Annotated in this window: 411 protein-coding genes, 10 tRNA genes, 2 pseudogenes and 1 riboswitch; of the genes and pseudogenes, 261 read left to right on the forward strand and 162 right to left on the reverse strand. The window is 63.0% G+C overall.

The features are described from left to right. From OQE56_RS08395 to OQE56_RS08635, 48 genes are all read left to right on the forward strand, one after another. Nucleotides 1-300, forward strand: a 300-nt coding sequence (locus OQE56_RS08395) for a hypothetical protein (RefSeq protein WP_267223428.1), incomplete at its 5' end; no start/stop codon positions are given. A gap of 715 nt (nt 301-1,015) precedes the next feature. Further along, complete coding sequence (flgB, locus tag OQE56_RS08400) at nt 1,016-1,417, forward strand: flagellar basal body rod protein FlgB (RefSeq protein ID WP_267223429.1); 402 nt, start codon at nt 1,016-1,018, stop codon at nt 1,415-1,417. Beyond that, nucleotides 1,417-1,845: a flagellar basal body rod protein FlgC gene (gene flgC / locus OQE56_RS08405; protein WP_267223432.1), complete on the forward strand. Its 429-nt coding sequence runs from the start codon at nt 1,417-1,419 to the stop codon at nt 1,843-1,845. Before flgB ends, flgC begins: the two co-directional genes overlap by 1 nt. Before the next feature lie 16 nt (nt 1,846-1,861). Next, nucleotides 1,862-2,533: a flagellar hook assembly protein FlgD gene (locus OQE56_RS08410; RefSeq protein WP_267223434.1), complete on the forward strand. Its 672-nt coding sequence runs from the start codon at nt 1,862-1,864 to the stop codon at nt 2,531-2,533. A 36-nt stretch (nt 2,534-2,569) separates the two neighbouring features. After that, complete coding sequence (flgE, locus tag OQE56_RS08415) at nt 2,570-3,787, forward strand: flagellar hook protein FlgE (protein WP_267223436.1); 1,218 nt, start codon at nt 2,570-2,572, stop codon at nt 3,785-3,787. Between the two features lie 9 nt (nt 3,788-3,796). Further along, nucleotides 3,797-4,537: a flagellar basal-body rod protein FlgF gene (gene flgF / locus OQE56_RS08420; protein WP_267223438.1), complete on the forward strand. Its 741-nt coding sequence runs from the start codon at nt 3,797-3,799 to the stop codon at nt 4,535-4,537. A gap of 20 nt (nt 4,538-4,557) precedes the next feature. After that, nucleotides 4,558-5,343, forward strand: coding sequence for a flagellar basal-body rod protein FlgG (flgG, locus tag OQE56_RS08425; protein WP_267223440.1), 786 nt, complete (start codon nt 4,558-4,560; stop codon nt 5,341-5,343). 8 nt (nt 5,344-5,351) lie between these two features. Next, nucleotides 5,352-6,035: a flagellar basal body L-ring protein FlgH gene (gene flgH, locus OQE56_RS08430; protein ID WP_267224329.1), complete on the forward strand. Its 684-nt coding sequence runs from the start codon at nt 5,352-5,354 to the stop codon at nt 6,033-6,035. Nucleotides 6,036-6,097: 62 nt separating this feature from the next. Continuing rightward, nucleotides 6,098-7,183 carry a flagellar basal body P-ring protein FlgI gene (locus OQE56_RS08435; RefSeq protein WP_267224330.1) on the forward strand — a complete coding sequence of 362 codons (1,086 nt, stop codon included), beginning with the start codon at nt 6,098-6,100 and terminating at the stop codon, nt 7,181-7,183. Next, nucleotides 7,183-8,139 (forward strand): flagellar assembly peptidoglycan hydrolase FlgJ, encoded by a 957-nt coding sequence (gene flgJ / locus OQE56_RS08440; protein ID WP_267223441.1) that lies wholly within the window; start codon nt 7,183-7,185, stop codon nt 8,137-8,139. Before OQE56_RS08435 ends, flgJ begins: the two co-directional genes overlap by 1 nt. An 18-nt stretch (nt 8,140-8,157) precedes the next feature. Continuing rightward, nucleotides 8,158-10,032, forward strand: a complete 1,875-nt coding sequence (flgK, locus tag OQE56_RS08445; RefSeq protein WP_267223443.1) for a flagellar hook-associated protein FlgK — start codon at nt 8,158-8,160, stop codon at nt 10,030-10,032. A gap of 7 nt (nt 10,033-10,039) precedes the next feature. Beyond that, nucleotides 10,040-11,266 carry a flagellar hook-associated protein FlgL gene (flgL, locus tag OQE56_RS08450; RefSeq protein ID WP_267223445.1) on the forward strand — a complete coding sequence of 409 codons (1,227 nt, stop codon included), beginning with the start codon at nt 10,040-10,042 and terminating at the stop codon, nt 11,264-11,266. A 350-nt stretch (nt 11,267-11,616) separates the two neighbouring features. Then, nucleotides 11,617-13,020, forward strand: a complete 1,404-nt coding sequence (locus OQE56_RS20080; protein WP_323748570.1) for a flagellin N-terminal helical domain-containing protein — start codon at nt 11,617-11,619, stop codon at nt 13,018-13,020. Between the two features lie 193 nt (nt 13,021-13,213). After that, a complete protein-coding gene (fliD, locus tag OQE56_RS08465) occupies nt 13,214-14,722 on the forward strand; it encodes a flagellar filament capping protein FliD (RefSeq protein WP_267223447.1) in 1,509 nt (502 codons plus the stop codon). Between the two features lie 14 nt (nt 14,723-14,736). Then, on the forward strand, nt 14,737-15,168 hold the full coding sequence (gene fliS, locus OQE56_RS08470; RefSeq protein ID WP_267223450.1) for a flagellar export chaperone FliS: 432 nt from the start codon (nt 14,737-14,739) through the stop codon (nt 15,166-15,168). A gap of 11 nt (nt 15,169-15,179) precedes the next feature. Next, nucleotides 15,180-15,464, forward strand: a complete 285-nt coding sequence (locus OQE56_RS08475; RefSeq protein WP_267223452.1) for a flagellar protein FliT — start codon at nt 15,180-15,182, stop codon at nt 15,462-15,464. Between the two features lie 75 nt (nt 15,465-15,539). Further along, nucleotides 15,540-16,097 (forward strand): PilZ domain-containing protein, encoded by a 558-nt coding sequence (locus tag OQE56_RS08480; RefSeq protein WP_267223454.1) that lies wholly within the window; start codon nt 15,540-15,542, stop codon nt 16,095-16,097. A 340-nt stretch (nt 16,098-16,437) separates the two neighbouring features. After that, nucleotides 16,438-17,889 carry a sigma-54 dependent transcriptional regulator gene (locus OQE56_RS08485; protein ID WP_267223456.1) on the forward strand — a complete coding sequence of 484 codons (1,452 nt, stop codon included), beginning with the start codon at nt 16,438-16,440 and terminating at the stop codon, nt 17,887-17,889. A 151-nt stretch (nt 17,890-18,040) separates the two neighbouring features. After that, a complete protein-coding gene (fliE, locus tag OQE56_RS08490) occupies nt 18,041-18,364 on the forward strand; it encodes a flagellar hook-basal body complex protein FliE (RefSeq protein ID WP_267223459.1) in 324 nt (107 codons plus the stop codon). A gap of 48 nt (nt 18,365-18,412) precedes the next feature. Continuing rightward, nucleotides 18,413-20,122 (forward strand): flagellar basal-body MS-ring/collar protein FliF, encoded by a 1,710-nt coding sequence (fliF, locus tag OQE56_RS08495; RefSeq protein ID WP_267223461.1) that lies wholly within the window; start codon nt 18,413-18,415, stop codon nt 20,120-20,122. A gap of 255 nt (nt 20,123-20,377) precedes the next feature. Next, entirely contained in the window at nt 20,378-21,388 is a 1,011-nt protein-coding gene (gene fliG / locus OQE56_RS08500; protein WP_267223463.1) for a flagellar motor switch protein FliG, read from the forward strand. Beyond that, the gene (locus OQE56_RS08505) at nt 21,385-22,035 is read left to right on the forward strand and encodes a flagellar assembly protein FliH (RefSeq protein WP_267223465.1); all 651 of its coding nucleotides are present in this window, start codon (nt 21,385-21,387) and stop codon (nt 22,033-22,035) included. The genes fliG and OQE56_RS08505 overlap by 4 nt, the downstream gene beginning before the upstream one ends. Beyond that, nucleotides 22,032-23,396 (forward strand): flagellar protein export ATPase FliI, encoded by a 1,365-nt coding sequence (gene fliI, locus OQE56_RS08510; RefSeq protein WP_267223466.1) that lies wholly within the window; start codon nt 22,032-22,034, stop codon nt 23,394-23,396. Before OQE56_RS08505 ends, fliI begins: the two co-directional genes overlap by 4 nt. Then, a complete protein-coding gene (gene fliJ / locus OQE56_RS08515; protein ID WP_267223468.1) occupies nt 23,393-23,827 on the forward strand; it encodes a flagellar export protein FliJ in 435 nt (144 codons plus the stop codon). Before fliI ends, fliJ begins: the two co-directional genes overlap by 4 nt. 37 nt (nt 23,828-23,864) lie before the next feature. Continuing rightward, nucleotides 23,865-25,103: a flagellar hook-length control protein FliK gene (locus OQE56_RS08520; protein WP_267223470.1), complete on the forward strand. Its 1,239-nt coding sequence runs from the start codon at nt 23,865-23,867 to the stop codon at nt 25,101-25,103. A 419-nt stretch (nt 25,104-25,522) separates the two neighbouring features. Next, nucleotides 25,523-25,810 (forward strand): hypothetical protein, encoded by a 288-nt coding sequence (locus OQE56_RS08525; protein ID WP_267223472.1) that lies wholly within the window; start codon nt 25,523-25,525, stop codon nt 25,808-25,810. A 711-nt stretch (nt 25,811-26,521) separates the two neighbouring features. Further along, on the forward strand, nt 26,522-27,022 hold the full coding sequence (locus OQE56_RS08530; protein ID WP_267223473.1) for a flagellar basal body-associated FliL family protein: 501 nt from the start codon (nt 26,522-26,524) through the stop codon (nt 27,020-27,022). Nucleotides 27,023-27,035: 13 nt separating this feature from the next. Beyond that, nucleotides 27,036-28,052: a flagellar motor switch protein FliM gene (gene fliM, locus OQE56_RS08535; protein WP_267223475.1), complete on the forward strand. Its 1,017-nt coding sequence runs from the start codon at nt 27,036-27,038 to the stop codon at nt 28,050-28,052. Next, complete coding sequence (gene fliN, locus OQE56_RS08540) at nt 28,049-28,387, forward strand: flagellar motor switch protein FliN (RefSeq protein WP_267223478.1); 339 nt, start codon at nt 28,049-28,051, stop codon at nt 28,385-28,387. The genes fliM and fliN overlap by 4 nt, the downstream gene beginning before the upstream one ends. Before the next feature lie 5 nt (nt 28,388-28,392). Continuing rightward, nucleotides 28,393-28,767, forward strand: a complete 375-nt coding sequence (fliO, locus tag OQE56_RS08545; RefSeq protein ID WP_267223480.1) for a flagellar biosynthetic protein FliO — start codon at nt 28,393-28,395, stop codon at nt 28,765-28,767. Continuing rightward, entirely contained in the window at nt 28,764-29,546 is a 783-nt protein-coding gene (fliP, locus tag OQE56_RS08550) for a flagellar type III secretion system pore protein FliP (RefSeq protein ID WP_323748571.1), read from the forward strand. The genes fliO and fliP overlap by 4 nt, the downstream gene beginning before the upstream one ends. A 306-nt stretch (nt 29,547-29,852) precedes the next feature. After that, complete coding sequence (fliQ, locus tag OQE56_RS08555; protein WP_267223481.1) at nt 29,853-30,122, forward strand: flagellar biosynthesis protein FliQ; 270 nt, start codon at nt 29,853-29,855, stop codon at nt 30,120-30,122. Continuing rightward, entirely contained in the window at nt 30,119-30,889 is a 771-nt protein-coding gene (fliR, locus tag OQE56_RS08560) for a flagellar biosynthetic protein FliR (RefSeq protein WP_267223483.1), read from the forward strand. Before fliQ ends, fliR begins: the two co-directional genes overlap by 4 nt. Before the next feature lie 10 nt (nt 30,890-30,899). Further along, the gene (gene flhB / locus OQE56_RS08565; RefSeq protein WP_267223485.1) at nt 30,900-32,036 is read left to right on the forward strand and encodes a flagellar biosynthesis protein FlhB; all 1,137 of its coding nucleotides are present in this window, start codon (nt 30,900-30,902) and stop codon (nt 32,034-32,036) included. Nucleotides 32,037-32,046: 10 nt separating this feature from the next. Then, complete coding sequence (gene flhA / locus OQE56_RS08570; protein WP_267223487.1) at nt 32,047-34,137, forward strand: flagellar biosynthesis protein FlhA; 2,091 nt, start codon at nt 32,047-32,049, stop codon at nt 34,135-34,137. A 142-nt stretch (nt 34,138-34,279) separates the two neighbouring features. Next, a complete protein-coding gene (gene flhF, locus OQE56_RS08575) occupies nt 34,280-35,671 on the forward strand; it encodes a flagellar biosynthesis GTPase FlhF (protein ID WP_267223489.1) in 1,392 nt (463 codons plus the stop codon). Between the two features lie 14 nt (nt 35,672-35,685). Next, entirely contained in the window at nt 35,686-36,609 is a 924-nt protein-coding gene (locus OQE56_RS08580) for a MinD/ParA family ATP-binding protein (protein WP_267224334.1), read from the forward strand. Between the two features lies 1 nt (nt 36,610). After that, nucleotides 36,611-37,387, forward strand: a complete 777-nt coding sequence (locus OQE56_RS08585; protein ID WP_267223491.1) for an RNA polymerase sigma factor FliA — start codon at nt 36,611-36,613, stop codon at nt 37,385-37,387. A gap of 59 nt (nt 37,388-37,446) precedes the next feature. Then, a complete protein-coding gene (gene cheY / locus OQE56_RS08590) occupies nt 37,447-37,854 on the forward strand; it encodes a chemotaxis response regulator CheY (protein WP_267223494.1) in 408 nt (135 codons plus the stop codon). After that, on the forward strand, nt 37,851-38,492 hold the full coding sequence (locus OQE56_RS08595) for a protein phosphatase CheZ (protein ID WP_267223496.1): 642 nt from the start codon (nt 37,851-37,853) through the stop codon (nt 38,490-38,492). Before cheY ends, OQE56_RS08595 begins: the two co-directional genes overlap by 4 nt. Nucleotides 38,493-38,505: 13 nt before the next feature. After that, nucleotides 38,506-40,470, forward strand: coding sequence for a chemotaxis protein CheA (locus OQE56_RS08600; RefSeq protein ID WP_267223497.1), 1,965 nt, complete (start codon nt 38,506-38,508; stop codon nt 40,468-40,470). A gap of 1 nt (nt 40,471) precedes the next feature. Continuing rightward, on the forward strand, nt 40,472-41,212 hold the full coding sequence (locus OQE56_RS08605; RefSeq protein WP_267223499.1) for a flagellar motor protein: 741 nt from the start codon (nt 40,472-40,474) through the stop codon (nt 41,210-41,212). Between the two features lie 15 nt (nt 41,213-41,227). After that, nucleotides 41,228-42,337 (forward strand): flagellar motor protein MotD, encoded by a 1,110-nt coding sequence (gene motD / locus OQE56_RS08610; protein ID WP_267223501.1) that lies wholly within the window; start codon nt 41,228-41,230, stop codon nt 42,335-42,337. A gap of 52 nt (nt 42,338-42,389) precedes the next feature. After that, nucleotides 42,390-42,851, forward strand: coding sequence for a chemotaxis protein CheW (locus tag OQE56_RS08615; RefSeq protein WP_267223503.1), 462 nt, complete (start codon nt 42,390-42,392; stop codon nt 42,849-42,851). Between the two features lie 123 nt (nt 42,852-42,974). Next, complete coding sequence (locus OQE56_RS08620; RefSeq protein WP_267223505.1) at nt 42,975-44,897, forward strand: AI-2E family transporter; 1,923 nt, start codon at nt 42,975-42,977, stop codon at nt 44,895-44,897. Between the two features lie 60 nt (nt 44,898-44,957). Beyond that, complete coding sequence (locus OQE56_RS08625; RefSeq protein ID WP_267223506.1) at nt 44,958-45,362, forward strand: GFA family protein; 405 nt, start codon at nt 44,958-44,960, stop codon at nt 45,360-45,362. Nucleotides 45,363-45,717: 355 nt separating this feature from the next. Then, on the forward strand, nt 45,718-46,248 hold the full coding sequence (locus OQE56_RS08630; protein WP_267223509.1) for an FHA domain-containing protein: 531 nt from the start codon (nt 45,718-45,720) through the stop codon (nt 46,246-46,248). Beyond that, nucleotides 46,245-47,951, forward strand: a complete 1,707-nt coding sequence (locus tag OQE56_RS08635; RefSeq protein WP_267223512.1) for a protein kinase domain-containing protein — start codon at nt 46,245-46,247, stop codon at nt 47,949-47,951. The genes OQE56_RS08630 and OQE56_RS08635 overlap by 4 nt, the downstream gene beginning before the upstream one ends. Before the next feature lie 36 nt (nt 47,952-47,987). Here OQE56_RS08635 and OQE56_RS08640 read toward each other — a convergent pair whose 3' ends face one another. The 3 genes from OQE56_RS08640 to msrA all read right to left on the reverse strand — a co-directional run bounded on the left by OQE56_RS08640 (nt 47,988) and on the right by msrA (nt 50,549). Beyond that, the gene (locus tag OQE56_RS08640; RefSeq protein WP_267223514.1) at nt 47,988-48,941 is read right to left on the reverse strand and encodes a LysM peptidoglycan-binding domain-containing protein; all 954 of its coding nucleotides are present in this window, start codon (nt 48,939-48,941) and stop codon (nt 47,988-47,990) included. After that, the gene (locus OQE56_RS08645; protein ID WP_267223516.1) at nt 48,938-49,804 is read right to left on the reverse strand and encodes a PP2C family protein-serine/threonine phosphatase; all 867 of its coding nucleotides are present in this window, start codon (nt 49,802-49,804) and stop codon (nt 48,938-48,940) included. The genes OQE56_RS08640 and OQE56_RS08645 overlap by 4 nt, the downstream gene beginning before the upstream one ends. Before the next feature lie 238 nt (nt 49,805-50,042). Beyond that, nucleotides 50,043-50,549, reverse strand: coding sequence for a peptide-methionine (S)-S-oxide reductase MsrA (msrA, locus tag OQE56_RS08650; protein WP_267223517.1), 507 nt, complete (start codon nt 50,547-50,549; stop codon nt 50,043-50,045). A gap of 689 nt (nt 50,550-51,238) precedes the next feature. Between msrA and OQE56_RS08655 the strand changes: the two genes are divergently transcribed. After that, nucleotides 51,239-52,144 (forward strand): SphA family protein, encoded by a 906-nt coding sequence (locus OQE56_RS08655; protein ID WP_267223519.1) that lies wholly within the window; start codon nt 51,239-51,241, stop codon nt 52,142-52,144. A gap of 153 nt (nt 52,145-52,297) precedes the next feature. On the opposite strand, the gene OQE56_RS08660 is transcribed toward OQE56_RS08655, so the two are convergent. Further along, a complete protein-coding gene (locus OQE56_RS08660; protein WP_267223521.1) occupies nt 52,298-53,371 on the reverse strand; it encodes a hypothetical protein in 1,074 nt (357 codons plus the stop codon). 561 nt (nt 53,372-53,932) lie between these two features. Here OQE56_RS08660 and OQE56_RS08665 point away from each other — a divergent pair. The 9 genes from OQE56_RS08665 (at nt 53,933) to OQE56_RS08705 (ending at nt 63,537) form a co-directional block, all read left to right on the forward strand. After that, on the forward strand, nt 53,933-54,601 hold the full coding sequence (locus tag OQE56_RS08665; protein WP_267223523.1) for a cysteine hydrolase family protein: 669 nt from the start codon (nt 53,933-53,935) through the stop codon (nt 54,599-54,601). Between the two features lie 23 nt (nt 54,602-54,624). After that, complete coding sequence (locus tag OQE56_RS08670) at nt 54,625-55,599, forward strand: oxamate carbamoyltransferase subunit AllH family protein (RefSeq protein WP_267223525.1); 975 nt, start codon at nt 54,625-54,627, stop codon at nt 55,597-55,599. Nucleotide 55,600: 1 nt separating this feature from the next. After that, the gene (gene fdrA, locus OQE56_RS08675; protein ID WP_267223526.1) at nt 55,601-57,151 is read left to right on the forward strand and encodes an acyl-CoA synthetase FdrA; all 1,551 of its coding nucleotides are present in this window, start codon (nt 55,601-55,603) and stop codon (nt 57,149-57,151) included. Between the two features lie 13 nt (nt 57,152-57,164). Continuing rightward, the gene (locus OQE56_RS08680) at nt 57,165-58,592 is read left to right on the forward strand and encodes a YlbE family protein (protein ID WP_267223527.1); all 1,428 of its coding nucleotides are present in this window, start codon (nt 57,165-57,167) and stop codon (nt 58,590-58,592) included. Further along, nucleotides 58,589-59,551 carry a carbamate kinase gene (arcC, locus tag OQE56_RS08685; RefSeq protein ID WP_267223529.1) on the forward strand — a complete coding sequence of 321 codons (963 nt, stop codon included), beginning with the start codon at nt 58,589-58,591 and terminating at the stop codon, nt 59,549-59,551. The genes OQE56_RS08680 and arcC overlap by 4 nt, the downstream gene beginning before the upstream one ends. Nucleotides 59,552-59,621: 70 nt before the next feature. Further along, nucleotides 59,622-60,011, forward strand: coding sequence for an allophanate hydrolase-related protein (locus tag OQE56_RS08690; RefSeq protein ID WP_267223531.1), 390 nt, complete (start codon nt 59,622-59,624; stop codon nt 60,009-60,011). Between the two features lie 40 nt (nt 60,012-60,051). Then, the gene (locus tag OQE56_RS08695) at nt 60,052-61,269 is read left to right on the forward strand and encodes a cytosine permease (protein ID WP_267223533.1); all 1,218 of its coding nucleotides are present in this window, start codon (nt 60,052-60,054) and stop codon (nt 61,267-61,269) included. A 118-nt stretch (nt 61,270-61,387) separates the two neighbouring features. Continuing rightward, nucleotides 61,388-62,326 carry a LysR substrate-binding domain-containing protein gene (locus tag OQE56_RS08700; RefSeq protein WP_267223535.1) on the forward strand — a complete coding sequence of 313 codons (939 nt, stop codon included), beginning with the start codon at nt 61,388-61,390 and terminating at the stop codon, nt 62,324-62,326. A 125-nt stretch (nt 62,327-62,451) separates the two neighbouring features. Continuing rightward, complete coding sequence (locus OQE56_RS08705) at nt 62,452-63,537, forward strand: porin (RefSeq protein ID WP_267223538.1); 1,086 nt, start codon at nt 62,452-62,454, stop codon at nt 63,535-63,537. A gap of 57 nt (nt 63,538-63,594) precedes the next feature. Here the strand turns inward: OQE56_RS08705 and OQE56_RS08710 are convergent, their stop codons facing one another. Further along, complete coding sequence (locus OQE56_RS08710; protein WP_267223540.1) at nt 63,595-63,870, reverse strand: EscU/YscU/HrcU family type III secretion system export apparatus switch protein; 276 nt, start codon at nt 63,868-63,870, stop codon at nt 63,595-63,597. After that, complete coding sequence (fliK, locus tag OQE56_RS08715) at nt 63,867-65,012, reverse strand: flagellar hook-length control protein FliK (RefSeq protein ID WP_267223542.1); 1,146 nt, start codon at nt 65,010-65,012, stop codon at nt 63,867-63,869. The genes OQE56_RS08710 and fliK overlap by 4 nt, the downstream gene beginning before the upstream one ends. 141 nt (nt 65,013-65,153) lie before the next feature. Between fliK and OQE56_RS08720 the strand changes: the two genes are divergently transcribed. From OQE56_RS08720 to OQE56_RS08780, 13 genes are all read left to right on the forward strand, one after another. Further along, a complete protein-coding gene (locus tag OQE56_RS08720; RefSeq protein WP_267223544.1) occupies nt 65,154-65,528 on the forward strand; it encodes an STAS domain-containing protein in 375 nt (124 codons plus the stop codon). 14 nt (nt 65,529-65,542) lie between these two features. Further along, the gene (locus tag OQE56_RS08725) at nt 65,543-65,905 is read left to right on the forward strand and encodes a response regulator (protein WP_267223546.1); all 363 of its coding nucleotides are present in this window, start codon (nt 65,543-65,545) and stop codon (nt 65,903-65,905) included. A 24-nt stretch (nt 65,906-65,929) separates the two neighbouring features. Then, complete coding sequence (locus OQE56_RS08730) at nt 65,930-67,924, forward strand: chemotaxis protein CheA (protein WP_267223548.1); 1,995 nt, start codon at nt 65,930-65,932, stop codon at nt 67,922-67,924. Nucleotides 67,925-68,092: 168 nt separating this feature from the next. Continuing rightward, nucleotides 68,093-69,772, forward strand: coding sequence for a methyl-accepting chemotaxis protein (locus OQE56_RS08735; RefSeq protein WP_267223550.1), 1,680 nt, complete (start codon nt 68,093-68,095; stop codon nt 69,770-69,772). Nucleotides 69,773-69,891: 119 nt separating this feature from the next. Continuing rightward, a complete protein-coding gene (locus OQE56_RS08740) occupies nt 69,892-70,398 on the forward strand; it encodes a chemotaxis protein CheW (RefSeq protein ID WP_267223552.1) in 507 nt (168 codons plus the stop codon). 27 nt (nt 70,399-70,425) lie between these two features. Then, nucleotides 70,426-72,141 carry a methyl-accepting chemotaxis protein gene (locus OQE56_RS08745; RefSeq protein ID WP_267223553.1) on the forward strand — a complete coding sequence of 572 codons (1,716 nt, stop codon included), beginning with the start codon at nt 70,426-70,428 and terminating at the stop codon, nt 72,139-72,141. Nucleotides 72,142-72,143: 2 nt separating this feature from the next. Continuing rightward, the gene (locus OQE56_RS08750; RefSeq protein WP_267223555.1) at nt 72,144-73,022 is read left to right on the forward strand and encodes a CheR family methyltransferase; all 879 of its coding nucleotides are present in this window, start codon (nt 72,144-72,146) and stop codon (nt 73,020-73,022) included. Beyond that, complete coding sequence (gene cheD, locus OQE56_RS08755; RefSeq protein WP_267223556.1) at nt 73,019-73,678, forward strand: chemoreceptor glutamine deamidase CheD; 660 nt, start codon at nt 73,019-73,021, stop codon at nt 73,676-73,678. The genes OQE56_RS08750 and cheD overlap by 4 nt, the downstream gene beginning before the upstream one ends. A 109-nt stretch (nt 73,679-73,787) precedes the next feature. Then, a complete protein-coding gene (locus OQE56_RS08760; protein ID WP_267223557.1) occupies nt 73,788-74,885 on the forward strand; it encodes a protein-glutamate methylesterase/protein-glutamine glutaminase in 1,098 nt (365 codons plus the stop codon). Nucleotides 74,886-74,900: 15 nt separating this feature from the next. Continuing rightward, nucleotides 74,901-76,085: a methyl-accepting chemotaxis protein gene (locus OQE56_RS08765; protein ID WP_267223559.1), complete on the forward strand. Its 1,185-nt coding sequence runs from the start codon at nt 74,901-74,903 to the stop codon at nt 76,083-76,085. A gap of 11 nt (nt 76,086-76,096) precedes the next feature. Then, nucleotides 76,097-76,399, forward strand: a complete 303-nt coding sequence (locus OQE56_RS08770) for an STAS domain-containing protein (protein WP_267223561.1) — start codon at nt 76,097-76,099, stop codon at nt 76,397-76,399. Nucleotides 76,400-76,736: 337 nt separating this feature from the next. Continuing rightward, the gene (locus OQE56_RS08775; protein ID WP_267223563.1) at nt 76,737-77,114 is read left to right on the forward strand and encodes a cupin domain-containing protein; all 378 of its coding nucleotides are present in this window, start codon (nt 76,737-76,739) and stop codon (nt 77,112-77,114) included. 168 nt (nt 77,115-77,282) lie between these two features. Then, nucleotides 77,283-78,851: a tetratricopeptide repeat protein gene (locus tag OQE56_RS08780; RefSeq protein WP_267223565.1), complete on the forward strand. Its 1,569-nt coding sequence runs from the start codon at nt 77,283-77,285 to the stop codon at nt 78,849-78,851. Nucleotides 78,852-78,866: 15 nt separating this feature from the next. Here the strand turns inward: OQE56_RS08780 and OQE56_RS08785 are convergent, their stop codons facing one another. The 7 genes from OQE56_RS08785 to cdd all read right to left on the reverse strand — a co-directional run bounded on the left by OQE56_RS08785 (nt 78,867) and on the right by cdd (nt 84,687). Beyond that, entirely contained in the window at nt 78,867-80,063 is a 1,197-nt protein-coding gene (locus OQE56_RS08785) for a GGDEF domain-containing protein (protein ID WP_267223567.1), read from the reverse strand. A gap of 479 nt (nt 80,064-80,542) precedes the next feature. Further along, the gene (locus OQE56_RS08790) at nt 80,543-80,905 is read right to left on the reverse strand and encodes a hypothetical protein (protein WP_267223569.1); all 363 of its coding nucleotides are present in this window, start codon (nt 80,903-80,905) and stop codon (nt 80,543-80,545) included. A gap of 97 nt (nt 80,906-81,002) precedes the next feature. Next, a complete protein-coding gene (locus OQE56_RS08795; RefSeq protein ID WP_267223571.1) occupies nt 81,003-81,578 on the reverse strand; it encodes an NUDIX hydrolase in 576 nt (191 codons plus the stop codon). A 72-nt stretch (nt 81,579-81,650) separates the two neighbouring features. Then, entirely contained in the window at nt 81,651-82,616 is a 966-nt protein-coding gene (locus OQE56_RS08800; protein WP_267223573.1) for a DMT family transporter, read from the reverse strand. Between the two features lie 107 nt (nt 82,617-82,723). Beyond that, nucleotides 82,724-83,614, reverse strand: coding sequence for a 5'-3' exonuclease (locus OQE56_RS08805; protein ID WP_267223574.1), 891 nt, complete (start codon nt 83,612-83,614; stop codon nt 82,724-82,726). Then, nucleotides 83,611-84,180 (reverse strand): nitroreductase family protein, encoded by a 570-nt coding sequence (locus OQE56_RS08810; RefSeq protein ID WP_267223576.1) that lies wholly within the window; start codon nt 84,178-84,180, stop codon nt 83,611-83,613. The genes OQE56_RS08805 and OQE56_RS08810 overlap by 4 nt, the downstream gene beginning before the upstream one ends. 99 nt (nt 84,181-84,279) lie before the next feature. Next, a complete protein-coding gene (cdd, locus tag OQE56_RS08815; protein WP_267223578.1) occupies nt 84,280-84,687 on the reverse strand; it encodes a cytidine deaminase in 408 nt (135 codons plus the stop codon). Nucleotides 84,688-84,840: 153 nt separating this feature from the next. On the opposite strand from cdd, the gene OQE56_RS08820 reads away from it, so the two are divergent. Then, the gene (locus tag OQE56_RS08820) at nt 84,841-85,941 is read left to right on the forward strand and encodes an NAD(P) transhydrogenase subunit alpha (protein ID WP_267223580.1); all 1,101 of its coding nucleotides are present in this window, start codon (nt 84,841-84,843) and stop codon (nt 85,939-85,941) included. Between the two features lie 53 nt (nt 85,942-85,994). Here OQE56_RS08820 and OQE56_RS08825 read toward each other — a convergent pair whose 3' ends face one another. Genes OQE56_RS08825 through OQE56_RS08835 form a run of 3 tightly spaced genes read right to left on the reverse strand, consistent with a single transcriptional unit; the run spans nt 85,995 to nt 87,522 of the window. After that, nucleotides 85,995-86,549 (reverse strand): DUF3106 domain-containing protein, encoded by a 555-nt coding sequence (locus OQE56_RS08825; protein WP_267223582.1) that lies wholly within the window; start codon nt 86,547-86,549, stop codon nt 85,995-85,997. Between the two features lie 2 nt (nt 86,550-86,551). After that, the gene (locus OQE56_RS08830) at nt 86,552-86,941 is read right to left on the reverse strand and encodes a DUF3619 family protein (RefSeq protein ID WP_267223584.1); all 390 of its coding nucleotides are present in this window, start codon (nt 86,939-86,941) and stop codon (nt 86,552-86,554) included. Then, entirely contained in the window at nt 86,938-87,522 is a 585-nt protein-coding gene (locus OQE56_RS08835) for an RNA polymerase sigma factor (protein WP_267223595.1), read from the reverse strand. The genes OQE56_RS08830 and OQE56_RS08835 overlap by 4 nt, the downstream gene beginning before the upstream one ends. Before the next feature lie 138 nt (nt 87,523-87,660). Between OQE56_RS08835 and OQE56_RS08840 the strand changes: the two genes are divergently transcribed. Both OQE56_RS08840 and OQE56_RS08845 read left to right on the forward strand, forming a co-directional pair. After that, nucleotides 87,661-87,966: an NAD(P) transhydrogenase subunit alpha part 2 gene (locus tag OQE56_RS08840; protein ID WP_267223597.1), complete on the forward strand. Its 306-nt coding sequence runs from the start codon at nt 87,661-87,663 to the stop codon at nt 87,964-87,966. Continuing rightward, the gene (locus OQE56_RS08845) at nt 87,966-89,396 is read left to right on the forward strand and encodes an NAD(P)(+) transhydrogenase (Re/Si-specific) subunit beta (RefSeq protein WP_267223599.1); all 1,431 of its coding nucleotides are present in this window, start codon (nt 87,966-87,968) and stop codon (nt 89,394-89,396) included. The genes OQE56_RS08840 and OQE56_RS08845 overlap by 1 nt, the downstream gene beginning before the upstream one ends. A gap of 31 nt (nt 89,397-89,427) precedes the next feature. Here the strand turns inward: OQE56_RS08845 and OQE56_RS08850 are convergent, their stop codons facing one another. After that, a complete protein-coding gene (locus OQE56_RS08850; RefSeq protein WP_267223601.1) occupies nt 89,428-89,868 on the reverse strand; it encodes a hypothetical protein in 441 nt (146 codons plus the stop codon). 235 nt (nt 89,869-90,103) lie between these two features. On the opposite strand from OQE56_RS08850, the gene sufT reads away from it, so the two are divergent. The 3 genes from sufT to OQE56_RS08865 all read left to right on the forward strand — a co-directional run bounded on the left by sufT (nt 90,104) and on the right by OQE56_RS08865 (nt 94,405). Then, on the forward strand, nt 90,104-90,661 hold the full coding sequence (gene sufT / locus OQE56_RS08855; protein WP_267223602.1) for a putative Fe-S cluster assembly protein SufT: 558 nt from the start codon (nt 90,104-90,106) through the stop codon (nt 90,659-90,661). A gap of 85 nt (nt 90,662-90,746) precedes the next feature. Continuing rightward, nucleotides 90,747-90,965 carry an HP1242/YdcH family protein gene (locus OQE56_RS08860; protein ID WP_267223603.1) on the forward strand — a complete coding sequence of 73 codons (219 nt, stop codon included), beginning with the start codon at nt 90,747-90,749 and terminating at the stop codon, nt 90,963-90,965. Between the two features lie 788 nt (nt 90,966-91,753). Next, the gene (locus tag OQE56_RS08865) at nt 91,754-94,405 is read left to right on the forward strand and encodes a protease pro-enzyme activation domain-containing protein (protein ID WP_267223605.1); all 2,652 of its coding nucleotides are present in this window, start codon (nt 91,754-91,756) and stop codon (nt 94,403-94,405) included. Nucleotides 94,406-94,500: 95 nt separating this feature from the next. On the opposite strand, the gene OQE56_RS08870 is transcribed toward OQE56_RS08865, so the two are convergent. The 4 genes from OQE56_RS08870 to OQE56_RS08885 all read right to left on the reverse strand — a co-directional run bounded on the left by OQE56_RS08870 (nt 94,501) and on the right by OQE56_RS08885 (nt 98,692). Beyond that, complete coding sequence (locus OQE56_RS08870) at nt 94,501-94,992, reverse strand: asparaginase domain-containing protein (protein ID WP_267223606.1); 492 nt, start codon at nt 94,990-94,992, stop codon at nt 94,501-94,503. Nucleotides 94,993-95,107: 115 nt separating this feature from the next. Next, a complete protein-coding gene (locus tag OQE56_RS08875) occupies nt 95,108-96,754 on the reverse strand; it encodes an acyl-CoA dehydrogenase family protein (RefSeq protein WP_267223608.1) in 1,647 nt (548 codons plus the stop codon). Between the two features lie 168 nt (nt 96,755-96,922). Continuing rightward, nucleotides 96,923-97,684 (reverse strand): class I SAM-dependent methyltransferase, encoded by a 762-nt coding sequence (locus tag OQE56_RS08880; protein WP_267223610.1) that lies wholly within the window; start codon nt 97,682-97,684, stop codon nt 96,923-96,925. A 12-nt stretch (nt 97,685-97,696) separates the two neighbouring features. Next, a complete protein-coding gene (locus OQE56_RS08885; RefSeq protein WP_267223612.1) occupies nt 97,697-98,692 on the reverse strand; it encodes a transporter in 996 nt (331 codons plus the stop codon). A gap of 102 nt (nt 98,693-98,794) precedes the next feature. Here OQE56_RS08885 and pdxR point away from each other — a divergent pair, with 102 nt between their 5' ends. Beyond that, nucleotides 98,795-100,273, forward strand: a complete 1,479-nt coding sequence (gene pdxR / locus OQE56_RS08890; protein ID WP_267223613.1) for a MocR-like pyridoxine biosynthesis transcription factor PdxR — start codon at nt 98,795-98,797, stop codon at nt 100,271-100,273. A gap of 74 nt (nt 100,274-100,347) precedes the next feature. On the opposite strand, the gene OQE56_RS08895 is transcribed toward pdxR, so the two are convergent. The 3 genes from OQE56_RS08895 to wrbA all read right to left on the reverse strand — a co-directional run bounded on the left by OQE56_RS08895 (nt 100,348) and on the right by wrbA (nt 103,906). Beyond that, on the reverse strand, nt 100,348-102,846 hold the full coding sequence (locus tag OQE56_RS08895) for a S9 family peptidase (protein ID WP_425601611.1): 2,499 nt from the start codon (nt 102,844-102,846) through the stop codon (nt 100,348-100,350). Between the two features lie 104 nt (nt 102,847-102,950). Next, nucleotides 102,951-103,307, reverse strand: a complete 357-nt coding sequence (locus OQE56_RS08900; protein ID WP_267223615.1) for a DUF2069 domain-containing protein — start codon at nt 103,305-103,307, stop codon at nt 102,951-102,953. Further along, on the reverse strand, nt 103,304-103,906 hold the full coding sequence (gene wrbA / locus OQE56_RS08905) for an NAD(P)H:quinone oxidoreductase (RefSeq protein ID WP_267223617.1): 603 nt from the start codon (nt 103,904-103,906) through the stop codon (nt 103,304-103,306). The genes OQE56_RS08900 and wrbA overlap by 4 nt, the downstream gene beginning before the upstream one ends. A 121-nt stretch (nt 103,907-104,027) precedes the next feature. On the opposite strand from wrbA, the gene OQE56_RS08910 reads away from it, so the two are divergent. The 4 genes from OQE56_RS08910 (at nt 104,028) to OQE56_RS08925 (ending at nt 106,759) form a co-directional block, all read left to right on the forward strand. Continuing rightward, nucleotides 104,028-105,305 (forward strand): YihY family inner membrane protein, encoded by a 1,278-nt coding sequence (locus OQE56_RS08910; RefSeq protein ID WP_267223619.1) that lies wholly within the window; start codon nt 104,028-104,030, stop codon nt 105,303-105,305. Beyond that, nucleotides 105,302-105,781 (forward strand): TlpA family protein disulfide reductase, encoded by a 480-nt coding sequence (locus tag OQE56_RS08915; protein ID WP_267223621.1) that lies wholly within the window; start codon nt 105,302-105,304, stop codon nt 105,779-105,781. Before OQE56_RS08910 ends, OQE56_RS08915 begins: the two co-directional genes overlap by 4 nt. Before the next feature lies 1 nt (nt 105,782). Then, the gene (locus tag OQE56_RS08920; protein WP_267223622.1) at nt 105,783-106,049 is read left to right on the forward strand and encodes an acylphosphatase; all 267 of its coding nucleotides are present in this window, start codon (nt 105,783-105,785) and stop codon (nt 106,047-106,049) included. Nucleotides 106,050-106,261: 212 nt separating this feature from the next. Continuing rightward, a complete protein-coding gene (locus OQE56_RS08925) occupies nt 106,262-106,759 on the forward strand; it encodes a VOC family protein (protein ID WP_267223624.1) in 498 nt (165 codons plus the stop codon). A gap of 220 nt (nt 106,760-106,979) precedes the next feature. Here the strand turns inward: OQE56_RS08925 and ppk2 are convergent, their stop codons facing one another. From ppk2 to hemA, 4 genes are all read right to left on the reverse strand, one after another. Further along, complete coding sequence (gene ppk2, locus OQE56_RS08930; RefSeq protein WP_267223625.1) at nt 106,980-107,759, reverse strand: polyphosphate kinase 2; 780 nt, start codon at nt 107,757-107,759, stop codon at nt 106,980-106,982. 125 nt (nt 107,760-107,884) lie between these two features. Beyond that, nucleotides 107,885-109,990: an O-linked N-acetylglucosamine transferase, SPINDLY family protein gene (locus OQE56_RS08935; RefSeq protein WP_267223626.1), complete on the reverse strand. Its 2,106-nt coding sequence runs from the start codon at nt 109,988-109,990 to the stop codon at nt 107,885-107,887. Nucleotides 109,991-110,059: 69 nt separating this feature from the next. Then, nucleotides 110,060-111,139, reverse strand: coding sequence for a peptide chain release factor 1 (gene prfA, locus OQE56_RS08940; RefSeq protein WP_267223627.1), 1,080 nt, complete (start codon nt 111,137-111,139; stop codon nt 110,060-110,062). A 77-nt stretch (nt 111,140-111,216) separates the two neighbouring features. Further along, the gene (hemA, locus tag OQE56_RS08945; RefSeq protein WP_267223628.1) at nt 111,217-112,491 is read right to left on the reverse strand and encodes a glutamyl-tRNA reductase; all 1,275 of its coding nucleotides are present in this window, start codon (nt 112,489-112,491) and stop codon (nt 111,217-111,219) included. Between the two features lie 169 nt (nt 112,492-112,660). Here hemA and OQE56_RS08950 point away from each other — a divergent pair, with 169 nt between their 5' ends. The 59 genes from OQE56_RS08950 (at nt 112,661) to OQE56_RS09240 (ending at nt 160,747) form a co-directional block, all read left to right on the forward strand. Further along, complete coding sequence (locus OQE56_RS08950; RefSeq protein WP_425601617.1) at nt 112,661-114,346, forward strand: tetratricopeptide repeat protein; 1,686 nt, start codon at nt 112,661-112,663, stop codon at nt 114,344-114,346. Beyond that, entirely contained in the window at nt 114,343-114,966 is a 624-nt protein-coding gene (lolB, locus tag OQE56_RS08955; protein ID WP_267223630.1) for a lipoprotein insertase outer membrane protein LolB, read from the forward strand. Before OQE56_RS08950 ends, lolB begins: the two co-directional genes overlap by 4 nt. 160 nt (nt 114,967-115,126) lie before the next feature. After that, nucleotides 115,127-116,521, forward strand: coding sequence for a 4-(cytidine 5'-diphospho)-2-C-methyl-D-erythritol kinase (gene ispE / locus OQE56_RS08960; protein ID WP_267223631.1), 1,395 nt, complete (start codon nt 115,127-115,129; stop codon nt 116,519-116,521). A 17-nt stretch (nt 116,522-116,538) separates the two neighbouring features. Continuing rightward, nucleotides 116,539-116,615: transfer RNA gene (locus OQE56_RS08965), tRNA-Gln, on the forward strand. Between the two features lie 53 nt (nt 116,616-116,668). Further along, complete coding sequence (locus OQE56_RS08970; protein ID WP_425601618.1) at nt 116,669-117,607, forward strand: ribose-phosphate diphosphokinase; 939 nt, start codon at nt 116,669-116,671, stop codon at nt 117,605-117,607. 107 nt (nt 117,608-117,714) lie between these two features. Next, nucleotides 117,715-118,362, forward strand: coding sequence for a 50S ribosomal protein L25/general stress protein Ctc (locus OQE56_RS08975; RefSeq protein WP_267223633.1), 648 nt, complete (start codon nt 117,715-117,717; stop codon nt 118,360-118,362). 45 nt (nt 118,363-118,407) lie between these two features. Continuing rightward, complete coding sequence (gene pth / locus OQE56_RS08980) at nt 118,408-119,007, forward strand: aminoacyl-tRNA hydrolase (protein ID WP_267223634.1); 600 nt, start codon at nt 118,408-118,410, stop codon at nt 119,005-119,007. A gap of 60 nt (nt 119,008-119,067) precedes the next feature. After that, complete coding sequence (ychF, locus tag OQE56_RS08985; RefSeq protein ID WP_267223635.1) at nt 119,068-120,159, forward strand: redox-regulated ATPase YchF; 1,092 nt, start codon at nt 119,068-119,070, stop codon at nt 120,157-120,159. A 134-nt stretch (nt 120,160-120,293) separates the two neighbouring features. Next, nucleotides 120,294-120,773 (forward strand): GNAT family N-acetyltransferase, encoded by a 480-nt coding sequence (locus tag OQE56_RS08990; RefSeq protein WP_267223636.1) that lies wholly within the window; start codon nt 120,294-120,296, stop codon nt 120,771-120,773. Nucleotides 120,774-120,847: 74 nt separating this feature from the next. After that, complete coding sequence (locus OQE56_RS08995; protein ID WP_267223637.1) at nt 120,848-121,336, forward strand: acyl-CoA thioesterase; 489 nt, start codon at nt 120,848-120,850, stop codon at nt 121,334-121,336. A gap of 104 nt (nt 121,337-121,440) precedes the next feature. Continuing rightward, a tRNA-Tyr gene (locus OQE56_RS09000) sits at nt 121,441-121,526 on the forward strand. Between the two features lie 30 nt (nt 121,527-121,556). Beyond that, nucleotides 121,557-121,630: transfer RNA gene (locus OQE56_RS09005), tRNA-Gly, on the forward strand. Between the two features lie 26 nt (nt 121,631-121,656). Then, nucleotides 121,657-121,732: transfer RNA gene (locus OQE56_RS09010), tRNA-Thr, on the forward strand. Nucleotides 121,733-121,797: 65 nt separating this feature from the next. After that, nucleotides 121,798-122,988: an elongation factor Tu gene (tuf, locus tag OQE56_RS09015; protein ID WP_267223639.1), complete on the forward strand. Its 1,191-nt coding sequence runs from the start codon at nt 121,798-121,800 to the stop codon at nt 122,986-122,988. Nucleotides 122,989-123,127: 139 nt separating this feature from the next. Next, nucleotides 123,128-123,203: transfer RNA gene (locus OQE56_RS09020), tRNA-Trp, on the forward strand. Nucleotides 123,204-123,284: 81 nt separating this feature from the next. After that, entirely contained in the window at nt 123,285-123,680 is a 396-nt protein-coding gene (gene secE / locus OQE56_RS09025) for a preprotein translocase subunit SecE (protein ID WP_267223640.1), read from the forward strand. A gap of 9 nt (nt 123,681-123,689) precedes the next feature. Beyond that, complete coding sequence (nusG, locus tag OQE56_RS09030; RefSeq protein ID WP_019464004.1) at nt 123,690-124,250, forward strand: transcription termination/antitermination protein NusG; 561 nt, start codon at nt 123,690-123,692, stop codon at nt 124,248-124,250. Nucleotides 124,251-124,443: 193 nt separating this feature from the next. After that, nucleotides 124,444-124,872, forward strand: a complete 429-nt coding sequence (gene rplK, locus OQE56_RS09035; RefSeq protein ID WP_267223642.1) for a 50S ribosomal protein L11 — start codon at nt 124,444-124,446, stop codon at nt 124,870-124,872. Nucleotides 124,873-124,875: 3 nt separating this feature from the next. Further along, on the forward strand, nt 124,876-125,583 hold the full coding sequence (rplA, locus tag OQE56_RS09040; protein WP_267223643.1) for a 50S ribosomal protein L1: 708 nt from the start codon (nt 124,876-124,878) through the stop codon (nt 125,581-125,583). A gap of 355 nt (nt 125,584-125,938) precedes the next feature. Further along, a complete protein-coding gene (gene rplJ / locus OQE56_RS09045; protein ID WP_267223644.1) occupies nt 125,939-126,463 on the forward strand; it encodes a 50S ribosomal protein L10 in 525 nt (174 codons plus the stop codon). 46 nt (nt 126,464-126,509) lie between these two features. Further along, a complete protein-coding gene (rplL, locus tag OQE56_RS09050; protein ID WP_199045690.1) occupies nt 126,510-126,881 on the forward strand; it encodes a 50S ribosomal protein L7/L12 in 372 nt (123 codons plus the stop codon). Between the two features lie 321 nt (nt 126,882-127,202). Further along, nucleotides 127,203-131,360, forward strand: coding sequence for a DNA-directed RNA polymerase subunit beta (rpoB, locus tag OQE56_RS09055; RefSeq protein WP_267223645.1), 4,158 nt, complete (start codon nt 127,203-127,205; stop codon nt 131,358-131,360). A gap of 89 nt (nt 131,361-131,449) precedes the next feature. Continuing rightward, complete coding sequence (rpoC, locus tag OQE56_RS09060) at nt 131,450-135,664, forward strand: DNA-directed RNA polymerase subunit beta' (RefSeq protein WP_267223646.1); 4,215 nt, start codon at nt 131,450-131,452, stop codon at nt 135,662-135,664. Between the two features lie 179 nt (nt 135,665-135,843). Then, nucleotides 135,844-136,218: a 30S ribosomal protein S12 gene (gene rpsL, locus OQE56_RS09065; protein ID WP_019464011.1), complete on the forward strand. Its 375-nt coding sequence runs from the start codon at nt 135,844-135,846 to the stop codon at nt 136,216-136,218. 16 nt (nt 136,219-136,234) lie between these two features. Beyond that, nucleotides 136,235-136,702 (forward strand): 30S ribosomal protein S7, encoded by a 468-nt coding sequence (gene rpsG / locus OQE56_RS09070; RefSeq protein WP_109126898.1) that lies wholly within the window; start codon nt 136,235-136,237, stop codon nt 136,700-136,702. 33 nt (nt 136,703-136,735) lie between these two features. After that, nucleotides 136,736-138,853 (forward strand): elongation factor G, encoded by a 2,118-nt coding sequence (gene fusA, locus OQE56_RS09075; protein WP_267223649.1) that lies wholly within the window; start codon nt 136,736-136,738, stop codon nt 138,851-138,853. Nucleotides 138,854-138,900: 47 nt separating this feature from the next. Next, a complete protein-coding gene (tuf, locus tag OQE56_RS09080) occupies nt 138,901-140,091 on the forward strand; it encodes an elongation factor Tu (RefSeq protein ID WP_267223639.1) in 1,191 nt (396 codons plus the stop codon). 460 nt (nt 140,092-140,551) lie between these two features. Further along, the gene (gene rpsJ / locus OQE56_RS09085; RefSeq protein WP_014402136.1) at nt 140,552-140,863 is read left to right on the forward strand and encodes a 30S ribosomal protein S10; all 312 of its coding nucleotides are present in this window, start codon (nt 140,552-140,554) and stop codon (nt 140,861-140,863) included. A gap of 20 nt (nt 140,864-140,883) precedes the next feature. Further along, nucleotides 140,884-141,525: a 50S ribosomal protein L3 gene (gene rplC, locus OQE56_RS09090; protein WP_102303874.1), complete on the forward strand. Its 642-nt coding sequence runs from the start codon at nt 140,884-140,886 to the stop codon at nt 141,523-141,525. An 11-nt stretch (nt 141,526-141,536) separates the two neighbouring features. Beyond that, complete coding sequence (gene rplD, locus OQE56_RS09095) at nt 141,537-142,139, forward strand: 50S ribosomal protein L4 (RefSeq protein ID WP_266151958.1); 603 nt, start codon at nt 141,537-141,539, stop codon at nt 142,137-142,139. Further along, on the forward strand, nt 142,136-142,429 hold the full coding sequence (rplW, locus tag OQE56_RS09100) for a 50S ribosomal protein L23 (RefSeq protein ID WP_074547429.1): 294 nt from the start codon (nt 142,136-142,138) through the stop codon (nt 142,427-142,429). The genes rplD and rplW overlap by 4 nt, the downstream gene beginning before the upstream one ends. Before the next feature lie 18 nt (nt 142,430-142,447). After that, nucleotides 142,448-143,269, forward strand: coding sequence for a 50S ribosomal protein L2 (gene rplB / locus OQE56_RS09105; RefSeq protein WP_267223657.1), 822 nt, complete (start codon nt 142,448-142,450; stop codon nt 143,267-143,269). Nucleotides 143,270-143,281: 12 nt separating this feature from the next. Then, nucleotides 143,282-143,554 (forward strand): 30S ribosomal protein S19, encoded by a 273-nt coding sequence (gene rpsS / locus OQE56_RS09110; protein ID WP_017461870.1) that lies wholly within the window; start codon nt 143,282-143,284, stop codon nt 143,552-143,554. Next, nucleotides 143,554-143,889 carry a 50S ribosomal protein L22 gene (gene rplV / locus OQE56_RS09115; RefSeq protein ID WP_038620440.1) on the forward strand — a complete coding sequence of 112 codons (336 nt, stop codon included), beginning with the start codon at nt 143,554-143,556 and terminating at the stop codon, nt 143,887-143,889. Before rpsS ends, rplV begins: the two co-directional genes overlap by 1 nt. A 15-nt stretch (nt 143,890-143,904) precedes the next feature. Then, entirely contained in the window at nt 143,905-144,654 is a 750-nt protein-coding gene (rpsC, locus tag OQE56_RS09120) for a 30S ribosomal protein S3 (RefSeq protein WP_130619925.1), read from the forward strand. 11 nt (nt 144,655-144,665) lie between these two features. Then, a complete protein-coding gene (gene rplP, locus OQE56_RS09125; protein WP_114825373.1) occupies nt 144,666-145,079 on the forward strand; it encodes a 50S ribosomal protein L16 in 414 nt (137 codons plus the stop codon). 1 nt (nt 145,080) lies between these two features. Next, nucleotides 145,081-145,266, forward strand: coding sequence for a 50S ribosomal protein L29 (gene rpmC, locus OQE56_RS09130; protein WP_019464891.1), 186 nt, complete (start codon nt 145,081-145,083; stop codon nt 145,264-145,266). Nucleotides 145,267-145,278: 12 nt separating this feature from the next. After that, a complete protein-coding gene (rpsQ, locus tag OQE56_RS09135) occupies nt 145,279-145,539 on the forward strand; it encodes a 30S ribosomal protein S17 (RefSeq protein WP_131406555.1) in 261 nt (86 codons plus the stop codon). A gap of 14 nt (nt 145,540-145,553) precedes the next feature. Beyond that, the gene (gene rplN, locus OQE56_RS09140; RefSeq protein WP_267223669.1) at nt 145,554-145,922 is read left to right on the forward strand and encodes a 50S ribosomal protein L14; all 369 of its coding nucleotides are present in this window, start codon (nt 145,554-145,556) and stop codon (nt 145,920-145,922) included. A gap of 14 nt (nt 145,923-145,936) precedes the next feature. Beyond that, nucleotides 145,937-146,251, forward strand: coding sequence for a 50S ribosomal protein L24 (gene rplX, locus OQE56_RS09145; RefSeq protein WP_267223670.1), 315 nt, complete (start codon nt 145,937-145,939; stop codon nt 146,249-146,251). A gap of 10 nt (nt 146,252-146,261) precedes the next feature. Next, the gene (rplE, locus tag OQE56_RS09150) at nt 146,262-146,804 is read left to right on the forward strand and encodes a 50S ribosomal protein L5 (RefSeq protein WP_267223672.1); all 543 of its coding nucleotides are present in this window, start codon (nt 146,262-146,264) and stop codon (nt 146,802-146,804) included. 18 nt (nt 146,805-146,822) lie between these two features. Next, a complete protein-coding gene (rpsN, locus tag OQE56_RS09155; RefSeq protein ID WP_267223674.1) occupies nt 146,823-147,128 on the forward strand; it encodes a 30S ribosomal protein S14 in 306 nt (101 codons plus the stop codon). A 225-nt stretch (nt 147,129-147,353) separates the two neighbouring features. Then, nucleotides 147,354-147,749 carry a 30S ribosomal protein S8 gene (gene rpsH, locus OQE56_RS09160; RefSeq protein ID WP_267223676.1) on the forward strand — a complete coding sequence of 132 codons (396 nt, stop codon included), beginning with the start codon at nt 147,354-147,356 and terminating at the stop codon, nt 147,747-147,749. Between the two features lie 10 nt (nt 147,750-147,759). After that, a complete protein-coding gene (gene rplF / locus OQE56_RS09165; RefSeq protein WP_267223678.1) occupies nt 147,760-148,287 on the forward strand; it encodes a 50S ribosomal protein L6 in 528 nt (175 codons plus the stop codon). A 29-nt stretch (nt 148,288-148,316) separates the two neighbouring features. Next, nucleotides 148,317-148,670, forward strand: a complete 354-nt coding sequence (gene rplR, locus OQE56_RS09170; RefSeq protein ID WP_019464884.1) for a 50S ribosomal protein L18 — start codon at nt 148,317-148,319, stop codon at nt 148,668-148,670. Nucleotides 148,671-148,790: 120 nt separating this feature from the next. Continuing rightward, nucleotides 148,791-149,300 (forward strand): 30S ribosomal protein S5, encoded by a 510-nt coding sequence (rpsE, locus tag OQE56_RS09175; protein WP_019464883.1) that lies wholly within the window; start codon nt 148,791-148,793, stop codon nt 149,298-149,300. After that, nucleotides 149,293-149,487, forward strand: coding sequence for a 50S ribosomal protein L30 (gene rpmD, locus OQE56_RS09180; protein ID WP_019464882.1), 195 nt, complete (start codon nt 149,293-149,295; stop codon nt 149,485-149,487). The genes rpsE and rpmD overlap by 8 nt, the downstream gene beginning before the upstream one ends. Continuing rightward, nucleotides 149,487-149,924: a 50S ribosomal protein L15 gene (rplO, locus tag OQE56_RS09185; protein WP_199045596.1), complete on the forward strand. Its 438-nt coding sequence runs from the start codon at nt 149,487-149,489 to the stop codon at nt 149,922-149,924. The genes rpmD and rplO overlap by 1 nt, the downstream gene beginning before the upstream one ends. A gap of 4 nt (nt 149,925-149,928) precedes the next feature. Next, complete coding sequence (gene secY / locus OQE56_RS09190; RefSeq protein ID WP_267223682.1) at nt 149,929-151,254, forward strand: preprotein translocase subunit SecY; 1,326 nt, start codon at nt 149,929-149,931, stop codon at nt 151,252-151,254. A 137-nt stretch (nt 151,255-151,391) separates the two neighbouring features. Continuing rightward, nucleotides 151,392-151,748, forward strand: a complete 357-nt coding sequence (gene rpsM / locus OQE56_RS09195; protein ID WP_019464879.1) for a 30S ribosomal protein S13 — start codon at nt 151,392-151,394, stop codon at nt 151,746-151,748. Nucleotides 151,749-151,760: 12 nt separating this feature from the next. After that, a complete protein-coding gene (gene rpsK / locus OQE56_RS09200; RefSeq protein WP_007513384.1) occupies nt 151,761-152,147 on the forward strand; it encodes a 30S ribosomal protein S11 in 387 nt (128 codons plus the stop codon). A gap of 12 nt (nt 152,148-152,159) precedes the next feature. After that, the gene (rpsD, locus tag OQE56_RS09205) at nt 152,160-152,786 is read left to right on the forward strand and encodes a 30S ribosomal protein S4 (RefSeq protein WP_267223696.1); all 627 of its coding nucleotides are present in this window, start codon (nt 152,160-152,162) and stop codon (nt 152,784-152,786) included. 16 nt (nt 152,787-152,802) lie between these two features. Beyond that, entirely contained in the window at nt 152,803-153,801 is a 999-nt protein-coding gene (locus OQE56_RS09210) for a DNA-directed RNA polymerase subunit alpha (protein ID WP_026033857.1), read from the forward strand. Between the two features lie 305 nt (nt 153,802-154,106). Further along, nucleotides 154,107-154,487 carry a 50S ribosomal protein L17 gene (rplQ, locus tag OQE56_RS09215; RefSeq protein ID WP_267223700.1) on the forward strand — a complete coding sequence of 127 codons (381 nt, stop codon included), beginning with the start codon at nt 154,107-154,109 and terminating at the stop codon, nt 154,485-154,487. 253 nt (nt 154,488-154,740) lie between these two features. Beyond that, a complete protein-coding gene (locus OQE56_RS09220) occupies nt 154,741-155,238 on the forward strand; it encodes a disulfide bond formation protein B (RefSeq protein WP_267223702.1) in 498 nt (165 codons plus the stop codon). Nucleotides 155,239-155,253: 15 nt separating this feature from the next. Next, nucleotides 155,254-156,639, forward strand: coding sequence for a class II 3-deoxy-7-phosphoheptulonate synthase (locus tag OQE56_RS09225; protein ID WP_267223704.1), 1,386 nt, complete (start codon nt 155,254-155,256; stop codon nt 156,637-156,639). A 214-nt stretch (nt 156,640-156,853) separates the two neighbouring features. Continuing rightward, nucleotides 156,854-158,503 carry an MASE1 domain-containing protein gene (locus OQE56_RS09230; protein ID WP_267223706.1) on the forward strand — a complete coding sequence of 550 codons (1,650 nt, stop codon included), beginning with the start codon at nt 156,854-156,856 and terminating at the stop codon, nt 158,501-158,503. Between the two features lie 205 nt (nt 158,504-158,708). Continuing rightward, entirely contained in the window at nt 158,709-159,467 is a 759-nt protein-coding gene (locus OQE56_RS09235; RefSeq protein WP_425601612.1) for a c-type cytochrome, read from the forward strand. Further along, nucleotides 159,464-160,747: a cytochrome c gene (locus OQE56_RS09240; RefSeq protein ID WP_267223708.1), complete on the forward strand. Its 1,284-nt coding sequence runs from the start codon at nt 159,464-159,466 to the stop codon at nt 160,745-160,747. Before OQE56_RS09235 ends, OQE56_RS09240 begins: the two co-directional genes overlap by 4 nt. A 55-nt stretch (nt 160,748-160,802) precedes the next feature. Here OQE56_RS09240 and OQE56_RS09245 read toward each other — a convergent pair whose 3' ends face one another. Further along, nucleotides 160,803-161,795, reverse strand: coding sequence for an NAD-dependent epimerase/dehydratase family protein (locus OQE56_RS09245; protein ID WP_267223709.1), 993 nt, complete (start codon nt 161,793-161,795; stop codon nt 160,803-160,805). Nucleotides 161,796-161,887: 92 nt separating this feature from the next. Between OQE56_RS09245 and OQE56_RS09250 the strand changes: the two genes are divergently transcribed. Continuing rightward, nucleotides 161,888-162,787 carry a LysR family transcriptional regulator gene (locus OQE56_RS09250; RefSeq protein ID WP_267223710.1) on the forward strand — a complete coding sequence of 300 codons (900 nt, stop codon included), beginning with the start codon at nt 161,888-161,890 and terminating at the stop codon, nt 162,785-162,787. Between the two features lie 70 nt (nt 162,788-162,857). Here OQE56_RS09250 and OQE56_RS09255 read toward each other — a convergent pair whose 3' ends face one another. Continuing rightward, nucleotides 162,858-163,370: a mismatch-specific DNA-glycosylase gene (locus tag OQE56_RS09255; RefSeq protein ID WP_267223712.1), complete on the reverse strand. Its 513-nt coding sequence runs from the start codon at nt 163,368-163,370 to the stop codon at nt 162,858-162,860. A gap of 192 nt (nt 163,371-163,562) precedes the next feature. On the opposite strand from OQE56_RS09255, the gene rng reads away from it, so the two are divergent. Then, on the forward strand, nt 163,563-165,050 hold the full coding sequence (gene rng / locus OQE56_RS09260) for a ribonuclease G (protein ID WP_267223714.1): 1,488 nt from the start codon (nt 163,563-163,565) through the stop codon (nt 165,048-165,050). Nucleotides 165,051-165,121: 71 nt separating this feature from the next. Continuing rightward, nucleotides 165,122-168,997, forward strand: coding sequence for a YhdP family protein (locus OQE56_RS09265; protein WP_267223716.1), 3,876 nt, complete (start codon nt 165,122-165,124; stop codon nt 168,995-168,997). A 52-nt stretch (nt 168,998-169,049) separates the two neighbouring features. Here the strand turns inward: OQE56_RS09265 and OQE56_RS09270 are convergent, their stop codons facing one another. Further along, entirely contained in the window at nt 169,050-170,255 is a 1,206-nt protein-coding gene (locus OQE56_RS09270; RefSeq protein ID WP_267223718.1) for a sterol desaturase family protein, read from the reverse strand. A 147-nt stretch (nt 170,256-170,402) separates the two neighbouring features. Here OQE56_RS09270 and tldD point away from each other — a divergent pair, with 147 nt between their 5' ends. Together tldD and OQE56_RS09280 are read left to right on the forward strand one after the other, a co-directional pair. Further along, nucleotides 170,403-171,842 (forward strand): metalloprotease TldD, encoded by a 1,440-nt coding sequence (gene tldD, locus OQE56_RS09275; RefSeq protein ID WP_267223720.1) that lies wholly within the window; start codon nt 170,403-170,405, stop codon nt 171,840-171,842. 187 nt (nt 171,843-172,029) lie between these two features. After that, entirely contained in the window at nt 172,030-173,448 is a 1,419-nt protein-coding gene (locus tag OQE56_RS09280) for a YeiH family protein (protein ID WP_267223721.1), read from the forward strand. Between the two features lie 246 nt (nt 173,449-173,694). Here OQE56_RS09280 and yjgA read toward each other — a convergent pair whose 3' ends face one another. After that, complete coding sequence (yjgA, locus tag OQE56_RS09285; RefSeq protein WP_267223722.1) at nt 173,695-174,279, reverse strand: ribosome biogenesis factor YjgA; 585 nt, start codon at nt 174,277-174,279, stop codon at nt 173,695-173,697. A 41-nt stretch (nt 174,280-174,320) separates the two neighbouring features. Continuing rightward, nucleotides 174,321-174,569, reverse strand: coding sequence for a DUF1653 domain-containing protein (locus OQE56_RS09290; RefSeq protein ID WP_267223724.1), 249 nt, complete (start codon nt 174,567-174,569; stop codon nt 174,321-174,323). 116 nt (nt 174,570-174,685) lie between these two features. Between OQE56_RS09290 and pmbA the strand changes: the two genes are divergently transcribed. Both pmbA and OQE56_RS09300 read left to right on the forward strand, forming a co-directional pair. Beyond that, the gene (gene pmbA / locus OQE56_RS09295; RefSeq protein WP_267223726.1) at nt 174,686-176,038 is read left to right on the forward strand and encodes a metalloprotease PmbA; all 1,353 of its coding nucleotides are present in this window, start codon (nt 174,686-174,688) and stop codon (nt 176,036-176,038) included. 103 nt (nt 176,039-176,141) lie between these two features. After that, nucleotides 176,142-176,558, forward strand: coding sequence for a DUF4870 domain-containing protein (locus OQE56_RS09300; RefSeq protein WP_267223727.1), 417 nt, complete (start codon nt 176,142-176,144; stop codon nt 176,556-176,558). 50 nt (nt 176,559-176,608) lie between these two features. Here OQE56_RS09300 and OQE56_RS09305 read toward each other — a convergent pair whose 3' ends face one another. The 8 genes from OQE56_RS09305 to OQE56_RS09340 form a co-directional block, all read right to left on the reverse strand. After that, nucleotides 176,609-177,346, reverse strand: a complete 738-nt coding sequence (locus OQE56_RS09305) for a hypothetical protein (protein WP_267223729.1) — start codon at nt 177,344-177,346, stop codon at nt 176,609-176,611. Between the two features lie 69 nt (nt 177,347-177,415). After that, nucleotides 177,416-178,315, reverse strand: coding sequence for a polyprenyl synthetase family protein (locus OQE56_RS09310; protein ID WP_425601613.1), 900 nt, complete (start codon nt 178,313-178,315; stop codon nt 177,416-177,418). Continuing rightward, complete coding sequence (locus OQE56_RS09315; RefSeq protein ID WP_267223731.1) at nt 178,299-178,556, reverse strand: exodeoxyribonuclease VII small subunit; 258 nt, start codon at nt 178,554-178,556, stop codon at nt 178,299-178,301. The genes OQE56_RS09310 and OQE56_RS09315 overlap by 17 nt, the downstream gene beginning before the upstream one ends. Nucleotides 178,557-178,637: 81 nt before the next feature. Next, nucleotides 178,638-179,933, reverse strand: a complete 1,296-nt coding sequence (tilS, locus tag OQE56_RS09320; RefSeq protein ID WP_267223733.1) for a tRNA lysidine(34) synthetase TilS — start codon at nt 179,931-179,933, stop codon at nt 178,638-178,640. After that, a complete protein-coding gene (locus OQE56_RS09325; RefSeq protein WP_267223735.1) occupies nt 179,926-180,681 on the reverse strand; it encodes an NYN domain-containing protein in 756 nt (251 codons plus the stop codon). The genes tilS and OQE56_RS09325 overlap by 8 nt, the downstream gene beginning before the upstream one ends. A 126-nt stretch (nt 180,682-180,807) precedes the next feature. After that, nucleotides 180,808-181,764 (reverse strand): acetyl-CoA carboxylase carboxyltransferase subunit alpha, encoded by a 957-nt coding sequence (locus tag OQE56_RS09330; protein ID WP_267223737.1) that lies wholly within the window; start codon nt 181,762-181,764, stop codon nt 180,808-180,810. A 158-nt stretch (nt 181,765-181,922) separates the two neighbouring features. Continuing rightward, nucleotides 181,923-185,477 carry a DNA polymerase III subunit alpha gene (dnaE, locus tag OQE56_RS09335; RefSeq protein WP_267223738.1) on the reverse strand — a complete coding sequence of 1,185 codons (3,555 nt, stop codon included), beginning with the start codon at nt 185,475-185,477 and terminating at the stop codon, nt 181,923-181,925. Between the two features lie 92 nt (nt 185,478-185,569). Next, the gene (locus OQE56_RS09340; RefSeq protein WP_267223740.1) at nt 185,570-186,121 is read right to left on the reverse strand and encodes a TlpA disulfide reductase family protein; all 552 of its coding nucleotides are present in this window, start codon (nt 186,119-186,121) and stop codon (nt 185,570-185,572) included. A gap of 161 nt (nt 186,122-186,282) precedes the next feature. Here OQE56_RS09340 and OQE56_RS09345 point away from each other — a divergent pair, with 161 nt between their 5' ends. Beyond that, nucleotides 186,283-187,722: an amino acid permease gene (locus tag OQE56_RS09345; RefSeq protein ID WP_267223742.1), complete on the forward strand. Its 1,440-nt coding sequence runs from the start codon at nt 186,283-186,285 to the stop codon at nt 187,720-187,722. 60 nt (nt 187,723-187,782) lie between these two features. Here OQE56_RS09345 and OQE56_RS09350 read toward each other — a convergent pair whose 3' ends face one another. The 15 genes from OQE56_RS09350 to rpsB form a co-directional block, all read right to left on the reverse strand. Next, nucleotides 187,783-187,995, reverse strand: a complete 213-nt coding sequence (locus OQE56_RS09350; RefSeq protein ID WP_267223743.1) for a hypothetical protein — start codon at nt 187,993-187,995, stop codon at nt 187,783-187,785. A 442-nt stretch (nt 187,996-188,437) separates the two neighbouring features. Beyond that, nucleotides 188,438-189,028 (reverse strand): ribonuclease HII, encoded by a 591-nt coding sequence (rnhB, locus tag OQE56_RS09355; RefSeq protein ID WP_267224341.1) that lies wholly within the window; start codon nt 189,026-189,028, stop codon nt 188,438-188,440. Between the two features lie 40 nt (nt 189,029-189,068). Continuing rightward, nucleotides 189,069-190,280 carry a lipid-A-disaccharide synthase gene (gene lpxB / locus OQE56_RS09360; RefSeq protein WP_267223745.1) on the reverse strand — a complete coding sequence of 404 codons (1,212 nt, stop codon included), beginning with the start codon at nt 190,278-190,280 and terminating at the stop codon, nt 189,069-189,071. Between the two features lie 64 nt (nt 190,281-190,344). Then, nucleotides 190,345-191,118: an acyl-ACP--UDP-N-acetylglucosamine O-acyltransferase gene (gene lpxA, locus OQE56_RS09365; protein WP_267223747.1), complete on the reverse strand. Its 774-nt coding sequence runs from the start codon at nt 191,116-191,118 to the stop codon at nt 190,345-190,347. Beyond that, nucleotides 191,115-191,588, reverse strand: coding sequence for a 3-hydroxyacyl-ACP dehydratase FabZ (fabZ, locus tag OQE56_RS09370; RefSeq protein WP_267223749.1), 474 nt, complete (start codon nt 191,586-191,588; stop codon nt 191,115-191,117). Before fabZ ends, lpxA begins: the two co-directional genes overlap by 4 nt. Continuing rightward, nucleotides 191,581-192,609: a UDP-3-O-(3-hydroxymyristoyl)glucosamine N-acyltransferase gene (gene lpxD, locus OQE56_RS09375; RefSeq protein ID WP_267223751.1), complete on the reverse strand. Its 1,029-nt coding sequence runs from the start codon at nt 192,607-192,609 to the stop codon at nt 191,581-191,583. The genes fabZ and lpxD overlap by 8 nt, the downstream gene beginning before the upstream one ends. 156 nt (nt 192,610-192,765) lie before the next feature. Next, nucleotides 192,766-195,210: an outer membrane protein assembly factor BamA gene (bamA, locus tag OQE56_RS09380; RefSeq protein WP_267223753.1), complete on the reverse strand. Its 2,445-nt coding sequence runs from the start codon at nt 195,208-195,210 to the stop codon at nt 192,766-192,768. Nucleotides 195,211-195,427: 217 nt separating this feature from the next. Beyond that, nucleotides 195,428-196,774, reverse strand: a complete 1,347-nt coding sequence (gene rseP / locus OQE56_RS09385; protein ID WP_267223755.1) for an RIP metalloprotease RseP — start codon at nt 196,772-196,774, stop codon at nt 195,428-195,430. A 22-nt stretch (nt 196,775-196,796) separates the two neighbouring features. Then, entirely contained in the window at nt 196,797-197,972 is a 1,176-nt protein-coding gene (locus OQE56_RS09390) for a 1-deoxy-D-xylulose-5-phosphate reductoisomerase (RefSeq protein WP_267224343.1), read from the reverse strand. Nucleotides 197,973-197,983: 11 nt separating this feature from the next. Next, nucleotides 197,984-198,802 carry a phosphatidate cytidylyltransferase gene (locus OQE56_RS09395; protein WP_267223757.1) on the reverse strand — a complete coding sequence of 273 codons (819 nt, stop codon included), beginning with the start codon at nt 198,800-198,802 and terminating at the stop codon, nt 197,984-197,986. An 11-nt stretch (nt 198,803-198,813) separates the two neighbouring features. Continuing rightward, nucleotides 198,814-199,554, reverse strand: a complete 741-nt coding sequence (gene uppS, locus OQE56_RS09400; protein ID WP_267223759.1) for a polyprenyl diphosphate synthase — start codon at nt 199,552-199,554, stop codon at nt 198,814-198,816. A gap of 19 nt (nt 199,555-199,573) precedes the next feature. Beyond that, entirely contained in the window at nt 199,574-200,131 is a 558-nt protein-coding gene (frr, locus tag OQE56_RS09405) for a ribosome recycling factor (RefSeq protein ID WP_267223761.1), read from the reverse strand. A gap of 214 nt (nt 200,132-200,345) precedes the next feature. Continuing rightward, nucleotides 200,346-201,065 carry a UMP kinase gene (gene pyrH, locus OQE56_RS09410; protein ID WP_267223763.1) on the reverse strand — a complete coding sequence of 240 codons (720 nt, stop codon included), beginning with the start codon at nt 201,063-201,065 and terminating at the stop codon, nt 200,346-200,348. 245 nt (nt 201,066-201,310) lie between these two features. Further along, nucleotides 201,311-202,189, reverse strand: coding sequence for a translation elongation factor Ts (gene tsf, locus OQE56_RS09415; RefSeq protein WP_267223765.1), 879 nt, complete (start codon nt 202,187-202,189; stop codon nt 201,311-201,313). Nucleotides 202,190-202,247: 58 nt separating this feature from the next. Beyond that, on the reverse strand, nt 202,248-203,138 hold the full coding sequence (rpsB, locus tag OQE56_RS09420; protein ID WP_267223767.1) for a 30S ribosomal protein S2: 891 nt from the start codon (nt 203,136-203,138) through the stop codon (nt 202,248-202,250). Nucleotides 203,139-203,485: 347 nt separating this feature from the next. Here rpsB and map point away from each other — a divergent pair, with 347 nt between their 5' ends. From map to dapE, 6 genes are all read left to right on the forward strand, one after another. Continuing rightward, nucleotides 203,486-204,253, forward strand: a complete 768-nt coding sequence (gene map, locus OQE56_RS09425; RefSeq protein WP_267223769.1) for a type I methionyl aminopeptidase — start codon at nt 203,486-203,488, stop codon at nt 204,251-204,253. Between the two features lie 190 nt (nt 204,254-204,443). Beyond that, nucleotides 204,444-207,098 carry a [protein-PII] uridylyltransferase gene (glnD, locus tag OQE56_RS09430; protein WP_267224344.1) on the forward strand — a complete coding sequence of 885 codons (2,655 nt, stop codon included), beginning with the start codon at nt 204,444-204,446 and terminating at the stop codon, nt 207,096-207,098. 333 nt (nt 207,099-207,431) lie between these two features. Continuing rightward, a complete protein-coding gene (gene dapD, locus OQE56_RS09435) occupies nt 207,432-208,259 on the forward strand; it encodes a 2,3,4,5-tetrahydropyridine-2,6-dicarboxylate N-succinyltransferase (protein ID WP_267223772.1) in 828 nt (275 codons plus the stop codon). Then, entirely contained in the window at nt 208,256-208,612 is a 357-nt protein-coding gene (locus tag OQE56_RS09440; protein WP_267223774.1) for a Spx/MgsR family RNA polymerase-binding regulatory protein, read from the forward strand. Before dapD ends, OQE56_RS09440 begins: the two co-directional genes overlap by 4 nt. A gap of 1 nt (nt 208,613) precedes the next feature. Then, nucleotides 208,614-209,681, forward strand: coding sequence for a VIT1/CCC1 transporter family protein (locus OQE56_RS09445; protein ID WP_267223776.1), 1,068 nt, complete (start codon nt 208,614-208,616; stop codon nt 209,679-209,681). Nucleotides 209,682-209,741: 60 nt separating this feature from the next. Beyond that, complete coding sequence (dapE, locus tag OQE56_RS09450) at nt 209,742-210,875, forward strand: succinyl-diaminopimelate desuccinylase (protein WP_267223778.1); 1,134 nt, start codon at nt 209,742-209,744, stop codon at nt 210,873-210,875. Between the two features lie 35 nt (nt 210,876-210,910). Here the strand turns inward: dapE and OQE56_RS09455 are convergent, their stop codons facing one another. Both OQE56_RS09455 and OQE56_RS09460 read right to left on the reverse strand, forming a co-directional pair. Beyond that, nucleotides 210,911-213,331 carry a penicillin acylase family protein gene (locus OQE56_RS09455; protein ID WP_267223780.1) on the reverse strand — a complete coding sequence of 807 codons (2,421 nt, stop codon included), beginning with the start codon at nt 213,329-213,331 and terminating at the stop codon, nt 210,911-210,913. A 61-nt stretch (nt 213,332-213,392) separates the two neighbouring features. Continuing rightward, nucleotides 213,393-214,199 (reverse strand): phosphodiester glycosidase family protein, encoded by an 807-nt coding sequence (locus tag OQE56_RS09460; protein WP_267223782.1) that lies wholly within the window; start codon nt 214,197-214,199, stop codon nt 213,393-213,395. Nucleotides 214,200-214,287: 88 nt separating this feature from the next. Between OQE56_RS09460 and OQE56_RS09465 the strand changes: the two genes are divergently transcribed. Both OQE56_RS09465 and OQE56_RS09470 read left to right on the forward strand, forming a co-directional pair. Further along, nucleotides 214,288-214,776 carry an NUDIX hydrolase gene (locus OQE56_RS09465; protein WP_267223784.1) on the forward strand — a complete coding sequence of 163 codons (489 nt, stop codon included), beginning with the start codon at nt 214,288-214,290 and terminating at the stop codon, nt 214,774-214,776. After that, nucleotides 214,773-215,186: an NUDIX hydrolase gene (locus OQE56_RS09470; protein WP_267223786.1), complete on the forward strand. Its 414-nt coding sequence runs from the start codon at nt 214,773-214,775 to the stop codon at nt 215,184-215,186. The genes OQE56_RS09465 and OQE56_RS09470 overlap by 4 nt, the downstream gene beginning before the upstream one ends. 1,127 nt (nt 215,187-216,313) lie before the next feature. Here the strand turns inward: OQE56_RS09470 and OQE56_RS09475 are convergent. After that, on the reverse strand, nt 216,314-217,528 hold the full coding sequence (locus OQE56_RS09475; protein WP_267223788.1) for a beta-ketoacyl-[acyl-carrier-protein] synthase family protein: 1,215 nt from the start codon (nt 217,526-217,528) through the stop codon (nt 216,314-216,316). 5 nt (nt 217,529-217,533) lie between these two features. After that, nucleotides 217,534-217,785, reverse strand: coding sequence for a phosphopantetheine-binding protein (locus tag OQE56_RS09480; RefSeq protein ID WP_267223790.1), 252 nt, complete (start codon nt 217,783-217,785; stop codon nt 217,534-217,536). Between the two features lie 506 nt (nt 217,786-218,291). Between OQE56_RS09480 and OQE56_RS09485 the strand changes: the two genes are divergently transcribed. From OQE56_RS09485 to OQE56_RS09495, 3 genes are all read left to right on the forward strand, one after another. Next, the gene (locus tag OQE56_RS09485; protein WP_267223792.1) at nt 218,292-219,350 is read left to right on the forward strand and encodes a GNAT family N-acetyltransferase; all 1,059 of its coding nucleotides are present in this window, start codon (nt 218,292-218,294) and stop codon (nt 219,348-219,350) included. Further along, on the forward strand, nt 219,337-220,212 hold the full coding sequence (locus tag OQE56_RS09490; protein WP_267223794.1) for an arginase family protein: 876 nt from the start codon (nt 219,337-219,339) through the stop codon (nt 220,210-220,212). Before OQE56_RS09485 ends, OQE56_RS09490 begins: the two co-directional genes overlap by 14 nt. Nucleotides 220,213-220,324: 112 nt before the next feature. Continuing rightward, the gene (locus OQE56_RS09495; protein ID WP_267223796.1) at nt 220,325-221,131 is read left to right on the forward strand and encodes a CPBP family intramembrane glutamic endopeptidase; all 807 of its coding nucleotides are present in this window, start codon (nt 220,325-220,327) and stop codon (nt 221,129-221,131) included. 5 nt (nt 221,132-221,136) lie between these two features. On the opposite strand, the gene OQE56_RS09500 is transcribed toward OQE56_RS09495, so the two are convergent. The 11 genes from OQE56_RS09500 to crcB all read right to left on the reverse strand — a co-directional run bounded on the left by OQE56_RS09500 (nt 221,137) and on the right by crcB (nt 230,768). Further along, nucleotides 221,137-222,396, reverse strand: a complete 1,260-nt coding sequence (locus OQE56_RS09500) for a DegT/DnrJ/EryC1/StrS family aminotransferase (protein WP_425601614.1) — start codon at nt 222,394-222,396, stop codon at nt 221,137-221,139. Further along, nucleotides 222,347-222,790: a DMT family transporter gene (locus OQE56_RS09505; RefSeq protein WP_267223800.1), complete on the reverse strand. Its 444-nt coding sequence runs from the start codon at nt 222,788-222,790 to the stop codon at nt 222,347-222,349. Before OQE56_RS09505 ends, OQE56_RS09500 begins: the two co-directional genes overlap by 50 nt. 3 nt (nt 222,791-222,793) lie before the next feature. Next, a complete protein-coding gene (locus OQE56_RS09510) occupies nt 222,794-223,159 on the reverse strand; it encodes an EamA family transporter (protein ID WP_267223802.1) in 366 nt (121 codons plus the stop codon). Between the two features lie 9 nt (nt 223,160-223,168). Further along, nucleotides 223,169-224,008 carry an alpha/beta hydrolase gene (locus OQE56_RS09515; RefSeq protein ID WP_267223804.1) on the reverse strand — a complete coding sequence of 280 codons (840 nt, stop codon included), beginning with the start codon at nt 224,006-224,008 and terminating at the stop codon, nt 223,169-223,171. Nucleotides 224,009-224,156: 148 nt separating this feature from the next. Further along, on the reverse strand, nt 224,157-224,660 hold the full coding sequence (locus tag OQE56_RS09520) for a hypothetical protein (protein ID WP_267223805.1): 504 nt from the start codon (nt 224,658-224,660) through the stop codon (nt 224,157-224,159). Nucleotides 224,661-224,854: 194 nt separating this feature from the next. Next, nucleotides 224,855-227,092, reverse strand: a complete 2,238-nt coding sequence (parC, locus tag OQE56_RS09525) for a DNA topoisomerase IV subunit A (protein WP_267223807.1) — start codon at nt 227,090-227,092, stop codon at nt 224,855-224,857. Between the two features lie 86 nt (nt 227,093-227,178). Continuing rightward, a complete protein-coding gene (locus OQE56_RS09530) occupies nt 227,179-227,787 on the reverse strand; it encodes a DUF6445 family protein (RefSeq protein WP_267223810.1) in 609 nt (202 codons plus the stop codon). Nucleotides 227,788-227,843: 56 nt separating this feature from the next. Beyond that, complete coding sequence (locus tag OQE56_RS09535) at nt 227,844-228,713, reverse strand: TraB/GumN family protein (protein WP_267223812.1); 870 nt, start codon at nt 228,711-228,713, stop codon at nt 227,844-227,846. 126 nt (nt 228,714-228,839) lie between these two features. Continuing rightward, on the reverse strand, nt 228,840-229,958 hold the full coding sequence (gene cfa, locus OQE56_RS09540; RefSeq protein ID WP_267223814.1) for a cyclopropane fatty acyl phospholipid synthase: 1,119 nt from the start codon (nt 229,956-229,958) through the stop codon (nt 228,840-228,842). Between the two features lie 70 nt (nt 229,959-230,028). Further along, nucleotides 230,029-230,373: a DUF190 domain-containing protein gene (locus OQE56_RS09545; protein ID WP_267223816.1), complete on the reverse strand. Its 345-nt coding sequence runs from the start codon at nt 230,371-230,373 to the stop codon at nt 230,029-230,031. 8 nt (nt 230,374-230,381) lie between these two features. Beyond that, a complete protein-coding gene (gene crcB, locus OQE56_RS09550) occupies nt 230,382-230,768 on the reverse strand; it encodes a fluoride efflux transporter CrcB (protein WP_267223818.1) in 387 nt (128 codons plus the stop codon). A 77-nt stretch (nt 230,769-230,845) separates the two neighbouring features. Next, nucleotides 230,846-230,929: riboswitch (Fluoride riboswitch) on the reverse strand. Nucleotides 230,930-231,021: 92 nt separating this feature from the next. Here crcB and OQE56_RS09555 point away from each other — a divergent pair. Next, a complete protein-coding gene (locus tag OQE56_RS09555; protein ID WP_267223820.1) occupies nt 231,022-232,290 on the forward strand; it encodes a multidrug effflux MFS transporter in 1,269 nt (422 codons plus the stop codon). A gap of 79 nt (nt 232,291-232,369) precedes the next feature. On the opposite strand, the gene OQE56_RS09560 is transcribed toward OQE56_RS09555, so the two are convergent. Next, the gene (locus tag OQE56_RS09560) at nt 232,370-234,382 is read right to left on the reverse strand and encodes a S1 family peptidase (protein WP_267223822.1); all 2,013 of its coding nucleotides are present in this window, start codon (nt 234,380-234,382) and stop codon (nt 232,370-232,372) included. Nucleotides 234,383-234,607: 225 nt separating this feature from the next. Here OQE56_RS09560 and OQE56_RS09565 point away from each other — a divergent pair, with 225 nt between their 5' ends. The 3 genes from OQE56_RS09565 to OQE56_RS09575 all read left to right on the forward strand — a co-directional run bounded on the left by OQE56_RS09565 (nt 234,608) and on the right by OQE56_RS09575 (nt 237,326). Next, a complete protein-coding gene (locus tag OQE56_RS09565) occupies nt 234,608-235,486 on the forward strand; it encodes a pseudouridine synthase (protein WP_267223824.1) in 879 nt (292 codons plus the stop codon). 62 nt (nt 235,487-235,548) lie between these two features. After that, entirely contained in the window at nt 235,549-236,616 is a 1,068-nt protein-coding gene (locus OQE56_RS09570; RefSeq protein ID WP_267223826.1) for a class I SAM-dependent methyltransferase, read from the forward strand. Then, on the forward strand, nt 236,613-237,326 hold the full coding sequence (locus tag OQE56_RS09575; protein ID WP_267223829.1) for a pseudouridine synthase: 714 nt from the start codon (nt 236,613-236,615) through the stop codon (nt 237,324-237,326). Before OQE56_RS09570 ends, OQE56_RS09575 begins: the two co-directional genes overlap by 4 nt. A 9-nt stretch (nt 237,327-237,335) precedes the next feature. On the opposite strand, the gene OQE56_RS09580 is transcribed toward OQE56_RS09575, so the two are convergent. Further along, the gene (locus OQE56_RS09580; protein WP_267223831.1) at nt 237,336-237,548 is read right to left on the reverse strand and encodes a hypothetical protein; all 213 of its coding nucleotides are present in this window, start codon (nt 237,546-237,548) and stop codon (nt 237,336-237,338) included. A gap of 227 nt (nt 237,549-237,775) precedes the next feature. On the opposite strand from OQE56_RS09580, the gene OQE56_RS09585 reads away from it, so the two are divergent. Next, a complete protein-coding gene (locus OQE56_RS09585; RefSeq protein ID WP_267223833.1) occupies nt 237,776-239,335 on the forward strand; it encodes a protein adenylyltransferase SelO in 1,560 nt (519 codons plus the stop codon). Between the two features lie 6 nt (nt 239,336-239,341). Here the strand turns inward: OQE56_RS09585 and trxC are convergent, their stop codons facing one another. Further along, nucleotides 239,342-239,779: a thioredoxin TrxC gene (trxC, locus tag OQE56_RS09590; RefSeq protein WP_267223834.1), complete on the reverse strand. Its 438-nt coding sequence runs from the start codon at nt 239,777-239,779 to the stop codon at nt 239,342-239,344. A gap of 81 nt (nt 239,780-239,860) precedes the next feature. Between trxC and OQE56_RS09595 the strand changes: the two genes are divergently transcribed. Further along, on the forward strand, nt 239,861-240,325 hold the full coding sequence (locus OQE56_RS09595; protein ID WP_267223836.1) for a hypothetical protein: 465 nt from the start codon (nt 239,861-239,863) through the stop codon (nt 240,323-240,325). A 9-nt stretch (nt 240,326-240,334) separates the two neighbouring features. Here the strand turns inward: OQE56_RS09595 and OQE56_RS09600 are convergent, their stop codons facing one another. The 6 genes from OQE56_RS09600 to OQE56_RS09625 form a co-directional block, all read right to left on the reverse strand. Continuing rightward, entirely contained in the window at nt 240,335-241,747 is a 1,413-nt protein-coding gene (locus tag OQE56_RS09600; protein ID WP_267223838.1) for a hypothetical protein, read from the reverse strand. Next, on the reverse strand, nt 241,744-243,144 hold the full coding sequence (locus OQE56_RS09605; RefSeq protein ID WP_267223840.1) for a glycosyltransferase family 2 protein: 1,401 nt from the start codon (nt 243,142-243,144) through the stop codon (nt 241,744-241,746). Before OQE56_RS09605 ends, OQE56_RS09600 begins: the two co-directional genes overlap by 4 nt. A gap of 341 nt (nt 243,145-243,485) precedes the next feature. Next, the gene (locus tag OQE56_RS09610; RefSeq protein ID WP_267223841.1) at nt 243,486-244,088 is read right to left on the reverse strand and encodes an SH3 domain-containing protein; all 603 of its coding nucleotides are present in this window, start codon (nt 244,086-244,088) and stop codon (nt 243,486-243,488) included. A gap of 97 nt (nt 244,089-244,185) precedes the next feature. Continuing rightward, entirely contained in the window at nt 244,186-245,472 is a 1,287-nt protein-coding gene (locus OQE56_RS09615) for an amino acid permease (RefSeq protein ID WP_267223843.1), read from the reverse strand. After that, nucleotides 245,469-246,557: an aromatic ring-hydroxylating oxygenase subunit alpha gene (locus tag OQE56_RS09620; RefSeq protein WP_267223845.1), complete on the reverse strand. Its 1,089-nt coding sequence runs from the start codon at nt 246,555-246,557 to the stop codon at nt 245,469-245,471. The genes OQE56_RS09615 and OQE56_RS09620 overlap by 4 nt, the downstream gene beginning before the upstream one ends. Before the next feature lie 79 nt (nt 246,558-246,636). Beyond that, nucleotides 246,637-248,505 (reverse strand): 3'-5' exonuclease, encoded by a 1,869-nt coding sequence (locus OQE56_RS09625; RefSeq protein ID WP_267223847.1) that lies wholly within the window; start codon nt 248,503-248,505, stop codon nt 246,637-246,639. Between the two features lie 423 nt (nt 248,506-248,928). Between OQE56_RS09625 and OQE56_RS09630 the strand changes: the two genes are divergently transcribed. After that, the gene (locus tag OQE56_RS09630) at nt 248,929-250,056 is read left to right on the forward strand and encodes a 3-deoxy-7-phosphoheptulonate synthase (protein ID WP_267223849.1); all 1,128 of its coding nucleotides are present in this window, start codon (nt 248,929-248,931) and stop codon (nt 250,054-250,056) included. On the opposite strand, the gene OQE56_RS09635 is transcribed toward OQE56_RS09630, so the two are convergent. Further along, the gene (locus OQE56_RS09635) at nt 250,034-250,864 is read right to left on the reverse strand and encodes an intradiol ring-cleavage dioxygenase (RefSeq protein ID WP_267223851.1); all 831 of its coding nucleotides are present in this window, start codon (nt 250,862-250,864) and stop codon (nt 250,034-250,036) included. The genes OQE56_RS09630 and OQE56_RS09635 overlap by 23 nt on opposite strands. A gap of 248 nt (nt 250,865-251,112) precedes the next feature. Here OQE56_RS09635 and OQE56_RS09640 point away from each other — a divergent pair, with 248 nt between their 5' ends. Together OQE56_RS09640 and OQE56_RS09645 are read left to right on the forward strand one after the other, a co-directional pair. Further along, nucleotides 251,113-251,388, forward strand: a complete 276-nt coding sequence (locus OQE56_RS09640; protein ID WP_267223853.1) for a GNAT family N-acetyltransferase — start codon at nt 251,113-251,115, stop codon at nt 251,386-251,388. 142 nt (nt 251,389-251,530) lie between these two features. After that, a complete protein-coding gene (locus OQE56_RS09645; protein ID WP_267223855.1) occupies nt 251,531-252,217 on the forward strand; it encodes a DUF1345 domain-containing protein in 687 nt (228 codons plus the stop codon). Nucleotides 252,218-252,318: 101 nt separating this feature from the next. Here the strand turns inward: OQE56_RS09645 and OQE56_RS09650 are convergent, their stop codons facing one another. Further along, a complete protein-coding gene (locus tag OQE56_RS09650) occupies nt 252,319-252,801 on the reverse strand; it encodes a YajQ family cyclic di-GMP-binding protein (protein WP_267223857.1) in 483 nt (160 codons plus the stop codon). 267 nt (nt 252,802-253,068) lie between these two features. Between OQE56_RS09650 and OQE56_RS09655 the strand changes: the two genes are divergently transcribed. Both OQE56_RS09655 and OQE56_RS09660 read left to right on the forward strand, forming a co-directional pair. Beyond that, the gene (locus tag OQE56_RS09655; RefSeq protein WP_267223859.1) at nt 253,069-254,247 is read left to right on the forward strand and encodes a BaiN/RdsA family NAD(P)/FAD-dependent oxidoreductase; all 1,179 of its coding nucleotides are present in this window, start codon (nt 253,069-253,071) and stop codon (nt 254,245-254,247) included. 64 nt (nt 254,248-254,311) lie between these two features. Beyond that, entirely contained in the window at nt 254,312-255,199 is an 888-nt protein-coding gene (locus OQE56_RS09660) for an NAD(P)-dependent oxidoreductase (RefSeq protein WP_267223861.1), read from the forward strand. Between the two features lie 30 nt (nt 255,200-255,229). Here OQE56_RS09660 and OQE56_RS09665 read toward each other — a convergent pair whose 3' ends face one another. Then, a complete protein-coding gene (locus OQE56_RS09665; protein WP_267223862.1) occupies nt 255,230-255,697 on the reverse strand; it encodes a YaiI/YqxD family protein in 468 nt (155 codons plus the stop codon). Next, nucleotides 255,694-256,575 carry a PhzF family phenazine biosynthesis protein gene (locus OQE56_RS09670; RefSeq protein ID WP_267223864.1) on the reverse strand — a complete coding sequence of 294 codons (882 nt, stop codon included), beginning with the start codon at nt 256,573-256,575 and terminating at the stop codon, nt 255,694-255,696. The genes OQE56_RS09665 and OQE56_RS09670 overlap by 4 nt, the downstream gene beginning before the upstream one ends. Nucleotides 256,576-256,739: 164 nt before the next feature. Here OQE56_RS09670 and OQE56_RS09675 point away from each other — a divergent pair, with 164 nt between their 5' ends. The 3 genes from OQE56_RS09675 to OQE56_RS09685 all read left to right on the forward strand — a co-directional run bounded on the left by OQE56_RS09675 (nt 256,740) and on the right by OQE56_RS09685 (nt 258,989). Then, complete coding sequence (locus OQE56_RS09675; RefSeq protein WP_267223866.1) at nt 256,740-257,342, forward strand: rhomboid family intramembrane serine protease; 603 nt, start codon at nt 256,740-256,742, stop codon at nt 257,340-257,342. A 154-nt stretch (nt 257,343-257,496) separates the two neighbouring features. Continuing rightward, nucleotides 257,497-257,883 carry a hypothetical protein gene (locus tag OQE56_RS09680; RefSeq protein ID WP_267223868.1) on the forward strand — a complete coding sequence of 129 codons (387 nt, stop codon included), beginning with the start codon at nt 257,497-257,499 and terminating at the stop codon, nt 257,881-257,883. Nucleotides 257,884-257,897: 14 nt separating this feature from the next. Further along, nucleotides 257,898-258,989, forward strand: a complete 1,092-nt coding sequence (locus OQE56_RS09685) for an aminopeptidase (RefSeq protein WP_425601615.1) — start codon at nt 257,898-257,900, stop codon at nt 258,987-258,989. Nucleotides 258,990-259,010: 21 nt separating this feature from the next. Here the strand turns inward: OQE56_RS09685 and OQE56_RS09690 are convergent, their stop codons facing one another. Beyond that, on the reverse strand, nt 259,011-259,826 hold the full coding sequence (locus OQE56_RS09690; protein ID WP_267223870.1) for a cytochrome c: 816 nt from the start codon (nt 259,824-259,826) through the stop codon (nt 259,011-259,013). 334 nt (nt 259,827-260,160) lie between these two features. On the opposite strand from OQE56_RS09690, the gene pncB reads away from it, so the two are divergent. Further along, nucleotides 260,161-261,357: a nicotinate phosphoribosyltransferase gene (gene pncB, locus OQE56_RS09695; protein WP_267223872.1), complete on the forward strand. Its 1,197-nt coding sequence runs from the start codon at nt 260,161-260,163 to the stop codon at nt 261,355-261,357. A gap of 50 nt (nt 261,358-261,407) precedes the next feature. Here pncB and OQE56_RS09700 read toward each other — a convergent pair whose 3' ends face one another. The 3 genes from OQE56_RS09700 to OQE56_RS09710 form a co-directional block, all read right to left on the reverse strand. Then, nucleotides 261,408-262,211 (reverse strand): MetQ/NlpA family ABC transporter substrate-binding protein, encoded by an 804-nt coding sequence (locus OQE56_RS09700; RefSeq protein WP_267223874.1) that lies wholly within the window; start codon nt 262,209-262,211, stop codon nt 261,408-261,410. A 71-nt stretch (nt 262,212-262,282) separates the two neighbouring features. Continuing rightward, nucleotides 262,283-262,963: a methionine ABC transporter permease gene (locus tag OQE56_RS09705; RefSeq protein WP_267223876.1), complete on the reverse strand. Its 681-nt coding sequence runs from the start codon at nt 262,961-262,963 to the stop codon at nt 262,283-262,285. Further along, complete coding sequence (locus OQE56_RS09710; protein WP_267223877.1) at nt 262,960-263,988, reverse strand: methionine ABC transporter ATP-binding protein; 1,029 nt, start codon at nt 263,986-263,988, stop codon at nt 262,960-262,962. The genes OQE56_RS09705 and OQE56_RS09710 overlap by 4 nt, the downstream gene beginning before the upstream one ends. A 167-nt stretch (nt 263,989-264,155) precedes the next feature. Here OQE56_RS09710 and OQE56_RS09715 point away from each other — a divergent pair, with 167 nt between their 5' ends. After that, on the forward strand, nt 264,156-264,641 hold the full coding sequence (locus OQE56_RS09715; RefSeq protein ID WP_267223879.1) for a glutathione peroxidase: 486 nt from the start codon (nt 264,156-264,158) through the stop codon (nt 264,639-264,641). On the opposite strand, the gene dacB is transcribed toward OQE56_RS09715, so the two are convergent. Next, entirely contained in the window at nt 264,626-266,239 is a 1,614-nt protein-coding gene (dacB, locus tag OQE56_RS09720; RefSeq protein WP_267223882.1) for a D-alanyl-D-alanine carboxypeptidase/D-alanyl-D-alanine endopeptidase, read from the reverse strand. The genes OQE56_RS09715 and dacB overlap by 16 nt on opposite strands. 116 nt (nt 266,240-266,355) lie before the next feature. On the opposite strand from dacB, the gene OQE56_RS09725 reads away from it, so the two are divergent. Beyond that, nucleotides 266,356-266,838, forward strand: a complete 483-nt coding sequence (locus OQE56_RS09725) for an FKBP-type peptidyl-prolyl cis-trans isomerase (protein ID WP_323748573.1) — start codon at nt 266,356-266,358, stop codon at nt 266,836-266,838. A gap of 99 nt (nt 266,839-266,937) precedes the next feature. Beyond that, complete coding sequence (locus OQE56_RS09730; protein WP_267223885.1) at nt 266,938-268,116, forward strand: FAD-dependent oxidoreductase; 1,179 nt, start codon at nt 266,938-266,940, stop codon at nt 268,114-268,116. A gap of 23 nt (nt 268,117-268,139) precedes the next feature. Here OQE56_RS09730 and OQE56_RS09735 read toward each other — a convergent pair whose 3' ends face one another. Both OQE56_RS09735 and OQE56_RS09740 read right to left on the reverse strand, forming a co-directional pair. Next, nucleotides 268,140-269,258 (reverse strand): phospholipase A, encoded by a 1,119-nt coding sequence (locus OQE56_RS09735; RefSeq protein WP_267223887.1) that lies wholly within the window; start codon nt 269,256-269,258, stop codon nt 268,140-268,142. A 118-nt stretch (nt 269,259-269,376) separates the two neighbouring features. Next, nucleotides 269,377-269,757: a hypothetical protein gene (locus tag OQE56_RS09740; protein ID WP_267223889.1), complete on the reverse strand. Its 381-nt coding sequence runs from the start codon at nt 269,755-269,757 to the stop codon at nt 269,377-269,379. Nucleotides 269,758-269,957: 200 nt separating this feature from the next. Here OQE56_RS09740 and OQE56_RS09745 point away from each other — a divergent pair, with 200 nt between their 5' ends. Then, nucleotides 269,958-271,187: a winged helix-turn-helix domain-containing protein gene (locus OQE56_RS09745; RefSeq protein WP_267223891.1), complete on the forward strand. Its 1,230-nt coding sequence runs from the start codon at nt 269,958-269,960 to the stop codon at nt 271,185-271,187. Nucleotides 271,188-271,191: 4 nt separating this feature from the next. Here the strand turns inward: OQE56_RS09745 and OQE56_RS09750 are convergent, their stop codons facing one another. After that, nucleotides 271,192-271,668: a hypothetical protein gene (locus OQE56_RS09750; RefSeq protein WP_267223893.1), complete on the reverse strand. Its 477-nt coding sequence runs from the start codon at nt 271,666-271,668 to the stop codon at nt 271,192-271,194. A 344-nt stretch (nt 271,669-272,012) separates the two neighbouring features. On the opposite strand from OQE56_RS09750, the gene OQE56_RS09755 reads away from it, so the two are divergent. The 6 genes from OQE56_RS09755 (at nt 272,013) to OQE56_RS09780 (ending at nt 276,140) form a co-directional block, all read left to right on the forward strand. Then, on the forward strand, nt 272,013-272,222 hold the full coding sequence (locus OQE56_RS09755) for a cold-shock protein (RefSeq protein ID WP_267223897.1): 210 nt from the start codon (nt 272,013-272,015) through the stop codon (nt 272,220-272,222). Between the two features lie 289 nt (nt 272,223-272,511). After that, nucleotides 272,512-272,721 carry a cold-shock protein gene (locus OQE56_RS09760; RefSeq protein WP_019465668.1) on the forward strand — a complete coding sequence of 70 codons (210 nt, stop codon included), beginning with the start codon at nt 272,512-272,514 and terminating at the stop codon, nt 272,719-272,721. 123 nt (nt 272,722-272,844) lie between these two features. After that, complete coding sequence (locus tag OQE56_RS09765; protein ID WP_267223902.1) at nt 272,845-273,741, forward strand: alpha/beta hydrolase family protein; 897 nt, start codon at nt 272,845-272,847, stop codon at nt 273,739-273,741. A gap of 52 nt (nt 273,742-273,793) precedes the next feature. Further along, the gene (locus tag OQE56_RS09770; protein ID WP_267223904.1) at nt 273,794-274,852 is read left to right on the forward strand and encodes an NADH:flavin oxidoreductase/NADH oxidase; all 1,059 of its coding nucleotides are present in this window, start codon (nt 273,794-273,796) and stop codon (nt 274,850-274,852) included. A 14-nt stretch (nt 274,853-274,866) separates the two neighbouring features. Next, on the forward strand, nt 274,867-275,739 hold the full coding sequence (locus tag OQE56_RS09775) for a pirin family protein (protein WP_267223906.1): 873 nt from the start codon (nt 274,867-274,869) through the stop codon (nt 275,737-275,739). Nucleotides 275,740-275,837: 98 nt separating this feature from the next. Then, nucleotides 275,838-276,140: an Mpo1-like protein gene (locus OQE56_RS09780; protein ID WP_267223908.1), complete on the forward strand. Its 303-nt coding sequence runs from the start codon at nt 275,838-275,840 to the stop codon at nt 276,138-276,140. 105 nt (nt 276,141-276,245) lie between these two features. On the opposite strand, the gene OQE56_RS09785 is transcribed toward OQE56_RS09780, so the two are convergent. Next, nucleotides 276,246-276,635 carry a cytochrome c gene (locus OQE56_RS09785; protein WP_267223910.1) on the reverse strand — a complete coding sequence of 130 codons (390 nt, stop codon included), beginning with the start codon at nt 276,633-276,635 and terminating at the stop codon, nt 276,246-276,248. Nucleotides 276,636-276,780: 145 nt separating this feature from the next. On the opposite strand from OQE56_RS09785, the gene OQE56_RS09790 reads away from it, so the two are divergent. Next, entirely contained in the window at nt 276,781-277,611 is an 831-nt protein-coding gene (locus OQE56_RS09790; protein ID WP_267224347.1) for a tRNA threonylcarbamoyladenosine dehydratase, read from the forward strand. 78 nt (nt 277,612-277,689) lie between these two features. Here OQE56_RS09790 and phbB read toward each other — a convergent pair whose 3' ends face one another. Then, nucleotides 277,690-278,430: an acetoacetyl-CoA reductase gene (gene phbB, locus OQE56_RS09795; protein ID WP_267223912.1), complete on the reverse strand. Its 741-nt coding sequence runs from the start codon at nt 278,428-278,430 to the stop codon at nt 277,690-277,692. A 155-nt stretch (nt 278,431-278,585) separates the two neighbouring features. Next, nucleotides 278,586-279,446, reverse strand: coding sequence for a tRNA glutamyl-Q(34) synthetase GluQRS (gluQRS, locus tag OQE56_RS09800; protein WP_267223914.1), 861 nt, complete (start codon nt 279,444-279,446; stop codon nt 278,586-278,588). 208 nt (nt 279,447-279,654) lie between these two features. Between gluQRS and htpX the strand changes: the two genes are divergently transcribed. From htpX to OQE56_RS09825, 5 genes are all read left to right on the forward strand, one after another. Further along, the gene (htpX, locus tag OQE56_RS09805) at nt 279,655-280,554 is read left to right on the forward strand and encodes a protease HtpX (RefSeq protein WP_267223916.1); all 900 of its coding nucleotides are present in this window, start codon (nt 279,655-279,657) and stop codon (nt 280,552-280,554) included. A gap of 107 nt (nt 280,555-280,661) precedes the next feature. Beyond that, entirely contained in the window at nt 280,662-282,533 is a 1,872-nt protein-coding gene (gene htpG / locus OQE56_RS09810; RefSeq protein ID WP_267223918.1) for a molecular chaperone HtpG, read from the forward strand. A 244-nt stretch (nt 282,534-282,777) separates the two neighbouring features. Next, nucleotides 282,778-283,680, forward strand: coding sequence for an AEC family transporter (locus OQE56_RS09815; RefSeq protein WP_267223919.1), 903 nt, complete (start codon nt 282,778-282,780; stop codon nt 283,678-283,680). A gap of 170 nt (nt 283,681-283,850) precedes the next feature. Next, nucleotides 283,851-284,249 carry an RNA-binding S4 domain-containing protein gene (locus tag OQE56_RS09820; RefSeq protein ID WP_267224349.1) on the forward strand — a complete coding sequence of 133 codons (399 nt, stop codon included), beginning with the start codon at nt 283,851-283,853 and terminating at the stop codon, nt 284,247-284,249. A gap of 104 nt (nt 284,250-284,353) precedes the next feature. Continuing rightward, entirely contained in the window at nt 284,354-284,932 is a 579-nt protein-coding gene (locus OQE56_RS09825) for a response regulator (protein ID WP_267223921.1), read from the forward strand. Nucleotides 284,933-285,019: 87 nt separating this feature from the next. On the opposite strand, the gene OQE56_RS09830 is transcribed toward OQE56_RS09825, so the two are convergent. Then, nucleotides 285,020-286,462, reverse strand: a complete 1,443-nt coding sequence (locus tag OQE56_RS09830) for a catalase (RefSeq protein ID WP_267223923.1) — start codon at nt 286,460-286,462, stop codon at nt 285,020-285,022. A 352-nt stretch (nt 286,463-286,814) separates the two neighbouring features. Here OQE56_RS09830 and OQE56_RS09835 point away from each other — a divergent pair, with 352 nt between their 5' ends. Further along, nucleotides 286,815-287,066: a hypothetical protein gene (locus OQE56_RS09835; protein ID WP_267223925.1), complete on the forward strand. Its 252-nt coding sequence runs from the start codon at nt 286,815-286,817 to the stop codon at nt 287,064-287,066. Between the two features lie 96 nt (nt 287,067-287,162). Here OQE56_RS09835 and mutS read toward each other — a convergent pair whose 3' ends face one another. Next, nucleotides 287,163-289,739: a DNA mismatch repair protein MutS gene (gene mutS, locus OQE56_RS09840; protein WP_267223927.1), complete on the reverse strand. Its 2,577-nt coding sequence runs from the start codon at nt 289,737-289,739 to the stop codon at nt 287,163-287,165. 290 nt (nt 289,740-290,029) lie between these two features. Here mutS and OQE56_RS09845 point away from each other — a divergent pair, with 290 nt between their 5' ends. The 7 genes from OQE56_RS09845 to OQE56_RS09875 all read left to right on the forward strand — a co-directional run bounded on the left by OQE56_RS09845 (nt 290,030) and on the right by OQE56_RS09875 (nt 297,378). Then, nucleotides 290,030-290,536 carry a CinA family protein gene (locus tag OQE56_RS09845; RefSeq protein WP_267223929.1) on the forward strand — a complete coding sequence of 169 codons (507 nt, stop codon included), beginning with the start codon at nt 290,030-290,032 and terminating at the stop codon, nt 290,534-290,536. Nucleotides 290,537-290,662: 126 nt separating this feature from the next. Then, the gene (gene recA, locus OQE56_RS09850; RefSeq protein WP_267223931.1) at nt 290,663-291,694 is read left to right on the forward strand and encodes a recombinase RecA; all 1,032 of its coding nucleotides are present in this window, start codon (nt 290,663-290,665) and stop codon (nt 291,692-291,694) included. A 101-nt stretch (nt 291,695-291,795) separates the two neighbouring features. Continuing rightward, nucleotides 291,796-292,287: a regulatory protein RecX gene (locus OQE56_RS09855; RefSeq protein ID WP_267223933.1), complete on the forward strand. Its 492-nt coding sequence runs from the start codon at nt 291,796-291,798 to the stop codon at nt 292,285-292,287. 83 nt (nt 292,288-292,370) lie between these two features. Continuing rightward, nucleotides 292,371-295,007: an alanine--tRNA ligase gene (gene alaS, locus OQE56_RS09860; protein ID WP_267223935.1), complete on the forward strand. Its 2,637-nt coding sequence runs from the start codon at nt 292,371-292,373 to the stop codon at nt 295,005-295,007. Between the two features lie 263 nt (nt 295,008-295,270). After that, on the forward strand, nt 295,271-295,477 hold the full coding sequence (csrA, locus tag OQE56_RS09865) for a carbon storage regulator CsrA (RefSeq protein WP_267223937.1): 207 nt from the start codon (nt 295,271-295,273) through the stop codon (nt 295,475-295,477). A gap of 75 nt (nt 295,478-295,552) precedes the next feature. Then, nucleotides 295,553-295,645, forward strand: a tRNA-Ser gene (locus OQE56_RS09870). Nucleotides 295,646-296,262: 617 nt separating this feature from the next. Beyond that, nucleotides 296,263-297,378, forward strand: coding sequence for a YXWGXW repeat-containing protein (locus OQE56_RS09875; protein ID WP_267223939.1), 1,116 nt, complete (start codon nt 296,263-296,265; stop codon nt 297,376-297,378). 108 nt (nt 297,379-297,486) lie between these two features. Here OQE56_RS09875 and OQE56_RS09880 read toward each other — a convergent pair whose 3' ends face one another. From OQE56_RS09880 to OQE56_RS09910, 7 genes are all read right to left on the reverse strand, one after another. Continuing rightward, the gene (locus OQE56_RS09880) at nt 297,487-298,215 is read right to left on the reverse strand and encodes a UDP-2,3-diacylglucosamine diphosphatase (RefSeq protein WP_267223941.1); all 729 of its coding nucleotides are present in this window, start codon (nt 298,213-298,215) and stop codon (nt 297,487-297,489) included. A 6-nt stretch (nt 298,216-298,221) separates the two neighbouring features. Further along, entirely contained in the window at nt 298,222-298,929 is a 708-nt protein-coding gene (locus OQE56_RS09885) for a peptidylprolyl isomerase (protein ID WP_267223943.1), read from the reverse strand. Between the two features lie 60 nt (nt 298,930-298,989). After that, a complete protein-coding gene (locus OQE56_RS09890) occupies nt 298,990-300,507 on the reverse strand; it encodes a Ppx/GppA phosphatase family protein (protein WP_267223944.1) in 1,518 nt (505 codons plus the stop codon). Nucleotides 300,508-300,587: 80 nt separating this feature from the next. Beyond that, nucleotides 300,588-302,690 (reverse strand): polyphosphate kinase 1, encoded by a 2,103-nt coding sequence (gene ppk1, locus OQE56_RS09895; protein ID WP_267223946.1) that lies wholly within the window; start codon nt 302,688-302,690, stop codon nt 300,588-300,590. Nucleotides 302,691-302,799: 109 nt separating this feature from the next. Continuing rightward, nucleotides 302,800-304,068 (reverse strand): phosphate regulon sensor histidine kinase PhoR, encoded by a 1,269-nt coding sequence (gene phoR, locus OQE56_RS09900; protein ID WP_267223948.1) that lies wholly within the window; start codon nt 304,066-304,068, stop codon nt 302,800-302,802. An 80-nt stretch (nt 304,069-304,148) separates the two neighbouring features. Continuing rightward, nucleotides 304,149-304,838 (reverse strand): phosphate regulon transcriptional regulator PhoB, encoded by a 690-nt coding sequence (gene phoB, locus OQE56_RS09905; RefSeq protein ID WP_267223950.1) that lies wholly within the window; start codon nt 304,836-304,838, stop codon nt 304,149-304,151. Nucleotides 304,839-304,959: 121 nt separating this feature from the next. Next, entirely contained in the window at nt 304,960-306,645 is a 1,686-nt protein-coding gene (locus tag OQE56_RS09910; RefSeq protein WP_267223952.1) for a M48 family metalloprotease, read from the reverse strand. Between the two features lie 259 nt (nt 306,646-306,904). Between OQE56_RS09910 and grxC the strand changes: the two genes are divergently transcribed. The 4 genes from grxC (at nt 306,905) to OQE56_RS09930 (ending at nt 310,059) form a co-directional block, all read left to right on the forward strand. Beyond that, nucleotides 306,905-307,168, forward strand: a complete 264-nt coding sequence (grxC, locus tag OQE56_RS09915; protein WP_267223954.1) for a glutaredoxin 3 — start codon at nt 306,905-306,907, stop codon at nt 307,166-307,168. Between the two features lie 65 nt (nt 307,169-307,233). After that, on the forward strand, nt 307,234-307,575 hold the full coding sequence (locus tag OQE56_RS09920; protein ID WP_267224350.1) for a carboxymuconolactone decarboxylase family protein: 342 nt from the start codon (nt 307,234-307,236) through the stop codon (nt 307,573-307,575). A gap of 200 nt (nt 307,576-307,775) precedes the next feature. After that, nucleotides 307,776-308,792 carry an isocitrate dehydrogenase gene (locus tag OQE56_RS09925; protein ID WP_267223956.1) on the forward strand — a complete coding sequence of 339 codons (1,017 nt, stop codon included), beginning with the start codon at nt 307,776-307,778 and terminating at the stop codon, nt 308,790-308,792. Between the two features lie 166 nt (nt 308,793-308,958). Further along, complete coding sequence (locus tag OQE56_RS09930) at nt 308,959-310,059, forward strand: sterol desaturase family protein (RefSeq protein ID WP_267223958.1); 1,101 nt, start codon at nt 308,959-308,961, stop codon at nt 310,057-310,059. 9 nt (nt 310,060-310,068) lie between these two features. Here OQE56_RS09930 and OQE56_RS09935 read toward each other — a convergent pair whose 3' ends face one another. From OQE56_RS09935 to OQE56_RS09965, 7 genes are all read right to left on the reverse strand, one after another. Further along, nucleotides 310,069-310,533 carry a carboxymuconolactone decarboxylase family protein gene (locus OQE56_RS09935; protein ID WP_267223959.1) on the reverse strand — a complete coding sequence of 155 codons (465 nt, stop codon included), beginning with the start codon at nt 310,531-310,533 and terminating at the stop codon, nt 310,069-310,071. A 34-nt stretch (nt 310,534-310,567) separates the two neighbouring features. Continuing rightward, nucleotides 310,568-311,467 carry an RNA polymerase sigma factor SigJ gene (gene sigJ / locus OQE56_RS09940; RefSeq protein WP_267223961.1) on the reverse strand — a complete coding sequence of 300 codons (900 nt, stop codon included), beginning with the start codon at nt 311,465-311,467 and terminating at the stop codon, nt 310,568-310,570. A gap of 58 nt (nt 311,468-311,525) precedes the next feature. Then, nucleotides 311,526-312,470: an aspartyl/asparaginyl beta-hydroxylase domain-containing protein gene (locus tag OQE56_RS09945; RefSeq protein ID WP_267224351.1), complete on the reverse strand. Its 945-nt coding sequence runs from the start codon at nt 312,468-312,470 to the stop codon at nt 311,526-311,528. Nucleotides 312,471-312,564: 94 nt separating this feature from the next. After that, nucleotides 312,565-313,350 (reverse strand): bifunctional hydroxymethylpyrimidine kinase/phosphomethylpyrimidine kinase, encoded by a 786-nt coding sequence (thiD, locus tag OQE56_RS09950; RefSeq protein ID WP_267223963.1) that lies wholly within the window; start codon nt 313,348-313,350, stop codon nt 312,565-312,567. 9 nt (nt 313,351-313,359) lie between these two features. Continuing rightward, a complete protein-coding gene (locus OQE56_RS09955; protein ID WP_267223965.1) occupies nt 313,360-314,739 on the reverse strand; it encodes a PhoH family protein in 1,380 nt (459 codons plus the stop codon). A gap of 151 nt (nt 314,740-314,890) precedes the next feature. Continuing rightward, the gene (locus OQE56_RS09960; RefSeq protein WP_267223967.1) at nt 314,891-315,352 is read right to left on the reverse strand and encodes a peroxiredoxin; all 462 of its coding nucleotides are present in this window, start codon (nt 315,350-315,352) and stop codon (nt 314,891-314,893) included. Nucleotides 315,353-315,631: 279 nt separating this feature from the next. Continuing rightward, nucleotides 315,632-316,291 carry a glycine cleavage system transcriptional repressor gene (locus OQE56_RS09965; protein WP_425601619.1) on the reverse strand — a complete coding sequence of 220 codons (660 nt, stop codon included), beginning with the start codon at nt 316,289-316,291 and terminating at the stop codon, nt 315,632-315,634. A 169-nt stretch (nt 316,292-316,460) separates the two neighbouring features. Between OQE56_RS09965 and dapA the strand changes: the two genes are divergently transcribed. Both dapA and OQE56_RS09975 read left to right on the forward strand, forming a co-directional pair. Next, a complete protein-coding gene (gene dapA / locus OQE56_RS09970; RefSeq protein ID WP_267223969.1) occupies nt 316,461-317,354 on the forward strand; it encodes a 4-hydroxy-tetrahydrodipicolinate synthase in 894 nt (297 codons plus the stop codon). Between the two features lie 37 nt (nt 317,355-317,391). Next, on the forward strand, nt 317,392-317,985 hold the full coding sequence (locus OQE56_RS09975; RefSeq protein ID WP_267223972.1) for a hypothetical protein: 594 nt from the start codon (nt 317,392-317,394) through the stop codon (nt 317,983-317,985). Nucleotides 317,986-318,088: 103 nt separating this feature from the next. Here the strand turns inward: OQE56_RS09975 and fdxA are convergent, their stop codons facing one another. Both fdxA and OQE56_RS09985 read right to left on the reverse strand, forming a co-directional pair. Continuing rightward, a complete protein-coding gene (gene fdxA, locus OQE56_RS09980; protein WP_267223973.1) occupies nt 318,089-318,412 on the reverse strand; it encodes a ferredoxin FdxA in 324 nt (107 codons plus the stop codon). 49 nt (nt 318,413-318,461) lie between these two features. Then, nucleotides 318,462-318,537 (reverse strand) — tRNA-Glu (locus OQE56_RS09985). Between the two features lie 186 nt (nt 318,538-318,723). Here OQE56_RS09985 and pcnB point away from each other — a divergent pair. The 6 genes from pcnB to pgi all read left to right on the forward strand — a co-directional run bounded on the left by pcnB (nt 318,724) and on the right by pgi (nt 324,583). Continuing rightward, entirely contained in the window at nt 318,724-320,100 is a 1,377-nt protein-coding gene (gene pcnB, locus OQE56_RS09990) for a polynucleotide adenylyltransferase PcnB (protein ID WP_267223975.1), read from the forward strand. Then, entirely contained in the window at nt 320,097-320,579 is a 483-nt protein-coding gene (gene folK / locus OQE56_RS09995) for a 2-amino-4-hydroxy-6-hydroxymethyldihydropteridine diphosphokinase (RefSeq protein ID WP_267223976.1), read from the forward strand. The genes pcnB and folK overlap by 4 nt, the downstream gene beginning before the upstream one ends. A gap of 56 nt (nt 320,580-320,635) precedes the next feature. After that, on the forward strand, nt 320,636-321,466 hold the full coding sequence (gene panB / locus OQE56_RS10000) for a 3-methyl-2-oxobutanoate hydroxymethyltransferase (protein ID WP_267223978.1): 831 nt from the start codon (nt 320,636-320,638) through the stop codon (nt 321,464-321,466). A gap of 17 nt (nt 321,467-321,483) precedes the next feature. Next, the gene (gene panC, locus OQE56_RS10005; RefSeq protein ID WP_267223980.1) at nt 321,484-322,329 is read left to right on the forward strand and encodes a pantoate--beta-alanine ligase; all 846 of its coding nucleotides are present in this window, start codon (nt 321,484-321,486) and stop codon (nt 322,327-322,329) included. A 101-nt stretch (nt 322,330-322,430) separates the two neighbouring features. Next, nucleotides 322,431-322,817 carry an aspartate 1-decarboxylase gene (gene panD, locus OQE56_RS10010; protein ID WP_130620361.1) on the forward strand — a complete coding sequence of 129 codons (387 nt, stop codon included), beginning with the start codon at nt 322,431-322,433 and terminating at the stop codon, nt 322,815-322,817. 110 nt (nt 322,818-322,927) lie between these two features. Next, nucleotides 322,928-324,583 carry a glucose-6-phosphate isomerase gene (gene pgi, locus OQE56_RS10015; RefSeq protein ID WP_267223981.1) on the forward strand — a complete coding sequence of 552 codons (1,656 nt, stop codon included), beginning with the start codon at nt 322,928-322,930 and terminating at the stop codon, nt 324,581-324,583. On the opposite strand, the gene queG is transcribed toward pgi, so the two are convergent. Continuing rightward, nucleotides 324,580-325,674: a tRNA epoxyqueuosine(34) reductase QueG gene (gene queG / locus OQE56_RS10020; protein WP_267223982.1), complete on the reverse strand. Its 1,095-nt coding sequence runs from the start codon at nt 325,672-325,674 to the stop codon at nt 324,580-324,582. The two genes, pgi and queG, sit on opposite strands and share 4 nt — an antisense overlap. A gap of 57 nt (nt 325,675-325,731) precedes the next feature. Between queG and OQE56_RS10025 the strand changes: the two genes are divergently transcribed. The 5 genes from OQE56_RS10025 (at nt 325,732) to OQE56_RS10045 (ending at nt 332,622) form a co-directional block, all read left to right on the forward strand. After that, entirely contained in the window at nt 325,732-327,216 is a 1,485-nt protein-coding gene (locus tag OQE56_RS10025) for an NAD(P)H-hydrate dehydratase (protein WP_267223983.1), read from the forward strand. Then, entirely contained in the window at nt 327,213-327,671 is a 459-nt protein-coding gene (gene tsaE / locus OQE56_RS10030) for a tRNA (adenosine(37)-N6)-threonylcarbamoyltransferase complex ATPase subunit type 1 TsaE (RefSeq protein WP_267223984.1), read from the forward strand. Before OQE56_RS10025 ends, tsaE begins: the two co-directional genes overlap by 4 nt. A gap of 212 nt (nt 327,672-327,883) precedes the next feature. Then, complete coding sequence (locus OQE56_RS10035) at nt 327,884-329,509, forward strand: N-acetylmuramoyl-L-alanine amidase (protein WP_267223985.1); 1,626 nt, start codon at nt 327,884-327,886, stop codon at nt 329,507-329,509. A 281-nt stretch (nt 329,510-329,790) separates the two neighbouring features. Further along, nucleotides 329,791-331,626: a DNA mismatch repair endonuclease MutL gene (gene mutL / locus OQE56_RS10040; RefSeq protein WP_267223986.1), complete on the forward strand. Its 1,836-nt coding sequence runs from the start codon at nt 329,791-329,793 to the stop codon at nt 331,624-331,626. Nucleotides 331,627-331,710: 84 nt separating this feature from the next. After that, nucleotides 331,711-332,622: a DUF1684 domain-containing protein gene (locus OQE56_RS10045; RefSeq protein ID WP_267224353.1), complete on the forward strand. Its 912-nt coding sequence runs from the start codon at nt 331,711-331,713 to the stop codon at nt 332,620-332,622. Between the two features lie 82 nt (nt 332,623-332,704). Here the strand turns inward: OQE56_RS10045 and OQE56_RS10050 are convergent, their stop codons facing one another. Further along, nucleotides 332,705-333,487 carry an enoyl-CoA hydratase/isomerase family protein gene (locus OQE56_RS10050; RefSeq protein WP_267223987.1) on the reverse strand — a complete coding sequence of 261 codons (783 nt, stop codon included), beginning with the start codon at nt 333,485-333,487 and terminating at the stop codon, nt 332,705-332,707. A 248-nt stretch (nt 333,488-333,735) separates the two neighbouring features. Between OQE56_RS10050 and OQE56_RS10055 the strand changes: the two genes are divergently transcribed. The 3 genes and pseudogenes from OQE56_RS10055 to OQE56_RS10065 all read left to right on the forward strand — a co-directional run bounded on the left by OQE56_RS10055 (nt 333,736) and on the right by OQE56_RS10065 (nt 336,227). Further along, nucleotides 333,736-334,452: an FKBP-type peptidyl-prolyl cis-trans isomerase gene (locus OQE56_RS10055; protein WP_267223988.1), complete on the forward strand. Its 717-nt coding sequence runs from the start codon at nt 333,736-333,738 to the stop codon at nt 334,450-334,452. A gap of 97 nt (nt 334,453-334,549) precedes the next feature. Beyond that, nucleotides 334,550-335,349: pseudogene (locus OQE56_RS10060) on the forward strand (CoA pyrophosphatase). Beyond that, nucleotides 335,346-336,227, forward strand: a complete 882-nt coding sequence (locus OQE56_RS10065; protein ID WP_267223989.1) for a sulfurtransferase — start codon at nt 335,346-335,348, stop codon at nt 336,225-336,227. Before OQE56_RS10060 ends, OQE56_RS10065 begins: the two are co-directional and overlap by 4 nt. A 55-nt stretch (nt 336,228-336,282) precedes the next feature. Here OQE56_RS10065 and OQE56_RS10070 read toward each other — a convergent pair whose 3' ends face one another. The 4 genes from OQE56_RS10070 to uvrA form a co-directional block, all read right to left on the reverse strand. After that, nucleotides 336,283-337,038 (reverse strand): enoyl-CoA hydratase/isomerase family protein, encoded by a 756-nt coding sequence (locus tag OQE56_RS10070; RefSeq protein ID WP_267223990.1) that lies wholly within the window; start codon nt 337,036-337,038, stop codon nt 336,283-336,285. Nucleotides 337,039-337,154: 116 nt separating this feature from the next. Further along, a complete protein-coding gene (locus OQE56_RS10075) occupies nt 337,155-338,609 on the reverse strand; it encodes a DUF4139 domain-containing protein (protein WP_267223991.1) in 1,455 nt (484 codons plus the stop codon). Between the two features lie 104 nt (nt 338,610-338,713). Beyond that, nucleotides 338,714-339,214, reverse strand: coding sequence for an acyl-CoA thioesterase (locus tag OQE56_RS10080; protein ID WP_267223992.1), 501 nt, complete (start codon nt 339,212-339,214; stop codon nt 338,714-338,716). Next, nucleotides 339,211-342,108 carry an excinuclease ABC subunit UvrA gene (gene uvrA, locus OQE56_RS10085; RefSeq protein ID WP_267223994.1) on the reverse strand — a complete coding sequence of 966 codons (2,898 nt, stop codon included), beginning with the start codon at nt 342,106-342,108 and terminating at the stop codon, nt 339,211-339,213. Before uvrA ends, OQE56_RS10080 begins: the two co-directional genes overlap by 4 nt. 231 nt (nt 342,109-342,339) lie before the next feature. Here uvrA and OQE56_RS10090 point away from each other — a divergent pair, with 231 nt between their 5' ends. The 4 genes from OQE56_RS10090 to cgtA all read left to right on the forward strand — a co-directional run bounded on the left by OQE56_RS10090 (nt 342,340) and on the right by cgtA (nt 344,979). Next, nucleotides 342,340-343,017 (forward strand): DUF2059 domain-containing protein, encoded by a 678-nt coding sequence (locus OQE56_RS10090; protein ID WP_267223996.1) that lies wholly within the window; start codon nt 342,340-342,342, stop codon nt 343,015-343,017. A 128-nt stretch (nt 343,018-343,145) separates the two neighbouring features. Beyond that, nucleotides 343,146-343,460 (forward strand): 50S ribosomal protein L21, encoded by a 315-nt coding sequence (rplU, locus tag OQE56_RS10095; protein ID WP_267223998.1) that lies wholly within the window; start codon nt 343,146-343,148, stop codon nt 343,458-343,460. Nucleotides 343,461-343,479: 19 nt separating this feature from the next. Beyond that, the gene (rpmA, locus tag OQE56_RS10100) at nt 343,480-343,737 is read left to right on the forward strand and encodes a 50S ribosomal protein L27 (RefSeq protein WP_038616501.1); all 258 of its coding nucleotides are present in this window, start codon (nt 343,480-343,482) and stop codon (nt 343,735-343,737) included. A gap of 162 nt (nt 343,738-343,899) precedes the next feature. After that, nucleotides 343,900-344,979, forward strand: a complete 1,080-nt coding sequence (gene cgtA / locus OQE56_RS10105; RefSeq protein ID WP_267224001.1) for an Obg family GTPase CgtA — start codon at nt 343,900-343,902, stop codon at nt 344,977-344,979. 1,109 nt (nt 344,980-346,088) lie between these two features. Here cgtA and rpsT read toward each other — a convergent pair. Beyond that, nucleotides 346,089-346,352, reverse strand: a complete 264-nt coding sequence (gene rpsT, locus OQE56_RS10110) for a 30S ribosomal protein S20 (protein WP_267224003.1) — start codon at nt 346,350-346,352, stop codon at nt 346,089-346,091. A gap of 275 nt (nt 346,353-346,627) precedes the next feature. Here rpsT and murJ point away from each other — a divergent pair, with 275 nt between their 5' ends. From murJ to OQE56_RS10140, 6 genes are all read left to right on the forward strand, one after another. Continuing rightward, nucleotides 346,628-348,235 (forward strand): murein biosynthesis integral membrane protein MurJ, encoded by a 1,608-nt coding sequence (murJ, locus tag OQE56_RS10115; protein ID WP_267224005.1) that lies wholly within the window; start codon nt 346,628-346,630, stop codon nt 348,233-348,235. 58 nt (nt 348,236-348,293) lie between these two features. Further along, nucleotides 348,294-349,247 carry a bifunctional riboflavin kinase/FAD synthetase gene (locus tag OQE56_RS10120; RefSeq protein WP_267224006.1) on the forward strand — a complete coding sequence of 318 codons (954 nt, stop codon included), beginning with the start codon at nt 348,294-348,296 and terminating at the stop codon, nt 349,245-349,247. Between the two features lie 111 nt (nt 349,248-349,358). Next, nucleotides 349,359-352,223 carry an isoleucine--tRNA ligase gene (gene ileS / locus OQE56_RS10125; protein ID WP_267224009.1) on the forward strand — a complete coding sequence of 955 codons (2,865 nt, stop codon included), beginning with the start codon at nt 349,359-349,361 and terminating at the stop codon, nt 352,221-352,223. Nucleotides 352,224-352,399: 176 nt separating this feature from the next. Continuing rightward, complete coding sequence (lspA, locus tag OQE56_RS10130; RefSeq protein ID WP_267224010.1) at nt 352,400-352,891, forward strand: signal peptidase II; 492 nt, start codon at nt 352,400-352,402, stop codon at nt 352,889-352,891. Nucleotides 352,892-352,966: 75 nt separating this feature from the next. Next, complete coding sequence (ispH, locus tag OQE56_RS10135; protein ID WP_267224012.1) at nt 352,967-353,926, forward strand: 4-hydroxy-3-methylbut-2-enyl diphosphate reductase; 960 nt, start codon at nt 352,967-352,969, stop codon at nt 353,924-353,926. 52 nt (nt 353,927-353,978) lie between these two features. Beyond that, nucleotides 353,979-354,054, forward strand: a tRNA-Thr gene (locus OQE56_RS10140). A 137-nt stretch (nt 354,055-354,191) separates the two neighbouring features. Here the strand turns inward: OQE56_RS10140 and OQE56_RS10145 are convergent. After that, nucleotides 354,192-355,346: an alpha/beta fold hydrolase gene (locus tag OQE56_RS10145; protein WP_267224014.1), complete on the reverse strand. Its 1,155-nt coding sequence runs from the start codon at nt 355,344-355,346 to the stop codon at nt 354,192-354,194. 468 nt (nt 355,347-355,814) lie between these two features. Between OQE56_RS10145 and OQE56_RS10150 the strand changes: the two genes are divergently transcribed. The 6 genes from OQE56_RS10150 to OQE56_RS10175 all read left to right on the forward strand — a co-directional run bounded on the left by OQE56_RS10150 (nt 355,815) and on the right by OQE56_RS10175 (nt 362,723). Continuing rightward, complete coding sequence (locus OQE56_RS10150; RefSeq protein ID WP_267224016.1) at nt 355,815-356,411, forward strand: pilus assembly FimT family protein; 597 nt, start codon at nt 355,815-355,817, stop codon at nt 356,409-356,411. Then, a complete protein-coding gene (gene pilV, locus OQE56_RS10155; RefSeq protein WP_267224018.1) occupies nt 356,411-356,935 on the forward strand; it encodes a type IV pilus modification protein PilV in 525 nt (174 codons plus the stop codon). Before OQE56_RS10150 ends, pilV begins: the two co-directional genes overlap by 1 nt. Nucleotides 356,936-356,982: 47 nt before the next feature. Next, the gene (locus OQE56_RS10160; protein WP_267224020.1) at nt 356,983-357,933 is read left to right on the forward strand and encodes a PilW family protein; all 951 of its coding nucleotides are present in this window, start codon (nt 356,983-356,985) and stop codon (nt 357,931-357,933) included. 1 nt (nt 357,934) lies between these two features. After that, nucleotides 357,935-358,531 (forward strand): pilus assembly PilX family protein, encoded by a 597-nt coding sequence (locus tag OQE56_RS10165; protein WP_267224022.1) that lies wholly within the window; start codon nt 357,935-357,937, stop codon nt 358,529-358,531. A 62-nt stretch (nt 358,532-358,593) separates the two neighbouring features. Continuing rightward, nucleotides 358,594-362,214, forward strand: a complete 3,621-nt coding sequence (locus tag OQE56_RS10170; RefSeq protein WP_267224024.1) for a pilus assembly protein — start codon at nt 358,594-358,596, stop codon at nt 362,212-362,214. An 11-nt stretch (nt 362,215-362,225) separates the two neighbouring features. After that, nucleotides 362,226-362,723: a type IV pilin protein gene (locus OQE56_RS10175; protein ID WP_323748574.1), complete on the forward strand. Its 498-nt coding sequence runs from the start codon at nt 362,226-362,228 to the stop codon at nt 362,721-362,723. Between the two features lie 123 nt (nt 362,724-362,846). Here the strand turns inward: OQE56_RS10175 and recD are convergent, their stop codons facing one another. Genes recD through recC form a run of 3 tightly spaced genes read right to left on the reverse strand, consistent with a single transcriptional unit; the run spans nt 362,847 to nt 371,975 of the window. Beyond that, on the reverse strand, nt 362,847-364,844 hold the full coding sequence (gene recD, locus OQE56_RS10180) for an exodeoxyribonuclease V subunit alpha (RefSeq protein ID WP_267224026.1): 1,998 nt from the start codon (nt 364,842-364,844) through the stop codon (nt 362,847-362,849). Further along, nucleotides 364,834-368,499, reverse strand: coding sequence for an exodeoxyribonuclease V subunit beta (gene recB, locus OQE56_RS10185; RefSeq protein ID WP_267224027.1), 3,666 nt, complete (start codon nt 368,497-368,499; stop codon nt 364,834-364,836). Before recB ends, recD begins: the two co-directional genes overlap by 11 nt. Next, nucleotides 368,496-371,975, reverse strand: coding sequence for an exodeoxyribonuclease V subunit gamma (gene recC / locus OQE56_RS10190; protein WP_267224028.1), 3,480 nt, complete (start codon nt 371,973-371,975; stop codon nt 368,496-368,498). The genes recB and recC overlap by 4 nt, the downstream gene beginning before the upstream one ends. 302 nt (nt 371,976-372,277) lie before the next feature. Here recC and OQE56_RS10195 point away from each other — a divergent pair, with 302 nt between their 5' ends. Then, nucleotides 372,278-373,870, forward strand: a complete 1,593-nt coding sequence (locus OQE56_RS10195; RefSeq protein ID WP_267224029.1) for a SulP family inorganic anion transporter — start codon at nt 372,278-372,280, stop codon at nt 373,868-373,870. A 177-nt stretch (nt 373,871-374,047) separates the two neighbouring features. On the opposite strand, the gene OQE56_RS10200 is transcribed toward OQE56_RS10195, so the two are convergent. Continuing rightward, nucleotides 374,048-374,467 carry a hypothetical protein gene (locus tag OQE56_RS10200; RefSeq protein ID WP_267224031.1) on the reverse strand — a complete coding sequence of 140 codons (420 nt, stop codon included), beginning with the start codon at nt 374,465-374,467 and terminating at the stop codon, nt 374,048-374,050. 1,066 nt (nt 374,468-375,533) lie between these two features. Here OQE56_RS10200 and OQE56_RS20140 point away from each other — a divergent pair. The 3 genes and pseudogenes from OQE56_RS20140 to OQE56_RS10210 form a co-directional block, all read left to right on the forward strand. Next, a pseudogene (locus tag OQE56_RS20140) lies at nt 375,534-375,596 on the forward strand (ESPR-type extended signal peptide-containing protein); the annotation flags it as partial. A gap of 52 nt (nt 375,597-375,648) precedes the next feature. Beyond that, the gene (locus tag OQE56_RS10205; RefSeq protein ID WP_267224033.1) at nt 375,649-378,654 is read left to right on the forward strand and encodes a YadA-like family protein; all 3,006 of its coding nucleotides are present in this window, start codon (nt 375,649-375,651) and stop codon (nt 378,652-378,654) included. A 139-nt stretch (nt 378,655-378,793) separates the two neighbouring features. Continuing rightward, nucleotides 378,794-379,612, forward strand: coding sequence for an OmpA family protein (locus tag OQE56_RS10210; RefSeq protein ID WP_267224035.1), 819 nt, complete (start codon nt 378,794-378,796; stop codon nt 379,610-379,612). Between the two features lie 275 nt (nt 379,613-379,887). Here the strand turns inward: OQE56_RS10210 and OQE56_RS10215 are convergent. Continuing rightward, nucleotides 379,888-379,962: transfer RNA gene (locus tag OQE56_RS10215), tRNA-Val, on the reverse strand. 130 nt (nt 379,963-380,092) lie between these two features. Here OQE56_RS10215 and OQE56_RS10220 point away from each other — a divergent pair. Continuing rightward, nucleotides 380,093-380,434, forward strand: coding sequence for a lipid-A-disaccharide synthase N-terminal domain-containing protein (locus tag OQE56_RS10220; RefSeq protein WP_267224037.1), 342 nt, complete (start codon nt 380,093-380,095; stop codon nt 380,432-380,434). Between the two features lie 42 nt (nt 380,435-380,476). Here the strand turns inward: OQE56_RS10220 and metH are convergent, their stop codons facing one another. The 3 genes from metH to OQE56_RS10235 are packed head-to-tail and all read right to left on the reverse strand — an operon-like array spanning nt 380,477 to nt 385,242. Continuing rightward, nucleotides 380,477-383,212 carry a methionine synthase gene (gene metH / locus OQE56_RS10225; protein WP_267224039.1) on the reverse strand — a complete coding sequence of 912 codons (2,736 nt, stop codon included), beginning with the start codon at nt 383,210-383,212 and terminating at the stop codon, nt 380,477-380,479. A 6-nt stretch (nt 383,213-383,218) separates the two neighbouring features. After that, on the reverse strand, nt 383,219-384,298 hold the full coding sequence (locus tag OQE56_RS10230) for a homocysteine S-methyltransferase family protein (RefSeq protein ID WP_267224041.1): 1,080 nt from the start codon (nt 384,296-384,298) through the stop codon (nt 383,219-383,221). A 17-nt stretch (nt 384,299-384,315) separates the two neighbouring features. Further along, on the reverse strand, nt 384,316-385,242 hold the full coding sequence (locus OQE56_RS10235) for an ArsR/SmtB family transcription factor (RefSeq protein ID WP_267224043.1): 927 nt from the start codon (nt 385,240-385,242) through the stop codon (nt 384,316-384,318). Between the two features lie 238 nt (nt 385,243-385,480). Between OQE56_RS10235 and OQE56_RS10240 the strand changes: the two genes are divergently transcribed. Continuing rightward, complete coding sequence (locus OQE56_RS10240; protein ID WP_267224045.1) at nt 385,481-386,641, forward strand: acyl-CoA dehydrogenase family protein; 1,161 nt, start codon at nt 385,481-385,483, stop codon at nt 386,639-386,641. Nucleotides 386,642-387,082: 441 nt separating this feature from the next. Continuing rightward, on the forward strand, nt 387,083-388,027 hold the full coding sequence (locus OQE56_RS10245; protein ID WP_267224047.1) for a sensor domain-containing diguanylate cyclase: 945 nt from the start codon (nt 387,083-387,085) through the stop codon (nt 388,025-388,027). A gap of 111 nt (nt 388,028-388,138) precedes the next feature. Here the strand turns inward: OQE56_RS10245 and OQE56_RS10250 are convergent, their stop codons facing one another. Then, nucleotides 388,139-391,375 (reverse strand): efflux RND transporter permease subunit, encoded by a 3,237-nt coding sequence (locus OQE56_RS10250; protein ID WP_267224048.1) that lies wholly within the window; start codon nt 391,373-391,375, stop codon nt 388,139-388,141. Nucleotides 391,376-391,389: 14 nt separating this feature from the next. Further along, nucleotides 391,390-392,607: an efflux RND transporter periplasmic adaptor subunit gene (locus OQE56_RS10255; RefSeq protein ID WP_267224049.1), complete on the reverse strand. Its 1,218-nt coding sequence runs from the start codon at nt 392,605-392,607 to the stop codon at nt 391,390-391,392. An 829-nt stretch (nt 392,608-393,436) separates the two neighbouring features. Between OQE56_RS10255 and OQE56_RS10260 the strand changes: the two genes are divergently transcribed. Beyond that, a complete protein-coding gene (locus tag OQE56_RS10260; RefSeq protein WP_267224051.1) occupies nt 393,437-398,371 on the forward strand; it encodes an NAD-glutamate dehydrogenase in 4,935 nt (1,644 codons plus the stop codon). A 73-nt stretch (nt 398,372-398,444) separates the two neighbouring features. Here OQE56_RS10260 and OQE56_RS10265 read toward each other — a convergent pair whose 3' ends face one another. Next, a complete protein-coding gene (locus OQE56_RS10265) occupies nt 398,445-400,469 on the reverse strand; it encodes a M3 family metallopeptidase (RefSeq protein ID WP_267224053.1) in 2,025 nt (674 codons plus the stop codon). Between the two features lie 226 nt (nt 400,470-400,695). On the opposite strand from OQE56_RS10265, the gene OQE56_RS10270 reads away from it, so the two are divergent. Continuing rightward, on the forward strand, nt 400,696-401,457 hold the full coding sequence (locus tag OQE56_RS10270) for an NAD kinase (RefSeq protein ID WP_267224055.1): 762 nt from the start codon (nt 400,696-400,698) through the stop codon (nt 401,455-401,457). Between the two features lie 117 nt (nt 401,458-401,574). Further along, nucleotides 401,575-402,504 carry a 5'-nucleotidase gene (locus OQE56_RS10275; protein WP_267224057.1) on the forward strand — a complete coding sequence of 310 codons (930 nt, stop codon included), beginning with the start codon at nt 401,575-401,577 and terminating at the stop codon, nt 402,502-402,504. A 51-nt stretch (nt 402,505-402,555) separates the two neighbouring features. On the opposite strand, the gene OQE56_RS10280 is transcribed toward OQE56_RS10275, so the two are convergent. From OQE56_RS10280 to OQE56_RS10305, 6 genes are all read right to left on the reverse strand, one after another. Continuing rightward, nucleotides 402,556-403,434 (reverse strand): aldo/keto reductase, encoded by an 879-nt coding sequence (locus tag OQE56_RS10280; RefSeq protein ID WP_267224058.1) that lies wholly within the window; start codon nt 403,432-403,434, stop codon nt 402,556-402,558. A 68-nt stretch (nt 403,435-403,502) separates the two neighbouring features. Further along, the gene (locus OQE56_RS10285; protein WP_267224060.1) at nt 403,503-404,966 is read right to left on the reverse strand and encodes an efflux transporter outer membrane subunit; all 1,464 of its coding nucleotides are present in this window, start codon (nt 404,964-404,966) and stop codon (nt 403,503-403,505) included. Next, nucleotides 404,963-408,268: an efflux RND transporter permease subunit gene (locus OQE56_RS10290; RefSeq protein WP_267224062.1), complete on the reverse strand. Its 3,306-nt coding sequence runs from the start codon at nt 408,266-408,268 to the stop codon at nt 404,963-404,965. Before OQE56_RS10290 ends, OQE56_RS10285 begins: the two co-directional genes overlap by 4 nt. Next, a complete protein-coding gene (locus OQE56_RS10295; protein ID WP_267224063.1) occupies nt 408,265-411,372 on the reverse strand; it encodes an efflux RND transporter permease subunit in 3,108 nt (1,035 codons plus the stop codon). The genes OQE56_RS10290 and OQE56_RS10295 overlap by 4 nt, the downstream gene beginning before the upstream one ends. Before the next feature lie 19 nt (nt 411,373-411,391). After that, entirely contained in the window at nt 411,392-412,621 is a 1,230-nt protein-coding gene (locus OQE56_RS10300; RefSeq protein WP_267224065.1) for an efflux RND transporter periplasmic adaptor subunit, read from the reverse strand. A 186-nt stretch (nt 412,622-412,807) separates the two neighbouring features. Continuing rightward, complete coding sequence (locus OQE56_RS10305; RefSeq protein WP_267224066.1) at nt 412,808-413,683, reverse strand: DMT family transporter; 876 nt, start codon at nt 413,681-413,683, stop codon at nt 412,808-412,810. A gap of 368 nt (nt 413,684-414,051) precedes the next feature. Between OQE56_RS10305 and OQE56_RS10310 the strand changes: the two genes are divergently transcribed. From OQE56_RS10310 to OQE56_RS10330, 5 genes are all read left to right on the forward strand, one after another. Next, nucleotides 414,052-415,221, forward strand: coding sequence for an acyl-CoA dehydrogenase family protein (locus OQE56_RS10310; RefSeq protein ID WP_267224067.1), 1,170 nt, complete (start codon nt 414,052-414,054; stop codon nt 415,219-415,221). A 147-nt stretch (nt 415,222-415,368) separates the two neighbouring features. Next, the gene (locus OQE56_RS10315) at nt 415,369-415,911 is read left to right on the forward strand and encodes a GNAT family N-acetyltransferase (RefSeq protein ID WP_267224068.1); all 543 of its coding nucleotides are present in this window, start codon (nt 415,369-415,371) and stop codon (nt 415,909-415,911) included. Continuing rightward, nucleotides 415,908-416,402 (forward strand): nucleotidyltransferase family protein, encoded by a 495-nt coding sequence (locus OQE56_RS10320; RefSeq protein WP_267224070.1) that lies wholly within the window; start codon nt 415,908-415,910, stop codon nt 416,400-416,402. Before OQE56_RS10315 ends, OQE56_RS10320 begins: the two co-directional genes overlap by 4 nt. A 214-nt stretch (nt 416,403-416,616) precedes the next feature. Beyond that, nucleotides 416,617-418,884: a thiamine pyrophosphate-dependent enzyme gene (locus tag OQE56_RS10325; RefSeq protein WP_267224072.1), complete on the forward strand. Its 2,268-nt coding sequence runs from the start codon at nt 416,617-416,619 to the stop codon at nt 418,882-418,884. Nucleotides 418,885-418,975: 91 nt separating this feature from the next. Then, nucleotides 418,976-419,497: an Ivy family c-type lysozyme inhibitor gene (locus tag OQE56_RS10330; RefSeq protein WP_267224074.1), complete on the forward strand. Its 522-nt coding sequence runs from the start codon at nt 418,976-418,978 to the stop codon at nt 419,495-419,497. A 23-nt stretch (nt 419,498-419,520) separates the two neighbouring features. Here the strand turns inward: OQE56_RS10330 and OQE56_RS10335 are convergent, their stop codons facing one another. After that, nucleotides 419,521-420,312, reverse strand: a complete 792-nt coding sequence (locus OQE56_RS10335) for a phosphatase PAP2 family protein (protein WP_267224076.1) — start codon at nt 420,310-420,312, stop codon at nt 419,521-419,523. 397 nt (nt 420,313-420,709) lie between these two features. Between OQE56_RS10335 and OQE56_RS10340 the strand changes: the two genes are divergently transcribed. The 6 genes from OQE56_RS10340 to OQE56_RS10365 all read left to right on the forward strand — a co-directional run bounded on the left by OQE56_RS10340 (nt 420,710) and on the right by OQE56_RS10365 (nt 426,172). Beyond that, nucleotides 420,710-422,359 (forward strand): serine hydrolase, encoded by a 1,650-nt coding sequence (locus OQE56_RS10340; protein WP_267224078.1) that lies wholly within the window; start codon nt 420,710-420,712, stop codon nt 422,357-422,359. 170 nt (nt 422,360-422,529) lie between these two features. Continuing rightward, nucleotides 422,530-423,816, forward strand: coding sequence for an alpha/beta hydrolase (locus tag OQE56_RS10345; protein WP_267224080.1), 1,287 nt, complete (start codon nt 422,530-422,532; stop codon nt 423,814-423,816). Between the two features lie 186 nt (nt 423,817-424,002). After that, nucleotides 424,003-424,461 (forward strand): RcnB family protein, encoded by a 459-nt coding sequence (locus OQE56_RS10350; RefSeq protein WP_267224082.1) that lies wholly within the window; start codon nt 424,003-424,005, stop codon nt 424,459-424,461. A gap of 286 nt (nt 424,462-424,747) precedes the next feature. Next, entirely contained in the window at nt 424,748-425,242 is a 495-nt protein-coding gene (locus tag OQE56_RS10355) for a DUF3761 domain-containing protein (RefSeq protein WP_267224083.1), read from the forward strand. 198 nt (nt 425,243-425,440) lie between these two features. After that, a complete protein-coding gene (locus OQE56_RS10360; protein ID WP_267224085.1) occupies nt 425,441-425,728 on the forward strand; it encodes a type II toxin-antitoxin system RelE/ParE family toxin in 288 nt (95 codons plus the stop codon). Between the two features lie 57 nt (nt 425,729-425,785). Then, complete coding sequence (locus tag OQE56_RS10365) at nt 425,786-426,172, forward strand: addiction module antidote protein (protein ID WP_323748575.1); 387 nt, start codon at nt 425,786-425,788, stop codon at nt 426,170-426,172. 95 nt (nt 426,173-426,267) lie between these two features. Here OQE56_RS10365 and OQE56_RS10370 read toward each other — a convergent pair whose 3' ends face one another. The 5 genes from OQE56_RS10370 to OQE56_RS10390 form a co-directional block, all read right to left on the reverse strand. After that, nucleotides 426,268-427,359 (reverse strand): ABC transporter permease, encoded by a 1,092-nt coding sequence (locus tag OQE56_RS10370; RefSeq protein ID WP_267224087.1) that lies wholly within the window; start codon nt 427,357-427,359, stop codon nt 426,268-426,270. After that, the gene (locus OQE56_RS10375; protein WP_267224356.1) at nt 427,356-428,285 is read right to left on the reverse strand and encodes an ABC transporter ATP-binding protein; all 930 of its coding nucleotides are present in this window, start codon (nt 428,283-428,285) and stop codon (nt 427,356-427,358) included. Before OQE56_RS10375 ends, OQE56_RS10370 begins: the two co-directional genes overlap by 4 nt. A gap of 7 nt (nt 428,286-428,292) precedes the next feature. Next, entirely contained in the window at nt 428,293-429,264 is a 972-nt protein-coding gene (locus tag OQE56_RS10380) for an HlyD family secretion protein (protein ID WP_267224089.1), read from the reverse strand. Beyond that, nucleotides 429,254-429,931, reverse strand: a complete 678-nt coding sequence (locus tag OQE56_RS10385) for a TetR/AcrR family transcriptional regulator (protein ID WP_267224090.1) — start codon at nt 429,929-429,931, stop codon at nt 429,254-429,256. The genes OQE56_RS10380 and OQE56_RS10385 overlap by 11 nt, the downstream gene beginning before the upstream one ends. Before the next feature lie 116 nt (nt 429,932-430,047). After that, on the reverse strand, nt 430,048-431,973 hold the full coding sequence (locus OQE56_RS10390; RefSeq protein WP_267224092.1) for a CocE/NonD family hydrolase: 1,926 nt from the start codon (nt 431,971-431,973) through the stop codon (nt 430,048-430,050). A 228-nt stretch (nt 431,974-432,201) separates the two neighbouring features. On the opposite strand from OQE56_RS10390, the gene OQE56_RS10395 reads away from it, so the two are divergent. Next, nucleotides 432,202-433,089, forward strand: a complete 888-nt coding sequence (locus OQE56_RS10395; RefSeq protein WP_267224093.1) for an AraC family transcriptional regulator — start codon at nt 432,202-432,204, stop codon at nt 433,087-433,089. A 12-nt stretch (nt 433,090-433,101) separates the two neighbouring features. Here the strand turns inward: OQE56_RS10395 and OQE56_RS10400 are convergent, their stop codons facing one another. Beyond that, the gene (locus OQE56_RS10400; RefSeq protein WP_267224095.1) at nt 433,102-433,536 is read right to left on the reverse strand and encodes a VOC family protein; all 435 of its coding nucleotides are present in this window, start codon (nt 433,534-433,536) and stop codon (nt 433,102-433,104) included. An 84-nt stretch (nt 433,537-433,620) separates the two neighbouring features. After that, nucleotides 433,621-435,363: a GGDEF domain-containing protein gene (locus OQE56_RS10405; protein WP_267224096.1), complete on the reverse strand. Its 1,743-nt coding sequence runs from the start codon at nt 435,361-435,363 to the stop codon at nt 433,621-433,623. A gap of 310 nt (nt 435,364-435,673) precedes the next feature. On the opposite strand from OQE56_RS10405, the gene OQE56_RS10410 reads away from it, so the two are divergent. Beyond that, nucleotides 435,674-436,231 carry an NADPH-dependent FMN reductase gene (locus tag OQE56_RS10410; RefSeq protein WP_267224098.1) on the forward strand — a complete coding sequence of 186 codons (558 nt, stop codon included), beginning with the start codon at nt 435,674-435,676 and terminating at the stop codon, nt 436,229-436,231. Nucleotides 436,232-436,257: 26 nt separating this feature from the next. On the opposite strand, the gene ppk1 (OQE56_RS10415) is transcribed toward OQE56_RS10410, so the two are convergent. Both ppk1 (OQE56_RS10415) and OQE56_RS10420 read right to left on the reverse strand, forming a co-directional pair. Next, nucleotides 436,258-438,378 carry a polyphosphate kinase 1 gene (gene ppk1, locus OQE56_RS10415; RefSeq protein ID WP_425601620.1) on the reverse strand — a complete coding sequence of 707 codons (2,121 nt, stop codon included), beginning with the start codon at nt 438,376-438,378 and terminating at the stop codon, nt 436,258-436,260. Nucleotides 438,379-438,639: 261 nt separating this feature from the next. After that, nucleotides 438,640-439,422 (reverse strand): AraC family transcriptional regulator, encoded by a 783-nt coding sequence (locus OQE56_RS10420; protein ID WP_267224102.1) that lies wholly within the window; start codon nt 439,420-439,422, stop codon nt 438,640-438,642. Nucleotides 439,423-439,551: 129 nt separating this feature from the next. Here OQE56_RS10420 and OQE56_RS10425 point away from each other — a divergent pair, with 129 nt between their 5' ends. Then, nucleotides 439,552-440,790 (forward strand): MFS transporter, encoded by a 1,239-nt coding sequence (locus tag OQE56_RS10425; protein WP_267224104.1) that lies wholly within the window; start codon nt 439,552-439,554, stop codon nt 440,788-440,790. A 1,080-nt stretch (nt 440,791-441,870) separates the two neighbouring features. Here the strand turns inward: OQE56_RS10425 and murB are convergent. The 6 genes from murB to amaB form a co-directional block, all read right to left on the reverse strand. Beyond that, nucleotides 441,871-442,890 (reverse strand): UDP-N-acetylmuramate dehydrogenase, encoded by a 1,020-nt coding sequence (gene murB / locus OQE56_RS10430; RefSeq protein ID WP_267224358.1) that lies wholly within the window; start codon nt 442,888-442,890, stop codon nt 441,871-441,873. Nucleotides 442,891-442,900: 10 nt separating this feature from the next. Continuing rightward, nucleotides 442,901-443,938 carry a quinone-dependent dihydroorotate dehydrogenase gene (locus OQE56_RS10435; RefSeq protein WP_267224359.1) on the reverse strand — a complete coding sequence of 346 codons (1,038 nt, stop codon included), beginning with the start codon at nt 443,936-443,938 and terminating at the stop codon, nt 442,901-442,903. A 2-nt stretch (nt 443,939-443,940) separates the two neighbouring features. Then, on the reverse strand, nt 443,941-444,708 hold the full coding sequence (locus tag OQE56_RS10440; RefSeq protein WP_267224106.1) for a class I SAM-dependent methyltransferase: 768 nt from the start codon (nt 444,706-444,708) through the stop codon (nt 443,941-443,943). A gap of 4 nt (nt 444,709-444,712) precedes the next feature. Next, nucleotides 444,713-445,504 carry an SDR family NAD(P)-dependent oxidoreductase gene (locus tag OQE56_RS10445; protein ID WP_267224108.1) on the reverse strand — a complete coding sequence of 264 codons (792 nt, stop codon included), beginning with the start codon at nt 445,502-445,504 and terminating at the stop codon, nt 444,713-444,715. Next, entirely contained in the window at nt 445,501-445,812 is a 312-nt protein-coding gene (locus tag OQE56_RS10450; RefSeq protein ID WP_267224110.1) for a DUF4190 domain-containing protein, read from the reverse strand. The genes OQE56_RS10445 and OQE56_RS10450 overlap by 4 nt, the downstream gene beginning before the upstream one ends. A gap of 65 nt (nt 445,813-445,877) precedes the next feature. Continuing rightward, nucleotides 445,878-447,413, reverse strand: a complete 1,536-nt coding sequence (gene amaB, locus OQE56_RS10455) for an L-piperidine-6-carboxylate dehydrogenase (RefSeq protein ID WP_267224111.1) — start codon at nt 447,411-447,413, stop codon at nt 445,878-445,880. 157 nt (nt 447,414-447,570) lie between these two features. On the opposite strand from amaB, the gene OQE56_RS10460 reads away from it, so the two are divergent. Continuing rightward, nucleotides 447,571-447,647: transfer RNA gene (locus OQE56_RS10460), tRNA-Arg, on the forward strand. Between the two features lie 329 nt (nt 447,648-447,976). On the opposite strand, the gene OQE56_RS10465 is transcribed toward OQE56_RS10460, so the two are convergent. From OQE56_RS10465 to OQE56_RS10495, 7 genes are all read right to left on the reverse strand, one after another. Next, the gene (locus tag OQE56_RS10465) at nt 447,977-448,192 is read right to left on the reverse strand and encodes a hypothetical protein (RefSeq protein WP_267224113.1); all 216 of its coding nucleotides are present in this window, start codon (nt 448,190-448,192) and stop codon (nt 447,977-447,979) included. Nucleotides 448,193-448,647: 455 nt separating this feature from the next. Continuing rightward, nucleotides 448,648-449,289 carry a response regulator gene (locus tag OQE56_RS10470; protein ID WP_267224114.1) on the reverse strand — a complete coding sequence of 214 codons (642 nt, stop codon included), beginning with the start codon at nt 449,287-449,289 and terminating at the stop codon, nt 448,648-448,650. A 376-nt stretch (nt 449,290-449,665) separates the two neighbouring features. Continuing rightward, on the reverse strand, nt 449,666-452,614 hold the full coding sequence (locus OQE56_RS10475) for an autotransporter family protein (protein ID WP_267224116.1): 2,949 nt from the start codon (nt 452,612-452,614) through the stop codon (nt 449,666-449,668). Between the two features lie 203 nt (nt 452,615-452,817). Beyond that, the gene (locus tag OQE56_RS10480) at nt 452,818-453,573 is read right to left on the reverse strand and encodes a Mut7-C RNAse domain-containing protein (RefSeq protein WP_267224118.1); all 756 of its coding nucleotides are present in this window, start codon (nt 453,571-453,573) and stop codon (nt 452,818-452,820) included. Between the two features lie 251 nt (nt 453,574-453,824). Next, nucleotides 453,825-454,868 (reverse strand): DUF1254 domain-containing protein, encoded by a 1,044-nt coding sequence (locus OQE56_RS10485; RefSeq protein ID WP_267224119.1) that lies wholly within the window; start codon nt 454,866-454,868, stop codon nt 453,825-453,827. After that, complete coding sequence (locus OQE56_RS10490; protein ID WP_267224121.1) at nt 454,865-456,340, reverse strand: DUF1254 domain-containing protein; 1,476 nt, start codon at nt 456,338-456,340, stop codon at nt 454,865-454,867. The genes OQE56_RS10485 and OQE56_RS10490 overlap by 4 nt, the downstream gene beginning before the upstream one ends. 289 nt (nt 456,341-456,629) lie before the next feature. After that, on the reverse strand, nt 456,630-456,938 hold the full coding sequence (locus OQE56_RS10495) for a hypothetical protein (RefSeq protein ID WP_267224123.1): 309 nt from the start codon (nt 456,936-456,938) through the stop codon (nt 456,630-456,632). Nucleotides 456,939-457,276: 338 nt separating this feature from the next. Here OQE56_RS10495 and OQE56_RS10500 point away from each other — a divergent pair, with 338 nt between their 5' ends. Beyond that, nucleotides 457,277-458,674: a DUF6538 domain-containing protein gene (locus tag OQE56_RS10500; RefSeq protein WP_267224125.1), complete on the forward strand. Its 1,398-nt coding sequence runs from the start codon at nt 457,277-457,279 to the stop codon at nt 458,672-458,674. Nucleotides 458,675-458,960: 286 nt separating this feature from the next. On the opposite strand, the gene OQE56_RS10505 is transcribed toward OQE56_RS10500, so the two are convergent. Continuing rightward, nucleotides 458,961-459,377, reverse strand: coding sequence for a hypothetical protein (locus tag OQE56_RS10505; RefSeq protein WP_267224127.1), 417 nt, complete (start codon nt 459,375-459,377; stop codon nt 458,961-458,963). Between the last annotated feature and the right edge of the window lie 482 nt (nt 459,378-459,859).

Here is a 459,859-nt window from a genome sequence, read left to right on the forward strand (position 1 = left end):
CGGGCGGGTTACGGGGTTTTTCGACAGGACATCCCTGTCCTGTCGAAAAACTGGCCGGCATCCATGCCGGCCACCCTGCGGGCTATTCCTCCACCCGCCCGCCGCGCCATAGGGGCCCGGAGGTCAAAAGCCAAAGCCAAAGCCAAAGCCAAAGCCAAAGCCAAAGCCAAAGCCAAAGCCAAAGCCAAAGCCAAAGCCAAAGCCAAAGCCAAAGCCAAAGCCAAAGCCAAAGCCAAAGCCAAAGCGGCGCGCGCCAGAAGCCACACCTGTGGTTTTCCCGTACTTATGGCCTCCTTGTAGGAGCGCACTTGCGCGCGACAAGCCTGCGAAGCGGTGTCGACGTGATGCTGCGGTCGCGCACAAGTGCGCTCCTGCAGAAAGAACGCCAGACGAATGGTGACGCGATGTGCCGCGTGAGCGGCACGAGCCGTGTGCTTTTGATCTGCGGGGCCCCTGTGCGGCGGTGAGGGTTGGACGATCAGGCCCGCAGGGGGATCGGCATGGATGCCGATCCCTTTTCGTCAGGGCAGGAAGCCCTGTCGAAAAGCCCGGCCAACCCTCACGGACTTGCCGGGCTAACAGCCCGGCAAGCGCCAAGCGGGGTGCTCTTTCTTTTGGTTACTTTTCTTTGAGCAAGCAAAGAAAAGTGACCCGGCGATCGGCAGATCGTCGGAAGCCCGCCGCAGGCGAGCACGGTCGCGGCCGCGTCGAAAAGTGCAAAAGCGTAAAGCTGGAGAATAGAAAAGTTACCGCGAGCACCCACCCCTCACCCCAACCCTCTCCCCGGAGGGGAGAGGGAGAAAAAAGCCGGTGCGCCCCGAGCGCCACAAAACACACTCCCTATCCCGCGTCAGGAAGCCGCTGCCACCAGCGTCGAAAAACCGACAGGCCACCCCGTTGGCGCCCCGCCAACACCCCGCAAACCCAACAACCACGCGCCCTGCGAGCCCCTCGCAAAACCGTGGCACGCAAATTGCTCAAACCCATCCCGCGGCCCTCGCCGCAGGAGTGAGCGATGAGTTCCATCAACGACAACCTGTTCGGTTTGCACACCCAGGCACTCGATCTGTGGCAACGCCGCAGCGAAGTGCTGGCGAGCAATCTGGCGAATGCGGACACGCCCGGCTACCTCGCGCGTGATGTCGATTTCAAAAAGGCGTTGTCCAGCGCCAGCGGCCAGAACGAAAGCCTGCCGATGGCCATCACGCAGCAAGGCCAGATCAATCCGCAGGCACAGGCGGCCGATCAGCTCGCGTATCGCACGCCGGGCTTGCCGACCATGGACGGCAACACCGTCGATACGCAGGTGGAACAGGCGAACTTCGCCGCCAACGGCGTGCATTACCAGGCGAGCCTTTCGTTTATCACCGCGCAGATTCACATGCTGCGCACCGCCATCACCGGAGGTCAGGGCTGATGTCGATGTTCAAGATATTTGATGTGGCCGGTTCGGGCATGGCAGCGCAGTCGCTGCGGCTCAACACCGTGGCCAGCAACCTCGCCAATGCCGACAGTGTGTCGAGCACGCCTGAGGGCGCCTATCGCGCAAAGGAGCCGTTGTTCGCGGCGGTACAGCGCGCGCTCGGTGGCGCCAAGAGTGCCGAAGGCGACAGCGCTGTGGGCGTGCAGGTGAAGGGTGTTACTGAAAACCAGGCCGATGTGCAGGCGCGTTACGAACCGGGTAACCCGATGGCAGATGCCACCGGTTACGTCTATGGCAGCAACGTCAATCCGATCGATGAGCTGGTGAACATGATCTCCGCTTCGCGTTCTTATCAGAACAACGTCGAGGCGATGAACACGACCAAGCAGCTGATGATCAAGACCCTCGACCTCGGCAAGTAAGCCGGAAGGTAACCACGTGTCCACTATTCCAGGCACCAGCAACAACACCACGACGAACACCAGTACGTCGAGCGCCAATGCGGCGCTGTCCAACACCATGACGCAGGCCGACTTTCTCAAGCTGATGACGGCCCAGCTCAAGGCGCAGGACCCCACCAATCCCGTCGATAACTCGCAGTTCGTCTCGCAGATGGCGCAGTTCAGTCAGCTGTCGTCGACGCAGCAGCTGGATACCGACCTGCAGTCGCTGAGCAGCAATATCAATGCGGCGATGCAGACCTCGCAGGTGTTGAGTTCGTCGAATCTGGTCAATCGTCAGGTGATGGTGCCTTCGAACACGATGAGTTTCGACGGCACCGACAGCATGCGTGGCGCGGTCAATGTCACAACAGCCACCAGCGTCACCGTGCAGGTGCTTGATGGCAACGGCAATGTCGTGCGCACCATGCCATTGGGTGCGCAAAGCGCAGGCCTTGCCCAGTTCAGCTGGGACGGCAAGGACGACAACGGCAACGTGGTGTCCGGCGGCAATTACACGTTGAAGGCAACCAGCGGCACCACGTCGCTCGACACCTATGTGGCGGGCACGGTGACTGGTGTGGGTTACGGCGGTAGTTCAACGGGAACTTACTTGCAGGTATCGGGCGTGGGCGGCGTGCCGCTCAACCAGGTGGCACAAATTCTGTAAACGCTTCACGCGTTCACCTATCACGAGGAACCGAACATGGCACTCAATACGGCGCTCAGCGGCATCAACGCAGCCCAGTCCGATCTCAACGTCATCGCCAACAACATCGCCAACGCCAACACCACCGGCTTCAAGGGTTCGCGTGCGGAGTTTGCCGACATCTACGCGGTGACCGGCCTCAATCTCAATTCCACTGCGGTGGGCAGCGGCGTGCGTCTGGATAAGGTGGCGCAGCAGTTCAGCCAGGGCGACATCCAGACCACCAACAACAGCCTTGATCTCGCCATCAGCGGCAACGGGTTCTTCGCCGTCAACAACGGCAGCGGTGTGAATTACACGCGCGCCGGTGATTTCCAGAAGGACCCGAGCGGTTACGTCACCACGCCGGACGGCTCGCGTCTGCAGATCTATCCGCCGAACGGCGTGGGTGGCTTCGACACCAGCACGCTGAAGGATCTGAACCTGGTGACGGCGCAGAGTAACGCCACCGCGACCTCGCTGATCACCATGACCTCGAACCTGCCAGCCAGCGCGAGCGTGCCGGCCAATCCGTTCAGTACCAGCGATTCCACCAGCTACAACGCCGCCGCACCGGTGACGGTGTACGACTCGCAGGGTGGTTCGCACCAGGCCACGATCTACTACGTGAAGACCGGTACCAATACCTGGAACGCGAATCTCTTCATCGACGGTCAGAACGCCGGCACGCAAGCGATGACCTTTAACGCCAACGGCAACCTCGCCACGCCGGCCAATGGTCAGCTCGCATTCGGCGCTGTGAACCTGGCCAACGGTTCGTCGCCGATGACGGTATCGCTCAACGTCACCAACACCACGCAGTTCGGTACCGCGTACTCCGCCGGCACCATCGCGCAGAACGGCTTCGAGGCCGGCACGTTGTCGAATATCGACATCGACAGCAAGGGCGTGGTCACCGCGTACTACTCCAATAACCAGAGCACGCAGATTGGCCAGGTGGCGATTGCCAACTTCGCCAATGTGCAGGGCCTGCGTCAGATGGGCAACACCACCTGGAGTGCCAGCACGGATTCCGGCCCGGCAGTGATGGGTACCGCCAGCTCAGGTCAGTTCGGCACGCTGCAGTCGGGCGCGCTGGAAAGCTCCAACACGGCCGATACCACCGCGCAGCTGGTGAACATGATCCAGGCGCAGCGCGACTACCAGGCCAACGCGCAGGTGTTGTCGACCGACAACACGCTGGCCTCGGCGCTGTTTAACGCTGTGTCGCGCTGATAAGCCGCCATGGATCGTTCCGTCTACGTAGCGATGACCGGGGCAACGCAGATCATGCGTTCCCAGGAAGCGGTGAGCCACAACCTGGCCAACGCTTCCACGGTCGGCTTCAAGAGTCAGCTCTCCGCGTTTCAGAGCGTGCCGGTGCTGGGCGACGGCCATGCGGCCCGCATCAACGCGGTGGCGCAGGGTATCGGCCAGGGCAGCGGGCAGGGTTCGCCGATCAATACGGGCCGCTCACTGGATATCTCGGTGCGCGGCGCGGGTTTTATCGCCGTGCAGGCGCCGGACGGTTCAGAAGCGTATACGCGTGCAGGCGATCTGCAACTCACCGCCGATGGCGCACTGACCGACTCGCGTGGCAATCCGGTGATGGGCGGTTCCGGTCCCATCACCATTCCGCCGGCCACGGATATCAGTGTCGGCTCCGACGGCACCATCTCCACGGTGCCGCAGGGGCAGGGGCCCAACTCGGTGTCGCAGATCGACCGCATCAAGCTGGTCAATCCCGACGTGGCGCAGATGACGCAGAACGGCGACGGCCTGATGCACATGGCCGACGGCAGCACGGCAGCGATGGACGACACCGTCACCATCGCATCCGGCGAACTCGAAGGCAGCAACGTCAATCCGTCGGCCGAGCTGGTGAAGATGATCGCGCTTTCGCGCCAGTACGACATGCAGGTGAAGTCCATCAAGACCTCCGAGGACGACGCCGATTCCAGCCTCAAGCTGATGCAGGCCAACTAAACCTCTTAGTGGAGTGACCGATGTTTTCTTCCTTGTGGATCGCCAAGACCGGCCTTGACGCACAGCAGACGCGCATGGACGTGATCTCCAACAACCTGGCCAACGCCAACACGACCGCGTTCAAGAGTTCGCGTGCGGCGTTTCAGGATCTGATGTACCAGAACAAGGGCCAGCCCGGCGGGCAGACCACCGAGCAGACGGTGTCGCCGTCGGGCCTGATGCTGGGCACTGGCGTGCGCGTGGTGGCCAACGAAAAGTTGTTCACCGAGGGCAGCATCACGCAGACCGGCAACTCGCTGGACGTGGCCATCCAGGGCCGCGGTTTCCTGCAGGTGAGCATGCCCGATGGCACCGTGGCCTACACCCGCGACGGTTCGCTGCACACCGATCCCAATGGCCAGCTGGTGACCTCGGAGGGCTATCCGCTGGAGCCGGCCATCACCGTGCCCTCGAACGTGCAGAGCCTCACCATCGGCAGTGATGGCACGGTGTCGGCCACCACCACGGCGTCCGCCGCACCGCAGACGCTGGGCACCTTGCAGCTTGCCGATTTCATCAATCCCTCCGGCCTGCAGCCGACGGGACAAAACCTCTACGTGGAAACCGCATCCAGTGGCGCGCCGCAGACGGGTCAGCCGGCACTCAATGGCATGGGTTCGCTGCTGCAAGGCTCGCTGGAATCGTCGAACGTCAACGTGGTGGCCGAGATGGTCAACATGATCGAGACGCAGCGCACCTACGAGATGAACTCCAAGGCGATCAGCAGCACCGACCAGATGCTGCAAGACCTGACCGACAAGATGTGAGCATGACCATGGCGTCCTTCCGCGTGCTTCCCCGAATCGCACTGGCACTGGCCATCGCCACGCTGGCAGGTTGCGCCATGCCAGCGCCGCGCGATGATCACAAGTGGGCAGCCACCATGCCGGTGGAGCAAACCGCGACGCGGCCGTCCGATGGCGCCATCTACCAGGCCGATCAGGGCATGGAGCTGTTCAACGACGCGCGTGCGCATCGGGTGGGCGACATCCTCACCATTTCCCTGGTGGAGAGCACGCAGGCGTCGAAGAAGGCCAGCACCAACACCAGCAAGAAGGACACCACCAACATCGGTGCGCCGACCATACTCGGCCACACGCTGAAAGTGGGCGGCAAAGTCGCGACCATCGGGACGACCGGCGATCGCAGCTTCGATGGCGCAGGCGACAGCAGCCAGAGCAATCAGTTGAACGGCTCGATCACCGTCACCGTGGCGCAGCGTCTGTCCAACGGCAATCTGCTGGTGCGCGGCGAAAAGATGCTCACGATCAATCAAGGGCAGGAGTTGATCCGCATCTCCGGCATCGTGCGTCCGCAGGACATTCTGCAGGACAACAGCGTGCCTTCCACGCGCGTCGCCGATGCGCAGATTGGCTACACAGGCAAGGGTTCGCTGGCCGATGCGAATACGCAGGGCTGGCTGTCGCGCTTCTTCAATTCCAAGTGGATGCCGTACTGATGAACGCCCGGACCGTGCAGCGTCTGCTTGCGTGCAAGTTGGGTGGCCTGTTGTTGGCTTTCATGTCGCTGGCTATGGCGACGCTGCCCGCGCCGGTACATGCCGACAAGATCCGCGACCTCGCACAGGTGGGCGGCGTGCGCAGCAACCAGCTGATTGGTTATGGCCTGGTAGTGGGCCTGGATGGCAGCGGCGACCAGACCACGCAGGCACCGTTTACTACACAGAGCCTGGAGAACATGCTGGTGCAGTTCGGCATCACCGTGCCGGCCAACGTGCGCCCGCAGCTCAAGAACGCCGCCGCAGTCACCGTGACGGCGCAATTGCCGCCGTTCGCCAAACCGGGTCAGACCATCGACGTCACGGTGGCCTCGATCGGTAACGCCAAGAGCATCCGTGGTGGCGAACTGTTGATGACCCCGCTGCGCGGTGCAGACGGCAACGTCTACGCCATGGCGCAGGGCAGTGTGGTGGTGGGTGGTATCAGCGCGTCGGGCAAGAGCGGCTCCAGCGTGCAGGTGAATATTTCGGCGAGCGGTCGCGTGCCCAATGGCGCGTCGGTCGAACGCGCGGTCGCCTCGTCGTTCTCCAATGGCGGCGATCTCATGCTCAACCTCAACACGGCCGACTTCACCACGGCCACCCGCATCGCCGAGGCGGTCAATCGCACCTACGGTGCCGGCACGGCGAGCGCCGTCGATGGCGGCACGGTGGCGGTGCGCGGTCCGCTCGATCCCAGCCAGCGTGTGGCGTGGATGGGCGCGATCCAGGGCATTGACGTGACGCCGGGCGATGCGCCGGCGCGCGTGGTGGTCAATTCGCGTACGGGCACGGTGGTTATCGGTGCGGAAGTACGCGTGACGCCGGCGGCGGTGGCGCATGGTTCCATCCAGGTCACCATCACCGAAACGCCGCAGGTGAGTCAGCCCATGCCGTTCAGCCACGGCGGCCAGACGGTGGTCGTGCCGCAGAGCGACGTGCAGGTCAGCGAAGACGGCGCCCACATGTTCAAGTTTGGTCCGGGCACCAATCTCGACACCATTGTGCGTGCGGTGAACCAGGTGGGCGCGTCGCCGACCGATCTCATTTCCATCCTGCAGGCGCTTAAGCAGGCCGGCGCATTGCACGCGGAACTGGTGGTGATCTGATGGCGATCACCGGCGATGCCGCCAACAGTCTGAATACCTGGACGGATCTGTCCGGGTTTCAGTCGTTGCGGCAGAGCGCGCAGAGCGATGCCAAGGCGGCCTTGCCTGCTGTGGCCAAGCAGTTCGAGTCGATCTTTACGCAGATGATGCTTAAGTCGATGCGCGAGGCGAGCTCGGGCGATGGCCTGTTTGACAGCGAGGCGGGCAACGCCTGGCGCGACATGTTCGACCAGCAGTTGTCGATCCAGCTGTCGCAACATGGCAATGGCCTGGGCATTGCGCAGATGCTGATGCGGCAGCTAGGCGGCGCGACGACCAGCGGCGCGGACAAGGCAAACCTGGCCGGCGTCGATGACAGCTGGCAGCAACGTCTTCGCTCCGTGGCGGGCAAAGCGCGCGCGGCCGGTGACAAAGTGCTCAAGTGGTTGCCGGAGGATGCGCAGGACTTTGTGCGCCAGCTCGCGCCATATGCCCAGCAGGCCGCCGACAAACTGGGCGTCTCGGTGCGCGCCGTGCTGGCCCAGGCCGCGCTGGAAACGCAATGGGGGCAGCACATGCCCACCCACGGCAACGGCGATACCAGCAACAACCTGTTCGGCATGAAGGCCGGTAGCAGCTGGGGCGGCGCCAAAGTCAGCGTGCCCACGCTCGAATTCGAAGATGGCGTGCCGGTTCGCCGGAACGCCCAGTTCCGCTCGTATGACAACCCGGGCCAGTCGTTTGCCGACTATGCCCAGCTGATTGCGGACAACCCCCGCTATGCCAAGGCGCTCAACCACGGTGAAGACGTGGTGGGCTTTGCGCGCGGACTGGTCAATGGCGGTTATGCCACCGACCCCTCGTATGCGCAAAAGATCGTGGCGATTGCCAACAGCCCTGCGATGCGTGACGCACTCGACGCTATCGGGCAGGCAGCCCTAAAGAAAGTCGGCCAGAGGCCGAATCCCTCCGAGTGATCTGTCCCGGAATGACTTATGTCTAGCCTGCTCAACATCGGTGCCTCTGGCCTCAACGCCGCGCAAGTGGCGCTGTCGACCGTCGGCAACAACATCAGCAACGTCAATACGCCCGGCTACAGCCGGCAGTCGGTGCTGCAGACCGAGAACATCTCGCCTTCCGGCGGCAACGTCACCATCGGCAGCGGCGTCAACGTGCAGGCCGTGCAGCGTGCCTACAGCGACTTCCTCACCAACGCGTTGTGGAACAGCAACTCGGGCGTGCAACGGGCGACCACGTACAACAACCTCACGACCACGCTCAACAGCACGCTCAGCGCCAGCGGTAATCTGCAGAGCGCGCTGGACAGTTTCTATGGCGGCTTCAGTACCGTCGCCAACACGCCGGGCGTGGCATCGAGCCGCCAGTCGCTGCTGGGCAGCGCCGGTTCGATGGTTGCCGTGTTCAATACGCTGGGCCAGCAACTGCAGGCGCAGCAAGGGCAGGTGAACAGCCAGATCAGCAGTACGGTCAACAGTATCAACAGCGTGTCTGCCAGCATTGCGGACCTCAACGCCAAGATCCGCGAAGCCGGCAAAAACCCGCCGAACGACCTGCTCGACCAGCGCGACAGCATGGTGCAGACGCTGTCGGGGTATCTCGGTGTTTCCGCCAATGCACAGCCGGACGGCACCCTCAGCATCTACACGACCAGCGGCCAGGCCTTGGTCAGCGGCGACAAGTCGTATGCCTTGTCGACCGGTAACAACGCGTATGACAGCTCGCGCACCGAAGTGCTCGACACCACCGGTACCGTCGTCAGCTCCAAGCTGAGCGGCGGCACGCTCGGCGCGTTGCTCGACTACCGCAGCAATGTGCTCGACAACGTGCAGAACCAGCTCGGCCAGGCCGCCGTGGGTCTGGCCAGCAGCGTCAACCAACAGCAGTCGATGGGCCTGGATCTCAACGGCAAGCAGGGCGGGCCGATGTTCAGCGTGCCGTCGCCGGCGGTACTCGCCAGCAGCGCCAACAAAGGCAGCGGCGGCGTGACGGCCAGCATCACCGACGCCACGCAGCTCACCGCGTCGGACTATGTGCTGAGCTACAACGGCGCCAGCTGGAGCTTGCAGACCACCAGCGGCCAGAACGTGGCGATGACGGCGAATGCCAACGGCACCTATTCCGCTGACGGAATGACCTTCAGCCTTTCCGGTACCGCGCAGGCGGGTGACAGCTTCCAGATCCAGCCCACGCGCCAGGCGGCCACCGGCCTTGCGTTGACCATGACTGATCCCCGTGGCATCGCGGCAGCGGCAGCGCTCACTTCGACGGCGGCAGCCGCCAACACCGGCACCGGCAGTATCGGCTCGGTGACCGTTCAGGACCCGACCAATGCCGCGTTGTTGAACAACGCCAAGCTGAGCTTTCCCACGGCAGGCACCTATCAGGTCACCGACAGCACCGGTGCGGTGCTGTCCAGCGGTGCCTATGCGCCGGGGCAGACCATCAGCGCGAATGGCTGGAGCGTGACGCCTTCGGGCACGCCTGCCGCGAACGACAGCTTCACCATCGGCATCAACAGCAACGGCCTCAACGACACCAGCAATGCGCTGTCGTTGGCCGGGCTGGCGAACAAGGGCGTGGTCAACGGCGGCTCGCAATCGATCATCGCCGCGTACGGCACGCTCACCACCGCCATCGGTACGGTGGGCAGTCAGGCGCAGACCAACCTCACCACGCAGACCGCGCTCTACAACCAGGCGATGTCCGCCCAGCAGAGCGTGGCCGGTGTGAATCTCGACGAAGAGGCTGCCAGCCTGGTGCGTTTTCAGCAGGCTTATCAAGCCTCGGCGCAGGTGATTTCAACCTCGCAGACCATCTTCAGCAGCCTGCTCTCCGCGCTCAACGGATAAAAAAACCATGCGTCTTTCCACCAGTTGGATGTATCAGCAATCGCTCTCGAGCATGCTCAATCAGCAGAGCACGCTGGCGAATACGCAGAATCAGGTTTCCACCGGCAAGCGCATCAACGTGGCCTCGGACGATCCCGCTGGCGCTGGCCAGGTGGTGAGCCTCAATCACGTCATCGCATCCAACTCGCAGTATTCGAGCAATATCGACAGCGCCACGACACGCCTCAACACCGAAGTGAGCACGCTCTCTTCGGCGAACAGCGTGCTCGATACCGCGCGCACGCTGGCGTTGCAGGCCGTAAACGGCACGCTGTCGAGCAGCGATCGCGCCAGTATCGCCAGCCAGCTCAGCCAGATCCGCGATCAGATGGTGCAGCTGGCCAACACCACCGACAGTAACGGCAATGCGCTGTTTGCCGGCACCAGCACCACCACGACACCCTTTCAGGTGGGCACGAATGGTGTGGTCAGCTATGTGGGTAATGGCAGTCAGCAACATGCCGCCGTGGGTTCCGGGCTGCAGATCGCCACCAGCGATTCCGGCGCCGGCCTGTTCATGAATATTCCTGCCGGCAACGGCTCGTTCACGGCGAGCGCCGGTAACACGAACACCGGTACCCTCGTGGTCGGCAGCAACAGCGTGACCGATCTTGCCGCGTGGAACAGCACCAAGGCGGCGAGCGGTGGCGGCTACACCATCACCTTCGGTGCCGCCGGTGCCTGGACAGCCACCGATGCCAAGGGCAATCCGGTGCTCGACAGCAGCGGCAACCCCGTCACCGGCACTTATCAGGATGGCGGGGCCATCAGCTTCAACGGCATGACCATCAGCATGAGCGGCACGCCAGCCACCGGCGATACGGTGTCGGTGAGCACGGGTGGTCAACAGGACATTTTCACCACGCTGAGCAACATGATCTCCACGTTGCAGAGTGGCGCCAGCGATACAACCTTCACCAATACGATGAACCGCCAGATCGAATCGATCGATCAGACGCAGGCGGCCATCAGTTCCACGCAGGTCTCCATTGGCGGACGCCTGAATACGCTCACGCAGCAGCAGGGCGCGTATCAGGATCTCAACGTCACCTATCAGTCGGCGCTGTCCGATGTGCAGAGCGTGGATGCCTATACCGCGATCAGCAACCTGTCGTTGCAGTCGACGGCGTTGCAGGCGTCGCAGCAGGTCTTTGCGCAGATGAAGTCGATGAGCTTGTTCAACTATTTGAAGTGATAGTGCGTGATCCAACGCTCGTCATTCCGGCGCAGGCCGGAATCCAGTAGCGACCATGTGCGGTTTTCGCGATACGCGGTCCATGGGCTTTCCGCTACAACCGACAACTACGGGTACTGGATTCCGGCCTGCGCCGGAATGACGAGCGAGAAGGGCTCCTTGGCTTTGATAGATGAGAGGTCTGATTGGCGTGGCAACATGCGTCGCGTCACCAAATGGAGTGATTGGCTCAAGTAATCGCGCTACAGGCCGAAAAGCTCCCTGAGGCGGATGGCATCCCACGCAGTGGACCTTGCCGCCGGCACTAACAAAGCCAATCCAACCGGCCACCGGTTACGTAGGAGAAATTCATGTCTCTCGCTATTAACACCAACATCTCGTCGCTGAACGCGCAGAACAACCTGACCAAGTCGCAGAGCGCCCTGGCCCAGGCCACGCAGCGTCTGTCGTCGGGTCTGAAGATCAACAGCGCGGCCGACAACGCCGCCGGCTTCGCCATTTCGCAGCGCTACACCACGCAGATCGGTGGCTTGCAGCAGGCCAGCTCCAACGCCAGCGACGCCATCAACCTGGCGCAGACCGCCGGTTCCGCCCTGGATCAGGTCACCGCCAACCTGCAGGCCATCCGTGACCTGGCTGTGCAGTCGGCCAACGGTACCTACACCTCGGCTGACCGTTCCTCGATCGACCAGGAAGTGCAGCAGCGCCTGGCTGAAATCACCCGTATCGCCAACCAGACCACGTTCAACGGTTCGAACGTGCTGGACGGCTCGATGAAGACCAAGAGCTTCCAGATCGGCGCCAACGTCGGTCAGACCATCTCGGTCAGCCTGGGCACCAGCGTGAAGTCGAGCGCCATGGGCCAGGTTTCCGAAGTGACCTCGGGCGACATCGGCACCGTTACCCTGAAGGCTGGCGACCTGACCGTCGGCGGCACCTCGGTGGCCGCGGGTACCTACAACGCCACCACGTTGGCTACGGCCATCGCGGCTGCCGGCGGTGGTGGCGTCACGGCTGCTGTCCAGGCGAGCGGCGAAATCAAGATCAGCAACTCCGGCGGCGCGGCTGTGGCCATCGGTGGCGCCCAGGCTGCCACGCTCGGCATGCCGGCCTCGGTGGCTGCGGCGGGCAATGCCACCTCCACCGGTGTCGTCGGCGGCCTGACGGGCCTGCCGAGCCTGGCTGGTGAAGGCTTCAGCATCAACGGCACCTCGATCGACCTCAGCAACGCCAAGTCCCTGCAGGACGTGTCGGACGCCATCAACGCAGCGGGTATCGCCGGCGTCAGCGCCGCGGTGAACGGTGCTGGCAACGGCGTCAACTTCTACTCCGCGGGTGCCCTGACGATCGCCGACACGGGCGCAAACATCATCGGTGCCAATGCCAAGGACGCGAACGCGGGCACGACCTACACGGCAGGTAACGCTGCATCTTCCGGCGGTTCGCTGGGCGCTGGCAACGTGACGTCGGTGGACTCGGCCAATGACCTGATCTCCCGCGTCGACGTGGCGCTGAAGACGGTCAGCGACTTCGCTGCCCAGCTGGGTGCGGTGCAGAACCGCTTCCAGTCCACCATCTCGACGGTGGCAGCGCAGACGACCAACCTGCAGGCTTCGCAGTCGACCATCCGCGACGCTGACTTCGCGGCTGAGACGGCCAACCTCAGCAAGGCCAATGTGCTGCAGCAGGCGGGCATCTCGGTGCTGGCGCAGGCCAACTCGAACCCGCAGCAGGTGCTGAAGCTGTTGCAGTAACGGACGCAGGCCAGGACGCGGCTCTCCCGGGTCGCGTCCAGCTCGGCCGGTAGTACGACCAGGCGGGTTGCTTCGTGCAGCCCGCCCGGTGTTTCGGGAGCTTCCGGCAAAGCCCTCATGCGTGAGGGTTTTGCCGGGGGCTCGAGTCTTCCGCGACGACGGAACCACTTCGGGAAACTGACAAGGCAGCGCAATGACGACGACCAGCAGCACCAGCGGCAGCAGCCTGAGCTCCTTGCTCAACCAGTTGGGTACGAGTACCAACTCAGGTGGCAGCACGTCGGGCTCTTCGAGCGGCAGCTCCACCAGCGGGACGTCGTCGGGCAGCAGCTCCGGCAGCTCCACCATCAGCTCGGCTGGTCTCGCCTCGGGTCTGGACGTCAATGCGATCGTTACCGCGCTGGTGAATGCGCGTAAGGCTGCCTCGCAGCAGCAGATCACCACGCGCACCACGCAGACCAACAATCTGCTCACTGGCCTGTCGTCGCTCAACTCTGCACTGAGTGGCATCCAGACCGCGCTGGCAACGCTGACCTCGGTCAATACCTTCAACAGCTTCAACGCCACACTGACGCCCGCCTCCGGCAGCAGCAGTATCGGCTCGACCAGCACGATGTCCAGTGCGCATCCCGGCACCTATACCGTGTCGGTGAGCCAGCTGGCGACGGCGCAGAAGCGCGCAAGCACGGCCTATGCGACCGGTACCGCCGTGGGGCAGGGTACGCTCGCCATTACCGTGGGCGCGAACACGATGAACGTGGCGGTATCCGCCACCAACACGTTGTCGGATATCGCCAGTGCCATCAACAGCTCGTCGTCCAACCCGGGCGTCACGGCCACCATCGTCAATGGCGTCAATGGCCAGCAGTTGATGCTGAGCTCGAGCAAGACCGGCGTGGCCAACGGCTTTTCGGTTAGCAGCGACGCCACCAGCAGTAGCGGCCTTTCGTCACTCGCCACCACGCTCAACACGGCTGGCAGTAATGAGGCGCAGGACGCGAAGCTGACGGTGGATGGCATCGCCGTCACCAGCGCGTCCAACACCGTGACCGGCATGATGGATGGCGTCACGCTCAACCTCACCGGCACCGGCACCAACACGCTGACCGTGGCGCAGGACAACACGGCCGCTACCAACGCCATCCAAGGGTTCGTCGACGCATACAACAGCTACATCGGCACCACCGCGCAGCTCTCCAGCTTCGATAAGAACACCGGTAATGCCGGTGTGTTACTGGGCGACACCACGCTGACCTCGGTGCAGCGGCAGATCAATTCGGTGCTCAGCGGTTCGGTGAAGGGCAACAGCTTCGGTACGCTGGCCAATCTCGGCATTACCCGTAATCCGGATGGCACGCTGAACCTGGACAACGGCAAGCTTGCGACGGCCCTCCAGTCCAATGCCAGCGCAGTGAAGAGTCTCTTCACCGGTACCAACGGCTATGCCACGGTGTTGAACAAGACGATCAGCGGCTACGCGTCCGCCAGCGGTACCATCGCCACGCGCATGAACAGCCTCAACAACACGTTGACGCAGATCGGTCAGCAGCAGACCGCACTCAATGCCCGCATGTCGACGTACCAGTCGCAACTGCAGGCGCAATACACCGCGCTGGATACGCTGATGTCCACGCTCAACAGCACCAGCAGCTACCTGACGACGCAGCTGGCGGCGCTGAACAACTCCAATTCGAAGAATTAAGCCAGGTAACGGACATGACCTACGGCTATATGCGCAACGGCAGTGCGATGTACCAGGACACCAGCGCACGCGGCAGCGTCGAGGGAGCCGATCGCCACCAGCTGACCAACATGCTGTTCGATGGCATGATCGATCGCATTAATCAAGCGCGCGGCGCCATGCGTCGCGGCGACGTGCCGGCCAAGGGCATGTACTTCGGCAAGGTGCAGGCCATTCTCGCTGAACTGCGCGGTAGTCTCGATCACGACGCCGGTGGCGAGCTGGCTGGCCGGCTCGATGCGCTGTACGACTATGTGAGCCGCCGCCTGCTGCATGCGCAACTCAATGATGATGAACATGCCATCGATGAGGCCGTCGACCTGATCACGCCGGTTCGCGACGCCTGGCGCCAGATCCGTGAGTCTTATCTTTCAGGGCAGGGCAGCGCGTCGAGCGCCGCCGCCTGATGGTGAACCGAGTGGCGCACGAGACCCTTCTCGAAGTCAGCAGCCGCATGCTTTCTGCGGCGCGCGAGGGCGAATGGGACAAGGTCGCCGCGCTGGAAGCGGAGCGTGGCGCGTTGCTGGCCTCCGTCGCCACCACCGATCCCGCTTCACTGCCAGTGTTCAAGACGCTGCTGGCGCATACCGAAGAAGTCCGCGCACTGGCGGGTCAGCAACGCGAGCGTCTGAGCGAAGCCATGGGCGAGCATCAGCATCGGCACCGTGCGCTCAATGCCTATCTGCACGCCGGGCACGACTGAGCGTCGAACACGCGCATAATCCTCACGCCCTTCAGCGATCGCGCCACGCGCGGTCAGGAACGATCGAGGAATTCCATGCAAGATTCATCATGGCAGTCGTTTTCCGAACGCGTCACCTACGACGATGGCCTTCACGTAAGCAGGGCCGCCTTGCCGCAGCCGTTTGGCGACTTGCAGCGGGCCGCCATGCGCGAGCGCAATCTCAGCGTGCTGGGGACGCTGGCCGTATTCGGCGAACGGCGCAGCGAGCCGGTGGATGACGAAAGCCCGATGGCGCAGGAATTGGTGCGCCTGGACAGCAAGCTCAACGTCATGATGGCCATGCTCGATCAGTTCTTGCAGCGTGACGCCCAGCTGCCGTCACGCCAGCCCGTGCAATTCAATGCCATCGGTGCCGTGTTGCCCACTGCTGTCTGGCCCGCCGCTGAGACGAGCGGCCTGCTGCGAATTCACTTCGATGGATGCCTGGCATTGCCACTGGAGATCCCGGCACGACGCGTGCAAGAGCGTGATGGAGATCACGTTTTTGTGGCCTTCGAAGCACTGGATGACGCGACGTGTGACGCACTTGAGCGCCTCGTGTTCCGCCATCACCGACGCAAAGTGGCAGAAAGGCGCCAGACCGCTTCTTGATACGCGGGCCCCGGTCGCGACGACTATGTGACCTTCATCACGTTACGAAAAGCTGACACGAAAGTTCTTTGACGCAGATCTCGCTTGGGTGTCGCACAAGGTCACTTTCTTTCACCGTTTCTTTCGCCGCTTTTCCCCTGTGGATTCAGTCACCTGCTCTCCTTCTTCACACATACGTCGAGGGATGTTGTGCACAGGTGACGCTCTCCGGCAGTTGGCCCTGACAGGTCGTGTCGGAAATTCGTGCCGAGCTGGCCTTCTTCTTGCTGAACCCTACCGGGCAGATGACGACGGATTGTCATCGCGCGGTCAGTGCAATCTAGGTTCACAGGGGTTACCGATGAAGCAGCACACACGAGAGACGCAGAAGGGCAAGTACGACGTACTGGTGATCGAGTCGGATCACCGCAGGGCCGAATCGATCATGTCGGCGCTGGAGTTTCTCGGGTATCACCCGCAACACGGGGACGACTGCGGCGTAGTGGACGAAGCCACTCACGCCTGGCGCGCGGTTTATGTGGGCAACGTGCAGGACGACGCTGGCGCCGAACGTCAGTTCGCCCAACTCGGTGCCGCTGCCGCCCATGCGATGGTGCTGTTGGCCGCCGATTCCGAATGGATGTCGCGACTGGGCGCCGATGCGTCGCCGTGCGCTGGCCGCGTGGGCATCGTGGAGTTTCCGCTGCGTTACGAACAACTGGCCGAGGCCTTGCGTGGCCCGCAGGCGCAGCCGAGCGCCCGCCGTTCGGAAGTGCGGTTGGTCGGCAGCTCCGCGCCGATGGCCCGCGTGAACTCGCTGGTGCGTCAGGTTGCCCCGTTCGATTCCAGCGTGCTCGTGCTGGGCGAGTCGGGTACCGGCAAGGAGATGGTGGCGCGGAGCATTCATGAGTGCTCGTCGCGCCGGGACAAGCCGTTCGTCGCGATCAACTGCGGCGCGATTCCTGCCGAGCTGCTGGAAAGCGAGTTGTTCGGCCATGAGAAGGGCGCCTTCACCGGCGCCATCAGCGCGCGCAAGGGCCGTTTTGAAATGGCCGAGGGTGGCACGCTGTTTCTGGACGAAATTGGCGACATGAGCCTGCCGATGCAGGTGAAGCTGCTGCGCGTACTGCAAGAGCGCGTGTTCGAGCGCGTGGGTAGCAACCGTACGCAGCGCTGCGACGTGCGCATCATTGCGGCGACACACCGCAACCTGGAAGCGGCGATTGCCGATGGCCAGTTCCGCGAAGACCTGTTCTACCGCCTCAGCGTGTTCCCGCTGGAAATGCCCTCGCTGCGCGAGCACCTGGACGACCTGCCTGAGCTGGTGGCGGAATTCAATCAGCGCCTGGCGCGCCGCGGTCTTGGCAGCATGCGCTTCAGTGCTGGCGCCATGCATGCGCTGCATAGCTATACCTGGCCGGGCAATGTGCGTGAGCTGTACAACCTGGTCGAGCGCCTCTCCATTCTTTATCCGCACAGCGAAGTGCGGGTGAGCGATCTGCCGGAAAAATACCGCGGGCAGCAGGTGATCGAAGAAGTGCGCGGTGCGGCCCTGCTTTCGCTGATGACCGGTCAGTCCACCGTCATGAGTGAGCCGATGGTGGTGGTGCCGACCGATTCGCTGGTGATGCTTCCGGAGGGCGGCCTTGATCTCAAGGATCACCTGGCCGACATCGAGGTGGGGCTGATCCGTCAAGCGCTTGACGTTACCGGCGGTGTGGTGGCGCACGCGGCGAAGCTGCTGCGCATGCAGCGCACCACGCTGGTGGAGAAGTTGCGCAAGTACGGGTTGCAGCCGAGTTTGCAGGCGTAAGTGCAGGAGTGAGTTGGGAGAAGTGAGGAACGAGAGAGAGCGCAATGACGCTCTTCTTCTCTCTTCTCACCCCTCTTCACTCACGCCTCGAACGCTGGCACAGGTTGTGCAGTAACACCCTCGATAACTCTCTACGCGTTGGATTTCCGTCATGAGCCAAATCGAAGTCAGCAACCTGTTGTCGCAGATGCGTCAGCTCTCTTCACAGGTGAAGCCGTCCGAGCAGTCATTTACGGCGGCGACGCCGGTGAAAACCGATTTCTCCAACCTGTTGAAGCAGTCGATTTCGTCGGTGGCCGACGCGCAGACCGATGCGGGCAAGCTTGCTGCCGGTTTCGAGCGCGGCGATGCCGGCGCGGATCTTGGCCGCACGATGGTGGCCATCAACAAGGCCGATCTTTCGTTGAATACCTTGACCCAGGTGCGCAACAAGCTGGTCGATGCCTACAACAACATCATGAACATGCCGGTCTGACCGGCGTGTTGATGCCTTTCTCGCGTCCCCCGAGCACGAGCAGCCTCCATGGCCGATAACGCCCTCGCGACCACCGACGACAAAACCGGTACTCGCCTGGACCTTAAGCAGCTTGCCCGTACACCGGCCACACGGCAGTTGTTGCTGTTGGTAGGTGTGGCTGCCGCTGTGGCGCTTGGCGTTGCCGTGGTGCTGTGGTCGCGCGGACCCAATTACGGCCTGCTGTATGCCGGCCTGGAACAGAAAGACGCTGCCGCCGTGACGCAGGCGCTGCAGGCATCCAATACGCCGTACACGCTGGGTGCCGACGGTGCCTCGATCATGGTGCCGGCGTCCGATCTGGCAGCCATTCGTCTCAAACTGGCATCGCAGGGGCTGCCACAAGGCAGCGTGGCGACCGCAGCGGCACCGGGCGGCGATTCGCCGTTCGGCATGAGCGACCTCGCTGAGCGCACGCGCTATCAGCAGATGCTGGAAACCGATCTCGGCAACACCATTGCCGGCCTGCAGTCGGTACGTGCCGCGCGTGTGCACCTGGCATTGCCCAAGCCGTCGGCATTTATCCGCGACAACAAGGAAGCCAGTGCTTCGGTGCTGGTGACGCTCTATCCCGGCCGTCAGCTCGATGCGAGCCAGGTGGCGGCCATCGTGCATCTGGTGGCATCCAGCGTCCCCAATCTCGATCCCAAACAGGTGTCGGTGGTGGATCAGCAGGGTCAATTGCTCACCATCACCGATCCGGGCAGTGCCAGTGCGATTGGCGACACGCGCCTTCGTCTCGCCACACGCATCGAGAACACGTACGCGCAGCGCATCGAAGAACTGCTGACGCCGCTGGTCGGCCCGGGCAAGGTGCGCGCACAGGTGTATGCGGACCTCGACTTCAGCGAAACCGAGAAGGCCACCGAGACCTACGGCCACGAACACCCGGCGTTGCGCAGCGAACAGACCAGCAGCGAACAGCGCACCGGCGTGGCCGGCGATGCTGGCGTGCCGGGTGCGCTGAGCAACCAGCCGCCGAATACCGTAGCGCAGCCCACCGCCGCGAAGCCGAATGCGGGCAAGCCAGCGAATGGCAAGGGTGCGGCTAATGCCACGGCGCAATCCAATGCGCCGGGCGAGAACTCCAGCAGTGCCACACGCAATTACGAACTGGACCGCACCATCAGCCACGTGAGCGACCCCGCCGGGCGTCTCGCACGCCTGACCGTTGCTGTGGTGGTCGATAACAAATCCGTCGCCGGCGACAAGGGCCCCAAGAGCGTGCCATTCACGCCACAGGAGCTCGAACACCTCACCACGCTGGCCCGCAATGCCGTGGGTTACAACGAGGCACGCGGCGACAACGTGAGCGTGATCAATCAGCCCTTCCATCAGGACCCCGGCAGTGATGCGCCAGCGCCGTCGCAACCGTTCTGGGAGCGGCCGGGCATGCTGGATCTGATCAAGCAGGGCGCGGGCATTCTGGTTGCACTGCTGGTGGCCTTCGGTCTGCTGCGCCCCTTGTTGCGTGGGCTCAGCCGCGCACCCGTGCCGGGTACCGGCCTGGCGGTGGCCACGCCAGATGGCGCGTCCATACCGACCATTTCGGTGCGCGTGGATGACGACGACGAAGGAGATGAACTGGTTCGCCTGGGCGGCGTACCGCAGCAGCTTGCCTATGAGCAGCGCATCGGTATCGCGCGCCGGATGGTCAACGAGAACCCCAAGCAAGTAGCGCAGGTGGTTCGAAGCTGGGTGGGCGAGGATGGCGGCTGATCATTTCTGCATGCCCGTCACGGACGATGGCCTGCGGATTGACGCCGCAGGGCCGATACGCCAAGGGCAACTCGTGCGCGCGAATGCAGCGCACTCACCGGATACGGCAACGCAACCCTTCGGGCCGGGTCTGTTTGCCCGCCATCCCGCGTCATCACTCAGTCATGTATCGACATACATTCCCTCGTTCTTCCTCGTCTGGCGGGCAAACAGCTCCCGGCGCGAGCCACGCGCACAGTGTCAACAGGCCCTAACATGAAGGCAGACATGCAACTCGGCGGCGCCCAGCGCGCGGCCATTCTGCTGCTCACCCTGGGTGAGCAGGATGCCGCCGAGGTGCTCAAGCATCTCAGCGCGCGCGACGTGCAGGCCGTGGGCTCGGCCATGGCCAGTCTCACCAATGTGTCGCGCGAGCAGGTGGAGCAGGTGTTGAGCCGCCTCAACGAAGACATGGGTCGTCATACCTCGCTGGGCGTCGGCACCGAGGAATACATCCGCAAGATCCTGGTCAACGCACTGGGCGAGAGCAAGGCAGGCGGCCTCATCGACCGCATCCTGCTCGGCCGCACCAGTAAGGGCCTGGAATCGCTGAAGTGGATGGAGAGCCGCGCCATCGCCGAAATGATTGGCCAGGAGCATCCGCAGATCATCGCGCTGGTACTGGCTCATCTCGAGCCGGATCAGGCCGCCGAAGTCATTGGCTACCTGCCGCCGCGCACGCGCAGCGACGCGGTGATGCGCATCGCCACGCTCGATGGCGTGCAACCGCACGCGCTCAACGAGCTGGACGAAATCATGGAGCGCCAGTTCTCGGGCAATACCAAGAAGCTCAAGTCAGCGAGCGTAGGTGGCCTCAAGGCAGCGGCCAACATTCTCAATGCGATGGAATCCAGTCGCGAAAACGAACTGATGACGGCGATACGTACCCACGACGCCAGCCTCAGCGGACGCATCGAAGAACTCATGTTCGTGTTCGAAGACCTTGCCGAACTGGACGACCGCAGCATGCAGACCCTGCTGCGCGAAGTGCCGACGGCACGCCTCGTCACTGCGCTCAAGGGCGCCGAGCCGGGCGTGCGCGAGAAGATCTTCGGCAACATGTCCAAGCGTGCCGCCGATATGCTGCGCGACGACCTGGAAGTATCCGGACCGGTTCGCCTCAGCGAAGTCGACGCGGCGCAGAAGGAAGTGCTGGGCATCGCGCGCAAGCTGGCTGATTCGGGGGCGATCAACCTTTCCGGCACCGGTGACGAGCTGGTGGCATGAACGCCGTCCTGAATCGGAACAACCCGCTGGCCTTCGAGCGCTGGGCATTGCCGGAAGTGGGCGAGCCCGTGGCGCGGGAGCCGGAGCCTGTCGAGACGATTGCGCAACCGACGGTGCGCGATCTCGAGGCGCTGGAACAACAGGCCCGCGAAGAAGGTTATGCGGCGGGTCATGCCGAAGGCTTGGCAGCGGCGCGTGATCTGATCAACGAACGCGCGTCGCGGCTTGATGAACTGTTGGCATCCGCCGCACGCCCATTGCGGACGATGGACGAGCTGGTGGAACTCGAACTGGCGCGCCTGGCGATGACCGTAGCGCGTCAGGTCATCGCCCACGAATTGCGTGTGACGCCAGACCTGGTAGTAGAGGCCGTGCGGCAGGCCGCGTTGGCATTGCCATCGGCTACCAGCCACCTGCGCGTGCGCCTGCATCCCGACGACTTGTCATTGCTGCGTTCCCTCGACATGACAGAGTCGAACTGGCAGCTGTTCCCCGATGCCACGCTGCAGCGCGGCGACTGCATGCTGGAAAGCGAGCGTTCGCGTTTGGATGCACGCGTGGAAACACGCCTTGCCGCCGTGGTGGATGCCGTGCTCGGTGACGACATCGAAACCATGGACGCCGAAGCCGACGAGGTGCGCGGATGAACGCCCCCTCCGGCCATTCGCGCGTCGCGCTGTGGCAGGAACGGTTGGCACGCCGCCGCCAGCGCGCCGTTGCCACGCGCACGCTCACGGTCGAAGGCCGCCTGCGCCGCGTGGTCGGCCTCACCCTGGAAGCCGAAGGCTGCGAAGCGCCGTTGGGTGCGCGCTGCATGGTCAGCACGGCCGACGGCAACGAACTGGATACCGAAGTGGTCGGCTTTGCCGACGAGCGCCTGTTGCTGATGCCGGTCACGGAAATGCACGGCGTGCTGCCCAACGCACGCGTGCGCCCCTGTGCACACACCAGCGGCTTGCCGGTAGGCATGGCGCTGCTGGGGCGGGTGATCGGCGCCGACGGCGTGCCGTTGGACGGCATGGGCCCGCTCGACGTCGATGAACACGCGCAGCTCAAGCGCGAGCCGATCAACCCGATGGCGCGTAAACCCATCGATACGCCGCTCGATACCGGCGTTCGCGCGATCAACGCACTGCTCAGTGTGGGCCGTGGCCAGCGCCTGGGACTGTTCGCCGGCTCGGGTGTCGGTAAATCGACCCTGCTTGGCATGATGACCCGTTACACCGACGCCGACGTGGTGGTGGTGGGGCTGATCGGCGAGCGCGGCCGCGAAGTGAAAGAGTTCGTCGAACACACGCTCGGCCCGGAGGGGCGTGCACGCGCAGTCATCGTTGCCGCACCTGCCGACGCGCCGCCGCTCAAGCGCCTGCGTGGCGCGCAGTACGCTACGGCCATTGCCGAGTGGTTCCGCGATCGCGGGCAACGCGTGCTGCTGCTGATGGATTCCATCACCCGTTACGCGCAAGCGCAGCGAGAAATCGCCCTGGCCATCGGTGAGCCGCCAGCGACCAAGGGCTATCCGCCGTCGGTTTTCGCCATGCTGCCGGCCCTGGTCGAGCGCGCGGGTAACGATGCCGAAGGCCGTGGCTCGATTACCGCGTTCTACACCGTGCTTACCGAAGGCGACGATTACCGCCACGATCCCATCGCGGACGCATCGCGCGCCATTCTCGACGGCCATATCGTGCTGTCGCGCGACCTTGCCGAGGCGGGCCACTATCCCGCGATCGACATCGAAGCCTCGATCAGCCGCGTGATGCCCGCCGTGGTGACACGCGATCACCTGCGTTCCGCGCAGCGCTTCCGCCAGGTCTATTCGGCTTATCGCCAACAGCGTGACCTGATTGCGGTGGGTGCTTACCAGAAAGGATCCGATCCGCAGGTGGATCACGCCATCGCCATGTGGCCGCGTCTGCGCGATTTCCTGCAGCAGGAAGTCGACGCGCCCACCACGTTGGCCGACGCCATCGGCTCGCTCGAAACGCTGACCGCCGGAGGCTCGCCGTGACCTCTCGTGCGAACCGTCTGCAACCCGCCGCTGATCTGGCGCGTGAACGCCAGGAATCCGCCATGCAGCGGCTGGCCGAGCAACAGCAGCGGCTGGCCAAGGCCGAGCAACAACTCACCGAGCTGCGGCGTTATCGGGAGGAGTATGCCGATACGCAGGGCGGCGTGAGCGTGAGCGCCTTGCTCAACCGCCGCCAGTTTGTCGAGCGCATCGATCAGGTGATTGCGCAGCAGATCAATGAAGTGACGCGACAGCAGCGTCAACTCGAACACGTACGCGGTCAGTGGCGCGACGCCCACGCACGCGAGCAGGCACTCGGCAGCGTGATCGGCCGCTACCGCGAACAGGAACGCAAGAGCGAAGAACGCCGCGAGCAGGCCGAAATCGACGAACGCATGCAATACCGGCGACCGATGCGAGGCCTCTCGTGACGAAATCAACGAACGATGTAAGCCAGGAGATGAGCCTATGACCGCTCCCGTTGCCCTGCCGGTGAACGCGGCGCCCGCGAGTGTGCCGGCCAACAACATGGCTGCCCATAGCGCTACTGGCAGCCCACGCACCGATTTCAAACAGCCGTTGCAGCAGGCCCGCCAACAACTCGCCCGGCAGTCGGCGCCCGCGCCCGCCGCATCACCGAAGGCCTCGCAGCCGGCCGCGCAGAACGGTGCTCAAAGCAGTGTGCAGAGCGACGTACAAAGCACCAGTAACGGTAAGGGCGCCGACGACAAGCAAACGCAAGCGGAGGCCGCCGGGGCTGCCGCAGCCATGCTCGCCTTGCTGGGGCAAAGCATGCCGGCGTCTGCCGCGCCATCCGCCGCACCCGCAGCCTCAACCGCACAAAGCGATGGGGACGCTGCTTCCACGGCCACCATCGCCGCCACAGGTGCAGCGACGATGGCCGGTTTGCCGACGTCATCCGTCATGCCTGTTATCGCGCCCACCGACACGGCGGCACTGACCGGCACACAGAGCGGTGCGTCGACCGCTCCGCAGCCCGCCAGCAACTTCTCCAAGACGCTGGATGGCATCAAGGACAAGACCCTTTCGATCTCGTCACAGGGCGATGATGGCGACGCCGATGTTGCCGATACCGACACAACCGCGAGTACACGCGGCACGACGTCGGATGCTTCCGTGACAGCCGCCGTCCAGGCGCTGACCGGCTCAAGCCAGAACGACCACAACGATCCACTCGACGCGCTGCGCGCCGTGGCGACTCCGGTTGTGCCGCAGCAGGCACCGAATATGGTGCCGGCTACACCGGCCCCGCATGCGTTGACGATGCAATCCACGGTAGGCACACCGGCGTTCAGTCAGGAGCTCGGGCAGCAGGTGGCCTGGCTGGGTGGCCAGGACATCAAGGAAGCGCGCATTCGCCTGCATCCCGAAGACCTGGGTGAGCTCAACGTCAAGGTCAGCGTGAAGCAGGACCACGTCGACGTGAGCTTCATCGCGCAACACCCGCAGGCAGTGCATGCCGTGCAGCAGACGCTGAGCCAGCTTGATTCGATGCTTGCGCATCACGGGCTTTCGCTGGGGCAGGCGCAGGTGGGGCAGGGGAGTGGTGGGAATGGTTCGGCGCAGGCTGGCGGCTCGAACGCGGCTTCGCAGGGTGAGGGTGGTTTGGTCGAAGGTGTGGGTGAGCTGGTGTCGGCGGTGGCACCGGTGGTGAAGGCGGTGGGGTTGGTGGATATGTTTGTGTGATGGTTTTTTTTCGCGAGAGCGCTGAGTTTGTGGTGTGTTTGGTAGGGCTGAGGCATTCACGCTCTTAGCTCCCTCTCCCCTCCGGGGAGAGGGTTGGGGTGAGGGGCGGGTGCTCGCGGTAGCGCTCATTCCCCTCACCGTCATCCCAGCGGAAGCTGGAAGCGCTTCACAACAGCCGAAGGCTGGTCATCCAGTGACTTTCGCTCTTATGGACGGTGCGGCGACCTGGCTCGCCTGCGGCGGGCTTCCGAACCGCTGCCGCGGTCCGGGTCACTTCTCTTTGCGTGGCCAAAGAGAAGTAACCAAGAGAAAGGCCACCCCGATGGCGCGCCTTCCGGGCGAAGCCCGGAAGGTTCGCGGGCGGGTTACGGGGTTTTTCGACAGGGCCTCCTGCCCTGACGAAAAACTGGCCGGCATCCATGCCGGCCACCCTGCGGGCTGATCCTCCACCCGCCCGCCGCGTCATAGGGGCCCGGAGGTCAAGAGCGAAAGCCAGAGCCAAAGCCAAAGCCAAAGCCAAAGCCAAAGCCAAAGCCAAAGCCAAAGCCAAAGCCAAAGCCAAAGCCAAAGCCAAAGCCAAAGCCAAAGCCAAAGCCAAAGCCAAAGCGGCGCGCGACGCGCGCCAGAAGCAGCGCCCGTGGTTTCTCCGTGCCCATGGTTTCCGTGTAGGAGCGCACTTGTGCGCGACCACAGAAAAAGCCGATTGATGCAAGGCGATGCGATGTGCAGCGAAGCTGCACGAGCCGTGTGCTGTTGATCTGAGGGGCCCCTGTGCGGCGGTGAGGGTTGGACGATCAGGCCCGCAGGGGGATCGGCATGGATGCCGATCCCTTTTCGTCAGGGCAGGAGGCCCTGTCGAAAAGCCCGGCCAACCCTCACGGACTTGCCGGGCTATCAGCCCGGCAAGCGCCAAGCGGGGTGCTCTTTCTTTTGGTTACTTTTCTTTGAGCAAGCAAAGAAAAGTGACCCGGCGATCGGCAGATCGTCGGAAGCCCGCCGCAGGCGAGCCAGGGTGCCGAAACGCACACAAGAGCGAAAGTCGCTGGATGACCAGCCTTCGGCTGTTGTGAAGCGCTTCCAGCCTTCGCGGGGATGACGGTGAGGGGAATCAACGGTGTCGCGAGCACCCGCCCCTCACCCCAGCCCTCTCCCCGGAGGGGAGAGGGAGCTAAGAGCGCGCCTCAATGTGTCGACGGAGGGAGAAAGAGCGCAAGCGACAACCTTCCGACAACCGCCACCAACGCGACGCGCTCAATCCCCGTCACGCGTCAAGAAAGCGCCGCCACCACCACCACATCCCCCGCAAACCCAGTCCCCACAACGCTTTCCACTGATGGCATGGCGTTTGCAATCAACACCCGTGTAGCTGCCACCCCGGCAAGCCAAAGCATTCGTGACTGATAGGGACTGAAACTGGCATGGCTCAGAACGAGCAAGTAACCGAAACCTCGGCGCAGCCCGCCAAGAAGGGTTCGTCCAAGACCGTAATGTTCATGGGCGTGGCGATGCTGGCGCTCGCCGGCGCGTGCGCGTATTTGCTGCTGGGGCAGCGGGCGAATCACGGCAACGCGGCGGAAGAGCCCAAGGTCACGATGTCCAAGCAAGAGCTGTACGCCACGCTCGACCCGCCGTTCGTCGTCAACTTCAAAGACGATCAGTCCATGCGCTTCCTGCAGGTTGGCGTGAGCCTGATGTCGCATGACGCAGCAGCGCTGGCAGCCGCCAAGGATGCCGATCCGGTAATCCGTAATGCCCTCGTCATGCTGTTCAGCAGTCAGGACTACAGCATCCTCAGTGACGCTGCAGGCAAGCAGAAACTGCAGGCTGAGGCGCTGGCCGCGGTGCAGAAGATCGTCGAGAAGCGTCTGGGCCGCCCCGGCGTTGAGGCGCTGTATTTCACCAGCTTCGTGATGCAGTAACGGGACGGCGTCGATGAGCGACTTGCTTTCACAGGAAGAAATCGACGCCCTCCTCGATGGCGTGGAGGGTGGCGCGGTCGAAACGGGGGCGGATGAACCGTTGCCGCCAGATGCAGTGATCTCTTACGACTTCACGCAGCAGGATCGCATCGTACGTGGCCGCCTGCCGACGCTTGAGATGGTCAATGATCGTTTCGCCCGCTTCTTCCGCAGCGCCGTGTTTGGTGTGCTGCGCAAGACCTGCGAGGTGTCGGTGCTCGGCGTGAAGATGATCAAGTTCGCCGAGTATGTGCACGGCCTGACGGTGCCGAGCAATCTCAACCTGGTGCGTATCAAGCCACTGCGCGGTACCGCGTTGGTAGTGATGGAACCGCGCCTGGTGTTCACCGTCATCGACAATTTCTTTGGGGGCGACGGGCGCTTCCATGCGCGAATCGAGGGGCGTGACTTCACGCCTACCGAGAACCGCGTCATCCAGATCATGTTGACCGAGCTGTTCGCCGCGATGACGGAGGCGTGGGCGCCGGTGATGCCGCTGAACTTCGAATACATGAACTCGGAGATCAATCCGCAGTTCGCCAATATCGTCAGCCCCACCGAAACCGTTGTCGTGTCGAAGTTTCACGTTGAACTCGATGGCGGTGGCGGCGAAGTGCATCTCACGTTGCCGTACGCCATGGTCGAGCCCATTCGCACGCTCCTCGATGCTGGCGTGCAGAGCGATCGCGTGGATCGCGATCATCGCTGGGCCGAAACGCTGCAGGACGAAGTCATCGATGCCGAGGTGGAGCTCAGCTCGTTGCTGCTGGAAATGCGTCTGAGCATTGGCGAGTTCCTGCGCATGCGCCCTGGCGATGTCATTCCCATCCAGATGCCGGAACTGAGCACGGTCTTCGCCGAGGACGTACCGGTGTTTCGCGCGCGCTACGGCCAATCCAACGGCCGCAATGCCGTCCGCTTCCATGCCCCGACAGGCCGCCGCGAAGTGCGCTTGTCTTCTGAATCTGTTACGGAGATTAACCCCGCATGATCCCGACCAACGACGCCGCCGCCACTCAACGCGTCGAGTTTGACCAGCTCAATGCGCCCGCCGCTGATGGGGCTGAAGTGAATCTCGACATGATTCTCGATGTGCCGGTGACGCTGGCCATGGAGGTCGGCCGTACGCGCATCAGCATTCGCAACCTGCTGCAGCTCAATCAGGGCTCGGTGGTGGAACTCGATCGCTCGGCAGGCGAACCACTGGATGTGTTCGTCAATGGCACGCTGGTAGCGCATGGCGAAGTGGTGGTGATCAACGAGCGCTTCGGTATCCGTCTCACCGACGTGATCAGCCCCGCCGAGCGCGTGCGCAAGCTGCGGTGATCACCATGTTTCTTGCCTTGGCCTTGCCGGTTGCGGCTGCGCCCGAGATCAACGTGGGCGGCGAACTGGCGCGCGTGCTGCTCAGCTTGATGGGCATCGTCGCGCTGATCTTTGCCGCGGGCTGGCTCAGCCGCCGCCTGCAGGCGCGCACGACGCCGGGAGGCCGCCGCTTGCGTTGCGTCGAGAGCATGGCGGTAGGTGCGCGCGATCGCGTGCTGCTGATTGATGCAGACGGTAAGCGTCTGCTTATCGGCGTGGGGCAGGGTGGCATGCGTACGCTGCATGTGTACGACGGGACGGCGCCGGCACCGGAGGCTGGTCCTCAGCCGCCACTGCCGGCCTTCGGCGATGTACTGGCTCGCTGGAAGCGGAAGTCATGAAGTTGGTTCGTTGGGTTCTATTCGCGCTGCTGCTGATCTCTCCGCTGTTTGCCTGGGCAGCACCGTCCATGCCATCCATGCCACAGATGCCGTCGTCGCCCATGGGTATACCTGCGCTGACGGTGCAGAACGCCCCGGGTGGCGCGCAGAACTGGACGCTGTCGCTGCAGTTGTTGGCGCTGATGACGGTGCTGACGCTGCTGCCGGCCGTGCTGCTGATGATGACGTCGTTCACCCGCATCATGATTGTGCTTGGCTTTCTGCGGCAGGCGCTGGGCACGCAGTCCACGCCGTCCAATCAGATTCTGCTCGGACTTTCGCTGTTTCTGACGCTGTTTGTGATGTCGCCGGTGCTCAATCGCGCCTATACCGATGGTGTGAAGCCGTATATGGATGGCCATATGGCCGCCGAACTGGCCGTGCCTGCGGCGGCCGCGCCGTTCAAACACTTCATGCTCGATCAGACGCGTGACGCTGATCTGCAGCTGTTCACGCATCTCGCCAACGAAAAGCCGTATGCCAGCAAGGACGATGTGCCGTTCCGCGTGGCCATGCCCGCATTTGTCACCAGTGAGCTGAAAACCGCGTTTCAGATGGGTTTTCTGTTGTTCATCCCGTTTCTCATCATCGATCTGGTCGTGGCCAGCGTGCTGATGTCGATGGGCATGATGATGGTGTCGCCGACGATCATCTCGCTGCCATTCAAGATCATGCTGTTTGTGCTGGTGGATGGGTGGACGCTGTTGCTGGGAACGCTGGCGGGGAGTTTTTACACGTGAACGCGGCGCCGCTGTTTTCTCCCTCTCCCCTCCGGGGCACGCGGGGAGCGGCCATGGATGGCCGCGGCTTTGAGGAGCGAGGAGAGGGCCGGGGTGAGGGGCGGGTGCTTGCGAAAGCCTTTCATACCCGTCATCCCCGCGAAGGCGGGGATCCAGTGTCTTTCGCTTTTCCTGGGACGCACCGCAGCAAGTCGCTGGATCCCCGCCTTCGCGGGGATGACGGTGAGGGGCATCAGCCCTGTGGCAAGCACCCGCCCCTCACCCCAACCCTCTCCCCGAAGGGGAGAGGGAGCAAAGAGGCACGCCATGACGCCTGAATCCGTCATCGAATTCGGCCAGCACGCGCTCTATGTCGCCATGATCGTCGCGGCCCCGCTGCTGCTCACGGCCCTGGCCGTGGGCCTGATCATCGGCGTCGTGCAGGCGGCGACGCAGATCAACGAAATGACCCTGAGCTTCATCCCCAAGGTGATGTGCATGGCGGCCGTGGCTTTGATCGCCGGCCCCTGGATGTTGCGCACGCTGGTGCAGTTCACCCGTCAGCTGATCGAGAGTCTGCCGGGGGCGGTGAGGTGACGGTGGTTCAGCTGGCCGAACTGCAAGGGCTGATCGGCTCGCTGTTGTGGGCGATGGCGCGCGTCGGTGGGCTTTGCCTGCTCGCGCCCGTGTTCGGCGACTCGGTGACGCCGCGGCGGCTTCGTCTCGGCGTCATCATGGTCCTGACGATGGTGCTGGCGCCGCTGGCACCCACCACCATCAATCCGATGTCGGCTGACGGTATCGCCACCATGGTGAGCCAGGTGCTGATTGGCGCGGCCATTGGTTTCGTACTGAAGCTCGCGTTCGAGGCGGTGTCGCTGGGCGGGCAGTTGGTGGGGCAGAGCATGAGCCTGGGCTTTGCGGAAACGGTGGATCCGCGTGGTGGCGGCAGTTCGCCGGTGCTCAGCCAGTTCTATCTGCTGATGGTGACCTTGCTGTTCCTGGCGATGGACGGCCATTTGCGGCTGATTGCCCTGCTCGCCGACAGTTTTCATACCTTGCCGCCCGCGCAGTCGGCCATCGACGGCAACGGCCTGTATGCCGTGGTGGCGTTTGCCACGCATTTGTTCGGTGGCGCGGTGCGTGTCGCTTTGCCAGGGATGACGTCGTTGCTGATGGTGAACATCGGGTTCGCGGCGATCAGTCGCGCGGCGCCTTCAATGAACCTGTTCGCCGTGGGCTTTCCCATCACGGTCACCCTCGGCTTCGTCGCGCTGTGGCTTTCGATGCGCAGCGTGCCGGGCGCGTTCGATGCGTTGCAGACCAGCGCCTGGGCGTTGATGCACGAACTGGCCGGCGGTTGAGGAGCGGGCCATGTCCGAGCATGACGACCAGGAACGTACCGAACAACCCTCAGAAAAACGCCTCCGCGAAGCGCGCGAGAAGGGCGAGGTACCTCGCTCGCGCGATCTTTCCGGCGCGGTGGTGGTGCTGGCGGCCGTGTCCACGCTGCTCAATGGTGGCGAAGGCGCCATGCAGCATGTGCGCCGCCTTTATACGATGGGTATGAGCTACGGCCGCGAGGCGTTGTTCAGCGATCAGTTGCCGGCGCGCGTGCTCAACATGGCGCTGCACGAGGCGCTTGCACTGTTCGCGCCCGTGGCGGTGGCGACGATGGTGGCCGCGCTGGCGGCGCCGGTGTTGCTCGGTGGCCTGAACTTCAGTGCGGAAGCCTTGCAACCCAAGTTTGAACGGCTCGATCCGATCAAGGGTCTGGGGCGCATTTTTGCCATGCGTGGCCTGGTAGAGCTGGGCAAGTCGCTGCTCAAGCTGTTGCTGATCGGCGCCGTGCTGCTGATGGTGTTGAAGAACTGGCAGGACGATCTGATGGGCACCGGCCAGGGCGAGGTCGGTGCGGGCATGGTCAGGGCGATGCGCCTGCTTGGCCATGGCGCCTTGCTGTTCGGTTCGGTGCTGGCGCTGATCGGCGGTGCCGATGCGCTCTACCAGAAGTTCGACCACAACAAGCGCTTGCGCATGACGCGTCAGGAGCTGAAGGACGAAGCGAAGGAGAGCGACGGCAATCCGGAGCTCAAGGGCCGCATTCGTCAGCTGCAGTTCCAGATGGCGCGCAAGCGCATGATGCAGGAGCTGCCCACCGCCGATGTGCTGGTGACCAATCCCTCGCACTTTGCGGTGGCGCTGCGCTACGACGAAGGCCGCATGGGTGCGCCGCGCGTCATTGCCAAAGGCGTGGACGAACTGGCGCTGCAGATTCGTCTGGTCGCCGCCAGTCATCGCATTCCCACGGTGGAAGCACCACCCCTCGCACGTGCGCTGTACGCCACCACGCAGCTCGATCGCGAGATTCCCTCGTCGCTCTATGTCGCGGTGGCGCAGGTGCTCGCTTACGTGTTTCAGCTCAAACAGGCGGTGTCGCGCGGCGAGGAGCCGCCAAAGGCGCCGCAACCCGATGTCGATCCGGACCTGATGGGTCCCTACAAGTTCTGACGGAAACGTGATGGCTAACGCTACTGCCCTTAGCAATCTCAAATCGCTTGGACGCCGCGGTCTCGGCGCGCCCGTGATCATGCTCGCTGCGCTGGCGATGATGATGCTGCCGCTGCCGCCTTTCATTCTCGACATGCTCTTCAGCTTCAACATCGCGTTGTCGCTGGTGATTCTGCTGGCGGTGATTTACGTGATGCGCCCGCTGGAATTTGCTGCGTTTCCGACCGTGGTGCTGATGGCGACCCTCCTGCGCCTGGCGCTGAACATCGCCTCGACGCGCGTGGTGCTGCTGCATGGCCACGACGGTCCTGGCGCCGCGGGCAAGGTGATCGAGGCGTTCGGCGAGTTTGTCATCGGCGGCAACTTCGCGGTGGGTCTGGTGGTGTTCGCCATCCTGACCATCATCAACTTCGTGGTGGTGACCAAGGGCGCCACGCGCGTGTCTGAAGTGACAGCACGATTCACGCTGGATGCGATGCCCGGCAAACAGATGGCCATCGACGCCGACCTCAACGCGGGCCTGCTCAATCAGGAACAGGCGCGTGAGCGTCGTCAGGAAGTGCGCGAGGAAGCGGATTTCTACGGTTCGATGGACGGTGCCTCCAAGTTCGTGCGTGGCGATGCCACCGCCGGCATCCTGATCCTGATCATCAACATCGTCGGCGGCTTCTTCGTCGGCGTGCTGCAGCACGGCCTGTCGGCCAGCGAAGCGGCCAAGACCTATACGCTGCTGACCATCGGTGACGGCCTCGTGGCGCAGGTGCCGTCGCTGATGCTGTCCATCGCCACGGCGGTGATCGTGACGCGCGTGTCCAAGTCCACCGACATGGGCAAGCAGCTCGTCGGTCAGTTGTTTGGTCAGCCGCGCGCCTTGGCGGTGGCGGGCGTGGTGCTGGGCGTGATGGGTTTGATCCCGGGCATGCCGAACATCGCGTTTCTGTTGCTGGGCGCCACCTGCGGCGGTGCCGCCTGGCTGATGGTGAAGCGCGAACGAGAGACGCAGGAGCGCGTGGCCAAGGCAGCGGCAGAAGTGCCGCCACCGGCTGCGCCCACCGAGCGCCTCGAGCTGGGTTGGGAAGATGTCGCCAGCGTCGACCCGCTGGGTCTGGAAGTGGGTTATCGACTCATCCCGCTGGTGGACACGCACCAGGGCGGTGAACTCATGGGCCGCATCAAGTCGGTGCGCCGCAAGCTCTCGCAAGAACTGGGCTTTCTGGTGCCGCCGGTGCATATCCGCGACAACCTCGATCTTGGCCCCAACACCTACCGCATCACCCTGATGGGCGTGCCCATGGGCGAGTCGGAAGTGCACAACGATCGTCTGCTGGCGATCAATCCGGGGCGCGTGCAGGAGGGTCTGCAGGGCATTCCCACGCGCGATCCGGCGTTTGGGCTGGAAGCCATGTGGATCGAGCCGGGTCAGCGCGAAACAGCGCAAAGCCTCGGCTACACCGTGGTCGATCCTGCCACCGTCATTGCCACCCATCTTTCGCACATTCTGCAGGGTCACGCGCACGAGCTGCTTGGCCATCAGGATGTGCAACAGCTGCTCGACCGCCTCGCGCAGACCACGCCGAAGCTGGTGGAAGACCTGGTGCCAAAGCGCTTGTCGCTGGGCGTGGTGGTCAAGGTCATGCAGAACCTGCTGGCCGAGCGCGTACCGATTCGCAACATGCGCAGCATCGTCGAATCCTTGGCGGAGCATGCGGGCCAGAGTCAGGATCCCGGCGCGCTCACCGCCGCCGTGCGCGTGGCGCTGGGCCGCCAGATCGTGCAGGAGATCAGTGGACTGGGTACCGAGATTCCGGTCATCACGTTGGCGCCGGAACTGGAGCAGATCCTGCTGGGATCGCTCGCAAATGGCGGTGTAGCGGGCGCCGCGGTGGAACCGGGCCTCGCCGACCGTCTGCAGCAGGGCGTTGCCGACGCCGCGCGCAAGCAGGAAATGAGCGGCGAACCGGCCGTGTTGCTGGTCGCTCCGCAGCTGCGGCCGTGGCTCGCGCGCTTCACTCGCCACGTGGCACAGAACCTGCACGTACTGGCCTACAACGAGGTGCCGGACAACCGCCGCGTGCGGTTGGTGCAGGCACTGGGTCGCTAAACAAGCAGACGAACGAGGGACAAGGGATGCGTAGCGAAGGCGTACAGGCAAGGCAATGGATGAGCGGAACATTCGCCATGCAACGCGTGGCCGAGAACGCCCATCACTCGCCCCGGGTTCCTGGTGTGCGGAGCAGCAAGGCATGAAGATCAAGCGTTTCGTGGCCGCCGACATGCGCCAGGCCATGCGTGAAGTGCGTGAAGAGCAGGGGCCGGATGCCGTCATCCTCTCCACGCGCCGATTGAACGAAGGCATCGAGATCATCGCCGCGGTGGACTTCGACGAAGCCCTGGTGCGCGAAGCGGCACGCCACGGTGCGCCGTTGCAGGTCGAGGCGCACACTCCGGCTCCGCAGCCGCCGTTGCCGGAAATGAAGCCGATGGTGGCGCGCCGGGCCGAAGCCATGCCACCGCCATTGCCGCCCTCGATGCAACATGACGACGAGGGCGTAACCGTCACGCTGTCGCGCCGCGCACCGTTGCCGCCGCGCAACGAAGCCGCCATCGAAACCCCGGTGACCAAACTCGTGGATACCGCAGTGGCGCCGGTGGAATCCATGCCTGGCCTCGATGCTTCGGCCCCCATCCATCCGCTGCTCGAGCGTGCCATGCGGGACACCGCAAGCGTTCGCGCCGAGCTGGGCAGCCTGCGCGAATTGCTGGAGACGCAACTATCCAGCCTCGTGTGGAACGATATGGAACGCCGCCATCCGATGCGCGCCCGCGTGTTGCGCGAGATGACCCGTCTGGGCATCGAGGCCGACGTGGCGCGGCAACTGGCCGATGATCTGCCGGCCGAGATCAATGCCGAGCAAGCGCGTTATCTGCCGTTGGGCATGTTGAGCCGCAGCCTGTCGATTGGCCGCCGCGATCATGCGGAGCGCCGCAGTGTCACGGCGCTGGTTGGCCCGACGGGCGTCGGCAAGACCACCACCATCGCCAAATTGGCAGCGCGCGCGGTGATGCGTCACGGCGCATCCCAGGTGGCGCTGGTCAGCACCGACCATTACCGCATCGGCGCGGCGGCACAGCTGGAACATTACGGCCGCCTGCTGGGCGTGCGTGTGTATCCCGCCTACGACGCAGACAGCCTGCGCCAGGTGCTGGAGTTGCTGCGTGGTTGCCATACCGTGCTGGTGGATACGGCTGGCCTTGCCGGCGGCGATCCGCGTCTGGCAGAACAGTTGGAAGTGCTGGGCAACGGCGGCGACTTGCGCGCCTGTCTGGTACTGGCAGCCAACGCTCAGGCACCGTCGCTCGATGAGGCGGTGCGCGCGTACATGCCACTGCGGCCGCATGCCTGCATTCTCACCAAGCTCGACGAAGCGCCCAGTCTTGGCGGCGCATTGTCGGTGCTGATCCGTCACCGGCTGCCGCTCGACTACGTCACCGACGGTCAGCGCGTGCCGGAAGACATCGCCACAGCGGACGCCCGCGTGCTGGTGTGTCGCGCGGCGCAGGTGCTCAAAGGCAACGGTCCCGCCGACGACATGGTGATGGCGGATCGTTTCGGACTAGCGGTGGCAAGCGCATGAGTGGTGTCTTCGCAATGAATCAGGCGATGGGTCTGGAAAGCATGCTGCGCGCACTGGCGGAGCGGCATGGCCGGCAAACGCCGTCGCATGACCAGGCGTCAGGATTGGCCAGCCCGCCGCCACGCAAGCGGTGCCGCGCGATTGCCGTGGCCGGTGGCAAGGGTGGGGTGGGCAAGACCACCGTGTCGGTGAATCTCGGCATCGCACTGGCCATGGCGGGACGCGAGGTGATCCTGCTCGACGCGGACATGGGCCTGGCCAATATCGATGTATTGCTTGGCCTGACGCCGACGCGGCATATCGGTCACCTGCTCGACGGCAGCTGTGGCATTGAGGATCTGCTGCTGGCGGGTCCTCACGGCCTCAAGATCGTGCCGGCAGGATCGGGCACGCGTCGCCTCGCGCAGCTGGGCAACAGCGAACACGCCGCGGTTATCCGCGCGTTCGACGATCTGGTGTCGCCGCCGGACTTCCTGCTGGTGGATACCGCCGCCGGCCTGTCCGACAACGTCGCCATGTTCGCCGCAGCGGCCGACGACGTGGTGCTGGTGGTGTGCGACGAACCCGCATCACTCACCGACGCGTACGCCCTGCTCAAGGTATTGAGCCGCGAATTCGGCGTACGCCGTTTCCGCATGGTGGCCAACATGGTCCGCAACAACAACGAGGCGCGTCAGTTGCATCAGAAGCTCGCCCGGGTGTGTGACCGCTTTCTCGATGTGGCGCTGGAATTCATGGGGCATGTGCCCAACGACGAACGGCTCAAGCAAGCCATCCGGCGCCAGAGCGCGGTGGTGGATCTGTGGCCGTCCAGCCGTTCGGGACAGGCATTCAAGCAATTGGCGGGTGCGGTCGATACATGGGGTGAACCCGAACGACTAGGCCTGGACCGCATCGCCTTTTTCAGCAGGCAGGCCGCAGCAGCGACGGGGTGGTGAGATGAGTGTTGCTTCCGAGTATCTGCAACTGCAACGGCAGAGCGCCGATGAACTGGTACGCCAGCACGCGCCGCTGGTGCGACGAATCGCCTATCACCTGATGGGCCGTTTGCCGCCAAGCGTGGACGTCAGCGACCTGATTCAGGCCGGCATGGTGGGTTTGCTGGAGGCTGCGCGAAATTTCGCCACCGGACGCAATGCGAGTTTCGAAACGTTTGCGGGTATCCGCATTCGTGGCGCGATGCTCGATGAATTGCGGCGCACCGACTGGACGCCCCGGTCGGTGCACCGAAAAGTACGCGAGATGGCGGAGGTGGTCCGCCAGATCGAGATAGAAACAGGCGCCGATGCCGACGACGCGGAAGTGATGAAGCGGCTTGGCATCGGCGCGGAGGAGTACCACCAGGTGCTGGCCGATGCGGCGAGTGCGCGATTGCTCAGTCTTTCCGCACCCGATGACGCAGAAGGCGGCGCGGCGTTCGATGTGGCCGACGGCGAAAGCCTGAGCCCGCAGGAGAGCGTGGAGCACGAAGGCATGCGCGAGGCGCTGGTAGATGCCATTGGCAGCCTGCCGGATCGCGAACAGTTGGTGATGTCGCTGTACTACGAAGAGGAAATGAACCTCAAGGAGATCGGCGCGGTGCTGGGCGTCACCGAATCGCGGGTTTGCCAGATCCACGGGCAGGCCATTGTGCGGTTGCGTGCGCGCATGACGGGCTGGACAGGGCAGGGAACAGAAAACGGCGAAAGGGGCAGGGGGAGAAGCAGAGCGCGTTGATCTTGCACTGACTCATCGATTCCCCGTCCCCCATTCCCTAGAAAAAACCGGAGAGTCCTTTGGACAAGAATATGAAGATCCTCGTGGTGGACGATTTCTCCACCATGCGGCGTATCGTTCGCAACCTGCTGGTCGAGCTGGGTTTCAGCAATGGCCTGATCCAGGAAGCCGACGACGGCGAAAACGCACTCACCATGTTGCGCAACAACGCCTTCGACATGGTGGTGACCGACTGGAACATGCCCAACATGACGGGCATCGACCTGCTGCGCGCCATCCGCGCCGAGCCCGCGCTGAAGGGTCTGCCGGTGCTTATGGTCACCGCCGAAAACAATCGCGATCAGATCATTGCTGCCGCGCAGGCGGGTGTGAACGGCTACATCGTCAAGCCGTTCACCGCCGCCACGCTGCAGGAAAAACTCAGCAAGATCTTCGAACGCCTGGCTGCCAGCGGAGCCACCGCATGAACGCACAAGTTTCCATGATGGCCGGCGAAACGCTGCCGCAAGAACTGCACGACCTTCTCAATAGCACCGACGGCGTGGCGTTCGAGCAGGCGCTCGATGTGCTGGTGCGCCAGCGTGAGCAGCGCCTGTTCCGTGCACTGGGCCTGCTGGCCCGCGATCTGCACGATGCCGTGCGCCGCCTCGGTGGCGATCTCGCGCAGGAAGGCGTGCCGGGCAGCGTGGCCGACGCGCGCCAGCACCTGCAGGACGTGCTGGAAATGAGTTCGCAGGCGGCGCACCGCTCGCTCGATTTTGTTGAGCGCATGCGTCCGCAGGCCGAAGCGCTGACTGAGAATGCCAATGCAGTGGTTGACGGCACGCCCGAAGGCGACGTCGCGCATGTGCTGGCGAAGCAGGCCCAGGCGTTTGCCAACGACTGCCGCGATGGCCTGGCCGACTTCGTCGTCGCGCAGTCATGGCAGGACCTGTCCGGCCAACGCATCAAGAAAGTCGTCAACTTTATCGGCAGCGTGGAGAACTCGCTGCTTGAACTGGTGAGCCTCACCGGTGCGCTGGCTTCGGGCGAAGCGGCTGCAGGCCCGGTCAAGGTGACCAGCCAGGACGAAGCCGATCGCTTGCTCAGCGAATTCGGATTCTGAGGATAGGCACCTGATGGATCCGACGTTGGACAGCGAGCTGCGCAACGATTTCCTGGTGGAAGCCGGGGAACTGGTGCAGCGTCTGGGTGAGCAGCTCATCGGGTTGGAAGCCTCGCCGCGCGATGCCGATTTGTTGAACGCCGTATTCCGCGCGTTCCACACGGTGAAAGGCGGCGCAGGCTTTCTCGCCATCGAGCCGATGGTGCAGTTGTGCCATCACGCCGAAGATCTGCTCAACGTGGCGCGCAACGGGCAGCTGCTGCTCGATGCCGAACGCATGGACGCGTTGCTGGAAGCGCTCGACCTGCTCAATGACATGATGGCTGCGCTGGCTGGCGGTAGCGCCATGGCGATGCCGCCGCAAAGCCTGTTGCAGCGCCTGGCGCCGTGTGGCGCCGTTGCGCCGCCACCTGCGCCCAAGCCGGTGGCGCCTCCCGTAGCACCGCCGCCGGCTGATGGCAGCATCGACGATTCGGAATTCGAGGCGCTGCTGGACAGCCTGTACGGCACCGGCGGCGCGCCGGGCGCACCGGCTGCGGCGCCGGCTTCCTCCGGCACCATCAGTGACGACGAATTCGAAGCTTTGCTGGATAACCTGCATGGCTCCGGCGGTGTACCCGGTGCAACCACGACGGCCGTTGCCTCGCCCACCGCATCCGGCGCTATCTCGGACGATGAGTTCGAAGCGCTGCTCGACAATCTGCACGGCAAAGGCGCAGCACCGGGCGCACCGGCGGCCGCGCCGGCTCCCGCGCCTGCGCCAGTACCTGCTGCGGCTCCGGCCAAGCACGCCGCGCCACCGCCGGAAAACACCGTGCGCGTGGATACCGCCCGCCTCGATGCTCTGGTACATCGCGCTGGCGAGCTGGTGCTGGTGCGCAATCGCCTGCTGAGCCTCGCAGCCAAACATGGTGATGAAACCCTGGCGCTGGCGGCCAGCGAACTCGATCGCGTGGCCGACGCGTTGCAGAACGCCGTACTCGGCATGCGCATGCAGCCGGTAGGGCGCTTGTTCCAGCGTTTTCCGCGCATCGTGCGCGACTTGTCGCGTCAGCTGGGCAAGGAAGTGGAGCTGGTGCAGGAAGGCGAAGGCACCGACCTCGATCGCAGTCTGGTCGAAGCGCTGGCCGACCCGATGGTGCACCTGATCCGCAACGCGCTCGATCACGGCCTTGAAATGCCCGAGGACCGCGTAAGCTCGGGCAAGCCACGCAAGGGCACGGTGACGCTGGGCGCGAGCCAGCGTGGCGAACGCATCGTCATCACCGTGTCCGACGACGGGCGCGGCATGAATCCCGACGTGCTACGCCGCAAGGCGGTGGAGAAGGGCGTCATCGACGAGGCGCAGGCTGCGCGCCTCAGTGAAAACGAATGCTATGAGCTGATTTTCCGTCCCGGCTTCAGCACCGCCGCCACCGTCTCGGACATCTCAGGCCGTGGCGTAGGCATGGACGTGGTGAAGACGCGCGTGGCCGAACTCGGCGGCACGTTACAGGTGCGTTCGCAGCTCGGCCGCGGCAGCACGCTGGAGTTGGCCGTGCCGCTGACGCTGGCGATTCAGCGCGTGCTGATGGTGCGCGTGGGCGGGCGTCTGCTTGCCTTGCCGCTCAGCAACGTGGATGAAGTGTTCGAACTTGCGCCCGGCCAGCAGCAACAACTCGATGGACGCGTGGTGGCGTCGCACCGTGGACGCGCGCTGGCGCTGGCGGATCTTGGCGGCTGGATCGGTCTGGAAGGACCTGCGGGCCGTCACGTGGTGGTATTGCATATCGGCCACATGCGTCTCGGTTGTCTGGTGCACGAAGTGCTCGGACGGGAAGACGTGATGGTCAAGCCGCTTGGCCCTCTGTTCCAGGGCGTGCCAGCCGTGGCGGGCGCCACCGTCACCGGCGACGGCCGTCTCGCACTGGTGATGGATCTTGCCGGTCTGGCCGGCAGCGACGGCCAACTACTCCCTTCTCTCCGAGTGAACGCCTGACATGGACCTGGTAAGTCTCATCGGTACGATCCTGGCCTTCGTGGTGGTGATCGTCGGCACCATCCTCAAGGGTTCCAGCGTGGAAGCGCTGTGGAATCCCGCAGCGTTTGTCATCGTGTTCCTGGGCACGATTGCCGCGTTGCTGGTACAGAACCCGGGTAAGGTGCTCAAGCACGCCATGGGCATGTTCTCCATGGTGTACAAGCCGCCGCATCATCAGCCCGCCGACCTGATCAGCCGTATCGTCGGCTGGAGCGAAATCTCGCGCCGACAGGGACTGTTGGGGCTGGAGCCGCAGATCGATTCGGAAAGCGACACCTTTGTGCGCAAGGGCTTGCAGTTGCTGGTCGACGGCAGCGAGCCTGAAGCGATTCGCGGCGTGCTCGAAGTGGAAGTGGGTGCGCGCGAGCATCATGATCTCGTTGCCGCCAAGGTATTCGAGAGCGCAGGTATCTTCTCACCCACCATGGGCATCATCGGCGCGGTGATGGGTTTGATGGCGGTGATGCAGAACCTGGCGGACCCGAGCAAGCTCGGTCACGGTATCGCAGCAGCATTCGTTGCAACGATCTACGGCGTGGCGTTGGCCAACCTGTGGATGCTGCCAATGGCGGCGCGCCTGAAAGGCTTGATTCACAAGCAGACGCAGATGCGCGAAATTCTCATCGAAGGCCTTGTTGCCATCGCCGAAGGCGCGAACCCGCGCCAGATCGAGGCGAAGCTTCAGGGTTACCTGGCGTGACCGGGGCACAGCGCCGTGGCTAGGAAGAAAAAGCACCACGAGGATCACGTCAATCACGAGGCGTGGGCCATCCCCTATGCCGACCTGATGACGTTGCTGCTCGCGTTCTTCGTGGTGATGTACGCGGTGTCGGTGGTCAACGAGGGCAAGTACCGCGTGATGTCAGAGTCCATCATCGAAGCGTTCAATGGTTCCAGCCATGTGATCGCGCCGATGCCGCAGTCGCGCGTGCAGCCACACAATGTCGATCCGGCGGTGGCGACGCCGCCGGGGCAGCCCGGTGCCGCCAAGATTCCGGTCAACGTACCCATTCCCGCGCGCCCGCAGCTGGTGCGCGCCATGGATGTGCGTTCGCCGTCGCAGCTCAGCGAGCAGCGCAATCTTGAGCTGATCCGCGATCAGGTACAGCGCGCGCTGCAACCGCTGATCGACAAGCAGATGGTGATCGTGCGCAAGACCACCTCCTGGCTGGAGATTGAGCTGCGCACGGATATTCTGTTTTCCAGTGGTGTCGCCAGAATTTCGCCGGAAGCCAACGGCGTGCTCAACGAGATGGCGTCGATTCTCAAGCCGTTTCCGAACCCGGTACGCATCGAGGGTTACACCGACGATCGGCCGATCAACACCTCGCTGTATCCCTCCAACTGGGAACTGTCGGCGGCGCGCGCGGCGAGTGTGGCGCGGTTGTTTTCCGAGCAGGGCGTGGACCCGCAGCGCCTGGGGATCATGGGCTGGAGCGAGTATCGGCCCAGCGCCGACAACGCCACGGAAGACGGCCGCAATCGCAACCGTCGCGTGTTGATCGTGGTGCTGAGCGAAGAGAACGCGCCCAAACGCTTCTACAACGATGCCGCGCACATGGGGCAGTTGGTCGACAGCGATAGCGCGGCGCCCGCATCCGCGGCCTCCGTTGCGGTCGCGCTCCAGCCAAAGGCCCCGGCTGCTGCACGCGACGACGTGCCGATTAACAAAGTGGTGCTGGCGGCGCCTGTTCGCGCGACCGCGCCGTCCGACGAAGAGTCCGTGCCCGCCACGCCTGCGCCTCGTGCCGCCATGCCCGATGTCGCCACCGGTGCGATGACCATCGCGGTGCCGCGAGCCGGCACGCCGGAACACGGTCCATGACGGCGCTGTTCGTTCCATCTGCAGTACCGGCATGTGCCGGGGAGACGACCACGTGAGCGATATTCCATCTTCCGGCCGCTGGCTTTCGTTTCGTCTTGGCGGGCAGCTCTATGCGGCGCCGCTCTCGGAGGTCAGCGAAGTGATCCGTGACGGCGAGCTCACGCCGGTGCCCGGCGCCGATGCCGATCTGCTCGGTATTCGCCATTTGCGTGGCCGCATTGTGCCGGTGCTGGATGGCCGCCGTCGGCTTGGCCTTCCTCAAGCTGACGGTGACGATCAGGGTCAGGTGCGACTGGTGATGATGTCTCATGGCCCTCATCTGGTGGGCCTGCGCGTCGATGCCATCGGCGATCTCGTGACGCCGGATGCCAGCGAGATTGCGCCGCCCCCTCCGGGTGGTACGGCGCGTCAGGACGACCCCGTGCATGGCGTACTGCCCTGGCAAGGCAGCTTCGTGGCGTTGTTGGATGTGCGGCGTCTCTGCCGCCTGCCGGTGGAAAGCGAAGCGGCGTAATGCGCAGCGCGCGTTAACGCTCCGTAGACGCGTCGGGAAACGTCAGCGGCGTGGGCTATGCTTCGTCAGCCCGGGGCGACTGCCCCTATGTGCCAGCGGCACTGAAGGAGCAGGAGCTAGCCCATGTCTTCGGATTCCCAGGTATTGCCGGTTACCTCGCCGACACAGCGCGCGGTCAATATTCTTGCCGCGGCCACCGTGCTGGCGCTGCTGTACTTCGGACGAGAAGTGCTGGTGCCCATCGCGCTGGCGCTGTTTCTCAACCTGCTGATCGCGCCGTGGGTACGCTTTTATCGGCACATCGGCCTGGGCCACACCACGTCGGTGCTTATCTCAGTGGTCGCATCGGTGGTGATCATGGTGGGACTGACCACCATGATCGGTTCGCAGCTGGTCCATCTCGGGCGCAGCATGCCGCAGTACCAGGCGACCATTCAGACCAAAGTCAAAGCGCTGCGTGCGGAGACATTGGGGCGTCTGGAGATCGTGAGCGGCGAAGTGGGCAAGGTGATCAATCAGGCCGAGGATCATCAAGAACCTACGCCATCTGCCGCAGCAGGCACATCGGCAGCGCAGGCTGCTTCGACCGAAGGTTCCAGCACGGCATCTATCACCAAGGGCACCAGCCCCATGGCGGTGGTCACGCGCGTGCTTTCCACCGCCTGGGTTCCCTTGCAAACCGCGGGCATTGTGCTGGTCGTACTGATCTTTGTGCTGCTGGAACACGAGTCGTTGCGCGACCGGTTCATTCGCCTGGCAGGTGGCACGGACTTGCGTGCCACGACCGCTGCCATCAACGACGCGGGCGAGAGGCTGTCCCGTTTCTTTATTTCGACGTTCTCGGTGAATGCCAGTGTGGGCATAGCCATCTGGGCCGGTTTGTTGGTGATCGGCGTGCCTAATGCGCCGTTGTGGGGCACGCTCGCTGCCACGCTGCGTTTTGTGCCCTACGTGGGCATCTGGCTGGTGGCTGTGTTGACGGCACTGTTCGCTGCGGCCGTGGCTCCGGCCTGGTCGTTGATGGTGATGACGCTGGTGCTGTTCGTCGTCGTCGAGATCGTTGTGTCGCAGCTGGTCGAGCCGTTTCTGTACGGCCACACCACCGGGCTATCGCCGCTGGCGGTAGTGGTGGCCGCCATCTTCTGGAGCTGGCTGTGGGGCCCCGTAGGCCTGATCATGTCAACGCCGCTGACGCTTTGCCTGGTGGTCGCCGGCCGACACGTGAAGGCGTTGGATGTACTGAATATTCTGCTTGGCGATGCGCCGGCTCTGACGCTGCCGCAGCGGCTGTATCAGCGCGCGCTTTCGGGTGATTCCGACGAGGTCATTGCGGAGTCCCGAAATTTCCTGAAGCGCAAATCGTTCGCCGCCTACTGTGACTCCGTGCTGTTGCCGGCCCTGCAGCTTGCCCGTATCGATATGCGGCGAGGTGTCATCACCCGCGAGCAACAGATGGGTGTGCGCAACGTCGCCGTAAATGTCGTGGAAGCTCTGAGCAGCGAGGGACGCAATAAGTGGCTGCGTCGGCGCGTTCGCACGTCCGTGCTGGACGATGTGGGCATCGGACGCCGTTTGAGGCAACAGCGCGAGGCCATTGCCGGCCGCTGGCAGGGGCCGCTGGCTGTGGCGCCGGGATCTGTCGTGCTGTGCGTGAGTCTTGGCTCGATCATCGATGATCTGGCCACCGAATTACTTACGCGCATTCTGCGTGATCTGCACATCGACGCTCGCCACATCGCCGTCGATGACATAACGGCGTTCGAGGCCGAGCCTCACCCCGATCTCACGCCTAATGCGGTGGCGATGATTTATATCGTCAGCACCGACCCGGCCAAGGAGCGCGGCGACTGCGAAACCCTCGCTACCCGGTTACACGAGAACGAGCCTGACGCGTGCATCGTAGCTGTGCTGATGCCTGAGCCGCTGTCACCCCAGGACGGGTCCATTCCCGTGGGGCCTGAGGTCAACGAGGTGGCGCACTCTCTGGAGGAAGCCGCCCAGCACGCTATTGCGCGGGTGCCGGGCAACGGCAACGTTGCCCGCTAAACCATCCAGGGCGCGTTTGAGAGCAAACTAGCCGTTCCCAAGGGTTGCGTGGAGGCCGCCATGTCAGGCCGGACAGCTTCGTGCTTTTGTGGGCAGCTGCAGATTGAAGTGCAGGGAGAGCCGCTGGGCGTTGGCGTTTGCCATTGCCTTGCGTGCCAACAGCGCACCGGCAGTGTTTTTGCAGCGCTGGCGGCGTATCGCGCACCGTACAAGGTCACCGGCACAGCGACCGAGTTCGTGCGCACGGGCGATCACGGGTCGCAATTCCGTTTCCGGTTCTGCCCCATCTGCGGCAGTACCGTGTTTCATACGGAGGAGGGCGTGGATTCGCGCGTCTCGGTGGCAGTCGGGGCGTTTGCCGATCCGACGTTTCCACCACCGGAAGATTCCGTCTACGAGCATCGCCGGCACGCATGGGTGAAGCTGCCCACGGATATGCGGTGTTACGACACCGATCCGGACTAGCACGCCCACCTCGGCGTGCTCCCGGGCCAGCGGCGCGGAGCACACGTCATCCAAGCGCGCGCGACGTGATGTCGTTGGCCGGGTGCGCACCGCGACGATCGTGGTGCGCTAGTCCGCGACGGGTCTGTCAAAATAGCGTTTCACTTAAACGCACGCGCGCTGCAATGTGACGCGATTCTCGATAACCGAATGCCCCGTGCTGTAACAGAGAAACGGCAATCGTGCATGGCGTTGTTGTTCGTGCTCGTCAGTCACGTGAAAGACATACTTTTGCGCTGTCGATCGATTAAGTTTGCGCAGGAACAGCCGATGGGCTGGCCTTATTGTCTTCATGATTTCGGTGCCAAGGCGCTTGATGGAAAACCCACGCCACAATTCTTCGCCAGCCACCGGGAGGCGCTCCTCGGGCCCGCAAGGGACGCAGCTCTTTTCCGCCGACGAGCTGAACAAGCTTGCGTTGGAGACGGCGCTCACCTCCGATGGACGTGCCAGCGCGAATGAGCCGGTGCTTGAAGGCATGCAAGGCGGGCTGCAGGGCCGCCGCTTTTTGCTGCGCGCCGGCCGGCAAACCATTGGGCGCCGCGATGACAATGACATCGTGATCAACGACCTGAGCGTCTCGTCCGCTCATGCGTGGATCATGAATCAGCAAGGCCACTACGTTGTCATGAACACGCTTTCGACCAACGGCACCTTTGTCAACAACAAGCGCGTGCACGAGGCGACCATCGGGCACGGCGATGTCATTCGTTTCGGGCAGGTGGAGTTTGTGTTTCTCACCCGCGAGCCAGGGGCGTCGAGGCGTGCCCGCGTGATCTGGTCCGCATGGGGAGCCGTGGCATTGACGGGGCTGTGTGCGCTGGCATGGTGGTGGTTGAAAGCATGAGCACCGTCGAACGCATGCGGCCGCGCACCATCGGCCGCTACAGGATCGATGGCGTGCTGGGTGAGGGCGCCATGGCGGTGGTGTATGCGGGTTTCGATCCCGGCATTGACCGGCCAGTGGCGATCAAATGCCTGCATCGCAACGTGGCGGCTGATCCCGGTTCGATGAAGCGGTTTCTGCTCGAGGCGCGTGCGTCGGGTCATCTGGTGCATCCCAATATCGTCACGATTTTCGATACCGGGGAAACCGAAGACGGCCGCAAGTACATCGCCATGGAAAGGCTTTCCGGCGAAACGCTAGCAAGCCGTGTCGCGCAAGATGGCTTGCCGCCGCTGGGTGTGGCCATCGAGCTGGCGTCGCAAGTGGCAGCGGCACTCGATTACGCGCATGGCCAGGGCGTCATCCATCATGACGTCAAGCCAGAGAACATCATGCTTGCCGAGGACTGGCATTGCGCCAAGCTCAGCGACTTCGGGATTGCCGAACGCCGGGCCGCCGGCGGTGTGAAGCGGGGCAGCGACGACGAGATCGGCGGTACGCCTGCCTATATGGCACCGGAGCGCTTGCGTGGCGAGCCGGCGGATGCGCGTAGCGACCTGTTCTCCCTCGGCGTCGTGCTCTACTGGCTGATCACGGGCAGCTTGCCGTGGCCGGAGACCACGGATCTCAAGCGCCTGATCCGGGAGCGGCAGCGTCAGCCGCTTCCTGCCATCGTGCCGATCGACCCGGCCATGCCGCCGATGCTGACAAGCATCGTGCGCACCTTGCTCGCACCGACACCGGATGCGCGCTATCAGAGCGGCGCCGAAGTCATCAACGATCTGCGCCTCGCGCGCCGCGAGTACGAGCGCTCGCATGAGTCGCCGCTGGCCACGCGCATCATTTCGCTGCGGTTGCGCTGGATCGGTGCACTGGGCGCCATCCTTTGCCTGGTCCTGTTGCTGGGCCTGGCCGCTATTTATGCCAAGCAGCACGCCGCAGTCACCGGCCTCGCCACCGACTTCGGAAGCTCGCTCGGACGCATGGTAGCGAGCGAGGCGGCCGAGAACCTGTTGCTGGGCGATGTCCCCGCTACCCGGGCGCTGGTCGAAGACATCGGGCACAACCAGCAGATTCACTACCTTGCCATCGCCAATCGGGAGGGCGATGTGGTGGCAAGCACGCAGCCGGCCGATATCGGTAAGGCGTTGCCCACGCTAGATGCTGAAAAGGAGGCGTTGGCCGATGGCGCAGAGCGTTACCTCGGGCGTGTGACTGCGGGAGCCGGTGGCGACGACATGCTGTTATTCGACGTGCCCATTCGCTATCAGGCCAAAGACATAGGCGAGCTGCGGCTGGGCGTAAGCAACGCTCCCTTGCTCGCTGCGCAGCGCACGACGTTCTGGGTCATTGTGTCGGTGCTTGTTGTGACGCTGATGGCCCTGGTGGGTGCCGCCTATTGGCTGTTCCGTCAGCCGCTGGCGCTACTGGGCATGCTTGGCGATGCGCTGATGCGGGTGGCTCGCGGCGATTTCAGTCATCGCATTCGCCTCGCACGCCGGGACGAACTGGGCCGGCTGTTTGTGGCCTTCAATCTGATGAGCAGTGCCCTGGAAGCGCGTCAGCGCAACGAAGCACCTCCGCCGGCGCGCCCCGCGTCCAACCAGGCAACGCAGCCCACCGTGGTGATACCGCCGCCAGCGGCGAAGGACGACGCCAGGTAAATCGCCGTTCCCCGGATGACGCCGGCGCATGCCGCCTCAGAGTTGTTTGAGGCGGCTTTGAAGTTCGATGGCTCGTGCGCGGTAGATCACGGCGCGCTCGTAATTGGGGTCGATGGCGAGAACGTGGTCCCATAACGCGATGGCCTGATCGAGCTTCTGATCGCGATACAGCACCACGGCGCGTTCGTGGTAGGAGCCAAGCAACTGGCTGCGCAGTGCCTGATTCCCCGCGGGCTTCAGGTGTGGATCGATGGTGAGCGCCTGATCCAGGCGCGTCAGGGCCTGATCATTCTGCCCCTGCCCGGCCAGGGCAATGCTTTCGGTCTGCAGGCGTTGTGCCTTGGCAGTGGGTGATTCGCCGGTGACCGACGCGCCAGTCGTATTCGCTACTGCGTTGTCAGGCGAGATCTGAGTGGGAGCGTTTGCTTTGGCAGGAGGTGCGCCCGGCGATACGGCGTTGCGCGTGGGGGATTGCGGCAAGCGCACCGTGTCGCCCGCGTGCAGGGTCGATGGATCGCTGGCGTTGTTGTAGCGGGCCAGTATCAAGAACTGGTTGGAGTCCCCCAGCGTGCGGGCGGCCAGCGTGCTGTAGGAGTCGCCCGATTGCACCACGTAAGCACGCGATTTTTTGCCCAGCACGGTATTCGGATCGGCCGTGAGCTGGCGCAACAGACCCTGGGCGGTCCGGTCGGTCGGATACTTCGCCAGATACTGACGCAGGCACTGCTCGCCTTCGGTATAGCGGCCGTGCAACAGGTACGTGTTGACGATGGCATTCACCGAAAGCGGCTCGTTGGAGCCGACCCCGGCGTTGCCGGCGTGTTGGGTCGACGATGCCCCGCCATTGCCGCTGAAGGTATCGCTGACCTTGGACTTGAGCTGGCCCATCTGGGCGCAGCCAGCCATGCCGAGCACGGCCAACGAAAGCGCAATCCGCAGCGTCCGCGATAACGCGCGATGCGTGGGGTGAAACGAATAAACCAAGGTCATGCCTCGCTGTGCGTGGTGGCCGTCTGTTCGGCAGTGCGTCGCCGATAGGCGGCGGTGCGCCGCATCACCGACCAGAGTTTGTCCCGGTAGCGCCGGGCCCAGCCTTCACGGCCGGCCCGCGCAAAAATGAGCGCGACATTATCGCCGCCTTCGCCGCCACGTTCGACCGCCAGTGCGAGCGCTTCCCGGAGTGCTTCGTGCTGATCCCGGCGCTGCGACAGTCGGGCAAGCTCTTCGGTACTGAGTTGCTCCCATACGCCGTCGCTGCAGAGAACAAAGGTCTGGCCGGCACGCAGTACCGCGCAGCCGTGTTCGACCACCGGTGGCTGCGGTCCACCCAGACCGCGCAGAAGCTTGTGCTGGTCGCTGTCGTTGGCGAGTTCTTGCTCGGTAAGCTCACCCCGAAGCAACTTGAGTTGCGCGAGGCTGTGATCTTCGGTGCGCCCGACGAGGCGCGATCCTTGAAAACGGTAAAGGCGGCTATCGCCGACGTGGGCCCACGAGACCCGATCGCCGCGGATCAGCAGGGCAACGACGGTGGAGTGTGGCTCAGCACCCTCCAGATCCTCACCGCGGCGGCGCAATTCGGCATGCGCATCCTGGCAAAGCGATTCCAGAAACAGCGAGCCCGGCTGTGAGCGCCAGAGACCTTGCTCCCATTGCCGACGGGCCACCTGGATCACGCCCTCGGAGGCCAGCTCGCCTGCGCCGTCGCCTCCCATGCCATCGGCCAGCACCAGCAGCCAGGTGGCTTCGGTCGGGTCGTGCAGGCAGATGAGGTCGTCCTGCTGACTTTCCCGGCCGCCCCGGGCGCGGCCGGCCGCCGCCCGCTGAATCGCGTGAAAGTCGACCGTCTTGTCCATGGCCCATCCCCCCTTTGCCACCGGGCGCACGCCCCGGCAGGTTGGAACCTTACGAGAGTTTGGCGGGTGAAAATTTGCGCCCGTTCCCGTTGCTACATGCCTGTGTGAGGCTTTGCAGGAGTGGGGCGCCGGCTAGCGGCTGGCGTCCGCGATTCAGTACGAAGCGGACGCCAGCGTTGGCGGGGGGCAGGGCGATTCTCAAGCCGGTCGGCAAGAGGCGTTCGGACGACGGGGTGCCTTACCCGGCTTCGGGCAGCTTCCAGTCCGGACGGATGAAATGGCAGGTGTAACCCTCGGGAAAACGTTCGAGGTAATCCTGATGCTCAGGCTCGGCTTCCCAGAACGGGCCGGCCGGGGCGATCTCGGTAACGGCCTTGCCAGGCCACAGGCCCGAGGCATCGACATCGGCGAGGGTTTTCTCGGCGATCTGTTTCTGCTGGTCGTTGAGATAGAAGATGGCCGAGCGGTAGCTGGTGCCGAGGTCATTACCCTGACGATTCTTCGTGGTCGGGTCGTGGATCTGGAAGAAGAACTCCAGAATCCGGCGGTAGCTCATCTGCTGAGGGTCGAACACGATCTCGATCGCTTCGGCGTGCGTGCCATGATGCCGGTAGGTCGCGTTGGCCACATCGCCGCCCGAGTAGCCCACACGCGTGGACAGCACGCCAGGGTAGCTCCGCAGCAGGTCCTGCATGCCCCAGAAGCAGCCGCCGGCAAGGATGGCGGTTTCGTTTGGTGCGGTCATAGCTCGTCCTCTCCATCAGCGGGCCCAATACCTCGGCCTATCTGGTAGCTGAGTAGCCATTTTTCAATCTGCCCAGGCTGACCACTTGCCAGGTCGGTGGGGTCTTGGGGGCTGGTCAATAAAACGCTTGTCTCCCTTGCGAAGAGGCGGATGACTAAAGCGACATAAAAAATGCCGCATCACTGCGGCATTTTCTGTCAGCTCAACTTCAATCCATTAGCGCGGCGGATTCACCACCACGTACTGCACGCTGGTGAGCCCGGCGCAGCCACCATGGTTTGCGCTGGCTTCCACGCTTTCGCGATCGGCACTTCCTGTCGGCTCGCGGGCGTGTGCGTCGCGGTCGTGACAGAGCGGCAACGCGATGCGGCACTTCGTTCTCTGATCAGGTGCGATGGCGACGCCGATGGGCCCCTTCGCGTCGCGAAGAATTTGGCATATCGCGGCTTATCACCAATTGCTTGCCACCATTGATGACGCCGTTTCACTGGGGTGACGCCTCAGGCAGATCAGTATTTTTACGTAGTACGAGTAGGTGGATTTTCGCTTGTCCACCCTTGTCCGCACGGTCACGCTGAATTCGCCATCACGGACGATTTCGGCGGGCGTGGTGAGCCAATGGCCTCCATTCCCATGCATTCAGTGACCCTATGAAACGACTGCTCTGCGCCTCCCTTTTGCTCACCGCCATGACCACAGTTCCGGCATTCGCGACGGAAGGCGGCGTCGGTCGCTCGATCACCGGCTTACAGGCAGCGTCTTACTCGGGCCTGGTGCCGCCGACACCGGGCTGGAACTGGCAGCTTGGCTACGCGTACTACAGCGGCGATATCAGCGGTTCCAAGGAAGTCCCGCTCTCCGGTGGAGGCTCGTCGCTTGGCCTGAACGCCGAGTTCCAGCTGGCCAGCGCGGTCGGCATGTATATCTGGAACACCAAGCCGTCATCGTGGAATTTCGCCTCGATGGTTGAGCTGCCGTTCGCCTATGTGGGCGCCACCGCCGATCTGCAACTAGGGCAATTGCGCGCCAGCAAGCATGACAGCGATACGGGCTTGTACGACATGACCTTCGTGCCGGTCATCGCGAGTCACCATTTCAGCCAGACGCAACACATGTCGCTGGCGCTGTATATCGAAGCCCCTACCGGCGATTACACCAAGGGAAATCTGGCCAATACCAGCCTTAATACCTGGGTATTCACGCCGACGGTGGGCTATACGCAGTTGTTTGACCAGGGCTCACTGGAATGGAGCACCACGGCAGGCGTGGACTTCTATACGAAAGACAACGCCACTAACTACCAGAATGGTTCCGTGTTCCACCTTGATTCGCTGCTGGTGAAGCGTTTCCCGACGGGTTGGGGAATTGGCGCGGTGGGTGGCTGGATCTACCAGATCGACAAGGATACCGGCCCCCTTGCTGATCGACTCAATGGTTTCAAGGGACGCGCAGTGTCGCTGGGCCCGATGGTGAACTACCTCAAGAAGTGGCAGGGCGGGCAAGTCGAATTCTCACTGCGCTGGTTGCACGAGTTCGATGTGAAGAATCGCACTCAGGGCAACCCTGCCTTGCTGTCGGCAACGATATCGCTTTGATGAGCGTGCCGTAGAGCCAATGTCCGCGTGCGCGGGCCACGGGCTTGCCGCGCAAGCTCGATCGTGGCCGAAGGCGGAATTCTGAGCTTTTTGGAAACGACGCGCACGCAAGCGAAAGGCGATGCGTGCACGTCGTACGAGGTTTGGCTTTCGTCAAAGCAGGAACTTGGGAATGGCCGGGAGAATCACGAAGCGATAGTTCCAGCGCGCACCAGGCATCGACGACTGCTGGATGACGGAGTACTGGACCTCGAAGCCGTACTTGATGGGGATGCCGGCCAGCTTCGTGGTGTAGTTGATGCCGAGGCCCACGGGAAGGTTGACCTTGTTGCCGCCGCCCTTGGCATTCCAGTTGATGGAGATGTTGGGTGTCATTCCGATATGCCACTTGCCGGCGTCATCCAGTTTCTTCTGTATGAAGTACTGGATGTTGGTCATGTTTACGCTCGGGCGATCTTTCTTGCTTGAGGCAAAAGACCACCATTGCTGCGGAAAGATGCCTAGGATCCATTCCGGCCCCATATAGGCAAGAACGGCGGAGGGGCCGGCGGAGTATTTGCCTGTGCCCTGCACAGCCTCGCTGGCAGTGGGGACCATGAGCGTGCCGCCCACGCCCCATATCAGCACGCCATCGCCGCCGAGCTTTTTGCCTTGTGAAGGTGCCACCAGACCCACGTACGTGATGTCACCCAGACCCGTCGTGCGGCTGAAGGGATCATTGATGATCGACTGAGTCTTGGGGTCTTGGGCGATCTGTTGCGGCGTATCGCCGAAAAGGCCGCCGATGTGTTTGTTGACCGGTTCGCTGACGATGGGAATGGAGATACGGTTGATCAGGTTCCAGTCGTCGTTGAGCTTGATGGGAAAGGTCGGAATGAATTGGGTGCGGTTCACGTCCTTGTAGTTGCCGATTGGCCCGCCCTTGACGCGTGTGTAGTCATTCTGCAGAGGGAACATGACCAGATTGCCCACCGGATTGTTCATCAACTGGCCAATTTGCGCTTCCGTAGGCTTGCAGCCGGCCTTCATTTCAGCCTTCAGATCGGCGTTGATGTCGGCGTAGAAGTGGGCGCAATCGGCGGATGGGGCCGGTGCCTCATCCTTGGATGAGGAAGCATGCTGTGCAGTAGCGCTGCCGGTTTCAGCGTGTGCGGTGTTCAACAGAAGCGTAAGCGCAAGCAGTGCGCCGGAACCGCTGCGAATGGCGAGTATCTTGGTCGATGGCATGTGGTTCTTCCTTGCAGTTGACGTGGCGCCGGGTGGCATGGGAGATCTGCCAGATCTGCTGAAGTTGCCGTTCTGGCCTAGCCTCAGCGGCGACGGATCACCTGGATCATCCGGAGAGGCCCGGATGGCGCATCGGTGCGATCACCCGCGGTCTGAACGAAGCGTGCAGACAGACACCTCAGCCAAGGGAGTTTGCGTGGGGCGAGTACAACAGGCCTAGAGCGCATGAGCTACCCGCAGGCCTCAAATATGCGACGCCATATGTCGGTCTTTGCTGATAGGGATGGCGATGACGTACATCTTGTGCGCTCTGTTGGAAACCTGATCGTGTGCAGGACCGATTGAGAAAATTCTCAAAACCGAACATCGAAATCTTTGCCGCCAAGCGAGAAATCATTTCGCTGTTCAAGCGTTTCTTCTCGCTAGACTCGATTTCCAGAGAGTCAAGGGTGGCGTAGGAAAAGGAAGTCACCCGCACGGAGCAAGCCATGCAAGGCGCTGCATCGCCCTTGGTTCTCAGCTGATTCTGATGAACGTATCAAGCATGTAAGGAGCGTAGACATGGTGAAGAAGGAATTTCGCGCCGAACCGTTCAGTCTGGCATTCGATCCGGCCACGACAGCTCTGGTGATGATCGATATGCAGCGCGACTTCGTTGAGCCGGGCGGCTTCGGTGAAGCCTTGGGCAACGACGTTTCGCTGGTGCGAACGGCCATCGAGCCTTGCAAGAAGGTGCTGGCGGCTGCACGCAAGGCTGGCTTGCTGGTCATCCACACCAGGGAAGGACACCGTGCCGATCTTGCCGATTGTCCGCCGGCCAAGCTCACGCGAGGTGGCAAGACGTTCATTGGCTCGGACGGTCCCATGGGCCGCATTCTGGTTCGCGGCGAGAAGGGCCACGACCTGATCCCCGAGCTTTACCCGGTCGCCGGAGAACCGGTGGTCGACAAGCCCGGCAAGGGTGCGTTTTACCAGACCGACCTTCATCTGATGCTTCACACGGCGGGCATCAAGACGCTCATCGTGTGCGGCGTCACAACGGAGGTTTGCGTAACCACCACGGTTCGCGAGGCGAACGACCGTGGCTACGAGTGCATCGTTCCGGCTGACTGCGTGGGTTCCTACTTCCCGGAATTCCAGCGATTTGCGCTCGAGATGATCAAGGCACAAGGCGCCATTTTCGGCTGGGTCAGTGACTCGGCGGCCATCGTCGACGGTCTGAAGTCTTAAAAGGACGTGTTGGAGGAGTACCGATGGCAGGCGGCATCTTAACGGCGCTTTCCATCGGGTATCTGGTACCGCAGATGTTGCAGCAGCCGATCCACTTCATGACGCACAGCCGGTTTCGGCACGCGATCAACCTTGTCAGTGACGACGTCGGCATGATGGCGCTGTTGGGGGCAGCGAGCGGAAACGCCCCGAAAGCCATCAGGCTGAACCTTCCCACGGATTGGGATTGGCGTCGCCTAAGTGGCGACCGTCGGGTGACCTGGGGCAACGGAGTGCTCCTTGGTCACGGTTGGTCGGTAGATGTTCGCCAAGCGTCTCTCTGGAGCCCGCAAAGAGACGGCATTCAAGAGCTCCGGGAGCCCGCCCCAAGAACTTTGGACAAACTGGCTCAGGTGCTGGGTACGCATAGCCGAGAGCAGCGATCGTGCAACCTGTCGAGCGTGTTTGTGGGTTCTTTGTCGCTCGGGTGGAATGGATTGAGCGCCACGAGTTCTCCAGCGCTGTGCGAGGAACGTGTGCGTGCATGGATCGGCTGCGGTCCAGGCCTGACGCCTTCGGGCGATGACTACCTGCTTGGCTATCTGGCCGCACTCTGGCCTTGGCAAAGACACCCCGATCTGACTTCGCACCTGGAGTGCGTACGGGAACTGTTGAAAAAGTACATGTGCGGCACGACCGACATCAGTCGTTTCTATCTCGGCCAGGCCGTGGAAGGGCACTTCTCTGAGTCGATACATGACCTTATCGATGCCGTTATTCGCCATGCGACCGATGAAGAAACTTCAGCACTTGCCGCCGATGTCATGAATCACGGTGCGACCTCGGGCGCAGATGCGATGGCCGGCATCTTAGGTGGACTTCGAACCGTGGCCTCGGTGTTTCATCGCCGGTGGTCCGGCAGCGATGAGCCATCTATGCCATGCCCCCAAGAGACGTACGGAATGGCAACACACGAGGCGCGGGATGCGTCCTGTAAACACACCATGGAAAGGCAGTGAAATGAGCAGCTGTTTCAAGATATTCAAGAATCTGTATCGGGATTCAGTGTCGTTGATGCAGGTGTCCGCGCGCATAAGCAAGTTGCCTGGCGTGGCGCAGGCCTCAGTGGCGATGGGAACGGAAGCCAATCGGGCCCAGTTGCGTGACGCTGGCCTTGGCGATGCGGCTGGGGCCGGTCCCAATGACCTGATTGTGGCCGTTGCCGGAGACGAGGATGCGTGCGAGCTCGCCCTGAGCACAGCTGCTGATCTGCTGAGTTCGGTCGAGGAAGCGGATTCGGCGGCTTGTAACGCCAAAGCGGCAGTGGTCAGTCTGCAAGCCATGCTCGAGGCGGAACCTGCGACAAACCTCGCGCTTATCTCGGTGCCCGGTGACTACGCGGCGGCGGAAGCAGAGAAAGCCATTCGCCTGGGCATGAACGTCATGCTGTTCAGCGACAACGTGAGCCTGCAACAGGAAAAGGCCGTGAAGACGTTGGCCCGCGAGCGCCGCCTGATGGTGATGGGCCCCGATTGCGGCACCGCCATTGTGAACGGCATGCCGCTCGGCTTTGCCAACGTGGTAAGGCGTGGCGCCATTGGTCTGGTTGCTGCGTCGGGCACGGGCTTGCAGGAGGTAACCTGCCGTATCGATCAGCTAGGCGCAGGCGTCTCCCAGGCGTTGGGCACCGGTGGGCACGACCTTCACGAAGAAATTGGCGGCATATCGATGCTGCACGGTCTGGACGCGTTGATTGAAGACGCGCAAACGCGCGTTATCGTGCTCGTTTCCAAGCCGCCTGCTCAGGCCGTAGCGGAAAAGATCCTTGCGCGCGCACGCGCGGCGGGCAAGCCTGTGGTGGTCAACTTCCTCGGGGCTGAGCCCGCTCTGATAGAGCGCTGGGGCGTTCATGTCGCGTCGACGCTCGCTGATGCGGCAGAGCGGGCGGTGGCTTTGCTGAAGGACGTGCCACCCGCGATCAATGATGATGCCCGCGAGGTGGCTGCGAGAGAGGCTTTGGTTGAGCGTCGTTCTCAACTCGCGCCACGCCGTCGCTACATCCGAGGCGTATTTGCCGGCGGAACCTTCTGCTACGAGAGCCAGCTGATTTGTCAGCGCCAGGGCATCGTCGCTTTCTCCAACACGCCCATCAAGGGCAATCATCCGCTGGACAATGTCTGGCAGAGCACGGCGCACACGTTGGTGGACATGGGGGACGACGCTTTCACCCGCGGTCGGCCGCACCCCATGATCGATCCCACGTTGCGAAACGAGCGAATCGTTGCAGAACTTCGCGACCCGGAAACGGCGGTGGTGCTCTTCGACCTGGTGCTGGGTTATGGCGCGGCCCTGGAGCCTGCAGCCGAGCTCACCACACTCATCGGTGACGCTTCGCGGACGGGCAATGACCTCCCGCTGCTTATCGCGCATGTATGCGGTACGGATGCCGATCCCCAGAACCGAAACCATCAGATTCATGCCCTGCGCGAGGCCGGTGTATTGGTGGCCAACTGCAATGCGCAGGCGGCGTATTGGGCCGCGTATGTGGCCAATCTGCAGAAAGCAGAGTAACGGAGCATCAAGGATGAGCAATCTCTTCGACCAGTCGCTGAAAGTCGCCAACTGCGGTCTGGATAGTTTCGCGAGCAATCTCCACGAGGCGGGCGGTGACGTTAACTCGCTCAGCTGGCAACCGCCGGCTTACGGCGACGTGCAGGCCGGTTTGGAGCTTGCCTCGCTCATCAATCACCCCCTGGTCGAACAGGCCAATCAGCGCGCATTCGCACAGTATCTGGATGCTCAGCCCGTACTCGTCGATGTCACGACGGCCGTGGAATCCATTCCTGCCATGGCGGAGCGAAAGCTGATATTGCACGCGGGACCGCCGATTGCGTGGGAGAACATGTGCGGTCCCGTGAAAGGCGCGATCGTCGGCGCAATATTTCTGGAAGGCTGGGCGACCAGTCAGGAACAGGCCGAACGACTGATCCTCGATGGCACCGTGGCGCTGGCGCCTTGCCATCACTATCAGGCTGTGGGTCCCATGGCGGGCATCATCAGCCCCTCGATGCCGGTATTCGTGGTCGAGAATCGACCCACGGGCAGGCGCGCCTACACCAATATGAACGAGGGATTGGGCAAGGTGCTGCGCTTTGGTGCCAACAGTCCTGAAGTCATCGAAAGGTTGCGCTGGATGGGCGAGGAGCTGGCGCCCGCGTTGAGCGCCGCATTGCACATGTTCGGCGAGGTGGAGCTGAAGCCGCTGATTGCCCAGGCACTGCACATGGGTGACGAAGTGCACAACCGCAACGCTGCCGCGACGGGCCTGCTCGTGAAGCGCCTGATACCCGCCATGCTCGGCAGCGGGCTGCCCCTGGACGAAGTACGCCGGGCCATCGCTTTCATTCTCGGCAACGATCACTTCTTCCTTAATCTTTCCATGGCCGCGAGCAAGGTCATGATGGATGCAGCCGCCAACGTGCCCTTCAGCTCGATGGTGACGGTGATGGCGCGCAACGGCGTGGAATTCGGGGTCCGTCTGTCAGGCACCGGGAACCAGTGGTTTACCGCGCGTGCGAACCCGGTGGAAGGTTTGTTCTTCCCGGGTTATGGCGTCGACGACGCAGCAGCTGACCTCGGCGACAGCGCCATCACTGAAACAGCGGGATTGGGCGGCTTCGCCATGGCGTCCTCGCCGGCGATCGTGAAGTTTGTCGGTGGTACACCGACCGATGCGATCGCACACAGCCTGCGCATGCGTTCCATCACCCTGGGAGGTAACGGCGCATTCACGCTGCCCGCCATGAACTTCGCGCCGACTGCGGCGGGTATCGACGCACGCAAGGTAGTCGACCAGAACATCCTGCCAGTCATCAACACGGGCATCGCGCACAAACAAGCAGGCGTCGGTCAGATCGGCGCAGGTATCACCACGGCGCCCATGCCGTGCTTTATCGAAGCAATCCGCGCGCTGGCAGCGCAGGTTCGCGAGCACACCGGAGCAGCATCATGAGGACCAAGCCACTTGCAGTCGTTGCCGTAGGCGGCAACGCGCTTATCCGCGACAACGATCACGTCGCTATTCCCGATCAGTACGACGCTGTGGTCGAAAGCGTGCAGCACATTGCCGAGATGATCGAAGCGGGTTGGGACCTGGTGCTAACTCACGGCAATGGTCCGCAGGTCGGCTTTATTCTGCGCCGCTCGGAACTTGCGGCCGAAGAGGTGTGCCCTGTGCCGTTGGATTACGCCGTGGGCGACACCCAGGGTGCTATTGGCTACATGTTCCAGAAGGCACTGGACAATGAGCTTCGTCGCCGCGGAATCCACAAGCCGGTTGCCACGATCGTCACACAGACGCGAGTCAGTCCGATCGATCCGGCGTTCGCAAACCCCACCAAGCCCGTGGGCGCGTTTCTGGACGAAGCGACGGCGCGCGCAAGGCAGCAGCAGCTCGGCTGGACATTGATGGAGGATGCCGGGCGCGGCTGGCGTCGCACGGTTCCGTCACCCGAGCCGCTCGAGATTCTTGAGTCGGCGGTAATCGAAAACTTGTTGAATCAAGGGTGCGTCGTTATTGCTTGTGGCGGTGGTGGCATCCCGGTGGTGAGCAACGCCGCGAATGAGCTGGTGGGTGTCGAGGCCGTTATAGACAAAGACCTTGCCTCCGCCTTGCTGGCCAAGCAACTGCAGGCCGATCTGCTGTTGATTCCCACCGGCGTGGAGCAGGTGGCGATCAACTTTGGTACGCCCGAGCAGCGTTGGCTCAACCACCTCAGCGTAAGCGAGGCGCAGGAGTTAATCCAACAGGGTCAGTTTGGCGCTGGCAGCATGTTGCCGAAGGTCGAAGCCATTCTTCGTTTTGTTACGCACGACGAAAGCCAGAAGCGCAGCGGCAAGGGCCTGATTACCAGCGGCCCGGCCATCAAGCGCGCATTGATGCGCGAAACAGGCACGTGGATCACCCGTTGAACGATGACGGGTGGCACGGCAGGTCATGCCCGTGGTGCCACTACCGGGAAAACAAAAGGAGATGCAGGCGATGGAAACGACACTACTGGCAGTCAACGGCACGCTCATGCGCGGCCTTGGACTGAATCACAACATGCGCGCGGCACACGGCGAATACGTACGCGAAGACCATACGGATGCCTGCTACCGCATCTGGAGCATCGGCGATCGGCACCCGGGAATGATCCGGGTACCTCATGGCGGCACAACCGTGGCCCTGGAGTTGTGGGAATTGCCGATGGCATCGCTGGGCGAACTGCTACTGAGCGAGCCGGCGGGTTTGAGTATCGGCAAGGTGACCCTGGCCAGCGGCGAACAGGTGCTTGGCGTGCTAGCTGAGCCATGGTTGCTGGAAGGGCAGAAGGAGATCAGCCAGCTCGGGGGCTGGCGCGCCTACACGGGCGAGCACTTCGAGTCGTAAGCGATCACACGAACAAGGATGGATTCAACAGGAGCACGGAATGCGCAAGACCAACGTCAATCTGGACACGGCGCCCTCCCATCGCATTGCGATGATATTGCTGGGCATCGCAGTTACCCCGGTACTGCTTTCTTCTTCCAGTCTCGGAAGCCAATTGAGCAGTTCGGCCCTGATCACCGTGGTGGCCATAGGTAGCCTGATTCTGACGGTGCTGGCCGCCATCAATATGTGCGTTGGTGAGAAGGCTCGGCTTCCCACTTACGGTATCGTCAAGTACCCCTTCGGTGAGAAGGGTGCAGTAGCGATCAACATCCTGATGGCAGTTAGCCTGTTTGGCTGGATTGCCGTGACGGCGAGCATGTTTGGTCATTCGGTACATGATCTTCTCGCGGGTTATGGGATCCATTTGCCCATAACGTTACTGGTCGCCATGGGCTGTGTGATTTTCGTGGCCTCCACGGCCTTCGGATTTGCCGTACTGGGCAAGGTGGCCCAGGTCGCGGTGCCGATCATCTCAGTCATGCTTTGCTACATCCTTTACCGGGCATTTCATGGGCAGGGCGTGCCGTTGGGCGACGTGGGGCAGATGAACACGGGCGTGGCCATTTCCACCGTGGTGGGAACCATCATCGTGCTGGTGACCACGCTCCCGGATTTCGGCAGCTTTGTGCATGACCGCAAGCACGCCATTGTCGCCGCGGTACTGACGTTCGCCATCGCCTATCCCTTGCTGTTCTGGGCGGGTGCGATGCCGAGTGCGCTGACCGGCAAGGCATCGCTGCTGGAGGCCATGGCTGTGTTCGGTGTGCTATTGCCAACGGCGCTGTTGCTGATCTTTGCAACGGTGACGGGCAATGCCGGCAATATGTTCCAGGGTACGCTGGTCGTGTCGACGCTGCTGACGCGTTTTCCGAAGTGGCAGATCACCATCGCCCTTGGCGTGCTGGCAGCCATCGTCGGCAGCATGGACATCATGTCGTGGTTCATTCCGTTCCTGCTGTTCCTGGGCGTGGCGACGCCGCCAGTGGCCGGCATCTACGTAGCCGATTACTCGCTCTATCGCCGCGGCGGCTATGACGAAGCGGCTCTGGCGAGAGAGCCTAAGGTGAAGGTGCTGAGCTTTGTGGCCTGGCTGGCCGGTTCACTTGCTGGGTTTGCTGCCATCAAGGGCGTGTTGACGATAACCACCATTCCCTCATTGGATTCGATTCTCGTAGCCAGCCTTTGTTATGCCCTGCTTAGCCGGCTAAATCGATAAGGTGCTCACTGGCCTGAGATTCTTCTGAAACTGTGCCGAGCGGTGTGTCAACTGGCCGCAGGTGGCGACCACGGGGGCTTTCCGCTTGGTACGGTTTCGGCAGACGGAGGCTGGTCAAATGTTTACTTCAGACGAAAGCATTCGCGTTGTGCGCATGGTTGCCAAATACCAAAGCATCACAGTAGCCGCTGAAAAGCTGCATAAGGTGCCTTCGGCTATCAGTTATACGGTGAAGAAGCTGGAGGAGACCTTTGGCGTGCAGCTGTTCACGCGAAAGGGCTGTTATATCCAGCTGACGTCCGCGGGCGAGTATTTCATCCACCACAGCAAATCCATTCTTGACGATCTCGATGCGCTCAAACGTAACGTCGCCATCGTCGATGCGGGGGTAGAGAGTGAGCTGACGGTGGCGGTCAACAACATCGTTCCACAAGACGAACTGATCGATTTCGTCTGTACGTTTGAAGAGACCTTTCCTTCGTCGAAACTCACCGTGAGTCGAGAGGTATACAACGGCTGCTGGGATGCGCTTTACAGCGGAAGGGCCGACATCGTTGTTGGGGCGCCGCATGCGGTGCCAGCCACCGATGGTGTCGTCAGCCAACCGCTGGGACATATGGAATGGGATTTCGTTGTCGGCGCAGGGCATCCGCTCGCACGCTCGGAACACGTGCTGGAGAACGCGGAATTGCGTCGTTATCCCGCCGTGTGCATTCGCGACACATCTGTAAACCTGCAATGTATGCAGGCATGGTTATTGGAGGGACAGAAGCCGATCTTTGTTTCCGACTTTCCCACCGCAGCGGCGCTGATTGGCCGTAATGCGGCCATCGGTTACATGCCGAGCCATCTCTATCGCTCGCACAGCGGCCTGCCACTGGTGAGAAAGGTCATACGGGAACAGAAGCACGCTACTCGTTTGTTTTTGGCTTATCGGCCCGATGGTATGGGCAAGGCGCGGCGTTGGGCTGTGGACTATCTGTCCCAGCCTGAGCGACGCGATGGACTTTGCGGTGTCGCCCGTAGTTCCTGCAAAGAGCACGCACTGACACCTTAAGTACTGAGTTTTTCAACCCGGCAACGCACGGGATACCGCATCGCTTGCGATCGTGGCAGGACCCGTTTGTCCGCAGGAAGGCGGATTCTGGTGCGTTTGTCTCGACATCCAATGGAGTGGATATCATGAAAACGTTCACCGTCTTCGGTTTCAGGCGAGCATGGTGCGCCGTGCTACTGGGTTGGGCGTGTGTCTCGCCCGCGTTTGCAGAAACCGACCTGCCCGCGCCCAAAGTGCATTTCTATGGGCTGGTCGACGTGTGGGGCGGCGCTCAAAAGTTCCCAGGGGGAAACAGCGAGTCGCTGATTTCCGATGGCGGCATGTCGACCTCGTACTGGGGTGTCGGTGCGAGTGAGCAACTTGCGGAAGGTTATAAGGCCGTCGTGACGCTCGAAGGCTTCTTTCGTCCCACGGATGGCGCGTATGGCCGATTCGATGGCGATACCTTCCTTTCGCGCAGCGCCTATGCCGGTATCGAGTCTCCATACGGATCGCTGTACATCGGGCGCGTGACGACCCCGCTCTTCATCTCCACGATTCTGTTCAATCCGTTTGTGGACTCCTACGGGTTCTCACCGATGATTAAGCAGACCTATCTCGGCGTGGGCTCTTATCCGAGTTATGCGACCGATCAAGGCGTGGCGGGCGACTCCGGCTGGAGTAACGCGCTGCAGTATCAATCGCCGGAATTTCACGGCCTGAAAGGCAATGTCACCTATGCCTCGGGCAACTCGTCGGAGCATCACGGTGCCAAGAAGGTCGCCGCACAGCTGATGTACGCCCACGGTGCCTTTGCGGCCACCGGTGTCTACCAGTACATCAACTACAACGGCCAGCCGGGCGACCTCGGCCAGATTGTGCCGGGTTGGACCAGTCAAAGCGTGGCGCAGCTTGGCGCCTCTTATGACTGGAAGGTGGTGAAGTTGTTTGCGCAATACATGCATACACATAATCAGGCCAACCAGGGTCACTGGAACGTCAATACCGGGCAGGTGGGCGTATCGGTTCCGGCCGGCAAAGGTTCGGTGCTGGCGTCTTATGCATATTCCAACGACTCGGGCGGCATGGGACAGACACGACGCACCTGGTCGCTGGGCTACGACTATCCGTTCACCAAGTACGTCGATGCTTATGCAGCCTATATGAACGACAAGATCAGCGATCAGTCAGGTGGGTACACCGTCGGCGTGGGTTTGCGCGTGAAGTTCTGATGCGCTTCTGACGCCCGCATGCCGGCACCTTGCGTGCCCGGCATGCAGCCATGGGGATTATTCGGCGCTTGCGTCGGCCGCGTCGTAAACGCACGAAAGCACCGCCGCCGCTGCGGCATACAGCGTGGCGGGTATCTCTCGCCGCAATCGCAACGAGGCGAGCAGGGCTGCCATCTGCGGATCGTGATGCAACGGAATGCCCAGTGCGCGTGCGCGCGCCAAGAGGGTTTCCAGCGATTCTGGCGGGAGGCTGGCGGGTGGTGCGGCGTCGCTTGGGCCGCCTGACAGGCGGAGGGAGACACGGCGCTGGGCGGGCGGAAGGGACGTGGTCATGCCATGGTCTTCAACAGAATGGCGCTATGCGGACTGCTCGACTGCGGCAGTCCTTGCTGGCAGCTGAGCTGATCCAGAATCAGCCCGACGGTATTGAGCTGCTGGCGCAACGCACCGAATTGCTGCTCCAGCCGCTGCACGGTTTCACCGCGTTCGGCCCACAGGCGTACGGCAAGCCGAAGGTCGCGCAGCTGTAGCTCTCCCTGCACCGGACCAAGTGCTGGCAGATCGAGCGCGAATCCCAGTGTCCAGGCCGTGGCGCCGCTGTCGGGGTCTACGGTCTGTTGCAGTTGGATCTGCAGGATGTCGCGTCCGCCTTCGCCCTGCAGCGGTATCTCAATCATCCACGCCGGTACCGTGGTGGCCTCCAGCTGGGCGACTTCGACTCGCGCCAGGGCCGCGTGTACTTCGCCGTGGAGCCGGCTAAGCAAAGCGTCGACGTCGTCGTTGAGCAAGGCGGCCGGCAGCATCACGCGCGGTTGCGCCTGCGGTCCGCGCTGTTGCAGTGGCGGCGGTGTCTCGCTGCCGCTGTCGACAGCGGGGCGGCGGGCGGGCAAGTAGTCGTCGAGCAGGCTGGCCAGGCGCAGTAAGGCACCTTTCCAGTCCTCTTCGCTCAGTACGGCCATGTCGACCTGTGGTTGTGCCAGCTGCGATTCAAGGAACAGACCGCTGCGATGGATGGCTTCCTCGAGCCCCTCGCCGCGTGTGACCTCAGCCGGCGTGCGCACGCCGTGCTCCAGTAAAGCCAGCGCGGGGCGCAGATACGCGGGAAGCTGGCGCAGGGCGGGGCGTTGGGCGAGCGCATCGAGCGTGGCCAGCAGTGGGGCATAGCCGTTCTGCTGCGGCAGGCGCTCGCGTAGCGCCACTTGCATGGCGGGCTCGGCCGTCTGCGGCGCGATCACTTCCAGCTGTGGCTGCGCGCCAAGCGTGAGTACGCGCACCTGAAACTGCGAAGGCAGTTGGCTTCGCGGCGCTTCCGTCTCCACCGCCAGCGCGCCGATCTGCAGCACCAGCATGCCTTGCGGATTGATCCCCAGCGGGCGCGCGGCCAGCACGGTGCCAATGCGCCAGCTCTCCGCTGCGCTGCCAGAGGCAGCACCGGCCCAGGTAAGGGCAGCGAAGCTGGTGGGTTGAATGATCAAGCAAGGCTCCTTGCGGATGGAGCGTCGCGCATGCGCCCGTCCGTGCTTTGGGCATCGGCCCGTTCGGCGAGAACTTGAGCGGATTTTTGTCGGGCGCGTCACAGGCTCACGGAGCATGTGGCGGCTAAAGCGCCGCCTGCTATGGCCGATAAACCACCCGTAGACGTCCACACGGTGGACCGGGGAACAGGTGCGATGGGCAGCAAATCGGTGCAGAGCAAGGGTGGTGGCCAGGCGCGCGTGATCGCGCTGCCGGCCGATTTTCGTCTCGCCGGTTTGGCCGACGTCAAAGCCAGCCTGCTCGAAGCGCTGGACGCGCCGGCAGTGCAACTCGATGGCACCGCTGTAGAGCGCGTGGATACCGCCGCGCTGCAGCTGCTGCTGACCTTCCGCCGCGGTGCGGCGGCGAACGGAAAAACGCCGACCTGGTCGGGCGTAAGCGACGTCATGCGTGACGCGGCCGGGGTGCTCGGCCTGGTCAAGGCTCTGGAATTGCCGGCAACGATGCCGGCCTGAAACTGAGGTGGAAGATGGCAAAGATTCTTGCGGTGGACGATTCGGCTTCGATGCGCGGCATGGTGGCTTTCACCCTGCGTGGCGCCGGTCATGATGTGAGCGAGGCCGAGAACGGCCAGTTGGCACTGGACGCGGCTCGCGGCAGCAGCTTCGACCTGGTTCTGGCCGACGTGAACATGCCGGTGATGGACGGCCTCAGCATGGTGCGCGAGCTGCGCACGATGCCTGCTTACAAGGGCGTACCCATCCTCATGCTGACCACCGAGTCGCATACGGACAAGAAGATGGAAGGCAAGGCAGCTGGCGCCACGGGCTGGCTGGTGAAGCCGTTCGATCCCGAACAGCTGCTGGCTACCGTCAAGCGCGTGCTGGGCTAAGCGTTTCCTTCAGAGAGCATCACCATGAGCAAGGCCGGTCTGGCGCAGTTCCAACAGGTATTCATCGAGGAGAGTCTGGAAGGACTCGATACGATGGAGTCGTCGCTGCTCGCGCTGGACAACGGTGGCGATGCGGAGCTGGTACACACCATTTTCCGCGCGGCACATTCGATCAAGGGCGGCGCGGCCACCTTCGGTTTTCCGGAGATGTCCTCGTTTACGCACGAGGCCGAGTCGTTGCTCGACGAGGTGCGCAGTGGCAAGCGCGCGATCGACGGCAGCATCATCGAGCTGTTGCTGCGCACGGTGGATTGCCTGCGCGGCATGTTCGCCCGCGCCCAGGCCGGCGAACCATTGAACGATGCGGTGGCCGAAGGCCTGCGCAACGAGCTGGCCGTTGCTATGGGCCGCGGCGTGCCTGCCGGTGACGTGCAGGCTCGTCGCGCCGAGGATCAGGCCGACGCCTGGATCGTTCGTTTTCGCCCCCACCAGGGCATGCTGGCGGGCGGCAACGATCCGTTGCGCCTGATCCGTGAATTGGCTGGGCTGGGCGAACTCGACGTGACGCCGGAGTTCGACCGGCTGCCGGCCTCACTGGCAGCGCTCGAGCCTACCGAATGCCATCTTGGCTGGACCATCGAACTGAAGGGCCCGGTCAAGCGCGCGGATATCGTCGCGGTGTTCGACTGGGTGGAAGGCGAATGCGATCTCGCCATCGAGGCAAAGCACGTCGTTGCGCCGGTCGCACCGGCCGCTGCGGCTGCGCCGGCAGCAGCCGCACCTGCAGCGAATGTCGCTGATGCGGGCGCGGCTCGCGCGCAGCGTGAGGCAAGCGCGGAGTCCAGCTCGGTGCGCGTGTCGATCGACAAGATTGACGGACTGATCAATCTGGTGGGCGAGCTGGTGATTACCCAGTCCATGCTCGACACCTTCCGCGAAGGCGATATCGACGCCTCGCGGCTGGCCATGCTCGAGCATGGCCTGGCGCAGCTGGCGCGTCATACGCGCGAGTTGCAGGAAAGCGTCATGGGTATCCGCATGCTGCCCATCGCCTCCGTCTTCAACCGCTTTCCGCGCATGGTGCGCGATATCAGCCAGAAGCTCGGCAAGCAGGTAAAGCTGGAGCTGATCGGTGAACAGACCGAGCTGGACAAGACGGTGCTGGAGAAAATCGGCGACCCGATGGTTCACCTCGTACGCAACGCCATCGACCACGGGTTGGAAACGCCGGACAAGCGCCGTGCCGCCGGCAAACAGGATACCGGCACGCTCACGCTGCAGGCCTCGCATCGCGGCGGCAGCATCGTGGTGGAAGTCTCCGATGACGGCGCCGGCCTGAACCGCGATGCCATCGTCGCCAAGGCGATCCAGCGCGGCATCATCGCCAGCGGCGAGGGCATGAGCGACGAAGCGGTGGCTGATCTGATCTTCCAGCCGGGGTTCTCCACTGCCTCGGTCACCACCGATCTTTCGGGGCGCGGCGTGGGCATGGACGTGGTTCGCCGCAACGTGGCCGACCTGGGCGGTGCTGTCACTATTCGCAGCACGCAGGGCAAGGGCAGTGTATTCACCATCACCTTGCCGCTGACGCTGGCCATCATCGATGGCCTTACCGCGGCGGTGGGCGATGAGCGCTACATCGTGCCGCTGGTGTCCATTGTCGAGTCGGTGCAGCTGAAGGGTGAGGCGGTGCGCAGCGTGGCAGGCGGCGGCGAGCTGTTCCGCTTCCGCAACGACTACCTGCCGGTGATCCGTCTGCACGACATGTTTGGCTGCGAAAACGCCGTACACGCCATCGATGAGGGTCTGATGGTGGTGGTGGAAGGTGAAGGTACGCGCGTCGGCTTGTTTGTCGACGGGCTGATTGGCCAACAGCAGGCGGTGGTGAAGTCGCTGGAGGCCAACTATCGCCGCGTGCAGGGTGTATCGGGCGCCACCATTCTGGCGGATGGCTCGGTCGCGCTGATCGTGGATATCGCGGGTCTCGTGCGCATGCAGGGGCGCCGCAAAGCGGCCTGACGCGACATCGCAAGCGGCGGCAGGAACAGGGGGCCGCCCGCAACAACCTCAAAAAAAGATTCAGTCGCGACAGGAAGCCGCGACCGCCGGCCTGCGTGCCGGTGAAGAGCAGTGCAGGGAATGAATCCGGGCAATCGCATCCCGCCCTTTCATTCTGAAGGTTTCCCTATGAAGTCCCCGTGGCAAATCGTCGATCACCTTGGCCTTCGCGCCAAGGTGTGGCTGGTAGTCGCCTTTGTGGTGGCCGGGTTGTTGACGCTGACGATTATCTCGGCCGTGGATAGCCGCCGCCTGCAGATGGATGCACGCGTGCGTGCACTGGCTGACGAAGTCGGCACGGCAGAGAGTCTGGTGGAAAGTTTCCACGACCGCGCACAAGCGGGTGAATTCAGCGATGAAGAAGGTCGCCGGCGCGCCATGATCGCGCTGTCGGCGTTGCGCTGGAACGACGGCAAGGGCTACGTGTTCGTCTTCGACTCGAACTACGTGATGCGGATGCACCCCATCATGCCCAAGCGCGTGGGTACCAACATCGAAAACGATGCCGACGTCACGGGCAAGCATTTCTATCAGTACATGCTGGCGTCTGATCGGAAGGATGGCCACGGCGCCACCGAGTACATCTGGCCGATCCCTGGCAGCAAGGAGCCCGAGCACAAGATCACCTACACCGCCTGGTACAAGCCATGGGATCTGCACATCGGTGCCGGTGCCTATTTCGTCGACATCGACGCGCAGTTTCGTCAGGCGCTGGAAGGCAGCTTGCTGCGTGCTCTGCTGGTCGGGCTGTTGGTGATTGGCGTGGTCTGGCTGTCGATGCGCAGCATTCGTCGCAGCATCGGTGGCGAGCCGTCGTTCGCGCTGGCCATGGCGGCGCGCATCGCTGATGGTGATTTGACGGGCAAGGACGGCGCCCATGCCTTTGCACCGGGCAGCATGCTCGATGCGCTGCAGCGCATGCGCACCAAGCTCGTGGAGATCGTGCGCGAGGTACAACAGGGTTCGCAGGTTGTATCCACGGCTGCGCAGCAGATCTCGCGTGGCAACGATGATCTTTCACAGCGCACGCAAGAGCAGGCCTCCAGCCTGGAGGAAACGGCAGCCTCGATGGAGGAAATGACCTCCATCGTGCGCCAGAGTGCGGATAACGCGAGCCACGCCGATCAGCTGGCGCGCACCGCGAGGGCGCAGGCGGAGCGGGGCGGGGAAGTGGCCGGCCGGACCAGTGGCGCCATGCGCGAGATCGAGTCGGCGAGCCGCCAGATCACCGATATCGTGCAGCTGATCGATGAGATCGCCTTCCAGACCAACCTGTTGGCCTTGAATGCCGCAGTGGAGGCAGCGCGTGCGGGCGAACAGGGGCGCGGTTTCGCCGTGGTAGCGGGCGAAGTGCGCAACCTGGCACAGCGCAGCGCCAGCGCAGCCAAAGAGATCAAAAGCCTGATCGGCGATACCGTCGAGAAGGTACAGGCCGGTTCCGCGCTGGTGGCGGAGTCCGGCGAGGTGCTGGCAGGCATCGTGGTCAGCGTAAAGCAGGTCACCGATATCGTGGCCGAGATGGCGGCTGCCGCGCAGGAGCAGTCTTCCGGCATCGATCAGGTCAATCGTGCGGTGATGCAGATGGATGAGGTCACCCAACAGAACGCCGCCCTGGTGGAGGAGGCCGCCGCCGCTGCGCGCGCCATGCAGGAGCAGGCTGATGAGCTGGCGCAGCAGATCCGCTATTTCCGCCTGCATGAGCAGGGCCTCAATCCCCCGCGCCTCAAACCCGCATCGCCGGTGATGCCCAGGACGCCCACAGCGTCGCGCCCGGTGGCCGCTGTCGCGACTGGCTGGAACGAGTTCTGAAAGGCTGCGCTCCTGCAGGGCAGCCCATCGAGACCGCGTTTCCCGCTCAAGTTTCCCTGTTTTCCGCCGAATCAGCTTTTGAAAGGGGCCCGGCAGTTGGCCCCGACCACGAGGCAACCATGTCCGATAACACCCGGAGCGAGGCGCTCCCGACGCAGTACCTCACCGTCAACCTCGCCCATGAGGAATACGGCATCGACATTCTGGCAGTGCGCGAGATCCGCGGCTGGACGCCGGTCACCCGCATTCCTCAGGCGCCGCATTACGTGTTGGGCGTGCTCAACCTGCGTGGCGCCATCGTGCCGGTGATCGACATGCGCCTGCGATTCGGCCTGGCGCGCGAAGCCTACGGCGCCACCACCGTCACCGTGATCATCACCGTCGCCGGCCGCAACTTCGGCGTCGTGGTGGATGCCGTGTCCGACGTGCTGGATGTGGACGCCGCCGCCATTCGGCCGGTGCCTGACATGGGCACCACCGTGGACACCGAATACCTCAAGGGACTGACCTCGGCCGGCGAGCGCATGGTGCTGCTGCTGGACGTGGACAAGCTGTTGCAGCCGCAGGATGCCCAGATGCTGGAAGCGGCACTGCCTGCCGCCTCCGATGTGAAAGCCGTGGCCTGATCGTTACCGCAGAAAAGTGGAATCATCATGAAGAAATTCGCACTCAAAGTCCCCGCATTGTCCGTCCGCAACCGGATGCGCGCCGTGCTTGGCCTGCTGGGCCTGATGCTGATCGGTGGCGCCATCGTTGGCCTCGGCGGCATGCAGCTGCAGAACGATGGCATGGGCAAAATCTACGACGAAGAGATCGTGCCTGCGCAGCTTATTTCGCGCATCTCGCAGCGCTCGCAGATGTCCTTCATTCTGTTGGGCGAATCCGGCACGCTGCTCGGTAAGCCGGACCAGGTGAAGGCCAAGCTGGCCGAGTACGACAAGCTTCAGGTGGAAGTCGAAGACCTTAAAAAGCAGTTCGACGCCGTACCGATGAGCGACGCCGTAAAGAAGAATTACGCCGACTGGCGCTCCACGGATGCCGACTACAAGGACGCCAAGGATTCGCTGATTGATGGGCTCAAGCAGGGCGACACCAGTGCTCCCGAGCTGCTGGAGATGCAGGTGCGTCCGCTCATGATGCAGCGTCAGGACGCGCTGGCGAAGCTGGTGGACGCACAGCGTGCCGATGCCAAGGCCATCTACGATGCGCAGGTCTCGCGCTACCACCTCATCCGCGCGGTCAGCATCGTCGCGCTGCTGGCTGGCCTGGCGGTGGCGGCTGCCATGGCTCTGCTGATGATGCGCTCGATCATGAGTGCACTGGGCGTGGCCGTGAAGGTCTCGCACGAAATCGCCGGTGGCCGCCTGGGTCATGACATCCAGGTGAGCAGCAAGGACGAACTGGGCGAACTGTTGACCGCGCTGCGCACCATGGACGAGCGCCTTGGCACCATCGTGGGCGAGGTACGCCACGGTGCCGGCTCGGTGAGCTCGGCCGCGCAGCAGATCGCGCGTGGCAACGATGACCTGAGCCAGCGTACCCAGGAGCAGGCATCGAGCCTGGAAGAAACCGCCTCGTCGATGGAGGAGATGACCTCCACCGTCAAGCAGAACGCCGAGAACGCCAGCCACGCCAACCAGCTCGCCGCCGCTACGCGCCGTCAGGCCGAGCACGGAGGCGAAGTGGCCTCGCAGGCCAGCGCGGCGATGCGCGAGATCAACGACTCCAGCCGCAAGATTTCCGAGATCGTCAGCCTGATCGATGAGATCGCGTTCCAGACCAACCTGCTGGCACTGAATGCGGCGGTGGAAGCGGCACGTGCCGGCGAGCAGGGTCGCGGGTTCGCGGTGGTGGCGACCGAAGTGCGCAACCTCGCACAGCGCAGTGCGGGTGCGGCCAAGGAGATCAAGGGACTGATCAACGACAGCGCGGAAAAGGTGCGCGTGGGTTCGTCGCTGGTGGACCAGTCGGGCAAGGCGCTGGCCGATATCGTGGACAGCGTGAAAAAGGTCACCGACATCGTGGCCGAGATCGCCGCGGCCAGCCAGGAGCAGTCCGCTGGCATCGATCAGGTGAACCACGCCGTGCTGCAGATGGACGAGATGACTCAGCAGAACGCTGCGCTGGTGGAAGAGGCGGCCGCTGCGGCCCGTGCCATGCAAGAACAGGCGGGTGAGCTGGCCCGTCAGGTGAGCTTCTTCCAGCTAGGCCAAAGCGGCGCCGAGACGGTGTCCGAAGCGGCTCGCTCCAAGACAGTGATGGCCGAGGCCGAGGCCGTGTTCGCCGCCGTGCGCAGCACCAGCGCGGCGCCGGCGCGTGCGCCGCGTGCTGCAGAGGCCGCTGACGCTGGCGTCTGGAAGGAGTTCTGAGCATGACCGTGTCCGCCACGATGGATAACAACACCGCCGTGGCGGGCATGAATGGCCCGACCTTGGGCGACAGCGAGTTCGGCTTTCTGCGTACGTTTGTGTACGAGCATTGCGGCATCTCGCTGGGTGAGCACAAGCGGCAGCTGGTGCAGGGGCGCCTTCTGCGCCGCCTGCGCGCACTGAAGCTACGCGACTTCCAGAGCTACTGCGAATTGCTGAAGCGCGATCCGCACGGTGAGCTGGGCGAACTGGCCAGCGCCATCAGCACCAACGTCACCGCCTTCTTTCGCGAGTCGCATCACTTCGATCTGCTTACCAACGAACTGCTGCCGCAGTGGATCGCCGAAAAGAAGAAGCAGGGTGGCCGCCTGCGCATCTGGTCGGCTGGCTGCGCTACGGGCGAGGAACCTTACACGCTCGCCATCGTGCTGGCCGAGGCGCTGGAGAAGCACGGCAACATCGATGCGAAGATTCTCGCCACCGACCTGTCGCCGCAGGCATTGGAAACCGCCAAGAAGGGCGTGTATCCGATTGAACGCCTGGAAGGGGTGAGTGCTGAACGCCGCCGCCGCTGGTTTCTCCGTGGCGAGGGCGAGTATGACCAGTTCGCCTGTGTACATCCGCGCTTGCGCGAGCTGGTAACCATTCTGCCGCTGAATCTTCTGCACGACTGGCCGATGCAAGGTCCGTTCGACGCGATCTTCTGCCGCAACGTCGTCATCTATTTCGACAAGCCCACCAAGCAGCGGCTGTTTCAGCGATACGCTGGTTTGCTGCCTGAAGAGGGTTATCTGTTCCTTGGCCATTCTGAGTCCATGTATGGACTCAACGACAGCTTCGACCTGATAGGACGCACGGTCTACCGGAAACGCAGTGCATGAGCGTCCCTGCAGTAAATTTTCCCGCCGGCGCCAGTTATGACCCGGCGCGCGTGTTGCCTGGTTTCGAGCATCTGCGCCGCTTCTGGGATCCGGCGCAGGCCTGCGTCACCGTCAAGGTGTTGCCGGGTGAGTACTACGTAAGCAAGCAGAGCGAGATGATCTCTACGGTGCTCGGCTCTTGCGTGTCGGCGTGCATCTACGACCGCCAGCGTGGCATCGGTGGCATGAATCACTTCATGCTGCCCGAGCCGATGGGCGGCGAGCGGGGCGGTTGGGCCGATACCGTGGGCCGTGCGGCACGTTACGGCAACGACGCCATGGAGCAGCTGATCAACGCCATTTTCAAGGCGGGTGGTCAGCGCGCAGACCTGGAGGTCAAGGTATTCGGTGGGGGCCGTGTGCTGGCCACGATGACCGACATCGGCCAGCGCAATATCGCCTTCGTCCGGCGTTATCTGGAAGCCGAACGGCTGGCGGTGCGCGCGGAAGACCTGGGCGATGTGCACCCGCGCCACGTGCAGTTTTTTCCCACCACCGGCAAGGTCCGCGTGCGCCAGCTGCGTGGCCGCACCGATGGGGTGCTGGTGGATAGCGAGCGGTTGTATCTCAAGCGTTTGGCAAACGATCCGATAAAGGGAGAGGTGGAACTGTTCTGACGCGCCGGGCGCGAGGCAGGTTCACCAGGCAAGTATCCGGCGCCGGCACGGGCCAGCAAGTGGGGGCGTCATGCACCCACGTTGCACGACGAAGGCGAGACGAATAGCAATGGAAAGAGTACGTGTCCTGGTGGTTGATGATTCCGCACTGGTGCGGAAGCTGCTGTCGACCATGCTTTCGTGCGATCCGGGCATCGAAGTCGTCGGTACGGCGGCGGACCCGCTGATTGCCCGCGAAAAGATCAAGCAGCTCAATCCCGACGTGCTCACGCTCGATGTGGAAATGCCGCGCATGGATGGCATTACCTTTCTCGAGAACCTGATGCGTCTGCGCCCGATGCCGGTGGTGATGGTGTCGTCGCTCACTCAGGAAGGCGCGGAAGTCACCCTGCGCGCGCTGGAGTTGGGCGCCGTGGATTTCTTCACCAAGCCCAATACGGATCTGGCCAGCACGTTTGCCGAGGGTGCTCAGGAGATCTGCGGCAAGGTGAAGCTGGCCGCGCTGGCCAGGCCGCGTCAGCGTACCGCGGTACGCAAGCTCGACGTGCCGCCGCGCCTTTCGGCGGATGCCGTGTTGCCACGCGCGCAGAGCGCCGGCACGCGCGGCGGCAGTCCGATCATTGCCATTGGTGCATCCACCGGTGGCACCGAAGCGATTCGTGTGGTGCTGGAGGCGATGCCGCCCGATGCGCCGCCGATCGTCATCACCCAGCACATTCCAGCCGCTTTCAGTGGTCCGTTTGCAGCACGCATGGATACCTGCTCGGCGATGCGCGTGTGCGAGGCACGCGATGGCCAACCGATCCAGCAAGGCCATGCGTACATCGCACCGGGCAGCCAGCACCTGCTGGTGATGTGGGACGGCGCCAAGTACGTATGCCGCCTGCATGACGGCCCGCCGGTGAATCGTCACAAGCCGAGTGTGGACGTGCTGTTCCGCTCCATGGCAGCCAGCGTCGGCAGAGCCACGGTAGCGGCGTTGCTTACCGGCATGGGCGATGACGGCGCGCGCGGTCTGCTGGAACTGCAGCAGGCGGGCGCGCGCACGCTGGTGCAGGACGAAGAATCGTCCGTGGTGTGGGGTATGCCGGGTTCGGCGTGGAAGCTCGGCGCCGCCAACGAAAAGTTGCCTCTTGATCACATCGCCGCGCGCCTGCTCGCGCTGGCGCATCAACCCATTCCCCGGGCCGTTGCAGCGGCCACCTGATCTGCGGATATCTTCATGGACGCTTTCTTCTCCTTCCTGCGCGTGCGCCCGGTCATGGGCCTGATCGCCAGCGCCGTGGCGCTGGTGCTGACGCTGCTGTGGCCATCGGCGTGGTTGGCGCCGGTGCTGATCGTGTTGCTCGCGGCGACGTGGATCGTCGAGCTGCGCCGCGCGGCGCCGGGCGCCGAGCCGGTGATCGAGGCGTCGCTGGAACACCATGCGCCGGTGCGTGAGGCGCTGGAAGAAGTGCGCAGCTCGCTGGTCGACGAACTCGGCCATGCCACGCGCGAACTGCATCAGGCGCTGGATCTGCTGCGCGATGCCGTGTCCGAGCTCGGTGGCGGCTTTGACGGTCTCTCACGCAAGACGGGTATGCAGCAGTCGCTGCTGCGTCAGATCATCGATGCGCAGAACGAAGGCGTGTCCGTGCAGGACTTCGCCGCACGCACCGGCGACCTGCTCGAGCATTTCGTGGGCATGGTGGTGCAGATGTCGCGTGAAAGCCTGCGCATCGTCTATCGCATCGACGGCATGGCCAAAGAAATGGATGCGGTGTTCGGCCTGTTGAAGAACGTCAACACCATCGCCGAAGAAACCAATCTGTTGGCGCTCAATGCCGCGATCGAGGCGGCGCGTGCCGGGGAATCCGGCCGCGGCTTCGCGGTGGTGGCGGGCGAGATCCGCAATCTTGCCAGCCATTCCAATCAGTTCAATGAGCAGATCGGCAGCCACGTCGAGCGCGCTCGTACGGCGATGGAGCAACTGCGCGGTCTGGTCGGCACGATGGCTTCGCAGGATCTCAACGTGGCGCTGTCCGCCAAAGGCGGTATCGACGCCATGATGGCCCACGTTACCGAGAGCGACGCGCGCACCAGCGCCGTGGCTGATCAGGTGGTGGAGATCAATCGTGGTCTCGGTACTGACGTGTCGACGACCATCCGCTCGCTGCAGTTCGAGGACATTCTCAGCCAGCTCATCAACCAGACGCGCGTGCGACTGGTGGAGCTGCAAGAGATCACCACGGAATGCACGCGCGATATCGAAGAGCTGGCCTGCAACCCCATCGACGCCGAGCTGCTGGCGCAGCGCGCCGAACGTGTGCGCAACCGTCTGGCCATCCAGCGCGAGAAGGCGCGCCTCCGCTCGCGCGGCCCGGCGCTGCAGAACTCCATGGATGCGGGCGAGATCGAACTCTTCTAAGGATGTAAGCCATGAGTCTGACTGTTCACCACGATCACGAGCTGGATTGCGTCACCCTGCAACTGGGCGAACGCTTTGATTTCACGGTGCATCGCGATTTTCACGATGCCTGCCTTGGTGGTACTGCCGCACGCAGCTACGTCATCGATCTGGGCGAAGTGTCGAGCATGGACAGCTCCGCGCTGGGTATGCTGCTGCTGCTGCGCGAACACGCGGGCGCCGACCGTTCGGAAATCCGTATCGTGAACGCCGGGAGCAGTCTGCGTGGCACGCTGCGCGTGGCCGGTTTCGACAAGCTGTTCGTCCTGCACTGAAGAGCGGGTGATGTCGCTCTGTCTTTTGTTCGATTGACGCTACCCACCGGCGGGCGTAGCTTGCGCCCGCCAGAGTGACTGCGCCTCCTGCTGGGCGCCTGGCATGTCCATGCAGGCGCAAGCCTCGCCGCCCTCGCCCCGCGACTTGCGTATGCGCGTTACCCACGCGCAAGGTTCGCCGTTTGCGGATTCGCCACGCCGCCCACGGCTCAGGTCGCTGGAGCGTATTGGGCGAAATCAGTCACTCGCCGACGCAGGGAATGCCCACACAGACGGCCTCTGAGGGCAATGCCGCCTTGGGGTTATCGATGACCTGGCAGGTAACGGAGGGTGTGTCATGGCAAAAAGCATTCGGTTCGGCGTCACGTGCGCGGCGACGATGTTTGCCTTGGTGTGCGCCGGGGCAGTGTTTGCCCAGGACATGGTCAAGGTCGCGCCGAAGAACAGCAAGGTATTGCTCGACAACGACCAGGTTCGCGTCATCGAGGTTTCGTTGAAGCCGGGAGACACGTTGCCCATGCACTCCCATCCGGCGAACGTGGTCTATTTCATCACCGGTGGCAAAACCAAGACGACAACGTCAGAAGGCAAAGTGACCGAGACGGAGCACAAGGCCGGTGAGGCGATATGGAGTGAGCCGATAACCCACAGTAACCAGAACACCGGTGCGGCGCCGGAGCGGGCGCTTGTTGTAGAGCTGAAGACGGCCAAATAGACCTGTGACGCCGACGGGCGGTCGACTCGGGCAAACCGTGTCGGCCGGCCCACTGCGGCTCGCTGATGCCAGTCGGGACGCGTTGCGGCACACATTTCACGCTGCATTTCCGGATTATGCTCGCTGCCCAGGGGTGGTCTTGGGACCATGGATACCGAGGGGCAGGACATGACGTCACGAGTGTGGTGGTTGCTGGCGGCTGGCGGTGTGGCGATCTGCGGCGTGTTGGGTTGGTCTGTTTATCTGTCGCGCGCAACGCCGGCAGTGCGGGTGCAGGCACCTCACATGGTGCGAACAAGACCGATGAAGCCGGCTTTCACGGAGGTCGAGCTGCAGACGTTCTTGCAGGAAGCACGTCAGGCAGAGGCGATAGCTGATCCATTGCAGCGCTGCCTGGCCTACCCAGAGCCACCGGGGGTGAATTGGTCAAAGGATGTCACGGCGGCGTATTGCCACTATGGGCTAGACCCTGCCATCAATGGAAAGGACGCGCGTGAGTTGATCGAGCACGGGCGTGTCCACGAGCTTGAGGAACGGCTTGCCGACATCAAGCGGGCTCAGTTCTCCGAGCCGGGCGCACAGAACAAGCTCGACCGCACCTATAACATCGTCTTTGCTGATGGCTCGGATGGCGCGCGCGCTCTACTGGACGCATGGAAGCGCCAGTCACCCGACAATCCGTATGCGTTGGCCGCGAGTGGCTCGGCTTACGTGGCCATGGCGCAACGCCAGCGTGGCTCCGGTTATGCCAAGGACACCCCTCAAGCGTCTTTTGAAGCGATGCACCGGTTGATCGAACTCGGGCGCGACGATCTTGATCGCGCGGCCGCGCTGGATCCGCAGATGACGCCTGCCTACAACGCCATGCTTATGGCTGCGGGGCTCGACAGCGACGGCGCCTACGCAGCCGATGCAGCGAAGCGTGCGCTGAAGGTGGACCCGGCAAGCTACCCCGTGTATGCGCGGCTAGCATGGATGAGCCAGCCGAAATGGGGTGGCACGGTGCCCCAGATGCAACGCGTGATCGATCAGGCGCAGCAGCATGCCTCGCAGAATCCGATGCTGCGTCTGCTGCTTTCAGAGCGTAGTGGTGGCGAAGAGTATGTGGAGAACTGCGCTTGCGATCCATTCGCTGAGGCGGAGATGTATCGGCATGTTTTTGCCGAGGCCGCGCCAACGCGCATGCTGATGAGGGCGGGCTGGGCTGCGCAAGAAAGGAGAAACATCGCCTTATCCGCGATTTATCGATCGGAACTGTTGCGCTTTGATCCCAGCGAGCTGGATCAACGGCAAAGCCGTGCCTTTCTTCTCATCGAGCTTGGCCAGACGGAATGGGGACTTGCCGAAGGCAATACACTGGTCAAGCTGGCACCGCGTGAAGAGGATTCCTACGACGTACGCGGCCAGGCTTATCGCGCACTGGGTGACGCGGCCCATGCGGCAGAAGATTTCGAGCAAGCCCTACGCCTCAATCCTACCGACACGTGGACGCTCTCTGCGCTGGGTGACCTCTACGTCAACGTGACGCATGAGTGGGACAAGGGCTGGGTCATCGCTAATCGCCTTTTGCAGCAGTCACCGGATGAGCCACTGGGCTGGATCTTGCGAGCCACAATCCAGAAGTCGCAGCCACGCGATGGCCTGGATGAGACGATCCGCCAGTTCACCGAACGATACGGCAACGATCCGACCAAGCAGCCAGTGCTTCAGCAGCTGCAGGCGATGAAGTCGCCTTAAGGCCTTGCGCGGCGGCTAGCAACGCGAGTCACCCGCCTCAGCGAGACCCATGTCATCGGCATCCGCTGAGCTAACGCCGTTGCGTCCATCGAACTTGGTGCGGTACATGGCTTCGTCGGCCTGGCGCACCAGAAGCTCGAATCGCGAATCGGCGCGCGCCATGGCGACGCCGATGCTGGCCGTGACCGGAATGGGTTGGTTATCGATGCGCGCATGGGAGTGCGCCAGGGTGTGGCGCAGGCGTTCGGCGACATCCAGGCCTTGAGCCAGAGTGGCGCCGGGCAGGGCCAGTACAAACTCTTCGCCGCCGTAACGGCTGGCGAGATGGCCGGGCCAGTGGGTAACGTCGCGCAGAACGGCGGTAACGTGGCGAAGCACTGCGTCGCCCGCGTCATGGCCCCAGCGGTCGTTGATCTGCTTGAAGTGATCCAGATCGAAGATCAGCAAGGTGAATGGCTGGCCACGCTGCTGGCATCGCGCCAGACTCGCGCGCCCTTCGGCCACAATGGCGCTGCGATTAAGCAGGCCGGTAAGTCCGTCAGTGCGCGCGGCGCGATTCAGATCCACCATCAGCCGCTCGGTGATCAGTTGCAGCAGCGCAAAGTACGAGGCCAGTCCGGTGAGTATGCCGATCACATAGGTGGCTGCGACTGGCGTGCCGGCCAGCATGATGTCCTGACCCGAGCTGGGGTCGAGCGGCATAAAGGAGCGCACCAGGTAAAACATGCCGTTGCACAGCATCACCGCGGCGGCGATGCGGCAGCTGATCCGGATGGCGGGCGCGCAGTAGCGCAACAGCAGGTAAGCATAGGCAAAGTTGAAGGCCATGGCCTGCAGGCTGCCTATCATCAGGCGCGTGCCGAGACTGGGGGTGACGTAGGCAAACCACGCCATGCATCCTGCGTAGGCAATCACCAGGCAGCCCGGCCACCGCCAGCGCCATGGCAAGCCAAGGTGGTGGGCGATGCCCCTGAGCGTGAGCACGTTGGCCAGCACCAGCAGGCCGTTACCGAGCACGATCGATAAGCTATTGGGGATGTGGTTCCGCAGCCCGATGAGCGTGATCCCGACCGTGCCGATCCAGATGCTGGCCACCCAGATGCGCAAGACGGTCTGGGTGTACAGAACGGTCATCAGTGACGTGAAACCGATCGAGGCGCCTATGCCCATCAGAAGACTGACAAGGGTCAGGGTCGGTATGTCTAGATGCATGGCGCTCCCTTTTGCCAGCACGCCCCCTGTGGCCCATGGGGTGCGCCGGGCCTCGGCCGAGGCTGGCGGATCGACGTGACCGTCATTGGTCAAGAAGCATATCGGATCGAAGAGCAAAAACTTGAACTGCGTCACACAACTGACGTCACTGGCGGGTGGGCCAAAAAAAAAGGCCCCTTGCGGGGCCTCAAGCAAAGCAATGGGTTAGGGCCTGCTCACACTATCCGTGTGGCCCGCGCCGGGAGCTTTTTGCCCGCCAGACAAGGAAGAGTGAGGAAGTGTATGTCGATACACGCCCGAGCGATGACGCAGGATGGCGGGCAAAAAGACCCGGCCCTACGGGTTGCTTGTGCGTGGCCGTCATGCGGCAGCGCGCGGCTTGACCTGGCAGCCAGCCAGGCCTGCGCCACGCACTACCACCTGACGGCCACGCACAAGCAACGCGGGCTACACGGATAGTGTGAACAGGCCCTAGGGCATTACCAGGTACGCACGTCGGCCACGCCGACGGTGTACGACTGCATGTCCGGATCGAAACGGAACAGGCGGCCAAGGTCGAAGTCGACCGACTGGCCCGGTGCAATGTTGGTGGTACCTGCCGGCCAGCCCTTCTTGGACTGCAGCACCTTGCCGGTGCCGTCCTTCGCGTCGATGGAAATCTGCGCGGCGGCGGGCTGCGCGCAATGGTTAACCAGCTGGCCGCTCAGGCTCAGGCGGGCGCTCATGCCGCTGCCGACGACCTTCATCTTGAAGTCCTGCACGGCGAAGTCGGTGGGGGCGCAGGCAGCGTGGGCAGCCAGCGGGGCAAACAGGAACAGGGCGGAAGCGATCAGGGTCTTCATGGGCGGAATCCGTCGATGGGGTCAAGTCGAAAAGAGGAACGACAAGACAGGCATCGGCGCTTCCGCCGGAATCTTTAACGGAGCTAACGCTTTGCGTTCAGCTTTGCGCGAGCAGGTCGGTGTGTTCGATAAACCACAGGCCGGCGAATAGCTTGGGATCGATCGAGTAGCCTTCCGCTGCGCGGGCGAACAGCCAGGAGCCCGCCTCTTTGCGCGGCACTTCGTGCACGACGATGTTCTCGCTCTCATCGCCGCCGCCGGGGCCGACCTTGACCAGATCCCAGGCGCGCACGAAGGCAATCATTTCCGTGCTCATGCCTGACGACGACGGGCCCTCGTGCACGAATTGCAGCCGTCCACAGCGGTAGCCGGTTTCTTCTTCCAGTTCACGGCCAGCAGCGAGCAGGGCGTCTTCGTCGCCGTGCTCGTGCAAATCACCCACCAGGCCGGCCGGCATTTCGATCGTGTGCTTCAGGATGGATACGCGGTACTGCTCGACGAACAGCACGTTGTCTTCCGGCGTCACCGCCAGAATGATCACGGCGCCACCCGGATTGTTGCGCTCGGCATACTCCCAGCGGCCGCGCTTGCGCAGGCTCAGCCATTTGCCGGCATAGAGGGTTTCCACCGGTGCATCGGCATCGACGGGAGCATGAGCGTGGGGGTGATTCATCGGCGTGGCCGCTGGGCAAGAGGAGAGTCCTGCATGTTGCCGCTTCGATATGTCAGCGACAACCGCGCGCTGTCAGTCGGCCACAGCAAGTTCGATGGGGCGCGGCCTGATACGCACAGCCCAACTCACGCCGGCCACCAGCAAAGCGATGCCGGCGAAGGTGAGCGAGCCGGGTGCATGGCCGCGCAGGGCAAAGGCGTAGCCGAGCGCAGCAAGCGTTTCGAACACAATCAGCTGACCGGCCAGCGCGGTGGGCAGGCGCTGGCTCGCTGCGTTCCAGCACAGCGTGCCCAGCCAGGAAGCGAACAGGCCGATCGCTGCCATCAGCCCGACGAAACGCCATGGATGGGGGCCAAAGGGCATGGCGAATGGGCTGTCGCTCAATCCCATGAACAACCACACCATCGCGTAGCCCGCCAACGCGAGCGGCAGTGTGGCGATGCCTTGTGCGGTAGCCCAGGTGCGCGGACTGCGTTCGGCATGCTGGCGTAGCCAGTCGGCGTTACGCAGTGGGTACCACGTCCAGCAGGCCACGGCGCCGCAGGCCAGCAACGCGCCGCGCGCGTAGCGCCACAGATCGCCGGGAGCATGCTGATTCAGCGCGGCGAGCTCGGCGCGATTGACACAGGCGATGCCGGCGCCAATCAACACTAGTGAGGGCACGAGCTGGCCCCATGGCAGCCGTCCATCCCGACGGGCGTCCCGGACGTTGGCGGTGATCGCGATCACCACAGGCAACGTGCCGATGATCATGGTGGGCAACGGCGCACCGGCGAGCTGAATCGCGCTGGCAAGGCACACGTAGTACAGCAGGTTGCCGATGGCGGCGAGCTTGAGCGCTTCCATCCAGTCGGTGCGGGACAGTGTGCGCAGGGCACGACGGTCGATCCACGCCAGCGGCAGCGCAATGAGGCCAAAGGCGAGATAGCGCCCCACCGATTGCAGCGCCGCCGGATACTCCGGCAGCAGCAACGGGCTGATGAATACCAGACCCCACATCAGGCCGGCAGTGAGTGCGTAGAGAATGCCTGTCCACATGGGGATAGCGTGATGGAATCGAGCGACGCTGTCTTGTATCAGATTGCGATCTTCTCGCGACTAACCTGTGTCGCGCACAGGGTGCGCGACACAAGCTGCCTCAGTGCTTAACTCAGCAGAGCCTTCAGACGCGTACGCGTCAACGGACCGAAGCGAAGGCGTTCACACAGCGCGTCCATCGTCGCCATCTCACCCTGACGGCGACGCCATGCATCCACTTCCGGCGCCACCGGCGCATCCAGCGCAATGCGCGTCAGCCGGCGATAGAGCCGCGCCGCTTCGGCATGTTCACGCAGTTTGGCCGCGCAACTGGCGGCGCCGCGAATACGCAGGAAGGGCACCTCATCCACGCGATCGAGCAAGGCATCAAGGTTGCCGAAGTGCGCCAGCAGCGCGGCTGCCGTCTTCGCGCCGACCCCGGGGACACCGGGAATGTTGTCCACCGCGTCGCCGCACAAGGCGAGGTAGTCGGCCACCTGATAGGGATGTACGCCCATGCGTTCGTGGACGCCTGCCGGTCCCCAGCGGGTGCCGCGCGCGTAATCCCATTGCTCGTCGTACTCGCCCAGCAGCTGGCCGAAGTCTTTGTCGGCCGACACGATCACGCTGCGGAAACCATGGCCGCGCAGGCTCCAGAGTGCGCTGCCAATCAGGTCGTCAGCCTCGTAGGTGTGGTCGATCAACACCGGTACGCCCAGCGCCTCGGCCACTTCACGGCACAGCACGAACTGGCGTTCCAGGTCGGGTGGCGGCAATTCGCGGTTGGCTTTGTATGCCGGGTAGATGGCGTTGCGGAACGACGTGGTCAGCGATGCATCGAATGCCACCGCCAGATGCTCGGGCTTCACACGCTCAAGCAGTTCACACAGAAAGCGCGTGAAACCATGCACGGCGTTGACGGGATGACCTTCCGCATCCTGGAACTCATCCGGCATCGAATGCCAGGCACGGAACACGTACAGGCTTCCGTCGATCAGATGGACGGCTGGACGGCTCATGGCGTCCACGTGCGCAGCACGTCGGCCAGTTCGGGGCGATCGCGGTCGGGCACGTCAATTTGCGGCGTACCGATGTGCACAAAACCCACCACGTGTTCGTTGTCCGCCAATCCCAGGATGCCCGCTGCCTCTCTGTTGTACGCGGCCCAGCCGGTGAGCCACTGCGCGCCGTAACCCAGGGCCTGCGCGCCGAGCAACAGGTTGTAGGCCACGCAGCCGACACTGAGCTTCTGCTCGATCACCGGCACAGTGCTGGATTCGTCGATATGCGCAATCGCGGCCACGACCACCGGTGCGAAGTCATAGCGCGTGCGGTCCTTCTCGCGCTTGGATTCGGGCATGTTCGGATTCACGCGCAACGAGAGCTCAGCCAATCGTGCGCCGAACGCGAGCTTGGCCTCGCCTTGCAGCAGGATCAGCCGGAACGGCACCAGCTTGCCGTGGTCGGGCACGCGGATGGCCGTTTGCAGCAGCGTCTGCAATTCATCGCCAGAGGGGCCCGGGCCGCCGAGCTGGCGGGACGGGACCGAATGGCGCTGCTGCAAGAAGGAAAGGGGATGGGACATGGGGTGGTCCGTAGTGCAAAGCGTCCATGCTACGCCCCCCGGGGGAGTGGGGGTAGAAGTGAGGCGTGAGAGAGGGCGGGCCTCTTCGTTGGTGCTCTATCAGGCGGTGAGACGGAAGGATCCCGGCAGCAGCGCTTGCACCGTGGTCTCCTGCATGTCGCCGGCGAGGTTGCCGAGCAGCACCGGCATGGTTTCGGCGCACAGTTCGGCCATGACCTGACGGCAGGCGCCGCAGGGGCTGATCGGATCCGGGGTGTCGCCGATCACCGCCAGGGCGGCGAAATCGCCCGGCCGGTAGCCGGCGGCCACGGCGGAAAACAGCGCCGTGCGTTCGGCGCAGTTGCACAGGCCGTACGAGGCATTCTCAACATTGCAGCCGGAAAAGGTTTGGCCATCGCGGGTCAACAGGGCGGCGCCCACCAAAAAGCGCGAATACGGGGCATACGCCTGGTCACGCGCCTTGCGCGCCTTGGCCAGCAGGACATCGGAAGCTACGACAGCAGTCATCGGGATCTCCATAGCGGGACCCCCTCGTCACGATGCACTCGTCGCCGGTGGCGGGCCAGTTAACCCCGTTCGGCCGGTGAGCTGCAAGTGCACCCTTGCCGAATGGATCACCGCCTCCCTACGATGGGCGGACCTATCCGCAGGGGATGCACGATGCCAATCACCGTGGCTGCATTGCGCGAAACCGCCGCCGGCGAACGCCGGGTGGCGATCACGCCGGAGGTGGCTAAGAAGCTGCGCGGCAAGGGCGTGCGTGTGCTGCTTGAGCGCGGCGCTGGCGCCAGCGCCGGGTTTCCTGACGACAGCTACGCCGAGGTGGATTTCGCCGATGCCGATAGCGTGCTGGCCCAGGCCGATGTGCTTGCCTGCGTGTTGCCCCCCGATGACGGCATGTGGTCGAAACTGCGCGAAGGCACCACCGTCGTCGGCCAGCTTCGGCCTTACGGTGCGGCCGCCCGCATCGTGGCGATGGGCAAACGCAAACTCACGGCTTTTTCGCTGGAGTTGCTTCCGCGTACCACGCGCGCGCAGGCGATGGATGTACTGAGTTCGCAGGCCGCGGTAGCGGGTTATCGCGCCATGCTCATCGCCGCCGAGTCGGCACCCAAGTTCTTCCCCATGCTCACCACCGCCGCGGGCACCATTCGCCCCTCGCGCGTGCTGGTCATCGGCGCCGGCGTGGCCGGTCTGCAGGCAATCGCTACAGCACGCCGATTGGGTGCGCAGACCGAAGGTTATGACGTGCGCCCGGAAACTCGGGAGCAAATCGAATCGCTCGGCGCAAAATTTGTCGACGTTGGGGTGAGTGCGGCCGGTAGTGGCGGCTATGCGCGTGAGTTGTCAGCGGAAGAACGCGCTGCGCAGCAGCAGGCGCTGGCTGAGCATCTCAAAGCGGTGGATGTGATTGTGACGACCGCTGCCGTGCCGGGGCGGCCGTCGCCCAAGATTCTCACTACTGCCATGGTCGATGGCATGAAACCCGGCGCACTGATTGTCGATCTCGCCGCCGAGGGCGGTGGCAACTGCGAACTCACCAAGCCAGGGGAGCGCGTGGAGCATCGTGGCGTGGTCATTCTTGGTCCGCTCAACCTGCCGGCGGGTGCGCCGCTCCATGCCTCGGAAATGTTTGCCCGCAATGTCTACAACTTCCTCGAGTTGCTCATACAGGGCGATGCGCTTGCGCCCGACTTCCATGACGAGCTGATCGCCAAGAGCTGCGTTACGCGTAACGGCGAGCCGCACTTTCAGGGCTGACGGGTAACTCTTGAATACAGGCGAAAAAAAACCCCGCAAATGCGGGGTTTTTTTTAGTGTCGTGGCTGGCCGCCATGAGGGGCCGAGCCGTGGAAAGGCGGCGGCGGTCTGTCGTGCATTTCCTGGTGAAACTGGCGCTGCAATTGTTGGCGCTGTTCCGGCGGCAGCTGCTGGTAGTGCTGGAACGCGTCGTGCAGCCGCTGGCGTTCGGCAGGCGGCAGCTCCTGGAAACGGCGGCTGTTTTCGCGCGCCTGTTCACGCTGCTGTGGCGTCATCTTCTGCCACTGATCGATGCGCTGACGGATCTCGTCGCGCTGTTCCGGCGGCAGCGATTTCCACTGTTGGGCGCGCTGAAGCATCCTGGCCTGCCGCTCCGGCGGGAACGAATCCCACTTGCCAGCGAGTGGCGACAGCACGTCGCGCTCTTCCGGTGACAGGCTCTGCCACGGACGCGCGGCCGGGGGCGGCCCCGGTGGCATGCCCGGAGGCGGGCCAGGCGGAAAGGCGCCCGCCGGCGGGGGCGGAGCGTTCTGTGCCAGGCTGGGAGTGCCGATGCCGCCTAGCCAAACGGCCAGAAACAGCAGCACGAAAATACGGCATCGACGCATGATCACCTGCTCGCCTGGCTATCGCCGTTCTTGGCTAGCCATCCGTAGAAGTCCATGTTCTGGTAAAGCGTCGGGTCGGCTGCCGCCGCATCCGGCGGGAGATCGCTGTCGGATTCAGCGGTGGGCGCCGACATGACGCCAGCGGGCGCCGTTCCGGACGGCCCCTGTACCGGGGACGACAGCATCAACGCGGCAAACGCAATGGCCGCAAACGCGCCGGCCGGCAGCAACAGCTGCAGCAGTCGATGGGCAAGCGACGAGTCGTCGGCGCCAGCCAGCGCGGTGCGGCGGGCCGCCCGCAGGCGCGCGGCGGTGGCCGGGTCGAGCTGACGCGCAGCTTCACGGTAAAGCTCGCGAGCACGACGTTCGAGGTGGTTATCGGGCGCATTCATCGCCAGTCCTCCAGTTGGTCGCGCAGCCGTTGCAGAGCGCGCGACAGGTGTGTTTTTACGCTCCCTTCCGAACAACCCATGGCCTGCGCGGTCTCCGCCACGTCTAGGCCTTCCAGCACGCGCAGCATGAACGCTTCACGCTGGCGCCGGGGCAGCAATTTCACGGCTGCTGCCATATCTGCGAACGATTGCGAGTCGGTCAGCCGCTCCAGCGGGCCCGGTGCGGTGTCGGCCGGCTCCCAAGCGGGCAATTCGTCGCCATCCTCGTCGCGGCCACCTAGCCAGCCCACCATGATCGAGCGCACCTTGCGGCGGCGCTGCAGATCCACGATGCGCCGGCGCAGAATGCCCCAGAACAGCGGAGTCCATTCCTGTGCGGGTTTGTCGCTGTAGTGCTTGACCAGGCGAAGCATGGCGTCCTGCACGGCATCGAGCGCGTCTTCCCGATGACCCAGGTTCAGCTCGGCCATACGAAACGCACGCCGCTCCACCTGCGCCAGGAAGGCATCCATCGAGGCGGGTACCGCGCGGACATCTTCGGTCAGCAGGTCGGCATCAAGGGAGGAGACGACGCTGCTCATAGCGTCATCATCCAATTCGCCGGGTCGCGCATCCTGGGACTCCATAGGATCGTCCTTGTGCATCAACGCTCAAGGCTCGCGCAGGTTGACCCACGCCCGTATGATGCGGGGACAACGGTGTCCTGGCAGGGAGGGGTCATGATCGACGGGTTCCTGGCGCTTTACATCTTTATGCTGGCCGCATTCACGGGTTACGAAATCATCGCCCGGGTGCCGGTCATTCTGCACACGCCGTTGATGTCCGGTTCGAACTTCGTTCACGGCATTGTGCTGGTCGGCGCCATGATAGCGCTAGGCCACGCTCAGACCACCTTTGAGCTGGTCATTGGTTTTATCGGGGTACTGCTTGGCGCCGGCAACGCGGCCGGTGGCTATGTGGTTACCGAACGGATGCTGGAGATGTTCAAGGCCAGCAAGCCTGCCGCAAGCAAGGAGGCGAAGTGATGGCCTGGCTTCTGGTGGTTATCAAGGCCTGTTACTTCCTCGCTGCCCTCCTGTTCATTCTCGGTCTCAAGCGCATGAGCTCGCCCCGTACGGCGAGGGACGGCATCCTGTGGGCGGGCGTAGGCATGCTGGTGGCGGTGCTGGCCACCTTTGCCCTGCCGGACATGCACAACCGCGGACTGATCCTGGCAGCCGTGCTGATCGGCGTGGCGGCCGCCTGGTGGTCGGGCCGCCGGGTAGCCATGACCGCCATGCCGCAGATGGTGGCGCTCTATAACGGTATGGGTGGCGGTGCGGCAGCGGCCATCGGCGCGGCCGAGCTGTTCAGTTACGCGGGTCAGGCCATCACCCTGCTCGACGGTGGCGAGTTCACCGCCAACGGCGCGGCCACCCCCGGAGCGGCTCAGCTGGCGCTGGCCGTCCTGGGTGCCCTGATCGGATCGGTGAGCTTTTCCGGCTCGCTGATTGCCTTTGCCAAGCTGCAGGGCTGGCTGGACAAGCGCTTCGTGTTCCCCGGCCAGCGTGTGGTCAACCTGCTGGTACTGGCTGGCGCGGTGGTGCTGGGTGCGATGATCGCGAGCGGTCAGCTGAGTATTCCGTTGATCGTGGTTTTCTTTGTGCTGGCATTGGCGTTCGGGCTGATGATGACCTTGCCGATCGGCGGCGCCGATATGCCGGTGGTGATCTCCCTGTACAACGCGTTCACGGGTCTGGCCGTGGCGTTCGAAGGTTTCGTGCTGCAGAACGAGGCGATGATCATCGCCGGCACCGTGGTGGGTGCCGCCGGTACCTTGCTGACCCAGTTGATGGCCAAGGCGATGAACCGCTCGATTGGCAACGTCTTGTTTGGCAGTTTCGGTGCGACCGGTACCGCGGCTCAGGCCATTGGTGGTAGCCAGAAGCCGATCGAAGCCAGCGACGCAGCAGTGATGATGGCGTATGCCGAGCGCGTGGTGATCGTGCCGGGTTACGGCATGGCCGTGGCGCAGGCGCAGCACAAGGTGTGGGAATTCGCCAAATTGCTGATCGATCGCGGCGTAAAGGTGAAGTTTGCCATCCATCCGGTGGCGGGCCGCATGCCCGGCCACATGAACGTGTTGCTGGCCGAGGCGGGCGTGCCTTACGACCTCATTGCCGACATGGACGACATCAACCCGGAGTTTCCCAATACCGATGTGGCGCTGGTGATTGGCGCCAACGACGTGGTGAATCCGTTGGCCAAGACCGATCCGTCATCACCGATCTACGGCATGCCGATTCTCGACGTGGCCGCGGCGAAGCAGGTGATTGTGGTCAAGCGTGGCAAAGGCACCGGCTTCGCAGGCATCGAGAATGCGCTGTTCTATGCCGACAATGCGCGCATGCTGTACGGCGATGGTCAGGCGGCAGCGGGCCAGTTGGTAAGCGAGCTGAAAACGCTGGAGACCTAGGAGCTCGGGTCGAGCTCCTAGCCGGTCGACCTTACGGGCCTGCCTTGGCCGGACGATGGGCACGCATCGCCACAAAAGCGGCGATGCCCATGCCGAGCACGTAAAACACGTCGTCCATCGAACCCTGCGCGAGCTCGGCCAACTGCAACAGCAGATCGAAGCCGGCGGTACGCAACGCATCGACCAGGCCCAGGCCCATCAGGCCGGCAATGCGAGCCCCAGCCATCAGCAGGTTCACATAGAAGGCGGCGGTCAACGTCGCCAGCGCGGCCAGCAACGCCGCGTTGCTGCCGGCAGGTCGCACCCATCGGCGGATGGCTTTGCCCAGCAGCCAGCCGGCGGGCAGGGCAAGCCATGGCATGGCCTGCTGGAGATACAGCGTAGGAACCATCCAGACAGCGCCTGCGGCCATGCCCAGCATCACCGCGCTGAAGGCGGCGAACAGCAGAGAAAGGGCAGCCCGTGCGTTCATGAACAGGCGAAAACGAGCAGGGCAGCGGACACGGTTCTTCTCTGGCGTAAAACCCCCATCATAACGCGGCACGCCGGGTCGCTGCCCGCTGCCAATCGGTCTGTCGCAGGCGTCACCCCTTGAGATTGGCCTGTGTTGGCCTGATGTCGGCGGGCAAGAGTGGCCGCCAAGCGGCATAATAGAGAGCTAGGCGCGGTCCCTTTCCGCGCCATCGATGAGATTCGTCAGGATCGGCATGAGCGGTTTCAGTCTTAGCAGCGAACCTTTCACCCTTGAGCGTGACTGTCAGGCAGTCATGGTGCCGCAGGGCGACGTGGTGAGCCTGCCGGCCGGTCAGATTGGCTATATCACCCAGGCGTTGGGTGGCAGCTTTACGGTGTACGTCGAAGGCAATCTGTTCCGCATTGCCGGCAACGATGCCGACGCGCTGGGCAAGGAGCCGCCGCCGCCGATCGAGCTTTCGGTGGATGCCACCGACGCCGATGTCGAGGCGCTGGTGTGGCAGCAGCTGCGCACCGTGTTCGACCCGGAAATCCCCATCAATGTCGTCGAGCTCGGCTTGGTCTACGACGTGAGCATCGAGCATCGCGGGGCTGACGAGCGCAAGGTGTACGTGAAGATGACGCTGACCGCACCCGGCTGCGGCATGGGCGACATTCTGGTGGATGACGTGCGCACCAAGCTGGAACTCATTCCTACCGTGGCCGAAGCGGACGTGGATCTGGTGTTCGATCCGCCGTGGAACCATTCGATGATGTCCGACGTGGCCAAGCTCGAAACCGGCATGCTGTAAAGAAGCTCTGATTCAGATCAAGATTGCTGATTCCATGCGATGCGAGGCTGCTTGGCCGTTTGTTATTCGCACCTGGAGTCATGGCATGTTTCCCGAATATCGCGATCTGATCAGCACGCTGAAAGGCGAGGACCCCCACTTTGCTCGCCTGTTCCACCTCCATAACGAGCTGGATCAGGAGATCAAAAACATGGAGATGGGTCTGCAGCCAGCCAGCGACATGGCCATCGAGCAGCTGAAGAAAGAAAAGCTGCACCTGAAAGACCAGCTCTACATCCTTCTGCGCAAGGCTTCGGTGGCCTGAGCGCCGCTGGTGCTTTCTTGAGTCGCGCTGCAACGGCGCGACTCGTTTTCCACGTACCCGAGTGGATGCCATCGAGGCATCTGGCCAGCCAGTGACGTCGAACACTCAGCGCCATGGCGCATCCGTCATGCGTGCCTTCGCCCAGAGAAATTTAGCTGTCATTTATTTTCAATCACGACCCTTACGCAGGGTTGCCGGGTTGTCCATCGCGAGTTCTTTCGAAAAGCGGCTAATGTAAATCGTGACAAATGCGATTGGATTTAATTGTCCGATTATTTCGAAAATCCGCATAAGGACGTCTTTCGGGTTTTGCTGTTTGAATTATCTTGATCGCGACAATTCGCACAATACATTGATTTAAAGGAGATAACTGGCCGGATATGGGCTTACCTGGCCTTGCGTAAGCTAGTCGCAAGAAACGCAATAATTGGCGTTTAAAACCTTTCTTCGCATTAATTTGCTTGCGTGACGGTCGTCTGCAAAAGCGAATTAACAGCATTGACGGTTCGCATTTTCTTGAATACGGTCAATTAATCCGTTAGCGGGAGGGTTGACGGATGGTCCTTTAGCGGCGCGAGCATCGGCCATCGCCGGGTGTGCGTCGTTTAGCGAATCTGCGTCGGGTTAGGCCGTTCCATGGAATGGCAGGGGGAAGGCGAACCCGGCGCCTATCGGATCGCAACACAGTCACGACATCTGAAGCCGTGCATTCACGGCAACCCCAATTCATGTGGCGCGCAGCGCCGCATCGGGGCGGTTTGTTCTCAAAAAACGTCAAGGAGACAAGAATGACTGTTCGTTTCGATTTGCGGGAAAAGGCACTGCGTAAGGCGCTGCTGCCGCTTGCGATGTCGTTTGCCATGGCGGGCTCGGTGCACGCGGCGGCGACGGATGCGTGGGTAGGCACGCGCACCCAGGCTGCCATGGCCAGGACTACGGCTCCGGCAACGGCAGCGACCACGGCGGTAACGCATGCCACCTGGACGCTCAGCATGCATGGCGCGCCCAAGGTCGATGCCGCCACGGTGTCGCCACTGGAGGCGAGCAAGCCCGTGCATGTGGAGCTCAGCCTGAATCTGCGCAACGTGGATGAGCTGAAGGCGTTTCTGCATGCCGTCAACGATCCGGCTAGCCCTCAGTTCCACAAGTTTCTGACCCCTGCGCAATTCAAGGCACGCTATGCGCCAACCGATGCGGATGTGGCCCAGGTGACGGCGCATTTGCGCCAGGCCGGCTTCACGCATGTCCAGGTGGCTGGCAACAACATGCTGGTGTCGGCCGATGGCAACGCCAATACGGTGAGCACGGCCTTCCGCACCACCATGCGCACATTTGCCTATGGCGGTAAGCAGCGCATTGCCAATGATTCGCCCGCACAGGTGCCGCAGGCGCTGGGTGGCATCGTCGATGCCGTGCTTGGTCTGCAGAACCTCAATGTGCCGCACACCATGCATCACATTCTTGGGCCCTCCCAGCACGCCAGCACCAACACGGTGGGTGTCATGGCCACGGGCAGCCAGGTCGCACACAACCCGACTGACTTCCCTGCGATCTACGACGTGGGCAGTACGCCCAGCGCGTCGAATACGACCGTGGGCATCGTGACCTGGGGCGACATGACCCAGACCATCACCGACCTCAACACCTTCACCAGCAATGCCGGCATGAGTCAGGTGAATGCGCAGGTGGTGAAGACGGGTACCAGCGCCTACGCGGATGACCCGAACGGCGATGGCGAATGGAATCTCGACAGCCAGACCATCACCGGCACCTCGGGCGGTGTGGGTACGCTGATCTTCTACGCCACGCCCAACTGCGACGCGAACGACAGCTGCCTTACCGATGCAGGCATCACGGCCTCGTACAACCGCGCCGTGACTGACAACGTGGCGAAGGTGATCAACGTCTCGCTCGGTGAAGACGAATCCGCTGCGAATACCTCGGGCACCCAGGCAGCCGACGACAAGATCTTCGCCCAGGCCGTGGCACAGGGGCAGACCTTCTCCATCGCTTCCGGTGATGCGGGTGTCTACCAGTGGTCCAGCGATCCGACGGAGGGTGGGCCGGGCTATGTGGCGAACTCCTCTGGCCAGGTGCAGATCTCACTGAGCCACTACTCGGTGAGCGAACCGGCCACCTCGCCGAACGTCGTGGCCGTTGGCGGCACGACGCTCAGCACCAGTGGTACGACGTGGACGGGCGAGACGGTGTGGAACGAAGGCCTCGCAGCCATCGATCCGACCAACAGCGATAACAACGAACGCCTCTGGGCGACCGGCGGCGGCGTCAGCCTTTACGAGACAGCACCTGCGTGGCAGACCACGGCGCTGGGTTCCTCGGTGACCAACCGCCAGGTGCCGGATGTGGCGTTCGATGCGGCCCAATCTACCGGCGCCAACATCATCATCAATGGTCAGAGTTATCAGATCGGCGGCACCAGCCTGGCCTCCCCGATTTTCGTGGGCATATGGGCTCGCATTCTCTCGGCAAACAACAACAGCCTGGGTCTGCCGACGCAGAACATGTACAAGTACTTCCCGACGGATGCCTCGCCATTGCACGACGTCACCTCGGGTAACAACGGCTACAACGGTTACGGTTTTGCCGCGAAGGCCGGTTACGACAACAGTACGGGCTGGGGCAGCCTGGACATCGCCAAGTTCAATGCCTACGTCAGCAAGTATTGGGGCGGCGGTGGCAGCACCGGCGGTACACCCACGGCCAACTTCGGTTACACGACGAGTGGCCTGACGGCAACCTTCACCGATAGCTCCACCGACACTGGCGGCAGCATCTCTTCGTACTCGTGGACCTTTGGCGATGGCGGAACTGCCACCACGGCCAGCCCAAGTCACACCTACGCCGCTGCAGGCACCTACAGCGTGACCGAAACGGTGACGGATGGCGTCAGTGGCAAGTCGTCGAGCAAAACGGCCTCGGTCGCGGTGACCTCCAGTGCGCCCACGCAAATCCTGGGCAATCCTGGCTTTGAAACCGGTACCGCCAGCCCGTGGTCGATGAGCTCGGGCGTGTTGTGCAGCAACAGCACGTGCAGCGGCGAGACGGCGCACGGCGGCAGCTGGTTTGCGTGGCTTGATGGTTATGGCACCACGCATACGGATACGGTGTCGCAGAAAGTCGCCATCCCAAGCGGCAAGACGTCGGCCAAGCTGACGTTCTATCTGCACATCGATACCGCCGAGACCACCACTACCACGGCTCACGACAAGCTGACGGTGCAGGTGCTCAATAGCAGTGGAACCGTGCTCAAGACGCTGGCGACGTACTCGAACCTCAATGCGGCTTCGGGTTACAGCCAGGCCAGTTTTGACCTCAGCGCGTATATCGGCCAGACGGTGACGCTGAAATTCACCGGTACCGAGAATGCGTCGCTACAGACCTCGTTCGTGCTCGATGACGTGAACCTCACTGTGCAGTAAGTGAGGCCGTGCGCATCGCGTCATGCGCTGCGCTGTAACGCAAAGGGCCCGGTCAGCGATGACCGGGCCCTTCCTTATGCCAAAGACAGTTGGCGTCAGCCGTTGCTTTCTTCGAAGCGATTGGCTTCGCGGTTCTTGCGCACCTTGGACGGGTCCCACACGCGGCCGTTCATGGTGATGTAGACGCCATCGGGCAGCGTCTGCACAGCAGCCACGGCGCAGCCGATGTTGAACACGGCATCCGAACCCTGGAAGCGGGCCGGATTCAGCGCGCCAGTGAGCACGATGACCTTGCCCTTGATGTGAGCCAGTTCGCGGGCGGTTTCCACCATGGTGTCGGTGCCGTGGGTCACCAGCACGTGACGGTGCGGCTGCGCCTCGATGGTGGAGCGCACCAGTGCGCGATCCTCATCGGTCATGTGCAGGCTGTCCTTGCGCAGGATCGGAATCACGTCGAACTGGAAGGCCACGCCGAGCTGGCCGAGGATGTCGCCGATCTGCGGCGAGCCGATCTTGTAGTCCGACTTGTCGTCGAAATAGATCTTGTCGATGGTGCCGCCGGTGGTGACGATGGTCAGATGCTGCATGGTCGGGAGTCGCCAAGGTGGGGAAGTAGGGATTTTAGGGCCTCGACAGCCTTCGTGCATGTTCCGACACGCCCAAGCCGGCGGTGTGCTGCGCTCCCACCTTGGTTTGGGCAGCTCAGTGGGGGCCCAGCAGCAAGGCGGTATCGGTCGCGTCAGCCGTGGACAGGCGCGACAGCCCGTGCGCCACGAAGCGGCGCAGCGCGGCGCCAGCGTGGGCATGACCGAGCGGGGCGGACCAGCTGTCGTGGCGTGCCAACAGCGCGGCCGCGGCACAGCGTGCCAGGGTGAAGGCCAGGCCGCGGGCGCCGGCTTCCAGCGTTTCCCGGTGACTGGCATGGGCAGCGATATAAGCGGTGGCGGCATCCAGCGTCACATGGATCTGCCTGCGCGCATGGGCATCGATGCTGTCGGCCAGCCAGCCTTCGACGGCGGTGCGTAGCGCCGTAAGGTTGTCGCCGGCCTGGGCGCGCAGACTATCCAGCGAGAGGACGTTGGTGGTGCCTTCCCAGATCGCGTAAACCTGCGCGTCGCGCAGCAACTGGGGCAGGCCGGTGTCCTCGATGTAGCCTGCGCCGCCGAAGCACTCCAGGGCTTCAGAGCACAGCTCGGTGGCCATTTTGCCGGTCCATAGTTTGGCCAGCGGCGTAAGCAGCCGCAGCAGCGCGGCTTCATGCGGTTGCGCGGCACCGTTTTCCACGCGGCCCAACAGGTGGGCGACTTCGAAGGTGAGCGTGAAGGCGCCCTCGAACTCCGCCTGCATATCCGCCAGTGTTTGCGCATGCAGTGGTTGTTCGATAAGCCGCTTGCCGAAAGCACTTCTTCGCGTGGCGTAATCGCGCGCCAGTGTCAGCGCACGCGCCATGCTGGCGGTGGCGCCCACCGCATTCCACGTGCGAGTGATGTTGAGCATCGGCGCTACCTGGCGCACGCCGTTGGCGAGTTCGCCCAGCGGCCATGCCGGCAGACCATCCAGATGGATTTCTGCTGTGGGTAGCTCGTGCGTACCAAGTTTGTCTTTGAGTCGATCGATGATGAGTTCCGGTTTGCGCTGCGGACCGTCCATCGTTTCGACATAGAAGAGTGCGAGCGCGCCGGCGCCCACGCCGGCGCCTTCGGGGCGTGCCAGTGCCAGCGCCATTTCGCCAACGACGGCGGAGCTGAACCACTTGCGGCCATACAGGCGCCACTGCCCTGAAGCATCCTGACGCGCCACGGTTTCGGTGTTGCCCACGTCAGAGCCGCCGGTGGTTTCGGTCATCCACTGGCCGCTGAGCCAGAAACTGGCAGCATCGCGGCTGAGCAGATGGGGCAGGGCACGTTCCATCAATGCCTTGTTGCCGGAGGCTTTCAGTGCGGTGGCAGCGCCGTCGGTCATCGCGAGCGGGCAGGTATAGAACTCGCTGGCTACGTGATAGAGATAGGCGCGCGCGAACTCTTCCAGGCGCGCGTGCTCGTTGGCTTCATGGCCTGCCGCAAGCACGGCATGTGTCGTGGTGATGCGCGGGCCTTCTTGCCAGGCTTCGGTCAGCTCAATGCGGTCGACGCGGTTGCCCCAGGCATCCCACTGCGTAAGCACCGGTTTGCGTCGGGGAGTACGGCAAGCGCGTTGCCAGGCCATGAGGGCGTAATCGCCCAGCGCCTGCAGATCGGCGTCGAGTGCGGCGCGGTGTGCTGGAGGTAAAGCCCTGTCCAGCGTGGCGCGCAATAAACGGTCTTCACGATACGGATGAGCGAGCTGCGGCGGATCTTGCACGAATCCCATGATCGGCTCTCGACGGATCGGTGCCGTCGAGTATAGGCCGAGTACACCGCAGTCACCGTTGCCGCCTGGCCTTCCTGCGCATCAAAGGGCCGGCGCCACTGCGCGCCTTCGCCGGTAGGGGCCGAAGGCGCGCAGCGGGGGGACGGTGACGTGCGCCGGTTAAGTGAATTACGGTTTATGAAACTTGTAGATGAAGCGATCGGTGTGACCTTTGATCGACGCGTCGTAGATCCCCTTGCTGTGATCGTCGGCGGGATTGCGCAGCGCATCACTTTCACTGTCGAAGGTGAAGCCCGCGGCGATGAGCTCGCTTTTCACCGCAGCCGGGTCGATGCGATGCAAGTCATCGGTCTTGGCTACACCGGTGCCCGCTGCCGCTGCGTGATCGAGCACGATCAGCGTGCCGCCTGGCTTCAGCGCATCGAACAAACGCTTGTCGAGTTTTGCCATGTCCGGTGAGCCCATGAAGGGATCGTGCAGGTCGTGGTAGTTCTGCGATGTCCAGATGGCGTCTACGGGTTCCGGCAGCTTCAGGTCTTGGGTGGGCTGCACCAGCACGACGACGTTGGGGTAATCCGCCGTTCCCGCAAAGCTGTGCAGGCTTTCCAATCCTTTCGGCGCGGCCTTGTCCATCTCAGTCGGCTGCAAGGCGTAGACCTTGCCCTTGGGGCCGACCATGTGGCTGAGCAGTCGCGTGTAGTAACCCTTGCCGGGCATCAGATCGACCACGATGTCGCCGGGCTTGATGCCGGTGAAGCCGAGCACCGCCGCGGGATGGCGCTGATCATCGAGTGCACGGTCGTCGGCCGGGCGGTTTTTGTCGGCGATGGCCAGGCCGACAAAGCTCGGCAATGGATGGGTCTGTGCGACGGACCAGGTGGCAGTGAACGTCAGCAGGGCAGAGGCGGCAATCAGGCATAAGCGATTCATGGCGTCACTTCCTCAATGCACGTAGTTGAGTGCGATGGCGGGCGTGATAGAAGACGGCGTGCGGTTGCCCGAAGGAATGACACGCACACCCAAAAGCAGTCCGATGTTCGGTGACCAGTTGTATTCCACGGCCGGCGCGAAACCGATGTAACGGTTTGAGTGTGAGCCCAACGACTGGTCCGGTGGAAACGGGTCGCCGTTGGCATACTCCTGTCCACTCACGTGCGTGCTGCTGTTGTGGTTGTAGATCACGTCGAGTGCGAGGACCCAGCGGCGCGTGAGGCTGTATTCCAGCGAAGCATCGCCGAAGACGTTGTTGCCCGGGCGCGCGTGGCCGCGGAAGTTGGCGTCGGTGCCATAGACGCTGACACCTTGCACATCCGTGCTTGAAGAAAACGAGGCTGACACATTGAGGCGCACGCGCAGAATGCGGCCGTTTGGCAACCACAGATAGGTCTGCGAATTGATGCCGATGGTGGTGGTGTAAGCGCCGGTGCCCAGGCCATTGGCGGGTCGATTGCCCAACTGGTCGTATTTGCCGGTGGGCAAGGTTTCCTGCAACTGGATGGCCACGGTCGGTAGCCAGCTGCCTTCATGAAATTGCCGCAGACGAAATTGCGCCTGCAGGGTGATATCGCCGGTCTGTACGCCATCACTGTTCGGCTGGCCGCTGACCCGGTTGTAACCGAACACCGGGATGATGCCGACGGTGAACCGATCCGCGAGCCCGTAGTTCACATACGTGCGTGACCCGAAGCTGTCCGAGCCATGGCTCATCACGTCGTACAGGTAGGGCTCGAGCAGCATGTGGCCCTGCGGCAGCGTCTCGGCCGAATTGGCCATCATGGGGCCGGTCCACCAGGCGTCATCGCGGCTTTGCAAGGTGGGTGCGACCGGCGCCTCCTGGCCATGCGCCATGGGCGGCGTACCGAGCCACGCCATCAGGCAAGCCAGGCAGAACGTGGCTGCGTAGCGGTGAATAAGACGTCCTGGCAGGTAGCGCTTCATGGTTGCCCTAGGGGTATTCCGGGGCGCAAGCTATGCCGAAAAGTGGTCAGCTGAAATAACCACTTTGCCTTAGCTTGATATAGCCACTTTGGAGCGGCCTTCATGCAGCGCATTCCGCCTGGTTTTCTGCCTCCGGTCGCGATGGACCCGGACAGCGACGTGCCGATGTACCAACAGCTGTCCGAATGGTTTCGGCTGGCAATCAGCGGCGGGCAGCTGCGGCCAGGGCAGCGCGTGCCGTCCACCCGCAGCCTGGCGGTGGAGCTTGGCATCTCGCGCATTCCGGTACTGGGCGCGTATGAGCAATTGCAGGCAGAGGGCTTCCTGGAAACCTTCACGGGAGCCGGTACCTGCATCGCCCGCTCGATCCCTGCCGATCTTTCGATGCAGAAGGTGAGTAACGCGGGCCAGTTGTCGGATGCGCCCGGACAAAGCACGTCGCGTCGCGTATCGCGCCGCGTCGCCCAGATGCGCCAACCCGAACAAACCTGGCTGGGCAACATGGGCGCGTTTCGGGTGGGCTTGCCCGCACTGGATCATTTTCCCGTGGGTTTATGGTCGAAGCTGGTGAACCGGCACGCGCGACGCTTGTCGCCCGAAGCCATGGCCTATGGCGATCCGATGGGGCATCTGCCGCTGCGTGAGGCCATTGCCGAATACGTCGGTGCGGCGCGCGCGGTGCGTTGCGATGCCTCGCAGATTCTCATCACTACGGGCTCGCAGCAGGCGCTGCAGATCTGCGCCCATGTGCTGCTGGATCCCGGTGATCGCGTGTGGATGGAAGATCCCGGCTATCCCGGTGCCCATCAGGCGCTGCGCACGGCGGGTGCTGAACTGGTGCCGGTGCCTGTCGACCGGGAGGGTATCGATGTGGAGCAGGGCGCACGCCTTGGTGCAGACGCGCGCGCGGTGTACATCTCGCCGTCGCACCAGTTTCCCTTGGGCATGGCGCTGAGCGCATCGCGCCGGATGCAGTTGCTGCAATGGGCGGCGCGCCATGAGGCGTGGATCATCGAAGACGACTACGACAGCGAATACCGCTTTGGCAGCCGTCCACTCTCGTCACTGCAAGGTACCGACAGAGATGCTCGGGTGATCTACCTGGGTACTTTCAGCAAGGTGATGTTTCCCTCGCTGCGCCTGGGGTATCTGGTGGTGCCGAAGGATCTCGTGTCCGATTTCCATGCGGGGCGCGATGCCATCGACACGTTCTCTTCCATGCTTCATCAGGCGGTGATGACGGACTTTATTCGCGAGGGTCATTTCGCGCGGCATATCCGCAGCATGCGCACGCTTTACATGGCGCGCCGCGAAGCGGTTCTGGAGGCGACCGAGCGTTATCTCGGCGATCGTCTGGAAGTGATCGGGACGGAAGCGGGCATGCAGCTTGCCGGTTTGTTGCCTGAAGACGTCGACGACGTCGGTGTGTCGCGCAAGGCGGCGCGGCATGGCGTTTCGGTGCGCCCGTTGTCGCCGTGTTACCTCGGGCCGGCGGCCCGCAGCGGTTTGATCCTTGGCTACGGTGGCGTCAGTCCGGAACAGATCCACGACGGCGTGCGCAAACTCGCCCTGTGTCTGTGAATGGGGGTGTCGTCATCCCAGCTTTTGCTGGGATGACGGTGTGGCAATAACGAAACCGCGTTGAGGACGGGCTCTCAGGGAGCGGCCTTTTTCTTCGTTACCGTTTCGGTCTTCTCCGCCGCGTTCTTCACGTAGCGGTCGAACCAGGTAAGCATTTCGTACACCTCTTGCTCGTTCGATTCCATCGCGGTGTACCAGTGCGGCTCATGCGGCAGCATGACCAATCGCGTCGTGCCGCCCAGGCCACGAATCGCCTGGAACAGCTTCTGCGACTGAATCGGTTCGGTGCCCGGGTTGGCGTCGTCCATGCCATGCATGATGAGCAGCGGCGTCTTGATCTTGTCGGCCTGGAAGAACGTCGACGCCTTCTCGTACACCGTGGGTGCTTGCCACAACGAGCGGCGTTCGTTCTGGAAGCCGAATGGCGTCAGCGTCTTGTTGTAGGCGCCGCTGGTCGCCACGCCTGCGCGGAACAGGTCGGTGTACGCCAGCAGGTTGGCGGTCATCAGCGCGCCGTGACTGTGGCCCGTGACGCCAATGCGGTTGCGGTCGACCACGCCCAGCTCAACGGCTTTGTCCACGGCGGCCTTCGCATCCATCACCAACTGATCGACGTAGGTGTCGTAGGCCGTGCGCGGATCGCCCACGATGGGGAATGCCGCGTTGTCGATCACGGCGTAGCCCGCGAGCAACAGCAAGCGATGTCCGCGCAGCACGTCGAACTTCTGCTGAGAGCCGCTGATCTGGCCGGCCTGGCTGGGATCGGCGAAGTCCTGCGGATAGGCGTACAGGATGGCAGGCAGACGCGTGCCTTCCTTGTAACCCGGTGGCGTGTACAGCGTGAAGGAGAGTTCCACGCCGTCCTTGCGCTTGTAAGTCACCAACCGCTTGCCGATGCCGCGCACTTGTGGGGTCGGATCGGGGATTTGGGTGATCGCCGCCGCCTTGGACGCAAATGCCGCCTCGCCCGCAGTCGGGTCACTGACCGAAGCCCCCAGCGTGTACATGAAAAGATTCGGCGGCTCGACCGGTGACTGCCGCGCGGTGATAAAGCGCTCGCCGCCGGTGAGCACAGTCAACGGACGCTCATACGTGTCCACACTGCTACGGAACAGGCGTTCGGTGTGTCCACTGGACAGGTTGTAGCGATCGAGGAAGGGGCGATCACCCTTGGGCGTACCGCCGGGGCCCGCGAGATACACCGCGTCACCATCCTGCCGCACTACCGAGGCGCCGTTGGGCAGGGTCTGGCTCAGCAGCGAACCTGGGTTGTTGTAGATCTCGTTGGCCGAGTAATCCCAGATCGTGCGCGCCGCCTTGGCCGGATTGGAGACATCCACGCGGCTCACGTGGATCCACTGGCGATTGGCGTCGTACTCGTACACGAATGGCTCATTGCCCTGGGCCAGCCAGCGCATGCCGCTAAAGCGCTGCGCGGTACGCGCCACTTCATGCGGTTTGCCGTTGAAAGGCGCACTCCACATCAGCACTTTGTCGCGCTTGGGTACGTTGACCTTCCAGTCGCCCTGATCGAGCGCCTCCGGCCAGATCAGCGTGGCCGGCGCGTTTGCACGCCATTCGAAATCGCGTGGGCCGACGGGCACGCCGCGAACCGGCACGCGGTCGGCCACCGGCAATGAGGCGATGGGCGAGGCTTTCCCGCTTTGCACATCGAGCACGGTGACATCGCGAGCGAAGCGTTCGTAGGTCGTGACGTAGGAGTAGGGCTTCTTCAGTGTTTCGACCAGCACATGCTCGCCGTCAGGCGCGCCGGAGACACCGGCGATCACACCCGGTTTCCCGAGCGTGCGCACCTGACCGCTGGCAGCGTCGACCACCGCGAGCTGCGCTGTCGCGTAGTAATCGAACAAGGCTTCGTCGTCGGGACTGGAGAGTGTGTCGCGCGCCTCGTAGGTGCTGCTCTCGCCCTTGCCTTCGATCGACTGCTTGATCTCCGGGCCCGCGCCCGCGCCGGCTTCAGGCGCCGGCCCGAGGTTGGCCGGCACCTGCTTGACCAGCAACGAATCGCTGTCGTGCAGCCACTGCACGCTATTTTCCATCACCGTATTGAGCGACACGCCATCCACGCGCCGCGTCTTGCCGGTGAATGCATCGCCCAGCCACAGCTCCGTGCCTTCGTCGGTGGTGTTGGTGAAGGCGAAACGACGGCCATCTGGCGACCAATGGGGCGCACCGGGGCAGGCGTTGGCCGGCAGTGCCACCGGCGTCTGCTGATGACTGGCCTCGTCTTCCAGGGTGAAATTCTTCAGGCAGGCGCGTATGCCGTAGCCACTCGACGCATCGTGACGGCTGCGGTTGCGCGGCTCGATGCGCAAGCCGGCGAGCTTCACATAGGGTTCGGCCACGCGTTCGATCGACGGATACTGCGATTGCTCGATCAGCAGCATGCGTTCCCGCGTGGGATCGAGCATGGGCGTCGCCGGCAAAGGCGCGTGCATCACGCCGAGCAAAGGCTCGGGCGGTTTGTCGTAACCGGCCAGCGTGGCGGCAGGCAGCAGGGCCATCAGGCCCGCAACCAGGGGCAGTCTCTTACCGAATAGCGTGAGGCGCATCGAACAGTCTCCTTCTGAACCGTTCGACCTTACCTCGCCAGTGCGCCGAGACCTCCCTGCTGAAAGTCACGGCATCGCAAATACTTTCGGGTGCGTACGAGCCCTCAGGTCCGCGAGGCGGGGCGCTTGTAGCGTACGCCCAGGCCCAGTGTGCCGATGAGCGTCAGCGTGAGCAGCACCTCGATCCACGCCAGCACGCGCTCGCCGGGCGCGCTCCATGCCTCGCTGATGCCGTGGCAGAAATAGAACAGGCTGAGAATGCCCACCCATAGCAACGCGCGCGGCACGTTGCGGATAGCCAACAGCGGCAACAGCAAAGGTATGAAGGTGATGGCCAGGGCGACGGCTACTGGCATGCTCTGCGTCGGAAACAGCCAGCCATGCCAGATGGGCTGAAGCGCCGCCAGCGCCGCCCAGGCGACCAAGCCCACGCGATACGCAGGAGCGACAGGTGCACTCATGCGCTCGCACTCAGGCGACGCGCCACATCGGCCAGCCGCCGGCCCAGTGCGCGCGCCAGTTCGCGTTCGTGCTCGGTGATAGCGTTTTCGCCCTTGGCGCCGGCCACATGACTGGCACCGTAAGGCGTGCCGCCACTTTGAGTGGCGGTTAGCGCGGGCTCGGTGTACGGCAGGCCGACGATCAGCATGCCGTGATGAAGCAAGGGCAGCGCCATGGTGAGCAGCGTCGATTCCTGTCCGCCGTGCATGGTGCTGGTGGCGGTGAACAGTGCGGCCGGTTTGCCGGCCAGTGCGCCGCTGGCCCATTCGGCCCCGGTGGAATCGAGGAAGTACTTGAGCGGCGCCGCCATGTTGCCGAAGCGCGTTGGGCTGCCCAGCACCAGACCGGCGCACTCGATCAGGTCGGCGCGGGTCACGTAGGGTGCGCCCTGTTCGGGCTCGGGCGGTTGGGCTATTTCAGTCACCGGCGCCACGGGTGGCACCTGGCGCAGGCGGGCGCGCATATCGGGGACTTCTTCCACGCCTCGCGCCACCAGGCGCGCAAGCTGGGCGGTGTGACCGGTACGGCTGTAGTAAAGAACCAGAATGTCCTGAGGCATCGTTTGGGCGCCAACGTCGTGATCGGGTAGTGTAGCGTTCGATCCCGCCCGTGTTGCCTGTCGGATTATGCTTGCGCTGGTCAGGCGCACCACGGGACCCGGTGCCGAGGAAGGAGCAGTCATGGCCCTGCGTTTCGATCGCGACCGCATGCACAGTTTCCGCCACTTCGTGTGGCATCGGTTCATCGACGACAAGTGCTTCGAGACGGCGGGTGCGCTGTCCTACACCACGCTGGTATCGCTGGTGCCCCTGATCGTGGCGTCGCTGGCCATTTTTGCCGCATTTCCTGCATTCGCCGATGCGCGAACGACCTTGATCACCTTCGTGTTCAACAACTTCGTGCCAGCGGCGGGCGAGCGCGTGCAGGAGTACCTGGACAGCTTTGCGAGCAACGCCAGCAAGCTCACCGGCATCAGTATCCTGGTGATGTTCTTCAGTGCGCTTGCCATGATGATGAGCATCGAAGACCGCATGAACCGCATCTGGCGCGTGCAGCGTCAGCGCGGCTGGGTGTCGCGCTTGCTGCTCTATTGGACGGCGCTCACGCTGGGACCGGTGCTCATCGTGGGCGGGCTGGCGTTAGCCTCCTACGCCACCGCGCTGCCCATGCTGCATGACGCGGCCGAAACGCTCGGTTTGCGTCAGCGCTTGTTGGGCACGCTGCCTTTCCTCATCACGTTTCTCACGCTGATGCTGATCTACATGGTGGTGCCGAACCGGCGCGTGCACTGGCGCAACGCCGCCATCGGCGCGCTGTTGGGCGCCATCCTGTTCGAGATCGCGCGCTGGGGCTTCGCTCGCTTCATTCATCACGCACAGACCTATCAGCAGGTGTATGGCGTAGCGCTGGCGGCGCTGCCGATCTTTCTGCTCTGGGTCTATCTGTCATGGGTCATCGTGATCCTGTGTGCGTCGGTGGCGGCGTCCGTCTCCGCTTTTGATTACCTTCCTCCCGAGCAGTACCTGCCCGAAGATGCGGCGCTGCTGGGGTTGCTCGTCGTGCTTGGGCACTTCATCGACGCGCAGCGAGAGGGGACGTGCATTAATCCGGACAGCGTACGCGCCAAAGAGCCGCGGCTGCATCGCGCGTCCATTGTTTGCTACTTCCAGGACCTGCAGCGTGCTGGCCTGATCCAGGGTGAAGTCGGTGGTGGCTGGATGCTGTGTCGCAGTCTTGACAGCACCGAGCTTGAGCGCGTGTATGCTCATTGTCCTTACCGCGTGCCATTGCATCCTGCGGAGGAAGCCCGCATGCACAACCTGCGTTTGCCACCCAGGCTGGTGGCGTTGCTGGATAGTGCAGCGCAATCGCTCCACGGAACACTGCGCACGCGACTGGATCAGGCCTTCCCTACGATGGCTGCTGCACCAAACGATTCCGAGGATATGCATTCATGAATCTGTTGAAACCGCTGGCCGTCGCAGCGCTGGCGCTTGGTTTCGCAGGCATGGCCCACGCAGCCATGCCCGAGCAGCCGTCGCTCAACATCACCACTTTCGATGGCAAGACGTTCGATCTGTCGGCACAGCGCGGCAAGTGGGTGATCGTCAATTACTGGGCCACCTGGTGCATACCGTGCATCAAGGAGATGCCCGATATTTCGAAATTCGTCGCGGCACATCAGGACAAGGTCGCTGCCATCGGCCTGGCCTATGAAGACAGCGACAAGGCAGATATCGAAGCCTTTCTTGCCAAGCACCCGGTGAGCTATCCCATCGCGCAGGTGACGGTGGACAAACCGCTCAAGGATTTCGACGAGCCGCGCGGCTTGCCCACCACCTGGTTGATCAGCCCCGATGGCAAAGTGGCCAAGCGCTTCGTGGGGCCGGTAACCGACGCCTCGCTCGGCCAGGCGATGGGTATCGGCAAATAACATGAGCGCAGCACGTTTCCTCGTCAGCGGCAGGGTGCAGGGCGTGTTCTATCGCGCCAGCACCCGTGAGCAGGCGCAGGCACTGGGGCTCTCCGGTTACGCGAAAAATTTGCCGGATGGCCGTGTGGAAGTCGTCGCCAGTGGCGAGGACGCTGCCATCGACGCACTGGAACGGTGGCTGTGGCGTGGACCGATGGCGGCAGAAGTTACCCAGGTGACGCGCGAGCATTGCGTCGCGCCGGATGGCGATGGTTTTCGCACCGCCTGAAGGTGACGAATGATGCCGGGGCGCTGATCGCTTCGGCCACCGGATTGATAGCAGCCATCTTCACGCGTCATCGACTTCGATCCAACCTTGCAAGGTCCATAGCACCTGTCGAATCCTCGGCGCCTCGTTCGTCGATGGCTTGAAGCGCCTGCTTCACAAGCTTGCCCTAACCGACAGGGTGCCAACGGCCCCGGCATGACAGGAGATGTTCCATGACCGCTCGTTTTCAGCGCATCACCCCATTTCTCTGGTTCGATAACCAGGCGGAAGAAGCTGCGTCGTTCTATGTCTCGATATTCGAGAACTCGCGCATCCTCGCCACTACCCGTTACACCGCGGAAAGCGCCGCTGCGACAGGACGCTCACCGGGTTCCGTGATGACGGTGGACTTTGAGCTGGATGGCCAGTCGATGGCTGCGCTCAACGGTGGCCCGGTGTTTCGCTTCAACGAAGCGGTGTCGTTGGTCGTTCACTGCCACTCGCAGGACGAGGTGGACTACTACTGGGACAAGCTGCTGCAAGGTGCCGACGACAAGAGCGGGCAGTGCGGCTGGCTCAAGGATCGATTCGGTTTGTCGTGGCAGGTGGTGCCGGATGAAATGATCCGCCTGCTGACCGACCCTGATCCTGGCAAGGTGGCACGTGTCACCGCCGCTCTCATGCAGATGAAAAAACTCGATCTGCACGAACTGCGACGCGCGGCTGCGTAAACGGGGTTCGCCCAACAAAGTTTCGCAGTAATTCAAGCTCGTCATTCCGGCGCAGGCCGGAATCCAGTGGCGTTATCGCCGGATCTTCGCGATGCGCTTTGACGGCATGTGGTTGGAGGGAGCGATGACCGCCATGCAACAACCGCGCGTTACGGTGACTGGATTCCGGCCTGCGCCGGAATGACGAGCTTGAGACGGGACGAGTGTGTATGGACAGCGCTTACTCGCCGCAGGTGTCCGGCACCCACACGGCCTTGCTGGTCACCTGTTCGGTTTTGAGCTTGCCCTTGAGCTTGGGCAATTTCGGCTCGGGAATGCCTTCCTCATGGCGCGGCACTTGTTCGAGCAGATGCCTGATCAGATTGATGCGGCCGCGCTTCTGGTCGTTGAAGTCGACCACGAACCATGGCGCATGGGGCCGGCTCGTGCGATCGATCATGACGTCGCGCAATTCCCCGATATCGGCGTACTTCTCGCGGGAGGCCAGGTCGTTGGGCGACAGCTTCCAGCGCTTCAGCGGATCTTTGGCGCGGTCCGCGAAACGCTCTTCCTGTTCTTCCTGATCCACCGCCAGCCAGTATTTGATCAGGATGATGCCGTCATCAGTCAGCAGCTTTTCAAACGCCGGTACGGCGCCCATGAAGGCCTTGTACTGCGACTTGGTGCAGAAGCCCATGGCCGGCTCGACCACGGCGCGGTTGTACCAGCTGCGATCGAACAGAACGATCTGGCCGGCGCTGGGCAGGTGCTCCACGTAGCGCTGGAAGTACCACTGAGTGGTTTCGATATCGTTTGGCTTGGGCAGCGCGGCGATGCGATAGCCGCGTGTGTCCATCGATTCGGTAATGGCCTTGATGGTGCCACCCTTGCCGGCCGCGTCACGGCCTTCGAACACCACGACCAGTCGATGGCCACTGCGTTGCAGCCATCGGTGCAGTCCAACCAGCTCCAGCTGAAGCTCCTCCATCAAGCGGCGGTAGGTCTTGTCCTTCTTGGCCATGACGGAGGTCTCCTTGCTGGTGCTGGAAGTAAGTGAAGAGAAGCGAGGAGTGAGAGAAGAGCGGCGCGCTCAAACACATGGCGATGCCACCCTCACTTCACACTCTTCGTTTCTCACTTCTGATTTTACAGATCCAGATCCACCGGGTTGCGTCCGATGCGATGGCGCGCGCTCATCGCCTGCACGGCGCGGCGGAAATCGCTGGCGAAACCCCGCATGTCGAACAGCGAACTCTGCGTACGTTGCTGCGAGAGATGCTGACGCAGCGTGACGAGCGCGTCGCGATCGTTGCCCAGCTGGGTGGCCATGGCGATAAACGATTCCTCGTCTTCGCAGGTCAGTTCGGGCAGACCGAGCTGAAGCAGCAGGCTGGTAGCCACGCGCCCGGCAAAGGTGCGGCCGGTACAGGTGAGCACAGGGCAGCCTGCCCATAGCGCGTCCGACGCCGTGGTGTGCGCGTTGTAGGGCAGGGTGTCGAGGAACAGATCGGCGTGCTTGTAGCGGGCCAGGTACTCGGCGTGCGGAAGGCGCGGCAGGAACACCAGCCGCTCCGGAGCAATGCCTGCGGCGGTGGCCGCGGTGCGCAGGCGCTCGTCAGCGCCGTCCGGCCCGCTGAGCAGCCACAGCACGCTGCCCGGCACTTGCTGCAACACCAGCATCAGCCGGGCGAAGGCGGCCGGGTTGAGCTTGTAGCTGTTATTGAAGCAGGCGAATACCGTGCCCTGCTCGGGAAGACCGCATTCAGCGCGCGAGGGCGGCTCGGCCACGATGCGCGTATTGTCGTTGGGCTGATAACAGCGCGGCAGGCGCAGTAGTTTTTCGCTGACCGTTGCACGGAGGCTGTCAGGCAGCACGACCTTGTCGGCGAGCAAATAGTCCATCCATGGCGCGCCGGTGCTACCGGGATAGGCAAGCCAGTTCACCTGCACAGGCGCGGGACGCAGCGCGAGCAGTTCGGCATTGTCGCGGCCCGAATAACCGTTGAGGTCGAACAGAATTTCGACGCCGGTGTCGTGGATGCGCTCGGCCACATGCGCATGGTTGAGCGGCGATACGTCGTGGAGCGTGGTGGCACTGGCCAGGCGGCGGCGAATCGAGCCACCGTCATCTGGCGTGGTGGCGAACAAGTGCAGGTCCAGACTCTCGTCATCGGCCAGTGCTTCGAGCATGGCCACCATCAACAAACCGGTGGCGTGATCATTGAAGCCATCGGCGATGAAACCGATACGGATGGGCGCATCGGGCGCCGGTTTGGCATAGGTGAACGCTTGCTGCTTGCGCAGCGGGGCGACTTGTTTGTCGATGGAGGCGGCAAAGGCGCTGGCGCAGCGAAGTTGCAGCGCAGCGTCGGCGTCTTCAGCCAGCATCACAAAGGGGCTGACAACAGCGCTGTTGTCGATCACGGCTTGTTGCAGGCGTGCGCTCAGATCGTCTAGTTCGCGCCAATCGCACAAGCGCCGGCGCAGGAACAGGAGTTGGCTGAGCGCGCGGCCGTCGTTGGGATTGAGTCGCAGGGTGCGCGCGTACGCGTCGGCGGCGTCGGTGAGCTGTCCGGCGTCTTCGAGCGACTGACCTGCGGCGAACGGATAAGCGGGGTTGTACGGCGAGAGCACCTCCGCCTGCAGCCATGCCTGAGTGGCCTGGCCGGTCTGCCCCAGTTTGTGCAGGATGCGACCGCGCAGGGCATGGGCGGCATCGAAACGGGGGTGCAGCTGCAGCGCCTCTTCCATATGCACCTGAGCCTGGTCGACGTGGCCGAGCTCCAGCTCGGCGGCGGCCAGATTGAGTCGCAGGCCTGGGTGTGTCGGTGCGCCGTGGGTGGCCATGGCGTATGACTCGCGGGCGTGAGCATAGCGAGCGGCAGCCATCAGCGCATTGCCCAGCGTCAGCAGCACGGCCGGGTGGCCGGGTGCCATGCGCAAGGCGGCGCGCAACCGTTCGATGGCACCGTCGGCATCGCCGCTGGCCAGCTGGGCACTGCCCAGATTGCACTGCACTTCAATGCTTTGCGGGGCCAGCCTGGCGGCATGCTCCAGCGCCTGCAGGGCGTCCGCGTGTCGGGCAAGCTGCATCAGGGCAATGCCATGCAGCCGCGCCAGCTCGGCGTCGTCCGGGTAGTTTCCGCGAGCCTGGGCCGCCGCCTGTTCGGCTTCCTGGTACGCGCCACGTTCGATCTGGACGACGATTTGTTGCGCCAGAGCCTGAGAGGAGGGGGTAAAGAGATCAGTCATCCGCCCAAACTAACGCAGGGCGGGGTGGCTGCCAATCCGCGGCAGCCAAAAGCCGCTGTTTTGAGCGGGTTAGCCCGCGGTGAGCGCTTTCAGCTCGTCAGCCTGGTTCTCGCGGGTGAGGGTGTCGACCAGTTCATCCAGATCGCCCTGCAGCACTTCCGGCAGGCGGTAGAGCGTGAGGTTGATGCGGTGGTCGGTGATGCGGCCCTGCGGGAAATTGTAAGTGCGAATACGCTGGCTACGATCGCCCGAGCCCACCTGCAGGCGGCGCGATTCGGCCTGCGCGGCAGCCTGCTTGCTGCGCTCGTCATCGAGCAGGCGTGCCTTCAGCAGGCTCAGCGCACGGGCGCGGTTCTTGTGCTGGCTGCGCTCGTCCTGGCACTCCACCACGATGCCGGTGGGCAGGTGGGTGATGCGGATGGCGGAATCGGTCTTGTTGACGTGCTGACCACCGGCGCCCGATGCACGGAAGGTGTCGGTCTTCAGGTCTGCCGGATTGATCTCGATGTCGCCGATCTCATCCATCTCCGGCAGGATCGCGACCGTTGCCGCGGAGGTATGGATGCGCCCCTGCGATTCCGTTTCCGGCACGCGTTGCACGCGGTGCGTACCGGATTCGAACTTCAGGCGCGAATACGCACCCTTGCCCTCGATGCGTGCCACGATTTCCTTGTAGCCGCCGTGCTCGCCCGGGTTTTCGCTGAGCACTTCGACATGCCAGCGACGTCGTTCGGCGTAACGCGCGTACATGCGGAACAGGTCGCCCGCGAAGATGGCCGCCTCGTCGCCGCCAGTACCGGCGCGCACTTCGAGAAACAGGTTGGCTTCGTCGCGCGGATCCTTGGGCAGCAGCAGAATCTGCAGCTCGTCATCGAGTTGGGATAACCGCTGCTCCAGACGGGCGATGTCGTCCTGCGCCATGTCGCGCATTTCCGGATCGTCCAGCATGGCGCGTGTTTCGCCCAGCTCGCGCTCGGCGTGATCGTGCTCGCGAAGCGACGCCGCTACCGGTTCGAGCTGCGCGTATTCACGCGACAGCTCGCGAAAGCGGTTGTTGTCGGCAAGCACGTCAGGCTGCGCGAGCAGCAGGCCGATTTCTTCGTGACGTTCGGCGAGAGACTCGAGCTTGCGGCGAATGGAAGGCGTCATGGGCGAGAAGTGAGTTAAGAGGAGTGAGAAGTGAGAGAAAGCAATCTGCTTCGTAAGGGCGTTCTCTGCTTTTCTCGCTACTCTTCGCTCACTTCTGGTTTTTCATCGATGCCGTACAGGCGCCCTGCAGCGAGCAGCAGATCCATGTCGCCGCTGAGTGCCGCCTCGCGCAGGCGGGCGCTGGGGTGGTGCAGCAACTTGTTGGTCAGCGTATTGGCCAGAAAGGCCAGGGCCTCGTCGGGCGACTTGCCGCGCGCGAGCATGGCGCGAGCCTTCTCCAGCACTTCGTCGCGATAGACCTCGGCATGTTGGCGCAGGTCCACCGCCGGATTGCGCAGCGTCAGCGCGCGACGCCAGGCCATGTAACGATCCACCTGCAAGTCGATGATGGCATCGGCCTCGCGGGCGGCCGCTTCGCGGGAGCGACGGTTGTCATCGATGACCTGCCGCAGATCGTCGATGCCGTAGAGGAACACATCGTCGAGTTCGCCCACGGCGGGTTCGATGTCGCGCGGCACGGCGATGTCCACCATGAACATCGGCTTGCGCCGGCGCACTGCCACGGCTTTCTCCACCATGGCGTGCGTCACGATGGGCTGGCGCGCCGCGGTGGAGCTGATGACGATATCCGCCTCGGCCAGATGCTGCGGCAGGTCGTTGAGCGAGACCGCATAGCCGCCATACCGGCTCGCAAGTTCCTGAGCGTTTTCCAGTGTGCGGTTGGCCACGATCAGGCGGCGCACCTGCTTGTCCACCAGGTGACGCGCAGCGAGTTCGATGGTGTCTCCCGCGCCGATCAGCAATACGCAGGCCTGGCGCAAGTCGGCAAAGGCCTGCTCGGCCAGACGCACGGCAGTGAAGGCCACCGACACGGTGTGCGCGCCGATGCGGGTGTCCGTGCGCACGCGCTTGGCCACGGCAAAGGTGTGCTGCAGGAGGCGCTCCATCGGCGCACGCAGCGACTGGGCATCGCGCGCCTGCTGGTACGCATCCTTCACCTGCCCGAGGATCTGTGGCTCGCCAAGCACCATCGAGTCCAGACCGGTGGCGACGCGGAACATGTGACGTACCGCAGCGTCTTCGTCGTGCCGGTAGAGGAACTCGTCGAGCTTTCCCGCAGTCAGGTGATGGTGACGGCGTAGCCATTCCTCAGGAACGCCCTCGGCTCCTGCCGAGACGCTCACATAAAGTTCGGTACGGTTGCAGGTGGAGAGGATCATGGCCTCTTCCACGCCGGGTTCACGGGCAAGCGCCAGCAGCGCGGGCCCAGTGGACTCCGCATCGAATGCCACTTGCTCGCGCAGGTTGACTGGCGCGGTGAGGTGATTGAGCCCTAGGGCGATCAGCGTCATGGTTAAGGGCAATTCGAAGCGGGAAACATCCGGCGGCGTAAACTAGGCTTTGGCAACGGCCGTTCTACTTTGATGGGCGGCAACGGCTGTGACAGACGGATGAGCGGAGAATAGTGTGCTGAGCACGTGGTTCAAGTTCAAGCAACTGCGGCATTTTGCGGTGGGCGGCATGGCGGCGTTGGTGCTGGCCGGCTGCGCCACGGTATCAGGCGGGTCGGGGCACCGGACAGAAGCCTCCAACCAACCGCTGGGTCGGCTGGTCGTGGCCACCCCGGATGAAGACCATGACCTGATGGCTCAGCTACTTGCGGGCGAAATGGCGCTCACCCGCACCGATCTCAAGGCATCTTCGGCGGCGTACTCCAGCGCCATGATGCTTTCGAACGATCCCAAGGTGGCCGAGCAGGCAGCGGCCCTTGCCATTGCCATACGCGACACCGCTGCCGCACAAGCGGCCATCGCCCGTTGGCAGGCGCTGGGCGCCAAGCCCGCCGGGTTGGCCCAGGCGAGAGCCCAGCTGGCACTGAGTCAGGGCAATACGGATGAGGCACGCCGGCAGCTGGAGCTGCTGGTGAGTACCGGCGACCCGGACGCTTGGCGTCAGTTTGGGCGAGTGCTGGTGGGCAGCCGCGATGCCGCCCAGGCCTCGCAATTACTCGAGGCCGTGGCGACGCCGCAGCGGCTGCCAGCCGACCCGCAAGCCTGGCTGGCCATGAGCGAGCTGGGCGACAAGCTGGGGCGCCATGCCTATGCCATGCAGATAGCCGAAGCGGCCGTTAAGCGGTTCGGCACGGCTGAGACCTACGCCTGGCTGGGCCAGATGAAATTCCGCAATGGCGACAAGGTCGGTGCCAAAGCGTTGTTCGACAAAGCGTTGACCAAGGACCCGAAGAACACGCATCTGCGTCTTGCCTACGCCACCTTGCTGGGGCAGGGCGGGGATTACGCGGGAGCGGCCCGTTTACTGGACAACGGGCCGCAGGATGCCGACACCTATTCCCTCCGGGCGGCGCTGGCGGCGCGGGCCAACGACACCAAGACCATCAATCGTCTGTATAGCCAGCTGCAGCGCTCTCCGGAAGACGTGCGCCAGGGCGCTACGTATCTGTTGGGCCAGCTGGCTGAAATGCTGAATCGCAAGGAAGAGGCGCTGAAGTGGTATGACCAGGTCACCGATGACGACGATCACGCCTTTGACGCCGATCTGCGCAGCGCCGTGCTGTTGCAGGACCTGGGGCGTAGCGCCGAGGCGCACGAACAGCTGGCGCAGATGCAGACCGATTATCTGGATCAGCCCCAGCTGTTGCGTCGCGCCTACGAGGTAGACGCCGAGCTGTACATGGATGAGCAGCAGTACGGGCAGGCCGAGCGTGCGCTTTCGCGCGCGCTGCAGGTGACCCCGGACGATCCGGGGCTGCTTTACAGCCGAGGTCTGGTTTACGCGGAAGAGGGCCAGATCGATCAGGCCGTCAGCGATTTCCATCGTCTGTTGGAAATCAAGCCAGACGACACCGACGCCAGCAACGCACTGGGTTACACCCTGGCCGATGCCAATCGTGACCTGGCGGAGGCGCAGCGACTGATTGAGGCCGCTCGTGCGGCGCGCCCCGACGACCCGGCCATTCAGGATTCCTGGGGCTGGCTGCAGTACCGGCTGGGCCATCTGGACCTGGCGGAAAAGACGCTGCGCGGGGCATGGGCGGCACACAAGGACGCCGATGTCGGCGTGCATTTGGGCGAGGTGCTGTGGAAGCAGGGTCGTCAGCAAGATGCGCGGCGCGTTTTTGACGAAGTGCGTAAGATCGATCCGCAAAGCAGTAACCTCAACAACACTCTCAAGCGCCTCAATCCATGAAGCTTTCCATTCGTCTTCTCGCGGCAGCATTGCCGCTGCTGCTGGCTGCGTGCGTCCACAAAGAAGCAGTGAAGCCCCAAGCGGACTACGCCGTGTTGCTCAACGAGCAGCGTGCCCGCGAGCACTTGCTCGCCAAGACCGATCATTGGGTTTTGCAAGGCAAGATCGGTGTCTCCGGTGAGGTCAATGGCAAGAAAGATGGCGGCAGCGGCACGCTGACCTGGACCCAGAACGGCGACAACTACGAGTTTGTGGTGCGCGGGCCAGTGGGTAGCAAGAGCTTCCGCCTGAGTGTGACGCCGGACGGCGCCACGCTTGAAGGGCTCGATGGTGGTCCCCTGCGCAGCCCCGACGCCGAATCGCTGGTACAGAGCGCCCTGGGCTGGCGCGTGCCGCTGCGCAATTTGCGAGCCTGGGTGCTTGGCATGCGCGCCGATAGCGGCCCGGCTGAGCTGAAGTTCGGCGCCGATGGCCTCCCCGTGCAGCTGACCCAGGACGGCTGGAACGTGAACTACCCGGCATGGGACACCACGCGCCAACCGGCTGTGCCTTCCAAGGTGTTTGCGGACAATCCGCCTTATAAGGTGCGGTTGTCGGTGGAGTCCTGGAGCTTCCAGTAACGCCGGCTCTTTCCCTCTCCCCTCCGGGGAGAGGGTAGGGTGAGGGGCCAAGCTTGCGATAAGGCCGCAAAAATCCGGCTCTATCGTCACGCTTCCGCGAGCACCCACCCCTCACCTCGGTCCTCTCCCCTCCGGGGAGAGGAGGAAACAGCGAGATCCCATGACGTTCCACATCGAACGCGCCCGCCCCGATCAGGTCGACGCCCTTTGCGCCATCGAACGCGCCGCGGTGGAGCTGTTCCGCGGCCATCGCGCCTGGCCTTCCTACCGCCGTGTATCGGTGCCGCCCGAAGTGCTGCGCGAGGCGATCGCGCGCGGGTTGGTGTGGGTGGCGGTGATCGGATCCGGCGAGCCGGTGGGGTTCGTCTGGCTGGACGCGGAAGAAGGCGGCGATGCCATCGGCGTGGCCGAAATGGATGTGCTGCCATCCCATGGCCAGCGCGGCATCGGCGCGGCCCTGCTCGAGCATGCCTGCGGCTGGGCGCGAATGGCGGGCTACCATCGTGTCGATCTGGGCACGCTGTCGGATGTGCCCTGGAATGCGCCGTTCTACGCGAAACACGGTTTCGCCGTCGTCGACAAGAACCGCCCCGAATTCGCTTTTGCCCGTGAGCGCGATATCGAAAACGGATTCCCCGACGACTTGCGCGTGTTTATGAGCCGCCCGTTGGCGCCGCCAGATCTGATGGACTGGACGGTCTGGCCGGCGCCCGCCAAGGTCAACCTGTTCCTGCGTATCACCGGGCGGCGAGCCGACGGCTACCACGAGCTGCAGACCGTGTTCCGATTGCTCGATTGGGGCGATGAAATTCGCCTGCGCGTGCGCCGGGATGGTGAGATCCATCGGCTAACCGAAGTGCCCGGCGTACCTGCCGACAGCGATCTGGTGGTGCGTGCCGCCCGCCTGCTTCAACCCCATGCCCCGGAAGGGGCTGGGGCTGACATCGAGATCGAAAAGCGCATCCCGATGGGCGGCGGCCTCGGTGGTGGCAGCTCTGACGCGGCCACCGTGCTGGTGGCGCTGAACCTTCTCTGGGGTGTCGGCCTGGACGAAGACACCCTGGCTGAGCTGGGCCGCCAGCTGGGCGCGGACGTGCCTGTGTTCGTGCGGGGACGTTCGGCCTGGGCCGAGGGGATCGGCGAAAAACTGACGCCAATGGCCCTTCCGGAGCGTTGGTACGTGGTGCTTGACCCCCATGAACACGTGCCGACCGGCGCACTTTTTCAAGCATCTGAATTGACACGAAATGCGCCGCCAGCGACAATTTCATCCTTTGCTTCGGGCGAAACGGTCGAGAACGCGTTCGCGCCCGTGGTTCGCGCGCGACATTCGCGTGTGGCTGCGGCGCTGGACTGGCTCGACGGCTTCGGCCGGGCAAGGCTTTCTGGCAGCGGTGCGTGTGTGTTTCTGGAGACGGACTCTCCGGAACGTGCCGAGGCCATTGCGGAGCGCTGTCCTGCCAGATTCACGGCCCATGTGGCCAGGGGCGAGGATGTCTCTCCGTTACATGTCGCCCTGGCGCGCCATCGCGGCGTCGACGGGAACGGCAGGTAGCAAAATCCAGTTATTACTGGGGCGTCGCCAAGCTGGTTAAGGCACAGGATTTTGATTCCTGCATGCGAAGGTTCGAATCCTTCCGCCCCAGCCATTTCACACATGGCTCATCAGGTTTAAAAAATGACTGTCGACACGTCCGGCCCGATGCTTTTCACCGGTAATGCCCATCGCGCTCTCGCCGAAGACGTGGCTCAGCGTCTTGGCGTGCCGCTTGGCAAGGCCCTCGTCAGTACGTTCAGCGACGGCGAAGTGCAGGTGGAAATCGAGGAAAACGTCCGCCGCCAGGAAGTATTCGTGTTGCAGCCCACTGGCGCACCGAGTGCGGAGAATCTCTTTGAACTGCTGGTGCTGGTGGATGCGCTCAAGCGCGCCTCGGCAGCCAGTGTTACAGCGGTGATGCCGTACTTCGGCTATGCCCGCCAGGATCGTCGTCCGCGTTCGGCTCGCGTGCCGATCACGGCAAAGCTGGCAGCCAAGCTGATCGGCACCGCCGGCGTGGACCGCGTGCTCACGGTGGACCTGCACGCTGACCAGATCCAGGGTTTCTTCGACATCCCGGTGGACAACGTCTATGCCTCGCCGGTGCTGCTGGCGGACATCTGGCGCAACCACAGCATGGATGACCTGATCGTGGTCAGCCCGGACGTCGGTGGTGTGGTGCGTGCCCGCGCGATGGCCAAGCGCCTCGACGATGCCGATCTGGCAATCATCGACAAGCGCCGCCCGAAGGCGAACGTGGCCACGGTGATGAACATCATCGGTGATGTCGACGGCAAGACCTGCGTGCTGGTCGACGACATCGTGGATACCGCCGGCACCCTGTGCGCGGCTGCTGCGGCTCTCAAGGAGCGCGGCGCCCGCAAGGTGGTGGCGTACTGCGTGCATCCGGTGTTGTCAGGTGCGGCGCTGAAGAACATCGAGGGCTCCCAGCTCGACCAGCTGGTGGTCACCAACACCTTGCCGCTGCGTCCTGATATCGCCGCGTGCAGCAAGATTCGCCAGCTTTCGGTCGCCGAGCTGCTGGCGGAAACGATCCGCCGTATCGCCTTTGGCGAGTCGGTGAGCTCGTTGTACATCGACTGAGTTTTAAGGCGGCGGGCGCGAGCCTGCCGCTGTATTACGACTCCTCTGGTCGCGGGGGAGTCGCCAGACTGCCGCGAGGCAGCTCACTACTGATAGGCAATACCAACATGGCTATGACTCACGAAATTAAGGCTACGAGCCGCAACGACGAGGGGAAAGGTGCGAGCCGCCGCCTGCGTCGCTCTGGCTTCGTTCCTGCCGTTGTCTACGGCGCCAACCAGGATCCGCAGAGCATCCAGATCGAGCACAACACCATCCTTCTGTCGGCCAAGCACGAGTGGTTCTTCTCCTCGGTGCTCGACCTGAACGTCGATGGCAAGGTGCAGAAGGTGCTGGTGCGCGACTGGCAGAAGCATCCGTACAAGCTGCAGATGCTGCACATGGACTTCCAGCGCGTTGACGAAAACGCCGCCATCCACCTGCGCGTGCCGGTGCACTTCCTGAACCAGGACAAGTCGCCCGCTGCCAAGACCTCGGGCGTGGTGATCTCGCACAACGTCACCGAAGTGGAAGTCTCCTGCCTGCCGAAGGACCTGCCGGAGTTCATCGAACTCGACCTGTCCGACCTGAAGCCGGGCGACATCATCCACCTCTCGCAGCTCAAGCTGCCGAAGGGCGTGGAAATCGTCGCGCTGCACCTCGGTGCGGATCACGACATCGCCGTCGTCACCGCCAATGCGGTGAAGGAAGAGGCTGAAGAAGCCCCGGCCGCCGAAGGCGAGGCCGCTCCGGCCGCTGAAGCTCCCAAGAAGTAAGTCGCAGCGGCCCGCGTTCATCACGAGCGCGGGCCGCACGATCTTATGGCGGGTCTTCGACTCATTGTCGGGCTGGGCAACCCCGGTGCCGAATATCTCCGAACCCGGCACAACGCCGGGTTCTGGTTTGTTGACGCCCTGGCGTCAGGGCAGAGCGAGCGCTTCGGTTTCGACGGCAAGCTGCATGGCGAAACCTGCAAGGTGCGCATCGGCGGTCAGTCGGTATGGCTGCTCAAACCTTCCACATTCATGAACAAGAGCGGCATCGCCGTTGCTTCGGCGCTGCGCTATTACAAGATCGAGCCCGACGAGTGCCTCGTGGCGCATGACGAGCTGGATCTCGACGCCGGCACGGTGCGTATGAAGTTCGATGGCGGCCATGGCGGCCAGAATGGGTTGCGCGACATCATTGCGCACCTGGGGCACGCCAAGTTCCATCGCATGCGCGTCGGCATTGGCCACCCGGGTCACAAAGACAAGGTGACGCCATGGGTGCTCGGGCGCCCGTCCGTGAAGGACGAGGACGCTATCATCGACGGCATTGCGCGTGCGCTCGACGTGCTGCCGCTGGCGGTCGATGGCCAGTTCGACAAGGCCATGCAACAACTACACACCCCGGGAACGGGCAATACGGCCGCTCGCTGATCGCATCAGCCGGCGCTTTGCATCAACCCCTTTCCCTGATTACAGCTTCGCGGAGTTCCCATGGGCATCAAATGCGGCATCGTCGGCCTGCCTAACGTCGGCAAGTCCACCCTGTTCAACGCGCTGACCAAGGCGGGTATCGCTGCGGCCAACTTCCCGTTCTGCACCATCGAGCCAAATGTGGGCGTCGTGCCGGTGCCGGATCCGCGCCTGAACGCGTTGTCGGACATCGTCAACCCGCAGAAGGTGATTCCGACCGCCGTCGAATTCGTCGACATCGCGGGCCTGGTGGCCGGTGCGTCGAAGGGTGAAGGCCTGGGCAACAAGTTCCTGGCGCACATCCGCGAAGTGGATGCCATTACGCACGTCGTGCGTTGCTTCGAGCATACCGACATCATCCATGTGGCCGGCAAGGTCGATCCCATTGCCGACATCGAAACCATCGATACCGAGCTTGCGCTGGCTGACCTGGATTCCGTCGAAAAGGCGCTGAACCGGGCCGAGCGCGCTGCCAAGGCCAACGACAAGGAAGCCGTGGCGAAGAAGCCCGTGCTTCAGAAGCTTGCCGCGGGCCTCAATGAAGGCAAGTCCGCTCGCAGCCTGGGTCTGGATGAGGAGGAAAAGGCACTCGTGCGTGACCTGTTCCTGCTCACGCTGAAGCCACTGATGTATATCGCCAACGTGCGCGAAGACGGCTTCGAAAACAATCCGCATCTCGACGCGGTGCGTGCTCGCGCGGTCGTCGAAGGGGCTGAAGTGGTGCCGGTGTGCGCCGCGATCGAGGAGGAGCTCTCGCAGCTCGACGACGCGGACCGCGACGAATTTCTCAAGGATCTGGGTCTGGACGAGCCGGGCCTCAACCGCGTGATTCGCGCGGGCTACAAGCTGCTCAATCTGCAGACCTATTTCACGGCTGGCGTGAAAGAGGTGCGCGCCTGGACGATCAGGCGTGGGTTTACCGCACCGCAGGCGGCGGGTGTGATCCACACCGACTTCGAGCGCGGCTTCATTCGTGCGGAAACCGTCAGCTACGACGATTTCATCCAGTACAAGGGTGAGTCGGGCGCGGCTGCCGCGGGTCGTCTGCGCAAAGAGGGCAAGGACTACGTTGTGAAAGATGGCGACGTGCTGCACTTCCTGTTCAACGTCTGATCGGTTGCTGCATTTCCAAAAAAAAGCCGCGCACTGCGCGGCTTTTTTTGTGCCCGGTCAAAAGGCCTTTCGAACATCAAAGCGCCCGCCGATATGGCTTGTCGCTCCGAGGGCCGCATGTTGTTATGCGGGGCATGAGCGAACTGCGATTTCGATTGGCACACATCGATGACGCTCCGGCTATCGCTGTGCTGGCGCGCCGGGTAGTGCGTCGCTGGATCATTCCCGAGCAGCCACCCGAGGGCGTCGCAGTCATTGAGGCGGGGCTGGTCACGCCGGTCATTCGCGAAAAGATCCGCACGGGCGAGCGCTTCCACCTGGCCTTTGTGGATGGCGTGCTGGCGGGTATCGCCGCAGTGCGCCATGACAGCCATGTGTTCCTGCTGTTCGTCGGTACGCGTCATCAGGGGCGAGGCATCGCCAGCAAGCTCTGGCGCCGCCTGCGCCTCGATTGCATGCGCCGGGCCGGCACCCGGATATTCACGCTCAATGCGGCTCGGGGGGCCATACCGGTCTACCTGCATCTCGGGTTTGTTTATGACCGGGATCCTGCAAGAAGGCGTGGGAAAGTCGTCAGTACGCCGATGATCTACCGAATGGATGATCATGCTTAACGCGTGTCAGTCGTGTGCGGCCATGCGACGCAGCGCATAATGACGACTTTCCCGTACTCCGGAGTCCCCGCGCCATGCCCGGCAAGCAACACGAAGTGAATTTCCGTTTCCTGGCCCAGCCGACCGACGTCAATTTCGGTGGCAAGGTGCACGGCGGCATGGTGATGAAGTGGATCGACCAGGCGGGCTATGCGTGTGCGGTGGCTTGGAGCGGGGCGTATTGCGTCACGGCAGCGGTGAGCGGCATTCAGTTCGTGGCCCCGATTCTCATTGGTGACCTGGTGACTGTGCGGGCACGCGTCATTCACACTGGCCGGTCGAGCATGCATATGGCGGTGGACGTACTGGCACGTGATCTGCGCAAGGACGAACTCCATCTGGCCACCAGTTGCGTCATGGTGTTCGTGGCGCTGGACGCGCCGGACGGCAAGCCCACGTCAGTGCCGGCCTGGCAGCCTCGCGACGACAAGGAGCGCCTGCTGCAGGAGCAGGCCATGAAGCTGATGAACCTGTCCAAGGAGATGGCGCAATTGGTCGATGCGCACGTTGCCGAGGGCGTTTGACGCACGAATGCGGCGCAGTGAAAAAAATCGCGAAAAACCGTCAATTTTTCCGTGATAGGTGTTGACAGCTTCGAGGCTGATCCACACAATAGCCGTTCTTTGTTGGAGGGATACCCAAGCGGCCAACGGGGGCAGACTGTAAATCTGCTGGCTTACGCCTTCGGTGGTTCGAATCCACCTCCCTCCACCAGACGATTTCCGCGAAGGCTGATTCAACCAGGCGGGAGTAGTTCAATGGTAGAACCTCAGCCTTCCAAGCTGATGGTGCGGGTTCGATTCCCGTCTCCCGCTCCATTGAAGTCGTCTCAGGTGTTTTTTGTGCTCATGTAGCTCAGTCGGTAGAGCACTTCCTTGGTAAGGAAGAGGTCGCTGGTTCGATTCCAGTCATGAGCACCATCTCACCGCGGTCCGCGGGTACCATTTCACTTTTCATCATTTGACTCCATCGGGGTTTTAGACGTATGGCAAAGGGTAAATTCGAACGCACCAAGCCGCACGTCAACGTCGGCACGATTGGTCACGTGGACCACGGCAAGACGACGCTGACGGCAGCACTGACCAAGGTGGGTGCAGAGCGCTTCGGTGGCGAATTCAAGGCGTATGACGCGATCGACGCGGCGCCGGAAGAAAAGGCACGTGGTATCACGATTTCGACCGCGCACGTCGAATACGAATCGCCGAACCGCCACTACGCCCACGTGGACTGCCCGGGCCACGCCGACTACGTGAAGAACATGATCACGGGTGCGGCGCAGATGGACGGCGCGATCCTGGTGTGCTCGGCCGCTGACGGCCCGATGCCGCAGACCCGCGAACACATCCTGCTGTCGCGTCAGGTGGGCGTGCCGTACATCGTCGTGTTCCTGAACAAGGCCGACATGGTGGACGACGCCGAGCTGCTCGAGCTGGTTGAGATGGAAGTGCGTGAGCTGCTGTCGAAGTACGAGTTCCCGGGCGACGACACCCCGATCATCAAGGGTTCGGCCAAGCTGGCGCTGGAAGGCGACCAGTCGGAAATCGGCGTGCCGGCGATCATCGCCCTCGTCGAAGCGCTGGACAGCTACATTCCGGAGCCGCAGCGCGCGATCGACCAGCCGTTCCTGATGCCGGTGGAAGACGTGTTCTCGATCTCGGGCCGCGGCACCGTGGTGACCGGTCGTATCGAGCGCGGCATCATCAAGGTGGGTGACGAAGTCGAAGTGGTCGGTATCCGTCCGACCCAGAAGACCACCGTCACCGGCGTGGAAATGTTCCGCAAGCTGCTGGACCAGGGTCAGGCAGGCGATAACGCCGGTCTGCTGCTCCGCGGCCTGAAGCGCGACGACGTCGAGCGTGGTCAGGTGCTGGCCAAGCCGGGCACCATCACCCCGCACACCGACTTCGAAGCTGAAGTGTACGTGCTGTCGAAGGACGAAGGTGGTCGTCACACCCCGTTCTTCAAGGGCTACCGCCCGCAGTTCTACTTCCGCACGACCGACGTGACCGGCGCGATCGAACTGCCGGAAGGCGTCGAGATGGTCATGCCGGGCGACAACATCAAGATGGTTGTCAGCCTGATCCACCCGATCGCCATGGACCAGGGTCTGCGCTTCGCTATTCGCGAAGGCGGCCGTACCGTCGGCGCCGGCGTGGTGGCCAAGGTCATCAAGTAAGCTGTACACTGGGAAGTCGCCCGCTCTGCGGGCCGCAAGGATCCAGGGTGGGGTGGTTTAGGCCTCCTCACCTTCGGAAAGGTGCCGAAAGGCACCACCTTGTGGCGGCAAAGCGAGCGACTTCACCTATTTTCTGAATACGCCAGTAGCTCAATTGGCAGAGCAGCGGTCTCCAAAACCGCAGGTTGGGGGTTCGAGTCCCTCCTGGCGTGCCATCTTCCCGAGGATCCACGACGGGTGGTGGATGGCATGCAGACCGTAACCCGGTCGATGCCTCTCTCATCCGATCACGTCGCATGAATACGAAGGCAGAATCGACCAAGGGCACCACTGGTGCCGATATCGCCAAGCTGGTGCTGGCCGTGATCGTGCTGGCAGCCGGCATTTTTGCGTATTCGTGGTTTGGCAGCGATGGCTCGGTGCCGCAATCGGTGCGCCTGCTTGGCGTAGTGGCTGCACTGGCTATCTCGCTGGCCATCGGTGCGTTTACGGCACCGGGGCGCCGCGTGCGCAGCTTCCTCGGTGAATCGCAGTTCGAACTGCGCAAGGTGGTCTGGCCCACGCGCGACGAGACGCTCAAGACGACCGGCATCATCATTGTCGTGGTCATTGTTCTCTCGTTGCTGTTGGGTCTGATCGATCTGATCCTGAAGTCGGTCGTGCTCGACTGGCTGCTCAAGCTTGGTACGTGAGGTGATGGCATGAGCAAGCGTTGGTATGTGGTGCACGCCTATTCGGGCTTCGAAAACCAGGTGAAGCGTTCGCTCGATGAGCGGATCCGTCGCGCTGGTATGGAAGAGAAGTTCGGCGAAGTGTTGGTGCCGACCGAAGAGGTTATCGAAATGCGCAGCGGCCAGAAGCGCCGCAGCGAGCGCAAGTTCTTCCCGGGTTACGTCCTCGTGCAGATCGAGACGGACACCGAGGGCAAAGCGCCCCGCATCGATGACGAGTGCTGGCATTTGGTTAAGGAAACCCCGAAAGTCATGGGGTTCATTGGCGGCACGGCGGATCGCCCGCTGCCGATCCGTGACTCGGAGGCTGATGCCATCCTGAGTCGCGTCCGTGAAGGCGTCGAGAAGCCCAAGCCCAAGGTGCTGTTTGAGCCGGGCGAGATGGTTCGCGTCACCGACGGCCCGTTCAACGATTTCAACGGCGTGGTCGAAGAGGTCAACTACGAAAAGAGCCGCCTGCGCGTCGCGGTGCTCATTTTCGGCCGCTCGACGCCGGTCGAGCTCGAGTTCGGTCAGGTCGAAAAGGCCTGATCTGGCTCTACAGCAAGCTTCGGCACGGGGCTTGCTTAAAACTTGATCAGTCTCTATAGTATGCGGTTCACGCTGGGATTTTAGCCCCGGCGTGTCCGTGTTTTGGGGTTCGCGGGACAGCGGGCCTTCCTCTTTCAGGGAACGACAACACTGCGAGGAGCCGCAAGGCGCTTGAACTCGCGAGGAAAATTCAATGGCAAAGAAAGTTGTTGGTTACATCAAGCTGCAGGTCAAGGCCGGTCAGGCCAACCCGTCGCCGCCGGTGGGTCCGGCCCTCGGTCAGCGCGGCCTGAACATCATGGAATTCTGCAAGGCGTTCAATGCCGCCACGCAGAAGATGGAGCCGGGTCTCCCGATTCCCGTGATCATCACGGCCTACTCGGACCGTAGCTTCACCTTTATCACCAAGACCCCGCCGGCATCGATCCTGATCAAGAAGGTCACGGGCATTGCCAAGGGTTCGTCCAAGCCGAACACCGATAAGGTCGGCAAGATCACCCGCAAGCAGCTGGAAGACGTTGCGAAGCAGAAGGAGCCGGATCTCACGGCTGCTGATCTGGACGCCGCGGTGCGCACCATTGCCGGTAGCGCGCGCAGCATGGGCTTTGTGGTGGAGGGCTAAGAGATGGCAAAGATCACGAAGCGTATGAAGGCGGCCCAGGCCGCAGTGCAGCCGGGCAAGCTCTATGGCCTGGAAGAAGCCCTGAACATCGTCAAGAACAACGCCAAGGCCAAGTTCGCTGAGTCCGTGGACGTTGCCGTCCGCCTCGGCATCGACGCCAAGAAGTCCGACCAGGGCGTGCGTGGTTCGTCGCTGCTGCCGCACGGCACCGGCAAGACCGTCAAGGTCGCCGTGTTCGTGCCGGCCGGTGAGAAGGCCGAGGCCGCCAAGGCCGCCGGCGCTGACGCCGTCGGTATGGACGATCTGGCCGAGCGCATGCAGGCTGGCGATCTCGACTTCGGTCGCGTCATTGCCACGCCGGACGCCATGCGCGTGGTCGGTAAGCTCGGTCAGCTGCTCGGCCCCCGCGGCCTGATGCCGAACCCGAAGGACGGCTCGGTCACCGCCGACGTCGCCACGGCCGTCAAGAACGCCAAGGCCGGCCAGGTGAAGTTCCGCAACGACAAGGCGGGCATCATCCACGCCACCATCGGCAAGGCCAGCTTCGACGCTGCCCAGCTCGCGGACAACCTGAACGCGCTGGTCAACGACCTGCTGAAGGCCAAGCCGGCGACCGCCAAGGGTCAGTACCTGCAGAAGGTCGCTCTGTCGTCGACCATGGGCGTGGGCGTTCCGGTCGATGCATCGACCCTGTCGGTGTCGACCAAGTAAGAGTTGAAGTCCTGCACCGTCTCAATGGCGGTGCGGGCAAGTTTTTGAAGGCAGGCCCTGGTGTTTCACCGGAGTCGCCGTCAAAGACCGCAGGCGCGATCAACGCGTCACGACGACGAGCAGGGAGCTCGTGTTGGCAAGGAAACGCCGTCGTGGCTAGCGGGTTCGCTTAATCGGATTCCTCGTGAATCTGGCCTGCGTAGATGGTGCTGCCCCTTCTGGAATCCTGATGTTCTAGGAATGTGTTCTGGAAAGGCCACCACCCGGGATCTCGCGATCCCCGACGTCATGGAAGGCGTCGCTCAGGACCGCAAGCGGCAGGAGTCGCAAGCGGATTTCATAGTGGAGGAGTGATATGGCTCTGAATCTCTCTCAGAAGCAAGAAGTAGTCGCCGAACTGGCAGAAGTTGCCGCGAAGGCTCACTCCTTGGTCGCTGCCGAGTACGCGGGCACCACGGTCGAACAAATGACCGCGATGCGCAAGAAGGCTCGTGAAAGCGGTGTGTTCCTGAAGGTTGTCAAGAACACGCTGGCTTCGCGCGCCGTCGTCGGTACCGAGTTCGAGGTCGTCAAGGACGCCCTGACCGGTCCGCTGATGTACGCGTTCTCGATGGAGGAGCCCGGCGCTGCCGGTCGCCTGATCAAGGAATTCGCCAAGAGCAACGACAAGCTGAAGGCCAAGGTCGTCTCCGTGGAAGGCAAGCTGCTGCCTGCTACCCACGTGGAAGTACTGGCCTCGCTGCCGACCCGCGAAGAAGCGCTGGCCATGCTGGCCCGCGTCCTCGCCGAGCCCGCTGCCATGTTTGCCCGCGCCGTCAAGGCCGTGGCCGACAAGCAGGGTGGTGGCGAAGTCGCCGCGGAAGCCACGGCTGAAGCCTAAGTTCGACGCTTATCTAAATCGAATCAATTTCCAGAGGTAAATCAAAATGTCCCTGACTAACGATCAGATCGTTGAAGCCGTTGCCGCCAAGTCGCTCATGGAAGTGATGGAGCTGGTGAAGGCCATCGAAGAGAAGTTTGGCGTGTCCGCTGCTGCCCCGGTCATGATGGCCGCTGGTCCGGCTGCTGCCGGCCCGGCTGCTGAAGAGCAGACCGAGTTCGACGTCATCCTGAAGAGCGCCGGCGACAAGAAGGTCGACGTGATCAAGGCCGTTCGCGCCATCACGGGCCTGGGCCTGAAGGAAGCGAAGGACCTGACCGAGGCCGGTGGCGTCGTGAAGGAAGCCGCTTCGAAGGAAGACGCTGCGAAGTTCAAGAAGGACCTCGAAGCTGCCGGCGCCACGGTCGAACTGAAGTAATTGGCGCTCTTGCGCGCCGTCAGTTTGATCTAGCGTCAAGCCAAGCCTGGGGGCGTAAGCCCCCGGGCTTTGGCCGTTGCAAAGGGCCTTTACCGTGGTGAGGCCTGTAACGACCAAGTGTCATCTTTTCTGGTTCGTGTTTTACCCGTCAGGAAGACAGGATTGAAAGGTCTGCAATGTATCGCCGACCTTTGATTCATGCCTTTTTGACGCATCGACAAGCAGGGCAGCACAACCTGTTCGTCGACGGCAGACACAGCTTTCACAATTCAGCCGGTGTGTGCACCACCGGCGTCACTGCGAACCGAGGCGGTACCCACCATGACCTACTCGTTTACCGAGAAGAAGCGCATCCGCAAGGATTTCGGCAAGCGTCCTCCTGTTTTGGGCGTTCCGAACCTGCTGACCATCCAGACCGATTCCTATCGCGAGTTCCTGCAGGAGCACATCGCTCCCAAGGCCCGCGACGACAAGGGTCTCCACGCCGCGCTGAAGTCGGTGTTCCCGATCGTCAGCTATTCAGGCAATGCCGCGCTTGAGTATGTCGACTATCGCCTGGGCGAGCCGGCCTTCGACGAGCGCGAGTGCCGCAACCGCGGCATGACCTTCGGCGCGCCGCTGCGCGTGACTGTGCGCCTGGTCATCTACGACAAGGACAGCCCGGCGTCCAAGAAGGCCGTGAAGTACGTGAAGGAGCAGGAAGTCTACATGGGCGAAATTCCGCTCATGACCGACACCGGCACCTTCATCATCAACGGTACCGAGCGCGTCATCGTCTCGCAGCTGCATCGTTCGCCGGGCGTGTTCTTCGATCACGACCGCGGCAAGACGCACAGCTCGGGCAAGCTGCTGTTCTCGGCCCGCGTCATCCCTTACCGCGGTTCGTGGCTCGACTTCGAGTTCGACCCGAAGGATGCGCTGTTCACCCGTATCGACCGTCGCCGCAAGCTGCCGGTGACGGTGCTGCTGCGCGCGCTCGGCTACAACAATGTCGAGATGCTCGATACGTTCTTCGAGCACAACGTGTTCCACCTGGGCAAGAAGGGCGGCACCACGCTGGAGCTCGTCGCTGAGCGTCTGCGCGGCGAAACGCTGACCTTCGATCTGACCATCGGTGACAAGGTGCTGGTGGAAGCCGGCAAGCGCATCACCGCGCGTCACGTGCGCCAGCTGGCCGCCGAAAACATCACCGCGCTGGAAGTGCCGGACGACTACCCGGTCGGCCGCATCCTCGCCATCGATGTCATCGACCCGAAGACCGGCGAACTGCTGGCTCAGGCCAACGACGAAATCAGTGCCGAGCAGCTGGAGAACTTCCGCAAGGCCGGTATCGAAGTCGTGCCGACGCTGTACGTCAACGACCTCGATCGTGGTGCATACATCTCGCACACCCTGCGCATCGACAACACCAAGACGCAGCTCGAAGCGCTGGTGGAAATCTATCGCATGATGCGCCCGGGCGAGCCGCCGACCAAGGACGCAGCACAGAACCTGTTCTACAACCTGTTCTTCACCTTCGACCGCTACGACCTGTCGGCCGTGGGTCGCATGAAGTTCAATCGTCGCGTGGGCCGCCAGGAGATCGTTGGTCCGGGCGTGCTGTTCGACAAGAAGTACTTCGCCGACCGCAAGGAAGAGGAAGCGCAGGCGCTGGTCAAGTCGCAGGGTGACCGTTCCGACATCCTTGACGTCCTCAAGGTGCTCATCGACATCAAGAACGGTCATGGCACCGTCGACGATATCGACCACCTGGGTAATCGTCGCGTGCGTTCGGTCGGCGAAATGGCGGAGAACACCTTCCGCATCGGTCTGGTGCGTGTCGAGCGCGCTGTGCGCGAGCGTCTGTCGCTGGCCGAGTCCGAAGGCCTGACCCCGCAAGAACTGATCAACGCCAAGCCGGTCGCGGCGGCGGTGAAGGAGTTCTTCGGCTCCTCGCAGCTCAGCCAGTTCATGGACCAGAACAACCCGCTGTCGGAAGTGACGCACAAGCGTCGCGTCTCGGCACTGGGCCCGGGCGGTCTGACCCGCGAGCGTGCAGGCTTCGAAGTGCGCGACGTGCATCCGACCCATTACGGCCGCGTCTGCACCATCGAAACGCCGGAAGGTCCGAACATCGGCCTGATCAACTCGCTGGCCGTGTACGCCCGCACCAACACGTATGGCTTCCTTGAGACGCCGTACCGCAAGGTCGTGGGCGGCAAGGTGACCAATCAGGTGGATTACCTGTCGGCCATCGAAGAAGGCGACCACGTCATCGCGCAGGCGAACTCGCCGTTGAAGGACGGCGCCTTCGTCGAAGACTTCGTGTCCTGCCGCTTCCGCGGCGAGTCCGAGCTGCGTCCGTCGGCGGAAGTCGACTACATGGACGTGTCGCCCATGCAGACCGTGTCGGTCGCCGCCGCCCTCGTGCCGTTCCTTGAGCACGATGACGCGAACCGCGCACTGATGGGCGCGAACATGCAGCGTCAGGCCGTGCCGACCCTGCGTTCGCAGACCCCGCTGGTGGGTACCGGTATCGAGCGCGCCGTGGCGCGTGACTCGGGCGTCATCGTCACCGCCAAGCGCGGCGGCGTGATCGACCAGGTCGACGCCGGCCGTATCGTGGTGCGCGTGAACGAAGAAGAAGTCGGCGACAACGATGCCGGCGTCGATATCTACACGCTGACCAAGTACACCCGCTCCAACCAGAACACCAACCTCAACCAGCGTCCGCTGGTGAACGTGGGTGACGTGGTGGCGAAGGGCGACACGCTGGCCGACGGTTCGTCGACCGACCTGGGCGAGCTCGCGCTCGGCCAGAACATGCTGATCGCCTTCATGCCGTGGAACGGCTACAACTTCGAAGACTCGATCCTGCTCTCCGAGCGCGTCGTGCAGGAAGACCGCTACACCTCGATCCACATCGAGGAGCTGTCGTGCATTGCGCGTGACACCAAGCTGGGCGCCGAGGAAATCACCGCCGACATCCCGAACGTGGGTGAGCAGGCGCTGGCTCGCCTCGACGAATCCGGCATCGTGTACATCGGTGCGGAAGTGAAGGCCGGCGACATCATGGTTGGCAAGGTCACGCCGAAGGGCGAGAGCCAGCTGACGCCGGAAGAAAAGCTGCTGCGTGCGATCTTCGGTGAGAAGGCGTCCGACGTGAAGGACAGCTCGCTGCGCGTGCCGCCGGGCATGGACGGCACCGTCATCGACGTGCAGGTCTTCACCCGCGACGGTATCGAGAAGGACAAGCGCGCTCGCCAGATCGAGGAAATGGAAATCAAGCGTATCCGCAAGGACCTTGATGACCAGTTCCGCATCCTCGAAGGCGCAATCTACAACCGTATGCGTCTGCAGCTCGTCGGCAAGACCGCGATGAGCGGCCCGGGCGGCCTGAAGCGCGGTGCCGAAATCACCGACGCCTACCTGGACGGCCTGAAGAAGGACGACTGGTTCAAGATCAACGTCAAGGAAGAGGACGTCACCGAATTCCTCGAGCGTGCCGCTGATCAGATCAAGCGTCACAAGGAAGAGTTCGACAAGCGCTTCAAGGAGAAGCAGGGCAAGATCACCCAGGGTGACGACCTTGCTCCGGGCGTGCTCAAGATGGTCAAGGTGTTCCTGGCCGTGAAGCGCCGCATCCAGCCGGGTGACAAGATGGCCGGCCGCCACGGTAACAAGGGTGTGGTGTCCAACGTGGTGCCGGTGGAGGACATGCCGTTCTCCGAAGACGGTACCTCGGTCGACATCGTGCTGAACCCGCTGGGCGTGCCGTCGCGTATGAACATCGGCCAGATTCTGGAGGTGCACCTTGGCTGGGCCGCAAAGGGCCTGGGCAAGAAGATCCAGAAGATGCTCGAGGCGCAGGCCAAGGTTGCGCAGATCCGCGAGTTCCTCGACCAGGTGTACAACCACCACGTCGCGGGCGCCGTGCAGCATGTCGACCTGAAGTCGCTGACCGACGAAGAAATCCTCGCACTGGCCAACAACCTGCAGGAAGGCGTGCCGATGGCGACGCCGGTGTTCGACGGTGCGGAAGAAACCGAGATCAAGGCGATGCTCAAGCTCGCCGATCTGCCGGAGTCCGGTCAGACGGTGCTGTTCGACGGTCGTACCGGCGAAGCGTTCGATCGTCCGGTCACCGTGGGCTACATGCACTACCTGAAGCTGAACCACTTGGTCGACGACAAGATGCACGCTCGTTCGACCGGTCCGTACTCGCTCGTCACGCAGCAGCCGCTGGGTGGTAAGGCGCAGTTCGGTGGCCAGCGCTTCGGTGAAATGGAAGTCTGGGCGCTGGAAGCCTACGGCGCGGCCTACACCCTGCAGGAAATGCTGACGGTGAAGTCCGATGACGTGCAGGGCCGCAACCAGATGTACAAGAACATTGTCGATGGCAACCACGAGATGGCGGCGGGCATGCCGGAATCCTTCAACGTGTTGGTGAAGGAAATCCGCTCGCTCGGTATCGATATTGATCTGGAAGAAGTGAAGTGAGTTGAGGCGGAGGCGAGGAGCGAACCATCGTTCCTCGCACTCCCGGTTCCTGATTCTCCATTCCTTATTCCCGATCTTCGGAGACATCCATGAAAGACTTGCTCAATCTGTTTAACCAGCAGCGCACCGCGCCTGACTTCGATGCGATCAAGATCGCTCTGGCTTCGCCGGAGTTGATTCGCTCGTGGTCGTACGGCGAGGTGAAGAAGCCGGAAACGATCAACTACCGCACCTTCAAGCCCGAGCGTGACGGCCTGTTCTGCGCCGCCATCTTCGGCCCGGTGAAGGACTACGAGTGCCTGTGCGGCAAGTACAAGCGCATGAAGCACCGCGGCGTGGTGTGCGAGAAGTGCGGCACGGAAGTGACGCTGGCCAAGGTGCGCCGCGAGCGCATGGGCCACATCGAGCTCGCCTCGCCGACCGCGCACATCTGGTTCCTCAAGTCGCTGCCGTCGCGCATCGGCCTGATGCTGGACATGACGCTGCGCGACATCGAGCGCATCCTGTACTTCGAAGCCTTCGTGGTGATCGATCCGGGTTTGACCGCGCTCGAGCGCGGCCAGCTGCTCAGCGAAGACCAGTACCTGGAAGCCGTGGAAGAGCACGGTGACGAGTTCGACGCCCGCATGGGTGCCGAGGCCGTCTACGAGCTGCTCAAGTCCCTGGACCTTCCGGGCGAAGTCGTGCGCCTGAAGGAAGAAATCGCTTCCACCAACTCCGAGACCAAGCTCAAGCGCCTCACCAAGCGCGTCAAGCTGATCGAGGCGTTCCTGGAGTCGGGTAACCGTCCGGAATGGATGGTGCTGACCGTGCTGCCGGTGCTGCCGCCGGATCTGCGTCCGCTGGTGCCGCTGGATGGCGGCCGCTTTGCGACGTCCGATCTGAACGATCTGTACCGTCGCGTCATCAACCGTAACAACCGCCTGCGTCGTCTGCTCGAACTCAATGCGCCCGACATCATCGTGCGCAACGAAAAGCGCATGCTGCAGGAATCGGTCGACGCGCTGCTCGACAACGGCCGCCGCGGCCGTGCCATCACTGGCACGAACAAGCGCGCGCTGAAGTCGCTCGCCGACATGATCAAGGGCAAGCAGGGCCGCTTCCGTCAGAACCTGCTCGGCAAGCGCGTGGACTACTCCGGTCGTTCGGTGATCGTGGTGGGCCCGACTCTACGCCTGCACCAGTGCGGTCTGCCGAAGAAGATGGCGCTCGAGCTGTTCAAGCCCTTCATCTTCGCCAAGCTGCAGGCTCGCGGCGAAGCCACCACCATCAAGGCTGCCAAGAAGCTCGTCGAGCGCGAAGAAGGCCAGGTGTGGGACATCCTCGAAGAGGTGATCCGCGAGCATCCAGTGATGCTCAACCGTGCACCGACGCTGCACCGTCTCGGCATCCAGGCGTTTGAGCCCAAGCTGATCGAAGGTAAGGCCATCCAGCTGCATCCGCTCGTCTGTACGGCGTTCAACGCCGACTTCGACGGTGACCAGATGGCTGTGCACGTGCCGCTCTCCATCGAGGCGCAGCTCGAAGCGCGCGCCCTGATGATGGCGACCAACAACATCCTGTCGCCCGCCAACGGCGAGCCGATCATCGTGCCGACGCAGGACGTGGTGCTGGGTCTGTACTACATGACCCGCGAGCTGGTGAACGCGAAGGGCAATGGCATGGTGTTCTCGGGCATCGGCGAAGTTCGCCGTGCCTACGACAACCGCGCCGTGCAGCTGCATGCCAAGGTCAAGGTCCGCATCAAGCAGGTGCAGATCGATGAAGACGGCAATCGCACGGAAAGCACCGAGCTGGTCGACACGACCGTCGGTCGCGCGCTGCTGCTCGAAATCATGCCGGAAGGTCTGCCGTTCGCGCTGGCCAACGTCGAGCTGACCAAGAAGAACATTTCGCGCCTGATCAACCAGTGCTACCGCCGCCTGGGTCTGAAGGACACGGTGATCTTCGGCGACCAGCTGATGTACACCGGTTTCCGCTTCGCTACCCGTGCCGGCATCTCCATCGGCATCGATGACATGATCATCCCGGATCAGAAGAAGCCGATCCTGGAAGAAGCCGAGAAGGAAGTGGTCGAGATCCAGGAGCAGTACCAGTCTGGTCTCGTTACCGCCGGCGAGCGCTACAACAAGGTCGTCGACATCTGGTCGCGCACCAACGAACTCGTCGCCAAGGCGATGATCGACGGTATCGGTACCGAAAAGGTGGTCGATGCCGAAGGCAAGACGGTCAACCAGAAGTCCATGAACTCGCTGTACATCATGGCCGACTCGGGCGCTCGTGGTTCGGTCGCGCAGATTCGTCAGCTGGCCGGTATGCGCGGCCTGATGGCTCGCCCGGACGGCTCGATCATCGAGACGCCCATCAAGGCGAACTTCCGCGAAGGCCTGAACGTTCTGCAGTACTTCAACTCCACCCACGGTGCCCGTAAGGGTCTGGCGGATACGGCGTTGAAGACGGCGAACTCCGGTTACCTCACCCGTCGTCTCGTCGACGTGGCGCAGGACGTGGTCATCACCTTCGTCGACTGCGGTACGGACAATGGCGTGACCATGCAGCCGATCGTGGAAGGCGGCGACGTGGTCGAGCCGTTGCGCGACCGCGTGCTCGGCCGCGTGGCGCTGGAAGACGTCTACGGCCCGGGTGAAGACAACGAGCCGATCGTCACTCGCGACACGCTGCTGGACGAAGCCCTGGTCGAGAAGCTCGACAAGGCCGGTGTTCAGTCGATCAAGGTACGATCGCCCATCACCTGCGCTGCCGATCATGGCGTTTGCGCGCTGTGCTACGGCCGCGACCTGGCCCGTGGCCACCTGGTGAACATGGGTGAGGCCGTGGGTGTGGTGGCCGCGCAGTCGATCGGTGAGCCGGGTACCCAGCTGACCATGCGTACGTTCCACATCGGTGGTGCGGCATCCCGTGCTGCTGCCGTGGACAACGTGACGGTGAAGACCACCGGTACGCTGAAGTTCAACAATCTCAAGACGGTGCAGCACTCGCAGGGTCACCTGGTGGCCGTGTCGCGTTCGGGCGAAGTGAGCGTCATCGACGCCAATGGCCGCGAGCGTGAGCGCTACAAGGTGCCTTACGGCGCCACCATTTCGGTCAAGGACGGCGATCCGGTCAAGGCGGGTCAGGCCGTGGCCAACTGGGATCCGCATACCCATCCGATCGTGTCGGAAGTGGCCGGTACCGTGCGCTTCATCGACTTCATCGATGGCGTTACTGTGCAGAGCCAGACCGACGAACTGACCGGCCTGGAGTCGGCGGTGGTGACCGATCCGAAGCGCCGTGGTACGGCCGCCAAGGACCTGCGCCCGATCGTGCGCCTCGAAGACGCCAAGGGTCGCGAGCTGAAGCTGCCGGGCACGGACGTGCCGGCGCAGTACATGCTTCCGGCCGGCGCCATCGTGTCGATCCAGAACGGTGTTCAGGTGGGTGTGGGTGACGTGGTTGCCCGTATCCCGCAGGAAACCTCCAAGACCCGCGACATCACCGGTGGTCTGCCCCGCGTGGCCGACTTGTTCGAAGCGCGCAAGCCGAAGGAACCGGCGATCCTCGCCGAGCGTTCGGGTGTGGTCAGCTTCGGCAAGGACACCAAGGGCAAGCAGCGCCTCATCATCAAGGACGTGGACGGCAACGAGCACGAAGAGCTGATTCCCAAGTGGCGTCAGGTCATCGTGTTCGAAGGCGAACACGTGGAGAAGGGCGAAACCATCGTGGACGGCGAGCCCAGCCCGCACGACATCCTGCGCCTGCTGGGTGTCGAGCCGTTGGCCGCTTACCTGGTCAAGGAAATCCAGGACGTCTACCGTCTGCAGGGCGTGAAGATCAACGACAAGCACATCGAAGCGATCATTCGCCAGATGCTGCGCAAGGTGGAAATCACCGATCCGGGTGAGAGCCACTACCTGCGTGGTGAGCAGGTCGAGCGTGTTCGCATCAACGGCGAAAACGAGCGTGCCGTCACCCGCGGTGAGCGTCCGGCGGAGTACCAGTCGGTGCTGCTGGGCATCACCAAGGCCTCGCTGGCTACGGAATCCTTCATCTCGGCGGCTTCCTTCCAGGAAACCACCCGAGTCCTGACGGAAGCCGCGGTCCGCGGAACGCGCGACACCTTGCGTGGCCTGAAGGAAAATGTTATTGTCGGCCGTCTCATTCCGGCAGGTACGGGTCTGGCGTATCACGCATCGCGTCAACGCCAGGGTGGTCTGACCGCCTCGGAGCTTGAAACTCTCTCCGGCTCCGCTTCGTCGGCTTCTTTCGCAGAAGCCACCACCGGTAGCGACATTGGTGTGGAGTAAGCCCCTCACGGGCTCTACTCGCTGACATACGAAATGAGGCGCAAGGAGTGCGCCTCGTGTTCGGGCCATGGCCGGCAGGGCGTCAGCTTGTCTGTGACAGGCTGCCCATGTTAAATTCCCGCTTCTTGGCAGACCGAGCCGGTTCGGTCTGCCTTTATGTTTCTCAGGAACAGCTTCAGATGACGACAGTCAACCAGTTGGTTCGCAAATCCCGTAGCCCGAAGACCTACAAGAGTGCTTCGCCGGCTTTGCAGAACAGCCCGCAGCGCCGCGGCGTTTGCACGCGCGTCTACACGACCACCCCGAAGAAGCCGAACTCGGCTCTCCGCAAGGTCGCCAAGGTGCGCCTCACCAATGGCTACGAAGTGATCAGCTACATCGGTGGCGAAGGTCACAACCTGCAGGAGCACTCCGTGGTCCTGATCCGTGGCGGCCGTGTCAAGGATCTGCCGGGTGTGCGTTACCACACCGTGCGCGGCAGCCTCGACTGTGCCGGCGTCACCAAGCGCCGTCAGTCGCGCTCCAAGTACGGCGCCAAGCGCCCGAAGTCCTGATCTCTAGGAAATAACTATGTCGCGTAAAGGTTCCCATCCCGCCCGTGTGATCCTGCCGGATCCCAAGCACGGAAGTCAGCTTATCGCCCGCTTCATCAACATGGTGATGAAGAGTGGTAAGAAGTCGGTCGCCGAAAGCATCGTCTACGGTGCGCTGGCGCACCTGGGCGAAAAGAACGCCGAGCCGGTTCAGCTCGTCGAGAAGGCGCTCAATAACATCGCTCCGGCGGTTGAGGTGAAGTCCCGCCGCGTCGGCGGCGCCACCTACCAGGTGCCGGTCGAAGTGCGTCCGGGTCGCCGTATGGCGCTCGCCATGCGCTGGGCCATCGACTCTGCCCGCAAGCGCGGCGAGACCTCGATGCCGCGCAAGCTGGCCGCCGAGCTGCTCGAGGCTTCGGAAAATCGCGGTGGCGCGATCAAGAAGCGCGAAGAAACGCATCGTATGGCAGAGGCCAACAAGGCCTTCTCGCATTACCGCTGGTAAGCAGTACAGCTAGAACTTTCAGAGGTTAAGACCGTGGCACGCACCACTCCTATCGAGCGCTACCGCAACTTCGGCATCATGGCTCACATCGATGCCGGCAAGACCACCACCACGGAGCGCATCCTGTTCTACACCGGCGTCAGTCATAAGATTGGCGAGGTGCACGACGGTGCAGCGACGATGGACTGGATGGAGCAGGAGCAGGAGCGCGGCATCACCATTACGTCGGCAGCAACGACGGCGTTCTGGAAGGGCATGGATCGTTCCTTGCCCGAGCACCGCTTCAACATCATCGACACCCCAGGCCACGTGGACTTCACCATCGAAGTGGAGCGTTCGCTGCGCGTGCTCGACGGCGCGGTGTTCGTGCTCTGCGCCGTGGGTGGTGTGCAGCCGCAGTCTGAAACCGTCTGGCGTCAGGCCAACAAGTACAAGGTGCCGCGCCTTGCGTTCGTCAATAAGATGGACCGCACTGGCGCGAACTTCTACAAGGTGGTCGACCAGCTGAAGGCTCGTCTGGGTGCAAACCCGGTCCCGATGCAGGTGCCGATCGGCGCCGAGGACAACTTCGAGGGCGTGGTCGACCTGCTCAAGATGAAGGCGATCGTGTGGGACATGGAGTCCCAGGGCATGAAGTTCGAGTATGCGGACATCCCGGCGAACTTGGTGGACAAGTCTACCGAGGCCCGTTCGTACATGGTCGAGTCGGCTGCCGAAGCGTCCGAAGAGCTGATGAACAAGTACCTGGAAGAGGGTGACCTCACCGAGGAAGAGATCATCGGTGGTTTGCGTGCACGCACGCTGTCCAGCGAGATCATCCCGGTCTTCTGCGGTACTGCCTTCAAGAACAAGGGCGTTCAGGCCATGCTCGACGCGGTGGTTAACCTGCTGCCGTCGCCGATCGATCGTCCGCCGGTTGCTGGCGTGGACGAGGACGAGAAGGAAGCCACCCGCACGGCAGACGATGCCGCGCCGTTCTCGGCGCTGGCGTTCAAGATCATGACCGACCCGTTCGTGGGTTCGCTCACGTTCTTCCGCGTCTACTCGGGCACGCTCAACGCGGGCGACCAGGTGTACAACCCGGTCAAGTCCAAGAAGGAGCGTATCGGCCGCATTCTGCAGATGCACGCCAACGAGCGTCAGGAGCTCAAGGAAGTCCGCGCTGGCGATATCGCCGCAGCGGTCGGCCTGAAGGACGTGACGACCGGTGACACGCTGTGCTCGCAGGATCACATCATCACTCTGGAGCGCATGACGTTCCCGGAGCCGGTGATCTCGATGGCGGTGGAGCCGAAGACCAAGTCGGACCAGGAAAAGATGGGCATCGCCCTCGGCCGTCTGGCCGCGGAAGATCCGTCGTTCCGCGTTCGTACGGACGAAGAGTCGGGTCAGACGATCATCTCGGGCATGGGCGAGCTTCACCTGGACATCCTGGTGGACCGCATGAAGCGCGAGTTCAACGTCGAGGCCAACGTCGGCAAGCCGCAGGTCGCCTATCGCGAGACGATCCGTTCGTCGGACGTGAAGTCGGACTACAAGCACGCCAAGCAGTCGGGCGGTAAGGGTCAGTACGGTCACGTGGTGATCGAGCTGTCGCCGATGACCGAAGAAGAGCGCAAGAGTGATGCCGTTAAGAACGATTTCTTGTTCGTCAACGACATCACGGGCGGCGTAATTCCGAAGGAATTCATCCCGTCGGTCGAAAAGGGCCTGCGCGAAACCATCACCAGCGGTCCGCTCGCGGGCTTCCCGGTGGTGAACGTGAAGGTCAAGCTGGTGTTCGGTTCGTACCACGACGTCGACTCGTCGGAAATGGCGTTCAAGCTGGCGGCCTCGATGGCGTTCAAGCAGGGCTTTGCCAAGGCATCGCCGGTGCTGCTCGAGCCGATCATGAAGGTCGAAGTGGTGACGCCGGAAGACTACGTCGGTGACGTCATGGGCGACCTGAGCCGTCGTCGCGGCCTGCTCCAGGGCCAGGACGACACGCCGTCGGGCAAGACCATCAATGCGATGGTTCCGCTGGGCGAAATGTTCGGTTACGCGACGACCATTCGCTCGCTGACCCAGGGTCGCGCCACCTTTACGATGGAGTTCGACCACTACGCTGAAGCGCCGAACAACATCGCTGAGCAGGTCATGAAGAAGGCCTGATAAGGCCTTCTTCCTCCACACTACCGTTCTTTTTAGAGGTTTAAGTCATGGCAAAGGGTAAATTCGAACGCACCAAGCCGCACGTCAACGTCGGCACGATTGGTCACGTGGACCACGGCAAGACGACGCTGACGGCAGCACTGACCAAGGTGGGTGCAGAGCGCTTCGGTGGCGAATTCAAGGCGTATGACGCGATCGACGCGGCGCCGGAAGAAAAGGCACGTGGTATCACGATTTCGACCGCACACGTCGAATACGAATCGCCGAACCGCCACTACGCCCACGTGGACTGCCCGGGCCACGCCGACTACGTGAAGAACATGATCACGGGTGCGGCGCAGATGGACGGCGCGATCCTGGTGTGCTCGGCCGCTGACGGCCCGATGCCGCAGACCCGCGAACACATCCTGCTGTCGCGTCAGGTGGGCGTGCCGTACATCGTCGTGTTCCTGAACAAGGCCGACATGGTGGACGACGCCGAGCTGCTCGAGCTGGTTGAGATGGAAGTGCGCGAGCTGCTGTCGAAGTACGAGTTCCCGGGCGACGACACCCCGATCATCAAGGGTTCGGCCAAGCTGGCGCTGGAAGGCGACCAGTCGGAAATCGGCGTGCCGGCGATCATTGCCCTCGTCGAAGCGCTGGACAGCTACATTCCGGAGCCGCAGCGCGCGATCGACCAGCCGTTCCTGATGCCGGTGGAAGACGTGTTCTCGATCTCGGGCCGCGGCACCGTGGTGACCGGTCGTATCGAGCGCGGCATCATCAAGGTGGGTGACGAAGTCGAAGTGGTCGGTATCCGTCCGACCCAGAAGACCACCGTCACCGGCGTGGAAATGTTCCGCAAGCTGCTGGACCAGGGTCAGGCAGGCGACAACGCCGGTCTGCTGCTCCGCGGCCTGAAGCGCGACGACGTCGAGCGTGGTCAGGTGCTGGCCAAGCCGGGCACCATCACCCCGCACACCGACTTCGAAGCTGAAGTGTACGTGCTGTCGAAGGACGAAGGTGGTCGTCATACCCCGTTCTTCAAGGGCTACCGCCCGCAGTTCTACTTCCGCACGACCGACGTGACCGGCGCGATCGAACTGCCGGAAGGCGTCGAGATGGTCATGCCGGGCGACAACATCAAGATGGTTGTCAGCCTGATCCACCCGATCGCCATGGACCAGGGTCTGCGCTTCGCTATTCGCGAAGGCGGCCGTACCGTCGGCGCCGGCGTGGTGGCCAAGGTCATCAAGTAAGATCTGAAAGGAAGTCGCCCTCGCGGTGACAACCTTAAAAAACCGGCCTTCGGGCCGGTTTTTTTTAGCAAATTCAGCTGAAAGCAGGGTTTGGGACTTTTCTTCTGTCGGATTTGAAGATATAGTTGCTGTCTTGCCTGTCGCTGGACTTTGTTCAGTGACCTTACAGCGAAATGAGGCACAGGAAGTGCTTCGAGTTCGCTGGCCGGGATGGCCAACACGCAAGAAAGGGCTTGGACAACGAAGCGTTACGCTTTGTTGACCTGGCCATTTCGCGCGTTTTATACTTTTCCGTCTAGGCGGGCCCGTTTAGGGCCTGCCTAGTCTTTTAAGGTCGTTTTTGGCGGGCGAATGCCCTCAGCTCTAACGGCTTGCAGTACTGCAGTAAATGGGTTGTGCGGGTGGGTGAGAAGCCCATCCGGTTCACAGAATTTGTTCTTTCGATAACAGGACACGGTTTATGGCGAACCAAAAGATTCGCATCCGGCTCAAAGCGTTCGATCATCGTCTGATCGACCGTTCGGCCAGCGAAATCGTCGAGACGGCCAAGCGCACCGGCGCTACGGTTCTCGGCCCGATTCCGCTCCCGACCAAGATCGAGCGTTACACCATTCTGGTGTCGCCGCACGTCGACAAAGATGCCCGCGACCAGTACGAGACCCGTACCCACAAGCGCGTGCTTGACATCGTCGACCCCAACGACAAAACCGTGGACGCGCTCATGAAGCTTGACCTCGCCGCTGGCGTGGACGTTCAGATCAAGCTTGGTTGAGCGAGAGACAGGATACGAAGATGAGTATCGGACTAGTTGGCCGCAAATGCGGCATGAGCCGACTCTTCACTGAAGATGGCCGTTCGATTCCGGTGACCCTTATTGAGGCCACCCCGAATCGCGTCACGCAGCTGAAGACGGAAGAAAACGATGGTTACAGCGCTGTGCAGGTCGCAGCCGGCGTCAAGCGCGCCAGCCTGCTGACGCAGCCGCTGAAGGGCCATTACGCGAAGGCTAAGGTTGAGCCGGGTCGTGGTCTTTGGGAGTTCCGCGTATCTGCCGACGATCTCGGCAAGTACAGCGTGGGCGCCGAGATCAAGGCCGATGACGTGTTCCAGGCGGGTCAGATCGTTGACGTCGCTGGCGTGTCGAAGGGCAAGGGCTTCCAAGGCACCATCAAGCGTTGGAACTTCACCATGGGTGACGCGACCCACGGTAATTCGCTGTCGCATCGTGCGCCGGGTTCTATCGGTCAGCGTCAGACCCCAGGTCGCGTGTTCCCGGGCAAGAAGATGTCGGGCCACATGGGTGCGGTGAACCGCACGCAGCAGGGCCTGGAAGTGGTCAAGGTCGACGCCGAGCGTCATCTGATCGCGGTGAAGGGCGCGGTGCCGGGTGCTACCGGTGGCGACGTCATCATCCGTCCGACGACCAAGGGCTGAGGAGAGACGCCATGGAACTCAATGTTATTGGCGCCAAGCCGCTCAATGTGTCGGACGAAGTGTTCGGCGGTGAGCTCAAGCAGGCCCTGATCCACCAGGTCGTCGTTGCCTATCAGGCAGGCGGCCGTGCGGGTACCCAGTCGCAGCTTTCGCGCGGCGAAATGTCGGGTACCACCAAGAAGTTCAAGAAGCAGAAGGGCGGCGGCGCCCGTCACGGTGACTACCGTGCACCGATCTTCGTCGGTGGTGGCCGCACGTTCGCTGCCAAGCCGCGCAGCTATGAGCAGAAGGTCAATCGCAAGTCGTATCGCGTTGCCATCCGCTCGATTCTTTCGGAGCTGGTTCGCCAGGACCGTTTGAAGGTTGTCGAGAGCTTTGGCATCGACACCCCGAAGACCAAGGCGATGGTTGCCAAGTTGGCTGAGCTGCAGGTGTCCGGTCGCGTACTGCTGGTGTCGGAAGATGCCAACGAAGCCACTTTCCTGGCTGCGCGCAACATTCCGTACATCCACGTGGTGGACGTGCTGGCGTTGAACCCGGTCAGCCTGGTCGGTTCGGACCACATCGTCATGACCGTCGATGCGGTGAAGAAGATCGAGGAGTGGCTGGCATGAGCAACGAACGCATTCTGAATACGCTGCGTGCGCCGCACATTTCGGAAAAGGCCGCGCGCCTTGCCGAGAAGAACCAGTACGTATTCGTGGTCGCCCCCGAGGCAACCAAGGCCGATGTCCGCGCAGCGGTGGAACAGATGTTCGACGTCAAGGTCGAGCAGGTGAACCTCGTCAATGCCAAGGGCAAGGTCAAGTCCTTCCGTTTCCGCGCTGGTAGCCGCCAGGGCAAGCGCAAGGCTTATGTCCGCCTCGCTGATGGTCAGACCATCGACGTGTCGGTCAAGGCCTGAGCCAGGAGTTGAATTGAGATGGCACTGATCACTCATAAGCCGACCTCCCCCGGACGCCGCGACGCAGTCAGCGTCCGCACCGAGGGCCTTCACAAGGGCGCGCCGTACGCGGCGTTGACCGAAGCGAAGACCAAGAACGGCGGTCGCAACAATTACGGTCGCATCACTGTTCGCCACCAGGGTGGTGGTCACAAACAGCGTTACCGCATTATCGATTTCAAGCGCGACAAGGAAGGCATTGCTGCCACCGTCGAGCGCATTGAATACGATCCGAACCGCACTGCGCATATCGCTCTGCTGTGCTATGCCGACGGCGAGCGTCGTTACATCATCGCTCCCAAGGGCGTGCAGGCGGGTGATCGCCTGGTAGCGGGCAGCGATGCACCGATCAAGGTGGGCAACAGCCTGCCGCTGCGCGCGATCCCGGTGGGTTCGACCATTCACTGCATCGAGATGCGTCCGGGCAAGGGTGCGCAGATCGCACGCTCGGCCGGTGCTTCGGTGCAGCTGGTGGCTCGTGAGTCCGGTTACGCCACGCTGCGTCTTCGCTCTGGCGAAATGCGCCGCGTGCCGGTCGATTGCCGCGCCACCATCGGTGAAGTGGGCAATGGCGAGCACAGCCTGAAGAAGCTCGGCAAGGCCGGCGCCAAGCGCTGGTTGGGTATTCGTCCCACCGTTCGCGGTGTGGTGATGAACCCGGTCGACCATCCGCACGGCGGTGGTGAGGGCAAGACCTCTGGCGGTCGTCACCCGGTTTCTCCGTGGGGTACGCCGGCCAAGGGCTACAAGACGCGCTCCAACAAGCGCACCCAGCAGTTCATCGTGCGTCGTCGCAAGTAACAGGAAACGATCATGCCGCGCTCTCTAAAGAAAGGTCCGTTTGTCGACCTGCACCTCGTAAAGAAGGTGGAAGCCGCCGTTTCCGCCAATAACAAGCGTCCGATCAAGACCTGGTCGCGTCGCTCGATGATCCTGCCGGAGATGGTCGGCTTGACCATCGCCATCCACAACGGCCGTCAGCATGTCCCCGTGCTGGTCAACGAGAACATGGTCGGGCACAAGCTCGGCGAGTTCGCGGTGACCCGCACCTTCAAGGGCCATGGCGGCGACAAGAAGGGCAAGTGATGAGCACTGAAGCCAAAGCGATCCTGCGCAGCGCCCGCATTTCGGCGCAGAAGGCACGCCTGGTAGCTGACCTGGTCCGCGGGATGCCCGTGGGCCGTGCCAGCGACGTGCTCAATTTCACCAACAAGAAGGCTGCGCACATTGTTCGCAAGGTGCTGCTGTCGGCCGTCGCCAACGCCGAGAACAACCTCGGTGCTGACGTTGACGAGCTGAAGGTCTCGCGCATCTTTGTCGACGAAGGTCCGGCGATGAAGCGCATGTACGCCCGCGCCAAAGGCCGCGGTTCCCGCATCCTTAAGCGCACGAGCCACATCACTGTGGTCGTTGGCAACTGACTGAGGACGTAGACGATGGGTCATAAAGTTCATCCCACCGGTATCCGCCTCGGCATCGCCAAGGACTGGAACTCGAAGTGGTACGCCAATAAGGGCGAATACGCCCAGTACCTCGCTGCCGACCTGAAGGTTCGCGAGATGCTGCGCAAGAAGCTGGCCCAGGCCGGCATTTCGAAGATCCTCATCGAGCGTCCGGCCAAGACCGCACGCGTGACGATTCACACCGCCCGTCCGGGCGTGGTGATCGGCAAGAAGGGCGAGGACATCGAAAAGCTGCGCAAGGAAGTCAGCGACATGATGGGCGTTCCGGCGCACATCAATGTCAGCGAAGTGCGTAAGCCCGAGATTGACGCGCAGCTGGTTGCCGAGTCGATCGCGCAGCAGCTGGAGCGTCGCATCATGTTCCGCCGCGCTATGAAGCGCTCGGTCGGCAACGCGATGCGCCTTGGCGCCCTGGGTATCAAAATCAATGTCTCTGGCCGTCTGAACGGCGCTGAGATTGCCCGTTCCGAATGGGCCCGTGAAGGTCGCGTGCCGCTGCATACGCTGCGTGCGGACATCGACTACGGCACCGCCGAGGCGAAGACCACCTACGGCATCATCGGTATCAAGGTGTGGATCTATAAGGGCGAGATCTTCGATCTGTCCCAGATCAACCAGGAGCCGAAGGAAGAGCAGTCCCAGCCGCGCCGTGAGGGTGGTGAGGGTCGTCGTGAATCGCGTCGCGAGGGCGGTGAAGGCCGTCGCGAGCGGACGGCGAAGTAAGGAGAGTTGCCATGCTGCAACCCAAGCGAACCAAATTCCGTAAGCAGTTCAAGGGCCGTAACGACGGTCTGGCCTTCTGCTCCAACCTCGTCAGCTTTGGCGAGTTTGGTCTGAAGGCGACCACGCACGGTGCGCTGACTGCACGTCAGATCGAAGCCGGTCGTCGTTGCATCACCCGCTTCGTCAAGCGCGGCGGCAAGCTGTGGATCCGCGTGTACCCGGACAAGCCCATCACCAAGAAGCCCATCGAAGTTCGAATGGGTGCCGGTAAGGGTGGCGTCGAATACTGGGTCGCTCCGATCCAGCCGGGCCGCATGCTTTATGAAATCGAGGGTATTGACGAGGCATCTGCACGCGAGGCGTTCCGCCTGGCCGCTGCCAAGCTGTCCGTCCAGACCCAATTCGTGACCCGGGCGGTGATGTGATATGGCCATCAAAGATCTGACCAACAAGACGGCCGAAGAGCTGAATAAGCACCTGCTGGACCTGCGCAAGGAGCAGTTCAACCTGCGCATGCAGAAGGGCACCGGCCAGCTCAACCAGCCGCACCAGCTGCGCCGAGTTCGGCGCGACATCGCCCGCACGAAGTTCGTGCTCGGCGGCAAGAAGTAAGGGACGGCCGATATGAGCGACAACAAAAAGCAGACGCGCACCCTCGAGGGCCGCGTCATCAGCAACAAGATGGACAAGACCGTTACGGTCCTGATCGAACGCCAGGAACAGCATCCGCTGATCGGCAAGATCATCCGTCGTTCGACCAAGCTTCACGCACAGGACGACCTGGGCGCGAACGAAGGTGATCTGGTCCGTATCGCGGAGTGCCGTCCGCTGTCCAAGACCAAGCATCACCGCGTGGTCGAAATCATCACGCGCGCTAACGTCTAAGGGAGGGTGCAGACATGATCCAGATGCAAAGCACGCTTTCCGCGGCCGACAACAGCGGTGCCAAGGAACTGATGTGCATCAAGGTGCTCGGCGGCTCCAAGCGCCGTTACGCCGCGATCGGTGACGTGATCAAGGTCACCGTGAAGGATGCCATCCCCCGCGGCAAAGTGAAGAAGGGTGAGGTGTACAACGCCGTGGTGGTTCGTACCGCCAAGGGTGTGCGCCGTGCCGACGGCTCGCTGATCCGTTTCGACGGCAATGCAGCGGTCCTCCTCAACAACAAGCTCGAGCCGATCGGCACCCGTATTTTCGGGCCGGTTACTCGCGAGCTGCGCAGCGAGAAGTTCATGAAGATCGTCTCGCTCGCGCCCGAAGTGCTCTGAGCGGAGACTAGACCATGAACCGTATCCGCAAGGGTGATCAGGTCCTCGTGATCACCGGCAAAAACAAGGGTCAGCGCGGCGACGTGCTGCGCGTTGATGGCGACCGCGTGTTCGTCTCCAACGTGAACCTGGTCAAGCGTCACACCAAGCCGAACCCCCAGGCCAATCAGGCTGGCGGCATCGTCGAGCGTGAAGCTTCGATCCACATCTCCAACGTCCAGCTGTTCAACTCCGCCACGGGCAAGGGTGAACGCGTTGGCGCCAAGACGCTCTCTGATGGGCGTAAGGTGCGCGTGTTCAAGTCCTCCGGCGAAGTTGTGGACGCGTAAGGAATCAATCATGACGACGCGTCTCGAAACGTTTTACAAAGACCAGGTCATCCAGAAGCTCACCGAGCGTTTTGGGTACCAGAATGTGATGCAGGTTCCCCGCATCACCAAGATCACGCTGAACATGGGCGTGGGCGAAGCGGCGGGCAACAAGAAGGTGCTCGAGAACGCCGTGGCCGACATGGCCAAGATCTCCGGCCAGAAGCCGATCCAGACCAAGGCCCGCGTGTCGGTTGCCTCGTTCAAGATCCGCGACGGCTGGCCGATCGGCTGCAAGGTCACCCTGCGCCGCGCGCAGATGTGGGAATTCCTTGATCGCCTGATCAACATCTCGCTGCCGCGTACGCGCGACTTCCGTGGTGTGTCGGGTCGCGCTTTTGATGGTCGTGGTAATTACAACTTCGGCATCAAAGAGCAGATCATCTTCCCGGAAATCGACTTCGACGCCGTCGACGCGATGCGTGGTATGGATATCTCCATTACCACCACCGCCAAGAGCGACGAAGAAGCCAAGGCGCTGCTGGAAGCTTTCAGCTTCCCGTTCCGCAACTAAGAGAGCCGCGAGAGACACATGGCCAAGACCTCAATGGTTAACCGCGACCTCAAGCGGACCAAGCTCGTCAAGAAGTACGCCGCCAAGCGCGCCGAACTGAAGGCGATCGTGCTGAGCCCCACCGCCTCCTACGAGGAGAAGATGGACGCCCAGACCAAGCTGCAGAAGCAGCCGCGTGATGCCAGTCCGGCTCGCCAGCGTACGCGCTGTGCGCTGACCGGCCGTCCGCGCGCCGTGTACCAGAAGTTTGGTCTCGGCCGTAACAAGCTGCGCGAAGCCACCATGCGTGGTGACGTTCCTGGCCTGCGTAAGGCTAGCTGGTAAGACCCCAAACTGGGCGGGGTAGGGCGCGAGCCTTACCCTGTTCCGATACGGCGGCAAGCCCCTGGCTCGCCGCCGTTGGCGCGAATTCGCGCCGTTGTTCGCAAAGTCGGAAAAATGCTGCTATAGTCGGCGGTCTGCGTCCCTGCAGGCTGGCTCTGTGCCGGCATACAACTCAAAACAGATTTCCGGTTTTTCGGATATCGGTGCACTCTGAAGGATGTTTTCATGAGCATGACTGATCCCATCGCCGATCTGTTTACGCGCATCCGCAATGCCCAGCTCACGGGCAAGCAGGCCGTAAACATGCCGTCGTCGAAGCTGAAGTTGGCCATCGCCAATCTTCTTAAGAATGAGGGCTACATCCTCGACGCCAAGGCCTCCACTGTGGAAGGCAAGCCGGTGCTCGAGATCAAGCTCAAGTATTTCGAAGGCCGTCCGGCCATCGAAACCATTACCCGTGTCAGCCGCTCTGGCCTCCGCGTTTACCGCGGCAAGGACGAGCTGCCGAAGGTCCTGGGTGGCCTGGGTATCTCGATCATCTCGACTTCCGCCGGTTTGCTGACCGACGCGCAGGCCCGTTCTAAGGGTCTGGGCGGCGAAGTCATCGGCCAGGTCGCATAAGGAGCCGACGATGTCTCGCGTTGCCAAACAGCCGATTACCCTGCCGAAGGGCGTTGAGATCACCTCGACCGCCAATGGCATCACCGTCAAGGGCCCGAAGGGCACCCTGGCGACCCACGTCCTCCCGGGCGCTTCTGTCTCCATCGACAACGGCGTGGCGAACATCGCCGTGGCCGAAGGTGCAGACGACAAGTTCGGTGGCACCCTGCGTGCGCTGCTGGCCAACATGGTCAAGGGCGTATCCGACGGCTATGAGCGCAAGCTCGAGCTGGTCGGCGTGGGCTACCGCGCCTCGATGGCCGGTAAGTCGCTGAATATCGCCCTGGGCTTCTCGCATCCGGTCGTGTTCGATGCACCGGAAGGCATCACCATCGAAACCCCGTCGCAGACCGAAATCCTTATCAAGGGTTCGGACAAGCAGCGCGTGGGTGAAGTGGCTGCCAAGATCCGTGGCTTCCGTCCGCCGGAGCCCTACAAGGGCAAGGGCGTGCGCTACTCCGGCGAGAAGATCACCCTGAAGGAAGCCAAGAAGGCCTAATCGCCTATCCGCTTCCTGGAGAGAACACGATGAACAAGAACGAATCCCGCCTGCGTCGCGCCAAGTCGACCCGCGCTCACATCCGCAAGCTGGCCGTCGCCCGTCTTTCGGTGCATCGCACCGGTCAGCACCTGTACGCGCAGGTGTTTGCCGCCGATGGTCAGAGCGTGGTCGCTGCTGCTTCCACGGTGCAGAAGTCGGTGGCTGAAGGCCTGAAGGGCACGAAGAACCTCACCGCTGCTGCTGCTGTCGGTAAGGCCGTGGCCGAGCGCGCGCTGGCTGCTGGTATCGAGTCCGTGGCGTTCGATCGCTCGGGCTTCCGCTACCACGGTCGCATCAAGGCCCTGGCCGATGCCGCTCGCGAAGCTGGCCTGAAGTTCTAAGCCAGTCTGGTTTCAGGTGCCGGTTTCACCCGGCACTTGAACCCAACAGAAGTACCTAAAACTCCAAGCGGCATAGCCGCAAGCAAAAGTCCTGGTTCGCCAGGCATACGGAAAAAGAACATGTCTTCTACCGATCGCGAAAATTCGGACGGCCTGCTCGAGAAGCTGATTGCCGTTAACCGCGTGGCCAAGACCGTCAAGGGTGGCCGCCAGATGAGCTTCACCGCGCTGACCGTGGTCGGCGATGGCGAAGGTCGCGTGGGCTTCGGCTATGGCAAGGCGCGTGAAGTGCCGGTTGCCATCTCCAAGGCCATGGACCGCGCCCGCCGCAACATGGTGAGCATCGATCTGAACAACGGCACCCTGTGGTACGCCATCAAGGCCAACCACGGCGCAGCTCGCGTGTTCATGCAGCCGGCTTCCGAAGGTACCGGCGTGATTGCCGGCGGCGCGATGCGCGCTGTGCTGGAAGTCGTGGGTGTGAAGAACGTGCTGGCCAAGGCCGTCGGTTCGCGCAACCCGATCAATTTGGTCCGCGCGACCATCAAGGGCCTGCAGGCCGTTGCCTCGCCGAAGCAGATCGCTGCCAAGCGCGGTAAGACCATTGAAGAGGTGCTGGGCAATGGCTAAGAACGAAACCGCCGCCACCGTGCGCGTGCGCCTGGTCAAGGGCCTGCGCGGTGTGCAGAGCCGTCATCGCCTGAGCGTCAAGGCGCTCGGCCTGAACAAGCTCAACGACGTCCGTGAACTGAAGGATAGCCCGCAGGTGCGTGGCTTGATCAACACGGTCTATTACCTCGTGCGGGTTGAGGAGTAATCACCATGCGTCTTAACGACATCAAGCCGGCCGCCGGTTCCCGCAAGACCCGCCTTCGCGTCGGTCGCGGTATCGGTTCGGGCCTGGGCAAGACCGCTGGTCGCGGTCACAAGGGTCAGCACGCTCGCGCGGGCGGTACCCACAAGTACGGTTTCGAAGGCGGTCAGATGCCGCTGCAGCGCCGCCTGCCGAAGGTCGGCTTCCGTTCGCTCAAGAAGAAAGAGAGCCAGGAAGTGTTCCTTTACCAGCTGGCTACCCTGAAGGCGGACGTGATCGACACGATCGCGCTGCACCAGGCAGGCCTGATCGACAGCCACGCCAAGAAGGTCAAGGTTGTTCTCAAGGGCGAGATCGGCCGCGCGGTGAAGCTGTCGGGCGTGCTGGCCACGGCCGGCGCAAAGGCAGCGATCGAAGCTGCCGGCGGCAGCGTGGAGTAATCACGTGGCGTCAGCCCAGGGCACATCGCTCGGATCGCTCGGCAAGCTGACGGAACTGCGTCAGCGCATCTTCTTCGTGATTGGTGCGCTGATCGTCTTCCGTCTTGGTTCCTTCATCCCGGTTCCTGGCGTCAATCCGGAAGCCATGACGAACCTGATCGAGCAGGGTGGCGGCCTGATGAACATGTTCAACATGTTCTCGGGTGGCTCGCTCGCACGCTTCTCAGTGTTCGCACTTGGCGTCGTGCCCTACATCTCTGCCTCCATCGTGGTGCAGATGATGGGTTCGGTCATTCCGAGTCTGCAGGCGCTGCGCAAGGAAGGTGAGGCCGGTCGTCGCAAGATGACGACCTACACCCGCTTTGGTACGGTCGGTCTGGCTGCCTTCCAGGCATTCGGTATCGCCGTGGCGCTGCAGAAACAGGTAGCGCAGGGTGGCGCACCGGTGGTTTACACGCCGGGCATGGGCTTCATCATGGCGTCGATCGTCGGCCTTACCGCTGGCACGATGTTCCTGATGTGGCTGGGCGAGCAGATCACTGAACGCGGTATTGGCAACGGTATTTCGCTGCTGATCTTCGCCGGTATCGTCGCCGGTCTGCCGGGTGCCGTGGCGCACACGCTGACTATGGCCAGCAATGGCGAGCTCTCCGTGATCAAAATGATCATGGTGGTAGGCCTGATTCTCGCGGTGACGGCGTTCGTGGTGTTCATGGAGCGCGCCCAGCGGCGCATTACCGTGAACTATGCGCGACGTTCCGGCGGGCAGCGGGCTTACATGAATCAGACCTCGCACCTGCCGCTGAAGATCAACATGTCGGGCGTGATCCCGCCGATCTTCGCGTCGAGCCTGCTGATGTTCCCGGCCACCGCGGCAACGTGGTTCGGCCAGGGTCATCAGTCGCGCTGGCTGACTGAGTTGACCCAGGCGCTCACCCCGGGTGAGCCGCTGTATGACATCGTCTTCGCGGTGCTGGTGATCACTTTCGCCTTCTTCTATACGGCGATCGTGTTCAACTCCCAGGAGACGGCGGATAACCTCAAGCGCTCCGGCGCCTTGATTCCGGGTATCCGTCCCGGCCGCTCGACGGCCGATTACATCGATAACGTGATGACCCGTCTGACTGGTGTTGGCGCTCTCTACCTGGTGCTGGTCTGTCTGGTTCCCTCGTTTATGCAAAAGGCGTGGCACGTCCCCTTCTACTTCGGTGGCACCTCTCTGCTCATCGTCGTGGTCGTGGTGATGGATTTCACTGCCCAGGTGCAGGCGCACTTGGTCAGTCACCAGTACGAAAGCCTGCTCAAGAAGGCCAACCTCCGCCGCAACTGATGGCTGCTGGGGTGGTGGGAAGTTGGTCTGGATTGGAGGGCGGCGGCACCCCTGGTGCCGCAGGGCTTTCCTGTTGGGTTATTTACGGTTAGAATTGCGCGTTTACCGCGCACGAAACGCATCGGAGAAAGTACATCATGGCGCGCATCGCGGGTGTCAATTTGCCGGTCCAGAAGCATGTCTGGGTTGGCCTGCAGAGCATTTACGGGATCGGCCGCAGCCGGGCCAAGAAGGTCTGCGCGGACGCAGGCGTGGTTCCGACCACGCAGATCAAGTCCCTGAGTGAGGGCGAAGTCGAAAAGCTTCGTCACGAAATCGGTAAGTACGTCGTCGAAGGCGATCTGCGTCGCGAGGTGGGTATTGCCATCAAGCGTCTGATGGATCTGGGTTGCTACCGCGGTCTGCGTCACCGCCGTGGTCTGCCGGTGCGCGGCCAGCGCACGCGTACCAATGCGCGCACCCGTAAGGGCCCGCGTCGCGCCATCAAGAAGTAACGGATTCCGAACATGGCTAAGCCTGTCAAGACCAAGAAGAAGATCAAGCGCGTTGTCACGGATGCCGTGGCCCACGTGCAAGCCTCCTTCAACAACACCATCGTCACGATCACCGATCGCCAGGGCAATGCCCTGTCGTGGGCGACTGCCGGCGGCGCGGGTTTCCGCGGTTCGCGTAAGTCGACCCCGTTCGCAGCTCAGGTTGCCGCCGAAAAGGCCGGCCGCGCTGCAGGCGATTACGGCGTGAAGACCGTGGAAGTTCGCATCAAGGGCCCGGGTCCGGGTCGTGAGTCCGCTGTGCGTTCGTTGAATGCGCTGGGCTACAAGGTGCTCAACATCATCGATGTCACGCCGATCCCGCACAACGGCTGCCGTCCCCCCAAGAAGCGTCGAGTCTAAAGGAGCATACCCATGGCACGTTATCGTGGAGCTACCTGCAAGCTCGCCCGCCGCGAGGGTGCAGACCTCAGTTTGAAGAGCCCCGCTCGCGCTATCGATTCGAAGTGCAAGCTGGAAAACAAGCCCGGCCAGCATGGCGCCAACAAGCGCATGCGCATGTCGGACTACGCCCTGCAGCTGCGTGAAAAGCAGAAGGTCAAGCGCATCTACGGTGTGCTCGAGCGTCAGTTCAGCAACTACTACGCCAAGGCGTCGACCCTCAAGGGCAACACCGGTGAGAACCTGCTGCGCCTGCTCGAAAGCCGTCTGGACAACGTCGTTTACCGCATGGGTTTCGCGGTCACCCGCGCCCAGGCCCGTCAGCTGGTCAGCCACAAGGCTGTGCTGGTCAACGGTAAGAAGGTGAACATTCCGTCGTACCAGGTCCGTTCGGGCGACGTCGTTGCCCTGACCGAGCGTGCTCGCACTCAGCTGCGCGTGCAGGAAGCGTCGACCGTGTTCGACACCATGGACCTGCGTCCGCAGTGGGTCGAAGTCGACAGCAAGAAGTTCGAAGGTACGTTCAAGGCGATGCCGGACCGCGGCGATCTGCCGTCCGATATCAACGAGAGCTTGATCGTCGAGCTTTACTCGAAGTAATCAACCGGAGCCCTGCATGGCAGTTTCGTCAACTAGCGTGCTGCGCCCTCGCGGCCTCAGCGTCGAGCAGCTCGGAGCCAACCGCGCCAAGGTGGTGGTGGAGCCGCTCGAGCGTGGTTTCGGCCACACCCTGGGCAACGCGCTGCGTCGCGTGCTGCTCTCCTCGATCCCTGGCTCTGCCATCGTCGAGGTGGAAATTGATGGCGTGCTGCACGAATACACCACGCTGGAAGGTTTGCAGGAGGACGTGATCGAAGTCCTGCTTAACCTCAAGGACGTGGCGATTCGCCAGCACTCGGGTGACGAAGTCACCCTGACCTTGTCCAAGAAGGGCAAGGGCGTGGTCACCGCCGGCGATATCGCCGTCGACCACTCGGTGGAAATCATCAACCCCGAGCATGTGATCTGCCACCTGACCAAGGACATCGCTCTCAACATGCGCCTGAAGGTGCGTCGCGGCGTCGGCTACCAGCCGGCCAGCGCGCGCCAGCATCCGGATGATGAGGCTCGTCCGATTGGCCGCCTGCAGCTCGACGCGTCGTTCGCGCCGGTCCTGCGTGTTGCCTACGAAGTGGACGCCGCTCGCGTTGAGCAGCGCACCAACCTCGATAAGCTGGTGCTGGATATCGAAACCAACGGCACCATCGGTGCGGAAGACGCGGTTCGCAAGGCCGCCGAAATCCTCAACGACCAGCTGTCGGTGTTCGGTGACTTCTCGCGTCGCGAGAGCGCCACGGACAAGGCGGAGAAGGGCGGTTTCGACCCGCTGCTGCTGCGCCCGATCGACGATCTGGAGCTCACCGTGCGTTCGGCTAACTGCCTGAAGGCCGAGAGCATCTACTACATCGGCGATCTGGTTCAGAAGACCGAAGTCGAACTGCTCAAGACGCCGAACCTCGGCAAGAAGTCCCTGACTGAAATCAAGGACGTGCTGGGTGGCCGTGGTCTGGCCCTGGGTATGAAGCTTGAAAACTGGCCGCCGCCGGGTCTGTCCCACGGTATGCAGCTGGGTTAATGGTTTTGGCGACCGTTCGCGGTCGCCCGCAGTACCGACAAACTGGCGAGCGTACCCCGGTGCGCTCGCCAGCTGTCAAAAGCGGCCTTCGGGCCGCGTGATGTTTCGGGCGATCACCTTGGTCGCTTGGTTTTGGCAGTCTGACGAGTGTTTATCCCTCGGATTTTGCAGACGCCTTAAACGGCCAGCTTGGCCGTCTTGCTCAATAAGAGCCCGTAGCACGAAGGGCTTCATCAGCGGGTAACCGCGGGAAGTCGGACATAACCGCCGACTTTTCATAACAACAGACATAGAGAGTAATAGCCATGCGTCACCAGAAATCCGGTCGCAAGCTCAACCGCACGAGCAGTCACCGCGAAGCCATGTTCAAGAACATGGCCGCGTCGCTGATCAAGCACGAGCTGATCCGCACCACGCTTCCCAAGGCCAAGGAACTCCGTCGCGTCGCCGAGCCGCTCATCACGCTCGCCAAGACCGATGGCGTCGCCAACCGTCGTCTCGCTTTCGCGCGTCTGCGCGACAAGGAAGCCGTGGGCAAGCTGTTCATCGAGCTGGGCCCCCGTTACCGCGAGCGTCCCGGCGGTTACCTGCGCATCCTCAAGGCCGGCTTCCGTGCTGGCGACAACGCTCCGATGGCATACGTCGAGCTGGTCGATCGCCCGCGTACCGAGCCGGCTGCCGAGTAATCGGTTGCAGTCAGTGTTTTGCGAAACCCCGGCAGGGCAACCTGCCGGGGTTTTTGCGTTTTGGCGGTGCCAATATCACGCGGGCCTTGTAGGAGCGCACTTGTGCGTGACTAGCCTACGAAGTGGCGACGATGCGACGCTGCGGTCGCGCACAAGTGCGCTCCTACAGAACGGGCAGGGGATGATCGGCAGGGCTGACAGAGGGCAGGCAAGCGGGTAATGTCCCGTTTTCGCAACGCAACACAGTCACGCCATGAATCCTTTCCGCTGGTCGTATCGCGCTACTTGCCTCGCCGGTTTTGCCGTCTGTGTGGCCTTGCTGGGCTTTGCGCTGTATGCCGAGCATGTGTTGAACATGATTCCCTGTCCGCTGTGCATCTTTCAGCGCATCGCGTTCATGGTGATGGGCGTGTTCTTCCTGCTAGGCGGGCTGCACGCGCCGCGCGGTGGCGTGCGCTGGGTCTACACCGGCGGTGTGGTGCTAGGTGCCCTGGGCGGCATCCTCACGGCGGGGCGGCATTTGTGGCTGCAGACGTTGCCGGCGGATCAGATTCCTGCCTGCGGCCCCAATCTCGGCTACATGATGGATACGTTCCCATTCGCCAAAGTGCTAAAACTGGTGTTCACGGGCTCGGGCGAGTGCGCCAAGGTCGAACCCGTGTTTGGCCTGCCGATGCCGGCCTGGACGCTGCTCTGGTATCTGTTGCTGGTCTTCGCGGCTGTATATGCCGCCACGCGCAAGCGCGCCTGAGCGCGCGGATTGATCATGTCACACGCTATGCCTCTTGCACCGACATCGATGTACACCACGTCCGGCTGGGCGCCAGGTAGCTGGCAGCAGCGTCAGGCGTTGCAGCAGCCGCAGTACGAGAATGTTGACGAACTCGCACGCGCTACCGGGCAGCTCGCCACATTGCCGCCGCTGGTGACATCGTGGGAGGTGATTGCGCTCAAGCAGGCGCTCGCCGAAGCGCAGGAAGGTAAGCGTTTTCTGCTGCAAGGCGGCGATTGCGCGGAAAGTTTTGCCGACTGCACGAGCCCGGTGATCTCCAATCGGCTCAAAGTGCTGTTGCAGATGAGTCTGGTGCTGGTCCATGGACTCAAGAAACCGGTGCTTCGCGTGGGGCGCTTTGCGGGGCAGTACGCCAAGCCGCGTTCGGCCGACACCGAGACGCGCGATGGCGTCACCTTGCCTAGCTTCCGTGGCGATCTGGTCAATAGTCAGGAATTCACGCCGGAGGCTCGTCGGCCGGATCCGCAGCGCTTGATTCAGGCGCATGCGCATTCCGCTTTGACCATGAATTTCGTGCGTGCGCTGATCGATGGCGGCTTCGCCGATCTGCATCATCCCGAGTACTGGGATCTGGCCTGGGTCGAACACTCACCCTTGGCGGCCGAGTATCGCCGCATGGTGGCGGGGATCGGGGATTCGCTGCGTTTCATGGAAACGCTGGCCGGTCCCATCGCCGGTTTTTCGCGTGTGGATTTCTTCACCTCGCACGAGGCGCTGCTGCTGCACTACGAAGAGGCGCTGACGCGTCAGGTGCCGCGCCACCAGGGGTGGTTCAACCTGTCTACGCATTTCCCATGGATCGGCATGCGCACTGCCGCGCTGGATGGCGCCCACGTGGAATATTTCCGTGGCATCCGCAATCCGATTGCGGTGAAGGTTGGCCCTTCGGTGACGCCGGATCAGCTGCTGCCGCTGATCGATGCATTGAACCCAGAGAACGAGCCGGGCCGCCTTACGCTGATTCACCGCATGGGCAATGGGCCAATCGGCGCAGCGTTGCCGCCATTGCTGGCGGCCGTAAAGCGCGAAGATCGGCGGGTGCTGTGGGTGGCCGATCCCATGCACGGCAATACCGAAACGACCTCCAACGGCTATAAGACGCGCCGCTTCGACAATATCCGCGGTGAGCTGGACCAGGCTTTCGACATTCATGCTGCGGCGGGTACGCGTCTGGGCGGTGTGCACCTGGAACTGACCGGGGAGGACGTCACCGAGTGCATGGGTGGCGCTCGCGATTTGAACGAGGCGGATCTCGACCGGGCTTACAAGTCCATGGTCGACCCGCGGCTCAACTACGAGCAGTCGCTGGAACTCGCCATGTTGATCGTGCGCAAGTCCGCCGGTTCATTGGCTGTCTGACCCCGCTCATTTCGGCTGGTCCATTCAAAGCCCGGCGTCAGCCGGGCTTTTTTATCGGCGCTGACAGACGCAGGTTTGGCCATCGGGAAGAATAAGACGACCACTGCATAGCGCGTTTTCCTGCGACAATGGGCGGCACATTGGCAGCTCACGGACGCCGTCTCGCCGGCAGACATGGCTCGCCAGGTTCCTTGATTAGGGTTTGCACTACCTGATGGCAAAGGCAGCGAAAGAGATGGGCAACGCAGGGAGGCGCGCCGTACTTTACGCAGGATGTCGACACATCGCTGTCGTCGCTGCCTATGCCGCGTGTTACACGCTGCTTCGGGACGTCTCGGTATCGCACTGGAACCTCGCCTCGGGGTTGCGCGTGCTGTGCCTGCTGCTGGTGCCTTACCGCTATTGGCCCGCTCTCGTCGTCGGCGAAGCGATACCGCTGGCATGGCTGGGCTGGTCCAACCACGAGCGATTCGGCCTCTTGTGGGCCACGGTGGTTACAGTGCCACCCATCCTGTTTAGCGCACCGGTATTCGCATGGTGCCGTCGATACATGACATTGTTCCGAGCAGGGCAGGTCAATGTGGCAGCGCTGCTGTCGTGCATTCTCGCCGCCGCCACCGTCAGTGCGCTGGCTAACACCGGGTCGTTGGCGCTCGTGCAGATGCCTCCAGGCGAGGAGGTGCCGGCGATTACCACGCACATCGTGCTTACCTACTTCCTCGGCAGCTATCTGGGTGCGTTGACTTTGGCGCCGGCATTCCTTGCCTGGCGTAGCGGGTTTGCGCACTGGCGGGCGCTGGTAAGGGATGGTCTGGCCGGTGTACTACCCGCGCTGATCGCGCTGATGTGGCTGGCGTCTGCAAAGCATGGTGATGAGGTGGTGCAGATCTCGCGTATGGCCATGTTCTTGCCGGTGGCCTGGCTGACCTCGCGGTATGGATGGCAAGGGGCCGCCATCGGCGGCGCGTTGGCCAGTGTGGCGGTGCAGCTCACCGTGACCGCCGTGCGTGATCCGGCTGCGATACAAGCGCAGGCGCTGATCGCCTTTGCCATGTCGAGCCTGCTGCTTCTCGGGGCGCGCCTGCCCTTTGGCGTCAAGGCAAAGCCTGCCATCGACACCGACGCGTTGCGTGGTTTTCAGCTCGCGCAACAAGGCCTTTATCAAGAGGAGCAGCGTTTGCGCCATGTGGCGGAATCGCTGGAGCAGTTGGGTCAATCGGTACGCGATGGCCAGCGTCGCATGGTCGAGCGATTGCGCCCGATGCTGCCAGCAAGCATGGAGCACGGCTACGCGCGGCACCTCGAATTGACGCAAATGGAGCTGCAGCGTCTGGCCAACGCGTTGCACCCGCGCGCCTGGCGCGAACGTGGGCTTGAAGCGACATTCATGGATGGCCCGTTGGCGCAGGCATCCTCGCTGGCCGGTGCGGACTATGTCTGCGATGTCACCGGTAGCGGGCTCGATCAATTGGCGCCCGATGTCCACATGATGCTTTACCGGCAGGCATGCGAGCTGTTGGTGTATCTGCTTGCGCGCGAGCCGATGCGACACATCCACGTGCAGATTCGCGGCGGTTATACACATGGCCGCCGTTGGGTCGTGTTGCGTCTGACCGGTACGCGCGCTCAATCCGAGCAGCGGGGACGATCAGTACCGGAGTGGCGCCAGCTGGTGGCGCTGCTGGGCACCAACGGGCAAGGCATGGCGACGGTGCGCGAACGCGCGCTGATTTACGGCGGCGTTGTGCACGAACGGGAAAGTCATCACCACCTCAGAGTGGCTCTGCTGCTGCACGATGCGCTGCGGTTCGAATCCCGGCCAGCGGAGGCCGGTGCTCTGTTGGGGCATCCGCTTTCGGCCTAGCCGCCGCGGGGATAGGGGCTGAGACGTCTCTGGTCGTTGCGCTCTACATTCGCCGTATACGAATCATGCGACATGATGTCGCGAAGCCGTGGCTTGTACGGCGTGGCCTGCGTCAAGCTGATGCTGCTGCCTATAATCGGGGCAGGGGTGCCGTGCTGCCATTCGTAGCCGGCGCATTCATGCATCACGTGCACTAGGGAAGCCTATGAAAGCGCTCTCAGCAAAGCTGTGGCAGGCCGGGCGTATCGTTGCTGCATCGATGCTGATGATGGCCCTGGCGTGCGCTGGGGTGGCGCATGCGCAAGACGCGCAGCACCCGCCCATCCCCGATACGCTGCAACAGCGCATTGCTGCATGTACGGCCTGTCATGGCGTGCATGGCGAAGGCACACCGGAAAGCGGCTTTTTTCCTCGCCTGGCCGGCAAGCCGGCTGGCTATCTTGCGCGTCAGCTGAAGGACTTTCAGGACGGCCTGCGCAAATACGGCCCGATGGAATACACGGTGCGTTATCTCAGCCCTGAGTACATGCGCGAGATCGCCGAGTATTTCGCTGCGCAGGACGTGCCCTACAGCCGCTCGCCGATGCCCCGCCTGTCGGCCGATGCGCTCAAACGCGGCGAAACGCTGGTGGCGCATGGCGACCCTTCGCGGCAGATTCCCGCGTGCTCCGCCTGTCATGGTAGTCAGCTCACCGGCGTACAGCCGGACATTCCGGGGTTGGTGGGGCTGCCCTATGACTACATCAGTTCGCAGCTCGGTTCATGGCGCACCAAGACGCGCGCTACGGTGGCACCCGATTGCATGTCGGAGATCGCCAACCGTCTGAGCGAATCGGACATCAGCGCGGTATCCGCGTGGCTGGCTGGCCGCGAACTTCCGGCGGACATGCATGCTCAGCCAGCGGGTTCTGTCACACCCCCTTTGCACTGCGGCGTGTTGGGCGACAAGGGAGACGGCGCATGAAGCGCGTGCTGCTGATCGTGGTGTTGCTGCTGTTGGCGCTGGGCGGCTGGTGGATGTTCCACGGTGGCGCGAAGCAGCCCGTATCGCAGGCGGCGAGCAAGGTGGACGCGGCCACGCTGAAAGATCCCGCACGGATTGCGAAGGGCGAGTACCTCGCCACGATTGGCGATTGCGCCTCATGCCATACCCAGCAGGGTGGTGCGCGTTACGCGGGTGGCCGCGTGTTGCCGACGCCATTCGGCAATATTCCTGCACCCAACATCACGCCCGATCGCGAAACCGGCCTGGGTGACTGGAGCTTTGAGGATTTCTGGCAGGCATTGCACAGCGGCAAAGGCCGCCATGGCGAGCTGTTGTATCCGGTGTTCTCGTATACCTCGTTCACCAAGGTCACGCGCGACGATGCGCTGGCCATGTTCGCGTACCTGCAGTCGTTGACACCGGTGCATCAGCCGGCCAAATCACCGTCGTTGGAATTCCCCTATAACGTGCGCAACGGCCTCAATGCCTGGCGCGCGCTGTATTTCCACGAGGGCGAATACCAGCCTGATACGTCGAAGTCTGCAGCGTGGAATCGCGGCGCCTACCTGGTGCAGGGGCTAGGGCACTGCAACGAATGCCATGCGCCACGCGATGCGCTGGGTGGCCAGCAAAGCAACGGTTCGCTGGCTGGCGGACAGATTCCTTCGCAGAATTGGTACGCGCCCGACCTGAGCACACAAGCGAATGGCGGTCTGGCGGGCTGGAGTGAGCAGGATATTGTTGATCTTCTGAAGACCGGCCAGTCGGCGCGCGGTACAGCGTTTGGGCCGATGGCCGAGGTAGTGGCGCGTAGCACGCAGCATATGCAGGACGATGATGTGCGCGCGATCGCCACCTATCTGCAATCGTTACCGCCGCGCGCGCCGGTGGCCGAGCAGAAGTCGCCACTGGATCTCCGGCCGATCCTCGCGCAGGGCGCCAAGATTTATGCGGAACGGTGCGCCGACTGTCATGGCAAGGATGGCAACGGCGTGGCCGGCATCTATCCGCCACTGAACGGCAATTCCTCCGTGAATGAGCCGACCGGCATCAATGCGATGCGCGTCGTGTTGCTGGGTGGTTTTGCACCGGTGACGGCAGGCAATCCACGGCCTTATTCCATGCCGCCATTTGCACAACAACTGAGCGACAGCGATGTGGCGGCCGTGGTGACCTATATCCGTCAGACGTGGTCAAACAAGGCGCCGCTGGTGCAAGAGCGCGACGTGATCATGTACAGGCACACGCCGATCGATTGATCGCCGCGTGCCTGCGCACGAAAGGAATCGGTCCGATCGCACCGCCACGCGCCGGTTATATGGAAGCCGCAACGGCGCTCGTGCCGCTGCGCTGTGTTTCGTTGATGCAGCCGATGCCGATCAAGGTGGTGCGAAGCGCTTCATCCAGCGGGGTGTAAAGCGTGTCGCCGAGCCGTGCCTTGAGTTTGCCGTCGTCGAGGCGGATGGTGGCGCGCCACAAGTAGCGCATCTTGCACAGCTCGCGCATCGTTTCATTGAATGGCGACATCAGCCGCGCAAGCCACCAGGGAAAATGACCGGTCGCCATGCTTGCGTTGCCGGTGACGCGGCGCAGGGCTGCCGCCATGGCATGGCCATCAAGCCAGTAGCCGCCGAAATGAAAACTTTCGAACGGGGCGAGAGCGCTTTCCCGCGCCAGCAGGCGGGCGATGGTTTCGGCGACATCCGGTAGATACGCCCAGCTGTGGCCGATGTCGTAGCGCCCCGGGTAGAGCATGCGTTTCACGGGCGCGCCCTGACGAACCAGGCCCTGGGAGAGCCAGCTGCCGCCAGTACGCGGGCCGAAGAAATCGCCGCAGCGAACCACCAGCACGCGCACGCCATCGGCAGTCGCCGCCTGCAGCCGGCGTTCCATCTCCGTGCGGATCTCGCCCTTGCGGGTGGGCGGATGCTGCGGCGACGCCTCCCGCAGGGTCGGAAAGGCATCCGGGCCGTAGTTGTAGATCGTGCCCGGCAGCACGACGCGGGCACCATGGGCGCGGGCGGCGGCGATGGTGTGATCCAGCATAGGCAGCACCAGTTGGTCCCAGCCGCGATAGCCCGGCGGGTTCACCGCATGGACGATCACGCTGGCGCCCGCAGCGGCGCGCAGCACGTCATCGGCATTCATCGCATCGCCCTGCAGCCACTCGATGCCATCGAGGTGTTGCGAGGGGAGCGTCCGCACCAGCGCGCGTACCTTCCAGCCGTGCCGCTGCAGGGCAAGGCAGGTTTCGCGGCCGATGCCGCCGTTGGCGCCGATCACCAGGGCTGTCTGTCGGGTCGTCATGGCTGGGGTCCTCATTGAAGTGGAGGCCAGCTTGCCGCCCGGCACCATGAAATAAAATTGCCTAATATTGAAGATCTGCTATACAAATATGTATGACTACCATCGGCCCCGGTTGGGAGCTCTACCGATCGTTTCTTGCCGTCATGCGCGAGGGCAGCCTCTCCGGCGCGGCCCGGGCATTGGGCATGACGCAGCCCAGCCTGGGCCGGCACATGCGCGAGCTGGAGTCGGCGTTGGGGGCAGTGCTGTTCGCCCGCTCGCCGCAAGGATTGGTGCCGACCGAACTGGCGCAGGAGTTGGTGCCCCACGCGCAGGCCATGGCCTCCGCATCGGCGGCGCTGCAGCGCACAGCCTCAGCTGGGCGTGGGGAGGTCAGTGGCAGCGTGCGCATCACCGCCAGCGAGATCATCGGTGCCGAGGTGTTGCCGCCCATGCTGACTGCGTTTCGCGAGCGGCATCCGGGCATAGTGATCGAGCTGGTGCTGTCAAACCAAACGGCCGATCTGCTGCGTCGTGACGCCGACATCGCCATCCGCATGGTGCAGCCCAGCCAGGAAGCCCTGGTGGCGCGGCATGTGGGGAGGATCGAGCTGGGGTTGTTCGCGCATCGAAGCTATCTCGACGCCCATGGGCATCCGGCCACCCCGGCCGATCTGGCCGGACATGCCCTGATTGGCTTTGATACCGAGGCGCCTTACGTCCGGCGATTGCGGCCCACCGGGCTGCCCCTTTCCCGTGAGCACTTTGCGCTACGCACCGACAGCGATCTGGCCGGTCTGGCGGCGCTGCGCGCCGGGTTCGGCATCGGCTTCGTGCAGGTGGGCCTGGCGCGGCGGAATCCCCACCTGGTGCGGTTGCTGCCAGAAGCGGTGTCATTGCCGCTGGAAACCTGGGTTGTGATGCACGAAGACCTGCGCCAGAGCTTGCGGGTGCGCCGGTTGTTCGACCACCTTGCGGAGGCCCTTGGCGGCTACGCCAGGGGCGACGAGTGAGTCGCGAGGAGTGAGAAGTGAGAAGTGAGAGAAAGGCCCGCACCTTCCGGGCGCCGCTCTCTCTCGTTGCTCACTCCTCTTCACTCACTCCTGGCTTCACCAGCGCCGCCAGGTCTCGCCATGGACTCAGATCCCAATGTCCACGCGCCTGGCCGGAGGGCGAGGGCAGGACAAACAGCTGGGTGGCACCCATACGTTCGGCTTGCAGCCCGTAACCCGCTGCGCGTCCCAGCGCAGCGCGGGCGGCCGCCTTGCTGGTGAAGGCGAGCACGCGCGGCGCAACACGTTCGATCCGCGTGCGCAGCGCGGCGACGTCGAAGGCGTCGCGGGGCAGCTCGTCGTCATTGCCTGCGTGGTGCTTGGCCAGATCGGTCAGGCCGATGCCGAGTGCCGGCAACAGCGGAAACTCCGATGGGGCGAACAGGCGCGGCGTGAGTTGCACGGCATGCAGCGCGCGCCAGAACAGGTTGCCCGGATGGGCGTAGTACGCCCCTTCGGTGGCCGAGCGCCGGCCGGCGGCGGTGCCGCAGAACACCAGCGACAGGCCCGGCTGGAGCAGGTCGGGGAGTATCGTCTTGCGCATCGCCCGGCAGCATAACGGCGGCGCCTGCCCGCGACCTAATGGAACACTGCCCGGTACACGAATATCCCTGATTTGCAGGGATTCTGGGCACCAGTTGGCGTGCCTGCTGAATCGAACGTCGGCGAGCTTCGCCATGCATCGACAGTGTGCGCGTACTGCCGCTATAAAGATCGCCCATCCAGGGGAATACCGGTGAGCGAAGAAATCCTGATCAACGTGACCCCGCGCGAGACCCGCGTTGGCGTAGTAGAGAACGGCATGTTGCAGGAGGTGCACGTGGAGCGGGCCTCCCGTCGCGGCTATGTGGGCAATGTCTACAAGGGCCGCGTGCAACGGGTGATGCCCGGTATGCAGGCGGTATTCGTCGATATCGGGCTGGAGCGCGCGGCGTTTCTGCACGCCTCGGACATTCTGCGGCCGCCGCTGCCCGTCGCGGCCGAAGGCGCCGAGGTAGTGACCAACGGCAATGGCCATGTGCCTTCGATCAGCGAGTTGGTCCATGAGGGCCAGGAGATCGTGGTGCAGGTGGTGAAAGACCCCATCGGCACCAAGGGCGCCCGGCTGTCCACTCACCTTTCCATTCCCTCACGCTATCTGGTGCTGCTGCCGCACGCCCGGACGCTGGGCATCTCCGCCCGTATCGAGGAAGAGGAAGAGCGCCAACGCCTCAAGGAGGTATTGAACACGCTGATCGGCGAGAACCCACTCGGTTATATCGTGCGCACCAATGCCGAAGGGCAGACCGCCGAGTCGCTGGCGTTCGACGTGACATACCTTGGCAAGGTGTGGCGCGTGGTGCAGGAGAACATCGCCAAGGCCAAGGTGGGCGAGCGGGTGTACGAAGAGCTGTCGCTGCCGCTGCGCAGCCTGCGCGACATGCTCAACGACGACATTGAAAAGGTGCGCGTGGATTCGCGCGAAACCTTCGAGAAGGTCGTGAAGTTCGTGCACAAGTTCATGCCGCACCTGGACGACCGCATTGAGCACTATGCCGGCGAGCGCCCCATCTTCGACCTGTATGGCGTGGAGGATGAAATTCAGCGTGCGCTCAAGAAGGAGGTACCGCTCAAATCGGGCGGTTACCTGATCGTCGACCAGACCGAGGCGATGACCACCATCGATGTGAACACCGGCGGCTACGTCGGTTCGCGCAACCTCGAGGAAACGGTCTACCGCACCAATCTGGAAGCCGCGCAGGCAGCGGCGCGCCAGCTACGGCTGCGCAACCTTGGCGGCATCATCATCATCGACTTCATCGATATGACCGACGAAGAACACCGTCGTCAGGTGCTGCGCATGCTCGAAAAGGGCCTGCTGCGTGATCACGCCAAGACCACCGTTTACCCGATGTCGGCGCTGGGTCTGGTGGAAATGACCCGCAAGCGCACCACCGAAAGCCTGGAGCGGCAACTGTGCGAGCCCTGTCCGGCATGCAGTGGACGAGGCACGGTAAAAACCGCCGAAACGGTGACCTACGAGATCTTCCGCGAGATCACCCGCGCGGTGCGCCAGTTCAATACCGAAAAACTTCTGGTGATGGCGAGCCCCAAGGTGGTCGGCCGCATCCTTGAGGAAGAGTCCGCCGCCGTGGCCGAACTGGAAGAGTTCATCTCCAAAAGCATACGCTTTCAAGCTGAGGAGCATTACTCGCAGGAACAGTTCGATGTCGTTTTGCTTTGAGAGTCTGGTGGTGAGCGCCGCCGGGCGGGTTTTGTCGTGAGCGGTTCGTGAATACGCTCTGGCGTAAGCGCATGCAACTAGCTGTCCGGGCCTTGGCCTGGGCCGCTGGCGTGGGCGTTATTTCGCTCGCCGTGATGATGGCGCTTACCCAGCTTCTGCTGCCCTTGCTTGCGCGTCACCCGGATTGGGTGGCAGCACAGCTGAGCGCCAAGCTGCAGACTCCGGTGACGTTCCAGACGCTGGAAGGGCGCTGGCAACCGGCAGGGCCGTTGTTCGTGATGCGCGGTGTGACCGTGGGGGCGAATGAAGGTGGCGCGCCGCTGCACATTCCGGAAACCGAGCTGAAAATCGATCTGGGCGGCTGGCTGCTCCCATCGCGTCATCTGGTGAATCTGCACGCGCAAGGACTGCAGCTGGATATCAGCCGGGATGCCGACGGTACCTGGCACATCAACGGCATCGGTCTTGCCGGTGGTGAGGAACAGCAGACCCCGAGCTTCGGCAAACTGTCAGTGGGTCTGACGTTGAGCAACTCGCGGCTGGACATTACCGACAACCGGCTGCATCGCCACTATGTGCTGGTGGCAGAGCAGCTGCGTATGAGCCGACAAGGTAGCCGTGTTCGCGTGGGCGCATTGCTGCGCCGCGAAGGTGCGCCCGGTGAGGTGCGTGGCGCCGGCAATTTCAGTGAGGACGGGGCCGACGGCCGTCTGTGGATCAGCGGCAAGGACATCGACCTGCACGCTGTTTCCAATGGCATCGATCTGGGCGGCTATACGGCCGAAAGCGGCAGCGGCTCCTTTGACAGCTGGCTCGACTGGCGCGACGCCAAAGTGGTACGCAGTCTTACGCGCTTCCATCTGAGCGAGCTGGCGCTCGGTAACCCCGATGGTGCAATCGCCAACGTGCCGGCCCTGAATGGCATGGCGGAAGTCACCATCGAAAAAGATGGCTACACCTTACGCTGGGCGGCTGATGACGGCGGCGCTGCGATGGTTGCCTTGCATGGCATGAGCACCGATCAGGCCCATGTCGAAGCGGCTGCGAGCAATTTGCAGCTGGCTTCGTTGGCGCCATGGCTTGCGCTCAAGCCGCAGCTGACGACCGGTCTGGCGCAGTGGGTCGGCGGTGGCAAACCGCGCGGCCAGATCACCCGCGCGCAGCTGGCCTGGAGTCATGCCAACGGGCTGCAAGGCCTGAACGTCGCATTCGAGAACCTGGCGATCAATCCGGTCGGCAAGCTGCCTGGCATCGATGGCCTGAGGGGTGAATTCCGTGGGGATGCGCAGGCCATGGCGGTGTCGCTGCCTGCGCAGTCCACTGTGCTGCGCTTTCCCCACACCTTCCGCGAGCCCTTCGTGATGTCGAAGCTGGCTGGCGATGTCACGTTCTGGCATGAGGACGATGCCTGGCATATCGGCACCGATCCTTTCAGCTTTGAAGGTGCGGGATTCGGCGGCAACGCGCGTGGTGAAGTGGCGTTGCCCGATGCAGGTGGGCGTCCGTTCCTTGATCTCTACGCCACGGTGACGCACGCCGACGTCGTGGCCGCCAAGCTGTTCTGGCCGATCGATTCCATGGCGCCGGCCGCGGTGGAGTGGCTCGATCAGGCATTAGTCGGCGGCAAGATCGACCACGGCGACATGCTCGTGCGCGGCGACCTGAAGGATTGGCCGTTCCACCATAACGAAGGCCGCTTCGAAGCACGTGCCGAAATGAGCGGGCTGGATCTGGACTACGGCAAGGATTGGCCGCACGCACAGAATGTCACCGCGGTTGCCAACTTCATCAACGGCGGCATGCTGGTCGAGGCAAGCGCTGGCGAATCGCTGGGCAACAAGGTGGATCGCGCCGTCGCGCTGATTCCTGAATTCGGCAACACCGTGCTGGATCTCAATGTGAGCGGCAGCGGCACCGGCGCCAGCATGATCGAGTTCGTGAAGCGCAGCCCGATCGGTATCCATCAGGCCGATATCTTGTCCAAGATGAAGCTTGGCGGTACCGGAGCCTTCGACTTTCACCTCTCGTTGCCGGTCGCCGATGCCCCCAACTTCCTGCTCGCCGGACACGCCCAGCTCAAGGGCGTGGACTTCGATGCGCCGGAGTGGAACCTCAAGCTCGACAAGCTCACCGGTCCGGCCACCTTTGACAAGGCAGGCTTTCATGCCGGGCCGCTGGATACCAGTTTCCGCGGACAGCCGTCCAAACTGGATCTGGCCATCGCAGGTGCGACCGGGCGTCCTGACACCGTGATGGCCGCGAAGCTCAGTGGCCGTTACAGCATGGCCGAGCTGACCCAGGGCTACAAAGAACTGGACTGGCTCAATCAGGTGGCCGAAGGCCGCAGTGATTTCACCGTGGGCTTCAACATCCTGCACACCAATGGTTCGGTAGCGACCACGCAACAACTGAGCGTCGATTCGACATTGAGCGGCATGGCGCTGACGTTCCCGGTACCTTTGAAGAAGTCGCCCGACGCGGCACTGCCGCTGCATGTGGATATGAACCTGCCGATGCAGGGGAGCGAAGTGCAGCTGAACATGGGGCAGGTGGTGCGTGCTCGCATGCGTCTGCCGCAGAACGAAAGCCAGCCGTTCGCGGCCACGTTTGCGTTCGGCACCAAGATGCCAGACGCCCTTCCGAATTCGGGCATACGCGTACGTGGCCGCGCCGCGAAGCTTGATGTGACCGGCTGGGTGCGGTACGCCGCATCGAGCAGCACCAGTAGCGGTCCTGGCATGGAAAGCATCGACGTTTCCGCGGATCAGGCCATGGTGTTTGGCCATCCATTTGCCGACATGCATTTGCTTGCGTCAGTGCAGTCCGATGGCATGACCGTGGAGGTGGATAGTGCAGGGCTGGCCGGTCGATTCGGTATTCCGCTGGCGGACCTCAACAAGCGCGGCGTGACCGCACGACTTCAGCGTTTGTACTGGCCAAAGGATGTGGTGCCGCCCAAGAAGAGTGCGGCGGATGCCAACACGCCTCCAGCCACGGATACCGCGGCGGCGAGCGCCAACCCGGTGCAGCCCGCGGCAAATCCGGCAAACACGGGCATAACGCCTTCGGCCTTGCCGCCATTCCACCTGTGGGTGAGCGACCTGCGTTTCGGCGATTCCAAGCTAGGCGATTTCCGGCTTGAAACCTGGCCGACCGATCGCGGCATGCATATTGATCAGCTGCGCACCTTGGCGCGCGGCGTGCAGATCAATGGCACGGGCGACTGGGAAGGCACGGCCGGCAACAGTCACTCGCACATGCGCATCGATTTTGCCGCCGAGAACCTCGGTGAAATGTTGAGTGCTTTCGGTTTTGAAGGGCTGCTCGCCGGTGGCAAGGTGCGATCGCAACTCGACGCCTCCTGGCCCGGCGCCCCTTCGGCGATGGAGCTCGGCAATATGGATGGCAAGCTCAGCATCAACATCACCGATGGACGCATGCCGGAAATTGGCCCCGGCGTAGCGCGTTTGTTCGGCCTGGTATCGGTGCTGGAATTGCCGCGCCGGCTTTCATTCGACTTTGGCGATGTGTTCGGCAAGGGACTTGCCTTTGACGCCATCAGCGGCGACCTGAAGCTCGGCGATGGCAACGCCAATACCGATAATTTGCAGATCCGCAGCCCGGCCGCCGAAATTTCCATCAAGGGCCGTACGGGCATGCGTGCCAAGGATTACGACCTGCAGGTGCTGGCCGTTCCGCACGCTGGCAACAGCCTGCCGATAGTGGGCGCGGTGGTCGGTGGACCCATCGGTATCGCCGCCGGTTTCGTGGCCCAGGGCTTGTTGGGCAAGGGTATCAATCACGCGGCAAGCGAGCGCTACAAGATCACGGGCAGTTGGGATAAGCCGGTGATCACGCTGATCGAAAGGAAGAATGTGCTGTTGCCTTCGGCAGTGGTGCCGGGCACCGACCTGTCGCCAGCACCCGCGAGCAGCACTGGACATTGAAGCGGTTCGCGAAACTGCAGGAGCGCACAAGTGCGCTCCTGCAAGGATTCACTCAGCCTGCCGGATCGTTCGCCTTCGTGCTGCCGCGAAACGGAAATAGCTGCTGGCGCACAAATCCATCAGGCATGTAATCACCCACCACGCCGTAGTGCTCCGGAAATTTCTTCTTCGACGTCACCGCCGTGCCAAACAAGTAGTCGAGAAAGGCGTAGTGCGCGGCATAGTTCTTGTCGATGGCTTCGTCATCGGAGGCGTGATGCCAATGATGGAAATCCGGCGTCACCATCACGTACTTCAGTGGCCCCCACGGCAGATGCACGTTGGCGTGATTGAACACCGCCTGGAAGCCGACCACGATGATGTAGGCATTCATCACCGCTTCGCTGAAACCGAGGATGTAGAGCGGCGCAAGTACGCACACGCGGGTAGCGATCAGCTCCAGCATGTGCTGGCGCGAGCCGGCCAGCCAGTCCATGGTTTTCACCGAGTGATGCACCGCATGGAAGCGCCACAGGAATGGCACCTCGTGATAGGCGCGATGCGTCCAGTACTGCGCAAGGTCGGCCACGAGGATGCACAACAGTAGCTGCGGCACAAATGCGATGTGCTGCACGAACTGCTGGAAGTCGCTGCGTACCAGCCAACCGAACAGGTGATGCAGCAGGTAGTTCACCACCAGCAGTGCCAGGCCCACGATGAAGTGATTTACCGCGAAGTGCTTCAGATCCGTCTGCCATTCCTTGCGGAATATGCTCTGGCCCTTGTACAGCGGGAAGAGCTTCTCGATCACCACGAACACCAGGGTGGAGCCGAGCAGATCCAGGATGAACCAATCCAGCCCGATGTAGGGCGTGTGATCGGGGAAGTCGCCCACGGGTACGCGCGAGCCGCCCAGCGCCGTCGCCACCATCACCAGCGCGAACGCTACCATGCTCAGCTTGCGCATGCGGCCAAGAATGATATTGGCCAGCGACATACCGCCGGCAACCAGCAAGGCGACCAGCAATAGCTGACGCAGCACATCCACCGAATACTTGTGGCGCAGGTCCGGCGTGGTGAGGTACTGCGGGAAATGAAATGCCAGCACGCCTAGCAGGCTCAGAAAGCCCAGCGACAACGCGATGATGCTGCTGATTTTTCCCAGGCCAGGCTTGAGTTCGCCGTCGCCGTGCAGCAGCTCGCGGGTTTCCTCGATAGGGGCCTTGATGGCGCGGTCGATGACCTTATGGGCCCGCTGGCGCGGAGGGGTGTCGCTCATGTGTGATCCTTCACGTAGACATCATGGGTTTGGTCAGGCCGCATCGTAACGGTTTGGCCCCTTCCGCCGCACCGGGCACAGGCTTTAAACGACTTGCGACGGCCCCAACTTGGTAAAGTCCCTTTCTTTACACATGGCAACGACCTCATGGATTCCCTGATCGCGCAGGCCGAACGTCGCCTGCTGGCGCCGGGCGGGCTGGCCGCCACTGACCTCGACCGCGTGTTCAACCAGTTGATGGGTCCCTCCATCGACGCCGCCGACCTGTATTTCCAGCATTCGCGCAGCGAGTCCTGGTTGCTGGAAGAGGGCATCGTCAAGGATGGCAGCCACTCCATTGAGCAAGGCGTGGGCGTTCGTGCGATCAGCGGCGAGAAGACGGGCTTTGCCTACTCCGACGAGATCGTGCTGCCGCAGCTGCTGGAGGCCTCCAAGGCGGCCCGGGCCATTGCCCAGGGCGGCAATGGCGCCGGCAAGCCGCTGGCGCTTCACGGCGCTCGCCAGCTTTATCCGGCCATCGACCCGGTCGAGAGCCTGCCCAATCCCGACAAGATCGCCCTGCTGCGCGAAGTGGACGCGTATGCGCGTTCCCGCGATCCGCGCATCAAGCAGGTGATCGTGAGTCTGGCCGCCACCATGGATACCGTGCTGATCGCTGCCTCCGACGGCACGCTGGCCGCTGATGTGCGTCCCCTGGTGCGCCTCAACGTCACCGTGATCGCAGAGCAGGGCAGCCGCCGCGAGCAAGGCAATGCCGGCGGCGGTGGCCGCTACGGTTACCGCGAGCTGATCGAAAACGGCCGCGCCATGGCCTTTGCCGATGAAGCCGTGCGCCAGGCGCTGGTGAATCTCGATGCGGTCGATGCGCCGGCTGGCAGCATGCCGGTGGTGCTCGGCCCTGGCTGGCCCGGCGTGCTGTTGCACGAGGCCATTGGTCACGGCCTGGAGGGCGATTTCAACCGCAAGGGCAGCTCTGCGTTCGCCGGCCGCATCGGCCAGCGCGTGGCTGCCCCCGGCGTCACCGTGGTGGACGACGGCACCCTGCAGGGCCGTCGTGGTTCGCTGAGCATCGACGACGAAGGTACGCCCACGGAATGCACCACGCTCATCGAGGACGGCATTCTCAAGGGCTACATGCAGGACAAGCTCAATGCGCGCCTGATGGGCATGGCACCGACCGGCAACGGCCGCCGCGAATCGTTTGCGCAGCTGCCGATGCCGCGCATGACCAATACCTACATGCTCGCCGGCCAGCACGATCCGCAAGAGATCATCCGCTCGGTGAAGAAGGGTATATACGCTGTGAACTTTGGCGGCGGCCAGGTGGACATCACCAACGGCAAGTTCGTGTTCTCCGCCAGCGAGGCCTATCTCATCGAAGACGGCAAGGTGACGCGTCCGGTGAAGGGCGCCACCTTGATTGGCTCCGGTCCGGACGTACTCACGCGCGTTTCCATGATTGGCAACGACCTCGCGCTTGATGAAGGCGTGGGCGTGTGTGGCAAGGATGGCCAGAGCGTGCCGGTAGGCGTGGGCCAGCCGACGCTGAAGGTGGATGCCATGACGGTGGGCGGTACGGCATCCTGATATCCGTTGGCCCCTTTCTCCTGTGGAAGGAAGGGGCTTCAGTAAAGGGCGCCCAAGAGGCGTCAGCTCAATTCCTGCATATCGATAGAACAAAACCTCATTTCGCTTCGCCTTGCCATCCGAGGAAAGTGAAGGCTGAGGGCGTTTAGACGTCCATCATCACTCCGCTTTATCTGAGGGCGACGCCATGAGCGAAGCGACGCGCATTCTGCCGGCGCAGGCCCGGCCATCCGGCGATGTTGTGGCGCGTCCTGAGCGCTGGGGCTTATTTGCCAACGAAGACTGGTGGTCGGTGTGGATCGGCCTGCTGGTGATCGCGGTGGCCTGGGCCTTGTTCGCCAACGGAAGCAGTCTGAAGTGGCTGGCGGTGGCGCCGGGCAAGTGGTCGACGCTGGCGGAGGCGGGGCAAGGCATCGCGAGCCACTGGCCAAACTACCTGGCATTGTTCGCAACTTTCGCTTTGTTGTTCGGTACGGGGTTGGCCGTGCTGGGGCATTCGTTGTCGCGGTTTCTGCCGAGCTTCCTGATCCTGTTCGTCGTTTCGTTGCTGATCTTTACGGCATCGGCGTGGACGCAGGCGTCGCATTACAACCTAGAGGCGCCGTTGATCGCCCTGGCGTTGGGGCTGCTGGTATCCAATCTCGCACCGTTGCCTGCATGGTTTCAGTCCGGGTTGCGTGTCGAGTTCTATATCAAGGTTGGCATTGTGCTGTTGGGGGCTACGCTGCCGCTGACCTTGCTGGTGTGGGCTGGCCCGGTGGCGGTGGGGCAGGCGACTATCGTGTCGCTCTGCACGTTCTTCGCCATTTTTTTGTCCGGCAAGGCATTAGGTCTCGACAAACGTTTTGCGGCAGTGCTCGGCGTGGGTGGCGCGGTGTGCGGCGTGTCGGCATCGATCGCTGCTGGCGGCGCCGTTCGCGCGAAGCGAGAGCAGACTTCGATGGCGATTACGTTGGTGGTGGTATGGGCCATCGTGATGATCTTCGTACTGCCGTTGGCATCGCGTGCGCTGGGCTTATCGACGGCAGTCGCGGGCGCGTGGATCGGCACGTCCGAGTTTGCAGACGCCGCAGGCATCGCGGCAGCGCAAGCCTACGGCGATGCCGCGCGTCACGCCGGCGGCGCGATCGCCGGAGCACCGGATGCGGCTGTGCAGGCGTTCACGCTCATGAAGGTGGTGGGGCGCGATATCTGGATCGGCATCTGGGCGTTTGCATTGGCGTGGGTCGCTACCACGCGTTGGAACACCGAAGGTGGCGTGCAGGCCAAAGCGGATGTGCGGGAGATTTGGGCACGCTTTCCGAAGTTCGTGATCGGTTTTGTGCTGGCTTCTGCGCTGACGACCTGGATTGCCAGCCACTACTCGCTGGCCGATTACCGCAAGGTGGTAACGCCGGATCTGGTGGCGCCGATCAGCACACTACGCACCTGGGCATTTACCTTCTGCTTCCTGAGCATCGGCCTTACGACGCGACTGCGTTCGCTCACGGCGACAGGATGGAAGCCCCTGCTGGCCTTCACCATCGGTGTCGTGGTGAACATCCTCATCGGCTACGCGCTGTCAGTGCACGTGTTTGCCGATTACTGGAACGGGCTGAGTGGATGAGCACCGCGGCCGTACTTGCTGCGCGTTGCGAGCACTGCCGCTTTCGCCGCGACGACCCGCGCGTGACGGAGGAACGGGTGCCGGGGCTGACGTCGTTCGGCTCGGCCTATGGCGCGAGCATCGCGGCAAGTGCGTTGTGCGAGGTGCACGACTGCTGGGTGTCGCCGCGGGATACGTGTGAGCGGTTCAGTCCTAGGGAGAACTGAGGGGCTTTGGGTCGCGCACAAGTGCGCGACCCGCGTAGCGTCAGTCTTCGCTTTCTTCCACGCCGTCGATATCGCCTTCCTCGGCGACCGGCTCGTCATCGCTGCCACCGCTCGCCAGCTCTTTGAGCAGCTGGTAGATCTCGCGATACGCGCGCGGCGGCTTGTTGCCGTCCTTCTCGATTTTCGCCTGACGCACCAGCGAACGCAGGTGCTGGCGGTCGACATTCGGATGCTGCGCAATCAACTCGCTCAGGGCGCTGTCGGTGTCCTCCAGCAGGCGATCGCGCGTGGCTTCGATGCGGTGCATCGCAGCGGTTTCCTGACGCTGGCGTTCGCGATTCTCGCCCAGTGCCGCACGCACGCCATCGAACACGGCAGTGTCATGGCGGCGCATCACTTTGGCGAGGAACTGCAGCTGCCGTTTGCGCGCGATGTGGGCGGTGATGCGGCGCGTATTGGCGATTTCGCGCACCACGTCTTCGGGCAATTCAAGCTTTGCCAGTTTGCTCTGCGGCAGTTCAACCAACTGGTTGGCCAGGGCCAGCACGGCCAGCGCGTCGCGGCGCTGCTGTGTGCGGGTGGGGCCGTAATCGTGGTCGGGGTTGTGGGTGTAAGTGCGATTCACTTGGATCTTCCAGCGGTGGGGCCTGGTGTTGAAGCAGGCTCTTAGTGCGGCGTATGGCTGCTGTCGAACAGGTTCGGCTCGGCCTGTTCCAGTGCGAAACGGGGAATGGGCTCGCCATCCAGCTCCACGGTTTCGCAGAACATGGCAGCGGGACGCACCCATAGCCCGAAATCGCCGTAAAGCGCCTGGTAAACCACTACTTCTTCCATGGTTTCGCTGTGCCGGGCGGTGCCCAGAACGCGGTAACGCTGGCCTTTGTAGTGACGGTAGATGCCGGCGGTCGGTGACATGGCTTATCTCCGAGGGACGCTCTTTGCATTCGGCCGCGCCACCCCCATGTCGGGAGGCTGCGCGGGTAGGACCGCGTATTCTACCCGTTACCCGCCCGCCTGTAGGACTTGAACGCGTGACCCAACTCAGCCCCGCCCAGGATCGTAGCTCCGACGAACTCGACCGGCTCGCCCAACTGGCCGAAGACGTGATCCGCCGTGCCCGTGCGGCTGGCGCCAGCCAGGCCGAAGTGGCCGCCAGCATCGATACCGGGCTGAACGTGAACGTGCGTCTGGGCGAGGTGGAAACGGTCGAGCATACGCGCGACCGGGGCTTTGGCCTGACCGTGTACTTCGGCCAGCGCAAAGGCTCGGCCAGTACGGCAGACCTCAACCCCGACTCCATCCAGGCCACCCTGGATCAGGCCTGCGCCATCGCGCGGTTCACCGAAGAGGACCCGGCGGCCGGCCTGGCCGACCCGGCCCTGATGGCCACCGAGTTCCCGGATCTGGACCTGTGGCACCCCTGGCGTATCGACACCGAACAGGCGATCGCACTGGGCAAGCAGATCGAGGACGCCGGTCGCGCGCACGCCGGTGTCACCAATTCCGACGGCGCGAGCGTGCAGATGGGCGAAAGCCTGGCCGTCTACGCCAACTCGCATGGTTTCCTGGGGCGCGAGCGCGGCACCCGCCATTCGCTGTCGGTAGCGCTGATCGCTGGCGACGACGAAGGCATGCAGCGCGATTACTGGTACGACAGCGTCCGTTCGGCCGACGACTTCATGAGTGCCGAAGCACTGGGTGACAAGGCCGCGCAACGCACGTTGTCCCGCATGGGGGCGCAGCGGCTGTCCACCAGGCAATGCCCGGTGATGTTCGCGCCTGAGGTGGCCCGCGGCCTGATCGGCCATCTGGTGGGAGCCGTCAGTGGTGGCGCGCTGTATCGCCGCGCGAGCTTCCTGCTGGACCATGCCGGCAAGCAGATCATGCCGTCATGGCTGAGCATCGTGGAGCGCCCGTTTCTGATGCGTGGGCAGGGCTCAGGTGCGTTCGATGCCGAAGGCGTGGCCACGCGCGACAGTGCGCTGATCGAGAACGGCGTGCTGGCGCGGTATGTGCTAGGCAGTTATTCGGCACGCAAGCTGGGGCTGGCCTCTACCGGCAATGCGGGAGGTATCCACAACCTGCTGGTCGAGCCCGGGCAGGACGACTTTGCCGGCATGCTCAAGCGCATGGGCACCGGCCTGCTGGTGACCGAAGTGATGGGGCAGGGCGTGTCCACAATTACGGGCGACTACTCGCGCGGCGCCGCGGGTTTCTGGGTCGAGAATGGCCAGATCGTCTACCCGGTGGAAGAAATCACCATCGCGGCGAATCTGCGCGACATGTACGCCCATATCGTGGCGGTGGGCGCCGATGTCGATGCGCGCTCGCATCTGCTTACCGGGTCGATTCTGCTGGAGCAGATGACCATCGCGGGCGAATAGACACCGTAGTACCGGAAAATCGTACGAACACTTGCTAGGATCGGCGTTGCCGGCGAGGGGCCGGCAACGTAAAAATCAGGTCCTCGACCCAGGAGATGTTCGCATGAGCGTTCCACCCGAGTCCGCCGTACCGCCGCCTACCGATACGCCATCCGCCGAAGAACGTCAGTGGGCCCTGTTTGCCCATCTGTCCGCGGTGCTGGGATGCATCCTTACCGGTCACTGGTTCGGCTGGGGCTGCTTTCTGGGGCCGCTGATCATCTGGCTGATCAAGAAGGACACCATGCCCTTCGTCGATGATCAGGCCAAGGAAGCACTGAATTTCAACATCACCTTCGCCATCGTCGGGCTGGCGCTGTTCGTGCTCACCCTCATCACCTTGGGACTGGGCGCGCTGATCGCCATTCCGGTGGGTGTCATCGTCGGTGTGGCGTGGCTGGTGCTCACCATTGTTGCGGCGATCAAAGCCAATGAAGGTGTGCGTTACCGCTACCCCTTCACGCTGCGCCTGATCAAGTAAGCACGATCAAGTGCCAGAGAAAAGGCGGCCAAAGGGCCGCCTTTTTCGTTTCAGTGCAAGCCGACGTAGGTTCGGCAGAACGTCACCGGCTGCTGCAGCGTGGGGACCTTCCACGAGCCGTTGACCACCAGTTGCTGCCCATCGGCTGACAGCATCCAGGTCTGGTCGAGCTGGGTGCCGTCGCCATATTGGATGGACACGATCAGCTGGCCGTTCTCGGCCCGGCCGCGCACCATGGCGTTGCCGTTGAGCGTCTGGTGGGGCAGGCCGTCGAGCTTGCCGGTGAGCTGGTCGCCGTTGCTCAGGCGAACCTGAAAGGTTTTGGCGTCCTGTTGCACCAGCAGCACGGAGTCGGCGTTGAGGATCGGGGGCATCGGATAGGTAGCGGTGGCAATGGGGTCTTTGTCGCTGCCGCTGGACGGCTTGCTGTCGTTACTGCCGCCGTGACGACCGTGTCCGCCGCCACCCATGCCGCTGCCGTGCCCCATCCCGCCACCGCCCATTCCGCCACCACCGTGACGACCGCCGCCGGGATGGTTATCGGTGGAGGCGGTGCTCGAAGGCGACGCGGGTTGTTGCTCGGTGCTGGCCAGTTCCTTGCGTGCTTCCGTACGCATGGCAGCGGTGAGGGCATCGGCGGTGTCGCTGTTGCGGTCGTCCAGTCGCCAGGCGCCACTGAAATCGGTGTTCTGAGCGGCTGCATGCGCGGAGGCGGCGATCATCAGCGTGATAAGCGTGCTGAGCAGCCAGGCGCCTGCCGGGCGCGCCAAACGAAGGGGATGAGGCATGGGGGCGAACCGAAGAGGGGCTGCTTAAGGCAAACGCCCCACGACCTCGATTGTTGACGCGGTGATGCCTCAGTGCGCCCGTGTGGCGGCGTAGCGCGCCAGCTCTTCCAGCAATATCCCGCGTTCGCCCAGAAACGCGATGGCATCCAGCGCTTCGTTGATGAGACGCGCCAGGTGCTCGCGCGACGCATCCATGCCGATGATGGAGGGGAAGGTGGGTTTGTCCGCGGCGGCGTCTTTGCCGGCGGTTTTGCCGATGACGTGCGATTCGCCTTCCACGTCGAGAATGTCGTCGCGCACCTGGAAGGCCAGTCCCACGGCGTGGGCGTAGCGGTCCAGCGCGGCGAGGGCGGGCTCGTCGGCGCCTGCTGCCAGGCCACCCAGCTGGACCGAGGCGCGGATCAGTGCACCGGTCTTGCAGCCGTGCATCTGTTCCAGCTCCGCCAGCGTCAGCTTGCGGCCGACGGCAGCGAGATCCAGCGCCTGACCGCCCGCCATGCCTTCCGCGCCACAGGCGCGGCCGAGCACGCGCAGCATTTCCACGCAGCGGGTGGGGGAGACGCCCACGTCCACGTCGTGGGCCAGCAGTTCGAAGGCCAGCGCCTGCAAGGCATCGCCCGCCAGGATGGCCATGGCTTCGCCAAACACAATGTGGCACGTGGGGCGGCCGCGGCGCAGGTCGTCGTCGTCCATGGCCGGCAGGTCGTCATGGACCAGCGAATAGGCGTGGATCAACTCCACCGCACAAGCGGGCGCATCCAGCTGCGAGCCGGTCTCGCCGAAGGCGTAGCCGGCGGCGTACACCAGCAACGGGCGCAGCCGCTTGCCACCGCCAAGCACGGCATAGCGCATGGCGCGATGCAGCTCGATGGGGGCGGTGTTTTCCGGGGGCAACGAACGGGCCAGCACCTCGTTGGCGCGGGCGATCAGTGACTTGAGATCCCGTCCGAGATCAGAGGTCGGGTTCAAACGGTTCGGCAGTATCTGGGGCATCGGGGTCGAGCAGCAGGCGCACACGCAATTCGGCATTTTCCAATGCCTGCTGGCAATGGCGATAGAGGCCGATGCCGCGCTCGAACGAGGCGAGCGATTCGTCGAGGCTCAGGTCGCCGCCCTCCATGCGCGCCACCAGTTGCTCGAGTTCGTCCAGCGAGTGCTCGAAATCGGCCGCGGGGGCGGGGTTGGCAGGGGCAGAAGCAGACTTGGCCATGGCCCGCAAAGCTAACGCAGGGGGCGTACGGAATCAATCTGCAGCGACCGACCGTCGCGCTGGTTGTGCGACGGAAGCCCGTTATCGGGCGGGTTGCCAGTGCGGGCGCGTACCTGCCGCATCGAACAAGGTCACGCCGCGTTGAGCGAGCCATCGATCACCCACACCAATCAGTTCGTCGCCGGCATACAGCAGCGGGCAGGCGATTCGCCGCCAGGGCGGCATGCCGCTTTGCTGGAACAGGTCACGCAGTTCGCGCGTGTGGGCGTCCCCGGCAGGACGCAGGTATTCGCCGCCTTGGCGCAGACCCACCGTCAGCGGGGCGCCAAGTTGGCCTGGAGGGTCCAGCAGCAGGCTACCGCCGTCGGGCAAGGCCAGGGGCTCACCCTGCCACAAGGCTGTCCAGGTGGTGTCTATCGCCGTCTGTGGCGGCAGGGCCCAGAGCCGGCTCTTCCACACATGCAGCTCAGCGCCCGCCCAGCGGATGCAGGGCTGCTGACCTTCGCGGGCATGGCATTGGCGTTCGATTTGTTCGCGCTGGGCGGTGGTCGGTGCCGGCAGGCCGCGCGCGTGCAGCCAATCATCCAGCAGGGGATGGCGCAGGGCGGGGGCGAGTGCCAGCCAGCCGTTGGCATCGAGGCTGCCGGTGACAGGGTCGAGCAGGCGTGCTTGTTCGGCGCGCCACTGCCGGGCCAGTGTGTCGGCGGCGGAGCGGTTGAGGCTGGCACTGTGCACGATGGATTCCACCGCTTGCGGCCAATGCTGGCTGAGGCGCGGCATGATGTCGTGGCGGAGGAAGTTGCGCGAAAGTCGCGCATCGTTGTTCGACGGATCGTCGATGCATGGCAGCGCGTGCTGGTTCACGTAATCACGCAGCGTTTGACGCGGCGTATCGAGCAGCGGCCGCCACAGCGCACCGTGGCCCAGCGGGCGCATTGCGCGCATGCCGCCAAGACCTTCCGGCCCCGCGCCGCGTAGCAGCTTGAGCAACACCGTTTCAGCCTGATCATCGCGATGATGGGCGAGCAGCAATTGTTCGCTCTTGCTTAGTGAAAGTGCGAAAGCGCGATAGCGCGCCTCGCGTGCGGCGGCTTCCAGTCCGTAGCGGCGCGCATGATCCACTTCCACGCGTAACACCAGACAGTGGATGCCCCATTCGTGCGCCAGTTGCCGGCAATGTTCGGCCCAGGCGTGGCTATCCGGGTGCAACCCGTGGTCGACATGCAAGGCGCGCAATCCGCGGGCCTGCGCCTCTGGCAGTTGCGTCAACGCGTGCAGCAACGCGGTGGAGTCGGGGCCGCCGCTGTAGGCCACGCATAGCGGACCCGGCGGGTGATCGCGCAGCGCGTGTTGCAGAATCAGTGACAGCTCATTCACGAGCGGCGGCTTTCTTGGTTTTGTTGCGCACGTAGATCACTTTCGGGCGGCCCTCGCCTGGGCTGCGCCGGTCCATCTCGAACAGCGTGGTGGCCGTGATCAGTTCGCTCAGTTTGTTGTAGCCGTAACTGCGCGCGTCGAAGTTGGGGCGCTGCTTGGTGACGATGGAGCCGACACCGCTCAAGGTGGCCCAGCCGTCGTCGTCGGAGGCGGCTTCCACCGCATTGCGCAGCAGGTTCACCAGGCTGGAATCCTGCTTGAGCTGCGCGGCCGTGCGTGGCTTGAGCGGCTGTTCTTCGTCCGGTTTGGCGACGAGGATATCGGTGTAGACAAACTTGTCGCACGCCGCCACGAACGGATCAGGCGTTTTGCGCTCACCGAAGCCGTAAACAATCAGGCCTGATTCGCGAATGCGCGCGGCCAGCCGTGTGAAATCGCTATCGCTGGAGACGATGCAGAAGCCGTCGAAACGTCCGGAATACAGCAGATCCATCGCGTCGATGATCATGGCCGAGTCGGTCGCGTTCTTGCCGCTGGTATAGCCGAACTGCTGGATGGGCTGGATGGACTGCGTGAGCAATTGCTCCTTCCAGCCTTTCAGGTGCGTGCTGGTCCAGTCGCCGTAAGCACGCTTGACGTGTGCGGTACCGTACTTGGCCACCTCGGCCAGCAGGGCTTCGGCAATCGTCGGCTGCGCGTTGTCTGCGTCGATAAGAACAGCAAGCTTGGTAGCGTGTTCACTGGCCATGGACGCGATTCCGGGCGGAGTTGTCGCGGATGGTAGCGCCGGTAAGGCGGAGGAGTGAGTGAAGAGGCGTGAGAAACGAGAGAGAGCGTTTCTCTCACTCCTCACTTCTGGTTACTCACTCCTGCTTTATTCCGTGTACGCGCCGTAGCCGCGCAGGCGCTTGTAGCGCAGGTCCAGCAGATCCTTCATCGGCAGCGCTTCCAGCTCGTCGAGCTGGTTGAGCAGCACGGCCTTGAGGCGAACAGCCATGGAGTGCGGGTTGCGATGGGCGCCGCCCAGCGGTTCGCGCACCACCTTGTCGATCAGGCCCAGCTCCAGCAGGCGCGGTGCGGTGAGGCCCAGTGCCTCGGCGGCGTCACGAGCCTTTTCGGCGCTCTTCCACAGAATCGAGGCGCAACCTTCCGGCGAGATCACCGAATACGTGGAGTACTGCAGCATGATCGTGCGGTCGCCCACGCCGATGGCCAGCGCGCCGCCCGAACCGCCTTCACCGATCACGGTGCAGACGATGGGTGTCTTGAGGTCGGCCATTTCCAGCAGGTTGCGGGCAATGGCTTCGGACTGGCCGCGTTCTTCGGCACCGACGCCGGGGTAGGCGCCCGGGGTGTCGATGAGGGTGATCAGCGGCAGGCCGAAACGCTCGGCCATCTTCATCAAACGCAGCGCCTTGCGGTAACCCTCGGGGCGCGGCATGCCGAAGTTGCGGCGTACCTTGCCCTTGGTGTCGCGTGCCTTCTGGTGGCCGATGATCATCACCGAACGGCCATTGATGCGGCCCAGGCCGCCCACGATGGCGGCGTCGTCCGAAAAGGCGCGATCGCCTGCCAGCTCATGGAATTCGTCGCACATCACGCTGATGTAATCGAGCGTGTACGGGCGGGCCGGGTGGCGCGACAGCTGCGTCACCTGCCACGGCGTGAGGCTGCGGAAGATCTCGTTGGTCTTCAGCTTCAGCTTTTCACGCAGACGGCCGACTTCTTCGTCGATGTTGAACGCCTGCCCGTGGCTGGCGTGGCGAAGCTCTTCAATCTTCGCGTCCAGCTCGGCGATGGGTTGTTCGAAATCGAGGAAGTTGGGATTCATTCGGTGCAGTTCGTGACACGGAAGCGCGGCAGTATACCGGTCTGGGGAAAAACGCGGGAACGGGGGCGTATGGGGGTGAGGAAAGAGTGAAGGCGTGCGCGCTTTTGCTCGCTATGCCGACCCGCGCCGGAGTGACGGACAGGAAAGGATGAGGTGTCTCAGTCGCCGCGCGGGCGGTCTTCCGTCTTCACAATCCGCAGCTTGGCTGCCTCCACACCCGGCACTGCCCGGATGGCGCGCAGGAGCTCCGGAATCGCGTCCACGCGCCACTCTTCGCCCAGCTCCAGGTCGGCCTGGGCGATGGCGTTGTGGTAGCCGTAGAGGACCACGCTGGCACGGCCACCGCGGTAGCCGGCGAGTGTACGGCGCAGATCGTCGATGAAGGTCGGGCTCACGCCATTCAGTTTTAAACGCAACAGGCGAGCGAAGCGCCGGCAGGCGTCACCCAGCGTGTAGGCGCTGCGGGCGCGTACGGCAAAGCCACCGCCAGAGAACTCGTCAACGCGCAGACCGCCTTCCACCACCAGCAACTGATCGCGTGTGAGCAGGGGGGCCATCTGCTGATAGATCTCGCCGAAGAAGCTCACCTCAATGATGCCGGTGCCGTCTTCGAGGCGTACGAAGGCATCGCTGTCACCGCGCTTGCGCACGGCGGTGACCATGCCAGCGACTGTCCATGGCGTATCCGGGCCGCGGCGAAAGCGGTTGTCGTCACCGTCGCTCTTTCGCGGCTTGGGTGGCTGATAGCGGTCGGCGATCTCACCCAGCGGGCAGGTTGAGAGCTGGGCCAGCTCATCCCGCCAAGGATCGGTGGGATGGCCGGACAGGTAATGGCCGAGCGTGTCGCGTTCGCCTTGCAGCAATTGTTCGAGTGGCCACTCCGCCACGACGGGCAGATCCACCTCGACCGTCGGTGCGGAGGCACCCATCATCGCGCCGAACATGTCGTTCTGGCCGGACTGCTTGTTTTTCAGGTGCTGATCCGCCGCCTTCATGGCGTTCGGCAGCTGGGCCATCAGGCTGGCGCGGTTGGGCGCCAGTGCATCGAGCGAACCGGAAAGAATCAGCGCTTCGAGCACGCGGCGGTTGAGCTTGGTCGAATCCACGCGGCGACAGAAGTCCGCCAGATCCTTGTAATCGCCACCACGCTTGCGTTCTTCGGCAATGGCTTCACACGCACCCTGGCCAACGCCCTTGATGGCGCCCAGGCCGTAGCGGATCACTCGCGGTTCCACCGCGACGAACATGAATTCCGACGAGTTGACGTCAGGCGGCAGCACCTTGAGGCCGATCGCCTTCGACTCGTCGATGAAGGTCACCGCCTTGTCGGTGTTGTCCATGTCCGACGAAATCGTCGCGGCCATGAACTCGGCGGGGTAGTGCGCCTTCAGCCAGGCGGTGTGGTACGAGACGAGCGCGTACGCGGCCGCGTGCGACTTGTTGAAGCCGTAGCCGGCGAACTTCTCCATCAAGTCGAAGATTTCATCGGCTTTCGTGCCGGTGAGCCCGTCCTTGGCGGCACCTTCGCGGAACTTGGCGCGCTCCTTCGCCATTTCCTCGAGTTTCTTCTTACCCATCGCGCGGCGCAGCAGGTCGGCGCCGCCGAGCGAATAACCGCCCACGATCTGCGCCATCTGCATCACCTGCTCCTGGTAGACCATGATGCCGTAGGTCTCTTTCAGGATCGGCTCGACGCGCGGGTCGGGATAGATCACTTCCTCGCGGCCGTGCTTACGGGCGACGAAGCTGGGAATCAGGTCCATCGGGCCGGGGCGGTACAACGCCACCAGCGCGATGATGTCCTCGAAGCGGTCGGGCTTCGCATCCTTGAGCATGCGCTGCATGCCCGAGGATTCGAGCTGGAACACGGCGACGGTCTGCGCTTTCTTCAGCAGATCGTAGGTGGCGACGTCGTCGGTGGCGATGGCCGCGATGTTGAGTTCTTCTTCGCCCTTCGCCGCGCGGCGCGCGTTGATGGCCTTTACCGCCCAGTCGATGATGGTGAGCGTGCGCAGGCCGAGGAAGTCGAACTTCACCAGGCCGACGGCTTCCACGTCGTCCTTGTCGTATTGCGTGACGACGCCCGCGCCGCCCGGTTCACAATACAGCGGCGCGAATTCGGTAAGCGGCTTGGGGCCGATCACCACGCCACCGGCGTGCTTGCCGACGCCGCGGGTGATGCTTTCCAGGCTCAGCGCCAGGTCGATCAGCGTGCGCGCTTCTTCGTCCTGGTCGTAGAGATCGCAGAAATCCTTGACGATGCGATCGGGTTCTTTCTTGGCCTTTTCCGAACGGCCCAGCGCGCATTGCAGCGTGAGGTCGAGCGGACGCGCTGGAATGAGCTTGGCGATGCGGTCCACCGCGTTGTAGCCCATGCCGAGCACGCGGCCAGAGTCGCGCAGCACGGCCTTCGCCGCCATCGAACCGTAGGTGATGATCTGGCTGACATGGTCGCGGCCATATTTGCGCGCGACGTAGTCGATCACTTCGTCGCGGCGATCCATGCAGAAGTCGATGTCGAAGTCGGGCATCGACACACGTTCTGGATTGAGGAATCGCTCGAACAGCAGGTCGAACTGGATCGGATCCAGGTCAGTGATCTTCAGCACCCAGGCAACCAGCGAACCGGCACCCGAACCACGGCCGGGGCCGACGGGAATGCCGTTCTGCTTACCCCAGTTGATGAAGTCCGCCACGATCAGGAAGTAGCCGGGGAAGCCCATCTTGATGATGACGTCCAGCTCGCGTTCCAGCCGCGCTTCGTATTCCTCGCGCGTGCGGCCGGGTGCGACGCCGGCGAATTCGAGTCGTTCCTTCAGGCCTTGGCGTGAAATTTCGCGGATGTAGCTGGCCAGGTCATGACCTTCCGGCACCGGGAAGTCGGGCAGGTAGTACGTGCCAAAGCTCAGTTCCAGCGAGCAGCGCTTGGCGAGCTCGATGGTGTTTTCCAGCGCCTCGGGAATGTCGGCGAACAACGCCTCCATCTCATCGGGCGACTTCAGGAATTGCTGGTCGCTGTAGTCGCGCGGGCGCTTGGGATCGGCGAGCACGCGGCCCTGGTTGATGCATACGCGCGCTTCGTGCGATTCAAAGCCGTCTTGCTTGAGGAACCGCACGTCATTGCTGGCGATCACCGGCAGGTCGAGCTGCGTGGCGAGGCCAAGTGCGGCAGCGTTCCAGTTCTCTTCGCCCTCGCGTCCGGTGCGGGTCAGTTCGAGATAAAGGCGATCGGCCATCTGCGTGGCGAACGGACGCACACGTGCAGCGGCAACATCCACACCCTGGTTCACGGCGATGCGTGCCACTTCGCTGTCGCGGCCAAGCACCGCGATCAGGCCATGCGTCACTTCCGGTGTCAGCCAGGCGGCATCGACCATGGCGCGGCCGCTGTGCTGGCCGTCGCGCCAGGCGCGCGACACCAGCCGGGACAGGTTGAGATAGCCGGCGTGGTTCTGGATAAGCAGGGTGAGACGCCAGGGACGCGGGTCGTCCGGTGCGCTGACCCACAGGTCGCAACCGCCGATGGGCTTGATGCCGGCCGCGCTGCAGGCCTTGTAGAACTTCACCAGCGCGAACATGTTGCTGTCGTCGGTCAGCGCGACCGCCGGAATACCCAGGCGCACGCAGGCGTCGACCATTCCCTTGATACGGATGGTCGAGTCGACCAGCGAGTATTCGCTGTGAAGGTGGAGGTGAGCGAAGCGGACGGACATGGCGCACGCGCAGGATGGAGGTCCAGCCTAACGGTGTGGCCCGGACCGGGCAAGAATTGACATTGCTCCCGGCCCGGTTTTTTTACGTTGGATCAGGAGGATGCCGGTGACGTGGTGGTACCGGCAGCGGTCGCTGGCGCTGGCTGGTCGAGCAGCTCATTGACCTCAGACATGATGGTGTCGAGCATGTCTTCGTCATAGCCATAGTGCGCATGGGCGACGCGCCCGTCGCGCCCGATCATGACCAGGAAAGGCAGACCATTGACCCCGTAAGGCTTGCCGATACGGCCATCCGGCGGATCGTAGGTCAGGACAACGTCGAGGCTCTTCCAGCGGCGCAGAAGATCCTTGTACTTGTCGTAGTCGTCATCGTGGTTTACCCCAACGACCTGCAGGTCGCTGGTGCCTTTCAGCTTCTGCAGCGCGGCCAGCACCGGCAGTTCCTTGCGGCAGTAACCGCACCACGAGGCCCAGAAGGAAACGATTACGACCTTGCCGCGCAGCTCCGACACGCGCACGTCGTGTCCGTCGCGATCACGGCCCAGGTAGTCGGGCGGAACGTCGCCCGGGCTCGGGCGGGCCTGGCACAGGGTAGCGATGCTCAATGCCAGTATGGCCAGCGCACTTCGAATGAACGTTCTCATGTTTCCCCCTCCCTTGGTGCGTCAAGCGTAACGGAAGTGCCGGGCCGGTCATGTGACCGGGAAAGGGTGGACCCATGGCGGTTGCAGTAGAGGGCCGGGACTGGCATGGTCCGGTGCTTTCTTCACTTGAACGGTGGCGCTGGCGCTGCCGGGGAAAGCCGATGTCACTGATCCGCTCGCTGTTCACCGTCAAACCTATCGAGACAACGCTGGGCGCCAATGACAACCTGCGACGCACGCTGGGCCTCAGGGACCTGATCGTTCTTGGTGTTGGGGCAGTGATTGGCGCGGGCATTTTCGTCATCACGGGGCAGGCGGCCGCCGAGCATGCGGGTCCGGCTTTGACGATTTCGTTCGTACTCGCCGGTTTGGCAGCGGCGCTGGCGGCGCTCAGTTATGCGGAGTTCGCGGCCATGCTGCCGGTGTCGGGCAGTGCTTACGTTTATGCGTATGCCACGTTTGGCGAGCTGCTGGCGTGGTTTATCGGCTGGAACGTGGTGGCCGAATACTTACTGGCGGTGTCGTCGGTCGCCGTTGGCTGGTCCGGCTACGGCGTGGGATTGCTGCACAGTTTGGGTGTCGATGTGCCGTCGGTGCTGGCCAATGCGCCGTTGGCCTTCAAGGACGGTCACTTCGTCACCACCGGTGCGTGGATCAACCTGCCGGCCTTGCTCGTGGTAGCGGCGATCACCACGCTTCTCTACGCGGGTACGCGCCAGTCGACGATGTTTGCCAGCGTCGTGGTGGTGCTCAAGGTGCTGGTCGTGATTCTGTTCGTCGTGTTTGGCCTGCAGTACATCGACACCTCGTTGTGGCATCCCTACGTGCCGGCCAACCAGGGCGACGACCATTACGGCTGGTCTGGCGTGTTCCGCGCCGCAACCAGCGTGTTCTATGCCTACATCGGTTTTGATGCGGTGGCGACGGCGGCGCAGGAGACGCGCAATCCCCAGCAGAATGTGCCAGCCGGCATTCTCATTTCGCTGGCGATCTGCACGGTGCTCTACATCATCGTGGCTGCGGTGCTCACCGGTCTGGTGCCTTATCCGCAATTGGCCACCGCCGAGCCGGTGGCCACGGCCCTGGCCGCGCATCCGCCATTGGCCTGGTTGAAGCTGCTGACGCAGGTGGGCGCCGTGGCCGGTCTGACCTCGGTGATCCTGGTGATGCATATGGGCCTGGCGCGCATTCTCTACACCATGGCCGGCGACGGCCTGCTGCCGCGTAGCATCGGCACTGTGCACGAGCGCTTCAAGACACCGCATCGCACCACTGTACTCGTTGGTGTTATCGGCGGCGTGCTGGCGGCGGTGTTTCCGTTGAGCCTGCTAGGCGATCTGCTGTCGATGGGCACGCTGCTGGCTTTCGCCACCGTGTGCATCGGCGTGCTGGTGCTGCGGCGCACGCGCCCCGAGTTGCCGCGTGGGTTCCGCGTGCCGGCGGCGCCGGTGGTGTGCTCGCTGGGTGTGGTGGTTTGTTTGTTCCTGCTGGCGCAGATGAACAAAGGCAACTGGATGTTGCTGGCAGGCTGGACCGCGCTGGGCATGTTCATCTACGTCGGCTATGGCTACCGGAACAGCCGTCTGCGGCAGAGCGCCTGATCGCACACTCCTCTGCGACGACGGATGGCCTCTACTCCGTCGCCGCTGACACCCGTTGGTTCATGAAATGTGGAAGCGCTCAGCTGCAACCGGGCTGTCGATGTAGTGATCCAGGCCTTGCACCTTGAGCGGATGGCGATCGTAGTCAACGTGCTCGCGTTCGGCGTCGGCGATGGCCGTGATTTCCTCAGACGTTAATTGCGCTGAGGGCGTTACGTTCAGGCTGGCGCCGTATGGCGGTGTTGGGTTGTGCGTGTTGTGGGGAAGTGACATGACACGACTCCTGCGGTGAGCTACGCGCGGGTTGGAGTCCGAAGATCCCATGGGGCTTGGGGTGACCGCATGGGGCCGTGCATCCTTGCCTGTTGGAAGTGCGCCGTGCCGCAGAATCAGGTGATGCGGTTGTACTGGCGTGGGCTATGAGCGGCTTGGTGCCTTCGCTTCCTGTATCTCTTGAGATGCAGTGATGGCGGAAAAGGTTGCCTTGGTAAAAGCCTTGTGATGTTCGTAAAAAGCGGGGATTTCCCACTGTTTCCTGACTTTGTCGGGGCCGTGTCGCAGGTCACGGATTCCCGTGAGTCGACATTATTCTAGCCTCGTTACATGCGAGTGACGTGGGTCGTTAGACATGCATCGGCACGTCGAATTTGGTCTTGTCGTTGCTTTGCTCAACGAATCAGCGACGCTGATATGGACGTCTGTTTGTGCGTGAAACTCAGAACAGCACGCCCTGATCCACCAGTAGCTTGACCGGCGCAAAGCTGCGGCGGTGTTGCGGACAGGGGCCCAGCCGTTTCAGCGCATCCAGATGGGCCGGTGTGCCGTAACCCTTGTGTACGGCAAAACCGTAGCCGGGATGTTCCTGGTCCAACGCCACCATCCAACGGTCGCGCGTCACCTTGGCCAGAATCGACGCAGCGCTGATGGCTGGCTCCAGCCCATCGCCACCGATGATGGCGCGCCCGGGGCAGGGCAGCTCACGCGGCAAGGCGTTACCGTCGATCCACGCTTCTTCTGCGGCGGGGCTCAGGCCGGCGATGGCGCGGCACATGCCCGTCATGGTGGCCTGGTAGATGTTGATGCGATCGATTTCGTCAGGCATCACCATCACCACGCAGTGCGCCAACGCTGTTTCGATGATTTGCGGATACAGCGCTTCGCGCTTCGCCTCGGTGAGCTTCTTGGAGTCGTTCAAGCCTGTTATGGGGCGAGCAGGATCCAGAATGACCGCGGCAACGGTCACCGGACCTGCCAGCGGGCCGCGGCCGGCTTCATCCACGCCGGCAATCAGTCTGCCGCTGATGATCGCTGTAGCCGGCGCAGAGGGACTCGTAGCGCGTTTCGCCTTAGGCACGATGTGCCTCGATCAGCTCGGCTACTGCATCGGCGGCCAGATCGCCTGCGTGGCCTTCGAGACCGCCACGCAATGCCAGGTGCAGTTGCTCGAACGCGGCGACGATGGCGCCACGGCGCTCACTGTCCTGGAACAATGCCGTGGTCGCCTTGGCCAACTTATCGGCAGTGAAGTCATCCTGCATCAGCTCGGGAACCAGCAACGCGTCGCCGCCTATGCCGCTGGCGCGGGCCAGGATATTGGGCAGCGAATAGACGTCCGTCTTGAGCATGTTGAGCGCGCGTGCAATGCGATAGCTCACCGGCGATACGCGGTATCCCACCACCATGGGGCGCTTGGCCAGCATGGCTTCCAACGCTGCCGTGCCTGACGCCAGCAGTACCACGTCGGCGGCAAGCATCGCTTCGTGCGCGTGGCCTTCTATCAACTCCGGGGTGCCGTCGCCGCTCATGCCGTCAAGCATGGCCTTGAGGGTGGCATGCACGCGCTCATTCGCGGCCGGAACGATGATGCGCAGTCCGGGCAGTTCGGCAGCAACTTGGCGTGCCGCATCAAAAAACGTTTTGCCGAGCTGTTTGATTTCCGAGCCGCGGCTGCCGGGCAGTACGGCGAGCACCGGTACATTCTGGGGCAGGCCCAGAGCGTCGCGTGCGCCGATGCGATCGGACACGAGGGTAAAGCGATCCGCCAGTGGATGACCGACGAAGCGCGCGTCGACGCCATGTCTGGCGTAAATGGCGGGCTCCATCGGGAACAGGCACAGCACGCGATTCGCGCTATGGCCAATTTTCTCGGCACGCTTCTCGCGCCAGGCCCAGACGGATGGGCTTACATAGTGCACGGTGCGCAGGCCGGCTTCGCGCAGACGCCTTTCGACGCCCAGATTGAAGTCGGGCGCGTCGATGCCGACCACCACGGCAGGCTTGGCGGCGATCAGGCGCGTGACCAGTTCTTTTCGCAGGCGTAACAGGCGTGGCAGATGCGAAACCACTTCTGCAAAGCCAAATAGCGACAGCTCTTTGATGTCGTACCAGGAGTCGAAACCCACGGCCTGCATGCGCGCGCCGCCGATGCCGACGAAACGTGCGTCGGGGTAGCGGCGGCGAAGGGCGGCGATGAGATCGGCGCCGAGCTGATCGCCGGAGTCTTCGCCGGCGATGATGGCAATGAGCGGGGCTTGCGTTGACGCATCAACGAGGGACATGTTGTTACGTCAACCGCCAGAGCCAGAGCGCGTGCTCGATACGTTGATATGAGCTTTGCTCATATCAACGTGCCAGCGATCGCTCGCTGCGATCGAGAAACTCCAGCATGGCGCGCACATCTTCACTGTCCGCCGCCTGCGTCACGAGCTGCTCGCGCGCATCGGCCAGGGTGAGACCGGCCATGTACAGCGTGCGGTAAGCGCGCTTGATGGCCGAGATGCGCGTGGCGTCAAAGCCGCGGCGCTTCAGCCCCTCGCTGTTGATGCCACGCGGGCGGCCGCGCTGCTCGTTGGCCATTGTCACGTAGGGCGGCACGTCTGAGCCCAGCAGGCAGCCCATGCCGATAAAGGCATGCGCGCCGACTTTGCAGAACTGGTGCGCGCCGGAGAAGCCGGCCATCACTACCCAGTCGCCGATCTCGACATGACCGGCGAGCGCGGAATAGTTCGAGAACACCGTGTTGTTGCCGATCTTGCAGTCGTGCGCGATGTGCACGTAGGCAAGGATCCAGTTGTCGTTGCCGATCTGCGTCTTGCTGCCACCGTCACCGGTGCCGCGGTTGATGGTGACGTACTCGCGGATCTGGTTGCGATCGCCGATCACCAGCTCCGTGCGCTCACCATTGAACTTCTTGTCCTGCGGGTCGCCGCCCAGCGAGGCGAACTGGCTGATGCGGTTGTCGCGGCCGATGCGCGTGGGACCTTCGATGACCACGTGCGGGCCGATCACCGTGCCTTCGCCGATGTGTACATCGGCGCCGATCACGGAGTAGGCGCCGATACTGACGTTCTCGGCAATAACCGCGGAGGGGTCGATCTGCGCGGTGGGATGGATCATTTCTCTGACCTCGCGGCGCACATCAGTTCGCAGCTGGCCACTTCCTTGCCGTCAACGATGGTGCGCGCGTGGAACAGGCCCATGCTGCGCAGCAGACGCTTGAGCTCTACTTCAAGGCGAAGCTGGTCGCCCGGCACCACCGGGGCGCTGAAGCGGGCGTTATCCACCTTGGCCAGGTAGAACAGCGGGCTGCCGGTGGTGCCCTTGAGACGGCTGGAGATCTGGGTGAGGACACCCGCAGCTTGTGCCATCGCTTCGACGATCAGCACGCCCGGCATCACCGGGTGACCGGGAAAATGACCCTGGAAGAACGGCTCGTTGATGGTCACGTTCTTCAGCGCCACCACGCTCTTGTCCGGCACCAGTTCAATCACCCGGTCGACCAGCAGGAACGGATAGCGATGCGGCAGCAGTTGCTGGATCTGTTCCACATTCACAGGGAGGTGGAAGGGCACGGTCAGGTCACTCATTGTTGCTGTCCTTCTCCAACGCCGAGAGCCGGCGTGCGTATTCGTCGAGATGTTTGAAGCGGGCCGCATTACGGCGCCACAGGCGGTTTTCCTGTAGCGGCACGCCCGAAGAATATTCGCCGGGCTCACGTATCGAGTGCGTGACCAGGCTCTTGGCGGTAATGGTAACGCGATCAGCCACTTCCAGATGGCCGAGCACGCCTGCATTTCCGCCGATCATGCAGTAGCGGCCGATTTTGGCGCTGCCCGCCACGGCCGCACAGCCGGCCAGGGCCGTATGCGCGCCGATATAAACGTTGTGGGCGATCTGGATCTGGTTATCCAGCCGCACATCTTCCTCGAGCACGGTGTCGTCGAGTGCGCCGCGATCGATGGTGGTGTTGGCGCCGATCTCACAGTCGTCGCCGATGCGCACACCACCCAGCTGGGGCAGCTTGATCCAGTGGTCGCGGTCAAAGGCAAGGCCAAAGCCATCCGAACCGATCACCGCGCCGGGATGGGCCAGCACGCGCTTGCCCAGGGTGACGCGGATCACCAGGGTCACCCGCGCCACCAGGCGGCTTTGTGCACCCACGATGCAGTCCGGGCCGATGATGCAGTGCGGGCCCAATACCGCACCGTCTTCGATCACCGCGCCATCGTCGATCACGCAGCCGGGGCCGATGCTGGCCGTGGGCGCGACACGCGCGCTGGCGGCTACCACCGCGGTGGGGTGAATGCCCTGAGGCGCCGCAGGAAGGCGCTCGAACAGTGCGGCGATCTTGGCGTAGGACACGTAGGGGTCGCGTGCCACCAGGGCGGCTACGGGGCTCTCAGCCACGCTCTCCTCACGCATGACGACGACACCGGCGCGGGTGCTGCTCAACTGCGAGGAGTATTTGCTGTTGGAAAGAAAGCTGAGTTGGCTCGGGCCGGCACCGGCCAGCGTGCCGACGCCATCGATAACACGCGAGCCATCGCCGTGACAGACGAGACCGAACCGTTCGGCGAGTTCGGCAACGGTGGTTTGGAAAACGCTCATATCGGCTCCCGGCAATCGGGCCATTGTAGGGCGCCCCGGCAGGAGCATCAAAAATTCCTCGGGCCGTGGCCGCCGGGCATGGTGATGGCGGCCACAAAAAGAAGGCGCGGCATGGCCGCGCCTTCTGCAGTTACTTCCCTCGGGTTCTTCAGGCCATCAGAACTGGCTGCCGAAGGTGAACTGGATGCGTTCTTCGTAGTGACCGTCGTCCTGCTGGGTGCGCAGCGGCACGGCGAAGTTGATGATCAGCGGGCCGATCGGCGCCTGCCAGTGCAGCGAGACACCGGTAGACACACGCAGGGTCTTGGCGGTGAAGCTCTGGTAATCCTGGTAGGCGTTACCGACGTCGACGAACCACGACACACGGGCGGTGTTGATGTCCTTGAGGAACGGCAGCGGCAGATACAACTCAGCCGTGCCCAGCACCTTGAACGCGCCGCCCAGCGGCTGCGCGTAGGAATACGCACTGCCGGTACACGTGCCGTTGGCATTGGGCTGGATCGGCTTGCCGTTCGCATCCGTGCCCGTACAGACGCGGGGGCCGAGCGTGTTGTCCTGGAAGCCGCGCACGTCACGCACACCGCCGGAGTAGAAGTTTTCCCAGAACGGGAAGGTGACAGCCTCGCCCGCTTTATAGGTGGTACCACCGTCGTAGGGGAAGGTCTGGCCATAGGCCTTGCCGTAACCGACCTGGCCATCCAGATAGAGCACGAAGCCCTTGCCGATCGGCCAGTAATGGTTGGCCTCACCGAAGATCTTGTAGTACTGCACGGTCGAACCGGGCAGGGCGACGTCGGTCGACAGCGAGATCAGGCCACCGCGCGTCGGTGCCCAATAGCCGTTGCGGGTGTCGTGCGTCCAGCCCAGCGTGGCGTCCCAGGTGTGAACGGTCTGGTGACCAATCGCATTCTGGTAGTCGATCAGCACCTGCGGCGAGTAGCTGGTCGTCTGAATGACGCCGTTGGTATCGACGTACTGGTAGTTGAGGTTGATCTTGTTGCTGCTGATGCCCAGGCCGGTACGGATGTTGTCCGTTTCCGAAATCGGGAAGCTCAGGAAGCTGGAGAACGACTTCAGCGAACTTTCGTAGTTCACGAAGTTGCTGTTGGTGTCAGCGTAGTTACTCTTGGTGTAACCGACGTTGTAGCCGATACCCACGCCGTTGTCGGTGAGGTACGGGTTGAAGTAGTTCGCGTTGATCGACGTGGAGTAGTCGCTGCGCGACGCGCCCACGGTGAAGCTGTCACCGGTGCCGAGGAAGTTGTTCTGCGACACCGACGCCGACAGGATGATGCCGGAGTACTGCGAGTAACCCACGCCGAACATCAGGCTGCCGGCGGACTGCTCTTCCACCTTCACGGTCAGGTCGACCTGGTCTTCGGTGCCCGGCACCAGTGCCTTGTCGATGTTGACGGTCTTGAAGTAGCCCAGACGCTGCAGACGGATCTTGGAGCGGTCGATAGCCGGCTGCGAGAACCAGCTGCCTTCCAGCTGGCGCATTTCGCGGCGCATCACATCGTCTTCCGTGCGGGTGTTGCCCTGGAAGTTCACGCGACGCACGTACACGCGCTTGCCCGGCTCGATGTAGAGCGTGAGGTCGACGGTGCGCTTGTCCTTGTCCAGCTTCGGCACCGGCGTCACCTTGGCGAACGCATAGCCGATGCTGGCCAGGATGGTCTTGATCGAGTTGGTGCTGGCCTCAATCGCCTTGCGGTTGAAGGTGTCACCCTTCTTCACGTACACGAGCTGATGCAGCGATTCTTCCGGCAGGATCAGCTCGCCGAGCAGATGCACGTCGGAGATGGTGTAGATATCGCCTTCCTTCACGCTGGCGGCGATGTACATGGTGCGCTTGTCCGGCGCGATGGTGACCTGGGTCGAGTCGACGCCGAAGTCGGCGTAGCCGCGGTCCATGTAGTACGACTGCAGCTTCTCGAGGTCGCCCGAAAGCTTTTCGCGCGAGTACTGGTCGTCTTTGGAATACCAGGACATCCAGTTGGTCGTGTCCGACTCGAAGCCCGTACGGATCTCCTTGTCGGTAAACGCCTTATTACCGACGACATTGATTTCCTTGATCTTGGCAACCTTGCCTTCGCGGATTTCGATGTCGATGGCAACGCGGTTGCGATCAAGATTGGTCACGTGCGGTTCGATCGACACGTTGTACTTGCCGCGGTTGTAGTACTGGCGCACCAGTTCCTGCTGCACGCGGTCGAGCGAGAGACGGTCGAAGGTTTCGCCTTCGGCGAGGCCGATTTCCTTCAGGCCCTTGCGCAGATCGTCTTCTTTGATGTCCTTGTTGCCGCGCAGGTTCAGCTTGGCGATGGACGGGCGCTCGATCACCTTGATGACCATGATGTCACCTTCGCGGTTGATCTCTACGTCGCTGAAGAACTTGGTCTGGTACAGGGCGCGGATAGCGCGCTGGGCGCTATCGTTGGTCAGGCGGTCGCCTCGGTTAACGGGCAGGTAGTTGAGCACCGTACCGGTGGAGATGCGGCTGAGGCCATCGATACGGATGTCGGAAACGACGAACGGCTCGAACGCAAAGGCATTGGCAGTCAGTGAGGCAAGCAGGATCAGGGCGGCGATACGCTTCATCGTCGATTCCGTTGGTTTTATTCGGACGGGGCGGCCGGAGCCGCCCCGATCAATAGGTGAAGCCAGGACAAGCCCAGCCTCGAAAGGGTGCTTGCATCTTCCCCAGATGCGACGGGTGAACCACCGCCGTGTCCCCTCAGCGCGCGCGTGACCGTGCTCGCCATGGATACGCCATGATCCCCGGACCCGGTGCGACCTTCAGCAAAGGCGGCACGCGTCACGAGGGCAGGAAGCGATGGATGTCGTTGTAGAAAGCCAATCCCATCAACGTAAACAGCAACACCAGGCCGACATACTGACCGGCCATCATGGTGCGTTCGCTGACGGGGCTGCCCTTGACCAACTCAATAAGGTAATACAGCAGCCAACCGCCGTCCAAGACGGGGATGGGCATCAGGTTGAGAATCGCAAGGCTGAGCGAGACCATCGCCAGGAAGCTGAAGAACCAGCCCACACCCATGCTTGCTGAGGCATTGGCCACCTGGGCAATGCCAATCACGCCCGAAAGATTTTTCGTCGAAGCCTGGCCGGTAACCATCTTGCCGATCATGTTGAAGGTCGATTCGGCCGTGCTCCAGGTGGTCTGCAGCGAGGCACCCATGGCCTTCAGCGGGCTGTAGCGGAGGATGGCCGGCTCGCGTTCCATGGCGGTCACGCCGATGATCCAGCCCGTCGACTGGCCTTCCAGCGACTCCATGCGCGCCGTGATCGACAGCGGAAGCGTCTGCTGTCCGCGCTGGACCACAATCGCCAGCGTGGGCGATTTGGCGGCGTCAGCGGGCACCAGCTTTTGGAATTCCTCGTAGCTGGTCACGGGTTGACCGTTGACGCTGACGATGCGGTCGCCGCCCTGCATGCCACCGAGGGAGGCCGGCTTGCCCGGCAACACGGTGCCCACCGTTGGCGGCATCGGTGCCAGCTTCAGGCCAAGCTTGTCGAGATACTGACCAATGTCTTCGCCGGCCGGCAGCTGATTGAGCGGCAACGTCACGGTGCGCTCGGCGCCGTCCGTACCACGCAGCAGCACGGGCAGCGGATCGCGGCCCAGCAGCGCGTTGGCCACGGCGTCCATGGAATCGCTCCACGTCGCCACGTCGTGGCCATCCACACTGAGAATCCGGTCGCCGGCGCGGATGCCGGCCTCGGCCGCCATACTTTGCGGCGTAGCGCTGATCAACGGCGCGACATCGGGCTTGCCGATCATAAACATCAGCCAGAACGCGACGATGGTGAAGATCAGATTGAATCCAGGGCCGGCGGCCACGATGGCAATGCGCTGCCAGACCGGTTTGCCGGTGAACTCCTGGCCAGCCAGCGCGGGATCCACCTCACCCTCGCGGGCATCGAGCATCTTGACGTAGCCGCCCAGCGGGATCATGGCGACCTGATACTCGGTGCCGTCCTTGCCGATGCGTTTCCAGATGGCCTTACCGAAGCCCACGGAGAAGCGCAGCACCTTGACGCCGCAGCGTCGTGCTACCCAGTAGTGCCCGAATTCGTGAAAGGTCACCAGCACGCCAAGCGTGACAAGTAACCAAAACACTGAGCCAAATACACTATTCATCGGTAAGAGCTTATCAGGCTTGTCAGCAAGCGTTGCGAAGGATGCGGCGGGCGGCGTCGCGGGCCGACCGGTCACGTTCATTCAGGGTCGGAACATCGACCACAGCTTGAGACGGCAGTTCCGTAAGCACGCTCTCCACGAGATCGGCGATGCCGAGAAACGGCAGTCCGCCGGCAAGAAAAGCCTCTACCGCCACTTCGTTTGCGGCATTGAGAATCGCGGGCGCGTCGCCACCGGCGCGCAGCGCCTGGAAAGCCAGCGCGAGGCAGCGGAAGGTGGCCAGATCAGGCTGCTGGAACGCCAGCGGCGCCGATGCGGCGAGATCGAGTGGCGTCACGCCGGCTTCGATGCGCGCAGGCCATGCCAGCGCGTGCGCGATGGCGGTGCGCATGTCCGGATTGCCCAGCTGCGCCAGTACCGACCCGTCGACGTACTCGACCAGCGAATGCACCAGGCTCTGCGGGTGTACCAGTACGTCAATGATGTCCGGCGAGGCGCCAAACAGGTGATGCGCTTCAATCACCTCCAGGCCCTTGTTCATCAGCGTGGCTGAATCGACCGAGATCTTGCGGCCCATCACCCAATTGGGGTGCTTGCATGCCTGTTCCGGCGTGACGCCCGCCAAATCGGCACGACTGCGGCCGCGGAAGGGGCCGCCGGAAGCGGTGAGGATCAACCGGCGTACGCCGCTGGCACCCAGATTAGGGCGGCCGCCCGGCAAGCACTGGAAGATGGCGTTGTGCTCCGAGTCGACCGGAATCAGTTCGCCGCCACCGGTTGCCAGCGCTTCCAGGAGCAGCGGGCCGGCCATCACGATGGATTCTTTGTTGGCCAGCAGCAGGCGCTTGCCCGTGCGTGCCGCGGCAAGCGTGGAGTCGAGTCCGGCGGCGCCCACAATGGCGGCCACGACGGTATCGCACAGCGTGCCGGAGACAGCGGTGGTGATGGCATCGTGGCCGCTGGCAATGTCGCAGCGCACGCCAGCGCTGGCGAGGCGACGGGCGAGTTCGCTTTCCAATGCGGGATCGGCAATCACCGCGAGGTCGGGCCGGTGCCGCACGCACAGCTCGGCCAACGCGGCGACGTTGCTGTGTGCGGTAAGCACACTGGCGCGGAAGCGCTCTGGGTGGCGCGCGATCACATCAAGCGTGTTACCGCCGATGGAACCGGTGGCGCCCAGTACAGCGACGTTGCGAATTTCCGTAGCGCTCATAGACCCAGCAGCATTTTGCCGGCGACAAACACGGGCAGGGCGGCGAATACGCTGTCGAGGCGATCAAGCATGCCGCCGTGTCCAGGAAACAGGTTGCCGGAATCCTTCACGGCAGCGTGGCGCTTCATCAGGCTTTCCAGCAGATCGCCCACCACAGAGGCGATCACCGTTACCAGCGATACCACCAGTAGTCCAGCCAGTTTGCCACCGGAGACGCCGAGCAGCACGCCGCCGACATAGGTGACAAGGGCGCCGGCCACCAGCGCACCATAGACGCCGGCCCAGGTCTTGCCCGGGCTGATGGTCGGAGCGAGTTTGCGGCGGCCAAACAGGCGTCCGCTGAAATAGGCGCCGATATCCGCGGCCCAGACGACAAACAGGGCCAGCAGGGTCCACCACTGGCCGTGCTCGCCCGCGCCATGCAGGGCAACCACTGCCACCCAGGCCGGAACGATCACCAGCAGGCCCGCGCCCAGCTTCAACAGACAATTCTCACGCGTGGGGGCGGCGCCGAACGCGAAGTGCCGTAGCCACTGGCCCACGACGATCCACCAGGCCACGCCGATGCCGATCAGCAGCGGCCACCAAACCGTATCGCGCGCCAGCCAGCACAGCACAAACAGCGCGGCAGTGAAGGTGAGCAGCGCACCGCGGGGCAGCGTCTCTTTCAGGCCCGAAAGCCGCGTCCATTCCCACATGGCGGCCAGAAATGCGATGGCGACGATGGGTGCAAACAGCCAGTTCGGCGTCAGCAGGATCAACCCGATCACCAACGGAGCGAGTAGCAGAGCGGTGAGGGTGCGCTGGAGCAGCATGCGGGTCCTTGTTACGCCTTGTGGGCAACCTGTTCGCCGGTCTTGCCAAAGCGGCGTTCACGGCGTGCGTAGTCTTCGATGGCGCTCTTCAGGCTGGCCTCATCGAAGTCGGGCCACAGGGTATCGGTAAAATGCAGTTCCGCGTAGGCAAGCTGCCACAAAAGAAAGTTGCTGACGCGACATTCGCCGCCGGTGCGGATGAAAAGATCCAGCGGGGGCAGGTCGGCCAGGCACATCCAGTGGCCCAGCAGCTTCTCGTCGATTTCTTCGGCACGCAGCTCGCCGCGAGCAACTGCTTCGGCCGCCTTGCGGGCCGCCTGCACGATATCCCAGCGGCCGCCGTAGCTCACGGCAATGTTCAGATGCAACGCGTCATTGCCTGCGGTGCGCGTCATGGCAGCCATCATGCGCTGACGCAGGCCTGCATCGAATGCGCTCAGATCACCCATGAAACGAATGCGCACACCGTTGCCGTGCAGTTCGTCCACTTCCTTGTCCAGGGCGCGTACGAACAACTCCATCAGTGCGCCGACCTCGTCCTGCGGACGCTGCCAGTTCTCGCTGGAGAATGCGAACAAGGTGAGTACTTTGACGTCCTGGCGCAGGCAGCCCTCGACCACATTGCGCACAGCCTTGCGGCCTGCGTTGTGACCGAAGGTGCGTGGCCTGTGACGGAGTTTCGCCCAGCGGCCGTTGCCATCCATCACGATGGCAATGTGGCGCGGAATCCGCGCGGTAGCGGCGCTGGTCATGTGCGGAGACTGACGGCGCTCAGAGCGCCATCAGCTCCTCTTCCTTGGTCTTGACGACACCGTCGACGTCCTTGACGAAACGATCGGTGAGCTTCTGGATCTCATCTTCGGCACGACGTTCGTCGTCTTCCGTGATCAGCTTTTCCTTGAGCAGATCCTTGACCTGCTGCATGGCGTCGCGACGCACGTTGCGGATGGCGATCTTGGCTTCTTCGCCTTCATGCGCCACGTGCTTGGCCAGCTCGCGGCGACGCTCCTCGGTGAGCGGCGGCATGTTGAGGCGGATGGTGGTGCCGGCCGTGTTCGGCGTGATGCCGATGTCCGACGCCATGATGGCCTTCTCGATCGGCGCGACGAGCGTCTTCTCGAACGGGGTGATGATGATCGAGCGGGAGTCGCCCAATGCCACCGTGGCCACCTGATTCAGCGGCATGTCCGAGCCGTAATACGGCACCTTGATGCCATCGACCAGGGCGGTGCTGGCGCGGCCAGTGCGCAGGCGGACCAGGCTGTGCTTGAGCGAGTCGATGCTCTTGCCCATGCGGGTCTGGGCATCGTTCTTGATGTCGTTGAGCATGGGTACAACCCCTTGAGCCGTGCAAGCCGCCGAGTATAGCAGGGGGCTGTGGGGCGTTGTTTATCTTCCTCTCCCCGGCGGGGAGAGGATCGAGGTGAGGGACGGGTGCTCGCGAACGTGTTTCATCGAAGCTCGCTTCGATGTTGCATGACGGCAAGATGGGCCCCTCACCCTAACCCTCTCCCCGGAAGGGGAGAGGGGATCAGAGGCTCAGTTATTCCGACACGATCGTACCGATAGCCTCGCCGCGCATGATGCGCATGAGGTTGCCCGGCACGGTCATGTCGTAGATGCGCATCGGCATGCCGTGGTCGCGGCACAGGGCGATGGCAGCGGTGTCCATCACGGCCAGCTTGCGCTCGATCACCTGGTCGTAGGTGAGGTGGTCATAACGCGTGGCGTCGGGGTGGCGGGCGGGGTCGGCGGTGTACACGCCATCGACCTTGGTGGCCTTCAGCAGCAGGTCGGCGCCCAGTTCCACCGCGCGCAGCGCAGCGGCGGAGTCGGTGGTGAAGAAGGGGTTGCCGGTGCCGGCGGCGAACAGCGCGATGCGGCCCTTTTCGATATGGCGAATGGCGCGGCGGCGGATGAAGTCTTCGGCCACGTCGTGGATCTGGATGGCGCTCATCACGCGAGCGAAGCCGCCGCGGCGCTCGATGGCATCCTGCATGGCCAGCGCATTCATGACGGTGGCGAGCATGCCCATGTGGTCGCCGGTGACGCGGTCCATGCCAGCGGCAGCGAGGCCCGCGCCGCGGAAGATATTGCCGCCGCCGATGACGACGCCGATCTGCACGCCGGCTTTCTGTACTTCGATGATTTCGTCGGCCAGGCGGCCGATGACCTTCGGGTCGATGCCGTAATCGGCTTCGCCCATGAGGGCTTCACCGGAGAGCTTGAGCAGGATACGACGGTAATTAAGCGGTGCGCTCATAGGGTCTCCGGATTGTGTGGGGCAAAACTGGCGCATTGTAACGGCAGTGACGCGAACGGGTAAGCGTTTTGTGCTGCCGCGATAGGGGAAAACTCCGTCCGGCCGCGGGCTTGGCGCTGGGGAGGGCGCGCAGCGTGGCTGCTCGTACCGGGAAGATACGGGCGGGCACGGAGAGGGCTTTCATAAAAACAAAAAAGCCGCGGTTTCCCGCGGCTTTTTTGCGACCCGAAGGTGGGTGGAGGGGTTTAGCCCTGCATCGCCTTGGCCACTTCGGCCAGGTAGTCTTCCTGCACCTTCTCGATGCCTTCGCCCACGGCCAGGCGGACCACGGCCACGACGTCAGCGCCTTCCTTCTTCAGCGCGTCGCCGACGGTGACGTTGGTGTCCAGCACGTACGGCTGGCCAACCAGGGTCACTTCCGAGACGATCTTGTTGATCTTGCCGGAGATGATCTTTTCCAGGATGTCAGCCGGCTTGGCCTTGTCCTTTTCGGTCATCTGGCTCAGCGCGATTTCCTTTTCCTTCGCGACGAACTCAGCCGGGACGTGTTCCGGCTTGATGTGCGGCGGGTTCATGGCAGCCACGTGCATGGCGATGCCCTTGGCCAGCTCTTCCGAGCCGCCCTTGAGTGCCACGATCACGCCGATCTTGCCGCCGTGCGAGTAGGTGGCCAGCGGGCCATCATTGGCGACGTGGGCAACGCGGCGCACTTCGATCTTCTCGCCGATGGTGGCGGTCTGGGCCTTGGCGGCGGACTCGACGTTGTCGGCGCCCGGGAAGGCAGCGGCCTTGGCGGCGTCGATGTCGGTCGCGCCGGAAGCCAGCACAGCCTCAGCGATTTCGTTGGTGAACTGGATGAAGTTCGGCGCCTTGGCGACGAAGTCGGTCTCGCTGTTCACTTCGACCAGCACGGCCTTGCCGTTGGCCTGGGCGGTGGCGATGCGGCCTTCGGCGGCCACGCGGTCGGCCTTCTTGTCGGCCTTGGCCAGGCCGGTCTTGCGCAGGTATTCCACAGCGGCTTCGATGTCGCCGTTGTTCTCGACCAGCGCCTTCTTGCAATCCATCATGCCGGCGCCGGAGCGCTCGCGCAGTTCGCTAACCAGTTTTGCGGTAATGGCGGTCATCTGGGTTCCTCAAAAGCTTTGATGCGCCCCGACCCTTGCGGGCCGGGGCAGGTAAGGCTTACTCGCCGTCCGACGACTCGTCGCTGCGGCCACCGCGGCCACCGCGGCCACCGTCACGACGCGGCGCGCCGGAGCCCTTCTTGGCCGGACCGCGGTTGTTGCGGTCGTCACGGCGCGGGGCGGCCTTGCGCTCTTCCTTGGCAACCGGGTTGCCTTCTTCGTCGAGCTCGACGAATTCGTTGGCGTCGCCCTGGGCGGCAGCCGGCGCAGCGGCCTTGCCTTCCAGGATGGCGTCAGCGGCAGCGCGGGCGTACAGCTGGATGGCGCGGATGGCGTCGTCGTTGCCCGGGATGGCGTAGTCGACCAGTTCCGGGTTGTAGTTGGTGTCGACCACGGCGATGACCGGAATGCCGAGCTTCTTGGCTTCCTGCACGGCGATGTCTTCATGACCGATGTCGATGATGAACAGGGCGTCCGGCAGACGGTTCATGTCCTTGATGCCGCCCAGCGAGTTCTCGAGCTTGTCGCGCTCGCGGCGGCGGGCCAGCACTTCGTGCTTGACCAGGCGGTCGAACGAGCCGTCGGTCTCAGCGGCTTCCAGCTCTTTCAGGCGGGCAACCGACTGCTTCACGGTGCGGAAGTTGGTCAGCATGCCGCCGAGCCAGCGGGCGGTGACGAACGGCATGCCGGCGCGTGCGGCTTCTTCGGCCAACGGCTCGCGGGCCGAACGCTTGGTGCCGACAAACAGCACGGTGCCGCGCTTCTGCGCGATCGCCGAGAGGAAGTTCATCGCGTCGGTGAAGAGCGGCAGCGTCTTCTCGAGGTTGATGATGTGGATCTTGCCGCGGGCGCCAAAGATGTACGGAGCCATCTTCGGGTTCCAGTAGCGGGTCTGGTGACCGAAATGCACGCCAGCTTCGAGCATCTGGCGCATGGTGACTTGAGCCATGGGTAAAACTCCAAATTGTTGGGCCGGCTAGGCCCGGGGGTTGGGACCTCCACGCATCCCCGGCTTCGACCCCGGCAGCTCGTTTCATGTGGTGAGCTGACCGAAGCACCCCGAAGGCGGTGCCGACGCGTGTGTGGCGTTTAGTTGTCCAATCAAGGACTTGTGGGGTTTGTACCGCAACGCGGTTACAATCTTCCCCGCTTTGCGACGACCGAACAGATCCATGGAAACGGATAGGTCGGGTCAGCAAAACTTCGAAATTGTAGCCGGTTGGCCGGCAGCGCGGCAAGTTGCATGGGTTTCGCTACGTTGAAGCCCGGTGTGTTTGCCGCCATATGAGCGGAACTATGGCAGTTACTCTGAAAACTCCCGAAGACATCCAGGCCATGCGCGAGGCCGGCAAGCTGGCCGCTGAAGTGCTGGCCATGCTGAAAGAGCACGTGAAGCCCGGTGTGACCACCGAGGATCTGGACCGGCTTGCCTACGAGCACATCGTCAATGTGCAGAAGGCCATTCCGGCCAACGTGGGCTACAACGGGTTCCCCAAGACGTTATGCACCTCGGTGAACCACGTGATCTGCCATGGCATCCCCAGCCCGGCCAAGGCTTTGAAGGATGGCGACATCATCAATCTCGATGTCACCGTCATCAAGAACGGCTGGCATGGCGACACCAGTCGCATGTATTTCGTGGGTACGCCGTCGGTACTGGCCCGGCGTCTGGTGGATACCACCTATGAGGCCATGATGCGTGGCATCCAGGCGGTGCGCCCGGGCGCCACGCTGGGCGACATCGGTGCCGCCATCCAGAAGCATGCGGAGGCGGCGGGTTTCTCCGTGGTTCGCGAGTACTGCGGCCATGGCATCGGCAAGGTCTATCACGACGAGCCGCAAGTGCTGCATTACGGCCGTTCGGGCACCGGCCTGGAGCTGAAGAAGGGCATGACCTTCACGGTCGAGCCCATGATCAACGCCGGCAAACCGCATACCAAGCAGCTGCCGGATGGCTGGACGGTGGTCACCAAGGATCATTCGCTGTCGGCACAGTGGGAGCACACCATTGCTGTTACTGACGACGGCTTCGAGATCCTGACGCCCTGGCCGGACGCGGGCTGATCGCGTCGCGCGTACTTCCGTGAGAGCCCACCCGGTGGGCGACGGGGTGTCCAGGCTTAACCATCAAGCCGAACGCCCCCGGATGTGGCGGGCATGTCGCGCACAGAGTGCGCTCCCACGCCACGGATAGGGCACCGCGGAAGGGCGTGGCGTGGCAGACTTGCTGCATCGCCACACGCATCCGCTGATCATGCCCGTCGCTCCGATCGTGCTGCCCCCGTTGCCACGCCTGCCGGCCGCAGTGCCGCGCTCGGGCGTGTCGGCCGATGCGCGCCGGGCTTTGCGTCAGTTGCTGGGCGATGTGGACCGGTCATTGGCCACCGCGTTTCGCGATGGCGCCGATGTCACTGCACTGACCCACCGGCGTAGCGAATCGGTGCAGCGCATCGTGGTGCATGTATGGACCGCCTGTCTGGGTGACGTGACTGACGCGGCGTTGTTCGCCGTGGGTGGTTTCGGGCGTGGCCTGTTATTTCCCCATTCGGACGTCGATTTGCTGGCGCTGGTCGGGCCATCCGAACCCGCGCGTCTGCGCGCGCTTGAGCAGTGCTTCGCCACCTTGTGGGACATCGGCCTGAAAGTGGGGCACGCGGTGCGTGATCTTCCGCAGTGCCGCGTGTTGGCGGCAAACGATGCCAGTGTGTTCACCAGCTTGCTGGATGCACGGCGTCTCGTCGGCGATCCTGTGATGGAGCAGGGGCTCAACACTATCGTGAACGATCCTGCGTTGTGGCCGCCTGCGGCGTACCTGGCGGTGCGCCTCGCCGAGCGCGACGCACGTCACGCGCGTTACAACGACACCGCATACAACCTTGAGCCCAACATCAAGGATGGCCCGGGTGGCCTGCGCACGCTCGATGCGTTGCGCTGGCTGGGACGCCGGCTGGCCCATGCGGACGACTTCGACGACATGGTGGCGGAGGGCTTGCTCGACCCCGCGGAGAAAGACTCGCTGGAGCAGTCCGAAGCCACCTTGCGCCGCTATCGCTTTGCACTGCATCTGGAAGCAGGCCGTGCTGAAGAGCGATTGCTGTTCGACTATCAGCGCGCGCTGGCGGCGCAGCTCGGTTTCCAGGACGAGCACGAAAAAAATCTCGGCGTCGAGCAGTTCATGCAGGGCTACTACCGCGCGGCGAGCCAGGTCGAGCGGCTGGGCGTCCAGATCGCCGAACGCTTCGAGGAAATGCTCGAGCCGCCAACGGAACCCAAGGCGGTAGGTGAAGATTTCATCCGTTACGGCAAACGTCTGGCCGTGCGTGATCCCGATCTCTTCATGCGCCGTCCGGCGGCGTTGGTGGAGGCGTTTATCGTGCGGTTGGGCGAGCCTGGCATTACCGGCTTTACGGCCGAGACCATGCGCCGCATGCATCAGGCTTCCGCGGTGCTGGACCGCACGCTGGCGGACAATGAAGAGGTGCTGGCCGCCTTCCTTCGCCTGCTGCGACTGGGGGCGCCGGCCGTGGAAGCCCTGTGGCGCATGAATCGCCATGGCCTGCTGGCCGCCATCCTGCCTGCGTTCGGCAAGGTGTTCGGCCGCATGCAGTACGACTTGTTCCATGTCTACACCGTGGACGAACACACGCTGCGCGTACTACGCAACGTCGCGCGTTTCGCTGATGCGGCTTCGGCCAGCGAGTTTCCCATTGCCTGCGAAATCTGGCCCACGCTGCCGCAGCCGGCATTGCTATTACTCGCTGCGTTGTTCCACGACATCGCGAAGGGTCGCGGTGGCGATCACTCCGTGCTGGGCGAAGAGGAGGCGCTTGCCTTCGGCCGCCGCCTCGGCTTGCCGGAGGAAGACACGCAGCTCGTCGCGTGGCTGGTGCGCTGGCATCTGTTGATGAGCACCACGGCCCAGCGGCAAGACATCACTGACCCGGATGTGGTGCAGCGTTTTGCCGAAACGGTGGGTGATGCCGAGCGGCTGGATCTGCTCTATCTGCTGACCATCGCCGACATTATTGGCACCAGCCCCAAGCTGTGGAATGGCTGGAAGGACCGCCTGCTGGCGGACCTCTATACGTCCACGCGATACGCGCTGCGCAGCGAGGAGGAAATGCCTGCTGACGCGGAGGCTCGCGTGCGAGCGTGTCAGGAACAGGCCTTGTTGCTGCTCGAAAACGAGGGGTTCACCGCCGATGTTTGCCAGCGGCTGTGGCGCGGATTTCCGGAGTCGAGCTTCCTGCGTCACCGGCCGGAACAGATTGCCTGGCAGACCGCCGCCATATTGCGCGCGCGTGGTGCGACGCCGTTGGTGGAAGTGCACATGAAATCCGTGCGCGGCACCACGGAGTTGTTTGTTTACGTGCCCGATCGCGATGGCTTGTTTGCGGCGGTGACGGCGATGCTTGACCGGCTGCATCTCTCCGTCATGGAGGCGCGCATTCTCAGTTCACCGACGGGCATGGCGCTGGATACGTTCCTTTTGCTGGAGTCCGATTCGCAGCTGCCGGTGACACCGGAGCGCGCCGAGGAGCTGAAGCAGCGGCTGCACCGGGCCCTGTCGCAGCCGGGGCACGTGCATCAGCCCTCACGGCGCAGCATGTCGCGTCATCTCCGGCACTTTCAGGCCACCCCCAAGATCGCTTTCAGCACCGTGGGCGGGCGCACGCGCCTGGCGCTGGTATGCAGCGATCGCCCCGGCCTGCTGGCCGCCGTGGCACAGGCCATGATGGACGCGGGCGTGCGTGTGCATGACGCACGCATCGCCACGTTTGGCGAGCGCGTTGAGGACTTTTTCCTGATCACCGACAGGCATGACGCCCCTCTGAGCATCGAGCTGCAGGATCGTCTGCTGCATGCCTTGCTCGACCGGCTGGGCCCGGCCAAGGAAAAACGCGCCTAAGAGCCTGTTTACGGTCTCCCCGTGGCCTGCGTTGTCGTTGAGTGGCCACTAGGTGGTGGTGCGTGGCGCCGCACTTGACTGTCCGTCAGGTCAAGCCGCGGGCTGCCGCCTGCCGGCCACTCAACGACAACCCTCCGGGCCGGGGCTGTTTGCCCGCCATCCTGCGTCATCGCTCGGTCGTGTATCGACATACACTCCCTCGCTCTTCCTTGTCTGGCGTGCAAACCGCTCCCGGCGCAGGCTACGGGGAGACCGTAAACAGGCTCTGCAGGCGTGAGAAACCCTCTGTTGCCGGTTACCATGCACCGGTTATTTCCTGGCCCGTGAATTCCCATGCAAAACATCGAATCCCTCATCAACGATGCCTTTGAGCGTCGCAACGAGCTGACCCAGGCCGACATCGACACGCAGGTGCGTCCGGCCGTGGAGCAGGTGGTCCATCTGCTCGAAGCGGGCGAGCGCCGTGTGGCCGAGCCGGACGGCAAGGGTGGCTGGACGGTGAATCAGTGGATCAAGAAAGCCGTGCTGCTGTACTTCCGCATCAACGGCAATCGCGTGGTGGATGGCGGTCCTGCATTGGCGTTCGACAAGGTGCCGCTCCGCTTCGCGCATGGCGATGACGCCGAGCTGCAAGGTCTGGGCGCTCGCGTGGTGCCGGGTGCCCTGGTGCGCCGCGGTGCGCATGTGGCCAAGGACGCGGTGCTGATGCCCAGCTACGTGAACATCGGCGCTTATGTCGGCGCAGGCACCATGGTCGATACCTGGGCCACGGTCGGTTCCTGCGCACAGATCGGCGCGCACGTGCATCTTTCCGGCGGTGTCGGCATCGGTGGTGTGCTCGAGCCGCTGCAGGCCAATCCGACCATCATCGAGGACAACTGCTTTATCGGTGCGCGTTCGGAAGTGGTCGAAGGCGTGATTGTGGAGAAGGGTAGCGTGATCGGCATGGGCGTCTTCCTCGGCCAGTCCACGCGTATCTACAATCGTGCCACCGGCGAAATCAGCTACGGCCGCGTGCCGGCCGGCAGCGTGGTGGTGTCGGGAAGCCTGCCCTCCAAGGACGGTTCGCATAGCCTGTATGCAGCGATCATCGTCAAGCAGGTGGACGAGAAGACCCGCAGCAAGACCGGCATCAACGAACTGCTGCGGAGCGCTGAATGAGCGCAACCCTGTATGGCCTCACCACCTGTGACACCTGCCGCAAGGCACGCAACTGGCTGGATCGCTTTGAGGTCGCTTACACCTTCGTCGACTACCGGGCCCAGCCGGTGCCGGCGACCACGCTGAAAGAGTGGGCGCAGCACCTCGGCGGCTGGGAAAAGCTGGTCAATAAATCGTCCACCACCTGGCGCAACCTGCTGCCGCAGCGCAAGAACCCCGGTAGTGATCCGGAGTGGACGTTGCTGCTCAAGGAATACCCCGCGCTTGTGCGTCGTCCCGTGGTAGTGCAGGGCGATGGCTCGGTCAGCGTGGGCTTTACGGATAACGGCTTCAAGAAGTTGTTCGGGAAATGACATGAGCAAACCGCGCTCGGCACGGCACTACCGTACCAACCTGCGCATCGAGCGCGACAACGCCGTGCTCTACGACAATCTGGCCGAACTTGCGTCGGACCAGCGGCTCAGCCGCGCCTATCGCCGCATCGCCGACGGTGAGCGTGCGAATGCCACGTTCTGGGAGGAGCGGCTGAAGCAGATGGGCGCGCAAGTACCGCCTGCGCGCGTGCGCACCCGCGTCCATGTATTGACCTGGTTTGCGCGCCGCTTCGGCACCGAGTTTGTGATGCCTACGGTGGTGCGTCTGGAGCATGCGGATCATCTGCCGACACCGGTGGATCGCAGCGGCCATCGCGACCACTTCCTCGAGCCCACGGCGCCGGCAACGCGCAGCGGTCGTCATCGCACCCAGAGCGGCAACACGCTGCGTGCGGCCGTGCTGGGTGCCAACGATGGCCTGGTGTCCAACGGTAGCCTGGTGATGGGTATGGCGGGCGCCGCATCCGGTGATCACGCCATTCTGTTGGCAGGTTTTGCGGGCCTCGTGGCCGGCGCGTGCTCCATGGCGTTGGGTGAGTGGTTGTCGGTCAATAGTTCGCGCGAGTTCTATCAGGCGCAGATCGCAGCGCGCGCGGAACGTCTGGCCGTATCGCCCGAGGATGGCGCGGTGAGTCTCGCCGGTATCTATCGCGATAAGGGCATGGAGCCGAAGACGGCAGATGCGCTGGCGGAGCAGATTTCGGAGCGTCCGCGCACCGCGCTCGATACGTTGGTGCGCGAGGATCTGGGCATCGACCCGGAAGAGCTTGGCGGGTCGGCATGGGGCGCCGCGATTTCTTCGTTCTGCCTGTTTGCACTCGGCGCGCTGTTTCCGGTGGCGCCCTATCTCTTTCTCAAGGGTAACGCTGCGCTCGTTGCCTGCATGGCGTCGACCGTTGCCGGATTGGTGCTGATTGGCATGGGCACCGCGCTGTTCACCGGGCGCAGCATGACGTTCTCCATCGCGCGTCAGCTTGCCATCACCGTGGCGGCGGCCGGTATCACCTATGCCGTGGGTCACGTGCTGGGTACGGCACTGACCGGATAACCAAGACGCACCCGGCGTTTTGTTCCGGTGTTTTTTTTGAATTGAGTCTCGAGGGAAGCTATGTCTGCCGTGTTCGATCTCGCTTGTGATCTGATCCGCCGCCGTTCGGTAACGCCGGACGATGCCGGTTGTCAGGCGATGATCGGTAACCGGCTGGCCGCCGCGGGCTTCCGCGTCGAGCATCTGCGCTTTGGCGAAGTCGATAATCTTTGGGCGACCCATGGCAGCGGCGGACCGCTGCTGGTGTTTCTGGGACACACCGATGTCGTGCCTCCCGGTCCCGTAGAGAGCTGGCAAAGCGATCCCTTTGAACCCACCGTGCGCGATGGCCTTCTCTATGGCCGTGGCGCGGCCGATATGAAGGGCGGCGTGGCTGCCATGGTGGTGGCGCTGGAGGCGTTTGTTGCTGCGCATCCCGATCATCGCGGGCGCGTGGGTCTGCTGCTGACCAGCGATGAGGAAGGCCCGACCAATCTGGATGGCATTCGTCGTGTGGCTGAGCATTTTCGTGCCACGGGCGAACGTATCGATTGGTGCGTGGTGGGCGAACCGTCGTCGAAAGAACGGCTGGGCGACCTGATTCGTGTGGGCCGGCGAGGTTCGCTGTCGGGCACCTTGGTGGTGCGCGGCGTGCAGGGTCACGTGGCTTACCCGGAGAAGGCGACGAATCCCATCCATAAGTTTGCTCCGGTGCTTGCCGAACTCGCTGCCGAGCGTTGGGACGAAGGCAATCAGGATTTCCCGCCTACCTCGTTTCAGGTGTCCAATCTCAATGCGGGCACCGGCGCCAACAATGTGATTCCCGGCATGCTGACCGCGCTGATCAACTTCCGCTACAGCACGGCGAGTCGCGCGGAGGATCTGCGTAAGCGCACGGAGGCGGTCCTCGATAAGCATGGACTCGACTGGCAAATCGAATGGTCGTTGTCGGGCGAACCGTTTCTTACGCCGCCCGGTGGCGCCGTGCGCGAGGCGGTCGTCACGGTGTGTCGTGAGCTATGCGGTATCGCGCCAGAAGAAAGCACTGGCGGCGGCACCTCTGACGGACGCTTCATCGCGCCGCTGGGTGCAGAGGTGGTGGAGCTGGGGCCCGTCAACGCCACCATCCACAAGGTCGACGAATGTGTGGCGGTGGCCGATCTGGAAAAGCTGCCGTCGTTGTACGAAGCGGTCTGTAACCGCTTGCTAGGCTGAAAAGAAAAGAGCCGCCCTTGGGCGGCTCTTTTCTTTTATCCGCTGATGGGGAGCAGCGTCAGCGTGTGTTGATCCGGCCCGGGCAGCAACGGCGTCGGACGTCCATTCACCCAGTCCTCTTGACCGGCACCGTGATACGGCGACAGCGGGTTGTCGCTCTGGCCGCCCGGCATGTGCAGGATGCTTTGCGCTTCGTGACCCGGCATGGCATCCAGTCGCTCGGAGGCGCCAAAGCCCGGTGAAACGACCCGCGGCATGTTGTGATCGCCGGCCACCGGCTCGTCGGGCATGTCGAGCATGCGCCCGACAAACGCGGGCAGGGCGCGCGACAGGGGATGGTGGATGGCCGTGCGATTTATTTCGCCCCAGCTGCGCGCGGCGAGGCCGCCGGGCTGCTTGCCTAGTTCGTCCGCGACCTGATGCGCAGCGGCCAGCAGCAGGGCGTTCCAGTTGTCGTACTTGGGATCGAGCAGGTGTTCCGGCCGGTCGCGCAGTAGTGCCCATACGGAAGCCTCGGCGTCGATGGAGTCGGGCCAGCGGAAGTCGTCGTGCTTCTCCTGCACTCGTGCCACGAACGGCGCGAGCACATCCTCCTTCACCTTGTCGCGGAACGCGCGTACCAGCCGGTAGTCGACGCTCTCCGGTGCTGCGCGGCCCATCCAGGTGGCAGTGAGCTGGCGCATTTGTTCCAGCCCGGGATCGTGCGTGCCGGCCAGCGTGTCCTGCAGCAGACGCTGCCAGCGCGTGAGCAACATAGCGCGGTTATCCAGTTGCACATCGAGCATGTTGCCGGCAGTGAAGCTGTTGCGCGCGCGCAGGTCATCGCGAATCTGTTGCGCGCGTGCGCCCAGATCGTGCCCGCCGTTGCCGAGCAAGTCGAGTTCGGCGCCATCCACGGTGCGGTTATTCGCGGTCCACAGACGTCCGTCGGCGGGATCTTCGATGCGCGGATACTGCGATGGATCGGCACAGCCCACCCAGCCCGTGTCGGCGACGGACCAGTCGGCGGGCAGTTGCGGATCAAAGCCCTTGCGCAGCGGGATGCAGTTGCCGGTAACGGTCCAGCCGATGTGGCCCGCGCTGTCGCCGGCCAGCAGATTCTGCGGCGGCATGCCCATGGTGGGGGCGAGTGCCAAGGCGGCATGCACGCTGTCGGCGTGCTCAAGTTGCATCACGCCAAGGTTGTAGCCATGGGGGCGGTCACCGATCCAGGCGAGGGCGAGCGGGGTGCCGTCGGTGTCCTTGCCCATGATCGAGCCCCAGCGCGTGGTTTCGACGTTCAGCGTGTGGCTTGGCGCATCCTTGATGCGGATAACTTCGTCATGCGTTTCGATGGTGGCCCAGCCTTCGGGCACTTTGTAGCGCGTGGCGTCGTTGGGATCGCGTTGCACGCGGACCCAGTCCAGCCAGTCGCCATAGCTGTTGGTGAAACCCCAGGCCACCTGACCGTTGGAGCCGACGACAAGCGCCGGCGTGCCGGGCAGGGAAACGCCGTTGGCGTCGCGCTGTCCGCCAGGGGCGGTGGGGTCCGGATAGCGCAATCGCGCACGGAACCAGATGTTTGGCACGCGCAGGCTCAGGTGCATGTCATTGGCGAGGATGGCCGCACCGGTTTCGGTAAGGCTGCCAGCCACGGCGAAGTTGTTGCTGCCGGGGCGCGGCTGGTCCAGCGCCGGAAGCAGCGCTGCGGTCAGCGCGGCCTGGTCCGTGTGGCTGGCCGGTTGGGCGTGGCGCAGATCAAACACGTCGGCACCGGGGATCACCGGCGGCCGCGACAGATCGCCCTGCAGTGGCGCTTCCCAATCGGGATCGGGCGAGAGCAGGAAGTCCGCCACAGGCCCCGGCAACGCCGAACGCAACTCGGCGATATGCAGTTCGCGTTCATTGCGGCCATCGCCATTGAGGTCCAGGTACATCGCCGCGATCACCAGAAAGCTGTCTTCCGGTCGCCATGGCTGGGGCTTGGCGTTCACCAGCAGATATTCCCACGGCTTCACATGCAGGCCGGCAAGGCCCGCGTTGACGCCAGCGGCATAGCGATCCAGCGTGCGCTTTTGCTCGGGCGCCAGCGCCGCATAGGCGGCCTCTGCGACGCTGCGCAGCCGATGGCGGCGATGATTGATGTCGGTGTCGAGCGCTTTTGCTCCAAACAATTCCGAAAGCTCGCCGGCTGGCAGGCGGCGCATCAGATCCATGGCGAAGAAACGTTCCTGGCCATGCACATAACCCAATGCGTAACTGATGTCGTCGCGGCTCTTGCCTTGCAGTGTGGCGGTGCCGAGGGCATCGCGCGAGATCGCCACGGCATCGCTGAGGTCTGGCAGATGCACTTCGCCATCGAGACGTGCCCGGCTGCCAGCCAGCAGGTACCAACCGGCAATGAAGGCACCAAGCAACAGGATCAGCAGCGTACCAACGAGAGTGCGAAGCCAGCGAAAACGTCGAGGGCGTGTCATGGCGTAGTCGGCTCGGTTCAGGTGGTCGTGGAAGAACAAGAGACCGGCGTCACACGCGGCCTCAAGGTGTGGGGTGGGCAAACACCGCAAAAATGCCGGCGTAGGGCTTCACCATGAATGTGGGCGCGCCGGCATAGCCTTCGCCTTCCACGTATAACTGCGAAATGGTGCCATCCAGATACAACGCGTTGCGGCAGCCCAGCTCTTCCTTGAACAGTCGCGCAAAGGTGTGGAAGTTCACCGGTGCTTCGCTGACTGCAAAGACCACCTGATGTGGTGTCTTGGCGCACACGCCGCTGCGCCACTTGAGGCTGTTGGAGTCATCGATGAACTGATCGTTGAGTTTGCCGTCGATCACCAGCATCGGGCCGGACTGGCTGGCCCATTGGGCGGACCTGCCTTCCGCCTTGAAGTCCGCACTGGTGCGCACCTCGGCGCGGCCATCCGGATAGATAGCGAATACGCCATTGGGCAGCAGGGAGAAATTGCCGGATGCCGGATTGCCATGGGCGAGGTTCAGCGGCACCACCGTCTTGCCGTTTTCCACGTACAGGCCCAGAGGAGCGAACTGGCGATCGTAGATACCGGCATTGGCGGCGAACAGCATGCGCTGTCCGCGCGACATGCCCCATTGGCGCAGCGCGTTGATCGTGCCGAAGGCCGCGCCGCTCTCGGGATCTTTCCAGTGCAAGCTCAGCGTTTCGCGCTTGAGGTCGATGCTGACCACGCGGAAGTTCTGGCTCTCGAACACATGCTCGGTGCTGTTCACCGCTTGCGCTTGCCGCGAGCACCCGGCCACGCCGCCCAACAGCAGGAGCGGGGCAAGCAGGCATAGCAGGCGACTGGGCCGGTGGATGGTCGCAGACATACCCAGATGGTCGCCGGGGCGACCTGATTGACGCAAGCCCGGCGACACGTTGATTTAAACTGCGCCTTTTCCAAGGTGTCGCGGACCCATGCCCTACACGCCCATCGTTGCCACGCTCGGTTATGTGCTGTCACCCGATCGCCGGCAGGTCTTGATGATCCATCGCAATTCGCGCCCGGACGACCAGCATCTGGGCAAGTACAACGGCCTGGGCGGCAAGATGGAGCCGGACGAGGACATTGCCGCCTGCATGCGCCGCGAGATTCTTGAAGAGGCTGGCATTCACTGCGAATCGATGTCCCTGCGCGGCACGCTCAACTGGCCGGGCTTCGGCAAGCAGGGCGAGGACTGGCTGGGCTTCATCTTCGTGATCGACCGCTACAGCGGTACGCCGTACACCTCCAATCCGGAAGGCACCCTGGAGTGGGTACCGGTCGATCGACTGATGGACCTGCCGATGTGGGAAGGCGACCGCCACTTCCTGCCGCTGGTGTTCGACGAGGACTCTCGCCCATTCCATGGCGTCATGCCGTACAAGGATGGGCGCATGCAGTCCTGGTCGTTCTCGCGGCTGTGAGCGCCCCGAAGCTCATCCGTATTGTCGCAGCGGTGATTCGCGACGATCGGGGGCGGGTGCTGTTGGTGCGTAAGCGTGGCGCAGCGGTGTGGCAGCAGCCGGGCGGCAAGCGAGATGCAGGTGACCGGGATGAGCTGCATACGCTTGCGCGCGAATTGCATGAAGAGCTTGGTTGCACGATGCATCGCGAAGGCGCGCGTTGGATCGGTTGTTTCAGTGCGCCGGCGGCCAATGAGCCGGGTCACGTCGTTGAGGCTGAGGTTTACGAGGTGAAGGCTGTTGGGCCGTTTGTGGCGCAGGCGGAAATCGATGGTGTGTGTTGGGTCGATCCGGCGGCGTTGGGTGATTTGCCGATAGCGCGGTTGAGTCGGGAGTCGATTTTGCCGCTGGTGGCGGGGATGCCCTTGTAGGGGTATCGCGTTGCTGCTGGGTGCCTTGAGGGGTGCCTTCACGGGGCGAGTGAGGCTTCGTTGTTCTTACTCCCTCTCCCCTCCGGGGAGAGGGTTGGGGTGAGGGGCGGGTGCTCGCGACACGATCTATTTCCCTCACCGTCATCCCCGCGAAAGCGGGGATCCAGTGACTTTGGCTCTTGTCGACGGTGCCGCGATCTGGCTCGCCTGCCGCGGGCTTCCGACCTCCTGCCGGAGGCCGGGTCACTTTTCTTTGCTTGCCCAAAGAAAAGTAACCAAAAGAAACGGCACCCCGGATGAGGCGCCTTCCGGGCTTCGCCCTCCAGGTACGCGGTCGGGTTGCGGGGTTTGTCGACAGGGCATCCTGCCCTGACGCCAAACTGGCCGGCATCCATGCCGGCCACCCTTCGGGCTATTCCTCCACCCGCCCGCCGCCCCATACGGGGACCCGGAAGATCAAAGGCGCAAAGCCGACGGCTCGTGCGGCTGCGCTGCACATCGCACCACTAAGGCTCGATGTTCCTGCCTTCATGCAGAAGAGTCCTGCCGTTACGCGGCGAGTTCTCCACGACGGTCGGGAAGCGTAGCGTCCTCTTTACCTTGCCCCAGCGGTCGGGAAGCGTAGCGATAGCTGCATTAAGCCCTCTCCGCGATGGCGCGTTGCGAAGCGCTCTGAAGTACCTGCTGTGCAGCGGCGGAGGTTGCCAAGCAACAACGCGCCTCGCGCGTTCGGGCTTATCCCTGCGCAATGCTGCCAGCTCTTAAGGCCATTTTCTTTGGGTTACTTTTCTTTTGGGCCAGCAAAAGAAAAGTGACTCGGCCTCCGGCAGGAGGTCGAAACGCCCGCCGCGTAGGCGGCACGCTGGCGGGAACGCCATGTTCAGAACCAAGAGCAAAGTCGCTGGATGACCAGCCATTCGGCTGTTGTGAAGCGCTTCCAGCCTTCGCTGGGATGACGGCTTTTATGAAGCCGCGAGGCTAGAGTGCCAAAGCCGCCTTACGGGCGTTTTGCGCGCTTCGCGCATACGCGTCCCCGAGCACAGCAGATTTCCATCTGAACAACGACACCGATGAATCATCGATGCGGACTCCCACCACTCTCCCCGAAGAGGAGAGCGGCGCAAGCATCACGCCATGCGCCTCACCGCCACCACCGCGTTCAACCCACCAAACGCAAACGAATTGCTGATCGCCGCATCCACCTTCCGCTCGCGCGCCACATTCGGCACATAGTCGAGATCGCAAGCGGGATCCGGCTCCAGGTAATTAATCGTCGGCGGAATGATGCCGTCGTGGATCGCGCCGATGGCCGCCACCAGTTCAATCGCGCCACCTGCGCCCAACGCATGGCCATGCATGGCCTTGGTGGAGGAAATCACCATTTCCCTCGCGTGCTCGCCGAATACGCGATGGATCGCGCGTGTTTCCGTGCTGTCGTTGGCGACCGTGCCGGTGCCGTGAGCGTTGACATAATCAACGTCACCCGGCGACAAGCCGCCATCGCGCAGGGCCATGTTCATGGCGGCAGCCGCGCCAATGTCCGACGGTGCGGCGATGTCGCCGGCGTCCGAGCTCATGCCCGTGCCCACCAGCTCGCAGATGATTTCCGCGCCGCGCTTCTGCGCCGACTCCAGCGTTTCGATGACGTACATGGCTGCGCCTTCGCCCAGCACCAGGCCGCGGCGGCCCTTGCTGAAGGGACGGCAGGTATCCGGTGCCAGCACGCGCATGGCTTCCCACGCGCGCAATGTACCTAGCGTGATGCAGGCCTCGGTGCCGCCGACCACGGCGGCGTCGATCATGCCAGTGCGGATCATCATCGCCGCTTGGGCAAACGCGTGATTGGACGAAGCGCATGCGCTGGCCACCACGAAAGAGGGGCCGGTAATGCCGTGCACCATGCTCACCTGGCTGGCCGGTGCGTTCATCATCATGCGCACGATGCCCAGCGGGTGGAAACGGCCCTGATGCTCACCGTAAAGGCGCTCGTAGAGATCGTCGCGGGTGGTCTCGCCGCCTGCACCGGTACCGATCACTACCGCCGTACGCGTGCCAGCCTCACCTTCGAAGCTGATGCCGGATTGGCGGATGGCCTCGTTGGCCGCAATCAGCGCGTATTCGCTGAACGGATCGAGCAGCGCGCGACGCGCTTCATCGAAAAAATTGGCCGGATCGTAATCCGTGATCTCCGCCGCGATACCACCGTTGCGGAGCTGTCCCGGCTGGATGTGATGGATCGGTCCAATGCCGGACCGGCCCTCCGTCATCGCCTTCCAGACGGAAGGCGCGTCATGTCCGAGTGCACAGATGGCACCCATGCCAGTGATCACGATGCGGCGCATAGGGGTTATTCGTTGGTCTTCTGGGCGAGCTGGCGCTCGATGGCCTCAACAAGCTGGCCGACCGTACCGTTGTCGAGGTCGGTGTCTTCGTTGGGCAGGTTGATGTTGAAGTGTTCTTCGATGTCGAAAATCACTTCGATGGCATCCAGCGAGGCGATACCCAGGTCCTTCAGTGTGGACTCCGGCTTGATCGTGTCCAGCTCGATCTTGGCCTGCTTGGCGATGATGTCGAAGGTTTCCTGCTGAACTGTGCTCATGAGTGCTTTCCTGGATTCCTTGGCGCCGAGGTGGTGCGGCATCGCCCTGATGCCACGGTCCAAGCCTGACGAACCCTTTGGGCAATGTCCAGAATGCTGACGCCGATTGGACGGTAGGTCTCATCCTCCCCACGCTGCCTTTCGCCAACCTTTGGGGATGATCTGATCCATTCAATGACGGCGTCACCGCTCCTGTTTGCCCGCCGGTTGGTGTTGCACCGGTGAAGGCAGGCTGGCTGCCTGTCGAGACGGCGCGGCGCCAACCGGTGGGCAAACAGGAGCGGCCCTCCGGGTGATGCCCAGCGAGCCCACAGAACGCAGTGCGCGGCTTGCCCAGGCAGCCAGCCTGCGCTGCGCCACGCCCCACGCCCTGTGTGCTCGCTGGGCATCATGCCGCCATCATTGAATGGATCAGAGCATCCCTTGACCGCCCGGGATTGACCTGGCGGTGTCGGGCAGCCCCGGGGAGTCGTATCCTATGCGCTTGCGACCAGTGGAAGCGCCGTGTGCGGTACCTCAACCAGCTTGAACCGGATGCGCTGATCGCCCGGTTCGCCGAGCATCCCCCCATCGATTTCAGCGTGACAGAGGCCGCGGGCACGCCGGCTTTCGTGGCGCCGTTCGACTTGTTGACTACGGCCGACGCGGATGTGCGCGAGAAGGTGACCAAGGCACCGGGGTACGGCTGGTGGGGCCGCCTGCTGCGTTGGCGTACCGCGTTCGTCGGCACCACGGTGTCGGAGTACGCGCTGTTTCCGCGCGATGCGCAGCCAGCCACGTTGGCCACTGCGCTGCGCGATCAGCTGGGCCGCCGGCAGCGGCTCATGATTGTGAAGGACATTCCGCAGGCCTCGCCGCTGTTCGATGCGGCGACCGGCGACTGGTGCAAGCGATTTGCCGATGCCTGCGCGGCATCCGGTTTCGTACTTTTGGAAGGGCAGGCGCTGGCGTACGTGCCCGTCGACTTCGCCAGCGAGGATGAGTACATGGCGCGGCTGTCCTCGGGACGCCGTAAGGACATCCGCCGCAAGCTGCGCAAGCGCGATGAGGTTCAGGTGGACACCGTGCGTTGTGGCGACCCCGTGTTTGCCGATGATGCCGTTGTCGATGCGTACTACGCGCTCTATGAGAACGTGTACGCGCAGAGTGAAATCCACTTCGATAAGTTGAGCCGCGCTTTCTTCACCGCTGTGTTGCGCGATGCGGCTAATGGCGGCGTGGTGTTTGTCTACCGCCATCAGGGCGCGATGATCGGCTGGAATCTGTGTTTCGTGGTGAACGGCAAGCTGATCGACAAATACGTCGGCTTCGCTTATCCGCAGGCCCGCGAACAGAACCTGTACTTCACCAGCTGGTTCCACAATCTGGCGTTCGCCCGTGAGCAGGGTTTGACCCATTACGTGGCGGGTTGGACCGATCCGGAAATCAAGTCTTATCTGGGTGCACAATTCACCCTGACCCGTCACGCGATCTACCTGCGCAATCCACTGTTGCGCATGCTGGCGCGGCGGCTGGGCAAATTCTTCGAAAGCGACAGTCAATGGGCGGCCCATGACAAGGCGTGAACCACTCGTTCTGGACTTCGACGGCTCGATCGGCCAGATCCCGGGTGCGACCACGATTGCGCTGCCCGACTGGCAGGAGGCGATTCGCTTCGGCTGCACCCTGCGCACGTTCAACCGACTGCGCGACTACCTCGATAGCACCATGCCAGCCAACTACGGCACGGTGCTGATGGGGTCGGGTGACTACCACCATCTCACCTGGCCGCTGGTGCAGCGTCAGCGCGCGCGCGGCCCGTTCCAACTGGTGGTGTTCGACAACCACCCCGACAACATGCGTTTTCCCTGGGGCATCCATTGCGGATCGTGGGTGCGCCGTGTGGCCATGCTGCCGTTCGTCACGCATGTGCACGTGGTGGGCATTACCTCCGGCGATATTGGCGCCAAGCATGCGTGGGAGAACTACCTGCGTCCGCTCCAGGCGGGCAAGCTCACCTACTGGTGCATGGACGTGAATGTGGATTGGGCCGCCAAGCTGGGCTTGTCGGATGCCTTCCGCCGTTTCGATGATCCGGACGCGCTCACCTGTGCGTTCGTGCAGCAGTTGCGCCAGGCGCCGCAGCCGACCTATCTGTCGATCGACAAGGATGCCTTCAGCGTCGATACCGCGCGCACCAACTGGGATCAGGGGCGTCTGGAAGAGTCGCATGCCATGGCGATCATCGAGGCGCTGCGTGGCCGCATCGTCGCCAGTGATATCAATGGCGAAGTGTCGGCCTACCAATACCGCACATGGTGGAAGCGCCTGCTTAGCGGTATGGACGGCCAGGAGCCGATTCCGCAGAGCGAGCTGGATGCCTGGCAGGCGCAGCAGCGTGCCTTCAACACCCGTCTGCTTGCTGCCATTGCGGAAAGCAGCGTGTAAGCCGCTGCGTTAACCATTCTGTCTGCAAGAAAGCAGGGCGTAACGTAAGGACGCGGGTAAGCGTGGCGGAGTGCCGGCTCATTCCGGTGGCCGTTTGGACGATGCGTTCGTCATGACCGAACTCCTTCCTGCCGATCGGCGTGCTTACATTTTTCTGGCGCTCGCTTTCGGCATCACCTGGTGCGCCTGGGGCGCGCTGGTGATGCTTGCGCAGGCGCAAGCCACGGCTTATGGCGAGTGGCCTTTCATGACGCTGTATGTGCTCGGTGGCCTGGGTCCTACCATCGCGGCGTATGCGGCCGTCTATCTGACCCGGGCACAGGGGCCGTTGCGCGAATTCAATCAGCGCGTACTCCGTTGGCGCGTGCGACCGGTGTGGTATGCGGCGGCGATCGGGTTGCCCATTGCGCTGGCCTTTGTGGCGGTCGGCATTGCGGTGGCGTTGCGCCCGGAGGTATCGAGTCACCTCGCCATCAAACCCTGGTACCTGTTTCCGTTGTTGTTGGCGATGACCATTATCGGTGGCGGTCTGGAGGAATTCGGCTGGCGCGGCATCACCCAGGAAGCCTGGGGGCCTGCGTTGGGACAGGCGCGGGCGGCACTGCTGATCGGACCAATCTGGGCGCTGTGGCATTTCCCGCTGTTCTTCCTGCCCGGCGTCAGCCAGTACCACGGACACTTCGCGCTGTTCCTGGTAGGCGTGATGGGTAACGCTTTGCTGTTCGGCTGGCTCTACTGCCATACGCGCAGCATTCTGCTGTGCGTGCTCATGCACGCGGCGACCAACGCCATCATCATGCTTGGTGTGATCGTGCCTTCGGGGCACGGGCTTTCGCTGATCAGTCCGTGTCTGGGGTTAGCCGTCGGTGGCTTGCTCTTTCTGTCGCACGGCAGGCACGGTGCGCCTGCTGTGCAGTGAGCGGATCAGGAGAGCTGGCCCACGGTGCGTTCCAGCACCGAACAGATCGACTCGAACGTGGCGTCGTTCAGCCACAGGCTGTTGGTGATGGTCAGCGAGCGTGCAGCGAAGCTGCGCGCATTCGGCAGCGGCGTATCAGCCACGATGTCGCGCAGGTAGGCGTAGTCGGGCAGGGCATGAATAAACAGGCGGCTGACGCCAAGACCGGCTGTCCACAGCGTGCGCAAGGCTTCGTCGCGCGCCTTCTCGCTGGGCATCGTCAACAGCAGGAATGGCCATACGCCGCGCTGGCGGGGTGCATCGTCGAACACCGTGATGCCGGGTATCTGGCGCAGGCGCTCCACGCGGCGCAAGGCTTGCACGCGGGTGGCATCGAGAAAGGCTGGCAGGCGGGTGAGAGCGCGCGCGCCTACGGCCTGTCGCCATTCGCTCACCGTGTGTAGCGGAATATCGGGGCCGAAGTCGTCGCCAACGGCAGCGACCGGGTCGTTGGCCGCCAGTGCCTTGCGCAACGGACGGCCGTAGGCCAGCGGTAGCAGCGAGGGACGGTAGGCCAGCGTGTAGCCGGCAAGTTCGAGCGCGCGTTGCCAATCCATGCGTGCATCAGGGCGGATCGTGCTGTCGTGACTGACCGCGAAGGCATCGCGCAGTACAGGATCGCGCGTGAGCAGCAGGCCGCCCTCGAACAAAGTCAGCCCCTTGCCGACCGCGAGGCTGAAGAAGCCGGCATCACCCAACAGGCCCACACTTCGGCCATCGTGCTGCGCGCCCAACGCTTGCGCGGCGTCTTCCAAAACATAAGCGCCCACGCGATGGGCCACATCGAGTGTCGCGTTGACGTCCGCCACGCGGCCGGCGAGATGCGTCGGTACGATGGCCAGCGTGCGATCCCCGGCCAGCAAACACAGCTGACTGGAGTCCATATCGAAATGGTTGGGTGCGAGGTCGCACAACCTTGGCTTGAGCCCGGCGCGATGGATGGCGAGCGCAACCAGCGGGCATGTCCATGCCGGCACAATCACTTCGTCGCGCTGTGGACGCAGACGCTTCATGGCGGCCAGCGCCACGACCATGGCGGCCGTACCTGAGCACTCCAGCTGTAGTTGCTCGACCTGAAGCCATTCGGCTACGCGCTCGGCGAACGGTGCGCGGCCGGGCAGCAGATCGGTGACACGAAGCGGCAAGCCGGCAGTGGGCGGCAGCTCGCTTGGCACGTCAGTCTCCCGCGGCCACGCCCAGCGCGCCCTTCGCTTCGGTAGGCGCATCGTGTTCCGGATGCGCACCGCTCTCGGCAAAGGCAAGGCAGACGATGCCGGCGACAATGGCCAGGGCGCCGATCACGCGAGCCCAGGTGAGCGGTTCGTTGAAGAGCCAGATGGAGAACAGCATGACGCTGACGACTTCCAGATGCGTCACCGCGAAGGCAGGGCCAATCGGCGCGTGCTTGAGCAGCGTCATCCAGGTGAAGAAATTGCCGACGTAGCCGATCACCGCGACGTAGATCCACGGATGGCCGAACACGCGCACGATCCACGCCCAGTTGGCTTCGGGCGGAAACGCATGGTCGCCGGCGTACTTGAAACTCAGCTGCACCAACGTGTCGAACAACACGAGGATGGTGAAGCCGATGGCATAGAAACGGGCGAGCTTCATCGTCATTCCTCAGCCTCCACCGGCCACGCCGACGATGCATACACCTGCCGTCACCAGCAGCATGCCGGTCACGCGTAGTGGCGTCAGCCTTTCTTTGAACAGGAAGCGGCCGGCGATCATGATCACCACGATATTGATCGAGCCCAGCAGCACGCCTTCGGACAGATCCACCAGCGAAAGGAAGGCGATCCACACCAGGAATTCGGCGACATACGAGATCACGCCGATCCAGATCCACGGTCGGGCCAGCATGTATTTCCAACGAGCCACGCCATCGCCCGCACGCGGATCGCCGGCCGCTGCTTTGAATGCCAGCTGGCCGACGGTATCGAGCGTGACGTTGAGCAGCCACAGTGCCACGACCAAAGGACTCATGGCGAGTCCTTAAGCCGCAGCGCGGGCGGCAGGTTCGTAGGTAGCGGCGATCTGGCGGAAGAATTCGGCCGAGCGATCCGTCAGCAGGCGGCGCTCACGATCCACCGTGATCATGTGATAGCTGTCTTCCAGCCACAGCGTTTCCACCGGACCGGACACCGAACGCTGCACGAGATAAGCATTCTCGATGCTGGCGATGTCATCCTCGGTGGCATGCGCGATCAGGCAGGGCGCAGTGACCTTGGGCAACTCGCGCTTCACCACCGCCGCCATGTTGTACATCTCAGCCAGCGACGGCCACGGGTTGCCGGGCAGGCCGGCCGCAGCGCTGTCGCCACTCAGCATGGCGCCGCTGATCTGCGCACGCAGACGTTCGTCGCGAATGCCATACGGTTCGTTCTCGTGCACCATGCGGTGCTTGCCGATGCCGAACTTGTGCAGGAAGGGCAGCAGGAAGGAGAACTTGCCCGTCCACGGAATCGCCCAGCCGTCATAACGGAAGGTGGCGCCATAGACGCCCACGCCCTTCACCCATTCCGGGCGCTCGGCGGCGAGCTTCAGGGCCAGCACGGCACCCATCGACAGACCGGCCACGAACAGGTGATCCACCTCATGGCGGAACTGCTCGGCGGCGGCTTCCACGCTGGCGTACCAGTCTTTCCAGCCGGTCTTCAGCAGATCGTCGGCATCGCCGCAGTGGCCAGCCAGCTGCATGCCGTAGACGCTGTAGCCGGCGCGGTTGAGACCCTTGCCCAGCAAGCGCATCTCGGTAGGCGTGCCGGTCAGGCCGTGAATAAGCAGCACACCGCTGCGACCGCCCTCGTAGCGGAACTCGACATTCTGAATCACTGGGCGGCTCCGGTACGACGCGCGGAAGTGCGGGGTGAGCGCGCTTGGCGCATGGAACTATGACAAATAACCATGCGCCCAGTGTGGGGGCTCACCCTTTCCAAGAACTTTCGACCCTTCAAAGCCTTTCCCTGGCGGGAGGGAAGGGTCAGTGGCCGTAATGCCCCTGGGTACCGCCCACGGAGATGTTCATGCCCCCGGACGGGTGCTCGCAGCTGCCAAAGGCCTGGCTGAGCGTCACGCTGCCGCCGGTATAGCTGCCGCTCATATGTTTGCCCGATTCCACACCGACACCGACGGCGCCGTGCACCTGAGGCTGGTTATAGGTGGCGTCATCACAGGTGACGACGGGCTGACCGTGAGCCGCCCCGGTGCGGCCCGGCGTGCCGCTGGTGTCGCCGTAGTAAGTGCCCGGCGGGTCCTTGCTATAGGCGCCGGTCTTGTCATTGGCCTGGGGATTGGCATTGCCGCCACCAGCCGCAGCCTTGCCGGCATCGGTGGGCGTCGACGCGCTCGCGGCCGCGGTGCTGGTACTGGATGCGGGTAGGTTGGCCGGCAGCTTGAGGTTGAGCGGCTGATTGCTGCTCTGGGCCCAGGCTGACGCGGCGAGCAGGCTCGCAACGACGAAAGCGGTGGTGCGAACGGTCTTCATGGGAAAACTCCGGGGGCGTGGGGCCTATAACGCGCCACCGTCGCCGGTGTGCACAGGTTGCCTTTGGATTCCCCGTCAAGTCGTGAAGTTCCCGCCTTTCTGTAGGGACAAGAGTGAGTGAAGAGGAGCGAGAAACGAGAGAGAGCCTGGCTCTTCTCTGTTTTCTCACTTCTCTCCACTTACTCCTCGGCTTTTCAGCCCGTGGTCTCGATACGTTCCACCCGGCGCAGGCCCTGCGGCAGCAGGCCGCCGCGGGTGGCGCGGTTGCCGCCGTATTCGACCAGGTTCGACCATTTCAGCGTGAGCTTGCGCTGGCCGGCGTAGAGCGTCACTTCGCCCTTGCCCTCGGCCACCACGGCGACGCCAACCACTTTCACGCCCGATGCGAGCTTGGCCTTGGGCACGTCGATCAGCTTGTTGCCCTTGCCCTTGTCGAGCTCGGGCAGTTCGGCCACGGAGAACATCAGCAGATGGCCTTCCGTGGTAACCACCACGATGCGGTCGCGAGCCGGATCAGCACTGACCTGCGGGGCCAGCACCTTCGCGCCATCGCCCAGCGTGATGATCTGCTTGCCGGCCTTGTTGCGGCCTGTGAGCGCCTCGAAGCGGGTCACGAAGCCGTAGCCGTGGTCCGTCGCGAGAATCAGGCGCATGTCGTTGTCGCCGGCCGTAAGCGCGTCGAAGCTGGCACCCGACGGAGGACTGAAGCGGCCGGTGAGCGGATCGCCGTTACCACGTGCCGAGGGCAGGGTGTGTGCCGGCGTGGAGTAGCTGCGGCCGGTGGAGTCGATCACCGCGATCTGCTGCGTGGTGCGTGCCTTCACGGTGGCCAACAGGCTGTCGCCTTCGCGATAGTTCAGGCCATCGGCGTCGATATCGTGGCCCTTGGCCGCACGAATCCAGCCCTTCTGGCTCAGCACCACCGTGACCGGCTCGCTGGCGACCAGCGCGCTTTCGTCCAGTGCCTGTGCGGCGTCGCGCTGCACCAGCGGCGAGCGGCGGTCATCGCCGTACTTCGTCGCGTCGGCGCGCAGTTCTTCCTTGATCAGGCCCTTGAGTTTGGCAGGCGACTTCAGCAGCACATTGATGCGTGCGCGTTCCTCTTCCAACTGGTCGCGCTCGGCATTGATCTTCATTTCCTCAAGACGCGCCAGCTGGCGCAGCTTGGTCTCGAGGATGTAGTCGGTCTGCTCGTCGCTGAGGCCGAAGCGGGCCATCAGCACGGGCTTGGGTTCGTCCTCCGTGCGGACGATGCGGATCACTTCGTCCAGGTTGAGGTAGGCGATGCGCAAGCCTTCCAACAGGTGCAGGCGGCGCTCCACCTTCGCCAGGCGATGGCTGAGACGGCGCGTCACCGTGTCGGTGCGGAACTGCAGCCACTCGGTGAGGATGCGCTTGAGATCCTTCACCTGCGGGCGGCCATCCAGGCCGATCATGTTGAGGTTGATGCGGAAGCTCTTTTCGAGGTCCGTCGTGGCAAACAGGTGCTGCATCACCTCGGCCGCATCGATGCGGTTGGAGCGCGGCACCACCACGAGGCGGATCGGGTTCTCGTGGTCGGATTCGTCGCGCAGGTCTTCCACCATCGGCAGCTTCTTCGCGCGCATCTGCGCGGCGATCTGCTCGAGGATCTTGGACGGGCTCACCTGATGCGGCAGCGCGGTGATGACGATATTGCCCTCGTCCATGTGGTACACGGCGCGGGCGCGCACCGAGCCGGTGCCGTTCTGGTACATCGCCAGCAGCTCGTTGCGCGGCGTGATGATTTCCGCTTCGGTCGGGTAGTCCGGGCCCTGAATGTGTTCGGACAGGTCGGCGATGGTGGCATCCGGATCATCCAGCAAGCGGATGCACGCGCTCACCACTTCGCGCAGGTTGTGCGGCGGGATGTCGGTGGCCATGCCCACGGCGATGCCCATGGAGCCATTGAGCAGCACATGCGGCACGCGCGCTGGCAGCCAGCTGGGTTCTTCCAGCGTGCCGTCGAAGTTGGGTACCCAGTCCACGGTGCCCTGACCGAGTTCGCCCAGCAGGGCTTCCGCGATGGGGCTCAGGCGCGACTCGGTGTAGCGCATCGCGGCGAAGCTCTTGGGGTCGTCCGGCGAACCGAAGTTGCCCTGGCCATCGACCAGCGGGTAGCGGTACGAGAATGGCTGGGCCATCAGCACCATCGCCTCGTAGCACGAGGTGTCGCCGTGCGGATGGAACTTACCGATGACGTCGCCGATGGTGCGCGCGGACTTCTTTGGCTTGGCCGAGGCGGCCAGTCCCAGTTCGCTCATGGCGTAGACGATGCGACGCTGCACCGGCTTCAGGCCATCGCCCACAAAGGGCAGGGCGCGATCCAGCACCACGTACATCGAGTAGTCGAGGTAAGCCCGCTCGGCGTATTCCTTGAGCGGGATCTGTTCGAAATTGGCTTGCAAATTCATGGAGTTGCGTCGTTGGCGTGCGCGCAGGCGGCGCGCTTAACCGGGGGATGGTGCCAGAAAGGGGGGCTGGCGGGCGAGAGGAGCGTTCAGCGGCGGCCGGCGCCAAAGAACATCAGGTAGACCAGCCGCCCGTTCTCCAGGCTGTCGCCGAAACCCGTGCCGGCGGTGTGCCACAGCCAGGGGCGCAGCAGCACCAGGCGGTTGAAGCGCATGGGCACGCTCATGGTGAGCTCCCACTTGCTGTCGTCGTTGGTGTCCTTCTCGATGATGTCGCGATGCATGTCATCGATGGAGCTGTAGCCCATGGCTGCGAGTTCATCGTGATTGAGCGGCCGACGGTCGGTGCCGGTAGGGATGTGCCGATAGAAGTCGGTGCCGCCTCGGCAGTCCTCCGGCCGGCTGAGATAGAGCACGCCGGACCAGTGCGACGGATCGGTGTGCACCTTGGCCTTGCCCTTGTCGGCTCCGAGGGTCATGCGGCATTTGCCGTGAGACTGCGGGGGTGACATCAGCGCCAGCGGTTCGCCGACGATGTGCGACACGTGCTCGGCGAGGCCGTCGAGCGGCATTCGCTCCAGCGAATTGCGGCCCGGAAACGAGCCTTCCTGTTCGGGGTAGGTGAGCTTTAACGCGGCAGCGCGAAAAGCGTGGGGATCTTCGAGAAAGTCGTCAACGACAATAATGGAAGTAGGCATGCGGCACGAGCGTATGGACTCGCCGGTGCTCACTCAAAGGCCAGAAGGCATGGTTGCTACTGGCGGGTGACGGTGACGCCCAGCTTGCGCAGCTGCTCCTGCAGGCTGTCGGGGCCGGCGAGGTGTCCCGCGCCCACAGCGACAAAGCTCACGCCGGGTTGCTGCATGCGCTCGGCGATGGTTTTTGCCCAGGCCTGATTGCGCTCCACGATCAGCCGCTGATAGAGCAGGGGGCTGTCCTTGCGCAGGTCTTCATCTTCGATCTTGGCAATGGCGGCGATGTCGCCGTTGCGCCAGGCATCAACCAGCTCTTGCAGCTTGGTGGTGCCTTCGGCCACTTCCTTGAAGGACTGGCGCAGTAGGTCAAGCTGCATGGATTCGGGCAGGTCGGCCAGCATGTGAATCTGCTTTTCCGACGTTTCCAGTCCGTCCACCGGCTTTCCTGCCTCCAGCATGCGGGCCTTGAGCCGCTTGTCGACGCCCTGGTTCGGATCCATGCCCGCCTGCATCAGCGGCGCCATGGTCAGCGTCAGTGCGGCCAGCCACGGCTTCATGGGCTGAAGCGCACTCATGCCGCCCGGGAGCTTGGCGGTTTCCGCCGCCTGGGCGAGACGGTGCTGGTCGCTGTCGTCGAGCTTGCTCGACAGGGTCTGGTTGAAATCGACGCCGTACTGCATCACCAGCCCCTGCATGGACGGGGCATCGTCATCGACGATCTCGATGCTCAGGCGCTGGCTTTCATTCAATGCCTTGTCGAGCGCGGGTGAGGTCCAGTTGGTGTCCGACGGCAGCAAATGCACGGTGCCGAACAAATAGACCGTGGCGTGCTCGTTCTTCGCGATCCACAGGCCGGGCTGTGCCACGGCAGCGGAGACGAGCAGCAGGCTCAGGGCGAGGGCGGCACCAAAACGTCGAAGCAACTTCACAAGGGATGTTTCCGGGCGAGGGAAAAAGGGCAGCGCAGATAGCGGCGGGCACGCACCGCAGTGTCCGTGGAGGCCCCTATCATGCAGAAATCAGGGGGCTTCGTCGAAAGTTTTTCGTTTCACGGTCTACCGAGGGACCCGGTAGCCGCCGGGCACGCCGTGGGGGCTCAGGGTGAGTTGCCACAGCTGATTGCGCCGGCTGCGGAACACCGCGGCCGAAACAGCCAGATAGAAATGCCACATGCGGCGGAAGCGGCTGTCGTAGAGCTCCGCCAACTGGGGCCAGGCCGTGTCGAAGTTGGCGCGCCACGCGGTGAGCGTACGGTCGTAGTCCGCACCGAAGTTGTGCCAGTCCTCCACCACGAACAGATTCTGCAGCGCCTCCGCCACCTGGCCCGCAGCGGGGATCATGGAGTTGGGGAAGATGTACTTCTCGATCCACGGATCCGGCCGGGCGGGCGTATTGTTGGTGCCGATGCTATGGAGCACAAACAGGCCATCGTCGCGCAGGCAGCGGCGTGCCACTTCGAAATAGGTGCGATAGTTGAGCGCGCCTACATGTTCGAACATGCCGATGGAGAAGATCGCATCGAACGGCTCGTTGAGTTCGCGATAATCCTGCAGGCGAATTTCTACCGGCAGGTTGGCGCATAGCTCGCGCGCGAACTCAGCCTGTTCCTGCGATACGGTGACGCCCACGCCGTGCACGCCGTAGTGCTCGGCAGCGTACTTCAACCCTTCGCCCCATCCGCAGCCGATATCGAGTACGCGTTGACCCGGCTGCAACTTCAGCTTGCGGCAAATAAGGTCGAGCTTGGCGACCTGAGCCTCATCGAGGTTGGTGGCTTGTGCCCAGTAGCCACACGAGTAGACCAATCGCTTGCCCAGCATCGCCCTGAACAGGTCATTGCCCAAATCGTAATGGGCCCTGCCGACCTCGAATGCCTGGTCGCCACGCTGCATGTTGATGAAGCGGGCTTTCAGATGCGCGAGCAGGGTGTCGAGCGTTTTCAGCTCGATGTCCAGGTGTGCATTGAGCAGGCGGGTGAACATGCCAGGGAGGTCATCGGCATCCCACCAGCCATCCATGTAGCTCTCGCCGAGCCCCAGCGACCCATGTGCGAAAACACGGGTATACAGGCGCTCATCATGTACGCGCAGATCCGTAGCGTCCGTGCCGTCGAGGCGAATGCCAGCGTGTTCAAGGAGACTGGCGGCGCGTGTCTTGAGAGGGTCCTGACTCATGCGTTCCTCGTGTGGCGTGACAAAGGGTTGGTGCGCAACCTCAAGGCATGTCCGGACGCATGGAAGTGCTTCAGGTAGTGTCGGCGGCCCTGCCCAGTACGCCGAAGTTTGTGGGAGCTATTGCATACACCGCGTCGACACCGGCAGCGCGTACCGTTTCAAGCAGCGTTTGCGCCTGCGCCTCGGTCAGCAGGAATTCGACCTTCACGGAAAGATCGTCTGCCAGTTCAAAGAACTGTTCTTCGCGCAGGACACCGTGCCGGCCGAACCCGCAGATGGCGCGAAACGCGGAGCCGCCGCCGATGCCTTGCTCCTTGGCGCGCTCGAGCAACCACTCGTAAACCAGTACGCCGTCATGACGCGCGCGCGTGTGGCAATAGAAGGCGAGCTGGATGCCTTGCCGCAGGGTTTCCATGTGACCTCCTAGTGGCGCCATACGGCACGCGTGAGCGCGATACCGGACACGGTCATGGCGATGGACCCCACCAGATGCAACGCCAGGTGACCGCCGAACCAAAGATACTGCTGCCGCAACAGCAGGGTGGTCGATTCGGCGGAGAAGGTGGAGAAGGTGGTGAGTCCGCCGAGAAAGCCGGTGGCGGCGAACAGGCGCAACTCGGGCGGCAGGGTCTGGAAGTGGTCGAACACGCCCAGCACGACGCCCATCAGCAGGCCACCCAGCAGGTTGGCCGCCAACGTACCCATCGGCACGGTAGGAAAGATCGGGTTGAACAGCACACCCAGGGTCCAGCGCAGCCAGCAGCCCAATGCGCCGCCAATGCCTACTGCTACAAATCCGGTAAAGCCCACGTCTCGTCTCCCAAGTCAGTAAGGTCGGGCCCTCAGACTTCCCGGAGCAGGCACGTGCCTGCGCCCCGGAAAGATCCGGCGGTGCAGGCATCATCAACCCGAAGGTGGTTTGCCCCGCAGCGCATGGCCGGGGCGGGAGGCATGCCATCTCCCGATGAAGCGGCATCGTAGCGGATGATCCGCCGAACGTCATGGCTCGGGAACGCGCGTTGCGCCGCTATACTCAGCGCTCCTCGCCCGCCGTGCCATGCCCATGACGCCCACTCCGCGCCCCGTCCGGCGCAGCCTGCCGTGGCTGCTGGCGGGACTGTCGATGATCGGCCCGTTCTCGATCGACGCCGTGTTCCCGGCGTTTCCGCTGATCGGCGAGCGCTTCGGCGTGGACAGCGCGGGGCTGCAGCAGATGATCAGCGTGTACCTGATCACCTATGCGGTGATGAGCCTGTTTCATGGCGCCATATCCGATTCGATAGGCCGCAAGCCGGTGATCGTGACTGGCATGGTGGTTTATGCAATGGCGTCGGCGGGCGCGGCGCTCTCCACGTCTTACACCATGCTGCTGACCTGTCGCGCGCTGCAGGGCATGTGCGCCGGCGCGGGTCTGGTGGTGGGCCGTGCGGTGGTGCGCGACAGCCTGGAAGGGGCTGCGGCACAGCAGCTGATGTCGCGAGTGATGATGATCTTCAGCGTGGCACCGGTGATCGCGCCCATCGTGGGTGCGCAACTGTTGTTCCTCAACGGCTGGCATGGCATCTTCTGGGTGCTGATGGGCTTCACCCTGATGCTGGCGGTGGCGCTGGTGCTGTATCTGGACGAAAGCCATCCGCCTGCCGCGCGCACACCGTTTCATCCCGGTACCCTGATTCGAGGCTACGTCAGCTTCGGGCAGGATCGGCCGTTCTGGCCGTTGCTGATTTCCTGCACGGTAAATTTCGCTGGATTGTTCCTGTACATCTCGTCAGCGCCGCATATCGTCCGCGATTTGCTGCATCTCTCCGCGCAGGGCTTTCCGTGGCTGTTCCTGCCCGTGGTGGCAGGCCTGGTATGCGGTGCGTGGATGTCGGGCCGGTTGGCCAGCCGTCGCAGCGTGGCGTTTACGGTGAACCTGGGTTACGCGTCGTTGCTTTTGGCGTGTGCGTTGCACCTGTTGATGGCATTGATCACCCGCGAGCCGGTGTTGCCCTGGTCGATGCTGCCGCTGGTGTTGCACGGTGTGGGTGTGCAGCTGGCGTTCCCCACGCTGACGCTGTTGTTGCTCGATCGCTTTCCTCATCGCCGGGGTGGCGCATCGTCGGTACAGGCCTTCTGCAGCCTGCTGCTATGCGCCATCGTGGCGGGCGTGCTGTCGCCGCTGCTGTCCGGCCACATGCTTTATCTGGCGCTGGGCGCGAGCGTACTTACGGTGATCGGCTGGTTCTCGTGGCGCTGGTATCAAAAGCTGACCCGGTGTCCGCCTGTAGCGCAGACGCCGTCGTCTGTTGTGGAAACAGAGTGGGAAACGGAAATCACCGAGCCGAGGTGAGATGCCGTTGCATCGACGACCTCGTTCGTCATTCCGGCCTTCGCCGGAATGACTTTAGTGAGCGGTTTCGGCCGTCAGCTCAATGCTCATTGACCTGCAGCTTCTCCAGCAGCAGATTCAATTTCCCTTTCATGGCGTCTTGCGGTTTCGGCCCATCCACACCGTAGAACGCGGTGTAGAGCACCGAAGGCTTGGCTACGCTGGAAACAGGCGTGCCGCCCACCGTACCGATATAGGTCATGTCGTTGTCGCTATACGGCACGCCATCGTCCGGGTGACTGCGGCGAACGATCTTGTCCCAGTAATTGCGGAAGCTGTCGTCCAGATCGTCCGATGGTGCGATGTGCCGGTTGAAGCTGATGTTCTCGGCATTGTCGATGTTGGATTTGACCATCACCTTGGAAACGTCCCACACCACCTTGCCGCGATCCTCGAAGTACGACATGCCCAGCACCAGCTGGCTGTCCTGATCGATCTTCTGCAGCGCGGGGGTGTAGGCGAAGCTGAGGCGTGGGGATTGGTAACGGAAATCGTTGCCGTAGTCGAAGCGAATCGCGATATCCGAGAGCACGGACGGCAGCAGGCTGGTCTGGGCGAGGAACTCCTTCCACTGTGCCAGCGTGCCGCTGTAGGACACATACACGAAATCGGTGAGGGCCTTCAGGTCGGCCAGGTCTTCGTGTTCATTCTTTGCCGGCGCGACACGGATCATGGCTGCGTAGCCATCCGGCACCGGCAGCAGGAAAGCAATGATCATGGAATTGTCATAGGCCATCGGCCATTCGCGTACCTGCCAGCGCCGCTGATAGGCATCGGTGAACATGCTCTCCTTGGTAGGCTTGCCCAGCGAGGTCACCTTGATCTGCTCGGAGCCGACGCGGCGCTGCATGGGCGAGCCCTGCAGCAGCAGATCCATGAAGCGTTTCGGGTCGCTGTAAAGCTCTTTGCTCGACACGTCATCGGGCTTGCGCAGGTGAAACATCAACTGGCTGCCCACGACCGCCTTGGATATGTAGCCGTTGTGCGACAGCGTACCTTTGCCCTCTCCCGCACTTGCAATCACCCAGGTGCCGTTACTGCTGCGACGGAGCAGGGTGGGGAAGGGGTTGAGGCTGGAGTTGCTGTGCAGCAGCCGGCTGGAACCCGCGCCCTTGGGAAACAGGATGGCGGCGTTTTCTGTCAGCAAGGCGTGCAGCTGCCGGTCGACGTTGGCGTTGTAGTCCTTCTGGAACGCCGCGCTGAAGTCGGCAAAGCTCTTGGGCAGCGGAAATTGCGCCTTGAATGAGCCGGTGTTCTTGTTGTCGATGACATCCAGCTGGTAGGTAACGCGGGTGTCGGCCACGGCGAGATCGGCAGGTGCCTTGAGCACCAGGTCGATAGGCAGTGCGTAATTGAGGTTTTCGTCGGGCGACTTCATCAGCACGACGCCGATGATCTTGCCGTCCTTGTCCAGCAGCGGGCCGCCGCTATTGCCGGGCGAAGCGGCGGCGGAGAAGCGCATCCACTTCCAGCGGCCGTCTTCTTCTTCGGGTGTCTGCGAGGTGTACAGGCCATCGCGAATGACGATGCCGGTGCCCAGCGCGTTGCCTACCGCGTACACCACATCATTCATGACGGGCTGCGTGTTGACCTCCAGCGGCGTGACCTTGGGCGGATTCTTCAGAGTGAACTCGACGAAATCTTCCTGCAGCGAGAAGCGGGTGATCTTGTCGATGGCATAGACGTGACCACTGCTGTCGCGCACGGCGGGCTCGCCCATCAGGCTGTCGATGCCAATCGACAGCACGTGGCCGGCGGTGATGTACCGGTTCTCGCCCAGCGCGAAGGCAGTGCCGACGGAGTAGTACTTGTCGTTGCGTTGCTGGAAAGGCAACTGGTCGAACGGCAGTGGCTTCTCATAGGTGAGCGGGTCGTTCACCGGCTTGGGAATCACCACTTCGAACGTGGCCGCCTGCACCCGCGGCAGTACGGCTGGGTCGAGCGTGGCAGCGCTGATGGCGGGCGAAATCGCCAGGGCAAGCGCGGCCAGCCAGGCCCATCGGTGGTCCCGCCGCGGGACGTTCGAAACAAGCCCAAATCCGGCACGATTCATCTGCTGATCCATGTGCAGCCTCTGTCAGTGTCCTGAGCGCCCGGCGGCGCCATGCCCGGGCAAAAGCCCGTGTCCAGCATGAGTGTAGCGAAGGATGCGCATCCCGGAATGGGTGTTTGGAACAGATTCTGAAGCCGCTTTGGTGAGGCCGGCGCACGTTCATGCGGGGGCGCCCAAAACGGCGTGACTGGCTCTAAGCTGGCACGGTTCGCTGTGGAGTTGCGCATGTCTGTTCCAATGGCCGCCAGCACCTTGCACTTGCCGCCCGGGCCCTGGGCGACGGTGCTCGATGCGCTGTGCGCGCAGTTTCCGCGGATCGATCGTGTGCAGTGGATGAATCGTTTCGCTCGTGGCCGCGTGCTGGACGCCCAAGGGCATCCCTTGCCGGTGGATGCGCCGTACAAGATCGGTCTGTGCGTTCGTTACTTCCGCGAAGTGGAGGATGAAGAGCCGATCCCGTTCCGTGAGACGCTGCTGCACGTCGATGCGCATCTGGTGGTGGTCGACAAACCTCATTTTCTTCCGGTGACACCGGCGGGAAGTTTCGTGCAGGAGACCGCGCTGGCGCGGCTGGTGCGCGCGCTGGATAACCCGGACCTGGTGCCCTTGCATCGCATCGATCGCCACACCGCCGGGCTGGTGCTGTTTTCAGCCAATCCAGCCAGCCGCTCCGCGTATCAGGCGTTGTTTCGCGAGCGGCGCATCGAGAAGTTCTACCAGGCCTGGGCGCGCCCGCTGCCGGCGCTGACCTTCCCACATATGCGGCGCTCGCGCATCGTGGCGGGGGAGCCGTTTTTCCGCATGCACGAGGTGGCGGGCGAGGCCAACAGCGAAACGCGCATCGACGTGGTGGAGCGCGGCCCTCAGTACTGGCGCTACGCGCTGCAACCCGTCACCGGGCGCAAACACCAGCTGCGCGTCCATATGGCGGGCCTCGGGGCGCCGATCCTGCACGACCCGTTCTATCCGGCCTTGCCGGAACCGGCGCCCGACGACCATGCGCGACCGCTGCAGTTGCTGGCCAAAGGGTTGTTCTTCATCGATCCGCTCAGTGGCAAATCACGCGAGTTCGTCAGCGAATACGAACTTCTGCAGGTGGATTGAGGACGCCGCCTGGGCCGCCCCGCTAAAATACGGTGCCGCCTCCCTGGAATAAGCCTCGCGTGATGTCTGCCATGTTCTCCGCTGCTGCCGACGATGCAGCGCTGGAGGCCCTGTTCGTACCCTTTGACACCGGTGCGCTGGGCCTGCCAGTGGACGGCCGCGTGCTGGTGCTGCGAGCACGGGACGGGTTTCGTCTGCGCGAGATGGCGCGGCCGGGCTGGGTGTGCGAGCAAAGCTTCAAGCCATTCGCCGATGCGCTGGAGCGCAGTGGCCTGCGCGTGGCCGCGCATTCAGGCGATGAGCGCTTTTCCGTGGTGTTGGTATTGCCCCCGCGTCAGCGTGATGAAGCGCGCGCCTTGTTTGCGCAGGCCGTGGATCGCGCCGGGCCGCTGGGTATTGTGCTTGCGGCAGTGCCTAATGCAGAAGGCGCCAAGTCGGCCGAGAGCGATCTGGCGAAACTGGCCGGTCCCCTGCATCAGCTTTCCAAGCACAAATGCCGGGTGTTCTGGACCCAGCCGCTAGGTGACAACATCGATCGCACCCTGCTGGAAGCCTGGCTGGCGCTCGATACGCCGCGGCGAAATGCGGCCGGTTTCGTGAGCCGCCCCGGGCTGTTCGCGTGGGATCGGGTGGACACCGCTTCCGCGCTGCTGGCGTCGCATTTGCCTGCGGATCTGGTGGGGCGCGTGGCAGATCTGGGTGCGGGTTACGGCTATCTGTCCGCCCAGGTCATCGCTCGCTGTCCCAAAGTGACGTCGGTCGATCTGTATGAAGCTGAAGCACGCGCGCTGGAGCCAGCGCGGCTCAATCTTGAACAAGCGCAGCGCGAAAGCGGCCGAGCCGTGACGTTCGGGCTGCACTGGCACGACGTCACGCAGGGCCTCGCGCAGCGTTACGACGTGGTGATCAGCAATCCGCCTTTCCATCAGGGGCGGGCGGATCTGCCCGATCTCGGCCGCGCCTTTATCGACACGGCGGCCAACGCGCTGTCCTCGCATGGCCGCCTGTGGCTGGTTGCCAATCGCCATCTTCCCTATGAGGCCACCCTGGCCGCCCGTTTCCATGAGGTACGCACTGTGACGACGCAAGACAGTTTCAAAGTTATCGAAGCGCGAGGGGCGCGCCCATGAAACTGGTCAAGCTGATCGCCAACCTTGGTTATGGCAGCCGCAAGGACGTCGCGCTCATGTTCCGCGAAGGGCGCATCACCGATCCGGATGGCGAGGTGTTGTACGCGGACGACAAGGTGCCCCACGAGCACATTCGCGTCGATGACGAACCGCTCGATCCGCCCGCCGGCCTGTTGCTGGTGATGAACAAACCGCTGGGTGCGACCTGTTCGCGCAAGGATCAGGGGCGCGTGGTGTACGACCTGCTGCCACCACGCTACCGGGTGCGTGACCCGGCACTGTCCACCGTGGGACGGCTGGATCGCGATACCTCAGGCCTGCTGCTGTTTACCGACGATGGCGCGCTGCTGCACCGGATCATCTCGCCGAAAGCGCAGGTGGCCAAGGTCTACGAGGCCACGTTGGCGCACGACCTGCGCGGCGACGAGGCTGCGCTGTTCGCCAGTGGCACGATGATGCTGGAATCGGAAACCGATCCTCTGGAACCCGCCGTTCTGCAGGTACTGGCGCCCCGCCGCGCGCGCCTGACGCTTACGGAAGGGCGCTATCACCAAGTTCGGCGCATGTTTGCAGCCGTAGGCAACCACGTGGAAACCCTGACGCGGGTTGCCGTGGGCGGTCTCACGCTGGGTGATCTGGCGCCGGGCGAGTGGCGCGCTCTCAGCGCTCACGAGATTTCGCGAGTCTTTGACGCGCCCGCGGTCGATTAAACGCGCGGGTTACGCGACGCTGCTGCCGCCGAAGCGCTCGCGGCGGCGCGCGAGCTCATCTTCCCTTCGCGAGTGGGCTCCGGGCTGCCAGGAAACCAGCTGAAAATCCTGGCGACCTTGGTTGTTGTTCTTGCGGGCTTCCTGCATGCCCTTATGAGCGAGCATCCCTGCTACCAGCTGCATTCCGCGTTCGAGCGCGGAACGTGCGAGAAGCATGTGCATATCTTGGCTCCCGGCTACCCCTGCGTAGCCGTTCAGCTGCCATCTAAGCAGGTTCACGAGATGTACACAATTACCAAAAGTAACTGATCTTCATCGCAGATACCTTGTGGCCTCCGTCACACAATGACGAAGCTGAACGCCTGACGGGCGGCGCTGCTGAAAAAACTTGCGCTGCCAATGGCGCACGATAGAAACCTCACCATCCTTCTCCAGTAGTCTCACGGCCCATGCGATCTCTGCGTTTCGACAATGCGTTTGTCCGCGACCTCCCTGGCGATCCCGAGCAGGGCTCCAGGCAGCGCCAGGTGGCTGGTGCGTTGTATTCGGCGGTGGAGCCGACGCCGGTAGCGGCGCCGCAGGTCGTCGCCTGGTCACAGGAGATGGCCGACGCTCTGGGACTCAGTGAAGGGGATATCCGCAGCCCGGAGTTCGCGCAGGTATTCGGCGGCAACGCGCTGCTCGAAGGCATGCAGCCCTATGCCGCCAACTACGGCGGTCATCAGTTCGGCGTGTGGGCCGATCAGCTGGGGGACGGGCGTGCCATCTCACTGGGTGAGGTTATTGATCGCGCGGGCGGACGTTGGGAGTTGCAGCTCAAGGGCGCTGGCCGCACGCCTTATTCGCGTGGCGCAGATGGCCGCGCGGTGCTGCGTTCGTCCGTTCGCGAATTCCTGTGTAGCGAAGCGATGCATCACCTGGGCGTACCCACCACACGCGCCCTGAGTCTGGTCACCACGGGCGACGTGGTGGTGCGCGATATGTTCTACGACGGCCATCCTCAGCAAGAGCCCGGTGCCATTGTGTGCCGCGTGGCGCCGTCGTTCATTCGCTTCGGTAATTTTGAATTGCCTGCCGCACGTGGCGATACCGCACTGTTGCGGCGGCTCGCCAACTTCACCATCGCGCGTGATTTTCCCGAGCTGAAAGGTGAGGGCGAGCCGCTGTACGCCGAATGGTTTGCGCAGGTGTGTGAACGCACCGCCGTCATGGTGGCGCACTGGATGCGCGTGGGCTTCGTGCATGGCGTGATGAACACCGACAACATGTCCATCCTCGGGCTCACCATCGACTACGGCCCGTATGGCTGGATCGACAACTTTGATCCCGACTGGACCCCCAACACCACCGATGCCGGACGCCGGCGCTATCGCTTCGGCCAGCAACCGAATGTGGCGTGGTGGAACCTGAGCCGATTGGCCATGGCATTGGCTCCACTGTTCACCGGCACGGAGGCACTACAGGCCGGGCTGGATCGTTATGCGGCGGTCTATGCAGAAGCAGATCGCACCACCATCGCAGGCAAGCTGGGTCTTTCCGAATGCACGGACGACGACGTGACCTTGATGAGCACGCTGTACACGCTGCTTACCGATGCCGACGTCGATATGACGCTGTTCTTCCGAGCACTCAGTGACATCGATGTGCAGCAACCCGCGCTAACGCCGCTGCATGACGCGTTCTACGACGAAGCGAAGCGGCAAGCCTTTGAGCCAGCCTTCCAGTCGTGGTTAGCGAGCTACGCATCGCGCGTATCAAGCGATGCGCTGTCAGCCGAACAGCGACGTGCGCGCATGCACGCCGCCAATCCGCGCTACGTATTGCGCAACTATCTCGCTCAGGAAGCCATCGATCGCGCGACGCAGGGTGACTATGCCGGTATTCACGAACTGCTCGAGGTGATGCGCCGCCCTTATGACGATCAGCCAGGCCGCGAACGCTATGCGCAGAAGCGGCCCGAATGGGCAGTTCACAAGGCGGGTTGCTCGATGCTCTCGTGCAGTTCGTAGCGCGCGTTACTGCAATGCGTTGGCCAGGAACTGCCGCAACTGAAGCGCATTGAGCGCGCCCGCCTGACGTGCGATCTCGCGTCCGTGGCGCAGCACCAGCAAGGTAGGAATGCTGCGTATGCCAAAGCGCTGCGCCAACGCAGGCTGTACTTCGGTATCGACCTTGGCAAGGCGCATTTGCGGCTCCAGGCGCGCGGCGGCTTCGGTGAAGACGGGAGCGAACTGGCGGCACGGGCCGCACCACGGCGCCCAGAAATCCACGACGACCGGCAGATCGCCGCGACCCGCCATGGCATCGAAGGTGGCCGTGGTGAGTTCCACCGGTTTTCCCTCGAACAGCGGCTGCTTGCAACGCCCGCAGACGGGGTGCTCGCTGAGGCGTTCGGACGGCACGCGGTTCAGTGCGCTGCAATGAGGGCAGGGGATTTCCAGCGGGGTGGACATAGCAGGCCTCGGTGAAGAAGACTCGATGCCGCGTCAGATGGTGTTGGCGACGACCTGAAACAAGGGTGGAGCAGGCTTGGCATGAGCAAGCAGCATGAAACGGCCGGAACGAGCGCCCTGCGCGTTCTCGTGGTGCTGCTCGGCATGGGTTGGACGCTGCCCAACAGCGCACTGGGCGCGCTTGCTGGGCTGGCCTGCATGCCGTGGGGCGCACGGCCGGAATGGCGGCGGCGCGAATGCGCCCTGGCATTCCGGTGCATGCCGGCGCCGGGCGCGGGCGGGGCGCTCACGCTGGGCAATGTCATTCTCTACACCGGCAACGATCTGGATACGCCGTGCCTCACCTACGCGCACCGTGCAGGTCACGGCCACCAGCCACACATCTCGCTGGCCGATCACGAGCGGGCGCACGTTTACCAGTACATGGTGCTGGGGCCGTTGTTTCTGCCGCTCTACGCGCTGTGCGGCGGTATCAGCGTGCGCAACCGGTTCGAACGCGCGGCGGATCGCTACGCGCAACACCACCGCGGATGGTGGCCGTGGTGATAGCCGATCTCAGAGCGGATAGCGCACGCTGAGACTCAGGCTGTTGCACCAGTAACCCGAGCCACCGCCGTTGGCCGATGCCGTGGAACTACGACCGAGCTGCAGCTCCAGGCGGCCATTGCCGGGCAGCCGGCCATTGAGCGACACGCCGACGGTGTAGACACCCGCGCCGGCACCATCGGTGACCTGTCGGCCGGCCGATACCACGCCACGCACTTTCCAGTCCTGGTTGAAGCTGTACACGCCGACCAACCCGATCTGCGCCGTGCGGTAATGGGCGGGGTTGAAGTAGACGCCGTGACTCGGCTGGCTGCTATGGAAGATGCGCCCTGAAAATTCCGCGCCGATCGCGCCGCCCGTGTCGGGAATGTCATACGGACTGAGCAGGACGCGCAGCGTGCCGCCATCGCGGTGATTGCCGTCGCTGAAATTCTGCCGGTAGTACGTGGGCACGATATACCAGCGCGACGCGGGACGAATGCTCGTTCCAACGCTGTAGACATCGTAGATCAGCCGATCGGCGATGGCCGTGTCAGTCGGCACCGGTGCACGCTCGGCGCCGGTGGAGACACTGAAGCTGTCACTGGGCTGCAGCGTCCAGTGGGCTGCACCCTGTACGTAGTTCCAGCTGCCGCTGCGGCCCGGGCCCACATTGAGGTCGATAGCGTTGTTGTTGCCGATGCGCCATTGACCCAGCAGCGATACGTCGTCGAGATGGCGCACGTCGATGCCGTCATCCACACGCGTGGTGCTGGTGGCGACGCCCCAGCGCTGTGTCCAGTTTTCGTGTACGTCGGGCGCAAAGCGATAGGACGCGCCGAGATGCCAGGTATCCAGCCCGTCGCTATCGTGGCTGTAGCCGAAATCGCCCTGGATCTGTGGTGCCATGGCAAGGCGCACATCGTCACTCAGCAGCTTGTACTGCCGCGGCAGGTAGCCCTGTCCGTCAGGAGCGGTGGTGGCGTCGAGATAGCTGACACTGCGATCCTGCCAGCCCAGCGACTGCGATGCGCGCATCAATTCCAGCGTCGGGCGGGCCTGTCCCTTGGCATACGGCGCCACCAGCGCGTAAGCCGCGCGTGGGTAATCCTGTGCATTGAGCGCCTGCGCGAGGCCGGTATCGGCGGCCTCCCGTGATGAAGCGTCTGCCGCCAGTTCGCGTGCGGTACGAAACGCCCGTTCTGCTGCTGGGTAATCGCCCAGCCACAACGAGGACTGTCCCAGTCCCATCGCCGCAGCATAACGGTCATCGCGCGATCCATCCGGTTGCGCCAACGCTGCCTCGAACCGCGTGCGTGCCTGTGCAGGATGGCTCTCCAGCAGAGCGGCGCGACCGGCCTGAATATCCTGCGCCATCGATGCACTCTGCGCGTGCACGGCGGGCAACAGGAACAGGGCAAGCCATGGCAGTCGCGCTTTCATTTCGTTCCCCAACGCTTACGCAGCCGCAACAGCTCGGCCATGTAGCCCATCACGCAACCCGGCTGCAGCACCACGCCGTAAAACAGTGTGTAGACGAGCAGGCCGACCGGGTTGCTGCGCACGGTGAGGTCCTGCGCACGAAACATGCGCGACTGAATCAGGTACATCAGGTAATTGACCAGGCACGCCATCGGCAACACCAACAGCGTCATCGGGCCGGCGAGCCAATAAATACCGAAGCAGGCAAGCAGAAGGCCCGGAATGAACACCAGCGTGTAAACCAGATCCATGTACGGGAACAGCAGATTCCACCAGATGAACAGCGTGCTCATGCGGCGATGGAACAGCAGGCTGCCATGCGCCTTGAACGCTTCGATAAGGCCGCGCGACCAGCGCTGGCGCTGGCGGATGAACTGGCCGAACGAGGTGGGTGCATTGGTGAACGTAATGGCGTCTTCGCAGTAGCCCACGCGATGACCGTCGCGCAGGATGGCCCAGGTCAGCACGATGTCTTCGCCCACGCATTCCGGCCAGCCGCCGACCACGCGCAGAATGTCCGTGCGATACAGCGAGAACGCACCTTGCGCCACCAGCGTGCCCTGAAACAGGCTTTGCAGCCGCTTCACTGCCGCGATGCCGTGGAAGTAATCCCACTCCTGCATGCGCGTCACCAGGTTGTGCCGCGAATTGCGCACCAACACAGCGCCGGCCACGGCGGCCGTCGTCGGTGGGTCGCTGAGATAACGCTCGACCAGGCGGCGCAAGGCGTGACGGTAGAGGTAGGAGTCCGCGTCCAGCGTGATGGTGAGCGGATGCGTCGCCAATCGCAGTCCGTTGTTCAAGGCTTTTGCCTTGCCACCGTTGCACTTCAGGTCGATCACCTGCAGCCATGGAAACGACACGCTGCGCAGCTTGTCCATGGTGCCGTCGGTGGAACCGTCGTTGATCACCATCACTTCCAGCGGACCCGGATAGTCCTGCTTCGCAATACTGGCGATGGTGGCGAGGATGGAATCCTCCTCGTTATAGGCAGCCACCAGCACGGTGATGCCCGGGTAAGCACTGTCGGCGAACTGCGTGCGCGGCGGCCTGCGGTCAAGCAACAGACCCACGACCAGAAATGCGTTCATGAAGCCCGGCAGGATGGCGATACCAAAGATCATCACGTGCGCGAGCGTCATTCCCACCAGACCGCTCAGTTCGTGGATCCAGCGCTGCGCAAGGAAGTAGGAGTACACCGCCCAACCAAGCGAGAGCGTCACGGCCAGCGCAAACTTGAAGCGCACGGAGAGGTAGTACCAACGACGCAGCTGACTGTCGTTGGCCGCTGCCTGCGGCAGACACAACGCACCTGCCGAGGGTGACTGCTTGGACCAATCTTGCGCGTTGACGCTCATGTGGGTTTTCCTTCGCAGGAGCCGGCTTGGCGTGGGCACACATCAGCCCATCCCATCGATAAGGCTCGATGGGTGGGGCGTGTCCGCACGGATGCCGGCTAGCCCTGAATGACCTTGGTGGTTTGTGGTAACTCTCCCGTCCCTGATGACAGATGCGGCAAGAGTCATGCCAGCACACGCGCTGGTGGTGCCATGGGCAAAACAGGGGCGGAATACCGAAAAAACGCTCAGATGGCGCGTGGTGCCCGCGCCCGGTGCGACGCTGCAAGGCACAAACTGACCGGAGATGACCTCACGCAGCGAAGCATCGCGGCGTCACCTCATGCAGGGCATGCGCGGATTCAGTTGCCGCTTTGACTGGAGGTTTTGGGGCGTGGCGGCCGTTGCCCCTGACCCGGAGGACGGTTGCCACCCTGGCTCGGCGGCGGTGACGGGCGATGGCTTGGCGACGGTGGGCGATGGCCCGGCGCGGGCGGCCGATAACCGGGCGGTGGCGGGCGATGACCCGGACGCCATCCCGGCGGGCGGGGCGGCGGGCGCGGCGGATAGGGACGGCTATACCAGTAGTCGCGGTTCCGGTAGAACGGACGGTCGCGATAATAGTTGCCCCAATACACGCCAATGGAAAACGCGACGACGGGTATGCCGATGCGTGCGCCGTAATCGGTCACGTACACCGGCTGGTTCTGATACATGTACCGCACAAACGTGCCGGCGACCCAGCCACGCGCACCCATGGTGACGACATCGCACCAGGCCCAACCTGTTGTGCACCCCTGGATGTTGACGGCGGTGCCAGCCCGCAACTGCGCAATGGTCGGATAGGCGATGCCCGGTCCGGCATACAGGTCGACGTAGGAAGTGACCACGCCGTTGAACACCTGCGCATGGCTTGGTGCAGCAAGGCCCAACAACAGCAGCAGGGACCAGAAGAATCGCTTCATCGACGCTTCTCCCGAATAGTCATCGCGATCAGACTGCGGTGAGTGCGAAGAATCCGTCAACTTGGCGAGCCGCATTAACGCGCGCGGCAGGTTGCATTCAGGCAGGCACGCAGCGCCGCTGCCACAGGTAGATCGGCCATCCTGCCAGCAACAGCACGGCGCCCCACAACAATGGCTCGGCGCCGGCGCCCGCCAGCGCCCAGACGCTGAAGATCAGCGCTCCTGCGGCCACCATCCTGCGCCACGCGCTGGCGTGCGCACCGTCCAGGCGCCACCACGCCAGCGTGGTGATCAGGTACGGCAACAGCGTTGTCGCAGTGGACAACAGGATCATGAAGGTGAACAACGCCACGAGTGAGCGCGTGTAGTTCGCTGCGATCAAGGCGCTGGCCAGCACGCTGCTCACCAGCAGGCCCAGCCACGGCGTGCCACGCTTATCGGTGCGAGCGAATGCGCGTGGAAACAAGCCGTCTTCCGCGGCGGCCATGGTGGTCTGCGCCACCAGCAACACCCAGCCATTGAGGGTGCCGAAACAGGAAATGGCCGCCACCACCGCCATCCCCACGCCAGCGGCAGGGCCCCACGCGTACGCTGCGGCGGTCGCCATGGGGGCGGGTGACCCCTGCAAGGTCTCCGCGGGCAACATGCCGATGACCACGGTGCACGCCAGCATGGTTGCCACGCCCGCCATCAGCGTGCCGATCACGGTGGCACGCGGTACGGTGCGCAAGGGGTCGGCCACGACGCCAGTGGGCACCGTCGCCGTCTCCAGTCCCAGCAGGGCCCACAGTGCCAGCGTGGCGGTCGAGAGCGACACTTCAGCCAGCGGCTTGCCGCTGGGATTGAACGGCGCATGGACGCCGCCGTGCAGCGCGGTCAGCCCCAGCAGTCCAAACACCAGCAACGGCACCAGCTTGAGCAAGGTGGTGATGACGGCGACGCGGCCGGCCTCGCGCACGCCGGTGAGCGTGATGCCGGTGCACAACCACAACGCCCCCAGCGAGCACAGCGCACCGCGCAGTGGCGTGGCGGTGGCGGCGGGCCACAGTGCGCCCAGGCTGCCGGTGAAGGCGACGGCGATGGCCGCGTTCGCCGACCAGGTGCAAACCCAGTAGCTCCACGCCACCACGAAACCCATGCGGTCACCAAATGCGCGCCGCGCATAAGCGTAGGGGCCGCCGTGATTGGGGATGCTGCGCGACAACCACGCAAACACCAGCGCCAGCATCCATGCACCGCCCAGGCTGATGCCCCAGCCCAGCAGGCTGGCCGCGCCGAACGGTGCCATCGATGCAGGCAAGACAAAAATGCCTGAGCCGATCATGTTGCCGATCACCAGGGCGATCAGCGTCCACAGCCCGATCACCCGTGGCGGCATGCTCATGCGTCGGTGAGCGTGTCGCGGTAAGCGCGGCGCACCAGTTCGTGGAAATGGTGCACGGCGTTTTCGCGCAGCGGGTTCAGCCGTCCTGCTTCATAGGAGCCAGAGGCGAGTCCGCGCTGCACGTCCTCGCAGATGGTGATGTCCTCGTCCTGCACTTCGTCGCTGAAGTCGACATCGCGTGCGCGCCGCGTCTGCGCCTCGGCGCTGTCGTCGGGTGCGTAGTAGAAATCGAATTCCACGCGGCAGCGATCCACGCCCAGCGGCAGCACGCGATTGGTCTGCAAGCGTCCGGGCAGAATGTTGAGCATGGTGTTGGGGTGGATGAAGTAGTACAGCGCTTCACCGCTGCCATACAGGTCGCTGGCGCTTTCCAGCGGGCTGAACTGGAACGAATACCACTCGGCGGTCTCGGTGATGTAGCTGCGATAGTCGAGCAGGCTGTTCAGGCCAGGGTGGATGCAGGGTACGTGGTAACCCTCGAGGTAGTTGTCCACGTAAACCTTCCAGTTGCACGCTACGTCGTAACTGGAGCGGTGATGGAACACGTAGTGCTCCAGCGAGCGGTCGGGCCCGAGGCGTTCGTCGATCCCGGCCACGATTTCCTGGAACGGCGGTGCATCGCCAATCGCGACGAAGACAAGGCCCTGCCATACCTGCACGCGTACCTCGGGCAGACGGATATCCGATGGATGGAAGTCGGGTGTGCGACCCATTTCCGGGGCGCCGCGAAGGACACCATCCAGGCCATAGGTCCAGCCGTGATACCGGCAGCGCAACGCCTTGGCGCCCTTGCCGTCGCAACTGGCGATGGGTCCTGCGCGATGCCGGCAGACGTTGTGGAAGGAGCGGATGACCTGATCCTCTCCACGCACCACCAGCAAGGGCAGTCCAGCTATCTGAGTCACCACATGGTCGCCCGGATCGGGCAGCTGTGACTGATGGCAAACCAGCTGCCAGCTGCGCGCAAAGATCGCGCGGGCATCCAGCGCCGCCATGCGTGGGTCAGTATAGAAACGTGCGGGCAGGGTCAGTGCGTGATCGAGCGGTTGCGGGGCAAGAACAGGAGCATCGAGCAGATCACGCATGCGCAACTCGCCAGTGGTGGTTTGGCTGAGTATTGACCGCCTGCCGCCGGGCCGGATAGGGGTCTAATCGGCCACTTTTTCACACGGTCGTGAGCTGCTCCTGCACATCGTTGATCGAATGGCGGATGCGCTGGCTGAAGATGGAGTCCTCATGGTGGATCAACACAAGCCGCTCCGTCGCACGCGTCATCGCGACATAGAGCAAGCGTGCTTCATCGGCTTCGTTCTTGCCGGGCTTGGGCAGCGACCCCAGGCCCGGAATGATCACCAACGGAAACTCCAGACCCTTACTGGAGTGCATGGTGACCAGCTTCACCGTGTCGTCCACGACAAACAGTGACGTCTTGCCATTGCCTTCGGCCAGCCGGCTCGGTATCCCGTCACGCTGCAAGGCTTCGTGCAGTTTCTCGCCTTCCCAGCTGTTGCGGAAAATCACGGACATGTCCGACAGCGGGCGGCCGTTATCGCGCTCATCACGCAGGCGCTGAAGGATCGCCGGCAGCTGATCTTCCTGTCGCTCCACGCGGATCAGTTCGGGCAGCGCGCCACGGCGGCCGGCGCTTTCCGGCGCGATCAGCGGCACACTGTCCTCGTCTTCGCTGCGCTCCAGCAGCAGCTCGTTGGCGAACGCGCGCGCCACCGAAAGAATTTCCAGCGTGTTGCGGTAGTTGAGCTTGAGGATGGTCGTGCGGCCCTGTGCCTGCACGCCCAGGCTCTTCCAGCTGAGTTTCTTGCGATTGGCCTGGCCGTAGATGTTTTGCGCGTCGTCGTACAACACCAGCAGCGAATTGGTGTTGGGGTCGATCATCTGAACGATCAGCTTGTACCAATCCGGTTCGAAATCGTGGCCTTCGTCGATTAACACCGCGCCGTACTGAAAGCGCGGAATCTGCCCGTGATCGACACCGGCAATGACCGCCGGCGGCAGCTCCTCGGCAAAGTGCGGGCCATCCGGTGGCAGCGGCACGTGATAAGCCGTGAGCATGCTGCGGCACCACTTGTGGAAGTTGTACACCTGCACTTTGTCGCTCAGGCCGCGCTCGCCCATCAGTTGATCCAGCCGCGCTGCCAGCGTCTTGTTGTAGCAGAGCACCAGGATGGGCTTGGACAATGCGCGTGCCAGCTCCATCGCGCGAAAGCCAAGAATCATGGTTTTGCCTGAGCCCGCCACGCCGTGAATGATGCGATGCTCATCGCCCAGCGAGCGGGCGAGCAGTTCTTGCTGGGCGTCCATCACCTTGATGAGGTCGGGCACCTCCACCTTGGTGACCTTGGCCTTGTCGCTGGATGCGAACAGGCCGAACTGGCCGTCACCCGCTTCCACGCGAATTTCGGGGAACAGGTGCCAGCGCACGCGATCGATCTGCGGCAGCGTAAGCGCCTGCGGAAAAATCCACGGAAACATCGCCCACAGACGCTCCTGAAACGCCTCCGGCTCCACTGATTCGTACATCTCGTCCTGGCAGATCACCAGGTGGGCCGGAATCACCTTCTCCAGTTCACCCGCCTCGAACTGCTTGCGGCTGATGTTGGCGAGCACCACGCCATAACCCCACGGCATGATCAGCTTGCCTTCGTGAGTGTGCCCGGACGGAAAGCGCAATGCCGGGTCGCGCTGCAGCACCTTGTAGATCTCGGTGGCGTAATCGCGCGCCTGCATCAGCGGGTTGGGCTGCTTCACGCTGCTGGTGTTAGTGAGCAGGGTAAACAGCGTGGGGTCGGCGTGCTGGATGGTGCCGGGCTTCCAGTCCTTCACTTCCAGCACCAGCAGGCCACGGCGCGGATGAAACACGATGAAGTCGGGGTGGCGCTGTTTGGGACCGACGGGGACGTCGTACCACAGCAGGTAATCGTCTTCGAGCTTCTGCTCCAATCGCTCAGACAAGCGCTTTTCGCCGCTGGTCATGCGCGAAAGGCAGCTGTTTCGGGATGGAATGAGCTTGGCCATCGTGGCGCCCCTGACGTCCGGTCCGGCGACGTTAGCGGATCGGCAGGGCGTGTCAATGGAGCTACCACGGGCCCCGGGGCTGGGTTTTTGCCAGTGCTGCAGCGTATCGGCAGATACGCCGTTCTCAGTGGCGAATCGGTTCGCGGGCAGGGCGGGCGAGGACGTTCCAGGGGGATCTCGTCACCAAAGGCTATCGCTTGGTTTCAAATGCATCCTTTGCGCGCGCAAAAATCCTGTGTTATCTCTATCGACCATGACCTCCCACACCGCCCGCCAGTATTTTTGGTTTTACGGCTATCCGATGCCGCTGGCGGAGGGTTGGTCGCGACTGTCTTAACGACAAGTCACCATTCCCAAAAAGGCCGCCAGCCACCACTGGCGGCCTTTTTTATGGTCGCCAGTGCACCCCACCAGGAGACCACCGTGAACCCTTCCACCGACGATTTACGCATTCGCACCATCACGACGCTGAGCACGCCAGCCGAGGTGATGCGCGATGGCCCCATCAGTGCGCGCGCCGCCCACACGGTGACCGCATCGCGTCATGCATTACATCGCATTCTGGCTGGCGTGGACGACCGTCTGGCGGTGGTGGTCGGGCCTTGCTCGATTCACGATATCGATGCGGCGCTGGAATATGCCGACCGGCTCATCGCCCAGCGCGAGCGCTATGCGAATGAGCTGGAGATCGTCATGCGTGTGTATTTCGAGAAGCCTCGCACCACGGTGGGTTGGAAGGGGCTGATCAACGATCCGGATCTCGACGGCAGTTTCCGTATCGACAAGGGCTTGCGCATGGCGCGCGGTCTGCTGCGCGACATCAATCAAAAGGGCGTGCCGGCGGGTTGCGAGTTTCTCGACATGATCACGCCGCAGTACATCGCCGATCTGGTGGCATGGGGTGCTATCGGCGCGCGGACGACGGAAAGCCAGGTGCATCGCGAGCTCGCTTCGGGCCTGTCGTGCCCGGTGGGCTTCAAGAACGGTACCGATGGCAATGTGAAAATCGCCGTCGACGCGGTGCAGGCTGCGTCGCAACCCCACCATTTCCTGGCAGTCACTAAAGATGGCCAGACGGCCATTGCCGCCACCACGGGCAACGAGGATTGCCATGTGATTCTGCGTGGCGGCAAGACGCCCAACTACGACGCTGCTAGCGTCGATGCTGCCTGCGCTGCCATCGCGAAGGCGGGTCTTGATAGTCGTGTGATGATCGACGCCAGCCACGCCAACAGCGGCAAGCTGGCGGAAAACCAGCCGCGCGTGGTGGACGATATCGCCGCGCAGGTGGCCGGCGGCGAACGGCGCATTGCCGGCGTCATGGTGGAAAGCCACCTTGTTGGCGGCCGTCAGGAACTGGTGCCCGGGCAGCCGTTGCGCTACGGCCAGAGCATCACCGACGGCTGCATTGATTGGGAGTCGACCGTCGCTGTGCTCGATCGGCTCGCGCAGGCAGTGCGCGCCCGTCGCGATGTCGAGCGGGCGGCGCGTTACCCGGGTGGCGGCCGGGTGCTGAGCCGGATGAGGCTTATCCGAGACTGTCCCGACTGAGCGCGCTGGGGTCGACGGCCAATGTCAGCCGCGCCACCTGCACGCCGTTTTCCATCGAAAGCGTGGCCATCGATTCGCTGCCGTGCTGCGTGGTGTAAACGTTGTCCTCGTCGAGCGTGATGCGCGATTCGCCCTGTCGCTGATAGGGCGCGCCCGCCATGGCTGTAAGGCTGGCCGCTTCCGGAAAGAACAGCTGGCCGGTGTGCACCACGTGTCCGCCACGGTAATGACCATCCTGCATCTCCCCGCCGACATGCAGTTTGAGATGGATATGGTTGCAGCGACCCGCGTAATAGCCGGGAAAAATGGTGCGGAACTCAGCCTGTCCGCGCGCGTCGGCGAGCTGCGCGCCGCGCAAAAAGGTCAGTGGATCCGTCGATACACTTTTGGGCGGCATGCCATGCGGCCGGCCACCAGCACCAGGCGGTGGCCCGGGAGGCATGCCGTGTGGCGGCCGGCCGGGCGGCGGCCCCATGCCGGGGCCAGCTGGCGTCATCGCGGTAAACCCTGAGTACAGGCCTTGCGCGTCGCAGTGCCACACCTCCAGTGCCGTGCCGCTCAAAGGCCGGCAAGTGCGGCTGTCCAACACGTCGAAACGCAGCGTCAAGGGCAAGCCGGGTTTCCCCTCCGTGATGTCCTGCCGCAGCAGTGCGCGGTCGAGGTAATACGGGCCCTCTGTCTGTTCTGGAGTGAGACGACATGCCGGGCGGCCATCGGGAAGCGCGCGTGCGACGCGGAACAAGGGGAGGGCAGCGATACCGCCAAGGCACAGCTGCAGAAAATGCCGCCGATTCCAGGTGATTTTCACGACGTGTTCCGATGATGTCTGGGCGTCATGCAGACGCGGCATCTTCCGAACGCTTGAGTGGTATCGGGGATGACAACAGCCGAGCCGCGCCCTTGAGTGCATCGGCGCAGTGGAAGAAAACCCGTGTTCGCAGAGTATGTCCAACCGGTCATGCACGAAACGCGAAAGCCAGACGTCAGCACCTTCACATGAGATTCGCCGTGCAGTGTTTTATGCTGCGCCGCCTTGCTATGCCGTGGGAGCGTTTCATGTCCGCCGAGATCAGCCACAATCCCCAAGCGCATCGTTTCGAGATCAAGGTGGATGGCGTACCTTGCGTGCTCGACTACACGCTGATGAATGGCGTCATGACCATCACGCACACCATCGTTCCTTCGGCCGTCGGCGGTCGCGGCATTGCTTCCAACCTGGTGCGCACGGCGCTGGACACGGCCCGCGAAGAGCACTGGAGAGTCGATCCGGCGTGCTCCTATTCCGAGATATGGATGACGCGGCACCCGGAGTACGCCGACCTGCATATCTGAGGTCGCTGCCTCATCGCCTTCGCTACCCGGAGGTAGTCGCAGTCACGCCTGCGATACGCATTAAGATGCGCCATGCCCAAGCCCGGGTCATGGGAGAGTTCGCCTTGACGACGTGTCGTACGCCCTGCGAAAAGGCCGTTGCATGAACGCGCCGGATGGAAAGTTGCCCGCCGCGCGTCACCGGCTTCCTTTTCGTGTTTTTCGCGCCCGGCCGCGACTGTCGGCATCGGGTGCGGTGTTCCTGCTGACGGGACTGGTGCTGTGGCAGGGCCTGCACCTGAAGGCGGCCAAAGCGCTGCTGCTGGGCTTCGACGTAGGCGTGTTGGTCTATCTGATCGCACTCGCGCTGATGTTCAACCGCACCTCGTCGCCGGAGCTGATGCAAAGCCAGGCGCGCAAGCAGGACACGGGGCGCTGGGGCGTGCTGTGGACGGGGCTGGCGCTCACTGCCGTGGTGGCGCTGGCGCTGACCACGGAGTTGGGCGCAGCGCGAAGTGGCGGGGCGCAGGCGTTGTTGGTCGCGGCGGCCAGTCTGGTGCTGTCATGGCTGTTTCTCAATGTCATGTTCGCCATGCATTACGCCCATGGCTACTACGGCGACTTTGGCGAGAAGCACGAAGGGCTGGAATTTCCCGGTACGGCTCAGCCCGACTACTGGGATTTTGCCTACTTCGCCATCGTGATTGGCATGACCTTTCAGGTATCGGACGTGCAGATCACCAGCCGTTATCTGCGCCGCGTGGCGTTGCTGCACAGCGTGATCGCGTTCTTCTTCAATGTGTTCATCATTGCGATCAGCGTGAATATTGCGGCGGGGTTGGCGGGATAGTCCGCGCTACGCACCACCGCCGCGTGCCGTCATCCCGGCGCAGGCCGGCATGACGGCTGAGAGGCGTGCGGCCAGCATGCCGGGGCCGCATCCCATCCGCATCAATCGCGGAAATTGTCGAACTGCAGCGGCAACTCCACATCCGCTTTGCGCAGCACGGCCATGGCCAGCTGCAGGTCGTCGCGCTTCTTGCCAGTCACGCGCAGCTTGTCGCCATTGATCTGCGCCTCGACCTTCAGCTTGGCCTCCTTCAGCGACGCCACCAGCTTCTTGGCTACCGGCTGTTCGATGCCTTGCTTCACGGTGATCTTCTGGCGCGAACCGCCGAGATTGGTTTCGGCATCACCCACATCCAGCGCGCGAATATCGATCTTCCGCGAGGTCAGGCGGCCGCGCAGGATGTCCAGCATCTGCTCTAGCTGAAATTCGCTGGGTGCGCTCTGGGTGATGATGAGCGTGTCCAGCTCGAACTTTGCGTCAGTGCCCTTGAAGTCGAAGCGGTTGGCCAGCTCACGGTTGGCCTGGTCCACGGCGTTGGTCAGCTCGTGCTTGTCGACTTCGGAGATCACGTCAAAGGAGGGCATGGTGGAGGCTCCGGGGAGGATGGAAAGCGGCAGTTTAAGGCAACACCGACTAAGTATCGCCGTCGTCACCGTCCCTGGCTGCTCGCAGATCACAGGGGTGGCGGCGAAGGCAGACTGGCTGTCTGTTGAGTCGACGCCCCGCAGGGATGCGGGCAGACAGGGACGGCCCCGCCTAACTTAGCCGGTGTTGCCTTAAGCCATGTGGCTCCGCCTGGCGGATAATGCGCGGCTTATGCGGTGGGAGCAGGTTATGAAGGCGGTGTACGCGTGAAAGTGGATGTTCTGGTCGTCGGCGCCGGTGCCGCCGGGCTGATGTGCGCCATGGTGGCGGGGCAGCGCGGCCGCAGCGTGCTGGTGGTCGATCACGCCAACAAGGTGGGCAAGAAGATCCTGATGTCCGGCGGTGGGCGCTGCAACTTCACCAATATGGGGGTGACCCCAGCGTGCTATCTGTCGGCCAATCCGCATTTCGCCAAGTCCGCGCTGGCGCGTTACACCCCATGGGATTTCATCGCCATGGTGGAGAAGCATCGCATCGCCTATCACGAGAAGGAGCTTGGGCAACTGTTCTGCGACGAGTCGTCCAAGCTCATTGTGCGCATGCTGCTCGACGAATGCGCGCAGGCCGGTGTGCGTGTCGAAGCCAGCTGTGGCGTCCAGCGCGTGCGCAAGACGGACGAAGGCTTCAACGTGATGACGTCGCATGGCGAAGTGCATGCACAATCGCTGGTCGTGGCCACGGGCGGCCTGTCCATTCCCACCATGGGCGCCACCGGTTTCGGTTACGAACTGGCCCGCCAGTTCGGTCATAACGTGTTGCCGACGCGGGCTGGCCTGGTGCCGCTGACGTTGAGCGGCAAGCATCAGGAGCGCTATCAGGATCTTTCCGGCGTGGCACTTCCCCTGGTCGAAGCACGCGTGGGCAAGCAGGCGTTCCGCGCCGGGATGTTGTTTACCCATCGTGGTATCAGCGGGCCGTCCATTCTGCAGATTTCCTCCTACTGGCAGCCGGGTGACGATCTGCGAATCGATCTGTTGCCCGATACCAACGCCTCGGAATGGCTGCAGGCGCAACGCACAGAACGGCCCGCTGCCGAACTGAAGAACGTGCTGGCCGACGTGTTGCCGCGCCGTCTCGCGCAGCGGCTTTGCGAGTTGTGGTTCGAGAGTCGTCCCATGCGTCAGTACCGCGAAGCAGAGCTGGCCCAGATCGGCGCACAACTGCACGACTGGCCTATGGTGGCCAGTGGCACCGAAGGCTATCGCACGGCGGAAGTGACGCTGGGCGGTGTCGATACTGACGGCCTTTCCTCCACCACCATGCAATCGAAGCTCGTTCCCGGCCTGTTTTTTGTCGGGGAAGTGGTCGACGTTACCGGCTGGTTGGGGGGCTACAACTTTCAGTGGGCGTGGGCGTCGGGCCACGCGGCGGGCGAAGTGGCTTGATTTCGCGCGGGTTCAACACGCCGCGTGATCCACTGGGTAGCACGATGACCTTGAGGAAAAGCGCATGAAAGTGGGTTTTATCGGCCTTGGTGCCATGGGCAGCGCCATGGCGAGCAACCTGATCAAGGCCGGGCATGACGTCACAGTGTGGAACCGGTCGCCTGGCGCCGCCGAGCCCCTGGCGTCGCTGGGCGCCAAGGTGGTGAAGAGCGCCGATCGGGCGGCGCAAGGCGAGGTGCTGTTCAGCATGCTGGCCAACGATGCCGCGGTGCGCGACATCTTTTTCGCGGGCGGCCTGCTCGATGCGATGGACAAGGGCACGGTGCACGTCAATCACGCCACCGTCTCCGTGGCGCTGGCCAGCGAAATGGGGGCGGAGCATGCGCGGCGTGGACTCGACTATGTGGCGGCCCCGGTGTTCGGGCGGCCGGATGTTGCTGCGGCGGGCAAGCTGAATATTGTGGCCGCCGGCAAGCCCGCGGTGATCGAGAAGGTGCGTCCGCTGCTCGAGGTGATGGGAAGCCGCATCTGGATGCTGGGCGAGGCGCCCGAGCGCGCCAACGTGGTGAAGATTGCCGGCAACTTCATGCTGGGCGCGGCGATCGAAAGCATGGCCGAGGCCTCTGCGCTGACGCGCGCTCACGGTGTCAGTGCGGCGGATTTTCTCGAGGTGATGACCAATACGGCGTTTGCTTCGCCGGCCTTCAAGATCTATGGCCAGCTGATTGCCGAGCAGCGCTACACACCGGCTGGCTTCGCTTTGCCACTGGGCTACAAGGATATCGGGCTGGCATTGGCGGCTGCCGATGCTGCGCGTGTACCACTGCCACTGGCCGGACTGTTACGCGACGCTTTGCTCGAAGCACTGTCTGCAGGCGATGACGACGTGGACTGGTCGATCCTCGCGCAGGTCGCGGCGCGGCACGCGCATCTGGACGAACGCAAACTCTGATCGATGGGCCTCTGTAGGAGCGGCGGTGCGTCAGCGGGCCTGACGCCGCCGCGTCAGCCAGCGATCCAGCTGGTTGGCGAAAGCCTGTTTGTCGCGTGGATGGAACGCAGACGGGCCGCCGGTGTCGACGCCGGCGCCGCGCAGTTCATCCATGAAATTCCGCATGCCCAAACGCTGCGCGATGGTGTCGGCGGTATACAACTCGCCACGCGGATGCATGGCCAGCGCACCCTTGGCGATCACCGCCGAGGCGAGCGGAATGTCTTGCGTAACGACCAGATCATCAGCCGATACGCGCTGCACGATCTCGTTGTCGGCCACATCGAATCCGCCGGGCACCTGGATGGCGCGTACGAAGCGCGATGGCGGCGTGCGCAGCCACTGGTTCGCCACCAGTGTCACCTGCACCTGCTCGCGATCGGCGGCGCGGAACAGCACCTCTTTGATCGCGACAGGGCAGGCGTCGGCATCCACCCAGATTTGCGCGGCCGGATTCAAGCCCGTCCGTTCCAGTGCAGCGTGCCGTCGATGATGGTGTTGGTGCGGCCGCCGATCCAGACCGTCTCGCCGTCGATGCGCACCGTCAGGCTGGCGTCATGCCCAATTTCACGGCCCTGGCTCACCGTGTAGCCGCGCGCCAGCGGGCCGTGCGGTTCCGCATGGGCGATATAGGCAGCAATCAGGCCATTGGCGGCGCCGGAGGCGGGGTCTTCCACCAGGCCCACGCCAGCGGGGAAAGCGCGCACGACAAGCTGGTAATCGGGATGCGAGCTGCGCGCGAAAACGCACAGCCCCAGACTGTCGGTATCACGTGCCAGTGCGCCGATGGCGGAATGATCGGGCTGCCAGCGGCGCAGGCTGTCCTCGTCGGCGCATTCAGCCAGCCACCAGTGACGACCACCTGCGACGTAGGCGGGCGGCAGCGTACCGAGCGCTATGCCGCCCAGGGCTGCCTGCAGCATCGGATGGGCATCGCGTCCGGTCTTTTCCACCGTGGCTTGCGGTGATTTCAGAAGTAACTGTTGGCCATGGCCGTTTTCTTCGACGCGGATCGGTAGCACGCCGGCGCCGCATTCCTGCCACAGCACGCCATCTTTCGGCGCAGCGAGGCCGCACAGCAGCACCGCATGGGCGCTGCCGATGCTGGGGTGGCCGGCAAAGGGAATTTCCTTGTGCGGCGTAAAGATACGCACGCGATAGCTGGCGCCGGGCTGGCTGGGCGGCAGCAGAAACGTGGTCTCGACCAGATTGGTCCAGCGGGCGAAAGCTTGCATCTGGGCATCGCTCCAGCCTTTGGCGTCGGTGACGACACCCAGGTGGTTGCCGCCGCCGGGCGCGGCGGCAAAGACGTCCAGATGCAGGTAACGGATCGACATGGGGGGATGCCTGCAGGCGTGGGGGAAACGCATGAAAGGCGCGCATGATAGTCCGTCAGGGGCTCCCGCGCTTGCATTTTTCAGCTGCGGTGTCGACAAGCATGCCGCACACCGCCAAGATGCGGGCTCTTTGCCACCGCTCCCCGACGGTTACGGAATACCGCATGGTCACCCTGATCATTATTGCCATCACCTGTGTCGTGTCTTTTATGTCGTTCAACAACACCCGGTTGATGAACGACCTGATTCTGTGGCCGCCGGCTATCACGCGTAACCGGGAATACCACCGCCTGGTGACTTACGGGCTGATCCACGCCGATTTTGGCCACCTGCTGTTCAACATGATCACGCTGTTCTTTTTCGGGCGCGCGATCGAAGGGCTCTACACGGCGTGGCTGGGTACGTTGGGTTTTGCGCTGTTCTACATTCTGGCGCTGGTGGTCTCGATTCTGCCGACCTACCTGAACAACCGTGGCAACCCGAATTACCGCAGCCTGGGTGCTTCTGGCGCGGTGTCGGCGGTGCTGTTCTCATACATCCTGATCGCGCCGTGGGCACGCATTGTGGTGTTGGTCGTGCCGATGCCAGCCATCATCTATGCGGTGCTTTACGTGGGTTATTCGATCTATATGGATCGCCGCGGGCAGGGAAACGTGAACCACAGCGCGCATCTTTGGGGCGCCGCCTTCGGCGTCGCGTTTACCTTGCTGGTGCGTCCGGAGGTGCTGTCGCATTTCCTCGCGCAGCTTGCGCAACCCCGCTTCTGAGCGGCGAAGAGGCAGCGTAAAAATTGCCTCTTTTCGAAGGTTCGTTCGCAGTATGGCTGGCAGGTAAACGTTTGCCGGGCTAGTCAATTTGATTCATTGCGTACTTGGTGGCGCGGGTCCAGAGTGGAGTCATCCTCCCCTGAGGTGCCGAGTCATGAAACGCATGTTCGCCGGGTTTGCCTTGGCGGTCGCCACCGCGGCATTGTCCGGTTGTTATTACTACCCGGATTACAGCTACGTACGCCCAGTGGCTGCGACGGGCGGTGGCGACGCGTACTACGGCACCGGTGTGGTCTATAGCGGTGGCTATTACCCCGGCTACTACTACCCGGGCTATTACGGTTACTACGGCTGCTGCTACGGCCCGGCAGTGAGCATCGGTATCGGCGGTGTGTGGTATGGCGGTTCGGGTTATTACCATCACGGCTATTACGGTGGGCACGGTTATTACGGTGGTGGCGGCTACTGGCATGGCCATTCCGGCGGCGGTCACGGCAGCTGGGGCGGCGGCCACGGTGGCTGGAGCGGCCACGGCCACTGAAGCACAATCGCGGCATGATCCTGCCGCCTGCCAGAACCATGCTCAGGCCCATTGCCGTGACGGCGATGGGCCTGCTGCTTTCCGCCTGCAGCACGGTGAGCTACTACAGCCACGTGGCGCACGGGCAGGGCGAGTTGGTAGCGCATCGCCGGGACGTGACCACGGTGCTCAACGACCCCGCGACCGATCAGGCAACACGCCAGCGGCTGTTGCTCGCGCAGGAAGCACGGCACTTTGCCTCCACGCATCTGGGCCTGCCCGATAACCGCAGCTACACCAGTTACGTGCAGCTGGACCGGCCCTACGTGGTGTGGAACGTTTTTGCGACGCCACCGTACTCGGTGTCGCCGCTGCAGCACTGCTTTCCCTTCGCCGGTTGCGTCGCCTACCGCGGCTATTTCTCGCGGAACAAGGCCGATGCTGAGGCAGCGAGACTGAAGCGGGAGGGCAACGATGTTTATGTGGGCGGTGTGCCGGCGTACTCCACCCTGGGCTGGTTCTCCGATTCCATCCTGAGCAGCATGATGCGGTGGGATGACGACGAGCTGGCCGGCACCATCTTTCATGAGCTGGCGCACCAGCTGATCTACGTGAAGGATGACAGTGCGTTCAACGAATCCTTCGCCAGCTTTGTGCAGGAAGAGGGGCTGCGCGAATGGCGGCAGTCGCGCGGGCTGCCGCCACAGGATGATCACGCCAGGGCAATGGACGACGGGTTTACCCGTCTGGTGCTCGATCTGCGCGACCGCTTAAAGAGGCTCTATGCCAGCGGCGTCGATACCCCTGCCATGGCGGCGGGCAAGCAACGCGAGATCGAAGACTTCCGCGCGCGTTACGCGCAATGGCGCGAACGCGAATGGCCGGACGATCATCGCTACGACGCGTGGGTAAAAGCGCCCATCAACAATGCACGGCTGGTGCCGTTTGGTCTTTACGATCGATGGACGCCAGCGTTTGGCGCACTGTTTCGGCATGCCGAAGGGCAGTGGCCCGCGTTCTACGCAAGCGTGCGTGCATTCGCCCAGCAGCCGCATACACAGCGTGAACAATTGCTCCAGCAATGGCTGGATGCGAGCAGCCCATCGTTGAGTGCGCCGTCGCTTTAGGCGTCCGGCGAGTTCCACCTGTCAGTGCGCGCTCTTGCGCCCTGCCATGTGCCGCAAATACGCCAGCAACGCATTCAGATCCGCATCCGACAGCGCCTCCTGATCAAAGCCGGGCATGCGGGCCTGTGGCCAGTGACGCAGCGATTGTGGATTGCGTATGTAAGCGCGGAGCAGATCCTCGCGCAGATACTCGGTGGGGTTGTGCGGAATGTTGAGGTCGGGCCCGAGTCGTGCGTAACCCTGGTCGTTGAGTGTGTGGCAGGCGAAACAGGTACGTTCAAAAACAGTGAAGCCGTGGCGTACTTCGCTGTCCGGCTTCAGTGCGATATCGGGCAGGATCGCCGGGAATCGTTCGGCTACTGGCGACAGTCGCCGTATCGTTGCCAGCTGGTAAGGCCATTGTTCGGGGCCGACCTTCATGGCCTGGGGGTCGGTCCACACGACATAGAACGGGCCAGCGCCGCCCTTGGCTTCGGACAGCGAGGGCCAGGGCTGCTTCGGCTCCTCAATGGCCAGCCAGGCTTCGGACCCATGCGCATGCAGGATCAGATTGGCGGGGATCTCCGCGGCAAAACCGTCCGTGGCGACGAACAGCAGGGCGTCGTCGGCATCCGCGCCTTGCAGCAGTGCTTTCAACGGCACGGCGCGATAGCGCATGGCGTGTTTGAACGACACGTCGTCCGGGATATGGATGGTGCGTGCGTCGCCACGGGCAAGCAGTTGCTCCGTGGTGTAAACCTGCGTGCCATGACCCAGGTCGACCGTGAGTTCGGCGGCCTTCAGGGGCAGGGCGAGACAAAGGCTCAGCAGGCAAAGGCGGCGCAACAAGGGGAGCATCGGGCGATCCGGTCAGGAGTGGCGGCCGATTGTAGGGCTGCCCGCCAGCTTGCCAAAAGCTGAACAGATCCGGCGACCCTCTTGAACTAGGTCAGAGCGGGCCACACTAAGTACCCGTATCGCCGTGACGGCGACAAGAAGCGGTGCAGCTTCATCGCATTGCTGGGGGGTCGGTCCTGTTCCCCTCTTTGTTTGAGACCGGCCTGACAAAACCTCGGTAGTCCCTCCCCTGACTACCGAGGTTTTCATTTTTTTAAGGTTTGTGCGCCGGGCTCGCGGCCTGAGTGGCAACGCGGGGATAATCAGCACATTCCCCCGTGCCGCGTGAGCGCCGATGATCGTCACCTCCCTGCTCGACACTGATCTCTACAAGTTCTCCATGATGCAGGTGGTGTTGCATCACTATCCTGCGGCGCAGGTCGAGTACAAGTTCAAATGCCGCAACCCCGGCGTGAATCTGGTGCCCTATATCCAGGAGATCCGCGACGAGCTCAAAAGCTTGTGTACGCTTCGCTTTACGCCGGAAGAGCTGGAGTACCTGCGCAGCTGGCGCTTCATCAAAAGCGATTTCGTCGACTTCCTTGGTCTGTTCCAACTCAACGACAAGTACGTCGAGATCCATCCTGCGCAGGAGGGGCCGGGCGAGATCGAGATTCGCATTCGCGGCCCGTGGCTGCACACCATTCTGTTTGAAGTGCCGCTGCTGGCGATCATCAACGAGGTGTACTTCCGCAATACGCGACCGGGGCTCGACCTAGGCGAGGCGCGTCGCCGCCTGCGCGAAAAGATTTCCTTGCTGCGCGATACCGAAGGTTACGAAGGCTGCCGCATCGCTGATTACGGCACGCGCCGCCGCTTCTCGCGCCAGTGGCACCAGGAAGTGGTCACTACGCTGCGTGAGGGCCTGGGCCCGCAACTGGCAGGCACCAGCAACGTGTGGCTGGCGTGGAAACTTGGCCTGACGCCACTGGGGACACTGGCTCACGAGTACCTGCAGGCGCATCAGGCGCTCGGCCCTCGTCTGCGCGATTCGCAGGTGGCCGCGCTGGAGACCTGGGCGAGGGAATATCGGGGCGATCTGGGCATTGCCCTGTCGGACGTCTACGGTCTCAGCGCCTTCCTGCGCGACTTCGACATGTATTTCTGCAAGCTGTTTGACGGTACCCGGCACGACTCGGGCGATCCGTTCGCGTGGGGCGAGCGCGTGCTCGCGCACTACCGGGCCAATCGCGTGGACCCGCGCAGCAAAGTGCTGGTATTCAGCGACGGCCTCGACATTCCCAAGGTGATGCGCCTCTACGAGCACTTCCACGGCCGTTGCCAGCTCGCTTTCGGCGTGGGCACTAACCTCACCAATGATGTGGGGCCGGAGGCGCTGCAGATCGTCATCAAGATGGTTCGCTGCAACGGGCAGCCCGTGGCGAAGATCAGCGATACGCCCGGCAAGAATATGTGCGATGACAGCGCGTACGTCACTTACTTGAGGCAGGTGTTTGAGATTCCTGCCGATCCTGAAGCGGTGACCTGCTAAAAAACACTGTAGGAGCGCACAAGCGCGCTCCTACAGTGAGTTGAGCGGCTTCAGAACGCCGGCAGCACCGCGCCCTGATACTTCTGCTCGATGAACGCCTTGATCTCCGGGCTGGTCAGTGCCTTGGCCAGCTTCTGGATGCGTGGATCGTCCTTGTTGTCCGGGCGTGCCACCAAGTAGTTCACGTACGGCGAATCCTTGTTTTCGATCAACAGCGCGTCCTTGGTCGGGTTGAGGCCCGCGGCGAGCGCATAGTTGGTGTTGATCAGGGCGAGGTCCACTTCATCCAGCGTGCGCGGCAGCATGGCCGCCTCCAGCTCGCGGAACTTCAGCTGCTTGGGATTAGCCGTGATGTCCTTGAGCGTGGACAGCTCATTGCTGGGGTCCTTCAGCGTGATGATGCCGTGCTTGGCCAGAAGCAGCAGGGCGCGGCTGTTGTTGCTGGGATCGTTGGGCAGGGTGACCGTGGCGCCCTCGGGCAGCTGGTCAATCGACTTGAGCTTGTGCGAGTACGCGCCGAATGGCTCGATGTGTACGCCGGTGACAATCGTCAGGTTGGTGCCACGCTCGCGATTGAACGCATCCAGATACGGCTTGGTCTGGAAATAGTTGGCGTCGATCGACTTTTCCAGCACCTGCGTGTTGGGTTGCACGTAGTCGGCGAACACTTTGATCTCGAGGTCAATGCCTTCCTTCGCCAGGATCGGCTTGACCTGCTTGAGAATTTCCGCGTGCGGCACGGCCGTGGCTGCCACCACCAGTTTCTGGCTGTTGGCATCGCCGCCGCCGGAACTGGAGGACGAGCAGCCCGCCAGCAGGAGCAGGGCGGCAAGAACGGCAATCAGCTTTTTCATGGTGGCGCATCACCTTTGGTGCGGCGCATCAGAATAGCCGTCCATACCGCCCAATGCAAAGCTGGCCAGGGTCAGCGGCGGGTGTATCGCGCTACCAGGCGATCGCCCAGCATCTGCAGCAGCTGTACCAGCACGATCAGCAGCACCACCGTGACCAGCATGTAGTCCGATTTGTAGCTGAGATAGCCGTAACGGTAGGCGAGGTCGCCCAGTCCGCCCGCGCCGATGGCGCCGCCCATAGCGGTGTAGCCGACCAGCGCAATGGCGGTGACGGTGATGCCAGCGATCAAGCCGCCGCGCGCTTCCGGCAGCAGCACATGGCGCACGATCTGCCAGGTAGTGGCGCCCATCGACTGGCTGGCCTCGATCACGCCGTGCTGCACTTCACGCAGTGCGGTTTCCACCAGTCGTGCGAAAAACGGCGCCGCACCGATCACCAGCGGCGGAATGGCGCCACGGATACCGAGCTTGGTGCCTACCAGCACATAAGTAAGCGGCATCAGCACGATCATCAGAATGATGAAGGGAATCGAGCGAAGTACGTTCACCACCAGCGACAGCACGGCATACAGCTTGGGCATTTCGCGCAGCTGGCCCTTGCCGGTGAGATACAGCAGCACGCCCAGCGGCAGGCCGATCGCCACCGTCAGCAGCAGCGAGCCGCCGAGCATCAACAGGGTGTCGATGCAGGCGTGACCGAGTTCGCCCCAGTCGTCGATATTGGGAAACAGGCCTTGCAATGGGGAGTTCATGCGCGGTTCTCCGGCGACGGGGTGATTTCTTCTACTTCGATGCCTGCCTGACGCAGGTTGGCCAGCGCCTCATCCACGCGGTCGCCATTCATGGCGAGGGTGAGCTGGCCATAAGGCAGATCTTTGATGCGGTCAATACGGCCAGCGAGGATGTTGAAATCCACGCCGGTATCGCGCGCCACGCGCCCCAATGCGGGCGTCCAGGTGGCGTCGCCACGGAACGACAGGCGCAGAATGCGGCCGGTGACGTGCGTAAACGGCATCTGCTCTCCGGCAGCTTCTTCCGGCAACGCTTCGTTGACGAAGCGGCGCGTGGTGGCGTGCCTGGGATGCAGAAACACGTCGGCCACCGCGCCGCTTTCCACGATGTTGCCGGCATCCAGTACCGCCACGCGATCACACACGCGGCGCACCACGTCCATCTCATGGGTGATCAGCACGATGGTGAGTTTTAGTTCGCGATTGATCTCAGCCAGCAGGTCAAGTACCGAGGCGGTGGTCTGTGGATCGAGCGCGCTGGTGGCCTCGTCGCAGAGCAGGATCGAAGGACGGTTGGCCAAAGCGCGGGCGATGCCTACGCGCTGCTTCTGTCCGCCCGAAAGCTGCGACGGGTATTTGTCGGCATGCACAGTGAGACCCACGCGTGCCAGCAGTTCGTCCACGCGTTGGCGGATGGCGGCGGCGTCGCTCTCGCCTGCAAGCCGCAGCGGAAACGCCACGTTCTCAGCCACTGTCTGCGAGGCCAGCAGATTGAAGTGCTGGAAGATCATGCCGATACGCTGGCGCTGCTGGCGCAGCTGCGCTTCGGTAAGCGCTGTCATATCGGTGTCGCCGATCAGGATGCGGCCGCCACTGGGGCGTTCGAGCAGGTTGATCAGACGGATAAGCGTCGATTTGCCTGCGCCCGAATGGCCGATGATGCCGAATACCTCGCCATCGGCGATGTCGAGGTTGAAGCGTTGCAGCGCGGGAACGTCCCGGCCGTCAACGCGGTAGGACTTGTGGACATCCTGAAATCTGATCACGGGGTACCTTCGTGGAGCCGGGGTAGGCATCAGCCGCCGGCGAGGCCGGCGGGCGAAAGCATAAGGCATGTGCCCTTCGCGGTCCCATCACGAGGGGCGAGGGCGCGGTATCGCCCGGCGTGGCTTGCGGGACTACACTGACGCTTTCTCCCTCGAGGAATGCCGCGATGACCTCCGTTTACGATTTCTCCGCCCGTGACATCGACGGCAACGAACGTTCGCTCGCTGAATTCAGTGGCAAGACCATGCTGATCGTCAACGTAGCCTCCAAGTGTGGCTTTACTCCGCAGTACACCGGTCTGGAGGCGCTATGGCGCGTGGATCAGGACAAGGGCTTGGTGGTGTTGGGTTTCCCGTGCGACCAGTTCGGCCACCAGGAACCGGGCGACGAAGCCGAGATCCGCAACTTCTGCTCGACCAGCTACGACGTCACGTTTCCCATGTTCGCCAAGATCGAGGTGAACGGCGATGGCGCTCACCCGCTCTACAAGTGGCTCAAGAGCGAGGGCAAGGGGATTCTCGGCAGCGAATCGATCAAATGGAACTTCACCAAGTTCCTGGTCAATCGCAGCGGCCAGGTGGTGAAGCGCTACGCGCCCACGGACACGCCCGAAAAGATCAGCAAAGACATCCAGACTCAGTTGGCGGGATGAGTTGCGACGGTTGGTGCTGACGCAGCCGGCGTGACCACCGGGCTGCGTGAGGCGGCAAGCAGTACCGCGATGGCGTCGATGTCGTGGCTGGCGCTGGGTGCGCCAGCCGGCGGGTCGTAGTTGTTGAGCATGATGGCGAAAGCCAGCCGCTCGCCGTCGCCGGTGGTGACGTACCCGGCCAGGCAGTGCACATAACTCATGCTGCCGGTTTTGGCGTGCACGTTGTTCTCGGCAGGCGTGTTGCGCATGCGCCATTGCAGCGTGCCATCCACGCCGGCAATCGGCAGCGCTTCCTGCAGCGTAGCGGCGTAAGGCTGGCTGGCCAGGAACGCGAGCAGCCGCGCCATCGCATTGGGCGTGGTGAGATTGCGGCGGGAAAGACCCGTGCCTTCTTCGATGATGCTGGCCGCGGGCGCAATGCCGATCTGCTCGAGCAATTGATGCAACGCGCGGATACCCCAGCGTTCGCTGGTGATGAAGCCCTGATTGCCTTCGTGTTGCTCGGTGTCGCTTTGCGCCTTGACGCCGGCGAGCAGCAACAGGTTTTGCAGGTAGAGGTTTTGTGACCGCTTGAGCCCGCGGCCGAGAATGTCGCCGACCGGCGGCGAAAGCACTTCTGCCAGCGTGCGAGGCTGGGCGGGAAGAGCGGTATCCCGACGCGGCCAATGCATCGATACCAATTTTCCGTCGAGCTGAATGCCGTGACGCATCAGTGCCTGCTGCAGCAGTGCACCGGCAAAGCGTGCGGGGTCGGGCACGGCCAGCTTGTAACTCTGCGCGGCCGATTTCGCCGCGATGGTGCCGAACGCATACAGCACGCCATCGCCAGGCGCGCGATAGAGGTTGATGTCGTTGCGCGTGCGAGCGGCTGTCGTGGTGATCTCATTGACCACGCTGGGTATCGCATTGGAAGGATTGAAGCTGATATCTGCTGACAACCCCGCCGCGCCTGCCGGAGAAACGGTGACGTCCACCTGGTTCTCGCGCACGCTCAGGGCGGTGGCCGGCACGGCAAACCAGCTTTGCAGATCGATGGCTTCCCACCCGGTGCCCATCATCGGGCTGGCGAAATAGGTGGCGTCGGCAATCAGGTCGCCATGCACGCGACGCAGGCCTTGCGCGGCTAGCTGGGTGGCGAGCTGATCGGGCCACTCCGCCGTGGCGGCATCGGCGCCAAGCGTGGGATCGCCCATGCCGTAAAGGATCAGAGGGCCATCCAGCCGGCCGTTGTGAATGTCGCCGCCTGCCAGTACACGAGTCGGGATGCGGTAATCCGGCCCCAGCTCGCTCAGCGTCACCGCCGCCGTAAACAGCTTGGCGGTGGATGCGGGCTGGAAGAGCTGGTCGGCATGCCGGGCATAGACGGTGCGCCCGCTGTTGAGCGAGATCACCGAAATACCCCAGTCGGCACCCGCAAAGCGCGGCTGATCGATCAGCTGGTCGATCTGCTCCGCCAGCGTGGGCGCCACCATGGGGGCGGGCGTTACGGAGGCGGAATGGGGCGCCGCGGGCGTGGTGGCAGCCATCGCCAGGCTCGCCAGTCCGATGCCCAGGACGGCGGCAGCGCAGCGGCTCAGCAGGTGTTGCGGCATGACCATGGGCGAAGTATCGCCAATCCTTACCGTCCGCGGCTAGCGGCCGCGTAGGGTCAGTCTGGTAATCTTGGCGCTTCGCGCCGGTCCCTGCCGGCGCTCCCTCCCTATTCGAGAACATCATGCAGATCGCCAAGAACACCGTTGTTGCCTTCCACTACACGCTCACCGACGACCAGGGCCAGGTGCTCGACAGCTCGCAGGGCCGCGAACCGCTGGTGTACCTGCAGGGTGTCGGCCAGATCGTGCCGGGCCTGGAGAAGGCGATGGAAGGCCGCCAGGTCGGCGACCAGTTCAAGGTCGACGTGGCGCCGGAAGAAGGCTACGGCGTGCATCACGCCGAGCTGATCCAGGAAGTGCCGCGCGAGGCGTTCCAGGGCGTGGAAGATATCCAGCCCGGCATGCAGTTCCAGGGCCGTGGCCCGCAGGGCGTCATCAACGTCACGGTGACCAAGGTCGATAGCGAAAAGGTGCACATCGACGGCAATCATCCGCTGGCCGGCCAGACGCTGCACTTCGACGTGGAAGTGACTGACGTGCGCGCCGCCAGCGAAGAAGAGCTCGCTCACGGTCACGTGCACGGCGAAGGCGGCCACCACCACTGAGTGGGCTGATGGCGCCGGTGTTTTCGCCGGCGCCGTGTAACGCCAAAAACGGTGCCGGCGGTAGTGCCGGCGCCTTTCCCGGTTCGACAAGGAGTTGTCATGCAGGGACGCTTGCGCATCGCCATCGTGGGCTATGGCGTTGCAGGGCAGGCGGCGGGCCTGTTCCTTTCCGCAGCTGGTCATGAGCTGACGATCTTCGAGCAGGCCGATACGCCGGGACCGGTGGGTGCCGGTTTCCTGCTTCAACCGACAGGGTTAAGCGTGCTGGCTCAACTGGGCCTGCACGAACAGGCACTGGCACGCGGCCAGCGCATCGAGCGCCTGTTTGGCTGCAATGTGGCGGGGCGCAGCGTGATGGACATGCGCTATGCCGATCACGCGCCGGGTTGCTTTGGTCTGGGCATGGCGCGTGGCGGCCTGTTTACGCTGCTGCATCGTGCGTATGACGGACATGGCGCGATCCGCACGGGCACGCGTATAGAGCGTGTGTCGGCGGATGGTAAGTATCTGAGCGATGCAGCAGGCGGCGAGCATGGTCCGTTTGATCTGATCGTCGCATCCGATGGCGCGCATTCGATATTGCGGCGGCAGCCGGGTGTCACCGAACGGGAAGTGCTTTACCCGTGGGGCGCCATGTGGTGCCTGTTGCCTGCTGGTGCATGGCCCCATGCTCATGTGCTGCATCAGCGGTATGCCGGGACGCGCGAAATGATCGGCCTGCTGCCGGTCGGTCGCCGTGACGACAGCAACGACCGTTGGCTCACCTTCTACTACAGCCTGCCGGGCGAACAGGTCGATGCGTTCAATGATGCCGCACTTACGCGATTGCGCGAGCGTGTGGCCACCATCTGGCCGGACGCGTTGCCCTTGCTGGCCGATATACGTTCGGCTGTACAGCTGCATCGCGCCCGTTATCGCGATGTGGTGCTTCGCCGCCCGGTGCACGGCAATGTGGTATTCATCGGCGATGCCGCGCACGCCATGAGTCCCCAACTCGGACAGGGCGTCAACATGGCGCTGCTCGACGCGCAGGCGCTTGCGGATGCGCTGGCCGCGCATGACACGTTAACTGCAGCGCTTGATGCGTACTCGCGCGAACGCCGCCGGCACGTGCGCATCTATCAGCGGCTCAGCCGCTGGTTAACACCCTTGTTTCAGTCGGACCGCAGCTCGCTGGCATGGATGCGCGACCGCTGCTTCGGGCCACTCGGGCGCATGCCAGTAGCGCGGGGCCAGATGTTGCGCATTCTCACTGGCACCAAGCGGACGTGGTGGTAGCGATCGCCAGTCGCTTGCAACACTCAGTACCAGTCGAGCAGCGACAACCCTATGCCCAGATACGTCGCGTTGTGGTTGTAGTCGATCAGGCTTTCGCCGTAGCCCTTGAACAGCTCCATATAGCCGCGCAGGTTGCCCGCCACAGGAAACGACCACGTGAACTGTGCGGCGCCATGGCTGCGGTCGCCGCCACGCAGCGAGTGACGGAGCATCAGGCCGAATTCCTGGCCCTTCCACTCGTGGATGATTTGCATGTCGGCGCGACCCACGTAGTCGCTGATGTCGGGATTGTTGTCGTCGGTGCCGCCTTCTGGCACGCGCCACCAGGGGCGGACCGTCACGGTCCAGTTGTCGCGCTCGAAGCCGACGTAGCCCATCACGCGGTTCCAGCTGCGCGACAGCGGGTCCGATTGACCGTTGGACTGATGATTGAAACCGATGCCAAGCAAGCGGCCATTCCATCCGGCGATGTCGTAGTTCGTGTTGAAAACGAGCATGGCTTCGGGCTCGTAGTTGGTTTCACGGAATGGCCGCGATTCCTGCTTGTTGTACACCTGCCAGCGCGAGGACTGGGTGTAAGCCACCCATACATCGCCAGCGTCGCCAAACACGCCTTGCCAGATCTTGGTTTTCAGGCTGAGCTGGAATTTGCTTTCGATGTTGTCCAGGTTCTCAGGTGTATTGACCGTATTGAGTGGATTGGGGCTGGTGGGTTGCCGGTTCTGGTTGCTGCTGGCGAAGAACGGCATCACCGTGATGGGTTTGTAGCCGCGCAAATTGAAGGTGCCCAGTTTGCTTTCCGGTGAAAGCTCCCAACGGCTGTCGAGCAACGACAATGCCGGAGCCTCTTGCGCTTGTTCGGGAGAGGGCGTTGCCTTGGCACTCGGCGTTCTGGCCGTTTCGTGGCTGAAAACCGTGACAGTGGGGGCGTTGGTTGCCGCGCCGTTCGTTTCATCCTTCTTCTGCGCTGCAGGCATGCCATCACGCCCGGCGATGCGGTCATAGCAGGCGAGTCGTTGCGAATCGGTTTCGATGGCAGTGCACGCGCGCATATCCGCGGGTTCGGCGTTCTGTGCACGCACGGCAAGTGGGAACAAGCCGGGAACGAGCGCCAGGGCTGTCAGAGAGATCGGTCGCAGCATGAGGCATCGTCCTGGTGTCGCACGCTTTCCGGATTCTCAACCCTGACCGGAAGCGGCATGCATCGCATGTGACGACGCGGGGCGCTGTCGCCAGCGCCCCGCGTCGAGATGCGCCATATTACCTGTTGTTATTCACCCAGCGCTCGTACTGGGATTTCGTAATGTGTCCTGTGTGGCCTTTGTCGACATAGAGGAAGTCATTGGCCAGCAACGGGTATGCTGCAGCCTGATCCTCAGTGATGTAACGCGAGCCGCCGGACAATTGCTCGAAGCTTGGTGCCGGGCCTGCGTTCACCTGCGGCACGGTGGAGTGAATGGTCACCTGGCCCTGCGCTGTATTGAACTGCGTCGAGCTCGTGGTGCTCGCTGACTGGGATGCAGGCATCGTGCTCATCGGTGTCGATGACGGTGGCATTGACTGGTCCTGCGCCAACAGGGTGCCAGCGAATAGCATCGAGCCTGCGGTAACAAGTGCGAGTAGGGGAGTGCGGTATTTCATCAGTGTGACTCCATGCCAGAATGCGTGGCTCGTGGACGGATGTCGGCGTCTGGAATGTATCGCGGCAATGGAATGCTGCGTGTTCCTTCGCCAGCTCCCACGCTAACAAAGTCAGGCTAAATGCCGCTTCAACACAGGCACGCGATCACGTGAAGTCATCGTTACCGTTGTCTATCCCTTCATCTGCGGCGCACGTCGCATTGAGTCTGACGCAAGCGCAGCGTCTTCATCTTGTTGCGCAAGGGTTATTGCATCGTCCTCGTTCGCGTGCGCAGCCTTCGGATGTGGTGGCTGCCATCGCGCGCATGAAACTGCTGCAGATCGACAGCATTCATGTCGTCGCGCGCAGCCCTTATCTCGTGTTGCACGCGCGGCTCGGCAACTACGATCCGCAGTGGCTTGATGACGCGCTGGAAGCCGGCAAGCTTGCCGAGTGCTGGGCGCATGAAGCGTGTTTTGTGCCTGCCAGCGATATTGCTTTTCATCAGGCGTGGCGCATGCAGCGCTCGGCGCATTGGGCTTACAAGCATGCCGATCGCATGCATCGCGACCATCGCGAAGGCATGGATGGATTGCTGACGCATATCCGCCATGCTGGCGCCGCACGCGCGGCGGATTTCGAAAGCGAGCAGCGAGGCGCTGGCGGTTGGTGGTCGTGGAAACCGGAGAAGCGCTGGCTAGAAGCGTGGTTTGCTCTGGGCGAACTCATGGTGACGCGGCGCGAACGCTTTCAACGTGTTTACGATCTGGCCGAGCGTGTGCAAGCCAAACTCGATCCGCCACTCGATCGGCAACAGCTGACCTTCGATCACGCAGCGCTGCGCCAGCGCTTCATGGTGGATAGCGTGCGCGCACTGGGCATCACGCAGGCGCGCTGGATCGCTGACTACTATCGCCTAAAGCCAGCCGTGACCGACAAGGAGCTGGCGCCGCTGGTCGTGGACGGCGAGCTGCTTGCGGTGCAGGTGGCCGGTTGGGATGTGCCGGCCTATGTCCATCGCGACCATACAGACGCGCTGGAGCAGGCCGCGCAAGGCCAATTGCGCGGCACCCATACAACGCTGCTGTCGCCATTCGACCCGGTAGTGTGGGATCGCGCGCGCGCGCAGGCGCTGTTCGGCTTCGAATACACCATTGAGTGCTATGTGCCGGCGCCCAAGCGACGCTATGGCTATTACGTGTTGCCCATCCTGCATCGGGGCAAGCTGATTGGCCGCCTCGATGCGAAGGCACATCGCCGCGATGGTGTATTCGAGATCAAAGCGCTTTTTCTCGAACCTGGTGTAGAGCCTTCAGACCGCTTGCTGGCTGACGTGGCCAAGGCTGTGCAGGCTTCCGCTCAATGGCACGCTACGCCTGAGGTGCGTCTGGCACGCAGCCGACCCGCTTCCGTGGCGGCTGCGCTGCGTGCGCTATGGCGTGGCGCCTGATCGCTCAGGGCGTGCTGGAAGAGGAAGCCGGGCTCCCCGACGCACACGACTTGCCGTGCAGAGCCTGCCTTAGCTGAGTGGCCAGCGCGGTGCATCGTGCGCCCAGTTGGGGGCGCACGGTGGGGTCCTGTGAGTCGCGCAACAGGCTGGTGCGCATCGCTTCGTAGTGCGATTCGATATCGGTCGGGGCATAGATGGCCGCCGCCTGGTGGCAGGCTACGTAGCTGGAGAGATAGTCGTCGCAGGCCGGGATGCCGGTGCTCTCCGGCAAGGCCTTGCCAGTGGGTGCTGCAGGTGCCTTTGCGGCGCCGGTACTTGGCGCGCGGGCTCCGCTGGCTGCCCCGCTGGGGCTGGCGCTGGTGGCCGTGGTGGTGTGGGTGGGCGTGGTCGGGTGGGTGGACGACTGGCCGGAGCAACCTGCCAGCGCGAGGCCACCCAAGGTAAGGGCGAGGAGGGTTATGCGGTAACGGGGGGGCATCATGGGGCTTCTCCTACGCGCAAAATATTCCGGGCCGGACATCCGGGTTAGCTGTCCGAGCTAAAGAATGGATGAAATGCGAAGATGGCGTGAAAATCAAACGAACCGCCGAATCGCCTTATAGGTATCCATTCAGGTTCGACGTAGCCGATCTATTCGCCTTGCGAAGTGGGAACGGTTATGATGTGGGTACTGTGTTTGCCGGGGTCACCAGAGTTTTGTGACCCGATGCCGCCTGATCTCGATCTAGCCTCATCGCCTCACCCCTAGGGTTTCCTTGCACACCAGTAAGCCGGCTCGCGTAAGTTGCGCGGGTTTAGTCTCTTTAATCCTATGGAGTGATTTATATGTCTGATCGTCAGATCGGTACCGTCAAGTGGTTCAACGATGCCAAGGGTTTCGGCTTCATCAGCCGTGACAATGGCCCGGATGTCTTCGTGCATTTCCGCGCGATCCAGGGCAATGGCTTCAAGAGCCTCGTCGAAGGCCAGAAGGTCGAATTCAAGGTCGTGCAGGGTCAGAAGGGCCTGCAGGCTGACGAAGTGATCCCGAAGTAATAAGCGGTTTTCAAAACGCTAATAAAAGAGCCAGGCAGAAATGCCTGGCTTTTTTGTTTTCAGGGATTAAATGTCGTGAAAATGTGAAAATGCGAAAGTTGATAAGGGTCATTCACTTGCATTAAAAAAATCCGTTATGCTGCGTTTACTGTGGTTGCTCGGTCACGTGCGTGCCCGATGCGCGACTCGCAAGAGTCCACATCGCTTCACCCGATCCCTGCATGCCCAGTAAGCCGTCGGCCAAAGGGGAGGCTGACTTGTCTCAGCATCGAGCAGATCGGAGTGAGTCATGTCGGATCGTGAAGTTGGCACAGTCAAATGGTTCAACGACGCCAAAGGCTTTGGCTTTATCAGTCGTGAAAGCGGCCCGGATGTTTTCGTGCATTTCAGGGCTATCAGCGGCAGCGGATTCCGCAGCCTGAAAGAAGGGCAAAAGGTGAGCTTCAAGGTTGTGCAAGGCCAGAAGGGTCTGCAGGCCGATGAAGTGGCTCCCGCCTGAGCATGCAGCAAACAAGTGCAACGAAAAAGGCCGGCGCAAGCCGGCCTTTTTCTTGCGCGTGACTTTTTACTCACCCGCAGATTCGCTAGCCTGAGGTGTTTTCCCTTTTCAGCGCACCCACGCATGTCTGCAGCGTCTATTGCCGAGTTGTCATTACCACCCAGCGAGACGCTGCCCGCCGCGACGGCAGATGGCGCCCGGGCAGATGTGCTGCTGCAGTTACCTGCGGGCCACGTCGCGCAGGTGCTGTATTGGCTGCCGGCGTTGGGCATATCTGCCAAACACTATCTGCCACTGGCCCAGTCGCTGGCGGAGCGCGGTATTGCCGTCGCCATCCACGAGTGGCGTGGTATCGGCTCCAGCAACCGGCGCGCGGGCCGGCGTGAGAATTGGGGCTACCGCGAACTGTTGCAGGACGATTTGCCGGCTGGCCTGGCCGCGATACGCAGGCGCCTGCCGCATGCGGACTACCGGCTGGGTGGACACAGTCTGGGCGCGCAGATGGCGTCGTTGTACGCCGCTCTGCATCCGCAGGAGGTGGCTGGGCTGGTGGTGGTCGCGAGCGGGTCGCCGTATTGGCGGCAGTTCCGCTTTGGCCGTTTTATCTGGCTGGCGTATGTGGCCGCACCCTGGCTGGCCCGTGCGGTGGGCTACCTGCCTGGGCGGAGGCTCGGTTTTGGCGGCAATGAGGCGCGGCGGCTCATCGACGACTGGGCGCGCAGTGGCCGCACCGGGCGGTACGCGGCGCAGGGCCTGGACGAGGATCTGGAGCAGCGTCTGCGCCAACTGAAGTTGCCCGTGCTGGCATTGCGTCTGCAGGACGACTGGCTCGGTCCGCAAGCCTCATTGGCGTGGTTGCTCGGAAAAATGCCCCACAGCCGCAGCGTGCAGCAGGTGATTACGGCCGCCGATCTCAGTACCGGTCACGCGGACCATTTCGGCTGGATGAAGGCGCCCTGGCCGATCGCCGAGCGTATGGCCGACTGGTTCGCGGCCGAGCCGCCGCGCACGGGGCCTTGAACCGGACGCGTGGCGACGGCATCTCGGGCAGAACTTTTTCCGGACGGCTCCGATGAAACTTTTTACTCCCTTCGCACAACGCGGCGTCACCTTGCGGAACCGGCTGGCCATCGCCGCGATGTGCCAGTACTCCGCAGTCGACGGCGTACCCGATAACTGGCATCTGGTGCATCTGGGCAGCCGTGCGGTGGGCGGGGCGGCGTTGCTCGTGGCCGAAGCAACGGCGATTTCGCCAGAAGGGCGTATTTCCGCCGGTGACGTGGGCTTGTGGAACGACACGCAACTGGCCGCCTGGCAGCCGATCACTCGCTTTATCACGGCGCAAGGTGCGATTGCCGGTGTCCAGCTCGCGCACGCCGGCCGCAAGGCAAGCGTGCTGCCGCCATGGGAGGGTGGACACCCGCTCGCCCAGGATGCCGGCGCATGGCAGACCGTGGCACCTTCCGCGTTGCCGTTCGATGCGCACTGGCATGTGCCGCACGCGCTTGATGAGGCGGGCATCGCGAAGGTGGTGGCAGATTTCCGTGCGGCCGCGCTGCGCGCATTGGATGCAGGCTTCCAACTTATTGAACTGCACGGCGCTCACGGCTATCTGCTGCATCAGTTTCTTTCGCCGTTGAGCAACCATCGCACCGACGCTTATGGCGGCAGCTACGAGAACCGTACACGGCTGGTGCGCGAAGTGATCGCAGCGGTGCGCGAAGTGTGGCCGGACCATTTACCGTTATGGCTGCGCATTTCCGCCACCGACTGGACCGAGGGTGGCTGGGATATCGAACAGAGTGTGCAGCTGGCGCGTGATGTGAAGTCGATGGGTGTGGATTTGATCGACGTCTCCAGCGGTGGCGTGGTCCCCCACGCAAAGATTCCGGTGGCACCTGGCTATCAGGTGCCTTTCGCGGCACGCATCCGGCATGATGCGGGTATCGCTACGGGTGCGGTGGGGCTCATCACTGAATCCACACACGCCGCGCGGATCATCGAGGAGGACGCTGCTGACCTGGTGCTGATCGCGCGCGAAAGCCTTCGCGATCCCTATTTTCCGCGTCGCGCAGCACAAGAATTGGGCATGCCCATCACGGCGCCTTTGCAGTATCAGCGAGCTTGGTAATTCGAGGAATCGGGATGGAACAGCAACCGATAGTGATCGATGGTCGTGTGCACGACCTGGGTGATGGCTTCAACGTACGTCGTCTGTTGCCGGTGTTGCAGGCTCGGCACGTGGGTCCGTTCGTATTCTTTGACTACATGGGGCCGGTGACCTTTCTTGCCGACAAGGGCATGGACGTGCGGCCGCATCCTCATATCGGTCTGGCCACCGTCACGTGGTTGTTCGAAGGCGTGATCCGTCATCGCGACAGCATCGGCAGCGTGGCCGACATACGTCCCGGTGAAGTGAACTGGATGACGGCGGGGCGCGGCATCGTGCATTCCGAACGTACGCCGCCCGATGCGCGTACCGGCAGTCTGCGCGCGCATGGCATCCAGGTATGGGTGGCCCTGCCGCAGAAGGATGCGGAAGTGGAGCCCGAATTCCATCATCACGGTGCCGATGAGTTGCCGCGTATCGATCTGCCGGGCGCACAACTGGTGTTGATTGCAGGTACTGGCTACGGCAAGCAGTCGCCGGTGAAAGTGTTCGCGCCGATGTTTTTCATCGAGGCCACGCTGGAGGCCGGTGCCGAGCTGCCGTGGCCGTCGGAGCACCCCGAGCGTGGTGTGTGTGTGGTCGACGGCGAAGTGGAGTGGGATGGCGTGACCGTGCAGCCCATGCAGGCTGCTGTGCAGGCAGGCCCCGATTCTCCGCCGCTTCGCGCACGCACGGCGAGCCGCGTCATGCTGTTTGGTGGTGCACCGTTGGATGGCGAGCGTCACCTGTGGTGGAACTTCGTGGCCAGCACGCGCGAGCGCATCGAACAGGCCAAGGCGGACTGGGCCGCGCAGCGCATGGGCAAGGTGGTGGGTGACGAAGACGAGTTCATCCCGCTGCCCGCTTGATCGACCGATGCCGGGGCGGTGCGTTGCATGCTGCATCCGCGCATGCAACGCCACGCGCGGCGGTTTACGCTGATATGACCGCCTTACGGATAACCGGCATGTCCCGTTACGCCAGCTTCCGCGAGTTCTATCCGTTCTACCTGAACGAGCACAGCGACCGTCAATGCCGGCGGATGCACTTCATAGGCAGCACCCTGGTGCTGGCGGTGATCGTGCTGGCAGGGTTGACGGGCAACGCATGGTGGCTGTTGCTGGCGCCGGTGACCGGCTACGGCTTCGCCTGGATCGGCCACTTCGTATTCGAGAAGAACCGCCCCGCCACCTTCACCCATCCGTTGTACAGCTTGATGGGCGATTGGGTGATGTACTGGGACATCCTGCGCGGCAAGGTGAAGATCTGACGTTAGCTGTTTTGTAGGAGCGCACTTGTGCGCGACCGCAGCGTCATGTCGTTGCCGCTCCGTAGGTTTGTCGCGCACAAGTGCGCTCCTACAGAGCGTCGGGGTTTAGCGGTATTGCTGATGGCAGGACTGGCAGGTCTCTCCAATCGGCTTGATCGCCGCTGCCAGCGCCTTGCAGTCGGCAGGCGCGGCATCCAGTGCTGCCTGGGTCTTGTCGTGGAGCTTGGAGATCTCGTCGAGGAACGGCTGATCCACGCCGGGGAACGCGGCGCTGATATCGGCGGAGGTTTCCAGCAAACGGGTAAGGTGCTGGCGGGACTCGGTGGCGTCGCAACGCTGGGTCTTCACCGCCTGGCTGAGGGCGCCGGCATGGTGCGCCATCACCGACATCACGGCATGCGGAAACGGATTGCGCTCACGGAGGGCATTCATGGCGAACACCGTGCAGATGATGCCGATGACCAGACCGAGCGCGATCAGGATGGCGTTGCGCATGCATGGGTTTCCAGTGGTTGGGAGCGGGCAAGCATAACCCGCCCTTGGCGCGGCCAAGCTGCGGTGGCCACGCGTAACCGCTAAAATGGCCGGAGTTCAACAGGTTGGAATCGTTCCAGTGAAGCATTCAGAAGTGGCGGACGGCATGGTCTCCGCCCGTCATGACGAGCACGCAGCGGCCACGGCGGTCGCTTTTCCGCGCGAGCGTTTTGCAGGTGTCGAGCGTCTGTATGGCGTGGGTAGCGTCGACAAGCTGGCCCAGAGCCATGTGTGCGTGATCGGCATCGGCGGTGTCGGCTCGTGGGCGGCGGAGGCATTGGCACGCAGCGGCGTGGGTCATCTCACGCTGATCGATGCCGACGAGATCTGCGTTTCCAACACCAACCGCCAGCTGCACGCGCTGGATGGCGAGTTCGGTAAATCGAAGGTCAAGGTGATCGAGGCGCGCCTTCGCGCGATCAATCCGGCCATCAAGGTGGACGCGATAGAGCGCTTCCTCACCACCTCCACGCTCGACGAACTGCTCGACCGCGGCTATGACGTGGTGCTTGATGCGTGCGATGCGTTCCGCGTGAAGCTGGAGGCCATCGCGTGGTGCCGCCGCCGCAAGTTGCCGATGGTGACCGTCGGCTCGGCCGGTGGCCGTACCGATCCCACGCAGATCCGCGTGCGTGACCTGTCGCGTACTGAGCACGACGCCATGTTCAGCCTGATCCGCAAAAAGCTCCGGCAAGACTTCAACTTTCCGCGCAACCCGGATCGCTACTTTGGCGTATCGGCGGTGTACTCGCTGCAGAACGTGCAGTACCCGCAACCGGACGGCACCGTGTGCGGCACGCGCCCGCCGGTAGCGAACGGCGCCGAGGCGCTCAACCTTGCCTGTGGTGGCGGCCTTGGCGCCGCCACGCATGTCACAGGTGCCTTTGCCTTTGCGGCGGTGGGCAGGGTGATGGAAAGGCTTTTGAGCGAGAAGTGAGTGAACGAAGAGTGAGAAGTGAGAGAAAGCGGGCTCTCTCTCTCTTTTCTCACTCCTCTCAACTCACTCCTGGCTCTATCACCAACCCATGTAATGCCCACCATTGATGGAGAGGTTGGCGCCGGTAATCCAGGCAGCCTCTTCACCCGTGAGGAAGGCCACTGCATGGGCGATTTCCTCGGGTTTGCCAAGGCGGCCCACCGGGATCTGCGCAATGATTTTTTCGCGCACGTCTTCCGGCACCGCCATCACCATATCGGTGCCCACGTAGCCCGGCGAGACGGTATTGACCGTGATGCCGAACTTGGCATTCTCCTGCGCCAGCGAAATGGTGAAGCCGTGCATGCCAGCCTTCGCTGCGGCGTAGTTGGCCTGGCCGTACTGGCCTTTCTGGCCATTGATCGAGCTGATCTGCACGATGCGGCCCCACTTGCGGGCGCGCATGCCCTCGATCACCGGGCGGGTGACGTTGAAGCAGGCGTTGAGGTTGGTATTCACCACTTCCATCCACTGGGGATAGGTCATCTTGTGAAAGGTGGTGTCGCGGGTGATGCCGGCGTTGTTCACCAGGATCTCCACCGGGCCCATGGCCGCTTCAATGATGCGCGCCATGGCTTCGCAGGAATCCGGGTCCTTCACATCGCCCGGCACCAGCATCACTTCGATGCCTTCCTTCGCCATCATTTCCTTGATCGCTTCGGCTTTCGCCTGGTCGCGGTAGTTGGTGGCTACCCGATGTCCCTGGCGGGCGAGGTAGCGAATGATGGCCGTGCCGATACCGCCGGTGCCGCCAGTGACCAATGCCGTGCGCTGCGTCATGCCTGTTCTCCGAGAGATGCTGATACCTGACCGACTCATCGTGATGCCGGGGCGATGCCATGTCTAGCATGCCGAATATGGCAAAACGTCGACGGGCATACGTCGTTTCGCTGCGTTGTGCAGCTCATGCGAAACGAAGCTCTTTATATAGCGTTTTACGCTGCGGCGCGTTCGCTGCAATGCGGCAAACGAGCAGGGTCGAAATGGGCCAGCGCGTGCGCCAGCAGCGCTGAAGGATTTTGCGCGCCCGGCACCGGTGGCAGGTCGAGAAAGGCGAGGGCGCGACGCAACGCCGGCATCGGGTCGGTCGGGTCCACGGGATGGGCTCGCTCCGATTTGGAGAGCTTGCGGCCGTCGCCATCCAGCGCCAGCGGCAGATGCAGATAACGCGGGGTGGACAGGCCAAGACAGCGTTGCAGGTAAATCTGCCGGGGCGTCGAGTCGAGCAGGTCGTTGCCGCGCACCACGTCGGTGATGCCCTGGAAGGCATCGTCCACCACACAGGCCAGCTGGTAGGCGTAATAGCCCTCAACGCGGCGGATCACGAAATCGCCGGCCGTCGTCCGCAGGTTCGCCACCTGAGGCCCCTGCAGGACGTCGTCGAAGCGGATCTCGATATCCGGTACGCGTATACGCCAAGCGGGGGTCCGGCCCTCGTCGGGCTTCGCCAGGCAATGACCGTCGAGGTGCAAGCCTCCCGCCAGGTCATTGCGGCTGCACCAGCAAGGGAACACCTGGCCGGCTGCTTTCAGTTGCTCGAAAGCCGCGTCGTAGGCTCCGATGCGGGTCGACTGAAACAACGCAGGCGCATCAGCAACCAGGCCGAAGGCGGGCAGGGCCGCAAGGATGCTCTCGGCCGACCCGGGCATTTCGCGCGGCGGATCCATGTCCTCCACCCGCAGCAGCCATTGCCCGCCCGCGTGGCGAGCGCACAACCAGCTGCCGACAGCGGCCACCAGCGAACCGAAATGCAGATGGCCGGTCGGAGAAGGGGCGAAGCGTCCGCGATAATTCATTCGCCCATTTTAAGGGCCAGCCATGCTCTTGTAGGAGCGCACCCACTGCGGGACCGGCGGGGCGCGTTCGCCTGACGTGATGGTGAAGCCTGTATGGTCCTGGCAGGAATTCCCTATCATCAGCCCTTGAAAGCGCAAGATTTCGCCACGATTCTTTCACGGTGGCTCAGGCCACACTTCCCTTTTCATGACTGCCCGAGAGACAGCCATGCGTCGCATCGCATTGTTCCTGCTTACCAATATTGCCGTCCTGTTCCTGCTGAGCATCGTTTGCCATCTGTTTGGCGTCGATCAGTGGGCGGCCGCCCGTGGTTATGGCGGCATGCAGGGCCTGCTCATCTATGCCGCCGTGTTCGGCATGGGGGGCGCCTTCATTTCGCTGGCCATGTCCAAGTGGATGGCCAAGATGTCCACCGGCGCGCGGGTGATCGACCAGCCGCAGAACGAGGCTGAGCGCTGGCTGATGGATACCGTGCGCCATCACGCGCAGAACGCTGGCATCGGCATGCCCGAAGTGGCGATCTACGACGCGCCGGAAATGAACGCGTTTGCCACCGGCATGACCAAGAACAGCTCGCTGGTGGCCGTCAGCACCGGCTTGCTGCAGCAGATGGACCGCGAGCAGGTGTCGGCGGTGCTGGGCCATGAGATTGGCCACGTCGCCAATGGCGACATGGTGACGCTGACGCTGATCCAGGGTGTCGTCAACACGCTGGTGATCGTGGCCGCACGCGTCGTGGGCCGTCTGGTCGACAGCTGGCTTTCCGGCGGCCGCGACAGCCGCGATGGTGGCGGCATCGGCTACTTCGTCACCGTGATGGTGCTGCAGCTGGTGTTTGGCCTGTTCGCCTCGATGATCGTCATGGCCTTCTCGCGCTGGCGCGAGTTCCGTGCCGATGCGGCCGGCGCCAAGCTGGCGGGCCGCGGCGCGATGATCTCCGCCCTGCAACGCCTGCAGGTGCAGCACGGCGAAAGCACGCTGCCCCAGACCATCGCGGCGTTCGGCATCTCCGGTCACCTGGCTACGGGCTTCAAGCGCCTGTTCATGAGCCACCCGCCGCTGGAAGAGCGCATCGCCGCGCTGCAGAACGCCTCGGCCCACGCCTGATTTTCACCCGCTCTCATCATGGGAGCGTGCAGCATGAGGGGCCGACTTGTCGGCCCCTTTGTCTGCATCCCATCCCGTCCGCCTGATCCCTGCAAGAGTCTTTCCGCATGACGAACGCTGCGCCCGAAACCCGCAAATTCGAAGCCGAAGTGGCCCAGGTGCTGCACCTGGTCACGCATTCGCTGTACTCGCACAAGGAGATCTTCCTGCGCGAGCTCATTTCCAACGCTTCAGACGCCTGCGACAAGCTGCGTTTTGAATCGCTGGCCAAGCCCGAACTGTTGGCGGGCGAAGGCGCGCTGCGCATCGACGTGAGTTTTGACGAGCAGGCGCGCACGATCACCGTGCGCGACAACGGCATCGGCATGAGCCGCGATGAAGTGGTCGCCAATATCGGCACGATTGCCAGCTCGGGCACGCGTCGTTTTCTTGAAGCCATGAGCGCCGAGCAGAAAACCGATGCGCGACTGATCGGCCAGTTTGGCGTGGGCTTCTATTCCGCTTTTGTGGTGGCCGACCGCGTCACCGTGCTCAGCCGTCGTGCCGATCTGGCTGTCAGCGAGGGCGTGAAGTGGGAGAGCGATGGCAAGGGCGAATACAGCCTCGCGGCGGTCGACCTTCCCGAGCGTGGTACGGCGGTGATCCTGCACCTGAAGGCCGATGAGAATGAGTTCCTCAAAGGCTGGGAATTGCGCGCCCTGATTCGCAAGTATTCGGATCACGTGGCATTTCCGATCCGCATGCCAAAGGAAGATGACGGCAAGCCCACCGGCGAGTGGGAAACCGTCAACGATGCGTCGGCGCTGTGGGCCAAGCCGCGCAACGAAATTTCCGATGAGGACTACCAGAGCTTCTACAAATCGTTGGGCCACGACTTCAACGATCCGCTGGCCTGGACGCATAACCGTGTGGAAGGCAGCCAGAGCTTTACCACGCTGTTGTACATCCCCGAGCAACCGCCGTTCGACCTGATGATGGGCGGCCGTGATGAGCGAAAAGGGCTGAAGCTCTACATCAAGCGCGTTTTCATCATGGACGCGGCAGAGGAATTGCTGCCGAACTATCTGCGCTTCGTGCGAGGCGTGGTCGATTCGGACGATCTGCCGCTCAATGTGAGCCGCGAGATTCTTCAGCACAATCGCCAGCTGGAGCGCATTCGCGCGGCATGCATCAAGCGCGTGCTCGATCTGCTGGAGAAGCTGGCGCGCGAAGAGCCGGAGAAGTTTGCGACGTTCTACAAGTCCTTCGGCAACACGCTGAAAGAAGGCATTGCAGAAGACGCCGCCAACCGCGAGCGCATTGCCAAGCTGTTGCGTTTTGCCTCGACCAAGGGCGAGGGTGCCGCGCAAACGGTGTCGCTGGACGATTACATCGCACGCATGCCGGTGGGGCAGGACACCCTTTGGTACATCACGGCCGACGGCTACGCGGCGGCCATCGGCAGCCCGCAGTTGGAGGCGTTCAAGGCCAAGGGCATCGAAGTGCTGCTGATGTTCGATCGCATCGACGAATGGATGCTCAACAGCCTCACGGAATATGCGGGCAAGAAGCTGCGCAACGTCGCCAAGGGCGAGCTGCCGCTCGATGAGGCTGACAAAAAGCAGCAAGAGGAAGCCAGCAAGGCTGCCGCGCCGTTGGTCAGCAAGCTCAAGGAGCTGCTGGGCGATCGCGTGGGCGATGTGCGCGTGTCGGCCCGACTGACTGATTCGCCGTCCTGCCTCGCGCTTTCGGACTTCGAGATGGCGCCGCATCTGGCGCGGCTGTTGCGTGAAGCCGGCCACGACATGCCGCAGGCCAAGCCCACGCTGGAGATCAATCCGCAGCATCCTTTGCTGAAGCGCCTGGACGCGGAGGCGGATGCCGGCAAGGCGGCGGATCTCGCCAATCTGTTGCTGGATCAGGCGGAGATCGCAGCGGGTGCGCAGCTGCCGGACCCGGCGGCGTTCGTGCAGCGTTTGAATCGCCTTATCGTGGGGTGAGAGGGACTCCGTAGCCTTTAAGTCCGTCATTCCGGCGCAGGCCGGAATCCAGTGACGTCAGTCATCGGTTATCGCGAGGCGTGGACTCAGGCAATCGAAGGGCGCCATAGCCAGCCGCGATAGCCTGCCGCACTCGCCACTGGATTCCGGCCTGCGCCGGAATGACAGGCAGAAGGCTGTGACTCACTCCGGGCATCCACGAAACGGCCGCTATACTGCGGCCGTTTCGTTGTCCGGAATGCCCATGAGCGCGTTGTTGCTGCTTTTCATCTGCCTTCTGCTTGGCGTCCTGGTTGCGCGCTTTGCCAAGCCGCCGTCCGGCATCGTCCATAGCATCAACTGGTGGGTGATCAACGTGGCGCTGCCGGCGCTGGTGCTGGAGCTGGTGCCACGGATCAAGGTGGATGCGCAGCTCTGGTTTCCCGTGGTTGCGATGTGGGTGGTGTTCTTCGGCGCATGGCTGCTGTTCGCGCTCGTAGGCAAAGGGCTGGGCTGGTCGCGCGAACGTATCGGCGCGCTCACGCTGGTGTGCGGCCTGGGCAATACCTCGTTCATGGGGTACCCCATGATGCAGGCCCTGCATGGCAAGGAAGGGCTGGCGTTGGCGGTGGTAGCTGATCAGTTGGGATGCTTTCCTCTGTTGGCGTCAGCAGGTGTGGCGGTGGCGTCGCTTTATGCGGGCAAGACGCCGCAACCGCGGCTGATTGCGCGGCGCATCCTGACCTTTCCTGCGTTTCTTTCGTTGGTGCTTGCCGCGGTCGTGGGAGCGCTTGGAGGCTGGCCCGCCATGCTGGACGACGTGTTCACGCCCATCGGCGCGACGTTGACGCCACTGGCATTGTTCTCGGTGGGTCTGCAATTCAAGTTTCACCTCGGCCCCAGGCAGCTCTCTGCGATGTCGCTTGGGCTGGGCTGGAAGATGGTGCTGGCGCCGCTGGCGGCATGGGAGCTGGGCAGCGTCGCGCATGTCGGTGGCCTGACGCTTACGGTAGGCGTGCTGCAGGCCGCGATGGCGCCCATGATCTCGGCTGCCATTCTGGCCGACGAGTACAAGCTCGAACCCACGCTGGCCAACACGACGCTGGGCGCTGGCATTGTGCTGTCGCTGCTCACGGTGCCACTGGGCAATCTGTGGTTGGGTGGCTGAGCTAAGGAGGCGTCGTTGTTCGTGGCCTGCGCTCAGGCCGTTCGTTGCCGTAGTCGCCAGGTGAGCAGGCCTTCGAAAGCATGGTGGCTACCTTGCGTAGCCCTACTTGGCGGGCGCAAGTGCTTGCGGATCAGCAGCAGGATGGTGGGGGTCTGAGCGACAATAGGGGCATGTCTTCGACGTCATCTCCTCAAACGGACGCTGTACGCGCCGATGTGTGGCTCTGGGCTGCACGCTTCTTCAAGACTCGCAGCCTCGCCAAACAGGCGATCGACGGCGGCAAGATCGATCTCAACGACGGCACCTGCAAACCGGCCAAAGCGGTGCATGTGGGCGATGTATTGCGCATCGGCCGGGGCGAGGAGCGGCTGGAGGTCGAGGTGCTGGCTCTGTCCGAAAAGCGCGGCCCGGCACCGGCCGCGCAGGCGCTTTACCGCGAAAGCGAAGCCAGTGTGGCGGCGCGCGAAGCGGCGAAGGCCCAGCGCAAGCTGGTGGGGGCGATGGCCCCGCCAGGTCGTCCAGACAAGCAGGCACGTCGAGAATTGCGACGGCTTAAAGACTCCATGTGAGTCACCCATCGCAGAAAGCGGCGCGATTCTGCGGGAGCATCAGCATTGTGGAAAGGCTGCGCAAGGGCGCGGTCTCCCATCGATACGATGCTGGAGGAACGACAATGACGGGTTTGGCATTCCTGAAGCGTTGGCTTGGGGCTGCAACGCAGGCGGCGCAGCCGGACGCCTGGTCCAAAACCACCCAGGGCGCGCGCGTCATGGTGGTGGACGACTCGGCCACCATTCGTGCCGTGCTGGGGCGCATGCTGGAGGTCGATGGCTACCAGGTCACTCGAGCTGCCGACGGCGAAAGCGCGCTTGAACTCGTACATGTCGAGCCGCCTTCGCTGATTTTCCTCGACATCGTGCTGCCGGGTATCAATGGTTTCTCGGTACTGCGCACGCTGCGGCATGACCCGCTGACGCGCCATATCCCAATCGTGATGATCAGCGGCAATCAGCAGGCCACCGAACAGTTCTACGTGCAGCGCTTCGGTGCCGATGACTTCATCAGCAAGCCGTTCGGTCAGGCCGATGTGGCTCGCAGCATCGACGGGCTGGTCCGCCTGGGGCGGTTGCCTGCGCGTCAGGCGGGCGTGGTGATTCCGCTGTCGGCGCCGGTGGAAGAGATTCCCGCCTTGCTGGCCAACGCCACGGGCGAAGTTCCGCCCGCTCACAACATGCCAGAACTGGCTGCCTGAGCAAACGGCATAGCACAGGAAAAAGGGTGGCATCCCGATGGGATGGCCACCCTTTTTGTTATACGGCATCGCCTGACGGCTATCCGCTCAGAGCTTGAGTCCCAGCGCGTTGGCGACTCCCGCGCCATAAGCCGGATCGGCCTTGCTGAAATGAGCCAGCTGGCGGCGGATGATCTCTTCCGGCACACCCTGCATGGCCGCAGCAATATTGCCAAACAGCTGCTTCTGCTGATCCGAATTCATCAGGCGGAACAGATCGCCGGCTTGCGTGTAGTCGTCGTTGCCTTCGCGATGATCGTAGCGGTCGGCGTCGCCGGAGATCTTCAGCGGCGGCTCCTTCACGGATTTGTCTTCGACCGGGCCGTTGAACGAATTGGGCTCGTAGTTGACGCTGCCGCCACCATTGCCATCGAAGCGCATTTCGCCGTCACGGTAGTAGTTGTGCACCGGGCAACGCGGACGATTCACCTCCAGCGACTCGTGATTGGTGCCCAGGCGATAACGTGCCGCATCGGCATAGGAGAAGATGCGGAACTGCAGCATCTTGTCCGGGCTGTGGCTGATGCCCGGCACCACATTGGCAGGCGAGAAGCTCGATTGCTCGACTTCGGCAAAGTAGTTTTCAGGATTCTTGTTGAGCTCCAGCACGCCCACTTCGATCAGTGGATAGTCCTTGTGCGGCCAGATCTTGGTGAGGTCGAACGGGTTGTATGAGGTCTTCTCCGCATCCTTCTCCGGCATGATCTGCACGAACATGGTCCACTTCGGGAAGTCTTTGCGCTCGATGGCCTCGTACAGGTCGCGCTGATGCGATTCGCGATCGTTGCCGATGACCTTCGACGCGTCTTCGTTGGTCCAGTTCTTGATGCCTTGCTGAGTCTTGAAGTGGAACTTCACCCAGTAACGCTCGCCCTTCTCGTTCCAGAAGCTGTAGGTGTGGCTGCCAAAACCATGCATGTGGCGCAGGGTGGCGGGCAGGCCGCGATCGCTCATCAAAATCGTCACCTGATGCAGCGACTCCGGTGACAGTGACCAGAAGTCCCACATCGCCGTCGCGTTGCGCAGATTGCTGCGCGGGTCGCGCTTCTGCGTATGGATGAAGTCCGGAAACTTGTACGGGTCGCGCACAAAGAACACGGGCGTGTTGTTGCCCACCAGATCCCAGTTGCCTTCCTCGGTATAGAACTTGATGGCGAAGCCGCGCACATCGCGCTCGGCATCGGCGGCACCACGTTCACCGGCCACGGTGGAGAAGCGCAGAAACAGCGGCGTCTTGCTGCCCGGTTTGAACACTTTGGCGCGCGTGTACTTGGTGATGTCGTGGGTGATGGTCAGCGTGCCATGGGCGGCTGATCCCACGGCATGCACGACGCGCTCGGGGATGCGCTCGCGATTAAAGTGAGCGTGCTTTTCGAACAGTTGATGATCCTGCACCAGCAACGGGCCGCGCGGCCCGGCGGTGAGGCTGTTCTGGTTGTCGGGAACGGGCGCGCCGGACGAGGTGGTGAGGGTTCTGCGATGTGCGCTCATGTCGAGTTCCTTGCTGACGAAGAATGGCTGGCGTGCCCTGCAATGTAGGCAAGCAAATCCATTTATGGAATTTGATTATTTAAATGCGATTGATAGCCACGATCTATGAAAGGCGATGCCTGTCGCGCCATTGAACAACGAGCATGTCTCCAGTGGAGGTGATGGTTGCGTGACGGCATGACCGTCGCGGCAACATCCGCGCGTCTTGCACTTTTCAGGCGTTCCGGGCCGCTGGATTCGCGTCGCGGCATCGTTGCCCGAACGCTCGGTCCCGTTCTTGATGGACCTTCACAACTATACGACCAGGGGTGACTGACGATGGATACCCAATCGTGTGAAAGGAGATGCCGTTGTGGCCGAAACCATCGAAGAAGGCGATATGGTGTTCGTGGTCGACGGCGAGGACGGCATCGGCTCAGTGCGCCGTGTCCTTTCCGGCGGCGATGCCTATGTGATCTACATCGAGAACGGTGGCGATTTCGAGATACCAGCCAGCGCGGTACGCGCCGTGCACTCGGGCAAGGTCATTCTCAACCTCGACCGGCTCGCCAGCCCGGTGCTGGAAGCGATAGGTCACGCGAGGAAATCGGAGTTTCCGCACTGACGAGGCAGTCCGCTCCTTTGCGAAGCGTTGCCTGCACGTGGCGAGAGACGAAACGCGCGCCGCTTTGGGCGCGCGTTTCGTTTGGCGCGGTGACGATTACGCCAGCGACTTGAGCCGATAAAGCGCGTCCAGGGCTTCGCGTGGCGTCATGGCATCGGGATCGATGCTTTCAAGGGCACGCTCCACCACCGACGGCGGTGCAGCGAACAGGCCGAGCTGGGGCGATTCCTGCGCAGGCGCGTTGCTACCGGCCGACGAGGCCTGCTGGTACATGCCACGCTCCAGTTCTGCGAGGGTGCGCCTGGCGTCGGCAATCACCGTTTTCGGCAAACCCGCCAGGGCCGCCACCTGCAGACCAAAACTGCGGTTGGCCGGACCTTCCTTCACCGCGTGCATGAAGACCAGCTGCTCGCCGTACTCGACGGCGTCCAGATGCACATTGGCGATCGTCGGGAATTCGTTGGCGAGTTCGGTGAGTTCGAAGTAGTGCGTGGCGAACAACGTGTACGAGCGACTGCTGGCTGCCAGATGCACCGCGGCTGCACGCGCAAGCGCAAGACCATCGTACGTACTGGTGCCGCGGCCGACTTCGTCCATCAGCACCAGGCTGTGCTCGGTGGCGTTGTGGAGGATGTTCGCCGTTTCGCTCATTTCCACCATGAAGGTGGACTGGCCGCGCGACAGATCATCGCCCGCACCGATACGCGTGAAGATGCGATCGATGGGGCCGATCACCGCCCGCGATGCCGGCACGTAGCTACCGATATGCGCAAGCAGCACGATCAACGCGTTCTGCCGCATATAGGTCGACTTACCGCCCATGTTCGGACCGGTGATGACCAGCATGCGGCGGTTGTCGTCCAGCGCAAGGTCGTTCGGTTCGAACGGCTCGTCACGCACTTTTTCCACGACAGGGTGGCGGCCGCGTTCGATGGCGATGCCCGGTTCTTCGGTGAGTTCCGGTGCGCTCCAGTCCAGCGCGGAGGCACGTTCGGCAAGCGTGGCCACCACGTCGAGCTCAGCCATGGCCGAAGCGGCGTTCTTGAGCGGTTCGAGCTGAGCGGTCAGGGTGTCGAGCAAGGCTTCGTACAACGCGCGCTCGCGCATCAGCGAGCGTTCCTTGGCCGAAAGTACCTTGTCCTCGAAGTTCTTCAGTTCTTCGGTGATGTAGCGCTCGGCATTCTTGGTGGTCTGGCGGCGCGTGTAATGCGTGGGCGCCTTGTCGGCCTGACCCTTGCTGATTTCGATGTAATAACCATGCACGCGGTTGTAGCCGACCTTGAGCGTGGGGATACCGCTCGCCGCCTTCTCGCGCTCTTCCAGCTCGACCAGGTATTGGTCGGCATGGGTGGCGAGACGGCGTAGTTCATCGAGCTCGGCGTCGTAACCGTCGGCAATAACGCCGCCATCGCGTTGCAGTACCGGCGGTTGCGGCACGACTGCCTGGGCGAGCAGGTCAGCGGTGCCGGCGTGATCGCCGATGCGTTCCACCAGGTGATGCAAGAGCGGGCTGTCGAGCGGAGCAATCAGCGCGCGCAGCGATGGGGCTGCGGCGAGACCATCGCGCAAGGTGGAGAGATCGCGCGGACGCGCGGAGCGCAGTGCGACACGGGCAAGGATGCGTTCGTGATCGCCGATGCCCCGCAGCTGTTCGCGCAGCGCGTCGTATCGGCGGTTGTCGATCAGCGTGCCGATCGCCTGATGGCGGCTGCGCAGCAGATCGCGCGAGCGCAGCGGGCGATTGAGCCAGCGCCGCAGCAGGCGCGCGCCCATGGGCGTCACGGATTCATCGAGTACGCCGAGCAAGGTGTGCTCGGTACGGCCGCTGGGATGCGTGTCCAGCTCCAGATTGCGGCGCGTGGCGGCATCCAGTGCAATCGTGTCGCCAGCACTTTCCACCGCCATGCCGGAGAGGTGGGGAAGCGCGCTCTTCTGCGTTTCTTCCACATAGCCCAGCAGGCAGCCCGCGGCGGCGATGGCGAGTGGCAGCTTGTCCACGCCGAAGCCGCCAAGATCGCGCGTGCCAAAGAAACGATTGAGTTCGCGACGCGCGGCATCACCGTCGAAATGCCACGGTGGCCGCTTGCGCAGGCCGGGCAGGCCGCTCACAAACTTCGGCCATGCCACGTCTTCGCCTACCAGCGTTTCGGCGGGCTGCAGGCGTGCCAGCTCCGAGGCCAGCGCTTCGGCACTTGGCACTTCGCTCAGGAGGAAGCGGCCGCTAGCCAGATCCACCCAGGCGAGGCCATAAGCGCCGTGCGCGCCAGCAGCAATGGCCATCAGCAGGTTGTCGCGGCGCTCTTCCAGCAGCGCGGCGTCGGTGACCGTGCCTGGCGTGACGATGCGCACCACTTTGCGTTCCACCGGGCCCTTGGAGGTGGCCGGGTCGCCGATCTGCTCGCAGATCGCTACCGACTCGCCCAGACGCACCAGTCGCGCAAGATAGTTTTCGACCGCGTGGTAGGGCACGCCAGCCATCGGGATGGGTTGGCCTGCCGACTGGCCACGCTGGGTCAGCGTGATGTCCAGCAAGCGCGCGGCCTTGCGCGCGTCGTCATAAAACAGCTCGTAGAAATCACCCATCCGGAAGAACAACAGCACATCCGGGTGCTCGGCCTTGGCCGTCAGGTACTGACGCATGACGGGCGAGTGGTCTTTATGGTTTTCGGACATGTAGGGCGGGCTGTTTTATTAAGGTTTGAATGAGCCGGGTGACGGGGGCGCCGGTGAGTACGGGAAGACTCGGGCTGACATGGTCGCCAGCCGTTGGCCAGGCGCGTCACCAAAGGCGCCACTTTAGCTGCTTGCCCGCCTCGCGACGATGCCCCGGGGCGCGCTGCGCGCGAGGTCAGGTGCCATGCCGATGGAGAGGCTGTGTCATGGCTCAGGGCTTGGCGTCATCATCTCAAGCGGGTAGAACGACTAACTTCGCTAGCTCAGCTGCCGGTATGCAGGAGTCGCCCATGGTGTTGTCCGTTCCCACCGATGCCGAGCTGAAGGCGCTGGCTGTGCAGGTCGCCACGTTGGTTCAGCAGAAGGCTCTGATGGTGGTGACCGCCGAGTCCTGCTCGGGCGGCTGGATTGCCAAGACGCTGACGGATTTGCCGGGCAGCTCCGCCTGGTTCGATGCCGGCGTGGTGACTTACAGCTACGGCGCCAAGGAGTCCTTGCTGGGGGTCAACCCCCGCACGCTCGAGCGCACCGGCGCAGTCAGCGAGGAAACCGCGCTGGAAATGGTGTCGGGCGCCTTGTCCCGTTTCGGCGCAGGTGTGGCGGTGGCCGTCACCGGTATCGCCGGGCCCAGTGGCGGCACGCCGGAGAAGCCCGTGGGAACCGTCTGGATCAGCTGGAAACGCCGTGGCGGCTATGCTTATGCCCAGCTCTTCCACTTCGACGGCGACCGCGAGGCGGTGCGCCGGCAGACCGTGGCGGCGGCGCTCAATGGCGTGCTGAAGACGCTGACGGACTGACAGGCGCCGACCGCAAAAACCGGATTGACCGGTATGTGATACTTCCCGTTCTGAGATCGCAGTCCGTGAGACCCGTCGCGGGCATCATGCTTCTACATTCACTGCCACCCCCCAGGATTCAAGACGATGGATGACAACAAGCGCAAAGCGCTCACTTCCGCGCTCGGCCAGATCGAAAAGCAATTCGGCAAGGGCGCGGTCATGCGCCTGGGCGACCGCACCGACGACGCCATCGAAACCGTATCCACCGGCTCGCTGGGCCTGGACATCGCCCTGGGCGTTGGTGGCTTGCCGCGTGGCCGTGTGGTCGAGATCTACGGTCCGGAATCCTCGGGCAAGACCACGCTGACCTTGCAGGTCATCGCCAACTGCCAGAAGAACGGCGGCACGGCGGCCTTCGTCGACGCCGAACATGCGCTGGACCCCACCTACGCCGCCAAGTTGGGCGTGAACGTGGATGACCTGCTGGTTTCCCAGCCCGACACGGGCGAGCAGGCGCTGGAAATCGCCGACATGCTGGTGCGTTCCGGCGCGGTGGACGTGGTCGTGGTCGACTCGGTTGCCGCACTTACGCCCAAGGCTGAAATCGAAGGCGAAATGGGCGACTCCCACGTGGGTCTGCACGCCCGCCTGATGAGCCAGGCGCTGCGCAAGCTCACCGCCAACATCAAGAAGTCGAACTGCCTGGTGGTCTTCATCAACCAGATCCGCATGAAGATCGGCGTGATGTTCGGCAGCCCCGAAACCACCACTGGCGGTAACGCGCTGAAGTTCTACGCCTCGGTGCGTCTGGACATCCGCCGTATCGGTGCGGTGAAGAAGGGCGAGGAAGTCATCGGTTCGGAGACTCGCGTTAAGGTGGTCAAGAACAAGGTGGCGCCGCCGTTCCGTCAGGCCGAGTTCGAGATCCTCTACGGCGAAGGCACCTCGCGCGAAGGCGAAATCATCGAACTGGGCGTGGCGCAGAACCTGATCGACAAGTCCGGTGCCTGGTACAGCTACAAGGGCGACCGCATCGGTCAGGGCAAGGAAAACGTTCGCCAGTTCCTGCGTGACAACCCGGCCATCGCCAACGAGATCGACGCCGAGCTGCGTTCCCGCCTGCTGGTGAGCAATGGCAACTCGCCGCTGCCGGCCGTGGAAACCGAAGAGGCCTGATCGACGTGCCGGCGGTCCTTGGGCGGGGTAGGCGGAAAGCCTCGCCGCCCAGGCAAGTTCCGCCACGAACCTGAAGGCCCGCCCGAGGGCAGGCTAGACACATGGCGCGAGACCGCGACGACAAGACGGATAAACCCAGCGCCTACAGCAAGGCGCTGGGCATGCTTGCGCGTCGCGAACATTCGCGCCGGGAGCTGAAGCTCAAACTGCGCCAGAAGGGTTACGAAGGCGGCGAGGCCGGCGAGGCGCTCGATCGCCTTGGCGAACAGCACTACCAGGACGACGACCGCTTCGCCGAGATGCTCGTGCGCAGCCGGGTCTCGCAGGGCTACGGCCCCATGCGCGTGCGTGCCGAACTGAAGAGCCATGGCCTGTCCGACGCCAGGATCCGTGCCGTGCTGGACGAAGCCGAGGTGGACTGGGAAGCCAGTGCTGCCGCCCAGTTGCGGCGGCGTTTTGGCGCCGGATCGCCGCCGGATCGCGACGAAAAGGCCCGCAGGGCGCAATTTCTCTTGCGTCGGGGCTTTCCCGCCGCCACAGTACGGAGTGTTACCCACGCCGACGTGGACGACGCAGCCGACGACGATGCCTGACCTCCCCGCTGTTGGGGCGGGTGGGTGTCGCTCAGGCGCCAATCCCCGGACGTGACTCCTCCTGCCAGGTCGTCCCCAACCGCATGAAAACCGCCGAAATCCGTTCGACTTTCCTCGAGTATTTCCGTTCGAAAGGGCACACCATCGTGCCGTCCAGCTCCCTGGTGCCGGCCAGCGATCCCACGTTGCTGTTCACCAACTCGGGCATGGTGCAGTTCAAGAACGTATTCCTGGGCAGCGAGAAGCTGCCGTACGTGCGCGCAGCCGACGTGCAGCGCTGCCTGCGTGCCGGCGGCAAGCACAACGATCTGGATTCGGTGGGCTACACCGCGCGCCACCACACCTTTTTCGAGATGCTCGGCAACTGGTCGTTCGGCGACTACTTCAAGCGCGATGCCATTGCCTTCGCCTGGGAGCTGCTGACTGGCGTCTTCAAGCTGCCCAAGGACAAACTCTGGGTCACCGTCTATCACACCGATGACGAGGCTTTCGACATCTGGAACAAGGAAGTGGGCGTGCCGGCCGAGCGCATCGTTCGCATCGGCGACAACAAGGGCGCGCCGTACGCTTCCGACAATTTCTGGCAGATGGCCGACACCGGCCCGTGCGGTCCGTGCACGGAGATCTTCTTCGACCACGGTGCGGAGATCGCTGGTGGCCCGCCGGGATCGCCCGATGAAGACGGCGATCGCTATATCGAAATCTGGAACCTCGTGTTCATGCAGTTCGATCGCGCGCCTGACGGTACGCTGTCGCCGCTGCCGGCACCCTGCGTCGATACCGGCATGGGCCTGGAGCGCCTGGCCGCCGTGCTGCAGCACGTGCACTCCAACTACGAAATCGACCTGTTCCAGCACCTGATCAAGGTGGCTGCCGAACTGACCGGCACCCAGGATCTCGCGAACAAGTCCCTGCGCGTGATCGCCGACCACATTCGCGCGTGCTCCTTCCTCATCGTCGACGGCGTGCTGCCGTCCAACGAAGGCCGCGGCTACGTGCTCCGCCGCATCATCCGCCGCGCGCTACGTCACGGCTGGATGCTCGGCGTGCGCGGCGATTTCTTCTGGAAGATGGTCAAACCGCTGGTGGAAGAGATGGGCGAGGCCTATCCGGAGCTGGCCCAGAAGCAGTCGTTCGTGGAAGACGCCTTGCGCACCGAAGAGCGCCGCTTCGGCGAGACGCTGGAAAATGGCATGCGCCTGTTCGACGCCGTGGCGGCCAACGCCACTGGCAGCATTCCCGGTGCCGACGCGTTCCGTTTGTACGACACCTTTGGCTTCCCGATCGACCTGACTGCCGACATCGCGCGCGAGCGCGGCCTGACGGTGGACATGGATGGCTTCGAGCAGGCCATGGAGGAACAGCAGGATCGCAGCCGCAAGGGCGGCAAGTTCGAAGCCAAGGGCCAGATGCCGGCCGAGCTGGCCAGCCAGCTGCAGCCGACCGTCTTCCTTGGTTACGAGGCGCTGCAGAGTCAGGGCAGCAAAGTCGTCGGCATGGTTCGTGCCGGCAAGCAGCTCGATCAGTTGAGCGAAGGCGAGGAAGGTCTGGTCATCCTCGACCGCACGCCGTTCTATGCGGAATCGGGTGGCCAGGTCGGCGATACCGGCACGCTCGCGTCCGGCGCTGGCCGCTTTGACGTCAGCGACACCCTCAAGATGGGTGGCGTGTTCTTCGGTCACGCCGGTCGCTGGCAGGGCGCACAGCCGCTGCGCGTAGGCGACACCGTTGATGCGGCCGTGGACAGCGCGCGCCGGCAGGCGATTGTGCTCAACCACTCGGCCACCCATCTGCTGCATGCGGCGCTGCGCAAGGTGCTGGGCGAGCACGTCACGCAGAAGGGTTCGCTGGTGGCACCGGAGCGCCTGCGCTTCGATTTTTCGCATTTCAAGCCGATGAGCGCCGACGAGCTGCGCGAGATCGAGGCGCTGGTGAACGCCGAAGTGCGTCGCAACGCCGCCGCCGAAGTGCGCCACATGGGTTATGACGACGCGATCGCCTTCGGCGCCATGGCGCTGTTCGGCGAGAAGTACGGCGACGAAGTGCGCGTGCTGAAGATGGGCGACTTCTCCACCGAACTGTGTGGCGGCACCCACGTGGGCCGCACGGGCGACATCGGCTTGTTCAAGATCGTGAGCGAAGCGGGCGTGGCTTCCGGCGTACGCCGTATCGAAGCGGTGACTGGTACCGGTGCGCTCGCTTACGTGGCCGATGAAGAGCGTCGCCTTGGCGAGTTCTCGCAACTGCTTTCGGCCAACGGTGACGATGCCGTAGAGAAGCTCCGTCAGCTGTTCGACAAGCAGAAGAAGCTCGAGCGCGAGCTCGAATCGCTGCGCGCCAAGGCAGCTGGTTCGGCTACGGCCGACCTGGCCTCGTCGGCGCACAGCGTCGATGGCATCAAGGTCGTGGCTGCGCGTCTGGAAGGCCTGGACGCCAAAGCGCTGCGCGACAGCATGGACCAGCTCAAGCAGCAGTTGGCCGACTGCGTGATCCTGCTGGCGGGCGCCGCTGACGGCCGCGTGTCGCTGGTGGCCGGCGTCAACGGCAAGGCTCTGGGCCGGGTCAAGGCGGGCGACGTGGTAGCCCACGTGGCGGGTCAGATCGACGGCAAGGGTGGCGGTCGCCCCGACATGGCCCAAGGCGGTGGCACCGACACGGCCGAGCTGCCCAACATCCTGAACGGTCTGGTCAGCTGGGTCGGACAGCGACTGACATCCTGAAACCGGTCAACCCTCAGACTCCGTTGCCGTTTACGCATTGCGCTGCCATCGGACGCTCGGCTAGTATCCAAGCACTGCCGACACCGATGGTTGCGACGGTGTCGCTCGACCAGGGCATCTACAGGGGATGCCTCGTTCTGTGAACCGGGGAAGGCGGTAGGGCCTTCGGCGGTAAGATCGTCGAACTGTCCAGACGGTGAAGCTCAGGGGTGAGGCATAACCGTCTGTTGGCCTATGACCAAAGTATTCATGGAGTGGCAAACATGTTGATTCTGACCCGCAGGGTCGGTGAAACCTTGATGATCGGTGACGAGGTGACCGTTACTGTTCTGGGCGTCAAGGGCAACCAGGTGCGTATTGGCATCAATGCGCCCAAAAACGTCGCCGTGCATCGCGAAGAGATCTATCAACGGATCAAGAACGAGCACGAACCGGATAGCAATGCATCCGGTGACACTGGCGAACACTGATCAAGCAATAAAAGCTTTACCTAACGCTCGCCGGTTAGTATCCTTGCCGGCTCCGCAGAAATGCGGACTAAAAACGGAGAGATGCCCGAGAGGCCGAAGGGGCTCCCCTGCTAAGGGAGTATAGGGTCAAAAGCCTTATCGAGGGTTCGAATCCCTCTCTCTCCGCCAGATACGCAAAAAGCCCCTCGCGGGGCTTTTTGCGTATCTGGCGGAGAGAGAGTTGTGGACGAACCCTCTTGGTTCGACAAAATTGCCTGGAGCAATTTTGGACAGCCGCAGGCTGGCCCCGTAGCGCAAAGCGCGGAGGGGTGAGGCCCATGGATGGGCCGAACAATCCCGAGCTTCACGAAACCGAGTCTTACCTGACGAAGCCCCTCGCGGGGCTTTTTGCGTATCTGGCGGAGAGAGGTGGTGGACGAGCCCTGACGGTTCGACAAATTTGTCTGGAACTTGTTGGACAGCCGCAGGCTTGCCCCGTAGCGCAAAGCGCGGAGGGGTGAGGCCCATGGATGGGGCGAACAATCCCGAGCTACACGAATCCGAATCTCACCTGACGAAGCCCCTCGCGGCGCTTTTTGCGTATCTGGCAGCGCAAGAGAGACGTAGACGAACTCCGAGCCAGAACGGCTCTTCACCAGCCGGTCAAATCAAAAACACATCACGGCAGCACCCATTCAGCCCCAGAACTGAATGAACGCCGCAGAACCACCGGAACACCCGAAGTACCGCCTTTTGACGGCTCCAGCGTTACCTTGCTTACCGTCAACCCTCGCGGAGGGCGTGTCATGGATGTGCTTCGACTTGAGCATCCTGTCCTGCGGAAACACCATCGGTTGATCCGCATTCTTGCGCTTGCACTGGTGCTTATCGCCTGCGCCGCCGTGCCGTTTCGTGCAGCTTCCGAAGTATCGGTTGGCATCGGCGTGTCTGTGGGCTATCCGCCACCACCGTTGCCGCTCTATCTGCAGCCGCCGATTCCTGGTCCGGATTACATCTGGATACCGGGCTATTGGGCCTGGGGTGACGATGACTATTACTGGGTGCCGGGCTACTGGGCGTTGCCGCCGTATTTCGGCGCGTTGTGGACGCCGGGTTATTGGGGCTGGTTTGGCGGCGTCTACGTATTTCATGGCGGCTACTGGGCACACCACGTCGGCTTCTATGGCGGCATCTGCTACGGGTACGGCTATCCGGGCCACGGCTATTACGGCGGTCGCTGGGAGCATGATGGGTTCCACTACAACCGCTCGGTCAATCAGATCAATAACGTTCGCGTCACCAACGTTTACAACGGTCCGGTGCCAAACAATGGTGTCGTCAATCGCACCAGCTTCAATGGCGGCCGCGGTGGCGTGACAGCCGATCCGACACGGCAGGAAGCGGCGGTTGCCCGCGAGGCTCATGTGGCGCCGGTAGCCGTGCAGACGCAACGCGTTGCGGCGGCCAGTCATGACCCGGCCATGCGGGCCTCGGTCAATCACGGTGCTCCAGCCGTCGCCGGGGCCGCTCGCGCTGCGCCGTTCAACACATCGGGCGTCCACGCTGCAACGGTGCAGGCACCTCAGAACACCACGGCACTGCGTTCCGCCAATTTCGCGCCGCGCGTAGGTGCTTCGCATGCCGCCATGCCGCCAGCTGCGGGCGGACTGTCGCCGGGTGCCGGTCATGCGATGAGCAATGCGCGATCGTATCCGTCGTATAACTCACGAACCTATCCGGCCAACAACCAGCGCACGTATCAGGCCAACACCCCGCGAACGTATCCGGCCTACAACTATCACCCGATGAACAATCCAGGCGTGTATCACATGGCGGCTGCGCCACGTCCGGCACCGGTGCCGGCAAGCCACGCTGCGCGTCCCGCCCCTAATCGTTCCAGCAACAACAACGGGCATCACTAGAGACGTTGAGACCGGGCGATCAGCCGGCGCTGGTTTTCGCCGGGGCCCCAGTCGCACTGAGTTGTCCCACATGGACCATCCGCTGTTCGCAGCGGATGGTCTCCTGCGTCAGCTCAGGGAAAGTCCGCGCAGTTCGGCGCCTTCCGGTGTGACACGCAGCACGGAGCCATGCTCGTACCAGTCGCCCAGAACGATGCGTTCGGCCGTTTGGCCATCCAGATCGAAATGATGAGTGGCGGGGCGGTGCGTGTGGCCGTGAATCAGCCGCGTGACGCTTGCCTTGCGCATGGCGTCCGCTACGGCACCGGCATTGACGTCCATGATGGTCTCCATGGCGCTGCCGGTATGCGCACGGCTGTCCTCGCGCGCTTTGGCAGCGAAGGCGCGGCGCGCGTCCAGCGACATGGCGAGAATCTGTGCCTTCCACGCGGGCGTGCGAACCTGCTTGCGCATGGTCTGGTACGCGATGTCGTCCGTGCACAGCATGTCGCCATGCATCAGCAGGGTTGGGCGGCCGTAGAGTTCATGCACGGTGCCATCTTCGAGCAGCGTGAAGCCCGCGCATTTGGCGAAATCTTCGCCTAGCAGGAAGTCGCGATTGCCCACCATGAAATACACGGGCACGCCGCTGTCGCGAAGCGCCTTGGTGGCGCTGGCGATGCGCGTGGGGAGTTCAGCGTCGTCATCGTCACCGATCCAAGCCTCAACCAGGTCGCCGAGGATGTACAACGCATCGGCGGAGCGTGCTTCGTCGCTGGCAAGAAACTGTTCGAACAGGTGAGTGATTTGCGGGCGACCGTTATCCAGATGCAGGTCGGAAATAAACAGCGTGGCCATCGTGCCTTAACCCTTGGTCTTGCTGGCGGGCTTGCCATTCTTGGCGGGGGCGGCCGATTTATCTGTGGCAGGTTCAGCCGGCTTGGACGTCGGGCTTGCCGCCGTTTCCTCGCCAACCACGTTGGCGCTGTCGATGGTCACCAGTGGATTGGGCACGTCACCCGCGAACGGGCCGAGCGCGCGTGATGGCAGCGCGGCCATCTTGTCCACCACATCCATACCCTTCACGACCTTGCCAAACACGGCGTAGCCCCAGGTCAGGCCGCTCTGGTTGCCGACAAAGTCGAGCCGGCGGTTGTCCACCAGATTGAAGAAGAACTGCGATGTGCCGGAGTTGGGGTCGGCGCCACGCGCTACGGCTACGGTGCCACGCAAGTTGGACAGACCGTTGTCAGCTTCGCTGGCGATGGCCGAACGGGTGCGCTTGGCCTGCAGGTCGCGTGTGTAGAGGCCGCCCTGGACCAAATAGCCCGGAATGGCGCGATGGAACACCGTGCCGCTGTAGAAGCCGTCGCGCACGTACTGCAGGAAGTTGGCAACGCTCTTGGGTGCCTTGTCCGGGTACAGCTCCAGTGTGATGTCGCCCTGCGAGGTGTGCAGCACGACTTGCGGGTGCGGTTGTGTGGCGGCCGGCGTCGTCGCGGGCTTGGCGGCTTGCGCAAACAGCGCGAGCGGCGACAACAGCAGGGCGGTGGCAAGCAGGAGTCGGGACATGGCGGATCGGGCGGCTTGTGGCATCAGGACATCATACGCGGCAGAGACGCGGCATGGTTCTCAGGAGGGGTGGACTTCCAGCAGCAGGCCCAGTTCGTTCATCGGGGCTTGCTCCTGTTCCAGGTCGGCTTCGCTGAGTGGGTGTTGATCCAGCCACGCCGAGGGCAGGGTGAGCCGCAGGCGCTGGCTGGTGGCGGCCAGACGGATTTGCGGGAGGGATTCCGCACGCCGTGCCCGGCGGAACAGCACCCCCAGGCGCAGCAGGGCGGTGATGTAGCGAGCCAGCAACCGATAGCGCTGCGGTAGCGCCGAGAACGTCGCCTTGTCGGGCTTGCGGCGATGCGATTCCACAATGGCGGCCAGCAACTGCTGCTCCTGGCGCGAGAAGCCAGCCAAATCGGCGTGGCGCAGGATGTAGGCACCGTGGTGGTGGTGCTGGCTGTGCGCGATGGCCAGGCCGATTTCGTGCACTCGCGACACCCACGACAGCCATTCGCGCGCTTCGCCGTCGAGCTTCCAGACACGCGCGATCTGGTCGAAGAACATCAGCGCGGTGGACTCCACGCGGCGGGCCTGGGCGCGGTCCACGCCATAGCGATTAGCCAGCGCGTCGATGCTCGCGGTGCGCGGATCGGTGCCGCCGGCGCGGCCCAGCAGATCCCACAGCAGGCCTTCGCGCATCGAACTCTGGCAAACCCGCAGCCGCTCGATGCCAAGCGCTTCAAAGGCGGCCTCAAAGATCGCCACGCCACCGGCGATGACCGGCGCGCGGTCCTCGGCCAGTCCCGGCAGTTTCAGAGTGTTGATCTGGCCTTGCTCGAGCAAGGCATCGCGCAGGGAGGCGAGCGACGCCGGCGTGATGCCGTCATCGGAGAACTTCATCGCCTGCACTACCGAGCCGATGGACTTGGCGGTGCCGGACGAACCATAGGCCTCCACCCAGCCGGACTCGCGATAGTCCTCGGAAAACTGCTGCAACAGCACGCCGATTTCATTGTTGGCGCGTTGCCAGCGCTTGCGATTGAGCTTGCCGCCGGGGAAGAAACGCAGCGTGGATGCGATGCATCCGGCCTGTACGCTTTCGGTATGCATCGGCGCGACACCGCGCCCGATGATGAACTCCGTACTGCCACCGCCCACGTCGATCACCAGCCGGCTTTCACGCGAGGCGGGCAGGTCATGGGAAGCACCGAGGAAGATCAGTCGGCCTTCTTCGCGGCCGGAGACGATTTCCACCGGATGCCCAAGCGCTGCTTCGGCTGCCGTGAGGAAAGACTGCGGAGAGGCGAGGCGGCGGACCGTGTTGGTAGCCACGGCGCGCACGCGAATCGAAGGCACGCCGGCGATGCGCTGACCAAAGCGGGCCAGGCAGTTGAGCGCGCGGGCGCGGTGTTCGGCATCCAGCGTGCCGTCGGCGCGAAGACCGGCGGCCATGCGGACGGTTTCGCGCAGGCGATCGATCACGCGGGGTTCGCCATGTTCCACCCGGGCCACCACCATGTGGTAGCTGTTGGAGCCCATATCGACGGCGGCGATCAGTTCGCCGTCCTTGATCTGGATCTGATCGCCTTGGCTCATGCGGGGCTCGTTCCGGGCTGCTGAGGGCGAATTCTCTCATGCGAGGCCCGGAGCGAGTAGCGCGAATTCCCGCGATGCCCCTAACCCGCGGCAGGTACCAGCTTGTTCAGCAGCCACTGCTGAGCACTGTGCGGCGGCTCACCACCCGGCTGGGCGCGCGTATAGCGTCCATCGCTGTCGAGCAACCATGCCTCGGTGTTGTCGGCCAGGTAATTCGCCAGTGTCTCTTCGTACACGCGAACGGCATAGTTCGGGTCGAGGATGGGGAAGGCGACCTCGATACGGCGCATCAGGTTGCGCTCCATCCAGTCCGCGCTGCCGCAGTAGATTTCCGGCGAGCCGTCGTTGGCGAACCAGTAAACGCGGCTGTGCTCGAGGAAGCGGCCGACGATGGAGCGCACGCGAATGCGGTCGGACACGCCCGGCAACCCCGGGCGCAGCGTGCAGGCGCCACGTACGATCAGGTCGATCTCCACACCCGCCTGCGAAGCGCGGTACAGCGCCTGGATCACATGCGCCTCATTGAGCGCATTGAGTTTGGCCACGATGCGAGCCGGTTTGCCCGCTTCGGCATGGGCGGTCTCGCGCTCGATCTTTTCAAGCACGCTGCGATACAGCGTGAACGGCGAATGCAGCAGATGCTTCAGTTCGATCACCGGGCCCAGACCCGAGAGCTGCTGGAAGACCTTATGTAAATCTTCGCCAATGCCCGGGTCGGCGGTCATCAGGCCAATGTCGGTATAGCTACGGCTATTGGCCTGGTGGTAATTGCCGGTGGACAGGTGCACGTAGCGGCGCAGCACATCGTCTTCGCGGCGCACGATCAGCAGCATCTTGGCGTGCGTCTTGTAGCCCACCACGCCGTAGACCACCTGTACGCCGGCCTCCTGCAGTCGGGTCGCGAGGCGGATATTCGCCTCTTCGTCGAAGCGTGCGCGCAGCTCGATCACCACGGTGACGTCTTTGCCGTTGCGCGCTGCTTCCACCAACAGGTCGACCAGCGGCGTGTCCACGCCGGCGCGGTAGAGCGTCTGCTTGATGGCGAGTACGGCCGGATCCTGCGTGGCCTGGCGCAGCAGGTCCACCACGGCGGCGAACGATTCGTACGGGTGATGCAGCAGCACGTCGCGCTGGCGCAGTACCTCGAACTTGCAGCGGCTGGCGTTGAAGGCCTGCGGCAGCTGAGGGATGAAGCGGGGGAATTTCAGCTCCGGCCGGTCCAGCCCTTCGTAGATGGTGCCGGCGCGGATGATGTTGACCGGCCCGTCGCAGCGATAAACGTCGGTTTCTTCCAGCTCAAAGTTGGCTACGAGCATGGCGACGATGGCCTTGGGGCAATCGTTGCCGATCTCCAGCCGCACCGGTCGCGCGTAGCCACGGCCGATCAGTTCTTCGCTGAGCGCGCGGGCGAGGTTGTCCACCTCGGCTTCCTCGACCATCAGCTCGCTGTTGCGGGTGACGCGGAACTGATAGGAGCCGGCCACCTTGAAGCCGGGGAACATCAGATCGACGAAGCCTTGCAGCAGCTCGGCCAGGAAGATGTAGTGGTCGCCGCCATCGCACACTTCGTCGGGAAGGCGAATGATGCGTGGCAGCGAGCGCGGTGCGCGCACCAGCGCCATATGGCCCTCGCGGCCAAACGCGTCGCGGCCCTTCAGCACCACGGCGATGTTCAGCGTCTTGTTGAGGATGCGCGGAAACGGGTGTGCCGGGTCCAGCCCCAGTGGAGACAACACGGGCAGCACTTCGTTTTCGAAATAGCCTTGCAGCCACCGCTTCTGGCGCGCAGTCCAGTCGTCCCGGGTGAGGAAGTGGATGTTTTCAGCGTCCAATGCCGGGCGCAGCTCGTGCTGCCAGGTTTCGTACTGCTGGTCGACCAGATCCAGCACGCGCTTGCGAATGCGCGTAAGCAGGTCGCCGGACGACAGACCGTCGGGGCCGGGAGCTGCCGAACCGAACATGTGATGGTGCTTGAGCATGGCCACGCGCACCTCGAAGAACTCATCGAGGTTGTTGGCGACGATGCTCAGGAAACGCAGGCGTTCCAGCAGCGGTATGCGTGTGTCGCGCGCCTGCGCCAGCACACGGAAATTGAACTCGAGCGCGGCCAGTTCTCGGCTGAGATAGAGCTCGGGAGCGGCACGGTCGACGACGGGCGGTGGAGTAGCAGGTTTACGACGCATCCCCCCATTCTGGACGATGCGGCGTTTTGTTACATGGTGCACCGCCGCGTACTGTGATGGCCGTTCAGCTCAACGGCATCGGAGACGGGCGGCGCCGCCCATGGTCGTCTCACTCGGGGTCGCCGGTACCCGGCGCGAGGAGGCGCTCTGTGCTGAACCAGCAGGAGAAAGTGGAGCCCTGACCCGGTTCGCTCTGGATGTCCAGGCGAGCTTGATGGAGGTTCAGCACATGCTTGACGATGGACAAGCCCAGACCGGTGCCGCCGCTTTCCCGCGACCGGCTCGACGACACGCGGTAGAAACGCTCGGTAAGGCGAGCGAGATGCGAGGCGGGGATGCCGTAACCGGTGTCGGTGACGGAGTAGACCGCGCCGTCCGCGGTGCGCCGCCAGCGGATGGTGATGCGCCCACCGGTCGGCGTGTAACGCACAGCGTTACTCACCAGATTGGAAAGTGCGCTGTGCAGATCCTTCACCGAGCCCAGCAAATCCATCTCGGCGGTGGATTCCACGGTGATCTGGTGGCGGCCCTGGCTGAGCGCTTCGGCTTCCTTGCGAATGGTGGCCAGCAGCGGCGTCATCTGCACGCGCTCGTCCTGTACATGGTCCTGTGTTTCCAGGCGCGACAGGGTGAGCAGGTCTTCCACGATCTGCCCCATGCGCTTGGATTGCGCGCGCATTTCGCTGAGCACCGGTGCGAGCTCCGGCACGTCTTCGGGATCGATCAGTTCGAGGTATCCGTGAATCACGGTGAGTGGCGTGCGCAGTTCGTGCGACACGTTGGCGACGAAGTCGCGGCGAATCTGTTCCAGGCGCGTGAGATGACTGATGTCGCGCGCCAGCAGCAAGCGCTGGCGGCGCCCGAACGGCAGCAGCGTCACGTTGATATGACGATTGGGACGACCCGGCGCCGCCACATCGTTGAGCGGTTCGCGCGCGCCTTCCTTCAGCCAGCTCGCCAGCTCGGTGGTGCTCAGGCGTTCGTCGAGGTGTGCGCCGCGATCCTGCGGGCGCCGCAAGCCGAGCAAATCTTCGGCGGCGTGATTGAACCAACGCACGTGCTGCTCGTTGTCGAGCAACACGACGGCGTCCGGCAGACTGCCGGCGGCACTGCGCAGATCGCGCAAACTGGAGGCAATGCGACGGGAACGCGTCATGAAGCGGTCATGCTTAAGGGAGAGTGCCGTGGGGCCTTGTGTCATCATGAGCTGCGCTTGATGACGGATTCGGGTCAGCAACAAGACGATTTCTGCGATCGCGACCAGCGCCACGCCGGTCGCCACATGACCTCCCGCCAACCAGCCGATGCCTGCGCCCACAAGCAGTCCGACAGCCAGTGCGGCCGGCAGCATCCAGGAGCGGTCGAAAGCATTTGGCATGGGCGGTCAGTCGAGGGCGCCGGGCTGGCGAGGCGCCAGCATCGGCAAAAGTCTGCGCACCCGCAATAGTTCGCGAGGCGTCAGACGCTGGCGGAGAATCGGTAGCCTGCGCCGCGCACCGTTTGCACCATGTCGTCGAGCTTCCATGGTTCGAGTGTCTTGCGCAGACGGCGGATGTGTACGTCCACCGTGCGTTCTTCGACGTACACGCTGCCACCCCACACATGATCAAGCAGCTGGGCGCGCGAATAGACGCGCTCCGGGTGTGTCATGAAGAAGTACAGCAGGCGGTATTCGGTGGGACCGATGGTCACCGGGTCGTCACCGGCGAATACGCGGTGGGCCGGGCCGTCGATACGCAGGCCGCCCAGCTCCACCATGCCGGAACCGTCGTCGCCCTGGCTGCGGCGAAGCACAGCCTTGATGCGGGCGACCAGCTCACGGGTGGAGAAGGGCTTGATGACGTAATCGTCCACGCCGGCTTCCAGGCCGTTGACGCGATCCATCTCCTCACCGCGTGCGGTGAGCATGATGATCGGCACTTCGCGGCTCAGTTCTTCTTTGCGCAGGCGGCGGGCGAGGTCCAGGCCGCTGGTGCCGGGTAGCATCCAGTCGAGCAGAATCAGGTCGGGGACCTGTTCGGCAATGGCCAATTGGGCTGCACGCGCGTCAGCGGCGTGAATGGCGTCCATGCCGGCCTTGCGCAATGCAAAGGCGACCATGTCGCGGATCGATGCTTCGTCTTCGACGATCAGGATGCGCTTGTGCACGCGTTAAATCCGCTGGGGGAGGGCTATGACGCATTTATTGCAGCCGGGTAATGTTACGCCCGGATGACATTTCACGCCGTCACAACGTGACGGCGATGTCATTGCCTTGTGGCAGAAGGGCTTAACGCGAGATTCCCGATGCGCTGAAACAGAGTTTGCCCTGGCAATTGGCCCCGTTCTGCAGCGGCTGCTGGCTGCGTCCATCGGGATTGTCATCGGTCTGTATCTTGCGCTTGCGCAGCTCCATCACCAGCGGGGTGAGGTCGTTGATACGCGCCTGGATGCGGGACCGTGAATAAAAATCCAGATCAGGGCGCTGCAACAAACGCTTGAGCTGTTCCATCGCGTCGAAGGGTCGCCCGGAAAGGTAGGAGGCATCCGCAAACGCCTCGCCGGCGCGCACCGGGTCGCCCGCCTTGTCGGCAGCGCGGGCGTAGCTGCGATAGAGCTCGGGCTCGTCGTTGTTGTCCAGCATGGGCATCAGCATGGAAGCCGCCTGCCTGGCTTCTTCCGGGCTGCCGGCTTCGGTGAGCGCCTTGGCGTAACCCAGGGCGATGGCCCGGTTGCGCGGCGACTGCTGGTTGAGGTCGGCGTAGATGGCCAGTGCTTCTGCTCGCCGCCCGGCCTGCAGTTTGGCATCGGCCATGGCCAGGCGCAGGATGGGGCTGTCAGGGTGAGCGGTCAGCAGCGGCTGCAGTTCGTCGAGGGCCTTGGCGCCACGATTGCTGCGCATCAGCGCAAGCGCATAGCCGTAGCGATTGGACGGCGTGTCGAAGCCGTGCTGCGTTTCCAGGTCGGAGGCGTAGTTGCTCGCGAGCTTACCGGCATCGCCTGAAAGCACGCGCACGCGTTCCCGCATCAGCAGATACGTATCCAGGCCACCGTTGTTTCCGCGGCTGGACAGCTTGGTGGGGTCTTTGACGAAGACAATGGGCGCGGTGCTCTTTTCCCATTGGTTCTTGTCGAGCGTGGAGTCGCTGGGGCGCTGCTTCTGCTTGGCAATCAGCGCACCAGCGCGCGATTTGGCGTCGCTGATGCGGTCCAGTGAAACCGGGTGATCCTGCAGCAACGAAGGCACCTCGCCCCGCTCACCGCCCGAACCCACACGCAGGGTGTCCTCCATGCGGCCGAAAAAAGAGGCCATGGCGTTGGGGTCGTACCCTGCGTTGGCGAGGGTCAGGATGCCGGCGCGGTCGGCTTCGATTTCATCCTTGCGGGTGAAGTTGATCTGGCGCTGCATCAGCAGGCCCTGGCCGCCCAACATGATGGCGCCGGCGGCATCGCCAGCACCTGCTCCCGCGCCCGCGGCGATGGCGCCCAGCAGCACCAGCGCCATCAGCGGCGTGTCTTTCTTGGAGGCTTCAAAAGCGCGCTGCAGGTGGTTCTGCGTGATGTGGCCAATTTCGTGGGCGATCACGCCTGCCAACTCGCTTTCGCTGTTGGTGATGGTGATGAGCCCGGAGTTCACCGCGATATAGCCGCCTGGTGCGGCAAACGCGTTGATGATGTTGTCCTTGGCGATGAAGAACGAGAAATGTTCTTTGGGCTTTTCGCTGCCCGCCACTAAACGGTAGCCCAGGTCGTTGATGTAGTCGTCGAGCATGGGATCGTCCAGCACCATGTCGAGCGCACGCATCTGGCGCAGCATGGACGCGCCGTACTCCTGCGCCTCCTGCGGGGAGATCAGGGCGTTCGCTGAGCTGCCCAGGTCGGGCAGGCGCACGTCGCGATCCTGCGCTGACGCACCCATGGTGAGACCGGCGCAGAGCAGGGTCGTGATCACTCGGGAAAGTGCCAGCCGGCTCATGGGCTTCCTGCCCTTAATTAGGTGCTTCAACATGCGTTTTGCGGTCCGTTAACTGCCTGTTCGCCGGAAGTCCGGCGGGCGGGAGTGGGTGTGATCCTGAAGCCATGGGAATGGGGCGTGGTGCCATGCGCATATGTGGGCGACAATATCATTAGTGACCGCCACTTATGGTGTCGGTTCAGTGTTCCCCCGCTTGTTTCCTGTGGGCTCGCCCCAAACTACCGGGCAGCCGCATTTATTTTCGGTTCCGGAGTCTGTTGTGCCCAAGATCGAGGTCTATTCCACCGCAGTGTGCCCTTATTGCGTGTCCGCCAAAAACCTGCTCAAGTCCAAGGGGCTGGAATGGAGCGAGGTGCGTGTCGATCTCGATCCCGCCCAGCGCGAACTGATGCTGGCGCGCAGTGGCGGACGGCGCACCGTGCCGCAGATTTTCATCAACGATCATCACGTCGGTGGTTTCGATGATCTCGTTGCTGCCGACCGTAGCGGCCAGCTGGCTCAATGGCTGGAGGCTAACGCGTGAGCAAGCCCGTGGACGATCAGGCAGGTAAGGACCGCGTGGCGGAGTTCACCGCTTTCCGTCAGCGCATGAACGAACGCATCCTGTCGGAAGACAACCAGGTCGTGCGGCGCTTCTTTGCGCTGGATACCCAGACCTACAAGCCCGGCGCGCTGGATGTGAAGACCAAGGAGCTGCTGGGCCTGGTCGCCTCCATGGTGCTGCGCTGCGACGACTGCATCAGCTATCACGTTGCCCAATGCAAGGAAGCTGGCGTCACGCGCGAAGAATTTTTCGAAACCTTCAGTGTGGGGCTGGTGGTGGGCGGTTCCATCGTGATCCCGCATCTGCGCCGGGCGGTGGATTTCCTCGATCAGCTGGAATCGGGTGACGCGGGCGAGTCCGCCCAGGATTGCGCCAGTCACGGTTAATTTCGGGAGGGATGGCGCTCACTCCTTGGCGCCACCTTGACGCATGCGAGTTTATTCAATGCTGCATGCGAGGATTTGCAACGGCGGCCAGGTCTTCCGCTCTGGCCGCGTGGCATCGCATCGGGGATAATTGACGGGATTTATAACCCTGCCACCCCCCGCCGCAGGGTTGCTCGATTTTTATCTCAAGGAGTGTCCCCATGAGCAAGACCATTGCCGTGATTCCGGGCGACGGTATCGGCCCCGAGATCATGAATGCCACGCTGCGCGTGCTCGACGCCCTGGACTGCGGCCTGTCCTACGAGTTCGTCGATGCCGGCATGGTTGCGCTGGAAAAGAGCGGCGACCTGCTGCCGCAGCCGACGCTCGACGCCATTGCCAAGCACAAGGTGGCGCTGAAGGGCCCGCTGACCACGCCGGTGGGTGGTGGCTTCACCTCCATCAACGTCACGCTGCGCCGTCACTTTGACCTGTACGCCAACGTGCGTCCGGCCATCAGCTTCCCGGGCACCAAGGCGCGCTTCGATAACATCGACATCATCACGGTGCGCGAGAACACCGAAGGCGCGTACCTGTCCGAAGGCCAGTCGATTTCGGAAGATGGCGAAACCGCCATCTCGATGGTGCGCAACACCCGCAAGGGCTCCAGCCGCATCGTGCGCTATGCCTTCGAGCTGGCCGTGAAGAAGGGCCGCAAGAAGGTGACGGCCGTGCACAAGGCCAACATCATCAAGACCGCGTCGGGCCTGTTCCTCAACGTGGCGCGCGAAATCGCCAAGGAATACCCGCAGATCGAGTTCAACGAAATGATCGTTGACAACGCCTGCATGCAGCTGGTGATGAAGCCGGAGCAGTTTGACGTCATCGTCACCACCAACCTGTTCGGCGACATCCTGTCTGACCTGTGCGCCGGTCTGGTGGGCGGTCTGGGTCTGGCCCCGGGCGACAACATCGGTACCGAGGCGGCCATCTTCGAAGCCGTGCACGGTTCGGCGCCGGACATTGCCGGCAAGGGCATCGCCAATCCGTGCGCGCTGCTGCTTGCCGCCGCCGACATGCTCGATCACCTCGGCATGGTGGAGAAGGGCGACAAGGTGCGTCAGGCCATCCGTGATGTGATGACCAATGACCGCGACAGCGTCACGCCAGACATCGGCGGCAAGGGCACCACCTCCAGCTTCGGTGACGCCATCGTCAAGCGCGTTCGCGCGGCTTAAGCCCTGGCGCTTCCGAAAAAAGCCCCTCCATGCGAGGGGCTTTTTTTTGCGCCTTTTTTTCTCGCGTTAATGACTGGCAAGCGCAGATTGTTGCGTTCGCTTTCGCCTAGATCGTGCTGCGGGAGTCGCCGTAAAATCGAGACCCGTGTTGTGGATTCGTCGCGACATGTCTGCCTTGCCAGCCCCGTGGCCCTTGGCGTTGCACTGGATGACGCTGCATATCGTCCATCCTGCCTTGCTGGCATCGCATCTCGCCTGGCTCGATAGTCAGGCGCCAGACATTGCCCGGTATTTCCTGCTCACGACGGTGCAGGTAGCGGTCGTTGCTTTCGTATTGCGGCCGATGGAAAACGTGTGGCCCGTAGAGCGTTGGGATCAGCGGCGCACCACCGCCATCGACTGCCGCTATACGCTGATCAAGCTGTTTCTCGTGCTGCCGCTATTTACCTATCTGGTGCTCTATCCGTTGAATCAATGGATGGGTGGCGACAGCAACGGTGACGGCGCGGGCCTGATCAGCATTCAGCAGGGCATACCCTGGCTGGCGCATCACCCGGTAGTGCTGTTTCTGGTCTATTACGCCATCTACGACTTCGTCTATTACGTGGTGCACCGGTTGCAGCATCGCATTCCATGGTGGTGGGCATTGCACAGCCTGCATCACAGCCAGCGACAGCTCAATTGCTGGTCGAATGATCGCGATCACTACCTGGATGACATGCTGGAGGCGTTGATCGTTGCCGGCGTTGGCGTCGTCATCGGTGTGGCACCCACGGAGTACGCGCTGCTGATTCTGTTTGGCGAGCTGCTGCAAAACCTTGGGCACGCCAATATCCGCGTGCGCTTTGGGCCCGTGTTGAACAAGCTGCTGGTGGAGCCGAACTATCATCGGCTCCACCACATGCGGTTGGATCCCGACCGGCCGACCTTGCACCAATGCAACTACGCGTTCATTTTTCCCATCTGGGATATTTTGTTTGGCACCGCGCTTTACGGCGAGGCCGCACGTCCGACAGGCGTCGCCGATCCGACGGTGAATGCCGACAACCGCTATGGCATCGTGGACCAGCAGCTGACCGTGATGCGTCGTTGGTGGGGAGCGATCCGTTGCCGTGCGGGCTGGACGCCGGGCGACGTGGCTTTTGATGAAAACTATCGACCGGTGTCCACTCGCGGCATTGATCTGCACGTGTTCGAAAGAGAAGGGCAGCCACTGCGGGCTGCCCGGATGCCGCCACAGCCAGTGGATGGCAAAGCCGTCCACTGACGCCTGACGTCAGGCCGCTTCCTTCGATGCCGGCTGGTAGTGGCCGGGCACCGACTGGAACGGAATGGCGATGCGATTCCAGCCGTTGATCATGATGACTACCAGGTTGAGCTGGATGAGCTCCTCTTCGCTGAAGGAAGCACGGGCGCGCTCATACACGTCGTCGGGCACTCCGTGGTCGCCCAACCGCGTTACCGCTTCGGCCCAGGCCAGCGCGGCGCATTCGCGCTCGGTGTAGAACGGCGCTTCGCGCCACGCCTGCACGAGATACAGGCGCTGCTCGGTTTCGCCGGCGGCGCGTGCATCCTTGCTGTGCATATCGAGGCAATAGGCACAGCCATTCATTTGCGAAACACGGAACAGCACCAGCTCGATCAACGGACGTTCCAGGCTGCTGTCGTTCACAGCGGCGCTGAAATCGAACAGTGGCTTCATGGCCTGGGAATACTTGAGAACGGAGAGACGCTTGGACATGAGAGGACTCCTTGAGTGCGGCCACCATGGCCGCTCATGACAAGGACGCGTCATCCGGTCCATTCGTGACAGACTTCAGGCGAACCAGTTTTCCGGGGTTCCGAAGGGCGTGAATGGCGCTGATGCGCTCGCCATCGGTCTCGATCCAGAGCACGGTGCTCAGTTCGGCATTCACCCAGGTCAGCAGCGCCGGGGCGCCATTGACCCAGCGCAGCCGGTGAACCGCGCCAGCCTGCTGGTTGTGCAGGGCGATCTGGAGGTACAGACGCGCGATGCGCTCCGCACCAAACAGAGGATGCAAGGTGGCGCTCACCAGCCCACCGCCGTCGGCGTCGTGGACGATGTCTTCCGCGAACAACGCCTGCAGGTTGTCCAGATCGGGGTGATGAAGGGCTTCGAGGAGCTTCTGCAGCAGGCGCTGTTGCGTTTCGGGTGCGTGCGTGAAACGCGGGCGGCCTTCGCGCAGGCGCTGGCGCGCGCGATGGGTGCGCTGGCGGCTCGCGTCCTCGCTGATCTGCAGCATCGCCGCCGCCTCGGCATGGCTGTAGTCGAACACCTGGTTCAGCAGGAACGACGCCCGCTCTTCGGGGCTCAGGCGCTCCAGCAGGGCGAGAAAGGAGAGGCTGAGGCTTTCGCTGCGCTCGAGCACCAGCTCGGGTTGTTCCTCTTCGGCAACCAGCGGCTCTGGCAGCCAGGGGCCGGTGTAGTGCTCGCGTTCGGTCTTGGCGCGGCGCAGCCTGTCCAGCGCCAGGCGCGTGGTGACCGTGACGAGCCACGCTTCGGCATCATCGAGCGCGGACTGATCCTGCTGATGCCAGCGTAGCCAGGCATCGTGCAGCACGTCCTCGGCATCGGCCGGGGTGCCGAGCATGCGATAGGCCAGGCCGTAGAGGCGCGACCGGTGTTTCTGGAAGAGGTCGGTGGCGGGGTCCATGACGTTCTCCTAGGGGAAGACACTTCAGGGACGCGCGAGCGTCACTGTTCGTGACAGCTCAGCGGAAGAATGGCCAGGGCGCCAGAAAAATGATCCAGAGCAGGACCAGCATGCCCATGTACTTGGTGGCGCGGAACAGCTTTGGGTGCTTCTTCTTGAAGACGCGGTTGCGTTCGCGGCCGCGCTGGTTGAGCGCAAATACGCGATTGACGAAGCCCGTCTTCTCTTCCGGCGATTCCGTGTTGGGCGAGGCGGTGATCTTGCCCATGAAGGCGCCGACGCGATGGTTGATCGCATTCATGAAACGGGTGCGCAGCGGGCGCTCCACGTCGGCAAACAGGATCACGCGGGTCTGGTCGGTGCGGTTCTCGGCCCAGTGCACGTAGGTTTCGTCGAACACGACATCCTTGCCGTCGCCCCAGCTATGGATCTCGCCATCGACAAAGATGCGGCAGTCTTCCGAGTTGGGGGTGATCAGGCCGAGGTGGTAGCGCAGGGAGCCGGCAAAAGGGTCGCGGTGCGGGTTGAGCTTGCTGCCCGGTGGCAGCAGGGCAAACATCGCGGCCTTCACGCTGGGAATGGAGTTGAGCAGCGCCACGGTCTTCGGGCAGAGCGTTTCGGCGGAGGCCAGCGGTTCGCCGTACCACTTCAGATAGAAACGCTTCCAGCCTTGCTTGAAGAAGCTGTTGAAGCTGGCGTCGTTGTTCTTCTCCGCCGCGCGGATATAGCCCTCGTCGAACAAGTGCAACGCTTCTTCACGGATGGCCTGCCAGTTGGCTTGGAGCAGATCCAGCTGAGGGAAGCCGCGGCGGTCGAGAATGGGCGTCGCCGGTACCGCCGAGAAGGCGTACATCAGCAGGTTGTAGGGCGCGAACACCGCCGAGTGGTCCACCAGCTGGCGGTCGAAACGCAGTTTGGTACGGCCGCGCAGGTGCACCAGCAGCACGCATAGCACGAACAGCGACAGCACGATCAGCAGCACGAGGCGCGGAGCAAGAATCATGGAGAAAACGCGGCCGGTGGACGGAAACCGCCATTCTACTCCGTGACCGGCAAGGTCCATGCGGCCGATTCAGGGAACGTGCGGATTGGCCGCATCAATGGCCGAGCACGTGGACCAGACCGCCCCCGGGACGGTAGCTGTGCGCCAGTGCGCGCTGGACGTAGGCCACGGCGCGGCGTACCGCGGAGCGGGGCGCCTGCCCCTTGGCCAGCTCCGCCGCAATCGCCGAGGCCAGCGTGCAACCCGTGCCATGGCCCTCGATGGGGAGGCGGCGATGACGCAGCTCCATCACGCCACGTTCGTCATAAAGGCGATCGATCACCTCGCGTTCGGTCGAATGCCCGCCCTTGAGCAGCACGGCACGCGCGCCCAGTTCGAGCAGCGCCTCGCCGGCGCTGTCGAAGTCCTTGGCCTTGCGCAGCTTGCGGCCCAGCAGCGCTTCGGCTTCCGGCAGATTGGGCGTCAGTAAGTCGGCCTGCGGAATCAGCTCCTCCACCATGGCCTGTACCGCATCTTCATCAAGCAGCCGCGCGCCGCTGGTGGAAATCATCACAGGATCGACCACCAGCCACGCCGGTTTGCGTGTTCTCATTTCACGAGCCACCAATCGGGTGACTGCTGCGCTTCCGAGCATGCCTGTTTTCACGGCGCTTATTGGAAAGTCGTCGAACACCGCCGCGAGTTGGCTGCGGATATGGGCGAGCGGCACGGTGTGCACCGCCGACACGCCGCGAGTGTTTTGCGACGTGATGGCCGCAATGACCGAAAGACCATGCACACCACGCGCATGAAACGTCTTCAGATCAGCCTGGATGCCCGCACCACCGCCGGAGTCGGAACCGGCGATGGTGAGGGCGATGGGTGGTGCGATACGTGACATGCGCGGAGCTTACAGGGCCTCCGACGCAAAGTCCGCCAGTCGCGAGCGTTCACCACGACGCAGGGTGATGTGCGCCGAGTGGTCCCAGTGCTTGAAACGATCCACCGCGTAGGTGAGGCCGGAGGTGGTTTCGGTAAGGTAGGGCGTGTCGATTTGCTCCACGTTACCCAGGCACACGATCTTGGTGCCGGGGCCTGCGCGGGTAATCAGCGTCTTCATCTGTTTAGGCGTGAGGTTCTGTGCTTCGTCAATGATCAGATAGCGCGACAGAAAGGTGCGGCCGCGCATGAAGTTGAGCGAGCGGATCTTGATGCGCGACGCGAGCAGATCATTGGTGGCCTGACGTCCCCAACTGCCGCCTTCTTCGGGGTTGGCGAGCACTTCGAGGTTGTCGGTGAGCGCGCCCATCCACGGCGTCATCTTTTCTTCTTCCGTGCCCGGAAGAAAACCGATGTCCTCACCCACCGATACGGTGGCGCGGGTCATGATGATTTCGCGATAGCGCTGCTGGTCCATGACCTGCGCCAGACCCGCCGCGAGCGCCAGAAGCGTCTTGCCGGTACCGGCGGTGCCGAGCAGCGTGACGAAATCGACGTCGGGATCCATCAGCACATTGAGCGCGAAATTCTGTTCGCGATTGCGCGCAGCGATGCCCCACACGCTGTGGTTGGTGTGGCTGTGATCGTCCAGCAGCACCAACGTGGCCTTGGTGTCGTCCACACGCAGCACACGCAGTTCCACACTGTTGTCGCCGGGCAGGAACAGGCACTGGTTGGGGTACCAGTCTTCATCGTTGTGGCGATCGAGCTTGTAGAAAGTACGGCCGCGTTCGTTCCACGACTGGACTTCCGGGTGGCGATCCCAGAAATCTTCAGAGAGCTCGGTGGAGCCCGTGTATAGCAGGGCGAAATCGTCGAGCGCGCGATCGTTCTCGTAATCCTCCGCATGGATGCCGTAGATCTTGGCCTTGATGCGCAGGTTGATGTCTTTGCTGACCAGCACGACGGCACGATCGGGGTTCTGATCCCGCAGCTCGATCACGGCCGCCAGAATCAGATTGTCTGCCTTGCCATGGCCGTTGGTCGTACGCTGCTGGAAATACAGGCGTCCCACGCCATGGCCGCGGCGCAGGTTGAGGCCTTCAGGACTGATCAGCTCCAACCCATTGCTGATGCCGTGACCGTTGCCGTGTTCGATCAGTTCGTTGAGGAAGCGACTGACTTGCCGACCGTTGCGTGAAACTTCAGAGGCACCTTTCTTCTTTTCGTCCAGTTCCTCCAGCACCGTCATGGGAATGAAGACATCGTGCTCTTCGAAGCGGAACAGCGACGTCGGGTCGTGCAACAGCACATTGGTGTCGAGAGCGTAGATGCGCTTGCTTCCGGTCATACGGAAGAGACCTCTTGAGCGTGCGAGGTGGAAGAACCGTGGCGTACGGCACGCCACGGGGAGCCGGCCAACGCGGCCGGTTTTTGGTGCGCCGTCGCGGCCGTCCGCCCCGGAGGGCGGGTGGCGGCAAGGCGGCGTAGGCGGTCGGGGTTCACTTGGCAGGGATGGCGTCGAGCACAGCCTGGGCGTGTCCTGGAACTTTCACGTTGCGCCATTCCTGGGCCAGCCTGCCTTCGGGGTCGATCAGAAAGGTACTTCGTACGACACCCATGTGACGTTTTCCGTACAGCACCTTCTCGTGAATCACGTCGAAGGCCTGGCACCAGGTTTCGTCGGGGTCCGATACGAGCGGAAACGGCAGCTCCTGCTTGGTGGCGAAATTGGCGTGGGATTTCACCGAGTCGCGCGACACGCCAACGATCTGCACGTGGCGTTTCTGGAAGGCGGGGTGGAGGTCGCGGAAATCCTTGGCCTCGTTGGTACAACCGGGCGTGCTGTCCTTCGGGTAGAAGTACACCACGACCCACTGGCCCTTGAGGCTGTCGAGCTTCAGCTCGCTGCCATCGCCGGTGAGGCCTTTGAGTTTGGGGACTTTCTTGCCAACTTCGGGCATGGGTTCTCCTGCGAAGCCGGGACCGGCTTCGACTGCGTGTCGTCAATCAAGGGGAACGGGGCAGCGGAGGAGGGCGGAAGGGCGATTTGCGCGCGCCCAGCGATCGGTGCGACTCGACCCTCCTGCTGCATGCATGCCTCTCCGGTGCTGCCCTCGGGGACAGAGACTAACGCTTGCCGGGGCGAATGACAGCCCTTGCGGGACGCTGCCTCTGGGAGCATGCTCAAAAGCCCGGCGGTGGCACCGACAATCAGATTTTTTGCGGCACCGGCGCGTGGCTCAGAACTTCACCGGATCCATGATGGCGTCGAGATTGAGGCCATCGCAGAACTCCAGAAAATCATCGCGCAGCGCGGCAATGTGGGTGGCCGCGGGAATGCCTATGGTGATCTGCGCCTGGAACATGTCCGCACCGGTCTGCATGGCCTGATAGCGCAGCGAGCTCAACTGTTCGATCACGATGTCGCGGCGATCAAAGAAGTCGATGATCTTCACCAGGATGCCCGGCCGGTCGGCCGAGATCACTTCGATCAGGTACGGCAGCATGTGGGAGTGATGCTCGCGCGGGCCCGTGCGGTAATGGACCAGACGCAGCTCCTCGTCGCGCGCCAGTTTGGTCAGCGCGGTTTCCAGCTTGGCCACAGCGTCCCAGGCACCTGTCGCCAGCAAGGTCAGCGAGGTGTCCGATCCCATGGTCGCCACACGAGCGTCCGCCAGGTTGCAACCCGCCTCGGCAATCCGTTTGGCAAGAGTGAGCAGTGGCGTACGGGGCGAAGGAGTCAGCGTCTGGATCAGCAGCTGGTTGTCACTGCTGGTGCGCGCGGAGGAACGGTTCAAGGAGATCCACCTGTGGCGGCCCCGCGGGCTGCGGGGTGAAGGCTTGTCTTCCGAGCTTACTTGCCGTTGCAGCGGGGCCGCAAGTAAAGCGCCTGCGTGGATTTTCTTGCGCTTTGAGACGGGTGCGCCGGCCTGGCCAGGGTTCTCGCGCCACCCACGGGGCGGTGGTCTGGCTCTGCGGTAGCCGTTCTGGTGCAACCTGAGGCCACGTATTGGCTGAGCGAGGTTTTCCAGTAACATGCAGGGCTTGGTTTTTTGACCGGAGTGGGTCTTGGATATTCGTGGAAGCATCTGTGCGCTGGTCACGCCATTCAGGGCGGACGGAGCACTCGATCTGGCGTCCTTCGGGAAATTGCTTGATTACCAGATCGAGGGTGGCACGGAAGGCGTGGTCGTTGCCGGTTCTACCGGTGAAGCGCACATGCTGGAACACGATGAATACGACCGCCTGCTGGCCTTCGCGGTAGAACGCGTGGCCGGCCGCATTCCGGTGATGGCCGGTACGGGCGAGGCGGGTACCGCCAAGACCGTGGCGCTGACCCGCCGCGCCAAAGCGTTGGGCGCCGACGCGGCACTGGTGGTGGCGCCGTACTACGTGCGTCCTACCCAGGAAGGCCTGCGCCGCCACTTCCTTGAAGTGGCCGAGCACGGCGGGTTGCCGGTGCTGCTGTACAACGTGCCCACCCGTACTGCTTGCGACCTGCTGCCGGAGACGGTGGCGGTGCTCCGCGATCACCCGGCCATCGTCGGTATCAAGGAAGCGCTGAGTGCCGACGAGCGGATTCGTGCCATGGCGGAACTTGCGCGTCCGGATTTCGTCTATCTGTCCGGCGATGACGGCACCGCTTGCAAAGCCATGCTTGCCGGCGGCGCCGGCACCATTTCAGTGGTAGCCAATCTGGTGCCTCGTGCGTTTCGGATGTTGTGCGACGCGGCTACGGCCGGTGACCGGCTCGAGGCGCAGCGTTGCGACGCGGCGCTGGCACCGCTGGTGGAGGCGCTTAACTGCGCGCCGAACCCGATTGCGGTGAAGGCGGGGCTGCCGTCGCTGGGGCTGGGGCTGGCTGCGCCGCGCCTGCCGCTGGTTGAGCTGGAAGATGGTCCTGCCCGCACACAGCTTCGCGAAGCACTGGCGGGTCTGGCATCCTTGTCGAATGCGGCCTGATGTTTGGGCAACTGATACTCCTACGGAATCTGCTTACATGAAGAAATCCCCGCTTGTCGTGGCCCTGCCGGTACTGGCCCTGTCTGCCTTGCTGCTCTCCGGCTGCGGCATGTTCCGTTCGCAGAAGGCCTGGGAAACCGCCAAACAAGAGACGCCTCTCGAGATCCCGCCGGGTCTGGATACGCCGTCCACCAATGCTGCATTGGTTATCCCCGACCAGGGCGCCAACAACCCGACCTCCAACGGCGCTACGGCCCACGTGAGTAAGGACAGCAGCACGATCGCCGATGGTTTCGTGCTGCACGACACCGTCGACAATACCTATCACCGTGTGAGTCAGGCGCTGGAAAATGGCGACATCGGCCAGGTGCTGTCGCATGACGACGATACGCACACCCTTCAGTTGAGCGTGGTGGCTTCGGATGAGCCCACCCAGAGCAAGGGCTTCTTCAGCAGCATGTTCAACGGCAAGTCCAAGAAGACGCACGATGCGCCGGGCGCCGCGCCGCACCAGGTGCAGCTCACCGTCAGCGCCAGCGGGCAGACCGCCAGCGAAGTACGCGCCCAGGGCGATTCGGCCGCGGTAGCCAAGGTGGTCGACACGCTCAAGGGTCGCCTCGGCGGCGGTTGATCGCCGGCCGGCCACCGGGTCATGAAAAACGCCGCCCATGGGCGGCGTTTTTTTATGCGTGGTGCAGAAGCGAGAAAGGCCCGCCTTCAGCTCGGCGCGGTGCTCAGCGCTCGAGCAGGTCTAGCTTGTTGGGCTTGTTTTCCCATTCCTTGGCGTCGGTCAGGCCGTCCTTGCGTTCGGTAATCACCGGCCAGCTCTTGGACAGTTCCGCGTTCAGCGCCACATACGACTCCTGCCCGGCGGGCACGTCATCTTCGGGGTAGATCGCGTTGATCGGGCACTCCGGCTCGCACAAGGTGCAGTCGATGCACTCGTCCGGATTGATCACAAGGAAGTTGGGACCTTCGTGGAATGCGTCGACGGGACAAACCTCGACGCAATCGGTGTACTTGCACTTGATGCAGTTGTCGGTGACGACAAACGTCATACTGTCGCGCGCCTATGCTGTATGGACGCGGCCCGTGCCAGGCCGGAAGTGGCGCTCCCTACGAGGTTCGAACTCGTGTTCCCGCCTTGAGAGGGCGGTGTCCTAGACCACTAGACGAAGGGAGCGAAATGCACCGGAGCGCGGTAGTATAGCGGAATTGTTTGGCCCGGCAATGCCTACGGACGTTTTTTGTCCTACTGTATGAAACAATGCCGCCAACCCACTGAGGCCATGGTGGATGTGGACGCGGCCCATAGTGCCGCCACTGATCGCTTTGAATGGCGCGTTGCGCCTGCAAGGATCCAAACCGCTTGAGTCACGACGCAAGGACTACTGCCACGCCTGCACTGCGCATCATTCCGCGCGAGCAGCACGTGATTTCGCGCAAAAACATCAGCAAGGCCGCATTGCGCGTGCTTTACCGCCTCAATGAGGCGGGTTACCAGGCATATCTGGTAGGTGGCGCCGTGCGCGACCTGCTGCTCGGTGGGCACCCGAAGGATTTCGACGTGGCGACCAATGCCACGCCGGATGAGGTCAAAAAGCTGTTCCGCAACTCGCGCCTGATCGGGCGCCGCTTCCGCCTGGCTCATGTGGTGTATGGGCCGGAGATCATCGAGGTGGCCACGTTCCGCGGCACCGGCGAGGAGGAAGGCGAGGGCGATCGTCACATCGTCGATGGCCGCATCGTGCGTGACAACGTATGGGGCACCATCGAAGAGGATGCGATCCGGCGCGACTTCCGTGTCAACGCGATGTACTACGACATCAGCGATTTCTCCGTGCGCGATTACGTCGGCGGCATGCAGGATGTCGAGAATCGCGTGCTTCACCTCATCGGTGATCCGGAGACGCGCTATCGCGAGGATCCGGTGCGCATGCTGCGCGCCGTGCGTCTCGCTGCGAAGCTGGGCTTCCGTATCGATGTCGCCGCGGCCAAGCCGTTCGACGAACTGGGCCCTTTGCTGGCCGATGCGGCACCGGCGCGCTTGTTCGACGAATCACTCAAGATGTTCCTGGCCGGGCACGGTCTGAAGAGTTTCCACATGCTGGAGCAGACCGGTCTGCTCAAGTTCATGTTCCCGGCCACGGCGCGGGCGCTTAAGCGCGGCGACAAGGCCTTGCGCTCATTGATCGAGCAAGGCCTGGCCAATACCGATGCGCGGGTGGCCGAGGGCAAGTCGGTGACGCCTGCCTTCCTATTTGCCGTGCTGCTGTGGGGCGAAGTGCGCGATCTGGCCCACACCTGGATCACCAAGGGCCAGGATGCGAATGTCGCCTGGGAGCGGGCCGCCACGCACGTGATGGCCGAGCAGTGCCAGCGCGTGGCTATTCCGCGGCGTTTCACGCTCACCATGGAAGAAATCTGGGCGCTGCAGCCGCGTTTTGAACTGGTGCAGCGCAAGCGCGTGTTCCGTCTGATGGCACACCCCCGGTTCCGGGCGGCGTTCGATTTTCTGCTGCTGCGTGCCGCCGAATCGCCGGCCATTCGCCAGCTGGGTGAGTGGTGGGCGCACGCCCAGCAACTGCCGCACGAAACACTGGCGGCCGCCCTTTCCGGCGGCGCGGTGTCGGTTGGCGGCGCGCCGCCGAATGGCGCAGCCGAAAGTGTGGCCGTGCCCAAGCCGCGTAAACGTCGCCGTCGCAAGCCTGCCGGCAAATCGGGTAGCAAGTCGGATCAGGCGTGAAACAAGCTTTTGTAGCGTTGGGTAGCAACCTGGGCGATGCGTGGGCTCAGGTGCAGGATGCATTCGATGCGTTGGCGCAGCTGCCGGGCACGCGCCTGGTCGCGCGTTCGCCGCTGTATCTGACGCCGCCGTGGGGCGTACTCGACCAGCCCCCTTTCATCAACGCTGTGGCGCAACTCGAAACCACGCTCTCGCCACACGAGCTGCTGGATGCGCTGCTGGCTATCGAGCGTGCCGCGGGGCGTGTGCGTGACGGTCAGCGCTGGGGACCGCGCACGCTGGATCTGGATGTGCTGCATATGGCGGATGTGGTGCTCGATGACGAGCGCTTGCATTTGCCGCATCCCCGAATTCGCGAGCGTGCTTTCGTGCTGGTTCCCCTGAACGATCTTGCGCCTGATCTGCATCTGCAAGGGTTGGGGCGGGTGGGCGACCTGTTGGAAGCGGTCGATACCGCCGGTCTGGAGCGCCTGCCTTGAGCCCTTCACGTTCTAAGCGGGATAATCCGCGTCTCTTTCCGCTTTAGGGATTCGTCGTGTACGCGCAAAAAGCGAACGCACCTACGCGCAAGCCCGTCACCGTGCCATCGTTGCGCGCCATGAAAGCGGAGGGGCGCCGCATCGTCATGCTGACCGCCTACGACGCCAGCTTTGCCTTCCAGGTGGAGATGGCGGGCATCGATGTCGCCCTGGTGGGTGATTCGCTGGGCATGGTGGTGCAAGGACATTCGAGCACGTTGCCAGTGACGCTCGATCACATGGTCTATCACACCAGCCTGGTGGCGCGCGGGCTGAATGCGACGCTGCTGGTGGCCGACTTGCCTTTCATGGCGGATCGCGATGTGCCGCATGCGCTGGAAGCGGGTGCCCGGCTGGTTGGCGAGGGCGGTGCAGCCATGGTGAAGATCGAAGGCGCCGCGCCGCACATTCTCGAAGTCATCTCGGCGCTGGTGGAGCGGGTGATTCCGGTATGCGCGCACCTGGGGCTTACCCCTCAGTCCGTGCACAAGTTCGGTGGTTTCCGCATTCAGGGGCGCGAGCAGGAGGCGGCGGACCATCTGGTTGCCCAGGCCAAGGCCGTTGAGGCCGCAGGCGCCACGCTGCTGGTGCTGGAAGGTATTCCCACTGTTTTGGGTGAGCGCATTACAAGCGCCGTTTCCATTCCCACTATCGGCATCGGTGCTGGCCCGCATTGCGATGGCCAGGTGCTGGTGTTGCACGACATGCTCGGCATCACGCCGGGCAAGCGACCCAAATTCAGCAAGGATTTCCTCGCAGGACGCGACTCTGTGGCTGCGGCGATCGCGGCCTTCGCCGAAGACGTGCGCAGTGGCGCATTTCCGGCGCCAGAACACTGCTTCGACTGAAGCCAGAGCAAGCATCCATGCAAACAGTGCAAGACGCAGCGGCGCTGCGCGCCATGATTCGCGGTTGGCGCGGCCAGGGCCTCACGGTCGGTTTCGTGCCAACCATGGGCAACCTCCATGCGGGTCACCATTCTTTGATCAAGGTGGCCCGTGCCCGCGCCGATCGCGTGGTGGCAAGCGTGTTCGTCAATCCCACCCAGTTCGGTCCCAACGAGGACTTCGAGCGTTATCCGCGCACCTTGGTGCAGGATCAGGCCGGCCTGGCCGAGCACGAGTGCGATCTGCTGTTCGCGCCGGAAGTGGCCACCATGTATCCGTTCGGTGCGGCCCACAGTGTGAGTATCCACGTGCCCCAGCTCACCGAAACGCTGGAAGGCGCGCATCGCCCGGGCCACTTCGACGGCGTGGCTACCGTGGTGTGCAAGCTGCTCAACCTGGTCGAGCCGGACCTGGCCGTGTTTGGCCAGAAGGATTTTCAGCAGCTCAAGGTGATCGAGCGCATGGTGCGCGACCTGTCGCTGCCGGTGAAGATCATGGCGGCGGCCACCCTGCGTGCCGAAGACGGCCTGGCGTTGAGCTCCCGCAACCAGTACCTGTCGGCCGAGCAGCGCGCGCTGGCGCCCCAGATTTACGCCACCCTGCAGCAGATGCGGGAGCTTATCGCCAAGGGACATGCCCGCCCGGTGGTGGAGCAGGCGGCGGCCTCCAAACTGGCCCGGGCCGGCTTCGACCCCGACTATGCGGCCATCCGCCGGGCCGAAGACCTTGCCGAGCCTGCCGATGGCGAGCAGGAAGGGCTGGTGGCCCTGATTGCCGCCCGGCTGGGCACCACCCGCCTGATCGACAACTTGCCGTTTGACTGAACGGTCCCCATATAGGCCACCAGCCGGGTCATGTTGCGGTGCGACGTACCCGGCTTGATAATGCCGCGCTACGCGGACTGTACCTTCCGGAAACTGAAGTCATGAATCTGAACATGCTCAAGTGCAAGATCCACCGTGCCACGGTGACTCACGCCGAGCTTCATTACGAAGGCTCCATTGCTATCGACGGCCTGTTGCTCGATGCCTCCGGCATTCGCGAGTACGAGCAGATCCATGCGTGGAACATCAACAACGGCAAGCGCTTTGTCACCTATGCGCTGCGCGCCGAGGAAGGCTCGGGCATCATTTCGGTCAATGGCAGCGCGGCTCATCGCGCCCAGCCGGGCGACCTGATCATCATCGCCGCGTTCGCTCAGCTTTCCGAGGCGGAAGTGGAGCAGTTCCAGCCGACGCTGGTGTACGTGGACGCCAATAACCGCATCTCGCACACCAACCGCTCCATCCCCAAGCAGATGGCTGCGGCGTAATACCTCGCGCCCCGCTCAGGCGGGGCGTGGTTGCGGTGCAACAATCTGCTGGAAAGGGATGCGGAAAGCTGCGTAAGATCGGCGTTCCCATCCGCCAAGCATGAGCACCCATGTCGCCCGACCAACGTTCGTCCTTCCTGGCAGAGCACGTCGACCGTCTCGCACGCACCCATCTGCGTGAATTGCTGAAGGACGCCGCGCGCGGCAAACGACTGCGGCACCGCGTGGGGCCGCTCCTGCTTGATCTCAGTCGCCAGAAGCTGGACAACGTGGCCCTCGACGCGCTTGGCGCACACGTTGAAGCCAGCGGCTGGCAGGCGGCGCGCGATGCGATGTTCGCCGGCGCTCCGATCAATACCTCCGAAGGGCGCGCCGTACTGCATACGGCCCTGCGTGCAAGCGGCTCGCAGTTGCCATCGCCTGCGCCGCGCGAGGCGCTCAAGGAAATCGAACAGACCCTGAAGCGCATCGATGCGCTGGTGCATGCCGTCGGGCTGGGGGATGCCTCTGCCTTTGGCATCGCCAAGGGCATTACTGACGTGGTCAACATCGGCATCGGCGGTTCCGATCTCGGGCCGCGGCTGGCTGTGCGCGCGTTGGCGCCGTATCACGTGCCGGGTGTGCGTAGCCACTTCCTCACCAATGTGGATGGTCAGTCGGCGTATGAGCTGATGCATCAGCTCGATCCCAAACGCACCTTGGTGATCATGGTTTCCAAGACGTTCACCACGCAGGAAACCCTGCTGAACGGGAACGTCATGCGCGCCTGGATCAGCCGTGCTTACAAGGACGATGCCGCGGCTGTGGCGCGCCACTTCCTTGCGGTGAGCGCCAATGTGTCCGCGGCGGAAAGCTGGGGCGTGCCTGCGGCGCAGGTGTATCCGATGTGGGACTTCGTCGGCGGCCGTTTCTCGCTGTGGTCCGCCGTTGGCTTGTCGTTGGCGCTGGCCATCGGCTCATACAACTTCCACGCGCTGCTGAAGGGCGCGGCGCTGATGGACGATCACTTCCGTACGGCGCCGTGGCAGGAAAACTTGCCGGTATTGCTGAGCCTGGTGGAAGTGTGGAACCGCAACGGACAGGGGCGTGCGAGCCGTGCAGTCGTTCCCTATGCGGATCTGCTTACCGATCTCACCTCCTACCTGCAGCAGCTGGAGATGGAAAGCCTGGGCAAGCAGGTGACGCCGCAGGGCCAGCCGGTCACGCAGTCGACCTCGGCGGTGGTGTGGGGCAGCGTAGGTACCAACGCGCAGCATGCGTATTTCCAGGCCCTGCACCAAGGCACCGATGTGGTGCCGCTGGAATTCATCGGCGTGGTGAAGCCTGCCCATCATCTGGACGCCAACCACGACGCGCTGCTTTCCAACCTGCTCGCGCAGGCGGCTGCACTGGCGCTCGGCAAAACCTTCGACGAGGCGCTGGCTGAGGCGAAACAGGGCAGTGAGGAAGAACGCCGCGTGCTCGCCGCGCAGCGCACGTTCCCCGGCGACCGCCCCAGCACGATGATTCTGCTGGATGCGTTGACGCCGGAAACCCTCGGTGCGCTGATCGCGCTCTACGAGCACAAGGTATTCATGCTCGGGCATCTGTGGAGCATCAACGCCTTCGATCAGTGGGGCGTGGAACTGGGCAAATCGATTGCGCGGCAAATCCTGCCGGCGTTGGACGGCAGTTCGGCTGACACCAGTGCTTTCGATTCGGCAACGCGTGCGTCGCTGGAGGCGATTCAGGAGCGTCGCCTGACGCTCGAGAAACACAGCCGCTAAGCAGAATGCTGCGTGGTGGGCTCGCTGGCATGCCTCGCCAGCGCCCACGCCACGTGCTCGCGCACGATGGCCGAATCATGATCGGCCCGCGCGAGCAGCGCTTGCCGCACTTCCTCCGAAGGTGGCGCATTGCCTAGTGCTACTGCGATATTGCGCAGCCAGCCCTCGTATCCCGTACGGCGAATGGCCATGCCTTCGGTGCGTTGCAGAAACTCCTGTTCGCTCCAGCCGAACAGCTCCACCAGCTTGGCGCCATCTAGGCTATGGCGCGGCGCGAAATCGGGCTCGGTGGTGTCCTGTGCGAACTTGTTCCAGGGACAAATCAGCTGACAGTCATCGCAGCCGAAGATGCGGTTGCCCATCGGCGCGCGCAGTTCTTCGGGAATGCTGCCGCGCAGTTCGATGGTGAGATACGAAATGCATCGCCGTGCATCGAGCTTGTACGGTGCAATGATCGCTTGTGTCGGGCAGATATCGATGCAGCGCCTGCAGCTGCCGCAATGCGCGCTGGCCGGCTGGTCGACGGGCAGCGGCAGATCCGTGTACAGCTCGCCGAGAAGGAAATACGAACCGGCCTGACGATGGATCAGCACCGTGTGCTTGCCAATCCAGCCCAGCCCGGCGTTGCGGGCCAGCGCTTTTTCCAACACCGGTGCGGAGTCCACGAAAGCGCGATAACCGAAATCGCCAATGGCGCCGTGGATACGGTCGGCCAGCTTCTGCAGCCGGTTGCGCATCAGCTTGTGATAGTCGCGGCCTAGCGCGTAACGGGCTACATAGCCGGCTTGCGCATCCTCCAGCACGTTCCATGCGTTGCGGGTGCCGGGCGGAATGTAATCCATGCGCACCGAGATCACGCGCAGCGTGCCGGGTTCCAATTCGGCGGGGCGGCTTCGCTTGTCGCCGTGACGCGCCATGTAATCCATCTCGCCGTGATGGCCCGCGTCGAGCCAGCGTTTCAGATGCAGCTCGTCTTCGCTCAGGTCGGTGCCGGCAATTCCTGCATCGGCAAAGCCCAGTTCGCGCGCCCAGCGTTTGATATCGCGGGCAAGCACGGCGTAGTCAGTGTCAGGGGCAGGGGCGATCGACATGGGCCTATTGTAGGCGCCACGCACTGAGCCGGTGGCCGGCATGCCTATAATTCCCGCATGACTGCCAGCGCACATCGCCACGAGCTCTATACCGTTGACCAGGTGCGCGCACTCGACCGCCGCGCCATCGACGACCTCGGTGTGCCCGGTTACGAGTTGATGGAGCGGGCCGCCGCCGCTGCACTGATTTGCCTGCGGCAGCGCTGGCCGAATGCGCGACGCATCGCGGTGTACTGTGGGCCTGGAAATAACGGTGGCGATGGCTTCCTGCTGGCGGCACTGGCGCGCGAAGCAGGGTTGCAGACGGATGTCATCGCGCTGGGCGACAGCCGTGGCGACGATGCGGTGCGTGCGCGTCACGAGTATGAGCACAGCGGTGGCGTTGTGCATTTGTGGCGAAGCGGTGATGCGTTGCCTGTGGCTGATGTGCAGGTAGACGCACTGTTCGGCACCGGTCTGCAGCGTGCGCTGGCACCGGAGGTAGCGGAGCTGGTGCGAGGCATTCATGCCGTTGGCGCGCCCGTGCTGGCGCTCGATGTTCCCTCCGGCGTCAACGCCGACTCGGGCGATGTACCGGGCGAGGCGATACAGGCCGAACTTACCGTGACCTTCATTGCCGCCAAACGTGGCCTCTATACCGGGCAAGCACCCGGTTACACGGGACAAGTGCGGTGGGAGTCGCTGGGTTTGCCCGAAGCGCTCTGGCACGAAGCCCATCCAGATGCCGAGCTGCTACAGGCAGCGACGTTGCCGCCGCGCCCCCGGCAATCCCACAAAGGCAACAACGGCCACGTGCTGGCCATCGGCGGTGAACACGGTACCGCCGGCGCCATTCGGTTGTGCGGGGAAGCGGCGCTGCGCGCCGGTGCCGGACTGGTGAGCATGGCGACCCGTGCCGAGCACCTGGTGTCGCTCAACAGCGCACGTCCCGAGCTGATGGCGCATGACGTGAACGGACCGCAGGCACTGGAAGCCCTGTTACCGCGCGCCACCGTGCTGGCGGTTGGGCCAGGGCTGGGGCAGGGCGCATGGGGACATGCGTTGTGGCTGACGGCGCTGGATGCCGAGCTGCCGCTGGTACTCGATGCCGACGGCCTGAACCTGCTGGCGCGCGAGCCGCGCAAGCTGGGGTCATCGGCGGTGATCACGCCGCATCCTGGCGAAGCGGCTCGGTTGCTGGGTTGCGATACAGCCGCCATTGCGGCGGACCGCTTTGGCGCCGTGCGCGAATTGGCGCGGCGCTACCACGCCGTGGCCGTGCTCAAAGGCGCAGGCAGCCTGGTGGCTGATCCGGACGAGCGTGTGGCGGTATGCCCGTGGGGTAACCCCGGCATGGCTAGTGGCGGCATGGGGGATCTGCTGACCGGCGTCATTGCCGCGCTGCTGGCCCAGGGCTGCGACGCCTGGCAGGCGGCCTGCCTGGGTGTAAGCCTGCATGCGCGTGCCGGCGATCTGGCCGCGCAACAGGGAGGCGAGCGCGGTTTGCTCGCCAGTGATCTGCTGGAGCCCATCAGGTGGCTGCTCAACGGACGGGAATCATGACGGAACAGCATTGGGAGCTGCCCGACGAGGCCGCCACGGCCGCGCTCGCCAGCCGGTTGGCCGACGCGCTGCAGGAAGGCCTGGTGATCTATCTGCACGGTGAGCTGGGCGCAGGTAAAACCAGCTTTGCCCGCGCGCTGCTGACGGCGCTGGGCGTGGGGGAGCGGATCAAGAGCCCTACCTACAGCCTGGTGGAGTCCTATCGCGTCCAGGATCGCCCTGCCTGGCATCTGGATCTCTATCGCATCGCCGATCCTGGCGAGCTGGAATGGCTCGGGCTGGATGCGTTGTCTGACCCCGCCGCACTCGTGCTGGTGGAGTGGCCTGAGCGAGGCGCAGGTGCCTTGCCGGCGCCCGACCTCATCGTGCACCTCGGCTATGCCGGTCTGGGACGTAAGGCGCGGATGGAGGTACGCACGCCGCGTGGCGCAAAGGTCGTCTCGCAACTCGCCTGAGTACCGTCAGGCGCGCGTCTTCAGCGGCGCACTGCAGCTAAGTATCGGTCCTTCCTGAGATTTTTCGCCGTCTCGACAGACGATGCGAAGCCTTCAGTTTGCGTGGCTTGCGGCCGATAGCTGGATGTCGTCTGACAAATCCCCTGCAGGTTATGGAAATTCAAAGGAAAACCTCTTGCATTCAGCCGGCGCCTGGGCTTCAATTCGGCCCCATGAAGGGATATAGGACGCACCCTGCTGTGCTGGGCGCCGTGGCCTTGCTGGCCGTGGCGCCTTTCTGTGCCTCTCAGGCAGCCGATCTCAAGGGCGCCCGGGTCTGGGCTGGCCCCGAATACACCCGTGTGGTGCTGGATGTCTCCGGGCCGGTCACCTACAAGGTCAAGCAGGACGGCGACCAGGTCACCGTCGATCTGGACAGCAGCTCGATCGGCAGCAGCTTCAGCTCCCCCACGGCGCAGGGTCTCTACAAGAGCCTCAGCAGTGAGCGGCAGGGCGGCAGCGTGCGGCTGACCGCCAAGGTTGACCCCGCCAGCAGCGTCAAGAGTTTCATGCTCAAGCCCCAGGCCGAATACGGCTATCGCCTGGTGGTCGATCTTTATCCGGGAAGCGGCGTGGCGGCCAAGTCGCCGGCCCCCTCGAAACCCGCCGTGCCGACGACGGACGACGACAGCAGTCCGGCGCCTGTGGCGCCGGATGTCCCGCCGCCGCCCGCGCCGGTTCCGGTGGCCACGCCCGCGTCCGCGCCTGAGCCGGTGCGCAGCTCGGGCAAGTCCTCGCTGAAGCCCACGCAGAGCGGTATGGCCTCCACCCGGGCCGCGGCCGCATTGCTCAATGGCGAGCGCAAGGTGGTGATCGCCGTCGACGCCGGTCACGGCGGCGATGACCCGGGTGCCCATGGCCCTGGCGGGACGTTGGAGAAAAACGTCACTCTCGCTGTGGCACGCCAGCTGGCTGATCAGATTAATCAGCAGCCCGGTATGCGCGCTGTGCTGACGCGCAGCGCCGATTTCTTCATTCCGCTGCAGCAGCGCTACCAAATTGCCCGCAACAACTCGGCGGACCTGTTTGTGTCGATTCACGCGGACGCCTTTATCAATGGCGACGCCAAGGGCTCGTCGGTGTGGGTGTTGTCGCCGCGCGGCAAGACCAGCATGGCCGCACGCTGGCTGGCGGACGGACAGAACCGCGCCGACCTGATCGGCGGCGTGACGCTGGATGACAAAAATGACGGCCTCGCTGCTGTATTGCTCGATCTGCAGCAGGGCTACTCGATGCAGGCCAGCGAATCGGTGGCCGGCAACGTGCTGAAAGCGCTGGGCAATCTGGGCCCGACGCACCGCGGTTACGTCGAGCGCGCCAACTTCGTCGTGCTGCGCTCGCCGGATGTGCCCTCGATCCTGGTGGAGACGGCCTTCATCAGTAACCCGGATGAAGAGCGCAAGTTGCGCGACCCCTCGCATCAGTCGCGCCTGGCCGCGGCGGTGATGAGTGGCGTGAAGAACTACTTCGAGTCCACGCCGCCCCCGGGGACCTGGTTCGCCGCGCAGGCTTCGCGTCGCAATGGCGTGGCGACGGTGGCGTCCTCACAGGGCGAGGATGACGAGACAGCCGCCAAGGCCAACAAGGCCGTGGCGCAGGCCATGGCCGCCAAGTCCGACAATGAGGCCTCCCGCTCAGACGACGGCGTGCAAGACCTGCATCGCGTCGAGCGTGGCGAGAGCCTGCGCAGCATCGCCCATCAGTACGGCGTGAGCGTGAATGCGCTCAAGAGCGCCAATCGCCTCGACAGCGACAGCAGCATGCGTGTGGGCATGGTGCTGACCATTCCGGCTGGTTGAGTAGCGAGAACTGGCGTTTTGCGGCGCCTGTTCAAAATCTCTATTCCCCCTTCGTTGCAGCCTCACCGTCATCCCCGCGAAAGCGGGGATCCAGTGCCTTTAAGCGCCACGCGTCATCGAAAGTCACTGGATCCCCGCCTTCGCGGGGATGACGGTGAGGCAAGAACCAAGCGGCTGTACAAAGTTTCTCGAAATGCGCTAAACCTTTGCTTTCGCTGGTCTCTCGACCCGCTGATGTTCCTAAGCTTTCACCCCTTGGCATGAGGCCTTAAGCTTCACGGATGCCCGTGATCCGTCCCCTCCCGCCTGAACTCATCAACCAGATCGCTGCTGGCGAAGTGATCGAAAGACCATCGTCGGTGGTCAAGGAACTGGTCGAAAACAGTCTCGACGCCGGTGCCACGCGTATCGAAGTGGATATCGAGCAAGGCGGTGCGCGGCTGATCCGCGTGCGTGATGATGGTTGCGGCATCGCCCCCGACGAACTGCAGCTGGCCGTGGCCTCCCATGCCACCAGCAAGATCGGCAGCTTCGATGATCTTGAGCATGTGGCCAGTATGGGCTTTCGCGGCGAAGCGCTGGCATCCGTATCGTCGGTGGCGCGTTTTGCGTTGACCTCGCGCGCGCAAGGGCAGGACTCGGCATTCCGCATCGAAGTCGATGGCGGCAAGATGCAGGCCGCGCGGCCCGCACAGCATCCGCAAGGTAGCAGCGTCGAAGTGCGCGACCTGTTCTACAACGTGCCTGCTCGACGCAAATTTCTCCGCGCCGAGCGCACTGAGTTCGCGCATATCGATGACTTGCTGAAATCGTTGGCGCTGGCGCGCAGGTCGGTGGAATTCCGCCTCAGTCACAACGGCAAACCAGTGCGCATCCTCAAGGCTGCGCGTGACGATCATGCAGCGCTACAACGCGTGGCCGAGGTCATGGGTGAGGATTTCCCTGGCCAGAGCCTGCGTATTGATCATGCCGCGGCGGGTTTGCATTTGTCGGGTTGGGTGGGCCTGCCCACGGCCTCGCGTTCGCAGGCGGATTCGCAGTATTTCTACGTCAACGGGCGGCTGGTGCGCGATCGCATCGTGGCGCATGCCGTGCGTCAGGCATATGCGGACGTGCTGTTCCATGGGCGTCATCCGACGTTTGTGCTTTATCTCGAACTTGATCCCGTCGGTGTGGACGTCAACGTACACCCGGCCAAGAGCGAAGTTCGCTTTCGCGAGCAGCGGTTGGTGCACGATTTCCTGTTTCGCACGCTGCATGAAGCACTTGCCCAGACGCGCGCAGGACAGGCCGGTTTGCCGGCACAGGAGCCGGCGACGGAATCCATGCCATCGTATGCCATGGCCTCGTCACCGTCGTTCGCTGCCACCGCGCCATCGTGGCCCAATGCTTTCAGCCAGAGCCGCCTGAGTCTCGGCGTGCGTGAGCAGCCACTGGCAGGCTACGCCGCCTTGCTGGGCGAGTCGGCTGCGCCGCAGACGCCGATGGCATTCATGCCTCAGGTGCCGATGCCTGAAGCATCGGAAGAGGAGGCGCCACCGCTGGGTTTCGCCATTGCGCAACTGAAGAACATCTACATCCTTGCCGAGAATGCGCACGGGTTGATCCTGGTCGATATGCACGCGGCGCATGAGCGCATCACGTACGAAAAGCTCAAGGCAGGTCGTGCGTGCAGCAACCTGCGTTCGCAGATGCTGCTGGTGCCGATGAATATTTCGGTGAGCGCGAAAGAAGCGGCCGCCGCGGAAGAGCATGCCGAAGCCCTGGCGGATTGGGGGCTGGAGTTGTCCCGCAGCGGTCCGTCCGGCGTGGTGGTGCGGCGTATTCCTGCCTTGCTGGAAGGCGCGGACGTGGCGCAATTGTGCCGCGATGTGCTTGGCGAGCTGGCGCAACATGGCAGCTCGCGTCGCCTGCAGGAGTTGGAAAACGAGCTGCTCGCCACCATGGCATGTCATGGTTCAGTGCGGGCAGGGCGCCGTCTTACGTTGCCAGAGATGAATGCGTTGCTGCGCGAGATGGAAGCCACCGAGCGCTCCGGCCAATGCAACCACGGCCGCCCCACCTGGACCCAGCTCAGCCTGCCCGAGCTGGACAAGCTGTTTCTGCGCGGGCGCTGATCGGGCGCCATGGTGGCGGGAGCGGGCTTGCCTCGCCGGCAAATGGACGGCCATACTCGAGCCATCATGTCGACGGGGCCTGCCATGTTGCGTACCGCCGTTATCGTTTTCGCCTTGAGCCTTGGAGTTGCCACCGTGCAAGCCCAAACCAACAACGCCTCTGTGTTGTCAGACTTTTCCCAGCAAACGCAGAACTGGCAGAACAAACGCCTGGCCGGCCTCACCGCTCCCAGTGGGTGGCTGAGCCTGATTGGCCTGGAATGGTTGAAAGAAGGCCCCAATCGCCTGGGTACCGCCGCCGACAATGACATTGTGCTCAAGGCCGGTCCCGCGCATCTGGGTGTCGTGACGCTGGCGAAAGACGGCGCGATGCATATCGTGCTCGACAAGAACAGCGGCGCCACGGTGGATGGCAAGGCCGTGCATGAAGCCAACCTCATCGACGACGCGAACGCCGGTAATGGTGCCCCCACCGTGGTGACCTTCGGCAGTGCCAATTTCATGGTTATCGAGCGCGACGGCCGCAAAGCGCTGCGCGTGAGGGACAGCAACGCGGAAACGCGTACCCATTTTGTGGGCCTGGATTATTTCCCGATCGATCCGTCATGGCGCATCGAGGCAGACTGGGTTCCGTTCAACCCGCCGCACGAGCTGGAAATTGGTTCGGTACTGGGCACCATCAACAAGGAACAGGTCCCCGGCAAGGCCGTTTTTCATCGCGATGGGCACACCTACGAGCTGATGCCGATCCAGGAAGAGCCGGACTCGCTGTTCTTCGTCATCGCCGATCGCACCTCCGGCAAGGAAACGTACGGTGCGGCACGTTTTCTGTACGCCGAGTTGCCGAAAGACGGCAAGGTCGTGCTCGATTTCAATCGCGCGTACAACCCGCCGTGCGCGTTCACGCCGTATGCCACGTGCCCGCTCGCGCCGCCGGAAAACCGCATGGATCTGGCGGTGACGGCTGGCGAGAAGAAGTACCGCGGCGGACACTAAGAGCGAGCAGTGAGTGAAGAGGAGTGAGAAGTGAGAGATGCGACTCTCACTCCTCAATTGATCATCTTCGCTTCTGTCTTTCTCAGCGGCCGTTGAAGACGGGCTTGCGCTTTTCCAGGAACGCCGTGGTGCCTTCGCGCATGTCTTCCGTGGAGAACGCGAGGGCGAACGCCTGCGTTTCAAACTCCAGGCCCTGATCGATACTGCTTTCGCCCCCCTGCAGCACGGCATCAAGGATGCCTGCTGCCGCCAGCGGCGCGGCGGCTGCGAGCTGGTCGGCCAGCGCATTTACGGTTTCGTCCAGCGCTTCGGGTGCCACCACGCGGGTGACGATGCCCAATTCATAGGCGCGCTGAGCGTTGATCGGCGCGCCGGTCAGGCACAGCTCCAGGGCCGCGCCACGGCCTGCCAGGCGCAGCAGGCGCTGGGTACCGCCAAAGCCGGGGATCAGGCCAAGGTTGATTTCCGGCTGGCCGAACTTGGCCTTTTCACTGGCGACGCGCAGGTGACAGCACATGGCCAGCTCCATGCCGCCGCCCAGGGCAAACCCCTGGATGCGGGCGATCACCGGCTTCCCCAGACGTTCCACCAGGCCCATCATGCGCTGGCCCGCGCGCGAGAAACCCTGCGCCTGCACCGGGGTGTAGCCATTCATTTCAGCGATGTCGGCGCCTGCCACAAACGCCTTTTCGCCGGAACCCGCCAGTACTACCACGCGCACGGCATCGTCCTGCGCGGCCTGGGTAAACGCCAGCGTCAACTCGTTGAGTGTTTCGCGGTTGAGCGCGTTGAGCTTGTCCGGGCGGTTGACGGTAATCGTGCGCACTGCGCCACGGTTGGCGATTTCCAGGTTGCGGTAAGCCATGACTCCACTCCAGCGGATAAAGGGCCCATGGTACCAGCGGGAACCTTTGCCCCCGGTGGTGTTCTCAGTGGGACGCCGGGTCACCGGCTTACGCTGCACGAATCGCCCGGACCGCTTACGATGGGAGCACCAGCCGTGAGAGCCTGTTCAAACGCTTCAGATGGCCCGCGCCGGGAGTTGTTTGCCCGTAAGGCAGAGAAACGCGCGGGCTATGCGAAAATGCGGAGCAGGCTCTTTTGGAGATAGGCATGGCACAACGGCGTTGGCTGGCACTGGGCATCCTGCTCTGGGGCGTGGTGGCACACGCACAGAATGCGGCCCCGGCGCCCACTACGGCTCCGGTCAAGCTCGACAAGACCAAGTTGTCCTATGCCATCGGTTACCAGATAGGTAACCAGTTCGCCAATGGCGAGCCGGATATCGACATCCCCACGCTGCAGCGGGCAATTCAGGACGCCTACGCCAAGAAGCACCCTACCGTTTCCATGCAGGATATGCACGACCAGCTGCAGAAGCTGGACGATCAGATGCGTGCGGAAGCAACGGTGAAGTTCAACCGCCTTGCCGACGCCAATGCGCGCAAGAGCGCCGAATACATGGAGCACAACCGGAACAAGCCGGGCGTGATCCAGCTGCCGTCGGGCATCCAGTACGAAGTGCTGAAGAAAGGCAATGGCTCCAGGGACGTACCGGCAGGCTCGGTGGTGACCGTGAACTTCCGCGCCATGCTTATCGATGGCACCGAGTTCGACAGCTCCTGGGCGCATGGTTCGCCGGTGAGCTTCGTGGTCAACAACAAGGTGATCCCGGGTTGGCAGGAAGTGATTCAGCGCATGCACGTCGGTGATCTGTGGAAGGTGACCGTGCCGCCCAATCAGGCTTACGGTCTGCGTGGCGATCCGCCGCGCATCGGCCCGAACGAGGCACTGGTTTTCGAGATCGAACTGCTCGAAATCAAATCCTGACAGCACGCGGGCAGATTCCTGCGACAGGGTTCCTGAAGCACAGGAGGCCAGGACGGCATATCATGTCGCGTCCCGGTTTCGCTTTCCCCGCCCGAGCATGTCCACCGATTTTCGCGACCCAAACACGGTAGCCGCTCCACTGACGCCTTGTATCGGCGTCTGCCGGCTCGATGAGCGCGGCTACTGCATTGGCTGCCTGCGTACCGGCGACGAGATCGCGCGCTGGCGAGTTTTGAATGACACGGAGCGGTTACGCCTCATGCGCGACGTCCTGCCTTTACGCAAGGCGCCGTGATGAGCGAGGTGATGACCGATCTGCGCGCTGCGCTGGTGCCCTTGTCATCGCCGCCCAACGGACAGGGCTGGAACCACGCGGATATGAACCAGTTGCTCGGCAACACGCCCCGCAGGCCGGCCGCCGTGCTGGTCGGCGTGCGCGAAGGTGTGCAGCCGAGGTTGGTGCTGACGGTGCGTACGGATCACTTGCAGGACCACGCGGGGCAGGTGGCGTTTCCCGGCGGACGCACCGACCCGGAAGATACCGATGCCATCGCTACGGCTTTGCGGGAGAGCGAAGAGGAAATCGGCCTCGAGCGCCGGCTGGTCACGCCGTTGGGTTTCCTCGACCGTTTCGAAACCATCAGCGGCTACACCATCACGCCCGTGGTGGCGCGCATCGACCCGGACGCCAGGCTTTATCCCGCACCCGCCGAAGTTGCCGAAGTATTCGAAGTGCCGTTGTCGTTCTTTCTGGAGCCGGCCAATTTGCGCCGGTACACCATGGAATTCCGCGGGCATCGCCGCGACATGGTGGAGTTCGTCCATGGTGGTCACCGTATCTGGGGCGCCACTGCCGCGATGGTATTCAATCTTTTGCAGAGGATGGGCCGCACATGACATCCAGTACTACGTTGATCGATGCGAAAGCTTTGGCGTCGCTGCCATCCGATCGCGTGCTGATCGTCGATTGCCGTTTCGACCTTATGGCACCAGGCAACGGGCAACGCGATACCGGCAAGGGTGAGCGCGATTATCTCGAAGGCCATATCCCGGGTGCGGTCTATGCGAGCCTCGATACGGATCTCTCTGATCTCTCACGCAAGGCGGAAGGGTTGGGGCGGCATCCGTTGCCGCAGGAAACCGCTTTCTCCTCGGTACTGGCCCGCTGGGGCTGGCACGAAGGTCTGCAGGTGGTGTGTTACGACGCGGCGAGTGGTTCGCTGGCTGCAGCGCGGCTGTGGTGGCTGCTTCGTCTCGCCGGTATCCATAATGTAGCGGTGCTGGATGGTGGCTATCCGGCATGGCTCGCTGCGGGTCTGCCAGTGGAGTCGGGCGAGGTGCATCGTGTGCCCACTCACGTAGCGCTGCATTTCGATGCCAACCACTATCTTGCCGATCATGCGCGGCTGTTGGGGCAACCGGAGCGCGTGCTGCTCGACGCGCGCGCTGCGCCGCGTTATCGCGGTGAGGTCGAGCCGATTGACCCCGTGGGCGGGCACGTGCCGGGGGCGCTCAATCGGCCGTTCTCCGAGAATCTGACCGACGACGGCCGCTTCAAGCCGGCGGCGGTATTGCGCGAAGAATTCCTGGCGTTGCTGCGTACCCATGCACCGCAGGATGTGGTGCACATGTGCGGCTCGGGTGTCACCGCCTGCCACAATCTGTTGGCGATGGAGCATGCAGGCCTCACCGGCTCGCGCCTGTATGCACCGTCATGGAGTGGCTGGGTGAGTGACTCCGGCCGTCCTGTGGCAAAGGGCGCCGAACCCGGTTGAGTGTTGCTCTGTCGTAGGAGCGCACAAGTGCGCTCCTACAGGCGTAGCAGCTGGGTCAGTCCTTCTTCTTCAGCCGGGCGACCAGTTGCGTCAACACGGCCTGCGTTTCCGGATGGAAGTAGGCATCGACGAACTGGTCGATCGGCAGCGCGTCAGGATCAGCCCAGACCTCGGTGAGGTCGGCGCGCGCAAGCGATCGCGTGGTGAGCATCGCGTTGGAGGGCAGGGCGAGCAAACCTTGCAGCCAGTGAATAGCGCGCGTGGTCACCTGATCGACACCGGTCAGTTCGTCGACCAGGCCGATGGCCAGTGCGTCTGCCGATTCGACCATCGCGCCAGCCACCACCAGTCGTTCGGCCCGGTAGGCACCCACGATGCGACGCAAGGCGAGCTGGATGCACTCCGGCACCACCAGGCCCACCTGCACCTCGTTGAGGCCAATGCGGAACGGGCCTTCTGCCATCACGCGGTAGTCGCAGAACAGCGACAACACCGCGCCGCCGGCCGGGCTGTGCCCGGTGATGGCGGCCACCACCGGCACCGGTGAAAGGGCCAGCTTCGATGCGGTGCGAAAGAATTCGCGCCAGAAGTCACGCACACTCTCGCGGTCACGTCCTTGCAGGGCGGGTACGTCCACGCCTGCAGAGAACATGCCCGGCGCGCCGGAAAGCACCAGGCCGCGGGCGCCGGTGCTCACTGCATCGTCAACGGCATGGCGGATGGCGCGAAGCAGGTCGACGTTGAACGCGTTGACCGGTGGGCGCGCCATGTTGATTTCGGTAATGGCGTCGTGCGTGATGACGTTGAGCATGGCTAAGGGCCAGGAGTGAGTTGGTAGGAGTGAGTAGTGAGAGTAGCAAAGACCGGGCTTGCCGCGCTTTCTCTCACTCCTCACTTCTCTTCACTCACTTCTCACGCGCGTGCTTCTCACCCCTGCGGGTGTTCCTCGGCCGTCCATTGGTAGCGCACCGAGTAATCCAGCGTCGTTTTGCCGCCAGCCGGCACCGTCACCTGGAATTCCAGCGTATCGGGCGTCTGCTTGCTTGGCTTGCTACTGGATGACAGCAAGGTCCACTGGCGCCAGCGCGAAGGGTGCTCGCGTACGGTGACTACCCGCGCACTGTCGCTAGCGTTGCTCAGCGTAATGCGGAAGGCCTCGTCCAGGGTGTGGCCCGCGTTGTCCAGCTTGAAGTCGGTGCGTTCGTGCTCGCCACGCAAATCGAATGCCGTGCCGAGCGTGATCAATGCGTCGCTGCCCTTGGGCGTATCGTTGATCCTGCCTTCGCCAATGAATTGCGGCGTACCTTTGCGGTCTGCCGTCAGCACGCGCAGGTAACCGGCTGGCAGACTGTCGAACGCACGCAGCTTCAGCGTGCTGACGATGTTGGTGTTGCCGCCAGCCACGTAGGCGCGATTGGTCATTGGCTGCGGTGGCGCCCAGGCGTTGCCGTTCTCGTAAAGCGCGGTGCGTTCGCAATCGATCGTGCGCGTGGTGTACAGCGGCACCTGGCTCACGCTGCCGTCCGGCAGATCGACGGAGCCGGGTACGGTATAGGTGCGATAGTCGGCGAGTGTGTCCTGCTCGGGAAGCTCCGCGACATCCGCTTTGGCGCGCGCGGCGTAAGCCATCGGCATGGGGCGTGGCCCACCGGTTGGCTTGGCAAACTGCGGTTCGCCGGCGACCAGTGTCAGCTGTACGCCGCTCCAGTCGCGGCCACTACGGTTGGCGATACTGGCGCGCGACTCAAACTGCATCTTGCAGCTGTTGTCTGGCAGCAGGGTGCCCACATAAGCCGCGCGCCAGCCGAGTCCCGAGGTGGTATAGCTAAGCGTGGCTTGCGCGTCGCCGGCGCGTTGGGCATCAACACGCAGTTGCAGGCTGGCCCCGGTCTGGAAACTGCCTTGCGCTCGCACGGCGGCGTACTCGCGGATCAGACTGGTGCGCCCCGAGGCATCCTGTACGAGCAGGCCATCATCGGCGCGCAGCAGCGTGCCATTGGCCAGCGTTTGCCCGCTGGTGGCGAGCACTTCTACCGGTTGCCCGATCAGGCTGCCCAGCGCGGCGTTCTGGCCCTGGCCCAGGCGAAGGCGTTGCGAGACGACCTTGGCGGCATCACCCTCGATGCTCAGCGCCAGTGCCTCCGGGTCGAGATATTGCGGCAGGCCGCCAAGGTTGATGTCTTGCGCGCCGGCCTTCAGTTGCAGCTGACGCGGCTCACGTGCCACGGCGTAGCCCGCATGCACGCTGCCGCTGTCGCCCGAACTGAAAAGGGCGGCATCGTCGCTGCGGTAGAGCGTCAGTGTGGTGGGGGCAGCCATGACGCCCGCGCTGGTGCCAGCGGCGATGGCGAAGGCGAGCGTGCGGAGGGGAAGCAAGGTCACGGTCGAACTCCTTTCGGGTGGTTGCCGCCGATAGTACGGATGCCGCATGAAGCTGCGGCATCCGTCGTGTCGAACCCTTTAACCCCGAAAAGCGTTGCCGCCGTTCAAGCGCCGGTGTCGGCGGCGTCGCGAATCGATTGCGGTAGCGCGACCGGCTTGCCGCTGGTGGGGTCCATCCACACCATCACGACCTTGCCATCGCAGTAGAGCACCGTGTTGTCGTGGGCGTCGACGATGCGATGGGCGAGCGTCATCGAGCTATTGCCCAGGCGTTCGCAGTAGAGCTCTACGTTCAATTGGGCCGGCCATTCGATCGGGCGGCGGTAATTGAGTTCGTTGGCGGCCAGCACGGGCATGGAGTGCTCGTCGAACCAGCCGGGCACGTGCTGCAGCCACTGCAGCCGCGCTTCTTCGAGGTAGGTGAGGTAGTTGGCGTTGTTGACGTGGTTGAACGCGTCCAGATCGCGCCAACGCACACCGATGGGGGCGACGAACAGCGGGCTGTTCGCCGCCTCGGGTGCCTGTGCGTCCGTCACGACCGGGGCAGCTTCCTGGGCTCCGGTCTTGCGCGAGCGCTTCTCAGGCACGGGTTGGGTGGAACTCATGCAGTCTTCTTCCGTAATGCAGGTTTGCTCTTGCCATTGTTCTCGGCCTTGGCCGCCTTGGGGGGCTTCATGTCGAGATGCGGGGCAAGGAAGCGTCCGGTATGCGAACCCGGCGTGGCAGCCACTGTTTCCGGCGTGCCGGTCACGAGGATGCGACCACCACCGGCGCCGCCTTCCGGGCCGAGATCGACCAGCCAGTCGGCGGTCTTGATCACATCGAGATTATGCTCGATCACCACCACCGTGTTGCCCTGTTCCACCAGCTGATGCAACACGTCGAGCAACTGCTCGATGTCGTGGAAGTGCAGGCCGGTGGTCGGCTCGTCGAGGATGTAGAGCGTGCGTCCGGTATCGCGCTTGGAAAGCTCCTTGGACAGCTTCACGCGCTGCGCTTCGCCTCCCGACAGCGTGGTCGCGCTCTGGCCAAGCTTGATGTAGTCCAGGCCCACCGCGCGCAGCGTTTCGAGCTTGCGTGCGATGGTCGGCACGTTTTCGAACAGCTTCAGTGCGTCTTCCACCGTCATGTCGAGCACGTCGGCGATGGTGTGGCCCTTGTAGTGCACTTCCAGCGTTTCGCGGTTGTAGCGCTTGCCGTGGCAGACGTCGCAAGGCACGTACACGTCCGGCAGGAAGTGCATCTCCACCTTGATCATGCCGTCGCCTTCGCAGGCTTCGCAGCGGCCGCCACGCACGTTGAAGCTGAAGCGGCCCGGGGTGTAGCCACGTGCGCGTGCCTCTGGCACCTGGGCAAACAGTTCGCGCAGCGGCGTGAACAAGCCGGTGTAGGTGGCGGGGTTGGAACGCGGCGTGCGACCGATCGGCGACTGATCGATGTCCACCACCTTGTCGAACAGCTCCAGCCCTTCGACCGACTTGTACGCTGCCGGCTGCTCGCTCGAGCCATTCAGTTCGGCAGCGGCAAGACGGAACAACGTGTCGTTGATCAGGGTGGACTTGCCCGAGCCGGAAACACCGGTGACACAGGTAAACAGGCCTGCGGGAACCGCCAGGTCGACGTTCTTCAGGTTGTTGCCGGTGGCGCCCTTGAGGTGCAGCCACGAATCGGCGTCCAGCTGTTGGCGGCGTTCTTCCGGCACCTTGATGCCGCGCTTGCCGGAGAGGAACTGGCCGGTCACGGAACGCGGTGAGGCGAGCACGTCCTTCAACGACCCTTGCGCCACGATCTCGCCGCCGTGCACACCGGCGCCAGGGCCAATGTCGAGCACATGGTCTGCCATGCGAATCGCGTCTTCGTCGTGCTCGACCACAATCACGGTATTGCCAAGATCACGCAGGCGCGTGAGCGTGCCGAGCAGGCGCTCATTGTCGCGCTGGTGCAGGCCGATGGATGGCTCGTCGAGCACGTACATCACGCCGACCAGGCCGGCGCCGATCTGCGACGCAAGACGGATGCGCTGCGCTTCGCCGCCGGACAGCGAGTCCGCCTGGCGATCCAGCGTGAGGTAATTGAGGCCCACGTCGTTGAGGAACGACAGCCGCTCGCGAATCTCCTTGACGATCTTTACCGCGATCTCGCCACGCCAGCCGGTGAGCGTCAGCGCTTCGAAGAAAGCGAGCGCGTCGTCGATCGAGCGCGAGGTGAGGGAGGGCAGGGCGTGGTCGGCCACGAACACGTTTCGCGCCGAGCGATTCAGTCGCTGGCCTTCGCACTCGCGGCAAGCCTGATCACTGATGTACTTGGACAGCTCTTCGCGTACCGCGGGCGATTCGGTTTCCTTGTAGCGCCGCTCCATGTTCGGCAGGATGCCTTCGAACGTGTGCTCGCGTGTCACCCGGCCGCCGCGCTCCGTGATGTACTTGAACGCGATCATTTCCTTGCCGCTACCGTTCAGGACGGCCTTCTGCACATCCGTCGGCAGCTTGCGCCACGGCGTATCCACATCGAACTTGTAATGCGCGGCCAGCGACATCAGCAGCTGGAAGTAGTGCGCGTTGCGGCGATCCCAGCCGCGAATCGCGCCGCCGGCCAGCGACAGCTCGGGGTGGGCCACCACGCGTGCCGCGTCGAACACCTGCGTGACGCCCAGGCCATCGCAGGTCGGGCAAGCGCCGACCGGCGAGTTGAACGAGAACAGGCGCGGCTCCAGCTCCGGCAGCGAGTAGTCGCAGACCGGGCAGGAGTAGCGGGAGGACAACAACTGTTCCGGCGCCTTCGCATCGTCCATGTCGACCACGATGGCGAGGCCGTCGCCAAGCCGGAGCGCCGTCTCGAACGATTCGGCCAGGCGCTGCTTGATGTCATCGCGCGGACGGAAGCGGTCGATCACGGCTTCAATCGTGTGCTTCTGGCGCAGCGTGAGCGGCGGCACGGCGTCCAGGTCGTACACCGCGCCGTCAACGCGCGCACGCACAAAACCCTGCGCGCGCAGCTGATCGAACACCTGCACGTGCTCGCCCTTGCGCTCTCGGATTACTGGCGCGAGCAGCATGTAGCGCTTCTCGGCATCGAGCGCGAGGGTGGTGTCCACCATCTGGCTTACGGTCTGCGCTTCCAGCGGAATGCCGTGATCCGGACAACGCGGTGTGCCGACGCGGGCATACAGCAGGCGCAGATAGTCGTAGACCTCGGTGATCGTGCCCACGGTCGAGCGCGGGTTGTGCGAGGTCGACTTCTGCTCGATGGAAATGGCCGGCGAGAGACCTTCAATGTGGTCGACGTCGGGCTTCTCCATCATCGACAAAAATTGCCGGGCATAAGCCGACAACGATTCGACATACCGACGCTGGCCTTCGGCATAGATGGTGTCGAACGCCAAAGAGGATTTGCCGGAACCCGACAGGCCGGTAATCACGATCAGGCGATCGCGAGGCAGGTCGAGGTCGATGTTCTTGAGGTTATGCGTGCGCGCGCCGCGTATGCGGATGGTGTCCATGTCGCCCGGGGTGGTCGGAGGGGAAAAGGAAAACTGTACTATACCAAACTTATCAGTATGGTTATTGCGGCCAGACGCCACCCAACAAACTCTTAAGACGAAGATCCGGCCGAGTATGGCCTAATGGAATCTTTGGCCGGTCTCCGGCCCGAACAACGACAGAGAGTGCGGATGCGTAAGTGGACTACATGGGGCGTCGCCCTGGTGCTTGCAATAACCGGTGGACAGGCCATGGCACGGTCGACGGCGCCGGCCAGCGAAGAGCAGGTGCGCCAGCTGATGGAAGCGGTGGGCGTGGGCAAGATGCTCGCCCAGATGAATTCCCAGGCGGTGACCAATCTGCAGCAATCGATGCCCTGCGTGCAGGCCGATTTCTGGCAGAACTACATGGACGCCAACCAGACCCAGCTGTTCATCGGCCGGCTGGTGCCGGTCTATCAGCGCCATTTCACTGCCGATGAGATGGAAGGGCTGCTCAAGTTCTACCGCTCCCCGTTGGGCCAGAAAGTGATCACCGAGATGCCCAACACCATGGCCGAAGCCAACCAGGCCGGCCAGCAGTGGAGCCACGAACGCAGCGACCAGATGATCTCCGAGCTCAAGCAGATGGGTACGCTGGATGGCAGCGGCCGTTGTCCGGCCAAGGTCGCCACGACCCCTGTGGCCGGCGCAGCGGCACTGACGGCCGCCGCGGGTCATGAAGAAGCCGACGGCGAAGAGGGCGATGCACCGGCCAAGGCTGCCGCCAAGGCGCCAGCCAAGTCCAAGGCCCATACCACGACCAAGAAGGCGCCCGCCAAGAGCACGGCCAAGAAGCCGGCAACTGCGAGCAAGACGCCCGCCAAGAGCGACGCCAAGCCGGCACCGGCGAAAACGACCACTCAGGCCAGCCCGCAGGCCGGTCAGTGAACCGGGGCTATCGGGTAAAAGTGGTCAGTAATTGACCAGAACGCGAGTGCCTCGTTATACTCCCGAGTTCGTCAGTGCCGTTTTAGGCGCGGCGAACCCAAGAGAATAACGACAGAAGGGATATTCCCATGAGTTACGCAGTCATCAAGACCGGCGGCAAGCAGTACCGCGTTCAGCAGGGCGACGTCCTGCGCGTGGAGCTGCTGAACGCCGAAGAAGGCGCCGCCATCAAGTTCGAGCAGGTTCTGCTGGTGGGTGCCGGTGAGTCGATCACCGTTGGTGCCCCGACCGTGGCCGGTGCCACCGTCAGCGCCACCGTGCGTAAGCACGGCCGTGCCGACAAGGTCCGCATCATCAAGTTCCGCCGCCGCAAGCACCACAAGAAGCAGCAGGGACATCGTCAGCATTTCACCGAAGTCGAGATCACGGGCATCAACGCCTGATCAGCCGGAGTAGATAGTCATGGCACATAAAAAAGGCGTAGGTTCGTCCCGTAACGGTCGCGACTCCAACCCGAAGTATCTCGGCGTGAAGGTGTACGGCGGCCAGGCCATCGAGGCCGGCAACATCATCGTGCGTCAGCGGGGCACCAAGTTCCATGCCGGTACCGGCGTGGGTCTGGGTCGTGACCACACGCTGTTTGCCCTGGTCGACGGCACCGTCGAGTTCAAGGCTCGCGGCGCTGAAGGTCGCAAGTTCGTCAGCGTCGTCAAGGCTTAATCTCCTTCGGCGTTGCAGCGAAGGCCCCGCTTCGGCGGGGCTTTTGTTTTTTCTGGAGCGGATGGCGAAGCCGCTTGCGTAAGGCGCAAGTACTGGATTCGCTTATGATGCAGCACGGCTGCGCGTCATCGTTCCCCTGTTTTCTCTTCCCGGAACCCTCCCATGAAATTCGTCGACGAAGCCATCATCAAGGTTCAAGCCGGTGACGGCGGCAACGGATGCATCAGCTTCCGTCGCGAAAAATTCATTCCTTTTGGCGGCCCCGATGGCGGCGACGGCGGCAGCGGCGGGTCGGTGTGGCTGGTGGCCGATGAAGGCCTCAACACGCTGATCGACTTCCGTCACCAGCGCATGTTCAAAGCCGAGCGTGGCCAGAACGGCATGGGCAGCCAGATGTATGGCAAGGGCGGCGAAGACACCTATATCCGCGTACCCGTGGGCACCGTGGTCATCAATGTCGACACGGACGAAACCATTGGCGACCTGACCCAGCAAGGTCAGCGCCTGCTGGTGGCGCAGGGCGGCAAGGGTGGCCTGGGCAATATCCACTTCAAGAGCTCAGTGAACCGCGCCCCGCGCAAGTCGACGCCGGGTACGCCGGGCGATGTGCGAGAGCTGAAGCTGGAGCTGAAGCTGCTGGCGGACGTGGGCCTGTTGGGCTTCCCGAATGCGGGCAAATCGACCTTCATTCGTGCCGTGTCCGCGGCGACGCCGCGCGTGGCCGACTACCCGTTTACGACGCTGCACCCGAATCTGGGCGTAGTCAGCCTGGGTACCGACCAGAGCTTTGTAATCGCCGATATTCCGGGCCTGATCGAAGGCGCGGCGGATGGCGCGGGTTTGGGTATCCAGTTCCTGCGTCACGTGTCGCGCACGCGCTTGTTGTTGCATGTGGTCGACATTGCACCGATCGATGGCACCGATCCGGTCGAGCAGGTGCATGCGATCGAGCACGAGCTGGCCAAGTTTGATCCGGAGCTGCTGGAGCGTCCGCGTTGGCTGGTGCTGAACAAGGAAGACGTGTTGCCTGAGGACGAGCGTCAGGCAATTGCCGAGGAGATTGTGAAGCGCCTCGAATGGAAGGAGCCGTGGTTCCTTGTTTCGGCGATTGCACGCGAGAACACCATGGCGGTGTGTCAGCAGGTGTGGCGCTTTATGGAGGCGCAGCACATGGCGCACGAGGAGCGTGTGGACATGCTGCCTGGTGATGTGAGGTTGCGTGGGGATGGGGCTGCTGAGTAAGCGCGCCATCATTCGCGATTAGGCTCTTAAAAAAGCGGCTATTGGCCGCTTTTTTTATTCCCTCTCTCCGCAGGGGTGAGGGAAGGGTGCTCGCGGTAACGTTCATTCCCCTCACCGTCATCCCAGCGAAGGCTGGAGGCGCTTCACAACAGCCGCAGGCTGGTCATCCAGTGACTTTGCTCTTGGCCTTGAGCGAGGCGCTACCGCCAGCGTGCCGCCTACGCGGCGGGCGTTTCGACCTCCTGCCGGAGGCCGAGTCACTTTTCTTTTGCTGGCCCAAAAGAAAAGTAACCCAAAGAAAATGGCCTGAAGAGCTGGCAGCATTGCGCAGGGATAAGCCCGAACGCTTGAGGCGCGTTGCTACTTGGCAACCTCCGCCGCTACACAGCGGGTACTTCCAAGCGCTTCGCAACGCGCCATCGCGGAGAGGGCTTAAAGCGGGTGGTCGCTACGCTTCCCGACCGCTGAGGCAAGGTAAAGAGGACGCTACGCTTCCCGACCGTCGTGGAGAACTCGCTGCATAACGGCATAGCCTTGCGGCATTCAGGCACGAACAACGTGACCCAACAACGCGATGTGCAGCGCAGCTGCACGAGCCGTCGGCTTTGAGCCTTAGATCTTCCGGGTCCCCGTATGGGGCGGCGGGCGGGTGGAGGAATAGCCCGAAGGGTGGCCGGCATGGATGCCGGCCAGTTTGGCGTCAGGGCAGGATGCCCTGTCGGCAAACCCCGCAACCCGACCGCGTACCTGGAGGGCGTCAGCCCGGAAGGCGCCTCATCCGGGGTGCCGTTTCTTTTGGTTACTTTTCTTTGGGCAAGCAAAGAAAAGTGACCCGGCCTCCGGCAGGAGGTCGGAAGCCCGCGGCAGGCGAGCCCGGTCGCCGAGACGCTAAGGCCAAGCGATACCGCTACTGGATCCCGGCCTACGCAGGGATGACGGTGAGGGATTTCAACCGTGTTGCGAGCACCCACTCTTTGCCACCTTTCCCGGGCCCGCTCTTTCTCAAGCACAAAAGGCCGGCTTTCGCCGACCCGCTCTCGGCGCAAACACAAAAAAGCCGGCTTTCGCCGGCTTCTTCGCCAACCCGAGATTCAGTACGCGGGGCTGGCTTACGCCAGCTCGCGGATCTTCGCGTTGAGGCGGCTCTTGTGACGAGCAGCCTTGTTCTTGTGGATCAGGCCGCGGGCGGCGTAGCGATCCATGACCGGCTGCGCGGCAGCAAACGCCTCGACGGCGCCAGCCTTGTCCTTGGCCTCGATGGCCTTGACGACCTTCTTGAGGGCGGTGCGCACCATGGAACGGGCGCTGACGTTGCGCAGGCGGCGCTGCTCGGACTGGCGCGCGCGCTTCTTCGCGGACTTGATGTTGGCCAAGGTAGAACTCCGGAATGGATTGCTGGGTTGGAAAAAGACGGCAATTATGCGGTCAATGAGCCGCAGCGTCAATAGCTTAGCTATTTGTCAAGGCTCGCCCGCCCGGCGAAGCGCCTTGGGTAGGACGCGAAAAGGTGACCGAGCGGCCGGCATTATGCCACGTGCAAGCTGTCATCTTGCCACCTCTCGCTGTCAAACTACGCGCCTTTCGGGCTGGGGCAGGGGGCTCCGTGCCCGCTTCCGCCCGTATCACCAGCAAAGGCAACGTCAGAGGCATGAAGTCTCCCAGCATGTTCCGCGGGCTGCTGTCGTTCAGCAGCATGACCATGATTTCGCGCGTACTCGGTCTGGTCCGGGATATGTCGATCAATGCGGTGTTCGGCGCCAACGCAGCCACCGACGCATTCTGGGTGGCTTTTCGCATTCCCAATTTCATGCGCCGCCTGTTTGCCGAGGGCTCGTTCTCTACGGCGTTCGTGCCGGTCTTCACGGAAGTGAAGGAGAAGCGAAGCCACGAGGATCTCAAGCAACTGATGTCGCGCGTCTCCGGCACGCTGGGTGGCGTGCTGCTGCTGATCACCGCGCTGGGCCTGATTTTTGCGCCGCAGGTGGCATCGCTGTTTTCGCAGGGTGCCGCCGATACGCCGGAGAAGTTCGAGCTCACCACGCAGTTGCTGCGTCTGACTTTTCCGTTTCTGCTGTTCGTCTCATTGACGGCGCTGTGCGGCGGCGCGCTCAACAGCTTCCACAAGTTCGCGTTGCCGGCGCTGACGCCGGTGATCCTCAACCTGTGCATGATTGGCGGCGCACTGTGGCTCTCGCGCTTCCTGCATCCGCCCATCATGGCGATGGGCTGGGCGATCATGCTGGCCGGCGTGCTGCAGCTGTTGTTCCAGTTGCCTTCGCTGCGCGGGCTGGATCTGCTGACGCTGCCGCGCTGGGGCTGGAGCCATCCGGATGTGCGCCGCATCCTCAAGTTGATGGTGCCGACGTTGTTCGGATCTTCCGTGGCGCAGATCAACCTGCTGCTCGACACGGTCATTGCCGCTTATCTGATCACCGGTTCGCAGAGCTGGCTGTCGCAGGCCGACCGCTTTCTCGAGTTGCCACTGGGCCTGTTTGGCGTGGCGCTGGGCACGGTGATCCTGCCGTCGCTGTCGCGTCACCACGTAACGACGGATCGTGAGGGCTTCTCGAAGGCGCTGGATTGGGGGCTGCGCATCACGCTGCTGATTGCAGTGCCGGCCATGTTTGCGCTGATGCTGTTGGCCAAGCCATTGGTGGCAACGCTGTTTCAGCATGGCCATTTCACGCCATTCGATACGCACATGGCCACGCTGTCGATCACGGCGCTCAGCTTCGGTCTGCCTGCGTTTGCCTTGGTCAAAGTGGCCTTGCCGGCGTTCTACGCCCGCCAGGACACCCGGACGCCGGTGCGCGCCGGCGTCGCCTCGCTGGTGGCGAACATGGTGCTCAACATCGTGTTTGTGGCCTTGCTGTTCTCTCTTTGGGCCACGCCGGAGCAGAAGCAGCTGCCCTGGCTGGACGCAGTGGCACAGGTGCCGGGTCTGCACATGGCGCTGGGCATGGCCAGTGCGCTGGCCAGCTACCTCAACCTGGGGTTGCTGTGGCGCTGGCTGCGGCAGGCCGGCGTGTATCAGCGCCAGCCGGGCTGGGCGCGGCACATGCTGCGGCTGGTGGTCGCCTGTGCGGTGATGGTGGCGGTGCTGCTGCTCGGCATGTGGGTCTGGCCGGACTGGACCGACACTGACAAGTGGACGCGCGTGTGGCATCTCGCCGTGCTGGTGCTCGCTGGCGGTGGCGCCTACGTCGTCACGCTGTTTGCGGCCGGTTTCCGCTTGCGTGAGCTGCGCGGCGTGTGACGCTGATACCCGGTACCGGGGCAGCGGGATACCCCATGTCAGCCGCTATACTCGGCAGATGATGAGACTTTCCAGGGATGTCGCCGGCCCCTGTCTGGCGCCCGGCGGCAGTGTGGTGGCCGTTGGCGCGTTCGACGGCTTGCATCGTGGTCACCAGGCCTTGCTTGCAGAGGTGCGCGAGCGCGCGTCCGAACTTGGCCTCAAGCCGGTGGTCGTGAGCTTCGAGCCGTTGCCGCGGGCCTTCTTTTCGCCGGAGCCGGTGGCCCGGCTGTCCAGCGTGCGCGAGAAATTGCGCGGCTTCGACGCAGCCGGTATGGAAGAGGTGCTGCTCATGCGCTTCAATCGTGCCCTGACTGCCATGTCCGCCGAGGATTTCGTCCGCCGTGTGCTGGTGGAGCGGCTGGCCGCCCGCGAGGTCTGGGTGGGTGGCGATTTCCGCTTTGGCCACAAGCGGGGCGGCGATGTCGCGCTGCTGCAGAACATGGGGGAGGCGAACGGTTTCGTCGCCCGCACCATGCCCTCCGTCTTGCTGGATGGGGCCCGCGTATCCGCCACTCGTGTGCGCATGCTGCTGGCGGCAGGCGAGTTTGCCGGTGCAGCCCCGCTGCTCGGCCGCCCCTTCGTGGTCGAGGGCAAAGTGGAGTACGGCAAGCAGTTGGGCCGTCAGCTTGGCTACCCCACTGCCAATATCCATCTCCGTGATCGCACCAGCCCGGTGCACGGCATTTTTGCGGTGCGGGTGGGGTTGGGTGAGGGCGAATGCAGTTGGCCCGGCGTGGCCAGCCTTGGCGTGCGTCCGACCGTCAACGAAGTGCCTGAGCCGCTGCTGGAAGTCCATTTGTTCGATTTCGATGGCGACCTCTACGGCCAGCGTATGGCGGTGGAGTTTGTGGCCAAGCTGCGCGACGAGCAGAAGTTCGACGATCTGGACGCTTTAACCGTCCAGATGGCCAAAGACGCACGCCAGGCGCGCGAATTGCTGGGCATGAATCCGCGTCTCAGCGAGGCGTAGCCGGCCCAAATCCGGTAACGTTGGCGCTTCCGTCCTGTCCATGGCGGCGCCAGGCAATCCAAGGGCGTCGGCAGGGCCGCGCCAGAACCCCGATCAGAGCATCCCCAGGCAATGACCCAGGATTACAAGAACACCATCAACCTGCCGCAGACGGAATTTCCGATGCGCGGCGATCTGCCCAAGCGCGAGCCCAAGTGGCTGGCCGACTGGGAGCAGGTTGGCCGCTATGCGCAGATCCAGCAGCGCGCCGAGGGCCGCGACAAGGTGTTCGTGTTGCACGATGGTCCGCCGTACGCCAACGGCGCCATCCATCTTGGCCATGCGGTGAACAAGGTGCTGAAGGACGTGGTGGTGAAGTCGCGCCTGCTGGCCGGCTACCGCGCGCCGTACGTGCCGGGTTGGGACTGCCACGGTCTGCCGATCGAAATCGCGGTGGAAAAGAAATTCGGCAAGGCGGGCGACAAGCTCGACACCGCCGCGTTCCGCCAGAAGTGCCGCGAGTACGCGCAGCAGCAGATCGACCTGCAGCGCACCGACTTCAAGCGCCTGGGCGTGCTTGGCGATTGGGAACATCCGTATCGCACCATGGACTTCAAGTACGAAGCCGACATGGTGCGCGCGCTGGCCAAGATCGTGGAGAAGGGCCACGTCGTACGCGGCGCCAAGCCGGTGTACTGGTGCTTCGACTGTGGCTCTGCACTGGCTGAAGCCGAGATCGAATACGCCGACAAGGCCTCGCCGGCCGTCGACGTTGCCTACGACGCGGTGGATGCGAAGGCACTGGCGCAGAAGTTCGGCGTCGACGCGGGTGATGCCATCGTCGCCATCCCGATCTGGACCACCACGCCGTGGACACTGCCGGAAAGCCTGGCCGTATCGCTAGGTGGCGAACTCGAATACGCCTTGATCGAAGCCAAGCCGCGTGACGGTCATCGTGTGCTGCTCGTCATCGCCAGTGCGCTGGTGGAAAAGGTTGCGCATCGCTATGGCCTGGAAGAGCCCAAAGTGCTCGGCCACGTGGCAGGACAGGCGCTGGAAGGCACGCTGCTGAAGCATCCGTTCTACGCCCGTGAAGTGCCGGTGCTGATCGGTGAGCATGTGTCCGCCGAAGACGGTACCGGCGCCGTGCACACGTCGCCCGACCACGGCGTGGAAGACTTCGTGGTGTCGCGCAAGTACGGCATCGAAACGCTCAACTACACCGAAGCGCGTGGCACTTATCGTGCCGACACGCCTGCCGCACTCGACGGCACCGTCATCGCAGGCAAGCACCTTTGGAAGGCCAACGACGAAATCGTCGAGCTGCTGCGTCGCCGCGGCGTGCTGCTGGCCTTTGCCAAAATCGAGCACAGCTATCCGCATTGCTGGCGCCACAAGACGCCGGTGATCTTCCGCACCACGCCGCAGTGGTTCATCAGCATGGAGAAGGAAGGCCTGCGCACCACCGCGCTTGACGCGATCAAGCACGTACGCTGGGTGCCGGGCTGGGGTGAAGAGCGCATCGCCGGCATGGTCGGCGACCGTCCCGACTGGTGCATCTCGCGCCAGCGCACCTGGGGCGTGCCCATCGCGCTGTTCATCCATAAGGCGACGCAGGAGCCGCATCCGGACAGCGTCGCGTTGCTGGAGCAGGTGGCCAAGCGCATCGAACAAGGCGGCATCGACGCGTGGTACGCGCTGGATGCGGCCGAGCTGCTGGGCGATCAGGCCAAGGACTATGAAAAGGTCCTCGACGTACTCGATGTGTGGTTCGACTCTGGCGTCAGCCATTTCGCCGTGGTCGGCCAGCGCCCCGAGCTGCAGCAGGGCAAGGCGAGCAGCTACAAGGTGATGTACCTGGAAGGCTCGGATCAGCATCGTGGCTGGTTCCAGTCCTCGCTGCTGACCTCGTCGGCGATGTTCGATCGCGCGCCGTATCAGGACGTGCTCACCCACGGTTTCACCGTGGATGCGCAGGGCCGCAAGATGTCCAAGTCGCTGGGCAACGGCATCGAGCCGCAGGACATCATGAAGACACTGGGTGCGGACATCCTGCGCCTGTGGATCTGCTCAACCGACTACCGCAACGAAATGTCGTTGTCGGACGAGATCCTCAAGCGCGTGTCCGACACCTACCGTCGTATCCGCAACACGGCGCGCTTCCTGCTCGGCAACCTCGACGGCTTCGACCCCGCCAAGCACCTGGTGCCGGTGGAACAGAGTCTGTTGCTCGATCAGTGGGCTGTGCAGCAGGCCTACGACGTGCAGCAGGCTGTGGCGGCTGCCTACGACCGCTATGACTTCCCCGAGATCGTGCAGCGCGTGCAGAACTTCTGCACCAACGAGCTGGGCGCGTTGTATCTCGACATCACCAAAGATCGTCTCTACACGATGCCGACCGAAAGCCACGGTCGCCGCAGTGCGCAGAGTGCGATGTACCGCATTGCCGAAGCGCTGGTGCGCTGGCTTGCGCCGGTGTTGACGTTCACTGCCGAAGAGATCTGGCAGCACTTGCCGGGCGAGCGCAGCGAAAGCGTGCTGTTCGAAACCTGGTACGACGGTCTTGCTGCGACGCAGGGCTCGCCCGAGCAGCGCCGCTATTGGTCCGATCTGTTGGCCATCCGTGACACCGCTTCGCGCGTGCTCGAAGGCATGCGCAAGGGCGAGCAAATTGGCGCGTCGCTGGAGGCCAAGCTGGCGGTTCACGCTGATGCGTCCATCGTTGCCCGTTATCAGGCGACGGCGTCGGAGCTGCGCTTCTTCTTCATCACCTCGGACGTGCGCCTGGATCTGGCCGGTGGCCAGCCGGCGGATGCCGTGCTGACCGAACTGGAAGGCGCCGATGTGTGGGTGTCGGCCACGGTGAGCGACGCGACGAAGTGCGTGCGTTGCTGGCATCGCCGCGACGACGTCGGTACGCATGCGAACCATCCGGAGCTGTGCGATCGCTGCATCAGCAATGTGGATGGTCCGGGCGAGGATCGTCGCTGGTTCTAAAGCACAACACTTCTTCCTCTCCCCTCCGGGGAGAGGACCGAGGTGAGGGGTGGGTGCTCGCAGTAGAGCTTCAAAAGAGCCTGCTCACCCCATTTCAACCTTGCCGCAAGATTGGCCCCTCACCCCAACCCTCTCCCCGGAGGGGAGAGGGAGTTAACTCGCACACTGATCTCTTCATGAAACCCAAACCCAACGCCCTTTCCTGGCTGCTGCTCTCCATCGCCGTCATCGTGCTCGACCAGCTGAGCAAGTGGTGGGCGCTCGCGGCGTTGCAGCCAGCGGGCATGCCGCACGCGGTGATCCCGGGCTTCCTCAACTGGACGTTGGCCTTCAACAAGGGCGCAGCTTTTAGTTTCCTCGCTGACAACACGGGCTGGCAGCGCTGGTTCTTCGTCGTGCTGGCCGTCGTGATAAGCGCCGTGCTGATGGTGTGGCTTTCGCGCACGCATCGCCGGGATTGGAAAACGGCCATGCCGCTGGGTCTGATCGTCGGTGGCGCGTTGGGTAACCTGATCGATCGCCTGCATGCGGCCCAGGTCACCGACTTCATCCAGGTCTATTACCAGGAGTGGAGCTACCCCGTGTTCAATCTCGCCGACTGCGGGATTACCGTGGGCGCGGTCATGCTGGTGGTTTTTGGCATGTTTCAGGGCCAGGCGAAGTCCTGAACCTGTCCTCACGTACGGCTGAACAGGCCGTGCGATAATACGGACCTGTCAGCCCCCGATAGGTCCGAAGCTTCCGTGGATATTCTGCTCGCCAACCCCCGTGGCTTCTGCGCTGGTGTGGATCGCGCCATCGCCATCGTTGAGCGTGCGCTTGAGTCGTACGGTGCGCCGATCTACGTGCGTCACGAAGTGGTGCACAACCGCTATGTGGTCGACAAGCTGCGTGCCGATGGCGCGGTGTTCGTGGAAGAACTGCACGAAGTGCCCGATGGCGCCACGGTGATTTTCAGTGCTCACGGCGTTTCCAAGGCGGTGCGCGAGGAAGCCGACCAGCGCGGCCTCAAGGTGTTCGACGCGACGTGCCCGCTGGTCACCAAGGTGCATATGGAAGTGGCGCGATTGGGGCGAGTGGGTCGCAGCGTCGTGCTCATCGGCCATGCCGGCCATCCCGAAGTGGAAGGCACCATGGGCCAGTGGAACCCTGCCAACACGGGCGAAATTCTGTTGGTCGAAGACGTTGCTAACGTCGCCAGGCTCGAGCCGAAATTCCCGCACGAGCTGTCATACGTCACCCAGACCACGCTGTCGGTGGACGACACCAAGGCGATCATCGAAGCGCTGCGCGCCAAGTTCACCGACATCGAAGGCCCCCGCAAGGACGACATCTGCTACGCCACGCAGAACCGTCAGGATGCCGTGCGCCGCCTCGCCAGCTCCGTGGATTTGATGCTGGTGGTCGGCTCGGTCAATAGCTCCAATTCCAACCGCCTGCGCGAGCTGGCGGAGAAAGAGGGTGTGCGCTCCTACCTTATCGACGGCGCCGAGCACATCGAACGCAGCTGGCTGGATGGCGTCACCCGCATCGGGCTTACCGCGGGCGCTTCGGCGCCTGAAAAGCTCGTGCGCGACGTGATTGCACGCCTGCAGTCGTGGGGTGCTGGCGGCGTGCGTGAACTGGACGGCGAGCCGGAGACCATTACCTTTGCGCTGCCCAAGGAACTACGCATCGCTGGCGGTACGTCGGCGTCGTTCTGAGCCTTCCCATCTTGCGCGGTGTTCCCGGGCTCCGTAGAATTGGCGGTTCCTCGCCGGAATAGCTCAGTTGGTAGAGCGGCGCATTCGTAATGCGTAGGTCGTAGGTTCGATTCCTATTTCCGGCACCAGCACGAATTGTCTCGATGCATCAATGATTTAGTGGTGATGTCGCGGCTAGTCTCACGAAAGGCCTCCAGGGAAACCTGGAGGCCTTTTTCTTTTTGGCGGCCGGGTGTCGCCCATTGCCGATTGCTCAGTGGAAGGGTTATCGCGCGCCAGCGCCTGCAGCGGGCGCCGGCCTGGCGTTGTCAGTGCTTTCGTCGGCCAATGGGCGCACGTAGGCCACGAGCGACACCAGCGTCTTGCCCGGCTCCTCCACCATGACTTCATGCGCCGAATTTTCAAACCAGACCAGTCGCTTCGATGGCGCCTGCAGGTTGCCGTACCAGGCTTCGCCAAGGCTGGATGAGACGTTGTGATCGTGCCGTCCGAGAAAGAGAAATACCGGACAATCCAGATGCCGCACATCACTGAAGTCCACGGTGAGCGCGGTGCTGAGCAACTTCTCGATCGAGTACTGGCTGGCAGTATCGATCGCCTTCAGATCGCTGTCGGTGTAAGCGGGGGAGAGCGACATGGCTGCGCTTTCCGCATCGCCGCCGGTTCGTTGATAAACCATGCCGCCAAATTGATCGAGCCACTTTCGCTGGATCATCACATGGGCAAGCGACTCCGGTGCGGCTCCCGTGGCATAGGGGGCAATCGACTGAAGCTCTCTGATGGCCTGCGCATTGCCGGCCTTGCGCGCCTCGTCCATGGCAAACGTCCAGCCCTGACGTTCACTCTCAGGCATGTTGGTCATCTGGCCAATGCCGATATACGCATAGAGCCAGTCGCCGTGCCGCCGAGCGATCTCCATGCCCAGGTACGATCCCCAGGAGTGGCCGAGCAAGAAGATCTTCTTTTGCCCCAACTCCTTTCTTAGCCAGGTCACCATCTCTTCGGTGTCGGCAACCATGCGTTCCGGCGTCATGGTGGGAGCGACAGCCGCCGGATCGTTTGCAGCGTACGTGCTGCCAGCGCCACGCTGATCCCACTGCACAACGGTGAAGTACTCCTCCCAGCCGCGCTGGAAGTACCAGCTCGTGGGCATGGATACCCATCCCGGACCGCCGTGCAACATCAAAAGCACCGGGTTGCGCCGATCGTTGCCGCGAATGCTGACCCACTGATCGATGCCGCCGATGCGCACCTTCTCGTGCCTGTCGATGCCGTTGGGCGCAACGATGCGTTGCATGTCGGCGATGATCTTTACCGCCTCCGACCGATCGCGGGGAGGAGAGGGCGCTTCGGCACGAACGTCAGGTAGGCCGATGCAAACGGCAAATGCGGCAACCAACGAGAGCAAAGCACGACGCATGAATACGATTCCTTTCTGCTTATGAGTGGATCGCTGATCCCTACAGCAAGGAGCGCGCCACTGCCCGCAAAGGTGCGAACCTGCGCTGCCAGGCCATCCACGCGTTCGGCGAGATGGCGGCTGCATGTCCGTGGACAGTTCGCGGACGTCCGTCGGGCGGTGGGAGGCAGTGGCCCCGTTGATGGCAGTACGTGCTCTTTCGCAGCGAGCAGAAGAGCGTGTTTCGGGTCGGACCCGGCCGTAATGAACGCGTAAATTATTGCGATGACATGTTCAAAAAGTCAGTCATATGCAAGCTACATCCACCTGACGCGTTAGTTATTGCGCCAAACGCGCGCAAATTGGCAGTGAGTCGGCAAGAAATTACCGCTTAACGGCAAAATCCTACCGCTCGTCGTCGTAAGACTTTGCGTAAGACTCACGTCAGGTAACAGTCGCGCCCCAGGAAACAACTAGGGGGATGGGGCGATGCGGATGGTGTCTGCGTTGCGACGCAACGCGTGGATCAGCGGCAGGTATGGCAGGGGGCGCGGCTTCACCCTCGTCGAGCTGATGATCACGCTGGCTGTCGCGGTCGTCCTCGTGACTATCGCGGTTCCCAGCTTTCGCAAAATGACCCTGACCAACCGCCTCAGCACGGCGGCGGACGAAGTCGTCGTTGCGCTCCGTACGGCCCGCATGGAGGCGATCAAGCGCAATAGCAGTGTGCTGTTCTGCAGTGACTCCGCTTCCGACAACACAACGGAAACCACGCTTGGCGCTACGTGCGGCACGTCGGCCGGGGCGCTGGTTGGCCTGACCACCCAGACAGATGGTAAGCGCGTTGCCGAAAAACTACGCGACGGGCTGCCCGGTATCACTGGCCCTGTGCAGCTCAAGGGCAACATCAAGGCGCTGCGATTCAACGCCCAGGGGCTCGCCTATGCACTGGGCGCCGCGGCGCCCTACGCCGACACCGTGGTGGACATCTGCACCGATGCGCTTGGCACGGACAACCACCGCGTTGTTCGCATGACCGCCGGATCCACGCTCGACATCACCACCAAAACGGAGACGTGCTCGTGATGATGGCTTTGCTCCGTGTGATGAAACGCCCACAGGCCGGCAGCCGCTCGCGCGCATGGCACGTACGCCGCAGCAGCGGTCATGCCCAGGCGGGCGTAGGCATGATCGAAGTGCTGGTGGCGGTGCTGATCATCGCCATTGCCTTCCTTGGCATCGCAGCATTGCAGGCCATGTCGCTGTCGACCAACAACAGCGCCATGGCGCGAAGCATGGCGACGATGGCCAGCTACTCCATCTTGGATGCGATGCGGGCCGATCTGGGCAACGCCCGTGGCGGTGCCTACAACACCAGCAAAGTCATCACCGCAGACAAGTGCCCTGATGGCACCGGCAGCATGGCGGCCGATCAGCTCAATCAGTGGTGCAAACAGCTGGGCGACAACCTGGGGCAGGTTGCCACCACCACCGGTGCCATCACTTGCTCCACGAGCGGTGATTGCACCGTCACCATCGAATTCAATGACATTCGCAAGGGCGCGGGTGGCACCACGCTGCAGACTGTCAAGACCAGGGCCATCCTATGAACAAGTGTCAGTCGCATGGCCGGCAAAACTTGCGCTGGCTTGTTCGCGTGAGCCGGACATCCGGTTTTACGCTGGTCGAGTTGATGGTGGCGATGCTGCTCGGCCTGGTGGTGATTGCAGGCGTCGGCAGTCTGTTTCTTTCCAACCAACAGGTGTACCGCACCAACAAGGCGTTGAGCGATGTGCAGGACAGCGCGCGCATTGCCTTTGAAATGATGGCTCGTGATGTCCGCGCAGCCGGACTCAGTGGTTGCGAGAACAGCGGCCGCGTGGCGAACGTCGTCAAAGGCGGCAACTGGTGGACGGATTGGAACAACGCCGTGAAAGGCTATGGCGCAGGGCAAACCGACCCTGTGGCTGGCGCGAACCGGTTGGCCGGCACCGACTCCCTCATGCTCCTCGGCGCTCAACCCAGCGGCCTGAGCGTAAAGGCCAATGCCGAGCCCACGGGTAGCTTCACGCTCAACGAGTCGGCCACCAGTCTGCAGACGGGCGACATCATCCTGGTCTGCGACCCGGATCATGCCACGCTGGTGCAGGTGTCCGGCGTCAGCGGCACCACGCTCACGCATGACACCAGCGGCGCGCCCGGCAACTGCACCAAAGATCTGAACTATCCCACCGTGTGCAGCAGCACCAGCAGCTACGTGTTCGTGCCGAATTCGCAGATTGCCAAGTTGAACGCCTCGCACTGGTATGTGGGTAAAACCGCCAACGGCAGTTCGCTGTATCGCGCTTCGCTCACTACCGGTGCTAGCGGCGCTGCCACCGTAGTCGCCTCGGAGCTGGTGAGAGACGTCACGGGCCTCAGCTTGTCTTATCACCAGTCGGGTAATGCGGGCTTCGCTGCCGCGAGCGACATCACTGACTGGAACAAGGTCGATGCTTTGCGCGCCACGCTGACCATCATCAGCACCGACCGTCGCGCGGGTACAAGCGCCAAGCCAGTGACTCGCAGCTTTACCACCACCACCACCATACGTAACAGGGTGCGCTGACATGCTGACCCGCCGACATCGCGCAAATTCACATCGCTCCGCCACGTCATCCGGACAGAAAGGCATTGCCCTGGTGGTTGCCCTGATCCTGCTGGTGGTGATCACCCTGGTTGGTTTTGCCGCCGTACGCGGCACGCTGATGCAGCAGAAAATGGCGGCCAATCTTCACGACCGTCAGCTGGCGTTTCAGAACGCCGAAGCGGCCCTGCGCGCCGCCGCACTGCGCATTGAGAAAAATCCGGACGAGATCGCACGCAATTGCCAGGCCGGCGGTGTGATGTGCCAGTCCAATCCTTTCAACGATCCCAATCTGGATGGCACCAAGATCATCACGGTGTCATCAGGCACGGACGATGGCCAGTACACCGCCAGCGCGCTGGCCACAGGGCAGCCGCAGTACGTGATCGAGAACATGGGCAACTGGCAGGACCCCAACTCCAGCACGGGTTACGACCAAAGCGCCAATGCGCATAACTACGGCGCGCAGGGCCTTTCCACGTCCGTGGTGTTCTATCGCATTACCGCGCGCAGCGGCAAACCGGAAGCTGCGGGATCCCGCGCCGTCGTCACACTGCAAGCCATGATCAAGCAGGGCTGATCATCCACCTTCAGGCAGAGCGGCTGCGTTTTGCGGCCGCTTCATTCGAGAGCAACTTCGACATGAATAACGCATTGCTTCAACGAAGCAGGGTCGCTGGCGTCATGAGCCGGCTGCTGTGCATGAGCCTGGTGGTCTTTGCCACGGGTATGGCCAGTACGCCAGCCGGGGCGGCCAGTGTGGGTGTCGATCAGTCGCCGCTGACCATTCAGCGCTCCTTGCCGCCGAACATTGTGCTGATGCTCGACGACTCCGGCTCGATGGCATGGAACTACATGCCCGACTGGACCTATCTTAACAACACCACGAATAACGACGCGCTGATCAACGCCAACAACAACGGTGTTTACTACAACCCGGCGATCACCTATCTGCCGCCTCCCACGGCGGACGGCAAGGGCACGTATCTTGCGCCAACGGGGCTGACCAGCACCTGGGCCGATGGTTTTGCGGCGACCAAGGCCACGGTGGATCTGACTAACTACACCGGTAGCTACGAGACCGACAACCGCATCTTTTTTTCGCCGACGACGTCAAAGACGACATCGAACGTCAGAAACAGTTCGGCCTGCGATACCTTGAAGTCCAATGACAGTAAGGCCATCGCTAACAGCTACGACGCCCAGACGAAAATCTGCACGCTGATCTACCGCTCAAGCACCAATGCCTTCCAGTATTCGACAGGGCCAGCGGCAGGGCCTTATGTCGTGCGGTTCGTGGCGGACACAAGCTGCACCGGTATTTCCAACTGTGTCGTGGCATCCGATGTCAGTGGCACGGCGGCCCCGAAAGGCGTTGCAGCCGGCACGAACATCGCCAACTGGTTTGCCTTCTATCACACCCGCATTCTGATGGCTAAGTCAGGCCTGATGAACGCCTTCTCTGGCGTCAACGCAAACTATCGTGTTGGATTCGGCTCGATTGACGGCGGCGGCAGCGGTAACTCCAACTACCTGAATCTGCCCGGGGGCAAGACCGCTTCCCCCACCACCTTGTACTCGTATACCGACGGCTATAACGGTGGCAAGAACTATATCGCCATGGTGCAGCCTTTCGGCGACGGAACCAGTACGACAGATCAGAAGAACGCATTCTGGACCTGGGTGGCCAACGCCAAGGCCTCGGGTGGTACGCCCTTGCGTCAGGCATTGGATGCGGTAGGCACGTACTACCAGCAGGATCAGCCGTGGAAGACCATGTCGACGGACCCTGATCCCACCGTGACGACAGAGCTCGCCTGTCGACAGTCCTACACCATCCTCACCACCGACGGTTTTTGGAACGACAGCACCACCGGCGCGGGCGACGTGGACAGCATTGCCGGCACCAAGATCACCGGCCCCAATGGCAAGAATTACACCTATCAGCCGGTTGCGCCGTACAAGGATGGCGTGAAGGACACGCTGGCCGACTACGCCATGAAGTACTGGGCGAAGGATCTGCGCCCGAATACCGACAACCTCGTGCCATCCAGCGATGAGGATCCGGCGTTCTGGCAGCACATGACCACCTTCACACTTGGTCTCGGTTTCACGCCGACGGGCATCGCGCCGACGGGCACCACCATCGACAAGATCTTCAAGTGGGCCAATGGCGGCGACGCCATCACGGGTTTCAGCTGGCCCACGCCTTCATCTAACAACATCAACAACATCGCAGACCTGGCGCACGCCGCGGTCAACGGTCACGGTGGCTTCTATTCCGCAACCTCTCCCGAAGCCTTTACCAGCGGCCTTCGCGACGCGTTGAAGCGCGCCACGGCGCGTGTGGGTACCGGCGCCAGCCTTGCGGCCAATTCCACGCAGCTGCAAACCGGCACGGTGGCGTATCAGGCCAACTACTACACGGCCAAGTGGAAGGGCGACCTGAAAGCGCTTGCGATCAATTCCACCACGGGCGCCATTGCAACGTCGCCGACGTGGACGGCGGCCGCCATGATGCCGGCGGCGGCCAAGCGAAACATCTATACCTACAATCCTGATACCACGAGCTATGTCGCCTTTGCGACGGATAGCAGCGGTAGCATGCCGTCGTTGGGCAGCGCGCAGCTGAAGGCATTGGGCAGCGACACGGCCAGTCAGGTAGTGATGCTCAACTACCTGCGCGGCGACAAGTCAAATGAGCAGGTCAACAACGGGAAGCTTCGTAGTCGCGATACGCCGCTGGGCGATATCGTGAATTCTCAGCCGGTGTATGTGGGGGCGCCGTTGCCCAATCAGTTCAACCGGCAGCAATTCACCGGTTCGACCGAATTTCCCCAGTTTGCGAACGATAACGTCAAGCGTACGGGGCTCATTTATGTAGCCTCGAACGACGGCATGCTGCATGCCTTCAATGCCAGCACCGGCGTCGAAACCTTTGCGTACCTTCCGGGTGCGGTCATCACGAGCAACATCAAGGACCTGTCCAGTACCGACTACGGCTCCGATGCACTCGCGCATCAGTTCTTCAACGATGGCGAGCTGGCGGTCGCTGATGTCTATATGTCGGGTGTCTGGAAAACCGTGCTGGTAGGAGCCACCGGCCGTGGCCTGGCCAAAGCGGTTTATGCACTGGACATCACCGACCCGGCCAACATCAAGTTTCTGTGGGAGCGATCGGCCGGCGATGGCCTGACCAATAGCACCTACATCGGCCAGATGACGGGCAAGCCGGTGATTGCACAAACGGCCGACAAGACCTGGTCGGTATTGATGGGCAATGGTTACAACAGTTCAGCGGGTGCACCGGCCCTTCTGCAGTTTTCCATGGCTGACGGCGCACTCGATGTACACAAGACCACCGGAACCACCGGGCTTGCTGCGCCGGCCGTGTGGATCGACCCCGCGGGCAAGGGTGTGAGCTCGATCGCCTATGCGGGCGATGCGGAAGGCAATGTGTGGTCTTTCGTCATCAACACGGGCAGCGACTCGACAACGGCCACCCCGGCGAGCGATGGTGTCCTGCTGTACGTCGCAAAAGATGCCAAGGGCAACCTGCAGCCCATCACCGGCGGCATGCTTGCCGGGCGTGACTCCATGTCGAATGTGTGGCTGTTCTTCGGCACCGGCAAGTATCTGGCAACCCCCGATCTGAAGGACAAGAGCACCCAGAGCTGGTACGGGCTTATCGTCAAGGCAACCGGTACGGACTACCCCGCCATTGACGCCAGCATGGACCGCAAGTCGCTGGCGCAGCGCGCGATCACCTCGGAAGTGGCCGGTTCCAACAGCACGCTGGCCGCACGCAGCATTACCGGTTCGTCGTCGGCGAGTAGCATGACCAAAAAGTCGGGCTGGTATATCGACCTGACGTCGCCACTCAATGGCGCGGAAGGCGAGCGAGTGGTTACGCCCAATCAGTTCCAGGGCAACATGCTGCTGGTCACCACGCGCATTCCCAAGGCGACGGACGTCTGCAATCCGTCCGGTGGCGGCTGGATCATGGCGGTCAACCCGTTCACCGGCACCAGCCCTTCGTCGAGCTTCTTCGACACCAATGGCGACGGCAAGATCGACGCCTCCGATAACGCCGGCGACCAACCAGCGGCAGGTGTGGGCTTCGGCTCGCTGCCCAATAACCCGATCTTCGTGGGCGGCAGCATGCTGGTGAGCTTTGACAACGGTAGTACCAGCAGCATCCAGACGTCCGGCTCGAAGGGTGGTTTCAACCGCGTTTCCTGGCGCGAAGTGATTGACCTGTGAGGCGGCCACCCATGACTACTCATCAGCAGAAAACCAAAGTGATGATGCGCGGTATGAATCAGGCGTTGGCGCGCAATGTTGCGCACACGAGGCGCAGCGTGGGCTTCACGCTGATCGAGATGATGATCGTGGTGGCTATCGTCGCCATCCTCGCGGCCATCGCCGTACCGTCGTACACCTCTTACATCACCAAAACCAAGCGCGTGGCGGCGCAAGGCTGCCTGTCGCAAATTGCCGGTTACATGGAACGCTACTACACCACCAACCTGCGCTATGACCAGGACGCAAGCAAGGTAGCTAATCCGTATCCGATGCCCGACTGCGCCGGTGCTGCGCAAACCGGTGACAGCTACGACTACCCCGCACCCGCGGGTGCGGCGTTGACCGCCACGGCCTATACCATTACCGCAGTGCCCAAAGGCGCTCAGCAAAAACGCGATACGAAGTGCGGCACGCTCTCGCTGGATCAGACGGGTCAGCGGAGTGCAGCCACTCAGGGTTGCTGGTGAGGCGATTTAGTACGGTGTTGATGCTCGTGATGACCGCGGGTGTGCGAGGCCATCTCGGCAACGCGTGACACGTCTGCTTTTTCCCCGTCATTCCGGCCTGCGCCGGAATGACGGGTCAGGACGCTACTCTGCAACCGCCATCTTTTGCGCCCGATCCAGCGCATGCAGCAGTCCCGATTGACGGCGGCTCTGGTTGCCCACGCAGTAAGTGACGGTGTCGGGTAGCGCGAGCAGCGTAAACCAGCGCTTCGCACGCGTAATACCTGTGTAAAGCAGTTCACGGGTCAACACCGGCCCTGATTCGCCCGGCAGCACCAACGCAGCGTGCTCGAATTCCGAGCCCTGCGATTTATGCACGGTCATGGCGTACACCGTTTCCCGCTCGCCCAGACGGGCGGGGTGCACGAAACGGATACGAGGCGTGGCATCGCCAGCCTGGCCAGCTACCTCGAACGCCACGCGCAGTTGCAGCGCACCTGTGTCATCAGGCACGCGCAACGCGATACCCACGTCGCCATTCATCAGGCCCAGACCGTAGTCGTTGCGGGTCACCATCACGGGCCGGCCTTCGTACCATTCGCGGCTGGCATCGATCAGCCCTGCCAGATGCAGGATGCCGGCGATCTGCCGGTTGAGCCCTTCGGCGCCGAACGGGCCTTGCCGCAGAGCGCACAGGAGCTGGAAGCTGCCAAAGGCATGCAATACACCTTGCGCCCAGGTCTCGAATGCTGGCGCACCTTCGCGTGCATGCGGCCGTTGCTCGCGCAACCCTTCGAGATAATGGCGATAACCCTGGGGCTGCGAACCATCGGCATGGGCGGCGAAGCGGCTTGCGCCGCCATGCAACACCAAGTCGGTCAGGCTGCTGGCATCGGCAGTCTTGTTGGCCCATGCAATATCGGTGTGTGAGCCGCCCAGCCATTGCAGGGCTTTAACCGCATCGCCCTCATTGACCTGTTGTGCGAGCTGGCCAATGCCGCTGTCCACGCCGAAGCGGTGACTGTGGCGCAGCATGGCAACGTGCTGGTCCAGCGGCGTCGTGTCGGACTGTGTCCAGGCATCGACGCGATCGCCCGTGGTGTCGAGTAACCATTGCGCGGTCTCGCCACTGTAGTGACCCGCGTCAGCACGGTGGCAAAGATCGCCCAGTACCGCGCCGGCCTCCACGGATGAAAGCTGGTCCTTGTCGCCGAGCAAAATCAGCCGTGCATCATCGGGCAGGGCGGCGAGCACGGCAGACATCATCTCCAGGTCGATCATCGACGCTTCGTCGATGACAAGCACATCGAGATGCAGTGGATGACTGCTGTCATGACGGAAGCGGCGCGAGTCAGGGCGCGCGCCCAGCAGCCGGTGCAATGTATCCACCTTGCTGGGGATGGTGGCCCGTACTGCATCGTCCACATCAAGCTGCGCAATCTGCGTGCTGATCGACGCCTGCAGGCGCGCGGCCGCCTTGCCGGTAGGCGCCGCGAGGCGAATCCGCAGCGCGCGCGCCTGTTCCTTCCACTGCAACGTTTGCAGCAACCCCAGCAAACGTACGACGGTGGTGGTCTTGCCGGTACCGGGGCCGCCGGTAATCACGGTGAACGCGCCGCGTGCCGCCAGCGCAGACGCTACGCGCTGCCAATCGGGGCCGCTCGTGTTCGCTGATGGAAAGAGCCGTGCAAGCTGCTCCGGCAGATGGGCAGGCGCCGTGTGGGAAGTCGCCAGCCGCGTGCTGATGGCCTGCGCGACACGCTGCTCGTGATTCCAGTAGCGGCGCAGATACAAACGGCTGCCATCCAGCACCAGTGGCGAGCTCGTGCGTTGGCGATCTTCAGCGGCAGCAATAAGCGTTGAGCGGGTCAGCCCCGCCATGTCGGCCGTTGCCGCGTGCAGCAACGTGCGCCAGCTGGCAGGCCATGCGGCTTCCTCGGCCAGCGGCTCCCACATCGCCAGATCCAGACACAAATGGCCATCGGCTTGCTGGCGGCTGGTGAGTGCGCCAAGCAGCGGCAGCATGGTGGCGGCGCTTGCATCTTCGGCCGCGAGAAAGTGGGCGAATGCCACATCCAACGGGCGCAGCAGGTCGCGTTCGACGGCTTGATGCAGAGGGGCAAGTCGTTGATCAGGCTGCATGGGCGCTAACCTCTCCGGCAAACAGGCGATCAAGTGCCTCAATCAAGGCCAGCGGCAGGCGCTCGCCATGCACGCCATGGCCCATGTCATCCACGCCGCGCAAATAGAGATAGGCCACGCCACCCATGTGCCGCTCATAGTGGTAGCCAGGCAGGCGTGCACGCAGCTGGCGGTGCAGGGCCAGCGTGTAAAGGGCGTATTGAAGGTCGTAGCGCTCGCGCAGCACCGAATCGCGCATGGCCGCCGGGGTATAGGCGCTCGCGTCGCGGCCGAGCTTGTTGGACTTGTAGTCGATCACGTAATAGCGGCCTTGATATTCGGCCACCAGATCGACAAAGCCCTTGAGCAGGCCGTTGATACGATCCGCCTGCAGCGGCAGGCGCGGCTGCGCGTCGAGGGTGTGTGCGGTGACCAGTCGATCCAGCGCCAGCGTGTCGACGTGTTGGGCCTCGAACCAGAACTCCAGTTCGGCGTAGTAACTGCCGAAGCTCGCCAGGCTGGCCGATGCGCCATCGGGCAGCGACAGCGGTGTACGCAGCAGCTCGGGTATCCATGACGTCAACAACGCCGCCTGCGATTGCCAGCCGCGCCGCTGGCAGCGTTTGGCAATCTCCTTTTCAAGGCTGCCGGCATCGGCCACGACGTGACTGAAGCCATCGTCGGCCGCCCATTCCAGCAAGTCGTGAAGGAAGGTGCCGGCTTCGGCGCCGGCGTGAAAAGCATGAATGCCTTGTGCGACGGCCTGCGTAACATCCACGGTTACGGGCTGCTCGGCGCTCAATTCAATGCGCGTGTCCTGGGTGGCCGTTTCCGGCGCAGGCAAGGGGGCTTCCTCAACTTCGTTGTATTTCAGTGAACTGTAGCTGGCGACGCGCCAGTACTCGACGGGCGCACCTTCATACACGCGCGCTTCCCCTAACGAAGAGACATCGCTCTGTGTCGCCTTGATCGGGCGCGTTTCCGGCAACGACAGCGTGAGTATGCCGAGCTCTGGATGGTCGCCGCGCAGCTGCTTCAGGCGCGGCAGTAATTCCTCCGGCGAGATCATAGTGCCGCCGGAAAGAACATAGCCGAAAGCGGACTTGTGCAGGGCAGATGCCTTGCTGTTGCCGACGCGATAGCAGGCGATGCCCAGCCAGCACGCGTATTGCGCACGGGTGAGGGCGACATACAGCAGGCGCAGATCTTCCTGCAGGCGTTCCCGTTCGGCCTGTACCCATGCGGCGGTATCGGCACGCAAGTCGGTTCTGGGCTCGCCGTGTTCGTCGTGCCAGGTGAAATTGTCGTCGGGTTTCAGCTCGCGCGCCGAACACACGAAGGGCAGCAGCACTAGCGGATATTCGAGGCCCTTGGACTTGTGAATCGTGACCACCTTGATGAGTGCGGCCTCGCTTTCCAGGCGCACGATCTGCTCGTCCTGCGTGTCTGCCTGCGGATCGGTGGCGGTCGCCATTTGCGCGGCCAGATAGCGAATCAGCGCGTGCTCGCCATCGAGCGTTGCGGCCGCGTGCTGCAACAACTCGGCAAGATGCAGCAGATTGGTGAGCGCGCGCTCGCCGTCGAGGCGGGCAAGCAGGCGGGCGGGAAGATCGAAGGCATGCAGCAGATCGTGCAGCATGGCCAGTACGCCATGACGCTGCCAGGTGGCGTGCAACTGGTGGAAGCGCGCGTCGCAGCTTTCCCAATAGTGTTCGTCGAGATTGAGGCGATCGAGTTCCGCATCGCTCAGACCAAGCGTCGGGGTGGCCAGCGCCGCGCGCATCGCGCGATCCGAACCAGGGTCGGCGCAAGCCCTCAGCCAACGCAACAGGTCGGCCGCTTCGGCGGATGCATAGACGGAGTCGCGATCGGAGAGATACACGCTCTTCAGTCCGCGCCGCTGCATTTCCTCGCGGACCCGGGCCGCCTCGCTGCCCTTGCGTACCAGAATGGCGATGTCGCCGGGCTTGAGCGGCCGGAGCTGACCATCTTCGCCAAGAAACCCGCACCGTCCCTCCTGCGCTGCCGTGAGCAGGTCCACGATATAGGCGGCGGCGTGCCTGGCCATGAGGGCCATGTACGCCGAACTGCTGATCGCCTCGGAATCGTCTTCCACCGCCAATTGCATGGCAGGCAACGGCTGCCCGTCGAGCACCAGCCGATCACCACGGCCCCGTGCGTCGACCGCATGGAAGGGCAGTGCATGGCGACCCTTGCCAAACGCAAACGCGCCATCCTCATGGGTGTCGGCGTGTTCAAACACGCGATTGACCGCACTCACCAACGCCTGCGTGGAGCGGTAGTTGGTGCCCAGCGTCCACATCGGCTGCTGCGCGGTGCCGCGCGCTTTCAGATAGGTGTGGATGTCCGCACCGCGGAAGCCGTAGATGGCCTGCTTGGGATCACCAATCAACAGCAGGCCGTTGGCCGCACGCTCTGCATAGACGCGCCGGAAGATGCGCCATTGCAACGGGTCGGTGTCCTGAAACTCGTCGATCAGCGCCATGGGGTACTGCGTGGCGATGGTGTCGGCCAACCGCTTGCCGGTCATGCCGTGCAGCGCGCTGTCCAGCCGCTTCAGCATGTCGTCGAAGCCCAGTTGCGCGCGCCGTTGCTTGATGTCGTCAAGCCGGGTCGAAACCCAGGTCAGGGCATGGGCGAGCACCGGCGCCTGCAGGGGAGTAAGCGTTGCTTGCGCTGTCACGCACGCTTCTATCGCCTCGAACGCGGCATGGCTGAGCGGCGCCGCCGTCTTGTTCTTGGCGGCAACCAGCGCCGATTGCGTGTAGCGAGGCAGCGTGTCCGCCGCATCGGACTGACCGTGCGCCCACTGCCGCAGCAGGTCCAGTTCGGCGATGACCTTGTCCCGCCGCATCTTGTTGCCGTTGAGGGCGCCGTTCTTCAGCGCCTCGGCGAACATCGCTTCGATCTGCTCGATGTCGCCAAGCCAGCGTTGCCGCGCTTCGTTCTCGGCGGCTTGTGCGGCATCGATCTTCCGGCCGAAGTCGTCGAGCACGCGGCCCGGATCTGGCAAAGGCTTGCCGCCAAGCAGCAGGCTCTCGCGCGGCTGGCGCAGCAGCGGACGCAGCGCGTGCTGCAGTTCGGCAGGCGTCTTCCACCACTGCGAGATGAGTGCAGCGCCGGCGCGGTCCAGTGGAAAGAAGTAACTGCGCCAGTAGTCGCGTACCGTCTCCGCCAGCAATTCACTTTCGTCGACGTCGGTGTCCTGTGCGAAAGCATGGCCGCTGTCGAACGCATGTTGGCTCAGCATGCGTTGGCACCATGCGTGGATGGTATGGATGGCTGCCTCGTCCATCCATTGCGCCGCCAGCTCCAGCTGGCGTGCCGCGCGTGCCCGTGCGTCATCGTCGGGATAGACGGCCATCAGCTCGCGCAGGAAATCGTCGGGTTCGCGACGCTGGCGGAACACATCGGCCGCTTCGCTCAATCGCTCGCGAATGCGTTCGCGCAGCTCAGCGGTGGCCGCCTTGGTAAAGGTGAGCACCAGGATCTGTGCAGGCAGCAGCGGCGCATCGCCGTGCGTGCCGTGACCGAGCACCAGTCGCAGATATAGCGCGGCGATGGTCCAGGTCTTACCCGTACCGGCGCTGGCTTCGATCAACTGGACGCCATGCAGGGGCAGCGCCAGTGGTTTGAGTGGGGCGCTGGCGCTCACGCGTTTTCTCCCGGCGAAACCGCATCCATCAATGGGCGATAGAGCGCCAGCCACGACAGGAAGCCGCCGGCTCGCATGGCGGCGAAATCCGGCCAGGCACGGGCGAGGCAGGCATCCTCCCTGACTTCACCGACACCACCGAAATCGCTGCCTTCGTAAGTCAGCTGTGCGGCCTTGATGGCCTTGTCTTCATCGTCCGCCTGCTGCAGCCATGCAAAGGCGGTCTTGCGGGCCAACGGCAGTGGCGCGCGCATGCCGTTCTGCATGGCATCGAGCAGCGCGTCGAGCAGCGCTGTGGCGTCCGTCTGAGTCAACGGGGACAGGGTGAGGTGCGCATCCTGGCCGATGATGCGCGTACGCAGGCGTAGCCCGCAGGCATGCGCCAGCACATGAATGACCCAGGCGCCGATCAGCTTGTCGTAGCGAATGCTGGTTTTCTGCAGCAGCTTGCCCGGCACCAGTTCGAGCCGCGTGTAGGGCGTATCGTCACCCCCGCGCAGGTCGGTGAGCCAGTCCTCCACCGTTATGCCGTGCGCTGAGTACTGCAGCTCGATCTTGTCGGCGGTGGCGGGCCAACGCTCGCAGGCTTCCAGCCAACGCGCAGAGAGTTCACGACCCTCACGGGCCAGCACGTCGCGCGCCAACTCGCCGAAGCCACCGGGCGGCAAGCTGCCTTGTACGGTGAGCTGATTTGTGGCGGCATCCACCGCTTCATGGGCGTCACCCGCCATGACGGCAGCACGCAGAATGGTCGCGGTAGCGAGATGACGTTCGAGTGCATTCAGTCCAAACGGCTCGTCGTCGAGCGCTTCCTCGTCCAGTTCGCCGAAATGCACTTTCAGGCGGTGGTTGAAGAAATAACGCACAGGCCGGCCAAGGAAACTCTGCAACTGTCCGATGCTGATTGGGGCGTCAGGCACCCATGGCGCCAATGGCGCATTGGGTGCCAGATCCGGCAAGCGATGCGCCTGCCGCCATTCGCTCGCATAGGTGAACAGCTGGGGATCCGCGTCCGGGCTGAAGTAGCGGCGACTGAAAGGCTGCAGCGGATGCACCGTGGTCAGCGCCGCAAGCAGATGCTTGCCTGCATCGATGCCCGCCGCGTCGTCACCGTCGCGATACCAGCCGGTGCTCACATAGTCGCGCAACTGTCCCACCAGCACGGATGGTGGCAACGCCGTGTTGTCGCGCACATTGCGGCCCACCCAGCTGATATGCAGCGTGTCGCGGGCAGAAACGAGTGCCTCCAGAAACAGGTAACGATCGTCCTCGCGGCGCGAACGATCGCCGGGGCGAGCGTGGCCGGGTTGCGCCATCAGGTCGAAGTCGGCCGGTGCTTGTCGCCGCGGATAATCGCCGTCGTTCATGCCGAGCAGGCACACCACGCGAAACGGGATGGCGCGCATCGGCATCAGCGTACAGAAGCTCACCGCGCCGCCAAGGAATCGCTGCGAAAGCCGGCTCTCGTCGATCGCCTTGAGCCAATGCTCGCGCACGATGCCCAGCGGCAAGGGCAGACTGAAACCGGCTTCGCCACACGCTTCCTGCCGTTGATCCAACGCGTCGCCAAGGCGGGTCAGGCGGTCGCTGTCACCCGGGTCGGTGGTGTCGAAAAAGTCGGCAAGCAGTTGCAGCAGGCGTTCGTGCCATTGATCTGGCGCGGCGGGCTCGCGAAGCAGTTGCCAATAGCGTTCCAGTTCGTCGAGCAGCCGGGTGAGCGGGCCCACCAGTGAGGCATCAAGCCCACCTACTTCATCGAAGGGGGCGATGCCCTGCCAGGTTTCGCCATCACCCACGGCGTAACCCAGCAGCATGCGGCGCAGTCCGAAGCGCCAGCTGTTCTGCTCGAGGCCGGGGAGCTCCAGGCTGCGCTTCTGTTCGCCGTCCAACCCCCAGCGAATACCGGCGCCTTCGATCCAGCGGCGCAGGACGGGCAGGCCAGATTCAGGGATGCCAAATCGCTCCCGTAAGGCGGGCACATCGAGCAGGTCCAGCAGGTCGCTGACCGCAAAACGCGACTCCGGCAACGACAGCAAATGCTCCAGCGCCACCATCAGCGGCACGGCGCCACGCGCCGGTTGATCGGTCACCGAGTAGGGCAGATGGCGTGGATGATCCGGCGGCAGACGGCCGAACACCGCCTGGATGTGCGGTGCATAGGTCTGGATATCCGGCACCATCACAATCACATCGCGCGGTGACAGTGGCTGGCCCTGCTTGTCCGCTTCCTCGAACATCGCCAGCAGCCGGTCGTGCAAAATCTCCACTTCGCGTTGCGGGTTGTGCGCCATGTGGAAGCGCAGCGAGCCGTCGCCGTCATGCCAAACCTTGCGTTGCGAGGGTTCGGCCGGCAGCGGTTCGAGATCGAGTACGGCTTGCTGGATCTGCTGCAGCAGGCTGTTGCCGCCAGTGTCGGCAAACAGGTCGATGCTGCGGTTCCACGCCGCGAAGTGCTGGCGATAACTATCGGGCTTGTCGAAGGCATCGAGCAGGCGAATGTAGTCGCGGCCCTGTCGTCCCCACGCAGCCAACAGCGGATTGGCGTGCAGATGGAGCTCTTCGTAGCGTGGCTCGGCGGGCAAGCCGGGCTTGCCGGCATGACGGCGCTGGGCAGCCTTGAACAGCTCACGATCCTCGATGATGTCAGCCCAGTAATGGCGGCACGGGTTGGCCACCAGCAGCATCACCTGGCTGAAGCGCGCCAACGCCGTCAGCGCCTCCAGGGTTTGCTGCGGCAACGAGGACATACCAAACACCACAAGGCGCCGCGGCAGCGCGGCGGGCCGCACCGTCATGTGGGCAATGCGGTCGAGAAAGGCCTGATGCACCGCGGCGCGATGGTTATGGCGCTCAGCGCCCACATCATCGAGCAGCAACTGCCAAAGCCGCGCCTGCCAACGCTGATCCGCAGCAAGCGGTGTGTGCTTGCCGCGCAATTCGTCGCGCAACTGGTAGTGGCCCTGTTCCCAGTCGGCCAGCCAGTCGGCGCGATAGACCTGGTACTGGTCGAACAGATCGGCCACGCGCTCAGCGAGCTGAAAGCGCTTGCGCTCGTCGGGGTCGTCCCGGAGAAAGTCGCGCAGCGGCGCGAAGTCGGGCTCGTGCAGATGGGCTGGCAGCAGACGCAGCAGGCGCCAGCAAAGGCGCGACTTGTCGAACGGCGAGGTGGTCGGCACCGCCTCGCGCCCCAGCACGCCACGGTAGGCCGACCACAGGAAACGACCCGGCAGCTGCACGTCGATGGCGGCGCTGATACCCAGGCCGCCATCGGCCGTGGGTCGCGCCAGCGCCCATTTCAGCCACTGCGCAATGCCGTTGCTCTGCACCAGCATCAGTTCGTCTTCCAGCGGACGCAGCGGTGCGCGCGCCAGCCACGCGGTCAGCAGGTCGCGCAGGTCTTCCATGCGATTGCCATGGATCACCATGAGACCCGGGGTGATGGGGGCCTCCAGGGGCAGGTCCAGGCTGTGGCTCACGGCAGGCAAGGGGCGATGTCGCTCATGAGGGGCATTTTCGCCGAGCGGGAGAGAGATGTCCCGCATCTTCGGCCCGCCATGTCGCAAATCCTGGGAATCGGAGGGCAGTCGTTGCGCCGGGAGGGTGTTTGTTGCGTCGCGCAAGACCGGATGCCCATACTGTGCCCGGCATGGACACTCCCTTCGAATGGATGTCCAAACGTAACCTGGGGATCGCCTATGAAGGTTGAATACCGCCGAATCGCTGTGCTGGCGAGCGGCTTGCTCGCAAACGGCGTACAGCCGGCCGAGGTGCCGCTCTGATGGCCGCGACGACGCGGCAGCACTGGTTTTCTTCCGGCGATCTCAATGGATTTCTCGGCCTGGTCGTCGACAACCTGTCGATCATGGCCTTTCTGTCCACTGCGTTGATCGGCATCTTCGGCTTTCCTGCCGACATCGTGTTTCTGCACATGTTCCCGGGCACGACCTTCGGCGTGCTGCTGGGTAATCTCGCCTATACCGCGATGGCACGCAGGCTGGCGAGGCGGACAGGGCGTGACGATGTCACCGCCATGCCGCTCGGGCTGGATGCACCCACCAGCATCGGCATGGCCTTCCTGGTACTAGGCCCGGCGTTTCTCCACTTCAAGCAGAGCGGTCTGGACGAGCATGCCGCCGCCATCGCGACCTGGCAGCTGGGCATGGCCTCGCTGGTGATCATGGGGGTGCTCAAGCTGGTGCTGTCGTTTTTTGGCAGTTTGGTGCAGCGGCATGTGCCGCGCGCTGGCCTGCTGGGCTCCATCGCGGGCATTGCCCTGGTGCTGATGGGTTTTCTGCCGCTGGTGGAAATTCTCAAGCTGCCGGTGGTTGGCTTTGCCGGCCTGGGCGTGGTGCTCTACGCGCTCGTGGCGAAGGCACGCATGCCATTGGGTTTGCCGGGCGTGCTGGTCGCCTTTGTAGTGGGGGCGTTGCTGTACTACGGGCTGGGGCCGATGGGGTGGCTGGGCAGCGGGTATCAGCCACCTGCGCCATGGCAATGGCGTTTCGCCTTGCCCTTGCCGACGCTGCAATGGATGCATGGCGTGCCGGCGGCCATGCCGTATCTGCCGCTGATCCTGCCGTTTGGCCTGCTGATGGTGGTGGGCGGCATCAATGTGACCGAAAGTGCCCGCGCCGCAGGCGACGACTACCGCACGCGCGACATTCTGCTGGTGGAAGCGTTAGCCACGCTCGTCGCGGGCTTCTGCGGCGGCGTCGCGCAAACCACGCCCTATATCGGCCAGCCTTCGTACAAAGCCATGGGCGCGCGCAGCGGCTACACCTTGTTGACCGGGTTGTTCGTGGGGCTCGGCGGCGTGTTCGGTTATCTCTCCAACCTGGTCGAGCTGGTGCCGCTTCCCGTGCTGGCGCCCATCCTGGTCTTTGTGGCCATCGGTATTACCGTGCAGGCGTTCGAGGCCACGCCGATGCGCTATGCGGCGGCGGTGGTCTTCAGTTTCTTTCCGGCGATTGCACGCATGGTGACGATCAAGCTGAGCGATCCCACCTATGTGTCGCCCGATCATTTCGCAGCGCTCTATAGCGACCGTGCGCATGGCTTTTCGGAGCTGGCCACCATCGCCGTGCTCGGTAACGGTTTCATCATCACCTCGATGATCTGGGCGAGTTTTCTCGTGGCGCTTATCGATGGCCGGACGTGGCGCGCTGCCGGCATCCTGTTGCTTGGTGGGGCGCTCAGCCTGTTCGGCGTTATCCATTCGGTACAGCTCAGCGGCGGCATCTACCTGCCATGGCTGCTCGACGACGCTTCGCGCGAGATGGCTTGGCAGTTCACTGGTGCCTACCTGGTACTCGCCCTGGTGCTGGCTGCCCTGGCAGTGACGGGATCACCCGCACGTGCTCGTACTGCGTAGTGGTTCAAACTGAATGTGAGAGTCGTCGCAACGACGGGCTGAGGCAAGACGGCCACAATGCGCACGCCTCGTCGCGATGATGTGCGGTGCTCGCCTAGGAAACGGGGCTGCCATCACGCGGCGGGGCGCTTGCTGGGCAAAGGCCCGCGCCGGCGAGTGGCTTCGCCGGCGGCCGGATCAGCCGCGCCATTCCACCGTGGTGGGGGGCGGGAGGTTCGCCAGATCGGCCAGATTCATCGAACGCTCCGCACGTTCCAGTGCACTGCAGGCCGATTCCGCGGCGTAGCGCATCAGATAAGCCAGGTGAGCGCGATACTGCGTACCTATGCCATGGACGCGGATCATGCCTGCGGCCTCGGCGAGACACTCCAGATCGGAATAGGCACGATCCAGCTCCGTGCTGCTCGAGCACGTGACGAAGGCATGCGCATCCGCTGGGTCACGCGAGCGCAGGTTCACCACATCCTCGACCAGACGAGCCGCCTGGCGTGCGGCGAACACCAGCACGTCGGCCGTCGCATGCGACAGCTCACTATCGGAAACAGCGCGATCCGTCAGCTCGACCAGGCTACGCGTGACAACGAGCAACTGCGTCACGGGGCGTACCCCGCCTTCACCCTGAGTCATCATTCCGGCACCCCCTCCGGAGAAAAGTTGTCCGGCCATTGTCTACGGAGTCGTGGCAATTGTGTATCGGAAGAATGGCTAGGTCGGGAGAGCGGGGCGGCGAGGCGGCGGGTTCCCTTCCGGGGTGGCGCTGGCGATGAATCTTCAAGGCGGTCAGGTGCTTGGGTGCGCGGTAAGCAAGCCGGGCACCGCGCCGAGGGCCGATGCGCCGCAGGGCGATCATCGGACGGGATCAAACATGGAACGGTTTTGACGCAAGGCCTGCGTGCCCCCTCGGGAGCAAAGCCTCATGCAGCTACGTGGGTCAGGCCTTTCAGGTAGGTGCAGATCAGTGCCGCGCGCTTCTTGTCCATATGACGCATGCGAGCCTTGAGCGTACCCATCAGCGCCTGCCGCACGAGCACCCTTCGTGGATGCCGGGGATCAAGCCCGATTTTGATCACCGCTATGGCGTAGGTGCGGTGCACGGTATCCAAGTCGAGAAAGTTAACTATCCAGGTCAACCCGGGCCTGACAAGGCCGCAGCTTCTTCGTATGCGTTGTTCGTCGCCACCTGAGTACGGCGACGTCGGGCGCCAGAAAGTAATTTCAGCCAGGCATCTACGACCCAAGAAGTTTCTCAAAACCACTTCATTTAAGACGTTTCTGATGTCTTTGGTGTCAGGTAATTCCGAATATGCCTCCTGTGCAAAGGGACTGCATGGCGCACTTAAAGCCTTCTGGCTACGGCGCCTTTTGTGTACTGCCTGGACGGCCAAACACGCAACGAAGATCTATGAGTTCTATGAGTAGTGTCATGAGAATGATCTGCTTGTCTGCGCAACGCCGAGCGGCGTTTGTCAGTCGTTTCGACATCTGCAACACGCCAAGCGCGACGCTGTCGTTGCAGAGAAGCTTTTCCGTCGCCAGATCGTCCCATCCGCCGTCTCGTTGGACTGCCCATTGATTTGGCCATCCATCGCCGCGCTGTAACGCCATTCACCCCTTTCGCTTAATCACATCAATGCCGGGTCATCACCGGGCGTGGAGTACTGCTATGAACACCATCTACCGCATTATCTGGAATGCCGCTGCACGCCGTTGGGTGGTAGCGTCGGAGTTTGCCAAGGGACGTAAGAAAAGCGGACAGCTGCGCACGGCAGCGGCATGCCTTGCTATGGGACACCGCCGCGGGCGCGTACAGCGCCACGCACGGCAGCACCACCAACAACAAGATCGTCAACGTCGCCGATGGCACCAATGCCAACGATGCGGTGAACTTCAGCCAGTTGGACGCGATCAACACCAAGGGCGCCAAGTACTTCCACGCCAACTCCACCAAGGCCGACGCTACGCCTACCGGCACGGATAGCATCGCCATTGGCCCTGCGGCCAACGCCAGTGCCACGGAAAGCATGGCCCAAGGCCTGAACGCCAAGGCCACTGCAAATCAGGCGGTGGCTCTCGGTTCGGGCGCTTCGGCCACCACGGCGCTATCGGTGGCCATCGGCGCCAACGCCGTGGCCAGTGCCACCACGCTTGGCACGGCCGGTTACAACCCGGGCAAGGGTACCCTTGCTGCCCCCACGGCCTACGGCGAACTCTCCGTAGGCGATACCGGCAAAGAGCGTCGCATCACCAACGTGGCGGCCGGCCTCAACAACACCGACGCGGTGAACGTCAGCCAGTTGAAGTCTGCCGTGGCCGCCGGCACGCCGGATGCCTTGCTGTGGGACACCGCCGCGGGCGCGTACAGCGCCACGCACGGCAGCACCACCAACAACAAGATCGTCAACGTCGCCAATGGCACCAACGCCAACGATGCGGTGAACTTCAGCCAGCTGAGTGAAACCAACACCAACGTCACCAATCTGGACAACCGCGTGACAACGGTGGAAGACAATGTCACCAACCTCCAGGACGACGTCACCAACCTCTATAACAAGGGCGCCAAGTATTTCCACGCCAACTCGACCGGCGCCGATTCGAAGGCGCAAGGTACGGATGCCGTGGCCATCGGCACGAACGCCGTGGCCACCAACGCCAACGACGTAGCACTGGGCGCGGATAGCGTCACCTCCGCCACCACGGCGGTATCGGGCGTGACCTTGGGTGGCAGCAGCTACACCTTTGCCGGTGCCACGCCGTCGGCCGCATTGAGCGTGGGCGGGCGTCAGATCCAGAACGTGGCGGCTGGTCAACTCAGCGCCACCTCGACGGATGCCGTCAACGGCTCGCAGCTGTACGCCACCAATCAGGCCATTAACAGCATCGTCAGTGGCGGTACCAGCACCAAGTACTTCCACGCCAACTCGACGGGTACCGATTCCAAGGCCAACGGCCAGGATGCCGTGGCTGTCGGCGTCAATGCCGTCGCGGCTGACGCCAACGGCATCGCGATCGGCAATGGCGCCACCACCGTGCAGGCGGAGTGGGGCCTGATCGGCAACATCGCCATGGGTGCAGGTGCCTATAACCACGGTAACAACGCGGTGGTTATCGGCAACAAAGCGTCGTCGGGTGACGAGACCACCTGGAACGAGTGGGGTGGCTCGGTCACGATCGGTAACGGTGCCGTGACTAAGAAGGGCGGCCAGCTGGCGCTAGGCGGCGCTTCTGCCGCCACGGCTGCTGGCGCCATCGCCTTGGGCCTGAATGCCGTAGGCTCCGGGTGGTTCTCTACCGCTATCCAGACAGCGGCAGTGGCGTCCGGCGCCAACGCCGTGGCCATCGGCACAGGTGCCAATGCGGAAGGCTCCGACGCAATCGCCATCGGTGGCAACGGTAGCGAGAGCGATCCCTCGCTGACCGGTGCGAACGCGCAAGGTGCGCGCGCCGTGGCTCTGGGTTCCCTCGCCAAGGCGAGCGCCGACGATGCCGTAGCACTGGGTAGCAACTCAGTCGCCAGCCGCACCGGCATGAATGGCGCCGCCGAATTGTTCAGCGGTACCACCGTGGCATCGACGATGGGTGCCATTTCGGTGGGCGACGCAGGCAAAGAACGCCAGATCACCAACGTGGCCGGTGGCACGCAGGACACCGACGCGGTGAACGTGCGTCAGCTCAATGCCGTGGCGCAGTCGTCGAGTGATCTGAGCGACCGTGCGGTGAAGTACGACCTCAACGCCGACGGCACGCCGACCAGCGCTACCACCGCCGTCAGCAGCGCCACCGTGGGCGATATCACCTACGGCGGCTTCGCTGGCAGCAACCCGAATGGTGCGGTGAGCGTGGGTTCGGCGGGTAACGAGCGTCAGATCCAGAACGTGGCCGCCGGCCAGATCAGCGCTAACAGCACGGATGCGGTCAATGGTAGCCAGCTCTATTCGGTGGCCACCGAGGTATCGAGCATCAGCAGTGCGGTGAACAACATTTCGGGTGGCATCAGCAATGTCACCAACCAGGTGAACCAGAACACCGCCGACGTCACCAACATCAAGAACGGTTCGGACGGCATGTTCCAGGTGAGCAAGGATGCCAACACCAGCAAGCCGGTGTCGTCGGGCAAGAAGTCGACGGCCGGTGGTAACGGTGCGGTGGCTTCGGCTGATAGCAGCACGGCGATTGGCAACAGCGCGCAGGCGACTGCCAGCAACAGTGTGGCGATCGGCGCAGGTTCGGTGGCGGATCGGGCGAACTCGGTGTCGATGGGTACTGCGGGCGGTGAGCGTCAGATCACCAACGTGGCTGCGGGAACGCAGGCCACTGACGCGGTGAATGTCAGCCAGTTGCAGGCATCGCAGGCAGGCACGGTCCGTTACGACACCAACGCGGACGGCAGCGTGAACTCCAGCTCGCTGACGATGAACCAGGGTGGCCCGGCCACAACGATTCATAACGTGGCGCCAGGTACGGCGGCGACCGATGCGGTCAACGTCAGCCAACTGCAGCAATCGCAGAACTGGGCGAAGAACTACACCGACGACCAGGTCAACAAGATGGGCAAGAAGGCTTACTCCGGTTCGGCCGCGGCTATCGCAACGGCCAACCTGCCGCAGGCATACCAACCCAACCAGAGCAGCGCGGGCGTGGCGATTGGCAACTACCACGGCCAGAACGCCATCGCGGTGGGTGTATCGACCATTACGGAAAGCGGCCGCTACATCTTCAAGGCCAGCGCCACGGGTTCGCAGCAAGGAGGCGTGGGCGTGGGTGTGGGCGCCGGCATGGTCTGGTAAGCGATGGTCGTGACTCCCTCCGCCTGCATGGCGGAGGGATCCCGGGCGCAGTTCACGTACTTGCCGGTCGAGCCGGCAACAAAATAAAGGTCACACGGTTGTGAGTATCTATATAAAACGCTTTAAGGCGGTGCCGCTGATGTTTGCAGTGGCATGCGTTCTATCTGCATGCGGCAACGTCAGCCGCAACGTCGCCAGGGATGGCCAATCGGCCGAATCGATGGTCTGGCCGAAGGTGACGGACACCACCGCGATGCACAAGGGTGGCACGTTCCCGAACCGCGACAATCTCTTGCAGATCCACGCGGGCCTCGGCAAGCCGCAGCTAGCCGACCTGGTGGGCTTCCCTCATTTCAGCGAAGGCGTGTGGGGTGTGCGTGAGTGGAACTACGTGTTCAACTTCCGCGAGCCCACGGATAGCAACAAGGTCGTCACCTGCCAGTTCAAAATCTTGTTCGACGAGAACAAGATCGCGCAGAGCTTTTACTGGTCGCCCGAATCGTGCGCCCGTTTTCAGAAGCCCGAGCCGAAGCCAGAGGCCGCACCGGCCATGACGATCGATCGCTTCACGTTCGCCACCGACGCACTGTTCGCGTTTGATCGCTACTCACTCTCGGACATCGCCGGCGCGGGTCGCGCCCAGCTGGACGAACTGGTGCAGACGCTGCAGGAGCATCCCGCCCAAGCGCAGAGCATTCGTGTACTGGGTTACACCGATAGGCTGGGCAGTGATGCCTACAACCAAACGCTGTCGCAAGAGCGCGCCGAGACGGCCAGGAGTTATTTGATCAGCCATGGCATCGACAGCGACCTGATTGCTGCGGAAGGTCTTGGCGCGGCTAACCCGGTGAAGGCATGCGCCGATGCCGAGAGCAGTCAACTGATCGCTTGCCTGTCGCCGAATCGTCGCGTGGAGATTCTGGTGACATCGACCAAGACCGTGCCGAGTGCTCATTGATCGGCACGAAAAACGGTTAGCGGAAGAGGCTTCTCCACTGCCGACTCATGGTTGAGATGGATGGGGGACGCGCGGCAAGGAAGCGAGCGACTTAGGGAAAAGTCTCGGACATGGACAGCGCGTTTCCTTTGGCCACCCGGTAGCGGGTGGCCTTTTTTTCGCATGGGATCCGATCCGGCAACTGCCCCAGATCGCGTGTGAGATGGGTCATCGTTGCCATGCGTCCATAACGAAAAAGGCCACCCTTGTGAGGTGGCCTAAATCTTTGATTCTTATGGTGGGCGATGCAAGGATCGAACTTGCGACACCTGCCGTGTGAAGGCAGTGCTCTACCGCTGAGCTAATCGCCCGCCGAGCGCGCAAATATACGGGGTGTGGCCAAACAGGTCAAGTCTCCACCGGAAAAATAGGCCGGGGAAGGCAGTTGGCTGAAAGGTAGGTGCGTACAATGACCCGTTTTCCCGATATCGGCCCGGCACCATGGACTTCCTGCAGCACGAACTCTCACACGTCCTCTCATCGCTGCGCAATTTCGAGCTCACACCCTGGAAGGCGGTTGGCTTTCTGGGCTCGGTCATGTTCACCAGCCGCTGGTTCGTGCAGGTGTACTACACGCGCAAACTTAAGCGGGTCGTGATGCCTTTGTCGTTCTGGTGGCTGTCCGTGATCGGTAGCGCTTTGCTGCTGTCGTACTTCATTTTCGGCAAGAACGACTCGGTGGGTATCCTGTCCAACTTCTTCCCGGCATTCGTCTCGATCTACAACCTCGTCGTGCACATGCGCGAGGTGAAGAGCCGCTCGCTCGTCGAGAGCGAGGTCTGATTCCGTCGGCAGGGGCGCGCAGCACGCGCCCCAGCCGGAGCATTAATCGGGATCGTAGTCGAGGTTCGGCGCCAGCCAACGCTCGGCTTCTTCGCGCGTCCAGCCCTTGCGGTGCGCATAGTCGTAGACCTGTTCACGGGTGAGGCGGCCTACCACGAAGTACTGGCTGTCCGGGTGGGAGAAATACCATCCGGACACGGCCGCCGTTGGAAACATGGCAAAGCCGTCGGTCAGTTCGATGCCGGCGTTGTTTGTAGCGTCCAGCAGGCGGAACAGCGTGGCCTTCTCGGTGTGATCGGGGCAGGCCGGATACCCAGGGGCAGGGCGGATGCCGAGGTACTTTTCGTCGATCAACGCATGGTTGTCCAGCGACTCTTCGGGGGCATAGCCCCAGAACTCGCGACGCACGCGTTCGTGCAGGCGCTCGGCAAAGGCTTCGGCGAGGCGATCGGCGAGTGCCTTGAGCAGGATGGCTGAATAGTCGTCGTGTTCGGCTTCGAAGCGCGCGACATGCGCATCGATGCCGATGCCGGCGGTGACGGCAAAGCCACCGACCCAGTCCTGCTTGCCGGAGCTCTTGGGTGCGACGAAATCGGACAGGCAGAAGTCGGGGCGTTCGATGGGCTTATCCACCTGCTGACGAAGGTGGTGGAGAACGGCCAATGGCTTGTTGGTGGGTTCGGGCAAGTCTTGACCCCTCACCCCGGCCCTCTCCCCGGAGGGGAGAGGGAGAAGTGTGATGTCGTCGCCCACGGAGTTGGCAGGCCAAAAGCCGATCACGGCGCGGGCGGTGAGCCATTTCTCCGCGATGAGCTTGTCCAGCATGGCCTGCGCGTCGTTGAACAGCTCGCGTGCCTGCTTGCCCACAATCTCGTCATCGAGAATCGCGGGGTAGCGGCCTGCCAGTTCCCACGCGTTGAAGAACGGCGACCAGTCGATGTAAGCACGCAGTTCGGCCAGATCGTAGTCGTTGAATACCGTGATGCCGGGCTGCTTCGGCTGCGGCGGTTCATAGCTGGCCCAGTCAGTGGTAAAGCGCTGGGCGCGGGCCTTGTCAAGTGGCACCAGTGACTTGCCATTGCCGCGTTGCCGATGGCGTTCGCGCACGTCGGCGTACTCTTCCTTGATCTTGGCAATGAATGCGTCGACCAGCTCCTTGCTTAGCAGCGACTGTGCAACGCCTACCGCGCGCGATGCGTCTTTCACCCACACGGTGGGCGACTTGTAATGAGGCTCGATCTTGAGCGCGGTGTGTGCGCGTGAGGTGGTGGCACCGCCGATCATCAGTGGAATCTGGAAATTCTGGCGCTGCATTTCCCGCGCAACCTGGCTCATCTCCTCCAGTGAGGGCGTAATCAGGCCAGAGAGGCCGATGATGTCGGCCTTCTCGGCAATGGCCGTTTCGAGAATCTTCTGCGCCGGCACCATGACGCCGAGGTCGATGACGTCGAAGTTGTTGCAACGAAGCACCACGCCGACGATGTTCTTGCCGATGTCGTGCACGTCGCCCTTGACCGTGGCCATCACGATCTTGCCGTTGGATTTGCCGGCATCGCCGGTGCGCGCCTTCTCTTCCTCGATGTAGGGAATGAGGTGAGCCACCGCCTTCTTCATCACACGAGCGGATTTCACGACCTGCGGCAGGAACATTTTGCCGGCGCCGAACAGGTCGCCGACGACGTTCATGCCGTCCATCAGCGGGCCTTCGATCACGTCCAGCGGACGCGTCGACAGAAGCCGTGCTTCCTCGGTATCTTCGACGACGTACTGGTCGATGCCATGCACCAGCGCGTGACTGATGCGCTCGCGCACAGGCTTGTCGCGCCAGGCAAGGTTCTCGACGACGGCCTCGCCTTTCTTGGCTTTGTAGTTGTCGGCGATTTCCAGCAGTCGTTCGGTGGCGTCGGCGCGGCGGTTGAGCACCACATCCTCGACACGCTCGCGCAACTCTTCTGGCAGATCGTCGTAGATCATCAACGCGCCGGCGTTGACGATGCCCATGTCCATGCCCGCCTTGATGGCGTGATACAGGAACACGGAGTGGATGGCCTCGCGCACCGTGTTGTTGCCGCGGAACGAGAACGACACGTTGGATACGCCACCCGAAATATGCGAATCGGGGAAGCGGCGCTTCAGCTCACGCGTGGCCTCGATGAAATCCACCGCGTAGTTGTTGTGCTCTTCGATGCCCGTGGCGATGGCGAAGACGTTCGGGTCGAAGATGATGTCTTCCGGCGGAAAGTCCAGCTTGGTGGTGAGCAGCTCGAAGGCGCGTGAACAAATCTCGACCTTTCGCTCGCAGGTATCGGCCTGACCCTGTTCGTCGAAGGCCATCACCACCACGGCAGCGCCGTACTGCTGCACCTTGCGCGCGTGCTCGAGGAAGAGTTCCTCGCCTTCCTTCATCGAAATGGAGTTGACGATGCCCTTGCCCTGCAGGCAACGCAGGCCGGCTTCGATCACTGTCCATTTGGAGGAGTCGACCATCACCGGCACGCGGGCAATGTCAGGCTCAGCGGCGATCAGATTGAGGAAGCGCGTCATGGCGGCTTCCGAATCGATCAGGCCTTCGTCCATGTTGACGTCGATGATCTGCGCACCGTTGGCTACCTGTTGGCGCGCAACGTCCACGGCTTCTTCGTAACGATCTTCCTTGACCAGTTTGCGAAACTGCGCTGAACCAGTGACGTTGGTGCGTTCGCCCACGTTGACGAACAACAGGTCGGGGGTGATGACCAGCGGTTCGAGGCCAGAGAGACGGGTGTGACGAGGCATCATTGAGACTCAGGCGGCCTTGGCGTTGTCGGAGAGGAGTGCACGCGGCGCGCAATCGCGCACGGCGTCGGCAATGGCTTTGATATGGGCGGGTGTGGTGCCGCAGCAGCCGCCGACCATGTTCAGCAGGCCGTCGCGCGCAAAGCCGCCGATAACGGACGCCATCTGTTCGGGTGTTTCGTCGTATTCGCCAAACGCGTTAGGCAGGCCGGCGTTCGGGTGTGTGCTGACGAAACACGTCGCGGTATTGGCGAGCACCTGCACGTGCGGACGCAGGTCGGCCGCGCCCAGGGCGCAATTGAGGCCGACGGAAATGGGGCGGGCGTGCTTCACCGAGTAGTAGAACGCTTCGGCGGTCTGGCCCGACAGCGTGCGGCCGGAGCGATCGGTGATCGTGCCGGAGATCATCACCGGCAAACGTGCGCCGCGCTGGTGGAACAGCTCGCTGAGCGCAAACAGGGCTGCCTTAGCGTTGAGCGTATCGAAAATGGTTTCGACCATGATGACGTCGGCACCGCCGTCGATCAGGCCGCTTGCGGATTCCGTGTAGTTGGCCGCCAGTTCTTCGAACGTCACGTTGCGGAAGCCGGGGTCATTCACGTCTGGCGACAGCGATGCCGTGCGGCTGGTGGGGCCGAGTACGCCGATAACGAAGCGCGGCCGGTCCGGCGTCTTCGCTTCCATCGCGTCGCAGGCGGCGCGGGCGATGCGCGCGCCTTCCCGGTTCAGCTCGTAGGCCAGGTGTTCCAGGTGGTAGTCGGCCTGGCTGATGCGCGTGGCATTGAAGGTATTGGTTTCGACCAGATCCGCGCCGGCTTCGAGATAAGCCTCGTGCACGCCGCGGATGATGTCCGGGTTGGTGAGCGTGAGCAGGTCGTTGTTGCCCTTGAGGTCGCAACCGCCGGGATGATCGTGCGTGTGCGCGCTGTCATGACCGTGCACGAAGCGCTCGCCGCGGAAGGCGGTTTCGTCGAGCTGATGCTGCTGCAGCATGGTGCCCATGGCGCCGTCGATGATGAGGATGCGCTCGCGAAGGCCTTTTTCCAGCAGGGCAACGCGTTCGGGATGGAGCCAGGGCAAGGTACTCATAACGTCAACTCCAGACCTTAGGGCTTACGCGCGAGCAGGCTGATCACCTCGAAGTGAGGTGCCTTGCGCTCGCGGCTCAGGCGGGTACAGCTGAAGGCTTCCAGGCCCGCTTTCTTGGCGAAGCTGGTCAGCTCGTCGGCCGAGAACCCGAGATTCCGGTGATCAAACGGCTCCACCACGGCGCGGTGATCGTGCTTGCCGAGTGTGACGGCCAGCAGGCGGCCGCCGCTGCGGAGCAAGCTCGCCGCCTGCGCCACGGCTTTGGCCGGATGTTCGGCGTAAGTGAGGGCATGCAGCATGAGCACAAGGTCGAAGCGGCGGTCGCCCAGATCCAGCGCATGCATGTCGCCCTGACGCACTTCCACATGGGGAAATGCCTTGAGGCGCTGCGCGGCGGCTTCCACCACGCGCTCGCTGCTGTCGACGCAGACGATGGAGCGGGCATGGGGCGCCAGCAGTTCGGCGGTGATGCCGTCGCCGGAAGCGATATCGAGCACGTCGCCGGTTTCCAGCAGCTGCAATAGCGAGCGCGCGAGCGTTTCCCAGGTGCGGCCGGGCGAATAGTGGCGCTCCATGTCACCGGCGACGGTATCGGCCCAGCCTTCTTCGCGGGCGCGCTCCGCCAGCACGCCCGGCAGACGGGCGGCATCTTCGCGGAGCAGGGCGTCGTCGATGCTTTCGCGCAGGGACTTCAGCAGCACCTGCAGGTATTCGTCGGTTTCGTTGTTGGCGCGATAGTAGGCGGACACACCGGCGCGGCGGTCGCGCACCAGCTCGGCTTCCTTGAGCTTGGCCAAGTGGGTGGACACGCGGGGCTGAGCCAAATGGAGTACGGAGGCCAGCTCGGCCACCGTCAGCTCTTCTCGCTCAAGGAGGGCCAGCAGTCGCACGCGCGTAGGGTCCGCCAGCAGGCGCAACACGCTGGAAGCGGTGGCCAGATCCATGGGCATCCTTATATCGCGATATAGAGATGCATAAGGCTAGGCCCCGGAGGGCGATGCGTCAAGGAGCGAGGCGTGAGTGAAGAGGAGTGAGAAATGAGAGAAAAGCCGGCAAGTCAGACGCTTTCTCTCGTTTCTCACTCCTCTTCACTCACTCTTAGCCCTTGCTGCGCCTGCAGCAAGGGCTGACCGCGCTAGCACGCTAAAATAGCGGGCTTCCTCCTCCCCTTTGGAGCCGTTCATGGATTTCCGTTTTACCGAAGACCAGCTGTCCATTCAGGCCATCGCCCGCGATTTCGCCCAGAAGCGCATCGTGCCGGTGGCGGCCGAACTGGATGAAAAGGGCGAGTTCCCGCTGGACAACATCCGTGAGATGGGCCAGCTGGGCCTGATGGGCGTCGAGGTGCCGACCGAGTACGGCGGCGCGGGCATGGATCCGATTGCCTATGTGCTGGCAATGATCGAGATCGCCGCAGCCGACGCTGCCACCGCCACCATCATGTCGGTGAACAACTCGCTGTTCTGCACCGGCATTCTCAAGCACGGCACGGAAGATCAGAAGCAGAAGTATGTGCGAGCCATCGCGCAGGGCGAAGCGATCGGCGCCTACGCGCTGACCGAGCCGCAGTCCGGCTCTGACGCGTCGGCCATGCATACCCGTGCAACCAAGAACGCCAATGGCGACTGGGTGATCAACGGCAAGAAGAGCTGGATCACGTCCGGCATGGTCGCGCGCTACATCATTCTGTTCGCCATCACCACGCCGGGTATCGGTGCCAAGGGGGTGTCGGCCTTCATTATCGACACGCAGTTGCCAGGTTTTCATGCGGGCAAGAGCGAGCCCAAGCTGGGCATCCGAGCCTCGGCCACCTGCGAAATCGAATTCACCGATTACGTGTGCCCCAAGGAAAATCTGCTGGGCGCCGAAGGCAAGGGCTTCGCCATGGGCATGAGCTTGCTCGATGCGGGCCGCATCGGCATCGCCTCGCAGGCGGTCGGTATTGCACGTGCGGCGTACGAGGCTGCGGTGACGTGGTCGCGCGACCGCAAGGCGTTTGGCCATCCGATCGGCACGTTCCAGATGACGCAGGCGAAGATCGCCGACATGAAGTGCAAGCTTGATGCGGCTATGTTGCTGACGCTGCGCGCTGCATGGGCCAAGGGCGAGGCCGATAAGCATGGCGGCCGCTTTGCCACCGAGGCATCCATGGCCAAGCTCACCGCGTCGGAGGCGGCGATGTGGATCGCCCATCAGGCGGTGCAGATCCATGGCGGCATGGGCTACTCCAAGGAAATGCCGTTGGAGCGTTATTTCCGCGATGCCAAGATCACCGAGATCTATGAAGGCACCAGCGAAATCCAGCGCATCGTGATCGCCCGCGCGGAAACCGGTCTGCGCTAAGCGTCATCCAGAAAAGCCACCGGCCTGTGTCGGGGGCTTTTTTTGTGGCCTTGTTTCCATGTGGGTCATCGGGCAGAGGTTGACCCTAAGGGATAAATCGCAAATACTTGCGGCCAACCAGGGAGTCAGGTCCCCTCCCGCCATGGACGGCGATCTCATTCCATAACGGGCGCAGCCAGGTTCTCCAGGCGCGCAGCCCCTGAGCGATGAGGCTGAAAGATGCGCCCCGCTCAACACGTCGCAAGAAACCGAAGCCCCGTCTTGCGACCGGGGCGGTCAAGGTGCGTCGGGAACTGACCGGGCGGGGCCACCATGTGGTCATGCGGCCTGGGAACGAAACCGCGCCACGTCGGCCTTTCCTTATGCTCTGCGGGTTGTCACGGGCGCGGCACGATGGTTGCTACGACAGTGGAATTCCAAACCACGCGCCGCGAGCCGCCCATGACAGAGGTCGTTGAGAAGCTGCACGAAGAGAGCATGGTCTACAAGACCCTGCTGGAATCCACCAAAGCCATCCCCTGGCGCATCCAGTGGGACAGCCTGTCGTTCTCCTACATTGGCCCGCAAATCGAAGAACTGCTCGGCTGGGCGCCCGAAAGCTGGGGGAGCGTGCAGGACTGGGCCGACCGCATTCATCCCGAGGACCGCGACTGGGCGGTGAATTTCTGCGTGGCGCAGTCCAAGGCCGGCGTCGACCACGAAGCCGATTACCGCGCGTTGTGCAAGGACGGCAATTACGTGTGGATTCGCGACGTGGTGCACGTGGTGCGCAAGGACGACGGCAGCGTGGATGCGTTGGTGGGTTTCATGTTCGACATCAGCGAGCGCAAGCGCACCGAGCAACGCCTGGTCGAGTTGCAGCGCGAACTGGAAGCGCTGTCATTCAAGGACGGACTCACCGGCATCGCCAATCGCCGCCGTTTCGATGCCGTATTTGAGGAAGAGTGGGACAACGCCCGTCGTAACGGGCGGCCGTTGTCGATGCTTATGCTCGATATCGACTACTTCAAGCAGTACAACGACCACTACGGCCACGTGCAGGGCGATTACTGCCTGAAGGTGGTTGCCAAGACGCTGGAGAAGGCCGTGCGTCGCCCGCACGATTTCCTTGCCCGCTTTGGCGGCGAAGAGTTTGTACTGGTCATGCCGGACACCGATGCGGGAACGGCTATGCAGATAGCCGAGCGTTGCCACGAGCTGATTCGCACCGAGTGGATTCCCCATGAGCGCTCCATGGCTGGTATGGCGCTCACGCTGAGCGTCGGTGCGGGCACCGTCGTGCCCATGGCGGGGGACGAACGGCAGGCGTTCCTGGAACTGGTCGATCGCCGGCTGTATTCGGCGAAGGTGCGCGGGCGAAATACGACGGTCAGCGGCGAGCATTGAGTCGCGCACCCGTTATCACCGTATCGGCGCTGACGCAGGAAACACGCCGCGCAACGAAAAAGCCCCGGTCTTTCGACCGGGGCTTTTCTTTTACTGCAAGGATGGTTCGGATCAGGCGCCGCGGCGCGGGTCCGAATCGAACGGCTGCATACCGGGCGAGCCACCCTCGGGGTTGCCGCCTTCGCCACCGTGAGCCTGACGGACTTTGTGCGACGCCTCGTCCAGCTTGTCGCCGAGCGCGCGACGCACCGTCACGTAGAACACCGGGATCAACAGCAGACCCAGGAACGTGGCGAACATCATGCCGCCGATCACGCCCGTACCGATGGAGTGACGGGAGTTGGCACCGGCACCGGTGGAGATCGCCAGCGGGAACACGCCGAGCATGAAGGCGAACGAGGTCATCAGGATCGGGCGCAGTCGCTGGCGGGAAGCGGTAACGACCGCATCGAACAACGAATGGCCTTCCTGCTGCTGCTCGACCGCAAATTCCACGATCAGGATCGCGTTCTTCGCCGCCAGACCGATCACCGTGATCAGGCCGATCTTGAAGTACATGTCGTTCGGCAGGCCGCGCAGCATCGAGAACACGACCGTGCCCAACAGACCGAGCGGCACCACCAACAGCACGGCGACCGGAATCGACCAGCTTTCGTACAAGGCCGCAAGGCACAGGAACACGATCACGATCGACAGCACCAGCAACAGCGTGGCCGAGTTGCCGGCCAGGATTTCCTGGTACGACTGACCGGTCCAGTCGGCGCCGAAGCCCTTCGGCAGGTCGTTCGCAACGATGCCTTGCAGCGCCGCCATGGCCTGACCGGTGGAATAACCCGGTGCTTCGCTACCCACGATTTCCACCGCCGCGTAACCGTTGTAGCGGGTGAGGGCAGGAGAGCCCGAATCCCACTTGGTCTGCACCACGCTGGAGAGCGGGATCATGTTGTACGGGTTGACCGTCGACGCGCTGTTCGACCCGTTCGGCAGACTGCTGGGCGAGTAGAGGTGGTTCAGCGCATCGGGGCCCATGCGATAAGGCTGATCGGCCTGCAGGTAGACACGCTTCACGCGGCCGCCGTAGACGAAGTCGTTGACGTACACCGGCGCCAGCGCGAGCTGGATAGCGGTGTAGACGTCGCCGACCGAAAGGCCCATCGACTGCGCCTGCACACGATCCACCTTCAGGTCCCACTGCGGGGCATCGGCCAGCGAGTTGGGACGGACGCCGAACAGGCCGGGGGTGTCCTTGGCCTTGCCGACCACGGTGCCCATGGCCTGCATCAGCTCGCCGTGCGACTGACCGGCACGCGCCTGCAGGTACATGTCGATACCGCCGAACTGGCTGAGGCCGCGGATGGTGGGCAGGTTCACCACGAAGATCTGCGCATCGCGAATGCCGTGCAACACGCCATTCGCTTTCAGAATCAGTTCGTCAGCGGTGATCGAGCGCTCCTTCCAGTCCTTCAGTTTGATGAAGGCCATGCCCGTGCTTTCGCTGTTGCCGATGAAGCTGAAGCCGCTGATCTGGTACATGCCAACGATGTCATCGTTGAGCGGGCTCTGCTTCATGCGCTCGCGCATCTCGGCCATCACTTCCTGCGTGCGATGCAGGGTCGCGCCCGGCGGCAGGTTGACGATGGCCAGAGCAAAGCCCTGGTCTTCGCTCGGCACGAAGCTGGTTGGCAGCTTGGTGTAGAGGAAGCCGGCGAGGGCGGTCACCAGCGCGAACACCAGCATCCAGCGTGGCGCGTGACGTGCCGCACTGCCGATGTGGCCGCTATAGGTGTGCGTCACCCAGTCGAACATGCGGTTGAAGCCGCGATACAGCGGGTTCTTCTTGTGTTCGTGGGTTGGCTTGAGGATGGTCGCGCACAGTGCCGGCGTGAAGGACAGTGCGAGGAATGCCGAGAAGCCCATCGACACCGCGATGGTCAGCGCGAACTGTTTGTAGATCACGCCCGACGCACCCGGCTGCAAGGCCGAAGGCACGAACACCGCCGCCAGCACCACCGTGATGGCCACCACGGCGCCGGTGATCTGGCCCATCGCTTTGCGCGTGGCCTCCTTCGGCGACAGGTTTTCCTCGGTCATGATGCGTTCGACGTTCTCGATCACCACGATCGCGTCGTCCACCACGATACCGATGGCCAGCACCATGCCGAACAAGGTCAGCTGGTTAACGGTGAAGCCCAGGGCCACGAGGCCGATGAAGGTGCCAAGCAGCGCGACCGGAATCACCAGCGTCGGGATGATGGTGGCACGGAAGTTCTGCAGGAAGATCAGCATCACCAGGAAGACCAGGATGATGGCCTCCACCAGCGTGTGCACCACTTCCTCGATCGAGATCTTCACGAACGGCGTGGTGTCGTACGGAGCAAACCAGGTGACGCCCTCGGGGAAGTCCTTGGACAGCTCATTCATCTTGGCCTTGACGGCGTCGGCTACGTCCAGCGCGTTGGCGCCGGGCAGCAGCTGCACACCGAGACCACCCACCTGCTGACCGTTCCAGGTCGAAGACAGGCCGTAGCTCTGCGGGCCGAAGCTCACGCGTGCCACGTCACTCAGCTTCACCACCGTGCCGTCGCCGTTGGCGCGCAAGATGATGTTGCCGAACTGTTCCGGCGTGGAGAAGCGGCCTTCCGCAGAAACGGTGGCGGTGAAACCCTGATCGCGCGGCGAGGGGTCGGCGCCAAGGGAGCCGGCGGCGAACTGCACGTTCTGCTGGGCCACCGACGTCAGCACGCCGCTGGCGGAGAGCCCGTAACCCTGCAGCTTGTCCGGATTCAGCCAGATACGCACGGCGTATTCGGAACCGACCAGGAAGGTGCTGCCCACGCCCGGAATACGACCGACCTGATCCGACACCTGCGAAGCGATGATGTCAGCCAGGCGATTGCCGTCGATGGCGGGGTTGGTCGACACCAGCGACACGAACATCAGGAAGTCCGGATTGTTCTTCGCCACCACCACACCCTGCTGGGTCACGGCGGTAGGCAGTCGCGGCTGGGCCAGCTGCACCTTGTTCTGCACCTGCACCTGCGCGATGTCTGCGTTGGTGCCGGTTTCGAACGTCAGGGTGATTGACGCCGTGCCGTTGGAATTGGACGACGAGCTGAAGTACAGCAGGTGGTCGATGCCGGTGAGCTGCTGCTCGATCACCTGGGTGACGTTTTTCTCCACGGTATCGGCGTTGGCGCCGGGGTAGGTCGCCGACACCACCACCTGAGGCGGCGCGATGTTGGGGTACGACTCAATACCCATGTTGAGCACCGCAATGGTGCCAACCAGGGTGATGAGAATGGCGACCACCCAGGCAAAAATGGGGCGGTCAATAAAGAAACTCGGCATGTTGGTCGACTCCCTTACTTCGCGCCAGCTGCGGACTTGGCGTTACCCGCTGCTGGTTTTCCCTGGTCGCCCTGCTTCTGGTCCGGCTGCCACGGCGCCGCCTTGGCGGGCTTGCCCGGCTGCACGGTCTGGAGACCCGAGACGATGACCTGGTCGCCGGCGGTGAGGCCGTCGGTGACAACCCAGTTGCCGGAATTGAAGTTGTCGGCGGTGACACCCTTGCGGGCGACGTTGCCGTCCTGGCCGACCACCAGCGCGAATGCGCCGGAGACATCGCGCGAGATGCCCTGCTGCGGAATCAGGAACACGTTGTGACGCTCGCCCAGGTTGGCGGTGAGGGTGACGTAGGTACCCGGCAGCAAGCGGTGTGCCGGGTTCGGCAGCAGCGCACGCAGATTCACCGCACCCGTGGTCGGGTCGACGGTGGCGCCGGAGAAGTCCAGCTTGCCACCCTGGTCATACTTGCTGCCGTCGGGCAGGGTGATCTTTACCGTGGTCTGGTCCTGCTCCGACAGCGAAACGCTGCCCGCCGACTGCGCGCTGCGCAGGCGATCGAGGTCGGCGGAGCTGACGGTGAAGTTCACATACAGCGGATCGAGCTGATCAACGGTGGTCAGCAGGGTCGAGTTGGAGCCGGTATCGGCATTGCTCGCACCAACGATGGCACCCTCGGTGACCTGCTGCTGGCCGGCGCGACCGGCGATGGGCGCCACCACGCGGGTATAGCCAAGGTTGATCCGCGCGCTTTCCACCGCGGCCTGCGCCTGCTTGACGGCGGCGGCGCTGGAGCGTTCGTTGGCCTCGGCCGCGTCAAGATCGGACTGCGACACGTAGTTCTGAGGGCGCAACTGACGGAAGCGCTCGGCGGTCTTGTGATAATTCACATAGGTGGCCTGCGCCGATGCCAGGTTGGCCTGGCTGGAGTTGACCGCGGCCTGGTACACGGCCGGATCGATCTCAAACAGCACCTGGCCCTGCTTGACGTCCGTACCTTCCTGGTACACACGCTTGACCAGCACGCCAGATACGCGGGCGCGAACATCGGCGCTGCGGAAGGCAGAGACGCGGCCCACCAGGTCCTTGGTCAGGGGCACGCTCTGGGCCTGCGCCTTGACCACGCCGACTTCCGGCGGCGGCATTTGCGGTGGACCTTGTTCCTTGCCTTTGCCACAGGCGGCCAGGGAGAGCAGGCCAAGGCACAACAGTGGCGTGCGCAATGACGTGGACTTCATGGGGACTCCATTTCTTATAAGTGGTCAGGGATGCAGGGTGCCGGCGCCATTGGCGGCGACGACGAAAAGGCTTGTTGCAAGCGCACGACAACCCCGCAGCCCGGTTCCCCTGGGGAAGGGTTGGGGCGTGGCAGGGCTTGGTAGCCAACGCTTGTACGCTGCAATCAAGCTTGGACTATACCGTACAGTTTAAAATTTGTAGAGCCATCCCTCCAGCCCGGGGGACGGTGCGGCAGGTTCCTGGGCGTACATCGAGGGCCTTCCATGCGGTGGCTGTGCTCCGTCATAGATCCGTGAGTAACAGATTTTGGCCCAACTCCGTGAAGGTAGGGTGTCGGGGCCGGGGGAACCGCGATTTGTATGCGGATCTTGCCAGCGGGCTTTGCTCCGGTCCTGTGCCGATGGTTCGGGTTGCATGACGGCTTGGGGTGAGAGCAAGTCCCCGGACCAGGATGTGCGGCAAGCCTTCGGTTGGAGCCGACGGCAACGCCATGATGGTTTTTCACTTGTTGCGCTGCAACGCCTTATCGGCATGGCGCCCATCACATACGCAAAGGTATTGCCGTGCAGCTGATGTGCAGGGCGCAACGGTGGGTTGAAGGCAACATACGAGCGCTGCAAGTTTTTTGCGCTCGTGCGCTTGCTTGCATGGCGTCAGTGCTGCAGGCGTCAGCGGTATGAAAAACGGCGTGAATAATTTGCTGCACGGGCGTCATGGCCTGCCGCAAGCTGAAGTCGTGTCATGAGACAGGTGGATATGCCCACACGTGAGGCGTATCCTTTTAAAGCTTTTTTAGCCTCATTCCGTCTCCCCAAAACAGTAGATGCCATGAACGCGATTCGTGCGGCTAGCAACAGCTCATTCCCCACTGTTGTTTTCGAAGAACTGAAGCAAAGCGGATTTCCTACCGAGCGCCTTGATGAGGCGCAATTTTTTATCAGCGCTTTCTTCGCGCGCATCTCCGAAGGCGATCTGGAACTGCACACCGTGGCCGAGTGGGCCGCGTTGCTCGGCGACCTGCTGAGTTTCATGCAGCAGCGTCAACCGGGCCGTGCCTCGGTGCGTGTGGTGAACCCGACCACGGGTCATGGCGGCCGCAGCTACATCCAGGTCGTGACCGACGACATGCCGTTCCTGGTCGATACCGTCACCATGATCGCGGCCGAAAAGCTGCAGATCCACGGCGTGATCCATCCGGTCATCAATGTGACGCGCGATGCTTCCGGCAAGCTGCTCAAGCTGGGCGCTGAAGATGCGCCGCCCGAGTCGGTGATGCATTTCGAAGTGGATCGCATGGCGGGCGAGGCCGAGCAGGCCGCCCTCAAGGCGAAGCTGGAAAGCGCACTGGAAGACGTGCGCGTTGCCGTCAATGACTGGACGAAGATGCGCGACAAGGCGCTGGCCATCGCCGCCGACCTGCCGACGCGCCAGCTGCCGCTCGATGCCGCTTCGGTCAAGGAAGCCTCGGAGTTCCTGCGCTGGCTCGCCGACGACAACTTCACCTTCCTGGGTTATCGCGAATACGAAGTGACCGAGACGGATGGCGAGGAAGTGCTCCGCGCCAATGAAGCCTCCGGCATGGGTGTCCTGCACAAGAGCGAGCGCTCGCTGGCGCCGCGTTCGCTGCGCTCGCTGGTGGCGCACGACCTGCCGCAGTCCGGCTCGACCGATGCCATCATCCTGACCAAGACCAATGCGCGCTCGCATGCGCATCGTTCGGGCTATATGGATTACGTGGGCGTGCTCAAGTTCGACGCCAACGGCAAGCCGGTGGCCGAGCAGCGCTTCCTGGGTCTGTTCACTTCGAGCGCCTTGCTGGCGCTTCCGCAGGACGTTCCGCTCATCCGTCAGAAGTACGAGTACGTGATGAACCAGTCCGGCCTGAAGCGCGATTCGCATTCGGGCAAGTCGCTGCGTCACATTCTCGAAACGCTTCCGCGTGACGAGCTGTTCCAGAGCAGCGACGAAGAGCTCTACACCAACGCCATGGGCACGCTCGAGCTGCGTCAGCGCGCACGCACGCGTCTTTTTGTGCGCCGCGACCGTTACGGGCGCTTTGTGACCTGCCTGGTCTACGTGCCGCGCGAACGCTTCAACACCACGGTGCGCGAGCGCATTGAGGCATTGTTGAGCAACAGCATGCGCGGTGAGCACGTTGACTCGTCGGTGCTGATGGCCGAAGCCGCGCTGGTGCGCCTGTACGTGGTGGTGCGCCCGAAGATCGGCGACCACGCGCAGTACAACGTCGCCGAACTCGAGAAGGGCGTCGCCACCATCGTGCGCAACTGGCAGGACGACCTGCGCGATGCGCTCGTTGCCAAGCTGGGCGATCACGAAGGCGTGGTGCTGGCCAACCGCTACGGCAAGGCCATGCCGGCCGGTTATATGGAAGACGTCACCGCCTCGGCGGCTGCCGAGGATGTGCACCAGCTGTCGCTGCTGAAGGGCGATGACGCGGTGCGCATGTCGTTCTATCACCCGGCGGCTCGGCCGGAAGAGCTGCGCTTCAAGATCTACCGCAGCGGCGGCGACATCGCGCTTTTCGAAGTGCTGCCGCAGCTGGAAAACCTCGGCCTGCGCGTGCTCACCGAGCACCTGTACGACATCAACGTCGATGGCGGCACGCTGTACATCCAGGACTTCGAAGTGCAGGCCACGGGTAACCTCGCCTTCACCGTGGAGCAGGTGGGCACGCTGTTCGAGGATGCCTTTGAGCAGATCTGGCGCGGCAACGCCGAGAGCGACGGCTTCAACCGCCTCGTGCTCAGCGCCAAGCTGAGCTGGCGCCAGATCGCCATGCTGCGCGGTTACTGCAAGTACCTGCTGCAGACGGGCGTGGCGTTCTCGCAGAGCTACATGGAAGACGCGTTCAACCGCTATCCGGCCATTGCTGGCCTGCTGGTGGAATTGTTCCTGGCCAAGTTCGATCCGCGCCGCGAAAAGCTGTCGGCCGATGAGCTGAGCAAGGCCGGCAACGCCCTTCGCGGCGAAATGCAGGCGCTGATTCCGGAATCCATCCGCAATGCACATCCGGCCCTCATCGACGGCCTGGTGGGTGCGCTGTCCAAGCCGCGCGCCGAGCAGATCACGGTGGTGGAAGAGGCCATCGGCACGCTGCTGGAAACCGTCTCCAGCCTGGACGACGATCGCATCCTGCGCAGCTTCGTGACGCTGATCCGTTCCACGCTGCGCACCAGCTTCTTCCAGCAGTGGGAAGGCGCCTACCGCAACTACATCAGCTACAAGTTCGACTCGCATCGCGTGCCGGATCTGCCGAAGCCGGTGCCGTACCGCGAAATCTTCGTCAGTGCGCCGCGCGTGGAAGGTATCCACCTGCGCTTCGGCTCGGTGGCGCGTGGCGGCCTGCGTTGGTCCGATCGCCGCGAAGACTTCCGCACGGAAGTGCTGGGCCTGGTGAAGGCGCAGATGGTGAAGAACACCGTGATCGTGCCGGTGGGCTCGAAGGGCGGCTTCTTCGTCAAGCGTCCGCCGGTGAATGGCGATCGCGACGCGCAGCTGGCCGAAGGCATTGCCTGCTACCGCATGTTCATCAGCGGCCTGCTGGACATCACCGACAACCTCGTCGAGGGCAAGGTGGTGCCGCCGCATGACGTGGTGCGTCACGACAACGACGATCCGTACCTGGTGGTGGCGGCCGACAAGGGCACCGCGACCTTCTCCGATATCGCCAACGCCATTTCGATCGAGCACGGCTTCTGGTTGGGCGACGCGTTCGCTTCCGGTGGTTCGAACGGCTATGACCACAAGGGCATGGGCATCACGGCCAAGGGTGCATGGGAGTCGGTCAAGCGCCACTTCCGCGCGCTGGGCCGTGACAGCCAGACCCAGGACTTCACCTGCGTGGGCATCGGTGACATGTCCGGCGACGTGTTCGGCAACGGCATGCTGTTGTCCAAGCACATCCGCCTGGTCGCCGCGTTTGACCATCGCCACATCTTCCTTGATCCGAATCCGGATGCGGCCCGCACGTTCGTCGAGCGCGAGCGCATGTTCAAGGTGCCGCGTTCCAGCTGGGACGACTACGACAAGTCGCTGATTTCCGCCGGTGGCGGCGTGTATCCGCGCTCGCTGAAGTCGATTCCGGTGTCGCCGGAAATGCGCGCGGTGCTGGGCCTCAAGCCCGAAGTGACGCAGCTCGCGCCGAACGACCTGCTCAGTGCCATCCTCAAGGCACCGGTGGATCTGTTGTGGAACGGCGGCATCGGCACCTACGTGAAGGCCAGCAGCGAAACGCACGCCGACGTGGGCGATCGCGCCAACAACGGTCTGCGCATCAACGGTGGCGAGCTGCGTGCCAAGGTGGTGGGCGAGGGCGGCAATCTGGGCTTCACCCAGAAGGGCCGCATCGAAGCCGCTCAGCACGGCGTGCTGCTCAACACCGACTTCATCGACAACTCCGCCGGTGTGGACACCTCCGACCATGAGGTGAACATCAAGATTCTGCTCGGCGACGCCGTGCAGCGCGGCGAGCTGACGCTGGAGCAGCGCAACACCCTGCTGGCCAGCATGACCGACGAAGTCGGCCAGCTGGTGCTGTGGGACAACTACCGCCAGAACCAGGCCATTACGCTGATGGAGCACCAGTCGGTGCATCGCATTGGCTCGATGGCGCACTTCATCCGCATGTTGGAAACGGAAGGCCTGCTCGACCGTCAGGTGGAAAACCTGCCGAGCGAGTCGGAGCTGACCGAGCGCAAGACGCGCGGCATCGGCATGACGCGTCCGGAACTCTCCGTGCTGCTGTCGTACGACAAGATCAAGTTGTACCAGCAGCTGCTCGATTCGGACGTGCCGGAAGATGCGTACCTGTCGAAGGAGCTGGTGCGCTACTTCCCCGAGCCGCTGCACGACAAGTACGCCGATCACATGCAGCGTCATCGCCTGAAGCGCGAAATCATCGCCACGGCCGTGACCAACTCCACCATCAACCGCATGGGCGCCACCTTCATGATGCGCATGCAGGAAGATACCGGACAGGGCCCGGCGGCCATCGCCAAGGCATTCACCGCCGCACGCGAGATCATGGGCGCGCGCGAGCTGTGGGCCGAGATCGAAGCGCTGGACAGCAAGGTGGCTGAGAACACCCAGATCGACGCCATCCTGCAGATCTGGTCGCTGCTGCGTCACATGACCCGCTGGCTGCTCAATCGTCCGGGCGGCACGCTCGACATCAATGCCAACGTCGATCGTTACCAGGCGGGTGTCAGTGAGCTGCGTGCGGCGTTGCCGGGTGCGCTCACCGAAACCGGCAAGGCGGATTTCGCCACCAGCCACGAGAAGTGGGAAGGCCTGGGCGTTTCGTCGGAGCTGGCGCTGCGTCTGGCCCGCATCCCCGAACTGCGTGCCATGCTCGACATCGTCGAAGTGGCGCAGCAGAGCGGGCAGCCGATCACCAAGGTGGCCAGCGTGTTCTACGAACTGGGCGAGTCGCTCGACCTTGAATGGCTGCGCAGCCAGATCGAAGCACTGCCGGTCGAAGGCGCATGGCACGCACAGGCACGTGGTTCGCTGCTGGACGAGCTCAACCACCAGCATCGCGCGCTTGCCTTGCAGGTGCTCTCGCTGACGGGCGCATCGAAGGATGTCTCGCCGGTGCAGGCATGGCTGCAGCGTGACGACGCCACGCTGAAGTACACGCGCAACATGCTGGCGGAAATCCTCACCCAGAACGCCGATTACCCGATTGCCTCGGTCGCGGTTCGTCGCCTGGCCCAGCTGGCGCAGGTGCCGGTGAACCAGTAATCCACTTCGTTCGCCATGAAACGAAAAAGGGCGGTGCATGGCACCGCCCTTTTTTTATGTGATTCCAACCGACTCAGGGGGCGATGCCCATCTCCTGATAGAACGCGTCATAGCTGGTGGCGCGGCCAAGAAACCGTTGCAGCAACACATCCGGCTCTTCCGTGCCACCGGGCTCGAGGATGTCCTTGCGATAGCGCATGCCTACTTCGGCGGTGTCCGCGCCTTTCTTGCTGAAGGCGGAGTACATGTCCTGCGCGTAGACCTTTGACCATACATAGCCGTAGTAGCCAGCGTCATAACCTTCCATGAAATGGACAAAGCTGGCTTCGGGGATGGTGCTTTCCACGGCCGGGAGCGGCGTCAGCTCGCGCCAGGTGGTGTGCCAGAGTTTGGTTGGGTCAACTTTCGGGCCGCTCTGGTGAAGACGCATGTCGTAGGTAGCGAAAAACACGTCGAACAGGTGGTCTGAGCTTTCGGTAGCGTGCTTGCTCGCGATCAACTTGTTGATCAGGTCGTCCGGCAAGGGCTCTCCAGTACCTACGTGGCTCGACACGCTCTTGAGCACCGCTGGCTGCCACATCCAGTTTTCCAGCATCTGTGACGGCGCCTCCACGAAGTCCTGGCGTACATTGCTGCCGTACAGTGTTTCGTACGGTGCCGTAGACAGTGTCATGTGCATGATGTGACCAAACTCGTGGAAGAACGTGATCACGTCATTGTGATTCAGCAGCGAAGGTTTGCCCGGTTCGCTTGCCGGCCAGTTGCCAACAATGGTCGCGACGGGCTTTTGCATCGTGCCATCGGCTAATCGACGGCCCGAGCGCAATGGCATGCTGGCGAAATGCCCGTACTTGCCTGCCCTTGGATACAAATCCATGTAGAACCAGCCGAGCAGCTCTCCGCTGGCCGCATCTCTGATCGCGTATTCCGTAATGCCGGGCGCCCATGCTTTGACGTTTGGCACTTCTTCGAAGCGCACGCCTAGCGTCTTCTGATAGATGTCCAGCATCGCCGGCACGACCTTGTCGAAAGGGAAGTACTGGCGGACCAGTTCCATGTCGATGTCGTAGCGCTCCTTCTTGAACTTTTGCTTGTAATGTCCGTAATCCCAGATTTCGAACGGGGTGCTTTCGCCGTCCCGTTGCTTGAGCGCGCGTAGCATGGCCACTTCCTGGGTTGACTTGGGAAGCAGCTTTTCGTTGAGCTGTGCCAGGAAGCGGTTCACATGCTCTGGCGTCTTCGCCATCTTGGCGTCCAGCTGGTAGGCAGCCCATGATGGGAACCCCAGCAAATGCGCGAGCTGGTCCCTGATGGCCACGGCGTCGGCGAGCCGCTGTACATTCGGTTGGCCACCTCTGCTGTCGTAGACCAGCCAGTACCGCTTGCGCGCAACACCCGATGATTCATTGCGCATAAACGTCACGACGGTGCTTTCGTCGACGGGCACGGTATAACCGCGCTCATTTGGCTTGAGCGTGGCGACGAAATCCTTGGGGAGCGATGCGGCTTCTTCCTTGCTGATATCGACCGTGCGGTGTTCTTCGGCAAGCGTGCGGCCAAAGTCGATCTGCAACTTGTTGAGCTGATCGAACAATGCCGTGACCTTGGCGCGCGTGGCAGGGTCGAGTCCAGCGCCTGAGCGCCGCCCTTGTTCGAGATATCGGTTCACCAATTGCCGGTCAGCTTGCGTTTTGGTTTGTTTCTGCGCCGATTTTGCCAACGCATAGATCGCCGGGTCTGCACCGATCTTCACGTTGAAGGCTGCTACGTCTTGCTGGCAACGGGTGGAGGCGTCACGCACGCTCTTGTCTGTGGCGATTTCACCTTGATTGGCCTGCACGATCAGGGCGTCGTTCAGATCAGCCATGGCGTTCTCTACAGCGCCGATGCCGCTTGCAAACGTCGCTTCGTTCAGCGGTTGCGCGTCGATCGCATCAATGCGGGATTGTGTGCGCGCCAGTGCAGCTGCACACCCCTGGCGAATCTGGTCACTGGAGAGGTTCCAGGCAATGCCCGAGTCGGGCGGCGATGCGCCTGGAACTGCGTACGCGGGGTAGACGAGAGCAAGCATAAGCACTGCAACGGAGTAGTGACGCATTGCCGTCTATCCTTTTGCTGGGCAGGTGCGCCCCCGGTCACGTTCATGGGACTGACGTAGGCCTGGCGCATCAAACGGCACGCTATCCAAGCGCGTTAACCGGGGAAATCAGACGGAACGGCTATGACTCGCCAGCCGTCAGTCGCGACGATAGGCTGACTGGCCTAGCCTCGGGCGAGGGCTGCTATGCTCAGAGAACCTCCCGGCCGGCCGATGACCACGACCCATGCGCTTCGCCTTCGTCGCCAGCGAGACCAATGTTGCCCAGCAAGCCCGGCGCAAGTTCATCGATCGCTACGGCGACGTGCCGCCCGAGCAGGCCGATGTGATCGTTGCCCTGGGTGGCGATGGCTTCATGCTTCGTACTCTGCATGCGTACCGGGCCCTGCCGGCGCCGGTGTACGGCATGAAGCTGGGCCGGGTCGGCTTTCTGATGAACAAGCACCGGTTGGATGGTCTGGGCGATCGCATCGCGCGCGCCCACGCCGCCGTGCTGTATCCACTGGAGATGCGCACCGTCGATGCGGCGGGTGAGGTGCATCACGCGCTGGCCTTCAATGAAGTGTCACTGCTGCGCCAGAGCAATCAGGCGGCGCATCTCGAAGTGAAACTCAACGAGATCGTGAAACTGACCACGCTGGTATGCGATGGCATCCTGGTATCCACGCCGGCAGGGTCAACCGCATACAACCTGTCCGCACACGGGCCGATTCTTCCACTGGATGCCAACGTGCTCGCGCTGACGCCCATCAGTCCGTTCCGGCCGCGTCGCTGGCGTGGCGCCATTCTTCCGCATCGCACCTTGGTGACCTTGCGGGTACTGGATCCCGGCAAGCGTCCGGTCAGCGCCACGGCCGACTACCACGAAGTGCGCGATATCCGCGAAGTGGAAATCCGCCAGTCTGCGGGGCAGGGTGTGCGGCTGTTGTTTGATCCGGAGCACAATCTGGAGCAACGCATATTGGATGAGCAGTTCGCGCAGGACTGAGAGCCAGGAGTGAAGAGAGAGAAGTGAGAAGTGAGAGAAGAGCGCGGGCTGGCAGAGTTTTCTCTCACTTCTCACTCCTCTTAACTCACTTCTCGCCTTTTGCGCTAGATTGACGTTATGAACCGCCCAGCCAGCGCCATCCACGATCCTTCCGCCGCTGCCGACAACCGGCTGGTGGTAGCCATTTCTTCGCGCGCCTTGTTTGATCTGGGCGACAGCCACGAGCTGTTCGAGCGCGAGGGGCTGGATGCCTATCGCTCGTTTCAGATCGAGCATGAGAACGAGATTCTCAAGCCGGGCGTGGCATTTCCCCTGGTGCAGAAACTGCTCGACCTCAACAAGCTGGCGGGCGACAAACCGCCGGTTGAGGTGATTCTGCTGTCGCGCAATTCGGGCGATACGGGGCTGCGCATCTTCAACGCGATTCAGCATTACGGACTGGAGATCAGCCGCGCGGCATTCACCAGCGGCGCACCTACCTCGGACTACATCGGGCCGTTCAAGGCGGATCTGTTCCTTTCCGCCAACGCTGAAGATGTAGGGCGCGCACTGGCCGCCGGCGTGGCGGCGGCCACGATCCTGCCGTCGACTGCGCCACCGCGTGCTACCGAGCAGCTGCGTATCGCCTTCGACGGCGACGCGGTGATCTTCGGTGACGAAGGCGAGCGCGTGTCGCGTGAAGAAGGGCTGGAGGCATTCCACCAGAGCGAGCGCGAGCTTGCCGAAGAGCCGTTGTCGGTGGGGCCGTTCCGCGGCTTTCTTTCCGCCTTGCATCGGTTGCAGGCGGCGTTTCCCGCCGAAGATTCACCTATCCGCACTGCGCTGGTAACAGCGCGTTCGGCGCCGGCGCACAAGCGCGTGATTCTTACGCTGCGCCGTTGGGGTGTGCGCATCGACGAGGCGCTGTTCCTGGGCGGGCGCGATAAGGGGCCCTTCCTTGATGCCTTCGGTGCAGACATCTTTTTCGACGACTCACCGGCCAATGTCGAGTCGGCGCGCAAGCACGTGGCAACGGGCCATGTGCCGCATGGCGTGAGCAATCGCTAACTCGCTTTGTTCTTCTGTGGGAGCGCACTCTGTGCGCTCCCACACATATTTTCAGGGGACGGAGTGGCCTTTGCTCGAGGTCCAGATCGCGTACCAGTCTTCCACATCGAGCTTGACGTCCAATGCAGCGACCGCGTCGCGCAGGCCTTCGATGCGGCCGGTGCCGGTAATAGGGTGGGGGCGCGAGGGATGACGCAGCACCCAGGCGAACGCCAGTGTGGTGAGGCTGATCCCGTAGCGTTCTGCGATAGCGGTCATTTCGGCGCGCACGCGTTGCGCCTGTTCATCGTCAGACGTAAACAGACGGCCGCCACCTAGCGGTGACCAGATCATGGGGCGGGCGCTGAGCTGCTGTGCTTGATCCAGCGTACCGTCGTCCAATGCATCCATCTGCAGCGGTGACAGTTCCAGCTGATTGGTGAGCAGTGCGTGGTGTTGGTGCAATAGCGCGAACTGGCTGGCGCTGTGATTGGACACGCCCCAGTACGCCACTTTGCCTTCGCGGGTCAAGGTGGTGAAGGTATCTGCGAGCTCAGCCGCATCCATCAGATAGTCGGGGCGATGGATCAGTACCAGGTCAAGCTGGTCGGTATGCAGGTTGCGCAGCGATTGTTCCACCTGCGCCCGCACGTAGCCGGCCGAGCTGTCGTAATAGTTGACGCGATACGGCATTTTTTCGGAGCGAAGGCGGATGCCGCACTTGGTGATCAGCTGCATGTGCTGGCGCAGCGCCGGGGCCGCTTTCAGCGCCTCGCCAAACTGACCCTCGGCCTGATAGTTGCCGTAGATGTCCGCATGGTCGAACGATGTGATGCCGAGTTCCAGCGCCTGCTCGATCCAGCGCACGCGCTCCGCCACGCTCAGACGCCAGTCGGTGATGCGCCAGAGTCCGGCGACGATGGGGGAGAGCGCAAACGTAGTGGACGACATGACAAGACCGGGCACAAAGGAGGCTGGCAGTGTGCCAAGCGGCGCTGGTCGGCGCCAGCGTGTCAGCGTCACGGCGTCTGCGGTGGTGGCGTCGCCGGTTTTGAATTACTCAGCTGATCCGCGGACCAGCCGCCACCCAGGTCGCCGATAAGCGATACGGTATCGAGCAGGCGTTGCTGTTGGACGTTCAGCGCGCTCTCTTCGGTGCTCAGCTGCGTGACCTGCGCCGAGGCTGCCGTGGTGTAGTCGACGGTGCCTGCCTTGTATTCGTTGAAGGCGATATCGGCGCCGCGAGTGGCATCGCGCACGGCCGAGTCCAGCACCTCGGCCTGCTGGGCCAGGATGCGCAGATTGGAGAGATCGTCCTCCACGTTCTTGAGCGCGTTGAGTACGGTGCCGCGATAGTTGGCGACGGCGGCTTCGTAGTTGGCTTTCGCTGCAGTTACCTGGCCATGCCGGGCGCCGGCATCGAACACGGTTTCGCTCACATCGGCACCCAAAGACCACACGTGGTTGGCGATATGCAGCAAACCCGCCAATGGCGATTGCGAGAATCCATCCGCCGCGTTGAGCGACACCGTTGGGTAGTAGGCAGCGACGGCAACGCCAATCGCGGCGTTCTCCGCCGCCATCTGACGTTCCGCCACGGCAATGTCAGGCCGCCGCTGCAGCAGGGTGGAAGGCACGCCCGCAGGCACCGTCGGCATGGTGGGCAGCGACGTGCTGTGAGGAATGTCGATTTCCTCCGGATTCTTGCCCACCAGCACCGCGATGGCGTGCACGTATTGCGCGCGGGCAACGCCCAATGCGATGAGGCTGGATTGCGCATTCTCCAACTGGGTACGTGCCGTGATCACATCCGAGGGTGGTACCGTACCGGCCGCGCCCTGATTGGCCACGACGCGCAGGTATTCCTGATACGCCTGCACGGTTTTCTGCAGCAGATCGACATTGGCGTCGGTCACGCGCAGTTCGATCACGGCGGTGGCCAGCGTCGTCTGCTCCGACAGCGTGGCGTTGGCCAGCGTCGCTTCGCTGGCCTGCGCGCTGGCCTTGCTCTCTTCGACCGTGCGGCGCACCTTGCCCCACAGGTCCGGAGCCCAGCTCACATTGCCCTCCAGTGACCCTGAGGTACTCACCGGGCGAAGATGTTCCACGCCGCTGCCCGCGTTGCCGGCGGCACTGCGCTGTTTGCTGGCCGCACCCGTAAGACCGATGGTCGGAAACAGGCTGCTGCGCGCCACTTGTACTTCGGCCAGTGCCGCCTGGTAGTTGGCGTAGTCCTGGCGCACGGTCTGGTTGGATACGGACACCATCGGTTCCAGCTGATCGAGCAATGGATCGTTGAACACCGTCCACCAGTCGCCCTTGGGTGCTTCCGCTGCCGGGGCTGCTGCGGTCCAGCCGGGCAGCTCCTTGTATTGAACGGGTGCGCTGACCTCGGGCCGATGGTAATCCGGGCCTACCATGCAGCCGCCCAACCACATCGCGACTGAAATGGCCAACCACTTGATGGGCGTGTGGGTGTTCATGCGCCTGCCTCCGACCGGTTCCACGGCATGCTCTGCGACCAGCGGGAGAGCCTGACGCCGAGGCGGTCGAGATAGAGATAAATCACGGGTGTGGTGTACAGCGTGAAGACCTGACTCAGGATCAGGCCGCCCATGACCGTGATGCCCAACGGTTGCCGCAACGAGGCACCCTGTCCAAAACCCACCGCCAGAGGCACCGCGCCCAGCACGGCCGCTGCCGTGGTCATCATGATCGGCCGCAGGCGCAGGATGGCCGCTTCATGGATGGCGTCTTGTGGCGCCATGCCTTCATCACGCCGCAAGTGAATGGCGACGTCGATCATCATGATCGCGTTCTTCTTGACGATGCCGATCAGCAGAATGATGCCGATCAACGCGATCACCGAGAACGGCGTATTGAAAATCAACAGGGCGAGTGTGGCGCCAATGCCCGCCGATGGCAGCGTCGAAAGAATGGTGATGGGATGCACGGTGTGCTCGTAAAGCATGCCGAGCACGATATAGACAGCCGCGAGCGCCGCCAGTATCAGCAAGGGCATGGTCGACATAGACTGTGCGTAGACCTGCGCCGCGCCCGCTGTCGTACCGTGAATGGACGCAGGCATGCCCAGTTCCTGCGCTGCCTGATTGATAGCCGCCAGCGCATCGCTCAGCGAACCACCGGGTGGCAGGTTGAAGGAAATGGTGCCGGCTACCAATCCGCCCTGATGGCTGACCTGAGTGGCGGTGTGGTTGCTGATATACGTCGCCAGCGCCGGGAACGGCACCATGGTTTCTGCCGCTGTGCTGTCGGCGCTGCCGCTCGAGCTTCCACCTCTCGCGTTGGAAATGGCATTGGTGAGCTGGTTGGCTTCGGCGTCGGCATTGAGCGCGTTGGTGTTGGATGCCACACCTTCCGCCGACGTAACCGCGGCCACCGCGGTAACGCCTTTGACGAGGGCTTTCGACATCTGTGTCTGCTGCGTTCCCGTGGCGTTGCCTGCGGCGGTACTGAAGCGGATCCGCTCGAGCATTTGCGGGTATTGCCAGTAACGGGGCGCCACTTCCATTACCACGTAGTACTGATTGAGCGCGTTGTAAACCGTGGAGACCGTGCGCTGCCCGAACGCATCGTAGAGCACGCTGTCGATCTGGTTGGGTGCAAAACCGTAGCGTGCAGCCGTGGGGCGATTGATATGGACGTAGATCTGCAGGCCGTTCTGTTGCAGGTCGGAGTTCACATCGGTCAGCTTGTCGTGATACTTGGCCAGGTCGGCGACCAGCCTTGGCACCCAGGTGAACAGGGCGTTGGCATCGTCGCTGGTCAAGGTGTACTGGTATTCCGAGGCCGACTGACGGCCGCCGATATGCAGATCCTGCGCAGCCTGCAGAAAAAGCTTGGCGCCGGATACCGCATTGAGCTGCGGGCGCAGCCGGTCGACCACCTGCGCCGCCGACAGCTTTCGCTGTGCCAGCGGCTTCAGTTCGATATAGACATTGGCTGTGTTGAGCGCGCGGCCTCCCGTGAAACCGGCCACGGATGCCACGGCCGGATCGTTCTTAACGATCGCCTGCAACTGGGCCAGCTTCTTCTCCATCGCCTGAAACGAGATGCTCTGGTCGGCAATGATCTGTCCGAGCAGGATGCCGTTGTCCTGTTCGGGGAAGAAGGTGGAAGGCACCAGCTTGACGAGGAACACGTTGAGCACGATCAGGCTGATCAGCGTCAGACCGACCAGCAGCGCGTGATCGAGCACGGCGGTAAGCGAACGTGAGTAGGCATTCCTGAAGCGATCGAACTGATGTTCGTACCAAAGTGCCCAGCGCGCTTTGGAGTGCAGGGTCTCGCGGCGCAACACATACGCCGCCATGGTGGGTGTGACCGTCAGCGAGATGACCAGTGACAGCAGTATCGCCACCGACAGCGTCACGGCAAATTCGTGGAACAACAGGCCGATGATGCCTGGCATCAACAAGATCGGAAGAAAGACCGCGATCAGCGACAGGCTCATGGAAATGACGGTGAAGCTGACTTCTGCGCTGCCGACCATCGCCGCCTCGCGCACATCCATGCCGGTTTCGACATGGCGCACGATGTTCTCGAGCACTACCACCGCGTCGTCCACGACAAAGCCGGTGCCGATGGTCAGAGCCATCAGCGACAGGTTGTCGATGCTGTAGCCCATGAGATACATCGGTCCGAAGGTGCCGATGATCGACAGCGGCAACGCTACGGCTGGCACAAGAATCGCCCGTGGCGATTGCAGAAAGATGTACACCACGCCAATCACCAGCAATACGGCCAGGACCAACGTGCGCTCGGTGTCGTTGACGGCGGCATTGACTGATTGCGAGCGATCAACGGAGATGCCGATGTGGACATTGCGCGGCAGGGTCGATTCGATGCCGGGCAGGCTCTTGCGAATCTGTGCCACGGTATTGACGATGTTGCTGCCGGGCATGGGAAACACGATCACCAGCACGGCATCCTGGCCGTTGTAGAGGCCGGCGTTGCGGATGTTTTCGGCCGAGTCCTGCACGTCCGCCACGTCGCGCAGCAACACGGGTGAGCCATTGCGGTAAGCGATGACGAGGTCGCGGTAGGGGGCTGCCTTGTTGATCTGGTCGTTGGAAAGTACTTCGTAACGCCGGCCGTTCTCGTCGATATGGCCCTTTGCGCTGTTCGCGTTGGCAGCACTGATGGCCGCGCGTACGTCTTCCAGGCCGATGCCGTAGCTGTTGAGCTGGTCTGGCTCCAGTTCCACGCGCACGGACGGCAGCGCGCTGCCGCCCAGGGTGATCTGGCCGACGCCGTTTACCTGGGACAGCTGTTGCTGGATTACCGAATCGGCCGAGTCGTAGAGCTGGGCACGCGTCAGCGTATGCGATGTCAGCGCCAGCACCATGATCGGCGAATCCGCCGGGTTGTACTCGCGGTAGGTCGGGTTGTTGCGCAAGGTGGTCGGCAGATCGGCGCGCGCGGCCTGAATCGCGGCCTGTACGTCGCGTGCAGCGCCGTTGATATCCCGGTTCAGGCCGAACTGCACGACGATGCTCGAGGTGCCTACCGAGCTCTGCGAGGTCAGTTCGGTGACATCGGCAATGGTGCCTAGACGCCGTTCCAGCGGTGCGGCCACGGTCGACGCCATGATGTCGGGGCTGGCGCCCGCCAGGTTGGCCTGCACCACGATCACCGGGAAGGTGATGTTGGGCAGCGGCGCAACGGGCAGATGGAAGTACGCCAGCAGGCCCGACAACAGGATGGCAACGGCCAACAACGTGGTCGCCACCGGTCGCCGTATGAAGAGGCCGGGAATGTTCATGGCGTGCTCTCGCTCGCCTGGGCGGCGGACTTGCCCTGGAAGCGCTGCGCCAGGCGGTCAAAGAACAGATAGATCACCGGCGTAGTGAACAGCGTAAGGACCTGGCTCAGCGCGAGCCCGCCGATGATGGCCAGACCCAGCGGGCGCCGCAGTTCGGAACCGGTACCGCTGCCCAGCAGCATCGGCAGGGCGCCCAGCATGGCGGCCAGCGTCGTCATCAGGATCGGACGAAAGCGCAGCAGCGAGGCTTCAAAGATCGCCTCAGCCGGTGGTTTGCCGTGCTGGCGTTCGGCCTCCAGCGCGAAGTCCACGATCATGATCGCGTTCTTCTTGACGATGCCGATCAACAGCACGATGCCGATGATGCCGATTACATCCAGGTCGCTGCCGGCGATCATCAGTGCGAGCAGGGCGCCAATGCCGGCCGAAGGCAGCGTGGAAAGTATCGTCACCGGATGGATGAAGCTCTCATACAGCACGCCCAGCACAATGTAGACGGCGACCAGGGCTGCGATCAGCAAGTACACCTCGCTGGAAAGCGAATCCTGGAACGCCTGTGCCGCACCCTGGAAGGACGACGTCATCGACGAGGGCAGGCGCATCGCCTGTTCCACCTGGTTGATTTCGCTCACCGCCTTGCTCAGTGAGGCGTCCTTGGCGAGGTTGAAGGAAATGGTGACCGCGGGGAATTGCGCGAGGTGGCTGATCACCAGAGGTGACTTCGTTATCCGGAGGGCAGCGATGCCTTTCAGCGGTACCTGGCCCGTGCTGCTGGTCTGGCTGGGCAGATAAAGATCGCCCAACGACTCCACCGTGGGCAGGCTCTCCGGCTTGGCGACCAGAATCACCCGGTACTGGCTGGCCTGTTCGAAGATCGTCGACACGATGCGCTGCCCCAGCGTGTCGTACAGCGCATTGTCGATGGTGGCGGCAGTGATGCCATAGCGCGCGGCGAGCTGGCGGTTGACCTCGATATTCACGCTGAAACCATCGTTGTTGAGGTCGCTGGTGACATCGGTGATCGAGGTGATGTTCTTCATGCGTGTTATCAGCTCAGGCACGTACTGCTGAAAGGCCTGCTGATTCGGTCCGCGTAATACGAACTGATACTGGTTGGGCGATACGCGGGTATCGAGGGTCAGGTCCTGTTCGGGCTGCAAGTAGAGCTTGATGCCGGGAACGTTGGCCACTTCGCCCTGCAGGCGTCTGGCGATCTCGGCAGCGGTCAGCGAGCGTTCGTCGCGCGGCTTGAGGTTGATCAGGAAGCGGCCGTTGTTGAGCGTGGTGTTGGTCCCGTCGATGCCGACATAGGAGGTGAGGTTGATGACATCCGGATCTTTGAGAATCGCCTCCACCAGCGCCACCTGCCGACTTTCCATGGCGGTGTACGACACCGAGTTGTCCGCCACGCTGATGCCCTGCAGCACGCCAACGTCCTGTACGGGAAACAAGCCCTTGGGGATGATCACGTAAAGAATGATGGTGAGCGCCAGCGTTGCGACGAAGACGAGCAGGGTGGCTGTCTGCCGGGCCATCACGAACGTCAGGCCGCGCTTGTAGGCATCCAGGATCTGATTGAACACACGCTCGCTGATGCGCTCGAACCGGCTCGGATGACGATCGGCCTGCGCACGCAGCAGCCGCGCACAGAGCATCGGCACCAACGTCAACGACACCACGGCGGACAACACAATCGTTACGGCCAGCGTTACCGCGAACTCGCTGAAGAGGCGTCCGATCACGCCGCCCATGAACAGCAGCGGGATCAGTACGGCAATCAGCGACACCGTCAGCGAGAGAATGGTGAAGCCGATCTGGCCTGAACCTTCCAGTGCTGCTTCCAGCGGCGTCCGGCCTTCCTCCAGATAGCGCACGATGTTTTCGATCATCACGATCGAGTCGTCGACGACAAAGCCGGTGGCGATGATCAGCGCCATCAGCGAGAGGTTGTCGATCGAATAGTTGAGCTCGTACATCAAGGCCAGCGTGCCGATCAGCGAGACCGGCACGGAGATGCTGGGAATCACGGTAGCCGGCAGGTTGCGTAGAAACACGAAGATCACCAGCACCACCAGCACTACGGCGAGCACCAGTTCGAAAGCGGCGTCGGAGACGGAGGAGCGGATCACGCCGGTGCTGTCCGACACCACCTGCACATTCATGCCGGCCGGCAGCGTGGATTCCAGCTGCGGCAGCACTTTCATGATCTGGTTGACCGTGGCGATGACGTTGGCGCCTGGCTGGCGCTGCACGTTGAGCACGATGGCTTGCGTCTTGTTGTACCAGGCACCTTGCTCGGTGTTTTGCGCCGACTCGGTGACACGGGCCACATCGTGCAGAAACACCGGTGCGCCGTTCTGATACGAGATCACCGTGTCGAGATAGTCCTGCGGGTCCTGGATCTGGTCGTTGCCGTTGATGGTGTAGTTCAGCTCCGGACCGTCGAAATTGCCCTTGGGCTGGCTGACATTGACGTTGGCGATCAACGAGCGCAGATCGTCGATGTTGAGGCCGTAACCGGCGAGCTTCTTCGGGTCGGCCTCGACCCGGATAGCGGGCACGTTGCCACCGGCAGGCGTCACCAGTCCCACGCCCGGCACCTGCGAAATCTTTGCCCCGAGACGGTTGTTGGCGATGTCCTGCAGTTGCGGCAACGACATCGAGACCGAGGTGACGGCGAGAGTGAGGATCGGCTGGTCGGCCGGGTTGACCTTGGCGTACGTCGGCGGCGCGGGCAAGCCCGAAGGCAGCAGGCTGTTGGCAGCGTTGATGGCCTCCTGCACGTTCTGTTCGGCCACGTCGAGGTTGAGCGACAGGTCAAACTGCAGGGTGATGATCGACGCACCCGCCGAGCTGTTGGAAGTCATCTGTTGCAGACCGGGAATCTGCCCTAGCTGCACTTCCAGCGGCGCCGTAACGGTGGTGGCCATCACCGTGGGGCTGGCGCCGGGGTAAAAGGTCTGCACCTGGATGGTCGGGTAGTCGACATTGGGAAGCGACGACACCGGCAGAAAACGCATCGCGACGAGGCCCACGAGCACCAGGGCGATCATCAGCAGCGAGGTGGCTACCGGCCTGAGTACGAACAGGCGCGACATGTTCATGGGATCGCGCGCCCGTTACTCACGACGAAGCGACGGCGTGCGTTCGCTTGCCGTCCTGGCCCGGAGGATGTGGCGCGGGTGTGTGCCCGGTGGCACCGGCTTTGGCAGTGGCGATCTTGATCTTTGCGCCGTCGCTCAGGCGATCCATGCCATCGGTGACTACCTGCTGGCCTGCGGCGAGCCCGGTCAGGATCACCGTGAATTTGCCGTCGCTGGGTCCCGGTGTCACCTTGTGTACCGACACGGTCTGGTCTGCATTGACCAGGTAGACGTAGTCGCCCGGTGCGCCGCTCAGCACGGCCGGCGTGGGAACCAGCACGGCGTTCTGCAACGTGTCGACCAACAGGCGCACGTTGACGAATTCGTTGGGAAACAACACCTCGTCGTCATTGGGGAAGGTGGCGCGCAATGTCACCGTACCGGTGTTGGTCGCCATCTGGTTGCTGAGCGCGTACAGCGTGCCGGTAGCGAGTTGCTTGCTGTTATCGCTGTTGTAGACCGTCACGGCCAGCTTCGCCCCCGTGTTGACGCGCTGAAGCACTTTGCTCAGCGCGTTCTGCGGCACGGTGAACTGCACCGTGGTGGGCTTGATGGTCGTTATCGTCACGATGCCCGGCGACGTCGACTGCGTCACGTAGTTGCCGGGATCCACCAGGCGCAGACCTACGCGCCCGGCGACAGGTGCCGTGATGTGGCAGTAGATGAGATCGAGATCGAATTGCGCGATGGAAGCGAGATCCGCTTTTGTCGCGGCTTCCAGTTGCTGCACGGTGAACTTCTGGTCGAAGTACGTCTGCTCGGCAATCGAGTTTTGCTGGTGCAGTTGCGTATAGCGAGCAAGGTCGGAGCGGGCCAGCGACAGGCTCGCCTCGTCCTTGGCAAGCTGCGCCTGTGCCTGTTGCTTGCTGATCTCGAACTGGCGCGGGTCGATCTGCGCGAGGAACTGGCCTTTCTCCACGTCCTGCCCTTCCTGATACCCCACCGCCACGAGATAGCCGCTCAGCTGCGGCAATACATTGACGGTGGCGACGGGTGTCACGGTACCCAGCGCGCTCAGGATTTCGGGCATCGGACCCAGCGTGGCAGTGGCAGCGCTCACCACTTGCGGCGGCGCGCCGGTTTTGGTCTTGCCCCCGCTCAGGATATGGATGGCCATCAGCACGATGAGTGCGATGGCAACGAGCAGGGCGATCATCAGCCCGCGTCGTTTATGGAACGGCCCAACCGCTTTAAGGGTGTCGGCACTCATGCACCACCTCCCAGCGATTCACTGCGCAGCCCGCAAGACCTGCCGAACTACTTTTAACGATTTGTTGTCGTCAAGGTTGACCCAAAAGCACTGTGCAGACTGATCGCACAATGCTCGTCACGGATCGGTGAGCGCCAACGGGCGCCTTGGACGAACGCAGCAACTGGGAAGAAGAGACGCCGGTGCCTACACCATGCGCGCGCGCTTCCACCAGCCGGTGACTTGCTCCTCGCGCACCAGCGTGAACAGACCCGAACCGAGAATCAGCGCAATGCCGATCAGCATCGGCCAGTCCAGATGGTCGCCGAACAGCCAGTAGCCGAAACCGATGGCCCACAGCATCTGGCTGTACTGGGTAGGTGCCACCCGATTGGCCGGTGCGTGATGGGTGGCAAGCATCAGCAGGACGCCGGCAAGGCCGGCCAGCAATCCGTAACCGGTCAACAGGTACCACTGGTGAAGGTCGGGCCATACGAAGTTCGGCAGCATCAACACGCCGCCACTCACCAGCGGCCCGATGACACCGGCGCCATACAGGCTGATGCGTTTTTCATGAGGCCCCGCCATGCGCAGCGCGACCACCGACACCGCACCCGAGAGGCCGCATGTCATCGCAGCCAGATGCCCAACACCCAGCACTCGGAAGCCCGGGCGCAGCACCACCAGCACGCCGACGAAACCGATGATCACGGCAGTCCAGCGGCGCCAGCCCACGTGCTCCTTGAGAAACAGCACGGAAAGCACGGTGACGAAGATCGGCAGCAGAAAGATCAGCGCGAACGCCTCGGCCATCGGCAAGGCAGTAAACGCGATCACGGCGGAGATGTTGCAGATGGCACCGGTGATGGCCCGAATCCACCAGAGGCTTGGCTTGCGCGCGCGAAACACATCCAGATAGCTGTCGCCGGGATGCCGGATAAAGGGCAGAGCACTGAGCATCAGTACGGCGCCGAAGAACACGGCCTCATAGGCGGGCAGCGTGCCGTGCAGCGATTTCACAAACGCATCGCTGATCGCATAGGCGGCGTAGCAGGCAAAGCCGAGTAGGACACCTTTGAACATGAGTCATCCGTGCAAGACGCTGTAGCTGCCCGTTGCCCCTGCACGACCCGTCAAAGGGCGGGTACCGGAACCCAGCGTCTTTCGGGGGAGCAGCGCGCGCGTCTGGCTTACGCTGGGATGACGGGAGTGGGAGCGCATGGTCCCACAGCCCGCACCGGCCGCCTACCCTGAGCAGGGCAGTCCGATCCATACGCAGGCGTTTCAGAAGCGGAGCGGAAGAAACTGGCCGCCGGGAGTCCGCGTAATCAAGTACTTGCGTGGCCGGTCTCGCGCGTTCCTGAGGCGATGAAAACTGCTGCACTCTGGCATGACGGGGGCCGGAAAGGGCCGCTAGAATGGAGGTTTGCCCCAGTCACGGAACCTCACTGATGTCCGCTCGCCTGAATCCCCTCGATCTTTACGATGTCCGCTCGATGCTCACCGACGAAGAGCGCATGGTGCAGGACACCGTCGGCCGCTTTGTCGACGAGAAAGTGTTGCCGATCATTGGGGATTGCTTTGATCAGGGCCGCTTCCCGAAGGAACTGGTTCCCGAAGTGGCGAGCCTTGGCCTGCTGGGTGCCACCATTCCCGAGAAGTACGGCTGCGCCGGCATGAACGGCGTGAGCTACGGCCTGATCTGCCAGGAGCTGGAGCGTGGCGATTCGGGCCTGCGCAGCTTCGCCTCGGTGCAGAGCTCGCTGTGCATGTACCCCATTTACGCCTACGGCACGGAAGAGCAGAAGATGCACTACCTGCCGAAGATGGCGGCAGGCGAAATCATCGGTTGCTTCGGCCTCACGGAACCGCACGGCGGCTCTGATCCGGCCAACATGAAGACCCACGCCAAGAAAGACGGCGGTGACTGGGTCATCAACGGCGCCAAGATGTGGATCACCAACGGCAACCTCGCGCACATCGCCATTGTGTGGGCGCAGACGGACGAAGGCATCCAGGGCTTCATCGTGCCGACCAACACGCCGGGCTTCACCGCGCAGGAAGTGCACAAGAAGATGAGCCTGCGTGCGTCGGTGACCTCCGCGCTGTTCTTCGACAACGTGCGCGTGCCGGAGGCCAACCGCCTGCCGAACGTGAAGGGTCTCAAGGGTCCGCTGGGCTGCCTCACGCAGGCGCGCTACGGCATCACCTGGGGCCCGATCGGCGCCGCGCAGGCGTGCCTGAAGGAAGTGCTCGACTACACCCAGGAGCGCATTCTGTTTGGTCGCCCGCTGGCGTCCAATCAGGCTGTCCAGCTCAAGATGGCCGAGATGGCCCGCCGCATCACCATGGCGCAGTTGCTGTCGCTGCAGCTCGGCCGCCTGAAGGATGCCGGCACCATGCAGCCGACGCAGGTGTCGCTGGCCAAGTGGAACAACTGCCGCATGGCCATCGATATCGCGCGCGAGTGCCGCGACATCCTCGGCGGCGCGGGCATCACAACCGAACACGTGGCCATTCGCCATGCGCTGAACCTGGAATCGGTCATCACCTATGAAGGTACCGAGACGGTGCACCAGCTGGTGGTGGGGCGTGAGCTGACGGGTATCAACGCGTTCTGAGGATTGGTTTGGCTGACGCCTCACACGTTCGTCATTCCGGCGCAGGCCGGAATCCAGCGCCTTGTTGCTGGGCTAAGCCACTGGATCCCGGCCTGCGCCGGGATGACGGTGAGGGGGACAAGCCATGAAGCAAGGGCATGCCATCACATGAGCTGGCAAAACATCCGCATCGAAACCGATCGTCTGATCCTGCGCCCGCCGCAAGGCGAAGATTTCGATGCCTGGGCAGCCAACATGGCCGATGAGGAATCGGCGCGCTTCATCGGCGGCCTGCAGCCTCGCCCGGTGGCATGGCGAGGTTTTCTCACCATGGTCGGCGCGTGGGCCATTCAGGGCTTCGGCATGTTCTCAGTGATCGAGAAAAGCAGCGGCCGCTGGATCGGCCGCATGGGGCCGTGGTGTCCCGACGGTTGGCCGGGCAGGGAAGTAGGCTGGGGGTTGGCACGTCATGCCTGGGGCAAGGGTTACGCGCAGGAGGGCGCCATGGCCTGCATGGATTTCGCGTTCGACCAATTGGGCTGGGACGACGTGATTCATTGCATCGACCGGGCCAACACGCCCTCGCAGGCATTGGCGCAGCGCCTTGGTTCACGCAATCGCGGTCCGGGTCAGCTACCCACGCCGTTTGAAGACTTCCCTATCGACATCTGGGGCCAGACTCGCGATGAGTGGCGGCATCGACGCGCATGAGTCACGTCACACCTGCGTTGTACACCACGCTCGCCGAGATCGTGCCCGAGTTGCATGTGCATTGTGTCGACCCGTGGTGCCTGATCGGCAGCGCCGCTGCATTGCTGGCAGGCGCCAACGTGAATGTCGCTGATGTCGATGTGCTGGTGTCGCGTGACGATGCCGAGCGCCTGATGACACTGTGGTCAGCGCAGCGCGAACATGTCTATGAACCCGCCGGTGCAGAACGTTTCCGCTCCCATTTCGCACGCTTCCGTTTTCCTGGCATGCCGGTGGAAGTGATGGGCGGGCTGGAGCTTAACCAGGGCGATGGGTGGAAGCCGGTGCAAGCGGGGCGGTTGACGCTCGTCGGCTTGAACGGGCTTGCTGTACCTGTGCCTTCGGTGGATGACCAGATTCGCATACTTGAAAGTTTTGGGCGTGAGAAGGATCGACAGCGTGCCTCCATGCTGCGAGCCCTCACTTCCTCTCCCCTCCGGGGAGAGGACTGAGGTGAGGGGCGGGTGCTCGCGATGAAGGAGCTACGAAGCAGGCTTCGATGGGAGCTTGCCGCAAGATTGACCCCTCACCCCAACCCTCTCCCCGAAGGGGAGAGGGAGCAAAAGCGTTTTCTGAACCTCACGCTATTCCGTACTGGCGCGTGTGCCATCCCCGATTCAATAATCCCCTGATTGCCGCCTCGCGGCCGTTCGTTGACGAGACATCATGACCGCTATTCCGTATTCCCTCACGGCACGCCACAAGGGTTTCAACCGCGCCGAGATCGTCGATCAGAACTTCACTGAGTTCGTACAGCTGTGGCAGGGCGATGTACACCAGCCGCGTGGTGACCATGCACCGGTGCTGCCGGGTAGCGCGCTCAACGCGCAGGGTTTCCGCGAGCTGCTGGAATCGCAGTTGATCAGCCGACATCTGGATCTGATGGCGCGCGTACTGCGCGTGCAGAACAAGGTGTTCTACACCATCGGCTCCAGTGGCCACGAAGGCAACGCGATGGTGGCGCGCCTTACGCGTCACACCGATCCGGCCTTCCTGCATTACCGTTCCGGCGGCTTCATGGCCGAGCGCTTCCGCAAGTTGCCGGGCATGGATCCCGTGATGGATTCGGCGCTGTCGTTCGCTGCCAGCATGGAAGACCCCGCCTCCGGCGGCCGTCACAAGGTGTGGGGCAGCAAGCCGCTCTGGGTGTTGCCGCAGACATCCACTATCGCATCGCATCTGCCGAAGGCGCTGGGCACTGCCGTTGCCATCGAGCAGGCCCGCCGCATCGGCCACAAGCTGCCGATTCCTGAAGACAGCATCGCCGTTTGCTCGTTCGGCGACGCGTCGTCCAATCACGCCACGGCGCAGACGGCTTTCAACGCTGCCGGGTGGACGGCCTATCAGAAGCTGCCCGCGCCCGTGCTCTACGTGTGCGAGGACAACGGCATCGGCATCTCGGTGAAGACGCCGAACGGCTGGGTGGCCAACAACTTCCGCCATCGCGCCGATCTCGATTACTTCTACGCCGACGGCCTCGACCTCGCCGATGGCTACGCGCAGGTGCAAGAGGCGGTGGAACACTGCCGCACCACGCGCCGTCCGACCTTTCTGCATCTGCGTACAACGCGTGTGATGGGTCACGCCGGCACCGATTTCGAAATCGAGTGGCGTAGCGTTGAGGAACTCTTTGCCGTGGAAGCGAGCGATCCGCTGCTGCGTTCGGCAGAAATCGCGCTTTCCTCGGGCCTCTACACCAAGGAATCGCTGCTCGCGTTGTACGAGGTCACGCGCAAGCGCTGCTTTGAAGCGGCGGAAGACGCGGACCGTCGTCCGCGCCTGACCACGTTGGAGCAGGTGATGAAGCCGCTGGCGCCGTACACGCCGGCCGCCGTGAAGGCCGAAGCTGAGCGCACGGATTACCAGGATCGCCGCCTCGCAGCGTTCGGCAGCGAGGAGAAGCTGCCCGAGAAGCAGCCGCCGCGCCATCTGGCCATCCAGATCGGACAGGCGCTGCACGACATCATGGCCAAGTACCCCGAGTCGTTGCTGTTTGGCGAGGACGTGGCCATGAAGGGCGGCGTGTATACCGTTACCAAGGGCCTGCACAAAACGTTCAAGGGCAGCCGCGTGTTCAACACGCTGCTGGACGAAACCATCATCCTCGGTCTGGCGCAGGGTTACGCCAACATGGGCATGCTGCCCTTACCGGAAATCCAGTACCTGGCGTACTTCCACAACGCCTGCGACCAGATTCGCGGTGAAGCGGCGTCGTTGCAGTTCTTCTCCAACGACCAGTACCGCAACCCCATGGTGATGCGCGTGGCCAGCCTGGGCTACCAGAAGGGTTTCGGTGGCCATTTCCACAATGACAACTCGATCTCGGCGTTGCGCGACATTCCGGGCCTGGTCGTGGGCTGCCCCAGCCGCGGTGACGACGCAGCCACCATGCTGCGCACCATGACGGCGCTGGCCAAGGTTGACGGGCGCGTGTGCGCGTACCTGGAGCCCATCGCGCTGTACATGACCAAGGATCTGTACGACGCGGGCGACGGCCAGTGGCAGTTCGAGTATCCCGCGCCGGGTCAGGCCATGACGCTGGGCGAGGGGCGCATCTACAACGAAAGCGCCAACGACCTGGTGGTGTTCACCTTCGGCAACGGTGTGCCGATGTCGCTGCGCGCGGCGCGTACCATTGAATCCGAACTCGGCTGGAAGGTGCGCGTGGTGGATCTGCGCTGGCTGGCGCCTCTCAACAATGCCTTCATCGCCGAACAGGCAAAGTCGGCCAAGCGCATCATCGTGCTGGACGAAGGCCGGCGTAGCGCAGGCGTAGGCGAAGGCGTCATCACGGCCATCGTCGAAGGCGGCAGTGGCGCTACACCGCTGCAGCGCGTGGTAGGTGCGGATACCTACACGCCGCTCGCCGGCGCAGCGCTGCTGGTGTTGCCGGGCGAGGCCGATGTCGTCGCCGCGGCGCGCAAGCTGGTCTGATCGCAAGAGCATGACGCGCTGGGTGGTCCAGCGCGTCATGCTTCTTCACCGCGAGTCGGCACGGGCGCAGCCGTTATGGAAGGAGAGGCCCATGTCGTACCGCTTCATCGCAGCCCTCGGCTTATGGCTTGCTTGCACCGCGTGCTCCCAGAAGCAGGGGCAGGCCGAGGCACCGGCACCGGCTCAATCGGCGCCGCCTGCTGCTCCCGCCTTGGCCATCAGCGACATCACTCCTGGCGGCATTACCTACTTCAGCGAGCTGCTGCAGCATCAGGATTTCGCCAGCGCGTTCGAAGCGTTGTCCAACGCCGACCAGCTGCCTCCCTGGACCCATCAGGGCGGCACCTCCACGCCTGCCCAGCAGGTGCAGATAGAAGGGCGCACCCAGCTGCTCGCCGTGGCCTGCAAACCGCATGACTGCCCCATGGAACGCATCCTGGTCTTGTACGACGTGAACACGCACGCCATGTCCGGTTTGTTTGCGCGCCGCAAGGCGGGAGTCGCCAGTGATGTCGACAGCAATGATCCCGCCAATGACGATCTGATCTGGCTGGGCGCGCCGGATGAGGCGGCGAAGGCGTTGCTGCAGAAAAAACTGTATTCGCCCAACTGAGTCTGGGCGCTCCTGCAACGGCGTTACGGTTTCGCCGGGATGCGCAACCGCCACCACTCCGCGCCACCCATGCACAACACCAGCCACACCAGTCCGCTGGCATAGCCCGCCATCACGTCACTGAAGTAGTGCACCTGCAGCACGATGCGGCTGAGTCCGATCACCGTCACCATGGCCACGGCGCAGGCAATCACCAGACGGTGCCAGCGATGCGGAAGCACGCTCAGCAGCACATAGGCGAACATCCCGTAGAACACCATGGCGCCGAAGGCGTGGCCGCTTGGAAAGCTCCAGCTGTGTTCGACGATGAAGCCATGGTTGTGCAGCGGGCGAGGCCGCTGAAACACCGCCTTCAGGCCGCTGTTGATCGGCACGATGCCGACCATGGCCACCGTCCAGCAGGTCGCCAGCCGGAGCTGGCGGCGCCACAGCAGTACCGCCAGCACCACCGCAGTAGCCGTTGCCACCGAGCCCAGGTCGCCGAGATGCGAAACCGCCGCCACGACGCGTAGCACGGCCGGCTGCATGCGTTCGCGCAGATCCTCGGCCAGCGCGGCGTCGAAGCCGGGAAGCCACACCGTGGCTTCCGCCTTCAAGGCAATGGCGATGGCGGCGAACAGCAGTGACATGGCGATCAGCAGCATCAGCACGGTCAGCCCGCGGAGCACCCTGGGTTCGTATCCGGCTGCGATGGCGGCGTTGCGCTGACGGCGGTTCCAGAGCCAGGCGGCGTCTCCCGTAAGCACGGCCAGTATGAGCAGGCTGGCCCACACCATCAATGCGTGCCCGGCGATCCAATCGACCATGTCGTTCATCCAAACTCCTCAAAGCTGATCGCGCATCATCCCTATTGACGCGGGCGGCGTCGAGGGCGGCGAAGAGCCCGCTCAAAGTGCGCATTTAGAGACGGCAAACGGTGTCCTGATGGCGCGCCAGTACCCTCACCGTCATCCCAGCGAAAGCTGGGATCCAGTGCCTTCAAAACGCGCGGGACAATGAAAGTCGCTGGATGACCAGCCTTCGGCTGTTGTGAAGCGCTTCCAGCTTTCGCTGGGATGACGGTGAGGAACGAGGAGTGTGGCAAAGAAATGGTAAGCACGAGCCTGTCGACCAGGCAGATAGGCGCACGCTCTTGCTCCCATGACATGCAGCGCTGGTTTCAGCCCGCATTTGCCGCGATAGTGGGCGTCTTTGCCGATCCGGAGCCGATGGATGTCCCTGCGAGTACTGTCCCCGCGCGTGGTGGGTTGCTGCGCCTTGCTGATGCTTTCGGCGCCGGTATGGGCGCAGACGACGGCCCCTGCCGCATCTGCAGTGACCAGCAACGCTCAGCCGGCGCTGCCCGAACAGTTGCAGGATTTCGGCGCCTACGTGGACAGCGTTCGCAAGCAGTTCGATGTGCCGGGTATCGCCGTGGCCATCGTCAAGGACGGGCAGGTCGTGTTGGAGCAAGGCTCCGGCGTCCGCGAGCTGGGCAAGCCGGCAGCGGTGGATGCGCATACGCTGTTTGCCATCGCCTCCAACACCAAGGCGTTCACGGCGGCTTCGCTGCAGATGCTGGCGGAGGAGGGCAAGGTCAACATGGATGGCCGGGTCATCGACTATCTGCCCTGGTTCCAGATGTCCGACCCGTACGTCACGCGCGAAATGCGCGTTCGCGATTTGCTGGCGCATCGCAGTGGCCTGGGGTTGGGCGCGGGCGATTTGCTGTACTTTCCGCCGACGGGCTATTCCACCAAGGAAGTAGTGCAGCGCCTGCGCTATGTGCCGCTGGCGACGAGCTTCCGCAGCACCTATGCCTACGACAACATTCTGTTTGCGGTCGCCACGCTGGTGATCGAGCAGGTATCCGGTCAGAGCTACGCTGATTTCATTCGCACCCGCATCTTCAAGCCGGTGGGCATGAACGAGTCGCTTGTCGACATGACCGCGCTGAAACCGAGCATGGACGTGGCAACCGGGCATGCCAAATTCAACTTCACCGAACTGAAGCCGGTGCCGCCGATGGCCTGGTCGAACAACTCTGGCGCAGGCGGCATCTATGCCAGCGTGCACGACATGGCCAGGTGGATGAATGTGCAACTGGCCGGCGGCAAACTTCCTGACGGCACGGCGCTGTTCTCCGAAGACAGCCAGAAACAGATGTGGTCGATGCTGACGCCGATAAAGATCTCCGAACCGTCAGTGCTGGAACTGAAGGAAACCCGGCCCAACTTCTCGGGCTATGGTGAAGGCTGGTCACTGGCCGACTATCAAGGGCATCGGGTGGTGTCGCACACGGGCGGCTGGCCCGGCATGGTGTCGCGCGTTGCCCTGCTGCCGGAGCTGAAGCTGGGCGTGGTGGTGTTGACCAACCAGGAGTCGGGTGCCGCCTTCAATGCCGTGACCTTTCGCGTGCTGGATGCGTATCTGGGCCGGGACAAGAAGGACTGGGTTGCTGCTTACGCTGCGAACGTCAAAAAGTCCGAAGCCAACGCCGACGACAGCTGGAAGCATCACGAGGCCGCGCGCGACAAACACAGCAAGCCGTCGCTGCCGCTGGCCGAATACGCGGGTACGTTCCGTGATCCGTGGTATGGCGACATTGTGGTAAGCCAGCAGGGCGGCAAACTGCGTCTGGTGTTCTCCAAGACCGCGCAACTGGCGGGCACCATGGAGCCTTGGCAGCACGATACGTTCATCGTGCGCTGGGATGATCGCTCGCTCAACGCTGATGCCTTCGTCAGCTATGCGCTGGATGCCGACGGCAAGGTGCGCGAAGTGCGCATGCAACCTGTGTCACCGCTTACCGACTTCAGTTTCGATTTCCAGGATCTGCGGTTGTCTCCGGTGAAAAGCAGCAAGCGTTCCGCTGCAAACTGACGACACCATGGGCCGAGCGATGTGGCACGCGTGCGTTGCGGATGACTTGCGGCAGGGGGCGGCAGGCTGACCGGCACCTATAGTGAAGCTGCGTGCTTCCCCACACGCACTTCGCATGGCAGCGAAGATGTGCCTGTACGCGCGGCGCCACTCCGCGCAGAGAGAAAGTCATGGAACGTGTTGCGGGTCTGTTGATCGCGTTGTCTGCTCTGGTGCCGGCGATGGCACACGCCAGCTGCGAGTACGGTGTCTACGGCATCGAAGGGCATGAGGTGGTGGTGGTTTCCAATCCCACCGGTTCGCGCGCCGATGCCCCCGCGCGCTACACGTTTCTCGACGGACGACGTGGCGACATCAACGCCGCAGAAGGTCCGGTGCGTTGCGAAAACGGCATCGTCAGCGTCAAGGCGGCCGATGGACGTTTTGCGTCCTGGCCGAAACGGCCGTTGAAGGAAACGCCCACGCATTTCACCAGTCACGGCACGTCGCTGGCCGGTGTGCTGATCGAACCGGAAAACGCCAAGGGCAAGCCGCCGCTGGTGGTGTTTGTACATGGCGCGGAGAAAACGCCCGGCATCGGTGGCTATTACAGCTACGTGCTGGCCGCCGAAGGGCTCTCGGTGTTTGCCTACGACAAGCGGGGCACAGGTGCTTCCGAAGGCAGCTATACGCAGAATTTCGAGCTGCTTGGCGATGACGCTGCCGCCGCACTCAACGAGGCGCGCCGGCTCGCCGCCGGGCATTACAGCCGCGCGGGTTTCTTTGGTGGCAGCCAGGGTGGTTGGGTCGCGCCATTGGCGGCCAAGCTGGCCAAGGCAGATTTCGTCACGGTCGGCTTTGGCCTGGTACTGACGCCATTGGAGGAGGATCAGGAGCAGGTGACCGACGAAATGAAGGAGAAGAACTACGACCCAGCCGCGCTGGCCAAGGCCCGCGAAGTGACCGACGCCACCGGTGCCCTGATGGCATCGCATTTCACCAGTGGTTACGAGCGGCTGGCGCAAGTGAAGCAGCGTTATGCCGGCGAGCCGTGGTTGTCCAAGATCGAAGGCGAATTCACCGGCGATATCCTGGCCGACAAAGAGCAGGATCTGCGGCGCACCGGCGCACCGCGTCTGGATAACCTCAACATCATCTGGAATTACGACGCGCAGGCGGTCATCCGCTCGTTGAACGTGCCGCAGTTGTGGGTGCTTGCGGGCGACGACCGCGAGGCGCCGAATGAGCTCACCCGCGCGCGGCTTGCATCCTTCATCCGCGAAGGGCGGCCGATCGATCTGTATGTGTTTCCGCATACGGACCACGGCATCTACGAATTCGTGCAAAACGCGGACGGCACCCGTCGCTACACCCGCATCGCGGATGGCTACTTCCGTCTGCTGGCTGACTGGATAAAGCAGGACGCCACGCACGCACCCTATGGCAGCAGCGCGCGTACGCAAGCGCCTTCGCACTGACGCCACGCTGACGCCGGAGCGCCAATCCCAACGGCGCTTCAACGCATGAACTTGCGTTCGAATGATCGGTGGTTTTTGCGAACGGATTCACTCATCGTGCATCGTTGCGAATCACATCATGGCGCCGCCTAGGGGGAGGCGCGCCAAGTCGGTGCGCCGCTAAGGCGTTTCCGATGGAGAGACTGCATGAAGAGTTCACTGTTCGCACTGGCGCTCGGCGCCCTGGTGGCGTGCACCGCCGCCACGGCTGCGCCGCTTCAGTACGACCAAGACCACGACCGGTACGAGCATGATCGTGACCATGACGGTGATCATGATCGTGGCCGCGACCATGATCACGACCGCGATCATGACCACGACCGCGACCACGACCGTCGCGACTACGATCGCGACCATGATCGCCGCGATTACGATCACCACGGCTACGTGATCGTCCATGATCGCGGTGAACACGAAGGCTGGTATCGCCGCGGTGGCTACATTCCCGAGGAATACCGTGATCGCCGCTACGTAGTGGAAGACTGGCGCGAGTACCGCCTCGAGCCGCCGCCGCGCGACTACCAGTGGGTGCGCAGCGACAACGGCCAGTTCCTGCTGGTGGCAGTGGCCTCCGGCATCATCGCCAACATTGTGATCAACCCCTGATGCGGGTGCCGCATCGCCGGCGTTGCGATGCGGCTGACCGTTTGGGCGTTGCGGCGCTCCGCATGAAGTTGCGGCGTGCCATCACGGCGCCTAAACGCCCGTCAGGGCAGCGTGATCAAGTAGTCACGTGCTTGGCGCATAGTGAAAGCGACAGGCGTCAAAGCGCTTGAACGACATCAGGCAAGCTTGGCCCGGCCATTCATGACTGATGTCGCGGGAAGGGAGGCACGCCTCATACCGGGCGGGTTTCCCATGGGCAGACGAGTTCGCACGGGAGGGATCGAAGATGAAATCGTACGGTTTGATTGCAGTCTTGCTCGCAGGTCTTCTGGCAGGTCCGGCGGTTTACGCACAGCAGGCGTCCGCGCCTGCCGGCTCCACGGGACAATGCAAGGACGGCACCTATACCGACAACGCGACCAAGAAGGGTGCGTGCTCGGGACATAAGGGTGTGAAGGAGTGGTACAGCGCTGCCACCACCGGCGGTGCAGCCGCTGCGCCCGCGCCGGCCGCTGCTGCGGCACCGGCAGCAGCGCCTGCGGCCAGCGAGACGTCCAAGGCCGCCGCGCCAGCCAAGAGCAGCAAGTCGAGCTCGGAGCCGCCGGCTACGGCTGCACCGGGCGGTGGCCCGGGTCTGGTGTGGGTGAACGACAGCAGCAAGGTCTATCACTGTCCGGGCGACAAGTGGTACGGCAAGACCAAGGCGGGCTCGTACATGAGCGAAGCCGACGCCAAAAACAAGGGTTATCACGCTGACCATGGCAAGGCTTGCACCAAGTAAGCCCTGCAGGCGCGTTGTGTTTGCAGAAAGGGCCGGCGCATGCCGGCCCTTCTTTTCATGGGTGTGAGGCGTTAGTCGAACGGCTGGTTCAGGATACGCTGGCGTTGGCGGCGTGGTAGGCAGTGGGGTGGCGTAATCACATGAAATCAGCGCTGTGAAATGATTGTGCTTGTGTATCCAGTTGGATACAATTGAAGCATGGGCACGATCATTCAGTCCGATGTATTTGCTAAGTGGCTAATGGGTCTGAAGGATCAGACCGCAAAAGCGAAGGTGATTGTGCGAGTCAAACGCTTGGCTGCTGGCAATCTAGGTGATGCAAAACACTTTGAGGGCATCACTGAGCTTCGTATCGACTACGGTCCTGGCTACCGAATCTATGTCGCCAAGAAGGGTGACAAGCTGTACCTGCTGCTCTGTGGCGGTGACAAGTCTAGCCAGAAGAAAGATATAGAGAAGGCAAAGAAAATACTGGCGGCAACATAGCCGTCAGCGAACTCAGGTAGTGCCAGAAAGATCAGAATGATAGAGAAAGGTGACACCATGAACGTGACGTTCACAACGTTTGACGCTGCTGAGTATCTCGATAGCGATGAGGCCATTGCGGCTTATCTAAACGAGGTCATTGAGAGCGGCGATCCGGACCTGCTCCTTTCGGCATTGTCGGATATTGCACGTGCGCGCGGGATGGCGAAGGTCGCCGAAGATAGTGGGCTGGGGCGTGAGAGTCTCTACAAGGCGTTGCGTCCTGGGGCTAAGCCTGGGTTTGTCACCGTGTCAAAAATCATGGAAGCGCTAGGTGTCCGCATGAAGGTGAAGGTCAAAGTGCCGACCAAAAAGGCGAAGTCCGACTCATCTGGCAAAAAAATCCTGTCACGCAAGGCTTCCGCCAAATCAGCTCCTGCAGCGAAGCGCCGTAGCGCCGCTTGACGTTGTTTCGGCTTGCACCAATGGAGCCTTGCGGGCACATCGTGATTGCAGAAAGGGCCGGCGCATGCCGGCCCTTTTTTCGTGCGCGTGCGGCGTTAGTCGAGCCGCTTGTGGAACAGTCGTATCGATAGCGTCAGCATGACGGCAATGAAGGCAAGCAACGCCAGGCTGTCGGGCCACAGATCGCTGAGGTCGGCGCCGCGCAGCATGATGCCGCGGATCAGGCGGATGAAGTGGGTGAGTGGCAACAGCTCGGCAATCCACTGCGCGGGAGTCGGCATGCCCGCGAAGGGAAACATGAAGCCGGACAGCAGGATCGATGGCAGGAACACGAAGAAAGTCATCTGCATCGCCTGGAACTGCGATTTGGCGCGCGTGGAAATCAGCAGGCCCAGCGAGAGGTTGGCGAGCACCAGCAAACTGGCCGCCATATAGACGTCCCAAAGGCTGCCGCGTAATGGCACCTGAAATAGCCAGGCACCCAGCAACAACACCAGGGTGGTCTGGATCAGGCCGATGCCTGCATAAGGCAGCACCTTGCCGATCATCAGCTCGGTGCGACTCACCGGTGTGGTGATCAGAAGCTCCATGTTGCCGCGCTCGGTTTCGCGCACGATGGCTACGGCGGTGAACAGCACCATGGTCATGGTGAGGATCACGCCGATCAGGCCGGGCACGATGTTCACCGCGGAGCGTCGCTCCGGGTTGTAGAAACTGACCACGCTGATCGGTGTTTCCGTCGTGGCGTGGAAGTCGTCTGGCTGATTGAGCGGGTACTGCGCCAGTTGCCCGGCGGCGGACTGCACCACGTTGTCGCTGCCGTCCACCATCACCTGTATGGCCTCGCGACCGTCGAGCTTGCGCCGCTCGAAGTCGGGCGGTACTGCAATGCCCACGCTGATGCGGCCTTGCCGCAGCAGATCGATAAGCTGTTGCGGCGTCTGTGCGGTGGCGTGCTGCTCGATCACCTCGCTGGCAAGCAGATCCTGGACCGCCGCGCGCGAGCCCGCGGTCTGCGACTGGTCCGCCACGGCGGCCGGCAGGTAGCGCAGGTTGAGGTTGATCGCGTAACCGAACAGGATCAGCTGCAGCACCGGCATGCCCATGATCATGGCCAGCGTTACGCGGTCCCGCCGCAGCTGGCGGAGCTCCTTGATCATGATGGCCCAGAGGCGGCGAAGGTTCACGCGGCTTGCTCCTCGCGCTGCTGCTGCTGATGCGTCGCCACCACAAAGACGTCTTCAAGGCTGGGCGAGACAGCTTCGGTGTCGCCTTCCAGTCCCGCTGACGCGAGTCGGCTACGCAACGTGTCGACCGTGGCGCGGTTGTCGCGCATCAGTACCCGAAGTTCATTGCCGATCTGCGCCACACTCAGCACGCCAGGCGCGTCGGCAAGCGCGTCGCGCGCCGCGCGCGGGGAGTTGGCGCGGACGAGAAACGTGCGTCCCTCGAGCTCTCCGGTCAATTCCTTGGGCGTGCCGTCGGCCACCAGATTGCCGCGGTCGAGAATGGCCAGCCGGTGGCAACGTTCCGCCTCGTCCATGTAGTGCGTGGAGACGAGGATGGTGGTGCCGGTGTCGGCAAGCTCGAACAGCTTTTCCCAGAAGTCGCGGCGCGATTCCGGGTCGACCGCACTGGTGGGCTCGTCGAGCAACAACAGTTCGGGATCGTGCACGGTGGCGCCGGCCAGGGCGAGGCGTTGCTTCTGTCCGCCGCTCAGCGTGCCGGCCAATTGTTCCTGGCGATCGTCAAGGTGGTAGCGCTTAAGCAGTTCGGCAACGCGCGATTTTTCCCTCTGCCGGGAAAGGCCTTGCACGGTGGCCAGAAACTCCAGGTTCTGCCGTACCGACAGGTCGTCGAACAGCGAGAACTTCTGCGTCATGTAACCGATGCGCCGCTTGAGCTGCTCGGCCTGCTGAGGAATGTGCAAGCCGAGTACTTCGATGTCGCCCTCGGTGGGTGTCAGCAGGCCGCACAGCATGCGAATGGTGGTGGACTTGCCTGAGCCATTCGGGCCCAGAAAGCCGTACACGCAGGCGCGGGGCACGTCCAGGGTCACCGCATTGACGGCAACCAGCGTGCCGAAGCGTTTGGTGAGTCCGCGCGCGTGGATGGCCGTGTCAGTCATGTGCGGCCAGGCCGGTGAAGACGGCGGAGAGGGGGAAGCCTTGTGGCATGTCCTTGGCATCCGGCCCCAGTGCGATCTCGGCCAGATAGCTCAGGCGCGTGGCGTCATCGCCGCTTAGCGCGAAGTACGGCGTAAACGTCGGCTCGCTGCGGATCATGCGTACCTTGCCATGGAACACATGTTTGCCATCTTCAAGCGTCACCACGGCGGCATCGCCGACTTTCACCGAAGGACGTATCGCGGCAGGCACGTAAACGCGTGCATAAGGCGCGTCGCTGGCGAGCAAGATCACCAGCGGCGTACCGGGTTGCGCCTGGTCGCCGAGTTTGTAGGGAAGGCTGTCCACACGCACATCGCGTGGCGTGGTGAGGTCCAGCTTTTCCAGATCCACCGCGCGCGACGAAGCGGTAGCCGCTGCCGCCGCGACGGCTGCCCGCGCCTGCGCGATGTCTTCGGCACGCGAGCCGTTGAGCAGTTGGTCGAGCAGGGCGCGATCGGCGGCTACCGTTGCATCGGCGTTACCAGCCGATGCCTTGGCGCGATCAAGGTCGGCCGCGGAAACGAATTGCTTCATGGCGAGTGCGGACAGGCGCTGATAGAAGGCGTTGGCATCGCGTGCCTGGGCCTGTGCGCCGACCAGGTTGGCGCGCGCCTGGCGAATCTGCTCCTCGCGCGGGCCGTTGATCAGTTCCTGCAAGGCCTGTTGCTGCTGCCGCAGATCGGCCTGGGCGGCGTCCAGTGCCGCACGGGTACGCGTGGTCTCCAGCTGCATAATGCGTTTGCCGGAGGGTACGTACTCACCTTCGCGCACGTCGATTTGCACGATGTGTTCGGCAGCGGGCGCGGGCAGGGTGATGCGGTCGAACTCCAGCGTGCCCAGCACATGGGGTGGCTCACGATGGCAACCCGCCAAGATCAGGGTAGCCAGCACAGCAAATAGCAGCGGACGGCGCTTAGCGTTCATGCTTCCCTTCGATGCCTTGTGTCAGCAAAGCCAACGCATGATTGGCCATAGCGCCGGTGCTCAAATCCGCCTGAAAGACCTGGCGCCAGATCGGCGCGCCAGCTGCCGGGAAAAGCGTGAGCCCGATCAGCGACACCACCAGCAGCCGTGGGTCGAGATCGGGATTGAGCTGGCCTCGCTTCTGCGCCTCGGCAAAGCGAGCCGCCAGCATCTGCGGCACGATGGGCCCGATACGGCTGAACAACAACTCACGAAGTGCGCCGCCCTCGCTCAGTACCTCGCGAACCCACAAGGTGGGGAGCCACGGATGGGTATCGACGAGTCCAAGCACGCCATGCACGAAAGTGCTCACCAGCGCGTGCACGTCGTCGCCTGCGTCGGCGATGTGTTGGCGCAACGTGGCAATGGCCGGCATCAGGCGTTCCTCAAATACCGCATCACGCAAGGCCAGCTTGGTGCCGAAGTAATAGTTGAGCAAAGCCGGCGTGACGCCTGCCTGGGTGGCGATGCCGCGCAGGGAGGTGCCTGCAATGCCGTCGCGCACAAAGCAGGCCAGGGCGGCGTCGATGAGGCGCGGGCGCAAATCGGGGCTGTCGTTTCCGGGACGGCCCGGAGCGCGGCGGCCCGGGTTGCGATCGCGTGGTGCGCTGGGTTTGGCGGGGGTCATTGCATTAAATTATCTCTACGTATAATTTAATGCAAGTGACTGGCCGCAAAGGTTCGCCGCAAAGAACGAAGCCGGCATGAACCGGCTTCGGGGGCTACTGAAAGGCGTGTCCGGGCTTAGCTGTTGGGAACCACAGGCAGGCTGATGAAGCTCGTGGTGCCCGGCGTATGCCACACGCGTTGCGTCGCCTTCTGATAGTCCGCGGGCTTGGCGTCGAAGATGTTCGGTACGAAGGTCTGCGGATTGCGGTCGTACAACGGGAACAGGCTCGACTGCACCTGCACCATGATGCGATGGCCGGGCAGGAAGACATGGTTGGTCGTTGGCAGGCCAAAGCTGTAGAGCAGCGGCTGATCCGCCGTCAGTGCCTGCGGATGTTCAAAGCTGGTGCGGTAGCGCCCGCGGAAGATGTCCAGCGATACGGCCAGCTCATAGCCGCTCATGGTCGGGTTGGAGGGCACCACGTCCGGGTACACGTCGATCAGCTTGACCACCCAGTCGCTGTCGGTGCCGCTGGTGGAGGCATACAGGTTCACCTGCGGCGCGCCACCGATATGTACCGGTTGGGTCAGCGGATCAGTGACGTAGGTGAGGACGTCTGGACGGCCATCCGCGAAGCGCTGGTCATTCACCAGCCAGCGCGTCCAGGCATCGTGATCGGCGAAATGCACCGGGCGCGGCTGGTAGGGCACCGGCTTGGCCGGGTCGGAGACGTACTCGTCGTACTTGGCATCCTCTGCGCCCGGTGCCTGGAAAGAGAGTGCGCCATGCGCGCCCAGATACAGCGCCCTGGACTTGCTCGCACAACCCTTATCGCAACTGAGCGGCCACGATTTGAAGCGGTCCCAGCGATTTTCGCCGGTGTTGTAGATCAGCACCGGCGGCGTGTTGGCCTTGGGGGCGCCCGCCACCAGATACTGGTCGAAGAAGGGCTTGAGCACGTCGCGCCGGAATTGTAGTGACGTGTCGCCGTCCCACTGCAGCGGGCCCAGCGAGGTGCCGTCGTAGTTCACCTGGCTGTGGCGCCACGGCCCCATCACCAGGAAGTTCTTGTCGTTGCCCTTGTCCTTCGGCTCGGTCGCGGCGTAGCTGTGGATGGCGCCCCACATGTCTTCCTGATCCCACAAGCCCTGCAGCCACATGGTGGGCACGGTAAGCGGCTGCCCGGCCATGATCTTGTCCAACGCCTGGTTTTGCCAGAACGCGTCGTAAGCCGGGTGTTCGTGCAGCTTGCGCCAGAAGGCAAGTTGTTCGAAGCCGTTGGCACGCGCGTAGTCACCGGCGGAACCGGCGCGAAGGAAGTTGTCGTAGTCGTCGTAGCCGATGCGCGGCACGCTGTTGCCTTTGCCCTTCTGCGCGGTCTGGCCGTAGATGTAGTCGAAATTGGTCTGGCGATAGGCGCCGTAGTGGAACCAGTCGTCGCCCATCCAGCCGTCCACCATCGGGCTTTCCGGCGCGGCCACCTTCAACGCCGGGTGCGGATGGATCAGCGCCATCACTACCGTGAAGCCCTCGTAGGAGGAGCCGAGCATGCCGACGCGGCCGTTCGATTCAGGCAGATTCTTCACCAGCCAGTCGATGGTGTCGTAGGCATCGGTGGAGTGATCCACTTCGCTGCTGTTGAGCGGGCCGCGCAGCGGGCGCGTCATCACGTACTCGCCCTCGGAGCCGTATTTGCCACGCACGTCCTGGAACACGCGGATGTAGCCGCTGTGTACGAACACTTCATCACCCTGAGGCAACGTGGCATTCATGTGCGGCGAGGTGAAGCGCTCGGTGCGGCCGCTGGCGTCGTAGGGCGTGCGGGTAAGCAGGATGGGGGCGTTATGTGCGCCCTTGGGTATCACGATCACCGTATGCAGCTTCACGCCATCACGCATCGGGATCATCACTTCGCGCTTCACGTAGTCGTACGCGGCGGTCGACGGCGCGAACGTGGCCTGCGGAATATCCGGTGTCAGCGGCGCGGTCTGCGCCTGGGCAAGGGACGCGAAGAACGCAGTGATGGTGGCGGCGGCGAGCAGGGTACGGCGGATACGCATGAATCCTCCAGGCGGAACGGCGGTGCGATAGCCGTCCAAATCGAATCGGTGAGGTGGCGAAAAGGCGCCGTCATCGACTTTAAGGGAGCCGCACCCGGGCTCCCACCATGACTTCCTGCCTATACGCCTTATGCCCGCCCCGATGGCGGCGCCAGGAATGCGCAAGAATGGAGACGCGACAGCGGTGGAACGCCTCGACACTGGCTACGGTTCCCAGGAAGCCACGCCATGAAAGTCCATACCCGTCAGGACTATATGCAGCGCATCGACCGCGTCGTCGCCCTGCTGCAGGTGGCGGTGGAGCAGGGTGGGGAGCTGCCGGAGCTGGCGCAACTGGCCGCCGCCGCGCATCTGTCACCTTTCCATTTTCATCGCATCTATCGCGCCCTGGCCGGCGAAACCCTGGGGCAGACCGTGGCGCGTCTGCGCCTGCTGCGCGCACTGCACTTGCTGGCGGAACCGGAGAGCCGCGTGACCGAAGCCGCGCTGGCGGTGGGCTACGAAACGTCACAGGCTTTTGCGCGCGCGTTCCGGCAGGCCTTCGGCACCACACCCAGCGACATGCGAGGACAGCGCGAGCGTCTGGGCGAAGCGATCGAGCGTTTGCGTCAGCCGCCTGCCGAACGCGATGCCAGGGCGGCGGTGCTGAAGGTGGAGGTGGTGTCGGTCGAGCCGTTTCGCGTGGTGGCTAGGCGTTATGTCGGGGATCCGCGGAATCTGGATCAGGTGTATGCGGGCCTGTTCGAATGGGCGGCCGAACGATCGCTGCTGGACCGTCTGGACGGCATCTACGGCGTGCCTCATGACGATCCACGCGACGTGCCGCCGGAGCAATGTCTGTTCGACTGCGGGCTGGCTTTCTCCGGGACGGAGGTGCGTGCCGATGGCGATCTTCAGCCATTGCAGCTCGGTGGCGGCAGCTGGGCCCGGTGCCGCCATGTGGGCTCCTACGATGACCTGTACGACGTTACGGATCGGCTGATTGCCGGCTGGTTGCCGGGCAGCGGCTATGTGCTGCGCGATGAGTTGCCGTTCCGGCATTTCCTGGACGATCCCGAGGAAACACCGGAGGCCGTGTTGCGCGCGGACATCTACCTCCCCGTGGCGCCTTGTTGAGGCTATAGCGCCTCAGCCATCGTGCCCGGCCCACGGGTCGTAACTTCCGAACGACCACAGATGGCCTTCCGGGTCACGGCAACTGTAGCCGGCGCCGCCGTAGTCCTTTTCGGCGTACTCGTCGACGATGACGGCACCCGCCGCTTTAGCCTGGTCGTAGTGCGCCTTGCAATCCTTCACCACGACATACGGGCATTGCGTTTCGCTACCGCCGATCTGGTCAGGCTGCTGCATGCGCTTGCCGAATGCGTTGTCGCGTACCGAGCCGAGCATCAGCATGCCGTTGCCGTAGACCAGTTGAGCGTGTGCCACGCCGCCCTGATCATCGTCGTATACGGCGTGCTTGCTGAAGCCGAACGCTTTGCACAGCCATTCGATGGCTGCGTGCGCATCGCGGTAACGCAGGCCGGGAATGATGGTGCTGCCGGCTTTCGTGGCGGGACTCATGGGCTTTGCTCCGTCAGTTGGGACGGGCCACAGCCTAGCCCGATGGATGCGGGTGTCTTGTCGATTTTCTGAGTCCGGCGAGCGTCAGCCGCCCTTGTCACCGTCAACGGCGCGCGGCCAGGCGCGCCGCACCGGGGTTTCCAGTTTCTCGTCGAGGCGGGCGCGGTTGCGGCCGGCCAGCTTGGCCCGGTACATGGCAAGGTCCGAGCGCTCGACCAGTGAATCCACCGTGTCCTCGAGCGCTCGCATGGCTATGCCAATGCTGATGGTCAGCAACAGCCCTTCGTTGTTCACCGGGATATCCAGCCGATGCACACGGCGGCACAGTCGCGTCGCCACTTGCATGGCCTGATTCTTCTCCACGCCGTAAAGCATGGCGACAAATTCTTCGCCGCCGTAGCGGCCGAGCAGGTCATGCGGACGTAACTCGTTGCGAAGCGCGCCAGACACGGCCACCAGTGCGCGATCGCCAGCCGCATGTCCCTGACGGTCGTTGAGGATCTTGAAGTGATCCAGGTCGAGAAACAGCAGCGCAATCGGTTGCGTACCGCCGCTGGCAAGCACCTTGCCCACTGCCTCGGACCAGGCCCGGCGGTTCAGGACACTGGTGAGTGCATCGTGGTCGGCAAGTCCCTGCACCAGATCACGATCGCGGCGCATGCTCAGTGCGCGGTCGGCCAGGCCCAGTGACAGCACGATGGCTTCAAACGCGCCGGCGGCAAGGCATGCATCGCTGAGCCAGGTGACATCGGGCAGCGTGCCGTTCACCTGACTGCTGGAGAGCGCCGTCAGTGCGAGCAGTGGCGTCCAGCCTGCCAGGAAGAAGCCGGCAGGCCTGGAACCGCGTATCGCCGCTGCCACCGCCGCCCCCAGCAACAGCAAGGTGCCAAACACCAGCAACGGACCAATCAACACCTGCGCGGTCTGTTGCAGCACGGAAATCTGGCAATTGCGCAGCAGCACCACCAGCAGCATGCCGACCGCCAGTGCAATCGTGGGTGCATGCAGCGACGGTGCGTAGCGCGGCAATTCGCAGAAGTGAGCGACGAACATCGCTGCGAACGCCAGCGACATCGCCATGGCGGATGCACTGAGCAGCGTGGCGGACCCGGCCAGCCAGCGCATCTCCAGCGGATGAAACACGTAGCCGGTCTGAATACCCAGTATCAATGCATAGCAAAGTACATAGCCGGCATACCAGGCAAAGGTACTGTCGCGCAGCAGTATCGCCAGACACAGCGCCATCAACGACATCGCCACCATGGTGGCGAAACAGGCGCTGGCAAAGGCAAGCCATTGCGCATCGGACTGCAGGTATTCATGCCATGTCTGCAGTTGGAAGCTGACGGGAGACGCACGCTCCGGAACCGGCTCGAAGCGAAGAAGCACGGGCGTAGAGGCGGGCGTGTCGGCGGTGATGCGATAGGCCAGGCGACCGTGGCCGTGAGCATTGGCACTGAAGTCATCCAGCGAGAGGGTGATGGGCGTACCGTCCGCACGGAACATGCTCACCGCGGTCAGCGGGGGCGGATAGATCACCAGCACTCGCTCTTCGCTCACCCGCGGAGGCTGCGGTTGCAGCACCACCCACGTGCCCGTGCCCTGCGTAGAGAAACGCTGCAGCAGATTCGGATCAAAGGTGGTGAGTTCGCCGCGGCGATAGGCATCCAACACAAACTGCGGCGTGTCGCCGGGTTGCGCTTCGCGCACGGCGCCGGTGAGGGGTGTGCTGGCATGCGCCGAAAGGACGAGCAACACCATGGCAAGGATGCCAAGCACCCATCGCCAATGGCTCCACGCCGCTGTCGAAGCGACTCGCCCGCTCATGCATTGATCCCCTGTTACGACACACCTCGTTCCCGCAGGTAGTGCATCTTTCCAAGGCTGTTCCGGTTATCCCTGTGGAGAAAACCCCGCGGTACCGGTGGCGCGGAGAGGGCCTCATCCTTGTGCGTGCAGGGCGCTCGTTCTGCGCCGGCCCCTCTGACATCAAAGCGATATGGATGGCTCTACAACAGCATGCCACAAGCGCGAGCGCTGCGTAGGCGCGTCCTCACGCGGGTTTAACGATTATCGCTGCCATGCTGTATGTCTTAAGGCATATATCCCGTATCCCCACCCCCAGGAGAGCACGTGTATGAGCAAGATTCGTGTGGCCGTACTGATTGGCAGCCTGCGCAAGGATTCCTTCAACCGCCAGCTGGCGCACGCCGTGGAGCAACTGGCGCCCGCCGATTTCAGCTTCGAACACCTTCGCATCGATAACCTGCCGTTGTACGACCAGGACTTCGACGGGGATTACCCCGATGAATGCAAACGCCTCAAACAGGAAGTGGCTGCCGCCGATGCGCTGCTGTTCGTGACGCCTGAATACAACCGCTCCATGCCCGGTGTGCTGAAGAACGCGATCGACATCGCTTCGCGCCCTTGGGGCACCAATTCCTTTGCGGGCAAGCCGGGCGCAGTCATTGGCATGTCAGTGGGTGCCACGGGTACCGCGCTGGCGCAGCAGCATCTGCGTAATGTGCTGGCCTACCTGGACGTGCCGACCCTGGGGCAGCCGGAGGTATTCATGCAGCACAGGGAAGGCACGTTCGATGCCGAAGGGCATATCGGCCACGAGAGCACGAGGAAATTCTTGCAGGGATTTGTGGACCGGTATGTGGCGTGGGTGAAGCTGAACCTCAAGAAGTAAGTTCAGCCTCAACAGGGAGCGGAGTCTCAGGCCTCCGTTCCCGCGCCTGTCCCACACAACTTCTCAAGCAACTGTAGCTGCACATTGCGCACGTTCGGACTGGTGGAGGGATGGGTGCGTACATAGCGGCCGTCGGGATGCAGCAGCCACGCGCAGGAGTTGTCGGTCAGATACAGCTCCAGCTCTTTCTTCAGGCGGTTCTGCAGCTTCTTGCCTTCCACCGGGAAGCCGGTTTCCACGCGACGATCCAGGTTGCGCTCCATCAGATCCGCGCTGGCCAGATAGAACTGCTCATCGCCGTTGTTATGGAACCAGTACACGCGGCTGTGTTCCAGGAAGCGACCCACAATCGAGCGCACGCGAATGTTGTGCGATACGCCCGGCACGCCGGGGCGCAGACAACACATGCCGCGCACGATCAGGTCGATCTTCACGCCCGCGATGCTCGCCTTGTACAGCGCGCGGATCATCTTGGCGTCGGTGATGGCGTTGACCTTGATGATGATCTGCGCCGGCCGTCCGGCCGTTGCGTGCGCGGTTTCGCGCGTGATCATTTCCAGCAGCGTCTTCTTGAGGGTGAAGGGCGCATGCAGCAGCTTCTTCATCTGCAGCAGCTTGCCCATGCCGGTCAGCTGGCTGAAGAGCTTGTGCACGTCCTCGCACAGCGCCGCATCGGAGGTGAGCAGGCTGTAGTCGGTGTAGAGACGTGCGTTGCCGGTGTGGTAATTGCCGGTGCCGAGATGCGCATAACGCACCAGCTCGTCACCTTCACGGCGCTGGATAAGCATCAGCTTGGCATGCGTTTTCACACCTACCACGCCGTAAATCACCATCGCGCCAGCCTGCTGCAGGCGTGAGGCGAGCGTCAGGTTCGACTCTTCGTCGAAGCGCGCGCGCAGCTCGATCACCACGGTGACTTCCTTGCCCGCGCGTGCAGCGTCCACCAGCGCGTCGACGATCTCGGAGTTGGCGCCGCTGCGATAGAGCGTCTGCTTGATCGCAAGCACGCTGGTGTCTTTGGCTGCCTGGTGCAGCAGGTCTACCACCGGCGCAAACGACTCATAGGGGTGTAGCAGCAGCACGTCCTGCCGGCCGATCACCTGGAACAGGTCCTCGGCTTTCTTCAATGCCTTGGGAATGGACGGCGTGAACGACGGATATTGCAAGTCCGGGCGCTGCGTCTTGGTGATCAGCCCGAACAAGCGTGCAAGGTTTACCGGGCCGTTCACTTCGTACATTTCGGCGGCGGTGAGGCCGAACTGGCGCAGCAGGTAGTCGGTGAGTTCCGGCGGGCAATTGTCGGCCACTTCCAGACGCACCGCGTCGCCGAAACGGCGCGAATACAGCTCGCCGCGAAGCGCACGGGCGAGGTCTTCGACATCTTCCGGGTCGATGGTCAGATCGGCGTTGCGGGTCAGGCGGAACTGATAGCAGCCACGTACCGACATGCCGGGGAACAGTTCTTCGGCGTGTGCGTGGATGATCGAGGACAGCAGCACGAAGTTTTCGCCGCCTTCGCTGACATCTTCCGGCAGGCGGATCAGGCGCGGCAGTACGCGCGGCGCCGGCACAATGGCCAGGCCCGAATCGCGCCCGAACGCATCGGTGCCTTCCAACTGCACGATGAAGTTAAGGCTCTTGTTGACCAGCAGCGGAAACGGGTGCGTGGGATCGAGGCCGATCGGCGTCACCAGCGGCGCCACTTCCTTACGAAAATAGCGGCGCACCCATAGCTTTTGTTTCTGCGACCACTCGTTGCGCCGCACGATGCGAATGCCGTGGCGTGCGAGCTCGGGCAGGATGCGGTCGTTGAGAATCGCGTACTGGCGTTCGATCTGCTTGTGCGTGATCTCGCTGATTTCGGCCAGCGCCTTGCGCGGGGCCATGCCGTCGGGGCCGACGATCTCGTGGTCGAAGGCGATCTGGCTCTTGAGGCCCGCCACGCGAATCTCGAAGAACTCGTCCATGTTGCTGGAAAAGATCAGCAGGAACTTGAGCCGCTCGAGAATCGGCTTGCGCTCGTCCAGTGCCTGTTCCAGCACGCGGATGTTGAACTGCAGCTGTGACAGCTCGCGATTGATGTAGAGATTGGCGTCATTGAGGTCGGGCGCGGCGGCGGGCGCCGGCGCAGGCGCCTCGGCGGGCATGTCGCGCACGGTCGTGCTGGTTTCGGTGTCACGGACGGCCTGGGGTCGGACGACATCGGTACTCATCGGTTCACCGTTTGTTGGGCGGAGCGCGAGGCGGTCGCGTTTACCCGCAAGGGAGCATAGTACGGCGCCGATAACGACCGGGCCATGGCAGCACAGCACGCAGTTCGCGCTGTCACGTCACCGACATATTGCACGTCCTGCCTGACGTAACCATGACAATGCATGGCGCATCGTCACGATACCGTGACGCAGCATTTACATCGCGGAACCCGACAGATAACGGCTGGGAGCGGCCCCGAGCACGCGTCGAAATGCGGCGGTGAAGGCACTGGGATTTCCGTAGCCAAGATCCACCGCCACCTGCGTAATCGATTCGCCATGGCCAAGACGCGTCAGCGCGGACAGCAGGCAGGCCTGCTGCCGCCACGCGGTGAAGCTCATGCCGGTTTCCTCGCGGAAGGTGCGTGTGAAATGACGCCGGCTCATGCCAGCGCGGCGTGCCATGTCGTCAATCTTCACTTCCTGCGAAGGCTGCATCAGCAATTCGCGACACAGGGCCGCCAGACGTTTCTCGTGTGGCAGCGGCGCACTCAGTGGCAGCACGGGCATGCGGCCGATTTCGTCGACCAGCAGCGCCATCACGCGGCCATCGCGGCCGCCGAGCTCGTACTCAGCGGGGAGATCCACCGCTTCCATCAGCAGTTCGTGGAGTAGGGGAGACACCGCGATGACCTGGCAGTGCGAGGGAAGACCGGCGGCTTTGGCCACGTCGGGCGTCACGTAGGCACTGCGCGTGGAGACCTGACCGCCCATAAGCACTTCGTGGGTGACGCCGGGCGGGATCCACAGAGCCCGGCGTGGCGGCACCACCCAGCTGCCTTCGCTGGTGATGGTGGTGAGTACGCCGGTCGAGGCGTAAAGCAGCTGGCCCCGCCGATGCGAGTGCGCAGGCAGCACGTAGTGGGGCGGATAGTCGTTGCCCGTGGCGATGACATCGCGGGGCGTGTTTTCGTAGATATCGGCGCGGGTGTTGCGCACGGATTTGGCCCATTTTCAATAGAAGCTGACCCAATGCTGTGTGCGGGCCGGGCTCGGCCACTTTAAGGTGATGACCCTGGCGACGCAAGCTGCGACGCCGTGCCGCAGCCACCACCAACACGAGTCCCCATGCAAACCCGCGTCGATGACCTGCCGCTACCTGCGGCATCCACCAGCCATGCCGAACACGGCACCGAATTCCGCATCCTGGGGGCGATCAGCTTTTCGCACCTGCTCAACGACATGATTCAGTCGTTGATCCTGGCGATCTATCCCATCCTCAAGAGCAACTTTGATCTCAGCTTCGCGCAGATCGGCCTGATTACGCTCACCTACCAGATCACCGCATCGCTGCTGCAGCCTGCCGTGGGCATCATCACCGACAAGAAGCCGATGCCGTACTCGCTACCGGTGGGTATGGGCTTCAGCTTGTGCGGCCTGTTGTTGCTCGCCACCGCGCCGAACTTCGCGGTGTTGCTGGTGGCGGCGGCGCTGGTGGGTACGGGGTCGTCGGTGTTCCACCCCGAATCGTCGCGTGTGGCACGCATGGCTTCGGGCGGGCGTCATGGCCTGGCCCAGTCGCTGTTTCAGGTAGGCGGTAATGCCGGTGCTTCGTTGGGTCCGCTGCTGGCGGCGTGGATCATCGTGCCGCATGGCCGCGGAAGCGTGGCGTGGTTCTCGCTGGCGGCGCTGCTCGCCATCGTGGTGCTGCTGCAGGTGAGCCGCTGGTATCGCGATCATCACGCCGTGCGCGGCAAGGCCAAGGCGCGGCACGCGTCGTTGCTGACGTTGACGCGTGCGCAGGTGGCGTGGTCGCTGCTTGTGCTGGGCCTGCTGATTTTCTCCAAGTATTTCTATCTGGCGAGCATCAGCAGCTATTACACGTTCTACCTGATCCACAAATTTGGCGTGTCGGTACCCAACGCGCAGACGCACCTGTTTGTGTTTCTGTTTGCCGTGGCGGCGGGCTCGTTGATCGGCGGTCCCGTGGGTGATCGCATTGGCCGCAAGTGGGTCATCTGGGCATCGATTCTCGGTGTTGCACCGTTCACGCTGTTGCTGCCGCATGCCAATCTGTTTTGGACTGGCGTGTTGACGGTGGTGATTGGCTTGATCTTGTCTTCGGCGTTTTCGGCGATTCTGGTTTATGCGCAGGAGCTGATCCCTGGGCGAGTGGGAATGATCTCCGGGCTGTTCTTTGGTTTTGCGTTTGGTATGGGTGGCATTGGTGCTGCCGTGCTTGGGCATATCGCGGATGCGCGGGGCATTGAGTATGTGTATGGGGTGTGTGCGTATTTGCCGTTGATCGGGATGATTACGGTGTTTTTGCCGGATGTTGAGAAGAAGGTGAGGGTGGGGCAGGCGTGAGGCCTGCACGCTCTTAGCTCCCTCTCCCCTTCGGGGAGAGGGTTGGGGTGAGGGGCGGGTGCTCGCGGTAACGTTCATTCCCCTCACCGTCATCCCAACGAAGGCTGGAAGCGCTTCACAACAGCCGAAGGCTGGTCATCCAGTGACTTTGCTCTTTCGCCGTCACGTAGCGATACCGCGACCTGGCTCGCCTGCGGCGGGCTTCCGAACCGCTGCCGCGGTCCGGGTCACTTCTCTTTGCGTGGCCAAAGAGAAGTAACCAAGAGAAAGGCCACCCCGATGGCGCGCCTTCCGGGCTTGCAGCCCGGAAGGTTCGCGGGCGGGTTACGGGGTTTTTCGACAGGACATCCCTGTCCTGTCGAAAAACTGGCCGGCATCCTTGCCGGCCACCCTGCGGGCTGATCCTCCACCCGCCCGCCGCGCCATAGGGGCCCGGAGGTCAAGAGCGAAAGCCAGAGCCAGAGCCAGAGCGGCGCGCGACGCGCGCCAGAAGCAGAGTTCGTGATTTCTCCATGCCCATGGGTTCCCTGTAGGAGCGCACTTGTGCGCGACCGCCGCGTCCCGTCATTGCCGCTCCGTAGGCCGGTCGCGCACAAGTGGGCTCCTACAGAAAAAAGCACGCGATATGAGGTGATGCGATGTGCCGCGCCAGCGGCACGAGCCGTGCGCTTTTGATCTGCGGGGCCCCTGTGCGGCGGTGAGGGTTGGACGATCAGGCCCGCAGGGGGATCGGCATGGATGCCGATCCCTTTTCGTCAGGGCAGGAAGCCCTGTCGAAAAGCCCGGCCAACCCTCACGGACTTGCCGGGCCATAAGGCCCGGCAAGCGCCAAGCGGGGTGCCTTTTCTCTTGGTTACTTCTCTTTGGGCAAGCAAAGAGAAGTGACCCGGCGATCGGCAGATCGTCGGAAGCCCGCCGCAGGCGAGCCAGGTCGCGAAGTAGCCACAGAAGGGCAAAACACAAAGCTGACAGATAGAAACGTTACCGCGAGCACCCGCCCCTCACCCCAACCCTCTCCCCGGAGGGGAGAGGGAGTTGAAGGCGCGCCGCCCGCGACTGAGGGCGCAAGCACAACCCCTATCAGATAACGACGGGCTCCGGCTCCAACCGCACCCCAAACTTCACCCGCACACCTTCAATCACGCGTTGCGCAAACGCCCACAGCTCCGCGCCAGTCGCGTGCCCATGATTCACCAACACCAACGCATGCCGATTGGAGATGCCAGCATCGCCTTCACGCATCCCCTTAAATCCACTGCTTTCGATTAACCATGCAGCGGACAGTTTCCAGCGCCCATCACTGCCCACCCACGACACCAGCTCCGGATGCTCGCGTTTGAGTGCCTCGCCAACGGAGGCATCGACGATGGGATTCTTGAAGAAACTGCCTGCGTTACCGATCACCGCCGGATCGGGCAACTTTCGCGTGCGCAGATGCACCACGGCTTCCGCAACATGGAAAGGCGCGGGCTTGGCGATGCCCATGCGATCCAGCTCCTCGCGAATCCCCGCGTAGTCCATGCGAAGCTCGCGCGTACGAGGCAAAGCGAAGCGGACGGCCGTAACGATGTAGCGCCCAGGCTGATGCTTGAAGACGGAATCGCGATAGGCGAACGCACATGCTGCGCGATCGAGCGTTGCGACGCGACGCTCCTGCGTGTCCCACGCCTCCACGCTCTCGATGAACTCAGCGACTTCAGTGCCATAGGCGCCAATGTTCTGGATGGGGGCAGCGCCAACGGTGCCGGGAATCAGAATGAGATTCTCCAGACCGGCGAATCCCTGGCCGAGCGTCCAGCGCACGAAGTCGTCCCAGCGCTCGCCAGCGGCGACGGCGATGCGCGCGACTTCGCCATCCTGTTCCACCTGCACGCCACGGGTGGCCATGGCCAGCACAGTGCCGTCGAAGTCGCCGGTAAGCAGCAGGTTGCTGCCTTCGCCCAATACCAGCAACTTGCCGTTGCGAACGGCGGGGAAGTCCAGCAGTTCCGGGAGTTTCGATGCGTCGTGCACTTCGGCAAGCAACCTGGCGCGCGCATCGACACGCAAGGTGTTGCGCGTCCCCATCGGGGCGTTCTCGATCAGCGTGTAGCCGCCCATATCGATGCGCTCAACCGCCATGGGTGTCTTCCCGCTGGCGGCGGATCTCATCTACGCACTCTGCAACCAGCGCCGGGCCGCGGTAGACCATGCCCGAGTAGATCTGCACCAGCGAGGCGCCTGCGTCGATTTTCTCGGCGGCGTCGCTGCCATCGAGAATGCCACCCACGCCAATGATGTCGAGCTGGTTGCCCACGCGCTTGCGCATGCCGCGCAGCACGGCGGTGGAGCGGGCAAACAGCGGTTTGCCAGACAGTCCGCCGGTTTCATTGCCATGCGGGTCGCTGGCCACGGCAGAGTGATCGATGGTGGTGTTGGTGCAGATCACGCCGTCGACCTTCGCTGCCATCAGGACTTCTGCGATGGCGTCGAGTTCGGTTTCGCTGAGGTCTGGCGCGATCTTCAGCAGCATCGGCTTGCGTGCGCCGCTTTGCGAGCCGAGACGCTCCTGCGCTTCACGCAGCGTCTCGATGAAGCGGCGCAGGGTGGCCTCCTCCTGCAGATCGCGCAGGCCCTGCGTGTTGGGCGAGGAGATGTTCACCGTGATGTAGCTGGCGAGCGCATACACGCGCTCAAGGCAGAACAGGTAATCGTCCACGGCCTTTTCGTTGGGCGTGTCTTTGTTCTTGCCGATGTTGATGCCGAGCACGCCGCGATAGCTGGACTGCTGCACGTTGCGAACAAGCGCGTCGACGCCGGCATTGTTGAAGCCGAGACGGTTGATCACCGCCTCGTGGCGCGGCAGTCGGAACATACGCGGCTTGTCGTTGCCCGGCTGCGGCCGCGGCGTGGTGGTGCCGACTTCGATAAAGCCGAAGCCAAGCGCTCCCAGGCCGTCGAGGTGGTCGGCGTTTTTGTCCAGTCCGGCCGCCAGACCCACCGGGTTCGGAAAGCGGATGCCAAAGGCCGTGGTCGGCAATTCCGCGGGCGGCTTGGCGATCAGGTGGGAGAAGTTGCTGCGTTGGGCAACGTCGAGCCCGTATAGGGTGAGGCCATGGGCTGTTTCGGCGTCGAGCGCGAACAGCAAGGGACGGATCAGATCGTACATGCTCAAGGCAGTGTGCCCACGTAGATGACAGTGTCGTAGTCGAAACTGATGCGGCCGTCGACCGCGCAGCTGTCAAACAGCTCGCGCAGCGCATGCATCATCGGTTCGTGTTGAGGATGGCCCGCGCGCGGTGCGTAGGAAGAGGACTGCAAGCGTCCACTCAGGCCGTCGTAATCCAGCAGCTGGCCATGGTCGAAGCGCCCCATGCCAAGATAACCCGCGCCGAACCAGGCGCGCATGCGGGGCTCGTCGCCGTAGCGCTCGGCGACGCTGGTGTAGTCGGTGCCATACGTCTTCAGCAGCGACTCGTAGCCTTCGAGGAACGGCGTACCGACCAGGCGGCGGGAGTTCCAGATGATGGCGGCAAGGCCTCCGGGGCGCAGAATGCGCTGGAATTCGCGGCGGGCGGCGGCCTGATCAAACCAGTGAAATGCTTGCGCCACGGCCACCAGATCCACGCTGCCGCTATCGAGCCCGGTTTCAGTGGCGCGTCCATCGACGATGCGGAAGCGCTCGTTGTCCCCCAGCCATTGCTCGGCGGCCATGCGCATGGGTTCGTTGGGTTCCACCGCTATCACCCGGTGGCCGCCGTCGAGAAACAGCTTGCTGGAGATGCCCGTGCCAGCACCGATATCGGCCACAAGCCAGTGCGAACTCACACCGTGCTCGCGCTGCAACCACTCCAGCATGGCCATCGGGTAATCGGGGCGGTAGCGCACGTATTCGGCGACACGATCACTGAAGCGCTCGGTGGGCTTGAGGTCGGTCATGGCGTCACCCGTTCAGCAGTTGACCGCCGTCTACGCACAGCGTCTGGCCGGTGATCCAGCTCGCGTACGGCGAGGCAAGAAACAGTGCGACGTTGGCGATTTCTTCGGGCTTGCCGTAGCGGCCGAAAGGAATCTTGGCCAGTGTCTGCTGGTAGAGCTCGGGTGCTTCGGCCTTGCGGCGATCCCACAGACCCTCAGGAAACTCGATGGATCCCGGCGCAATGGCGTTGACGCGGATGCGATGCTTGGCCAGCGCAACCGCCTGCGAAGTCGTGTACTGGCTCAGCGCGGCCTTCATCGCTGCATACGGTGCGCTGCGTGCGCTGGCGTGAAATGCCGCGATGGAGGATGTGTGCAGGACGCATGCGTGCGACGAGGCTTTCAGATGGGGCAGGGCGGCATGCGAGGCGCGCACGGCTGCCATCACATCGACCTGGAAGCCGGCCAGCCAACTGGCGTCGTCGTTGGTGAAGCCATAGCCACTGGCGTTGTTCACCAGTACGTCGATACCGCCAAGCACTTCGGCAGCTTCTTTGATGTAGGCATCGATGGCGGCGGCATCGGCCAGATCGCAGCCGCGCGTGTGTGCGGTGACACCGAAGGCGGCGATGGCGTGGCGTATGTCGTTGAGCGCCGTTTCGCCGCGCGCGCAAACGGACACGGAGGCGCCGGCTTCGGCAAAAGCGAGTGCGATGCTACGGCCAATGCCTTTGCTGCCGCCCGCTACGACTACACGGTAACCGTGAAAGTCGAAGGGCGCATGCGGAGCATCCGTCGCGTGTCGCGGGCTGTTCATGACCAGTGCCAGGGGAGAAATTGCGAGACCATCCCGATACCCAGCAACAGGAAGACAAAGAAGACCAACAGAAAGAGGACGAAAAGTGCGAGCTGGATGTAGCCCAGAACCAGCCCGATGACCGCCATGGCATCGCCATCCATCGCGCCGGGTGTCGCGCGGCGGATTTCGCCGCGCGCCATGTGCCCGCAGATGATGGCAACCACCGCCGCAATGACCGGCAGAACGGTCCAGGAAGCGATCCCGCAGACCAGGCTCACCACGGCGAGCGTGTTGGTCGTGCGATAGGTGGTGGGCTGGTAGCTCATCTCATGCACTTCCTGCGCAAGTTGTGTGGGTAAAGGCGACGCCTTGCGGCGTCGCCTACCGGGTCTTACAGATCGAACTTGATGCCCTGCGCCAGCGGCAGTGCGTTCGAGTAGTTGATGGTGTTGGTCTGGCGGCGCATGTAGACCTTCCATGCATCCGAACCCGACTCGCGGCCACCACCGGTTTCCTTCTCGCCACCGAACGCGCCACCGATTTCCGCACCCGAGGTGCCGATGTTGACGTTGGCGATACCGCAGTCGGAGCCGCCTGCCGACAGATACTGCTCTGCCGACTTCAGGTTCTGCGTGAAGATGGCGGAGGAGAGGCCCTGCGGCACGCTGTTCTGCAGCTCGATGGCTTCGTCCAGCGACTTGAACGGCACGATGTAGAGGATCGGCGCAAAGGTTTCCGTCTGCACCACCTCATCGCTGTTCTTCACGCCGGTGACGATGGTCGGCAGTACGAAGTTGCCCGGGCGGTCGGTGAGTGCAGCACCACCGGTGAGCACCTTGCCACCCGTCGCCTTGGCCTTCTCGACGGCGGCGAGATAAGCCTGCACGGCTTCCTTGCTGTTGAGCGGCCCCATCAGCGTGGTGGCGAGCGTCGGATCGCCGATCTTGCCCTCCACCTGCTTGTACGCAGCGACCAGCTTGTCGGTGACGTCGGCGGCGATGGATTCATGCACGAACAGGCGGCGCGTGGTGGTGCAGCGCTGGCCCGCGGTGCCGACGGCACCGAACACGATGGCCGGAATGGCCAGCTTCAGGTCCGCGCTCTCATCGAGAATGATGGCGTTGTTGCCGCCCAGCTCCAGCAGCGAACGGCCCATGCGCTTGGCCACGCGCTCGCCCACCTGACGGCCCACCTTGGTGGAGCCGGTGAAGCTGATCAGCGGAATGCGGTGGTCGTCGACGAAGTGCTGCGACAGTTCCACGCCCGCGTCGTTGAACAGGAAGAAGATGTCCGGGAAGCCGGCCGCCTTCAGTGCGTCGTTGCAGATCTTCATGGTTGCGATGGCCGACAGCGGGGTCTTCGGCGACGGCTTCCAGATGCAGATGTCGCCGCAGATGGCCGCGAGGAACGCATTCCACGCCCACACCGCCACCGGGAAGTTGAACGCGCTGATGATGCCGACCAGGCCGAGCGGCTGGTACTGCTCGTACATGCGGTGGCCCGGACGCTCCGAGTGCATGGTGTAGCCGTAGAGCATGCGGCTCTGGCCCACCGCGAAATCGGCGATGTCGATCATCTCCTGCACTTCGCCGTCGCCCTCGGGCTTGATCTTGCCCATTTCCAGAGCGACCAGTGAACCCAACGCATCCTTGTGCTTGCGCAGCGCTTCACCGCACAGGCGAACCGCTTCGCCGCGTGCCGGCGCCGGCGTGGTGCGCCACACCTTGAACGCCTCCTGGGCGCGCTTGACGATCAGTTCATAGTCCGCCGCACTGGAGGCATGGACCGAGGCGATCACTTCGCCCGTTGCCGGGTTGACGGGTTGCAGGGTGCCCGCGTCGGTGGTCTTGGACCACTCGCCACTACCCAAATACGTACCCGACTGCGTCGCGCCGAGACCGAGTGCGGTGAGAATTGCGTTGGACATGCTTGACTCCGGACCGTGGCGCGGGGAGAGCGCCGGGATGAAAACATTCATTCTAGCAGGGGCAGGAGAGCCTGTTCTGACGCCTGCCTGGCGAGTGGCTGCCGTTTGCCTTCCCGGATCGCACTGGAGGGCGATCCATGCCAGAATTCCGCCCGCTGCCCCCGTAGCTCAGTTGGATAGAGCGTCCCCCTCCTAAGGGGAAGGTCGTACGTTCGAATCGTATCGGGGGCACCATTTTCGAGACGCCTGGCTACCCGCTTGGTTGCAGGGCAGCATGAATGGCCAGGTCAGCCCTGCATGGGCGCAGACCATGCGACCAGACCGCATGGCAGGCAGCGCCAGGTTCGTCAGCGATCATTGGGAGCCGGCAGATGGCTGGTGCTGGCGGGCATCCCGCGACAGCTCTTTCAGCCCCAGCTTAAGGTCGCTGAGTTAATTCAGCAGAACGCGCTCAATGGATAACGCTATCCGCAACTCATGCAGCCTGTTGCGTGGAATGCATGTTCCCTACGCCTGCCATGCATCCCGGGTGGCGTTCTTGGTCAGAAGACTGACGCAGCGGGTCAGCTTCTGGCGAAAATGCCGCGATCGAGTACTTCTGCCTGGACATGGCCCTCGACAGCATCCTGATCGACGGCCTCGCCGTTGAGCACAGCCTGGAGCGACGAGGCGTCATACACCGAAGCCTGCCAGATCACCTTGCCGGCCAACCCGTTGATTTCGCACTGTACCCATAATTCGTGATCGGTTTCGTCGACGACGGTGAATCTCGTGTTCATGGGGGAGCGCCCCTGTGCGCTCGTCAATACGGTGGCGGATGTGATGTGAGCGTTTGGACGGCCAGGTGACAAAGAGCGTTGGCGCGCCATGTTGTTGAGTGTCGTGTCGATTTCCCTGAAGCAATCAAGGAGCGTGCCATGGCATGCGGCGACCATCCTCGCCGCGGCGCATGTTTGAAGAAGTGTGCGGTGGGCCATGTTTCGTCAACTATCCGTCGCCTTTCGTCGCAAGGACATCACCGACGAAACGGATAACGCGTTCGGGGCGCGTCCGAAGGGTTTCCAGGCGCTTGTGCTAACGGGTAGCAGTGTCCAGGCCGCGCACTTGGCGTGACTCAGGGATGCGTCTGCGCATGGCATGGCAGTCGTGCAGGGGCGTGCTGGGTGATGACCTGGCGTTCTTTAGCGACACGGGAGCCGGGGACTCTGCTTACCTTGACCGACCCCGCTACAGATCAGGCGAGCATGCCTTTCTCGCGCGCGTAGGTGTAGACCTCAAGGTCGCTTTTCAGCCCCAGCTTGGTCATGGCGTCCATTTTCTGACGGCTGATGGTTTTGACGCTTCGATTGAGCTGCGCAGCGATTTCAGACACGGTAAGGCCGGAGGCGAACAGGCGTAGAACTTCGGTTTCGCGCTTCGATAGCGCAGGCTCGGCCGGCATGCCTCCTTCGGAGTGCGACGTATCCAGCGTTTCCCTGATGCTGGTGCTCAGATATTCGCGCCCGTGCGACACCGCCTGAACGGCGAGGGGCAGTTCGGTCAATGCATCCGACTTGCTGAGCAGCCCGCGCACGCCCGTCGCGAGGATGGCATTCAGCACCCCGCCGTTGTTCACCATGGTGAGCACAACGACCGGCAGCTTGGGCCAATGCCGCCGGACCATGCCGATCATGTGCAGGCCATCGGCCATCTGGCTGCCCGGCATGCTGAAGTCGGTCAGCACGAGATCGCATTCGTACTTTTCGATGGCACCCATCAGCTCCGTCGGGGAGCCGACATCCGCCACCACGGAGACCCCCGCGGCATTTTCCAGCAATGCCCGTACCCCGCTGCGAACGATGGGATGGTCATCGGCAAGAATGATTCGCAGCGTCACTGTGTCGTTATTCCGGTTGCCGGTGTGGGCAAAAGCGTACTCGATCGGGCAAGGCAGGCGGCTGGCGCATGACCCGAGCCGAGGTCTCTCTGAACGGACGACTGATTTGATGTCGAAGGATGTGGATGCTACGTCAAGACGGGACTTCGGTAGTGCCGATCATATGTTGTGGAATCAAGGCCCACCTCAGTGTTTTTACTGTGACGTCGATGGTTCAGGCGGACTGGATGGACCGCGTCAGGAGTCGTTGCGCCAATGGACATGACGTACCCCGGTCGCGGCTTCACCCTTCATGTGAGTAGGCATCTGCCTGCATTACACATGGGCAATGCGTACATCTTGATGCCATAACAACCTTCAATGGCTGCGACCCGCGTTACCAGCGAACGTGCAACCCGATATCGCCCTGTGTTCCGCGTCGATGCCAGGCGTCGGTATTGCGAAGATAGCTGGCTTCGCCATACAGGCTGAGGTGTTCTGAAAGTCGGGCGCTGACACCGCCGCCCGCCTCCAGTGCCGTACTCGCCAGATTGGTGGGAATGTCATCGACGCCACCAAACACGGTGTTGTAATCACGATGGAAGTTCCGCCACAGATCCAGCTTGAGGTAGGGCTGCCAGATCTGCTTCGCGTCATGAAAGTCACCGACCAGCCGCGCACCGATACGACCGGTAACCGCATTGGTTGGCTCGAACGAGACGGTGGAGACAGGGTCGGTGAACCCATCGGTAGTCAGGTGCTGCATGATCACCTGCGCCTGCGGTTCCAGCGTGAGATAGTCGGTCAGCCGTAGCGGCAAGCCGGTTTCCAGCGAGGCTGCCACCGTTGTGCCGTGCGTTCGGTTATCAAAGCCCTGGATGGAGTTGACCTCGGTATGCGACCACGTACCAAGCAACACAGCATCGACATAGGCGTCGCTGGGGAACAGGTGCGTCCAGTAGGCACCGGCGCTGTCTGCATGGCCGCGTAACGTGCCGGCGCGTGCATCTGGAAAGCCTACGACGCTGCCACTCACGTCGCCGCTGGTGTGCAGGTATCCGATGAAAAAACCGATACGGTCGCGCTGGCCGCTGTCGCTTTCGCGTGCGTAGATGTCGTGGCCCACTTGTGCGCCATCCATATGGCCGTCGAATTGTGGTTGGGCGCCCGCGCCGCCTTGTTGCTGATGGTCGCTATAGCCAAGCACGCGTACCCAGCCAGCGGGAACCCAGCCGTTGCCGGTGGCGAGCAACTGACCGCCCTGGCGCTGGTCATACGTGCCGAGCTGCAACAAGCCAACCTGCACGTTGACTGCGGGAATCACCGAATCCAGCGCGACCTCGGGACGATAGAGCGGCGTCGGCGGATCGCCGGGTGCTGGTGGTGGTGGCAGCAGCGGCGAGCCCTCGGCGGCAATGGGTTCCGTCACCGCGCTCTCGCCACCGGGAGTGGTGGGTGGCTGCGGTGTTGCTGGTGATGGACTGGTAGGCGACGTCGGCGTGCCCGTTGGCAGCACCGACACTATGGGTGGGGCTGGGGGCAGCGTTGATCGCAAGTACCAGTTCTGTGAGGTGCCTGGGGTTACGCCACCTTCAAACAGCAAGTACGTATACGCACCCGCCTGCAGTTTTCCACCGTTCAACGAGAACGCGGTGGCTGCCATCGTGGCGCCTTGTGTCGCCTCCACCAGCAGAATGCCGTTCTGCACGGTTAATCCGCCAGCGCCGCCCAGATTAGTCACATGCAACAGCGTCGACCCGCTGGCATTCCCTCCGCTGATCACCAGTTTGTCGGAAGGTGAGCCATCGGCGCCCAGCACCGTGCCCATCACGACATTTGCTTGTTGGCCGGCGTAGTTGCCGACAATGGTGAAGGTGTTGGCGGCCGGCGGATCGCCGTTAGTGAGGTCGATGGTGCCGGCATTGTTCACCTGGGCCAACCGACCCGAAGTGAGCGGCGCGATGCTGCCATTGGCGCCATTGCCCGCGAGCAGCGTGCTGCTGGCGTCGATGGTGACGGTGCCCGTACCGGTAGCGGGTGTGCCCACCATGAGCGTTCCGTCCATGGCCAGTTGCGTGCCGTTGGTCACGTTCACGGTGTTCCAGTGGGTGAAGCCGGCGACGCCAGTAGCTGTTGCATGATCAAAGGTAAGCGAACCCGGTGCAGCACCCGTGCCGCTTACCGTGCCGGTAAGGTGAAATGCACCGCCTTGAACCAGTGCGGAATCGAAGGCGCCACTGCCGCTCCAGCTCCAGTCGGTGCCTTGTGCCAATAACGTGTTGAAGCGCGTGAACACATTGGTGGCGCTACCGCTGCCCTGCAGTATCAGCGTGTTCTTGTTGGTACCGCCGCCGCCATCCGCAGCGCCCACAATCGCGGAGCCGGTCTGCAAAATGAGCACATTCGAACCCATGCCCATCTGCACCGCCGTACCGCCGCCACCTTGCAGCAGGCCCGCGTTGACGACGGTGGTGGAGCCGTTGACCGCGCGAATGGCTGCCCCTTGCTGGCTGATGATCCGGCCGCCCGGCAGATTCCGGATGTTCGCGGTGAAGCTGGTAGACACCGTATTGGAAAACACCGCATCAGCGCCGGAGCCCTGAACCTGGATCGTCCCGCTGTTCACCAGCGTGTCGTTGTTGCCCTGCATGTAAACACCATGACTAGCAGTGCCCGTCGTGAGCAGTGAGCCGGTATTGGTCGAGGTGCCGTTCTGGCCAAGGATGGAAAGGGCGCGTGCGTTGCTGCCAGTGGTGCTCACCGTGCCGTTATTGATCAGCGAGTTATTGATCTGACCAAGCTGCGTCTGCCCCCACGCTGCTGTCATGCCGTAAGCGTTTGGGCCCGCCGTGCTGATGCTGCCGTTGTTGATGAGCGTGTTGCCATTGCCACTCGCCGCCATGCCGTCGTTATAGGCACCTGTGGTGGTCAAGCTCGCGCCGCTTGCGTTGGTGAGCGTGTTGCCGTCGGCAACTCCCAGCAGCACCGCGCCCCGGTTAGTGCCCGTGCCGCCGCCACCCGTCAACGTAAGCGCACCATTGTTGGTGATCTGGCTGGCGTGATCGACACTGAAGGACACCGAACTTGCGGTGCGCGTACTGGTGAAATTGACGCCAGTAACGATGTTGATGACCACGTTGCCGCTGCCCGTCGCGGCGATGACCGGTGCGATGCCCGTACCGCTGCAAGTGACGGTAGTTCCCGTCGTTGGCGCTGTGGTCGTGCAGGCTGCGTGAGCCAAACCCAGTGGCGCAAGGCAGAGGCAGAAGAGCGGTGGTGCCGCTAACGCAGCGAGCCGAATACCACCGCGACAAATGTTTTTCTCCACACCGCGACGACGAGACATGCGCTCTCCCTGAAGCATCCCGGCCTGGCGCACGATCCCCCGGTCCTTTCCAACGGACCTCCGACAGCTGACGCCGATCGCTGTTCAATCTCGTAACGTGTCGGCTTTTTGCGTTGAAACCAGTGTACGTAATGTGAAATCGCACCCTGATGGAGCGGAGGGTTGTGGTGGGCATCTCGTATGGCTCTGCAAACCGGTATCGCCTAGAAGGTGGGTCCTGCTGCCTTCCGCAACGCGAGTGCCAACATGTTGAGCCGCTTGAAATGCGTGCCGCGCCAGTAGATGCGCTTGCATTGGGCGCATTGCCTGAATCGGTGGCATCGCTCAAGGACGCCCGGTGGCACCAGGCCCGCAACTGACGCGCGTTGAACTGCCCGAAGGTCACCGTTGCAGACCATGCAACGCGTGAAGGGCTTCAGATCCTGCTGTAGTGAGAACGCGTCAATGACTTCCTTCAACTGTTGCAGCGGGTCGGTATGACGTACCCAGTGCCCCCGCGTCACCGCGCTGCGTTTCAGTAATCCGACATCGCGGGTAAGCAATATTCGGCGCTCATCTGCAGAGATGGACGCAAGGCGAGCGTCCTCGAAAGAAGGGCCGTACAGCGTGTCAAAGCCAAGCAGGCGTAAACGCCGGGCCAGCTTGCCGAGGTGAACATCGGCGACAAAGCGCGTTCGGCGCAAAGGGCGCGGACTCAGACGATAGAGCGGCCGCACATCGAAGCGCTCGAACATGGGGTAAACGGCAACGCGCTCACCGCCATGCAGGTGAAACGTAAAGCGTACTGACTTGCCGTTGACCAGAATCAGGTCGATCTCGGTATGGGGTACACCCAGGGCCTCGATGGTGTCTTTGACAGTCGGCGTTCCGCTGAACGCATGCGTGAACGAGCGCTTGCGCCGTAGGGGCGGCAAGAAATCATTCAATTCTTCGTAAAAGCGAAACTCGGTGGTGTGCACGGGCGATGCGCCCCCGTGAGTTCGCCCGGTGGAGGGCGCCATGGTGAATGTCATGCCCATGGTCGAAACCTCGAATCGCCTCCCTGAAGACGGATGAGGCGCAGAGCTGTTCTCCCACAACGCTTGTCGATGACCTGTGCAGTCTCCGTACCCTTGGCGTTATATCCCGATCCTGTGGCCGCCGGGCTGAAGATAGCGCCAAGCCGGGTCTCCACCCGGTGTCCGTGGACGTACATTCTGTTGGGCAGGGTCTAATCGTGCGGTGCCGGAAATTTCCATGATCCGTTCAGAACCTCGGCACGCGGTCGATAGAGCCGTACGGTGTAGTTCCAGCCGGGGGTAATAGGCAGGCAGTTGGGGATCCCTCCGTCGCAGCCACCGAACTGAACGTCGATCGAGCCGTCTGGGCTTTTCTTCCCGGTGATGTTGTTGATCGTGTAGGCGTTCAGCGCGTTCTTCTCGAAGTAGCCCTTGGCGTTATAGACGCTGATCGACCAGAACGCGTCGACGGGGACGTCCTTCACCGCGAGGTGATAGATCGTCTTGCCATCGTTCTTGGGCGGAGTGACGTTGAGGTAGGTGGCATCTTTGTCGGGATTGCCACCCCAGCCGGTGGCGGTGCCAATGAGATGGCGGATGGGATCGACATCCGCCTTCTTGCCAAAGGCGTTCTTGAAGTCGGGGATGGTGGATCCAAGCACCAACAAGGCATCGCGGACCCTCTTCTGGCTTACCGGATCCCAGTGGGGAATCTCGAACGATCCTCGGCTGGCTTGCTGAACCTTGATGGCATCCTGCAGTCCGTGCACTGCCTGCATGTCTTTGGGATCGTTCGGGTCAACCAGTGTGCGCACTGCCATGGCCACATAGCGCGTGCCCACTTTGTCTTTGTCGAAGGTATAGCTGCCCGCACCGTAGACCACGGCTGGCACGTAGTGGTCCTCGTTGATGACCTGCAAGGACATGAAGCGCTTGCCGGCATCGGGCAGGGTGATCGTCACCGGGCCGGCATCCAGGTCGAATACGGCCGACGAGTAAAGCGTGTCGCGATTGATGCGGATGACGTCCTGCTTGTCGATCGGGCCCGGCTCACGCTCGTGATGGAAAGTACCCATGCCGCCACGCTTGTACAGCGCAGCGAAATAAATGTCCGACTCGGCTCGGGGAAAATTGTCCGCCGTTACCGGAACCGTCGCGCCTGACGAAGGATTTGTTTGGGCGCTCAGCATGCCCGGAAGCGCGACGACGAATGCGATAAGGGTAGCCTTGCCGTGCATGGCGATCATGCGTTTCATGGTTTGCTCCTCTGCAGGGCAGGTGTCTTCCATTGACCGTTGAAGGCCGGTTCTTTCGGCCAGTACAAGCGCAAGGCGAGGAAGAACGGCCCCTTGGGCGCGGGTAACCAGTTGGCTTCCTTGTCCTTGCCCGGCGATTCGTTCTGGATATAGAACGTGATACCGCCATCGCTGTCCCGTTTGAGGGCGGGCAGCATCGCGGAGTTAATCAGATAGCGGTTAATCGGATTGGCGAAAAGAAGGCTCTGCGGCAGCTCGTATAGCGTCAGTGACCAAAACGCGTTGACCGGTGGTAACTGGTCCGGCGCCAACCGGAGCGTATACCGTTGCAAGCCATCCAGTTTCTGGTGATCGGTATCGACGAAGTAGGCCGGATAAATCGCCTCTTGCTTGGAGTTGCCATAGATGCCGAGGACTGCCGCTGACATGCGCTGCATGTAGTTGTTCTTCAGGTAGTCGCGGGTGCCAAAACCATCGGCGCTGGTTAACTTTCCCGTATCCAGCTCCGTTGCCTTGAACTCGGCGAAGGCTTTCCAGCCATCGGCCATGCCGTCCTGCAGGGCTTTTCGAAGTTCGGGTGACAACGCATCGGCGTCAAAGGTCTTACCCGCGCCTACGCCGATCTTGGCGAAGCGGGCCATAAGTGCCTGTTCGGAGGGATGCGTGGGGCAGAACTGCAGCACGAAGTTCAGTTCGTTGAAGAACGCGAGGGACGTGCGCTGTTGCTCTGATGCAAGCGGCTTGAAGAAATCGATCTTTGACGCAGCCGGCGGCGGCGATTTACCCAAAAACGCCGACAGCGTCTGAACCTTGTAGCCGCTCTGGATGCGCTTGACGTTTTCGATGTCACCCGGATTGAAAAGCTGCGTCCGATACAGGATGAAGGCGAATTCGGTTTCGGAACGAATCACCTGCTTGATGCCCTTCGGTGTCGCGCCCTTCCAGCCGGGCCCTGCAAGCAAAAAGCTGCCCGCATCGTTTCCCGTAGCTCGACTGCCCACATAGGCGAAGTTGAAGGTGTACATGTCGATGAACTGCAGGGCGTAATAGCGTCCCTTTTCGACCTTGGGCACCGTAAGCACAATAGGCTCGGCGCGCAGATCCGCACCGACATAGGAGTACGGCGTATCCGAATTAGGCGTCTGGATCGCTTTGTCGTCGGGCGTATAAACCCGGGCGTTGTTGTAGATCGTGTTCCATGTCGCCTTGAATTCGGGGCTGCCCTGATCGGCGAAATACGAATATTGAATACGGTAGTTGTCGACCAACGGAAAGCCGTAGATCGTGGCCTCCTTGGCAATGGCTCGGGCTTCATCCACCGATACGCCGGCTTCGCCGGGCGCCGCAGGCGAGTCGACTGGCGATGCATGGGTAACCTCAAACGAGCCGAATGCCGTGATCGCCGCAGCGAGAGACAACGTGGCCAGCGTCCCCTTGGCCCAGACCCAGAGTCCGTACATCAGGTTCTTCATAGTCCGCTCACCGCATCGCGAAGGTGTCGATGGCGTACGGTAGCGTCTGCCCCTCGCCGGTTCGACTGAAGAACTACGAAGTGCATTCAACGTAGAACTACGTATGCCCAGGGCCACTTTCCATGGGGAAAGTGCGGGTAGTGGCAGAGTAGGGTGCATTCGCCGCTGAAATGCGCGCTGGGCCCTTTTGCCTTCAAATGGGCGTGAGGTGGAACAGGGGAACGAAAGGAGCGCCTTTCAAAAGCACAGAGTGCCCCTGCTTGAAGCGAGTCGTACTGGCGAGCTTGACCTATGGCTTGCCGTGGGCTGCTGGCTTAGTCTGCGTTGCCGGCGATGCCTCCTCCGGAGGAGGCTGCAGCGTTACCGCCAGTTTCTCGAGCGCGGCGATTTCCTCGTCCAGCGCGTCGTGCAATTCACTTTGATGCGTCATCAGCGTCTCGATCGGCGCCGCTTGCTTGAGCTTCTTCAGCTCGCCGTCGAACAGTAGCCATTGCGCCGTCAGGGTTTCGACGTTGTTCTTCGCGTAATGACGCATCTCCTTGAGTTGCGCAAGGACGTCGTTGACGTGTTCGAGGGGAGTCTTGGTATCCGCAGACATGGCGGCATCTCTAGTCTCACTCGTCCTTTAGCATAGTCCCGCGAAGCTGGCTCTTGCCGAAACGGAGCGGCATGCGGGGGAGTGCTGAAACTGGCCTGGTGCTAAGTCGTCAGGCGCGGGAGGTGGCAGCGTGAGTTCTCAGAGTGAATTTTCACTCGATGCCCATGCGCTCCGGAATGCAAACACAAAAAAGCCCGCCATAAGGCGGGCTTTTTTGTTTGTATCTGGTACCGGTGATAGGACTCGAATCCAAATGTCTCGCAAGCCGCAATATCTTGCGGCACAGGGCTTTCAAAGGGTAGGGTGACCTAACTAGGTGACCTAACCGTGAGTGATTGATGAGTGTTCCACCGACCTACCTGAAGCGCCGAAAGTTGGGCTGGTACGTGCAGTTGCCTGTCCCGCAGAGGCACCAAGCGGCCATGGGGACAAAGGTGCTCACAAGGTCGCTGCAGACTCGCGATGAGGTCGAGGCGCACAAGCGCCGCCATCGTGTCATCGCAGATCTTCAGCAGCTGATTGCACAGGTGGCGCCTGCTGCCCCCAGAGCTCTCACCCCTGAGGTCATCCTTGAGTCAGCCACGAGGGCGCGCGAGGAGATGGACGCAGGGGCTGTGTCGCGCACAGACGCGTCCCATGCACTGGATGCACTTGTCGGTGACTATCTGGAAGAGCAGGGGCGCAAGCACGGGGTGGACATGGAGGGGCACCCGAAGATTTCCCTCGAGGCGGTCTCTACGATTCGCCGCGCGCATCATCGGCTGACGGGGAATCCATCGCTCACGCTGGGGTACCAAGCCGAGCAGTACATGAAGTGGATTGAGGCAACTCCAATCCGCCGGCAGACTGTGGAAGACAAGCGGCGACACCTTGACTCCTTCCTTGACTGGATCGGTCGGGACACGGAATGCAAGAAGGTTACGAAGGCTCGGGCAAGCGCCTACGTGAGCGACGCGGTCATGCCGCGCGAGCGTGCCATTCAAACCAAACGCGCAGCAATCAACGAAGTGCGGCAGTTCTTCGACTGGCTGGAGTTGCGGGACGCGGTGGTCATGAACCCCTTCTCCAAGCTCGGGAAGCTCCTGAAGGAATCTACGCGGGGCAAGGAGCAGGCGCGCAGGCCGTGGGCAAACGCCGAGCTGCTGAAGATGCTCCAGAAGGTGTCGCAGGATGACCCACTGTGGCCGCTGACCGCCCTCGGTGCTTACACGGGGGCTCGGCGGGAGGATCTCTGCAGCCTGCGCGTTGATTCCGTGGACGGCGATGTATTGCATGTGCGGGAAGGTAAGACGGCGGCGGCAGTTCGCCGTGTTCCCATTCATCCAGTGATTCGACCTCTGGTGCGACGCTTGGCTGAGACCAGTTCGGACGGTTACCTGTTGCCGGGCCTGCTGGCCGGCGGGAGTGATGACAAGCGCGGCCACCTGATTGGGAAGCGGTTCCTCTACACGAAGGATCAAGCCGGAGTGACCGACCCGCGCGTGGTCTTCCATTCGTTCCGCAACTCCGTGCTGACGCAGATGGAGGTCGCTGGCGTTGCGTTGACGTTGCGTCAGCAGATCGTGGGCCATGAGCGAGGCGGTGTGACTGAAGGAACGTATACGGCGAGAGCAGCCGATGAACGTCTAGCTGAAGCACTTGCTCACGTCACGTACGGGAAGACGGTGGATGACCTCGTGCGTACTGTCGGCGATACATTGTCGCTCTCGGTCGTTTCCCGAAGGCGGAAGAGGTGAGCGACCGGAAATGCTGTTGACCCTGGGATCAACATCGGGTCAACTATTTGAGGTCACGATCCTTCCGTTTGCGGAAGCAATTCGCTGGCGGTCGAACGTGCTCCCCTCTCATTCATCCATTCAGAGGGTTGAGCAATGCACATCAAGTTCGAAGCTGAAATCACCTTGTTCCGTTCCCCGTCCATCTGGTTGCGACTCGGCACGCGGTATCTGTGGTGGCACCACGAGGACGGCCTGATGGTGGGCAGGGAGTAACGACTGCGAGTGGAGCCCCTTGGGGGGATCTTCAGGGGCTCCCTTCATTCCCCACCAAGGCAGCGATAAGTTCGGCGTGGTTTTCTGCCCACTGCTTTTGCATTGGATTTCCTTGTCCGACATCGCCCTGAAGTTTTTCCATGCGCATGCGGAACCCTTTCAGGCCTTGCAGCAATTTTTCTTGTGTATCTTCGTAGAGCCGGGGCAGGCGCTGACGCTTTCGCCAGCAGGTCACCTCAAACTGCAGGAGCAGCAGTTCACGAGCGACCCTCATCGTCTCTCGTTGCCAAGCGAGGGTTCGAGCATCCCTGCGTGCCTGCTCGCTGATACGCGCGCGCAACTGCTCTCGGTGAAGTGCTCGAAGGTGGCTGCGCTCAAGATCGCCACGAATGAGGGGGCTGAGGGTGGCATCGTTTAGCAGCTCTGCGTAGTCGGCGGCGGTCAGCATGGTTCAGTGCTCCTGAGGGGTATGCCCCGGCGGGAAACTTGATGGGGCCGCTGGGTTGGTATGGGGGAGGCCGTGTGTGTCCGATACGGCATGCCCTGCGGAAGGCCTCAGGGTCATTCGAGAGCCGGACTCTCGGGCACGTTTCAGTCGACCTCGCATGTAAGCCTTTCCGTTCCTCTGCAGGATCGGCAGGGCGCGCTCGACAGCAGGTGCAATCTCGGCGGGGATGCGGCGCAAGCCTCCCGCCTTCATCGCTTCAAGCAACCACGAACAGACAGCCTCTCCGCTTCTGGTCTGACAGTTGACATGTTTCGGAACGAGGGGGCACACGGGTGCATTGCAGCTGGCCCACTTGGGGCAAGCCTTCGGGGAAATGGTGGTCATGGTTCCTCTACTGTGTGTGGTGGTGGCTGTGGTGATTGGCGGGCTCCAAAGCCAGACACGACAAAGCCGCCGGGGTGCCGACGGCTTTGGGTGGTCAT

The sequence above is a fragment of the Dyella silvae genome (assembly GCF_026421305.1).
Lineage (GTDB): Bacteria > Pseudomonadota > Gammaproteobacteria > Xanthomonadales > Rhodanobacteraceae > Dyella > Dyella silvae.

Excerpts from the sequence above, each read along its gene's own strand:
- OQE56_RS09290 (WP_267223724.1), bottom strand. The coding sequence starts at position 174,569 with ATGTCACCGACCGCCGGCATCTACCGTCACTACAAAGGCCAGCGTTAC.
- rplK (WP_267223642.1), top strand. The coding sequence starts at position 124,444 with ATGGCAAAGAAAGTTGTTGGTTACATCAAGCTGCAGGTCAAGGCCGGT.
- OQE56_RS09875 (WP_267223939.1), top strand. The coding sequence starts at position 296,263 with ATGGATGTGCTTCGACTTGAGCATCCTGTCCTGCGGAAACACCATCGG.
- OQE56_RS10165 (WP_267224022.1), top strand. The coding sequence starts at position 357,935 with ATGCTGACCCGCCGACATCGCGCAAATTCACATCGCTCCGCCACGTCA.
- OQE56_RS08915 (WP_267223621.1), top strand. The coding sequence starts at position 105,302 with ATGAATCTGTTGAAACCGCTGGCCGTCGCAGCGCTGGCGCTTGGTTTC.
- OQE56_RS08580 (WP_267224334.1), top strand. The coding sequence starts at position 35,686 with ATGAATCAGGCGATGGGTCTGGAAAGCATGCTGCGCGCACTGGCGGAG.
- OQE56_RS09730 (WP_267223885.1), top strand. The coding sequence starts at position 266,938 with ATGCAGGGACGCTTGCGCATCGCCATCGTGGGCTATGGCGTTGCAGGG.
- rplF (WP_267223678.1), top strand. The coding sequence starts at position 147,760 with ATGTCTCGCGTTGCCAAACAGCCGATTACCCTGCCGAAGGGCGTTGAG.
- flgG (WP_267223440.1), top strand. The coding sequence starts at position 4,558 with ATGTTTTCTTCCTTGTGGATCGCCAAGACCGGCCTTGACGCACAGCAG.
- OQE56_RS10295 (WP_267224063.1), bottom strand. The coding sequence starts at position 411,372 with ATGAACATGTCGCGCCTGTTCGTACTCAGGCCGGTAGCCACCTCGCTG.
- OQE56_RS10320 (WP_267224070.1), top strand. The coding sequence starts at position 415,908 with ATGAGTCACGTCACACCTGCGTTGTACACCACGCTCGCCGAGATCGTG.
- phoR (WP_267223948.1), bottom strand. The coding sequence starts at position 304,068 with ATGCCAAATGCTTTCGACCGCTCCTGGATGCTGCCGGCCGCACTGGCT.
- htpG (WP_267223918.1), top strand. The coding sequence starts at position 280,662 with ATGACGAACGCTGCGCCCGAAACCCGCAAATTCGAAGCCGAAGTGGCC.
- OQE56_RS09855 (WP_267223933.1), top strand. The coding sequence starts at position 291,796 with ATGGCGCGAGACCGCGACGACAAGACGGATAAACCCAGCGCCTACAGC.
- rplR (WP_019464884.1), top strand. The coding sequence starts at position 148,317 with ATGAACAAGAACGAATCCCGCCTGCGTCGCGCCAAGTCGACCCGCGCT.
- OQE56_RS09520 (WP_267223805.1), bottom strand. The coding sequence starts at position 224,660 with ATGAAGACCGTTCGCACCACCGCTTTCGTCGTTGCGAGCCTGCTCGCC.
- OQE56_RS09440 (WP_267223774.1), top strand. The coding sequence starts at position 208,256 with ATGAGCGCAACCCTGTATGGCCTCACCACCTGTGACACCTGCCGCAAG.
- OQE56_RS09660 (WP_267223861.1), top strand. The coding sequence starts at position 254,312 with ATGAAAGTGGGTTTTATCGGCCTTGGTGCCATGGGCAGCGCCATGGCG.
- rpsH (WP_267223676.1), top strand. The coding sequence starts at position 147,354 with ATGAGCATGACTGATCCCATCGCCGATCTGTTTACGCGCATCCGCAAT.
- flgL (WP_267223445.1), top strand. The coding sequence starts at position 10,040 with ATGCGTCTTTCCACCAGTTGGATGTATCAGCAATCGCTCTCGAGCATG.
- rplX (WP_267223670.1), top strand. The coding sequence starts at position 145,937 with ATGAACCGTATCCGCAAGGGTGATCAGGTCCTCGTGATCACCGGCAAA.
- OQE56_RS09445 (WP_267223776.1), top strand. The coding sequence starts at position 208,614 with ATGAGCAAACCGCGCTCGGCACGGCACTACCGTACCAACCTGCGCATC.
- OQE56_RS09395 (WP_267223757.1), bottom strand. The coding sequence starts at position 198,802 with ATGCTGCTCCAGCGCACCCTCACCGCTCTGCTACTCGCTCCGTTGGTG.
- OQE56_RS09505 (WP_267223800.1), bottom strand. The coding sequence starts at position 222,790 with ATGACGATGAAGCTCGCCCGTTTCTATGCCATCGGCTTCACCATCCTC.
- recD (WP_267224026.1), bottom strand. The coding sequence starts at position 364,844 with ATGCAGCCTGATCAACGACTTGCCCCTCTGCATCAAGCCGTCGAACGC.
- dacB (WP_267223882.1), bottom strand. The coding sequence starts at position 266,239 with ATGGTCATGCCGCAACACCTGCTGAGCCGCTGCGCTGCCGCCGTCCTG.
- OQE56_RS09845 (WP_267223929.1), top strand. The coding sequence starts at position 290,030 with ATGGTGTTGTCCGTTCCCACCGATGCCGAGCTGAAGGCGCTGGCTGTG.
- OQE56_RS09670 (WP_267223864.1), bottom strand. The coding sequence starts at position 256,575 with ATGTCGATCCGTTACCTGCATCTGGACGTCTTTGCCGCCGCGCCCGGC.
- OQE56_RS09270 (WP_267223718.1), bottom strand. The coding sequence starts at position 170,255 with ATGAGCGACACCCCTCCGCGCCAGCGGGCCCATAAGGTCATCGACCGC.
- htpX (WP_267223916.1), top strand. The coding sequence starts at position 279,655 with ATGCGTCGCATCGCATTGTTCCTGCTTACCAATATTGCCGTCCTGTTC.
- tsf (WP_267223765.1), bottom strand. The coding sequence starts at position 202,189 with ATGACCGCCATTACCGCAAAACTGGTTAGCGAACTGCGCGAGCGCTCC.
- OQE56_RS09610 (WP_267223841.1), bottom strand. The coding sequence starts at position 244,088 with ATGAAGCGATTCTTCTGGTCCCTGCTGCTGTTGTTGGGCCTTGCTGCA.
- dnaE (WP_267223738.1), bottom strand. The coding sequence starts at position 185,477 with ATGTCCGTCCGCTTCGCTCACCTCCACCTTCACAGCGAATACTCGCTG.
- OQE56_RS08505 (WP_267223465.1), top strand. The coding sequence starts at position 21,385 with ATGAACGCCGTCCTGAATCGGAACAACCCGCTGGCCTTCGAGCGCTGG.
- OQE56_RS09675 (WP_267223866.1), top strand. The coding sequence starts at position 256,740 with ATGGTCACCCTGATCATTATTGCCATCACCTGTGTCGTGTCTTTTATG.
- OQE56_RS08630 (WP_267223509.1), top strand. The coding sequence starts at position 45,718 with ATGGAAAACCCACGCCACAATTCTTCGCCAGCCACCGGGAGGCGCTCC.
- OQE56_RS10435 (WP_267224359.1), bottom strand. The coding sequence starts at position 443,938 with ATGTACGATCTGATCCGTCCCTTGCTGTTCGCGCTCGACGCCGAAACA.
- map (WP_267223769.1), top strand. The coding sequence starts at position 203,486 with ATGGCAGTTACTCTGAAAACTCCCGAAGACATCCAGGCCATGCGCGAG.
- OQE56_RS09765 (WP_267223902.1), top strand. The coding sequence starts at position 272,845 with ATGTCTGCAGCGTCTATTGCCGAGTTGTCATTACCACCCAGCGAGACG.
- uppS (WP_267223759.1), bottom strand. The coding sequence starts at position 199,554 with ATGACCAGCGCCGCTACCGCGCGGATTCCGCGCCACATTGCCATCGTG.
- rpsB (WP_267223767.1), bottom strand. The coding sequence starts at position 203,138 with ATGGCTCAAGTCACCATGCGCCAGATGCTCGAAGCTGGCGTGCATTTC.
- OQE56_RS08725 (WP_267223546.1), top strand. The coding sequence starts at position 65,543 with ATGGCAAAGATTCTTGCGGTGGACGATTCGGCTTCGATGCGCGGCATG.
- OQE56_RS08520 (WP_267223470.1), top strand. The coding sequence starts at position 23,865 with ATGACCGCTCCCGTTGCCCTGCCGGTGAACGCGGCGCCCGCGAGTGTG.
- OQE56_RS10340 (WP_267224078.1), top strand. The coding sequence starts at position 420,710 with ATGTCCCTGCGAGTACTGTCCCCGCGCGTGGTGGGTTGCTGCGCCTTG.
- rpmC (WP_019464891.1), top strand. The coding sequence starts at position 145,081 with ATGGCCATCAAAGATCTGACCAACAAGACGGCCGAAGAGCTGAATAAG.
- rplC (WP_102303874.1), top strand. The coding sequence starts at position 140,884 with ATGAGTATCGGACTAGTTGGCCGCAAATGCGGCATGAGCCGACTCTTC.
- mutL (WP_267223986.1), top strand. The coding sequence starts at position 329,791 with ATGCCCGTGATCCGTCCCCTCCCGCCTGAACTCATCAACCAGATCGCT.
- OQE56_RS10495 (WP_267224123.1), bottom strand. The coding sequence starts at position 456,938 with ATGTCTGCGGATACCAAGACTCCCCTCGAACACGTCAACGACGTCCTT.
- OQE56_RS08595 (WP_267223496.1), top strand. The coding sequence starts at position 37,851 with ATGAACGCACAAGTTTCCATGATGGCCGGCGAAACGCTGCCGCAAGAA.
- OQE56_RS09220 (WP_267223702.1), top strand. The coding sequence starts at position 154,741 with ATGAATCCTTTCCGCTGGTCGTATCGCGCTACTTGCCTCGCCGGTTTT.
- OQE56_RS08870 (WP_267223606.1), bottom strand. The coding sequence starts at position 94,992 with ATGCAGCATCTGACCATCGTCACCACCGGCGGCACCATCGACAAGATC.
- rplE (WP_267223672.1), top strand. The coding sequence starts at position 146,262 with ATGACGACGCGTCTCGAAACGTTTTACAAAGACCAGGTCATCCAGAAG.
- OQE56_RS09960 (WP_267223967.1), bottom strand. The coding sequence starts at position 315,352 with ATGCCCGAAGTTGGCAAGAAAGTCCCCAAACTCAAAGGCCTCACCGGC.
- OQE56_RS10445 (WP_267224108.1), bottom strand. The coding sequence starts at position 445,504 with ATGAACAGCCCGCGACACGCGACGGATGCTCCGCATGCGCCCTTCGAC.
- OQE56_RS09570 (WP_267223826.1), top strand. The coding sequence starts at position 235,549 with ATGTCTGCCATGTTCTCCGCTGCTGCCGACGATGCAGCGCTGGAGGCC.
- OQE56_RS08745 (WP_267223553.1), top strand. The coding sequence starts at position 70,426 with ATGAAGAAATTCGCACTCAAAGTCCCCGCATTGTCCGTCCGCAACCGG.
- OQE56_RS10330 (WP_267224074.1), top strand. The coding sequence starts at position 418,976 with ATGTCGTACCGCTTCATCGCAGCCCTCGGCTTATGGCTTGCTTGCACC.
- gluQRS (WP_267223914.1), bottom strand. The coding sequence starts at position 279,446 with ATGAATTATCGCGGACGCTTCGCCCCTTCTCCGACCGGCCATCTGCAT.
- OQE56_RS09715 (WP_267223879.1), top strand. The coding sequence starts at position 264,156 with ATGACCTCCGTTTACGATTTCTCCGCCCGTGACATCGACGGCAACGAA.
- tuf (WP_267223639.1), top strand. The coding sequence starts at position 138,901 with ATGGCAAAGGGTAAATTCGAACGCACCAAGCCGCACGTCAACGTCGGC.
- OQE56_RS08760 (WP_267223557.1), top strand. The coding sequence starts at position 73,788 with ATGGAAAGAGTACGTGTCCTGGTGGTTGATGATTCCGCACTGGTGCGG.
- OQE56_RS09300 (WP_267223727.1), top strand. The coding sequence starts at position 176,142 with ATGAGCGTTCCACCCGAGTCCGCCGTACCGCCGCCTACCGATACGCCA.
- OQE56_RS08435 (WP_267224330.1), top strand. The coding sequence starts at position 6,098 with ATGTCGCTGGCTATGGCGACGCTGCCCGCGCCGGTACATGCCGACAAG.
- rplP (WP_114825373.1), top strand. The coding sequence starts at position 144,666 with ATGCTGCAACCCAAGCGAACCAAATTCCGTAAGCAGTTCAAGGGCCGT.
- OQE56_RS08790 (WP_267223569.1), bottom strand. The coding sequence starts at position 80,905 with ATGAAGACCCTGATCGCTTCCGCCCTGTTCCTGTTTGCCCCGCTGGCT.
- OQE56_RS10385 (WP_267224090.1), bottom strand. The coding sequence starts at position 429,931 with ATGACCCCCGCCAAACCCAGCGCACCACGCGATCGCAACCCGGGCCGC.
- OQE56_RS08845 (WP_267223599.1), top strand. The coding sequence starts at position 87,966 with ATGGCCTGGCTTCTGGTGGTTATCAAGGCCTGTTACTTCCTCGCTGCC.
- rpsK (WP_007513384.1), top strand. The coding sequence starts at position 151,761 with ATGGCTAAGCCTGTCAAGACCAAGAAGAAGATCAAGCGCGTTGTCACG.
- OQE56_RS10465 (WP_267224113.1), bottom strand. The coding sequence starts at position 448,192 with ATGAACACGAGATTCACCGTCGTCGACGAAACCGATCACGAATTATGG.
- flgE (WP_267223436.1), top strand. The coding sequence starts at position 2,570 with ATGGCACTCAATACGGCGCTCAGCGGCATCAACGCAGCCCAGTCCGAT.
- OQE56_RS10305 (WP_267224066.1), bottom strand. The coding sequence starts at position 413,683 with ATGTTCAAAGGTGTCCTACTCGGCTTTGCCTGCTACGCCGCCTATGCG.
- msrA (WP_267223517.1), bottom strand. The coding sequence starts at position 50,549 with ATGACCGCACCAAACGAAACCGCCATCCTTGCCGGCGGCTGCTTCTGG.
- OQE56_RS09620 (WP_267223845.1), bottom strand. The coding sequence starts at position 246,557 with ATGCGTGATCTGCTCGATGCTCCTGTTCTTGCCCCGCAACCGCTCGAT.
- OQE56_RS08810 (WP_267223576.1), bottom strand. The coding sequence starts at position 84,180 with ATGTCCCATCCCCTTTCCTTCTTGCAGCAGCGCCATTCGGTCCCGTCC.
- alaS (WP_267223935.1), top strand. The coding sequence starts at position 292,371 with ATGAAAACCGCCGAAATCCGTTCGACTTTCCTCGAGTATTTCCGTTCG.
- OQE56_RS08525 (WP_267223472.1), top strand. The coding sequence starts at position 25,523 with ATGCCGGCCACCCTGCGGGCTGATCCTCCACCCGCCCGCCGCGTCATA.
- fliD (WP_267223447.1), top strand. The coding sequence starts at position 13,214 with ATGACGACGACCAGCAGCACCAGCGGCAGCAGCCTGAGCTCCTTGCTC.
- OQE56_RS09315 (WP_267223731.1), bottom strand. The coding sequence starts at position 178,556 with ATGGCCAAGTCTGCTTCTGCCCCTGCCAACCCCGCCCCCGCGGCCGAT.
- OQE56_RS08480 (WP_267223454.1), top strand. The coding sequence starts at position 15,540 with ATGCAAGATTCATCATGGCAGTCGTTTTCCGAACGCGTCACCTACGAC.
- OQE56_RS08735 (WP_267223550.1), top strand. The coding sequence starts at position 68,093 with ATGAAGTCCCCGTGGCAAATCGTCGATCACCTTGGCCTTCGCGCCAAG.
- OQE56_RS10350 (WP_267224082.1), top strand. The coding sequence starts at position 424,003 with ATGAAGAGTTCACTGTTCGCACTGGCGCTCGGCGCCCTGGTGGCGTGC.
- OQE56_RS09955 (WP_267223965.1), bottom strand. The coding sequence starts at position 314,739 with ATGACCGGAAGCAAGCGCATCTACGCTCTCGACACCAATGTGCTGTTG.
- rplV (WP_038620440.1), top strand. The coding sequence starts at position 143,554 with ATGAGCACTGAAGCCAAAGCGATCCTGCGCAGCGCCCGCATTTCGGCG.
- rpoC (WP_267223646.1), top strand. The coding sequence starts at position 131,450 with ATGAAAGACTTGCTCAATCTGTTTAACCAGCAGCGCACCGCGCCTGAC.
- rplQ (WP_267223700.1), top strand. The coding sequence starts at position 154,107 with ATGCGTCACCAGAAATCCGGTCGCAAGCTCAACCGCACGAGCAGTCAC.
- OQE56_RS09255 (WP_267223712.1), bottom strand. The coding sequence starts at position 163,370 with ATGCGCAAGACGATACTCCCCGACCTGCTCCAGCCGGGCCTGTCGCTG.
- rplN (WP_267223669.1), top strand. The coding sequence starts at position 145,554 with ATGATCCAGATGCAAAGCACGCTTTCCGCGGCCGACAACAGCGGTGCC.
- OQE56_RS08690 (WP_267223531.1), top strand. The coding sequence starts at position 59,622 with ATGGAAACGACACTACTGGCAGTCAACGGCACGCTCATGCGCGGCCTT.
- flgC (WP_267223432.1), top strand. The coding sequence starts at position 1,417 with ATGTCGATGTTCAAGATATTTGATGTGGCCGGTTCGGGCATGGCAGCG.
- OQE56_RS08935 (WP_267223626.1), bottom strand. The coding sequence starts at position 109,990 with ATGACTGATCTCTTTACCCCCTCCTCTCAGGCTCTGGCGCAACAAATC.
- rplJ (WP_267223644.1), top strand. The coding sequence starts at position 125,939 with ATGGCTCTGAATCTCTCTCAGAAGCAAGAAGTAGTCGCCGAACTGGCA.
- secE (WP_267223640.1), top strand. The coding sequence starts at position 123,285 with ATGAATACGAAGGCAGAATCGACCAAGGGCACCACTGGTGCCGATATC.
- pyrH (WP_267223763.1), bottom strand. The coding sequence starts at position 201,065 with ATGAGCGCACCGCTTAATTACCGTCGTATCCTGCTCAAGCTCTCCGGT.
- OQE56_RS10220 (WP_267224037.1), top strand. The coding sequence starts at position 380,093 with ATGGACTTCCTGCAGCACGAACTCTCACACGTCCTCTCATCGCTGCGC.
- dapD (WP_267223772.1), top strand. The coding sequence starts at position 207,432 with ATGCAAAACATCGAATCCCTCATCAACGATGCCTTTGAGCGTCGCAAC.
- OQE56_RS10280 (WP_267224058.1), bottom strand. The coding sequence starts at position 403,434 with ATGTCGTCCACTACGTTTGCGCTCTCCCCCATCGTCGCCGGACTCTGG.
- OQE56_RS09645 (WP_267223855.1), top strand. The coding sequence starts at position 251,531 with ATGAACGCGCCGGATGGAAAGTTGCCCGCCGCGCGTCACCGGCTTCCT.
- OQE56_RS08770 (WP_267223561.1), top strand. The coding sequence starts at position 76,097 with ATGAGTCTGACTGTTCACCACGATCACGAGCTGGATTGCGTCACCCTG.
- OQE56_RS08825 (WP_267223582.1), bottom strand. The coding sequence starts at position 86,549 with ATGCGTCGATGCCGTATTTTCGTGCTGCTGTTTCTGGCCGTTTGGCTA.
- OQE56_RS09280 (WP_267223721.1), top strand. The coding sequence starts at position 172,030 with ATGAGCGAAGCGACGCGCATTCTGCCGGCGCAGGCCCGGCCATCCGGC.
- fdrA (WP_267223526.1), top strand. The coding sequence starts at position 55,601 with ATGAGCAGCTGTTTCAAGATATTCAAGAATCTGTATCGGGATTCAGTG.
- OQE56_RS08865 (WP_267223605.1), top strand. The coding sequence starts at position 91,754 with ATGACTGTTCGTTTCGATTTGCGGGAAAAGGCACTGCGTAAGGCGCTG.
- OQE56_RS10490 (WP_267224121.1), bottom strand. The coding sequence starts at position 456,340 with ATGAAGAACCTGATGTACGGACTCTGGGTCTGGGCCAAGGGGACGCTG.
- fliP (WP_323748571.1), top strand. The coding sequence starts at position 28,764 with ATGAAGTTGGTTCGTTGGGTTCTATTCGCGCTGCTGCTGATCTCTCCG.
- cdd (WP_267223578.1), bottom strand. The coding sequence starts at position 84,687 with ATGACTGCTGTCGTAGCTTCCGATGTCCTGCTGGCCAAGGCGCGCAAG.
- OQE56_RS09680 (WP_267223868.1), top strand. The coding sequence starts at position 257,497 with ATGAAACGCATGTTCGCCGGGTTTGCCTTGGCGGTCGCCACCGCGGCA.
- fliF (WP_267223461.1), top strand. The coding sequence starts at position 18,413 with ATGGCCGATAACGCCCTCGCGACCACCGACGACAAAACCGGTACTCGC.
- mutS (WP_267223927.1), bottom strand. The coding sequence starts at position 289,739 with ATGTCCGAAAACCATAAAGACCACTCGCCCGTCATGCGTCAGTACCTG.
- rpsS (WP_017461870.1), top strand. The coding sequence starts at position 143,282 with ATGCCGCGCTCTCTAAAGAAAGGTCCGTTTGTCGACCTGCACCTCGTA.
- OQE56_RS09760 (WP_019465668.1), top strand. The coding sequence starts at position 272,512 with ATGTCGGATCGTGAAGTTGGCACAGTCAAATGGTTCAACGACGCCAAA.
- OQE56_RS08805 (WP_267223574.1), bottom strand. The coding sequence starts at position 83,614 with ATGAGCCGTCCAGCCGTCCATCTGATCGACGGAAGCCTGTACGTGTTC.
- OQE56_RS09920 (WP_267224350.1), top strand. The coding sequence starts at position 307,234 with ATGAACGAACGCATCCTGTCGGAAGACAACCAGGTCGTGCGGCGCTTC.
- thiD (WP_267223963.1), bottom strand. The coding sequence starts at position 313,350 with ATGTCACGTATCGCACCACCCATCGCCCTCACCATCGCCGGTTCCGAC.
- OQE56_RS10500 (WP_267224125.1), top strand. The coding sequence starts at position 457,277 with ATGAGTGTTCCACCGACCTACCTGAAGCGCCGAAAGTTGGGCTGGTAC.
- rpoB (WP_267223645.1), top strand. The coding sequence starts at position 127,203 with ATGACCTACTCGTTTACCGAGAAGAAGCGCATCCGCAAGGATTTCGGC.
- rplB (WP_267223657.1), top strand. The coding sequence starts at position 142,448 with ATGGCACTGATCACTCATAAGCCGACCTCCCCCGGACGCCGCGACGCA.
- phbB (WP_267223912.1), bottom strand. The coding sequence starts at position 278,430 with ATGACGCAGCGCACGGCATTGGTCACTGGCGGCACCGGCGGTATCGGC.
- OQE56_RS09510 (WP_267223802.1), bottom strand. The coding sequence starts at position 223,159 with ATGAGTCCTTTGGTCGTGGCACTGTGGCTGCTCAACGTCACGCTCGAT.
- flgH (WP_267224329.1), top strand. The coding sequence starts at position 5,352 with ATGGCGTCCTTCCGCGTGCTTCCCCGAATCGCACTGGCACTGGCCATC.
- frr (WP_267223761.1), bottom strand. The coding sequence starts at position 200,131 with ATGCTCAACGACATCAAGAACGATGCCCAGACCCGCATGGGCAAGAGC.
- rpmD (WP_019464882.1), top strand. The coding sequence starts at position 149,293 with ATGGCTAAGAACGAAACCGCCGCCACCGTGCGCGTGCGCCTGGTCAAG.
- OQE56_RS10050 (WP_267223987.1), bottom strand. The coding sequence starts at position 333,487 with ATGGCTTACCGCAACCTGGAAATCGCCAACCGTGGCGCAGTGCGCACG.
- OQE56_RS10025 (WP_267223983.1), top strand. The coding sequence starts at position 325,732 with ATGACTGCCAGCGCACATCGCCACGAGCTCTATACCGTTGACCAGGTG.
- OQE56_RS08600 (WP_267223497.1), top strand. The coding sequence starts at position 38,506 with ATGGATCCGACGTTGGACAGCGAGCTGCGCAACGATTTCCTGGTGGAA.
- OQE56_RS10270 (WP_267224055.1), top strand. The coding sequence starts at position 400,696 with ATGCGCTTCGCCTTCGTCGCCAGCGAGACCAATGTTGCCCAGCAAGCC.
- OQE56_RS08895 (WP_425601611.1), bottom strand. The coding sequence starts at position 102,846 with ATGCGCCTCACGCTATTCGGTAAGAGACTGCCCCTGGTTGCGGGCCTG.
- rpsJ (WP_014402136.1), top strand. The coding sequence starts at position 140,552 with ATGGCGAACCAAAAGATTCGCATCCGGCTCAAAGCGTTCGATCATCGT.
- OQE56_RS09755 (WP_267223897.1), top strand. The coding sequence starts at position 272,013 with ATGTCTGATCGTCAGATCGGTACCGTCAAGTGGTTCAACGATGCCAAG.
- OQE56_RS08670 (WP_267223525.1), top strand. The coding sequence starts at position 54,625 with ATGGCAGGCGGCATCTTAACGGCGCTTTCCATCGGGTATCTGGTACCG.
- OQE56_RS10300 (WP_267224065.1), bottom strand. The coding sequence starts at position 412,621 with ATGAGTGCCGACACCCTTAAAGCGGTTGGGCCGTTCCATAAACGACGC.
- fdxA (WP_267223973.1), bottom strand. The coding sequence starts at position 318,412 with ATGACGTTTGTCGTCACCGACAACTGCATCAAGTGCAAGTACACCGAT.
- recA (WP_267223931.1), top strand. The coding sequence starts at position 290,663 with ATGGATGACAACAAGCGCAAAGCGCTCACTTCCGCGCTCGGCCAGATC.
- OQE56_RS10290 (WP_267224062.1), bottom strand. The coding sequence starts at position 408,268 with ATGAACATTCCCGGCCTCTTCATACGGCGACCGGTGGCGACCACGTTG.
- OQE56_RS08795 (WP_267223571.1), bottom strand. The coding sequence starts at position 81,578 with ATGAATCACCCCCACGCTCATGCTCCCGTCGATGCCGATGCACCGGTG.
- flhA (WP_267223487.1), top strand. The coding sequence starts at position 32,047 with ATGGCTAACGCTACTGCCCTTAGCAATCTCAAATCGCTTGGACGCCGC.
- pdxR (WP_267223613.1), top strand. The coding sequence starts at position 98,795 with ATGCAGCGCATTCCGCCTGGTTTTCTGCCTCCGGTCGCGATGGACCCG.
- tldD (WP_267223720.1), top strand. The coding sequence starts at position 170,403 with ATGGATTCCCTGATCGCGCAGGCCGAACGTCGCCTGCTGGCGCCGGGC.
- OQE56_RS09700 (WP_267223874.1), bottom strand. The coding sequence starts at position 262,211 with ATGAAAAAGCTGATTGCCGTTCTTGCCGCCCTGCTCCTGCTGGCGGGC.
- OQE56_RS08665 (WP_267223523.1), top strand. The coding sequence starts at position 53,933 with ATGGTGAAGAAGGAATTTCGCGCCGAACCGTTCAGTCTGGCATTCGAT.
- OQE56_RS09925 (WP_267223956.1), top strand. The coding sequence starts at position 307,776 with ATGAGCAAGACCATTGCCGTGATTCCGGGCGACGGTATCGGCCCCGAG.
- OQE56_RS09690 (WP_267223870.1), bottom strand. The coding sequence starts at position 259,826 with ATGCTCCCCTTGTTGCGCCGCCTTTGCCTGCTGAGCCTTTGTCTCGCC.
- OQE56_RS08740 (WP_267223552.1), top strand. The coding sequence starts at position 69,892 with ATGTCCGATAACACCCGGAGCGAGGCGCTCCCGACGCAGTACCTCACC.
- OQE56_RS10390 (WP_267224092.1), bottom strand. The coding sequence starts at position 431,973 with ATGCGTATCCGCCGTACCCTGCTCGCCGCCGCCACCATCACTGCGTTC.
- rplD (WP_266151958.1), top strand. The coding sequence starts at position 141,537 with ATGGAACTCAATGTTATTGGCGCCAAGCCGCTCAATGTGTCGGACGAA.
- OQE56_RS08885 (WP_267223612.1), bottom strand. The coding sequence starts at position 98,692 with ATGAAGCGCTACCTGCCAGGACGTCTTATTCACCGCTACGCAGCCACG.
- OQE56_RS09530 (WP_267223810.1), bottom strand. The coding sequence starts at position 227,787 with ATGCCTACTTCCATTATTGTCGTTGACGACTTTCTCGAAGATCCCCAC.
- tsaE (WP_267223984.1), top strand. The coding sequence starts at position 327,213 with ATGACGGAACAGCATTGGGAGCTGCCCGACGAGGCCGCCACGGCCGCG.
- OQE56_RS10485 (WP_267224119.1), bottom strand. The coding sequence starts at position 454,868 with ATGAAACGCATGATCGCCATGCACGGCAAGGCTACCCTTATCGCATTC.
- csrA (WP_267223937.1), top strand. The coding sequence starts at position 295,271 with ATGTTGATTCTGACCCGCAGGGTCGGTGAAACCTTGATGATCGGTGAC.
- OQE56_RS10345 (WP_267224080.1), top strand. The coding sequence starts at position 422,530 with ATGGAACGTGTTGCGGGTCTGTTGATCGCGTTGTCTGCTCTGGTGCCG.
- murB (WP_267224358.1), bottom strand. The coding sequence starts at position 442,890 with ATGGGCGGCTACACGCTGATCGAGAACGCCCCGATGGGGACGCGCAAC.
- OQE56_RS10240 (WP_267224045.1), top strand. The coding sequence starts at position 385,481 with ATGGATTTCCGTTTTACCGAAGACCAGCTGTCCATTCAGGCCATCGCC.
- OQE56_RS08910 (WP_267223619.1), top strand. The coding sequence starts at position 104,028 with ATGGCCCTGCGTTTCGATCGCGACCGCATGCACAGTTTCCGCCACTTC.
- cheD (WP_267223556.1), top strand. The coding sequence starts at position 73,019 with ATGAGCGTCCCTGCAGTAAATTTTCCCGCCGGCGCCAGTTATGACCCG.
- OQE56_RS08820 (WP_267223580.1), top strand. The coding sequence starts at position 84,841 with ATGCCAATCACCGTGGCTGCATTGCGCGAAACCGCCGCCGGCGAACGC.
- OQE56_RS09225 (WP_267223704.1), top strand. The coding sequence starts at position 155,254 with ATGTCACACGCTATGCCTCTTGCACCGACATCGATGTACACCACGTCC.
- OQE56_RS08620 (WP_267223505.1), top strand. The coding sequence starts at position 42,975 with ATGTCTTCGGATTCCCAGGTATTGCCGGTTACCTCGCCGACACAGCGC.
- OQE56_RS09815 (WP_267223919.1), top strand. The coding sequence starts at position 282,778 with ATGAGCGCGTTGTTGCTGCTTTTCATCTGCCTTCTGCTTGGCGTCCTG.
- OQE56_RS09455 (WP_267223780.1), bottom strand. The coding sequence starts at position 213,331 with ATGACACGCCCTCGACGTTTTCGCTGGCTTCGCACTCTCGTTGGTACG.
- OQE56_RS10145 (WP_267224014.1), bottom strand. The coding sequence starts at position 355,346 with ATGCGTCGTGCTTTGCTCTCGTTGGTTGCCGCATTTGCCGTTTGCATC.
- OQE56_RS09575 (WP_267223829.1), top strand. The coding sequence starts at position 236,613 with ATGAAACTGGTCAAGCTGATCGCCAACCTTGGTTATGGCAGCCGCAAG.
- OQE56_RS08860 (WP_267223603.1), top strand. The coding sequence starts at position 90,747 with ATGTTTCCCGAATATCGCGATCTGATCAGCACGCTGAAAGGCGAGGAC.
- OQE56_RS09890 (WP_267223944.1), bottom strand. The coding sequence starts at position 300,507 with ATGAGCCAAGGCGATCAGATCCAGATCAAGGACGGCGAACTGATCGCC.
- ychF (WP_267223635.1), top strand. The coding sequence starts at position 119,068 with ATGGGCATCAAATGCGGCATCGTCGGCCTGCCTAACGTCGGCAAGTCC.
- OQE56_RS08640 (WP_267223514.1), bottom strand. The coding sequence starts at position 48,941 with ATGACCTTGGTTTATTCGTTTCACCCCACGCATCGCGCGTTATCGCGG.
- OQE56_RS09945 (WP_267224351.1), bottom strand. The coding sequence starts at position 312,470 with ATGATTCTTGCTCCGCGCCTCGTGCTGCTGATCGTGCTGTCGCTGTTC.
- OQE56_RS10080 (WP_267223992.1), bottom strand. The coding sequence starts at position 339,214 with ATGAGTTCCACCCAACCCGTGCCTGAGAAGCGCTCGCGCAAGACCGGA.
- OQE56_RS09465 (WP_267223784.1), top strand. The coding sequence starts at position 214,288 with ATGCCCTACACGCCCATCGTTGCCACGCTCGGTTATGTGCTGTCACCC.
- OQE56_RS09910 (WP_267223952.1), bottom strand. The coding sequence starts at position 306,645 with ATGAGCCGGCTGGCACTTTCCCGAGTGATCACGACCCTGCTCTGCGCC.
- OQE56_RS09490 (WP_267223794.1), top strand. The coding sequence starts at position 219,337 with ATGACAAGGCGTGAACCACTCGTTCTGGACTTCGACGGCTCGATCGGC.
- OQE56_RS09460 (WP_267223782.1), bottom strand. The coding sequence starts at position 214,199 with ATGTCTGCGACCATCCACCGGCCCAGTCGCCTGCTATGCCTGCTTGCC.
- lpxD (WP_267223751.1), bottom strand. The coding sequence starts at position 192,609 with ATGAGCGTTTTCCAAACCACCGTTGCCGAACTCGCCGAACGGTTCGGT.
- fliM (WP_267223475.1), top strand. The coding sequence starts at position 27,036 with ATGAGCGACTTGCTTTCACAGGAAGAAATCGACGCCCTCCTCGATGGC.
- OQE56_RS08835 (WP_267223595.1), bottom strand. The coding sequence starts at position 87,522 with ATGAGCAGCGTCGTCTCCTCCCTTGATGCCGACCTGCTGACCGAAGAT.
- OQE56_RS10275 (WP_267224057.1), top strand. The coding sequence starts at position 401,575 with ATGAACCGCCCAGCCAGCGCCATCCACGATCCTTCCGCCGCTGCCGAC.
- OQE56_RS10175 (WP_323748574.1), top strand. The coding sequence starts at position 362,226 with ATGACTACTCATCAGCAGAAAACCAAAGTGATGATGCGCGGTATGAAT.
- OQE56_RS10355 (WP_267224083.1), top strand. The coding sequence starts at position 424,748 with ATGAAATCGTACGGTTTGATTGCAGTCTTGCTCGCAGGTCTTCTGGCA.
- OQE56_RS10475 (WP_267224116.1), bottom strand. The coding sequence starts at position 452,614 with ATGTCTCGTCGTCGCGGTGTGGAGAAAAACATTTGTCGCGGTGGTATT.
- OQE56_RS08655 (WP_267223519.1), top strand. The coding sequence starts at position 51,239 with ATGACCACAGTTCCGGCATTCGCGACGGAAGGCGGCGTCGGTCGCTCG.
- OQE56_RS08705 (WP_267223538.1), top strand. The coding sequence starts at position 62,452 with ATGAAAACGTTCACCGTCTTCGGTTTCAGGCGAGCATGGTGCGCCGTG.
- OQE56_RS08680 (WP_267223527.1), top strand. The coding sequence starts at position 57,165 with ATGAGCAATCTCTTCGACCAGTCGCTGAAAGTCGCCAACTGCGGTCTG.
- OQE56_RS08635 (WP_267223512.1), top strand. The coding sequence starts at position 46,245 with ATGAGCACCGTCGAACGCATGCGGCCGCGCACCATCGGCCGCTACAGG.
- OQE56_RS09240 (WP_267223708.1), top strand. The coding sequence starts at position 159,464 with ATGAAGCGCGTGCTGCTGATCGTGGTGTTGCTGCTGTTGGCGCTGGGC.
- OQE56_RS10405 (WP_267224096.1), bottom strand. The coding sequence starts at position 435,363 with ATGAGCGGGCGAGTCGCTTCGACAGCGGCGTGGAGCCATTGGCGATGG.
- OQE56_RS10055 (WP_267223988.1), top strand. The coding sequence starts at position 333,736 with ATGGCACAACGGCGTTGGCTGGCACTGGGCATCCTGCTCTGGGGCGTG.
- OQE56_RS09820 (WP_267224349.1), top strand. The coding sequence starts at position 283,851 with ATGTCTTCGACGTCATCTCCTCAAACGGACGCTGTACGCGCCGATGTG.
- OQE56_RS10315 (WP_267224068.1), top strand. The coding sequence starts at position 415,369 with ATGAGCTGGCAAAACATCCGCATCGAAACCGATCGTCTGATCCTGCGC.
- OQE56_RS10400 (WP_267224095.1), bottom strand. The coding sequence starts at position 433,536 with ATGAGTCCCGCCACGAAAGCCGGCAGCACCATCATTCCCGGCCTGCGT.
- OQE56_RS08765 (WP_267223559.1), top strand. The coding sequence starts at position 74,901 with ATGGACGCTTTCTTCTCCTTCCTGCGCGTGCGCCCGGTCATGGGCCTG.
- OQE56_RS09735 (WP_267223887.1), bottom strand. The coding sequence starts at position 269,258 with ATGCTGCGACCGATCTCTCTGACAGCCCTGGCGCTCGTTCCCGGCTTG.
- metH (WP_267224039.1), bottom strand. The coding sequence starts at position 383,212 with ATGATGCCTCGTCACACCCGTCTCTCTGGCCTCGAACCGCTGGTCATC.
- OQE56_RS08840 (WP_267223597.1), top strand. The coding sequence starts at position 87,661 with ATGATCGACGGGTTCCTGGCGCTTTACATCTTTATGCTGGCCGCATTC.
- rpsN (WP_267223674.1), top strand. The coding sequence starts at position 146,823 with ATGGCCAAGACCTCAATGGTTAACCGCGACCTCAAGCGGACCAAGCTC.
- OQE56_RS09330 (WP_267223737.1), bottom strand. The coding sequence starts at position 181,764 with ATGAATCCCAACTTCCTCGATTTCGAACAACCCATCGCCGAGCTGGAC.
- OQE56_RS09750 (WP_267223893.1), bottom strand. The coding sequence starts at position 271,668 with ATGATGCCCCCCCGTTACCGCATAACCCTCCTCGCCCTTACCTTGGGT.
- pth (WP_267223634.1), top strand. The coding sequence starts at position 118,408 with ATGGCGGGTCTTCGACTCATTGTCGGGCTGGGCAACCCCGGTGCCGAA.
- OQE56_RS10150 (WP_267224016.1), top strand. The coding sequence starts at position 355,815 with ATGCGGATGGTGTCTGCGTTGCGACGCAACGCGTGGATCAGCGGCAGG.
- OQE56_RS10440 (WP_267224106.1), bottom strand. The coding sequence starts at position 444,708 with ATGACCGACCTCAAGCCCACCGAGCGCTTCAGTGATCGTGTCGCCGAA.
- OQE56_RS08780 (WP_267223565.1), top strand. The coding sequence starts at position 77,283 with ATGACGTCACGAGTGTGGTGGTTGCTGGCGGCTGGCGGTGTGGCGATC.
- panD (WP_130620361.1), top strand. The coding sequence starts at position 322,431 with ATGAATCTGAACATGCTCAAGTGCAAGATCCACCGTGCCACGGTGACT.
- OQE56_RS09235 (WP_425601612.1), top strand. The coding sequence starts at position 158,709 with ATGAAAGCGCTCTCAGCAAAGCTGTGGCAGGCCGGGCGTATCGTTGCT.
- rplW (WP_074547429.1), top strand. The coding sequence starts at position 142,136 with ATGAGCAACGAACGCATTCTGAATACGCTGCGTGCGCCGCACATTTCG.
- glnD (WP_267224344.1), top strand. The coding sequence starts at position 204,444 with ATGCCCGTCGCTCCGATCGTGCTGCCCCCGTTGCCACGCCTGCCGGCC.
- OQE56_RS09580 (WP_267223831.1), bottom strand. The coding sequence starts at position 237,548 with ATGCACATGCTTCTCGCACGTTCCGCGCTCGAACGCGGAATGCAGCTG.
- rseP (WP_267223755.1), bottom strand. The coding sequence starts at position 196,774 with ATGAATAGTGTATTTGGCTCAGTGTTTTGGTTACTTGTCACGCTTGGC.
- OQE56_RS09685 (WP_425601615.1), top strand. The coding sequence starts at position 257,898 with ATGATCCTGCCGCCTGCCAGAACCATGCTCAGGCCCATTGCCGTGACG.
- OQE56_RS08785 (WP_267223567.1), bottom strand. The coding sequence starts at position 80,063 with ATGCATCTAGACATACCGACCCTGACCCTTGTCAGTCTTCTGATGGGC.
- OQE56_RS08750 (WP_267223555.1), top strand. The coding sequence starts at position 72,144 with ATGACCGTGTCCGCCACGATGGATAACAACACCGCCGTGGCGGGCATG.
- OQE56_RS09500 (WP_425601614.1), bottom strand. The coding sequence starts at position 222,396 with ATGCGCCTACCGAAGCGAAGGGCGCGCTGGGCGTGGCCGCGGGAGACT.
- OQE56_RS08995 (WP_267223637.1), top strand. The coding sequence starts at position 120,848 with ATGCCCGGCAAGCAACACGAAGTGAATTTCCGTTTCCTGGCCCAGCCG.
- OQE56_RS08730 (WP_267223548.1), top strand. The coding sequence starts at position 65,930 with ATGAGCAAGGCCGGTCTGGCGCAGTTCCAACAGGTATTCATCGAGGAG.
- OQE56_RS10380 (WP_267224089.1), bottom strand. The coding sequence starts at position 429,264 with ATGAACGCTAAGCGCCGTCCGCTGCTATTTGCTGTGCTGGCTACCCTG.
- OQE56_RS09475 (WP_267223788.1), bottom strand. The coding sequence starts at position 217,528 with ATGCGCCGCATCGTGATCACTGGCATGGGTGCCATCTGTGCACTCGGA.
- OQE56_RS08800 (WP_267223573.1), bottom strand. The coding sequence starts at position 82,616 with ATGTGGACAGGCATTCTCTACGCACTCACTGCCGGCCTGATGTGGGGT.
- OQE56_RS08990 (WP_267223636.1), top strand. The coding sequence starts at position 120,294 with ATGAGCGAACTGCGATTTCGATTGGCACACATCGATGACGCTCCGGCT.
- OQE56_RS09340 (WP_267223740.1), bottom strand. The coding sequence starts at position 186,121 with ATGAGAACGTTCATTCGAAGTGCGCTGGCCATACTGGCATTGAGCATC.
- queG (WP_267223982.1), bottom strand. The coding sequence starts at position 325,674 with ATGTCGATCGCCCCTGCCCCTGACACTGACTACGCCGTGCTTGCCCGC.
- rplA (WP_267223643.1), top strand. The coding sequence starts at position 124,876 with ATGGCAAAGATCACGAAGCGTATGAAGGCGGCCCAGGCCGCAGTGCAG.
- OQE56_RS08605 (WP_267223499.1), top strand. The coding sequence starts at position 40,472 with ATGGACCTGGTAAGTCTCATCGGTACGATCCTGGCCTTCGTGGTGGTG.
- prfA (WP_267223627.1), bottom strand. The coding sequence starts at position 111,139 with ATGACGCCTTCCATTCGCCGCAAGCTCGAGTCTCTCGCCGAACGTCAC.
- OQE56_RS09265 (WP_267223716.1), top strand. The coding sequence starts at position 165,122 with ATGCAACTAGCTGTCCGGGCCTTGGCCTGGGCCGCTGGCGTGGGCGTT.
- OQE56_RS10090 (WP_267223996.1), top strand. The coding sequence starts at position 342,340 with ATGGCACGGTCGACGGCGCCGGCCAGCGAAGAGCAGGTGCGCCAGCTG.
- OQE56_RS09345 (WP_267223742.1), top strand. The coding sequence starts at position 186,283 with ATGTCACTGATCCGCTCGCTGTTCACCGTCAAACCTATCGAGACAACG.
- fliE (WP_267223459.1), top strand. The coding sequence starts at position 18,041 with ATGAGCCAAATCGAAGTCAGCAACCTGTTGTCGCAGATGCGTCAGCTC.
- OQE56_RS10255 (WP_267224049.1), bottom strand. The coding sequence starts at position 392,607 with ATGAAGTCCACGTCATTGCGCACGCCACTGTTGTGCCTTGGCCTGCTC.
- rpsG (WP_109126898.1), top strand. The coding sequence starts at position 136,235 with ATGTCGCGTAAAGGTTCCCATCCCGCCCGTGTGATCCTGCCGGATCCC.
- rpsE (WP_019464883.1), top strand. The coding sequence starts at position 148,791 with ATGTCTTCTACCGATCGCGAAAATTCGGACGGCCTGCTCGAGAAGCTG.
- flgB (WP_267223429.1), top strand. The coding sequence starts at position 1,016 with ATGAGTTCCATCAACGACAACCTGTTCGGTTTGCACACCCAGGCACTC.
- flhF (WP_267223489.1), top strand. The coding sequence starts at position 34,280 with ATGAAGATCAAGCGTTTCGTGGCCGCCGACATGCGCCAGGCCATGCGT.
- OQE56_RS09650 (WP_267223857.1), bottom strand. The coding sequence starts at position 252,801 with ATGCCCTCCTTTGACGTGATCTCCGAAGTCGACAAGCACGAGCTGACC.
- flhB (WP_267223485.1), top strand. The coding sequence starts at position 30,900 with ATGTCCGAGCATGACGACCAGGAACGTACCGAACAACCCTCAGAAAAA.
- OQE56_RS10325 (WP_267224072.1), top strand. The coding sequence starts at position 416,617 with ATGACCGCTATTCCGTATTCCCTCACGGCACGCCACAAGGGTTTCAAC.
- ppk2 (WP_267223625.1), bottom strand. The coding sequence starts at position 107,759 with ATGGCCAAGAAGGACAAGACCTACCGCCGCTTGATGGAGGAGCTTCAG.
- OQE56_RS08585 (WP_267223491.1), top strand. The coding sequence starts at position 36,611 with ATGAGTGTTGCTTCCGAGTATCTGCAACTGCAACGGCAGAGCGCCGAT.
- wrbA (WP_267223617.1), bottom strand. The coding sequence starts at position 103,906 with ATGCCTCAGGACATTCTGGTTCTTTACTACAGCCGTACCGGTCACACC.
- OQE56_RS10230 (WP_267224041.1), bottom strand. The coding sequence starts at position 384,298 with ATGAGTACCTTGCCCTGGCTCCATCCCGAACGCGTTGCCCTGCTGGAA.
- OQE56_RS08625 (WP_267223506.1), top strand. The coding sequence starts at position 44,958 with ATGTCAGGCCGGACAGCTTCGTGCTTTTGTGGGCAGCTGCAGATTGAA.
- OQE56_RS08645 (WP_267223516.1), bottom strand. The coding sequence starts at position 49,804 with ATGGACAAGACGGTCGACTTTCACGCGATTCAGCGGGCGGCGGCCGGC.
- ppk1 (WP_267223946.1), bottom strand. The coding sequence starts at position 302,690 with ATGCGTCGTAAACCTGCTACTCCACCGCCCGTCGTCGACCGTGCCGCT.
- OQE56_RS10120 (WP_267224006.1), top strand. The coding sequence starts at position 348,294 with ATGATGAGACTTTCCAGGGATGTCGCCGGCCCCTGTCTGGCGCCCGGC.
- OQE56_RS09640 (WP_267223853.1), top strand. The coding sequence starts at position 251,113 with ATGTCCGCCGAGATCAGCCACAATCCCCAAGCGCATCGTTTCGAGATC.
- OQE56_RS09605 (WP_267223840.1), bottom strand. The coding sequence starts at position 243,144 with ATGAGCGTCAACGCGCAAGATTGGTCCAAGCAGTCACCCTCGGCAGGT.
- fliI (WP_267223466.1), top strand. The coding sequence starts at position 22,032 with ATGAACGCCCCCTCCGGCCATTCGCGCGTCGCGCTGTGGCAGGAACGG.
- rpmA (WP_038616501.1), top strand. The coding sequence starts at position 343,480 with ATGGCACATAAAAAAGGCGTAGGTTCGTCCCGTAACGGTCGCGACTCC.
- OQE56_RS09740 (WP_267223889.1), bottom strand. The coding sequence starts at position 269,757 with ATGAAATACCGCACTCCCCTACTCGCACTTGTTACCGCAGGCTCGATG.
- murJ (WP_267224005.1), top strand. The coding sequence starts at position 346,628 with ATGAAGTCTCCCAGCATGTTCCGCGGGCTGCTGTCGTTCAGCAGCATG.
- OQE56_RS09210 (WP_026033857.1), top strand. The coding sequence starts at position 152,803 with ATGGCAGTTTCGTCAACTAGCGTGCTGCGCCCTCGCGGCCTCAGCGTC.
- ispE (WP_267223631.1), top strand. The coding sequence starts at position 115,127 with ATGACGTTCCACATCGAACGCGCCCGCCCCGATCAGGTCGACGCCCTT.
- OQE56_RS10285 (WP_267224060.1), bottom strand. The coding sequence starts at position 404,966 with ATGAACACCCACACGCCCATCAAGTGGTTGGCCATTTCAGTCGCGATG.
- OQE56_RS09725 (WP_323748573.1), top strand. The coding sequence starts at position 266,356 with ATGCAGATCGCCAAGAACACCGTTGTTGCCTTCCACTACACGCTCACC.
- OQE56_RS08850 (WP_267223601.1), bottom strand. The coding sequence starts at position 89,868 with ATGAACGCACGGGCTGCCCTTTCTCTGCTGTTCGCCGCCTTCAGCGCG.
- OQE56_RS10360 (WP_267224085.1), top strand. The coding sequence starts at position 425,441 with ATGGGCACGATCATTCAGTCCGATGTATTTGCTAAGTGGCTAATGGGT.
- rpsL (WP_019464011.1), top strand. The coding sequence starts at position 135,844 with ATGACGACAGTCAACCAGTTGGTTCGCAAATCCCGTAGCCCGAAGACC.
- OQE56_RS10170 (WP_267224024.1), top strand. The coding sequence starts at position 358,594 with ATGAATAACGCATTGCTTCAACGAAGCAGGGTCGCTGGCGTCATGAGC.
- fliN (WP_267223478.1), top strand. The coding sequence starts at position 28,049 with ATGATCCCGACCAACGACGCCGCCGCCACTCAACGCGTCGAGTTTGAC.
- OQE56_RS09615 (WP_267223843.1), bottom strand. The coding sequence starts at position 245,472 with ATGAGCATGCCGCCACGGGTGATCGGGCTGTGGACGCTGATCGCCCTG.
- rpsQ (WP_131406555.1), top strand. The coding sequence starts at position 145,279 with ATGAGCGACAACAAAAAGCAGACGCGCACCCTCGAGGGCCGCGTCATC.
- OQE56_RS08900 (WP_267223615.1), bottom strand. The coding sequence starts at position 103,307 with ATGAGTGCACCTGTCGCTCCTGCGTATCGCGTGGGCTTGGTCGCCTGG.
- OQE56_RS10210 (WP_267224035.1), top strand. The coding sequence starts at position 378,794 with ATGTTTGCAGTGGCATGCGTTCTATCTGCATGCGGCAACGTCAGCCGC.
- OQE56_RS08975 (WP_267223633.1), top strand. The coding sequence starts at position 117,715 with ATGGCTATGACTCACGAAATTAAGGCTACGAGCCGCAACGACGAGGGG.
- rpsD (WP_267223696.1), top strand. The coding sequence starts at position 152,160 with ATGGCACGTTATCGTGGAGCTACCTGCAAGCTCGCCCGCCGCGAGGGT.
- lspA (WP_267224010.1), top strand. The coding sequence starts at position 352,400 with ATGAAACCCAAACCCAACGCCCTTTCCTGGCTGCTGCTCTCCATCGCC.
- fliQ (WP_267223481.1), top strand. The coding sequence starts at position 29,853 with ATGACGCCTGAATCCGTCATCGAATTCGGCCAGCACGCGCTCTATGTC.
- OQE56_RS09790 (WP_267224347.1), top strand. The coding sequence starts at position 276,781 with ATGGTCTCCGCCCGTCATGACGAGCACGCAGCGGCCACGGCGGTCGCT.
- flgK (WP_267223443.1), top strand. The coding sequence starts at position 8,158 with ATGTCTAGCCTGCTCAACATCGGTGCCTCTGGCCTCAACGCCGCGCAA.
- rpsM (WP_019464879.1), top strand. The coding sequence starts at position 151,392 with ATGGCGCGCATCGCGGGTGTCAATTTGCCGGTCCAGAAGCATGTCTGG.
- nusG (WP_019464004.1), top strand. The coding sequence starts at position 123,690 with ATGAGCAAGCGTTGGTATGTGGTGCACGCCTATTCGGGCTTCGAAAAC.
- OQE56_RS10065 (WP_267223989.1), top strand. The coding sequence starts at position 335,346 with ATGACATCCAGTACTACGTTGATCGATGCGAAAGCTTTGGCGTCGCTG.
- OQE56_RS08925 (WP_267223624.1), top strand. The coding sequence starts at position 106,262 with ATGACCGCTCGTTTTCAGCGCATCACCCCATTTCTCTGGTTCGATAAC.
- uvrA (WP_267223994.1), bottom strand. The coding sequence starts at position 342,108 with ATGGACACCATCCGCATACGCGGCGCGCGCACGCATAACCTCAAGAAC.
- OQE56_RS09880 (WP_267223941.1), bottom strand. The coding sequence starts at position 298,215 with ATGGCCACGCTGTTTATTTCCGACCTGCATCTGGATAACGGTCGCCCG.
- OQE56_RS10070 (WP_267223990.1), bottom strand. The coding sequence starts at position 337,038 with ATGCTCAACGTCATCACGCACGACGCCATTACCGAAATCAACATGGCG.
- OQE56_RS10250 (WP_267224048.1), bottom strand. The coding sequence starts at position 391,375 with ATGCCGAGTTTCTTTATTGACCGCCCCATTTTTGCCTGGGTGGTCGCC.
- rpsC (WP_130619925.1), top strand. The coding sequence starts at position 143,905 with ATGGGTCATAAAGTTCATCCCACCGGTATCCGCCTCGGCATCGCCAAG.
- OQE56_RS08700 (WP_267223535.1), top strand. The coding sequence starts at position 61,388 with ATGTTTACTTCAGACGAAAGCATTCGCGTTGTGCGCATGGTTGCCAAA.
- OQE56_RS08830 (WP_267223584.1), bottom strand. The coding sequence starts at position 86,941 with ATGAATGCGCCCGATAACCACCTCGAACGTCGTGCTCGCGAGCTTTAC.
- OQE56_RS10260 (WP_267224051.1), top strand. The coding sequence starts at position 393,437 with ATGAACGCGATTCGTGCGGCTAGCAACAGCTCATTCCCCACTGTTGTT.
- arcC (WP_267223529.1), top strand. The coding sequence starts at position 58,589 with ATGAGGACCAAGCCACTTGCAGTCGTTGCCGTAGGCGGCAACGCGCTT.
- OQE56_RS09245 (WP_267223709.1), bottom strand. The coding sequence starts at position 161,795 with ATGACGACCCGACAGACAGCCCTGGTGATCGGCGCCAACGGCGGCATC.
- flgF (WP_267223438.1), top strand. The coding sequence starts at position 3,797 with ATGGATCGTTCCGTCTACGTAGCGATGACCGGGGCAACGCAGATCATG.
- pncB (WP_267223872.1), top strand. The coding sequence starts at position 260,161 with ATGATCGTCACCTCCCTGCTCGACACTGATCTCTACAAGTTCTCCATG.
- pilV (WP_267224018.1), top strand. The coding sequence starts at position 356,411 with ATGATGGCTTTGCTCCGTGTGATGAAACGCCCACAGGCCGGCAGCCGC.
- OQE56_RS09325 (WP_267223735.1), bottom strand. The coding sequence starts at position 180,681 with ATGGCCAGTGAACACGCTACCAAGCTTGCTGTTCTTATCGACGCAGAC.
- OQE56_RS08775 (WP_267223563.1), top strand. The coding sequence starts at position 76,737 with ATGGCAAAAAGCATTCGGTTCGGCGTCACGTGCGCGGCGACGATGTTT.
- OQE56_RS09495 (WP_267223796.1), top strand. The coding sequence starts at position 220,325 with ATGACCGAACTCCTTCCTGCCGATCGGCGTGCTTACATTTTTCTGGCG.
- OQE56_RS09565 (WP_267223824.1), top strand. The coding sequence starts at position 234,608 with ATGTCTGTTCCAATGGCCGCCAGCACCTTGCACTTGCCGCCCGGGCCC.
- OQE56_RS09780 (WP_267223908.1), top strand. The coding sequence starts at position 275,838 with ATGTCCCGTTACGCCAGCTTCCGCGAGTTCTATCCGTTCTACCTGAAC.
- OQE56_RS08880 (WP_267223610.1), bottom strand. The coding sequence starts at position 97,684 with ATGAATCGCTTATGCCTGATTGCCGCCTCTGCCCTGCTGACGTTCACT.
- lpxA (WP_267223747.1), bottom strand. The coding sequence starts at position 191,118 with ATGATCCATCCCACCGCGCAGATCGACCCCTCCGCGGTTATTGCCGAG.
- fliO (WP_267223480.1), top strand. The coding sequence starts at position 28,393 with ATGTTTCTTGCCTTGGCCTTGCCGGTTGCGGCTGCGCCCGAGATCAAC.
- OQE56_RS10335 (WP_267224076.1), bottom strand. The coding sequence starts at position 420,312 with ATGAACGACATGGTCGATTGGATCGCCGGGCACGCATTGATGGTGTGG.
- trxC (WP_267223834.1), bottom strand. The coding sequence starts at position 239,779 with ATGTCCACCCCGCTGGAAATCCCCTGCCCTCATTGCAGCGCACTGAAC.
- OQE56_RS09930 (WP_267223958.1), top strand. The coding sequence starts at position 308,959 with ATGTCTGCCTTGCCAGCCCCGTGGCCCTTGGCGTTGCACTGGATGACG.
- amaB (WP_267224111.1), bottom strand. The coding sequence starts at position 447,413 with ATGTCCAACGCAATTCTCACCGCACTCGGTCTCGGCGCGACGCAGTCG.
- dapE (WP_267223778.1), top strand. The coding sequence starts at position 209,742 with ATGTCTGCCGTGTTCGATCTCGCTTGTGATCTGATCCGCCGCCGTTCG.
- OQE56_RS09560 (WP_267223822.1), bottom strand. The coding sequence starts at position 234,382 with ATGAATCGTGCCGGATTTGGGCTTGTTTCGAACGTCCCGCGGCGGGAC.
- OQE56_RS09350 (WP_267223743.1), bottom strand. The coding sequence starts at position 187,995 with ATGTCACTTCCCCACAACACGCACAACCCAACACCGCCATACGGCGCC.
- OQE56_RS09480 (WP_267223790.1), bottom strand. The coding sequence starts at position 217,785 with ATGAGCACAGTTCAGCAGGAAACCTTCGACATCATCGCCAAGCAGGCC.
- OQE56_RS10235 (WP_267224043.1), bottom strand. The coding sequence starts at position 385,242 with ATGGATCTGGCCACCGCTTCCAGCGTGTTGCGCCTGCTGGCGGACCCT.
- lpxB (WP_267223745.1), bottom strand. The coding sequence starts at position 190,280 with ATGTCCCTCGTTGATGCGTCAACGCAAGCCCCGCTCATTGCCATCATC.
- OQE56_RS08950 (WP_425601617.1), top strand. The coding sequence starts at position 112,661 with ATGGCGGCGTTGGTGCTGGCCGGCTGCGCCACGGTATCAGGCGGGTCG.
- OQE56_RS20080 (WP_323748570.1), top strand. The coding sequence starts at position 11,617 with ATGTCTCTCGCTATTAACACCAACATCTCGTCGCTGAACGCGCAGAAC.
- parC (WP_267223807.1), bottom strand. The coding sequence starts at position 227,092 with ATGAATTTGCAAGCCAATTTCGAACAGATCCCGCTCAAGGAATACGCC.
- bamA (WP_267223753.1), bottom strand. The coding sequence starts at position 195,210 with ATGAAGCGTATCGCCGCCCTGATCCTGCTTGCCTCACTGACTGCCAAT.
- OQE56_RS08695 (WP_267223533.1), top strand. The coding sequence starts at position 60,052 with ATGCGCAAGACCAACGTCAATCTGGACACGGCGCCCTCCCATCGCATT.
- pgi (WP_267223981.1), top strand. The coding sequence starts at position 322,928 with ATGTCGCCCGACCAACGTTCGTCCTTCCTGGCAGAGCACGTCGACCGT.
- OQE56_RS08720 (WP_267223544.1), top strand. The coding sequence starts at position 65,154 with ATGGCCGATAAACCACCCGTAGACGTCCACACGGTGGACCGGGGAACA.
- OQE56_RS09545 (WP_267223816.1), bottom strand. The coding sequence starts at position 230,373 with ATGGAAACCCTGCGGCAAGGCATCCAGCTCGCCTTCTATTGCCACACG.
- OQE56_RS09230 (WP_267223706.1), top strand. The coding sequence starts at position 156,854 with ATGGCAAAGGCAGCGAAAGAGATGGGCAACGCAGGGAGGCGCGCCGTA.
- OQE56_RS09885 (WP_267223943.1), bottom strand. The coding sequence starts at position 298,929 with ATGTCCCGACTCCTGCTTGCCACCGCCCTGCTGTTGTCGCCGCTCGCG.
- fliS (WP_267223450.1), top strand. The coding sequence starts at position 14,737 with ATGACCTACGGCTATATGCGCAACGGCAGTGCGATGTACCAGGACACC.
- OQE56_RS08530 (WP_267223473.1), top strand. The coding sequence starts at position 26,522 with ATGGCTCAGAACGAGCAAGTAACCGAAACCTCGGCGCAGCCCGCCAAG.
- OQE56_RS10410 (WP_267224098.1), top strand. The coding sequence starts at position 435,674 with ATGAGCAAGATTCGTGTGGCCGTACTGATTGGCAGCCTGCGCAAGGAT.
- rplL (WP_199045690.1), top strand. The coding sequence starts at position 126,510 with ATGTCCCTGACTAACGATCAGATCGTTGAAGCCGTTGCCGCCAAGTCG.
- OQE56_RS09825 (WP_267223921.1), top strand. The coding sequence starts at position 284,354 with ATGACGGGTTTGGCATTCCTGAAGCGTTGGCTTGGGGCTGCAACGCAG.
- OQE56_RS10045 (WP_267224353.1), top strand. The coding sequence starts at position 331,711 with ATGTTGCGTACCGCCGTTATCGTTTTCGCCTTGAGCCTTGGAGTTGCC.
- ileS (WP_267224009.1), top strand. The coding sequence starts at position 349,359 with ATGACCCAGGATTACAAGAACACCATCAACCTGCCGCAGACGGAATTT.
- OQE56_RS09600 (WP_267223838.1), bottom strand. The coding sequence starts at position 241,747 with ATGAAAGCGCGACTGCCATGGCTTGCCCTGTTCCTGTTGCCCGCCGTG.
- hemA (WP_267223628.1), bottom strand. The coding sequence starts at position 112,491 with ATGACGCTGATCGCCCTAGGGCTCAATCACCTCACCGCGCCAGTCAAC.
- OQE56_RS09935 (WP_267223959.1), bottom strand. The coding sequence starts at position 310,533 with ATGTCCAAGCGTCTCTCCGTTCTCAAGTATTCCCAGGCCATGAAGCCA.
- OQE56_RS09705 (WP_267223876.1), bottom strand. The coding sequence starts at position 262,963 with ATGAACTCCCCATTGCAAGGCCTGTTTCCCAATATCGACGACTGGGGC.
- panC (WP_267223980.1), top strand. The coding sequence starts at position 321,484 with ATGCAAACAGTGCAAGACGCAGCGGCGCTGCGCGCCATGATTCGCGGT.
- tuf (WP_267223639.1), top strand. The coding sequence starts at position 121,798 with ATGGCAAAGGGTAAATTCGAACGCACCAAGCCGCACGTCAACGTCGGC.
- OQE56_RS08970 (WP_425601618.1), top strand. The coding sequence starts at position 116,669 with ATGCTTTTCACCGGTAATGCCCATCGCGCTCTCGCCGAAGACGTGGCT.
- OQE56_RS10450 (WP_267224110.1), bottom strand. The coding sequence starts at position 445,812 with ATGAGCTACCAGCCCACCACCTATCGCACGACCAACACGCTCGCCGTG.
- OQE56_RS10395 (WP_267224093.1), top strand. The coding sequence starts at position 432,202 with ATGAAAGTCCATACCCGTCAGGACTATATGCAGCGCATCGACCGCGTC.
- OQE56_RS10310 (WP_267224067.1), top strand. The coding sequence starts at position 414,052 with ATGTCCGCTCGCCTGAATCCCCTCGATCTTTACGATGTCCGCTCGATG.
- lolB (WP_267223630.1), top strand. The coding sequence starts at position 114,343 with ATGAAGCTTTCCATTCGTCTTCTCGCGGCAGCATTGCCGCTGCTGCTG.
- OQE56_RS08485 (WP_267223456.1), top strand. The coding sequence starts at position 16,438 with ATGAAGCAGCACACACGAGAGACGCAGAAGGGCAAGTACGACGTACTG.
- flgJ (WP_267223441.1), top strand. The coding sequence starts at position 7,183 with ATGGCGATCACCGGCGATGCCGCCAACAGTCTGAATACCTGGACGGAT.
- fliG (WP_267223463.1), top strand. The coding sequence starts at position 20,378 with ATGAAGGCAGACATGCAACTCGGCGGCGCCCAGCGCGCGGCCATTCTG.
- OQE56_RS08710 (WP_267223540.1), bottom strand. The coding sequence starts at position 63,870 with ATGACCACGTCCCTTCCGCCCGCCCAGCGCCGTGTCTCCCTCCGCCTG.
- OQE56_RS09770 (WP_267223904.1), top strand. The coding sequence starts at position 273,794 with ATGAAACTTTTTACTCCCTTCGCACAACGCGGCGTCACCTTGCGGAAC.
- OQE56_RS09775 (WP_267223906.1), top strand. The coding sequence starts at position 274,867 with ATGGAACAGCAACCGATAGTGATCGATGGTCGTGTGCACGACCTGGGT.
- cfa (WP_267223814.1), bottom strand. The coding sequence starts at position 229,958 with ATGAGTCAGGACCCTCTCAAGACACGCGCCGCCAGTCTCCTTGAACAC.
- ppk1 (WP_425601620.1), bottom strand. The coding sequence starts at position 438,378 with ATGCCCGCCGAGGCGCCTGCGCCGGCGCCCGCCGCCGCGCCCGACCTC.
- OQE56_RS10035 (WP_267223985.1), top strand. The coding sequence starts at position 327,884 with ATGAAGGGATATAGGACGCACCCTGCTGTGCTGGGCGCCGTGGCCTTG.
- sufT (WP_267223602.1), top strand. The coding sequence starts at position 90,104 with ATGAGCGGTTTCAGTCTTAGCAGCGAACCTTTCACCCTTGAGCGTGAC.
- OQE56_RS10195 (WP_267224029.1), top strand. The coding sequence starts at position 372,278 with ATGGCCGCGACGACGCGGCAGCACTGGTTTTCTTCCGGCGATCTCAAT.
- OQE56_RS09975 (WP_267223972.1), top strand. The coding sequence starts at position 317,392 with ATGAAGAAATCCCCGCTTGTCGTGGCCCTGCCGGTACTGGCCCTGTCT.
- OQE56_RS08875 (WP_267223608.1), bottom strand. The coding sequence starts at position 96,754 with ATGGGATTCGTGCAAGATCCGCCGCAGCTCGCTCATCCGTATCGTGAA.
- OQE56_RS09625 (WP_267223847.1), bottom strand. The coding sequence starts at position 248,505 with ATGGCCAAGCTCATTCCATCCCGAAACAGCTGCCTTTCGCGCATGACC.
- OQE56_RS09585 (WP_267223833.1), top strand. The coding sequence starts at position 237,776 with ATGCGATCTCTGCGTTTCGACAATGCGTTTGTCCGCGACCTCCCTGGC.
- OQE56_RS09830 (WP_267223923.1), bottom strand. The coding sequence starts at position 286,462 with ATGAGCGCACATCGCAGAACCCTCACCACCTCGTCCGGCGCGCCCGTT.
- OQE56_RS10365 (WP_323748575.1), top strand. The coding sequence starts at position 425,786 with ATGAACGTGACGTTCACAACGTTTGACGCTGCTGAGTATCTCGATAGC.
- OQE56_RS09785 (WP_267223910.1), bottom strand. The coding sequence starts at position 276,635 with ATGCGCAACGCCATCCTGATCGCGCTCGGTCTGGTCATCGGCATCATC.
- rplU (WP_267223998.1), top strand. The coding sequence starts at position 343,146 with ATGAGTTACGCAGTCATCAAGACCGGCGGCAAGCAGTACCGCGTTCAG.
- OQE56_RS10505 (WP_267224127.1), bottom strand. The coding sequence starts at position 459,377 with ATGCTGACCGCCGCCGACTACGCAGAGCTGCTAAACGATGCCACCCTC.
- OQE56_RS09305 (WP_267223729.1), bottom strand. The coding sequence starts at position 177,346 with ATGCCTCATCCCCTTCGTTTGGCGCGCCCGGCAGGCGCCTGGCTGCTC.
- OQE56_RS09595 (WP_267223836.1), top strand. The coding sequence starts at position 239,861 with ATGAGCAAGCAGCATGAAACGGCCGGAACGAGCGCCCTGCGCGTTCTC.
- OQE56_RS09555 (WP_267223820.1), top strand. The coding sequence starts at position 231,022 with ATGACGCCCACTCCGCGCCCCGTCCGGCGCAGCCTGCCGTGGCTGCTG.
- fabZ (WP_267223749.1), bottom strand. The coding sequence starts at position 191,588 with ATGAGTGACCTGACCGTGCCCTTCCACCTCCCTGTGAATGTGGAACAG.
- OQE56_RS09250 (WP_267223710.1), top strand. The coding sequence starts at position 161,888 with ATGACTACCATCGGCCCCGGTTGGGAGCTCTACCGATCGTTTCTTGCC.
- OQE56_RS10245 (WP_267224047.1), top strand. The coding sequence starts at position 387,083 with ATGACAGAGGTCGTTGAGAAGCTGCACGAAGAGAGCATGGTCTACAAG.
- OQE56_RS10425 (WP_267224104.1), top strand. The coding sequence starts at position 439,552 with ATGCAAACCCGCGTCGATGACCTGCCGCTACCTGCGGCATCCACCAGC.
- OQE56_RS10265 (WP_267224053.1), bottom strand. The coding sequence starts at position 400,469 with ATGCGTCACTACTCCGTTGCAGTGCTTATGCTTGCTCTCGTCTACCCC.
- OQE56_RS08920 (WP_267223622.1), top strand. The coding sequence starts at position 105,783 with ATGAGCGCAGCACGTTTCCTCGTCAGCGGCAGGGTGCAGGGCGTGTTC.
- OQE56_RS08660 (WP_267223521.1), bottom strand. The coding sequence starts at position 53,371 with ATGCCATCGACCAAGATACTCGCCATTCGCAGCGGTTCCGGCGCACTG.
- cgtA (WP_267224001.1), top strand. The coding sequence starts at position 343,900 with ATGAAATTCGTCGACGAAGCCATCATCAAGGTTCAAGCCGGTGACGGC.
- sigJ (WP_267223961.1), bottom strand. The coding sequence starts at position 311,467 with ATGGACCCCGCCACCGACCTCTTCCAGAAACACCGGTCGCGCCTCTAC.